This is a genomic window from Pantoea sp. ICBG 985, from assembly GCF_002928365.1.
Taxonomy (GTDB): Bacteria; Pseudomonadota; Gammaproteobacteria; order Enterobacterales; family Enterobacteriaceae; genus Pantoea; species Pantoea dispersa.
This window is the reverse complement of the sequence record NZ_POWM01000001.1, coordinates 794,624-1,239,849: the sequence shown is the minus strand read 5'-3', so window position 1 is coordinate 1,239,849 and position 445,226 is coordinate 794,624. Positions and strand designations below refer to the sequence as shown.

The following is a 445,226-nucleotide window of genomic DNA, read 5'->3' as shown; positions in this document are numbered from 1 at the left end:
CCGGGGATGAATCTACGAAGCAGGCTTTATGCCCAGGGGGCGCCCCCATCTCACCAGCAACTTCCCGATGATCAGTCGGGGATCATCATACCCGGAGGAGAATGATCGGGATATAAGGGGCGCCATTGATGGCGACCTGGCATTGCCTGAATTCAGAAGACAACTGGAGGAGAAGTGCAGCATGAGATGGTGGCGGGAGAAGGATTATTCGCCGCAAGCGGCTCACCCTGCGGGCCGCGCTGACGCGCGTTGTCTCGCTGCGTTCGACCCGAACCTTCAGTCGAAGCTTCTCATCCTTCTCCAGGTGTTATTAACTGGCTTTATTGACTGACTGGAAGAGGAGTGCAGCATGAAATGGTGGCGGGAGAAGGATTATTCGCCGCAAGCGGCTCACCCTGCGGGCCGCGCTGCGCGCGTTGTCTCACTGCGTTCGACCCGAACCTTCAGTCGAAGCTTCTCATCCTTCTCCAGGTGTTATTAACTGGCTTTGTTGACTGGCTGGAAGAAGAGTGCAGCATAGAATGGTGGCGGGAGAAGGATTATTCGCCGCAAGCGGCTCACCCTGCGGGCCGCGCTGACGCGCGTTGTCTCACTGCGTTCGACCCGAACCTTCGGTCGAAGCTTCTCATCCTTCTCCAGGTGTTATTAACTGGCTTTGTTGACTGGCTGGAAGAAGAGTGCAGCATAGAATGGTGGCGGGAGAAGGATTCGAACCTTCGAAGTCGATGACGGCAGATTTACAGTCTGCTCCCTTTGGCCGCTCGGGAATCCCGCCAGGGATATGAAGCTCAGAAGATTCAGGCGCAGAATGGATTCAGATGGTGGCGGGAGAAGGATTCGAACCTTCGAAGTCGATGACGGCAGATTTACAGTCTGCTCCCTTTGGCCGCTCGGGAATCCCGCCACTGGCCTGAATCTTTATGCCTGAAAGCGGGGCGCATCATACCAAATGCGTTCAGTCTGTAAAGCGCCCGCAGTAAAAAACTCAATCGTTTGCCCACTTTTTACGCGTGGCGCTGAAGAGTTGCGCAAATCAGCGCCGCAGTGGTTAAAGAATGATCGTGCGGTTGCCGTAAACAAACACGCGCTGGCCCAGCACTTTATACAGCGCGCGGCTCAGTACATTCTTTTCCACGTCGCGTCCGGCACGCATCATCTCTTCAGCGGTATAGCTGTGATCGACGTTAATCACGTCCTGCATGATGATCGGGCCTTCATCAAGGTTGTCGTTCACGTAGTGCGCTGTGGCACCGATGATCTTCACGCCGCGCTCATAGGCCTGATGATAAGGGCGTGCGCCAATGAAAGCTGGCAGGAACGAGTGGTGAATATTGATGATCTGGTTGGGATAACGCTGCACAAACGCCGGCGTCAGCACGCGCATATATTTCGCCAGCACCACGTAATCCGGCTGGTAGCGATCGATCTCATCCGCCATGCGGTTATCGTGCTCTTCGCGCGTCAGGCCTTCATGGCTGACCAGCACGAACGGGATGTCAAAACGCTCGACCAGCGAACGCAGCGTTTCATGGTTACCAATAACGGCGGCGATTTCCATGTCCAGACCACCAAAGGCACTCTTCATCAGCAGATCGCCCAGGCAATGCGCCTCTTTGGTGACCAGAATCACCACGCGGCGACGTCCGGCGCTGTGCAGCTCACGTACCGAACCGGTCGGCAGCGCGCTGTCGAGGTCAGCCAGCAGCGTGTTGTCGTTGAAAATGCCTTCCAGCTCTGTGCGCATGAAAAAGCGCCCGGTACGGTGATCGACGAACTCATTGTTCTGCACAATGTTCAGTTCGTGCTTGTAGCAAATGTTGGTGATCTTAGCGATCAGACCTTTGGCATCGGGGCAAATGGTCCGTAAAACTTTTCGTTGCATGGTTTGCGCTTGCATCTCGATCAGAGTCCTGTCAAAGCGATGAATGGTGAAGCTGTTGGGCATCTGTCCAGATTAGCCACAACATTTTTTGTATTTTTTATCGGAGCCACAAGGACAGCGATCGTTACGCCCTAACTCCGGCGTTGTTCCGTCGACATAGTACCAGCGTTGATCCTCGCGAAGAAAGCGTGAACATTCATACAGGCTGCAGGTACGGCCTTTTTCGAGATAACGCGCAAAAAAAGTCACGAAGGCTTCATTCTCATGGCTTCCGTGATTACAACGGGTTACATTCAGGCCAAGCCATTCTGTGGTGGCGAAACTTTCGGATAATAGCGTCTCCAGTCCGGCCACGCGCTGGCTGGGATGCCAGGTTTCTACCAGCCAGGCGGCGTTTTGCTTAACGTAAGCGCTGTAACGCGAGCGCATTAACTGTTCAGCGCGCTGTGGCGTTTGTTGCCCGTTCAGAAAGGGCTGACAACATAGGCTATACTGCTCTCCGCTGCAGCAGGGGCACTTTTCGGACACATCATCTCCTGAGAGTGATTAAAGTTAATGGAAGTGTGCGCTATGTTAGCCGACTGGCCAGCGTGAAGCTACGCATCAGGTTGATCACGAGGTGAGATGAGAAAAGTCAGGATTGGGCTGGCCCTGGGATCGGGCGCTGCCAAAGGCTGGGCGCATATTGGTGTCATCAACGCGCTGGAGCGCGCCGGTATTGAGGTGGATGTCGTCGCCGGCTGTTCCGTCGGCGCACTGGTGGGTTCTGCCTACGTCAACGGCCGTCTGGCGTTGATGGAGAAGTGGGTCAGCGCATTTCGCTACTGGGATGTTATCCGTCTGATGGACCTCTCATGGCAGCGTGGCGGCCTGCTGCGCGGCGACCGGGTGTTTAGCCATATCCGTCAGCTGATCCCTAACGAGCTCATCGAAGACGCGGATAAGCGCTTTGGCGTGGTAGCAACCAACCTCAGCACCGGACGCGAGCTGTGGCTGACCGAAGGGGATTTGCACCAGGCGGTGCGTGCATCGTGTAGTATGCCAGGCTTATTGCCTCCGGTTGGCTACAATGGTTATTGGCTGGTGGATGGTGCGGTGGTCAATCCGGTGCCGATATCGCTAACCCGCGCGCTGGGCGCTGACATTGTGATTGCCGTTGACCTGCAACATGATGCGCACCTGATGCAGCAGGATCTGCTGTCGGTCACGCCGCAGAGCGGTGAAGAGGCGGCAGCGGCAGAAGCACTGAGCTGGGGCAAAAAACTGCGCCAGCGTCTGATGGGGTTGACCCATCGGCGCGCCAGCCAGTCTCCAGGCGCGATGGAAATTATGTCAACGTCAATCCAGGTATTGGAAAATCGCCTGAAACGTAACCGTATGGCAGGCGATCCGCCGGATGTGCTGATTCAGCCTTTTTGTCCGCAGATTTCAACGCTGGACTTTCATCGGGCTGAAGAGGCCATTGCGGCAGGCAAGGCCGCCGTGGAGAAAAAAATGGATGAACTATTACCGCTGGTCCGTAGCAGATAATCAGTTGTTCATTCACGGGGGTTGTGACTTCAGCCAATTCTGAAAGGCGCAACGGCGTTTTATGAACCACTATTGAAATATCTGGTACGCAGGGGGAGAGAATGGAAAAACCGCTAATCGGCAAAAAGATACTCATTGTCGAAGATGAGGTCGTTTTCCGTTCATTGCTGGACACATTGTTAACTGGCCTCGGAGCCAGCACGTTCGAAGCGGGCGACGGACTCGACGGCCTGAGTTTACTCGCCGCGCAGTCAGTGGACCTGGTCATTTGCGATCTGGAAATGCCGCGCATGGGCGGTATTGAGTTTGTCGAGCGAATTCGTACACGCGGTAATAGCGTGCCCATCCTGATCATCTCCGCCACGCAGAACATGGCTGACATTGCCCACGTGCTGCGCCTTGGCGTGCAGGACGTGCTGCTCAAGCCGCTAAAAAACCTGGAACGTTTCCGTGAAGCGGTGTTTGAGTGCCTCCATCCTTCGATGTTCACCTCGAAAGTGGAAGAAGATGAACAGCTGTTTCAGGACTGGGATGCCCTGGTGCGCGATCCGCTCGCTGCCGCCAAGCTGCTCAAACAACTGCAACCGCCAGTCCAGCAAACCATCGCCAGCTGCCGCATAAACTACCGTCAACTCACCATGGCGGAACAGCCGGGGCTGGTGCTGGATATTGCCGCGCTGTCGGACAAAGATCTGGCGTTTTATTGCCTTGACGTAACGCGTGCCGGCGACAACGGCGTGCTGGCTGCATTATTGCTCAGAGCACTGTTCAACGGTTTATTGCAGGAGCAACTGTCCGGGCAAAAGCAACGTCTGCCGGAACTCAATGGTCTGCTGCGCCAGGTGAATATGCTGTTGCGTCAGGCCAACCTGAACGGTCAGTTCCCGCTGCTGGTGGGCTACTACCATCGTCAGTTGAAAAATCTGATTCTGGTCTCAGCCGGTCTGAATGCCACGCTGCACATCAATACTCAGCAAATCCAGCTCAGTAACGGTGTGCCGCTTGGCACTATGGGCAGCACCCATCTTAATCAAATCAGCCAGCGCGCCGATGCCTGGCAATGTCACGTCTGGGGAGCCGGCGGCCGGCTTCGCCTGATGTTATCGTCCGAAGAATAGCCACTCAGATTTATATTTTCCGCGGGTTAAAGACAGGGCCAAAGCTTAGCTTTACACTTGGGTAATAGTCTTAAATTCCGCGGATTAACTCCATCCAGGATAAATCCGTCTGACACTAACTGATATACTCATTTCGTTTTTAAACCGACATATCAAGTATTAACTTGAACGGCCTATTAAGAGAGGTATTTGATGTCTGCCTATAAGTCTAAAGTAAAAAAAGCGGTAATCCCGGTTGCAGGTCTGGGTACGCGTATGCTGCCTGCCACCAAAGCTATTCCAAAAGAGATGTTACCGCTGGTCGATAAGCCGTTGATCCAGTATGTCGTGAACGAGTGTATTGCTGCGGGTATTAATGAGATCGTGCTGGTTACGCACTCCTCTAAAAACTCCATCGAAAACCATTTTGATACCAGTTTCGAACTGGAAGCGATGCTGGAAAAACGCGTGAAGCGTCAGCTGCTGGATGAAATCCAGTCAATCTGCCCGCCACACGTCACCATCATGCAGGTACGTCAGGGTATCGCCAAGGGCCTCGGTCACGCCGTGATGTGTGCTCATCCGCTGGTCGGTGATGAGCCAGTCGCGGTGATTCTGCCAGACGTGATCATTGATGAGTACGAATCTAACCCAACCAAAGATAACCTGGCAGAAATGCTGACGCGCTTTGAAGAGAGCGGTCGCAGCCAGATCATGGTTGAGCCAGTTGCCGATGTCACCGCTTACGGCGTGGTTGACTGCCAGGGCGCAGAGCTGGCACCGGGCCAGAGTGCACCGATGGTGGGCGTGGTTGAGAAGCCAAAAGCCTCGGAAGCGCCATCTAACCTGGCGGTAGTCGGTCGTTACGTGCTGTCTGCGGACATCTGGCCTCTGCTGGCGAAGACCCCTCCTGGTGCAGGCGGCGAAGTGCAGCTGACCGACTCCATCGCCATGCTGATGGAAAAAGAGACCGTAGAAGCTTACCACCTGACCGGCGTGAGCCACGACTGCGGTAACAAACTGGGTTATATGCAAGCTTTTGTTGAGTATGGCGTGCGTCATCCGGTGCTGGGCAAAGATTTCGCTCAGTGGCTCGACGGCGTTGCAGGCAACAAAAAGTAATTCATTAAGCACAGGATAATTCAATGAAAGTCACTGTATTTGGTATCGGCTATGTCGGTCTGGTTCAGGCTGCGGTGTTGGCCGAAGTCGGACATGACGTTCTCTGTATTGATGTCGACGAAAAGAAAGTCGAAAACCTGAAAAAGGGCATCATCCCAATTTTTGAACCGGGCCTGACGCCGCTGGTTATGTCGAACTATGAAGCGGGGCGCCTGAAATTCAGCACCAACGCAGAAGAGGGCGTAAACCATGGCGTAATGCAGTTTATTGCTGTGGGCACGCCGCCGGATGAGGATGGCTCTGCCGACCTGAAATATGTGACTGCGGTTGCGCGTACTATTGCGCAGCACATGAACGATCACAAAGTCGTCATCGACAAATCTACCGTACCGGTAGGCACCGCTGACCGCGTGCGCGCGGTGATGAGCGAAACGCTGAAGCAGCGTGATGCCAATATCGCGTTCGATGTGGTCTCCAACCCGGAGTTCCTGAAAGAGGGCGCCGCAGTTAACGATTGCATGCGTCCGGAACGTATCGTGGTGGGCACCGATAATGATGAAGTGGTCGAACTGCTGCGTGAACTGTACGAACCGTTTAACCGTAATCACGATCGCATGATTCTGATGGATATCCGCAGTGCAGAGCTGACCAAATATGCAGCTAACTGCATGCTGGCGACCAAAATCAGCTTCATGAACGAGATTTCCAACCTTGCGGAACGCCTGGGTGCTGACGTGGAAAAAGTACGTCAGGGCATCGGTTCTGATTCACGCATCGGTTATCACTTTATTTATCCGGGCTGTGGTTACGGCGGTTCCTGCTTCCCGAAAGACGTGCAGGCGCTGATTCGCACTGCAGAGTCAATCGGCTACACCCCGCGCCTGTTGCAGGCGGTAGAAGACGTCAACGATTCGCAGAAGAACAAGCTGCCGACGTTTATTAAACGTCACTTTGGCGACGATCTGCGTGGCAAGACGTTTGCGCTGTGGGGGCTGGCGTTCAAACCGAACACCGACGACATGCGTGAAGCCTCAAGCCGCGTGCTGATGGAAGCACTGTGGCAGGCGGGCGCAACGGTGCAGGCGTTTGATCCGGAAGCGATGGAAGAAGCTCAGCGCATCTACGGCCATCGTGACGATCTGAAGCTGTGCGGCACTAAAGAAGCTGCGCTGCAGGGCGCCGATGGTTTGGTGATCTGCACCGAGTGGCAGAACTTCCGTGCTCCGGATTTCGACGTGATTAAATCCTCGTTAAAACAACCCGTGATTTTTGATGGTCGTAACCTGTATGATCCGGAGCGTATCAGCAAACGCGGTTTCGTTTATTATGCAATCGGCCGCGGAGCGTCTATTCAAATTGTGTAATAAATGAGGGATGTATGAATTTTCTGGTCACCGGCGCGGCAGGATTTATTGGTTTTCACGTTAGTCAGCGTTTGCTGGCTGCCGGTCACCAGGTTGTTGGTATCGATAACCTGAATGATTACTACGATGTCAGCCTGAAACAGGCGCGCCTCGACCAGATTACCGCACATCCCGCGTTTACTTTTCTTAAAATGGACCTGGCAGATCGCCAGGCCATTTCTTCCCTGTTTGAACAGCATGCTTTTGCGCGTGTGATCCATTTAGGTGCACAGGCGGGTGTTCGCTATTCCATTGAGAATCCGCACGCCTACGCTGATGCCAACCTGATTGGTCACTTAAATATTCTGGAAGGTTGCCGTCATCATAAGATTGGCCACCTGCTGTATGCTTCATCGAGTTCGGTTTATGGCCTGAACCGTAAAATGCCGTTCTCTACGGATGATTCCGTTGATCATCCGGTATCACTTTATGCTGCGACGAAAAAAGCCAACGAATTAATGTCGCATACCTATTCACACCTTTACCAATTACCTACCACCGGATTGCGCTTCTTTACCGTTTATGGTCCGTGGGGCCGTCCGGATATGGCGCTGTTTAAGTTCACCCGCGCGATGCTGGCCGGTGACGCGATCGATGTGTATAACCGCGGCCAGATGACACGTGACTTTACCTATATTGATGATATTGCCGAAGCGATTGTGCGTTTGCAGGACGTGATTCCGCAGGCAGATGAAAACTGGACGGTGGAAAACGGCTCGCCTGCTACCAGTTCGGCGCCGTATCGTGTGTACAATATTGGCAATAGTCAGCCTACCAGCCTGATGACTTACATAGAGTCGCTGGAAAAAGCGCTGGGGATTGAGGCGAAGAAAAATATGCTGCCGATGCAGCCCGGCGATGTATTAGGCACCAGTGCAGACACCCAGCCGCTGTATGACGCGATAAATTTCCGCCCGCAGACCAGCGTAGAGCAGGGCGTGCAGCGTTTTGTTGACTGGTACCGCGACTTCTATCAGCAGTAAATCGCGATAAAAAAAGGAAGCCAGCGGCTTCCTTTTTTCTTACCCGGTGTAAAACAGAGCACAGCGCCAGGGCTGGCATGCTGCGAAGCACTGGTTCCTTACAGCAGGAAATCGTCCAGTTGTTTACCTTGTTCTTCAATCGCTTTTTTAATCACGGCTGGCGTACGTCCCTGGCCGGTCCAGGTACGGTTCTCACCGTTCTCGTCGACGTAACCATACTTCGCCGGACGTGCCGCACGTTTGGCTTTACCTGGCGCTTTGGTTTCCGCTAATGCCTGCAGCAGTTCGTTTGGATCAATACCGTCTGCCATCAGCATTTCACGATATTGTTCCAGCTTACGGCTGCGCTCGGCATTTTCCGCCTGGGCGAGAGATTCTTCTTCACGACGTTCATTCACCACAACCTCAAGTTTTTCCAGCATCTCTTCCAGTGTTTCCAGAGAGCATTCCCGAGCCTGCGCGCGCAATGTACGGATATTATTAAGAATTTTAAGTGCTTCGCTCATTGTCCTAATCTCAAAATATAATAAATGGAGTTGTTCTGCCGCCTCATAATAGTGGCGGCGAAAAATAACTGCAATAGCCAGATTAAAAAGCAAAACGTAAAGTTAATGTTGTTAAGCTTTTTAAGGCGCTATTTATTATTCTTTTTATAGATTTGATAGCACAGGTTTTGCAGGGATAAATACCGCTGTGCGCCTTTCGCCCGGGCATCAGCGCTATTAATGCTGAATAAAATTGCTGCATGATGACGGCTTTGACATAACGTGCGAAATGTTGATAACGATGCCGCTGATCTATGATCATGGCGTTAATTTGAGCAGTTGATAAAAATAATGCATCGCAACAGTGCAGCAGCTTTATGATAGACTCACGCGCAACAGTTTCGGGCAGTGACAAGAGACATTTTATGGCGCAACTCTATTTTTATTACTCAGCGATGAACGCGGGAAAATCCACCGCACTGCTGCAGTCTTCCTACAATTACCATGAGCGCGGCATGCGTACGCTGGTGTATACCGCGGAAATTGACGACCGCTTCGGCGCCGGAAAAGTCAGCTCGCGTATTGGTCTTTCGTCTCCGGCTTTTTTATATAACGCGCAGACCAACCTGGAAAGTGAAATAGCGGAACAGCACGCGAAGCAGACGGTTCACTGTGTACTGGTGGATGAGAGCCAGTTTCTGACGCGGGAGCAGGTGAAAGCCCTGTCGGACGTGGTAGATAATCTGGATATTCCGGTGCTGTGTTATGGTCTGCGTACCGACTTTCGCGGTGAGTTATTTACCGGCAGTCAGTATTTACTGGCCTGGGCCGATAAGCTGGTGGAATTGAAAACCGTGTGTCACTGTGGACGCAAAGCCAGCATGGTGTTACGACTGGATGCTAAGGGTAAACCGTTCAGCGAAGGGGAGCAGGTGGTGATCGGTGGTAATGAGCGTTATATCTCTGTGTGCCGCAAGCACTATAAACAGGCGATAAATGACGGCTCGCTAAACGCCATTTACGGTTCACAACTGCCTCACGCCTGAATAGCCGCAGCATAAAAAAACCCGCCGCAGCGGGTTTTTTTGTATCAGGCCAATCAGGACTTCTTGGTTTTCTTCTCACTCTTAACGGCTTTAGCTTCACCCTCAGCAGCAACACTGTTATCTGCTTCTGAGAACTCACGTCCATAGAAGGTATCCAGCATGATTTGTTTCAGTTCAGCAATCAGCGGATAGCGTGGGTTAGCACCGGTACACTGGTCATCGAACGCATCATCCGCCAGCTTGTCGACTTTCGCCAGGAAGTCAGCTTCCTGCACGCCCGCTTCGCGGATAGAGGTTGGGATACCCAGCTGAGTTTTCATCTCTTCCAGCCATGCCAGCAGTTTTTCAATTTTCTGCGCGGTACGGTCACCGGCAGCGCTCAGACCGAGATGGTCAGCAATCTCAGCATAGCGGCGGCGTGCCTGCGGACGGTCGTACTGGCTGAAGGCAGTCTGCTTGGTTGGATTATCATTCGCGTTGTAGCGAATCACGTTACAAATCAGCAGGGCGTTGGCCAGACCGTGTGGAATGTGGAACTCAGAGCCCAGTTTATGCGCCATGGAGTGACACACGCCGAGGAAGGCGTTGGCGAAAGCGATACCGGCAATGGTCGCCGCATTATGAACACGCTCACGCGCCACAGGATTTTTCGCGCCGTCGCGGTAGCTGGCAGGCAGATTCTCTTTCAGCAGCTTCAGTGCCTGCAGCGCCTGACCATCGGAGTATTCGTTAGCCAGTACCGATACGTAGGCTTCCAGCGCATGGGTGACGGCATCCAGACCACCAAAGGCGCACAGTGAACGCGGCATCTCCATCACCAGGTTGGCATCGACAATCGCCATATCCGGCGTCAGCGCATAGTCTGCCAGCGGATATTTCTGGCCGGTGGCATCGTCGGTGACTACCGCAAACGGGGTAACTTCTGAACCGGTACCGGAAGTGGTAGTGATGGCCACCATGCGCGCTTTGACACCCATTTTCGGGAACTTGTAGATACGTTTACGGATGTCCATAAAGCGCAGCGCCAGTTCTTCAAAATGGGTTTCCGGATGCTCGTACATCACCCACATAATCTTAGCCGCATCCATCGGTGAACCCCCGCCCAGGGCAATGATCACGTCAGGTTTGAAGCTGTTCATCTGCTCGGCACCTTTACGCACGATGCTCAGCGTTGGGTCTGCTTCTACTTCAAAGAACACTTCGGTTTCGATTCCGTGTGATTTCAGCACGCGGGTGACCTGGTCAGCATAACCGTTGTTGAACAGGAAGCGGTCGGTGACGATAAAGGCGCGTTTTGCACCGTCAGTCGCCACTTCTTCCAGCGCAATTGGCAGAGAACCGCGGCGGAAGTAGATAGACTTCGGAAGTTTATGCCACAACATATTTTCAGCTCGCTTGGCCACGGTTTTCTTGTTGATCAGGTGTTTTGGACCCACGTTTTCAGAGATAGAGTTACCACCCCATGAACCGCAGCCCAGCGTGAGTGAAGGGGCCAGCTTGAAGTTATACAGGTCACCGATCCCGCCCTGTGAAGCCGGGGTGTTGATCAGGATGCGCGCGGTTTTCATTTTGTCGCCGAAGAAGTTAACGCGCTCGCGCTGGTTATCCTGGTCGGTATAAAGACAGGAGGTGTGGCCGATACCGCCCATTGCCACCAGTTTTTCCGCTTTATCCACCGCATCGTAATAGTCTTTCGCGCGGTACATGGCCAGCGTAGGCGAGAGCTTCTCATGGGCGAACGGCTCAGACTCATCCACCAGTTTCACTTCACCAATCAGAATTTTGGTGCTCACCGGCACGCTAATCCCTGCCAGTTCAGCAATTTTGTAAGCCGGCTGACCGACAATCGCCGCGTTCAGCGCGCCATTTTTCAGGATGATATCCTGCACCGCTTTCAGCTCTTTGCCCTGGAGCAGGTAGCCACCGTGGCTGGCGAAGCGCTCACGCACGGCGTCATAGACAGAATCCACGACAATCACTGACTGTTCAGACGCGCAAATCACGCCGTTGTCGAAGGTTTTTGACATCAGGATCGAGGCAACCGCGCGTTTGATATCGGCCGTTTCGTCAATCACCACCGGAGTGTTACCCGCGCCCACACCAATCGCTGGTTTGCCGGAGCTGTAAGCCGCCTTCACCATGCCCGGACCACCGGTGGCGAGAATCAGGTTGATATCCGGGTGATGCATCAGCTGGTTAGAGAGCTCAACCGATGGTGCATCAATCCAGCCAATAATGTCTTTTGGCGCGCCGGCCGCGATAGCAGCCTGCAGTACGATATCTGCCGCTTTGTTGGTGGCATCTTTGGCACGTGGATGAGGAGAGAAGATGATACCGTTACGGGTTTTCAGGCTAATCAGGGCCTTGAAGATGGCGGTAGAGGTCGGGTTGGTGGTGGGCACGATGCCACAAATCAGGCCAATCGGCTCAGCGATGGTGATGGTGCCAAAGGTATCATCGGTGTCCAGCACGCCACAGGTTTTTTCGTCTTTGTAAGCGTTATAAATATATTCGGAAGCGAAGTGGTTTTTGATGACTTTATCTTCAACGATACCCATGCCGGATTCGGCAACGGCCATTTTGGCGAGAGGGATACGGGCATCGGCAGCGGCGAGGGCGGCTGCACGGAAAATGGTATCAACTTGTTCCTGACTAAAATTGGCGTATTCGCGCTGTGCCTTTTTAACACGTTCTACCAGTGCGTTAAGCTCGGCAACATTAGTAACGGCCATAATACTCTCCTAAGGAAGTTAAACTTTTTTAGTAAACAAGCCTGAATCCAGAAGTATAGTCTCGTTACGCTTATGGATGGGTTAGGATGGCGATGTCCGTGCCGTTGCTTACTAAAAAGGTTTTTCCGCCAGGATGACCTGTGTCACAGGGTTGAGTTCCGATGGGCTAAGATTACCCCTGATGGGGTAGGCGATTTATGATGCAGATCAATTTAACTATCAGCTGACACCTTTCAGCGCTCACTTTTGCAAGTAAAGTTAGCGTCGACGGCTACAGAAGCCGATCTGACCGGCTGCAGGCCGATAACATCGCGCTAACAGTAGCGGAATAAACTGGGATAGTGCTTTAAGTGCAGCATTTATTTCTGCGTTAGCCTCTGGTGTTTCGCCAGGCTTTTGCACTACATTAAGCGCGATTTTTTTCGCCATCACCTGGAGCCCACCGTGACCCCTGCGCTACTCGATCTTTCTGGCTACATTAAATTTTTTGTGGGTTTGTTCGCGCTGGTTAACCCGGTCGGCATTATTCCGGTATTTATCAGCATGACCAGCTACCAGGCGGTGGCGGAGCGCAATAAAACTAACCTGACCGCGAACCTGGCGGTGGCGATTATCCTCTGGACCTCGCTATTCCTTGGCGACGGTATCCTGCATCTGTTTGGTATCTCGATTGACTCTTTCCGCATCGCCGGTGGCATTCTGGTGGTCACCATCGCCATGTCGATGATCAGCGGCAAGCTGGGTGAAGACAAACAGAACAAGCAGGAGAAGTCAGAAACGGCGATTCGCGAAAGCATCGGCGTGGTGCCGCTGGCGCTGCCGCTGATGGCGGGGCCGGGCGCGATCAGCTCGACCATTGTCTGGAGCTCGCGTTATCACAGCTGGCCAAATCTGCTGGGCTTTACCCTGGCGATTGCGATATTTGCCTTCTGCTGCTGGTTATTATTCCGGGCCGCACCGCTGATGGTGCGCGTATTGGGACAAACCGGTATCAACGTCATTACGCGTATCATGGGGCTGCTGCTCATGGCGCTGGGCATTGAATTTGTCGTGACCGGAATGAAAGCCCTGTTTCCAGGATTACTGAATTAACGGCGGTTATTTTTTATCGCTAAGCGCTTTGTGAACCAGAATGGTGCAATTAAACGAAATATTGCACCATTATAGTGATTTTATTTGTCGCGCTTAATATTGGCTTAACCTCATCAGTTTTACTACTTATGCCATCCTGCACATAGCCTGACCCGCAAAATACTGTGATAATTGTCACAGTATATCCCTCTGCTCTGCAAATAATCCGCAGTATCATTCTATGGCTTGCGCTGTAAATCTGAATAAATATCCGGGCTTCAGCATTGAAAGCAGCAATATTCGTAAATATTATAAAGTTAGTTGATTAACGAATAATTAACGTGCAAATCAGGCTGAAATTCATTGTTTATCAGTGGATTAATCGATAATTTTGCTCAAGAATTAACACTTTTCCTGTGCGCGGCAACGTGATAAAAGAGAATCAGCTAACATTTTTGTGGTTTAGCTTTGGCGTGCGGGCAACGCTTCTGATAATTTTCGGCTCACCGCAAAATTTTTTATCTGCTAGCAACAAATGTGTACGCTTCTTGCTTACTGCTATCAGGTTTATGTTGAAGGTTGATATTGGTTGATGAAAAGCATGGTAGCGAAAACGGCAGCGCGCACGTTTCTGGCGCTTTGCCTCTCCAGTGCGCTGGCGCAAAGTCAGGCCGCTGAGATCCCAGCCGGGACGTCATTAGCGGATACGCAACGCATCGTTATTAACAATGGCAGCGAAGTGTCCTCGCTTGATCCACAAAAAGTCGAGGGCGTGCCGGAATCCAATGTGATTCGCAATCTGCTGGAAGGACTGGTTGAGACCGACAACAACGGTCAACTGGTGCCCGGCGTGGCGCAGCAGTGGCAAAATCAGCAGGGCCGCATCTGGACGTTCACGCTGCGTAAAGACGCCCGCTGGAGCAATGGTGAGCCGGTCACCGCGCAGGATTTTGTCTACAGCTGGCAGCGTCTGGCCGATCCGCGCACCGCCTCGCCGTACGCCAGCTATTTGCAGGCTGCGCACATCAGCAACATTGATGCCATCCTCGCCGGTAAAGCGGCGCCTTCCCAGCTGGGCGTGAAAGCGCTGGACGACCATCATTTGCAGGTTACGCTCTCTGAACCGGTCCCGTATTTTGTTGATATGCTGGCTCATACTTCGATGAAACCGGTGTATCGTCCGGCGGTAGAGCAGTGGGGCGATGCCTGGACACAGCCGCAGCACTACGTGGGGAATGGCGCTTACACGCTGGCGGACTGGGTGGTGAATGAGCAGATCGTGGTGAAGCGTAATCCGCACTACTGGGACAATGCCCATACCACGCTGGACGAAGGCGTGTTTCTGGCGCTCACCTCTGAGAATAGCGATATAAACCGCTATCGCAGTGGCGGCACCGACATGACCAACAGCGTGGTGCCGCCCGATATGTTCAAAAAACTGCAGCAGGCGCTGGGAGATGAAGTAAGAGTCAGCCCGCTACTGTGCACCTTCTATTACGAAATCAATAACAAGAAAGCGCCGTTTGACGACGTCCGCGTACGCAGCGCGCTGAAGTTAACGCTCGACCGCGACATCATCGCGCAGAAAATTATGGGGCAGGGACAGATCCCGGCCTACGGCCTGACGCCGCCCTTTATTCACGGTATTGCTCTCAATAAGCCAGCGTGGGCGCAGCAGACGCAGGCGCAACGTAACGCGGCAGCGAAGCAGCTGCTGGCGGAAGCTGGCTTCAATGCCCAGCATCCGCTGCGTTTTACTCTGCTGTATAACACCTCAGAACAGAACAAGCGTCAGGCGATTGCGGCTGCCTCGATGTGGCAAAAGAATCTCGGTGCGCAGGTCACGCTGCAAAATCAGGAGTGGAAAACGCTACTGGAGACCCGTCATCAGGCACAGTTTGATGTGGTGCGCGCCACCTGGTGTGCGGATTATAACGAGCCATCCAGCTTCCTCAATCTGCTGCTGAGTGGCTCCTCCATCAACACCGCGTTTTATCACAGCGCCGCATTTGATGCGCTGATGGCGCAAACGCTCAACACCGCAGATGACGCGCAGCGCGCGCAGCTCTATCAGCAGGCGGAACAACAGCTGGATCAGGATTCACCGATCATTCCGGTTTACTACCGCGTTAGCGTGCGGCTGGTGAAGCCGTGGGTGGGCGGTTTCAGCGGCAAAGATCCGCAGGATATGCTGGCGCTGAAATACTATTACATAAAGAAACATTGAGTAATGTGACGATCCGGCGCTACAGTCGGGCGTCACGTTGCCGTGGTAACCCTGCAGGGTGGTAGTGATCTTCGCGCAGACAGGCGGAGATCTCCCGGAAACGGGGTACGCCGGGCGGTCAGCCGACCCGGTGACGATAATAAAACTGGAGCGTAATAATGAACAACATCACGAAAAAAAGCCTGATCGCCGCAGGCGTACTGGCGGCCATCGGCGCGCTGGCAGGGAATGCTGCACTGGCGGCCAACGTACCGGCGGGTACCGAATTGGCAGCGAAACAGGAACTGGTGCGCGGCAATGGCGATGAAGTGCAGTCGCTGGATCCGCACAAAATTGAAGGCGTGCCGGAAGATAATATCGCCCGTGACCTGTATGAAGGTCTGATCGTGAGCGACAGCAACGGCAAGCCGGTGCCGGGCGTCGCGGAAAGCTGGGAAAACAAAGACTACAAAGTCTGGACCTTCCATCTGCGTAAAAATGCCAAATGGTCAAACGGCGAGCCGGTCACCGCGCAGGACTTCGTCTACAGCTGGCAGCGTCTGGTCGATCCGAAAACTGCATCGCCGTATGCCAGCTACCCGCAGTATGGCCACATCCTCAACGTGGATGACATCATCGCCGGCAAAAAACCGACCTCCGATCTTGGCGTGAAAGCACTGGATGACCACACGCTGGAAGTGACGCTGAGCGAGCCGGTACCGTACTTCGATAAGCTGCTGATCAACGCGGTGATGTCACCGGTGTATAAGCCCGCCATTGAGAAGTTTGGCGACCAGTGGACGCAGCCGCAGAACTGGGTCGGCAACGGTGCCTTTAAACTGGAATCTCACGTGATCAACGAACGCGTGACGCTGGTGCGTAACCCGGAATACTGGGACAACGAACATACCGTACTGAATAAAGTCACCTTCCTGCCAATCAATTCCGAAGTCAGCGATGTGAACCGTTATTTCTCTGAGAACGGCAGCGACATCACTTACAACAACATGCCGATCGAGCTGTTTAAAAAACTGCAGCGTGATAACGGTAAAGAGCTGATGGTGAAACCGTATCTGTGCACCTACTACTATGAAATCAACAACCAGAAAGCACCGTTTACCGATGTTCGCGTGCGTACCGCGCTGAAGCTGGGTCTGGATCGCGACATCATGGTGAACAAAGTGCTGGCGCAGGGTCAACAGCCAGCCTACAGCTTCACCCCGCCAGCCACTGACGGCATGGAACTGCTGCCGCCGGACTGGTACAAGTGGGATCAGAACAAGCGTAACGAAGAAGCGAAGAAACTGCTGGCGGAAGCCGGTTATACCGCTGACAAACCGCTGACCTTCAACCTGCTGTACAACACCTCCGATCTGCACAAAAAACTGGCGATTGCCGCCTCGTCCATCTGGAAAAAGAACATCGGCGTCAACATCAAGCTGGAAAACCAGGAGTGGAAAACCTTCCTGGATACCCGTCATCAGGGCAACTTCGATGTCTCCCGCGCGGCATGGTGTGCCGACTATAACGAACCGACCTCCTTCCTGAACATCATGCTGTCGGACAGCAGCAGTAACACCTCGCACTATAAGAGCGCGGACTTCGACAAAGTGATTCACGATGCGGTGAAAGCGGCGGATGACAAAGCGCGCGTGGCCGATTATCAGAAAGCAGAGCAGATCCTGGATAAAGACAGCACCATCGTGCCGGTTTACTACTACGTGAACGCGCGTCTGGTGAAACCGTACGTTGGCGGCTACACCGGCAACGATCCGCTGGATAAAACCCTGGATAAGAATCTGTACATCATTAAGCATTAATAGCACTCAGGCTATCGACAGTGGCGGTGCTGCGGTGCCGCCTTTTTGACTTTGTGAAGCAACAGCCTGGTAGGTACGGCAATGTTAAAATTCATCCTGCGTCGGCTCCTTGAAGCCATCCCGACGCTATTCATTCTGATCACCATCTCCTTCTTTATGATGCGACTGGCACCCGGCAGTCCGTTCACCGGCGAGCGTGCGCTGGCGCCGGAAGTCATGGCCAACATTGAGGCCAAATATCATCTCAACGACCCGATCGGCAAACAGTATCTCAGCTACCTGGTGCAGCTGGCACACGGCGATTTCGGGCCGTCGTTTAAATATAAAGACTACTCGGTTAACTACCTGGTTGGTCATGCGTTTCCGGTATCGGCCAAACTGGGGCTGGCAGCCTTCTTCCTTGCGGTGGTGCTGGGCGTCACGGCGGGGGTTATCGCCGCGCTGAAGCAAAACAGTTTGTGGGATTACGCGGTCATGGGGGTGGCGATGACCGGGGTGGTCATTCCCAGCTTCGTGGTGGCACCGCTGCTGGTACTGATCTTTGCCATCACCCTGCGCTGGCTGCCGGGCGGCGGCTGGAATGGCGGGCAGTGGAACTACATGCTGCTGCCGATGGTGGCGCTGTCACTGGCTTACATCGCCAGTATCGCCCGTATCACCCGCGGCTCGATGATTGAAGTCATGCACTCCAACTTCATCCGCACCGCGCGTGCGAAAGGTCTGCCGCTGCGCCGTATTGTGCTGCGCCACGCGCTGAAGCCGGCGCTGCTGCCGGTGCTCTCCTATATGGGGCCGGCGTTTGTTGGCATCATCACCGGTTCGATGGTAATCGAATCAATCTACGGTCTGCCGGGCATCGGTCAGCTGTTCGTCAACGGCGCACTAAACCGTGACTACTCACTGGTGATGAGCCTGACCATTCTGGTCGGCGTGCTGACCATCCTGTTCAACGCGATCGTTGACGTGCTGTACGCCGTTATCGATCCGAAAATTCGTTACTGATGGTGGAGCTCGCTCATGATGTTAAGTAAGAAAAATAGCGAAGCTCTGGACGCGTTCAGCGAAAAGCTGGAAGTGGAAGGGCGCAGCCTGTGGCAGGACGCACGTCGCCGCTTTATTCATAACCGTGCGGCCCTTATCAGCCTGCTGGTGCTGCTGGTAATTGCGCTGTTCGTGGTGTTCGCCCCGATGCTGGCGCAGTTCAAATATGATGATACCGACTGGGCGATGATGTCTGCACCGCCGGACACCACCTCAGGGCACTGGTTTGGCACCGACTCCTCGGGACGTGACCTGCTGGTGCGCGTGGCGATTGGCGGCCGTATCTCACTAATGGTTGGCATCGCTTCAGCGCTGATCGCGGTGCTGGTGGGCACGCTGTACGGTTCGCTGGCCGGCTACCTCGGCGGCAAGATTGACTCGGTGATGATGCGTATCCTGGAAATCCTCAACTCGTTCCCGTTTATGTTCTTCGTCATCCTGCTGGTGACCTTCTTTGGCCGTAATATCCTGCTGATCTTCGTTGCCATTGGCATGGTTTCATGGCTGGATATGGCGCGTATCGTGCGCGGCCAGACGCTGGGACTGAAGCGCAAAGAGTTCATCGAAGCGGCGCAGGTCGGCGGCGTTTCTACCGGCAATATCGTGCTGCGCCACATCGTGCCGAACGTGCTGGGTGTGGTGGTGGTGTATGCCTCGCTGCTGGTGCCAAGCATGATCCTGTTTGAATCCTTCCTGAGTTTCCTTGGCCTCGGCACCCAGGAGCCACTGAGCAGCTGGGGCGCGCTGTTGAGCGACGGCGCCAACTCAATGGAAGTATCACCGTGGCTGCTGATGTTCCCGGCGGGCTTCCTGGTGGTGACGTTGTTCTGTTTCAACTTTATCGGCGATGGCCTGCGTGACGCCCTCGACCCGAAAGATCGTTAAGGAGTTTCCCGATGACCCATCATGATACTCAGCAGCCGCTGGCGGCTGCACCTGCGGGAAACGCTAACCTGCTGCTGGACGTTAAAGATCTGCGCGTCACCTTCAGTACTCACGACGGCGACGTGACCGCTGTGAACGACCTCAACTTTTCCCTGCGTGCCGGTGAAACGCTGGGCATTGTCGGTGAATCCGGCTCCGGAAAATCGCAAACTGCGTTTGCGCTGATGGGGCTGCTGGCGAAAAATGGTCGCATTGGCGGCTCGGCACAGTTCAACGGCAGCGAAATTCTCAATCTGCCGGAAAGCAAGCTGAACAAGCTGCGCGCGGAGCAGATTGCGATGATTTTCCAGGACCCGATGACATCGCTCAATCCGTACATGCGCGTCGGCGAACAGCTGATGGAGGTGCTGAAACTGCACAAAGGCATGAGCAGCGCCCAGGCGTTTGAAGAGTCGGTGCGCATGCTGGATGCGGTGAAAATGCCGGAAGCGCGCAAGCGCATGAAGATGTTCCCGCACGAGTTTTCCGGTGGCATGCGTCAGCGCGTAATGATCGCCATGGCGCTGCTGTGCCGACCAAAGCTGCTGATCGCCGACGAGCCAACCACCGCGCTGGATGTCACCGTGCAGGCGCAAATCATGACGCTGCTGAATGAGCTGAAGCGTGAATTTAACACCGCCATCATCATGATCACTCACGATCTCGGCGTTGTTGCCGGGATCTGTGACAAGGTACTGGTGATGTATGCCGGGCGCACCATGGAATATGGCCGTGCGCGCGATGTGTTCTACCAGCCGGCGCATCCGTACTCGATCGGTTTGCTGAGCGCGGTGCCGCGTCTTGACGCGGAGGGAGAGTCGCTGACCACCATTCCCGGCAACCCGCCCAACCTGTTGCGTCTGCCGCAGGGCTGTCCGTTCCAGCCGCGCTGCGCATATGCCATGGATATTTGTGCCAAATCACCGCCGCTTGAACCGTTTGCCGAAGGGCGCCTGCGCGCCTGCTTCAAACCGGTGGAGGAGTTAGTATGAGCACCGTAATCGAAGAAAAAAAAGTGTTGCTGGAAATCGCCGATCTCAGGGTGCATTTCGATATCAAAGACGGCAAGCAGTGGTTCTGGCAGCCGCCGAAAACCCTGAAAGCGGTGGATGGTGTCAGTCTGCGTTTGTATGAAGGTGAAACCCTCGGCGTGGTGGGTGAATCCGGCTGCGGCAAATCCACGCTGGCGCGCGCCATTATCGGTCTGGTGAAAGCTACCGACGGGCGCGTGGCGTGGCTGGGGCGCGATCTGCTGGGCCAGAGCCAGGAAGAGTGGCGTCAGGCGCGCAGTGACATTCAGATGATCTTCCAGGACCCGCTGGCCTCGCTCAACCCGCGTATGACCATTGGTGACATCATCGCCGAACCGCTGCGCACCTACTATCCAAAGATGCCGCGTCAGGAAGTGAAGGATAAGGTTAAAACCATGATGATGAAGGTCGGTCTGCTGCCGAACCTCATCAACCGCTATCCGCACGAGTTCTCCGGTGGCCAGTGCCAGCGTATCGGTATCGCCCGTGCACTGATTCTTGAGCCGAAGCTGATTATCTGTGATGAGCCGGTGTCGGCGCTCGACGTGTCGATTCAGGCGCAGGTGGTCAACCTGCTGCAGAAACTGCAGCGTGAAATGGGCCTGTCGCTGATCTTCATCGCGCATGACCTGGCGGTGGTGAAGCACATCTCTGATCGCGTACTGGTGATGTATCTCGGCCACGCGGTTGAGCTGGGTACCTATGATGCGGTGTATAACGATCCACAGCATCCGTACACCAAAGCGCTGATGTCGGCGGTGCCGATTCCTGATCCGGACCTGGAGAAGAATAAGCAGATTCAGCTGCTGGAAGGGGAACTGCCGTCGCCAATCAATCCGCCATCAGGCTGCGTGTTCCGCACCCGCTGCCCGATTGCCGGCCCGGAGTGCGCCAAAACCCGACCGTTACTCGAAGGCAGTTTCCGCCATGCGGTGTCCTGTCTGAAGGTTGATCCGCTTTAATAGCGGTGCCATAAACAACAACGCCGGGCAGTGCCCGGCGTTTTTTATGCGCTGCGGCTTATTCACGCCACAGAATATGACACAGCTTATGATCTTTCTCGCGGCACAGCAGGATGCGCGCGAACACATCGGTAATCGGTTCGCCGTCCGCTTCACCGAGGCCGATCACCACTTCTGAGAAGAAGTCAGGGTTGAGATCGAAATCCACATGTTCCTGCCAGTCTTCTGATGGATCAAACAGCTCGGCGCCGCCGCGCTCTTCAAATTGCAGATTGAACAGAATGATGTCTGCCGGATCGAGGTTATCGCCTGCCAGCTCAAGAAAAATATCGTAAGCCTGTTCCAGCGTTTCATCTTCGGTAAGGCGATTATTTAAATCCATGGTCATTCCTGCTTGCCCTGAGGCGGTAATATTTTCGCTCGTTTTACAGTAAAGGGCTAAAGAAGTAAAACAGTCGTTCGACGATGCGCTGCCACCAGGCACGTTTTGCCCAGCGCGCGCCGTCCAGCAGACGCGAACGGGCGATATAATCATCCTGGACCGTGGCGAGATCGCTACCAAAGCCATCATCATCCACCACCAGCGTGATCTCGAAGTTAAGCCACAGGCTGCGCATATCCAGGTTCACCGTGCCCACCAGGCTGAGCTGACCGTCCACCAGCACACTCTTGGTGTGCAACAGGCCATCTTCAAACTGATAGATTTTCACCCCGGCTTCCAGCAGTTCAGTGAAGAAGGCGCGGCTGGCCCAGCCGACCAGCAGCGAGTCATTATTGCGCGGTACAACAATGCTCACCTCAACGCCACGCAGCGCGGCGGTACAGATGGCGTGCAGTAAGTCGTCGCTCGGCACGAAGTAGGGCGTGGTCATGATCAGCTGCTCGCGCGCCGAATACACCGCTGTCAGCAGCGCCTGATGAATCATGTCCTCCGGGAAGCCCGGACCTGAGGCGATCACCTGAATGGTGTGACCGCTCTCCTGCTCAAACGGCATCACATTGCCGTCCGGCGCTGGCGGCAGAATGCGTTTGCCGGTTTCGATTTCCCAGTCGCAGGCGTAGACGATGCCCATGGTAGTGGCCACCGGGCCCTCCATGCGCGCCATCAGATCAATCCATTGACCCACGCCAGCATCCTGTTTAAAGAAGCGCGGATCCACCAGATTCATGCTGCCGGTATAGGCAATGTAGTTATCGATCAGCACCACTTTGCGGTGCTGACGCAAATCCATGCGGCGCAGGAACACACGCCACAGGCTGACCTGCAATGCCTCGACCACATCAATACCGGCGTTGCGCATCATGCCTACCCACGGACTGCGGAAGAACGCCACGCTGCCGGCGGAGTCCAGCATCAGGCGGCAGTGCACGCCGCGCCGTGAGGCAGCCATCAGCGATTCCGCCACATCATCAGCCAGACCACCCGGCTGCCAGATGTAGAACACCATCTCAATATTATGGCGCGCCAGCTGAATATCGCGGATCAGCGCCTGCATCACGTCATCGGCGCTGGTCAGCAGCTGCAGCTGATTGCCTTTAACGCCGGCAATACCCTGACGATGACGGCACAGCTCGAACAGGGAACGCGCCACGTCGCTGTGTTCAGTCGCGAAAATGTGACGACACTGTTTCAGGTCGTTGAGCCATTTGGCGGTCGAGGGCCACATGGTGCGGGCGCGTTCTGCGCGACGTTTACCTAAATGCAGTTCGCCAAACGACAGATAGGCAATAATACCCACCAGCGGCAGAATGTAGATGATCAGCAGCCAGGCCATCGCTGAGGTCACCGCACGCCGCTTCATCAGGATGCGCAGCGTAACCCCGGCAATCAGCAGCCAGTAGCCAAACAGCAGCAACCAGCTGATAAGGGTATAAAATGTGGTCATAAAGTGGACGTCCCGTTCGCGCTTTGATGGGCAAAGTTTACGTGTTGATCTGCGCCAGCGAAACCTTTAATCGTTGATGACGTTTCGATGAAGGTTTCGATTTGGCATTTTTAGCCAGATCACTATAATGCGTCGCGGGTTTAGCCAGTCAGAGAGGATGTGATGAGACACAGCAGAAATGAAGTGGCCCGCTGGAGAATGTTACGCCAGGCGCATCGCCGTCGTGCCCGCTGGCTGGAAGGGCAGTCACGTCGTTATAAGCGCATCCATGCGATTCGTCATCAGGTAGCGCAGCAGCAGCGCCGCTCCATCCTGTTTATCACGCAGAATACCTGAGCAATGAACGCGGTCGTCAGTGGCCGCGTAATACCAGTGAAACATTCACTATCTGCAGGGCCGCCGCCAGTACCACCAGCATGACGATGTGCTGGCGCGCCTGACGCCAGCCCTGACGGCGCCACAGCCACAGCGCACGACCAATCAGCAGCAGCACCAGCACTAACAGCAGAAGGGGCTGCCACTGCATCAGAACACCCGTTTAAACGATTTAACCGTGACTTTGTCGTACACGCCAGCGGCGATATACGGATCGTCATTGGCCCACGACTGGGCCGTTTCCAGCGATGAGAACTCGGCAACAATCACAGAACCGGTGAAACCAGCCGGGCCCGGCTCATTACTGTCGACGGCAGGCAGAGGACCGGCGACAATCAGACGCCCCTCATCCTGCAGCAGCTGCAGACGCGCCAGGTGTGCCGGGCGCACAGAGTTACGTTTTTCCAGTGAATCTGCGGTATCTTCCGCATAAATGACGTAAAGCACGATGGGATACTCCCGTTAGACTTGCCGAATTTGCGAGACACGTTAAGTGATCGCTAAACAGAGTGCAAACGAAAGATAATGGGCGCGCGCTGCAACGCAGGCAGGGTTAAAAAGCGCCTTTCTTTTGGCCTTCAGTAGCGTGCTTATTGAAACTGATTGCTATTTGCATTTAAAATCAGCGCTTCACTCAATGAACATGACTGATATGACGACGTTGACTACGCCTTTTCCAACCCGAACGCCTGTGTCCGTGATTTTGTCCGTGCTCCTTCACGGTTCGGTAATCGCCGGCATTCTTTATGCTTCATTTCATCAGACCATTGAGGTACCTAAAGCGTCTCAGCCTATCAGCATTAGCATGGTGGCACCGGAAGTGCAGCCTGAACCGGCGCCGGCAGCCGTAACCCCGCCGCCGCCGCCCAAGCCGGAACCCGAGCCGGAGGTCGCACCAGAGCCACCAAAAGCCGAGCCGGTGCCGATCCCTAAGCCGGAACCTAAACCGAAGCCAAAACCGAAACCGAAGCCAAAGGTGGAGAAAAAGGCAGAGCCGAAGCCGCGCCAGCAGGTGAAGCCGCAGGAGAATCCGTTTAAACCGGACGCGCCAGCCGCGCAAACGCGCCCCTCGACGGCACCGAAGAGTAACCCGTCCCCAACGCAGACGGTGTCGGATGGACCGAAAGCGATGAGCGTCAGCAAGCCGGCGTATCCGGCGCGTGCGTTCGCGCTGCGCGTTGAAGGGCGGGTGCGGGTGAAGTTTGACGTGGACAGCGATGGGCGCGTCGATAACGTCGAGATTTTGTCCGCCGAGCCGCGCAACATGTTTGAGCGCGAAGTGAAGCAGGCGATGAAGAAGTGGCGCTATCAGCCAGGGCGGCCGGGCAAGGGGCTGACGATGAACATCGTGTTCCGCATTAACGGCGGCGCGAACATCGAGTAAAGCCAGACAGGCAAAGAAAAAGCGGCCATTCCGGGCCGCTTTTTTATACGCTTAATCGCTCAGATTGGACTGGCCTTCCGGCAGTGGACGGGATTTCCCGCTGTTATCGACCGCCACATAAACAAACACCGCTTCGGTGGCGCAGTAAGTCTGGCCGATCGGTTCGGACGACACTTTTTTAATCCACACTTCCACGTTAATGGTCATCGAGCTATTGCCGGTGCGGATGCAGCGCGCGTAGCAGCTCACCACATCGCCGACGGCGACGGGCTTGAGGAAGGTCATACCGTCCACGCGCACCGTTACCACGCGACCTTTGGCAATCTCTTTAGCCAGTATCGCGCCGCCCATATCCATCTGCGACATCAGCCAGCCGCCGAAGATATCACCGTTGGCATTGGTATCTGCCGGCATCGCCAGGGTACGCGAGACCATCTCGCCTTGCGGCAACTTATGTTTTTCGTCCATTGCTCAGTTCTTCTGCAGGTGAAGACAAGCCCGGCGGAGACCGGGCTGCATCGATTATTTTTGTTCTTGTTGCGGCATCTGTCGCCAGATGTACAGGCCGCTTAATAGCGTAAACAGCAGGGTCAGGCCGGTAAGACCGAACACTTTAAAGTTAACCCAAAACGCCTGGGATAACCAAAACGCGACATAAATATTCGCCAGGCCGCAGGCCAGGAAGAACAGGGCCCAGGCGATATTCAGCCGACGCCATACCGCACCCGGCAGCTGCAGCTCTTTGCCAAGCATGGTCTGGATCAGCGGTTGCTGCATAAACCACTGGCTGTACAGCAGCGCCAGCGCGAACAGCGAGTAAATCACCGTGACTTTCCATTTGATGAATTCATCGTTGTGGAACACATAGGTCAGGGTGCCGAACACCGCAACCAGCACAAAGGTGAAAATGGTCATCTTTTCCAGCTTGCGGTACAGCACCCAGCTGACCACCAGCGCAATACCGGTCGCCACCACCAGCGCGCCGGAGGCGACGAAAATGTCGTACAGCTTGTAGAAAATAAAGAAAACTACCAGGGGAAGAAAATCGAGTAACTGCTTCATAGCGTTTCCAGTCAGGGGCAGGAGCGTTGAGTTACGGCGCCGCAGCGGGCGCCGTAACGCTTAACGTAACAGCATATACAGCCGGTACAAATAGATAATCAGAATGGCTGATACCAGGTTGCCCAGCGCGTTGAGCACCACCGAAGCGATATTGGCAGGCAGCACGGTCAGCGAGGAGAAGAAGAACATCAGCGCAATTTTCGCCAGCAGCCACAAAATAATCGCCGGGGCGATCACCTTAATGTTCTTCCAGGCCAGACGCATACTGGCGCGCATCGCACTGAAAATGCCCATTTTTTCACTTGCCAGCATCACCGGCGCCAGCGACAGCAGAATCGCCAGAATCACACCCGGCACCATCAGTACCATAAAGCCCAGCTGAACCAGCAGGGTGATCAGGAAGGTCTGCACCAGCAGTTTCGGCAGCAGCGGCGCAGAGGCGCCAATCGCGCGCAGCGCGCTGACGCGCTGTCCACTGGATACCATCGGCAGCAGGCACAGCATGCCGCCCAGCAGCAGCGTGTTGCCAATCAGGGCAGCGAAAGTGCCGGCGGCAGAGGCGCGCAGCAGAATGCGTTGCTGATCCGGTGACATGTTCTGGACGATTTCAAACAGCGAAGAGGCGCTGCTGTCGGTCTGGCTGAGCAGGGATAACTGATCCTCGCCCGGCGTCAGGGCGTGGCCAACAATCACGGTAATAAACGAGGTCAGCAACGCCATCAGCACGATGGTGACCAGCTGATGGCGCAGAAAATTTCCTGTGTCACGGTATAACGAGCTTGCCGTGATAGACATGTACACTCCTTGAAGGAACCGGGTTAATTAACCCGGCGATTGTACATGTTCTGCAGGCAGGCTGGCACCCGGAATCCCATAACTTTCTGTCATCTCAGGTAAAGAAGGGTGAAAAAGCGCGGGTAAACCATAGCGCGCCCGGGCGCGATCGCAGGCGTCATTCGGCACGCCATTTTCGCCGGACATGGCGAACTCCCGGCACGGTGACGGCCGCTGCGCATAAATCCCACAGGAAACACAGCCGCCAATTTCACCCTGCAGCGCCACGCAGCGCGGAGCACGATCGTTGGTGCCGCGCATGTTGCGCATCATCAGGCTCAGGGGTTCTGTCAGTTCAACCGGCACCGCGCCACCGCCGTCGTCGGCTTCGGCCCAGTAAAAAGAAACGCGAAAATGGGCGCAGCAGGCGCCACAGGTCATACAGGGGTTAAGTAAATCGCTCATCTGATCGCCCGCCACTCCTGAGGCTTCGAACCAAAATCACAAAAGGGGAATAGCAACATAATCACGCCGTGTCATGGCGGCAACAGGATTTTTATGTCCGCTTGTAAAGGCAAAATTGATCTGAATCAATTCATTGTTTTATAAGTGATTAATTTGAATTGATGCTGATGATCTTTTCGCAAAAAAGGGGTAAATCTTGTGCCGCGATTAACCTCAATACCCTGTTTTCCGGCAAAGGAGTGATTATGAAACTGGCTAAATGCGCGCTGCTGCTGGCGCTGGCGATCCCGCAACTGGCACTGGCTCACCAGGCCGGTGATTTTTTTGTGCGCGCCGGTAGCGCGACCGTTCGTCCGACCGAAGGCTCTGATAATGTGCTGGGTATGGGCGGCTTCAGCGTCAGTAATGATACCCAGCTGGGTCTGACGTTTACCTGGATGGCGACCGACAATATCGGCGTTGAGCTGCTGGCGGCCACGCCGTTCCGCCACAAAGTGGGACTTGGCCCGACCGGCAACCTCGCTACCGTGCGTCAGCTGCCGCCCACCCTGATGGCGCAGTACTACTTTTTCGACAGCCAAAGCGCGCTGCGCCCTTACGTTGGCGTCGGGATCAACTACACCACCTTCTACGATGCGAAGTTCAACCAGACCGGGCAGGATGCGCAGCTGAGCGATTTGAGCGTGAAAGATTCATGGGGCGTGGCGGGTCAGGTCGGGCTGGATTATCAGATCAACCGCGACTGGATGCTCAACGCGTCATTGTGGTACATGGACATCGATACCGAGGTGAAATTCAAAGCGGCGGGCGAACAGCAGAATATCAATACCCGCATCGATCCGTGGGTGTTCTTCTTTGGCGCGGGCTACCGTTTCTGATTTTTACACCAGAAAGAAAAAGGGCGACCCGCAGGTCGCCCGTTTAGTTACTTAATCTGCATATTGTTGACGACGGATTTTACCCCCGCCACGTTACGCGTTACCGCAACCGCACGGTTGGCCATCTGCGGCGAGCTGACAAAGCCGCTCAGCTGTACTTTCCCTTTGAAGGTCTCAACGTTAATTTCTGTCGATTTCAGCGCCTCGTCATTCAGCAGCTGTGCCTTCACTTTGGTGGTAATGACCGTGTCATCGATGTAACCGCCGGTCCCTTCCTTTGTTGCTGTTGGTGCACAGGCACTTAAGGTGAGCGCCATCACTGCAGCCACTAAAAAACCCGCAACGACTTTGAACAATTTCATTGGTTATCTCCCTGTCATAGATGGTGGTGCACCGTAACGTGACGGCACGCTTAAGTGTGGGCCGTGCCTCGCATTTCGGCAACTCAGGCGCGATGAAAAAGTTTGTCGCAGGGGAGAAAAAAGGGGGCAGGAAGTAAGAAGGGCCCTGCAGCTTGTGCAGGGCCGTGCCAACTCAGCGGGTAGCCGCTTTGAGATCGCTGACGAACGTTTGCAGTTCGCTAAGCAGCGCCGTTGGGTCGTTCTGATTACGCTCGATGATTTTTACGATGGCCGAGCCGGAGATGGCTCCGGCGGCTCCGGCGGCAACGGCCTCTTTCACCTGACCCGGCTCAGAGATGCCGAAGCCCTGCAGCGGCGGCGCAGCATGATATTCGCGCAGCTTCTCGATCAGATGGTGCAGCGGCAGGCTGGCGCGATTTTCCGCACCGGTAACGCCAGCGCGTGACAGCAGATAGGTGTAGCCCCGGCCGTGCGAGGCGATTTCGCGCAGCAGATCGTCATCCGCGTTGGGCGGACAGATAAAGATCGGCGCAATGTTGTGACGCATCGCCGCCTGGCGGAATGGGGCCGACTCTTCCACCGGCACGTCAGCCACCAGCACCGAGTCAACGCCCACCGCAGCGCACTGCGCGTAGAAGTTGTCGATACCTCTGCTGAACACCAGGTTGGCGTACATCAGCAGCCCAATCGGCAGATCGGGGTATTTCTGGCGCACGGTGGCCAGCATTTCAAAACACTGCGCCACGGTGGTGCCGGCGGCAAAGGCGCGCAGCGTAGCGCCCTGAATGGTCGGTCCATCGGCCAGCGGATCGGAGAACGGAATGCCCAGCTCCAGCGCATCCGCACCGCCCGCGACCAGCGCATCAATAATTTTCAGCGACAGCGCCGGCGACGGATCGCCAAGGGTGACGAAGGGCACAAACGCGCCTTCCTGTTTCGCGGACAGACGTTGAAACAGCTGATTATAACGCTCCATCAGATCTCTCCCTTAGCTTTCAGAATATCGTGAACGGTAAAGATGTCTTTGTCACCGCGGCCGGAAAGGTTCACCACCAGCAGCTGTTCTTTGTCCGGATTTTCGCGGATCATCTTCAGCGCATACGCCAGCGCGTGTGATGACTCCAGTGCCGGAATGATGCCTTCGGCACGACACAGCGTCTTAAAGGCATCCAGCGCTTCATCATCCGTGATTGACACGTAGTCAGCGCGGCCGGTGCTGTTCAGGTGCGCATGCTGCGGACCGACCGACGGGAAATCGAGACCGGCAGAGATGGAGTAGGACTCTTCGATCTGTCCCTCTTCGGTCTGCATCATCGGCGCCTTCATGCCGAAATAGATGCCGACGCGACCGTGCTTGAGCGGCGCACCGTGCTCACCGGTGTCAATACCGTGACCCGCAGGCTCCACGCCGATCAGGCGCACGCTGCTCTCTTCGATGAAGTCCGCAAACATGCCGATGGCGTTAGAACCGCCGCCGACGCACGCCAGTACTGCATCCGGCAGGCGACCCTCTTTTTCCAGAATCTGCGCTTTGGTCTCTTCGCCAATCATGCGCTGGAATTCACGCACAATGGTCGGGAACGGGTGCGGACCTGCGGCAGTGCCGAGCATGTAGTGCGCGGTTTCGTAGCTGCCGGACCAGTCGCGCAGCGCCTCGTTACAGGCATCTTTCAGCGTGGCCGAGCCGCTGTGTACCGGAATCACCTCTGCGCCCATCAGCCGCATACGGAACACGTTGGGTGACTGACGCTCAACGTCTTTCGCGCCCATGTAAATACGGCATTTCATGCCGAGCAGGGCACACGCCAGTGCCGATGCCACGCCGTGCTGACCGGCGCCGGTTTCCGCGATGATCTCGTTTTTGCCCATGCGTTTTGCCAGCAGCGCCTGGCCCAGCACCTGGTTAGTTTTGTGAGCGCCGCCGTGCAGCAGATCTTCGCGCTTCAGGTACAGGCGGGTTTTGCTGCCTTTGGTCAGGTTGCTGCACAGCGTCAGGGCCGTCGGGCGACCGGCGTAGTTTTTCAGCAGGTCAGTAAATTCTGCCTGAAACGCCGGATCGCGCTGTGCTTCAACAAAGGCCGTTTCCAGCTGACGCAGTGCTGGCATCAAAATCTGCGGCACATACTGGCCGCCGAACTCGCCAAAGTAGGGATTGAGTAATGTCGTCATCGTGTCCTCTTCCTTATCCGGCCCGCCCGCAGGCGGGCAGACGCAATTAATAGGCGCGCAGCGTGCGGAATACCGCCGCGACTTTGCTGGCATCTTTGATGCCCGGCGCGGACTCCACGCCGGAGTTGAAGTCGAGGCCGGCACAGCCGAGCTGAGCGGCTTCGACGCAGTTATCGGCGCTCAGGCCACCGGCCAGCAGCACATCAGCCAGGTCTTCACCCTGCAGCAGCGACCAGTCAAAGCGCTGACCGCTGCCACCCTGGCCATTATCCAGCACGTAGCGATCAACGTGCGGCCAGTCGCGTGGCGGCAACCGATCTTTAATGCTCAGTGCCTTCCAGATGCGCACGCTGGCTGGCAGCGCCTGGCGCAGTTCCGCGACGTAGGCTTTGTCTTCGTCGCCGTGCAGCTGAACGGCCGCAAGCGATAAACGCGAGGCTGACGTGACAACGTCACTGGTAGTCTGATTGCGGAACACGCCGACATACTTCAGTGGCGCAGCGGCGATCACCGCCTGCGCCTGCGCCTCGTTAACCTGGCGCGGCGAACCGGCGGCAAAGATCACGCCGCCATACAGCGCGCCAGCCTGATGCGCGGCCTGCGCATCTTCCGGGCGGGTCAGGCCGCACACCTTGTTATCGCCCAGTAGCACGCGGCGCACACCGGCGTCGAGGTCGTGCTCTTCCATCAGCGCCGAGCCAATTAAAAAGCCGTTGGCAAAATGGCTCAGCTCGCGCACCTGGGCGTAATTATGGATGCCGGACTCGCTGATTACGGTGACGCCATGGCTGAGACGCGGGGCTAGCTGACGCGTGCGATTCAGGTCAATCGACAAATCACGCAGATCGCGGTTGTTGATGCCAACCACTTTAGCTTCCAGCGCGATAGCGCGCTCCAGCTCTTCTTCATTACTGACTTCGGTCAGCACGCCCATTTTCAGGCTATGCGCCACCGCAGCAAGCTGACGGTACTGCTCATCATCCAGTACGGACAGCATCAGCAGAATGGCATCGGCCTGATAATGGCGCGCCAGGTAAATCTGGTAGGGATCAATAATAAAGTCTTTGCACAGCACCGGCTGCGTGATGGCGGCGCTGACCACCGGCAGGAAATCAAAGCTGCCCTGGAAATATTTCTCATCGGTCAGCACTGACACCGCAGAGGCGTAATGGCGGTAGATCCCGGCGATAGTCGCGGGATCAAAATCGGCGCGAATCAGCCCTTTCGACGGGGAGGCTTTTTTACACTCCAGAATGAAGACGGTGCGCGTGCCACGCAGCGCCTCGTAAAAATGACGCTCCGCCGGCTGCAGATCGTTCTGGAAGGAGGCCAGCGGCTGCTGCGATTTACGTGCTTCAACCCACAGGGCTTTATCCTGCACAATTTTCTCTAATACGGTGCCCTTGATACTCATTTCATCCTCTCGCTGCCAGTGCCACAACGCGCTCGTACGCCTGACCGCTGCGAATGGCAGCCATGGCGCGCTCAGCGTTATCGCGCAAATCTTCATTTCCGAATACTTTCAGCAACATTGCGACATTTACCGCAACGGCCTGCTCGTGGGCGGGCTGGCCTTTACCCTGGAGCAAACGCGTCAGAATGTCACGGTTTTCTTCCGGTGTGCCGCCGGCCAGTGCCTCTTTCGGCTGGAAGCTGAAGCCAAAGTCTTCCGGCGTCAGCTGATAGCTGGTGATCTCGCCGTCACGCAGCTCAGCGACCTGGGTCGCACTGTGCAGCGCCACTTCATCCATGCCGCCACCGTGCACCACGGCAGCACGCTGGTAGCCCAGCACTTTCAGCGTCTGGGCGATGGGCAGCACCAGTTCCGGACTATAAACGCCAATCACCGCCAGCGGTGGGCGCGCCGGGTTGATCAGCGGACCCAGCACGTTAAACAGCGTGCGGGTTTTCAGCTGCTGGCGCACCGGCATCGCGTGGCGGAAACCGCTGTGATACTGCGGCGCAAACAGGAAGCAGACGTTGAGATCGTCCAGCGCCTGCCGTGCCTGCTGCGCCGGCATGTCGAGATTGATACCGAAAGCGGCCAGCAGATCGGAAGATCCGGATTTGCTGGAGACGCTGCGGTTACCGTGCTTAGCGACTTTCAGCCCGCAGGTGGCGGCGACAAAGGCGCTGGCCGTTGAAATATTAATGCTGTTGCTGCCATCACCGCCGGTGCCAACGATGTCGGCAAAGGTATAGTCCGGACGCGGGAACGGTCTGGCATCGGCCAGCAGCGCGGAGGCGGCACCGGCGATCTCTTCCGGGCGCTCGCCACGCACTTTCATGGCGATCAGCGCCGCTGCCAGCTGCGTCGGCTCCAGCTGTCCGGTAATAATCGCGCTGAACAGCTGGTGGCTCTCGGCCTGGCTCAGCGTTTGCGCCTGATACAGTTTTTCCAGAATAGTTTGCATCATCATCTCCCTGTTATTTCGCCAGCGCCCAGGCCAGTGTTTGCTCCAGCAGACGTGCGCCCTGCGTGGTGAGAATCGACTCGGGATGGAACTGGAAGCCGCACACGCGGTCCGTTTCGTGACGCACCGCCATCACCATGCCGTTGTAGCTGGCGTTAACCGTCAGTTCCGCCGGCGTATTGCTGCCCACCAGCGAGTGGTAACGCGCCACCGGCAGCGGGTTGCTGAGGCCGGTAAACATCGCCTCGCCATCATGGGTAATGGCGGAAGCTTTGCCGTGCAGAATTTCGCCCGCCTGGCCGACGTGCCCGCCGTAAGCTTCGACAATGGCCTGATGGCCGAGACAGATACCAATGATCGGCAGCTGACCGCGCAGCGCCTGTAACAGCTGCGGCATGCAGCCCGCATCTTTCGGTGCGCCAGGGCCGGGTGAGAGCATCAGCACCGGGTTTTCCATCTGCTGCAGGCGGTCGATCAGCACTTCTGCCGGGACGTTGTTGCGGTAGATCACCACGTTGTGGCCAAAGGTACGCAGCTGATCAACGAGGTTGTAGGTAAAGGAGTCGATATTATCGAGCAGCAGGATATCGGCCATCAGAAAATCTCCTTGCAGTGATGGGCAGTAGCGATGGCGCGCAATACCGCGCGGGCTTTGTTGCGGCTCTCATCCGCTTCAGCCTGAGGCTGAGAATCCAGCACAACGCCGGCACCGGCCTGCACGGTGGCGACGCCACCTTCCACCCAGGCGGAGCGGATGACGATGCAGGTATCAAGGTCGCCGCTGGCGGTGAAGTAGCCGACCGCGCCGCCGTAGCTGCCGCGCCGCGTGCCTTCTTTTTCCGCAATCAGCTGCATCGCACGCACTTTCGGTGCGCCACTCAGCGTGCCCATGTTCATGCAGGCGCGATAGGCGTGCAGCACATCAAGATCATTACGCAACGTGCCTACCACGCGGGACACCAGATGCATCACAAACGAGTAGCGGTCCACTTTGGTTAAATCCGCCACGTAACGGCTGCCGGGCACACAGATACGCGCCAGGTCGTTGCGCGCCAGATCCACCAGCATCAGGTGCTCAGCCAGCTCTTTATGATCGGTGCGCATTTCCAGTTCAATACGGCTGTCCAGGTCGCGATCTAGCGAGCCATCCGCATGGCGACCGCGCGGACGCGTACCGGCAATCGGGTAGATTTCGATCTGGCGTGAGCTGGCGTCATACTTCAGCGAGCTCTCCGGCGAAGCGCCGAACAGCGCAAAATCCTGATCCTGCATAAAGAACATGTACGGGCTGGGGTTGCTGTTTTTCAGCGTATCGTAAGCCGCCAGCGGTGACGGGCACGGCAGCGAGAAGCGGCGCGATGGTACCACCTGGAAGATTTCGCCGATGCGAATGGCCTGCTGCAGTTCGCTTACCACGTTGCAGTAAGCTTCATCGCTCTGGCTGGTGCTCAGCGTCATCTGCTCGACGCGCTGCACCGGCAGCGCAGGCGCTGGCTGCGTCATCTGACCGTGCAGCTGTTCAATACGGCTCTGCAGACGCTGAAACTCGCTGGTGGACGGTGCAAACAGGCTGGCCTGCAGACGGGCGCTGCGCTGCTGGTGATCGATCACCAGTAACGTTTCGGCGAGGTAGAAGCAGTAGTCCGGGCAGCTTTGGTCATTGCGCAGCGGCGGCAGATCTTCAAATCCCGCCACCAGATCGTAGGCAAACAGGCCGCCCAGCAGCATGGCTTCACGTTCTTCGGCCGGGCTGTTTACCAGATGCGGAATCAGACGCAGCGCATCAAACACCGACAGCGCCTTCAGGCGGGAGTCTTCATCGTGCAGACCCTCAACCGGCGTGAAATGCAGCTCTCGTCCGTCCGGGCGCACGGCGATGCGCACCTCGGGCGGCAGCGCTTCGTCCAGCAGCGGCAGCAGCGCGCGGCCGTTTTCCGACAGCGCCTGCAGGGTAACAACATTGCCCAGGGCGCTGATGCGCAGCGCGCTGTCGACAATCAGCAGGCTTTTCAGGTTCTGCTTGCTGTCGATATCGGCAGATTCAAGCAGCAGAGTTGCCGGTCGTGCGCCGCATAATTGATGAAACACTGCGGCCGGATCTTCGCGGTAGGGCGCGGTACCGGTAATCAACTTCAATGTAGGTTTCGCATTAGCCATAATGGATTCTCTGAATTTCGCTCAAAAAAAAGCCCGCTCGGTGGCGGGCTCAGGTATCTGCACTGCGGTTACGCAAAATGTGCATGACGACGTCGCCCGTGAAAGGGATCATCGCGCCACCAACCATTAACATGCGTACCGATAAGAGCCATGATTAAATACCCGTTACGTGTGAACTTGTGTACTAGTTAACTGGTTCGGGTGAAAAAAGTCAATACCCTTTTTCAGTTACGGGCAAAATCGTTATTATGCCAGCCGGTTTAATGCAGTCGCTGGAGTGACCTTGTCAGATATCGCCCGTTTTCCACTTTATGATTTACACAGCCATACCCAGGCTTCTGACGGTTTGCTGACGCCGACCGCGCTGGTGCAGCGCGCCGTTGAGATGCACGTCGGCGTGCTGGCGATTACCGATCACGACAGCGTGGCGGGCGTTGCTGAAGCGCAGGCGGCGGTGCAGCAGCTTCAGCTACCGCTGCGGGTACTGGCCGGTGTGGAAGCGTCGACGCTGTGGGAAAACCACGAAATTCACATTGTCGGGCTCAACGTTGATACGCAGCATCCGGCGTTAACCACTTTTCTGGCGCAGCAGCACCAGTGCCGTATGGCACGTGCAGAACTGATTGCCGAACGTCTGGAGCGCGCGCGCATTCCTGACGCGCTGGCCGGCGCTCAGCGACTGGCGCAGGGCGGGGTGATCACCCGCGGGCATTTTGCCCGCTATCTGGTAGAGCTGGGCAAAGCCGATAACATGGCGCAGGTATTTAAAAACTATCTGGCGCGCGGCAAAACCGGCTACGTGCCGCCACAATGGTGTACAATTAAACAAGCCATTGATGCTATTCATCATTCTGGTGGCGTGGCGGTACTGGCCCATCCTGCGCGCTACGGGCTGTCGGCCAAATGGCTGAAGCGACTGATTGCGCATTTTGCCGCAGAAGGCGGCGATGCGATGGAAGTGGCACAGTGTCAGCAGGCACCGAATGAACGTACCCAGCTGGCGAGCTATGCGCGCGATAATCAGCTGGCGGCCTCGCAGGGGTCCGATTTTCACCAACCCTGTCCGTGGATTGAACTGGGGCGCAAGCTATGGCTGCCGGGCGGCGTGGAGCCGGTCTGGGAGCGTTTTCCCGCTTTAGCGCCGGTCAGATCGCACGTTGATGGGTGATATGAGGTTTTTATGAGTCAACTTTTTCACATTCATCCGGAAAATCCGCAGCCGCGTCTGGTTAATCAGGCGGTGGATTATCTCAATAAAGGCAGCGTTATTGTCTATCCGACCGATTCCGGCTACGCGCTGGGATGCCGTCTGGAAGAGAAGAATGCCATGGAACGCATCTGCCGCATTCGTCAGCTTGATGGTAACCATAACTTTACCCTGATGTGCCGCGATCTCTCTGAGCTGTCGACCTATTCGCAGGTGGATAACAGTGCGTTTCGCATTCTGAAAAATAACACGCCAGGCAATTACACCTTCATTTTGAAGGCCACCAAAGAAGTGCCGCGTCGTCTGATGAACGATAAACGTAAAACCATCGGCCTGCGCGTACCGTCTAACCCGGTGGCGCTGGCGCTGCTGGAACGCCTCAATGAGCCGATGATGTCGACCTCCCTGATGCTGCCAGGCAATGATTTCACTGAATCCGATCCGGAAGAGATCCAGCACAGCATCGGCAAGCTGGTGGATTTAATTATCGATGGCGGCACGCTGGGCCAGCAGCCAACCACCGTGATCGATCTCACCAGCGATGCGCCCGTCATCGTGCGTGAAGGGGCAGGCGATACCCGCCCATTCCTGTGATTACGCCGGGCCAGGCGCTGTTTGTGGCGTCTGGCCGATATTGGCTTCCAGCCAGCGTTTGAAATCGCCGTACGGAATGTACAGCGAGACATCTTTTAAGATGACTTTTTTGCTGCGTACGTTAGCAATTTCATGGCTGTAACCCACAATCACTCCGCTAATTGTCTGGTCGGAATTATAGACAGCGCCGCCTGACATCCCCTGAACGACACCGGCATCGGATGCCATTGCCATACAGGGTTTTTTATTCCAGCGATTATTAATGGCGGTGCGTGCCAGATTTACGCCGCTCGACTCGACTGGCATCGCGGATATAAAACTGTAGCCATACATTTTAATTGGCTCGCCCACCGCGCTGCTGCGGAATTTCGCCAGCGTATCCGGGCTGTTTTTATGATAAATAATCGCGACGTCGCAATAGGGGTGATAAGCCTTCACGCGCTGCACGGCGGTTTTGGCCACGTGCGCGGCAGTCAGACTGTATTCCGGCGTTAACGGAATGGTTGTACCGAGGATGCCCAAACCCAGTACCGTCGGGATGCCGGTCACGCTCATATCCACGTGCTGCAGCGCCGTACGACTGTACTCAGTATGGCCCACGGAACAGCCGCTCAGTGCCAGCGCTGCAAGCGCCGGCCAAAGCAGGGAGGTTCTCATGATGGCGGTCTTCATTTAATGTCCGTCAGCAAAATCCCTGGTGAAGACTTTCGACAGACAAATTAAATTCAATCCGTGAAACGATTAGCGCGCCATTTCCCGAGCGCGCCGGATTATATTATCAGGCCAGCTGTACCATTATTTGTTAATGGCTTGTTGTTTGAAAGCTTATAAAAAGTAATTAAAATAATTTCTGATACTGCTTAGCCGAATTCAGGATTAAATTTTACACAGTTTTCGCGGCAGAACAATTCATCATATTTAATCTTTATCAAATAAAAGCGAAAATACAGACTTAATCCAACCTGCAGCGCCAATCCGCTGTATGGCTGGTTATGCCGGTTGCAATAAGCTTTACTAACACCATTGCTCAGTTCTTTGTGCTGATTTTGGTGTTTTGAACCGATTTTCTGTTTGCACAACTGCGGCATGGCCGGGAACGCTGCGGGTAACAGACTGGTGAGCCTCTTTAATCTATCGCGGCACTAATCGGCGCGTCATTAAATAAATAAACGGTCTCAGGCAAAACGACGTAATTTCAGCGGGTTGCGCAGGCCATCCTGACGCTCGTTACGCAAATCAATCAGAAATCTGAATCAATGACCTTACTGCCCGCTTCAGCCTCCGGATCACAGGCGCTTTATTATCGGCAGAAAAGGAAAAGGTGTTAACGGAACTGTAGCTGGTGTAAAATCTCCGGCCGTCCGCGCTGGCACCTGGCGCGAAGCGGTCACAGATTCTGATACGGGACCTGGTAACGCCGGTATCTTACCTCTTCATTACCACGACGCCTGGGAAGGCGACAACGAGGCAGCTCCATGAGCGAGAAATTACAAAAAGTATTAGCGCGCGCCGGACACGGTTCGCGCCGTGAAATCGAAGCAATGATTTCAGCCGGACGCATCAGCGTCGATGGCAAACTGGCGACGCTGGGCGATCGCATCGAAAATGACAAAACCCTGAAAATCCGTATTGATGGCCATCTGGTATCGATTGCTGAATCGGCCACCGAGGTGTGTCGCGTACTGGCGTATTACAAACCGGAAGGTGAGCTGTGCACGCGCAACGATCCTGAAGGGCGCCCAACGGTATTTGATCGCCTGCCGCGCCTGCGCGGTTCACGCTGGATTGCCGTAGGCCGTCTGGACGTAAACACCTGCGGTCTGATGTTGTTCACCACCGACGGTGAGCTGGCCAACCGTCTGATGCACCCAAGCCGCGAAGTTGAGCGTGAATACGCAGTGCGCGTATTCGGTGAAGTGGATGACGAAAAAGTGCGTCAGCTGAGCAAGGGCGTGCAGCTGGAAGACGGTCCGGCAGCGTTCAAAACCATCAAATTCGCTGGCGGCGAAGGCATTAACCAATGGTACAACGTCACCCTGACGGAAGGGCGTAACCGTGAGGTGCGTCGTCTGTGGGAAGCGGTTGGCGTGCAGGTAAGCCGTCTGATGCGCGTGCGCTACGGCGATATTCAGCTGCCAAAAGGTCTGCCGCGCGGCGGCTGGATGGAGATGGAACTGCCAGCGGTCAACTACCTGCGTAAGCTGGTGGGACTGCCGGAAGAGACGGTGACCAAAGTAGCGGTCGAGAAAGATCGTCGCCGCACCAAAGCAAACCAAATCCGCCGGGCGGTGAAACGCCATAGCGCGGTAAGCAATAACAGCCCGCGTCGCAACAACACCAAACGCGGTGCCTGATGCTCCCCGACGCCGCGCCTGCGGCGTCCGTTTTTACCAGTCGATTCCCTGCTGTGCCTGAATGCCGGCATCGAACGCGTGTTTGACCGGACGCATCTCGCTGACGGTATCCGCCAGTTCCAGTAGCGTCCGGTGACAGCCGCGCCCGGTAATGATCACACTTTGCTGCGGCGGACGCTGCTGCAGTGCAGTGACCAGCTCATCCAGATCGAGATAATCCATACTCACCATGTAGGTGATTTCATCCAGGATCACCAGATCCAGCGACGCGTCTTGCAGCATGCGTCTGGCGTGTTGCCACACCTGCTGGCAGGCGGCCGTATCGCTGGCACGGTTTTGCGTCTCCCAGGTAAAGCCGGTGGCCATCACCTGAAACTCCACGCCGTGCTGCGCCAGCAGATTACGTTCACCATTGGGCCATTCGCCCTTAATAAACTGCACGGCAGCCACGTTTTTACCGTGGCCGCAGGCGCGCAGCGCGGTGCCAAAAGCGGCGGTGGTTTTACCTTTGCCTTTGCCGGTAAACACCATCAGGATGCCGCGCGTTTCGGTGGCAGCGGCGATGCGAGCGTCAACCTGTTCTTTCAGCCGCTGCTGGCGTTGCTGGTGACGATCGCTCATGCGCTGGCCGGTCCCGGCTTGCGCCCCGGTTGTGCATCGTAGCTGATGCCGGTTTTACGGCGGCTGTCATCGCCCATCAGATAGAGGTAGAGCGGCATCAGGTCGGCCGGAGTTTTCAGCAGGCTGGCATTCTCCTCCGGGAAGGCGCTGGCGCGCATTTTGGTGCGCGTGCCGCCGGGATTGATGCAGTTCACCCGCAGATGGCGGTTTTTATACTCATCGGCCAGCACCTGCATCATGCCTTCGGTGGCGAATTTCGACACGGCATACGCGCCCCAGCCCGCGCGGCCGGTGCGGCCCACGCTGGAGGTGGTGAACACCAGCGAACCGGCGTCGGATTTCAGCAGCAGCGGCAGCAGCGCCTGCGTTAAATAGAAGGTGGCGTCGAGGTTGATTTGCATCACCTGCTGCCAGACCGCCGGATCGAGTTCCGCCAGCGGCACGATCTCACCAAGAATGCCGGCGTTATGCAGCACGCCATCCAGCCGCGGCACCAGCGCGGCAACCTGTTGTGCCAGTTGCTGGCAGCTTTCCGGTGTGGCGTGCGCCAGATCCAACAGCAGCGTAGCCGCGGGCTGTTTATTGAGCTGATTAATCGCCTCAGCGGTTTGCTGCAGCGTGGTGGCATTGCGGCCGAGCAGAATCACGCGCGCACCGTAGCGCGCATAGGTCAGGGCGGCTTCGCGGCCGATGCCGTCGGAAGCACCGGTCACAAGAATGATGCGATTGTCCAGCAGGTCGCTTTTCGGTTGATAATGCACAGCGATGTCCTTTGCAGGTCAGAGGGTTTTTTGGCTTTATGCCTCAATTTGGCGCAAGGTGCAATCGCCGCAACGCGCATTCTGTGCCGCCTGCCGGCATTTCAGGCGACGAACGGCATCAAAGCGGGTAAACTCAGGGTTTGACTGTAATTCACTGTTTAATAAGGCGGCAGAATGGATTTACTCTCCAGCTATGGATTATTTCTGGCCAAGGCCGTCACCGTCGTGGTGGCGATCGCAGCTATTGTACTGATTGTGCTCAATGCCGCGCTGCGTAAACGTCACAGCGGCGGTCAGCTGCGCTTAACCCATCTCGACGAAGCCTATCGTGAGATGAAAGAGGACCTGCAGCTGGCGAAGATGAAGCCGCAGGCGCAAAAAGTGTGGCTGAAGCAGCATAAGAAAGAAGAGAAACAGAAAGCCAAAGCCGAAAAGCGCAATGCCAAAGCCGGTGTAACTGAAGCGGCGAAGCCGACTCTCTATGTGCTGGAGTTCAAAGGCAGTATGGACGCCGGCGAAGTCAGCTCGCTGCGCGAAGAGATCTCCGCAGTGCTGGCGGTGGCGCAGCCGGGTGATGAAGTGCTGCTGCGGCTGGAAAGTCCCGGTGGCGTGGTGCACGGTTATGGCCTGGCCGCGTCGCAGCTACAACGTCTGCGTGATGCGGGGCTGCAGCTGACCGCGGTAGTGGATAAAGTTGCCGCCAGCGGTGGCTACATGATGGCCTGCGTTGCGGATCGCATCGTGGCGGCGCCGTTCTCCATCATTGGTTCCATCGGCGTGGTGGCGCAAATCCCTAACTTTAACCGGCTACTGAAGCGTAACGACATTGATGTGGAGCTGCACACTGCCGGCCAGTACAAGCGTACGCTGACGCTGTTTGGTGAGAATACCGAGGAAGGGCGGGAGAAATTTCAGGAAGACCTGAATGAAACCCATCAGCTGTTTAAAGATTTTGTGCATCAGATGCGTCCGGCGCTGGATCTGGACAAAGTGGCGACGGGCGAACACTGGTATGGCCGTCAGGCGCTGGATCTGGGGCTGATTGATGAGATTGGTACCAGCGATGCGCTGATCATTGCGCGCATGGACCGTTTTAGCGTGCTGGGGGTGCACTTCGCGCGCAAGAAAAAGATGATTGATCGCGTGACCCACAGTGCCAGTGTGGCAGCCGAGCGGCTGATTCTGAAAATCTGGCAGCGCGGTGATAAACCGCTGTTGTGAATAAACCCGGCGCAGGCCGGGTTTTTTTATGCCAGGTGATACTGCGCGGAGAGCACCACGGCAAGGTGCTTAAACACGTTAAACACCGCCGTGGTTTTGGCGGTCGGCAACCCTTCATCGTCGAGGAACCACGGGCCGCGAAACACCAGAACCTCGCCCTGCTGAATCACCTCAGTGGCTTCCATCCCGGCAAAATATTCATCGTGCTGCTGAATGAGCTGATTAGCGATTTCCAGTAGCGTCTGGTGTGAAATGGATTCCGTTTCTGCTGACATTTTTCACCTCTTTTTTGACAGCGAATTTTCTCCTTCTATATTACTTGCCTGTCGGTGCGTTCAGCAAATCAGCGTTCGGTCAGAAAACTGGCGAGAAATTAAACAGAATGCTAATTAAGTTGCGTAACAGATTTTATCAGGTAGAGTGTGGGCGATTCAGCTTTCAGGGAGATCACACCAGGATGTGTGATACCGTCAGACGGAAAACTCGCTCTTAATCATCAAGTTGCAAATGCCGATGCAATCTGACCAGAGATTGTCCCCGCTGGCTTGAAAAGCAAAAAGTCAGCAGCAATATTGAACCCATTGGGTTTTGGGGCTGCCAATCCTCTCCCGTTTATCAGGACGTTTCAATTAGGTAAAGGTACATATGGGTAAAGCACTCGTCATCGTTGAGTCCCCGGCAAAGGCCAAAACAATCAATAAATACCTCGGTAATGACTACGTGGTGAAATCCAGCGTCGGTCATATCCGTGATTTGCCGACCAGTGGTTCAACGGCCCGTAAAAGTGCCGACGGGGAAAAGGCGAAAACCGGCAAGAAGGTAAAGAAAGATGAAAAGGCCGCGCTGGTTAATCGTATGGGCGTTGACCCGTGGCACGGCTGGGAAGCGGACTATCAGATTCTGCCCGGCAAGGAAAAAGTCGTCTCCGAACTGAAGAACCTGGCTGCCGATGCCGACCACATCTATCTCGCAACCGACCTTGACCGCGAAGGGGAAGCCATTGCCTGGCACCTGCGGGAAGTGATCGGCGGCGATGACAAACGCTTCAGCCGCGTGGTGTTTAACGAAATCACCAAAAATGCGATTCGTCAGGCGTTCGAGAAGCCGGGCGAACTGAATATTGAGCGCGTCAATGCGCAGCAGGCGCGTCGTTTTATGGACCGCGTGGTGGGCTATATGGTCTCGCCACTGCTGTGGAAAAAAATTGCCCGTGGCCTGTCGGCCGGACGCGTGCAGTCGGTTGCCGTGCGTCTGGTGGTGGAGCGCGAGCGCGAAATCAAAGCCTTCGTACCGGAAGAGTACTGGGAAATTGACGCCGATCTGTCAACGCCGAAAGGCGATGCGCTGGCGGTCAGGGTAACGCATCAGGGCGATAAAGCGTTCCGCCCGGTTAACCGCGAGCAAACCGAAGCGGCCGTGGCCATCCTGGAAAAGGCGCGTTACGCGGTTCTGGATCGTGAAGACAAGCCGACCAGCAGCAAACCGTCGGCGCCGTTTATCACCTCGACGCTGCAGCAGGCGGCGAGCACCCGCCTTGGTTTTGGCGTGAAAAAAACCATGATGATGGCGCAGCGTCTGTATGAAGCCGGTCACATCACCTATATGCGTACCGATTCCACCAACCTGAGTCAGGATGCGGTGGCGATGGCGCGTGGCTATGTGGAGAAAAAATTCGGCAAGAACTACCTGCCGGATGCGCCCAACACCTATGCCAGCAAAGAGAATTCACAGGAAGCGCACGAAGCGATTCGTCCTTCTGATGTCAACGTTGCCGCCGAGCAGTTGAAGGATATGGAAGCGGATGCGCAGAAGCTGTATCAGCTGATCTGGCGCCAGTTCGTGGCCTGCCAGATGGTGCCTGCGCAATATGATTCCACCACGCTGACCGTCGGCGCGGCAGATTTCAAACTGAAAGCGAAAGGGCGTACGCTACGTTTCGACGGCTGGACCAAAGTGATGCCCGCGCTGCGTAAAAATGATGAAGATTTGACGCTGCCGCCGGTGAACGTGGGCGACACGCTGGATCTGAAATCCCTGCTGCCGGGCCAGCACTTTACCAAGCCGCCGGCGCGCTTCAGCGAAGCTTCGCTGGTACGCGAGCTGGAGAAGCGTGGCATTGGCCGCCCGTCTACCTATGCTTCGATCATTTCCACCATTCAGGATCGCGGTTACGTGCGGGTGGAAAACCGCCGTTTCTACGCCGAGAAGATGGGTGAGATTGTTACCGATCGTTTGGAAGAGAACTTCCGTGAGCTAATGAATTATGATTTCACCGCGCACATGGAAGACAGTCTCGACCAGGTTGCGAATAACGAAGCGCAATGGAAAGCCGTGCTGGATTCATTCTTCAGTGATTTCAGCCAGCAGCTGGAGCAGGCGGAGAAAGATCCGGAAGAGGGCGGCATGCAGCCGAACCAGATGGTGCTGACCTCCATCGACTGCCCAACCTGTGGACGCAAAATGGGGATTCGCACCGCCAGCACCGGCGTGTTCCTCGGCTGTTCCGGTTATGCACTGCCGCCGAAAGAGCGCTGCAAGCAGACCATTAACCTGATCCCGGAAAACGAAGTGCTTAACGTGCTGGAAGGCGATGATGCCGAAACCAACGCGCTGCGCGCCCGTCGTCGCTGCCAGAAGTGCGGCACCGCGATGGACAGCTACCTGATCGACAACGGCCGTAAACTGCACGTCTGTGGTAATAACCCGGAGTGTGACGGTTATGAAATCGAGCAGGGTGAATTCCGTATTAAAGGTTATGACGGTCCGATTGTTGAGTGCGAAAAATGTGGCTCTGAGATGCACCTGAAGATGGGGCGTTTTGGTAAGTACATGGCCTGTACCAACGACGAGTGTAAAAATACCCGTAAGATTCTGCGTAACGGCGAAGTCGCGCCGCCGAAAGAAGATCCGGTACCGCTGCCGGAGCTGCCGTGCGAAAAATCGGATGCGTATTTTGTGCTGCGTGACGGAGCTGCGGGCGTGTTCCTGGCCGCTAACACCTTCCCGAAATCGCGTGAAACCCGTGCGCCGCTGGTGGAAGAGCTGCAGCGCTTTGCTGACCGTCTTCCGGAGAAACTGAAATATCTGGCCGAAGCGCCGGCAGTGGATCCGGAAGGCAATAAAACGCTGGTGCGTTTTAGCCGTAAGACCAAACAGCAGTATGTTGCCTCAGAAAAAGAGGGCAAAGCGACTGGCTGGTCGGTTTTCTATATCGACGGTAAGTGGCAGGAAGCGAAGAAGTAATCCCCTGGAGGCCAGCGTTCGCTGGCCTTTTTCCCATCCTTATAGCTAATCGTTCTACATTCTTACGTTAACTGATATAGTAGTTATAGCTTATTGCATTTTGCTGACTCGCTTTCCCTCATTATTACACCATCAGGGCGGATACACGCCTGCAGGGAATGCACCTCTGTCGCTATCGGGAAGATATAACTATGAAATTGCAGCAGTTGCGTTACATCGTTGAAGTCGTTAACCACAACCTCAATGTCTCCTCCACGGCAGAGGGGCTGTATACCTCGCAACCGGGCATCAGTAAGCAGGTGCGCATGCTGGAAGATGAGCTGGGCGTGCAGATTTTTGCCCGCAGCGGCAAACATCTGACGCAGGTGACGCCAGCGGGTGAAGAGATTATCCGTATTGCGCGCGAAGTTTTGTCCAAAGTGGATGCGATCAAATCGGTTGCCGGTGAACACACCTGGCCAGATAAAGGATCGCTGTACGTGGCCACGACCCACACTCAGGCGCGTTATGCACTGCCTGGCGTAATCAAAGGCTTTATCGAACGCTATCCGCGCGTTTCCCTGCATATGCATCAGGGCTCGCCCACACAAATTGCTGAGGCGGTCTCCAAAGGCAATGCCGATTTCGCCATTGCCACCGAAGCGCTGCATCTGTACGACGACTTAATTATGCTGCCGTGCTATCACTGGAACCGTGCCATTGTGGTCACGCCGGATCATCCGCTGGCGGGGAAATCCAATGTGTCGATTGAGGAGCTGGCTGATTTCCCGCTGGTGACTTACACCTTCGGTTTTACCGGCCGCTCAGAACTGGATACTGCGTTTAACCGTGCCGGTTTAACGCCGCGTATTGTTTTTACCGCAACCGATGCCGACGTGATCAAAACCTATGTGCGTTTAGGCCTGGGGGTTGGGGTGATTGCCAGCATGGCGGTGGACCCGGTTTCCGATCCGGATCTGGTGCGCATTGAAGCTTCAGAAATCTTCACCAATAGCACCACCAAGATTGGTTTCCGGCGCAGCACATTCCTGCGCAGCTATATGTATGATTTCATTCAGCGCTTCGCACCGCATCTGACGCGAGACGTGGTGGACGCCGCCGTGGCGCTGCGCTCAAACGAAGATATCGAAGCGATGTTCCGCGATATCAAGCTTCCTTTCAGGTAATCACCTAACTCATTATTTTTGCGGGATGTCCAGCGACTTCCCGCACACCTCCCGCCGCTTAGCACCAGCAGAACCTCAAAAAATTCCATTATTTTTTTGTAAATGAAACATGCGTCACATGTTTTTTCATTGTTATTTATTAAATGCGAATCAGTACACAATTTTTACTTTGCCGCTTTGCGGACTGCCAGGAATATTCCCATACTCCAGTTAAGAGCTGATGAGAAAGGGCTTTTTAACTGGCTCGTTAAATTAAACTCAAATTTAGAGTGGATCTAATTTTGGTTTAAGCCAAATTTACAATGTAACTATTAAATTAATAGTTTGCAGCGTGCTTAAATTTATCTCATCAGTTTTGGCGGTTTTGATAAATAGCGTTAATCGTTGTGCTCAATAAAAATAACTGGATTTTTGGACTTAACAAGTTTAGGATTCGTCCTAAATCTTCATCGTTGTTATCAATCGTTTTATTGAGAGTGATTATCAAAAACTATGACTACGAGATTAACTGTACAACCGGACTTCCGGGCTAAAAGCACCAAGGTAGAGCGTTCAGGTAACATCCGTCGCAAAGCCTGGTTGACTGTCTTCGCTGCTTCAGCACTGTTTTGGGTAGTGGTGGCGTTAATGATTTGGCGTATGTGGGGTTAAGCCATGTGGGCAAATACACTCAGTCGTAAATATCCGGTCGCTGCGCGTCAGCCTAAAGCACCGGTGTGCAAAGCCAAAGACGCGCCTGCTGAACCGCAAGTGGCAATCCCGGCTTCCTGGGAACTGAGTGAACAGCAGCGCAGCTTTATTGAATCATTCATGGATCCGAAGTCTAAATAACGCAGTCTGCGTCCAATTCTTATTAAGACATACTGTCGCGCATTTTACCGGACTCTCCGGTGGGCACGTTAAAAGCCCGTCCTTTAACACTCAGCATCTAAAAAAACGGTGTCATCAGTACAACGCTGAAGACGATGGCTTTTTGTTGCCCGCGATCCGGGAGGAGTGACAGATGAATACCACAACTTTTTCATGGCTCAGCGTTTATGCCTTCTCAATGGCCTTTTGGGCTGCGGCCGTCTGGGCCGTGCTGTAATTCGCTAATCCTGCCAGTTAACGCTTTCTGAATGCCCTGACTTTTGTCAGGGCATTTTTCGTTGCGGTTTTGTGTGTCAATTCGTGTTGTTATCAAAACGTTAACGAAAATGTGGTCTATCTTTAAGCTAAACCTTGCACTCTCTGAGGTTTAGCAGAAGAGCCCATAAAAGGAGGAGTTATGTCGTTAACGTTACGTGAGCAGAGTCAGGATGCGCTGGAAGTAGGGGCAAAAAAATATCATTACTACAGTTTGCCGAAAGCCGCTCAGCAGGTCGGTGATATCGATCGCTTACCAAAATCCCTTAAGGTTCTGCTGGAAAACCTGCTGCGCTGGCAGGATGAAGATTCCGTAACGGCAGCAGATATTCAGGCGCTGGTGGCGTGGCAGCAAACTGCACATGCCGATCGCGAAATTGCTTATCGTCCGGCGCGCGTATTAATGCAGGATTTCACCGGCGTACCGGCCGTGGTTGACCTGGCGGCGATGCGTGAAGCCGTGAAGCGGCTGGGCGGTGATGTGGCGAAAGTTAACCCGCTGTCACCGGTCGATCTGGTGATTGACCACTCGGTCACGGTTGACCATTTTGGCGATGACGATGCGTTTGAAGAAAACGTGCGCCTGGAGATGGAACGCAACCACGAACGCTACGTTTTCCTGCGCTGGGGGCAAAAAGCCTTTAACCGTTTCCGCGTCGTGCCGCCGGGCACCGGTATCTGTCATCAGGTCAATCTGGAGTACCTCGGTAAAGCCATCTGGCATGAAACGCTGGACGGCAAAGAAGTGGCTTATCCGGATACGCTGGTCGGCACCGATTCCCATACCACCATGATTAACGCCCTGGGCGTGCTTGGCTGGGGCGTGGGCGGCATTGAAGCTGAGGCAGCCATGCTAGGCCAGCCGGTTTCGATGCTGATTCCTGATGTGGTGGGTTTCAAGCTGACCGGCAAACTGCGCCCCGGTATCACCGCCACCGACCTGGTATTAACCGTGACGCAGATGCTGCGCAAGCACGGGGTGGTCGGTAAGTTTGTCGAATTCTACGGTGACGGACTGGCCGATCTGCCGCTGGCGGATCGCGCAACCATCGCCAACATGGCACCAGAATATGGCGCAACCTGCGGTTTCTTCCCGATTGATGAAGTCACGCTCAGCTACATGACGCTCACCGGGCGCGATGCGCAGCAGGTTGAGCTTGTGGAAGCCTATGCAAAACAGCAGGGGCTGTGGCGTAAACCGGGCGATGAGCCCATCTTCACCAGCACGCTGGCGCTGGATATGGCTGAGGTTGAGTCGAGCCTCGCCGGTCCGAAACGTCCGCAGGATCGCGTCTCCCTCGGCGACGTACCGGCGGCCTTTGACGCCAGTAACGAGCTGGAAGTGAATCACGCGCAGAAGCCGCACAAAACGGTCAGCTATCTGGACAGTGAAACCGGCGACCGCATCCAGCTGGATGATGGTGCCGTGGTGATCTCCGCGATTACGTCCTGTACCAACACCTCGAACCCCAGCGTCTTAATGGCGGCTGGCCTGCTGGCGAAAAAAGCCGTCGAGCGCGGGCTGATGCGCAAACCCTGGGTAAAAGCCTCGCTGGCTCCGGGATCAAAAGTGGTGTCTGATTATCTCGCCGTGGCGCAGCTGACCCCGTATCTTGATGAGCTGGGCTTTAACCTGGTGGGTTACGGCTGCACCACCTGCATCGGTAACTCCGGCCCGCTGCCGGATGAGATCGAAAGCGCGATCAAAGAGGGCGATTTGACGGTGGGTGCCGTGTTGTCCGGTAACCGCAACTTCGAAGGGCGTATCCATCCGCTGGTAAAAACCAACTGGCTGGCGTCTCCGCCGCTGGTGGTGGCGTATGCGCTGGCGGGCAACATGAAGATCAACCTGCAGACTGATCCGATCGGTCAGGATCAGCAGGGCAAAGACGTCTATCTGAAGGACATCTGGCCATCGCCGGAAGAGATTGCCGCATCGGTGCAGAAAGTTACCAGCGACATGTTCCATAAAGAGTACGCCGAGGTGTTCGACGGCACGCCCGAGTGGCAGCAGATCAAAGTCAGCGAAGCAGCTACCTATGACTGGGACGAAGGCTCCACCTATATTCGTCTGTCTCCGTTCTTTGACGATATGGAAAAAACGCCGCAGCCGGTGCAGGACATCAGTGGCGCGCGCATCCTGGCGATGCTCGGTGATTCGGTGACGACCGACCATATTTCCCCTGCTGGCAGCATTAAAGCGGAGAGTCCGGCGGGGCGTTATCTGCTTGCGCACGGCGTTGAGCGTAACGACTTCAACTCGTATGGCTCACGACGCGGCAACCACGAAGTCATGATGCGCGGTACTTTCGCTAACATCCGTATTCGCAACGAAATGGTGCCTGGTGTTGAGGGCGGTTATACCCGGCACTATCCGAGCCAGGAACAGCTGGCTATCTACGATGCGGCGATGAAGTATCAGGAGGAGGGCGTGCCGCTGGCAGTGATCGCCGGGAAAGAGTACGGCTCCGGATCCAGCCGCGACTGGGCGGCGAAAGGTCCGCGTCTGCAGGGCGTGCGCGTGGTGATTGCCGAATCGTTCGAGCGTATTCACCGCTCTAACCTTATCGGCATGGGTATTTTACCGCTGGAATTCCCGGCGGGCGTAACGCGTAAGACGCTGCAGCTGACCGGGGAAGAGCGTATCGACGTGGCAAATCTGGCGCAGCTGCAGCCCGGTTGCAGCGTCCCGGTAACGCTGACGCGGGCTGACGGCAGTCAGCAGACGCTGGATACTCGTTGTCGTATCGATACCGGTAATGAGCTGACCTATTACCAGAATGACGGCATCCTGCATTACGTGATACGCAATATGCTCAACTAAAAAACAAAGCCGGGCATGCCCGGCTTTATTATTGACGCAGAAAGTGCATGATGCGAGAGCGCACCGCCGCATTACGATTTCGGCAGCAGATGCCCCATCTTCTCAGCTTTCGTATCGAGATAGTGCGCATTTTTCGGGTTACGGCCGACGATCAGCGGCACGCGCTCGACAATATTGATGCCCGCTTCTGACAAAATCTCCACTTTGCGCGGATTGTTGGTCAGCAAACGCACTTCATTAATGCCCAGCAGTTTAAACATGTCGGCGCACAGGGTGAAGTCACGCTCATCGGCGGCAAAGCCCAGCTGATGGTTCGCTTCCACCGTATCGTAGCCTTTGTCCTGCAACGCATAGGCGCGAATTTTGTTCAGCAGCCCGATGTTGCGCCCTTCCTGACGATGGTACAGCAGCACGCCGCGTCCTTCTTCCGCAATGGCGGTCAGCGCGGCTTCCAGCTGGAAGCCGCAGTCGCAGCGCAGGCTGAACAGCGCATCGCCGGTAAGACATTCGGAGTGGACGCGCGCCAGCACCGGATTGTGATCGCTAATATCACCATAAACCAGCGCGACGTGGTCGTGGCCGGTTGCCAGTTCTTCAAAACCAACCATCAGGAAATCTCCCCATGGCGTGGGCAGTTTGGCTTCTGCTACCCGTTTCAGCTGCATGTGACTCTCCAGAACCTTCAGAGGATGCGCTATCATCATGATAACGCACGGGCCCGACTGGCCCGACGAAACTGCCGATATTGTGCCACAACCTGAACCAGGGCCGCTAATCAGTCAGAGTGATTGTAGTGATAAAGCACAATTATCTAAGCCGCAACGGGTATGTTATTCTTTTTTCAACTAAAGTTATGCAATACGCCTGTCAGGTCGGGAAACAATAAAGGGACGAGATGTTAAAAATTGTGCAACGCACCACGCTGGGTGCGTTTTTATTACTGCTGATGCCGCTGGGCGTATGGCTTTCCGGCTGGCAGTGGCAACCGGGGGAGAGCGGGCATCTGTTGCGCGTGCTGTTCTGGATCACCGAAACCGTCACCAGTCCGTGGGGCACGCTGACCAGCCTGATTCTGAGCGGCTGGGTATTGTGGTGCCTGCGCTTTCGCCTCCGGCCGGCCATTCTGTTGTTGATTATCATGAACGGCGCGATTCTTGCTGGTCAGTCGACCAAAACCTTTATTAAAGAGCAGGTGCAGGAGCCGCGGCCGTATGTGGTCTGGCTTGAGCACAGCCACGGCGTCAACGAACAGCAGTTTTATCAGCTGAAACGGCAGCAGCGCGGCGAAATGGTATCCGCCTTGCTCGCCAATGACACAAAGCTGCCCGCCTGGTTAAAAAATCACTGGGCGTTTGAGACGGGCTTTGCTTTTCCGTCTGGCCACACCATGTTTGCCGCCAGCTGGGCGCTGCTGGTGATTGGCCTGTTATGGCCGCGCCGGCATGTTGTTACGGTGGTGGTGCTGTTTGTCTGGGCGACGCTGGTCATGGGCAGCCGGCTGGTACTGGGCATGCACTGGCCGCGCGATCTGGTGGTCGCGACGCTGATCTCGTGGCTGCTGGTGACGCTGGCAACCTGGCTGGCGCAGCGCTTTTGTGGCCCGCTCAGCGTGCCGCCGGAAGAGCAGCGTGAGATTGCCGGGCGCGATGACGGATTGTAATTTCTCCCTTTGCCCCCATATGATTGATTGTACTTGCAGAAAGGGCACTAACTGCTGCGCGGATAAGCAGCAACGGCGGCACTTTTTTGGCATACTCTACCGGATAACCTCACGACAGGACGCATTGTGAAATATTTGCTGATTTTTCTCGTGGTTTTGGTCATTTTCATCATCTCCGTCACGCTCGGAGCGCATAATGACCAGATTGTCACCTTCAACTATCTGCTGGCGCAGGGCGAATTCCGCATTTCAACCTTGCTGGCCTGCCTGTTTGGTGCCGGATTTTTGCTGGGCTGGGCGATCTGTGGCCTGTTCTGGCTGCGCATTCGTGTTTCGCTGGCGCATGCACAGCGTAAACTGAAGCGCATGCAGGCGCAAAATGAACAATCTGCTGCGGTAAATAGCACCTCCACTGCAGTGCGTCGGGATTAATGTTCGATGCTTGAATTGCTGTTTCTGCTTCTTCCTGTCGCGGCGGCGTACGGCTGGTATATGGGCCGCCGCAGTGCGCAACAGGATAAGCAACAGGAAGCTAACCGTCTGTCACGCGAATACGTGGCAGGGGTGAACTTTCTCCTTTCTAATCAGCAGGATAAAGCGGTCGATCTGTTCCTCGATATGCTTAAAGAGGACAGCGGCACCGTTGAAGCCCACCTGACGCTCGGTAACCTGTTCCGTTCGCGCGGCGAAGTCGACCGCGCCATCCGCATTCACCAGTCGTTAATGGAAAGCGCGTCGCTTACCTACGATCAGCGTTTGCTGGCCATCCAGCAGCTGGGACGCGACTACATGGCTGCCGGCTTGTACGATCGCGCCGAAGACATGTTCAGTCAGCTGATCGATGAAACCGATTTTCGCATCAGCGCGCTGCAGCAACTGCTGCTGATTCATCAGGCGACCAGTGACTGGCAGAAAGCGATCGAGGTGGCGGAGCGGCTGGTAAAACTCGGCAAAGATAAGCAAAAGGGCGAAATCGCCCACTTCTACTGCGAGCTGGCGCTGCAGGCGCTGAGCAGTGACGACCTCGATCGTGCCATGAGCCTGTTGAAAAAGGGTGAAGCGGCCGACCACCAAAGCGCGCGCGTTTCCATCATGATGGGACGTATTCTGATGGAGCAGGGCGAATACGCGAAAGCGGCGCAGCGGCTGCAGCGCGTGCTGGAGCAGGACAAAGAACTGGTGAGCGAAACGCTGCCGATGCTCGAAACCTGCTATCAGCGACTGGAGCAGCCTGACAGCTGGGCGCAGTTCCTGCAACGCTGCGTTGAAGAGAACACCGGTGCCGCGGCGGAACTCTATCTGGCGGACATTCTGGAGCAGCAGCAGGGGCCGGAAGCGGCTCAGCTTTACATTAACCGTCAGCTGCAACGCCATCCCACCATGCGCGTGTTCCATCGTCTGATGGATTTCCACCTGCACGAGGCAGAAGATGGCCGCGCCAAAGAGAGTCTGATGGTGCTGCGCGACATGGTTGGCGAACAGATTCGCACTAAACCACGCTACCGCTGCCAGAAGTGCGGCTTCACCGCGCACGCCCTCTACTGGCACTGCCCATCGTGCCGTGCCTGGTCTTCCGTTAAACCGATTCGCGGACTCGACGGCCAGTAAGCTGGCCGCGTTCGGTGATTATTCATAACGCATAGTAGTTACAACATACTAATAGGAGCTTTATCATCGCACCATCAGCACTGTGCACCGGCTCGTCAATCAGCAAGGCAATCGCCGTCGCAACGTTGTCGTGGCCGGGTTGCACGGGTAGAATGCTTGCCGTTTGTCCATCGCGCCTGCGGGTGCCAGCCTCTGAGGAAACGTTATGCCTGTTACTCACTCACCGATTCTGGTGGCACTCGACTATCATGATCTCAATAGCGCACTGCAGTTCGTTGACCGTATCGATCCGTGCCAGTGCCGTCTGAAAGTGGGTAAAGAGATGTTTACCCTGTTTGGACCGTCGCTGGTGAAGACGTTGCAGGCGCGCGGTTTCGAGGTATTTCTCGATCTCAAATTTCATGACATCCCGAACACGACGGCACATGCGGTCGCGGCGGCAGCGGATCTCGGCGTATGGATGGTCAACGTGCATGCCAGCGGCGGGGCGCGGATGATGAATGCGGCGCGCGAAGCGCTGCTGCCGTTTGCCAGTGATGCGCCCTTGCTGATTGCGGTAACGGTGCTGACCAGCATGGACGAAGACGATCTCAAAGGTCTTGGCATCACCTTATCGCCGGCGCAGCAGGCTGAGCGTCTGGCACGACTGACGCGCGAGTGTGGCCTTGATGGTGTGGTGTGCTCGGCGCAGGAAGCCGCGCACTTTAAACAGGTTATCGGGCAGGATTTCGCGCTGGTCACGCCGGGTATTCGCCCGGCGGGTAGCGAGGCCGGCGATCAGCGCCGCATCATGACGCCGCAGCAGGCACAACAGGCCGGTGTGGATTACATGGTGATTGGGCGACCTATCACTCAATCTGCCGACCCGGCGCAGACGCTGCAGCAAATCCTGCACAGTTTACAGGAGGGCTAATGGCTCAGGACAATCCGCTGGTTTACTCCACCGAAACCGGCCGTATTACACATACTGAAGAGAAACCGCAGCGACCGAAAGGCGATGGCATCGTGCGCATTCAGCGCCAGACCAGCGGGCGTAAAGGTAAAGGCGTGTGCCTGATTACCGGCATCGATCTCGATGATGACGCGCTGGCAAAGCTGGCGGCCGAGCTTAAGAAGAAGTGCGGCTGCGGCGGGGCGCTGAAAGAGGGCGTGATTGAGATTCAGGGCGATAAGCGCGATTTGCTTAAAACGCTGCTGGAAGCCAAAGGCATGAAGGTTAAACTGGCGGGCGGTTAATGAAAGCGGGCCACGCAAGGTGGCCCGATGTGACGTAGATGCGCTGCGTAGCCTGCTACAATATTATTATTAATCAACCTGATGGCCAATAATGCCGCCCACCGCAGCGCCACCGACGGTACCCAGCGCGCTGCCGTTGGTGAGCACCGATCCACCAATAGCACCGGCACCGGCGCCAATCGCCGTGTTGCGGTCACGTTTTGACCAGTTGGAACAGCCGCTCAGGGCCACCACTAACGTCGTTGCCAGCACGGCAACCGTCACGCGTTTCATTGTTGTAGTCATGGACATCTCCTTGATGGTTTGCTCAGAGGCAACTCGTTAAGTATAGATGTTACGCCCTGAAGTTGTTCGCCCGATGCACTCAGGCGGTGCTTTTCCTTCAGCCTGCACGCTGGCGCGCAACCACTTGCGCGCGTTGTTCACGCTGCTGGCAAAAACCATTTTGGTACCGCCGCAGGCTTGAGATAATTCTAGGCGTAAGCGGATGTGTATGCAGAAAGAAAACTCTGAAATCCCGACGTGGTGTCCGCATCCGGATCCCGTATCAAACCCCACACTTTGCCCGCTTTAGCCACTTTCCGCTGCTAATCCAGCCATTCCCTCCATAACGTTTTTACCGGCGGCTCCGCACAATTCACTAATGACTGTATGGCGGAGAAAACACAATGCTGGAAGCGCTGAAACAGCAGGTTCTGGAGGCCAATCTTGACCTGCCGCGTTACAACCTGGTGACCTTTACGTGGGGCAATGTCAGCGCGGTAGACCGCGAGCGCGGGCTGCTGGTGATCAAACCCTCGGGCGTTAAATATGAGCAGATGCAGCGCGACGACATGGTGGTGGTCGAACTGGAAAGCGGCAATGTCGTGGAGGGCCAGTTGCGGCCATCCTCGGATACCGCGACACACCTCGCACTGTATCTGGCGTGGCCGGAGATTGGCGGCATCGTGCACACCCATTCGCGCCACGCCACCATCTGGGCGCAGGCGGGCAGGGACATCCCGGCGTGGGGCACCACGCACGCTGACGATTTCTATGGCACCATTCCCTGCACCCGCGCGATGCAACGGGCAGAGATTGAGCAGGAATATGAATGGCACACCGGCCAGGTCATCATTGAAACCTTTGCGCAGCGCGGCATCGAGCCCGGCGCGATTCCTGCTGCGCTGGTGAACTCCCACGGGCCGTTTGCCTGGGGTAAAGATGCACATAGCGCGGTGCACAGTGCGGTGGTGCTGGAAGAGGTGGCCTATATGGCGCTGCACACTGAGCAGCTGCGCGCGGAGCTGCCGCCTATCGCCCAGACCCTGCTTGACCTGCACTATCTGCGCAAGCATGGGAAGAACGCCTGGTACGGGCAAGGCTGAGCGCGTGATGTTGTCTCAAGGCACCGGCGGGTGCCTTTTTTATTTAAGGGGATTGCGTGCCCGGACGAGCCGAGGACTATGGATGCTGTCGTTTATTCACTATGCGTTAAGCGTATTTATGCGCTTGCCGGCTGTTGCGCCGTCATTAAGTAAGCCCGCTAATCTTTCCTCAGGCAGGGGCTCGGGGATCTCTCTGGATTTTACGTTATAAATCAAACTCTCATTTGGTCTGGCCTCACTCTGCATTACGCTGATGTGGCGTTTAACGCATCACATAAATAGAGGATGAGACGATGACAGTAATTAACCAACCAACCTGCCGCCTGTTTACCGAAGTCGGTCAAACCACACAGCTTGCCGCCTATTATGAAGAAGGTCGACACACCATGTGGATGATGCTGCGCGCGCAGCCGCGCCCCAGTTTCAACCACGAATTAATCGAGGAGATTATGAACCTGAGCTACGCCGCCCAGCGTTCCGGTCTGCCGATTGATTTCTGGGTGACCGGATCGCTGGTGCCGCAGATGTTTAACGCCGGGGGTGATTTGCGTTTCTTTGTCGAATGCATTCGCAACAACCGCCGTGAAGCACTGCGCGCCTACGCCCGCGCCTGTGTTGACTGCATCCATTCGGCGGCCCGCGGGTTTGACACCGGCGCAGTGACGCTGGCGATGATTGAGGGCAGTGCCTTGGGCGGCGGTTTTGAAGCAGCGCTGGCGCACCACTTCATTCTGGCGCAGAACAGTGCGCGTATGGGCTTCCCGGAAATTGCCTTCAACCTGTTCCCCGGCATGGGCGGCTACTCGCTGGTCGCGCGCCGCTCCGGGATGAAGCTGGCCGAAGAGCTGATCTGTGAAGGGGAGTCGCACAGCGCAGAGTGGTATGAAACCCGTGGTCTGGTCGACAAAGTGTTCCAGCCCGGTGACAGCTACCGCACCACGCGTACCTTCATCGATACGCTGCGGCCAAAACTGAATGGAGTCCGTGCCATGCTGAAAGCGCGACAGCGCGTGCTGCAGCTGTCACGGGCAGAACTGATGGATATTACTGAGGATTGGGTCGACTATGCTTTCACGCTGGAACCGAAAGATATTGCCTACATGGAACGTCTGGTACAGCTGCAAAATCGTCACAGCGCATCACTGCGTAAAGCCGGTTAGCAGTACGCTAAGACGTTAAACGCGGGCAGGATGCTTAGCCAGCCAATGCCCGAGCTGCTCTGCGGGCATTGGTTTCGCATAATAATAACCCTGACGCCCATCGACACCGTTGGTCAGCACAAACTTCTCTTCGGCTTTGGTTTCGATGCCTTCGGCAATGACCTGTAAATCCAGGGCTTTCGCCACGGCAACGATCGCGCGCACCAGCGACTGCGATACCGGTTGCTTGTTGATATTGCGCACAAAACTTTGATCCAGCTTAATCGCATCGATCGGCACGCGCGCCAGCTGGGAGAGCGAGGAGTAGCCCGTGCCGAAATCATCCAGATGCACCTGTGCGCCTAACTCCTGAAACTGTTTCATCAGCTTCAGCGCACCGGCCTCGTTCTCGATCAGGCAGCTTTCCGTCAGCTCGATGTCTATCGGGCACTCACTGATGCCCGCTTCGCTCATCGCCTGTTTCAGGTCGCTGTAGATGCTCTGGTCGATCAGCTGTTTGGCGGAAACGTTCACTGCGACGCGCAGGTAAATGCCTTCGCTGCGCCATTTAACGATTTGCTGCAGCACGTTCAGCATCACCCAGCGCCCGAGCGGCACAATCAGTCCGGACTCTTCCGCGTAAGAGATGAAATCGCCAGGCGGCACCAGGCCGCGTTCAGGTGAATTCCAGCGCACCAGCGCCTCGGCACTGCGCACTTCACCGTCGCGATCGATCTTCGGCTGATAGTGCACCACCAGATGATCCTGCTCCAGCGCTTTGCGCAGATTGGTATCCAGCCACAGATATTCAAATACGCGCTGGTTCATCTCGCTGGCGAACACGCAGAATTTGCCGCGCCCGTTCTCTTTAGCGTGGTACATCGCGGTATCGGCGTTACGAATCAGACTTTCGCGATCTTCACCATGCAGCGGGGCGAGGGCGATACCAATCGAGCAGCCGCTGTAGACTTCGATCAGCCCGATACGGAACGGCTGACGCAGCCGCTCCAGAATGCGTGAGGCCATCGCCTCCAGCGCCGCCTGACTGGTGTGCTCAGCCAGTACCACAAATTCATCACCGCCGAGGCGCGCCAGCGTCTGGTCCTTGCCGAGACAGCTGAGGATCGCCAGCGACACCGCCTGCAGTAGCTGGTCGCCAAACATATGGCCATAGGCATCGTTTACCTTTTTAAAATTGTCGAGATCGAGGTAAACCACGCCGGTCTGGCTGCCGTTAGCCAGCTCCAGTGCCAGGCTAATTTGCTGATGGATAGCGTTGCGATTCGGCAGGCCCGTCACCGTGTCGGTATTGGCCATAACGCGTAAGCGCTCCTGCGCCCGACGCTCTTCCGTGATGTCGGTTCCGGAACAGATGAGGAAAATTTCATTTTTTCCGCTACCGCTATGGACGAACTTATTACGAAACAGAAACAGTCGCTGACCTTTTCGGGTTTTAACCCAGCGCTCCACTTCGTAGGAGTTGCCGTCGCGAAAGAAGCCGGCGATATTGCGGCGCGACGCCTGCGCTTCCTGTTTGGTCATAAACAGCTGAAACACATTGCGGCCAATTACTTCCTGCTCTTTCAGGCCGGTGTACTCTTCGCTCAGGCGGTTAAAACGCTGAATGTTGCCGCGCTGATCGAGGATGACGATCACTGAATTCGCTTCAGACACCACCTGTTCGGCGAAGGAGAGGCCAAGGGTTAAATCGCGCGCCACCGACGAGGTATCGCCCCAGGCGGATGCGGTACCGGCCCAGGTGGACTGATTCACTTTACGGCCGACAAAGTGCATCGGCACCGGCGAGCCGTGCAGTGAAAGAGTCAGGTTGATGCTGGAGGTAATTACCGTCATGGCACGCAGCAGACTGGCCTGAGCCGGCGTCAGGGGCACCGCCATATTGGTATTGGCATTTTCATCTTCGGCAAAATGCAGCGCATCGCTATCTGAAGTTAAACGCCAATGAGGGCTGGTTGTGCCAAACAAGGTATATAGCAACGTTTGCCCTTGTTCATCGGTCATGGAAACTTCCTCCGGAGGAATGCGCAGCAGGGGTATCTCATTATTTTAGCAACAGTATTCAACCTCCTGCGCCAGCACAAGATGCAAACTGAATATATTTTTGTTTTTATTAAAGAATGGCACGAAAAAGCCCCGGATTCCGGGGCTGAAAGGTTAGCACGGGCACTTGCCGAGTTTGCCCGCCTGGCTGGGAAAACGCGCCTCCAGGCAGTAACGATGGAAGGCGCGCTCATCCATGGGGGTCTGTTCCGGATGTTTTTCGCGCATATGCTTCAGATAAGTTTGATAGTCGTGCACGCCCACCATTAACCGGAAGCTCTGCTGTAATCCCTGCCACAGACGCTGCCAGCGTGAGCGCGGCGCGGCAGGGGCGCGGGCAGCGAGCGGTAAGCACTGCTGAATTTGCCAGCCCGCATGCGGCTTTTTCCAGCGTAAAATGGCCTCAGACATTGCGCACCTCCTGACGCAGTGACACGTCCGACTCATGGGTGGTCGGCACTGAACTGCGCAGCGCGCGCCGGATCACGAAGAACGCCGCAATCAGCATTGTAACCGCGACCAGCATGAAAAAGCCGCACAGCGCCGCGTTGATCTGGTTGCTGAACACGATGGTTTGCATGTCGGCCACGGTTTTCGCCGGTGCGATAATCACGCCCTCATCGAGACCTTTACGGAACTTACTGGCCTGCGCGAGGAAACCAATTGACGGTTTCTCATGGAAAATTTTCTGCCAGCCGGCGGTCATGGAGGTGATAAACAGCCAGGCGGTAGGCACAATCGTCACCCAGGCGTAACGCTGCTTTTTCATTTTGAACAGCACCACGGTACCGAGGATCAGCGCCATCGACGCCAGCATCTGGTTACCGATGCCAAACAGCGGCCACAGGGTATTGATGCCGCCGAGCGGATCGACCACGCCCTGATACACGAAGAACCCCCAGCCCGCCACCGCCACGGTGGTACCGGCCATGTTCCCGAGCCACGAGCGGTTGTTAGCCAACGAAGGCACCACGGTCCCGACCAGATCCTGCACCATAAAACGGCAGGCGCGGGTACCGGCATCCACGGCGGTGAGGATAAACAGCGCCTCAAACAGAATGGCGAAGTGATACCAGAACGCCATCATTGCGCGGCTGTTAAACACCTCGGTGATGATATGCGCCATCCCGACGGCAAACGTCGGTGCGCCACCGGCGCGGGAGAGAATGGTGCTTTCGCCCACTTCGCCGGCAATACCGCTCAGCATCTCCGGCGTCACCACAAAGCCCCAGCCATTAATTACCTGAGACGCGTTCTCCACCGTGGTACCAATCAGCGCCGCCGGTGAGTTCATGGCAAAGTAGACGCCCGGATCGAGCACCGAGGCACAAATCAGCGCCATGATCGCCACAAAGGACTCCATCAGCATGGCGCCATAGCCGATGAAGCGAATATGGCTTTCGCGCTCCACCAGTTTTGGCGTCGTACCGCTCGACACCAGCGCGTGGAAGCCGGAGATCGCGCCGCAGGCAATGGTGATAAACAGGAACGGGAACAGCGCGCCGGAGAACACCGGCCCCGTGCCGTCGATAAAGCGCGTCACCGCCGGCATCTTCAGTTCTGGCATGGCGAACAGAATGCCCACCGCCAGCCCGATGATCACGCCGATTTTCAGGAAGGTGGAGAGGTAATCACGCGGCGCCAGCAGCAGCCACACCGGCAGCGACGAGGCAACAAAACCGTAGATCACCAGCACCCACGTCAGCTCGGTGCCTTTCAGGGTAAAAATCGGTCCCCAGTATGGATCGGCCGCCACGTCACCGCCGTAAATGATCGCCGCCATCATCAGCACAAAGCCGATGATCGACACTTCGGCGATTTTACCCGGACGCAGAAAGCGCATATACACGCCCATGAACAGGGCAATCGGAATGGTGGCGGCGATGGTAAACAGCCCCCACGGACTGTTAGCCAGCGCTTTCACCACCACCAGCGCCAGTGCGGAGAGAATAATGATCATCACACCGAGCGCACCGAGCATGGTGACCACGCCAGCGAACGAGCCCAGTTCCTGGCGCGCCATCTCACCCAGCGAACGACCGTCGCGGCGCGTGGAGATAAACAGCACCAGAAAATCCTGCACCGCGCCGGCCAGCATCACGCCGACCAGAATCCAGATGGTGCCGGGCAGAAAACCCATCTGCGCCGCCAGGATCGGCCCGACCAGCGGACCGGCACCGGCGATCGCGGCAAAGTGATGACCAAACAGCACCCATTTGTTGGTGGGAACATAGTCCAGCCCGTCATTGAATCGCTCTGCCGGCGTGCGGCGCCGGTCGTCCAGCTCAAAAATGCGCCTGGCGATAAACAGGCTGTAGAAGCGATACGCGATGCTATAGCAGGCGACGGAGGCGATCACCAGCCAGACGGCATTAACGTGTTCGCCGCGACTGAGCGCCAGCATGGCGAACGCCGCCGCACCAATTAACGCCACCGCTAACCAGATCAATCCGGTTCTGACGTTGTTCATGAGTTAACTCCTTGTAGGGACCGGGAAAAAGGCGATCGGAATACAACAAGTTAAAAGTAATGTAATGAATTGTTAACGACAGGGAATCGGATCAGAAGTGTGAAGCGGGAAACAAATTTAACAACTGTTCAGGCGGGCGGGGAAAAATGCGGGATAACGGCTGTTATCCCGCACGATTTCATGCTCAGGCGGCCGGACGGGCCACCACGCTGCGTGTTTCCATGCGCACTTCGGCGATGGTCACATCAATCACATCGGTCACGCGGTAGGCCACTTCACCTTTGATCTGCACGGTGCCGCTCTCCTGCGAGCACACCAGTTCGTCACGCACGGCGTGAATGAACGGGGCAGGGATAAAGGCGACCGCACCGTTCTCCAGCAGGCGCACGCGCATGCCGCCGCGCGAAACGTCGATGATCTCGGCGCTGAATTTACGGTCAGTACCGGCAAACGGCGCGAGGAAGCGCGCGTACAGCCAGTCACCGACATCGCGCTCGGCCATGCGGTTGAGACGGCGACGCTCACTCATGATCAGGGTCACGTCATCCTGTGGCCGTGCAATGCTTTCGCCGCGCACGATGGCCTTCAGCAGACGATGGTTGATCATGTCGCCGAATTTACGAATCGGTGACGTCCAGGTCGCGTAGGCGTCGAGGCCGAGGCCAAAATGCGGGCCCGGTTCGGTGCTAATTTCGGCGAAACTCTGGAAACGACGAATGCGGCTGTCGAGATACTGGGTTGGCTGCGCATCAAGCTGACGACGCAACTGACGGAAGCCTTCCAGCGTGGTAATGGCCTGCGGATCAACCGTGATACCGTGACCAGCCAGTACGCCAGCCGCCTGTTCCGCGTTCGCCTGGTCGAAACCGGTGTGCAGGTTGTAGATACCGAAGCCAAGCTTCTCCTGCAGCACTTTAGCGGCGCAGACGTTGGCGAGGATCATCGCTTCTTCCACGATGCGGTTAGCGATGCGGCGCGGTTCCGCAATAATATCCAGCACTTCGCCTTTCTCACCCAGCACGAAGCGGTAGTCAGGGCGATCTTTGAACACCAGCGCGTGCGTCTGACGCCACTCGCCGCGCGCCAGGCACAGGCGATGCAGCAGGCGAATCTGCTGCGCGATGGTGTCATTTTCCGGCTGCCAGCTGCCGCTGTTCTCCAGCCAGTCCGACACTTCGTCGTACACCAGCTTGGCTTTGGATTCGATCCACGCGGCAAAGAAGTGGGCATCGTCAGCCAGGCTGCCATCCGGCAGTACAGTGACGCGACACACCAGCGCCGGACGCCTGACGTTAGGGCGCAGCGAGCAGACATCATCCGACAGTTCGCGCGGCAGCATCGGGATGTTAAAGCCCGGCAGATAGTTGGTGAAGGCGCGTCTGGAGGCCAGCTGGTCGAGTTCGCTGCCGGCGGCAACGTAAGCGGTCGGGTCGGCAATGGCGATGGTCAGCGCCAGCTTGCCTTCTGCCAGCTCTTCAACATACAGCGCATCGTCCATATCTTCGGTGCTGGCGCTGTCGATGGTGACAAAGTTCAGCGCGGTGAGATCTTCACGCTGCAGCTGTTCGTCCAGCATCTCGCCAAAGCCCACTTCCGGCGCTTCGCGCTCCAGATTGTGGCGCGACAGCGTGACCCACCATGGTGCGAGGTGATCGTCCGCGGTGACAACAAACTCGGTCAGTTCGGCATAGAACCCGCGATCGCCTTTCAGCGGATGGCGGCGCATCTCTGCCACGGCCCAGTCACCGTTCTGGAAATCGTGGGTCAGGCCACGCACCGCACGGCACTGAATCGCGTCTTTCAGCAGCGGATGATCCGGCACGATAGACAGGCGGTCATCTTTTTTCTGCACGCGGCCGACAAAGCGCGTCAGGAACGGCTCGATCAGGGTTTCCGGCTCCGCGCTCTCGCGGTCTTTATCAGTGTGGATCACGGCGGAAATGCGGTCGCCGTGCATCACTTTCTTCATTTGCGGAGGGGGAATGAAGTAGCTTTTCTGAGCGTCAACTTCGAGGAAGCCAAAGCCTTTTTCCGTGCCTTTCACAACACCTTCGGCGCGCGGGGTCTGCGCGTGAAGCTTCTCTTTCAGCTGCGCGAGCAGCGGGTTATCCTGGAACATAATATATTTAGTTTCGTGGCCTAAGAGCGGTGGACAGTTTTACGCGAATCAGGTCCGCGCGGCAAGGCTAAAACAGGCGAAAAAGCCGCTTTACGCGGCTTTTTACTTTCTGGTAACGCACAGAACTCAGGCGATACGCTGGGTGGGCGCGGCGGCGGTCAGCGCCAGCTTCACCGGTACCGATTTGGAGGTGGGCGTACCGCTGCCGTCACCGTAGCTGGAGAGCGGTACCAGCGGATTGGTCTCCGGATAGTAGGCGGCGAGGTTACCGCGCGGAATATTATACGGCACCAGCTTAAAGCCGCTGACGCGACGCGTCAGACCGTCATTCCACAGGGTTTCAATGTCAACCAGCTGCCCTTCGCTGAAACCGAGGGACACCATGTCGTCCGGGTGGATAAACACCACTTCACGCTGACCGTACACGCCGCGATAGCGGTCATCCAGGCCATAAATGGTGGTGTTGTACTGGTCATGCGAGCGCAGCGTCTGCAACGTGAACGGCACTTCAACGTCATTGCCCAGCTGTGGGAACAGCGAGGTCGGCAGTGCCGTCGCGCTGAATTCTGCCTGACGCGATGGCGTATTGAAGCGCAGTTCTGCGGCAGCGTTACCGAGGTAAAAGCCGCCGGGAATATCACACTGACGGTTAAAATCAGCGAAGCCGGGGATGGTCGCCGCAATGTGATCGCGAATGACGTTGTAATCAGCGGCCATGCCGAGCCAGTCGATGTGGTCGCTGCCCAGCGTCGCATGCGCGATACCGGCCACAATGGCTGTTTCTGAGCGCTGCGTTTCCGCCAGCGGAATGCCGACACCTTCAGAGGCATGCACCATGCTGAACGAATCTTCCACGGTGATGAACTGGTTGCCGCTGGCCTGGCGATCGCGCTCGGTACGGCCCAGCGTCGGCAGAATCAGGCCTTCGTGGCCCGGTACCAGATGGCTGCGGTTCAGCTTGGTGCTGATGTGTACCGTCAGACCACAATGCTGCAGCGCTTCTTCTGTAACCGGTGAGTCCGGCGCCGCCGCGGCGAGGTTACCGCCCAGCGCAATCAGCACTTTGACTTCATCACGCAGCATGGCGTTGAGCGCTTCAACCGTGTTATGACCGTGCTCGCGCGGCGGTTCAAAAGCAAAATGTGCGCCCAGTGCATCGAGGAACGCTTTCGACGGTTTCTCGTCGATGCCCATGGTGCGGTTGCCCTGCACGTTACTGTGGCCGCGTACCGGACACAGGCCCGCGCCCTGTTTGCCGAGCTGGCCAAACAGCAGCTGCAGGTTAACGATTTCCCGTACCGTATCGACCGAGTGTTTGTGCTGAGTGATGCCCATCGCCCAGGTGATGATCACCCGTTCGGCGCTCTGGTAAATGGCGGCGGCTTCGCGAATCTGGGCTTCGCTCAGGCCCGACTGCTGCACGATCTGCTCCCAGCGGGTCTCGTCGACAGCCGCCAGATACTGCTCAACGCCCTGGGTGTTGGCGTCAATAAAGGCCTGATCGAAAATGCCTTTTTCACCGGCGGCCAGCCGTTTACGCTGCTCTTCCAGTAGCGCTTTAACCATGCCGCGCACCGCCGCCATATCGCCGCCGAGGTTGGGCTGATAATAGGCGGAGCTGATGTTGCCGGCCATCGACGTCACCACTTCCAGCGGCTTCTGCGGATCGGCAAAACGTTCCAGGCCGCGCTCACGCAGGGTATTAAAGGTGACGATTCTGGCGCCGTGATCGGCGGCGTGACGCAGGCTGTGCAGCATGCGCGGATGGTTGGTGCCGGGGTTCTGGCCAAAGACAAAAATCGCATCAGCGTGGTCGAAATCGTCCAGGCGAATGGTGCCTTTACCGACGCCAATGCTACGTTTCAGTCCGGTGCCGCTGGCTTCGTGGCACATGTTGGAGCAGTCAGGGAAATTGTTGGTGCCCAGCACGCGGCCAAACAGCTGGTACAGCCACGAGGCTTCATTGCTGGCGCGACCGGAGGTGTAAAGCTCCAGCTGATCCGGATGATCCATCGCCTGCAAATGCTGCGCGATCAGCGCAAAGGCGTCATCCCAGCTAATCGGTTCATAGTGATCGGTCGCGCTGTTGTAGCGCATCGGGTGGGTCAGACGGCCCTGATACTCAAGGAAATAGTCGCTTTGCTGATACAGAGTGCTGACGCTGTGCTGGGCAAAAAATTCTGGCTCGACGACGCGGCGTGTCGCTTCCCAGGTCACGGCTTTCGCGCCGTTTTCGCAGAAGCTGAAGGTGCTCTTGTTATCATCGCCCCAGGCACAGCCCGGGCAGTCAAAGCCGCGCGCTTTGTTCATGCGCATCAGGTTACGCATGTTTTTCAGGGCGGCTTTACTGTCAAGGACAAAACGGGTGGTGGCTTCCAGCGAGCCCCAGCCGCCCGCAGCGGCGCGATAGGGCTGAATCTTACGTTTAAATTTCATGATAGTCGCAGGCTTATTGTTTATGAATTGTTATCAGAATATGACTTCTGTTGGTGAGAAGTGTGCGACTGACGGCAAAAGTTGTCTAATTGATTGACTTAATGGTGCGATAGTTAACGTTTATCGCGCGGCAGGGGTAAAAGCGTGATCGCCATCATAAATTATCCGCTGCCGTGTGCCGGCGGGTAAGTGTGTGGCCAAATGCTGGCTAATAATTGCTCTTTCCGTTAGCAAAAGGGCGCGCTCCATGAAGCAACTTGCCAGTCAGGTTCACGCATTCGGCAAAGCCTTAATGATGCCGATCTCCGTCATTGCTGCCGCCGGTATTTTTCTCGGTCTGGCCGCCGCGTTGCAGAATCCGGCGATCACCGGTGAAGCATTTGCCAGTTTGCAGGTGCCGCAGCTGATCATCGGTTTTATTCGTAAAGTGGCGGGCGCGCTGTTTGCCAACCTGCCGGTATTTTTTGCCGTCGCCAGCGCAATTGGGCTGGCCAAAGCGGAGAAACCCACCGCCGCGTTTGCGGCAGTGATTGGCTATATCGCCATGAATGTGGGGATCAGCGCCACGCTGGCGGCGAAAGGGCTGACGGCAGCCACCACTACGCCCGAAGCGCTGCAGCAGGCGGGCATGGACCAGACCAGCGCCATGATGACGTCAGCCGAGTACATCGACATGCTCGGCATTTTTACCTACAACATGAGCGTGCTGGGCGGGGTGATTGCCGGCCTGCTCACTGTGATGCTGCACAACCGCTTCTATACCCAGCAGTTGCCCACGGCGATCAGCTTTTTTGGCGGGCGTCGCTTTGTGCCCATCGTGACGGTGGTGGTGCTGCCGCTGACGGGCGTGCTGCTGGCGCTTATCTGGCCAACCATCGGTCAGGGCATCGCGTGGGTCGGTCAGATGATCGGTAAAAGCGGTCAGTACGGTGCCTTTTTGCTCGGCGCCTGCGAGCGCCTGCTGATCCCGACCGGCCTGCATCACATCCTCAATGAAACCGTGCGCTTTACGCCGATTGGCGGCATGGCGACGGTGGACGGCCAGACCATCGTCGGCGCGCTGAATATTTTCAACACCTCGCTGACCCATCCCGGCGCGATTCCGGACGACACCGTGCGTACCGCCACGCAGTTTCTCGCCCAGGGCAAAATCCCGGTAATGATGTTCGGTCTGCCCGCCGCCGCGCTGGCCATCTATCACACTGCCAAACCTGAACATAAGCAGCGGGTCAAAGCGCTGGTGCTGGCCGGCGCGCTGACCTCGTTTACCACCGGCATCACCGAACCGCTGGAGTTCTGCTTCATCTTCGTCTCACCGGTGTTGTACGTGATGCACGCGCTGCTGACCGGCCTGTCATTTATGCTGATGTCGATGCTGCACCTGATGATCGGTAACGTGCAGGGCGGCGCGATTGATCTGCTGGTGTTTGGCATTCTCGGCGGCAGCAAAACCCACTGGTGGTGGACGCTGGTGCTGGGCGCCATCTATGCGCCGGTTTATTACTGGGGCTTTCGCCTGGTGATTACCCGGATGCAGGTGGAAACGCCGGGGCGCGAATCCGAAGAGGAAGCCAAACCGCTGCAGGTGGCGGCGGATGAACGCACCCGCGTGATCATCAGCGGGCTGGGCGGAGAGGCCAATATAGAGGACGTCGATTGCTGCTTCACTCGCCTGCGCGTGCGGGTCAAAGAGATGAAAGAAGTGGTGGATCAAACGCTGCTGTCGACCGGTGCCAACGGCGTCAACCGCGTCAGTGAGCACGATGTGCAGGTGATTTACGGGCCGCAGGTCGAGAAAATCGCTAACGAGGTGAAAAGTGCGCTCGGCGTCGCCTGATGCCGGGCGGTACCGTTAATCATGTGGGGCGCGGTCGGTGGCGACCCGCCGCGTCTCCGCGTATACATCACCCGCTATCCGCCTGAGCAATCCGCCTGACAACGCAGAAATTTCTTCGCTGAGTGCGCGTTGGGGCGCGACGAGTTTTGCTACCATAACGCGATAAAAATTCGACGGTGGATAAGAAAATCGACATCAAGCAATTGATTTATTTGTGCAATTTGGAGCGCGAGCGCCATTTTGGCCGCGCGGCGGAGGCCAGCTTCGTCAGCCAGCCCACGCTCTCGATGCGGCTTAAAAACCTTGAGCGTGAGCTTGGGCTGTCGCTGATCAATCGCAGCAACAACTTTGACGGCTTCACGCCGGAAGGGGAACGCGTGCTGACGTGGGCGCGCGAAATTGTTTCGGTGTATCAGGGACTGAAGCTGGAAGTGGAGTCGCTCAAATACGGCGTCAACGGCACGCTGCGGCTGGGCGTGATGCCGCAGTGCAGCGTGGCGCTGCCGGCGTTATTGAAAGCGGTGGAAGCGCGCTATCCGCAACTCGACTATCGCGTTTCCGCCATGAGCGCCGATCAACTGCTGGAAGCGCTTAACAGCCACACCGTGGACGGCGGTATCGGCTTTTTTGAGCTGACGTCACTGCGGGAACTGCATTTCCAGACCGCGCTGCTCAACGATCGCGGCGTCGAAGCCATTTTCCATCCCGATCATTTCCCGGCGCTGCTGCAGCATGAGCGGCTGTCGCTGCACACGCTGGCGAGCCAGCCGCTGTGCCTGGCCGAGCCCACGCGCTATTTCCGGCGTTACCTCGACGGACAGCTGCGTGAAACCGGCGTGCTGCCGCGAGTGATTGTGGAAAGCGCCTCGGTGATGCAGCTGATTCAGAGTGCGCAGGTTGGCCTGGGCGTCATGGTGTCGCCCTGCGGCCATCTGCTACCGGAAATGCTGCACCATCTGGCGCGCCGGCCGATTGATATCGCGCCGATGGGACGTCAGGCGGCGCTGGTGATTGCCGAGCCGGGCAGGGCGTCGCCGCTGTCGCAGCACTTCTTTGACGAAGCACGACGCCACCTGGCGGATTAGCGCGCTTCGCCCAGCGCCATCAGCAGTCGATCCTGCCAGCTGGCAAATGCCACCGCCTGCATCAGCGTGAACAGGCGCTCGCTGCCCCAGCCCGCGTTTAACAGCGGCTGCAGATGGGCAGCACTGAAGCGCTCCGGCAGCCGGGTAAGCTGGGCGCTCAGCGCGATTACCTGCTGCGTCAGGCTGTCATCGCTGGCCTGATCCACACCGTGCAGCAAATGCGTGCGCCAGCCGTTCGCCAGCTGCGCGAACTGGCGTCGGCAGCCCAGCACGCGCGCGCTGACTGCCTGCGCCAGCTGTTCCTCTTCCCCACCATAAGCCTCAAGCCGCTGACGCAGCGTCGCCCAGCCATACAGCGCCTGGGCATCGTGCACCAGCAGCCAGACGGCGTCGTCGAGTCCGGCCATACCCTGACAAAAGGTCACCGCCGCCAGCTGGTCAGCGCTGGCATAGCGCAGCTCAACCGGCTTGATGGCGTGCTGCCAGGCAGCAGCCTGACTGAACAGCGCCGCATCGGCGTCTGCGGGCGGCGTGACGCCAGGGATCCAGCGCACCGGCAGGCCCATCATCGCCTGAAGCGCGGCGACCACGCGCGCCTGATAGCTGACGTAGCCTACTAGCTGGTTGAGCGTAACGATATCGGGTTCAGTCAGGCCTACCGCATCCAGCGCGCTGATGCTGCTGGCGGTAATCAGCTCCGGCTGCATCGCCAGCTGGCGCGCATACTGCGTGATTTGCGTCAGGCGATTATTGCTTTCGCGCGAAGAATCCGGTCCCGGCAGCGGATTAAGCCGCGCCGAGTAGTGATTGCACAGCCGCTGCACGCCAGCCACCTGCGCCACCGTGAGTGCGGTGCTGAGACGATCGTAAAGCGTTAGTGTATGGGTCAGCGAAGTGCTGACCGCATCGGGCAGCAGGGTATGGCTCAGGTCACGTGCCGCCTGTAGCACTGGCTGAAAGTGCTGCAGCAGCGGCTGCAGGGCGCTGGCTTCCTGCTGCAGGCCGAGCAGAAAACGGTCATCAATATGAGCGGCTTCGGGAACCAGGGGAGCAGTAGCGGACGTATGCGGGCGAGTCTGGCTTTCATAAAACCAGTGGTCATGGCCGGGAGAACGGCGGTGTTCCATGGTCATTCCTTTCGCAAAAAACGGACTGAGTGCACAACGGGCAAATCTGAAAAGCGCATCGCCACTCAAGGGCTAGCTTATCGTCGCTGAACGGCTGTCCACGGCAAAAGAATGATGGGGAATAATTAATAGCGTGTGGCTATAAGGCGGGGAGAGAAAAGAAAAAGGGCGAGCACCTGGCTCGCCCGCAGAACTTATTTCAGTTCCAGCTCGTTCATCGCGGCAATGCTGAAGCCGCCATCCACGTGCACCACTTCACCGGTGATACCACCCGCCAGGTCTGAACACAGGAAGGCCGCAGAGTTACCCACGTCTTCGATGGTGACGGTGCGGCGAATCGGGGTAACCGCTTCGCAGTGTGCCAGCATCTTACGGAAATCTTTGATGCCTGATGCGGCCAGGGTACGGATTGGACCAGCAGACACGGCGTTAACACGCACGCCTTCCGGACCCATCGCATTCGCCATGTAACGCACGTTGGCTTCCAGCGACGCTTTCGCCAGACCCATCACGTTGTAGTTCGGGATAGCGCGCTCTGCACCCAGGTAAGAGAGGGTCAGCAGTGCTGCGTTCGGGTTCAGCATCGCGCGGCACTCTTTGGCCATCGCCACAAAGCTGTAGGCGCTGATGTCGTGCGCGATTTTGAAGCCTTCACGGGTAACGGCGTTCACATAGTCGCCATCCAGCTGGTCGCCCGGGGCGAAGCCGATGGAGTGAACAAAGCCGTCAAATTTCGGCCAGGTTTTTGCCAGTTCAGTGAACAGGGCAGTGATGCTCTCGTCTTCTGCCACATCGCACGGCAGAACAATGTCTGAACCCAGTTCTTTAGCGAACTCTTCCACGCGACCTTTCAGTTTGTCGTTCTGGTAGGTGAAAGCCAGTTCTGCGCCCTGTTTGTGCATCGCCTGCGCAATACCGTAGGCGATGGAAAGTTTACTGGCAACGCCAGTAATCAGAATGCGCTTACCGGAAAGAAAACCCATAGCTGTAATCCTTATGGTCATTGTTGTTGGCGGTCGCGATGATTAAAAATTGTGCGACCGACGTTAATCGACGTGCGGATTCTAGCACGTCTGTATCAAATGGGGTAAATCGCGCCGCGTTTTCCGCTACGGCCGTAGCACTCAACGCTCGCGCCGCCACGCCTCGGCGGTTAACGCTTCGCCAAAATGGCTGGCAATCAGCCGTTTGGTTAAGTCGTGCAGCGGCGAGGCCAGCACGTCAGCGGTGCCGCCTCGCTCCACCACTTCGCCCTGATGCATCACCAGCACCTGGTCGCTGATGTGCTTCATCATGCCAAGATGCTGAGTAACATAAATATAGGCGATGCCGTGTTTCTCCTGCAGCTCCAGCATCAGGTTCACCAGCTGCGAACGCATGGTCATGTCCAGCGAGGCGAGGGCTTCATCAGCGACAATCACCTTTGGCTGCAGAATCAACGCGCGCGCCAGCGCCAGACGCTGCTTCTGGCCGGGGGCCAGCATGTGCGGATAGTAGCCGGCGTGGTCGCGCAGCAGCCCGACCTGACGCAGCGTGGCAATAATGCGCTTTTCGCGTGCTTCATCATCAAGCCCGGTATTCAGCCGCAGCGGAAAATCAAGGATCTGGCTGACGCGCTGGCGCGGATTGAGCGACGTCGACGGATCCTGAAAAATCATGCGAATCCGCTGGCTGCGGTAGCCGTAATCGCCATAAGAGAGCGGGTGATCGTCGATCAGCATCTCACCTTCGCTTGGCGCCACCATGCCGCTCAGCATCTTCGCCAGCGTGGATTTGCCCGAACCGTTCTCGCCGATAATGGCCAGCGTCTGCTTTTCGCGCAGGGTAAAACTGACGTTTTTCACCGCTTCAACATGCTGGCGTCGGAACAGCCCGGTGCGGTAGCGGTAGGTTTTGCTCAGGTTGCGCACTTCCAGCAGGGTTTCCATTATTGGCTCTCCATATTCAGCGGGAAGTGGCAGGCATAAAGATGCGCTTTAGTGCCGCTCAGGCGCGGCGTTTCGATGCATTTACGCTGCGCGTAAGGGCAGCGCGGACCGAGACGGCAGCCAATCGGCAGATGTTCCAGCGACGGTATCGCGCCGGACAGCGTATTCAGGCGGCTTTTATGCGGCAGCGCGCGGCCAAAGTCGGGCATAGCGCGGATCAGCGCCTGCGTATACGGATGGTGCGGCGTTTCCATCAGATCGTCACTCTGCGCCGTTTCCACCGTTTGTCCGCAATACATCACGTTGATGCGGTCCGCCCACTGACTCATGGTGCGCAGGTCATGGCTGATCAGCAAAATCGTGGTGTTGTTATTCTGATTGAGGCGGCTCAGCAGACGGAAAATCTGCGCCTGCGTGGTGGGTTCCATGGCATTGGTCGGCTCATCGGCAATCAGCAGGCGCGGCTGATTGGCCAGCGCGATGGCGATCATCACCTTCTGACATTCGCCTTCGGTCAGCTCATACGGGAAGCTGCGCATAATGTCTTTGTGATCTTTAATGCCGACGCGGTGCAGCAGCTCAATGGCGCGCTCTTTGCGCCAGAACCACAGGCGCTGATACCAGCGGCCTTTAAAGGTCCAGCGTGGAATGGCCTGCATCAGCTGGCGGCCGACACTTTCAGAAGGATCGAGACAGGATTGCGGCTCCTGAAAAATCATCGACACGTTATGGCCAACGATACGCCGCCGTTCGCGCGGCGACAGGCGCAGCAGATCGATATCATCGAACACCATGCGGTCGGCGGTGACGCGCCAGTTATCTTTGGTCACGCCGCAGATGGCTTTCGCCACCAGACTTTTCCCCGAGCCGGATTCGCCCACCAGGCCACGCACTTCGCCCTCGTTTAGCGTCAGATTGATGCGATCGACCGCTTTCACCGGACCTTCAGCGGTCATGAATTCAATGGTCAGATTTCGGATGTCCAGTAACGGCATTATTCCACTCCCGCAGCGACGGCGCGACGGATGCCATCGCCCAGCAGGTTAACAATCAATACGCTTATCATCAGCGCGGCACCCGGCAGCATCACCGTCCACGGCGCCACGTAAATCAGCTCCAGCGCGTCACCCAGCATCGCACCCCATTCGGGCGAGGGCAGCTGCGCGCCGAGGTCAAGAAAGCCGAGCGCGGCGATGTCGAGGATCGCCATCGACAGCGAGCGGGTAAATTCACTGACCAGAAGCGGCAGGACGTTTGGCAGCACCGCATTCCACAAAATATTCAGGTTGCGCGCGCCATCCAGCCGCAGCGCCACCACATACTCTTTTTCCATCTCATCATGCACTGCCGTGTAGATTTCGCGCACCAGACGCGGGATCAGCGCCAGCAGTACCGCCAGCATTGCATGCTCCAGCCGCGGGCCAAGAAAGGCCACCACGATAATCGCCAGCAGCAGAGAGGGAATCGACAGCAGCGTATCCAGCACGTGATTCATCACCGCCGAGCGCAAACCGTGGGTTATCCCCGCCAGCACGCCCAGCAGCAGCGCGCAGATTGCTGCCAGCACCGTAACCAGCAGCGCAGAGCCAACCGTCGGCGCCACGCCGCTCAGTAAACGGCTTAGCACATCGCGCCCGAGATCGTCAGTGCCGAGAAAGAAGGAGACATCGCCGTAGCGCGACCACGACGGCGGCAACAGCTGATAGCCGAGAAACTGCTGGTCGATACCGTAAGGGGACAGCAGCCCGCCGAACAGGCAGAGAAACAGCAGGATGCCGAAGCCGTACAGGCCAATCATGGCGCTGGTATCGCGATAAAAGCGCTGCCAGCTGAGGCGAAACGCACTCGGCAGCCGCTTCTCGGCGTAGATGTTATCTGAGGGCATACCACTCCTTGTGTTTCAGCGGATTGAGCGCCGCACCGATAATATCCGACAGTACGCTGACCAGAATCACCAGCCCGCCAACCACCATCACGCCCGCGGAGATCGCCGCGTAATCCTGCTGACGGATGGCGTTAATCAGCCAGCGCCCCAGTCCGGGCCAGTTGAACACCACTTCGGTGATCATCGCCAGCGTCAGCATGGTCGAGAATTGCAGGCCAAGACGCGGGATCACCGGCGGCAGTGCGTTGTGCAACACGTGACGGCGAATCACGGTGAAGCGCGACAAGCCGCGCGTTGCCGCTGCCTTGACGTAATTTTTATCCATCACGTCGCTGGTGCTGTTGCGCAGCAGGCGAATCACTTCGGTAGTCGGTGCCACAGCCAGCACGATCACCGGCAGAATCAGGTGCGTCAGCGCGCTGACCAGCATCTCATGCCGCCACGGTGAAGGGCTAAGCCAGGCGTCAATCAGGGCAAACCCAGTAATGTTCTGCACCGGATAGAGCAGGTCGAAACGGCCGGAAACCGGCAGCCAGCCCAGCGTCAGCGAGAACAGCAGGGTAAACAGCAGCGCCAGCCAGAACACCGGCATTGAGAAGCCGAGCAGCGCCAGCGCGCTGATGGCTTTATCCTGCCATTTATTGCGCATTACGCCGGCGCAGATGCCGAGCGGAATACCAACCAGCAGCGCCAGCATAAACGCCAGCACGCACAGTTCCAGCGTGGCGGGAAACACCTCGCGCAGCTGTATATCAATTGCCTGACCGTTGGTGCTGGAGACACCGAAATCAAACTGCAGCAGCCCCTTAAACCAGAACCACCAGGCATCGAACAGCGAGGCGCCTTCCAGCGGCGCGTTAGGGGTGAAATAGCTCAGGCTGAAACTCACCAGCGAGAGTAAGAACAGGGTGATGATCAGCAACAGCATGCGACGCAACAGATAGATGATCATGCTTACTCCTCGCCGTGCTCATCGCGGTAAACCCCGGCGAACGAGGCGTTACCGAAGGGACTCAGCACCAGGCCTTTAATATCGTGCCGGTAAGCCTGCAGGCGCAGCGACGACGCCAGCGGCAGCACCGGCAGCGCCTGCGCCAGCATCTGCTGGGCGCGATCGTAGCTGTCGATACGCGCCGACAGCTGCTGCGACAGCAGCGCGCGCTGTAGCGCCTCATCAAACGCCGGCGAACACCAGTGCGCGTAGTTGGTCTGCGAACGAATCGCCGCGCAGCTCAGTAACGGGCGGAAGAAACTGTCCGGATCGTTACTGTCGGTGGCCCAGCCGGTCAGGGTTAAATCGTGGTTCATGGCCATCAGCTGTGCTTCCTGAAAACGTCCCTCAACCGGGGCGATGGTGACGCGCACGCCCACCTGCGCCAGATCCGCCTGCAACAGCTCGGCGGTTTTGAGCGGGCTGGGGTTCCACGACATCGAGGTGGTCGGCACCACCAGGCGCAGATGCAAATCTTCAATGCCCAGCGCTTTTAGTGCCTCACGCGCTTTTGCCGGATTGTATTCCGTCACGCGCGCATCATTATCGTAAGCCCACGAGGCGCGCGGCAGAATCGAGGCTGCGGTTTCCGCCGTGCCGTAATAAATCGACTCCATCAGCCGCTCGTTGTTGATTGCCAGCGCCAGCGCGTGGCGCACTTCCGGACGGTCGAGCGGCGGTTTGCGGGTGTTAAACGCCAGATAGGCGATGTTCATGCCGGGACGCAGCGTCATGCGCAGGCGCGGATCGTCGCGCAGAATCGACAGCTGGCTGGCGGCCGGGTAGGCCAGTACGTCACACTCGCCGGTCAGCAATTTCGACAGGCGGCCAGTGCCGCCCACGCCGAGGTCGATCACCACCTGTTGCAGACGCGGCACGCCTTTCCAGTAGTGCGGATTGCGCGCCAGACGCAGATATTGCCCGGTGCGGTACTCACTCAGCTGGAACGGGCCGGTGCCCACCGGCTGGCGATCCAGCTGTTCCTGCTGGCCTGCCGCGCTCAGCTGGCTGGCGTACTCCTGCGACAACACCGGCGCGTAATGGGTGGCGATATGCCACAGGAACGAGGCGTCCGGGCTGTTGAGGCGGATCTCTACCGTGTCGTTATCCAGCTTCTTCACGCTCTGCACCGAGTCGGCAAACTGCAGGCTGTCGAAGTAGGGATAGCTGCCGCCGTTGACGTTATGCCACGGATGCTGGCGATCGAACATGCGGGCAAAGCTAAAGACCACGTCGTCGGCGTTCATTTTGCGCGTCGGCGTAAACCAGTTGGTATGCTGGAACGAAACATCTTTGCGCAAGTGGAAGCGGTAAGTCGCGCCGTTATCGCGCACTTCCCAGCTCTGCGCCAGATCGGGGATCAGGCGATAGGTATAAGGGTCGACGTCGAGCAGGCGGTCATACAACTGTGCCGCCAGCGTATCGACCACCAGCCCGCTGCTGACCATCTGCGGGTTGAAGGTGTTAACCGTGCCGTTGACGCAATAAACAAAGCCGCTGTGGCGGATAGAGTCCGCGGGCGCGGCGAGCGCAGAGGCACTCAGGACGCTGAGACCAAGCAGCAGCGCGGGGAATAATTTTGGCATAGAACTCAACGATTCTCGGGCAATAGCGAGAGTGTATCGCAAAGCAAGCGTACTCCCCAAATCCGCCGCGTATCTGCGCTTTTTTTACCCAGCGGGCAACGGTGGTAAGCACAACATTAGTGTGGAAATGAGAAAAATTCTCAATTAGAGCTTTACAGATGATAATAGGAATGATTATTATTCTTCTGCGCTTCGACGGTGGCTCTACCGAAGAAGAGCACGACATTGCTCACATTGCTTCCAGTATTACGTTGCCCGCACCTCGTGTTGCGGGCTTTTTTTTGCGCCCTCATCAGCCGCGCATCGTTATGTTCCTTCCGGCAATCCTCATGCGAAATCGGCATCGGTCATTTGTTACGCGCAGGGTAGTCTGGGCTTTTCATCTGCAGAGAAATGATAATGAAAAGAGTGACTTTAACGATGCTGTTACTGGCCAGCGGCAGCGTCGCGGCGCACGGCGTTACCCTGCGCATTGCCGATCAAAAGGGCAACATGCGCGCCGAGCTGGAGGCAGCGCAGCAGCTCAACGATCTCTCCTACCGTATCGAATGGGCGGAATTTCCGGCCGCCGCTCCGCTGGCCGAAGCCCTGAATGCCGGGGCGGTTGATGCCGGAATTATTGGTGATGCGCCGCTGCTGTTCTCACTGGCCGCGGGTTCGCAGGTCAAAGCGGTGGCCGTCAGCAAATCCACCCCGGCCGGGCTGGCGGTACTGGTTGCGCCGGACTCACCCATCAAAACGCCGCGGGATCTGCGCGGTAAACGCATCGCCACCGGGCGCGGGTCGATCGGTCATTTTATCGCGCTGAAAGCGCTGGAAAGTGCCGGGCTGAGCGATAAAGCCGTCAGCTGGCGCTTTCTCACGCCTGCCGATGCGCGCATTGCGCTGGCGAGTGGTTCCGTCGATGCGTGGGCAACCTGGGATCCTTACACCGCGCTGGCAGAAGTGACGCATACCGGGCGCGTGCTAATCAACGGCGTGGGGCTCTCCAGCGGCAACAGCTTTCTCGCCGCCACCGATGCGGCACTGAGTGACGCCAGTAAACGTGCGGCGCTGCAGGATTATATTAACCGGCTGGCGGCCGCTGACCGCTGGGCCAATCGCCACGTTGAGGCGTATTCCGCCAGGCTGGCGAAAATCATCGGTTTTCCTCAGGAGGCTGCCGCCAAATCTTTTGCCCGACGTCAGTCACACTGGCAGAGCATTGACGACCACACCGTACAACAGCAGCAGGAAACCGCCGACTTTTATCAAAAGTACGGCCTGATTACTCAGCCACTCGATGTCAAGCCGACCTTTTATCGCGGTCTGCAGGTGGCACAACAGTAACCCTTTGTGCGCCGGTATTTGGCGAACAGGCGGGATGCGCGTAGCATGGCGGCATCAAATCCGTGGCGGATAACCCAATGTTAATCAAAACCTTTGATGGTCATAATGACCTGTTGCTCAACCTGTGGTTGCATCATCGCGACGATCCGGCCACTGCCTTCTTTACCGGTATCGAAAAAGGACACCTCGATTTTCCGCGCATGCAGCAGGGCGGCTTTTCCGGCGGATTGTTTGCGCTGTTTGTGCCGCCGCAGCGCTACGTCAGCGAAGTAGCACCTCAGCTGGCCGGTGAAGCGTGGCAGCCGCTGGAGATCCTGTGGCAGCAGCTGGAGATTCTGAAAACGCTGGTTGCCCGTTCTGACGGCCGGGCGCGCCTGTGCCTCAGCACCGCCGATATCGCCGCCTGCCGGCGCGACGGCGTGCTGGCGATGGTGGCGCACATTGAGGGCGCGGACGGTTTTGACGGCGACGGCGCCGACCTTGCCGCCTTCTGGCAGGCGGGCGTGCGCAGCATCGGTCCGTTCTGGAATCTGGAAAATCGCTTTGGCGCTGGCGTCACTGGCGCGTTTCCCGGTTCGCCGGATAGCGGTCCGGGACTGACCGCCGACGGCGAGCGGCTGATCACGCTGGCAAATCAGCAGCGCATGATGATCGACGTGTCGCACATGAATGAAAAAGCGTTCTGGGACACGGCCCGGCTCTCATCCGCGCCGCTGGTCGCCAGCCACTCGAATGCGCACGCGCTGTGCGCGCAGCCGCGCAACCTCACCGACGACCAACTGCGGGCGATTCGCGATAGCGGTGGCGTGGTCGGCATTAATTTCGGCAACGCCTTTCTGCGCGCCGACGGTAAGCGCGACGATGATGGCGGCTTGATCGAAATTGTTAAACACTGTGAGCATCTGATGACTATTATGGGAAGCGATCACGTCGCGCTGGGCTCGGATTTTGACGGCATCAGCGTGCCCGCAGAGCTTAAAGATGTCACCGGTTTGCCGCGGCTGTATGCGCTGATGCGCAGTCTCAACTATGATCAGGCATTGCTGGAACAACTTGCCTGGGGCAACTGGCAGCGGGTATTGCACCAAATCTGGCAGGCTTAAGTGTATTTCCTTACGCAATCAGGGTTGATCTGCTCGCTACATTGGCGCAACATCGCCCCGCGTTATCCATTGCTGGCGGAAGCTTTGTTTCTGTCGCAATGTTTTTAGCAGAGCCTGCTCTGCGTTTTAAGACTATGAGGAAGAATATTATGTGGAAAAAACCTGAGTTTGTTGACCTGCGTCTGGGCCTGGAAGTAACGCTGTACATCTCCAACCGCTAAGACGTCCTGCCCGCCGTTCGTGCGGGCATTTTCTTTTCCTGCTTCGGTCCTTCACATGTTTATTAAAGTCCTCGGTTCGGCGGCTGGCGGTGGCTTTCCGCAGTGGAACTGTAACTGCGCCAACTGCAGCGGGCTGCGTAACGGCACGCTCCAGGCGCAGGCGCGCACCCAATCCTCAATCATTGTCAGCGATAACGGTACCGACTGGGTGTTGTGCAACGCTTCGCCGGACATCAGCCAGCAAATCGCCCGCACGCCGGAACTGGTGAAACACGGCGTGCTGCGCGGAACGGCGATTGGCAGCATTATTTTGACCGACAGCCAGATTGATCACACCACCGGTCTGCTGAGCCTGCGTGAGGGCTGCCCGCATCAGGTATGGTGCACGCCGGAAGTGCATGCCGACCTCACCAGCGGTTTCCCGATTTTTACCATGCTGCAGCACTGGAACGGCGGCCTGCAGCATCGGGCGCTCACGCCGCTTGAGCCGTTTCGCGTTGACGTCTGCGCCAGTCTGCAATTCACCGCCATTCCAATTCTCAGCAATGCGCCACCGTATTCGCCGTATCGCGATCGTCCGCTGCCGGGACATAACGTGGCGCTGTTTATCGAAAACACCGCCAGCGGGCAGACGCTGCTGTATGCGCCGGGCCTCGGCGAACCGGATGCGGTGATTATGCCGTGGCTGCAAAAAGCCGACTGCCTGCTGATCGACGGCACGGTGTGGCAGGATGATGAGCTGCTGACCACCGGCGTCGGCAAAAATACCGGCAAAGCCATGGGCCATCTGGCGCTGGCGGAAGAGCAGGGGCTGATGGCGCTGCTGGCCGCGCTGCCGGCCAGACGCAAAATTCTGATTCACATTAACAACACCAATCCGATCCTCAACGAGCATTCGCCGCAGCGCCAGTTCCTGACGCAGCAGGGCATTGAAGTGAGCTGGGACGGCATGGCGATTCATTTGCAGGAGTCCGCATCGTGATCATTACCGAGGCGTTGTCACCCGAAGCCTTTGAACAGGCGCTGCGTGCCAAAGGCGCGTATTACCATATTCACCATCCTTACCATATCGCGATGCACAACGGTGCCGCGACGCGCGAGCAGATTCAGGGCTGGGTGGCGAACCGTTTTTACTATCAGACCAATATTCCGCTGAAAGATGCGGCGATCATGGCCAACTGTCCGGATCCGGCAACGCGCCGTAAATGGGTACAGCGTATCCTCGATCACGACGGCCGTAACGGCGAGGAAGGCGGCATTGAAGCCTGGCTGCAGCTGGGAGAAGCGGTGGGTCTCGATCGCAAAGTCTTGCTGTCAGAGAAGCTGGTGTTGCCGGGCGTACGGTTTGCCGTTGATGCCTATGTCAACTTTGCGCGTCGCGCCAACTGGCAGGAAGCGGCGTGCAGCTCACTCACTGAGCTGTTTGCCCCACAGATTCATCAGTCACGCCTCGACAGCTGGCCACAGCACTATCCGTGGATCAAAGAGGAAGGCTATTTCTACTTCCGCAGCCGCCTGAGCCAGGCGAACCGCGATGTCGAACATGGCCTGGCGCTGGCGCTGGAAGTCTTTACCAGCGCTGAGCAGCAGAACCGTATGCTGGAGATCCTGCAGTTTAAACTCGACATTCTCTGGACCATGCTGGATGCCATGACCATGGCATACGCGCTGCAGCGTCCGCCGTACCACACGGTGACCGATCAGGTCGCCTGGCACAGTACAAGACTGGTGTAATCACATGAAAGAGACTCTGATTCCGGCGTTTCGCCGCGGCTATCGTCTGCAGTGGGAAGCCGCGCAGGACAGCCACGTGGTGCTTTACCCGGAGGGGATGGCGAAGCTGAATGAAACCGCTGCCGCCATTCTGGAACTGGTGACCGGCAAGCAGGATGTGGCGGCCATTATCGCCACGCTCAATGCGCGTTTTCCGGAGGCGGGCGGCGTCGATGATGACGTCAAAGACTTCCTGCAATCGGCCATTGAACAGAAGTGGATCCAGTGTCGTGAACCCGAATAAACCTGGCGTGAATGCGCCGCTGTGGCTGCTGGCGGAGCTGACTTATCGCTGCCCGCTGCAGTGTCCTTACTGCTCGAACCCGCTGGATTTTTCGCAGCAGGAACAAGAGCTGAGCACCGAACAGTGGATCGAGGTCTTCCGTCAGGCTCGCGCCATGGGCAGCGTGCAGCTGGGCTTTTCCGGTGGTGAACCGCTGACGCGCAAAGATCTGCCGGAGCTGATTCGCGCCGCGCGCGATCTGGGTTTTTACACCAACCTGATCACCTCCGGCATTGGCCTGACGGAGAAAAAGCTCGATGCCTTCGCCGACGCCGGGCTGGATCACATCCAGATCAGTTTCCAGGCGAGTGATGAAACGCTGAACGCCGCACTGGCCGGTTCGCAGAAGGCGTTTCAGCAGAAGCTGGCGATGGCAAAAGCGGTGAAAAAGCACGGCTACCCGATGGTGCTGAACTTCGTGCTGCATCGTCATAACATCGACCAGATCGATAAAATCATCGATCTGTGTATTGAACTGGAGGCGGATGATGTCGAACTGGCCACCTGTCAGTTCTACGGCTGGGCGCATCTTAACCGTCAGGGATTACTGCCAACGCGCGAGCAGATTGCCCGCGCCGAAGCGGTGGTTGCGCGCTACCGTGAGCGCATGGGCAGCAGCGGCAATCTCACCAATCTGCTGTTCGTCACGCCGGATTACTACGAAGAGCGGCCCAAACCCTGTATGGGCGGCTGGGGATCGATATTTCTCAGCGTGACGCCGGAAGGTACGGCGTTACCCTGTCACAGCGCGCGCCAGTTGCCGGTGCAGTTCCCCTCAGTGCTGGAGCAGAGCCTGGAGGATATCTGGTACAACTCGTTTGGCTTCAATCGCTATCGCGGCTTCGACTGGATGCCGGAACCGTGCCGCTCATGCGATGAGAAAGAGAAAGATTTCGGCGGTTGCCGCTGCCAGGCATACATGCTGACCGGCGATGCCGACAACACCGACCCGGTGTGCAGCAAGTCGCCGCATCACGGAAAAATTCTTGAGGCTCGCCGCGAAGCCAGCTGCAGCGATATCAAAATCGCCCAGCTGCAGTTCCGCAACCGCAGCAACTCTGAGCTGATTTTCAAACAGCGGGTCACCTGATGTGCGAACGCAGCCTGACGCTGGCTAACGGTCTGCGCTGTCATCTGTCGCACCAGCCCGACGCGCGGGAAAGCGCGGCGCTGGTGCGCGTCGGCGCGGGCAGCCTGCACGAACCCGATCGCTGGCCCGGCCTGGCGCATCTGCTGGAACATCTGCTGTTTTGCGGCAGCGCGGGCTTTACCGGCGATGAGCGCCTGATGCCGTGGCTGCAGCAACAGGGTGGTCAGGTGAATGCCACCACGCAACTCAGCCGCAGTGCCTGGTTCTTCCAGCTGCCGGCGCAGGCGCTGGCGGCGGGCGTGGCAAGGCTGGCAGATATGCTGGCTGCGCCACTGCTGACCGGTACGGCGATTACACGGGAAGCGGCGGTCATTGAGGCAGAATATCAGCTGCTGCGGCATCATGCCGAAACGCTGAGTGAAGCAGCGCTGCTCGACGCGGCCGGTGGCGCACTGCGCCGCTTTCGCGTCGGGAGTGCGGCGACTTTTGGTGACAACGTAACGGAGCTGCAGCAGGCGCTACGGTTGTTTCATCAGCAGCATTTTGTCGCCGCCAACCAGCAGCTGTGGCTGAGCGGACCGCAATCGCTGGGTGAATTACAGCAGCTGGCTGAGGCGTTTGCTGTTCGCCAGTCAGGCGGTGCGGCGCACTCCTTATTGCCAGCCATTTCCGCGCCGGAGCCAGTTGAAACGCTCATCCAGCTTGCCGGTGAAGAGTCATTCTGGCTTAGCCTGTTTATCACCGGCGAAGAAAACGCTTTGCGTGACAACGTCACATTGCTGGAGGCTTTCTGGCAGGATGAAGCCCCTGGCAGCCTGATGGCGCAGCTGCGCAGCGAGCAACTGTGCGCTTCGCTGCAGTGTGAATGGCTGTGGCAGAGTGCCGATCATAGCTGGCTGGCGTTGCGCTTCAGTGCGCCAGCGCTGTCAGCGTCGGCGGCAAGACGCATTGAACAGCTCTTCTGGCAGCATCTGCGTGCGGTGCGCGCCGCCACGCCAGCGCAGCATCGCCACTATTTGCAACTGGCACAGCAGGATTTCGCTGCGCTGTCGCCGCTGACGCAGCTGCGCGGACGGGCGCTGGGATCGGCGCCGTCAGCTGACATTCCCGCAGATTTCACCGGTTTCATCGCCGCGCTGCCACAGGCCTCTTGCACGCGGCTGCTGACGCAGCGACAGCTGTCCGCCGTGCCTTATACCACGCAGGGATTCTGTCTGCAGCGCGCGCCATGGCCACCGACCGCGGCTGGCCCGGTCGCGCCGGTTAACTGGTCATTTTATCCTTGCGCTGACGTCCGGCATTCGCCGGAACTCCCGGCAAATTGCCCGCCGTTGCTGCGCGCAAGCCCGGTGCAGCCGAGGGAAACGCTGCTGGTGCGCCCGGCGTTTTATCACACCCTGAGTGACGAGGCGGCGCTAAGCTGGCAGCAGCAGCTGCGCCCACGGCTGGCCGCACTGCGCCATGCCGGTGGCAGCGGACGCTGGCAACAGCACCAGGGCGTCTGGCAACTGGTGATTAATCTGCCTGACGATGCAATGCCCGCGCTGCAGCAGCTGCCTGGCGTGCTGGCGGCGCTGAATGCGCCGGTGCTGCCGCAACCGCACCGTGCTGCACAAAGTATTGTGATTCGTCAGTTGCTGGAAGCGCTACCGCAGCAGTTGCTGGCCCCGGCTGCGCATCCTGCATGGCAGGCCGCCTGGTGCGGCCACAGCGAAAGCGTCAGTCAGCATGCCGCGCACGGGTTGAGCGAGGTGGTGCAGCCTCAGCCTGCGCCGGCGCGCGCGGCTGCGCTACAGCACGGCGTCAGCGCGCTGCGTTGTGCGGCGAACGATCAGGCCTTGTTGCTGTTTATTCCGCTGCCCGCTGCTGATGATGCCAGCCTCGCGGCGCTGCGTGCGCTGGCGCTGATGTTTGAACCACGCTTCTTTCAGCGCCTGCGGGTCGGGCAACAGATTGGCTACGTGGTGTCAGCGCGCTACCAGCGCGTGGCGGATGTGGATGGACTCCAGCTGGCGCTGCAATCCCCGTCCATTGGCTGGCGCACGCTGCTGCAACACTGCAAAGCATTTTTGCGCGACATGGTGAGTGAACTCGCCGCCATCAACGATGAAACGCTGCAGGGCTGGCAGGCGACGTTACTGGCGCAGTGCCAGCCACACCAGAACGCCGACGCCGCCAGTGAGGCACTGCGGAAACAGCAGGGACTGCCGGTGCTTACGCCAGAAGCGATCGCCGCGCTCACGTTACCCCAGCTGCAGCGGCTGCATCAGCGCCTGCTGCGCGAACGCCGCCGCTGGCGCTTACTGATTAATCACCGTGAATAATTTCTCCCTCTCTACAGTAGTCAGCACGATCCCGCTGGCATAAAGACAAAAGTTTACACAGCAGGGGTTGGTGTTTCTGCTGCTTTTGCATAAACTGGCCGCACTTTTCTCTGAGGCTGTGGCATGACGATATCGCCCCAACGCGCAAAATGGATTCTGGCACTGGTTTGTCTGGTGCTGGCATTTTGTCTCGTCCAGCGCAGCTTCAATCTCCCGACCCAGCCTGTCGTTAGCATTACTGTTCACAGCGCCGCCGTTGATGACGGTGCCAGCAGTGATAAACCCTGTGCGCTGGGCGCTAAGTCACTCAGCGGCAGCGCGCCGCTGCTCGATACCGCGCTGCCGTTCCTCGTACTGCTGCTGGCGTTGATCGCCACGCTCTTCCAGACCTCGTCTGCCACTGTCTGGCGGCGTGAACCGCTGTTTGTGCCGCTGCGACGGCGCCATCTCACGCTCTGCGTCTTCCGGGAATAACACTACGCGATCCACCGCGTAAACCCTGTTATTCACCGGAGAAACGATTATGACATTCCTGATCAGGAGCCTGCTGCTCCTCGTGGCGAGCTGCGCGCTGACCGTGCAAGCCGCCGATACGGGCTGGCTGCGCAATGCGCAAAACAGTCACGCCGAAGTGCGCCTGCGCGCCGCGCCGCAGGGCGATCACCTGCAACTGCTGCTGGATATTCGCCTGCAGCCGGGCTGGAAAACCTACTGGCGCTCGCCGGGCGAAGGCGGCGTCGCGCCGGAAATCTGCTGGCAAACGCCGGATGTCAACGCCCGCTGGTCGTGGCCAGTGCCAGCGCGCTTTGACGTCAGCGGCCTCACTACGCAGGGCTACAAAGGCAACGTTACGCTGCCCATCGTGCTCGAATCTGCCCCGCAGGGCACGCTGGCCGGCACGCTGACGCTGTCCACCTGTAGCGACGTCTGCATCCTGACGGATTTTCCGTTCCAGCTCGATCTCTCGCAGCCCGCCAGTCCGGATTTTGCACGTGATTTCGCCCAGGCGATGGGGCAGATCCCGGCTGACAGCGGGCTGACCGATCAGCTTGATGCCAGCTTCGTTGATGGCACGCTGCAAATCCGGGCGCAGCGTCAGCAGGGCTGGCAGCAGCCGGAACTATTCTTTGATTATCCGCAGGGCAGCATGCTGGCGGCGCCGCAAATCAGCGTGCAGGGCGAGATGCTGACCGCCCGCGTGGCAGTAACCGATGAATGGGGCGAGGCCGCGCCGGACCTGCGCGGTAAAGCGCTGTCGCTGGTTATCGCTGACGCCGGTATCGCTCAGCAAAGCCAGCTGACCCTTGGCCATCAGCCGCTGTTTTCTCCCTCTGCCGGAAACGCCACGCTGTGGTCGGTAGTGCTGCTGGCGCTGCTCGGCGGGCTGATTCTCAACCTGATGCCATGTGTGCTGCCGGTGCTGGCGATCAAACTGAGCAGTCTGGTGCAGCAGCAGGGACAGACGCAACGCCAGACGCGTCAGCAGTTTCTCGCGTCCAGCGCCGGCATTCTGTTCTCTTTCCTGCTGCTGGCGCTGCTGATGACCGTGCTACGGCTCAGCGGTCAGGCGCTGGGCTGGGGCATTCAGTTCCAGAGCAGCGGCTTTCTGCTGGTGATGGTGCTGGTGATGTTCCTGTTCAGCGCCAGTCTGTTCGATCTGCTGCATTTCCGCCTGCCTTCCGGCCTGACTACCCGGCTGGCGACGCACGGCGGTGCCGGTCTGGCAGGGCATTTTGGCCAGGGGGCCTTTGCTACGCTGCTGGCGACGCCGTGCAGCGCACCGTTTCTTGGCACCGCCGTCGCCTATGCGCTGACCGCGCCGCTGCCGCAGCTGTGGCTGCTGTTTGTCGCGCTCGGTGTCGGCATGAGTCTGCCGTGGCTGCTGGTTGCGGCGCTGCCGGGTATGGCGCGCTGCCTGCCACGTCCGGGGCGCTGGATGCTGCATCTGCGCACGCTGCTGGGGCTGCTGATGCTGCTGGCAACGCTGTGGCTGGTGACGCTGCTGATTCCCCACTGGGGCAGCACCGTCGCCATTCTGCTGGCGGCCATCCTTATGCTGGCGCTGACGGGCTGGCTAATCGCACGCCGCGCGCTGCCGCAGGCAGGTCTGGTGTTCATTACCGTGACGCTGGCGGGCGCGCTGTTACTGCTGACGCGTCTCTCACCGGAAGAGGAATCGCTGGTGTGGCAACCGCTGACCGAAGCCGCCATCAATCAGGCGCTGGAGCAGGATAAGCGCGTATTCGTCGATGTCACCGCTGACTGGTGCATCACCTGCAAAGTGAATAAATCGCGGGTGCTGAATCAGCCTGACGTGCGTGCCGCCCTCGGCGCAGAGGATGTGGTGCTGCTGCGCGGTGACTGGACTCAACCGGATCCGGCCATCGGCGAGTTCCTGCGCCGCCGCGATCGCGTAGCGATCCCCTTTAACCAGATTTATGGCCCGGCACTGCCGCACGGCCAGATTTTATCGCCGTTATTAAGTCGTGATGCGGTGATTTCAACACTCTCTGAGGCAAAAAAATGATGAAAAAATCCCTGTTACTTTCGCTGATGTTACTGGCGGCACCCGCCCTGGCCGCCGCGCCATTTACCCCCGAGCAGGAGGCGCGCATCAAACAACTGATTCGCGAAACCCTGGTGCAAAATCCGGCGATTCTGGCGGAAGCCGCCGACGCATTTGATAAAGAAGCCGCGCGCCAGCAGCAAAACGTGGTCGCGCAGATGGTAGAGAAAAACCGCGCGGCGCTGTTTGACGATGCCGGCTCACCGCGCATCGGTGCCAAAAAACCGGCACTGACGCTGGTCTATTTCACCGATTACAACTGCGTCTTTTGCAAAAAGTTTGAGGCGGATATCGAAAAACTGCTGCACAACTATCCGCAGGTGGGGGTGGTACTGAAGCCGCTGCCGTACCGCGCTGAAAGCTCGCTCAGTTCGGCGCGTCTGGCGCTGACGGTGTGGGAGCAGCAGCCGAATAACTTTCTTAAGCTGCATGAACGGCTGATGGCAAAGAAAGGCAACCATGATGAAGCCAGCATCGCCGCCGCGCTGGACAAAAGTGGCATCAGCTTATCGGCGCCGAGCACCGCCAGCCTCGACACCATCAACCTCAACCTGACGCTGGCGCAGCAGCTCGGTGTGCAGGGTACGCCCGCCACGCTGGTGGGCAATCAGCTGATCAGCGGGGCAGTGCCTTATGCACAGCTGGAAGCCGCGGTAAAAGGTGCGCTACAGGCTCAGCCATGAGCCGGGTAACGCGCTGGCTGCGCGAAGGCGTGCTGTTGGTGCTGATGGCAGCGGCGCTGCTGCTGGCCATGGACTGGCTGCGTGCACCGCAGCTGCCCGCGGATGTGGCCCGGCAGCCGCTCAGCGCGCTGCAGGGCGAGGTGAACCTGGCGACGCTGAGCCAGCAGCGGCCGGTGCTGGTTTACGTCTGGGCCAGCTGGTGTGGCGTGTGCAAACTCACCACACCGACGGTGGCCGCGCTCAGTCAGCACGGCACGCAGGTGGTCAGTGTGGCTCTGCGATCCGGCAGCGATTCGCGCGTTGCCACCTGGCTGGATAAAAAAGGAGTACGGGGATTCGCCGTCAATGATGAAAGCGGGGCGCTGGGACAGCGCTGGCAAATCAGCGCCACGCCGACGTTCATCGTGCTGCATCAGGGCAAGGTGGTCAGCACCAGCAGCGGCTGGACCAGCAGCTGGGGGCTGAAGCTGCGCCTGTGGTGGGCGGCACGCGTTGCCTGATTAATCAATAACGGTAACCGACCGCGTTAAATAACCGTAGCGTGAATAACCTTGCGCTGCGGTTATTTTTTTGCTGATTAAAAATCCGCACACAATATTTCAATGCATTGAAATTAAATGAGTAATAAATAAATCGATAAATGAATAATTCTGGATTATTTGCAATTACCATCATCATGGCACATATATGTTTAATCACTTTTTATTTATTCATTTAATAACGGCGCGCTCGCGCCATTTTATTTTGGGGGAGAACAATGCGAATTCATCACCTCAACTGTGGCTGCATGTGCCCGCTCGGTGGCGCACTATTCGACGGTTTCAGCAAAGGTCCGTTCGCTAAACTGGTGTGCCACTGCTTATTGCTGGAAACTGACCGTCACGGTTTAATCCTCGTGGATACCGGTCTGGGCACGCAGGACATGCGCCATCCTGACCGCCGCCTGTCGGGCTTTTTCCGCACGCTGAATAATATTCGCTATAACGAGCAGCTCAGCGCGCTGGCACAGATTCAGCTGCTGGGTTTTCGTCCGGAAGATGTGCGCCACATTATTCTGACCCACCTCGATTTTGACCACGCCGGCGGCATCAGTGATTTTCCGGCCGCCCGCATTCATCTGCTGCAGCGTGAACTGGATACCGTAACCCAAGCGGGTGACAGCAGCTGGCTGGCGCGTCAGCGGTTTCGCCCGCAGCAGTGGACTGCGCACGATGGCTGGCGCGGTTATGCCAGCGGCGGCGAGCGCTGGTATGGCTTTGATGCGGTGAAGGCGGTCGACGATCTCAGCGATGAAATTCTGCTGGTGCCGCTGCCGGGACATACGCTGGGCCATGCGGGCGTGGCGATTCGTCACCAGGGCGGCTGGCTGCTGCATGGCGGCGACGCCTGGTTTTATCGCGGTGAAATGTACCACAGCCAGCGCCACTGTACGCCGGGCCTGCGCGCCTATCAGCGCCTGATGTGCAGTGACCGCGCCGCATGGCACAGCAATCAGCAGCGGCTGCGTGAACTGTCACTGCAGCACGCGCAAGAGGTGCAACTGTTCTGCAGCCACGACGCACAGGAACTGAACCAGTTCCGTCGGCACGGTTAACTTTTTGTGCGGGCTGTGCGCATGACTCTTTATCTTTACTAATATTTCTCAGGCGTGCGAAGCGATGCCTGGCCGGATCGCTCTCGCCTGGAAAAACTGTGATAGGGAGAGTGCGATGTACCATACCTCGGGACGCTCGGTTGTTGGCGTGACGCTGTTTACCCTGCTTGAGCCGTTGCCGCTGGGCTTTTTCTTTGCTGCCTGGCTGTTTGATATTATCTATCTGCAAACCTTCATCGTCATGTGGACCAAAGCCGCCAGCTGGCTGATAGCCATCGGGCTGGTGCTGGCGATTGTGCCGCGACTAATCAGCCTGATTCATTTATTCCGTGGCGCACCTGCCGCAGAGAAAACTCATTTCTGGCTGTCGCTGCTGGCGATCGTGCTGGCCATCGTCAACGCATTCATTCACAGCCGCGATGCCTATGCGGTGGTGCCGATGGGCGTAACGCTCTCCACCCTGGTGGTGGTGGTGTTGCTGATAGCGAATCTGCAGCTGGCGCTGCGCGAGCGTCGTTTACAGGGAGGTCGCTCATGAAATTTCGTGTAATGAGTGCGCTGGGGATTGCGGTACTGCTGAGCGCCTGCGACAGCGGATCGGACCTCGATCCGCAACGGCAAATCGGCCCTGATCCGCAGCTGCCGCAGGCTAAAAACTTCTTTATGCCGCCGATGCAGGTGCCGGAAGGCACCGCGTGGAAAGAGGGCGAGACACCAAAAGTGGCCGACGGCCTGAAGATCGAGAAAATCCCGGCCAGCCTGATGCACCCGCGCCAGCTGTATGTGCTGCCGAATGGCGACGTGCTGGTGGCAGAAGCCAACGGGGTTAAAAACCCGGTCACGGCACCGAAAGAATTGATCATGAGCCTGGTGCAGAAATCTTCCGGCAAAGGTGGCCCGGGCGGCAACCGCATCACGCTGCTACGCAACGTTAACGGCAAGTGGGAACAGCACCGGTTTATCGAAAACCTCAATGCGCCGTTTGGCATGCAGCTGATTGGCAATACGCTGTATGTGGCTAACGCCGACAGCCTGGTGAAATTCCCTTACCAGACCGGCGAAACCGAAATCCGTACGCCGCCGGAAGAGGTGACGTCGCTGCCGGGCGGTGAGCTGAATCACCACTGGACCAAAGCGCTGCTCGCCAGTCCGGACGGCAGCAAACTGTACGTCGGTGTCGGCTCCAACAGTAACATCACCGAGAACGGCATCGGCGCAGAGTATGGCCGCGCGGCGGTGTGGGAAGTGGACGCCGCAACCGGTGCCAGCCGCATCTATGCCAGCGGCATCCGCAATCCTACCGGTCTGCAGTGGGAGCCGCAAAGTGGCAAGCTGTGGGCCATCGCCAACGAGCGTGACGAAATCGGTTCGGATCTGGTGCCGGATTACCTGACCTCCGTGCAGGACAAAGGTTTCTACGGCTGGCCGTACAGCTACTTTGGTCAGCACGTCGACGAGCGCGCACAGCCGCAGCGGCCGGATCTGGTCGCGAAAGCCATCAAGCCGGACTATGCGCTGAGCTCACACGTGGCACCGCTCGGCCTGCTGTTCTATGGCGCGGATAATATGCCGCAGTACCGCGGCGGCGCGTTCATCAGTGAACACGGCAGCTGGAACCGCACGCCGCTCAACGGCTATAAAGTGATTTGGGTGAAATTTGAAAACGGCAAACCGGTCGGGCAACCGCAGACGGTGGTGTCAGGATTCCTCACCGACGATCAGAAGCAGGTACGCGGTTTGCCGGTAGGACTGGCGACGGATAATCAGGGCGGGGTGTTGATTGCCGACGATGCCGGCAACGCGATCTGGCGTATCAGCGCCGCGCAGTAGGATAATCGCAGGCAATAAAAAAGGATTTGGCCAGGTCGCCAAATCCTTTTTTTATGTTCGTCACCCGGCTGGTAACCGCGCTCGGAACGGGGTGCTCAGCACTCCTCACAAAAGGAATGATAAAATGTGCAGCGAAAGATTTCAAGTTTCGCTAAAATACTGTATGGTTATACAGGTGCTGGGCGCGGCGGATGCTTATTGTTTTCTGATGACTCCAGGGGCGCGGATAGTCAAACCCCGGCAGGTTTCAGGTGGTGCTGGCCTGTGGCTTTCACAATGAGTGCCGCTCAGCGCTCCTCACAGATGTGCTTAGGCGGTCGGCGGGTAGAGTCAGGGCCCCGAAAGCTGAACAGCGCGCTCCTGTCAGAGGAGAAGGAAAGTGATGGAACTTGTTCGATTACTCCTGGACCTGGTCCGGGTGATCCTGCAAATCATCGTTGCCCTTTTGCAACTGACCGGTCAGGCGCACTGACCGGAACTTGAAACAAGGCGGAGCTCACCCCTCCGCCTTTTTTCGTACGCCCGCGTTACTCGCCGGGCCGGCTTTGCTGTTGCATCGTCTGTCTGAGCGCCGCAACAAACACGCTGACGCGCGCCGGCAGGTGGCGGGTGGTGGGAAACAGCGCCCACACGCCCAGCATCTGCGGCTGCGCGTCCTCCAGCTCCAGCGCCACCAGTTCGCCGGATGCCAGCTCTTCCCGCACGTCCCACTCAGAAAGCTGCGCGATGCCGCTGCCGGCCACGCACAGCGCACGCACCCCTTCGACATTGCTGCCGCTGAAGCGTCCGTCAACGCTCAGGCTGGAGAGATGGCCGTCCACCATAAAACTCCACTGCACCACATTCGACAGGCGCAGACAGTGGTGTTGATGCAGCTCCGCCAGATGACGCGGCGTGCCGAAGCGTTGCAGATAGCCCGGAGCCGCACACAGCCGGCGCGGGTTGTCGGCCAGACGGTGTGCCACCAGGCGGGAATCGCGCAGCGGGGCGATGCGAATCGCGACATCAAAGCCCAGCCCGACAATGTCCGTAACATCGTCGCTGAGCTGAAACTCAACGCGCAGCCCGGGGTTTTGCTCCATAAGTGACGGCAGCAGCGGAATGATGGTGCGCCGGCCAAACCCGGTAGGCGCGGTGATGCGCAGCTGGCCGGTGGCCCCCTGTTTATCGGGCGCGAACAGGTTGCGTGCGCTCTGTTCGGTCTCGGCCAGCGTTCTGGCATAGGGAAGAAACTCTTCGCCTTCATCGGTAAGGGCAATGGCGCGCGTGGTGCGATGCAGCAGCCGTACGCCGAGATCTTCCTCCAGTGAGGCCAGCCGGCGCGACACGGTCATAGTGGTGGTGCCGAGCCGCCGCGCCGCCTGCGTCAGGCTGCGGGTTTGTGACACCATCAGAAAAACATCAATATCCCGGGAGTTCATTGTAACGGTTTCCGTTAAGCAGACGTATCATAATCGGTCATTTTTGCCACAATGGCGACTCACTATAATGGCTCCTGATGATAATTTATTTCAGAGCGCCGAATGACCGACAAACACCTGTTTCAGAGCAGTACGCTTAACCACCTCGATTTAACCAATCGCCTGATGGTGGCACCGATGACGCGCATCTCCGCCAGTGTGGACGGTGTCCCGGGCGAGCGTATGCAGCAGTACTACACGCGTTTCGCCCGCGGTGGCTTTGGCGCAGTAATCACCGAAGGTCTCTACATCGATGAAGCCTGGTCACAGACTTACGCTTTTCAGGCCGGGCTGGTCAATCGCCAGCAGATCGCCGGCTGGCGGGCCATCACCAACAGTGTGCACCAGCACGGCAGCAAAATCATTGCACAGCTGATGCACGCCGGTGCGATATCGCAGGGCAATATTTACCGGCGCGATACGCTGGCGCCTTCGGCGATCCCGCCACGTGGCGAACAGCTGCGGTTTTACCATGGCCACGGCGCTTATCCGTTGCCGCGCGCCATGAGTAATGAACAGATTGAGCAGGTGATTGACGCCTTTGCTGACAGCGCGGCGCGCGCCATTGAGGCAGCCGGTTTTGACGGCATTGAAATTCACGCGGCCAACGGTTATCTGCTCGATCAGTTCTTTACCGATTACACCAACCAGCGCAGCGACCGCTGGGGCGGCGATATTATCGCAAGACTGACGCTGACGCGGGAGGTGATTGCCGCGGTGCGACAGCGCATCGGTGCCAACGTCACGCTGGGCGTGCGGATTTCCCAGGGGAAAGTGAATGATTTTACGCATAAATGGCAGGAGGGCACTGCCGGAGCGCGCCAGGTATTTGCGCTGCTGGCCGACTCAGGTATCGATTATCTGCACCTGACCGAGCACGATGCGCTGCAGCCGGCGTTCGCGGACGCGACGGAGTCGCTGCTACAGCTGGCGCGCCAGGCTGCGCCACAGTTGCCGGTGGTGATCAACGGATCGCTGTCAGATGCCGAACGCGCCGGCATGGCGTTGTATCAGGGCGCAGATTATGTGGCGCTGGGCAAAAGCGCGCTGGCCAATCCGGACTGGCCACAGCGCGTTCGCCACGGCCAGCCGCTGCGCGCCTTCGATCAAAACCTGCTGGCACCGTCCGCGGATGTTAAAAACAGCGAGCTGGCATAACCGCCGTTTTCGGTCGCCATCCATGGCGACCCTGCCACAACGGTGTAAAACGCATGCCCGCGCACCAGCAACAATGGTGTGGGGTTTTGTCGGGTGCGCATTGCTGCGCACCTGGATAAACCCAACACTCTACCCAGCCCGCTTAACGTTTAAACGCCCAGCTCAGCTTACCGTTATCAGCGCTTAACTTGTTCAGCGCCTTCTGGTTCACCGCGTCTCTGGCACCGAGCGCCTGCGCCGTCAGCGGACCGCTATCACTCTGCGCAATCACCGTGTCCTTCGGCACGCTCACCATCTTCTCCGCCACCTTTTTCACCGCTGCGGCGTAGCCGTCGCGGTCGCGCAGGTTGAACGCTTTCAGCGGCAGTTCCCGGCTCAGCCACTGTCCCCAGAAGAATTCCAGGAACGGCGGCGGGTTGTCTGGCTTATCGAAGCCGATATCGCGCACAAAGTAGATCAGCGAACGATACTCATCATCCTGCATATGCTGGCGACCCAGCTCCTGCGGCAGCGCTTCAGGGGCGATTTTACCGTTTGGCGTCTCCAGCCACACCAGATGTGCCGCCGCCATTTTCTGCCAGAAAGCAGCCTGGCTTTTCAGCGGGCGGAAATCATCGGTAATGCGCACCTGCACCGGCGTTGACAGGCCGGCTATGTCAGCAAAGTTGCTGAACGTATGGTGGCCATCAGTCAGGTACAGTTGATTATCCGGGCCGATCACCGCGGTTTTCATCGGGCCGGGCTCGCTGCCGACCGGCGCCTTACAGCTGAAACTGGCCGGATCGCGCAGGGTGGAGCGCGGCGTGAAACTTTTCACCCCTTTTTGTCCCATGCTTTCGCAATAGTCATCGAACAGCTTTTCCGGATCGGCCTGATAACGATGCTGCTTGTAATCCAGCTGGCGATAACCAATGGCGGCCTGAGTGGGATGCAGCTGCGCCAGTTCGACCTGCACAATTTCTCCGGCTTTGATGTCGGGCGGCAGGGCGGCAAAGGCGGGGACGGTACTGAATAGCAAGGCTAATAACGGCAGGGACGCATTCATTCCATTTTCTCCTGAAGATCTCCCGGTGGAGCAACACGATAGCATTCCTGTCATCTTCCCGCTCTAGTGTTGTGGCTCGCGGTTGCGTTGAGGCAACCACTTATCCAGACATCTGACCACAACGGAGCACCTGCTTTATGATTTCTGCCACACAGCCTCCCGCTAAACTGCAACACACCGCGATCGATCCCAGCGTCCGTCTGCGCGACACGCAGATTGGTCAGCAGTGTGAAATTCTGGCGCACAGTTATCTGGAATACAGCGAACTGGGTGATTTTTCCTACCTTGGGGAACACTGCTGCGTGGCGGATGCGCAGATTGGCCGCTTCACGGCCATCGCCAATCAGGTGCGTATCGGGGCACCGAATCATCCGATGGATCGCGCCTCACAGCATCGCTTCACCTACTGCCCGGAGTATTACGACAGCCGCGCGCAGCGCGATGCCGGTTTCTTCACCGGACGCCGCGCCGATCGGGTGATCATTGGTCACGATGTGTGGATCGGTCACGGCGTGATTGTCCTGCCTGGCGTGACGGTCGGTAACGGCGCCGTGCTGGCGGCCGGGGCGGTGGTGAGTAAAGATGTGCCGCCTTATACCATCGTCGGAGGTGTGCCGGCGAAACCGATTCGCGCCCGTTTCAGTGCCGACATCGCGGCGCAGCTGCAGGCGATTGCCTGGTGGAACTGGCCGCTGGAGAAGCTGATGGCACACCTGGCGGATTTTCAGTCGCCGGATATCGCCGCCTTCTGCCAGCGGCACGGGCGATAACCCTTACACAGCCTGCTGCGCGGCGGCTGGCGGCGCATCGGCTTGCAGGCGTTTCTCCGGCTGCAGCAGCGTCATGGCCAGCATGCTGCCAAAGGCGATACAGGCGGTGACGGTAAACATGGCGTTATAACCGTAGTACTGCGCCAGCCAGCCGCACAGCATCGGTGAAATGATCGACGCGAGGTTGGCGATGGCCAGCGTCATGCCGCTGAAGGTGCCGACCGATGCCTTCGGCGTCACGTCAATCACGACCGACCAGTAGACGTTATTCACCAGCGCATTGAGCGCGTTGCCGAGCGTCATCAGTGCGATAATGCCGGCAGCAGATCCGACCCAGGGAATGGCCATAAAGCAGCAGGCGGTGGCGCACAGCGTCACCGCGGCAAACAGGTTGCGTGCCAGCCGCAGATTGTTAAAGCGCGCCAGCAGGCGATCGGCGATGCGCCCGCCCAGCAGCACCGTCAGGCAGGCACCGCTCCAGGGGATCATCGCCACATACCACAGCGAGTGCAGGTCATAGTGGAAATTATCCTGCAGATATTTCGGCAGCCAGGTCACCAGGGTAAAGGTGATGTAGAGGAAACTGAAATAGCCCAGCGCGTTGCACACCAGCGTGCGGCTGGTGAAGAAGCGCCACCAGGGCAGCGCGCCTTCGTCCTGCGGCTGCTGGCGTTGCCCGGCAATGATCAGCTGACGCTCGACGGCATTGGCACGCGGATGCTGCTGTGGCGTATCAGTAAAGTGGCGGGCAAACAGCAGCATCGCCAGCAGTGAAAACGCGCCGAGCAGCATAAACATCATGCGCCAGTCGTTGGTGAGCAGCAGCAGTCCGACGGCAATCGGTGCGGTCAGCAGCGAGCCCACCTGGGTGCTCAGCAGGCCAATTCCCAGCGCGAAACCGCGTTCGTTATCCGGTGCCCAGTGGGCGATGGTTTTGTTCATCAACGCATAGGCCGGCCCTTCGCTGAAGCCAAACAGCACGCGCAGTGCAGCAAACCCCATGATCGCCGAGCCGCCAAACAGCGCCATGCCCAGCTCTCCGGCCCAGGCGGTGGCGATCTCCAGCAGCGACCACAGAATGCCGGCCATCAGCCAGACCTTTTTGGTGCCCAGCCGATCGGCAAGGAAACCGCCGCACAGCGACCCGAACAGATAGCCAAAGCCAAAGTAGCCCAGCACAGCACCGAGTTGCACTTTACTGAAGTGAAATTCCTGCGAGATGGCGTTGGCGGCGAACGACAGCGCACCGCGGTCGATGTAGTTAATCAGTGCGATGAGAAACAGCAGCGAGAAAATGGTGTAGCGGGTTGAGGACGCTTTCATCATGCGACTCCTGAAAATGAACACAGGAATCATTAAGCAAAGGTAATGCCAGATTGCTAAGGCTGCTAACTAATTAGTGTCCGCCATGGCATAGTGCCCGCGCCGCCGCAGTCGGAACCATCGCGCTGGCTAATAAATAGCCGCTATCTGAGCGTGCTGCACCAAACCGATCGCGGGCACGATCGGTTACGGTGCGCTGCATCACACTATCGGCTGCGTGACCACCGCGGCACTGCGCAGTGGCTCCTGACCTAAACCGACGTGCAGCAGAATCTGGCTGCGGTAATGCGCATCCGCTTCCTGCTGTTCGTCACTCTGTAATAAACCGACCTCATTCACATTTTTCCCCGCGACCTGCACCTTAGTGCGTGCCGCGCTGCGCATCCACTCATACTCAATATCGATATGGCCGGTATCAATGCAGCGAATGCCGTGCTGACTGAGGTCGTAAGCCAGCACGGTTGCCGTCGGTCCAAGGGAGATCAATACCATGTCGAAATCGCGCGCGTGCGCCAGCACATTACTGTATAGCTCGTTATAAACCGAAAACGCGTTACGGTTGAGGGTGGTAATGCGCCGGATCTGCCGTGCGCCATCCAGCAGATCGTTACCGAGACCAAGGCGCGTGCCGCTACCCTCAACAATCAGAATTTTTTTATCATGAAACAGCTGTTTAAATTTGGCAAAAATACGTGCCGCCGGCTGTTTATCTTTATAATCATGATAAGGTCGCGTTACCGACGTATTACCATAGCGATAGCCTTTCTTTAATAAATGCTCATAGTGGCGAAAGAAAAACGCTTTATGAAAAAACCAGAATAGCGCTGAGCCAAAACGCATATTCCCGGTGCCGCGAAAGGCATCAGGCATACACAACAGACAGCGATTATCGCTCTGCGTGCCACGGCGCATGATCTCTTTCAGGCGAATGGAAAGGCGCTCATCAAAAGACTGAAAGCCAATATTCTTAAATAGCGTCATTTCCAGTTCCCCATCCCCATAGCGGCACACTGAGAGCCGGTCATCGCTGAGCAGCAGATCGATGGTCTGTTCTGCTGACAGGACCTGATATTGCCGGGCGTGCGCATTGGCCACGGGAAATTTAATGGCAGCATGTGTGAGTTTAAATGGAAAACGTAATTTGCGATAAAAAGCGTCTGCGCTGATCATAATAACCTTCTTTTTATAAGCGGCTTTGCCGCAGAGCAGTCAGATAATATATATCACCGATTAATTTGGCAGACAGGCTAAGGAAACTCTCAAAATAATAAATACGCTATTTCATTTATCAATGTCACCGCGCCGGACAGGCGTTATTTTTGGAGCAAAGCGCAGCGTTGCCTGCTTTTTTTGCATCCGGTTCTGACATGACCAGGACAAATCGCATTTGTACGCCACTAATCAATTAAATAATTTCACCAGAAATACGTACGCCGACAAATTGCAGGCTGCCGGGCAGCACGCCTGTCGCGCCTTGAGTCATATCGCACGCTGCGTTATCAAAAAATGCGGATTTTCCTGATGATTGATTAATTTCCTCCAACAAAATTGAAACGTGATTTCACTCACACTACGAGCGAAGCGGGGCGCAGCATGAAGGAGCAGAGCTACATTGATAAGCGGCACTAACGACACGCCGCCAGGCAGATTTTTAACTAACGGTTACGTAAGTTAAGATTTTGTTGAGTTTATGTGTCTTTAGTTTGGGGTGGTTAATAATGATGAGCGTTGAGGGATTCGCATGATAAACAAACTGACCAGTCTCGTGCTGGCGATTCTGGGTGTTGCGCTGCTCTATATGGGCGGCAAGCTGCTGATGATGGGCGGCAGCGCATTTTACGCATTGATGGCGGTGGGATTACTGATCACCGCCATTTTACTGTTCCGCAATCAGCGCAGCGCGTTAAGCCTGTATGCGGTGCTGATGTGGATTACGCTGGCATGGATGATCTGGGAAGTCGGCTTCGACAAGTGGCAGTGGATCCCGCGCGGCGATCTGTTTGGCGTGATCGGCCTGTGGCTGGCGATGCCGTGGGTGGTCAAACCGCTGTATCAGGGACAGCGTCGCTTCCACGGCCTGCTCGGCAGCACGGTGGCCATCATGATTGTGCTGGTAATTGGATTGTGCTTTTACGATCCGCTGCCGCAGGCCGGCACCATCACCAATGCGCGTGAACAAAACAGCGAGCAGGGCGCGAGCGCTGACTGGACCGCCTACGGCGGCACCGCCGACGGCCTGCGTTTCTCCGCCCTGAATCAGATCACCAAAGAGAACGTGCGCAATCTCGAAGTGGCCTGGACCTATCACACCGGCGATCTGCGTCAGGATAACGATGCCACCGAATACACCTTCGAAGCCACGCCGCTGAAAGCCAACGGCATGCTCTATTTCTGTACGCCGCACAATGAGGTCCACGCGCTCGATCCGCAGAGTGGTGCGGTGAAGTGGAAATACACGCCGGCGAAAGATCGTTCTTATCTGCAGCAGCATCAGACCTGCCGTGGCGTCAGCTATTACGCGGGCGCACCGGTTGCCGCACAGGACACGGCGGCGACGCCGGCGATGTGCCGCAAGCGCATCTTTAACGCCACCACCGATGCCCGGCTGATTGCGCTGGATGCCGACAGCGGCAAACCGTGCGCCGATTTTGGCAACAACGGTGTGGTGGATCTGCATGCCAATATGGGTGAGGTTCGTCCACACGCGTTGATGCAGACCGCCGCGCCGCTGGTCGCGGGCAATCTGGTGATTGTCGGCGGCTCGGTTATGGATAACGGCTTCAACAGCGGTAACCCCTCTGGCGTAATTCGCGCCTATGATGTGCAGAGTGGTCGTCTGGTGTGGAACTTTGATCCGGCTAATCCGCAAAATACCGCGCCGATAGCTGCTGGCCAGACCTATACGCAGGATACGCCGGTGGCCTGGGGTACGTTGAGCGCTGACCTGAAAAACGGCCTGGTGTATGTGCCGTTTGGCAACGCCTCGCCGGATGAACTGGGCATCGAGCGCGATGCCAATAGCAATACAGAGAAATTCCGTGATGCTTTAGTGGCGCTCGATCTGCAGACCGGTGCGTTCAAATGGCGCTATCAGAGCTCCCATCACGATCTGTGGGACCGCGATAACCCGTCACAGCCGTCGCTGGTCGATATCGATTATCAGGGCCAGAAACAGCCGGTGGTGATCCTGCCGACCAAAACCGGCAACCTGTTTGTGCTCAATCGCCTGACCGGCCAGCCGGTTTATCCGGTTAACGACGTGAAGGTTTCGACGGAAGGCGGCGTGCCGGGCGAGAAATTCGCCGCCACCCAGCCGGTATCCAGCCTGAACTTTATTCCGCAGCCGCTGACTGAGAAGTCAATGTGGGGCATCACACCGTTTGATCAAATGGCCTGCCGTATGGATTTCCGCAGCCTGCGCTATGACGGCAATCCGTGGACGCCAGCCACAGAAGGCGGCTCGCTGGTGTTCCCGGGCAATATCGGGGTGTTTAACTGGGGATCGGTGGCGGTTGATCCGCAGCGTCAGATGCTGATTGCCGCACCGGTGCGCCTCGCCTACAAATACAACCTGATCAAGCGTACGCCCGCCACGGCGACGGAGCGCCTGTTCACCAAAGATGGCCAGCCTTACTGGAACGAAAACTTCCACGGTGATTACGCCATCCACATCCAGCAGCTGGCCTCCGGTCTCGGCATTCCGTGCATTGCACCGCCGTGGGGCCGCATGGTCGGCGTAGATTTGAAAACCGGCAAAACCGAATGGCTGCGTCGCGTTGGCACCACGAAAAACCTGAAAACCAGCTTCCTGCCGGGCCGCTTCCCGATTGGCTTCCCGATGGGCATGGTGGCGCACGGCGGGCCACTGCTGACGGCCGGCGATCTGGTGTTCCACGGTGCGACCGCAGATAACTTCATTCGCGCCTATGACAGCAGCACCGGCGAACTGCTGTGGCAGCAGGAGCTTAGCGCCGGCGCGCAGGCGACGCCATCCACTTACATGGGCAGCGACGGTAAGCAGTACGTGGTGATTGCCGCAGGCGGTCACGGTTCGCTCGGCACCAAAGCCGGCGACAGCGTGGTGGCGTTCCGTCTGAAATAATCCTGTCGATGCAATAAAGGCGCCCGCGGGCGCCTTTTTATATTTATAAATCAGCTGATTAACGCTTGGCGCGCTCGGTTTGTACCCGCTGGGCAATGCGATCGCCAATCGTCTGGTCGATGTTGCGCCAGTACTCAAACGCGCGCGACAGCACCGGCTCCTCCACGCCGTTGAGCAGATGACCGCTGACGTTATTTACCAGGCGATCACGTGCCGCCTCATCCAGTACTTTATTGACCAGCGTATTGGCCTGGCCAAAGTCATCATCATCCTGACGCAGCGTGTAGGGCGCGCGCACCATGTTGCCGTGCGCTTCCCAGGTGGAATCCGTCGGGTAGCGCTCGCCGTCCGCCGCCGGACCGCCTTTCGAGTTCGGCGCGTAGACCGGATCGCTGACCGGATTGATGCGCATCGCGCCATCCTTGCTGTAGCTGTGCACCGGTGCCTGCGGGGCGTTGACCGGAATCTGCTTGTAGTTAACGCCCAGACGAGCGCGGTGGGCGTCAGCATAGGCAAACACCCGGCCAATCAGCATCTTATCCGGGCTCAGCCCGATGCCGGGTACCAGGTTGTTTGGTTCAAACGCCGCCTGTTCAATCTGCGCGTGGTTGTCGGTCGGGTTGCGGTTCAGCATCAGTTTGCCGACTTTAATCAGTGGATAATCGCTGTGTGGCCAAACTTTAGTCAGATCAAACGGGTTGAAGCGGTAGGTTTCCGCCTCGGCAAACGGCATGATCTGCATGTACAGCGTCCAGCTGGGGAAATCACCATTTTTGATGGCGGTAAACAGATCGCGCGTGTGGTAATCACCGTCCTGGCCGGCCAGCAGATCGGCGTTATCCTGCGTCAGGAACTCCACACCCTGATCGGTTTTGAAGTGGTATTTAACCCAGAACTTTTCCCCGGAGGCGTTAACCCACATATAGGTATGGCTCGAGTAACCGTTCATGTGGCGCCAGCTTTTCGGAATGCCGCGGTCGCCCATCAGCCAGGTGACCTGGTGCGCCGACTCTGGCGACAGCGTCCAGAAATCCCACTGCATATCGTTATCGCGCAGATTGTTGTCGGCACGGCGCTTCTGCGAACGGATAAAGTGCTGGAACTTCATCGGGTCACGAATAAAGAACACCGGCGTGTTATTGCCCACCATGTCGTAGTTGCCTTCGCTGGTGTAAAACTTGATCGCGAAGCCGCGCGGATCGCGCCAGGTGTCCGGGCTGCCACGCTCGCCGGCCACGGTGGAGAAGCGCATTACCACATCGGTTTTGGTGCCGGGCTGAAAAACCGCCGCTTTGGTGTAACGGCTGACATCTTCTGTCACCTGAAAATAGCCAAACGCACCGCTGCCTTTGGCGTGCGGTTGACGCTCTGGAATACGTTCGCGGTTGAAGTTAGCCATCTGCTCAATCAGGTAGTGATCGTGCAGCATCAGCGGGCCGTCAGGACCGACGGACAAAGAATGTTCGTCGCTGGCTACCGGAATGCCAGCATCCGTGGTGGTCGGCTTGCGATCGTCATTGCTCATAATATCTCCAGCTTTTGTAAGGATAATCCAACCACTAAGCGTAGCAGCGAGGCGCAGGCTTGCCCGAATAATTGCGCTGTCTCATCTGGTTGCCGCATTAAGCGATGCGGCACAGCTCGCAAATTTGTTTTTTATTTCTGCTGCAGGCTAAGCAGATTTTCCGTGCCGGAAAAAGCGCCATTCTGCGAATGGGATCGGAAAAGAAAAATTAATTCACCCGTCTTTTAAGACAGGTCGCAAAGGATTTTCCCGTTTAAGTAAAAACAGACCTCGAATTAATCAATCATTTTATAACTTCATGTAAAGTATCACTTTTTAATTTAATGATATTGATCAAAAAGAACCACAATCCGCTTATTTATGCTCTCGCTGCGTCAAAGGCAATCCCGTTGTAATTAATGAATGGACATAATAAGAGAGATAAATATGGTGATGCATAAGGCTAAAACCGCGCGCCTGGCGCTGGCTATCGCGGGGATGATGGTGGGTGGCAGTGCAGCGGCACAGTCATTAACGCTGGAGCAGCGTCTGGCCCAGCTGGAAGAGAAAATCGCGCGCGATGAGCAGCAGCAAAAGGAGGCGAGCGCCGGAACAACCAACATGTTCCGCTTTTCCGGCTACGCCCGTTCCGGCCTGCTGGTTAATGATAAAGGGCGCGGCGGACGTGCCGGGCCTGCTATTTCGCCTGCCAGTTCGATCGGCGGCGATGCGCATATTGGCCGGTTAGGTAATGAAAAAGATCACTACATCGAGCTGGGCTTTCATAATCAAACCCGGTTCAGTAATGGTTCGTGGGCCAATTTCAAAGCGCTGCTGGCAGATGGCTCATCCAGTCCGGACCCGTGGGTGCAGAATAATGACAACAACCTGAATATCCGCCAGGTATATGTCGAAATGGGGGATCTGCCCAGCTTTGGGGGCGCCGCGCAACATGCCTCGCTGTGGGCGGGCAAACGCTTTGACGGCGACAATTTTGATCTGCACTTCACCGATACCGATATCGTCTTTCTTGGCGGCACCGGCGGCGGCATCAGCAACCTGCAATGGAACGAGCAATGGCGCAGCGATTTCTCCATTTATGGCCGCAGTTTTGGCGACCTGGGCAGCAGCCGCTACGACGATAACAACGTGCAAAACCTGCTGCTGACCTCTAACCAGTTTTACGGTAACTGGCAGTGGATGCTGACCGGCATGAGCGCAAACGGCAACGACGAGCTGAAAGGGCGCGCATCGACCACCGGCAGCTATGCGCTGCGCAGTGACGATACGGCAAAGCACGGCGTGTTTACCATGCTGGCCTGGCACGATAAAAACCGCTTCTACGGGCTGGCACCGGGCAGCAGCACTCACGCCATTCAGTGGGGGAAAGGGCTGGGCGCAGAAACCCGGCAGATCGGTGGCGACGGCGACTTAACGCGCAACGCCAGCGCGCTGCGACTGGCCACCTTTGGCGTGATGCCACTGAGCGATCGCTGGTCAGTCGCTCCGTCGCTGCTGGCGCAGCACAGCGAGGATCGCTACCGCAAAGGCGATCGCTATGACTGGGCAACCATCAACCTGCGCGCCTCCCAGGCGATTACGGAAAACTTTGCGCTGCAGTATGAAGCGTCGTGGCTGTATATGGACCTCAAACCCAATGGCCGCAGCTATCAGGATGGCGGCAGCATCGCGACGTACAACGCGGTGAAGGGCGATGTGTATAAGCTGACCTTTGCGCCAACGTTTAAAGTCGGCAACATCAACGATATGCTGGTGCGGCCGGAGATTCGCCTGTTCGCGACCTGGATGAACTGGTCTAAAGCGCTGGACAACTATGCGCTGAACGATGATTTCGGCAGCGCGGGCTTTACCGCTGGCGGTAGCTGGAACTTTGGCGTACAGGCAGAAGTGTGGTTCTGAGATCGCACTTCACGCTGACCGGCTGAAGGAAGGTTGCACGGTGTGAGGCGTTGAAACGGCCTCGCACCGCATCCGGCGAAACCTGCCAGGCAGCGGTAAAGCTGCATTCCGTCACCGATTGCGGCTATAGTGCAACCTACTGAACCTGAAGCGATAAGGAATCGTTGTGACCATTGCCTGCCTGCATACCGCCGCCAGTAATATTGCTATTTTTGATGACGCCGCGCAGTCGCTCGGCATTCCGCCTCAGCAAATCAGCCATCTGGTGATGCCACATCTGCTGGCAGAAGCAGAGCTCAGCGGTGGCATGACGCCGGCCCAGCAGCAGCGTCTGCAGCAGCTGTTACTCAGCCTGACGCCGTGGTTCGACGCGATACTGATTACCTGCTCTACCTTAGGTGCCGCCGCAGACAGCCTGCGCGATCCACAACAGCGCTGTGCGGTTTATCGCACTGACCGTATGCTGGCGGACGAAGTGCATCGCCGTGGCGCACCCGCGCTGGTGCTGTGTGCCGCGGAGTCTACGATGCACAGTACGCGCCAGCTGTTTTGCCCGGAGCGTCTGGCACCTGACCAGCGTCCGCAAGTCAGGCTTATCCCTGATGCCTGGGCCGCATTCAAAGCTGGCCGGCTGGACGACTATTACACGCTGATCGCCGATGCCGTCGCTCAGGGACAGCAGCAGGGCGCGGTTCAGGTGGCGTTAGCGCAGGTGTCAATGGCCGGCGCCGCGTCGCGTTTTCCTGTGCCACAGCGGCCACTTACCAGCCCGCACCTGGCGCTCAGCTTCGTACTGCAGCAGGCTAAAGGCGCGAACGTAGGTCATTCAAAACCACTGATTTAAGCCAACAAAAAGCCCTACTGTTACGCAATTTTGCAGCCTTTATGATGGTCATCAGAACCTGATTTTTGAGGAAGCCACTGATGAACGTGATTAAAGCGCAGCGTGACCAGCTGTTTGAATACGGTCCCTTTACCATTCGCCGGCAGCGGCCGGGAGAACCACTGGGCACGCTGGCGATTGTCGACCAGATGACGCTGAAGCCCGGCGCGGTAGTACCGATGCGCCGCCATCAGGATGATGAGATTTTCAGCTATGTCTGGCGCGGCTCGGTGCAGTACCGGCGTGAGGAGGGAGAGACTCTCGCCCTCAACGGCAAACGTGCACTGCTGGTGAACGCGGGCAGTGGGGTACGTCATGAAGAGTCAGCACCGCTGATTGAAAGCGAAATGCTGCAGGCGTACATCCGCCCGGCATCCGGCGGCGGTGAAGGGCAGGTGCAGAGTGTGTACCGGGCAGAAGGGGCGGCACTTAACCAGTGGACGCTGCTGGCCGGTCCGCAGCACAGCGCGGCACCTTTGACGCTGCGTCAGGCCGTTTACATCTATGACGTCAGGCTGGATCGTGGCGCACAGATCGAGGTGCCGCATTTGCCGGGTTATGCCAGCTGGGTCACGGTGCTGGAGGGCATTGCACGCACCGGGGATGTGCGGCTGCAAAAAGGCGATGCGGTGAGCGATAGCGCTGCCTTGCCGGCTATCCACGGTGAACGCGACGCCCTGCTGGTCGCCTTTCTGGTGCAGCAGGATGCGCCTGCGGTGCTGAGCGGTACGCTAAGCGGCAGTTAAAACACCGGCTATGACACGGCTGGCACGCACCAAAGTGGCCAGTCGTGTCAGCGTGCCGCTGGCGATGTCACGCACTCAGGCGCTGCCGGCTCTGCAACTCAGCGCCCGATGACCCATTATTTCGCGTGTGACACCTGTTCGTAGTAACCGATCTTCTCCACTTTGGCGGTCGAACCGCCACCTTCAAACTCGGATGCCAGCCAGGCGTTAACGATGTTTTTCGCCAGCTCCGGCCCAATTACGCGTGAGCCCATGGTCATGATCTGCGCATTGTTACTTTTGCGCGCGCGCTCGGCGGAGAAGGTGTCATGGCACTGCGCGGCGCGCACGCCTTCCACTTTATTGGCAACAATCGCGACGCCAATGCCGGTGCCACACAGCAAAATGCCGCGCTCAAACTGCTTTTGCTGCACCGCCGTAGCGAGCGCAAACGCCACGTCCGGATACATCGGGCGGTCATTTTGCGCGTCGTTACTGTAATCAGTTACCTGATAATCCTGCTCTTCCAGCAGCTTTTTAATGATGTTTTTCAAATCGATAGCCGCATCATCGGCACCAATAGCGATAGTTTTCATCACGTCTCTCCAGTGATACAGGGTCTGACACCTGCACATATGTTCGTCAGGTGATTAGATGTTCACTGACAGCCTGCCACAAAAACAAACACATGTTCAATACATGTTCATATGATTTAGCGATCGATTGCGCAAAATCTCGTGCCAACCCCTGCCAGTATGATCGCGCAGCGCCGCTCTGCTGCGAAAAATCCTGAAAATGTCGCTGAAATCAAATCTCATGCGCACTGTCACACTTTCGCCAACTGCGCTTGAGGAGTGAGCAAATATCCGTGTAGTGTTCATTTGTTCGCATGACCCTATCCATGTACAAGAAGACCCATTGAGGACTCGAACATGTGTCATTTGCTTCTTACCTCGCATTTTGTCTGTCGCCAGCGCCGGTTTTGCGCCTGGCCAACACCGTCTCACTGCGCACGTTTCGGAGGTGCGTTATGAATCAGTCTGCTGTCAGCGCGGTTGAGCAGACCGCAATCCGCAAAATCTCCTGGCGCCTGGTACCGTTTGTGGCGCTGATGTTCTTTATCAACTTCCTCGATCGCACCGCCATTTCCTTTGCCGGCCCAAACGGCATGACGCAGGACCTCGGCCTCAGTGCGCTGCAGTTTGGTCTCGCCTCCGGCATCTTCTTTATTGGTTACATCCTGCTGGAAGTGCCCAGCAACCTGGCGCTGCATAAGTTCGGCGCGCGGCGCTGGCTGGCGCGCATCATGATCAGCTGGGGCATCGTCTCGCTGCTGTTTACCTGGGTCAGCAGTGTCGAAGGGCTGTACACGCTGCGCCTGCTGCTGGGGATTGCCGAGGCCGGTTTCTTCCCGGGCGCCATCCTTTATCTCAGCCTGTGGGTGCCGGCGCGCCACCGCAGCAAAATTCTCTCGCTGTTCTACCTGGCACAACCGCTGACGGTGGTATTTGGCGCACCGCTGGCTGCCTCGCTGATTGAGCAGCACGGCCTGTTTGGCCTGGAGGGCTGGCGCGTAATGTTTATGGGCGTATCGCTGCCGGCGATCCTCATCGGGATTGTGGCGCTGTTCTGGCTGGTGGACTCGCCGCGTCAGGCGAAGTGGCTGAATGACGACGAGAAAAACTGGTTGATAGCCGAACTGGAAGCGGAACATCAGCACAAGCAGGGACAGCACCCGCACAGCGTGCGTTCGGTGATGGGCAACAGCCGCGTGTGGATGCTGTGCCTGATCTACTTCGGCTTTATTTACGGCCTGTACGCGCTGGCGTTCTTCCTGCCAACCATTATCGCCGGCTTCCAGCAGCAGTTTGGCACCACCTTCAACGTGATGCAGAAAGGGCTGATCACCGGCGTGCCGTACCTGATCGCCGCCGTCGTGATGTTTTTCTGGTCGCGGGATGCCGCGCGGCGTGGCTGTAAAACCTGGCACATCGCGATTCCTGCGGTCGCGGGTGGCGTCAGCGTACCGCTGGCGCTCTACATGGATTCACCGTTTACCACCATCCTGGTGATCGCCGTAACGGCCAGCGCCATCTTCGCCGCATTGCCCAATTTCTGGACGCTGCCAACGCAGTTCCTGACCGGCGCATCGGCAGCGGCGGCGATTGCGCTGATTAACACCCTGGGCAACGTGGCGGGTTTTTCCGCCGGTTATATCACCGGCGCACTGCATGATGCCACTCACAGTTATGTGTTACCGATGTTCGTGGTCGGCGGTTTTATGCTGCTCTCCGCTGTATTGATGCTGTTTCTCAATCGCCGTCGCGCGCAGCCTCTGCCAGCCTCATTTGTACAGGAGCAATAACATGACGTACCTGTTTAACCAGCCATCCGCGTTTGCCGCGGAACTGATCGAAGGCTTTGTGGCCGCCAACGCCGATAAAGTACGCCAGGTGAGCGGTGGTGTGGTGCGCAGCACGCGCAGCCAGCCGGATACCGTGGCGGTGATTGTCGGTGGCGGTTCCGGTCACTATCCCGCCTTTGCCGGATTGGTCGGCCAGGGCCTGGCGCACGGGGCGGCAATGGGCAATCTGTTCGCTTCGCCGTCGGCGCAGCAAATCTATAACGTCGCGCGCGCGGCGCATAACGGCGCGGGTGTGCTGTTGCTGTTTGGAAACTATGCCGGTGACGTGCTGCATTTTGGTCAGGCGTGCGAGCGGCTGCGCGCTGAAGGTATTGCCTGTGAGGTGCTGGCGGTAACGGATGATGTGTCCAGCGCCAGCCACGATGAGCGTATGAAGCGACGCGGCGTCGCCGGCGATCTGTGTGTGTTTAAAGTGGCTGCGGCCGCGGCAGAAGCGGGAGACGATCTGGCTACGGTGCTGAAAAAAGCGCAGCACGCCAACGATCGCACCCGCACCTTCGGCGTGGCATTTTCCGGCTGTACGCTGCCGGGCGCTGCGCATCCGCTGTTTGAGGTAGAGAAAGGGCGCATGGCGCTCGGGCTGGGCATCCACGGTGAGCCGGGCATCAGCGAAACGGCGGTGCCGCGCGCCGACGAGCTGGCAGAAATCTTTGTCGACCGGCTGCTGAGTGAGCGGCCAGCGGATGTGGCGCAGGTGGCGGGACAGCGCGTGGCGGTAATCCTCAACGGTCTCGGTTCAGTCAAGTATGAAGAGCTGTTTGTGGTGTATCGCCGCATCGCCCAGCTGCTGTCGGCGGCGCAGTTGCAGGTGGTGGAGCCGGATGTCGGCGAATTCGTCACCAGTTTTAACATGGCAGGCGTCTCGCTGACGCTGATGTGGCTCGATGATGAACTGGAAACGCTGTGGCGCGCGCCGGCCAATACGCCGGCCTACCGCAAAGGCAGCGTCCTGATTGCCGAACCGCTCAGCGCCGCCGAGTGCGAAGAGATCCGTGAAGAGGCGTTACCGCAGGCCAGCACCACATCACAACACAGCGCCCGGCGCGTTCTTGAACTGCTGGAAGCGGTGGCGGTGATGATTCAGCGTCATGCCGGCCAGCTGGGCGACATTGATGCGGTAGCGGGCGACGGCGATCACGGCATTGGTATGGAGCGCGGCGTACTCGGCGCGGTAGAAAAGGCGCGTAAGGTGGCCGCGCGTGGCGCCGGCGCTGGCAGTCTGCTGTGTCGCGCCGCCGATGCCTGGGCGGATAAAGCGGGCGGCACGTCCGGGGCACTGTGGGGCGTGGCACTGACCGCGCTCGGCACCGCGCTGGGCGACAGCGCGGCAGCGGATGCACCACGCGTCGCTGCCGGCGTCCGGGATGCCAAAGAGGGCATTATGCACTTCGGCAAAGCGCGCGTCGGTGATAAAACCATGGTTGACGTGCTGGTTCCGTTTAGCGACACGCTGAGCGCTGCGGTCGCGCAGGGCGCATCACTCACCGAAGCCTGGTTACGTGCGGCAGCGGTGGCGGAGCAGGCCGCGCAGGCCACCGCACAGCTGGTACCGAAAGTGGGGCGTGCGCGGCCGCTGGCTGAAAAAAGCGTTGGCACGCCGGACGCCGGTGCGGTTTCACTGGCGATGATCGTCAACACCGTTGGCAATCTGTTAAAAGAACACAGTGCATCTGAACAGGGAGCGTAATTATGGCTCAGCCTAAAATCTGGCTTGGCGTCAGCCTGAAAATGTATTTCGGCTATCAGCAAACGCTGGCGTGGTGTCGCGAGGTTGCGACGCTGGCGCAGCATCCGGCAGTGCAGCGCGGTGATGTCGGGCTGTTTGTGCTGCCCGCTTATCCGGCCATCCCGGCGGTGACGGAAATCTTTGCCGGCACGCCGGTGCGCGTCGGCGCGCAGGACGTGTGTCAGGCGGAAAACGGCGCCTGGACCGGTGAGGTCAGCGCCAGCATGCTGCAGGAGCTGGGGTGCTCACTGGCGGAGATCGGTCACGCCGAACGCCGTCGCCATTTTCATGAAGATAAAACGCAGATTGCCGCCAAAGTGGCGATGGCGCTGCGTTATCGCCTGACCCCGGTGCTGTGCATCGGTGAACCGCAGCAGGGCACGCCTGAGCAGGCGATTGCGCTGTGCCAGCAGCAGCTGCAGGAGGCGCTGTCGGAGGCCGCGCAACACGCGCTCAGCGGTGAGGTATTGTTTGCTTACGAACCGCAGTGGGCCATTGGCGCACCGCAGCCGGCGCCGGACAGCTACATCCGCGCGGTGTGCAACGGGCTACAGCAGCTGACGACGCCCGACGGCATCACGCTGCGGGTGATTTACGGCGGCAGCGCCGGGCCAGGACTGATTCAGCGCCTCGGCGGCGACGTCAACGGCTTGTTCTTGGGGCGCTTTGCTCACGATCCGCAGGCGCTGGCGCAGATTATCCAAGAAGCCAGTGAGCTGGCCGGGGAGCTGCCGTCATGAGCCGCATCGGACTCAGCACCTACGCCTTTTTCTGGCGTATGTCGCCCCAGGTGCCACAGCCGCTCACGCTGGCGCAGATGTTGCAGCACACCGCCGATCTCGACGTGTCGGTATTTCAGATTTGCGACTACCCGGCGATTGAGCAGTGGTCAGATGAACAGCTGCTGGCGCTGCGTCAGCAGGCGGATGCGCTTGGCATCACGCTGGAGCTGGGTACGCGCGGTCTGGGCAGCGCGCACCTGCGCCGCTATCTGCACATCGCCGCCATTCTCGACGCGCGCGTGGTGCGCTCAATGTTCAACACCGCCGATCACCGGCCATCGCTGGATGAAGCGGCCAATCTGATTGCTGCCGTGCTGCCGGATTTTGCCCGCCAGCAGGTGCGGCTGTGCCTGGAAACCTACGAGCAGGTCAGCAGCGCGGCGATGATGTCAGTGATCAACCGCTTTCTCTCGCCGTGGCTGTGCGTCTGTCTCGATCCGGCCAACTGCGTCGCCGGACTGGAACTGCAGGAGCAGGTGATCGCCAATACCGCTGCGCGCGTCGGCAATCTGCACATCAAAGATTTCGCCTTTACCCGCCGTGCCGGCTGGGTCGGTTTTACCCTGGCCGGCTGTCCGATGGGCGAAGGGAAGCTGGATTATGACCGGCTGATCGCCAGCGTGCGGCCGGCCGATCGCGACATCAACCAAATCATCGAACACTGGTTGCCGTGGCAGGACGATGCCGCGCAGACCTGCGCGCGGGAAGCCGAATGGACCCGCCGCGCCGTTGAATTCCTACGCAGTAAACAAGATCAGGAGTCGTTAACATGAGCAAGGCATTGAAAACCATCACCGTGATCGGCGCAGGCGGCAAAATGGGCATGCGTATTTCCGCTAATTTGCAGCACAGCGCTTATCAGGTGTTTTACTGCGAGAATTCACCGCAGGCGCAGCAGCAGGTGATTGCACAGGGACGCGAGCTGTCGGATGCCGCGTCGGTGGTGCCGCTGAGTGACGTGGTGATCCTCGCCGTGCCGGATATCGTACTGGGCAAAGTCTCGCAAAGCGTGGTGCCACAGATGCAAAGCGGTGCGGTGCTGCTGACGCTCGATCCGGCCGCGGCCTACGCCAACCTGATCGCCCAACGTGACGGCATCGAATACGCAGTCGCGCACCCGTGCCATCCGTCGGTATTTCTGGCCCGCTACACCAAAGAGGAGCACGCCGATGCGTTTGGTGGCGTCGCTGCCGTTCAGCACGTCGCGGCAGCCTGGGAAAGCGGCAGCGCTGAACAGAAGGCAGAGCTGAGTAAGGTGATTAGCGTGATGTACGGCCCGGTTGATCAGGTGCACTGGGTCACGGTGACGCAACTGGCGTATCTGGAGCCGACGCTGGTGGAAACCGTCGCCTGCATGGTCGGTGCCTTCATGAAAGAGGCGCTGGATGAAACGGTGAAACACAGCGGCGTCCCGGAAGAGGCAGCGAAGGCCATGCTGTACGGCCATATTCAGATTGCGCTGGCGGTGGCTTTCCGCGCCACCAACCCGTTCTCGGATGCCTGCATGATCGCCATGGAGTATGGCCGCGAGAAGATCATCAAACCGGACTGGAAACAGATCTTCGATCAGCAAGAGCTGGATAAGGTTATTGCCCGCATGCTGAAAATTGACGCCATTCAGCGTTAAGCGTGACAGCAGCGGCGACTCGCGGCGTTGCTGGCTGGCGAAGCGAGTCGCATCAATGATATAACTCCCTGCTGAGCACTCCGCACGACGATACAAGACAGGTAACGGATGGAAAAAAACACGCTTTCTCAGGACTCCGAGCTGCTGACGGAAATTGCCGTCGCCTACTATCAGGACGAAATCACCCAGGAGGAGATTGCGCGTAAGTTTGGGATTTCCCGTATTAAGGTGGGGCGACTGCTGAAACGCGCGCGTGAAGAGGGCATCGTCGAGATCAATGTGCGCTACCATCCGGTGTTCAGTACGCGGCTGGAACAGCAGTTGCAGACGCGTTTTCCCCATCTGCAGCGCGCGCTGATTGCCCTCGATTCGCCAGACAGCGACGAGCAGCGGCGTCAGGTGGCGGCGCTGGTGTCGGCGCATCTCGCGCAGTCGCTGAAAGACAACGCCATTGTCGCCGTGGGCCAGGGGCGCAACGTGGCGGCCGTCGCCGATTATCCCGGTCAGGTGCCGACGCGCAACTGCCTGTTTATCAGCGGCATCGGCGGCACCCATCGTCCGGGGGATGCCATCAACGCGGACCACATCAGCCGCCGGCTGGCCAAAAAGTTTGGCGGCATCAGCGAAACCCTGTACGCCCCGGCTTACGTCGAAAACCGGGCGCTGCGCGACGCCTTCATGCAAAACGGCACCATCAAAGAGACGCTCGACCGCGCGCGGAAAGCGGATGTGGCACTGGTGGGCATCGGCGACATGAACGAAAACAGCTATATGGTGAAGCTCGGCTGGTTCACACCACATGAGATCATTGATGCCAGCGTCAATCAGGGCGTGACCGGTGACGTGGCCGGCTATGATTTTTTTAATGCCCAGGGCCAGCACGTGGATACGGTGATGAACGACCGGGTAATTGGCCTGAGTATCGACGAGCTGCGTAAAATTCCCTGCGTGATTGCCATTGCCGCAGAAAACACTAAAGCCATGGCGATCCTCGGCGCGCTGCGCACCGGCGCTATCGACATCATTGCCACCACGGCGCAGAACATCCGCACCATTCTGAGCATGTCGCAGTAACGCATCAACGCCTGCCCGGCGCGGCCTGCGGGCGTGCCGGGTGAGGGGGATTCTGCGGCAGGTCGCCATCCATCACCCAACCGTCACGTCAGCGCCATAAATCTTTCATCCGCCTCAGCTAGCTTACCGCCATTCTGATTTCAGGACTGCGGATGCATGAGCCATCTCTCGCTGCAACACATCACCAAAACCTGGGGCGATAAAATCGCGCTGCAGGATATCAGCTTCGACGTGGCGCAAGGCAGTTTCGTCGCACTGCTGGGGCCTTCCGGCTGCGGTAAATCGACGCTGTTGCGCACCCTCGCCGGGCTGGAAACGGCCGACAGCGGCCGCATTTATTTCAATCACACCGACGTCACGCCTCTGCCACCGGCGCAGCGCAATCTGTCGATGGTGTTTCAGTCTTACGCGCTGTTTCCTCACCTGAGCGTGCGGGAGAATCTGCTGTTTGGCCTGAAGGCGCGCGGTGAAGATAAGCAACAGTTTGCCGCCCGGCTGGCGCAGGTCAGCGCACTGCTTGAACTGGAACCGCTGCTGGCGCGCCTGCCTTCACAGCTCTCCGGCGGGCAGCAGCAGCGCGTGGCGCTGGGCAGGGCGGTGATCGCCAACAATACTCTGTGTCTGATGGATGAGCCGTTATCCAACCTGGATGCCAAACTGCGTCAGAGCATGCGGCGCGAAATCCGCGCGCTGCAAAAGCAGCTCGGGCTGACCATGTTGTACGTCACCCACGATCAGACCGAAGCGATGAGCATGGCCGATCACATCATTCTGCTTAACGATGGCCGCATTGAGCAGCACGGCACGCCAGACCAGCTCTACAACCAGCCGGCGAGCTGTTTTGCCGCGCAGTTTATTGGCGCACCGCCAATGAATATCCTGCCACTGCACAGCAAAGGCGCGCATCACTACCTCAGCCATCTCAGCACACCGCTGCTGAGCTATGCCGGCGAAACGGCGCTGAGTCTGGGCCTGCGCGCGGAGGATATCCAGCTGGTCGCCCCGCAGCAGGCCGCGCTGAGTGCGCGGGTAGTGAGCTACGAATACATGGGCGCGGATACGCTGCTGGTATGTCGGTTGCCCGGCATCACGGAATCACTGACCGTCAAAGTGCCCGGCCTGCAGCGCTTCACGGATGACAGCCTGGTCGGCCTGCAGTGGTCCACCAGCCGGCAATACCTGTTTTCCACCACCAGCGGCCAGCGCTGTGTCGCTGCTGAACACCCGATGTTGCTCGCTGAGAAAAAATACGCTGTTTAACCGTTGTCGTTTATTCAAGGGAAAATCATGTCTGCGATCCGTTTCTCGCCTCTGGCTTGTGTCGTTATGCTGTGTGCCTCCGCGTCGGTGTTTGCTGCTGAGCCGGTGAAGTTACAGATGTACTATCCGATTGCGGTCGGCGGTAAAGTCAGCCACACCGTGGAAGCCCTGGTGGCGGATTTTGAAAAACAGCACCCTGAGATCAGCATTCAGCCGGTCTACACCGGCGATTACGCCACCACCGTGACCAAAGCGCTGACGGCGTTTCGCGGCGGTAACGCACCGCAACTGGCGGTGATGGGCGATATTGAAGCCTGGTCGCTGATGGATGCCGGTGCCATCGTCGCCGCCAGCGATTTAGCCACGGGTGAAGAGGGCAAACAGTGGATCGACAGCTTCTATCCGGCCTTTTTGCGTCGCATTGAGGGCAAAGTGTGGGGCGTGCCTTTTCAGCGCTCAACCGTGGTGATGTACTGGAACAAACAGGCATTTGAGAAAGCCGGTCTCGATCCGAATACACCACCCGCCACCTGGCAGCAGGTGGTGGCATTCAGCAAAAAACTGACGCTGAAACAGGCCAGCGGCGTCAGCCAGTGGGGCATTGAAATCCCTTCCACGCCGAACGGCTACTGGAATTTCCAGGGGCTGGCAGCCACCAATGGCGGACGGCTGGATAACGGCAAGGGCAACGCCGTGTATTTCAACACGCCGGGCAACGTGGAAACCCTGCAATGGCTGACCGATCTCGGCCAGAAAGAGGAAGTCTCGCCGAAGGGTGCGATTGCCTGGGGCACCACGCCGCAGGATTTCATCAGCGGCAAAACGGCCATGATGGTCACCACCACCGGCAACCTGACCAACGTGCACGACAACGCGACCTTCCCGTTTGGCGTCGCCATGCTGCCGGAGAAAACCCAGCGCGGCAGCCCGACCGGTGGCGGTAACCTGTACGTGTTCAAAAGCGCCTCACCGGCGCAGCAGCAGGCGGCGATGCGCTTCATCCGCTGGGTCACCGCACCGGAACAGGCCGCGCGCTGGAGTATCGCTACCGGCTATGTCGCCACCTCGCCGGCAGCGTGGGACACGGCGGCAATGAAAGCCTATGTGCAGCAGGTGCCTCAGGCACTGGTGGCGCGTGAGCAGCTAAAATATGCTCAGCCGGAGCTCTCGACCTACAACAGCGTGCAGATTCAGGACGCGCTCAATCACGCCATTGAAGCAGCGGTGACGCAGAGCAAAACCCCGGCCCAGGCGCTGGCCGATGCGCAGAAACAGGCTGACCGCCTGCTGAAAAACTATCAGTGACGGCCGCGTGATGAGCTCATTCTCTGGCAGCGCCGCCACGCTGCGCCCGCGAGGGTGGTCACTGCAGCTCAGCGGCTATTTGCTGCTGCTGCCCGCGCTCAGCTTCCTGCTGCTGTTTACCCATTATCCGGCGCTGGCCACGCTGTGGCAGAGCCTGTTCAGCGCCGCGCGCGCTTCGCATCCGGCCCATTTTGTCGGGCTGGATAACTATCGCGCGCTGCTGGATGACGACATTTTTATGCAGTCGCTGTGGAATAACCTGCTGTATGCGCTGATCACCATTCCGCTGGCGGTGACGCTGGCGCTGCTGATGGCGCTGGCGGTCAATCGTCGGCTGCGCGGCAACGCACTGGTGCGTGCGGCCTTCTTCATTCCGTCGCTGCTGCCGATGATCGCCATCGCCAATCTGTGGCTGTTTTTCTACACGCCGCAGCTTGGCATCCTGAATAGCCTGCTGGCATGGTTTTCGCTACCGGCGGTCAACTGGCTCGGCGAGCCGGATACCACGCTGTACTGCCTGATGGCGGTTTCGGTATGGCGCGAGGCGGGCTTTTTCATGATCTTTTATCTCGCCGCCCTGCAGCAGATCGATCCGCGCCTCAGCGAAGCCGCCGCCATTGAAGGCGCATCGCGCCGTTACTTTTTCCGCCGCGTGCAGTGGCCGCTACTGCTGCCAACCACGCTGTTTGTGCTGATCAACGCCTCGATGAACGCCTTCCGCATTGTCGATCAGGTGATTGCCATGACCAACGGCGGCCCGAACAACAGCAGTAGCCTGCTGCTGTTTTATATCTATCGTACCGCATTCAGTTTCTGGGACATGCCAGCCGCGTCGGCCATGACGGTGGTGCTGCTGGTGATCCTCGGATCGATTGCGTTGATCAAATTTCATCTGCTGGACAAGCGAGCCCATTATCAATGAAAGCTGCATCCTCTCCGGGCGGTTTTGCGCTCAACCTGCTGATTTGGCTGGCCGCGCTGCTGTGGAGCTTGCCGATGCTGGTGGCGCTGTGGATTGCCATTCATCCGGCCGCCGGACAGGGGCACTTTTCGCTGCTGGCACCGCTGACGCTGGAGAACTTCATCAATGCCTGGCACGCGGCACCGTTTGCCCGCTACTTCCTCAATACCACGCTGCTGGTGCTGATGATTGTGGTGGTCCAGCTGGTGCTGGCCACGCTGGCCGCTTATGCCCTGGTGCGGTTCCGCCTGAAATTTTCCGGTTTCCTCTTCGCGCTGATTCTGCTGCAGCTGATGATCAGCCCGGATGTGCTGATTCTGAATAATTACCGCACCATCAGCGCGCTCGGGCTACGCGATACCCTGACCGGCATTGCGCTGCCGTACTTTGCCTCGGCGTTCGCCATCTTTCTGCTGCGGCAGACGTTCAAAAGCATTCCGCTGGTGCTGGAAGAGGCGGCAACCGTTGAAGGGGCCAGCCGGTTTTACATTCTGCGCCACATCTACATTCCGCTGGCGAAGCCAATCTATGTGGCGTTCGCGCTGGTCTCGATCAGCTTCCACTGGAACGATTTTCTCTGGCCGCTGGTGATCACCGACTCGGTTCAGGTGCGTCCGTTAACCGTCGGGCTGCAGCTGTTTTCCGCACCGGAGCAGGGCGTGCAGTGGGCGCTGATTGGGGCGGCAACGCTGATGACCACCTTGCCGTTGCTGCTGCTGTTTTTGCTGTTCCAGCGGCAGTTTATTCAGTCATTCATGCGTGCCGGTATTCGCTAAGGAGAGCCAGAGATGGGATATGCCCATGCGCTAACCGCAGCGCAACGCCAGCGGCTGGGTGATGTCGCTGAGCTGTATCAGTTACCGGATTTACGCGCGGCACCGCTCGACGGCGCGCTGCGCTTCGGGCTGCTGGCCGATCCGCAATATGCTGACGTTGAGGCGGATGTCCCGGCGAATCTCTACTATCGTCATGCGCTGCATAAGCTGCCGCAGGCGATAACCGCGCTCAATCAGCAGCCGCTGGATTTTGTCGTTACGCTCGGCGATCTGGTGGATCGCCACTGGGCCAGCTATGCCACGCTGCTGCCGCTCTACGATCGGCTACTCCATCCGCATGCCGTGGTGCTGGGGAATCACGACGCCCAGACCATCGCGCAGCACCTCGATGACGCGCTGCCGCTGCCAAAAAGTTACTATGCCTTTCAGCTGCCGGGCTGGCGCTTTATTGTCTACGACGGCAACGATATCAGCCTGTACTGCAATCAACACAACGGCGACGATCGCCAGCGCGCGGCCGCACTGCTGGCTGATTTACAGGCGCGCCAGCAACCGCAGGCGCAGCCGTGGAATGGCGCGGTCGGCGCGACGCAGCTGGCGTGGCTGGAAACGCAGCTTGTTGAGGCCCGCGCCTGCGGCCAGCAGGTGGTGGTGTTCGGCCATTATCCGCTGGCACCGGGCTACAGCCACAGTCTGCTCAACGGTGCGCAGCTGGCAGCGCTGTTCTGCCGCTATGGCGTGCGCGCCTGTTTTGCCGGCCACGATCACCGTGGCGGCTATCATCGCCGCGCGGATACCGTGTTTATAACCCTGCAGGGGATGCTGGATGGCCCGTCGCGCGTGCCCTTTGCGGTGGTGGAACTGACGGGCGAGACGTTGCGGCTGCGGGGATGGGGCGGCGAAATCAGCCGCGAAGAGGTATACGGTGCCGCGCCGATTGCTAGCCGGCCAGGTTAAAACTGTTGTCAATGCGCAACAAAACCTCGGCCGTCGGGACTGATCCATCCAGACACAGGGTGACCCAATGCTTTTTGTTCATATGGTAGCCCGGGAAATAAACCTCGCCATCGACCAGCGAAGCGATCGCCTGCGGCGAGACTTTAATGTTGACGATTTCAATCAGACTATCATCCGGTCGGCCCAGCTTGCTGCTGTGAATCGTCAACAGCGCGCCGAACCACTTTTGATTATCTTTGCGGCGAAAGATGGCGTTTTCAGGAAAGCGCGGCCATAAGAATTCCAGCTCAGTCTGATACTGCTGTTTTAAGTGCTGCACGATCGCATCGGCCTGCGCTGTTTTGAAATGCTTCTGCGGGAAACATTTTTCTGCGATATCCAGCAAGATAGCGTCATGTTCTTCACGAACCTGCCCTACAAAGGCACCGGTGGCAGAAGTAATACGGTGAAGAATGTAATCTTCTCCTGTGACTTTATCGATAATGGTGGCGGCAATGTCACCCTGAGTAGTGATGTTTACCTGCAGGGTGAACTGCTTATTCATCACATCACAGCGGTAGCCGTAATCCTGCCCATCCTTGCGAAAACCGTAAGCCAGCAGCTTTTTCACATTCATTTCCCGGCTGACGAAAAGATGATTTACGTTGTACATTTTCATGCCTGGTTAACGGTGAGATGTTCACAATACCCGGAGTTTAATCGGGGCGTGCGGGCTATTTTAACCGACAGGAGGGATTTTTATGTGCCATAAATCGCTATGACACCCGGCACCGCTTTTTCGCCATATCACACCGCAAAGAACAACCGCCACCGGACGCTTAACCCAGCCTTACGCAACGCGCGCACATGCTGTATAGTCCGTTTTTTTTCGGAGGAACCATGCTGCCCAACTCATCCACGCGCCTGAATAAATACATCAGCGAGAGCGGAATCTGCTCGCGCCGTGACGCCGATCGTTACATCGAACAAGGCAACGTTTTCATTAACGGCAAACGCGCCAGCGTCGGTGCGCAGGTGTTCGCCGGGGATGAGGTCAAAGTCAACGGGCGGCTGATTGAACCGCGCAACGAAGACGATCTGGTATTAATCGCCCTCAACAAGCCGGTGGGCATTGTCACCACCATGGAAGAGGGCGAGCGTGACAACATTGGTGACTTCGTTAACCACAGCAAGCGCGTGTTCCCGATTGGCCGGCTGGATAAAGACTCGCAGGGGCTGATTTTCCTCACCAATCACGGCGATCTGGTGAATAAAATCCTGCGCGCCGGTAACAATCACGAAAAAGAGTACGTGGTCACGGTGGATAAGCCGATCACCGATGAGTTTATTGCCGGCATGGCGGCGGGCGTACCGATGCTCGGCACAGTGACGAAAAAATGCAAAGTGAAGCGGGAGTCGACCTTTGTATTTCGTATTATCCTGGTGCAGGGACTGAACCGGCAGATTCGCCGCATGGCCAAACACTTTGGCTATGAAGTGACGAAGCTGGAGCGCACGCGGATCATGAACGTGAGCCTGAAAGGTATCCCGCTCGGTGAGTGGCGCGATCTGACGGACGATGAACTGATCGACCTGTTTAAGCTGATTGAGGATTCGTCGTCAGAAGATCAAAAAACGCAGCGGGCACAGGCGAAGAAGAAAGCGGCGATGCCCGCCGCGAAAAAACCGGCCGTCAGCGCACCGAAACAGAGTGACAAAGCGGGTCAGGGCGCGAACCGCAAGCGCTTTACCCAGCCGGGACGCAAGAAAAAAGGGCGTTAAAATCACACCCGCGGCGCCCGCGACCATCACGTATCTTTAGCGCCGCACGCCTTCATTCCAGCCACATTTTTATTATTTATAACCGGGCGTCAGAATATCTGCGCCCGGTCATGCTTTTTCACGCAATCAATATGCAAATCCGCTGCATATCCAAAGGAGAAAATGGCATTAGGGATAAATAGTGACTGTGATAATTTTCAGCTATACGCCGAATAGCAGGCGTCACTCACCTTATTTAGCTGAACCTTTTCCAGGGATATAAACAATGCATAAACACCGTCTGGCCGGACTATTACTGGCCTCTGCATCGCTGCTCGCCGGCTTGTCGCTGCACGCTCGCGCCGCTGATGCATCCATTCCCTCACTGGCCGGTAAACGTATCGGTATTACCGTGGCCGGTACCGATCACTACTGGGATCTGAAAGCCTATCAGGGACAAATTGATGAAGTAAAGCGGCTGGGTGGCACGCCTATCGCGCTGGATGGCGGACGCAAAGAGTCACAGCAGATCGCGCAAATTCAAACGCTGATTGCACAAAAACCGGATGCCATTATTGAAACGCTGGGCACCGCCTCAGTGCTGGAACCCTGGCTGAAAAAAATTCGCGACGCCGGCATTCCCTTATTTACCGTGGATACCGCCAGCCCATCCAGTATTAACGTCACGACCTCCGATAACTTTTATATTGGCGAGCAGCTGGCATTAAAACTGGTCAATGATCTGCGCGGCGAAGGCAATATTCTGGTGTTTAATGGTTTTTATGGCGTGCCGGTGGTGGCGATGCGCTATGACCAGTTAAAAGCCGTGCTGAAATGGTATCCGAAAATTAAAATCATTCAGCCCGAACTGCGCGACGTAATTCCCAATACCGTGCAGGATGCCTATGCGCAGATTAGTCAGCTGCTTAACAAGTATCCGCAAGGGTCAGTACAGGCTATTTGGGCGGCATGGGACGTACCGCAGATTGGTGCCACTCAGGCGGTTGATGCTGCCGGTCGCAGTGAAATCAAAACTTACGCCGTGGACGGCAGCCCGGACGTGGTCTCGCTGGTGAAAGATCCGAAATCCAGCGCGGCGGCGGTGGTGGCGCAGCAACCCTATCTGATCGGACAGACTGCGGTACAAAATGTGGCGAAATACCTTGCCGGCGATCGCTCACTTCCGCCTGCCACCTATGTTCCGGCCATTCTGGTCACCAAAGAGAATGCGGCGCAGGCGCAGCAAACGCTGGGCCAGAGCGATGGTAAATAAAACAGTGAGACTGCAACTGCGCCAGATCAGTAAAGCCTTTGACGGCATTCCCGCGCTGCAGGCGGTATCGCTTGATGTCCACGCCGGCGAAGTGCATGGGCTGATTGGGCATAACGGAGCCGGAAAATCGACGCTGATCAAAGTGCTGGGCGGCATCCACGCCGCCGATGAGGGCAGCGTGACGCTGGAAGGCCGGCTACTGGTGTTGACCAGTCCGGCTCAGGCACAACAGCAGGGCATCGCCATTGTTCATCAGGAGCGGCTATTGCCCGGCACGCTGACGGTGGCGGAAGCGCTGCTGCTCGGTAATGAGCCACGGATTGGCAGCACACCGTTTATCGATCGCCGGCGTATGCGGCAGCAGGCGCGGCAGCTACTGCAACAGCACTTCGATCTGCAGATCGATCCCGATGCGCTGATCGCCGGGTTAAGCGTGGCGGAACAGCAACTGGTGCAGATCTGTCGCGTATTACAGCGCGCGCCGCGCGTGGTGGTGCTGGATGAACCGACCGCCGCGCTGGCGCGCCACGAGGTGCAGGCGCTGTTTCGCGTTATCGAACGTATGCGTCAGCAGGGGATCGCACTGATCTACGTTTCTCACTATCTCGATGAAATACAGGCGCTGTGCCAGCGGGTTACGGTGCTGCGCGATGGTAAAGACGTCGCGCATTTTACCGGCGACGCCCTTTCTCCGCAGGCGCTGATTAATGCCATGATCGGTGAGACGCAGCAGGCGATTGCACCGCGCGGTCTGCCACCTGACGGCGAGCCGGTGCTGACCGTAGACGCCCTGAGCGCGCCGGGTCGCTTTCACAATGTTTGTTTCAGCGCACGACGTGGCGAGATCGTTGGCATTACCGGCCTGCTGGGCTCCGGAGGGAAGGCGTTAATCAGCGCACTGTTTGGTCTGGAACGTGGCGTGAGCGGGACGCTGCGCGTAGGTGAGACGCACGGCGTACCGGCTTCGCCACATGCCGCGGTGAAACGTGGCATCGCGCTGGTGCCGGAAGATCGCCGCGCCAACGGCATCGCGCTCGATGTGAGCCTGCGCGACAATATCACCCTGACGACCGTGCAGCGCCTGCTGCGCTGGGGCGGCGTCTCTGCAACCGCCGAGACCGCGCTGGTGGCGGACAACATCTGCCAGCTGGCGATCCGCACACCGGGCCAGCTGGCACCGCTGCGTCAGCTATCCGGCGGAAATCAGCAAAAAGCGGTGCTGGCGAAATGGCTCAACACCCACGCCACGCTCTATCTGCTGGATGAGCCCACGGTTGGCGTCGACATTGCCGCCAAGGCCGCCATTTATCAAACCCTGCAGCAGCTGGCGGCTGCCGGGGCGGTGATTATCCTTTTTTCCACCGATCTGCTGGAACTGAAAACGCTCGCCGACCGCATTATTGTGCTGGCGCGCGGCGAGCAGGTCGCCACGCTGTCCGCCCGGCACACCAGTCATCAGGAGATTCTGTCCCTGGCTTCCGGCACGGGCGCATTGACGGAGCAAATCCTATGAGTGAACTGAGCCAACCGGCGGTGGTGACGGCGGCAGGCAAACCGCAGGGGCAGCCGTGGCTGCAGCACGTCGCGCTGCTGATTATTGTACTGGTGCTGGCGGTATTTGCCTGGCTGTCGCCTATTTTCCTCAGCGTGATCAACCTCGGTAACGTATTGCAGCAAACGGCGGTGGTGGGAACGCTGGCGCTGGGTCTGACGCTGGTGCTAAGCGGTGGCGGTGTTCAGGGGATTAGCGGCGGCATTGATTTATCCATTGCCGCTAATATGGGGTTGTGTGCCGCGGTATTCGCGGCGCAGATTGCTGAGCAACACTCTGTCACTTATGCGCTGCTGCTCACGCTGCTCACCGGCATCGCCGTGGGGATATTCAATGCCCTGGCGATTGTCTGGCTTGGTATTTTGCCCCTGCTGGCGACGCTGACCAGCATGAACATCGCCATGGGACTGGAGATGGTACTGAGCGGAAACGCGTCGATTTCCGCCAGCAGCGCGCTGCAAAACCTGCTGATAGCCAGCGGACCGCTGGGCGTTTCCTGGCTCGGCTGGGGATTTCTGCTGCTGGCGTTGAGTGCACTCGGGCTCAGTCGTTTCACCGCGTTTGGCCTGCGCCTGCAGGCGGTGGGTAGCCATCCGCAGGCCGCCAACGCGGCGGGCATTAGCGTGGCGCGCTATCAAAGTCTGAGTTATGTGCTGTGCGGCTTCAGCGCTGCACTGGCAGCCATTGCCTCGGTGGCGCTGCTCAGCGGCAGTTCGCCGGGCGCTAACGACAATCTGCTGATGGTGATTGCCGCCGCGCTGCTCGGCGTGGTGTTTTCGCGTCGCCTGGTGCCGACCCTGGGCGGTGCACTGATCAGCGCGCTGTTTCTGAGTCTGATAGCCAACGGCTTTCAGTTGGTTAACGTCTCAAGTTACTGGATTAACGGCGTCGAGGGTGTGCTCATCCTGCTGGTTGTGGCGCTGACCGCGCTACTGCGGCGCCGTCAGGCGGGGAGGGCATCTCATGTCTGAACTGAGCCTGAGCGGTAAAAAAGTGCCGGGGCTGTTGCGCAGCCTGATGGTGCTGACCTTTGTTGCGCTGCTGCTGTTTTTCATCATCGCCGCGCCCGCGTTTGCCACTGTCGCCAACATTCGTAGCGTGCTGCTGAATAATGTCGCACCGCTGGCGATTGTGGCGCTGGCCATGACGCTGGTCACGCGTATCGGCGCGATCGATCTGTCCGTCGGTACGGCGATTGATGTCGCCTGCCTGGTGCTGGTGACGCTGGTACTGCATCAGGTCGCGCTGCCGCTGGCGCTGTTGGGTGCGCTGACGGCGGCACTGCTGGTAGGCGTGTTCAACGCTTTTCTGGTGACACAACTCGGCGTTGAACCGTTTCTCGCCACGCTTGGCACGCTGTTTATTGGTCAGAGCGTACAGCAACTGTCGTCCAACGGTGGGCAGCCGGTCTATCTGCTAAGCCAGACGCTGCCGGCGGGTTTTACCGCTATTGGTCACGGCACGCTACTTGGCGTTCCACTACCGCTCTGGCTGTTGCTGGGCGTGGTGCTGGTGCTGTATCAACTGTTGCACCGCAGCGCCAGCGGTCGCGCACTGCGCATGATGGGTGAACAGCTCAGCGTAGCGCATCATTCTGGCGTGGCGGTCAAACGTCTCACCGCGCTGGCATTCATATTCAGTGCACTGGTCGCCGGTATCGTCGGGTTAATTCTCGCCGCCAATGTCAAAGCCTGGGTACCGTTATCGGGCAATGCCTATCTGCTGAATGCCATCGGTGCCAGCTTTATTGGCGCGACCTTCGCGCCTTCGCGCCGCCCGAATGTGCCGGGTACGCTGCTGGGGGTCGTGCTGCTGAGTTTCATCGCCAACGGACTGTTGCTGGTCGGCTGGAACTTTTACTGGCAGCAGGTGGCAACCGGCGCACTGATCTTTGTGGTACTGGCCGTGGGTGCGCTGCGTGCGCGTCGCCCTGTCTGAGGAGGGTAACGGATGCCTTCACCGTTTTTGCTGTTTGCGTTCATGATGAATGTCCCTGGTCATCTCTCTGCCGGATTGTGGCGACATCCCCAGGATCAGGCGCATCGCTATACCGAGCTGGATTACTGGACGACCCTCGCGCGGCAGCTTGATACCGCAGGTTTTGATGCGCTGTTTATTGCTGATGCGCTGGGACAACTGGATGTATGGCAGGGCAAGCCGGACGCGGCGTTGCGCCTGGCCGCTCAGATGCCGGTGAACGATCCGCTGCTGCTGGTCTCAGCCATGGCAGCCGTCACGCAGCACCTCGGTTTCGGTATTACGGTCTCTGCCACCTACGAACATCCTTATTTGCTGGCGCGCAAGTTCACGACGCTTGATCATCTCACCCGCGGGCGTATCGCCTGGAACGTGGTGACTTCCATGCTTGATTCCGCGGCGCGCAATCTGGGTTTGACCCGGCAGCTGCCGCATGATGAGCGTTACGATCGCGCACAGGAGTTTCTGGATGTGACCGCGAAGCTGTGGGAAGGCTCATGGGAGGAAGATGCGGTTAGCCGCGATAAAGCCAACAGCCTGTATAGCGATCCGCAAAAAGTGCACGCTATTCAGCATTATGGTCGCTGGTATCAGGTGCCGGATGCACATCTCAGTGAGCCCAGCCCACAGCGCACCCCGGTGCTGTTTCAGGCTGGCACTTCGGCACGCGGTGCGCAGTTTGCTGCCCGTAACGCAGAAGTCATTTTCCTCGGTGGCGTCACCGCGCAGGCGATTGCCAGCGATATTCAGCGCATTCGTCAGCTGGCCGTGGCAGAAGGGCGCGATCCGGCGTCGCTGCGTTTTGTCACAGCCATCACGGTGATCACGGCCGAGGATGATGCCGCCGCCCGGGCCAAACTTGAGGATTATCAGCAATACATCAGTGAAGAGGCTGCGCTGGCGCTCTTCTCGGCGTGGACCGGTATCGACTGGTCGCAGGAGGATCCGGACATGCCGCTGGCCTTTCGCGAAACCGACGCCTGCCGTTCGGCGCTGGCCAGCCTGACGCGAATTGACGATCAAAAACGCTGGACGCTGCGTGAGGCAGCACGCTACATCGGTATCGGTGGTCTGCATCCGTTGCTGGTGGGCGGCGGCGAAACCATTGCCGATCGGCTGGATCAGTTTGCGGCAGAATCGGGCGTGGACGGCTTTAATCTGGGCTGGGCTATCAGCCCGGGCAGCTTCAACGATTTCATTGCCTGGGTCATGCCGGTACTGCGCCAGCGCGGGCGGGTGCGTCCTCAGCCAGCACAGCCGTTAACCTTGCGTGAACGTCTGACGGGTCAGCCGCGCCTGGCAGCTGACCATCCGGCAACGCGCTTCCGCCGCCCTTAGCTCCACGCATGGCGCGGCGGCGGCGTGCCGTTGAGATAATAATTACCCACGTGGTAATACTTCCAGCGCACCGGATCGTGCAGCGTATGGGTGCGCGCGTTGCGCCAGTGGCGGTCCAGATTAAACTCCTGCAGCGTGGCGCGGGTGCCAGCCAGCTCAAATAGTTTGTTACCGGCAAGCAGAGCGATCTCCGTCGTCAGCACTTTGGCCTCGGCGGTGGCCACGGTCGCGCGTGCCACGCTGGTTTCATCGGGCTGCGCCAGCGCGGCGTCAATCACTGCTCCGGCCTGCCACAGCAGCGCTTCGGCAGCGTGCAGGCGGATTTTCAAATCACCGACTGCCGCCAGCGTGAAGTGGTCATCGGCAGCGCGCGCCTGGCCACTGTCAATCCACGGCCGCGAGCGTTCGCGAACAAATTGCAGGGTGTCTTCAATGGTGCCGCGCGCAATACCGACATCCACCGCCGCCTGAATAATCTGTGAAATCGGCCCGGCAGCGGTTGGCCGCTCAAACGCCTGCCAGGTTGGAATAACGCGCGACAGCGGGGCGCGGACATTCTCCAGCAGTACGGTACCGGAAGCCGTCGTGCGCTGACCAAAGGCCGACCAGTTATTAATGACGCTGATGCCCGGCGTGTCGCGATCGAGCACAATCAGATGCGCCCGGTCCTGCTCGTCCAGCGCCACGGCATGGATTCGATGCGCCAGCAGCGCGCCAGTGGCATAAAATTTTTCCCCGTTAATCACCACCTCATCACCGTCACGCCGAAAGCGCGTCTGAAAATCGGCGACCGTGCGGCCATGCTTCTCCGAAAAGGCGTTACCCCAGCGCAGCCCGGCCAGTACCTCGCTCAGCAGTACCTGTTTTTGTGCTTCGCTACCGTCTTCCAGCAGATGGGCCACACCGGCCAGATGGTTTTGCGGCAGCTGACCGAGCGCCGGATCGGCAGCTGAAATGATGGCGATCACCCTGGCCACGGTGGTCCACGACACGCCCGCTCCGCCCCAGGCTTTGGGGATGGCCATTGCCCACAGGCCGCTTTGCGAGAACGCATCCAGCTCTTTGAGGGGCAGAATGCCCTCACGATCGCGCAGTGCCGCCTCGCGCGCGAAGCTGGCCGCCAGCTGATGGGCTACGGCGATAGCTTCCGCATCGTCGCGAATGATATGCGCGGCGCCAGCCGGTAATGGCACCGGTGCTTCCGCCTGTTGCGTATTGACTTTACGCGGCAGCGCCGCGGAGTCGGCTAAGGTCAGCGACATAAAGACTTCTCCGGTAGAAGAGGATAGAGGAGGGCATCATCGCATGCGCACGCGGAGGGCTTATATCTCAATAGCGGTTAAGCAAAGCGCAAAAAAGCCTTAGTGCTCGCACACTAAGGCCGGATTTACAGTCGGGGAGAGAACCGCTGGCTACGCCACTTTCACCACGGTTTTGCCGAAGTTTTTGCCTTTCAGCATGTCAATAAACGCCTGAGGCGCATGCTCCAGCCCTTCTACCATGTGTTCGCGGTACAACACTTTTTGTTGCTCGACCAGCGGCGTCATCGCCTGCAGGAATTCCGGATAGCGATCGCCATAATCCTGGAAGATGATGAAGCCCTGCATACGGATGCGGCGTTTCAGAATCCCGCCCATGATCAGCGGCGTGCGATCGGGGCCGGGTGGCAGTTCGCGACTGCTGTAGCCCGACACCAGGCCACACACCGGCACGCGCGCGGCGGTGTTGAGTAGCGGGAAGACGGCATCGAATACTTTGCCGCCGACGTTTTCAAAATAGATGTCGATACCGTCCGGGCAGGCGGCCGCCAGCTGTTCTGCGAAATCGTCACGATGATGATCGATACAGGCGGAAAAACCGAGGGTGTCAATCGCGTAGCGGCACTTCTCCTCGCCGCCGGCCACGCCGACGACGCGGCAGCCATTCAGCTTACCGAGCTGACCGACCGTGGCACCCACCGGTCCGGTGGCAGCGGCGACAACCAGCGTTTCACCGGCTTTGGGCTGACCGATATCCATCAAGCCCATGTAGGCGGTAAAGCCCGGCATACCCAGAATACCCAGCGCCCAGGACGGATGGGGCAGATGACCGATTTTAGTCACGCCAGTGCCATCGGACAGGGCATAGCTCTGCCAGCCGCTGGCCGCCAGCACCCAGTCGCCGGCGCTGAAGTCCGGATGCTGCGATTCCGCCACCTGGCATACGGTGCCGCCGACCATCGGCTGGTCGAGTTGCGCCGGCGGCGCGTAGGATTTGCTGTCATCCATGCGGCCACGCATATATGGGTCGAGCGACAGATAGTGGGTGCGCAGCAGCATCTGTCCCGCCTGCACCTGCGGCAGCGGTTGTTCGACAAAGCGGAAGTTCTCTTTCACCGGCTCGCCGTCCGGGCGTGACGCCAGCAGCCAGGCGTGATTGAGTGAAGCGTGTTGAGTCATAGCATTTCCTTGTTTCTGCGCGGGTAAAACAGCAAGTGTAGCCAATGATCGGGCATGGAATGGATGATTGATGCGGCTTGCGTTTACATCAGAATGATACCAAACCGCTTCAGCAACAGCGCCCAAAGGGCGAACAGCACCACGGTAATCACGCAGGAGAGTAACAGCGTGAGCCAGAAGCCGACGCGCTGGTAAAAAAACGGAAACAGGATAAACATCGGCAGTGTCGGCACCACATACCAGAACGTATACCATGCGTGAGCGGCAATTTTTTCCTGCGTTTGTCCTTCTATTTTCATCCAGATAAGCACCAGCAGGGTGACCAGCGGTAAAGCGGCGAGCAGGCCGCCCAGACGATAGCTGCGTTTCGCGGCTTCTGAGATCAGTACCACCATGAAGGCGGTTAACGCGTATTTTGAGATTAGCCAGAGCATCGTTATTCCCGATAATTATCATTAAGCCGGCTGCGTGCCTGATTTTCTACTTTAGGTAAGAACGAATGACCGCCACGATCTCTTCCAGATCCTCACTTCGCGCCTGCGGCGTAGCCTCTGCGTTCATCAAATGTTCGCGTATATGGCCTTCGAGCAATTCGCTCATCAGGCCATTAATAGCGCCGCGCACTGCCGCGACCTGCTGCAGTACCTTGAGGCACTCTTCACCCGATTCGACGGCGGTTTCCAGCGACGCCGCCTGACCTTTTATGCGTCGAATGCGGGTGAGCAAGCTTTTCTGATTTCTCAGGGTATGGGCCATAACTGCCTCCGTTTGATCATGTCCTATACTGGGGTATAGTATATAACTCACTTTACGGCGCTTTCGGGCCGCCTGCAACTGATTACCCCGACATTGACATCCAAATCCCAGGAGGCTGGATATGGTCGCAAAATCGCCGTGCATCGATCTCTGTGTGTTTGATACGAAAACCGGCTGGTGCGAAGGATGCGGACGCACCCGTGGTGAAACCCAAAGCTGGCGCAAGCTTTCGCCTTACCATCGCAAAGCGACAGAGCGGGCGCTTCCGGCGCGCCTGAAAGCGCTTAAAACCCGAGAGGCGTAGTCTTGTTCGTCAGGTCGAGGCGACACACATTGAGGTTGACGCTGCTGCCAAAGATTGAAACCTGACGGTGTAGCAGGACATTTGTGATTAACATCTTACTTACATCATTAACATCCCTTTTTTGCTGGCTATCAGTTATGCGGTGAATCTATAGTCAATTTACTATGTAAAACTGTGTTTTATCTGGTGCAACTCATGACTTTGGCGATGAGGCACGCCAGCAGCGTTTCAGACCTGATTTAAATCAGGCAGTTAAGAGGGGATACTATGGAGATCGTTAACGCACCGCATCTGCCAGTCAGAGAGCACTGGCTGGCACTGCATCGTGAACCCGCTTTGATGCCCGACCTGCCGATGGTCGATGCGCATCATCACTTATGGGATCGCCAGTCAGGGCGTTATCTGGCGCCTGAATTCAGCCACGATATCGAAGCATCCGGCCACCGGATACTCTCCACCGTCTACATTCAATGCCGTTCAATGCTGCGCCGCAACGGACCGGTGGCCTTCAAACCCGTCGGTGAGGTGGAGTTTGCCAGCGGCGTCGCGGCAATGTTTGACAGCGGCCATTACGGCGCGGCGGCAGGCTGTGAAGCGATTGTCGGCGGTGCCAGCCTGTTGGCTGGCGATGACCTGCTGCCGGTGATTGAAAGCATGACGGAACGTTCAGGCGGACGGTTACGCGGGATGCGTAATCCGCTGGCCTGGCACGATGACCCGCGCGTGGTATCCAGTCCCGCGACGCCGCCCGCCGGTCTGGCGGCCAGTGCCGCATTCCGGCGCGGTGCCGCATGTCTGGCCCGCAAAGGACTGTCGCTGGATGTCTGGGTTTATCACACCCAACTCGATGAAATCGCTGAGCTGGCACGAGCGCTACCCGAACTGCACATTATTGTGGACCATTGCGGCGGGCCGATCGGTAGCGGGCCGTATGCCGACAAACGGGATGCCACCTTCCAGGAATGGAAAAAGGCCATCATTGCGCTGGCGGCGTTGCCAAACGTGAGCATCAAAATCAGCGGTTTCGGCATGACCGTCATGGGCTACTCCTTCGCCCAGCACGCCACGCCACCGGACTCCCTGACGCTCTCGCAGGCCTGGCGGCCGCAGTTTGAAACCCTGGTTGACGCGTTTGGCGTCGGGCGCTGTATGTTCGCCAGCAACTTCCCTGTCGACAAAGGGATGTTCAGCTACGGCGTATTCTGGAATGCCTGTAAAAGGCTGGCTGAGCACGCTTCGCCGACCGAAAGAGAACAGCTGTTCTGGCGCACCGCGGCTGCACGCTATCGCTTATCCTCCCTGGAGAATATGGATGAATATCAAATCAAGACTGCATGAAGCGCCTCCCCTGGCGCAGGATGAGTCCGCTGCAGCGATCTCGTATACATCGGCAGAAAAAAGGACGCTGGCGCTGGGCGGGTTAGGGTGGACGTTTGAAAGCTATGACTCGTTTTTGCTCTCGCTGTTACTACCGGTACTGGGCGTGGTATTTGATGTCAGCAAAACGGAACTTGGCGTGTTTATCAGCACCACGGCAGGCGGGCAGATTATTGGTGGCATTCTGTTTGGGCTGGTTGCCGATAAGATCGGACGCGTCAGAACGGCCTTTATCTGTATCGCCATCTATTCACTTTTCTCCGGACTGCTGGCGTTCTCCCACCATCCTCAGGCGTTTGCTGCGCTGCGATTCTGCGGTGCGCTGGGTATGGGCGGCATGTGGACGTCAGGAGCGGCACTGATCGCCGAAACATGGCGTCCGGAACGTCGTGCACGCGGTGGCGCGCTGATGCAGATGGGGTTACCGGTGGGGGCGATCCTGGCGATTGGCCTGACGGCGCTGGTGACGGCCCTGACCGGCGGGCTGGAAAACGGCGGCTGGCGCTACCTTTTCATGATTGGCGCACTGCCGGTGTTTATCATGATGGTTATTGCTTATATCACGCCTGAATCACCTGTCTGGCTGGCACGCCAGCAGGAACGCGCTCACCGCCAGAGCAAAACAGCAGGTACCCGCAAAATCAACCTCAAAGGATTGCTGCTGGCATTTACCTTTATCTTTTTCATTCAGTACCTGTTCTGGGGCGTATTCACCTGGACGCCAACCTATCTTCGTGAAGTTAAGCATCTTGATTTTCTTCACAGCCTGAAATTTGTGCTGGCCCTGCAAACCGGTGCCATTGCAGGCTTCCTGGTGTTCTCACTGCTGGCCGATAAGTGGGGGCGCAGGCCGATGTTTCTGCTCTACCTGTTTATCGGTGCGGTGGCGGTCGGCATGTATCTGGCGACCACTCAGCCGCTGATTCTGATGGTCGCCATCTTCATGGCAGGGTTTGGCGTAAACGGAATTTTTGCCGGCTCCGGTCCTTTCCTCGCTGAGATCATTGGCGACACGCAGTCACGCGGCTTTTTAATGGGGCTGGCGTATAACGGCGGGCGCCTGGGCGGCTTTATCGCTCCGCTGCTGATTGGCTTTGTGGCCAGCGTTGGAGGATTCACCGCCGGGCTGGCCACCACAGTGATCGCCTTTCTTGCCGCGATGGTGGTGGTCTGGTTAGCGCCAGAAACCAAAGGCGTGAAGTTGCAGTAAGCTGTGCGCCTGTCGCGCAATCGGTACGCTAAAACCGGTGACACGGCTGAATACCTGACGCGCTGTCAGGTGTTCAGCCAGTTGTGTGGTATACCCACCGTAGCCAGAATCATCACCGCAAAATCCTGCACCACATCGCGGCCACGCCAGGTGAGCCCGCGCACAAACCCGGACAAAACATCAGGTTCGCCGGCGCGCTAATTGCCTGATTAGCATGGCTTGCTGGAGAAGTGCCCAGGTGACGTCGGGCAATCTCACATAACAGGCGCATGCTTTACTGCGTATAACCGGGTCTGATTACCCCTCATCAAGGAGAACACCATGATAAACAGCCTGCGCACCGTTACGCTGCTGGCGGCAATGACGGTGAGCGCGCCACTGCTTGCGCAGACCTTTGTTTACGTATCCGCCGCCGACGACGGCACCATCGCGCGCTATACGCTGGACGCACGCAGCGGCGCTTTGCAGCTGCTTGGCCACACTGAGGCCGGGGGCAAAGTGATGCCGATGGCGCTCAGTGCGGATCACAAAACGCTGTACGCGGCGATTCGCAGTAAACCGCTGCAGCTGGCGAGCTGGCAGATTGACTCGCAAAGCGGCGAGCTGAACAACCGGCACACCGTGCCGGCTGCGGCCAGTTACCCCTACATCAGCACTGACCGTCAGGGACGCTTTCTGCTGGGGGCCTCATATGACGGCGACGTGGTGCAGGTTTACCGCCTGACAGCCAGCGGCACCATCGCTACGCCGCCGGTCGGCAGCTATAAAACCGGTCATGCGGCACATTCGGTGATTGTCGATGCCAGCGGTCGTCACGCTTATGTGGGTAATCTTGGCACCGATCGCGTGCTGCAGCTCAGCCTGGGCGCAGACGGCACGTTGAGCGCCCTCGGCAAGGGGGAGGTAGCAACCGCCGCCGATAACGGTCCGCGCCACTCAGTGTTATCGCCGGATAATCGCTATCTGTACAACATTGGTGAAATGGGCGGCATCATTACCCAGTTCCGGCGCGAAGCCAGCGGCGAGCTGGTGAAAGTGGCGGAAACGCCCAACGCGGTGGCGACGCAGTATCATCTGCAACATGGCCGTGAACGGCCGCCGGGTTACAGCGACAGCACGCCGCGCATCTGGTCAGCGGATATCCAGCTGACGCCGGACGGGCGTTTTCTGTATGTCAGCGAACGCACCAGCAGTACCGTGAGCGGTTATCGTGTTAACCAGCAGGATGGCAAACTGACGCTGATCGGCAGCTGGCCGGTGGAGAAACAGCCACGCGGCATGGCGATTAGCGCCGATGGCCGCTGGCTGGTGGTGAGCGGTGAGAAGAGTGCGGTTATTGGCAGCTACGCGATTGAGGCGCGCAGCGGGGCGTTGCAGCGGGTGGGCGAGGCGCCAGCCGGCCGGGACGCGAACTGGGTGACCATCGTCAGCTATTAAAATGATCGGGCGCAGGAAACTGCGCCTTATTGCGCGAAATTATTTTATGGATAGCATCGCCCGGCAGCAAAGTGTGATCTGCGACACATTTCTGCCGCTGAAGGCAGATTGCTGCTTTCTGCGGCAGTGACAGCGCAGATATCCCGCCGGCGACCCGCTGATCGCTGCGTTCGATTAGTTTCCTTAAAGCATTCTGTGCCTGATGTCAGGCGCGTATGAACACCGTTTTCGATTACGAAACAATTTGTCGTAGTTATCGGGATGAGCGCCCGCCAGATTCTGGCAGGATACGCCGCACTTAGCGCCTTCTGGTCTCCGTGACATGCAGTGGTTTTCGAAAAACGCCGTTTTTTTTGCTGTAAAAACCTGTCTGGCCGCCTTTCTGGCATTGTATCTGGCTCTTGAACTGAATGTTGATCGTCCCGCCTGGGCGCTGACCACGGTGTTTGTGGCATCGCAGCTTTATTCGGCCTCCACCATTTCCAAATCGCTGTTCCGCCTGCTCGGCACGCTGCTCGGTGGCGTCTTCATCTTTTTTATCTTTCCGCTCACCGTGGCGCATCCGCTGCTGTTCAGCCTGTGTATCTCACTGTGGGTGAGCCTGTGTCTCTATCTGTCGCTGCACGACCGCACACCGAAAAGCTATGTTTTTATGCTGGCGGGCTACAGCGCCGCGATTATGGGTTTCCCGGAAGTGACGACGCCGCTCGGTATCACCAGCACCGTGCTGTCGCGCATTGAGGAAATCACCCTGGGCATTGTGTGTAGCAGCCTGGTGCACGCGTTGTTGTTTCCGGTCTCAATGCGCAGTCTGCTGGAGCAGAGCGTCAGCCAGTGGTATCTCAACGGGCGCAAGCTGTGCCGCGATTTACTCTCTGGCATTTCCGCTGACCGATCGCCAGAACGCGACGAAATCCTTACCCGCATGGCCACTAATCCGCAGCAGGTCGAGATCCTGATTACCCATTGCGTGTACGAGGGCGACGCGGCCCGGCGTCTGATTCGCCTGGTCAGCACGCAGTACCAACATCTTTCATATTTAATCCCCACGCTGACGGCGATTGAGATGCGGTTGCAGCGGCTGGCGGCGCGCCAGATTGCCTTTCCTGCCTGGGTTGAGCAGACCCTGCAGCAGTTCCTGCTGTGGCTGAATGATGGCGAAGCGGTGGGCGATGTCATTGGCATTCAGCTGGAACTGAGCCTTTGTCAGGATCGGCTGAATGCGGCGTGGCGCAACGGCGAATTGTCTACCGAACACTGTCTGCTGTTTACCGGCCTGCTGGAGCGGCTGGTGGATTTTGTGCGTATCGCCGGGGCTTACCAGAGCGTGGGCGGGCTGGTAAGCGATCTGTCAGGCGACACCACGCTGGCGCGCGGCAAACGCACGCATCGCTTTTTCGACAAAGGGCTGATTCGGCTGTCGGCGCTGACGGCATTTTGCGCCACCTTTGGCTCCTGTCTGTTGTGGATGGCGACCGGCTGGCGCGACGGGGCATCAGCGCCAGTGATGGCCGCGATTCTCAGCTCCTTCTTCGCCAGCCTCGATACGCCGCTGACCTCAATGAAGCTGTTTATCCGTGGGGTGATCGTGGCGATTTTTATCAGCGTGATTTATGTCGCGCTGCTGCTGCCGCAGGCAACCTCGTTCGAGGCGCTGATCCTCTGCCTGGCTCCAGGTTTGCTGCTGCTCGGGCTAATGATTGCGCGACCGGCCAGCAACATGATCGGTCTGAGCGTGGCGATTCAGATCCCCGGCTTTATCGGGCTCGGACATCATCTGAAACCCGATCTGGTGCTGCTGGTGAATAACGCGATTGCTTCGATGGCCGGCGTGCTGTTTGCGGTGATCCTGACCGCGCTGATGCGCAATAAGCGGCCATCGTGGACTGCGCGCCGCGCCGTGCGTCACGGCCTGCGTGAACTGCTGCGCTTTATTAAGGAGATTGAGCGCAACGGCTCATCGCTGCTGGTACGCCAGCGTTTTATTGGCCTGATGCTGGATAAGGTCAACGTGGTGCTGCCACGCCTGCACCTTGATCCGCAGTCCGATATGGCGCCGGCGGGAATGCTGCTGACCGAAGTGTGGCTGGGGGTCAATAGCTTTGACTACTACGCGCGCCATCAGGCGCTGCTGAGCCGTTATCAGCTGGACAGCGGGCAGATGTTTCACGAGCTGGGACTGTTTCTTAAGCGCAGGCTGAAGTCGCTGCAGACGCCGCCGCATGAGGATTTGCAGGAGGAGCTCGATGTGCTGCTGATGCAGCTGGAACAGCTGGCGCAACGTGACGAGGCGCTGTTGCTGCCGCTGTTTCATCTGTTCAGCATCCGGCTATACCTGTTTCCGCAACTTAGCTGGCCGGTGGCCACGCCGCGTCAGGCCGAACGCCTGCAGCAGCATCGTTACCGCCTGCAGGCTTAGCCATACCAGCTGTAACCTTTCGGCACGCGGGAAAAGCCGATGGCTTTCAGGGCCGGTAGCAGCGATGACTGGCTGGCCGGCTGATCGTCCACCCGTTCGAGGATGAAGCTGTGGGTTTTCTCCCGGCGTAAGGCCTGGCCCAGCGCCACGATCGCGGCCTGGCGTTGCTCCTCACTAATGTCGCCAAAAGTTAACAGCTCTTTACCACCCGGCGGCAGCCACAACATAACGCGCCCATTGCCAATCACCACCAGTGCGCCGCTGCGGCGGGTAGGCCGCACGCCACCGACGCTGAGCGGCCACGCCAGCTGCACGCCAAAGGGATTGGCGGGATCCAGCACCGCCAGCGCCACCGGCGGGTGCGTGGCCTGCGCGCTGCCGAGCTGGCGCAGCCGGTCGATGGCCGGATTTTCAGCAAACTGCGCGCCGCCCATACCAGCAACAAAGCGGCCGCGCAGCAGCCGTCCGGCATCCTCCATACCGCGCAATAGCGGCTGCAGCGCCGGAAAGCCGCCGGGAATCTGCTCTGCCACGGCGGCACCGCGCGTGATCACGCCAAAGCGGTCGAGCATATTTTCTGTCAGCGCCAGGGCGCGTTCGGTATCGGCCAGCGGCTGCCGCACAATCAGCGACCAGCGTCCGGCCATGCTGTTGATCGAGGGCTGCGTCGCAGCACTGCGGCTGGCTGCGAAACTGGCCCGACTGTGGCGACTGCGCGCAGGACGGGCCGGGCGTGGACGCGGCGTGTGGCTGGTGGTGCTGAGCTGGCGCAGCGCGGCCCAGGTATCCATAGTCAGATAGCCGCGCCATACCAGCTCCCACATCGCGGCAAAGACTTCGCTGGGGTCGACAGCATGTTCAGGCTGCGCCATCACGCGCGGCAGCAGCTCGCGGGCGAACCAGCCGCCGCCATCCTGTAACTGCGCCACAATCGCCTGCTGTAAAGGTGACAATGTCACATTATTACCTTCATCAGGCACCGTTAACGTTTCACTGGCAAACTCGCTCAGGTGCAGTGAGACCAGTCCGTCCTGCGCGCCAGGTGCCCGCTGGCCACTCCAGATGACTTCACCGGAAGAGAGCAGCTCATCCAGCATCGCAGGCTGATAGTCACGCACACGCACCGGCAAAATCTGGCTTTCCCACAGCGAAACCGGCAGCGCCACGCCAGCCAGCTGTTCGATCACCCGCACCACGCCGTTGATACCGGCAAAGGCGCCCTGTGCCGCGGATGCTGCGACGTCGCTCAGTAATCCCTGACGCTCAAGCAGAAAAGCCACGTACGCCGGCGCTTCGACCGGTCGGGTGGCCTCTCGCGCCGCCTGCAGCGAGCGCACGCGCAGACGACGAAATACGCTTTCCGCTACCCACTGCGTTGACGCATCGACCGCAGGCGAGAGGAAATCGCCTTTCAGTACGCGTTGCTGCTGACGCAGCTCTTCCAGCGTGTCGTCGACCACGGCGCGGCCCAGACCAAAGCGGGCGGCGATTTGCAGACTGGTGGCGACAGCGTGGGTGCGCAGATAGCGATTAAGTAAGTCATGCAGCGGACGGGCCACCGGCGCGAGCAGCCCGGCGGGCAGATCAGCTGGCAGCGCCGTGCCCAGCGCGTCGCGCAGCCGCACGCCATCTTCGGCGACAGCCCAGCGCGCTTCTGCCGCAATCGTAACCTGAATGATGCGCTGCGCCTGTTTCAGCGCGGTTAGCAGCGGCATCAGCGCCGCCTCGCCGTTGTAGCGCGCCGTGATTTCCGGCACAGTGAGCGGCCCCAGCTCGCGCAGCAGATCAACCACAGCTTCCTGAGTGCTGGCCTGATAATCGGGGACGGTGCGCTGAAGCTCCAGCTCAACGCGTGCCACCACCTCGGGTGCCAGCAGTTCGTGCATCTCAACCTGGCCCAGCAGATCGCTCAGCAGCGTGCTGTCGAGCGCCAGCATTGACGCGCGCCGCTCCGCCTGCGGTGCATCGCTGGCATACATGAATTCGGCGACATAGCCAAACAGCAGCGGCGCAGCAAACGGCGAGGGCGTATCGGTAGTAACTTCAGTCAGCTTAACCTCGCCCTGTTGTATCCGCGCCATCAGCTGATGCAGCGCCGGCAGGTCATACACGTCCTGCAGACATTCACGCGCGGTTTCGATCAAAATCGGGAAATCGTCGAACTGCCGCGCCACCTCCAGCAGTTGCCCGGCGCGCAGCCGCTGCTGCCACAGCGGAGAACGTTTACCGGGATTGCGGCGCGGCAGCAGCAGGGCGCGCGCGGCGCATTCGCGGAAGCGGGCGGCAAAAAGCGCAGAATGTCCCACCGCAGCCGTCACCTGTCGCTGGAGTTCGTCCGGCGCAAACAAAAACAGTTCAGCGCCTGGCACCCGGCCTTCGCTGTCAGGGAAGCGCGCGACAATCCCATCATCGCTGGCGACCACGGCCGGATCGAGCCCCATCTGGCGGCCAATCCGCTCAGCGATGGCCAGCGCCCATGGCGCATGCACGCGCTGACCATAAGGGGAATGCAAAATCACGCGCCAGTCGCCGGTTTCATCGCGACAGCGCTCAATCAGCAAATTGCGATCGTCAGGCACCAGGCCTGTGGCGGCAATCTGTTCGTCGATGAGCGCACGAATGTTGTGTCGGGCACTGGCGTCAAGGTTGTCGCTGCCGGGCAACACCCCGCTGGCGGCATGTCGCAAATAGCGGCCAATGGCTTCGCCGAGTGTCGCCGAACGCCCGAGACTGTCGCCGTGCCAGAAGGGCAGGCGCGCCGAGCGACCGGGGGCCGGCACCACCACCACCTGATCGTGCGTAATTTGCTGGATGCGCCACGAGGTGGCGCCAAGCGTGATGATGTCGTTAATTCGCGACTCATACACCATCTCCTCATCCAGTTCGCCGACCCGGCGCGCACCGGACTGTTCTTCGCCCTCCGGCAGCATCACGCTGAACATCCCGCGGTCTGGAATGGTGCCACCGCTGGTGACGGCCAGATGCTGCGCGCCCGGGCGACCGCTTAAGGTTTGCTGTTGTCGATCCCAGATGATGCGCGGGCGCAGGTTAGCAAACTCGTCCGAGGGGTAGCGGCCAGACAGCATATCCAGCACCGCATCGAAGGCGTTACGTGGTAACGTTTTAAACGGATCGGCACGGCGTACCTGTTGATACCACGCCTCGACTGACAGGGTGTCCATGGCCGCCGCCGCCACCGTATGCTGGGCGAGAATATCGAGCGGATTGTGTGGCAAAGCGATAGCATCCAGTTCACCTGCCAGCATTGCGTCCACCGTCACGGCCGCATCAACCAGATCGCGGCGCGTGCGCGGCCAGATAATGCCTTTCGGCGTACCGCCGACCTGGTGACCGGCCCGGCCAATACGCTGCAGCGCGCTGGCCACCGAAGGCGGTGCCCCGACCTGAATCACCAGATCGATATCGCCCATGTCGATTCCCAGTTCAAGACTGGATGTCGCCACCACGCAGCGCAGTTCGCCGGCTTTCAGGGCGTTCTCAATCTCCAGCCGCTGCTCTTTCGACACCGAGCCATGATGCGAACGGGCAATATATGCTTCAGCAAGCGTGGCGCGTTTTTCGGTTCCGCCGCTAAAAGAGCCATAGGCGAGGGCGGGCTCCGTTACGCCCTGTTCCGGCGCGGAGCGTCGCGCATACAGTTCGTTGAGCCGTGCGGTGAGTTTCTCCGCCAGCCCACGCGAATTTGTAAACACCAGAGTCGCGCGATGGCGTAATACCTCATCCAGAATGCCGGCTTCAATATGCGGCCAGATGGAACCGGCGGCGAGGCTGCTCTCCTGCGCGGCGCGCGCATCGGGACGTTGCTGGATGTCCGTCATGTCCTCTACCGGCACGGTAATTGTCAGCTGCAGCGGCCGCTGCGCCGGCGGGTTGACGATGCGCGTAGTGCCCGCGCCACCGAGGAAAGCCGCCACCGCTTCTGGCGGTCGCACGGTGGCCGACAGTCCAATGCGCTGAGCAGGCTGCGCCAGCAATACATCGAGCCGTTCCAGGCTGAGCGCCAGATGGGCACCGCGTTTACTTCCGGCCACCGCGTGTACTTCGTCAATAATCACGGTTGAGATGCCGCGCAGCGTTTCGCGGGCTTTTGACGTCAGCAGCAGGAAAAGCGATTCCGGGGTAGTAATCAGGATGTCCGGCGGCCGGCGCTGCAGCTTTGCCCGTTCGGCGCTGAGCGTGTCGCCGGAGCGCATGCCGACCTCCAGCGTGATTTCCGCCTCACCCAATTCCGCGCGCTGAGCAGCAACGCCCGCCAGCGGTAGCGCCAGGTTACGCTGCACGTCAGCCGCAAGCGCTTTAACCGGTGAAATATACAGAATGCGCGTCTTGTGACTGCGCGCTACGGGTTCGTCACGGCTGCGCTCGCGATACAGCGCGTCGATCGCATGCAGAAATGCCGCCAGCGTTTTGCCGGAGCCGGTTGGGGCAATCACCAGGCAGTGTTGTCCGCTGGCGATGGCGCGCCAGGCTTCCTGTTGTACGGGAGTCGCCGCCGGGAAAGTGCGGCGAAACCACTGTTGCGTGGCCGGGGTGAACAGTGAAAGCGCTGAGGCTGGCATCCATGACTCCTGCATTCTCGAAAGGGCGATCAGCAGTGTAGCGTGCCGCAGCGTTTACGGCATTATCAGGATATTGCCGATGAGGGCGGCGCGAAAACACGCGCCGCAGCACCAATATGTGACAACGTCACTGAGGATAAACAGAGTCGGCCAGTTTCCCGCGTCGATCAAAGCGACGTGCGGCCAGCCACAGCAATGCGGTAACAAACCAGCCGATGATCCATGACACATCGTTGCCGGCAAAAATCCACGTCAGGGAACCATGATGCAGCGGGTTATCAATGAACGGCAGCTGTACCAGCACCCCGAGGAAGTAAATGATAATGCCGGCCCAGTTCCAGCGACCGTAGCGGCCATCCGGTTGCGACAGCGCGGGCACATCGACTTTCCCTTTGGTAATCAGATAAAAATCCGTCAGGCTGATGGCGCTCCACGGCACAAAAAAGGCCAGCAGGAACAGCAGGAAGGGGGTAAATGATTTGAGAAACGCCGGTTCGCTGAGCAGCGCAATGATGCAGGAGAGCGTCACCATCAGCACCACAAACAGGATACGTCCGCCACGGCTGATCGCGGTTTGCTGGCGAAAACCGGAGACAATGGTGGTCAGCGACATAAAGCTGCCGTAGGCATTGAGCGTAGTGAAGGTGATTTTGCCAAAGCAGATGGCGAAGTAGATAACCATCGCCATGGTGGCGCTGCTGCCCAGCCCGACGATGTAGCCCACTTCATTACCGGAGAACGCTTTACCCGCAATTGCAGCCACAATGACGCCCAGCGTCATGGATGCCTGCGTGCCCAGCACGGTGCCAAAAAACACCGAACTGAACAGCTTTTTCGCGGAGACATCCACCGGCAGATAGCGCGAGTAGTCCGACACATAAGGGCAAAACGCAATCTGCCATGACGAGGAGAGCGATACCGCCAGCAGAAAACTGGCAACGCTGAAGTGCTGATTTTGCCAGACGGCCGCTAAATCGTGGCTGGAGAGTAGGGTGATGAACAGGTAAACAAACGCCAGCACGCCGATGACGCTGGCCACTTTGCCGAGTTTATGAATCACCCGATAGCCGAGCACCGCAATCACGATGATGATGGCGCTGAAGATGATCATGCCGGCTGCATTGCTGACGTTGACCAGCTTCGCCAGCGCCTGGCCGGCCAGTACCGTGCCGCTGGCCGAGAAGCCCACATACATAATGCACACCAGCACCAGCGGGATCACCGCGCCAAACACGCCAAACTGCATACGGCTGGTGATCATCTGCGGCAGGCCAAGGCGCGGGCCCTGAATCGCGTGCAGCGACATGATGGCCGCGCCGACGATCTGTCCCACCAGTAAACCGACAATCGACCACACCACATCGCCGCCCAGCACCACCGCCAGCGCACCGGTAACAATGGCGGTGATCTGCAAATTGCCGCCAAACCACAACGTGAACTGGCTAAACGGATGCCCGTGACGCTCGCTGAGCGGGATGTAATCAATGGAACGTGTTTCTGACAGGCGCTGTTTCTCTGCACCTGAATAATCTGCGGCAGGTATCTGAGCGGACATAGTTTCCTCGCTGGAACGGCTAAAGGTGGTTAGTCATTGATTTTTCTTGTTAGTCAGTAGTAAATGTCACGAAACATACATGTATATACATGTAGCGATATTGTCACGAGGTTGATGAGGTTACAAGCTGACCGGTCATTGGAAATTGTGATGACGCTGGCAATGTTGTCCGTTAATGTCAGGAGATTGTCCGGTAACGGACGCGCACAAAGGCGATGATGCGCTAACTACAGACCCACTAACTGTGGCGATCAGGACAACCCGGGGAGGGAATCATGCAGGCAGTGATTGAAACAGAACGCTTACGACTGGAACCCTTTGCGCTAAGCCACCTCGCCGGCTTGCGCGCGATGGATGATGACCCGGAAATCATGCGTTATATCAATGAGGGACAGGTGAAGAGCGAGGACGAGACGCTGGCGACCATTGAGCGCGTGCAGCAACGCTGGCAGCGCTATGGTTTTTCCTGGTGGGCACTGCGCGAGAAGAGCAGCGATGACATCGTCGGAGCGGCTTGTCTGCAGCATCTGGCTCATCAGGAACAGGCGCCGCTGGAAATTGGCTGGCGACTGTTGCGCAGCAGTCAGGGGAAAGGGTATGCCACCGAAGCCGCCACGGCGATTGTGCAGTTTGCTACCGGGCAGATTGGCGTGGATTATCTGGTGGCGGTGGCACATCCGGAAAACCTTGCATCCCATCGGGTGATGCAGCGGCTGGGTATGCGCTATCGCGGTATCGAGCAGCATTACGACCAGCCCTGTGTGGTTTATGAACTGGATATGAAGAGTGCCCCAGCGCATTCGTGAGGCAGGGCGCGCACCTCTGGTAGCGGCGCGACTTATCACGCAATAAATTGCGCCGCTATCAAACATGCACCCGGTAAGGGTGCGCTCAATACCCTGGTACGTGCGCGGCTTTCATGATCAGATTTGCCACCGCCTGCGGCTGGGAAATCAGCGACACATGGCTGGCCTTGAGTTCGATGGTCTGCGCATGCATGCGTTTCGCCATAAAGCGCTGCAGATCCGGATTGATAGTGCGATCCTCCGTCGACACCGCATACCAGCTTGGTTTGCTATGCCAGGCCGCCACGCTGGTTTTCGCCTGGGTAATGGCTTTACCCATCGGCTGCTGAACGGCGTAATAAGCCCGCGCTTCGCTTTCCGGCAGATCGCCGGCAAAGTCGTGGATAAACGCCTGTTCACTGAGCGCGCCAAAACCGTCGTCACGCCACTTCAGGCCAGCGGCAACCGGTGCTGCAGGGAACTTTTTGGTGAGCGCCGGATAATCTTCACCGGCCTCAGGCGCGCGCGCCGCGATGTACACCAGCCCCTTCACTTCAGGTTCATCGCCCGCCTGGCTGATAACCATGCCGCCGTAGGAGTGCGCAACCAGAATCACCGGTCCGTTCTGCTGTGCCAGCGCGCGTTTCACCGCCGCCACGTCATCATTCAGCGACGTTGTTGGGTTTTGTACCGCGGTGACGTGCAGACCTTTCGCCTGCAACAGTGGGATGACTTTGCCCCAGCTGGATCCATCAGCGTACAGGCCATGGACCAGCACAATATTTTTTACTTCCTGCGGCGCGGCAGCGCTGTCGGCATGCGCCAGTCCGGCACTCAGGGCAGAGATTACCAGCGCCGTCAGCGCCGTGATTTTGCGTAATGTCATGATCGGTCCTCATAATTAATCGGGGTTCATGCACCACTGTAAGCGCCGGGGACCAACATTCCGCTGACGTGGAAATGACAAAAAAATGACAGCGACACGATGTGGCAGCGGAGGATTTAAAAGTAATAAAAGCAGAGGATTAGCCGTGAGTCGGAGCATAGCCGCTATGCTTGATAAGGATGAGACCCGACCAACCCGAGAATCTCTCAAAGGAGTGCTGAATAGATTATGCTGTTGCGCAAGAAGAAAATCCGCTCTCACAGCGAAGACCGCCTGCTGGCGTTAACGCTGGCCACCACGGCCGGTATCCTCAACGCCATGGCGTTTGGCGCATTTGGTTTTTTCCCTTCCCATATGACCGGCAACACCTCGCAAATTTCGGCAGAGGTAAATGGTTCTGACCTGCACGATCTGCTGTTTCTGGCCGTGCTGATTTTTGCTTTTGTCTGCGGTGCCATGCTGGCGCGTTTGACGGTAGCTTACGGCCTGAAGCGGAATCTGCGCACCATTTACTGTCTGGTGCTGCTGGCCGAGGGTATTTTCCTGCTGCTGACCTCCCTGGTAGAAATCCTGTGGTATTCCGAACGAAACAACGGCGAAATTCTGGTTACGCTGAGTTTGCTGATGGGCATCCATAACTCAACCTCGACTCAGCTTTCCTCCGGTCGCGTTCGCTCCACGCACGTGACCGGCACACTGACCGACGCCGGCATCGCGCTGGGATCCTGGCTGCGCGCATCCTTCAGTCAAAGCGAGGCCGCCGATCGCGATGGCCACCGAACCGTGCTTTTTACTCATTTGGTCACTATCTTCTCGTTTCTTTCCGGCTGCGTTGTCGGTTATCTGCTGTTCAGGCACCTTGGATTTGAAGCGATGGCGGGGTTAGGCATTGTGCTGGCGCTGATCGCCGTCGGTGGCATCGCCAGAACCCTGCATTTAACCGGCATGCGATTTTGGTAACACCGACCGAAAGTTATCCGATTTGAAGCCGATGGAGTAAGTGCACATGAACACTACTTATTGCTGGTATTCATGTGCACTTGAAAGTGCAGGGCAAATCATGTACACATGAATACTCTATAAATGTGATTTTCCCGTAGACTTATATGAACAAAATGACGGCAATCGAGCGGCTTAATGCGTTTGACAGGCAGGGGCGCTATGTCTTTGCTGTGCGTGATTTAGCCAAAGTCTTTTATGACGACAGTGACAAAGCTTTCAATGCTGGCCTGAACCGTCTGGTGAAGGACGGCATCCTGCAGCGCGCCAGCCGTGGCGTCTATGTTTACGCCTATGCGAGAAGTAAAGACGCTTACACGCTGGAAAGAATCGTACAGACGTTGCGCAGAGGAGAATACAGCTACCTGAGCCTGGAATCGGCGTTATCGGCTTACGGGGTAATTTCACAAATCCCGATGGGGCGTCTTACCGTTATGACCACGGGCCGTTCTGAAGAACACATTACGCCTTATGGCGTGATCGAATTCACGCATACCAAACGATCGCCTGAACAAATTTTGCAGGACACCATTTTGGGCGAGTCACCTTTGCGCCTGGCAACTAAAAAAGCCGCACTGCGCGATTTACGTCGGGTGGGGCGTAATACGCATCTGATTGATGAGGCGGAAACGAACGATGAATCAGAAAGTCAGTTTCACTGAACTGGTCGCTAAGGCCATGGCTTCAGCGCAACTCGAGGGTATGCGTAACGTAGTGGAAAAAGAGCTTTTACACTACGATATCCTTTACTGTCTGGATAAAGCGGGTCTGCTGCAAAATCTGACGTTTCAGGGCGGTACCTCTTTGCGGCTATGTTATGACGGCAATCGATTTAGCGAGGAACTGGATTTCGCCGGCGGCATCAACTTTTCCGGTGCAGATTTAAAAAACATGAAGGTCTGTATCGAAGACTATCTCGGCACGCGTTACGGTTTAGAAGTTACGGTCAAAGAGCCGGCAGAACTTCGCCGCCAGCCGGGCTATGAAGAGATCAGAGTCGATAAATGGCAGGTCTCCGTGACGACGGCACCCGAAAAACGCGATATGCCTAAACAACCCATCAAAGTCGAAGTTGCTAATATTCCCGCTTACAGTCGCAAACCGTTGCCGCTGAGCCGCAATTATCCGGTGTTGCCGGATGGCTACAGCGATACGCTGGTGATGTGTGAAAGTCTCGACGAAATCATGAGTGATAAGCTTATTTCCCTGGTTGCGACCACCAAATATCTTCGTTACCGCGATGTCTGGGATTTACCCTGGCTGATGCAGCAAGGCGCTGCGTATGATGTGGGCTGGATTCGGCAAAAAATCGAGGATTACCGGATTCCTGACTATGAAAAGTTATTAAAACAGCGGCTGGCTGGTATCGAAAACATCGTCAAAGACGGACGTTTTTACAACGAAATGCGCCGTTTTATACCCCAGCAGGTATTTGCCAGAACGCTGGGGCGTGCAGAATTTACCGATTACATCGCCGAACGTTTGACCTCGCTGTTGCAAAGATTGCAGCGAGATTTAGCAGGAAAACGGCCAGACGACGCCTTCAGAATGTAACAGCGACGCTGGCCCGGCGTACAGAGGAGATAAAAGAGCAGGGGACGGGCGCTGTCAAGCCGGCAGCACGCTCAGGAAGCGGATTTTTTTTGTTAATTTGCCGTCTGGTTTTCTCACAGGCGCTATAACTTACTATTCCTGCTTCAACAAACTGCTGATGAGGTAAAACAATGGATAACACCATGATAACGGATGAATTTTTCAAAGATTTGTCTGCGTTTGTCGGGACGCATTTCGTTTATACCTATGATAATGGCTGGAAATATGAGTGGTACGCGCGCAACGCGACGACCTGTGATTATCGTATCCATCAGGGATTGGTTGGTGGCCGTTGGGTGACCAATCAAAGCATGAATGCGGTGCAGTTCGCACCGGGCATTTATAAAGTCGACTGGCACGAGCCGACAGGCACCTGCGTTAGTCTGCTGTTTGATATCAACCGCAAGGTGATTCACGGCACCATCTTTTTCCCGCAGTGGATTGCCGGCGAAGGACAGCATCCGGAAAAAACCATCTGCTATCAGAATGAATTTATTGAAGATATGCATCGTTTCCGTGATGAAGGGCCAGCGTATCCGTACGTGGTGATTCCTGAGTTTGCCAAAGTGACCTACATGAAGAATGAAGGTCCGGATAATGATGCCGTAATCAACATGCCGCCGGGACAAATGCCGGAAGATTATTTTAAAGATAAATGAGGCTGGCAATCCGCTGACGGCGCTGGGTTCGGTCGCCATGAATGGCGACCCTGCGATTGTGCAGTGCGGCGAGGCATTGCAGGGTGCGCATTGATGCGCACCAGAGTTACTCGTGAGTGGTATCCAGCAAACAGACCGATCGCGCTACGTGAAATCTGACAAAAGCGCTGAGGGATAACCGGGAAGTTTTCGCGTAGCGTTGTCATGCTGGATGAGCTAAAGACATGGAAAGCCACCGGGCGAAGCTAACCGGGTATTCAGTTGTAGGGTGCGCATTGATGCGCACCAGGATATCGCCGTGGTGTCCATCAAACAGACCGGTGGGATAGGTGGAATGCGTTGTAGGCCTGGTAAGAGGCGTGAAGGGCGAAACTGAAGGATTGCGCTATCTGACGGGATATCTTATTTAACATAATATACATTATGCGCCATTTGATCACAGGGGCAAAGCTGATCTGATCGCTGTGAGCTAAGCTGACCAGGCCGCTTTAGGCTACCTGCTGAAAATCCTCAGATACCTGTATAAATTCTGCAAGCATTTCCGTGAGTTCATGCTTCAAACTTTGCTTTCCTGAGCGTGTGTCGGCTCCACTGAACATACTCTGATCACCTGCAATAAGATTCCATTTGAAAGCGGCAATGATAGATTCATACGCTCAACGCTATGACACGTCGCGTGATTAATCCGGCAATACGCAGAGATCAGCAATATTTGTTGGATAAACGACGTCGCGAGTGTTTCGCAGCTCAGTAAGATCCCACCAGTGATAACTATCAATGACTAACTTTTCATTTTCAGTCCAACCACTGGTACGGATATCTTCATCTCCAACTTTAATTAAATAAAATCGTTCATTTGCCAAAACCACCTCACCGCTGGGAAGCGTCATTTCAAAAATGCGCTTAGTTAACGGCTGACCCACATCATCGACATAAAAGCCTGTTTCTTCTCTGAGTTCTCTGATGGCTGCCTGTTCAAAAGTCTCTCCCGGTTCAACGCCTCCACCGGGGGTGGCCCAGTATTCTCTGCCTGACAGGGCATTATTTTTATGCTTAAACCAGAATAATAAAACCTGATTAAGAGGATTTATAATAAGCAAACGAGCCGAATCCCGGGTGCGCACTTTATAATTCCTTTATGATTTTTAATGTAAATCAGCATAACTGATCATGGTCAGAAAACGAAACGCCACAGTCTGCAGGAACAGGACGACAGGATAGACATCCCTCCCCGGCTCGCTATATAGTAAGCGCGCATCTCACTTCTGACTTGCCGTAGGCGTTACCGTCATCCAACGCGCCCTGAACCGGAATGGGCCTCTGCGCAGAGGAAAACCGGAACAGCGCCACGGCATCGTTCACGCTTTCTACGCATCCTGTCTCTCGGGATCGCTAGCAGTGCATCACCGCACGTGGCCTTTCATTCTCTGACTGACAAGGCACATTATGAAGCTGACCAACAACACCCTGCTCATCACCGGCGCAACCAGCGGCATTGGCCGCCGCCTGGCCGAGGTTTTCCACGATCGCGGTAACCGCGTCATTATCACCGGCAGACGTCAGGCGCTGCTCGATGAGATCACCGCCCAGCGCCCGGCCATTACCGGTTTTGCTCTGGACGTTAATGACACCACCGCCCTCGCCCGCTGTTCTGCGGCGATTCACGCGCAGTTCCCGCATATCAACGTGCTGATCGCCAACGCCGGTATCTCGCAGCCGGAAACGGTGACGGCAGACGAATGGACCAGTGATATTGCTGAGCAAATCGTGATGACCAACATCCTCGGTGTGATTCGCGTCACCGCCGCGTTTTTGCCGCTGCTGCGCCGTCAGCCGCAGGCCACGCTGATGGCAACCAGTTCCGCGCTGGCCTTCCTGCCGCTGGCCAGTTTTCCCACCTACTGCGCCAGCAAAGCCTTTCTGCATTCCTGGCTGGTTTCGCTGCGTCATCAGCTGCGTAATACCCCGGTCGAGGTGCTGGAAATGCTGCCGCCATATCTACAGACGGCGCTGACCGGTGATCACCAGCTCAGCGATCCCCGTGCCATGCCGCTGGAAGACTATATCGCGCAGATTCTGCAGATGCTGGAAAATGGTCCGGTCGCGCGCGGCGAACTGCTGCTGGAGCGCGACTATACGCGGCGCTGGGCCGAACGCGACGGCAATTTTGACGCCATATTTGACATGATGAACCCGCGCTAATCTGCTTTGAACCGGTGCGCCCGGCAGCGTACCGGATCTATCACGAAGTACGCAAAGGCGCGCCGTGGCTGAAGTGCGCCAGCAGCCGTTCTACCGCCGGATTGGCCTGCGCCTGAACCGCATAGCAAATGCCGACACGCCGCATCAGCGGCTGACCGGGTAAAGCGCGCCAGGCCAGGCGATGCCGCGCGGCAACCAGCGGCGCCGGCGCAATGGTGACGCCAAAGCCGGCTTCCGCCAGATCCAGCGCCAGCGCGTAGCTGCCGGCGTTGGCCGCGGCCGCACCCGCACCGTAAAACGGCAGCAGCCGCTGATGCGACTCATCAGTCGGCACCATCACCCACGGCAGCGGATGCAACTGGGCATGGGTCAGCGTCTCCAGCTGACTTAGCGCATGACTGGCGGGATACGCCAGCACGTAGTGCTCTTCAAACAGCGGCATAAACAGCTCGTCTTCGCAGCGCAGGCTTTCACACGCCAGCCGGATATCGCCCACGCAACCGGGCTCGACGTTAAGCAGCACCGTGGGAAAATGTTGCCGGATGGCCGTCAGCAGTTGCGCCAGCTGGGCGGGCGCGACATCCCCTTCGACGCCAATCTTCAACGGCAGGCAATCCGACGGCTGCCGAAAGCGTGTGACCAGCGCCTGCATATCGCTGAGCATCTTGCGCGCCTGGGGATAAAGGACGCGTGCTTCCTCCGTGACCTCCACGCCGCGCGGCCTGCGGATAAAAAGCGTGGTGGCCAGCTCCTCTTCCAGTAGTTTGATCGTGGCTGAGAGCGCAGGCTGCGTCAGATTGAGTAACTGTGCGGCGCGCGTGATGTTGCGCTCTTCAAACACGCAGATAAAGGCTTTTAGCTGTCGCTTATCCATAGAAAATCATTATATCGGCGAAAGAAATAAACCATTTTTCACCAATCGCTGCGCGATTTAAAGTGCACGCCTCAGCTTCGCCATTAATTTTATCTATGAGGAAGTCATTATGACGCAGAATGTTAAACCTTTAATCGTCATCACCGGTGCCAGCTCCGGTATCGGTCTTGCCACGGCAAAGCTGCTTTCGGCGCGTGGACATGCCCTGCTGCTGCTGGCTCGCCGTATCGATCGTATGACGGCACTGAACCTGCCCAATACCCTGTGCCGCGCGGTTGATGTGACCGATCGCCACGCATTTGCCGCCGCAGTGCAGGATGCTGAGCAGCAGTTTGGCCCGGTCGATGCGCTGATTAACAATGCGGGCGTGATGCTGCTCGGCGCGATTGAACAACAGGATGCCGGCGAATGGGATAAGATGTTCGACGTCAACGTGAAAGGCCTGCTCAATGGCGTGCAGGCGGTCACCGCAGGCATGATTGACCGTAAAAGCGGCACGATCATTAATATCAGCTCAGTGGCCGGACGGAAGACGTTTCCTAATCACGCAGTGTATGTTGGCACTAAATTCGCTGTGCATGGCATGTCAGAGAATCTGCGCGAAGAGCTGTCGCCGCACAATGTACGCGTGATCGTTATCGCGCCGGGCGCAGTTGAAACCGAGCTGTTGAGTCACACCACCAGCGAAGCAATTAAGGAAGGTTATCACGCGTGGAAAGCCGAAATGGGCGGCAAGGTGCTCAGCGCATACGACGTGGCCAGCGCCATCGATTACGCCTATTCGCAGCCGCAGTCGGTCTGCGTGCGGGAAATCGTGCTGGCGGCCACCCGCCAGGGCGCATAAACCTCAGTGACCCGGCAGCGCTGCGCCGGGCTCCATCTCTTCGGCTAAGGCCATCAGCGCCGCGCGGTTACCGATAGCATAACCCCCCTGCTGCTTACGCAGCACCCCTTCTGCGCTGAACTGCGCAAACACATACAGCAGGTGGCGATAGGTCACGCCAAGGTACTCCGCCACCTGCGTATGCTTCTCTTTATACACACCATCATGCTGGGTCAGCAGGATAAAGGCCGCCAGCCGGTTAACCAGCGGAAACGCCTGATTGCGCGTTGAGGTGACAATATTGCGGAAATTCTTTTTCACTAAACCGAGACAGGCGTGGCGCAGGAACTGCGCATCATTTAACAATAGCGTGCGGCAGGTTTTCACCGGCAGCGCCAGGCACCAGCAGGCTTCAATCGCCTGCACCGCGCGTGAAGTATGCGTTTCATCCAGCACTTCAATCTCGCCAATAAAACAGGGCGCATTAAAGAAATCCACCAGCGAAATACGGCCATTGGCCAGCGTGACATACAGTTTGGTGCGACCGCGCGCCAGATAAAACATATACGACGGCAGAGCCCCCTCACGCACAATATAGTCCCCGGCAAGAATATGAAATAAATGTGTGTGCGGGATCACATCGGCTGAAAATTTATCGCAATAGCCGGACGCCATTATTAACTGTTGCTTCAGCGCGTCATTATTTATTTCTTTCATCATTCGATGTCCACTATGAGATTTCTCATACGCTGGCGTGTCACGCCGCTGCTAAGGTGAAGGCCTCTACCCTACCGCACCGGAAAATTTCTGCAATGAAATTAAGGTGATAAATAAAGAAGCTGAGGAGTAAACCATGACAGCACGTAAAATTATTCTGGACTGTGATCCCGGTCATGATGATGCCATCGCCATCATGCTGGCCGCAAAACATCCGGCGATTGAATTACTCGGCATCAGTATCGTGGCGGGCAATCAAATTCTGGACAAAACGCTGGTTAATGGCCTGAACGTTTGCCAGACGCTGAATATCGACACGCCAGTTTATGCCGGCATGCCGCAGCCGATTATGCGCCAGCAGATCGTCGCCGATAATATTCACGGCGAAACCGGTCTTGACGGCCCGGTGTTCGGCCCGCTGACGCGTAAGGCGGAAACAAAGCACGCGGTGAACTTTATTATCGATACGCTGATGAACAGCGACGGGGATATCACGCTGGTGCCGGTCGGCCCGCTCACTAATATTGCAGTAGCGATGCGCATGCAGCCGAAAATCATTCCTAAAATCCGTGAAATTGTGCTGATGGGCGGCGCTTACGGCACCGGTAATTTTACCCCGTCGGCGGAGTTTAATATTTTTGCCGACCCGGAAGCCGCGCGCGTGGTATTTACCGCCGGCGCCCCGCTGGTGATGATGGGCCTCGACTTAACGCACCAGACGGTGTGCACGCCGGACATCATTACCCGCATGGAAAAGGCCGGCGGCCCGGCCGGAAAGCTGTTCAGCGACATGATGAATTTTACGCTGAAAACCCAGCACGACAATTACGGTCTGGCGGGCGGCCCGGTGCATGACGCCACCTGTGTCGCCTATCTGATCAATCCGGATGCCTTCAACGTTCAGCCGATGTTTGTCGAAATCGATGTCAACAGCGGTCCCTGCTATGGCCGCACGGTGTGTGATGCGCTGGGCGTGCTGGGGAAACCGGCAAACACCAAAGTAGGCATCACGCTGGATACCGCCTGGTTCTGGGATTTAGTCGAAGACTGCGTGCGCAGGTACCGCTAATCATTTAACCCCACAATATGGGCAGAAAGTGGTCGCCCATACCGCTATGCAACCTCACCAGGCTGACATCAGGAAATATCATGATGGATATAATGAGAAGTGTTCTGGGTATGGTGGTATTACTGGCGATCGCGTTTCTGCTGTCAGTAAATAAAAAGCACATCAGTCTGCGCACCACCGGTGCCGCGTTACTGATTCAGATTGCCCTCGGCGGCGCGATCCTCTATTTGCCGCCGGGCAAATGGCTGGCGGAAAAAGTCGCCAGCGGCGTGCATCAGGCGCTGGCTTACAGTGATGCGGGCAGCGCGTTTCTGTTTGGCGCGCTGGCCGGACCGCAAATGGACAAGGTGTTTAACGGCGCCGGCTTTGTATTCGCTTTTCACGTTCTGCCGGCCATCATCTTTATCACCGCGCTGGTTAGCGTGCTCTACTACATTGGCGTGATGGGCGCCATCATTCGCCTGCTGGGCGGCATCTTTCAGCGCGCGCTCAACATCAGTAAGATCGAATCCTTCGTGGCGGTCACCACCATTTTCCTCGGCCAGAATGAGATCCCGGCCATCGTCAAACCCTTCGTCAACCGTCTCAATCGCAACGAACTGTTCACCGCCATCTGCAGCGGCATGGCTTCAATAGCCGGTTCCACTATGCTCGGCTATGCCGGGCTGGGGGTACCGATTGAATATCTGCTGGCCGCCTCGCTGATGGCCATTCCTGGCGGCATTCTGTTCGCCCGGCTGCTCAGTCCGGCAACGGAAGCGTCGCAGGTGACTTTTACCCACCTGTCGTTTAGCGACACGCCGGCACGCAGCCTGATTGAAGCCGCCGCCAGCGGAGCGATTACCGGGATGAAAATAGCCGCCGGTCTGGCGACGGTGGTGATGGCGTTTGTCGGTATCATCGCGATGCTCAACGGCATACTTGGCGGCATCGGCGGCTGGTTGGGTCACGGCGACATCAGTCTGCAGGGAATACTCGGCTTCGCGCTGGCCCCGCTGGCGTGGCTGATGGGCGTGGCGTGGCACGATGCGGCGCTGGCGGGCAGCCTGATAGGGCAGAAACTGGTGGTGAACGAGTTTGTCGCCTACATCAGCTTTTCACCTTATCTGCATCAGGCAGGCGCGCTCGACGGCAAAACCATCGCCATCGTCTCGTTCGCCCTGTGCGGCTTTGCTAACTTTGGTTCGATTGGCGTGGTGGTCGGGGCCTTTTCTGCCGTCGCACCAGAGCGCACCCCGGAAATCGCGCGGCTGGGCCTGCGCGCGCTGATCGCCGCAACGCTCTCCAATCTGATGAGCGCCACCATTGCCGGCTTCTTCATCGGCCTTGGCTAACGCGCAAACCGGGCATTACGCCTCAGTGCGTCCCTGCCCGGTTTTCATCGGTGCCACCACCACATTCACCCCGAGCTCCTGCAGGCGACGCAGCACCGGCACCGGCGTGCCCTGATTAACGATCACCACATCAAACTCACTCAGGTGGGCAAAGCGATGCAGCGCGCGCCGCTCAAACTTGGTGTTATCCATCATCAGGATGCGCTTCTGCGCCGCCTCGAACATCGCGCGCTTGGTCTCCACCGTCTCGGCCGACTGGTGAAACACCGCATCATCAATAATCGCCGACATGCTGACAAAAAACACATCGGCGCGCAGGCTGGCGATTTCGTCTCGCGTCATGCGCCCCATAAAGGCGTTACACCAGTGATGAAACTGGCCGCCGAGACCCATCAGAGTAATATCGCGTCCGTTACGTAATTCATTCATTAACGTCAGCGAGTTGGTGATCACCGTGAGCGGCGCTTTGGCCGGCAGCAGCCGCGCCATCTGCAGCACGGTAGTAGAATCATCAAGAAACAGCGCCTGGCCGGGTTCAAGGTAGCCAGCGGCCACTTCGGCAATTGCCTGCTTCTCTTCCAGCTGGCGCGTGGCACGGTAGAGATCGCTGGATTCCACCAGGCTGGTTGGTGTGGCGGAGACCACGCCGCGTGATTTATGCAGCAGCCCGCGCTCGACCATCTCATCAATATCGCGATGGGCGGTCATCAGGCTGATCCCGAAGCGCTCAGTAATATCTTCGATACGCACCGCGCCTTCGGCCATCACGGCTTCGGCTATGAGCTGGCGTCGTGCCAGCTGACGCGCCTGACGGCTGTCGCCCGGTAAGGTTTCATTCAGGAAGTGACCAGCGGAGGTCTCTTGCGGGTTATGCGCCATGTTTCGTCCGGAAAGTGAAGCGGAAATGCAGTTTCGGCTTTGATTACAGCGCGTAAACGTTTCTTTTGCAAATCAGGCGCGCAGCAGGCAACCGATGACGGCTAAAATGCCGCCATCGGTAATCTGACTTACTGCTTCAGGACAAACGGCGAAACGAAATCACCGGCGTTGTCTTTGGTGATCAGGATACAGTCAAACAGCTGCTTCTCCTGTGCAACACCGGTTTTGCCGGTTTTGAGGAAGGTGTCCGCCTGCTCTACCGCCTTCTGCGCAAACTGCGCTACCGGCTGCATCACGGTATAGGCCAGCGTACCGGCTTTAACCGCGTCGACCGCATCCGGTGAACCGTCGAACCCACCCACTTTGACCTGACTGAGTTTGCCGGCTTCCTTCAGGGCGGCGATAGCACCCAGCGCCATCTCATCGTTACCGCTGATCACCCCTTTGATGTTCGGATTAGCCTGCAGCAGCGACTGCATTTTATTGAAGCCCTGGGTGCGATCCCAGTTCGCCACTTCCTGGCCGACTTTCTTCAGCGTCGGGTACTGAGACAGCACGGTATCGAAACCGTTGGCGCGCGTGGCGGCGTTGTTATCTGACGGCGGTCCCACCAGCTCGACATAGCTGGCGCTGTCACCCACCTGCTTCACCCACTCCATCGCGCCTACTGCCGCGCCCTGTGCGTTATTCGACACCAGCTGCGCTTTAGCCAGCCCGCTCTGGTTCAGTTCGGCATTGATCACGAACACCGGAATATTGGCGGCAATCGCTTTCTTTACCGAGCCAATCGAGCCGTCGGCATTCGCCGGATCGAGAATGATCGCCTTCGATTTATTGGTGATCGCCGTATCAATCAGCTGGCTTTCGGTGTTGGTATCCCCTTTGTGCGCGCTGACTTTGGCACTGTAGCCCAGCTTCTCCGCCGCCTTCTGCGCGACCTGGCCCTCAGTCAGCCAGTAAGGGTTGGAGGGATCGTTGACGATGATGGTCATCAGGCCGTTGTTGGCCCAGCTGGGTAAGGCAAAGGTGGAGATGGCCATCGCGGCGGCGGCGATAAACAGACGTTTAGTGAACATAGGTGCTCCGTTATTATTAGGGTACAGGTTTGTTTTACGGTTACTCGCGCGCCAGCCGGCCAGCGCGCACAGGGTTAGCGACCGCGCCGGCCGTATTGCAGGGTGTTGAGCAATACCGCCAGCACAATCACGGCGCCAGTGAACACCGTCTGCCAGTAGGCAGAAACGCCGATAATCACTAAGCCATCAGAGAGAAAGCCAATCACGAACGCGCCCAGCAGCGTGCCGCGCACGTTACCGCGTCCTCCGGTCAGCGCCGCACCGCCAATCACCACCGCAGCAATGGCGGTCAGCTCGTAGGTGGTTCCCGCGGTCGGACCGGCGGAGGTCAGCTGCGAAGAGAGCACCAGCCCGGCCATCGCCGCACAGATACCCGACAGCACGTAGACGCTGATTTTGATGCGTTTCACCGGCACGCCGGAGAGATCGGCGGCGCGCTCGTTACCGCCCGAGGCATACAACCAGCGGCCAAACGCCGAGCGACTCAACAGGAAACCGCAGGCCAGCGCCACTGCGCCGAGCACCAGCACGCCGACCGGGATGTTGAACAGGCGGTTAAAACCGAGCCAGTCGAAACCGGTATTGCCCAGCGCTTCGCTGCCGGAGAGTTTGTTGTAGGTCAGACCGTTGGTGATCAGCAGCGCGATACCGCGCGCCACATACATGGTGCCGAGCGTGGCGACAAACGCCGGGACGCGAAAAATCGCTATCAGCACGCCGTTGACCAGCCCCACCAGCGCGCCCAGCACCAGCGTCAGAATTGCCACCGCCCACACCGGCAGATAGAGCACCACGCCGAGCGCTTCAAGGTTGATGCCCTGCATCATAAAGCCGGCCATCACCCCAGCCAGTCCCAGCGTCGAGCCGACTGACAAATCAATCCCGCCGTTGAGGATCACCAGCAGCATACCGATCGCCGGCAAACCGAAGATGGCCACATGCGACGCCATGGTGAGGAAGTTCGCGCCGGTAAAGTAATTGGGCGATAGCAGGGAGAAAGTGGCGATAATCACCAGCAGCGCGATAAAGGCACGCCCTTCCAGCAGCAGCCGCGCCAGATTGAGGCGCTTGCCGCTGGCCGGTTTCGCCACCCGCGGTGCGCTATCCAGCGTTTGGGTTCTGTCAGTCATACCGTTTGCTCCGTTTTTCATGTCATGCCACCAGAGACTCGCCCGAAGCGGCCATAATGCGTTCTTTACTCACGCTGGCGTCGAAGATGGCCGAGATGCGCCCTTTGCTCATCACCACGATGCGGTGCGCGATACTCAGGCACTCGCCCACTTCTGAGGTGGTATAAACCACCGCCAGCCCTTTGCTGGCATTCTCCGCCAGCAGACGAAACACTTCGGCTTTGGCACCGATATCGATGCCGCGGCTCGGTTCATCCAGCAGAATCACTTTGGGTCGGGTGGCGAGCATTTTGCCGATCACCACCTTTTGCTGATTGCCGCCGGACAGGGAACCGATGGCCGCCTCACCGCCGGCAGTCTTGACCGTCACGTTACGAATGCTGTCACTGATCAGCTGTTTCTCCCGTCGCGTTGACAGCACCAGCCCGCGCACAAACTCGCTGATACTGGCCAGCGACAGGTTTTCGCCCACCGTCATGGTCTGCACCAGACCGTCGCGCTGACGATCCTCCGGGACCAGCGCCAGCCCCATTTTGATGCGCTGCGACAGCGACAACGCGGAGATCTCGGTATCCTGCAGCAGGATGTGCCCGCTGCTCTGCTTCAGCCGTCCGGCGAGACACTCCAGCAGCTCGGTGCGCCCCGCGCCCATCAGGCCATAAATGCAGACAATCTCGCCGGCCTGCACCGTCAGCGACAGCTGATCCACCAGCCGGATACCGGTTTTGCTTTTCACGGTTAACGCCTGCACCGTCAGCGCGTCGCCACCGAAGGCATAGCCGCCGGGCGGTGAACCGAGGTCGAAGTGCTCTCCCACCATGTTGCGCACGATCCATTCAAGGTCGATCTCGTCGCGCCGGGCATAAGCGGTCATCACGCCGTCACGCAGCACCACAGCGCGATCGGTGATCTCCAGTGCTTCCTCCAGATGGTGTGAGATATACACAATCGCCACGCCCTGACTGGTCAGATCGCGGATGACCTGAAACAGCACCGCCACTTCCGCCGCGCTGAGCGCCGAGGTCGGTTCATCCATGATCAGGATTTGTGAATTCACCGACAGCGCGCGGGCGATTTCCACAATCTGCTGCTGCCCGAGACGCAGGTTCTCCACCGGCGTCAGCGGATCAATCTCCTCCTCCAGCGCCGCCATCAGATGGCGGGTCAGCCGCGCCTCTTCGGCGTAATCCACCCCGCCGGACCGCATGATTTCGCGCCCCATAAAAATGTTGTCGCGCACGTTCATGTTGGGCGCGAGATTCAGCTCCTGATGAATAATCGAGATACCACAGTCGCGCGCCTCGGTGGCCGAACGGAACACCTTTGCTTCGCCGTTTAACAGAATTTCCCCGGATGTTGGCGTAATTACGCCAGAAAGAATTTTCATCAGCGTCGATTTACCGGCGCCGTTTTCACCAAACAGCGTGGTGACTTCGCCGCGGCGGATTTCAAAATTGACGCCTTTCAGTGCATGGGTGGAGCCATAAACTTTGCTGACGTTGCGCGCCTGCAGAATCACTTCTCCTTTCAGCAGCGCCGGGTTGACGTTGAACGGTTTCATTGCACCTCCACGCGCACCGGCGTAATCAGCCAGTTGGTCGGACTGAGCAGACGGAACACGCCGACCACCTGCACGGTTTTGCCCGGCAGCGCGTCGCGGTCCAGTTTCTCCAGCACCGCCACTTTCATGGCGCGGTTAATCGCCGCCCCGGCGTTCTGGTATTCGATCTGATTAGTAAAATCACCAAACTGAATTTTGCCGCTGGCATCACGCAGATCGGTGCCGGTGATCGCCGGGCCGGTTTGCAACCGCAGCTGCGTGCCCGCTGGCAGACCGGCGACCTGTAACGGGAAGACACCCATTTGCCCCGGCTGCACCACGCCCTGCAGTTTGACCGGCAGCACCGGCAGCGGCGAGCCGACACCGTATCTGGCCACCGCCTGCTGCCGATCGCTGTTCAGTGCGGCCGCCAGCGTGGCGGCATCCACCGCGCGCGCTTCGACATCCTGCTGGATGCCGGGAAAGGTTTTCTGCCCGTAGCTGTCTGCGGAGAAGCCCTGCTGACGCGCGTCGTCCGCCGAACCGATGCGCACTACTTTGGTATCCAGCGCCATGGCAGCCACCAGCGCCACGATCACCACACCGCTGAGCGTGTAGCGCCGCCGACGTTTGCGTGCCAGCTGCTGCGTTAAGATTGAGACCTCGGACATAACGTGACCTCTCAGGGTGAACAGCGACGATATTCATCGCCGTGCAATGTTATAAATGTGATAACTTGTGTGATGAGAATTGTGCTGTTGTGACTAAATTGTCAACAGGTGGCGCGCAATTTTTCGCACAGCGCGATCTGGATCGCTTATTTGCCTGCAATCACCCCCAATGCGTTTAAAAACCCCTTTAATACAATCATTAAAAACCTTTCACAGTGTTCAGTCCCATCCGCAACCCCCGGTGATTTTGTGATCGAACTCGCCATCCGGAGTGAAATTTATTCTTTTTTGAGAAAAATAATACATCAGATATGTTATCTCCATGAGAAGTGGTGTAAGACAGTATTTAGCAAAATCATCACAGCTCATTAACAAGGCTGCGGATAAACCAAACAGGGGTTCCCGCACCGGGAGCAGCGAACGGAGGTGTATGTGGAGAGTGGCGATATCATTCTGGGTCTGGATTCCGGCACCTCGGTGGTGAAAGCGGTGGCGTTTGATCTGGAAGGTAACCAGCTGGCGTGCGCGTCGGCGCGCAATCGCTATTACCGCAGCGCAGGCGGTGCCGCCCAGCAGTCAATGACGCAAACCTGGCAGGATGCGGTCAGTGCGATTCACAAGCTCGGCGATCGGGTGGAGAATCTGGCGGCGCGCGTGGTGGCCGTAGCGGTGACCGCCCAGGGCGATGGCAGCTGGCTGGTCGGTGCTGATAATCAGCCGGTGGATGATGCGTGGATCTGGCTGGATGCCCGCGCCGCCGCCACGGTGGAAAAACTCAATCAGCAGCCGCTGGCCGCCGCACGCTTTCAGGCCACCGGCACCGGTCTTAACACCTGCCAGCAGGGTGCGCAGCTGGCGCACATGGACCAGCACTATCCCGAACTGCTGGCGCGCGCCGAAGTGGCACTGCACTGTAAGGACTGGCTCTATCTCAATCTGACCGGTGTGCGCGCCACCGACCCGTCTGAAGCCAGCTTTACCTTTGGCAACTATCGCCACCAGCGCTACGACGATACGGTGATTGACGCGCTGGGGCTTAACCACCGGCGCCACCTGCTGCCGGAGATCATCGACGGCACGCAAATCACCCATGGCCTCACCGCTGACGCCGCCCGGCAAACCGGCCTGCTGGCTGGCACGCCGGTGTGTCTCGGCTATGTCGATATGGCGATGACCGCACTCGGTGCCGGGGTGCACACCGGTGAAGCCAATACCGCCTGTTCGATTGTCGGCTCAACCGGCGTGCATCTGCGCAGCGTCACTATTGACGAGGTATGGCTCAACCCGGCGCAAACCGGCTACGTGATCCCGCTGCCGTGGCCAGGCTATGTCACTCAGGTGCAAACCAACATGGCCTCCACGCTCAATCTCGACTGGTTGCTGAACGTGGCCAGCGATCTGCTGAGCAGCTTTGGCTGTGAAACCGATCATGCGCGGCTGGTGCAGCAGATCGATCGCTGGCTCAACGACGCACAGCCGGGCACCCTGCTGTTCCATCCTTACATTTCGCTGGCCGGTGAACGCGGACCGTTTGTTAACGCCGACGCGCGCGCCAGTTTCACCGGCCTCAACTACCAGCACAACTTTGGCGACCTGGTGCGCGGCGTGATTGAAGGCATCGGCATGGCGGCACGCGACTGTTATCAGGCGATGGGCGCCACGCTGCCGGGAGAAATTCGCCTCACCGGCGGTGCGGTGCGATCGCAGCCGCTCAGGCAAATCCTTGCCGCCTGCATCGGCGCGCCGGTGCGCATCAGCCAGCGCGAGGAGGCCGGCGCAGCGGGTGCGGCCATGATGGCGGCGGTGGCGATTGGCGCGTATCCGGACATGGCGCACTGCGTTGAACGCTGGGTGCGCCCGCTGCTGGACGACGCCGAAGCGCCGTCGCCTGCGCTGATGCAGCGCTACCAGCAGCTGTTCCCCCAGTATCAGCAGATCCGCCGCGATCTTCCTGCCGCCTGGCAGGCATTAAACAGTTTTAAGGAGTAACGCATGAGTGACAACACGTTGGATCTGTTTGTGATCGGCGGTGGCATTAACGGTGCCGGTATCGCGCGCGATGCCGCCGGGCGCGGGCTGTCGGTGATGATGTGTGAAAAAGACGATCTTGCCGCAGGCACCTCCTCGCGCTCCGGTAAACTGGTGCACGGCGGCCTGCGCTATCTGGAGTACTACGAATTCCGCCTGGTGCGCGAGGCGCTGATTGAACGCGAGGTGCTGCTGAACGCGGCGCCGCACATTATCTGGCCGATGCGCTTTGTGCTGCCGCACAGCCCGTCCGATCGCCCGGCGTGGCTGGTGCGGCTGGGGCTGTTTCTGTATGACCACCTTGGCGGACGCAAAAAACTGCCGGGCACGCGCGTGCTCGATCTGACGCGCGATCCTGAAGGCGCGCCGCTGCTGGACAGCTACCAGAAAGGCTTTGAGTACTCCGATTGCTGGGTGGACGATGCCCGGCTGGTGACGCTCAATGCGCTGGATGCCGCCGAGCGCGGCGCCACCATTCTGCCGCGCACCCGCTGCGTGGCAGCGCAGCGTCTGCCGGGCAAATGGCAGATTACCCTGCAGGATCAGGCCAGCGGCGCGCAGCGCACGGTGTTCGCCCGTGCGCTGGTGAATGCCGCCGGGCCGTGGGTGCTGGATATCGTCAATCAGGTTAGCCACACGCAAAGCCAGCGCAGCGTGCGGCTGGTGAAAGGCTCGCACCTCATCGTGCCGAAATTCTGGGAGGGCCAGCAGGCCTATCTGGTGCAAAACACCGACAAGCGGGTGATTTTTATCAATCCCTATGAGGGTGATAAAGCGTTAATCGGCACCACCGACATTCCCTGGCAGGGCAAAGCGGAAGATGTCAGTGCGGATGATAGCGAGCAGCAGTACCTGATCGACGTGGTGAATCGCTACTTCAAGGTTAAGCTGCGCGCCAGCGATGTGATTACCCGCTTCTCCGGCGTACGGCCGCTGTTTGACGACGGCAAAGGTAATCCCTCGGCGGTGACGCGGGATTATGTGTTCGACCTCGATAATCAACAGGATGCACCGCTGCTGCACGTGTTCGGCGGCAAAATTACCACGTTCCGCAAGCTGGCCGAGCATGCGCTGCAACAGCTGACGCCGTTTTTCCCCAACATGGGCGCGGACTGGACGCGCAGCGCCACGCTGCCGGGCGGCGAGATCGCCCATGCCGATTTTGACAGCTTCCTGGAGGAGATCAAAACGCGCTGGCCGTGGCTGCCGCAGCCGCTGCGCAAGCACTATGCGCGACTGTACGGTGCGCGTATGAGCACGCTGCTGGGCACCGCCGGTTCGCTGAGCGATCTCGGTGAGCATTTTGGCGGCCAGCTGTACGAGGCCGAGGTACGTTATCTGGTGCAGTACGAATGGGCGCAGCAGCCGGAAGACATTCTCTGGCGTCGCACCAAACATCAGCTGCACCTGAGCGCTGCACAGCGCACCGCGTTCAGCCAGTGGTTCGAACAGACTTTCCACCCTGCCGCGCCGCTGCGCGCCCACGCTGGCTGAAGAGGTGCCGCATGCCATTAACGCTTTCGCTGAATACCAATCCGCTGGTGAACCGCTTCGCCGATCCCGGCGATTTAATTCACACCGTGGCGCAGCAGATCCGCATCCGCGATCTGCAGCTAACACATGAATTTATCAATCCCGGCTGGCCTGCTGCCACGCTCAGCCACATGACGCGCCGCATGCAGCAGGCGCTGCGTGCCACCGGCGTGCGCGTCACCTCCGGCATGACCGGCCCGTATGGCCGCCTCAACCATTTTGGTCATCCGGATGCGGCGGTACGTCGCTACTACATTGACTGGTTCAAGACCTTTGCCGACATCACCGCGGAACTGGGCGGCGTCGCGGTGGGCTCGCAGTTTGCCATCTTCACCCAGCGGGATTTTAACGATGCGGCGCGGCGTGAAGCGCTGATTGCCATCGCCATTGACTGCTGGGCGGAAGTGGCGGAACACGCCAAAGCGGCCGGTCTGCGTTACCTGTTCTGGGAACCGATGAGCGTCGGGCGCGAATTTGGCGAAACCATTCCCGCCTGTATGGCACTGCAGCAGCGGCTGAGCGCGGCACAGTTTGCCCTGCCGATGTGGATGATGGCGGATATCGATCATGGCGATGTCACCTCTGCCGATCCGCGTGACTACGACCCTTACGCGTGGGCTGAAGCGGTGCCGCGCTTTTCGCCCATCATCCATATAAAGCAGAGCATGATGGATAAAGGCGGGCACAGGCCCTTTACATTGCAGTACAATGCCGGCGGTCGCATTCAGCCGCAACCGCTGCTCGAGGCGCTGGCGCGCGGCGGCGCGCAGGATAACGAGATTTGCCTCGAGCTGAGCTTTAAAGAGCGCGAACCCACCGACAGCAATGTGGTGGCGGAGATTGCCGAAAGCGTGGCGTTCTGGGCCGACCATATTGATACCGGGGTGCAGGATTTGCATCTCGCGTGAGCATGCCGTGCTGAGGGCTTTCGTCAGCCCGCAGCACTCCTCAACCAGACAGGGACAACCCGATGAAATCCGCACCGACTTCCGCTGAACGCGATGACTCTCTGGCCCTGCGGGCGGCCTGGCTGCACTATGTCGGCGGCCTGACGCAGGCTGAAGTGGCCAAACGGCTCGGCCTGCCGTCGGTGAAAACCCATCGGCTGATTGCGCGCATGGTGGCCGAAGGCGCGGTGAAAGTCACCATCGACGGCGCGATTGTCGCCTGCGTGACGCTGGAAGAGCAGTTGCGCAGCCGCTACGGCCTGAACTTTTGTCAGGTGGCACCCGATCTCGGTGAAGAAGGCCTGCCGGTGCGCGCGCTGGGCATGGCCGGTGCCGACTATTTACGTAATCTGCTGGCCTCCACGCCGGCGATCACGCTGGGTCTCGGCCACGGCCGGACGCTGTCGGCAGCAATTCACCAGCTGGCACGCATCGACGCGCCGCACCTGCGCTTTGTCTCCCTGCTCGGCTGCCTGACGCGCAACTACGCGCTCAATCCGCATGACGTGATGCATCGCATCGCCGAAAAAACCGGTGCGCAGGCCTACATGATGCCGGTACCGTTTTTTGCCAACACCGAAGAGGATCGCGATGTGCTGCTGGCGCAGCGTGGTGTCAGCGAAGTGTTCAGCATGGCCGCGCACAGTGAAGTGAAGCTGGTGGGCATTGGCACCGTGGAACCTGCCGCCCAGCTGGTGGAAGCCGGGATGATCGATGCAGCCGAGATCCGCGCCCTGTCGGAAGCCGGCGCGGTGGGCGAACTGCTGGGGCACTTTTTTGCCGCCGACGGGCAGATGATTCACAATTCGCTGACGGCACGCACGCTGTCGATACCGCTGGATCTGGCGCAGCGCGCAGAGATCGTGGCGCTGACCGGCGGACCGAGCAAAGTGGCGGCGATCCGCGCGGTGCTGGCCAGCGGACTCGTCACCGGTTTGATCACCGACGAGCTGACGGCGCAGGCGCTGCTAACTTCATGAATCGTCAGCTCACTCAACCTTGTTCAGCGGTTTAGCGCTTGCGCGCCGTCCAGCCATGTATCAGCAGCGACTGAAAGAAGCGCTGCGGCGGCGTGAAACCGGCCTGCGCCATCAGCGCTTCGGTCTGGGCAGCAGGCAGCAACAGCAGCCGCTGCGTCAGCATCTGCTTCATCTCATCCAGATTTTGCGCCCTGCCGCTGGCGCTCTCATGCATGGTTTTCCAGAACAGCAGTTGTTCATCAAAGCCGGTATCCTGCACATCGCCGGCAATTTCTGCCGTCACTAAGCGTCCGCCCGGTTTGAGCTGCTGCTGCATCTGCTGATAAATACCCGCCCGCTGCGGATGCTGGATAAAATGCGTCACCAGCAGGCAAAGCACCACATCGTAATCGGCGGTAACCGGCACGTCGTTAAGGTAGCCCTGATGCAGCTGGCAGCGCGCCCGTATCCCGGCGGCGGTGAGTTTTTCTGTGCAGACCGCCAGCATGTCCGGTGAAGGATCGACACCGGTAAACTGCCATTCCGGGTGCTGCTGCGCCAGCCGGATAATTTCGCTGCCGGTCCCGACGCCCACACATAGCACCCGCGCCTGCGGCGGCGTGTTGTCCAGCACCAGTGAAATCAGCAGATGCAGGTTATCGGCGATTGGCTGATGTTTGCCGTTATACGCGTCGTACTGCCGCGCAAACTCCTCGTTGAAGATATCGTTGGTATTTTGCGTCATCATTGTCCCGATCGGTTGCCATCATGTAACTTTATTTATTACATGAATAGTGCGCCGATGCAATCTATGGCTGATCACGCTAAGCCTGAGGGATAGATTGAACGCAATAAAGGTTAAACCAGACTGAGCTGCAGCGACTGCGCACGCAGCTGCTGCTGCCAGCCTGCGGCGAGTTCCGTGTCGGTGATCACCTGCTTAAACGGCTGTAGCGGCGCCAGCGCATAGGGATGAATCTGACCAAATTTGGAGGAGTCGGTGAGCGCGACGGTGTGGGTGGGCTTTTCCATGATGGCGTTCACCACATCGCAGCGCAGCATGTCGCGACTGGTGAAACCGGTCGCCTCATCCCAGCCGTCAATGCCAATAAACGCCTTATGAAAGTTGAGGTGCTGAATGCACAGCCGCGTTAACGGCCCGACCACCGACTCACTGCTTTTCTGAAACAGTCCGCCGAGAATAATCACATCGCCGCCCTGCTCACGCAGCAGTCCGGCGATGTAATGGCTGACGGTGATGATGGTGATGTCCTGCCGATGGCTGAGCTCTCGCGCCAGCAGCGCATTGGTGCTGCCGCCTTCAATAAACACCGTTTCGCCGGGGTTAACCAGCCCGGCGGCGTACTCCGCCAGGCGTTTTTTCACCGCAAAACGGGTTTGCATGCGCGCGCCTACGTCATCACTTTCCGGTGCCACGGCGGAACCGTGCACGCGGCGCAGAAAGCCACCCTTCTCCAGCAGGTTCAGATCCTGACGCACCGTCACCTCCGAAACGCCGGTGGTTTGCGCCAGTTCATTGACGCTGACGCTGCCGCGCTCGCTGACCAGTTGAATAATGTGCTGATGACGTGCGTTCATAGAGCCTGCTGTAAAAAAGTTTTTGCCCAGCTTAGCAGAAATCACGCTAATCCCAGACTGCGCCGGCCGCTTTCATTCAGATCCTGCGGCGTAAAACGGCCGCGCCAGCTGGCTTCGTAATCCTCTTTGGGGAAATCGCCCGGCGAGACACCGGTCGCCAGCGCCTGCGCCACCTGCTGCGCATAGTCGGCGTTTTTATCGCACATCGGCGCGGCGGGAATGTACATCACGTTGCCCCAGCCCTGCTGATTTTCTACCGGCGCCACCGCATGAATCACGTCGCAGTGCCACCACACTGAATCGCCCGCCTGCAGCGCCGGGATCGAACACAGGCCGGCAATTAATTCCGGATGCCAGCGCTCCGATACCGGCAGCACTTTGCCCGGCGCCACGCCGCACAACTCCTCTTCCGGCACATCCTTCAGTAACGGACGCAGCAGCAGATAGGCCATGGCTTCCGGCACCGGCACCACGTGCAGCAGTCCCTGCCCAGGCTGCATGTCGGAGAGTGCGGTCCAGCCCTGGAAAGTGCGGAACACCGAACATTTGGTGGTGGTGCCAGACTGATACTCCTGCACGGCCGTGCGGTGCGCCGCGTCCCATGGATCGTACTGATCGAACTGGTTAGAAAAGATCTTGCTGAACACCTGCTGATAGGCCGGCAACAGCCAGCGCTCCAGCGCGCCGGAATCGGTGTGCGCGCCCAGCCCTCTGGAGGTGGTGCCCGGCAGCCGGCGACGGATGCGATCCGGATAGATGATGCTCACGTCCGGATCAAACCAGCGCGTACCGGCGGATTCAAATTTCCACAGGCGATTGAGGAACGCCTGGGTTTGCGCCATGGCCTCGCTCTGGCGGGCCGACATCTGCGCATCGCTCCAGTAAATGGGATAGATCTCCGGCCGCGAGGCGTCGAGGTTGCCAAAGAAGTTGTCACCCGGCCCCTGATAGACACGGTCGAAGTCATTGTCGTCGAGGTAGTTAAGCATGTCAGCATCCCATGCCAGCGCCTGCTCACGGCTGAAGGTTTGCTTCACCACCACGCAGCCACGGCGGCGGATGTGATTTTTGGTCTGTTCGCTGATGCGGCCAGCGGCCAGATCCGCGAAGCTGACCTGCGGCCACGCCGTACCGTGCTGCTTCTCTTCGGCACGCGCGGCCGCGATTTCACTGACAATCTTACTTCTGACCTGATCAAACAGGCCTTCGACATCGCCAATCTGTGCTCTGAGCGCCTGCTTCATCAGGCGCACATGCTGTTTAAAATCGTCGGGTTGTTGTTCTGAGGTAAAAGTCGTGATCATCTCGCACTCCTTCTGTTTACGCTTTAGTTTCACTCGAAACAAATTACATATTCATTCATAACATCCAGCGAACAAAAAGACAGCACTCAGGCAGAAAATAGCGAGCATGGTCACAGTTATTTATCTGAGGGATTTTCGTTTGAAAGGGTTCAGGGAGCGAAATGATGAGATGAATAACGCAAGCGCGCCTTGATCAGGCACGCGGGGGCCGCCCTCCATGGCAGCCCGGGAAAATTACGGCTGATCGAATAAATGACGGTACTGCACAAAGTCGGTTTGTTGCGCCAGCCGATCATACAGCGCCCGCGCGTGGCTATTAGACGCCTGCGTCAGCCAGTAAACGCGCGAACAGCCGAGCTTCTCCGCCTGTTCATAGACCGCCAGAATCAGCGCCTTGCCGGCACCCAGACCGCGCGCGGCTTCGCTGACGTAGAGGTCCTGTAAATAGCAGTAGTCGCCCTGAGTCCAGGTTGAGCGATGGGTAAGAAAATGCACCAGCCCGACCATCGCGCCGTCCTGCTCGGCCACCAGACAGTGCATGGGTTCCGCGCGGGACAGCAAGCGGCGAAAGCTCTCGCCGGTGGTGTTATCGTCAATGGTGGTCTGATAAAAGCGCTGATAGCCCTGCCACAGCGCCAGCCACGGCATGAAATCTTCGGCGCGCAGCGCTCTGATGGTGATCATTCGTCCTTCCCGATGTTGCTGATGATTTTTTCCGCAGCCACCACCCGATCGTCATTCGGGAACCACTTATTTGCCAGCATAATCAGCGCAACCCGCTGCGACGGAATAAAGACCGCATAGGTGGCGAATCCGTTGGTGGAGCCGGTTTTGTTGTACCACGCCTGCTGCGGCGCAGCCTGCGGCGGCGTAATCCGCGTGGCTTTCATGCCCTTCATGATGCGCGCGCCGCTGTTGCCGTCCACCAGCTGCTGCGTAGTGACCGGCAGCGGGTAATATTCCCACATCATCGCCTGAGTAAAAGCGGCCTCGGTGTGATAATAGCCCTGATGCGTCGCGGCCACCGCCTGTTGCCATGCGGACGCGACCGGCTGTTGCTGCAGCTGAATGGCCAGCCAGCGAATCAGATCGGCAGAGGTGGATTTCAGGCCATAGGATTCCGCATCCAGCGGGCCTGGCGTGACCCGCACCGGGCGATCCTGCTTGTTATAACCCTGGGCGTAGCGCCCCATCTGCGATGCAGGCACCTGCACATAGCTGTGCGTCATGCCCATCGCCGGCAGCAGCTGCTTTTCCATCGCGCTGATGAACGGCTGATGCAGACTTTTAGCCGCAATCATGCCGAGCATACCGATACCGAGGTTGGAATAAACGCGCACCGTGCCCGGCTGGGCCTCTGGCTGCCACTGTTTGTACCAGCGCATCAGCTCGCGGGTATTGGTCACGTCATCCGGTACGAACAGCGGCGTGCCGCTGGTGTGCGTCGCCAGATTCAGCAGCGAGACGCGATCAAAAGCGCTGCCTTTCAGTTCCGGCAGCCACTGGCTGGCCGCGTCGCTGAAATTCAGTTTGTTATGCTGCGCCGCATAGCTGGCTAAGGTGGCGGTAAACGTTTTACTCAGCGAACCGATTTCAAACAGCGTCTGCTCGTTGATCGGCTGTCCGCTCTCTTTCGATGCCACGCCGTAGTTATAAAATTCGGTTTTGCCGTCGTGCAGAATCGCCACCGCCATACCGGGGATCTGATACTGCTGCATCAGCGGTTTGATGATGCTGTCTGGTGATGTCGTTGCCAGCGCACTGCCGCTGACCAGCAGCGCAAGTGCGCTTAATCGGGCCCATGAAAACATGAAAATTCCTTTTCCTGCAGGTTAACCATGATGTCTGACCGGCAGTATATCGTTACCCCTGCCAGGCTTCCCGACAAATCTCATTGGTAGTGAACAAAATCACATCCTGTATGACCTGATTTGCCGTTTGCTGCGCCCGCTCCTATACCTTTGACAAGTAAGCGTTCATCGCAAGGAGCTGACAATGGAACAGGTTTTGACCCGCGAACAACGGCTTAGCCGCCTGCGCGCGCGCAGTTCGCTGCCGGTGCTGATTGTCGGCGGCGGCATCAACGGCATCAGTACTTTTCGTGAGCTGGCATTACAGGGCATTCCTGCGGTGCTGGTGGAGAAAGGTGACTGGTGCCAGGCGGCCAGCGGCGCGCTGTCGCGCATGATCCACGGCGGCCTGCGCTATCTGGAGACCGGCGAGTTTGGCCTGGTGAAGGAGTCGGTGATGGAGCGCGATCGCCTGCTGAAAAACGCCGCGCACTATGTGTTTCCGCTGCGCACCACCGTACCGATCGATAATCTCGGCGGTGGACTGGTTAACGCCACGCGACGTTTCCTGCGCCTGAGTGATAAGCCCACCCGGCGCGGCGCGCTGCTGATCAAAACCGGTCTGAGCCTGTACGACCTCTACACGCGACAGTACGGCGCTATGCCGCGCCACCAGCTGCGTAACGAAGCCGCCACGCGCGATCGCTGGCCTGGCTTCGCGCCCTGGGTGAAATACAGCGCCAGCTACTACGATGCGTGGATCAGCGCGCCGGAGCGACTCGGGTTTGAGCTGATTGAAGATGCGGAACGCGCCTGCCCGGAGGCGCTGGCGCTCAATTATCTGCGGGTGGTCAGCGCCAGCGACGAGACGGTGCTGCTGGAAGATACGCTGAGCGGTGAGCGCTTTAGCCTGCAGCCGCACGTGCTGGTCAATGCTGGCGGCGCGTGGATCGACCAGCTGAATCAGCAGCTGGCCGTGCATTCACCACCCACCAGACTGATAGGCGGCACCAAAGGATCGCATCTGATCCTCGATCACCCACAGCTGTTACAGATGCTGGACGGTGAAATGGTCTATTTCGAAAACCAGGAAGGCCGGGTGTGCATCATGTTTCCCTGGTTCGGCAAAGTGCTGGTGGGCTCAACCGATATCCGCGTTGATGACCCCGATAGCGTGGTGTGCGAAGCCGAAGAGCAGGCTTACATTCTTGAGTCGCTGCGCTTTGTGTTTCCTGACATCGTGGTGCCAGCGTCTGCGGTGGTGTACACCTTCTGCGGCGTGCGCCCGCTGCCGGCCAGCGAGGCCAAAGTGAATGGCCAGATTTCGCGTAACCATTCGCTGGTGCTGCTGCCGCCTGACCACGCGCGTGCCTGGAGCACGCTATGTCTGGTCGGCGGTAAATGGACTACCTTCCGCCGCTTCGGGGAGGAGGCCGCCGACCGCGTGTTGCGCCTGCTGGGAGAAAAGCGTCGCGTCTCCAGCAGCGACCTGCCGATTGGCGGCGGCCGGGATTTTCCGGCGCCGTCCGCCCAGCCCGCCTGGCTCAGTGCGCTGGCGCAGCACTATGACCTTCCGCTGGCACGCGTGACGCAACTGGCGAAACGCTACGGCAGCCGGGCCCTGCCGCTGCTGCAGCAGATTCAGCAGCACGGCGAACAGCCGCTGCAGCATCATGCCGGTTACAGCGCCACCGAACTGCGCTATCTGATCGAGCATGAACAGGTGTGCCAGCTGGAAGATGTGCTGGTGCGCCGCACGTCGCTGGCTATCTGCGGTGAATTAACGCCGCCGCTCATGCAGGAAATTTCGCAGCTGCTGGCCGACTCGCTCGGCTGGCAGGACAGTCAGCGCGCTGAACATTTGCAGCACACCGCAATCAGCCTGGCGCAGCGCCATGGGCTGCACGCGCTCGCATCCGCGTTTTCACAGGAGGAAGTTCAGGATGTCACTCACCCCTAAAGTTCGCCTCAACCGGTTATTTCACCACGGCAAGTGCCTGGATGTGGCGATCGATCACGGCATCGCCAACGAGCCCGATTTTCTGCTGGGGCTGGAAGATATTGAAAGCGTGATGCGTAACCTGATTGCCGCACAGCCGGATGCGATCCAGGTCAATTATGGTCAGGCCGATCTGCTGCAGCGCGTTGCCGGACGCAAACCGGCGCTGGTGATGCGCACCGACGTCGGAAATGCCTATAACGCGGCGCGCCACCGCGAGATGTGGGCGGTGCTGCATAATCCGGAGGCACCGATTCTTGCCGCGCTGCAGATGGATGCCGCCGCGGTGGTGGTCAATCTCTACCAGATCCCGGATGAACCGGGCATTTTTCGCATGTGCGTGGAGAACATTGGCCGCCTGCGCCAGGCCTGCGATCGCTATGCCATGCCGCTGATGGTGGAGCCGCTGGTGATGGCCCCCGCCGGCCAGGGCGCGGCGTACGGCTCGCTCGGTGACGTCAGACAAATCGTGCCGCTGGTGCGGCTGGCGCGGGAGCTGGGCGCCGACATCATTAAAGCCGACCCCACGGATAACGTAGAGGATTTCCATCGTGTGGTGGAGGCGGCGCGCTGTCCGACGCTGGTGCGCGGCGGCGGCAAAGGGGAACTGGGCGCGGTGCTGGCGAAAAGCGCCGCGCTGATGGCGCAGGGTGCCAGCGGCATGGTGTATGGCCGCAACGTTTATCAACATGATAATCCGTCACGCGTGGTCAGCGCGCTGATGGCGATTATTCATCAGGGTGTCAGCGGCGCGGATGCGCTGGACATCTACCAGCAGGGTTAAGCGTGACCTGCACCGGCGCTTAAGCGGTGCGCCGTCTTCGCCTGAAACGGAGTCGGATATGAGCCAGATTCTCGGCATCGATGCCGGAAATACCATGATCAAAGCGGTACTGTTTGACCTGAGCGGCCGCGTGCTGTCGGTAGCGGAGTGCGCCGGCGAAACGCATCAGCCGCAGGAAGGCTATGCTGAACGGCCAGTTGAAGATATCTGGCGCGGCGTCAGCAACGCGGTAAGTCGCTGCCTGCAGCAAGCCGGCACGCGCGGCAGCGAAGTGATTGCCGTCGGAGCCGCCGGACACGGCAACGGGTTGTATGCGCTGGATCGTCAGCAGCGCCCGCTGTTTGGCATCCAGTCGATTGATCATCGCGCCAGCGCCACGGTACAGGCGCTGGAATCCAACGGTGCGGCGCAGCAGATTTACGCGCTGTCGTTGCAAAAACCGTGGCCCGCCGCCACGCCGGTGCTGATCAGCTGGATACGTCAGCATCAGCCGGAACGCTGGGCGCAGATCGGCCATCTGCTGTGTGCCAAAGATGTCATCGCCCATTTTCTGTGCGGCAACGTCAGCGCGGACTATTCGGATGCCGCCGGTGCCGGGCTGATTGATTATCGCCAGCGCAGCTACAGTGGTGAATTGCTGGCGTTATATGGCATTGAAGAGGCGCTCGCCCTGCTACCACCGCTGCGTGAATCCTGCGAGGTTACCGGCGTGGTCTCGGCCCGCGCAGCGCAGCTCACCGGTTTACCCGCTGGCATCCCGGTGGTGGCCGGCATGTTTGACGTGGTTGCCAGCGCGGTCGGCTCGGGCGTAGTGAACTGCGGTGAGGCCTCCATTGTCGCCGGTACCTGGAGCATCAATCAGGTGGTGGTCGACAAACCTGATTATCTGCGCCCGGTGTTTATGAATTCGATCATCGAACGCGATCGCTACATGGCGATCGAGGCCAGCGCCACTTCTGCCGCCAATCTTGACTGGTTCCTGCGTGAATTTGATGATGGCCGCGCCGGCCAGGGCGCGGCGCGCAGCAGCGACAGCGTGGCACAGGTCAGGCCTGACGCGCAGCTGCCGCTGTATCACCCTTACCTCTATTCAGGGCGGAAAGCCGAACCCGCCAAAGCCGGCTTTTACGGCCTCGGCGGCTGGCATACGCGCGCTGACATGCTGTTTGCCCTGTTTGAAGGCGTGACCTTTGCCCACCGGGCGCACATTGACCGGCTGCGCGCGGCCGGCATTACGGTCAACCAGGCCACGCTCTCCGGCGGCGCGACGCGCAGCAGTGTCTGGCCGCAAATGTTTGCCGATGTGCTGGGGATGCCGATTCGCGTCGCAACCTGCCACGAAACCGGGGCGCTGGGCGCGGCCCTGTGTGCGGGCGTGGGCGTGGGTCAGTGGCCGAATCTGGCTGCCGCCGTGCAGCAGGCGGTCACCCTTGCGCCGGAGGCGCTGCAGCCCCGCGCGGCGCGCTTCGCGTTCCATGACACACGCTACCGGCTGTTTAAAAAACTTGAGCTGGCGATGAGCGACATCTGGCGCACCGCCAGTTAATGGCGGTGCGGCGTGAACAAACCATGACACCGGCGGGCAAATGCTGTACACTTGATGCATAAAAATGTTCACATGAACATTATCAGGAGGTTGTGATGTCCACCGCATCGGCTTTTAATCCCACCAGCGGATCGCGCATCTTTGATCCGTCGCTGATTCAGCACGCCCGCCCCTCTTTTATGGATCAGATGGGGCTGCCGCGTAACCGGCTTAAGGCGCATAAGTTGATCACCGACGGCATGGATGTCGGCATTGTCGAACGCGCCGCCACGATTCTGAAAGCGACGCCGATCGACATCGCGCAAATGGTCTCGATTGACCGCAACACCTACCGGCGCCGCGAGAAGTCCGGATCGCAGCTCTCGGTCGAACAGGGTGCGCGCATCTATCAGGTGTTTGAAGTGCTGGATGCGGTGATCCAGCTGTTCGCTGGCGATCCGGAAGTGGCGATGCACTGGATGTATCAGCCTGCACTGGCGCTCGACAACGCGCAGCCGATTAACATGCTCAGTACGCCCGCCGGCTGCGATGCGGTGCTGACGCTGATTGGCCGCCTGGAGCACGGAGTGATTGTCTGATGACACGACGGAAGGATCCGGCCGCACCCGTCAGGGTGTTCTATCGAATTGTCAAAGCGGAGTACGCCAGCCAGGCGTTTAACGGTGCTGGCGCAGAAAAATGGGGTGGCCGCTGGAATCCGCCCGGGATGAAAGCGGTTTACCTCAGCAGCTCAAAAGCGCTGGCGACGCTGGAACTGGTGGTGCACGCCGGAAAAACGCTGCTGGAGCAAAGCCGCTTTGTGGTGTTTACCGTGGCGGTACCGGAGTCCGACATCATCGCCCTCGACAGCAGTAAGCTGCCAGCCGGCTGGGAAAAATATCAGCAGCAGGAGGAGACGCAGGCCATCGGCGCGGCGTTTCTCGATCCGCACAACGGCTTTCCCCTGCTGATGACGGTACCCAGCATCCTCACCGGCGAAGATAATGCGCTGTTTAACCCCGATCACCCGGCCGCGGCCGCGCTGATTGCCACAGCGACCTCCGCTCCCTTCGCCATCGATCGCCGTATCAAAGACGATCCGTAAACGGTCTAGCGGCACTGGCTGGCACAGTTTTGTACGCAAATCTGCGCCAGCGAGCCACAGCCGCCGCCGTTGTCATTCTTGCACTGCGATTGCTGCACGTAACAGTTCTGCTGACAGGAAGAGACATCACACTTCGCTGCTACCGGCGTGAGCTGCGGCACATCCCCTTTTCTCTCCGGCTGCCACAGTGTTTGCGCCGCTGCGCTCAGGCTGCTCAGCAGCAATAACATCATTATCCACTTCATCATTCAGTCCTCGCAGGATGGATGTAGAGAGTATGAACGCTGGCCGGATGATTGCCAGCGTGAAACCTTTGGTTCACCTTCCGCCTGATGATGCCCTGTTAAGGTGCAGCATCTGCGCCCATTGCTGAAGCAGCGTCTAACCCAGCCAGAATAGAAATCATTATTTTCAATGCTTTAACTCATCATCATCCTGGCCCTGCAAGATGGTACAAAAGTTGCAGGGCTTAGGGTGCACAGTAAAGGAGACGGTAATGAAAGCGATTGTGATTGGAGCGGGCATCGGCGGCATGAGCGCGGCGCTGGCGCTGGAAAAAGCGGGTTTCAGCACCGCAGTGTATGAAGCGGTGAAAGAGATGAAACCGGTCGGCGCGGCCATCTCTATCTGGCCTAACGGCGTGAAGTGCCTCAATGCGCTGGGTCTCAAGGCACAGCTGCGCGCGCTCGGCGGCAATATGGCGTTTATGGCTTACAACGATGGCCACAGCGGCAGCACCCTGACCCGCTTCAGTTTGTCACCGCTGGTGCAGCAGGTCGGCGAGTATCCTTATCCGGTCGCACGCGCAGAGTTACAGGCGCTGCTGATCGACAGCTACGGCCGCGAACGCATCCGCTTTGGCAAACGCATTGTGCGGGTGGAGCAGCATGCCAGCGGCGTGACCGCCTGGTTTGATGACGGCAGCCAGGCTGAAGGGGATTTTATGGTGGCCGCCGACGGCACCCACTCGGTGATTCGCCATCATGTGCTGGGCGAACACGTCGAGCGTCGCTACGCAGGCTACGTTAACTGGAATGGCCTGGTCACCATCGATGAGAGCATCGCGCCCGCCGATCAGTGGACCACGTTTGTCGGCGAGGGCAAGCGCGTCTCGCTGATGCCGGTGAGCGGTAACCGCTTCTACTTTTTCTTTGATGTCCCGCTGCCGAAAGGGCTGGCGCAGGATCGCGCAACGGTGAAAGACGATCTGCGCGGCTATTTTGCCGGCTGGGCCGAACCGGTCCAGCGGCTGATCGCCAGCATTGACGCACAAAACACCAATCGCGTGGAGATTCATGATATCGAACCCTTCAGCCGCTTTGTCAGAGGGCGTGTGGCGCTGCTGGGGGATGCGGCACACAGCACCACGCCGGATATCGGTCAGGGCGGCTGTGCGGCCATGGAAGATGCGGTGGTACTGGCGCAAACCCTGACTGCACATTCGCTGGGCATTGAGGACGGCCTGCTGCGCTATGAGGCGCGGCGCGTCGAGCGCACCCGTGATTTGGTGCTGAAAGCGCGCAAGCGTTGTGATGTCACCCACGCCAAAGATGCGGCGGTCACCGCGGAATGGTATGCCGGACTGAAAGAGGAAACCGGCGAGCGCGTGCTGGCCGGCATGTGTGACACCATTGAAGGCGGTCCGCTGGGATAAGCGTGCAGGCCAGCCAGCTGCACCGCTGGCTGGCCCTTCGGTTACGGCGCGTTACGCCTCGTCGAGGCCGCGGTGTTTCAGCATCGGCCCGATGTCCGGCGCTTTACCGCGCCAGGCCAGCCACAGATGCTGCAGATCGCTGCTGTTACCGCGCGACAGAATCTGCTCACGGAAGCGCTGACCATTTTCGCGCGTCATACCGCCCCGCTCGACAAACGCCTGATAACCATCGTCGGCCAGCATCTGCGTCCAGATATAGGCGTAATACCCGGCCGCATAGCCGCCACCCCAGATATGACGGAAGTAGCTGGAACGATAGCGCGGCGGCACGGCACTCAGGGCAATATTCTCCGCCGCCAGCGCCTGCTGCTCAAAATGGCTGACATCCTGCGGATTATCGTGCGGTGACAGCGAGTACCACTGCAAATCAAGCAGTGCCGCCGCCAGCAGTTCGGTCATGTCATAGCCTTTGTTGAATTTCGCGGCGCGCACCATTTTGTCGCGCAGCACTGCGGGCATCGCTTCACCGGTCTGATAATGGCGTGCATAGTGGGCAAAAACCTGATCCTGACTGGCCCAGTGTTCGTTGATTTGCGACGGAAACTCGACAAAATCACGCGGCGTGGCGGTGCCGGACAGGCTGGCATAGCGCTGGGTGGCGAACAGGCCGTGCAGCGTGTGGCCAAACTCATGGAACAGCGTGATCACCTCATCCCAGCTGAGCAGTGCCGGCTGACCGGGCTGCGGCTTGCTGTAATTGCAGACGTTGTAAATCACCGGCCGGCTTTCCAGCAGCGTCGACTGGTCGACGAAATTGCCCATCCATGCGCCACCGCTCTTGTTATCCCGCGTGAAGAAATCGGTGTAGAACAGCGCTAACGGTGCACCGTCGGCATCGAAAATCTCATAAACGTTGACGTCCGGATGGTAGACCGGCAGATCGTGGCGCTGTTCAAATCGAATGCCATACAGCTGGCTGGCACACCAGAACACGCCCTTTTCCAGTACAGTGTTGAGCTCAAAATAGGGGCGGATTTGCCCTTCGTCCAGCGCGTATTGCGCGGTGCGTACCTGCTCCGCGTAGTAATTCCAGTCCCAGGCGCGCAGCGTGAAGCTGTGGTTTTGATCGGCGATCAGCTGCTGAATATCCGCCGCTTCACGCCCGGCGCGCGCCGTCGCGGCGGGCACGATGTTGCGCATGAAGGACTGGGCGGCTTCCGGCGTTTTCGCCATCTGATCCTGCAGGCTCCATGCTGCGAAGCTGTCGAAGCCCAGCAGACTGGCCTGCTGCGCACGCAGTTGCGCCATGCGCGATACGATGGCGCGCGTGTCGTTGTCGTCACCCTGCTCGCTGCGCGTCAGCGCCTGCTGAAACAGCGCTTCGCGCGTGGCGCGCACCGTCAGCGACTGCAGCACCGGCTGCTGGGTGGTATTTTGCAGAGGGATTAGCCATGCGTCGTGCAGCCCGCGCGCCTCGGCGGCATCCTTCGCCTGTGCCAGCGCCGCCGGCGACAGGCCGTCCAGCGCCGCCGCGCTGCTGACGGTATAAGCCGCGGCGTTAGTTGCCGCCAGCAGCCGGTTACCGAAACGCGTGCCCAGACTGGCCAGCTCCTGGTTACAGGCGCGCAGTTGCGCTTTATCGCTCTCACTCAGGCTGGCGCCGGCCAGCTGAAAGCGCTGCCAGGTGACTTCCACCAGCCGCATCGCTTCGGCATCCGGGCACTGCGAGCCGCGCTGCCGATACACGCTGTCGAGCCGCGCAAACAGCGCCGGGTTAAGGTAGATTTCGTCATTGAGCGCCGTCAGCTGCGGCGTGATCAGCTCATCAACCTGCTGGAGCCGCTCGCTGGTATTGGCTGAGGTCATCGCGGCAAAAACGGGGTACACCCGGTTTAGCAGGCTACCGCTGCGCTCCAGCGCTTCATAGGTATTGGCAAAGGTTGCCGGCTTGGGGTTGCTGGCAATGGCCGCCACTTCCTGGCGCTTTTCGGCGATTCCGGCTTCCAGCGCCGGCAGGAAATGCGCTTCGTCGATCAGATCAAACGGCGGTGTCTGGTACGGCAACGGGCTGACGTTAAAAAACGGATTGGCACGTGAAGTCATTATCGCTCCTGATAATCAGCAACGCCGCAGCCACCTGCGGCGGGATGCTTTTATCCTGGCAGTTTCGTCGCCTGGCAACAACCTTGCGCGTGCGCATGGCTTTCCCGCTGCCACACGCACTTACCGTTGATCCAGGTTTGCGCGATGTTACGGTCATCACCCAGCGTCATCAGGACAAACAAACGCTGATGGATATCGTCGCTGTTGGCCATGCGCAGCTGCTGCAGCGGTGATACGGCAGGATCGATCACCACAAAATCCGCCTCTTTACCGGGGTTGAAGTTGCCGATTTTGTCATCAAGATCCAGCGCATGGGCGCCGCCCAGCGTGGCGTGGTAAATCGCTTCTGCGGCACTGAGTTTGTACTGCTGCAGCTGCCCCACCTTATAGGCTTCACCCAGCGTCTGCAGCATATTGAAGGTGGTGCCGGCGCCGACATCGGTGCCCATGCCCATGCGCACGCGCTGCTGCCAGCGGCGTTTAAGATTGAACAGTCCGCTGCCGAGGAACAGGTTGGAGGTCGGACAGAAGGCCATCGCCGAGTCGGTGTCGTGCAGGCACTGCCATTCGCGATCCTCCAGATGCAGGCAGTGGGCAAATACGCTGCGTTTGCCGGTGAGCTGATGCTGGTGATACACATCAAGATAACCGTCATGGGCGGGAAACAGCGTTTTTACCCAGGCGATCTCCTGCTGATTTTCGCTGAGATGGGTATGCAGCCAGGTGTCGGGAAACTCGTTTTTCAGCTGCTGCACTTTTTCCAGCAGCTGCGGCGATGAGGTCGGCGCAAAGCGCGGCGTCAGCGCATAACCGAGACGCCCGCGCTGGTGCCAGCGCTGAATCAGCTCACGCGTCTGCTGATAACTTTGCGCCGGCGTTTCGGTCAGTTCCGGCGGTGCGTGGCGATCCATCATTACCTTGCCGGCGATCAGCCGCATCTCCAGCTGTTCGGCGGCGCTGAACAGCGCGTCTACCGATTGCGGATGCACCGTACCAAACACCAGCGCAGTCGTGGTGCCATTGGCCAGCAGCTGTTGCAGGAAAAACGCTGACATGCGCGCCGCGTGCGCCGCACAGTGGTACTGGCTCTCGACAGGAAAAGTGTACTGATTGAGCCACTCCAGCAGCTGTTCACCGAACGCGCCGATCATTTCGGTCTGCGGATAGTGAATATGGGTATCCACAAACCCCGGCAGGATCAGCTTGCCGCGCAGATCGATCACCTGCGTTGATTCCAGGTGTTGATGTGCCGGCTGCCAGCGCTCCAGACTCACCACTTTACCGTCGCGCAGCGTCAGCAGACCATCTTCAATATAGCGCGCCTGGTCGGCGAGGCCATCGGGCTGGTCAGCCAGCGCGGGGAAATCAAAAAAACTGGCGCGCAGACGGGTTACAACGGAGTCAGACATGACGCTTCCTTCAGGGTGTAATGCAGGTTTCAGATAGATATAGCAAAGATATTGCAAACCGCATGCCAGGCAAACCCACCCAACAATCACTTTAAATTCAGATAAATACACAATTTCAGCGCGATTATCGTCGCAAAAATTGCAGGCAATCGTATGCGTAACCGATTGCCTGTTCGTGGTATTGCCCTTGCGCATTGCGCTGGCGTTTTACGCCGGGAAAATGAGCCTGATCGGGCACGCTCATGGTGCAGGGCTGCACCGCAAACGTGCAGGAAAGATTCTGCAACACGCCGCTCACGCTTTTCATGAGCGCCGCTGCGGGGTTAATGCTAAGGTGTGGCAGAGAACCTGAAATCGTATAAGGAACAGTGAGATGATTATTTTTGTTACCGGTGCGACCGCCGGTTTTGGTCAAAGTATCACCCGCCGCTTCATTGCTACAGGTCACAAAGTGATCGCCAGCGGACGCCGTGCTGAGCGTTTACAGGAATTAAAACAGGAACTGGGCGACAACTTGTACACCGTGCAGCTGGATGTGCGTAATCGCGCGGCTATCGAAGAAGCCATCGCTGCCCTGCCCGCCGAATGGCGTGATATCGATGTGCTGGTTAACAATGCCGGGCTGGCGCTGGGCGTCGAACCGGCGCATAAAGCCAGTGTTGAAGACTGGGAAAATATGATCGACACCAACAACAAAGGGCTGGTGTATATGACGCGCGCCGTGCTGCCTGCCATGGTAGAGCGCAACGTCGGTCACATCGTCAACATTGGCTCGATAGCCGGCAGCTGGCCGTACGCCGGCGGCAACGTGTACGGGGCAACCAAGGCGTTTGTGCGCCAGTTCAGCCTCAACCTGCGCACCGACCTGCACGGCACCGCGCTGCGCGTCACCGATATCGAGCCTGGCCTGGTGGGCGGTACCGAGTTTTCGAACGTGCGCTTCAAAGGTGACGATGGCCGCGCGGATGCGGTGTATGAAGGCACCACCGCGCTGACGGCGGAAGACGTGACGGAAGCGGTCTATTGGGTGACCACGCTGCCGAAGCACGTCAACATCAACACGCTGGAAATCATGCCGGTGACGCAAACCACCGCCGGACTGAAAGTGTTTAAAGGATAAGCAAGCTGCGCGTGGCGGCCCGTCGGGTCGCCCTGCGCGCCCGGTTCAGGCCTTGCCCCAGCCGATAACGATAATCAGCATGCCGCTGAACGCCACCAGCGCACCGACCCAATCCCACGCACTCAGTTTGACGCCATCGACCAGTCGCAGCCAGATCAGCGCCGTTAACACATACACGCCGCCATAAGCCGCATACACCCGGCCGCTGGCTGCCGGATGCAGGGTCAGCAGCCAGACAAACAGCGCCAGGCTGGCTGCGGCCGGTAACAATAGCCAGGCGCTCATGCCGCGCTTCAGCCACAGCCACGGCAGAAAACAGCCGGTGATCTCGGCAATCGCAGTGATAAAAAACAGCAGCGCGGTTTTCACCAGCATACAAAGTCTCTCTGATCGTTAAACAAACCGCTCACCGCTGGTGAGCAAAGAAGCAGCGATGATATACTGACAGACAGTGTTGTGACAGCCGCCCTGCGCGCTGTGCTGGAGTTAACGAAAGGAAATGACGATGAAAAAACTGTTTTCCGCCCTGCTGGCTACCACGCTGACCGCCAGCGTAATGCTGACTGCGCCGCTGGCTGTCGCTAAGACGGATCGGCTGATTATTGAAGATGGCAACAACGCGGCCAGCAACGAGGCGGCGCGTCAGAGCAAAGAGCAGTGGAACGATACGCGCAACCTGCGTAACAAGGTGAATACCCGCGTGGAGAAAGAGTTCGACAAGGCAGACCGGGCCTTTGATACCCGCGACGCCTGCGAAAAAAGCTACAACGTTAATGCGTACTGGGAACCGAACACCCTGCGCTGCCTCGATCGCCGCACCGGCCGTCCGCTGGCGCCGTAATGCGCGCCAGCTGCTATAGTTTTCACGGGAATGACGCAACAAGGAGTGAGTGATGAAAAAACGTAATGCAGTTGTGTTGCTAATGGCGCTGGCGTTACCGCTGGCGGTGCAGGCGTCCTGCGAAAGCGTGCGCGCCGACATCAGCAAAAAGATCATCAACAATGGCGTGGCGGAATCGGATTTTACGCTGGATATCGTGCCGAACGATCAGGTTGATCAGGCAGGCGGTCAGGTCGTTGGCCACTGTGAAAACGACACGCAGAAAATCGTTTACAAGAAAAACGGTCGCGATGCGGATAGCAGCGTGCCGGACAGCGCGGGCAGCTCGCAGGATGCTCCCGCACAGTAATCCCTTCGGGCGGCTGGTCGGCCGCCCTGCTTTATTCCGCTTCCGGCCGCTGACGCGGCATCAGCCACGCAATCCACAACGTCAGCAGCGCAATCAGCAATGCCACCACAAATACCCAGTGCAGCGAACTGGCAATCTGTCCGGTCCAGAAGTGTAACTGTTCCTGCGGCAGCGCCTGACGGCTCTCCGGTGCCATAATTTTCTGCATCGGATCGCTGGCCTGCGGCAGCCGCAGCGACAGGTTAAGGTTGAGCACCGCGCCCATTATCGCGGTGCCGATGGCTGAACCCAGCATGCGGCTGAACATGATCGAGGCGGTGCAGATGCCGCGAATTTCATAGTGCGCATGATTTTGTACCGACACCAGAAAGGTGGTGCTGGTCATGCCCATCCCGGTGCCAATAACAAACGCCGTCAGCCCGGCCTGCATGATGCTGCTGTCGGCGCGCAGTAGCAGTAACAGCGCGCTGCCGGCAATCAATAAAAACGCGCCGAGCTGCGCGGTAAAGCGATACGAGGTGATCAGCATCAGGCGACCGCTGAGCGTACTGGCCAGCGGCCAGCCAATCGACATCATCGCCAGCGCGCTGCCCGCCTGCAGCGGCGTGCCGCCAGTAATGCCCTGAATCCACGTCGGCAGAAACGCGCTGATGCCCATCATGGTGGCCCCGATAATCAGGTTCCCGGCATTACCGGCCACAATCAGGCGGCTGCGCCACAGCGCCAGCGGGAACAGCGGCGCATCGGCGCGCTGCTCGTGGTGTTTCAGCCGCCAGCCGGCCAGCAGCGCCAGCGCCAGGAACGGCACCAGCCAGAAACCCAGCGCTTCCGCCTGTAGCAGCGCCACCAGCAGTGCGGTGACGCTGATCATCAACCAGCAGCTGCCGGTCAGATTCAGCGTTGCGCCCTGATGCTGTTCGCGCGCCGGCAGAAAACGCGCCAGCAGCAGCATTGAGAGCAGACCAATCGGCACGTTTACCCAGAAAATCACCGACCAGTTAAAGTGCTGAACCAGCCAGGCACCGCTCAGCGGACCGATGACGGCCGCGACACCCCAGACGCTGGAGAGCCAGCCCTGCACGCTGGCGCGCTCGCGCGGCGAGTAAATGTCCGCCACGATGGTGGTGGTCAGCGGCATGATCGCCCCGGCACCCAGGCCCTGAAAGGCACGAAATACAATCAGCCACGTCATAGTATGGGCAAAACCGCACAGCACCGAGCCCAGCAAAAACAGCGTTACGCCGATGAAAAATAATCGTTTGCGGCCCCAGATATCCGCCAGTCTGCCGTACAACGGGACGCTTACCGCCTGCGTCAGCAGATAAATAGAAAACACCCAGCCAAACTGCGCGAAACCGCCAAGATCGGCAATGATGGTTGGCATGGCCGTGGCCACAATGGTGACCTCAATGGCAGCCATAAACATCGCCAGCATGCAGGCAATCAGAATCCAGTGGCGATGTTCCGTTTGTATTTGTGCGCTTTCAGTCATACATCTCCCTTTTTCTTACAAGGCTAGTCGAAATTTCACCGACTCAGTTTCCTCTGTGTGCGCCTGCTTGTGACAATGTCACCTATCTTGATGAAAATTTTTTATTGTCGAACGACACCTTATTTCATGCGGGTTTCGCTTAGTTTTACCGCTTTTGTATCTACCTGATTTTGCCGTGAAAACTGGCAATGATCATCAAGCGTTGCTATAGCTCTAAAGGCAGTTTCTGGTTTTTCACTGTGAAAAAGCCGGGAAACAGTCATTTTAACTGCAATTTGACAGCGTGCTGGATTTTCGTCTGTGTATTGCACCGCATAACGCCGGTACGCTGAAAATAACGTCATAAAATCAATCGATTTTTTCAATCAGGGAGACGCACGCTATGCACAATGCATCGCTCGCCCGACGTGCCGGGCTGGCACTGCTCGCCATCGTGGTGGTGATAGCCCTGCTGGTGTGGGGATTAGGGCTGGATACGCTGCGCGACCGCAAGGTGGATTTACTTTACCTTGGGCAGCAACACCTGTACTTAGTGTTCTGGTCGATGTTATGCGCTTTACTGGTTGGCATCCCGAGCGGGATTTTGCTCAGCCGTCCCTTCGCCCGTCGCTGGGCTGAATATGTGATGCAAATCTTCAACGTCGGTAACACGCTGCCACCGCTGGCTGTGCTGGCGCTGGCGATGGTGATTGTCGGCATTGGCGACCGTCCGGCGCTGATCGCGCTGTTCCTCGCCTCCCTGCTGCCGATTGTGCGCAATACCTACGCCGGTTTGAGCGCGGTACCGCCGTCGCTGATTGAAGCGGCCAACGGTATCGGTATGACCAAACTGCAGCGGCTGCGTCGCGTCGAGCTGCCGAATGCGCTGCCGGTGATCCTGGCCGGGGTACGCATCGCGACCGCGATTAACGTCGGCACCGCGCCGCTGGCCTTTTTAATTGGTGCCAGCAGCTACGGCGAGCTGATTTTCCCTGGTATTTATCTCAACGACTTCCCGACGTTGATCCTCGGCGCAGTGGCCACCGCCCTGTTTGCCCTGATCCTCGACATGCTGCTGGCAGCATTGGGACGCGTCCTCAGCCCGCACTCTGCGGCTTAACCCGGAGCATGTAATCATGGCCACTGCTAATCTGCTGGCGCGCTGGGTCAAACGCACCGCGCTGGCCCTGACCGCCACCTTAACTCTCAGTCACGGCGCGCTCGCCGCCGCGCCCATCGTGATGGCGACCAAAAGCTTTACCGAGCAGCATATTTTGTCTGCCATGACGGTAATGTGGCTGCAAAAGAAAGGTTTTCAGGTCATCCCGAAAACCAACATCGCCACCACCATCGGGCGCAACGCGATGATCAACAAGCAGATTGATATGACGTGGGAATATACCGGCACCTCGCTGATTATTTTCAACCATATCAACAAGCCGATGTCGTCTGAAGAGGCGTACAAAACCGTTAAACAGCTGGACGCGAAGCTGGGACTGGTTTGGCTCAATCCTGCCCCGATGAATAATACCTACGCGTTTGCCATGCAGCGCCAGCGCGCTGACGCCGAAGGCATCAGCACCATGTCGCAGCTGGTGGCGAAGCTGGAACAGGTACGCAACACCGATCCGGATCACAACTGGAAACTCGGTCTCGATCTGGAATTTGCCGGCCGCTCGGATGGTCTGAAACCGCTGCAAAAAGCCTACAACATGCCGCTGGATCGCCCGCAGATTCGTCAGATGGACCCCGGTCTGGTGTACAACGCGGTACGCGACGGCTTTGTCGATGCCGGACTGATCTACACCACCGATGGCCGGGTAAAAGGCTTTGATTTGAAAGTACTGGAGGATGATAAGCACTTCTTCCCAAGTTACAACGTCACGCCGGTAGTGCGTCAGGATGTGCTGGAAAGCCATCCTGGCCTTGAGGCCGCGCTGAATGCGCTGTCGCCGCTGATCACCGATGAAGCCATCACCGAGATGAACAAGCGTGTCGATATCGATCACCAGTCGCCGCAGCAGGTGGCGCGTGATTTCCTCAAATCCAAAAACATGCTGTAAGGAGGCGCAATGGATACCCTGCATTACATCATGGATAACTGGAACACGCTGCTGGCGCTGACCTGGCAGCACACCTGGCTGGTGCTGGTGGCGGTGGGTTTTGCCATCCTCGTCGGCGTGCCGCTGGGCATTCTGATTGTCCGCTTCAAATGGCTGGCAACACCGGTGCTGGGCATCGCCACCATCGTGCTGACCATCCCGACCATTGCGCTGTTTGGCCTGATGATTCCGCTGTTTTCACTGATCGGTCAGGGGATTGGTGCCCTGCCGGCGATTACCGCGGTGTTTCTCTATTCACTGCTGCCGATTGTGCGTAATACCCATACCGCGCTGGAAAATCTGCCGCCCGGGCTGCGCGAAGCCGGTCGCGGTATCGGCATGACCTTCTGGCAGCGCCTGCGCTGGGTGGAAATTCCGATGGCGCTGCCGGTGATTTTTGGCGGTATCCGTACCGCCGTGGTGATGAACGTCGGCGTGATGGCGATTGCGGCGGTGATCGGTGCCGGCGGCCTGGGCCTGCAACTGCTGGACGGCATCAGCGGCAGCGATGTGCGTATGCTGATAGCCGGCGCACTGATGATCTGTTTACTGGCGATTATTCTTGACTGGCTGCTGCACCGTCTGCAGTCGGCGCTGACTCCTAAGGGGATTCGATAATGATAAAACTGGAAAACCTGACGAAAACCTTTACGCAAAAAAACGGCACCACGTTCAATGCCGTTGACAACGTCAGCCTGGAAGTGCCTGCCGGGGAGATGTGTGTGCTGCTGGGCCCGTCCGGCTGCGGCAAAACCACCACGCTGAAGATGATTAACCGTCTGATCCCTGCCAGCAGCGGGCGGATTTTAATTAATGGCGAAGACACCAGCGGCCAGGATACCGTCACGCTGCGCCGTAACATCGGCTATGTGATTCAGCAGATTGGTCTGTTCCCGAACATGACCATTGAAGAGAACATTACCGTGGTGCCGCGCATGCTGGGCTGGGACAAAAAACGCTGTCGGGAACGGGCGACAGAGCTGATGAGCATGGTGGCGCTTGACCCGACGAAGTTTCTGCATCGCTACCCGCGTGAGATGTCGGGCGGCCAGCAGCAGCGCATCGGCGTGATCCGCGCGCTGGCGGCGGATCCACCGGTACTGCTGATGGATGAACCGTTCGGTGCCGTCGACCCGATCAACCGCGAGGTGATTCAGAACGAGTTCCTCGATATGCAGCGCCAGCTGAAGAAAACCGTGATGCTGGTGAGCCATGATATTGATGAGGCGCTGAAGCTCGGTGACCGCATCGCGGTGTTTGGCCAGGGCAAAATCGTGCAGTGTGCCAGCCCGGACGAACTGCTGGCGCAGCCGGCCAACGAATTTGTCGGCTCGTTCGTCGGTCAGGACCGAACGCTGAAACGCCTGCTGCTGGTGCAGGCGGGCGACGTCACCGATCAGCAGCCGACCATCACCGTGCAGCGCAGTACCCCGCTGCAGGAGGCGTTCGCGACCATGGACGACAACGACATGCGTTCGGTCACGGTGGTCGACGAAGATGGCAAACCGCTGGGCTTTGTCAAACGTCGTGAAGCGCGCGGCGCCACCGGCCGCTGCGAGGAGATGCTGCACACCTTTAAGGTCACCGGCAAAGCGGAGGAGAACCTGCGCGTGGTGCTGTCGAAGCTGTATGAACACAACACGGTATGGATGCCGATTGTTGACGAGGAAGGTCGCTACAGCGGCGAAATTTCGCAGGATTACATCGCGGATTACCTCAGCTCCGGCCGCACGCGCCGTCGTCTTAACCCGTAACCCCGACCGAACCGCGCCACGGAGGGCGCGATTCTGAAGGTAAACTGTGCGTCAGTTGCTCTCTTCGACCGCGCCGACCGCCGCAACCGTTTTAGCTTCATTCGGCAGCACCACGTTCAGCAGCATAGCGAGAATTCCACCGGTGGTGACTGCATGACCAAACAGGTTGCTGACCAGCGGCGGGAACTGTTTCAGCACGTCCGGAACCGCTTCCACCCCGAGGCCGATGCCAAACGACACCGCCACAATCAGCATCTCACGCCGCCCCAGTGGGGCCTGCGTCATCACGCGAATACCGGCGGCGACCACGCTGCCAAACATCACCAGCGTTGCCCCGCCCAGCACCGGCGGCGGAATCTGCTGTAGCAGGTTGCCGACCAGCGGGAAGATGCCCAGCAGCACCAGCATCAGGCCAATCACCATCCCCACGTAGCGACTGGCGACGCCGGTCATCTGAATCACCCCGTTGTTCTGCGCAAAGGTGGTATTGGGAAATGCCGAGAACAATGCCGCCAGCAGACAGCTGAGGCCATCGGCCAGAATCCCGCCCTGCAGCCGGCGCTGAAACCCGTCGCCTTCCAGCGGCTGGCGTGAAATCAGACAGTTGGCGGTCAGGTCGCCCACCGCCTCAATCACGCAGATCACCGAGACCAGCGCGATTGGCACAAACAGCGTCCAGCTAAAATCAAAGCCAAAATGCAGCAGCGAAGGCAGCACCAGCCAGTGCGTCTCCGCCATCGGCTTCAGCGGCAGATGACCGCTCAGCGCCGCCGCGATGCAGCCCGCACCAATGCCGGCGACCACCGCCACCAGCCGCGCCCAGCGCGAGTGGGAACGGTTAAGCACGATAATCACCAGCAGGGTCAGCGCCCCCAGCGCCAGATTACCCGGCGCACCAAAATCGCGGGCGTTATGCCCGCCCGCCCAGTCGGTGATACTGACTTTTATCAGGCTGATACCAATCAGGGTGATCACCGTACCGGTCACCACCGGGGTCAGTACTTTACGCAGTGGTGTGATGCAGCGGCTAATCAGCATCGGGATCAGCGCCGCCATCAGGTTGCAGCCAAAAATCATGGCGAGGATCGCCTGCGGTGAACCGCCCTGCGCTTTCACCGTCATCCCCGCAGAGAGAATGACGCCGAGAAAGGCGAAGCTGGTGCCCTGCAGACAGATCATGCCTGCGCCAATGCCGCAGAAACGGCGCGCCTGCAGAAAGGTACCGAGTCCGGAAACCAGCAGCGACATGCTGATGAGATACGGAATCCAGGCCTGTAACCCCAGCACGGAACCGATAATCAGCGGCGGCGTGATGATACCGACCACGCTGGCCAGCACGTGCTGCAGGGCGGCAAAGAACGCCGGTGCAGGACCGATGCGGGCATCCAGCCCGTACAACAAACCTTTATCTTCTTCTGGGTGCGACATAGCAGGGCTCCGGCAAACGATTTATCAGTTTGCCTGATGCATGAAACGCGCCAGGGCGACAACGGACAGGAAAAATTCAGGACAGATGATTGAATATAAACAGGTTTATTGCATAAAAAAAAAGCAGCCGCTCCTGAAACTCCGGATTCAGCTGCGTGCGATATGCCGCATTTTGTTTCATCAGGCGGCGGGCTTTGCACTCTAGCTGTGCAGCGCATCACCCCCGAGTAACGTAATATCCAGATAACCACTCAAATCACGCTGTTCGGCGCGCGGCAGATAAGGCAATTCACCCAACAGCGGCGCGTTCAGCTTATCGCGCAGAACATCAATGATTTCAGCATAGTGCGCCAGACCGGGATTGATACGATTGGCGACCCAGCCCGCCAGCGTCAGGCCATCGGCGGCAATCGCTTCGGCGGTCAGTAAAGCGTGGCTAATGCAACCCTCTTTAATGCCCACCACCAGCACCACCGGCAGTTGCGCCTGCTGCACCCACTGCGACAGCGGCCGTAAGTCGTTCATCAGGCTGCGCCAGCCGCCCGTGCCTTCCACCACCACGCGTGCAGCGCGATCCTGTAAGCCAGCCAGCCCGCGATTGAGTAACGGATAATCGATGCGCTGCGCCGGGCTGGTGCTGATTTCATCCTCTTCCAGCGTCACGGGATTGACGTCGCTGTAGTTCAGCGTGAGGCCGGATGCCTGCTGCAGCAGTACGGCATCTTTATTACGGAGCCCTTCCGGCGTGTGCTGCGCGCTTTTGGCAACCGGCTTGTAGCCAGCGGCACACAGATTCGCTTTGGCAAAGCACTGTAACAGTGCGCGGGAAACCACGGTCTTACCCACCGCGGTGTCGGTACCGGTGACAAAAATCGTTTTCACCTTTCTCCTCCTTCATTAAAGCGATGTGTAACCTGCAAAGGAGGCAGTTTAAGGATTTGTCCCAGGCGAGAGCTTGCGTTAGCGCAAACTTAAGGCGGGCTGGCGTTAGCCCTGCAACAGTTTTATCAGTAAATGGCCGCTATAGAGCGCGTCTTTGATCAGCGCCGCGCCGCCCAGCGTGCCGGGATCGTTAAAAGCCGCAGGCGTGAGCTGAATAGCGTGACTGTACGCCGGCAGGGCCTGCTGGCGAATGGTGCTGCTGACTGCCGGGAACAGCACGTCCGCCGCCTGGTTAAGCGGTGAACCGATAAGAATTTGTTGAGGATTAAAGATGTTGACCATCATCGCCAGCATGCGCCCGATATGATGACCGACGCCGGCAATAACGTCCCGCGCCAGCCGGTCGCCCTGCTGCGCAGCGGCACACAGCGAGGCCAGCGTCAGCGGCTGCTGGTGCAGCTGGCTGTCCGGCTGCGACGATAAACGCTGTGCCGCCAGCTGCAGCAGGCTGCCGGTGCTGGCCACCGTTTCCAGACAGCCATGGTTGCCGCAGTAACACTGCTGGCCGTAAGGATCGATCTGCGTATGACCGATCTCCACCAGCGCGCGTCCGCTTTTGTGCAGCAGCTGACCACCGCTGATCACCCCGGCGCCCACCGTTTCGTCAATGACAATCTGAATCACGTCCTGCGCACCCCGTGAAGCACCAAACAGCGCCTCTGCCAGCGTCCATGCGGAGATATCGTGCTGGACAAATACCGGCAGCCCGGTGCGCTGCGCCAGGGTTTCGCCCAGCGGCATATCCTGTACGTCATAGCCCGGCATACGGTGCACCACGCCGGAGGCGGCGTTGATCAGTCCCGGCAGGGTAATGGCGATAGCGGTGAGACGTTCAAGTTTTTGCTGATGGCGAATGAAAAAGGCGTTGACCAGCTCCTGCAGCGTCTGCAGCAGCGGCGTGTCGGCGCTGGCGGGCAGCGGCAGGCGATCTTCCTGTAGCGCGCGGCTGCTGAGATCGCGCAGCGTCAGGGTGATGAACCCCGGCTGAAGGCGAACAGCCAGATAGTGCCAGGCCAGGGTATCGAGGATCAACCCTATCGCCGGCCGTCCGCGACTGCCCGGCTCCTGAAACTCGGTCTCCTGCACCAGATGCGCATCCAGCATTTCGCGCACAATTTTGGTGATGCTGGCCGGGGCCAGCTGGGCACGTTTCGACAGCTCAATCCGCGAAATCGGACCGTAATGGTCAATCAGACGATACACTGCACCGGCATTGGTCTGTTTTATTTGGTCAATATGGCCAGGCTGACTGTCCAGATTCACGCCCTGCTCCCGGATATTTTCGCGCTTCTAAATAAACAGCAGCTATGGTGATGCAGATTGGCGCGCAGCGTCAAATATTTGATTAGAAATGTGATTTATCGCACACAAAGAACGCGGTTTTCTGTACCCGCGGGTTCATTCCTCGGCATTGTGCAGCAGCAGCGCCATCATATTGCTCATCTGCGCACTCGGCTGGCGCAGCGCTGACCACACCAGCCACACCTCAGAAATGGCATCGCTTTCCTGTAGCGGAATCCAGGCGACTTCCGCCAGTCGCGCGCGGGCAAACGAGGCGGGTAAAATCGACACGCCCAGCCCGGTTGCCACCAGGCCGAGAATCGTCATGGCTTCACCCACTTCCTGGGTAATGTAAGGTTTGATTTGGTAGCGATGCAGCAGCGCCAGAATTTCACCGTACAGGGCCGTGCCGCCCTGCGCATCAAAGAAAACAAAAGGTTCGCTGGCTAACGCCCGGATGCTAATTGACGTGGCCTGTGCCAGCGGATGCGCGTGGTGCACCACCGCGCACAGCGGTTCACGCAGCAACAGGCGGTGCTGAAGATCCTCCGGCAGCGGCGTATTGCGCATGACGCCCAGATCGAGTCGCCCCTCGTGCAGCGGCGCCAGCTGCTGCCGCGTGTTGTACTCCTGCATCTGAATATGCACGTCCGGCCAGCGCTGCCGATAGTGATACAGCGCATCCGACACCAGTCCGGTAAACGGCGCCGAGGAGGTAAAGCCAATACGCAACTCTCCCTGCTGACCGTGATGAATGCGCGCCGCGCGCCCGGCCGCCTGTTCCACCTGCAATAAAACCGCGCGCGCATCCTGTAAAAACGACTGGCCAGCCGGCGTGAGCTGTACGCTGCGATTAGTGCGGGTGAACAGCTGCGCATCCAGCGCCTGTTCCAGTTGCAGAATCTGCTGACTGAGCGGCGGCTGAGAAATGTGCAGCCGCTGCGCGGCGCGGCCAAAGTGCAGCTCTTCCGCAACGGCAATAAAGTAGCGCAGATGGCGCAGCTCAATCATCATATCTTAAACGTCTCATTTGAGATTATTAATATATTGTACAACCTATTTAGCCTTTCCTACAGTATTCAGACATTTGCTGAATTGAGGATGTACTGTGAGTCGCTCTTCCCAGGCTGTGACGCTTGATGAGGACAGCTTGTCCACGAAGCCTGTTACCGCCGATACCGCTACTGAATGGATTGAACGTGGATCGCCGCAGTTTATGCGCGTGACGCTGGCGCTGTTCTCTGCCGGTCTTGCCACTTTCGCCCTGCTCTATTGCGTACAACCGATTCTGCCGGTGCTGTCACAGCAGTTTTGCGTGACGCCTGCCGAAAGCAGTATTTCGCTGTCGCTCTCCACCGGGCTGATGGCGCTGGGCCTGCTGTTCACCGGCCCGCTGTCAGATGCGATTGGGCGTAAATCGGTGATGGTGACCGCGCTGATGCTGGCGGCGATTTGTACGCTGATCTCCGCCACCATGAGCAGCTGGCAGGGGATTCTGCTGATGCGCGCGCTGACCGGTCTGTCGCTCAGTGGCGTCGCGGCGGTGGGCATGACTTACCTGAGCGAAGAGATGCATCCGCGGGTCATCGCCTTCTCCATGGGGCTGTACATCAGCGGTAACTCGATTGGCGGCATGAGTGGTCGTTTACTCTCCGGTGTGCTGACCGACTTTTTCTCGTGGCGTATTGCCATTGGCGTCATTGGCTGCTGCGCGCTGGCCGGCGCGCTGATGTTCTGGAAAATTCTGCCTGCGTCGCGCCATTTTCGCCCTGCCTCGCTGCGGCCACGCAGTCTGCTGATCAACTTCCGCCTTCACTGGCGCGACAAAGGATTGCCGCTGCTGTTTGCCGAAGGCTTTCTGCTGATGGGCGCGTTTGTCACGCTGTTTAACTACATCGGCTACCGTTTACTGAGCGCGCCGTGGTCACTGAGCCAGGCGGTGGTCGGGCTGCTGTCCGTGGTGTATCTCACCGGTTCGTGGAGCTCGCCGAAAGCCGGCGCGATGACCAGCCGCTTTGGTCGCGGTCCGGTGATGACGGGCGCCACGGCGATCATGCTGGCCGGTCTGCTGCTGACCGCCTTTAGTTCGCTGTGGCTGATTTTGCCGGGCATGATGCTGTTTACTGCCGGCTTCTTTGCCGCCCATTCGGTGGCCAGCGGCTGGATTGGACCGCGCGCGCGCCGGGCGAAAGGCCAGGCATCATCACTTTACCTGTTCAGCTACTACGTGGGCTCCAGCGTGGCCGGCACCCTGGGCGGCGTGTTCTGGCACCGCTACGGCTGGCCGGGCGTAACCCTGTTTATCAGCGCCCTGCTGGTGCTGGCACTGCTGGTTGGCCTGCGTTTACAGGGCCGCAAACTGTAATACCCTTCATCGTTAGCGCGGGACCTCAGCGTCCCGCCTGCTCCGCTGGATTCGAATAATCAGGCATTCGCGCCGTACCACTTAAAACAAAATAGCAATTCATCGCTATAATTCGTTCTATTCCAATAATACATAGACTTATTTTTTACACAGCAATGAGGTAGTCAGATGGAGCTTTACTATTATGTCGATAAGCATGCCGGTTATAACGACAATCATGTGGTGCATGCGAAGGGCTGTCCGTTCCTGCCATCCGACGGCGGTCGCCGTTTTCTCGGGACTTTTTACACGCCCGGGGCTGCAATCCAGCAGGCGCGTAAATTTTACGCCACTGCGTTGGGCTGCGAACACTGCTGCCCGGTGGGCGTAAAAAAAAATCCGACCCACAACTTTAGCGTGGCACTAAAGCATATGGCGTGACTCTGATAATCCTGGTCTGAACCGCACCCGCCCGCACGGTACTCGCCCTCAGCACGGCTAAGCGATTTTTCTGTTACAGAAACCCCTGACTTAGCCTGTGCTGGTACGGCAGACTCGCGGGCCGGCAGCACGCAGCCGCAACAACTCTCCATAACCGCAGGCTATTTACCACGCTCAGCGCGATAAGAAATATTCAGTGATAAAACCCGGGTTAACGGTTTTCATCGGCTGACTAATGCTCCACAATAGCGGAAATTTGTGATCGAGGTCACTTTACCGGGCGCGTTCCTGCCCCCTCACTCGTCGTTTAGCCGATTTGAATTCAATGCAATCAACAACCGTTTCCCGTAAAACAGCCTGGCTGCGCGTGGTGCTGCTGGCTATCGCTGCTTTTGTCTTCAATACCACCGAATTTGTGCCGGTTGGCTTGCTTTCGGACATCGCCAGCAGCTTTGCAATGAAAACCGCTGATGTCGGTATCATGCTGACCATCTACGCCTGGGTCGTGGCGCTGTTATCGCTGCCGTTAATGCTGCTGACGCGCAACGTCGAGCGCCGCCTGCTGCTGGCCATCCTGTTTATTCTGTTTGTTGCCAGCCACCTGTTATCGGCCGTAGCGTGGGATTTCACGTCGCTGGTGCTGTCGCGCATTGGCATTGCACTGGCGCACGCGGTGTTCTGGTCGATCACCGCCTCGCTGGCGATTCGCGTTGCGCCGGCCGGCAAGAAAACCCAGGCGTTAAGTATGCTGGCCACGGGCACGGCGCTGGCGATGGTGCTGGGCGTGCCGATTGGTCGTATTGTGGGTCAGTATCTGGGCTGGCGTACCACCTTTGGTATGATCGGCCTGTCAGCACTGGTACTGCTGATTATGCTGGTGCGGATACTGCCGCGCCTGCCGAGTGAGCACACCGGTTCACTCAGCAGCGTGCCGATGCTGTTTCGCCGTCCCGCGCTGGTGGCGATGTACATTCTGGTCACCGTCGTGGTGACCGCGCACTACACCGCTTACAGCTATATCGAGCCGTTTATGCAGGTAGTGGCCAGCGCCGATGAGAACTTCACCACCCTGTTACTGCTGCTGTTCGGCTCAGCCGGCATTCTGGGCAGCATTCTGTTCAGCACGCTGGGCAATAAATTCCCGTCCGCGCTGCTGATCGCCGCCATTGCGCTGATTACCCTGTGTATGGGTCTGCTGGTGTTTGCTGCGGTACGCCCGGCAGCGATTACCGTGCTGTGTATTATCTGGGGAATGGCAATGATGATGATCGGCCTGGCGATGCAGGTGCGCGTGCTATCGCTGGCACCGGACGCCACCGACGTCGCCATGTCGCTGTTTTCCGGTATTTATAACATCGGTATTGGCGCAGGCGCGCTACTCGGTAACCAGGTCAGTCTGCATCTGCAGATGGCAGACGTGGGCAACGTGGGCGCAATCATTGGCCTGGCGGGACTGTTCTGGTGCATCGCCATTTTCCGCCGTTATCCGCAACTGCGCTCCAACGGCTAGTGCGTTTCACAGGCAGCGGCGCCCCTGGCGGCACCGCTGCTGACATGGCCGGCTAAGGCAGGAAAAACATCGGCTGCAGTGTTTTGCTCACCGGGCTGTTGTCGGGATTTGATGGCATCAGATCACGCATCGACGCCCACCAGCGCTGACACACCTCAGTTTGCGCCACGGCCTGCCAGCGCGCTTCGGATTCAACCTCGACGCTGGCAAACAGCAGGTTGCGTTCAGCATCCAGCCAGATCGCGTAGTTGTGCGCGCCATGCGCTTTCAGCGTCCGTTCCAGCTCCGGCCAGATTGGCGTGTGACGGCGCTGATACTCTGCATGGCAGTGCGCATAGACATGCATGACGAACGCTTTACGCAACATCACTGCGCTCCGCCTGCAGCGCCGCCGGCCACGGCTTCACGTTAAAGCGCTCGCCCAGCGCAATCAGCTGTTCAGTGGTGATGCTCTGACGAATGCCGCCCATCGACAGCGCCATGACCACCACCTGCGATGACTTCTCAGCGGTATCAATCAGACCAAAGGTTTCGTCGAGCGTCGGTCCGGCGCCAAAGATTCCGTGGAAAGGCCACATCACCAGGCTATGGCTGGCCATCGCTTCTGCCGTCGCCTGACCAATGCCATCGGTACCCGGTACCATCCAGGGCAAAATGCCGACGCCATCGGGGAACACCACCAGGCACTCGGTGCTGCCCTCCCACAGCAGGCGGGTAAAGCGCGCCGCATCCAGATCCACCACATAGCTGAGCGCCATGAAGTGGGTGGCGTGACAGTGCATAATCACCCGGTCCGCGCCGTGGCTCAGTGCCTTGCGTACGCTGTGTGACTGAAAGTGCGCCGCCAGCTCGGACGTTGGCAGCCCTCCGTTGCTGAGCCCCCAGTGAATTTTGTACGACAGCCCTTTGTCATCCACCTGCAGCAGCACCAGACTGTCTGACGGATCGAGCTGCACGTTGCGAAAGAACTTACCGGAGCCGGTCACCAGGAACCAGTCGTTGGCCAGCGCGGGCGCCGGCTTGCTCAGTTCAATACAGCGCGGTGCCGGATAAAAATCGCTGGCATACGCGCTGACCTCTTCCGGCAACAGACGCAGACTGACGTTGCCGCCGTTACGTTCATCCCAGCCTTTCAGCCACATGTCACTGGTGGCTTTAACCATGTCGCGCACAAACCACGCGGAGAGAATTGTTTGCATGAATCGATTCCTTAACGTTGACGCAGCACGTGTTGTTCGTAGTGACGGACTTCGCTTAGCCAGCTGGCATCGGCTGGCACATCGTGGCGCAGGCACCACGCTTCCCATACCGCCTGCCACGGCAGCGACTTCTGCTCTTCAAGCAGCGCCAGACGGGCGGTGAAATCCCCATCACGCTCCCGCTGACGCAGCTGTTCGCCCGGCTCCAGCAGCGCCCGCAACAGGGCTTTTTGGGTATTGCGCGTGCCGATCACCCAGGCGGCAATGCGGTTGATCGAGGCATCGAAGAAGTCGAGACCGATGTGCACCCTGTCGAACAATTTTTGTCGGGCGATCTCACTGGCAATCGCCTGGGTTTCATCATCCAGCAGCACCACGTGATCGCTGTCCCAGCGGACCGGACGGCTGACGTGCAACAGCAGGCGCGGCACAAACAGCATGGCGCTGGAGATTTTGTCGGAGATCACTTCGGTAGGATGGAAGTGGCCGGCATCCAGCGTCAGCGCGGTCTGGCGGCTGGTGGCGTAACCGAGGCAGAACTCACTGGAACCCACGGTGTAACTCTCCGCGCCAATGCCAAACAGTTTGCTTTCCACCGCATCAATGTGGTGCTGCGGATTCAGCGGTTCACGGATGATCTCATCCAGCGCACTGGCGAGACGCTGGCGCGGCGCGAGGCGATCGACGGTGAGATCTTTCATGCCGTCCGGCACCCAGATATTCATGACTGACGGCGTGCCCAGCTGCTCGCCAAACCAGGCGGAGATACGGCGGCTGGCGGTGCAGTGGTCGATCCAGAACTGGCGAATGCCCGGATCGGCATGCGACAGCGTAAACCCGTCTGCGCTGAGCGCATGAGAAAAGCAGGTTGGGTTAAAATCCAGCCCCAGCTTTTTGCTTTTCGCCCACTCCAGCCAGTTGCTGAAGTGCTGCGGCTCAATCGCATCTCGTTCTACCGGGCGGTCGCTCTCAAGGTAGATGGCATGCAGGTTGAGGCGTTTCGCACCGGGGATCAGCGACATCGCTTTGTCGAGATCGGCACGCAGTTCAACCGCGTTGCGCGCCCGCCCCGGATAGTTGCCGGTCGCCTGAATGCCGCCGGTGAGCGCCCCCTGCGGATTCTCAAACCCACGTACATCGTCGCCCTGCCAGCAGTGCATCGACACCGGAATGGTATCCAGTTGTGCCATCACCTGTTCCACATCCACCCCGATGGCGGCGTAGCGTTGTCTGGCCAGTTCAAAGGCCTGTTCAATCAGCTTTGTCATATGCAAGTTCCTTAGCAGGTAGGCTCAGCGCCGCAAAGCGAGCCTGATGGGCCGCAAAGACGCTGTGATTCAGCGGGATAAATTTTTCTAACGGGAAATTGTGGCGAATGCAGCGGCGTAAATCGGCCACGTCGCGCAACTCACCCAGCGCGATCAGCTGGCAGCCGATGTTGCCCAGCGTCGAGGCTTCCACCGGGCCGGCAAACACCGGCAGCTGGCAGGCATCGGCGCACAGCTGGTTAAGCAGCGGATTCTGGCAGCCACCACCGACGATATGTAACTGACGCAGCGCAGTGCCGCGCAGGTGGCTAAGCTCCTGCAGCGTCTGCGAATAGAGCAGCGCCAGGCTGTCAAAGATGGTGCGCGCCAGTGCCGCCGGGCTGTGCGGCACGGGCATCGCCTGTTCGGCGCAGGCGTTCTGAATCTCCTCCACCATACTGGCCGGATTGATGAAACGGTGATGATTAGGGTGAATCAGGGCGCGGCAGGCCGGTTCCCGCGCGGCGTCGGCAATTAGCGCAGAGAGATCGCTGATGTGCAGTTCGCTGCACACCCGCTGCAACAGCCACAGGCCCATGATGTTTTTCAGCACCCGATAGCCTTCCGCACCGCCTTCATTGGTCAGATTAGCCTGCAGCGCCGCCTCGCTGACACAGGGTTGCAGGCTTTCGATGCCGATCAGCGACCAGGTGCCGGAGCTGAGGTAGGCAGTATCGTCCTGCTCCAGCGGCGTGGCCAGCACCGCGCTGGCGGTATCATGGGTGGCGACGGCGATCACCGGAATGCGCTGGCCGCTGGCGTTGCGCCAGTAACCGACGGTGTTGCCCGGCGCACGCGGCGTGCCGAACCAGCTGGCGTCTGCGCCCGCCCAGGCCAGCAGCTCGCGATCCCATTCGCCGCTGTGGATGTTGAGCAGCTGGGTGGTGGTGGCGTTGGTGTATTCCCAGTTGAGTTCACCGCTCAGGCGATAGTGAAGATAATCCGGAATCATCAGCGCGTGCTTCACCTGCGCCTGCCAGTCCGGTTGCTGCAGATGCAGCGCGCGCAGCTGATACAGCGTGTTGAACGGCAGAAACTGAATGCCGGTGCGCTGATAAAGCGCCGGTTTCCCGAGTTCACGCATCGCCTGGGCCATCAGGCCGTCGGTGCGTTTATCACGATAGCTGACCGCTTCGCCCACCCGCTCGCCGTGCGCGTCCAGCAACACCAGATCCACGCCCCAGGTATCAATACCAAGGCTGTCCGGCACAATGCCCTCCTCATCCAGCTGCTGCAGCCCGGCGCGAATCTCCTGTTCCAGCCGGTCCAAATCCCAGCAGTCATAATCGCCGCGCTGCACGCGCGGGTTGGCGAAACGACGCACTTCGCGCAGGCTGAGCTGCTGACGGTCAGCCTGCCAGCTGGCCAGCATGACGCGGCCACTGGATGCGCCTAAATCGATGGCAACAATATTACGCAGACTCATGGCGAGTACTCCCTGTGAAGACATGGCGACAGAGTAGAAATCCTGCGCCGCAGACACCTTCCCGCGAGTGCCAGCGGGTCATCACCGCTGGCAGGTTTGCAAAGGTGTTCGTGAGTGAGCTCACAGAACTGCATAACGGCAGAGTTGTGAGCCTTGCCGCAATTCCATCAATCACTTAGGCGATCTTGAATAATTGGCGATTTTCCTGCGCTGCCCGGTGCAAAATTCAAGGTAAGGTGGCAGGCGGCTGCGTAGACTCGGTTACGGTTTTGTTAACTGAGGACGCATGATGACGGTATTACACAGTGCTGATTTCTTTCCGGCCGGCGATTACACGATAGCCATTGAGCCACGTGTGCCGCAGTCGGCGTTTCCGGAGCATCACCATGATTTTCATGAAATTGTGCTGGTGGAACAGGGCTCGGGCATCCACGTATTTAATGGTCAGCCGCAGGCGCTCAGCGCCGGCTGCGTCTGTTTTGTGCGCGATCACGATCGCCATCTGTACGAGCAAACCGACAATCTGTGCCTGACGAATGTGCTGTATCGCAGTCCGGCGGCGTTCCGCTTTCTGTCCGGCCTGCAGGCGCTGCTGCCGCGCGAACAGGACGGCCAGTACGTTTCACACTGGCGGATCAACCATAAAGTGATGGCGCAGGCGCTGCACCTGGTGACGCAGATGAAGCAGCCGGCCAGCTGGTCGCTGGAACGTCAGGCGCAGCAGGAACAGCACTTTTTGCAGCTGCTGGTGCTGCTGCGCGAGGCGGCGCAAAACGATCAGGCGCAGGACCAGGATGCCCGCCTGCACCGCTTGCTGGACTGGCTGAATGCGCACTACAGTGAGGAAATTGCGTGGGAAGCGCTGGCCGATCGCTTCTGTTTGTCGCTGCGTACCCTGCATCGCCAGATGAAGCAGCAGACCGGCAGCACGCCGCAGCGCTATCTCAATCGGTTACGTTTATTGCAGGCGCGGCACCTGTTGCGCCACAGCGAGATGCGCATCACGGACATCGCCTATCAGTGTGGGTTTGGTGACAGTAATCACTTCTCCACCCTGTTCCGGCGGGAATTTGGCTGCGCGCCGCGCATGGCGCGCCAGCAGATGGGGTAACCGGAGGGCTGACATGCCGCTGTTACTGACGCGCGAGGATTACTTCCCGGCCAGCAATTTGCCTATTGCCGTGGCAGAACGCATGCCGCAGCCCTCTTTCCCACCGCACCGGCATGAGTTCAGCGAGATCGTGATTGTCTGGCGCGGTAATGGCCTGCATATCCTCAACGATCGGCCGTGGCTGATCACCTGTGGCGATGTGTTTTACATTCGCGACAGTGATTGCCACAGCTTTGATAGCGTCAACGATCTGGCGCTCGACAATATTCTCTACTGCCGCGATCGCTTCAGCCTGGCGCTCGACTGGCAGCAGCTGCTGCCGCCACAGGATGAAGAGACACCCGCCAGCTGGCGTCTGACCACGCGCGGCATGGCGCTGGCGCGCGGCGTCATCAGCCAGCTGGAGCGCGAAAGTCGCAAAAGCGATTCGCTATCGATTCAGCTGTCGGAAGCGCTGTTTTTGCAGCTGGCACTGATATTGCGCCGTCACGGCTACGCCGCCGATCGGCCGTGGGTGCTGCCGGAGGGCGAACAGCTCGATCTGCTGATGTCGGCGCTGCTCGGCGATATCAGCCGCCCCTTCGATCTGCCCCATTTCTGCCAGCAAAACCAGCTCAGCGAACGGTCGCTGAAACAGTTGTTCCGTCAGCAAACCGGCATGACCATTGGCCACTATCTGCGTCAGCTGCAGCTGTGTCAGGCAAAATATCTGTTGCGCACGCAGGCATGTCTGATTAGCGAAGTGGCGGCGCGCTGCGGGTTTGATGACAGCAACTACTTTTCCGTGGTGTTTACGCGCGAAACCGGATTAACACCCAGCGCGTGGCGTCAGCGTTTTTTGTCGCCGCGCGAACCGATGGCAGACAAAGAAAAAGCCTGACGCGTGCAGAGACGCGTCAGGCGGTGCGATGTTAAGCGTTATCAGGCGGCCATACCGAGACCGACAATGTTTGCCGCGATAATGATCACCACGCAGCCAATCGATAACACACTCACCGGTCGACGCCCCACCGATTTCCACTCCTTCAGCACCAGTCCCACCAGGCCGCCGCACAGCACGTACAGGCTCATGTGCAGCATCCAGCTAACGAAGTCGTACTGCGGGGGAATTTTTGCGTGGCCCCAGGCATAAAAGAAGAACTGCAGATACCACATGGTTCCCCCCAGCACGGCGAAGGCGATGTTGGCGATCAGCAGCGGTTTTGCCACGGAAAAGTCGCGGTGCAGCGAAAGCTCCGGCTTCACCGCCAGGCGGATAAAGCAGTACGCGAGGTTGATCAGCGCGCCACCGCCCATGATCACCACGTAACTCGGCAACGCCACATACAGCGGATTGATGCCCAGACTGGCAGCGGCTTCATGCATCGGCTTCGCCGCATCCATGGCAAATGACATGCCAGCCGAGAAGATGCCGCACAGCACCGCCAGCACCAGGCCTTTCTTCAGGTTGAAATCTTCGGCGTTAATCCCCAGCGCCCGTTCCTTTAGCAGCCCGGCGCGCGACACAATCGCCACACCCAGCAGCGCAACCAGTACGCCCAGCAGCGTCATCCGGCCGCCGGCGGAGCTGAACAGTTCAACGAATCGGCCCTGCAACAGCGGCGTCATCAGCGTCCCCACCACCAGCGTAATGCCAATGGCGATGCCAATCCCCATCGACATCCCCAGATAGCGCATGGTGAGGCCATAGTTGATGTTGCCGATGCCCCACATGGCACCGAACAGAAACACCGGCAGCAGCTGCGATAAACTGAAACTGCTGTAGTACGCCCAGAAGTTCGGTAACAGCGCAGCACTGACTGCCCAGGGCAGAATCAGCCACGACATCACGCCGCCGACCGACCACATGGTTTCCCATGACCACTTTTTAACCTGTTTAAACGGAGCATAAAAACAGGCGGCGCTGGCGGCACCCACCAGATGCCAGAAGATACCTGCAAGAATGGCACTGTTCATTGTTATTCCTTCGTAAGGTTGAGGCCAGACGGAAACACCTGCGGTTTCCGATTAGTGGCAGTCTATGGCGCACTGCGTGGACTCAGCCTTTGGATGGTTGCCGTAAAGCCAGGCTGACTGGCAAAATCGGGTGGGTATGCAACATAAGGATCACAAATTCGCATTTGCCGCTGTTATGCCGGGGAAACTCTTTAAGTTGCTTATTATTCGGCATATTTTTGATTTATGTTGTGTTGATCAGCACAGTTTTTCATCTGTTGCCAGCGCGCCGCTTAACATGGCACTCACACAAAGCTGCGCGAATCACTTCCCCCGACGGGGTTAAATCCGTATAACGTGGGAAAAATCATCGGAACCAGGGATTGAGATGAAGAGCAAACGGTTAACGCTGGTGCTGTCGCAGGCGGTGAGCCGCGTGATGCTGGATGACATCCGCGCCATCGTGCCGCCCGAGGCGCTGAATGTGTTCATTAATGGCTTAGATAGTTGCCACTACGCCACGCTGGACTGCGTGCAGAGCGAAGAGAACTGCGCGCTGCTGGCGTCAGCCATTGTGGTGTGGCGTCAGCTCGGCCATGTGCATCAGATTCAGTATCAGAAAGGCGAACATCTGCGTCAGGTCGATGACGCGACACAATTTCAGCTATTCAGTATGATGAAAACCCACCGCGCGCTAATCCAGCTCGCTTAACGCTCAGGATGCATATGAAAATCGGTCTGCTGTTCCCCATCGCCATTATTGTTGCCGGTGTCAGTTTTCTGGTCTGGTTTATTGCCAGCGGCGCCATGATGCCCGGTTCCTGAAACGGTCCACTGACGCAGAATGCTGCGTCGGTCGCGTGATTCTTGCCGCTATTGCCAGCGCCCTGCCGGTGCTGGCAGTGATAAAAAGGTCGCCAGCGTTCATCTGCTTCACTCTTCCTTCACATCAGTTTAACAAAACCGAGCGTGGAGCCCCTGCACATGACCCTTCATCATCAACACTACATTAATGGCGCGTTTGTCGAGGCGCATAACGATAGCTGGATTGAAGTGATTAACCCGGCGACGGAGACCCTGCTATCACGTGTGCCCCAGGGCAGCAAACAGCAGGCAGCGGCAGCCATTGCCGCCGCAGAAGCCGCTCAGCCCGGCTGGGAAGCGTTACCGGCGGTGGCGCGCGGCGACTGGCTGCACCGCATCGCCACGGCAATTCGCCAGCGCGAGCCTGAGCTGAGCGCCACCCTCGTCGCGGAGGGCGGCAAAACCCAGGCGCTGGCGCAAACTGAAGTGCTGTTTACCGCTGACTACCTAGACTACATGGCGGAATGGGCGCGACGCTACGAAGGGGAAATCGTCAACAGCGATCGCCCAAACGAAAATATCTTTGTGTTTAAGAAAGCGATTGGTGTGACCACCGGTATTCTGCCGTGGAATTTTCCCTTCTTCCTGATTGCGCGCAAAGCGGCACCGGCGCTGATCACCGGCAACACTATCGTGCTGAAGCCGAGTGAGATCACCCCGAACAACGCCGCCCTGTTCGCCGCCATTATCGACGACATCGGCCTGCCGCCCGGGGTAATTAACATCGTTTACGGCTATGGCCCGGAGGTGGGACAGGAACTGGCCGCCAATCCTAAAGTCGGGTTAGTGAGCCTGACCGGCAGCGTCAACGCCGGCATCGCCACCATGGCCGCCGCGGCGCCGAATGTGACAAAAGTGTCGCTGGAGTTGGGCGGTAAAGCGCCGGCAATTGTCATGGACGACGCCGACCTCGATCTGGCCGTCAGGGCTATCGTCAGTTCGCGCATTATTAACAGCGGTCAGGTGTGTAACTGCGCCGAGCGCGTGTATGTGCAAGACGGCATTTACGATCGCTTTATCAGCGCCCTGACCGGGGCGATGCAGCAGGTGAAATTTGGCGATCCGGCGCAGCAGGCCGATGTGGATATGGGGCCGCTGATTAGCGCAGCCGCGTGCGACCGCGTCGGGCAAAAGGTCGCCAGCGCCGTTGCGCAGGGCGGCAAGGTGGTGCTGGGCGGCAAACGCGCCGGTGAACGCGGCTTTTATTTTGAACCGACCATCATCACCGGGGTACGTCAGGAGATGGCGATCATGCGTGAGGAAATCTTTGGCCCGGTGCTGCCGGTGATGCGCTTTAACACGCTGGATGAAGCCATCGCGCTGGCTAACGACTGCGACTATGGCCTGACCTCATCGCTGTATACCCGCGATCTGAACACCGCGATGATCGCGCTGCGCCGGCTGAAATTCGGGGAAACCTACATTAATCGCGAAAATTTTGAAGCGATGCAGGGATTCCATGCCGGCTGGCGCAAATCCGGCATCGGCGGTGCCGATGGCCGCCACGGGCTGGAGGAGTATCTGCAAACGCACGTCGCCTATCTGCAGTTTGCCTGATGCGTAAACACCGGTGCGCAGCGCGCACCGGTTGCCACTTAGCGTATCCGTTTCTGACTGCGCAGCAGCGCTACCCCGCTAAAGAGCGACATCGCCATCAGGTAGTAGCCCGGCGCCAGACTGGTGCCGGTGGCACTGATCAGCAGCGTGCAAATCAGCGGTGCAAAACCGCCAAACACCGTAACCGCAATGTTATAGCTGATGGCCATGCCGCTGGCGCGCGTACCAATCGGGAACAGATCCGCCATCACCGAGGGTACGGTAGAAAAATAGATCGATTTCAGCAGCGCCATCCAGCATACCAGCACAATCAGCGTGGTCGGCGTAGTGTGATTGACCACCAGCCGAAAGGCCGGATAGATGGTGACCATCAGCAGTATGAGCGATCCCCACATCAGCGGCAGGCGGCCAATGCGCTCCGCCCACAATCCCATCAGCGGCGTCACTACCGTCAGAATCACCCCGGCCAGCAGCGTGGCAGTAAAGGCCACCGAGCCCGGCAGATGCAGGTTTTTGGTTGCGTAGGTCGGCACGTAGTTGAGCATGTAGTTGACCGCCGTGGAGATCACCATCAGGCCAATCGCCAGCAGCATCAGCGCTTTTTGCCGGCCAAACAGCCGTTTCAGCGGGGCCGCTTCCGGCGTCTGTGCGGCAAAGCTGGCGGGCTCATGCACGTGGCGGCGGATATACAGCCCGAGCGGGCCAATCAGCAGGCCGAAGGCAAACGGAATACGCCAGCCCCACGCCTGAATCTGGCTTTCGCTCAGGATCTGCGTCAGACCGAGACCAAACGCCGAAGCCATTAGCGTGCTGGCGCCCTGGGTGGCGAACTGCCAGCTGGCGATAAAGGCTTTGCGCTCGGGAAAATGCTCGACCAGAAACGCCGTGGAGCTGCCAAACTCGCCACCGGCAGAAAAGCCCTGCACCAGGCGCGCCAGCAGGATCAGCAGCGGTGCGAGCAGGCCGATGCTGTCGTAGCCCGGCATAAACGTGATGATGGCTCCGCCAAGCATCATCAGGTTGATGGAGAGCAGCAGCGCTTTTTTACGCCCGTGGCGATCGGCATAGTTGCCCAGCACCACCGCACCCAGCGGGCGAATCAGAAAGGAGACGCCGAAGCTGCCAAAGGTCAGCAGCAGCGAGACCGACGCATCGCTGGTGGGAAAGAAGGCGTGGGCGATATAGCTGGCGAAGAAGCCATATACCGCAATGTCGAACCACTCCAGCGCATTACCAATGCAGGTCGCAAACAGCGTTTTGTGCAGGTTTGGCTTCACGCCGCTCAGCGGCGCGCTATGGCTGAGGCTGCTCATGCGCCACCTCCGGCATAGGCGCGGTGTTGCGCCAGCCATTCCGTGCCCTGCTCGCCCAGCTCCCACAGCAGCTGCGTCATGATCTGCAGCCCTTCGCGGGCAATCGATTTCAGCATGTGCTCATTCACGCCATGTTGACCGCAGGCGGGATACGAATGTGGCACCCACAGCGTTGGCAGGCCCAGAATCTCCGCGAACACCTCATTTGGCAGCGATCCACCAAGGTTGGGCAGCAGCGCCGGTTTTTTGCCGCTGGTTGCCGCCATGCTGTTCAGCACCCAGTGCACCAGCGGATCGTCAGGATCAAGACGCGTGGCGGGTGAACCACGCAAAAACTCAACCTCAACATCATGGAAGCCGTGCTGCGCCAGATGCGCGCTGACGTGCTGCGCCAGCCGCTGCCAGTCGGTACCGACCACAAAACGCAGCTGGCACACCGCCGTCGCGCTGCCGGGAATGGCATTCATCGGGCGCGCCGGATTACCGGTGAGAAACGACAGCACTTCCAGCGTGTTCCAGCCGTACAGGCGTTCGGCAGGCGTCAGGCCTGGCTCGCCCCAGTTGGTGTCAATCGCGGGATCGCCTGGCATGCCACCCACCTCGATATCGCTGAGAATGGCGCGCACCTGCGGCGTCAGCGAGTCGGGCCGCAGCGCCTCCACCTGCAGCACGCCCTGCGCGTCCACCAGCGTGGCGATGGCGCTGGCCAGCCGGGTGCCGGGATTGCTCAGCAGTCCGCCCCAGTTGCCGGAGTGATAAGCATTGTCACGCGCGTTGATGGTCAGGCGGAAATTTACCGCACCGCGCGAACCGAGGAACAGCGTCGGCCGCACGGCGTTGAGCCGCGGACCGTCTGAGGCAATGAACAGGTCAGCCTGCAACAGTTCCGCCTGCTGCTGACACAGCTGCGCCAGCCCCGGCGAGCTGATCTCTTCGCCCATCTCAAACAGCCATTTGCAGTTAAAGCCGAGACGGCCGCCGCGCGCCTGGTACACCTGCTCCAGCGCCGCAAGATTGACGCAGTGCTGACCTTTGTTGTCGGCGCTGCCGCGTCCGTACCAGCGATCGCCCTCTTCGGTCAGCTGCCACGGCGACAGCCCGCTGCGCCAGTTTTCGTCATCGCCGAATACCACATCACCGTGCCCGTAGCTCAGCAAGGTCGGTAAGGCGGGATCTTCCATGCGCACCGCCACGAGGAATGGCCGGCCGGCAGCGTGCGGGTTATCGATGAGCTGTAGCGTGAAGCCCAGCGCCTGCAGTTGCGGTGCAATCTCCTGTTGCAAATAGTCCTGTAACGCCACATCGCGATCGTCGCGCTGGCTCTCGGTCTGCCACGCCACGCGGCGCGCCAGGATACGTTGAAATTCCCCGCTGTCGAAATATGCGGTGGCCTGCTGAACCGCCTGTTGTGCTGACATGTTTGCCCTGCCTGTTATAGGTCTGCTGTTTTTTCATCTTTGCGGAAAGGCAGCTTTGCCACAATTATCAATTTATCGAGTAAGATTTGCCTTTAAAGCAAAGCTGCATTGCCCGATTTCGAGGCAGGCACAGACGGAGGCCATGGCATGTTAAGCACGGAAATGCGTTATTTTCTCGCGGTAGCCGATTGCGGTTCGCTCAGCGCGGCCAGCGCCCAGCTGTTTGTGGCGGTCTCTGCCATTAGCCGCCAGATTCAGCGGCTGGAGCAGCAGCTGGGCGTGACGCTGTTTGCCCGTCATGCGCGCGGCATGGTGCTGACCGAGGCCGGCGAGATTTTTGCCCATCACGTGCGCAAAAATCTGCTGGATATGGAGTATGCGCTGGCGGAGATCAAAGGCCTGAAGGCGGTGCGGCGCACGCTGATTCGTGTCGCCTGTACCGACGGGCTGGCGTTTACCCTGCTGCCCCGGCTGATTGCCGCCTTTCGCCGCGATCATCCCGGCGTGCTGTTTGACGTCCGGGTGGCTAGCGCGCAGGGCGTGGCTGAACTGCTGCGCAGCGGCGAGTGCGACGTGGCATTGCAGTTTAGCCTGCACGCGGAACGTGCGGTTGAGGTGGTGGGCTCATGGCCGGCGCCGGTGTTGCTGGTGATGCATGACAGCCATCCGCTGGCGGGCGTGCCGCAGGTGGCGCTGGCCGATCTCAGCCACTATCCGCTGGCGCTGCCGCAGCAAAACACCACGGTACGCCAGCTGTTTGAGCTGGCCAGCCACATGAGTGGCCACCTGATTGAACCGGTGCTGACCTGCGACAACTTCTCCACCCTGTTCCATTTTTTACTGCGCACGCCGCTGGCGGTGACCATTTGCAGCAGTTTTACCCTGGCGGAGGAAGCGCAGCAGCAGGGTCTGGTGATGCGCGCGGTCAATATCGATCAGCTGAGCCAGCGTACGCTGCAGCTGCAGACGCAGTCAGGGCGACCCCGTAGCGCCGCCCTGACTCTGTTTCTGACCTTTCTGCAACAGCAGCTCAGCGCGCTGTCCGCTGCGATTAAGGCGTGATATCCACCGGATAGAAGATATGCTTGCCGAACGGATCCACCTGGTAGCCGCTGACCGATTTACGCACCGGCTCAAAAATCGTTGAGTGCGCAATCATGACCGCCGGCATCTGGTCATGCATCATCTGCTGCGCCTCGCGGTATAACGCCACGCGCTTGTCGTGATTTTGTTCGGCGCGCGCCTTGGTGATGATTTTCTCAAACGGCGCATAGCACCATTTGGACGAGTTGGAGCCGCCGTTCGCCGAGGTGCAGCTGTACAATGGCCCGAAGAAGTTATCCGGATCGCCGGTGGCGGTGGTCCAGCCCATCAGCGCTGCCTGATGCTCACCGCCCTTAACGCGCTTGAGGTATTCGCCCCACTCATAGCTGACGATGTTGGCTTTGATGCCCACTTTTGCCCAGTCGGCCTGAATCATCTCAGCCATGCGGCGGGCGTTGGGATTATACGGCCGCTGGACCGGCATCGCCCACAGCGAAATTTCGGTGCCCGGCTGAATGCCGGCCTGCTGCAGCAGCGCTTTGGCCTGTTGCGGATCGTAGGCGTAATCCTGCAGATCTTTATCAGCACTCCACACATCCGGCGGCAGAATATTCTTCGCCACCGTGCCGGTACCTTTGAAGATGGCATCAATGATCGCCTGCTTATTGATGGCCATCGCCAGCGCCTGGCGCACTTTCACGTTATCCAGCGGGGCTTTGGTGGTGTTGAACGACAGGAAACCGGTGTTGAGGCCAGATTTCTGTTCCAGCGTGATGTTCGGGTTGTGGCGCATGTTGTCGAGATCGGCCGGATTAGGGAACGGCATCACCTGGCACTCGTTTTTCTCCAGTTTGGCATAGCGCACCGAGGCGTCCGGGGTGATGGAAAACACCAGACGATCGATTTTAGCCTTGCCCTGCCAGTACTGCGGGAAGGCTTTGTAGAGAATGCGGGAATCTTTTTGATACTGCACCAGCTCAAACGGTCCGGTGCCAATCGGCTGCATGTCGACCTTTTCCGGCGTACCGGCTTTCAGCATCTGGTCGGCATATTCCGCCGAGTGAATCGAGGCGAAATACCACGCCAGATCGGCGAGAAACGGCGCTTCGGCATGGGCCAGCGTAATCCGCACCGTCAGATCATCCACCTTATCGATACGGGTGATCAGTTTTGCCAGCTCGAGGCTTTCAAAGTTGGCATAGTTACCGCCCGAAACGGTGTGATACGGGTTTTTCGTATCGAGCTGGCGCATAAACGAGAAGATCACGTCATCGGCGTTGAGATCGCGCGACGGCGTAAACAGTTTATTGCTCTGGAACTTAACCCCTTTGCGCAGATGGAAGGTATACACCTTGCCGTCCGGGCTGATCTCCCAGCGCTCCGCCAGGCTGGGCACCAGCTCGGTGGTGCCCGGTTTGAAATCCACAAGGCGGTTAAAAATCGGCACGGCGCTGGCGTCCACGCTGGTACCGGAGGTGTAGAGCTGCGGGTTGAAGTTCTCCGGCGAGCCTTCAGAACAGTAAACCAGCGTCTTCGCCGAGACGCCGCCTGCAACCGCTAACCCCAGTGCGCTAAGCGCCAGTTTTCCTATCATCTTTTTCATCGTCTTCTCGCTTTTTATTGACTTCCATGAGCCAGCATCGGTATTTATTTCATAAATAACATGATTTAGCCGTCTGGCGTATCTCCAGTGGCGCAAAGCTAATAAGGAATTGTGATGACAGACCAACTTGCCCGTCAGCTGACCCAGCGTTTTTACCGTTATCTGGCGGTCTCCAGCCAGAGCGATGCCAAATCCAGCACGCTGCCCAGTACGCCGTCGCAACACGCCATGGCGGAACTGCTGGCGCAGGAGCTGCGCGATCTCGGTCTGCAGGATGTGGTGATTGATCAGCATGCCACGGTGACCGCCGTGAAACCGGGCAACCGGCCTGGCGCGCCGCGCGTGGGCTTTATCACCCATATTGATACCGTCGATGTCGGGCTATCACCGGATATCCATCCGCAAACCCTGCGCTTTGAGGGCGCGGATCTGTGTCTGAATGCGCAGCAGGACATCTGGCTGCGGGTGGCGGAGCATCCGGAAATCCTGCCGTATGTCGGTCAGGAGATTGTGTTCAGCGACGGCACCAGCGTGCTGGGGGCCGACAACAAAGCGGCAGTCAGCGTGGTGATGACGCTGGTGGAGAACCTGCGTGGCGAGCACGGTGATGTGGTGGTGGCGTTTGTGCCGGATGAAGAGATCGGCCTGCGCGGCGCCAAGGCGCTGGACCTGGAGACGCGCTTTAACGTCGATTTCGCCTGGACCATTGACTGCTGCGAGCTGGGCGAAGTGGTGTATGAGTGCTTCAACGGCGCCTCCGCTGAAATTACCTTCACCGGCGTGCCGGCGCATCCCATGTCGGGCAAAGGCGTGCTGGTGAATCCCCTGCTGATGGCGCACGACTTCATCGCCCGCTTCGACCGGCTTGCCACGCCCGAGCATACCGCCGGGCGCGAAGGCTATATCTGGTTCAATGATATGCAGGCCAATGCCAGCCAGGCGGTATTGAAAGCGTCGATTCGCGATTTCGATTTAAAGGGTTTTGATGCGAAGAAGCAGCAGCTGGTGGAAGTCGCCGATCAGATCGCCGCGCACTATCCGACTGGTCACGTCGCGCTGAAGATCAATGATATCTATAGCAACATCAGTAACGCGATAGGTGAGGACCGGCGGGCAATCGATCTGATTTTTGCTGCGCTGCAGCAGGTGGGGGTGGAACCTAAAGTGATTCCGATGCGCGGCGGCACCGATGGGTCTGCGCTGTCGGCCAAAGGGTTACTGACGCCGAATTTCTTCACCGGCGCGCACAATTTCCATTCGCGTTTTGAATTCCTGCCGATCCCGTCATTTGTGAAGTCGTATCAGGTGGCGGAAGCGCTGTGTTATCTGGCAGCCCGATAAGCGCGGTTGCAGAGAAATGTTGAGACAGCCTGACCGGCGATTGCCGATCAGGCTGACACCCGCTTACTTGCTGACGCTGACGTCAATGCCCGGGAAGAATTTCGCCGCCAGTTTAGTCACGGTGCCGTCGGCCTGGACTTTGGCGATGGCCGCATCCAGTTCCCCTTTCAGCTTGCTATCGCCTTTGCGCAGACCGAAACCAATGCCGGAACCGAGAATGGTGTCGTCTTCCACCGGCTTACCGGCGAAGGCGAAACCTTTGCCCTGCGGCTTATCGAGGAAACCAGACTGACCGGCGGCGGACATCACCAGCGTACCGTCAAGACGGCCAGCGACCATGTCGTTGTACACCTGGTTCTGATCCTGATACGACGTCACCGTCACGCCCTGGGATTCCCAGTGCTTTTTAGCGTAGGTTTCCTGAATCGAGCCCTGCAGCACGCCGATATTTTTTCCTTTCAGCGACGCCGCCGTCGGCTCGAGTTTCTCGCCCTGCTTCACAATCAGCATGGTGGGAATGCGGTAGATCGGGTTGGTGAAGTCGATACTTTTCGCCCGCGCCTCGGTGATGTTCATCGCCGAGTTAATCGCATCGAATTTTTTCGCCTGCAGCGCCGGGATCAGCGCATCAAAGCTGCTCTCAACCCATTTGCAGTCAAAATGGCCGACCTGGCAGATGGCTTTGCCCAGTTCGATGTCAAAACCCTCCAGCTCGCCCTGCGCGTTGCGGCTTTCAAACGGCGGATATTGTGACTCCAGACCGTAGCGCAGGCTCTCCTGCGCCAGCGCCTGCACGGAGGTGATCATGCCCAGTGCGATAAACAGTGCGTTCAGTTTTTTCATTATTTTCCCCTAATTACCCTTTAACCCGGCACAGCGCCTGCGCGCCGGCTTCGAGCGTTGCGTCGTCTTTAGCAAAAGAAAGGCGGATTAATTTATTGTCAGTGCCATCCATATAAAACGCCGACAGCGGAATGGTAGCCACACCGTGATCGACGATGAGACGTTTTACCATTTCACTGTCGCTTTCGTCACTGAAATGTCCGTAGCTGGCCAACATAAAGAACGAACCGGCGCTCGGTAACAGCCTGAACGGTGAATCCTGCAGCAGCGTCTGCAGCCGATCGCGCTTCGCCTGATAAAACGACGACAGCTGCAGATAGTTTTGCGGGTTCTGCAGATACTGCGCGAAGCCAACCTGCATTGGCGTATCGGCGGCGTACATCATGAACTGATGCACCTTGACGATCTCCGCCATCAGCGCAGCAGGCGCCAGCGCATAGCCGACGCGCCAGCCGGTGACGTGGAAGGTTTTACCGAAGGAGGACACCACCACGCTGCGCTGTGCCAGTTCCGCGTGCGTGGCCATGCCGCAGTGCGTCTGGCCGTCAAACACGATGTGTTCGTAGACTTCATCAGACAACACCACGATGTCGGTGTTACGCGTCAGGGCCGCCAGCTGTTCGAGATCGGCGGCATTCAGCACCTGTCCGCTCGGGTTATGTGGCGTATTGATGATAATCATGCGCGTACGCGGCGTGATCGCGGCACGCAGTTCGTCCCAGTCAATCGCAAAATCCGGCACCTGCAGCTTGAGGCCGATCGGCGTCGCGCCCTGTAACCGCACCACCGGCGCGTAGCTGTCAAAGGCTGGCTCAAAGAAGATCACTTCATCACCCGGATGCACCAGCGCCGAAATCGCCATGTAGATGCCCTGACTGGCACTGCCGGTGATCAGGACTTCGCTGGCGGCATCGTACTGCTGGCCATACAGGCGGTGCACCTTCTCCGCCAGCGCTTCACGCAGCGCCGGTAAACCGGTCATGGCGGCGTACTGATTATGGCCGTCGCGCATCGCCTGGCTGACCAGCTCAACCAGCTGCGGGTCACACGGGAAATTGGGTGCGCCCTGAGAGAGATTAACGGCCTGGTGCTGTGCGGACAGCTGGCCGATCACGCTAAAAATGGTGGTGCCGACGTCCGGCTGTTTGGAGGAGAGCTTCACGCTGCTGTTCAGGGTCATCATTGCTCCACAGGTTGCATAACCACGTATCGGAAGTAGATTTCTATTCAACGGCGCGACGCTTGAGTCGACAAGCGAATTGTTGTCATAATAGCCATGATAAAAAATCATAGCTCGAGGCCGTTATGTCCCGCTCTGCTCTGCCACTCAACGCCATTCATGCCTTTCTGGTCACCGCCCGTCATCTCAACCTGACGCGCGCCGCCAGCGAACTGTGCATCACTCAGGGCGCGGTGAGCCGCAAAATTGCGGCGCTGGAGAGCTGGCTGGGGTTTGCCCTGTTTGAACGCCACGCGCGCGGTCTGCATCTCACCGATCAGGGCGCGGCGCTACTGCCGGAGCTGCAACAGGGATTCAATCTGCTGGTCAATGCCACTGAGAAAGCCAGCCGCAGCAACGCCTCGATTCGGCTGAAAGCCCCGACCTGCGCTATGCGCTGGCTGGTGCCGCGCCTGGTGGCGCTGGAGCAGCAGCGGCCAGACATTCACGTGGCGCTCACTACCACGCTCGATCATGCGTCGCAGCTGGAAAACTTTGATGCGGCGATTGTATTCGGCACGCCGCCTGCCGGTGCCATTCCGCTGTTTGCCGAGCGCCTGACGCCGGTGCTGGCCAGCAGCGTGCCGGCACCGCGCCATGTCAGCGAACTGGCCAAATTCACCTTCCTGCACCCGACCGGCGATACGCGCGACTGGCAGCTATGGCTGTCCGGCCAGGCGGAGCAGCTGCCGATGGCGCGCAATCAGCACTTCGCCACCATGGATTTGGCGATCAGCGCGGCGATTCAGGGATTTGGCGTGACGGTGGCGGATATTACGCTGGTGGAGAATGATTTGGAGAATGGGCGGTTAATTGCCCCGTTTGCCGCGAGTGTGGCAACCGGGGCGAGCTACAGCCTGTTACAGCGGGCGGAAAAAGATGCGCCACCGTTTTTGCCGCAGCTGGTGGCGTGGTTGTGTCAGCCTCAGAATGAAACCCACTCTTCACTGCTGGCGGGTTTACCCTGAGCGCCTGCGGCGGCAGATAACACCGGCCGGCGCAGCGCAGGCGCAGCAGTGGATACCACGGTCTGCGCGCGCGGCGCGCTGTCAGACAGACGGAACTTCGCCACCGACGCCTGCAGCTCTTCGGTCTGACGCTCCAGCGCGCTGGCCGCCGCCGACACCTGCTCCACCAGCGATGCGTTCTGCTGGGTGACGCTGTCCATTTCGGTGACGGCAGTGCCGACCTGCGAAATCCCTTTGCTCTGCTCTTCCGACGCGGCAGCGATGTGCTTCATGATCTCATTCACATCCTGCACCGACTTCAGAATGTCATGCATGGTGCTGCCAGCGCTGCTGACCAGCTCCGAGCCTTTCTCAACGCGTGACACCGAATCTTCAATCAGCGTGGCGATCTCTTTTGCGGCGCCGGCGCTGCGTTGCGCCAGGTTGCGCACTTCGCTGGCCACCACGGCAAAGCCGCGCCCCTGCTCACCGGCACGCGCCGCTTCGACTGCCGCGTTGAGCGCCAGGATGTTGGTCTGGAAGGCGATGCCGTTGATCACGCTGGTGATTTCGGCAATCTTTTTCGAACTGCCGGAAATGCCCTGCATGGTGGTCACCACTTCGCCAACCAGACGGCCGCCCTGCTGTGCGGTGCCGGTGGCGGTCTCCGCCAGCGCGCTGGCCTGACGTGCGTTGTCGGCGTTGAACTTCACCGTGGCAGTCAGTTGCTCCATGCTGGCCGCGGTCTGTTCCAGCGCCGCCGCCTGCTCTTCGGTGCGCGATGAAAGATCGTTATTGCCGGCTGAAATTTCTGCCGCGCCGCGGTAGATGTTCTCCGTGCCGCTGCGAATAGCGCTGACCGCTTCACGCAGGCTGTCCTGCATCGCCCGCAGCAGTGGCACCAGTTTGCCGACGCAGTTGCGGCCAAATTCTTCCACCGGCTGGCTGAGATCGCCCTGCGCAATCACGGTAAAATGGTTACGAATGCGATCCAGTGGTTTCACCAGCATCGTCACCAGGTAACGGTCAGTGAACAGCAGAATCAATAAGCCGAACACCACCGCCGACACAATAATCACTTTGGTCATGCTGGTAAGCGTATCCACGGTCACGCGGGTCTCATCCAGCTTGCTGCTGGCGGCCTGATTAAACGCTTCTGCGCTGGCACCAAACGCCCGGCTCAGCGGCGGCGTGACATTGTTGGCCTGCGCGCGCCATGCATCCAGTGAAGCCTGCTGCGCCAGCGCCACCTGTGGTGCGATCCCCTCATCCAGCAGTTTCTGCCAGCTGCTGATCACATTGTTCACCGTCTCGCTGTCCATCGGACCCGGCGCCATGGCTTTGAACTGGGTTAACTGCTGTTTCATGTTATCCAGTGCCTGCTGCACCGGCGCGAACGCTTCCGCGGTCGGCGCGTTACCGGCGGTGCGGCCTTCCATTACCCGCGACAGACGCGTGACCACGCGGAAATATTGATCGTTGCCTTTGCTGAGCGCCGTCATCTGGTTTACCAGCTGACGATCAATCTCGTTACCCTCGCCAAGCGCATTCAGCGAGTGGACGCTGAACAGCCCTACGCCACACCATAACAGGCAGAAGAGCCCGAGAATGGTCAGCATAACGGCGCGAATCGTGAAGTTTTTTAACATACCCATACATAATCCCCTGGTGTGAACGCTGGCAGCCCGGATAAAACAGGGCTTAGGGTATTTATCGGCAGCGAACCGGGAAAAGATAAATGTTTTGTAAGCTAATTAATTGCAGGATGGGGTGCCGCGCGGGGCGGCTGAGCGGTCGTAAAATCAGGCAGATAGCGGCCAATTTGCCTTAAAAAAACATTGATGTTTTTACATGATTAGCAGGCTTATTAAAGTTTAACGTGGCTGCGCATCATCAGGCGAAACAGACGCAGACGGCCGCGCATAAATCGCGCCTTCAGCACCGATTCCGCTTTACCGTCGTGGCCAAAAGCGAGAGTCAAATCTTCACCTGGCCGCCATACCGGCCAGTCAGGCTCCCCGTCGAGCCGCAGCCGATGGCTGAACTCACTGGCATCCCGCGCAAAGGCCACCCACCAGGCGCTGACGCGGCCGGCAAAGGCGATATCGCTGGCGCTGTAATGCCAGTCACCCGGCGGCGGCAGCGTCGCGAGCGTATTAAAGACATAAGGAATTTCGTTGCCGTGCCAGGTGCCGTGCGGGTAGAGATGACGCGCGTTTTCTGACACATAATCAAACCAGTAACGCCACGCAGGCATGCCGATGCTGTGCTGCGACTGCGCCACCAGCAGCGGCATGACGGTAAACGCCATGTCGCGCGCCACCGCGCGTCCCAGCAGGCTGTCATCATGGATATCGTACAGCCACTTCAGCAGGCGATAACTCAGGCGACTTTTGCTGCGCAGCTGCTGTAACACGCTGCGGGCATCCACGCCGAAGTAGTCCAGCACGCTGGCTTCATCGCTGTTGCTGCCAATCATCAACGGCACGCGATGCTGTTTACCCGCCATAAAGGTGTCGAGCATCGGTCTGGGTAGCACCGCATCGCCGCTGATGGCCACCGGCCCCAGCGCCAGCGGTCGCTCCAGCGGCCAGAAACTATCGGCCGGCAGTGCGCGCAACTGTTCCGCACTGGCATCCGCGGCCAGATTGAAATGCGCTGCCACCTGCAGGCCTGTTTGCTGCGCCTGCTTATGCGGCACGTCCGGCAGGCTGTAGGCACTTTGCACGATGCCCTTATGAAACAGCCCTTCGGCCAGCGGCGAGCAGCACAGCGACAATACGCTGCGCGCGCCGGACGATTCGCCAAACAGCGTGACGTTATGGCGATCGCCGCCAAACGCCGGGATGTTGCGCTGAATCCACTGCAGCGCGGCAATTTGATCCAGCAGCGCAAAATTATTGACCACCTTGCCCGGTGGATACTGGGCGTCGAGCGCCGGATGCGCGAAAAAGCCGAAATGGCCAAGGCGGTAATTGAGTGTCACCACCACCACGCCCTGCGCTGCCAGCGCTTTGCCGCGATAGGGATCAAGGCTGCCGGCGCCGATGCTGAAGCCGCCGCCGTGCAGCCATACCATCACCGGTAACGGCGTAACGGGTTCGACATCGGGCGTCCAGACATTCAGATAGAGGCAATCTTCGCTGAAGCGGCCCGGATCGCCGCCGCCGGCCGCCACGCAGTAGTCACGATTTTGCCAGCTGGCATCGCCCCACGCGGTGGCATCGCGCAGCGTTTGCCACGGTGCCACCGGCTGCGGCGGACGCCAGCGCAATGCGCCAACCGGCGGCGCTGCATAAGGTATTCCTTTAAAGGTAAACAGTTCATCATCCATCAGGCCTCTGAGTTCACCTTCTGCCGTCATGATCCTCAGACGTCGTTCATTTTTCATTGCGGGTTCCTGGTAAAGCCTGATTCCATTATTTGCAGGCCTCAGTGGAATGTCTATGTTCTGCAGGCATTTGCAGATTAAGCCGAATAAGCGACCGATTCATTGAACAACTTCATCAAATTTTTTGGTTAACTGCAGCGGTGCATTCTGTTTTATGGTTGCAAGTTAACCTGGCGTGACGGAGAGACGTGATGTTTGCTGGCATCAATCAGCTGTTCACCCGGATGAGCGATCACCCGGATTTCGGTAAATTGCTGTTACGCTTAACCTTCGGCGGGCTGTTGCTGTTTCATGGCGAGTTTAAGGCGATTCATGGCGTCGGCTGGATCGCCCATCTGCTCAGCGTCAAAGGCATGCCAGGTTTCATCGCTTACGGTGCTTACATCGGGGAAATTGTGGCACCCATCATGGTCATCGTTGGCCTGCTGACGCGCCCGGCGGCCTTTATCATTGCCGTTAACATGGTAGTCGCAACGCTGCTGGTGAAAATGGGCGCACTCTGGCATCGCACCGATGTCGGCGCCTGGTCGCTGGAAACGGAAGCGCTTTACCTGCTGGGCGCGCTGGCCATCCTGTTCCTGGGTGCCGGAAAATACACGCTGGTGCGCGACGCACGCCTGCAATAATCATTAGAAAGAAAACCAGCCGGCCTGTAAAAGTGAACCTGTCACTTTTCAGGCCGCTTTTTTACGCCCTACTCCTGCACGCCGCAGCGTGCCAGACTGCGCTGTTGCGTCTGCTGATACAGCACCATCTCATCCTGCACGGCGGCACCGAGCGCGGCTTCAAAATCAGCACGACTGGCATTGCCGGCGCTGCGGGCCTGAGTCTGGTTGCCCAGATTAGACTGGAAGATGCCGGCCGCGCTCACCGGCAGAAAATCTTCGTAGACAATCGGTTCCGCCTGTAAACGGCCGGCGGCCAGCAGCTGCGCCACGTTTTCCCCGGCGCGCGGCGGCTGATGCTCACCCTGCGGCGTCAGACGGTAACGGAACCACGCCAGCTCCTGCTCGCGCAGCGTCTGTTCATCATCAGGAAAATCACGAAACACCGCGCTGAGGTGCTGCTGATGCTGCTGGTTATCGCTGCCGGTACCGGCCTGCGCCAGCAGCCGGTCGTACAGCGCGCGGCCTTTAGGCGTGAGCGCCGCGCCGCGCTGCTCGATTTCACCGAAGCGCGCGGTATGGGTGCCCGGCGTGCCATCATTAAAATGCACCGCCTCTTCCAGCGCTTTGAAGCTGGTCTGGCGCAGCAGAATCGGCACCGCGCGCGGCGGCGGCCCTTCAATCAGGATTTTCGGTTCGATGCCGCGCGAAGGCATCAGCGCCTGCACGCGATCGATGTCCAGCGTGCGTGGCGTCAGGTGATTGATGTGGCAGCCGCGGAAGCACACGACGTCGGCAATCAGGCGATGCTGCTGGCTCAGCGCGCGGTAGGTGGCGCTGTCCACCGTGGTGTGCGCATGCCAGCGAAAAGTTTCCAGCGCCTCCTGAACAAAGCGGGCGGCATCGGCAGCATTGAGACCGCCCTGCTGCTGATGCTGCGCGATCAGTGCCCGGCAGTCAGGCGTGAAGATGTCGCGCGCCGCCAGGATAGCCGCGGCTTTGTCGCGCAGTGCGGCATCGTCGATCAGCTCCAGCCGCAGCAGCGAGGTGAAAACGCGGAAGGGATTGCGCCGCAGCGCGCTGTCGCTGACCGGGCGAAAGGCAGTAGAGTGCACCGGCACGCCCGCCTGTGACAGATCGTAATAGCCCACCGGCTCCATCCCCATCACGGCAAACATCTGCCGCAGCGTGCTGAGCTCTGCGGCAGTGCCAACGCGAATGGCACCGTGACGCTCCACGCCGAGGCGGCTCAGCTCATCGGCGGCGGCCAGACGGTTTTTCAGCGCCGGCTGCGCTTCTAAGGTGCGTTCGTTAACGGCGGTAACCAGCTGCGTCAGGGTGCCATATTGCGGCACCTCCTGCTGGTACATGGCCGACATGGCCTGAGAAAACAGCGTGCGGATGGCATCGCGGGTGAGAAAGTTATCCATGGTCATCACCTTGGGCTAAAGGGTTGCTGCTACTGTAGATCAACCCTTTAGCGGCGGGTAACATTTTCGCGGAACTGTGATCGCCCTGTCACTCGGTGGCGCGCGGCCGGTCACCAAAGCGGCATTTCAGTACCAGCATCAGCGTGGTCAGCGCCGCCGGCAGCGCCAGCAGCAGAAAGATCTGGCTAAACGACCAGCCGAGGGACAGCAGCTCAGCGCCGACGAAGGCGCTGATGATCGCGCCGATGCGGCCGACGCCGTGCATCCAGCTGGAGCCGGTCGCGCGGGCATGGGTGGGATAGTAACTGGCCGAGAGTGCATTCATGCCGGTGTTGGCACCGTTAAAACAGAAGCCGCTGCAGAAGGCGATGGCGCTCATCAACCCGACCTGCGCCGGGGAAAACCCGAGCGCCACAATGGCGATGCCGCCGCAAAAGTAAATAATGGCCAGCGCCAGATTGGCGTTGATGCGGTCCATCAGCCAGCCGGCAAACAGTGAGCCAACGGTGCCGCCCGCCTGATACATGGCGGTGACGATAGCCGCTTCGGTGACAGACATGCCCAGCGTGTTGATCAGCGATGGCAGCCAGCTGCCAATCAGGTAGACCAGAAACAGCCCCATAAAGTAGCCGCCCCACAGCATCAGGCTGCCAAACAGATAGCGGGGTGAGACGACGGTGGCCACTGCACCGTGGCGCGCGGCCAGCGGTTCACTGCTTTGAAAATGGCTGTCAGGCCGGACGCTGCCCGGCAGCATGCGCGCCAGAATAGCGTGAATGCGTGCAGCGGGCGCGCGCTGGCTGATGAGAAAGCGCACCGACTCCGGCAGGCCGCGCAGCAGAAACGGCAGCACCAGCAGCGGCAGCACGCCGCCCATCAGCATCACGGAATGCCAGTCATAGCGCGGCAGCAGCCACGAGGCGGCAAAACCGCCGGAGGCCGCGCCAAAGGTGAAGCCGCAGAACACCACGGTGATAATAAACGAGCGGCGCCGCTCGGGCGCGTATTCGGCCACCAGCGTGCCGACGTTGGGCATCGCCGCTCCCAGCCCCAGACCGGTGAGGAAGCGGAACAGCATCATCTGTTCGATGTTTTGCGCCATGGCGGTCGCCAGCGTCCAGAGGCCAAAAAACAGCACGCTGAGCAGAATCATCACGCGGCGGCCGTAGCGATCGGCCAGCGGTCCAGCCACCATGGCACCCAGCGCCAGGCCAATCAGCGCCGCGCTGATCACCATCCCCAACTGATGATTGGTCACGCCCCAGCTGGCTTTCAGCGTCGGCGCGATAAAGCCCATCAGCGCGATATCCATGCCATCCAGCGCTACCACGACAAAGCACAGCGCAATTAAACGCTTCTGCCAGCTGCTTAACGCGCTCTGGTTGATGAGCTGGCGGACGTCAATGGCTTCAGCGCTGGTCACGGTACCACTCCTGCAGGATTATCACGAATAGGTCATCAGTTTTGGTAAAAAAAACGGCGCTTATGATAGCGCATCGTTAACAATAACGGGCAGGATTTTTAAGTGAAATTGAGAATTATTCAACATTTTACCCGCTAAGCTACTGATAACGCTGAGTACAGAAACGCGCCTGGATACCCGGTTATTTATAAAGCCAACCAATACAGCCACTTACTAAAACTTCTCACGCTGACTGTTTTTGTTAATATAATTTTGCAGGTAAGTTAACAGAATCTCGGTCAGCCACTTGCCGCTGACCACTCTGACTCATTACGCTGGCGTTTATGGACAAAAATCATCTCTTTAATCAGCGCATTCGTCTGCGCCATTTACACACCTTTGTGGCAGTCGCGCAACAGGGCACGCTGGGCCGCGCGGCGGAAACCCTGAATCTGAGTCAGCCGGCGCTGTCTAAGACGCTCAATGAGCTGGAGGAACTGGCGGGCGCCCGTCTGTTTGAGCGCGGTCGCCTCGGTGCTCAGCTGACGACACTGGGAGAACAGTTCCTGACCCACGCGGTGAAAGTACTGGATGCGCTTAACCACGCCGGACAAAGTTTCAACTCGCCGGTTTCCGGACGCCCGATCGTGATCCGCCTTGGCGCCCTCACCACCGCCGCCATGGGGATGCTGCCGCAGATCCTGGATCGCTTCCACGAACAGCAGCCGAACACCACGGTACAGGTGGCCACGCTGCACAATAATGTGCTGCTGGCTGGCCTGCGCGCCGGGGAGTTTGATATTGGCATTGGCCGTATGGCGGACAGCGAAATGATGACCGGCCTGACCTACGAATTGCTGTTTCTCGAATCGCTCAAGCTGGTGGTGCGACCGGAGCATCCGCTCTTAAGTGACAACGTCACACTTTCCCGCGCCATGCAGTGGCCAGTGGTGATTTCGCCTGAAGGCACCGCGCCGCGGCGTATTGCCCAGCACATGCTGGATGAACAAGGCTGCTCGCTGCCGGGCAACTGTGTCGAAACCTCGTCCACCTCGCTGGCCCGCCAGCTGGCGCTGCGTTATGACTATGTGTGGTTTGTGCCATCCGGCGCGGTGAAGGAAGATTTAAGTCACAATGCGCTCAGCGCGCTACCCATCGCATCGCCCGGCCCCGGCGAGCCGGTGGGCATTATTACCCGCAGCGGCCACTCGCTCTCGCTAAGCGCGGAAGTGCTGATGGCCACCATCCGCAAATTTCACAGTTAACGGCTGCGTTTGGCGTGGCGTTCGCGATTATCGAGGCGCGCGCGATCGGTTTTGCGCAGCCCGACATAGACTGCGCCGCTGCCGCCGTGTTGCGGTTGCGCACTGCAGAAAGTTTGAACGTCGTCAAATTGTCGCAGCCAGCGTGCCACGTAGCTGCGGACAATATTGGCGTGCGCTTCATCATCCCGCCCTTTGCCATGAATAATCAGCAGATTGCGCAGGCCCTGTTTACGCGCTTCCAGCATAAAGCTGAACAGCGATTGCCGGCAGGTCTCCACCGGCTGGCGTAACAGATTAAGACTGGCGTCCAGCGTATATTTGCCCAGCCGCAGCTTGTCGAGCACGCCCTGCTGAATGCCATCGGCTTTATATTCCAGCGGCGTGTCGCGCGGGATAATCTCAAGGAAGCCGCGCGTCAGGAAGTTTTCCGGTGCGTCGTCATGCGGCTGCTGGCGCGGCGCTTTGGTAGACGGCGCGCGCAGCCACTGGGTGTTGGCGCAATCTTTTAACGGGGTTACATCACCCATGGCATCGCGGAAAAGGTCTTCATCATCAAGGTTCATGGTGTTTTCCTCACGCCTGGTGGTGAATCGGGCGCAACATGCCACCCGAAAGCAAAATAGTAGCAAAGGTTATCGGCTATCACATCCGTCACTTTCTGCGCGGATCAGGTTGTGTCCGGATGTAAATATGGAAAGAAAACGTTCCAGATCAAAAAACGGCTGGTCATTTGCAGACATCAAAGCCGCGAATACCCAGCATTTGTGCGGTTTTGATCATTATTACTGCTCGGATGAGTTCACATGACAAAGAAAAATGTTAAAATTGACGACAGTCAATAATCATCGAGCGTACCTATATGATCCCGGAAAAACGCAGCATTCGACGTATTCAGTCTGGCGGTTGTGCCATCCACTGTCAGGATTGCAGTATCAGCCAGTTGTGTATTCCCTTCACGCTGAACGAACATGAACTGGATCAGCTGGACAATATTATTGAACGCAAAAAGCCGATTCAGAAAGGCCAGACGCTGTTCAAAGCCGGTGATGAACTGAAATCCCTTTATGCTATCCGCTCCGGCACCATTAAAAGTTACACCATTACCGAACAGGGTGATGAACAGATCACCGGTTTCCATCTGGCGGGCGATCTGGTGGGCTTTGATGCCATCGTCAGTGCGCATCATCCGAGCTTCGCTCAGGCGCTGGAAACGGCCATGGTGTGTGAAATCCCTTTTGAAACCCTCGACGATCTGTCCGGTAAAATGCCGGCGCTGCGTCAGCAGATGATGCGTCTGATGAGCGGCGAGATCAAAGGCGATCAGGATATGATCCTGCTGTTATCGAAAAAGAACGCGGAAGAGCGTCTGGCGGCGTTTATCTGGAACCTGTCGCGCCGCTTCGGCCAGCGCGGTTTCTCACAGCGTGAATTCCGCCTGACCATGACGCGCGGCGACATCGGTAACTATCTGGGACTCACCGTCGAAACCATCAGCCGTCTGCTGGGACGTTTCCAGAAAAGCGGCATGCTGGCGGTGAAAGGCAAATATATCACCATCGAAAACCATGCGCTGCTGGCTGAACTGGCCGGCCAGACCGATCAGGCAGCGTAACCGCCTGCCGGGTCGATAAATGTTATTTTATTGATCCGGCAACAACTTTTCCGCTTCTGCCCTGCGCCATCTTAGGCTATCTTTAATCCAACTTCGCTTTGGTTTGAGGAGAGTGCCTTATGTCCCGGTATCAGCATATTCTGGTGGCGATTGATGCTCAGCAGGACGACCAGCCGGCGCTGCGGCGTGCGGTGTATCTCAATCAACGTATCGGCGGAAAAATCAAAGCCTTCCTGCCTATCTACGACTTCTCCTACGAAATGACCACCCTGCTGTCGCCCGACGAGCGCGTCAACATGCGCAAAGGGGTGATTAGCCAGCGTACCGAATGGATCCGCGAACAGGCCCAGGCCTATCTGGAAGCCGGCGTGGATATCGAGATCAAAGTGGTGTGGCATAACCGGCCGTACGAAGCCATCATTCAGGAAGTGCTGGCGCATCAGCATGATTTGGTCCTGAAGATGGCGCACCAGCACGATCGTCTGGAAGCAGTGATTTTTACCCCCACCGACTGGCACCTGCTGCGTAAGTGCCCGTGCCCGGTATGGATGGTCAAAGACCAGCCGTGGCCGGAAGGCGGCAAAGCGGTGGTGGCAGTAAACCTCGCCAGCGAGGAACCGCATCATGATGAGCTCAATCAAAAACTGATCCGCGAGACCACACGGCTGGCCGAAATGGTGAATCACACCGAGGTGCATCTGGTGGGCGCCTATCCCGTCACGCCGATCAACATTGCTATCGAACTGCCGGATTTTGATCCCAGCGTCTATAACGATGCCATTCGCGGCCAGCATCTGGTGGCGATGAAAGCGCTGCGCCAGAAATTCTCCATCGGCGAGGAGTTTACCCACGTGGCGAAGGGCCTGCCGGAAGAAGTCATCCCGGATATCGCGTCGCATCTTGACGCCGGGATTGTGGTGCTGGGCACCATTGGTCGTACCGGTCTGTCAGCTGCGTTTCTCGGCAATACCGCTGAACAGGTGATCGATCACCTGCGCTGTGATTTGCTGGCGATTAAGCCGGATGATTTCAAATCGCCGATTGACCTCGACGATGAGGAAGATGAAGAGGATTAAATAACACAGGGCGGCCATCCTGTGCCGCCCCGGTTTGAGCTTGTCAGGGCGGTGACATCACCGCCCTTTTCGTTTCCTACAGCGCGCGCAGAATGCCTTCGACGCTGGCTTTGGCATCGCCAAACAGCATTTGGGTGTTCTCTTTAAAGAACAGCGGGTTCTGCACCCCGGCATAGCCGGTGTTCATCGAGCGTTTGAACACGATGACGTTTTGCGCTTTCCACACTTCCAGCACCGGCATACCGGCAATCGGGCTGCGCGGATCGTCCTGGGCCGCCGGGTTGACGGTGTCGTTGGCGCCGATAACCAGCACGGTGTCGGTATCGCTGAAATCATCGTTGATCTCATCCATCTCCAGCACCACATCGTACGGCACTTTGGCTTCCGCCAGCAGCACGTTCATGTGCCCCGGCAAACGACCGGCTACCGGGTGAATACCGAAACGCACCTTAATACCGCGCGCGCGCAGCTTCTCGGTGATCTCTGCCACCGGATACTGCGCCTGGGCGACCGCCATACCGTAGCCCGGCGTGATGATCACTGAGGTCGAGTTTTTCAGCAGTTCTGCCGTCTCTTCCGCGCTGATTTCACGGTGTTCACCCGCTTCTTCGCCCGCGTCTGCACCGCTCACGTCAGTGCCGAACCCGCCGGCAATCACGCTGATAAAGGAACGGTTCATCGCTTTACACATAATGTACGACAGGATGGCACCGGAAGAGCCCACCAGCGCACCGGTGACGATCAGCAGGTCGTTGCTCAGCATAAAGCCTGCCGCCGCCGCCGCCCAGCCCGAGTAAGAGTTGAGCATCGAGACCACCACCGGCATATCCGCACCGCCAATCGACGCCACCAGATGCCAGCCGAACACCAGCGCAATCACCGTCATAAGGAGCAGCGCAACGCCCTGTGCGGCGGTGCTGTCGGTACGCACAAACCACAGCATCAGCAGGAATGAGACCACCAGCGCCGCCAGATTCATTTTATGGCGATGCGGCAGCATCAGCGCTTTTGAGGAGATCTTGCCGCGCAGTTTGCCAAACGCCACCACCGAACCGGTGAAGGTCACCGCGCCGATAAAGATGCCGAGGAACACTTCGGTCAGATGGATATTTTCCATCACCGCTGACAGTCCTGGCGCGTGGTCAAGGTAGCTGTTGAACCCGACCAGCACCGCCGCCAGACCGACAAAGCTGTGCAAAATCGCCACCAGCTCCGGCATTTCGGTCATTTCGACTTTCTTCGCCAGACGCACGCCAATCGCACCGCCGATCACCATCGCCAGCAGAATCCACGCCACGTTGCTGCTGTGCGGACCAAAAATGGTGGCGAGCAGCGCCAGCGCCATGCCGCTGATACCAAAGATATTGCCCTGCTTTGAGGTCTCATGCTTCGAGAGCCCGGCCAGGCTGAAAATAAACAGAATTGCGGCAACAATGTATGCTGCAGTCACTAATCCGCCAGACATGTTGTTACCCCTTAATTCTTACGAAACATTTTCAGCATGCGCTGGGTGACGGTGAAACCACCGAAGATATTGATGCTGGCAATCAGGACGGCGATAAACGCCAGGAAGGTGACCCAGCCGCCATGGCCCATCTGCAGCACCGCGCCCACCACAATAATGCCGGAGATGGCGTTGGTGACGGACATTAACGGCGTATGCAGCGCGTGACTGACGTTCCACACCACGTAATACCCGACGACGCAGGCAAGCGCGAACACGGTAAAGTGCGACAGGAATTCCGCCGGCGCGACGTTGGCCAGGCAGCCGAACAGCACTACCGCGAGCGCCAGCAGCAGATACTTGCGCCACGGCGCAGCGGGCTTCTCTGCCGCTTTCACCTGCGGCTGTGCGGCAGGTTTTGCGGCCTGTGGCGCAGCAGAAACCTGAATTGGTGGCGCAGGCCAGGTCACTTCTCCGTCACGAATCACTGTGACGCCGCGCACCACGACATCGTCAAAATCAACCACGATCTCGCCGTTTTTCTCTTTACACAGCAGCTTCAGCAGGTTCACCAGGTTGGTGCCGTACAGCTGCGAGGACTGCGTTGGCAGCCGGCTCGGCAGATCGGTGTAGCCGATGATTTTGACGCCGTTGTCGCTCAGCGTGACGCGGTCGGCGACGGTCAGATCGCAGTTACCGCCGGTGGCTGCCGCCAGATCAACAATCACGCTGCCCGGCTTCATGCTGGCCACCATCTCTGCGGTGATCAGCTTCGGTGCCGGCTTGCCCGGGATCAGCGCGGTGGTGACGATAATGTCCACTTCCTGCGCCTGCGCTGCGAACAGCGCCATCTCCGCCTTGATAAAGGCTTCGGACATCACTTTGGCGTAACCGTCGCCGCTGCCCGCGTCCTCTTCAAAGTCGAGTTCAAGGAATTCGGCACCCATACTCTGCACCTGTTCCTTCACTTCCGGACGGGTATCGAAGGCGCGCACGATGGCACCGAGGCTGCCCGCCGCGCCAATCGCCGCCAGACCGGCCACGCCAGCCCCGATGACCATCACTTTGGCCGGTGGCACTTTACCGGCGGCGGTGATTTGCCCGGTGAAGAAGCGGCCAAACTCATGGGCTGCTTCGACAATGGCACGGTAACCGGCGATGTTCGCCATCGAGCTGAGCGCATCCAGCGACTGCGCGCGCGAAATACGCGGTACGGAATCCATCGCCATTACGGTGATGTTGCGTGCGGCTAATTTCTCCAGCAGTGCCGGGTTCTGCGCTGGCCAGATAAAGCTCACCAGCGTGCTGCCCGCGCGCGTCAGTGCAATCTCGCTGTCGTCTGGCGCGTTCACCTTCAGCACGATGTCGGACTGCCAGACATCCTGCGGATGACTGATGCTGGCACCGGCGGCGATAAAACTGTCATCATCAAAGCTGGCGCGTAAACCGGCGCCCTGCTCAACGGTGACGCTGAATCCCAGCTTGATGAGCTGCTCAACGGTCTTTGGCGTCGCTGCGACGCGGAACTCATTGGCTAACCGCTCTTTGGGTATCCCAATTAACATACTGTTTCCTTTCCATGATTAAAGGATGAGGTTCTGTAAGGGGCACATGCTTAAAAGCCGAAACGCTGTTTCAGCTTTTTATGAGCGAAATGCACTATGTAACAAAGTCTTTATAACCTACTGAAAATGCGCAGGACGATCTAGCGCCATAACGCACACTTATGACATTCACACAGATATTCAGATGCCAGCGATGAATACCGTGGGATGCGACCAGGTTTGCGGCATTATGGAAAATAATCTGCTGTGCCTAATCGTGTCATGACGAATTAACTGTTTTTAAAAACCTATATTTAACAATGCTTTAACTATTATGGTACTAAGCGATACCGGTTAAAGCGGTAAGCTGACCAAAAAAAAGCCATAACAGCGAAAGATGACAGGCCGATGAATAAAATGCTGGGATTGTCAATGTTATGCGCATAAATTGGCTGAGACAGGCCGATTATTACATGCAATAATCAGCGGCTAATCTGTTATACATCAAGAGTCCAGCACGTTTTCGTACTCAATTTGCGTAAGGCGAAGGATCATTTTTATGAAGCTGAAGAACACCATTCTGGCGTCGACCCTGTTATCACTGCTGGCAGCCAATGCGTTTGCTGCCAAAGAGTTAACGCCAGAACAAGCGGCCGCGTTAAAACCATTCGAACGCATCAATATTAGCGGCCGTTTTAATGCAATTGGCGATGCAACAGACGCCGTGTCTAAAGCCGCCGACGCCAAAGGCGCGGACTCTTTCTACGTGCAGGGCATCAACGACAGCAACGGTAACGGTGGCAACTGGCGCGTTACCGCCGATCTGTACAAAGCCAATGCAGCGAAAGTTGAACAAAGCACGCAATACCGGATGTTCAACGGCGTGAAAGAGCTGCCGAAGGCGGAAGCATATCGCCTTGAGCCGTTTGACACCGTCTCCGTCAGCGGCTTCTTCTCCAGCCAGCCGGACGTGAACGAAGCCATCGCCAAAGCGGCGAAAAACAAAGGCGCGGCCTCCTTCTTTATTGTGCGTCAGGTGGATGCTAACAACGGTGGCAACCAGTACGTGACCGCCTACGTGTATAAAGCCGATGCCAAAGCGCGCGTGGTGCAGGATACGTCTGACTCCATTCCGGCTGATTCAGAAGCCGGTAAAGCAGCCCTGGCTGCGGGCGGCGCAGCGGCGAAGAAAGTGGCGATCCCTGGCGTTGCTTCCTCAGATACGCCAAGCACCAGCGTGGGTCGTTTCTTTGAAACCCAAAGCTCTACCGGTCAGCGTTATACGGTGACGCAGCCGGATGGCCGCAGCGTGCAGGAAGTCAATGCGATCACGGCCGCACAGATGCAGCCGTTTGACACCATCTCCTTCTCCGATCACTTCGGCACGCCAACCGAGATCTCAGAAGCCGTGGGCAAACGCGCCATCGCCAAAGGCGCGAAGTATTATCACATTACGCGCCAGTGGCAGAACCAGAGCGGCGGCAACCTGACCGTCACCGCTGACCTGTTTAAATAATCCCCGCGCAGGGCGGCGCCCGTCGCCCTGCCGTTTGCATAATCCGTGTGCAAATCTGCATAGTCTTGCATTGCCTTCACCGTTCGCTCTCCGTAAAATCTGCCGCCTGTTTTCAGGGTATTCCGTTTTAAACGGGACTGATTGCCACGTTACACTCTGGCTGAACAACTACTACCCAGCACACTCTGCTGCTCAGGAATGGCGTTTTGGATAAAAAATTAGGTCTTAGCGCGCTCACTGCGCTGGTGCTCAGCTCGATGCTCGGCGCGGGCGTCTTTAGCCTGCCACAAAATATGGCGGCGGTTGCCGGTCCGGCCGCGCTGCTGATCGGCTGGCTGATCACCGGTGTCGGTATCCTCTTTCTGTCGCTGGCGATGTTGCTGCTGACGCGTTTGCGCCCGGAACTGGATGGCGGCATCTTCACCTACGCGCGCGCCGGCTTCGGCGAGCTGACCGGCTTCTGCTCGGCATGGGGTTACTGGCTGTGCGCGGTGATTGCCAACGTCTCGTATCTGGTAATTGTGTTTTCAGCGCTGAGCTTCTTTACCGATACGCCGGATCGCATCGTGTTTGGCGATGGCAACACCTGGCAGGCGATGCTTGGCGCTTCCGTGCTGCTGTGGCTGGTGCACTGGCTGGTACTGCGCGGCGTACAGACGGCGGCCAGCATCAACCTGCTGGCGACGCTGGGCAAACTGGTGCCGCTGCTGCTGTTCGTGGTGCTGGCGCTGCTGGCGTTTAATTACGATCGCTTCCGTTTTGACTTTGACGGCGCAGCGCTCGGCCAGCCGCTGTGGCAGCAGGTCAAACAGACCATGCTGATTACCCTGTGGGTATTTATTGGCGTGGAAGGCGCGGTGGTAGTCTCTGCCCGCGCGCGCCACAAGAAAGATGTCGGGCGCGCCACGCTGCTGGCGGTGCTGGCCGCGCTGCTGGTCTATCTGCTGGTGACGTTGCTGTCGCTTGGCGTGGTGCCGCGTGCGGAACTGGCGCAGATGCGCAATCCGTCGATGGCCGGTCTGATGGAACGCCTGCTGGGTCATTGGGGCGATGCGGTGATTGCGGTTGGCCTGATTATCTCGGTGTGCGGCGCCTATCTCAGCTGGACCATTATGGCGGCAGAAGTCCCGTTCCTCGCCGCGCAGCAGGGCGCGTTTCCGCGCAGCATTGCCCGGCAGAACCGCCATAACGCGCCGGCGGCGTCGCTGTGGCTGACTAACGGCAGCGTGCAGGTGTGCCTGATTCTGATTGCGGTTACCGGCGCGGATTACAACACGCTGCTGACTATAGCCTCAGAAATGATCCTCGTGCCCTATCTGCTGGTGGGTCTGTATCTGGTCAAAGTGGTACGCGGTCAGCACAAACCGCTGGCCCTGTTGACCGGTCTCGGTGCCAGCGCCTATGGACTCTGGCTGCTGTACGCCTCGGGGCCGCTGCATCTGCTGTTGTCGGTGGTGCTTTACGCGCCGGGTCTGCTGCTGTTCCTGTATGCACGACGCGGTGGCCGCGGCGATCAACCGCTGTTTGCGCTGGAGCGCATCGCCATCGTGCTGTTAATTGCCGCCTCACTGCCCGCGCTGTGGCAGCTGACGCGCTAATCAATGCGGTTGTAAAGGAATGGAAACGCACAGCAGATCATTCTGCTGTGTCAGATTGAGCGGCTTGCGGTATTCCAGATGGATGGCGTCAAGCTGCTCAGCGGACAGCGGATAAGGCAGCTGAATATCGAAGCGGCTGATGTGCTGCTGTTCGGCCAGGGTGATCAGTCGGGCGATGTTAATTTCGTCACTGACCTGGGTTGAAATGATTTGTAATGCTAATTCTTTCAGATGGTCGTCGCTGGCCTGTAAACTGTGCCCGGACTTGCGCGTCACCATGCCAAAAATTGGCATCACGCCGTAAATGGCATCGACAAAGCTCCAGCGTTTTTTGCAGGAAGCGGAAAGGAAGTCACTGTAGTTGAAGCAGATGCGGTCACTGTATCCGGCTGAAGCCAGCTCTTTATCAGACACCCTCGCACTCCTCCTGTTTTCAGTACGATTCCGAACCTTGCGCCAGAACGCGCCGGTAATAATGGCACATTTCACGGTGTACATACCAGTAAGACAAGGATAATTCGTGCGGTAGCGTAGAGCTCAGGACCAGGAAAAGCTATGCTGCTGACATTCTCAGCCATGACAGAGCATTATGAACAAAATTGTCTATGTGGAAGATGAGCCGGAAGTCGGCGAACTGATTGCGGCTTATCTTGGCCGCCACGATATTGAGGTGCTGGTTGAGACGCGCGGCGATCGCGCGGAAGCGACCATTCTCGCCGCCGATCCGGATCTGGTATTACTGGATATCATGCTGCCGGGCAAAGATGGCATGACGCTGTGCCGCGATTTGCGTGCGCACTGGCAGGGACCGATTGTGCTGCTGACCTCGCTCGACAGCGACATGAACCACATTCTGGCGCTGGAGATGGGCGCCAATGACTATATTCTGAAAACCACGCCGCCGGCGGTGCTGCTGGCGCGTCTGCGCCTGCATCTGCGCCAGGCGCACGTGGCCAAACCGGAAGCCGCACCCGCCGTGCAGAGCTCGCAAAAGGTGCTGCGGTTTGGTTCACTCACCATTGATGCGCTCAACCGCCAGGTGATCCTGTTCGACGAACCGATCACCCTTTCGACCGCCGATTTTGACCTGCTGTGGGAGCTGGCGAGCCACGCCGGAGAAATTCTCGACCGTGACGCGTTGCTGAAAACCCTGCGCGGCGTGAGCTATGACGGCATGGATCGCAGCATCGACGTCGCCATTTCACGCCTGCGCAAGAAACTGTACGACAGCGCCACCGAGCCGTTCCGCATCAAAACCATCCGTAACAAAGGCTATCTGTTCGCGCCGCAGGCCTGGGATACCCGCTCCTGATGAGAAAGCTCTTCATTCAGTTCTATCTGCTGCTGTTCGTCTGCTTCCTGGTGATGACGCTGCTGGTGGGTCTGGTGTACAAATTCACCGCCGAGCGCGCCGGACGCCAGTCGATGAACGACCTGATGGCCAGCTCGCTGTTTCTGATGCGCAGCGAACTGCGTGAGATCCCGCCGCGCGACTGGAATAAAACCATCCGCAACCTCGATCTCGATTTATCCTTTGAGCTGCACATCGAACCGATGAGCAAATATCAGCTGGACGAAGCCGACATGAAGCGGCTGCGCGCCGGTGAGATCGTCGCCCTTGACGATCAGTACACCTTCCTGCAGCACATCCCGCGCAGCCACTATGTGCTGTCGGTCGGACCGATTCCTTACCTGTTTTATCTGCACCAGATGCGCATCCTTGATATCGCCCTGCTGGCGTTTATTGGCATGTCGCTGGCGCTGCCGGTGTTCATCTGGCTGCGCCCGCACTGGCAGGAGATGCAGCGGCTGGAGAAAGCGGCTCAGCGCTTTGGTCGCGGCGAGCTTGACGTGCGCACCCATTTTGAAAACACCTCCAGCCTGCACAGCCTTGGCGTGGCGTTCAACCAGATGGCGGACAACATCAATACGCTGGTGGCGAGTAAAAAACAGCTGATTGACGGTATCGCGCACGAGCTGCGCACGCCGCTGGTCCGGCTGCGTTACCGGCTGGAGATGAGTGAAAACCTCAGTGCGGCAGAGTCGGCGGCGCTGAACCGTGACGTCGGCCAGCTGGAGAGCCTGATTGAGGAGCTGCTGACCTATGCGCGCCTCGACCGGCCGCGCGTTGACCTCAATCTGCAATCTTTCGATCTGGCCCAATGGCTGCGCGTGCACATCGCTGACGTGCAGACCATGAATCCGCAGACGCACATTACGCTGGATATTCCGCAGCTGGAAAACATTGGCGCGGCAGATACGCGCCTGATGGAGCGCGTGCTGGATAACCTCGTGAATAACGCCCTGCGCTATGCGCAGCAGCGGCTGCGTGTCAGCCTGTGGTTTGACGGCGCCATCGGCAATCTGCAGGTTGAAGATGATGGTCCGGGCATTCCGCCGGATGAACGCCAGCGGGTATTCGAACCTTTCGTACGGCTCGATCCCAGCCGCGATCGCGCCACCGGCGGCTGCGGCCTCGGTCTGGCGATTGTGCACTCTATTGCGCAGGCGCTGCAGGGCCAGGTCTCGATTGAGAGCAGTCCGCTGGGCGGCGCCTGCGTGCGCTTCTGCTGGCCAGTTGATCTCCCCCTGCGCGACGTGACGCCGCGCTTACCTTCATAAGGAGCTTGTTACATGACTGCAGCTTATCAGGAACTTAGCCGCACTTTTCAGCGCCTGGCGCGTTTTGGCCATCTGGGCGCGATTGCCGGCGTGGATATGCAAACCACCATGCCGCCGGGCGGCAGCCAGGCGCGTGGAGAAGCGATGGCAGAGCTGAGCGTATTTATGCACGAGCTGCTGACCGACAAGCGCCTCGGCGGGCTGTTTGACGCCGCCGCGCAGGAGTCGCTGAACGATGTGGAACAGGCCAATCTGGGCGAAATGCAGCGCGCGTGGCGCCAGGCAACGCTGCTGCCGGCCTCGCTGGTGGAAGCCAAATCGCTGGCCGGCTCGCGCTGTGAACACGCGTGGCGCAGTCAGCGTCCGGCCAATGACTGGCAGGGCTTCAGCGCTAACCTGAAAGAAGTGGTGAAGCTGAGCCGCGAAGAGGCACAGCTGCGCGCCGATGCGCTCGGCGTATCACGCTACGATGCGCTGCTGGATGTGTTTGAGCCCGGCATGACCAGCGCGCAGCTCGACAGCACCTTTGGCGATCTGAAAAGCTGGCTGCCGGATCTGCTGCAAAAAGCGGTAGCCCGCCAGCAGGCAACGCCGATTGCCCAGCCGGTCGGCCCCTTCGCCATTGAATCGCAGAAACAGCTCGGCCTGAGCGTGATGGCTACGTTAGGGTTTGATTTTAATCACGGCCGGCTGGACGTGAGCGCCCACCCGTTCTGCGGCGGCGTACCGGAAGATGTGCGTATCACCACACGCTACAACGAAAACGATTTTCTCAGCGCGCTGATGGGCGTGATCCACGAAACCGGCCATGCGCGCTATGAGCAGAATCTGCCACAGCAGTGGCGCGGACAGCCGGTGGCGCTGGCGCGCTCGACCGCGATGCATGAATCGCAAAGCCTGTTTATGGAGATGCAGCTGGGGCGCAGTCACGCCTTCCTGCAGCATATTCATCCCCAGGTGGTGGCGCTGATGGGCGACCAGCCGGCGCTGGAGCGCAACAACTTTATTCGGCTGACCCAACGCGTGAAGCCGGGCTTCATTCGCGTTGATGCCGACGAGCTGAGCTATCCGGCCCACGTGATTTTACGTTACGAAATCGAGCGGGCGCTGATTGAAGGCGAGATTGAAGTCGAGGATATTCCGGCGCTGTGGGATGAAAAAATGCAGCAGTCGCTGGGTATTGATACGCGCGGCAACTATCGCGACGGCTGTATGCAGGATATTCACTGGACCGACGGTGCCTTCGGCTACTTCCCGACCTACACGCTGGGCGCGATGTACGCCGCTCAGCTGTTCCAGGCGGTAAAGCGCGCCATTCCGCAGGTGGACGAATTGATTCAGCAGGGTGAACTGCAACCGGTGTTTGACTGGCTGCAGCAGAACATCTGGCAGCACGGCAGCCGCTTCCCGACGCAGCAGCTGCTGATCAATGCCACTGGCGAAGCGCTTAATCCACACTATTTCCGTCAGCATCTGGAACAGCGTTATCTCTCTGCCTGATTCGTGCGGCGGCCTGCCCGGCCGCCGTTTTTTCCTCGGAGAGTGGTCCGCAACTATCCCCGCCCTGACCGGTTTTCCTGCTTTGTACAATCCGTTACACGCCGATACCATTCCCTCACTGAAGGCACGAATTGTTTTACATATAGTGCATTCACCGGCCCCGCAGTGGGCTACACATGAAAAAATAGTTCGAGGGTTTTGCAATGAAAAAATTATTTGCGCTGGTGATCGCCGCTGCTATGGGTCTGTCTTCTGTAGCCTTCGCTGCTGAGACAACAACTGCTGCTCCTGCTGCTGCTGCAACTACCGCTGCACCGGCTAAGCACAAAGCTGTTCACCACAAAAAAGCCGCTGCTCAGAAAGCGCAGGCTGCCAAAAAGCACAAGAAAGTAGAGAAGAAAGCACCAGCGGCTCAGAAAGCGCAGGCGGCTAAAAAGCACCACAAGAAAGCCACCAAACCAGCTGCTCAGAAAGCCCAGGCCGCTAAAAAGCACCACAAGAAAGCCACCAAGCCAGCGGCTCAGAAAGCCCAGGCTGCTAAAAAACACCACAAAGCCACCAAGCCAGCTGCACAGAAAGCTCAGGCGGCTAAAAAGCACCACAAAAAAGTAACCAAACCTGCTGCTCAGAAAGCTCAGGCTGCTAAAAAGCACCACAAAGCGAAAAAAGCTGCTAAATAAGGTTGCCTTGCGCGCCAACACCGCATTAATGATTGAAAACACCCGGTTCTGCCGGGTGTTTATTTACTGGAGTAGCGAAAAATGGTGCGTCGCTATCGCTTCGAAATTATCCTGATTGTCATGATTCTGTGCGGCATTATTGCGGCCAGCTTTTTTATCTAGTCGTTGTAGCGTGCTGATTACTCCAATATTTCTCCCTTTTTTACCGCTCACCGACTATAGTTATCGCTCAAGCGTGATGACCATAACCTCTATTTATTCTCGCCATTGAGAGAACTATGCGCCTGGCTATCCTGTTATTTGTAGGTCTTTTTAGCTTTAACCTCACAGCCCATGCCGATGATGAAGACGGCCCCAGCCCGGAAGAGATTAAGACCCTGTTCTTCGGCAAAGATCATCGTAAAGCCATTACCGACGTCAGTGCGGCGCCGTGGGATGCCATTGGTCAGTTAGAGACGGAAAGCGGCAATCTGTGCAGTGCCACGTTGATTTCGGCCCATCTGGCGCTGACGGCCGGACACTGCTTACTGACGCCCCCGGGCAAATTCGACAAGCCGGTCGCGCTGCGCTTTATGGCGGGAGCCAAAGGCTGGCGTTACGAAATTCATGATATTGACGCGCGCGTGGAGCCTTCGCTGGCGCGGCGTCTGCAGGCGGATGGTGAAGGCTGGATCGTGCCGCCAGACGCGGCACCTTACGATTACGGCCTGGTGATTCTGCACAATCCGCCGTCCGGTATCGTGCCGATTCCGTTGTTTGACGGTTCGCGCAGCGATTTAACCGCTGCGCTGAAAACCACCGACCGCAAAGTGACACAGGCCGGTTATCCCGCTGACCATCTGGATACACTCTACTCGCACAGCGATTGCCTGATCACCGGCTGGGCGCAGCGTGCCGTGCTGTCGCACCAGTGCGACACCCTGCCCGGCGACAGCGGTTCACCGCTGCTGCTGAAGCGCGACGGCGAGTGGCAGCTGATTGCGGTACAGAGCTCGGCACCGGCACCGGCCGATCGCTATCGCGCCGATAACCGCGCCATTGCCGTTACATCCTTTAAAGACAAGCTGGAAGCGCTGGCGCAATAGGTCAGCCCAGCTGCTCCATCGCCTGCAGAATACGTTTGTCGGAGATGGGATACGGCGTGCCCAGCTGCTGCGCAAAATAACTGATGCGCAGCTCCTCCAGCATCCAGCGGATCGCCTGTACCTCTTCATCGTCCTGACGCTGCGGCGGCAGCTTGTTGCGCCAGCTTTGCCACGCCTGCTCTACCGCCTGCACTTTCAGCATCCGCGCCCGATCGCTGTGTGGATCGACCGGCAGCTTCTCCAGCCGGCGCTCAATACCGTGCAGATAGCGCAGTGTGTCACCCAGCCGCTGATAGCCGTTGCCGGTGACAAAACCGCGATACACCAGGCCGCTCAGCTGCGTTTTGATATCCGCCAGCGCCAGTGCCAGCGTCATGTCCACCCGTCCCTTGAGGAACTTGTTGATGTTGAACACGCTGGTAAGAATCTGCTCGACCCGGCTGGCGATGGTCACCACCGTGTCGTTCAGTTCGGCGCGTACTTTATCGCGCAGCTGCTCGAAGTTTTCCTGCTGCCACGCCGGGCCACCGGCGTCCGCCATCAGCTTGTCCACGCCGCAGGCGATACAGTCATCAATCAGCTCCAGCACTTTGCCGTACGGATTGAAATAGAGTCCGAGCTTGGCTTTGTTTGGCAGCTTCTCGTGCAGATACTTGATCGGCGAAGGGATGTTCAGCAGCAATAACCGCCGCTGGCCGCGCCACATCATCTTCTGCTGCTCGCGTTCACTGTCAAACAGGCGAATCGCGACGCTGTCTTTTTCATCCACCAGCGCCGGCCAGGCTTTGACCTGATAATTGCCGCGCTTCTGCTCGTAGCTTTGCGGCAAATCACCGAAGCTCCACAGATGCAGCCCGCGCTGTTCCAGCCCGTCATCCGCCACGTTGGACAGCGTCTCCTGCACCTTGCCTTTCAGCACCTGCTTCAGCTGATGCAGGTCTTTGCCTTCCTGCAGCTTACGGTTGTGCTCATCCACCACGCGGAAGGTCATTTTCAGGTGATCGGGCACCTGATCCCACTGCCAGGCGTCGCGCTCAATGGTGACGCCAGACATGCGGCGGAACTCACGCTCCAGCGCATCCAGCAGCGGCTGCTCCAGCGCCGTCACGCGGCCAAGAAAGGCTTCAGCGTAGTTGGGTGCCGGCACAAAGTTGCGTCGCACCGGCTTGGGCAGCGACTTAATTAGTGCGATGATCAGCTCGCGGCGCACGCCGGGGATCTGCCACTCGAAGCCGGCTTCGTCGACCTGGTTGAGCAGCGGCAGCGGGATGTGCACCGTCACACCATCCGCATCGGCCCCCGGTTCGAACTGGTAGCTGAGCTTCAGTTTCAGGTTGCCCTGATACCAGAAGTTCGGGTAATCCAGCTGGCTGACCTTCTCCGCGCCGTCTTTGATCAGCATTTGCTTATCAAAGCTCAGCAGATCCGGATTGTCCTTACTGGCCTGTTTCCACCAGCTGTCAAAATGCCGCGCTGAGACCACCTCGCTGCCAATGCGGCGATCGTAAAACGCAAACAGCGTCTCGTCATCGACTAAAATGTCGCGCCGCCGCGATTTGTGCTCAAGATCCTCGATTTCACTGCGCAGTTTCAGGTTGTTGCGGAAGAAAGCGTGACGCGTCTGCCAGTCGCCCTCCACCAGCGCATGGCGAATAAACAACTCCCGGCTGAGCTGCGGATCGATGCGGCTGTAATTGACCTTACGCGCCTGCACAATCGGCAGCCCGTACAGCGTAACTTTCTCGGTGGCCATGACTGCGCCCTGCGCTTTCTCCCAGTGCGGTTCACTGTAGCTGCGCTTCAGCAGATGCTGGGCCAGCGGTTCGATCCACTCCGGATCGATGCGCGCCGCAACGCGGCCCCACAGGCGGCTGGTTTCCACCAGTTCCGCCACCACGGTCCATTTAGGCGGCTTCCTAAACAGCCCGGAACCGGGGAAAATAGCGAAACGCGCGTTGCGTGCGCCGGTAAACTCCTGCTTTTCCGCATCTTTCTGACCGATGTGTGACAGTAAACAGGTGAGCAGCGCGCAGTGTACTTCACGGTACGGTGCCGGCTCGCTGTTGAGCGGCATGCCCAGTTCCCGCACCACCTGACGCAGCTGGGTGTAGATGTCCTGCCATTCGCGCACGCGCAGGTAATTGAGATAATCGCTTTTACACTGGCGGCGGAACTGGTTACCGGACAGCGCTTTCTGCTGTTCCTGCAGGTAGTTCCACAGATTAACGAAAGCGAGAAAGTCTGACTCTTTGTCGGCAAAACGCCGGTGTTTCTCGTCAGATGCCTGCTGTTTCTCCACCGGACGCTCGCGCGGATCCTGAATCGACAGCGCAGCGGCAATAATCATCACTTCGCGCACGCAGCCAAATTTCTGCGCTTCCAGCACCATGCGCGCCAGCCGCGGATCGACCGGCAGCTGCGCCAGACTGCGCCCGGACGGCGTAAGTTTGTACGCTCCTTCCTCGCTCAGGGTAATCGCGCCGAGCTCCTCCAGCAGGCGCACGCCGTCCTGAATGTTGCGCTTATCCGGCGCTTCGACAAACGGGAATGCGGCGATGTCGCCCAGTCCAAGCGCCGTCATCTGCAAAATCACCGACGCCAGGTTGGTACGCAGAATTTCCGGGTCAGTAAACGCCGGGCGGCTGAGGAAATCATCCTCCGAATAGAGGCGAATACAGATCCCTTCCGACACGCGGCCGCAGCGCCCTTTGCGCTGGTTAGCCGACGCCTGCGAGATCGGCTCGATCGGCAGACGCTGCACTTTGGTGCGGTAGCTGTAACGGCTGATGCGCGCAGTGCCGGGATCGATGACATATTTAATGCCCGGCACGGTGAGCGAGGTCTCAGCGACGTTGGTCGCCAGCACAATGCGGCGGCCGCTGTGCGCCTGGAACACCCGGTTCTGTTCGGCGTTGGACAGGCGCGCATAGAGCGGCAGAATCTCGGTGTGCGGTAAATCGCGCTTCATCAGTGCATCTGCGGTATCGCGAATTTCGCGCTCACCGCTCATGAAGATCAGGATATCGCCGCGCCCTTCGCTACTCAGTTCGTCAACCGCATCGAAAATTGCCTGCAGCTGATCGCGCTCAGTGTCTTCGGCATCTTCTACCACTGGACGATAGCGTACATCGACCGGATACGTGCGGCCCGAAACCTCGATTACCGGGGCATTATTGAAGTGGCGCGAAAAGCGCTGCGGATCGATGGTCGCGGAGGTGATGATCACTTTCAGATCGGGACGACGCGGCAGCAGTTCGCGCAGGTAACCCAGCAGGAAATCGATGTTCAGACTGCGTTCGTGCGCTTCATCGATGATGATGGTGTCATACTGCAGCAGCAGACGATCCTGCTGAATTTCCGCCAGCAGAATACCGTCGGTCATCAGTTTGACCTGAGTGGTTTCGCTGACCTGATCGTTAAACCGCACCTTATAACCGACGGTGCCGCCGGGCGTGGTTTCCAGCTCTTCGGCAATGCGGTTCGCCACGGTGCGTGCCGCCAGACGACGCGGCTGCGTATGCCCAATCAGCCCTTTCACACCGCGCCCGAGCGACAGACAGATCTTTGGCAGCTGGGTGGTTTTACCTGAGCCGGTCTCACCGGCGACAATCACTACCTGATGATCGCGAATCGCGTCGGCGATGTCCTGCTGCTTCTGGCTGACCGGCAGATTTTCCGGAAACGTAATGCGCGGCGTCGCGGCGGCGCGCTGCGCCACGCGCTGTTCTGCCGCGGCGAACACCGGCTCCAGCTCAGCCATAATTTCCTGCTGCGCAGCGGGATTTTTCACCTTTGCCGCACCGTGCAGACGACGCTGCAGCGCTTTGCGGTCGCGCAGCATCAGGTTATCGAGCCGCGACCAGAGTGGGGCCAGAGGTGACGTAACGGATGATGACATAGTGATGAATTACCTGTTGTTGCAGTGAGCCGGCACTTGCGGCTCGGCGCCGGGCAGAATTTTCCGGCGGATTCAATCGATTAATGCCCGCCATCTTAGCACAGATTGGAACATCTCACCTGACCGGACGTGCCACCTTATTCAATAATTTCGAACATAGGCCTCGAAATATTGCGCTTTTACCTGCCGGACGAACTCCGTAGAGTGTAACGCATTGAGCGGTAAGCCAACCGCGTAACGTACAGGAAAATACCATGAGCAAAGTTTTAGTTCTGAAATCAAGCATCCTTGCCGGTTACTCACAGTCTAACCAGCTGGCAGACTTCTACGCTGATGAAGCCCGCGCCAAAGGCGACGAAGTCACGGTACGCGATCTGGCTGCCCAGCCGATTCCGGTACTGGACGGTGAACTGGTTGGCGCCCTGCGTCCTTCAGACGCGCCGCTGTCGCCACGTCAGCAGGACGCGCTGGCCCTGTCCGATGAACTGATTGCTGAACTGCAGGCGCACGATACCGTGGTTATCGCTGCACCGATGTACAACTTCAACATTCCTACTCAGCTGAAAAACTACTTTGACCTGATTGCCCGTGCCGGCGTCACCTTCCGCTACACCGAAGCAGGCCCGGAAGGTCTGGTGAAAGGCAAACGTGCGGTGATCCTTTCAAGCCGTGGCGGCATTCACAAAGACACCCCGACTGATCTGCTGACCCCGTACGTGAAACTGTTCCTCGGCTTCATCGGCATCACCGACGTTGACTTCGTGTTCGCCGAAGGCATTGCTTACGGTCCGGAAGTGGCAACCAAAGCCGCCAGCGATGCCAAAGACGCCATCAAACAGATTGTTGCTGCGTAATCATCATTAAAACAATGCTATCTGTCTTGCCGGGCCTGAGTGCCCGGCTTTTTTATGCCTGCGCTATCGTGGAAGCAGTTATTTCTGCACCCACTGACCATTTATCCCGCGCACATATTCGCCGCTTCCGGCACGGTTAACCAGCTTCTCGCCGGCGATGCGCGCCACCTCGGCGGTGGTGAGATTGTTCTGCTGCGCCACGCGCTGATACTGCTGGCTGCGGCCGTCATTGATGCGCTTAACCAGCGCCAGCGTCTCGTCATCCTGCTGACGAGCGGCGATGTAACCGCTTAGCGTTTCGCCCACGCGCCCCTGCTGGCGCGCCTGATCCAGCGTCAGCGCCCAGGCCGACGGCACCAGCAAAAACGCCAGCAACAGCGCTATCCCCTTGCGTTTCATCGAGCATCTCCTCAAAACAGTCCGCTCTGATTCTTCAGCAGCGCTTCGACATCTTTATCCACCTTGATGTGGATTTCATGTTCGATTTTTACGTTCATGTTGATGGTGATTGGCTCTTTGGGTGCGGCGACTTCGATGCGCGGCACACAGCCCAGCAGCGGCAGTCCCGCTGTCAGCACCAGTAATGCCCTCAGGCTCATGGTTTCGGGTCCTTGTTGGATGGCAGGGTGGCGTTTTGCTCCACCCAGGATTGCAAATTATCGCCAAAGCGCAGGCTGCGCCACAGCTGGAACAGGTTTTCCTGATGACGGTAATTAAGATTGACGGACTGGCGGCGGTTACTGAACTGGCTGGTGCCTTTCACCTCGCTTTGCAGAATCAGGTTACCGAAGTTATCCAGATCCAGCGTCGCCCACGAACGGGCAATCTCCATGTAGCGCAGCCAGTCCATCACCGCCCCGGCGGCCACGTTATTGCTGACAATCGCATCCGCCATGTCTTTGTCCATGCGGAACGTCAGCGGGCCACTGTTAGCGATCCAGCCCTTTTCAATCAGCCAGTGTGGATTGTTCACCCACAGCGGCAATTCGCCATTCACTTTACCGGACATGGCAAATTGCTTCGGCTTGAGCGCCGTCACCAGCCGGCTGAGATCAATGTCACGCAGCGAAATCCGCGCCGGCTGATGCTGCGGTAAACGCAATGCTGGCATGCTGACGTGCCCGCCGAGCAGATCGAGATTGACGTTGCTGAGCGTCAGCGGCTGGCGCTCCTGCCACGGATAGTGGCCCTGCAGATCCGCGGTAATGTTCTGCAGCGCAAACTGGTTTTTCACTTCGGCGATGCGCAGCGACACCGGCCCGCGGCGCCCCAGCTGCCACTGATGATCTTTCAGGCGGAACGGCAGGATAAAATCGATGCCGTTGATTTCACTGTCCGGCATCCATACGCTGCCCTGTTTCACCGCCCAGAAACCGCCCGCCTCAAACCCCTGGCCGCTGGCGGCGGAAAAGGCCATCTGCGCGCGCAGCTCGCCAGACTGGATACGCATCTTCAGATCGCTGCTCAGCAGCGGCTGAAAGACGCTGAGCGACTGCGCCGGCCACCAGGCTTCGCCGCGCAGCCGCTCGCCGTCCCAGCGGCCATGCACGCGCAGCGGTCCGATGTCTTCCGCGGTGAGCTGACCGCGCCACAGAAAATGTCCTGGATCGCGCCCTTTGGCATCGAAACGCAGTTCGGACGGCGGCAGCCAGCCACCGTAGCTGAAGCGCGTCTGGCCGGAACGCAGCGCAAACCCGCCGTTAAACGCCGGCTGTGCCACATCGCGCTGCCAGCGCACCGGCGCGGTCAGCGTCAGGCGCGGCTTATCCACCTGCACCATGCCGTACGCCAGCTGATCAAACCCGGTGTTCAGCGTATCGAGGCTGATCAGGGTGTCGTGCCAGCTGCCGGTGCCCTTCACATCCCATTTGGCGCTAAGCGGCGCCATCACGCCTTCGCCCCAGTAACGCCAGTTCCAGCGTCCGCTGTCTGGCCAGAAGTCGCTGGCGCGCCCGTCGAGATGCAGCCTGAAGCGGCCGAAACTGGGGTCGTGCGCGTTGAGAATCGCCTGTAACCGGCCGTTGATGCCGCGCGAAGCCACGCTGACGCCGGCCAGCGGCCAGCGCGCTTCATCCACTTCCAGCGTCGAGAGTAAGCGTCCGCGCAGGCGCAGCAGTGCGCCCGGCTGCAGGCTGAGCTGCGGATCGCTGAGCATGCCATGTACTTGTCCGGGGATGGTGCCGTACAGCTGCAGGTCGGCAAATTTGCTTTCGCCGGTTAACTGGAACGGCAGTGCGCTGTCAGTCAGGCTCAGCTTGCCCGGCCCAACGCTCAGTACCAGGTTGCCTTTCCCGCCGCGTCCGGCGGTCAGTAAATTGAAGCGGCCGCGGATCTGCGTCTGTTCCAGCCCCTGCTGCCAGTCATCCAACGTCAGCGCCACGCCGCCCGACAGCGGTTGCGACCCGAACGGCCAGCGCCAGTGACCGGCAGTGATGCGGATTTGCTGCGCATCGACCTGCCACGGCAGCTGTAACAACGGCTGTGGTTCCTGTTGCTGGCGCACCACCAGTTCGCCCTGCTGCTGCTGCCAGTTAAGCGTCAGCGCCAGCGGCTGCGGCCACTGCGTCAGGTTAAGCGCACCGCTGAGCTCACCCGCCACCGGCAGGCCATCGGCAAAAGTCGGCAGCGTCAGATTGCCATGCAGTTCGACCGGTTGCGGCAGTAAAGGATGGCTGAGCTGGAGCTGATCAATGTGCAACTGCTGCCCCTGCAGGCGCGCGGCGACGCGCAGGTTGTCGCCCTGATAACGCAGCTGCTGAAGGTCTTTGTCTAAGGTCAGATCGAAGCGGCCCGCATATTGCTGCCATGGCAAAATACTGAGCTGTTGCAGATGGATATCCGCGCCGGGCAGCATCTGCTGCCACTCTGCGAGGCTGCGCGGCGCATCGCGCGTGGCACTGTGCGGCAGCGCCTGCAGGCAATCGCTGTTTAGCGCCACCTCGCGCGCATCAAGCTGCCAGCGCTGTTGCGTCCGGCCAAGCCCCACGTCCGCGACCTGCGCCAGCAGGCAGTCACCGGCCAGATAGCGCACATCAGGAAATACCAGCCGGCCCTGCTGCCAGTGCGGCGCGCCGTGTAGCTCGACGCGGGTATTTTCCGGCAGCCAGATACCTGCCAGCCGCGGCAGCCAGTGCGTCAGCGTCAGCAGCAATCCCAGCAGCAGCAGTATTAGCGCCAGTAGCGCAGCAAGTAGTCGACGGAGGCCCCGCGTCATGGCTGTTAACGTTCCTGTTCTTTACCCAATCCTGACAGAGATGATGGCATGTTACGCCCGGCAAATGAAGGCGTTACCGCTTTAGTCTGGCTGAAGAACAGCAAAATGACGCGGAAAACGTTATCCTGATGTGATACCGACGTAACATTTTTCAGGAGCGAAACAATGAAAGTTGCGGTTTACAGCACCAAGCATTACGACCAGAAATACCTCGAGCACGTTAACGAAGGCTACGGATTTGAGCTGCGGTTTTTTGACTTCCTGCTGAGCGAAACCACGGCGAAAAACGCCGCTGGCTGTGACGCGGTCTGTATCTTCGTTAACGATGACGGGAGCAAAGCGGTGCTGGCGGAGCTGGCGGCGCTGGGCGTGAAATATATCGCGCTGCGCTGTGCTGGTTTCAATAACGTCGACCTCGACGCCGCAGCCGCGCTGGGACTGCAGGTGGTGCGCGTGCCCGCTTACTCGCCGGAAGCGGTAGCGGAACACGCGGTAGGTCTGATGATGACGCTCAACCGCCGTATTCACCGCGCTTACCAGCGCACGCGCGATGCCAACTTCTCGCTGGACGGCCTGACCGGTTTCAACATGCATAACAAAACCGCTGGCGTGGTCGGCACCGGCAAGATTGGTGTGGCGACGATGCGCATCCTGAAAGGTTTTGGCATGCGTCTGCTGGCGTACGATCCGTACCCCAGTGACGCCGCGCTGGCGCTCGGGGCGGAATATGTTGATTTGAAAACGCTGCTGGCGGAGTCCGATGTCATCACCCTGCACTGTCCGCTGACGCCGGAAAACCACCATCTGCTCAACGCGCAGGCGTTTAGCCAGATGAAGGATGGGGTGATGATTATCAATACCAGCCGCGGTGGGCTGATTGATTCACAGGCGGCGATTGAAGCGCTGAAACAGCAGAAAATCGGCTCGCTCGGCATGGACGTGTATGAGAACGAACGCGACCTGTTTTTTGAAGACAAGTCGAATGACGTGATTCAGGACGACGTGTTCCGCCGCCTGTCGGCCTGTCACAACGTGTTGTTTACCGGCCATCAGGCCTTTCTCACCGCCGAAGCGCTGACGGCGATTTCAGAAACCACGCTCAGCAATTTACAGCAGCTGGCGCGCGGGGAAACCTGTTCAAACCAGGTTAAGGCGTAACGTTCTGCGCCTGCGTTAGCGGGCGCAGGCACCGCCGATCAGCGCCTGTTCGTCGCAGCGACGACCGTTAGCCAGCTGACACATCCCGATGCGTGAACCGTCTAACTGACGCGAGAACGCCAGCGTGCCGCCTGCGCTGTTGCAGTTGGCTTCTGCCATGGACGACATCACGACGTGCGGCTGCACGTGCGCGGCGGTGGCCTGTTGCGGCGGTTCATTGTCGCTGTTGCTGCTGCAGGCAGAGAGTAACAGCGCTGCGCCGGCCAGCAGTAAAGTTGCGGCTTTCATCGGTCGGGCTCCGGGAGTGTGAGCGGAAAAGTCGCACCAGCATATGTCAGCAACGGTGCGCGATCGATAGGCGACACAGCTTTTTACAAAATTTAATATCGTCGTTGGCAAGCAGAATTATCCTGATTGCAGCGTTTTCCCTCTTTCTCTGCCAGTTCATACGAAACATCAATCAATAAGGAGGAAGGATGTTAGCCGACATGCTCATCCGCATCGCATTAGCCGGAATACTGGGCGGACTGATTGGCCTGGAGCGCCAGATGCGCGCTAAAGAAGCGGGCCTGCGTACCCACATTCTGGTCGGTATTGGCAGCGCCATGTTCATGCTGGTGTCAAAATATGGCTTTGCCGATATGCTGACTAACGACCATGTGGCGCTGGATCCCAGCCGTATTGCGGCGCAGGTGGTCAGCGGCATGGGCTTCCTTGGCGCTGGCACCATCATCATACAAAAGCAGATTGTGAAAGGCCTGACGACCGCCGCCGGCCTGTGGGTGACCGCCGCGATTGGCCTGGTGATCGGTAGCGGCATGTATGAAATCGGTATTTACGGCACGGTGCTGGCGCTGGTGGTGCTGGAAACGTTCCGCCGTATCAGCCACTGGCTGATTGGCCGCCATCACACCCTTATCGTCCATCTCAAAGCCAAAAGCGTACCGCTGGTGTTGCTGGTACTGCAGCGCGAAAATTTGCGCTATGGCCACATCGCTGTAGTCAATCGTAACGAAGAGAGCGGGCTGTGCGAGCTGAGCGTTGAGGTGACATTGTCACGCAGATTTCCTATGCACAGCATTTATGACAAAGTGATGGAAATCAAAGGAGTGCAGTCGCTGGAAATGGTTTGACTGCGCTGGCGCTGGCGGGTTAATCGCTGCGGTCGATGGAAGATAAAAAGCCCGGCGCTGAAGGCCGGGCGGCTGGGTTAGCAGGGTTTGAGTTGTCCAATCGCCATTTCAACGGCGCGGTTAGGCGCGCCGGTTAATTCCCGATAACGCAGTTGCAGGTTACGCAACTCGCTGGCCAGCACCTCTTTTTCGGTAGCGGCACCGCGCTGCGCCAGTTCCAGATAGCATTGCCCCACCAGCCGGCACGCCTCCTCAAATACCATGTCGTACGTTTGCATTGTTCCTCTCCTCACCTTTAAAAACTAAAAAAAGCGCTGAATCCATCCTGTCAGCGCAGTGAGAAGAAATCTTTACCCAGATCAATAAATATGCAGTTACCGCTGGCAAAATGTGCGCAATGGTAGCCGACTGCGGCGCTGCGCGATTAGGACGGATCCTTTTTGTCGTCATCGCTGGCGCTGCTCACACCAGTAATACCTTCCAGCGCCTGCTGGTTGATGACATCATCGGCGCTGTCAACCGCACGCGAAATCGTCAACAGATCCTGAAACTCGCTCAGCAAAATAGCGGCGTCCGACTTAAGCATATCGTCAGCCTCGGCTGACTCAATCACCATGTTGATGGCTTTGTTGGCGCTTTCAATAACTTCAGTGACGCCGCCTTTCTTACTGACGGCCAGTACCAGCGCACCGATCAGCAGCGACTGAGCCTCAACGCGCGCGGTCAACTGCTTGGTGGTGGCATCAATTTGTGAAATCTTCGCCAGCATGCTTAACACAACATTTTTCATCGCTTATTCCTCCCTGGGGAAGCAGGCAGTGTACCGCTTGCCAAATCCGCGACAAACTAAAAATTGTGAATAGCGCAACAGGTCTCTGACCGCGATCGCGCGGCGCACAGAGCGCATCACTGGCAAACCCATAAATCGTGCTGGAATTTGGCGCTGTAATCCGTACCATACGCCACAGACTTTTCCTGCTGACTGCGGTCAGCCGGCACCCATAAAGGCCAGCGCAGCGACCCGCAGCGTGCGCGGACACGGTTAATGCAGGCCTGACCAGGGCCGCATCAACGCGACATCCGCAGCTGACCAGCGATCACCGAGACCGAAATTCATGTCTGAACATCAAGAAGTTAATAAAAAAGAGCAGTACAACCTGAACAAACTGCAGAAGCGCCTGCGTCGTAACGTCGGTGAAGCGATTGCGGATTTCAACATGATTGAGGAAGGCGATCGCATCATGGTGTGCCTGTCCGGCGGTAAAGACAGCTACACCATGCTGGAAATTCTGCGTAACCTGCAGCAGAGCGCGCCGGTCAACTTTTCGCTGGTAGCGGTGAATCTTGACCAGAAACAGCCGGGATTCCCGGCACACGTGCTGCCGGCTTACCTCGACACGCTGGGCGTGGAGTATCAGATCGTCAACGAAGACACTTACTCCATCGTTAAAGAGAAGATCCCGGAAGGCAAAACCACCTGCTCGCTCTGTTCGCGCCTGCGTCGCGGTATTCTTTATCGCACCGCCACTGAACTGGGCTGCACTAAGATTGCCTTAGGTCACCATCGCGATGACATCCTGCAAACGCTGTTCCTCAATATGTTTTACGGCGGCAAGATGAAAGGCATGCCGCCAAAACTGATGAGCGACGACGGTAAACATATCGTGATTCGCCCGCTGGCCTACTGCCGCGAAAAAGATATCGTACGGTTTGCCGAAGCGCGCCAGTACCCTATCATTCCGTGCAACCTGTGTGGTTCACAGCCGAACCTGCAGCGCCAGGTGGTTGCCGATATGCTGCGTGACTGGGACAAGCGCTATCCGGGCCGCATTGAAACCATGTTCAGCGCCATGCAGAACATCGTGCCATCACATATGGCTGATATTAATCTGTTTGATTTTAAAGGCATTAAGCATGGTGATGCGGTGGTTGACGGCGGGGACATTGGTTTTGATCGCGAATCGCTGCCAGCGCAGCCCGTCGGCTGGCAGGCTGACGAGGACGATCAGCCGGACCTGAGCGCTCGCCTCGACGTGCTGGAAATTAAATAACGCGGTGACTTTGCAGCATAAAGGCGCGTCGCTCCGGCAACGCGCCTTTTTTATTAGCGGTGCGGCGGAGGATCGCTAATCGGCGGAAATTCAGGATCGTGCGGCGGCTCAGGCTCGGGAATCGGCTGCGGTTGCGGCACGGGTTCGGGAATCGGTGGCGGATCGGTCGGGATAGGTTCGCTGGCGTGAATCATGCGCATGCCGTTCTCCTGTTCGCTGAATGTCTGTTAAGCATAGGAAAGGATGCGGCAGCAAGCCAAACGGCAAAAAAAAAGCCGGCGGATAAGCCGGCGTCGTACGAATCAAATGTGCTATGCAGTAATTCAAAAAAAGGAAGTAAGACAATATGGAGCGCAACGCCCATCGCTTGACGTTGCATTCACCTGCGGGAGAGAGTTTGCCCCGGTTGGGCTATGCGCTTATTGATGTCGATCAGGTTTTTTCCGCTTTTCTCCCCTGCACCGCCACAATTACCCGTTCATGACCTGCTGATAACCCCGTAGTAACATCACAGCCAGTTGCGGCGTTTCAGCCACAGCGCGACCCCCAGCACCATCACCAGTAACAACCCGCAGAACATGGTAAAGCCGTGCGGCCAGCTGCCACCGGGAATGCCACCGAGATTGACGCCAAACAGCCCGGTGAGAAACGTGGCAGGCAGGAAAATCATCGCCATCAGCGACATGGTGTAAGTGCGGCGGTTCATGGATTCCGCCAGCAGCGACGCCACTTCATCCGCCAGAATACCGGTACGCGCCACACCCGCATTGAGATCATCCAGCCCGCGCCCCAGCCGGTCCGCGACATCCTGCATGCGGCGGCGATCGTCATCGCTCATCCACGGCAGTTTCTCGCTTGCCAGCCGCGCATAGACATCACGCTGCGGCGCCATATAGCGGCGCATCACGATCAGCTGTTTGCGCAGCAGCGCCAGTTCACCGCGCGCCGGGACCTGCTGGTCCATCAGCGCATCTTCCAGCGCGATAATTTTATCGTGCATCTCTTCAATGAATTCGCTGGCGTGATCGGTGAGCGCATCGCAGACGTCCACCAGCCAGCTGCCGCCGTCCACCGGCCCGTTGCCGTTTTGCAGATCGGTCAGCACTTCATCGATGGCATACACTTTGCGACGGCGGGTAGAGACAATCAGCTTGTCATTGATAAATACCCGCATCGCCACCAGCTGGTCCGGGCGCGAATCGGCGTTATGATTCACGCTGCGCAGTACGATCATAAAGCCGTCACCGAGGCGCGTCACGCGCGGTCGCATGCTGTCACCGGCCAGCGCATCCCGCACCGCATCGGGGATCAGCGGCGTGTGCTGCAACCAGTCGGCGCTTTGCCGCTGGGTATAGTTCAGGTGCAGCCAGCAGTGACGCTCGCAGTTGATGACATCTTTATCTTCAATGGCGATAACGCCACCCTTGCCGTCGAACTGGCAGGCGACAATCGCATCCGACACCTGCAGCGCTTTTCCTTCAATGACGTTCACGTACTCGCCTCACTAGCAAAAACAATACGATACAGTCTAGCGCGGCGCGGGACAGTTGCAATTACCAGGGTGTGAGTAAAAATGACAGCGCAACCGGGCCGTTTACCGCCCTCCCTGGCGGTTCAGCGTCAGTGCTTCTCAATCCACAATTCCCGGCTGTAGGCAACGTCTTCCGGATTAGTGATGGGATAGCCCTTAACCCACGGCTTGATCAGCCGCCCGTTGGTGTACTGGTAGATCGGCGCAATCGGCGCCTGGTCAGCGATGATCTGCTCGGCTTTGTTGTAATCGGCATTACGCGCCGCCACGCTGGTTTCATTGCTGGCCTTACTCAACACCGCATCATATTCCGCGTTACTGAAGCGGGAAATATTGCCGCTGTGGCTGGCGGTCAGCAGGCTGAGGAAGGTCGACGGCTCATTGTAATCGCCCACCCACGAAGCGCGAATCACATCGAAATTACCGCTGTTGCGGCTGTCGATATAGGTTTTCCACTCCTGGTTCTGCAATGTCACGTCAACGCCGAGATTCTTTTTCCACATCGAGGCCACCGCAATCGCAATCTTCTGGTGACTTTCAGAGGTGTTATACAGCAGCGTCAGGTGCAGCGGTTTAGCCGGGCCGTAACCGGCGGCGGTCAGCAGGGCTTTGGCCTGCGCATTCAGTTCCTGCTGGCTGTGCTGCTGCAGATAGCTCTGCTGCGGCGTGAAGCCGGCGGTGACGTCCGGTGTGAAGTGCCATGCCGGTTTCTCGCCGGTGCCCAGCACTTTTTCCGCGATAATGCGGCGGTCAATGCTCCATGACAGCGCCTTACGCACCCGCACATCCGCCGTCGGCCCTTTCTGGGTATTAAACGCGTAATAGTAGGTGCCAAGCTGATCCGGCGTATACACCTGCCCCGGCAGCTCTTTTTTCAGCAGGCCGTACATATTTTTCGGGAAGGATTCCGTGATATCGATGTCCCCGGCGCGGTAACGCTTGGTGGCGCTGGATTCTTCATTGATGGGAATAAAGGTCACTTTCGTCAGCACCGAATGGACGTTATCCCAGTAGTGCGGGTTGCGCACCAGCACAATCTTTTCGTTAACTACGCGCTCCTGCAATTGATAAGCGCCGTTGCCCACCAGTTTACCCGGCGCAGTCCAGCCATCGCCGTTTTGCGCGATGACCTTTTGCGGCACCGGGAACATCGCCACGTTAGCCACCATGCTGGGGAACCACGGTAGCGGACGTGACAACGTCACTTTGAGGTGCGTCTCATCGGTCGCTACTACGCCCAGCTTGTCCGGGCTCATCTGCCCTTTGGTGATGGCTTCAGCATTCTCAATGCCGCTCAGCGCGGCAAACCAGGCGAAAGGCGAGCTATTTTTCGGATCCACCAGACGTTGCCAGCTATAGACAAAATCCTGTGCGGTCACCGGTTCACCGCTGGACCAGCGCGCATCTTTGCGCAGCGTAAACAGCCAGGTTTTGTTGTCATTGCTGCTCCAGCTCTGCGCAACGCCCGGCACGATTTTGCCCTGTGCATCCTGGTTGGTCAGTCCTTCAAACAGATCGCGCAGCACCTGAATCTCCGGCAGACCGACTGCTTTGAGCGGATCAAGCGAGGCCGGTTCATCTTTGATATGGCGGACGATTTCCTGACTGCTGGCCAGTTGCGCCCCGGCTGGCACACTGGCGGCATAGGCGGATGAGAGAGCGCTGCTGATGATGAGCGCGGCCAGCGTGGTGCGGAAAGTTAGTTTCATCACGACTCCTTGACCCGAAAAAAGGGCGACGGCCAAACCAATGCGTCGCCAGCAACTTTTCGCACTTTATCGCAAATCGCTGATTGATAAATAGCTATTTCCCCGTCTGCTGTTTACCGTTATGTTGAGGCTGGATTGCAGCTCACAATTTTTGCGGCTGAACGCGATGCATGACAGAGAGGAAGGTTATGTCGACACACCACCCGCGCCCGCTGCGCGGTAAGCTGGACGCCGTCTGGCAACAATATGGACATTCGGTGCTGGGTGCGCCGCTGCTGTGGTTTCCGGCACCAGCGGCCGACGAGGACAGCGGACTGATTATTGCCGGCACCCACGGCGATGAAAACGCGGCGGTGGCCACGCTCTCTGCCGCCATGCGCACGCTGCCGGACACGCTGCGGCGTCATCATGTGATTCTGGCGGTCAATCCGGATGGCTGCCAGCTCGGGCTGCGCGCCAATGTCAACGGTGTCGATCTCAACCGCAACTTCCCTGCCGCCAACTGGCAAGCGGGCGATACTGTCTATCGCTGGAACAGCGTGGCCGACGCGCGCGATGTGCTGCTCTCAACCGGAAACGCACCAGCGTCAGAGCCGGAAACCGCCGCACTGTGCCAGCTGATTCATCGCATCGGGCCGCGCTGGGTCGTCTCCTGGCACGAACCGCTGGCCTGTATTGACGATCCGCACCATAGCCCGCTGGCCAGCTGGCTGGCGGAACAAACCGGTCTGCCGGTGGTGAGCAGCGTCGGCTACGCCACGCCGGGCTCGTTTGGCAGCTGGTGCGCCGATCTCAGTCTGCCCTGCATCACCGCCGAAATGCCCGCCATCTCGGTGGACGAAGCCACCGAGGTGTATCTTGATGCGATGATCAACCTGCTGCGCTGGCAGCCGTCGTCTTAAGCACGCCGTGCGAGAAGTGCAGCGACGGTTCCACATCGGCCGCCAGCCACGTCGGACCGTCGAGGTCAGCAAACGTGGCCTGCGGCGTTAACGGTAGCGCGGCGCGAATGGCGCGCGAGGTACACAACATACAGCCCAGCATGATGGCAAATCCCTGCGCGCGCGCGGCCGTGGCCAGCGCCAGCGCTTCGGTCAGCCCACCGGTTTTATCCAGTTTGATATTCACCATGTCGTAGCGCCCGTGCAGGGCTGCCAGACTGTCGCGCGTGTGGCAGCTCTCATCCGCACAGATCGGTAGCGGATGGATAAAATGGGCCAGCGCCGCATCCTGCGCGGCAGGCAGCGGCTGCTCCAGCATCGCCACCTGCAAATCCGCCAGCAACTGGCAACGCGCCGCCAGCCCTTCTGCCTGCCAGGATTCATTGGCATCGACGATCAGCGTGGCGTCTGGCACCGCACTGCGGATCGCCACCAGCCGTTCGCTGATCAGATGGTTATCCAGCTTAATTTTCAGCAGGCGCGCGCCGTGCTGCCATAGCGCCAGCGCGCTGCTGGCCATCGCTTCTGGCGTATCGATGCTGACGGTATGCGCCGTAACGATCTCCTGTGCCGGCACCGCCTCACACAGCGCCGCCAGGCTGGTGCGCTGCTGCTGGCGCTCCAGATCCCACAGCGCGCAATCAATCGCGTTGCGCGCGGCACCGGCCGGCAACGCCTGTTGCAGCGCCGCCCGCGTCATGCCGTTTTGTAACGCACCGAGCTGTGAAGCAATCTGCTGCAGCACCGAAGCCTCACTTTCGCCATAGCGCGCATAGGGCGTGGCCTCGCCAATCCCTTTGAGGCCATCCTGCTCAATCTCCACCACCACCACGTGCGCCTCGGTGCGGCTGCCGCGCGAAATCACAAACGGCGAGTGCAGCGGCCAGGCTTCCGGATAACTTTTCACTGTTCTCATACTGACTCCTCAAATCCATGACGTCATAACGTGCTGGTGCAGTTCCACGTTGAATTAGGCTCGTAAACCCTTAAAATTTATGTCATAAACAAACGCTATACCTGTTCTGGTGGGGTTTACGCCAGATATTTCATCGTTAAAAGGAAATTGTATGTCGCAGAATGTTCACTTTCAGGGCAATCCGGTGCCGGTTGCCGGCCACTTCCCGCAGGCTGGCGAGCAGGCAAAACCGTTCAACCTGGTAGCGAAAGATCTCAGTGATGTGTCCCTTTCTCAGTATGCAGGCAAACGCAAAGTTCTGAACATTTTCCCAAGCATTGATACCGGCGTGTGTGCCGCGTCGGTGCGCAAATTCAACGAGCGTTCTGGCGAAGCTGACAACACCGTGGTGCTGTGCATCTCTGCCGATCTGCCGTTTGCGCAGTCGCGCTTCTGCGGAGCCGAAAACGTCAACAACATAGTGACGCTGTCTACGCTGCGCGGTGCAGAATTTATTGAAAGTTACGGCGTCGCGATCGCCGATGGCCCGCTGAAAGGCCTGACCGCCCGCGCCGTGGTGGTGCTGGATGAGAACGACAAGGTGCTGTACAGCGAGCTGGTGAATGAAATCACCGAAGAGCCGAACTATGAAGCGGCACTGGCAGCGCTGAAGTAAGGCTATTGCTGATAAAAAAGCCGTCTGTCACAGACGGCTTGTTGATGCAGAACGCGGATTATTCGCCTTCGCTGCGTTTCTGACCGAGGCCATATTCGCGCAGCTTGTTGGCAATCGCGGTGTGTGACACCCCAAGGCGTTTCGCCAGTTTACGCGTGCTGGGATACGACAGATAGAGACGAGTCAGTACTGAACGCTCGAAACGGCTGGTGATTTCATCCAGCGACCCTTCCATTGCCTCTTCGCCCAGCGACACATCCAGCGCCTGCTCCGGCAGCACGATATCCTGCGGACGCAGTTCATAACCTTCCAGCTGCGTAAGCGCGCGATACAGCGCATTTTTCAACTGGCGCACGTTGCCCGGCCAGTTATAGCGCGTCAGGAACGGCGTCAGCTGCGGTGACAAACGTGGGCGCGGCAGCCCCTGCTCATCCGCAAAGCGCGCCACAAACATTTCGGTGAGCGGCAGAATATCCAGCGGACGTTCGCGCAGCGGCGGCAGATTCAGCGTCAGCACGTTCAGACGATAGAACAGGTCTTCGCGGAACTCACCACGCTGCACCAGCTCAATCAGGTTCTTTTGCGTGGCGCAGATCACGCGCACATCCACATGCACTTCATGATCCTCGCCGACGCGGCGGAAGGTGCCATCGTTCAGGAAGCGCAGCAGTTTGGTCTGCATGCGCGGCGACATCTCGCCAATTTCATCCAGCAGCACCGAGCCGCCGTTCGCCTGCTCAAAGAAGCCCTTCTTCCCTTCCAGCGCGTTGGGATACGCGCCCGCCGCGTGACCAAACAGCTCGCTCTCAGCGACGTCATCCGGGATCGAGCCGCAGTTGAGCGCCAGGAACGGTTTTTTGCCGCGAGCGCTGCGCAGGTGGCAGGCGCGCGCCAGCATATCTTTACCGGTGCCGGTGTCGCCGACAATCAGCAGCGGCGCATCGTGCATCGCCAGTTTGCGCGCCTGGTCGATCACCTGACGCATTTTCGGCGTTACCGCCACGATGTGATCGAATTCGGAGTCATCGGTGACGCTGAGATTCTGCAACTGCCGCCCCATGCGCGCAGTGGATTTCAGGGTGATCATCGCGCCTACCGGCTGGTCGTTCTGCTCATCTTCCTGCGCCAGATAGATCGGGCGCGCTTCCATGAGGAAATCACGCCCCTGGATCACCACATGCTGCGCCTGCGCGTCAACACGTTCACTCTCCAGCCAGCGCTGGAAATTGAAACCGGCAATCAGCGTGCCGGCGTTCTGATTACGGATCTTCTGTTCATCGAGGTTAAACAGGTTCTGCGCCGCCGGATTCGCCAGTTCGACTTTACCTTTCAGGTCGAGGGAGAACACCGGCTCGGGCATCGCCACCAGCAGCGCGCTCAGCGCGCGATGTTCACGCTCAGACGGCATGAATGACACGGTGCGGACATCTGTCACGCCCGGTGTACGGCGAATCTCCGCCATCAGGTTACTGAATGCGTCAAATTCCAGCGCAGAAAAGTTGAGATAGATGCGGCCCAGCGAGGCAATTTCAATGCCGCGCAGGTCAATATTACGGGCAACCAGCAGGTCGAGTAGCTCGCGCGCCAGACCGATACGGTCCTGGCAGAAAACTTCCAAACGCATTGCGATGAGCCTTAGTCAGGTTTTGATTTTAGAGATAATACGCTAACTTGCAGCGCCTCAGAAGGGTTCTGTCATGAAAAGTTGACACTCTGAGGCAGGTGACGAAGAGAAGTGTAGCGGAACAGCCAACAATAATCCCGCCAGAAATCACTCTGAGCACAGATAATTTCACCTTTCACGCCATCGGCAGCGTGAAAGGCAGACAAGGTGAGATTATTTAGCAGCCTGACCTGCTTTATCACCACTTTTGGCCAGCGATTCTTTAAGCTGACCCACCAGTTCACGGCGGAAATCGCCGAGCCGCGGTTTGTCCTCCGCCAGCCACGGCAGCGGACGGCATAATTCCATCGCTTTGATACCCAGCCGGGCGGTGAGCAGCCCGGCACCGATGCCCTGCGCCGCACGCGCCGAGAGACGGGCGGCGATATCCTGCGACATCCAGTCCATACCGACTTCGCGCACCAGCTCTGACGCCCCGGCAAACGCCATATTCAGTAATACCAGCCGGAACAGCCGGATGCGACTGAAGTAGCCGAGTTCAATACCGTAGATGGCCGCGATGCGGTTCACCAGCCGCAGGTTGCGCCAGGCGATAAACGCCATGTCCACCAGCGCCAGCGGGCTGACGGCAATCATCAGCGTCGATTCCGCCGCGTGGCGGCTGATTTCGCGCCGCGCCTGCCGGTCCAGCACCGGCTGCACCAGCTGCGCATACAGCGTGACAATTTCGCGATCGTTATGAGTTTCGTGCAGTGCCGCATGCCAGCGCTGCAGTGCCGGATGCGCCTGATCCAGCTGCGCCTGGCGCGCCAGCTTTTCGCAGAACGCCCGGCCTTTGCCGATGCCGTGGCTGGCCAACAGCTCACGGCCAACGTCCCGCTCTTCCGCCCGCTGACGCAGACGATACAGCCGACGCCATTCGCCAATCAGCGCGCCCGCGCCAGCGGCGACAATCAGCCCACCAGCCACGCCGCTGCCCAGTGCAAACCAGTCGCGCGTCAGCCAGGCATCGTGCAGCCACTGGGCGCCCTGCGCCACCACGCTGATGCCAAAGATGCCCAGCCCGACGCCCACCATTTTGCGCCACAGGCTGCGCTTTGGCCGCAGCGCGGCTTCCACCACTTTCTCGCCGGCGCCCTCTTCCAGCGGCTCCGCGTCAGGCGTCACCAGAAACCCCTGTTGCGCGTCGCTGCTAAAGGTGTGCGCCGCGCGCAGGGCCGGCTCTACAGGCTCCTGCAACGGGCGGGCAAAATCTATCCGTGGTTTGAGTGGCGTTTCATTGCTCATCGCAATTTATCTCCCAGTAAAAATTCCAGCGCAGCATCCATGCGGATATGCGGCAATGGCCGATCGACATCCAGCTGCTGCGGCCGGAACTGTTCAAACTGAAACCCCTGCTGCTGCCAGAAGCTGTTGCCCGGCAGGCGCGGCGGTACTTCGCCCGGGTAAAAAGTCAGCGGTTCACCGTCGGCGAGGCGATGACCGCGCAGCGCCGGTAATTTTTCTCCGCGATGATCCACCAGCCCGCTCTCGGTCGCCTGCACCGACGCCAGCCCCAGGCAATCCATGCTGATGCCTTCAAACGCGGCGTTCTGCCACGCGTCCTGCACCAGCTGCTGCAGCAGCGACACCATATTGGCGTGCTGATCGGCGGTGATGTGATCGGCCTTGGTGGCGGCAAACAGCAACTTATCGATGACCGGCGAGAATAGACGGCGGAACAGCGTGCGCTGGCCATAGTGAAAACTTTGCATCAGCTGGGTCAGCGCCAGCCGCATATCATTGAACGCCTGCGGTCCACTGTTGAGCGGCTGCAGGCAATCGACCAGCACGATCTGACGATCGAAGCGCAGGAAGTGATTTTTATAAAACCCTTTCACCACATGCTGACAGTAGTAGTGAAAACGCTGCTGCAGCATGGCGAAATTGCTGCCGGCCGGTGCCTGCAGCAGCTTACCGGCCTGCTGATCATCGACGTTGGGCCACGGGAAAAACTGCAGTGCCGGCGCGCCAGCCATGTCACCCGGCAACACAAAACGTCCCGGCTGGATGAAGTGCAATCCTTCGGTTTTGCACTGATGCAGGTAGTCGGTCCAGGCCGCGGCGATCTCAGCCAAACGGTTTTCATCGGCGGGCGCGAACGGGTCGAGATCGGCGCTCAGGCTGTGCCAGCGCGCGGCCCACTGCTGACGATCGCCCTGCAGCAGGCCGACCATCTGGCGTGACCAGCTGAGATAATCCTGCGCCAGCATCGGCAGATCGAGCAGCCACTCGCCGGGATAATCGACAATTTCGAGGTAAAGGGTGGCGGTATCTTTGAAATGACGCAGCAGAGACTGATCCGGCCGGTAGCGCAGCGCAAGGCGCATCTCGCTGACGCCGCGCGTCGGGGTCGGCCACATCGGCGGCGTGCCGTACAGCTGGGCCAGCCCTTCGTCATAGGTAAAGCGCGGCGTACCCAGCTCACGCTGGGGCACGCGCTTCACGCCCAGCAGCCGCTCTTCGCGTACCACGGAAAACAGCGGCAGACGCGCGCCGCTGTGGACATTGAGCAGCTGGTTAACCAGCGAGGTGATAAAGGCGGTTTTGCCGCTGCGGCTCAGGCCGGTGACGGCGAGGCGCAGATGACGATCCACGCCGCGGTTCATCAGCCCCATCAACTCATTTTGCAGTCTTTTCATCGCTCTCCCTGATGAAACGTGCTGACAGGCGGTTAAACGCCTTGCTCAGCAACGGTTCCAGGGCGGCCGCCAGCAACAGGCGCAGCGGACGGCGCGCCACCGATTTCACTGCCCAGCCGGCCAGGCCGCCGGGCGCATAGGTTACTGCACTGATGATGATGAATTTTCCCGCCGACTTCAACGCAGGCGTTGCGCGGCGGCGCAGAGCAGTTAAACGTTGCGTATGCATAGCGCCTCTCTTAGAGCAGCGGACCCGCTGACGGGCCCGCAACAGGGATTAAATCTGGCGGAAACGGCTGCGTACGCTGAAGGTTTCTGAGGTCACGTAACGCTCGATATCGCGTACGTTACGCTCATCGGCGGTGAGCGTGTTCTCCAGCTCATCCAGCAGTTCGCGCGCCGTTGGTGTGCGCTCAGAGGGTGCGTCCAGCGGTTTTTCATCCAGCACGTAGCCAAGGATAAAATAGGCGGTCACGGTGATCATAAACAGACCGAAAAACAGTGACAGCACTACAATCACACGCAGCAGCCGCACCGGAATATCCAGGTACTCGGCCAGCCCGGCACACACGCCGCGCACTTTGCCCTGCTGCGGAATACGCCACAGTTTGCGTCCGTTCATCATGGCTGCCTCCAGTTCGGGTGTTCGGCATCGAGGATCGCTTCCAGCGCCTCGACCCGATCACGCATGCGGCGCGCTTCCTGCGTCAGCTGCTGCAGGCGCTGCAGGTCACCGGACGAAAGCGTCCCGCCGTTGCGTTTGTTGCTGTAGTGCAGCCATAACCAGATCGGTGCCACAAACAGCACGAAGATCGTTAACGGTATGGCCAGAAATAGTGCGCTCATTGACTCTCCTTTTTCAGTACACCCGGCAATCCGGGCCCGTTAGCAGGCCCGGGGCGATCACTCGCTGCGGTTCATTTTGGCTTTCAGCGCAGCCAGCTGCTGGCTGATTTCGTCATCAGCTTTCAGATCGGCAAACTGCTGGTCCAGCGTTTTGCTTTTACCGAAGCGCTGGCTTTCCGCTTCTGCTTCCATGTGATCGATGCGGCGCTCAAACGATTCGAAGCGTGCCATCGCCTCATCCAGCTTGCCGCTGTCGAGCTGACGACGCACATCGCGTGATGATGAAGCCGCCTGGTGACGCAGCGTCAGGGCCTGCTGGCGGGCGCGGGTTTCGCTCAGTTTTTTCTCCAGCTCGCCAATCTCGCCTTTCATGCGATCCAGCGTCTCTTCAACGTGGCTGGCTTCCTGCTGCAGCGCAGCGATCAGGTCGGTCAGCTTCTGTTTCTCAATCAGCGCCGAACGGGCTAAGTCTTCTTTCTCTTTACTCAGCGCCAGCTCAGCTTTTTCCTGCCATTCCGCCTGCTGAATTTCGGCCTGCTCAATACGGCGCAGCAGCTGTTTCTTTTCTGCCAGCGCGCGGGCCGAGGTGGAACGCACTTCCACCAGCGTGTCTTCCATTTCCTGAATCATCAGGCGTACCAGTTTCTGCGGATCTTCGGCACGCTCCAGCAGCGAGTTGATGTTAGCGTTCACGATATCGGCGAAACGAGAAAAAATACCCATAATGATGTTCCTCTGGTTGTCATGTCTTTACGCCCATAACTAATACAAGATGCGTGCCAGTTTTTAACGTATTGATTTTAATGAATTTGAGTATTTTACACGCGCCGCGCAATCCGTTAAGGTAGTGAAATTAATTAATCAGTGGTGAATTTCATCATGGCAAACGGTAAAGACAATCTGCTGGGCGAGTCGAATAACTTTTTAGAGGTGCTGGAACAGGTATCGAAACTGGCACCGCTGGAGAAACCGGTGCTGGTGACTGGCGAACGCGGTACCGGTAAAGAGCTGATTGCCAGCCGCCTGCACTACCTCTCCGACCGCTGGCAGGGGCCGTTTATTTCGCTCAACTGCGCCGCGCTGAATGAAAATCTGCTGGATTCCGAGCTGTTCGGCCATGAAGCCGGTGCCTTTACCGGCGCCCAGAAGCGCCACCTTGGCCGCTTTGAGCGCGCCGATGGCGGCACGCTGTTTCTGGATGAGCTTGCCACTGCGCCGATGCTGGTGCAGGAGAAACTGCTGCGCGTGATTGAGTATGGCCAGCTGGAACGCGTTGGCGGCAATCAGTCGCTGCAGGTTAACGTGCGGCTGGTGTGCGCCACCAACGAGGATCTGCCAGCATTGGCCGCCGCCGGCCGTTTTCGCGCCGACCTGCTCGATCGCCTGGCGTTCGATGTTGTCCAGCTGCCGCCGCTGCGCGAGCGCCGCAGCGATATCCTGGTGATGGCCGAGCATTTTGCCATTCAGATGTGCCGCGAGCTGGGCCTGCCGCTGTTTCCCGGCTTTAGCGAGCGCGCTCAGCTCACCCTGTTGCAGCACAGCTGGCCGGGCAACGTGCGTGAACTGAAAAACGTGGTGGAGCGCTCGGTGTACCGTCATCACAGCACCGAACAGACGCTCGACACCATCATCATCAATCCGTTTGCGCCACGCAGTGCTCCTGCGGTAACCGAAGCGGAAGCAGAACAGCGTGAAAATGCCCTGCCGGCGCTGCCGCTGGATTTACGCCAATGGCAAAACCAGCAGGAGTGCGCCCTGGTCGAAGCCAGTCTGCAACAGGCGCGATACAACCAGCGCCGCGCCGCTGAACTGTTGCGCGTCACTTATCATCAGCTGCGCGCGATGATGAAAAAACACGGGATCGAAGCACAGTAGGGTTTAACTGACGGGTATTGCTGAAGGCGTCGCGCTGCGGCAGCTGTCAGTTTTGCACGCCGGGTTGTCAGCTATGCGTGAGCCGCGTCCGGCAGGTTACTGCAGACTACAGGCAGACCTCAAGGAGACCCGCATGCTGACTCAACCTGCTGAAAAATATCGCCCGTGGCCCGTCATCAATCTGGCGGATCGCCAGTGGCCGTCACGCCAGATCACCCGCACGCCGCGCTGGCTCTCAACCGATTTGCGTGATGGCAATCAGGCGCTGGCTACGCCGATGGACAGCGCGCGCAAATTAGCATTCTGGCAACTGCTGCTGCGCTGCGGCTTTAAAGAGATTGAAGTGGCGTTTCCCGCCGCCTCGCAAACCGACTTTGACTTTGTGCGCCTGCTGATTGAACAGCAGCACATCCCTCACGACGTCACTATTCAGGTATTAACCCAGGCGCGCGGCGATTTAATCGATCGCACCTTTGCAGCGCTGCGTGATGCGCCGCAGGCGATTATCCATCTGTATAACGCCACCGCCCCGCTGTTCCGTGAGCGCGTATTTCGTCAGAGCAAAGCTGAGATCGTCGAGCTGGCCTGCGCCGCCGCGCGGCAAATCCGCGCACGCTGTGCGGCGCAGCCCGCCACGCGCTGGACCTTTCAGTACTCGCCGGAAACCTTCTGCTTTACCGAGCCGGTGTTTGCGCTGGAAATCTGTGAAGCGGTCGCCGCCATCTGGCAGCCGGGACCGCAGCGGCCGATGATCATCAACCTGCCCGCCACGGTGGAAGTCAATACGCCTAACGTGTATGCCGACCAGATCGAGTATTTCTGTCGCCACTTCAGCCAGCGCTCGCAGGTGGCCATCAGCGTCCATCCGCATAACGATCGCGGCACCGGCATCGCCTGCGCCGAGCTGGCGCTGCTGGCCGGCGCCGATCGCGTTGAAGGCTGTCTGTTTGGTAACGGCGAGCGCACCGGCAACGTCGATCTGGTGACGCTGGCGCTGAATCTCTATACCCAGGGCGTGACGCCTGAGCTGGACTTTAGCGATATGCGCGAGGTGCTGGAAGTGGTGACGCGCTGTAACCAGCTGCCGGTCCATCCGCGCCATCCTTACGCCGGCGAACTGGTGTTTACCGCCTTCTCCGGCTCGCATCAGGATGCCATTCGCAAAGGCTTTGCCGAACGCAGCGCGCGTCATGAAGTGGTATGGCAAATGCCCTACCTGCCGCTCGATCCGCTGGACATCGGCTGCAGCTATGAAGCGGTGATCCGCGTGAATAGCCAGTCCGGTAAAGGCGGTGCCGCCTGGCTGCTGGAACAAAATCACGGCCTGCAACTGCCGCGCGGCCTGCAGCAGGATTTCAGCCGCTGCGTGCAACAGCAGACCGATGCTCACGGCCAGGAGATGACGCACCACGCGCTGTGGCAGCTGTTCTGTCAGCAGTACGGCCTGCAACAGCCGCGGTGTCGCCTGCTGCAGGCGGAGAGCCATAGCGATGATCAGGGCGAGACGCGGATTAAAGCGCGCCTGCAGCAGGGTCCGCAGCAGCTGACCCTGGAAGGGCGCGGCAACGGTCTGCTGTCAGCGGCGGTGGCCGCGCTGCGTCAGCGCTTCGATCTGGCCGTAACCATTGAGGATTACCATGAACACACGCTGGGCAAACGCAGCGACAGTCGTTCGGTGTGCTATATCAGCTGCATCACGCCGCGTGGCGAGCGTGCGTGGGGCGTGGGTATTGATAATGACGTGACGCGCGCCTCGCTGCAGGCGTTGCTCAACGCGGCGGGCGCTTTTCTGCCGCCGGAAAGTAGTTCGCTGGCGTAACGCCCAGCACGCGACGAAACATGGCGCTGAAGGCGCTCGGGCTGTCATAACCGAGATCGAGCGCCACGGCCAGCACCGTATCGCCCTGTGCCAGCCGGGTCAGCGCCACGCTCAGCCGGGCACGCCGCAGCCAGTCGCTAAACTGCAAACCGGTTTCGCGACTGAAATGGCGCGCCAGTGTCCGCTCCGCCACACACAGCTGCGCCGCCGCGCGCGCCAGCGTCCAGCTCTCGCCCGGCGCCTGCTGAATCTGCTGGCACAGCGCCAGCAGCCGGTCGCTGTGCGGCAGTGGCAGGCCAAACGGCAGCACGTCCATCACGCGAATTTCATCGAGAATCAGCTCGTAAATGCGCTCGGCGCGACTGCCAGACGCGTAATGCTCCGGCAGCGTGAGCGCGCTGACAATCAGCTCCCGCAGCAGCGGCGATATCTGCACCACCTGACAGCTGGCGGGCAGATCGGCGCGCGCCAGCGGATCGACAAACAGCGTGCGCGCCGCCACGCTGCCAACGATGTGCAGCGCATGACGCGTGCCGGCCGGCAGCCACACGCCACGGCTGGGCGGCACAATCCAGCTGCCGTGTTGCGTTTCCACTTTCACCACGCCGCTCAAAGTATGTATCAGCTGCGCGCAGTGGTGATAGTGCCACGGCTCCGCATCGCCGTGCGCGTAATCGTGCGCATACGGCACCAGCGGACGCTGCGAGAAGTCAAAGTCGAGCCGCTGACTCATTTAGCGTTTCAGGTACTGATAAACCGCCGCCAGATCCTGCTCGCCATAACCGGCATCGACCGCCTGCTGCCAGACATCAACGATGTTTTCCAGCGCCGGCAGAGAAGCGTCGCCGGCGGCGTCCAGCGCCAGCCGCGCATCCTTCAGCGCCCAGATCAGATGCATCTGCGGGGTAAAGTCGCCGCTGGCAATCATGCCGAGTTTCATTTTGGCGTACGGCGCTGCCAGCGGACCGCCTTCCAGCACCTGCCAGAGATCGTCGGTAGTGAAACCGAACTGCTCTGCCAGCCGGGTGCTTTCGGCAAGACTCTGCATCAGGCCAATCAACCAGCTGTTCACCACCAGCTTCATGCGCGAGCTGGCGCCGGCGGCACCCAGCCACTGCGTCCCTTTACCAATCGCGGCGAACACCTGCTCCGCCGCCTGGGCGCGCTGCCGGTCGCCGCTGGCCATCACCAGAATCTGCGCGTTTTCAGCCGGCGCTTTGGTACCGGAGACCGGCGCATCAATAAACACCACGTCTGGCCGTGCGGCCGCCAGCCCGGCGATCAGCGCGTCGGTCGCTTCAACACCGATGGTGCCCATCTGCGCCACGGTAGCCCCCTGCTGCAGTGCGTTCTGCACCTGGTTAAGCGTGGCGCGCGTGGTAGCGCCGTCCGCCAGCATGGCAATCACCACGTCTGCGCCTTCCACAGCCTGCGCGGCGCTGTCGCTCAGCGTCAGGCCTGCGGCCACCAGATCTTCACCTTTGGCACGCGTGCGGTTCCAGCCGCGCACGGTAAAGCCCTTCTTCAACAGATTGGCGGCAAATGCGTGTCCCATCGCGCCTAATCCCAGTACCGCCACTACAGGTTGCTGACTCATGTTTTCTCCTTCTTCTTACCGCAGGCAAAACGATCACACTGACAGAAATTGGGGCTGACAGCCAGGCCAGAGGTGCGGTGAAAGGACATTTTTCACGCCACCCTTAACAGGGTTCTGCCCTACTATTAACGCTTTTCAAACCCGCGCTAAAACGATTAACATACGCGCGATAAATGTGCCGATTGGTTCATTTCACGTCTTTTACGGTTATTAAAATGAAAATTGCTCTTTTGCGACAGGCGCCGTTGCTGATGCTGCCTGCACTCCTGCCGCTGCCGCTATTGGCTGCGGACAACGCCAGCAATACCCTGGTGGTGAGCGCCGCGCCCGCGGCCAGTGGACTCTCTGAGCTGGATACCCCGGCGGCGGTCAGCGTTGTCAGCGGCGACGATATGCGCCACGCCGCACCGCGCGTTAACCTGTCTGAAAACCTCACCAGCGTGCCCGGTCTGCAAATTCAAAACAGACAAAATTATGCGCAGGATCTGCAGATTTCGGTGCGCGGCTTTGGTTCACGTTCCACCTTCGGCCTGCGCGGCATTCGCCTGTACGTTGACGGCATTCCGGCCAGCATGCCGGATGGCCAGGGGCAAACCTCGAATATCGATATCGGTTCCATCGAACGCGTGGAAGTGCTGCGCGGCCCGTTCTCCGCGCTGTACGGCAACGCATCGGGCGGCGTGATCAATGTGGAAACCCAACGCGGCCAGCAGCCGACTACGCTGGAAGCCAGCAGCTGGTACGGCAGCTACGGCAGCTGGCGCAACAGCGTGAAAGCGAGCGGTGCCACCGGTGATGGCAGCCACGCCGGTGATGTTAACTATACGGTGTCGGCTTCGCGCTTCACTACGCACGGCTATCGTGACCACAGCGCCGCGCAGAAAAACCTCGGCAATGCCAGGCTTGGCGTGCGCATTGACGATGTCAGCACCCTGACGCTGCTGTTCAACAGCGTTCACGTTGAGGCGCAGGATCCGGGCGGCCTGACGCCGGATCAGTGGCGTGATAATTCGCGCCAGGTGGCCAGCAACGTCGCGCTGTACAACGCGCGTAAAACCGTCGACCAGACCCAGGCGGGCCTGCACTACCAGCGCCAGATGAGCGACAACGACGATCTCAGCGTGATGCTCTATGCCGGTGAGCGCGAAACCACCCAGTATCAGTCCATCCCGCTGGCGACCCAGCTGAAAGCCGGCTATCCCGGTGGTGTCATTTCACTGGCGCGCCACTACCAGGGCATTGATACCCGCTGGACGCACCGCGCGACGCTGTTGACGCTGCCGGTGACCCTGACCGGCGGCCTCGACTATGAAACCATGAGCGAGAAGCGCAAAGGCTATCAGAACTTCACCCGCAGTGACGGCGCCACCGACTACGGCGTGCAGGGTGATCTGCGCCGCAACGAGCGCAACCTGATGTGGAACCTCGATCCCTATCTGCAGACCGCGTGGCAGCTGAGCGATCGCTGGTCGCTGGACGCCGGCGTGCGCTTCAGCACGGTCAATTTCGATGCTAACGACTATTACGTGACCGCCAGCGACCCGGATGACAGCGGCAATCGCCGCTACCACCGCTGGCTGCCTGCGGCCTCGCTCAAATACGCGATTGATGATGGCTGGAACGCCTATGTTTCCGCCGGTCGCGGCTTTGAAACGCCGACGCTCAATGAACTCTCCTACCGCGCGGCGGATCAGGCCGGGCTCAATCTCAACCTGCAGCCGGCCACCAGCAATACCGTGGAGCTCGGCAGCAAAAAACGCCTCGGCAACGGCCTGCTGACCGCTGCGCTGTTTCAGACCGATACCAAAAACGAGATCGTGTCAGACAGCAGTTACGAAGGCCGCACCAGCTACAAAAATGCTGGTGAGACGCGCCGCCGTGGCCTGGAACTCGGGCTCGATCAGCAGTTTGGCTATGACTGGCACCTGAAAGCCGCGTGGACGCTGCTCCACGCGCGCTACCGCAGTAACGCCTGCGGCAGCGACAGCTGTGACGGCAAGCGCATCCCTGGTATTGCACGCAATATGGCCTACGCCGGACTGGCCTACGCGCCGGAGCAAGGCTGGTATGCCGGCGGCGACCTGCGCTACCTGAGCGACATTGCGGCCAACGACCAGAATGATGTCAAAGCGCCGGCGTATACGGTGGTGGGACTGAACAGCGGCTATAAATGGCTGGTGCAGAACTGGACGCTGGATCTGTTTGGCCGCGTGGATAATCTGCTCGATCGCCACTATATCGGCTCGGTCATCGTTAATGAGAGCAATGGCCGGTATTACGAACCTGCACCGGGGCGTAATTACAGCGTCGGCCTGACGCTAAGCTACGCTTTCCAGTAATCTAATGCGGGCACCGGCACACGTCGGTGCCTTATTCAGGTGCGATAACGCGCTGAGCCGACAAATTTCGAAAATTGCTCACTCCAGATTTGCACGGCGCAATATTCCTGCGGATCGATGCCTTCCGGCAGCGATTTAATAAAATCACCAAAGTTATTTAAATCACCAATTAACGCCGACTGATGCTTTATTTGCAGAAATGAGTGCTGATCAAACGCCTGAGTTTTGGTGAGGTAAATTTTATAGTGTGGCCCGGGAGCAATCTCCCCCTCAAAGGCGATGACGTTTTCATTGAGATAAACCTTACCGCTGGCCCAGTATAGCGCATCACTGCCCGGCTGATGGCGATCAAACTCACCGCTATATAGCGCCTGCTGTTTCGCCAGATCAACCTCCTTTTGCGTGGCATTCACTTCCGCGGTAATTAACGGTGACAGCACCAGACCTAAGGTAATACCGGTGCCCAGAAAAAACAGGCTGGCGATGAGATAAAGCACGTTTAATTTTTTTAGCATCCCTACCTCCCTGCAGCAGAATATCGCTGTATTTCTCTACCCGATCCTGCTGCTCTCTGGTGTTAATAAAAACGTAAAGTCCGGCTAAATATTGGTTATCGTGTTGCTGTGCATACTGTGACAGTAACCAGCGCTGTTACAACCAACTCTCAACGGCGGCAGGGAAAGCGAGGCGAAGCAGAATAACCCGCGGCAGCGAGCAGCAAAGATAAGGGCCGGCAGCGCCAGCCCTGGAGGGAAAAGATCAGTTCAGCAGCGCGAGGATTTCGTCAGTGGTGCCGGTTTCGCCGAGGCGCGGGAAGATGCGCTCAATGCTGTTGTGGTGGGTTTCGGCGTTCAGGCAGCTCATCGCATCAGTCGCCAGCGTAACGTTGTAGCCCAGCTCGTATGCCTGACGCGCCGTGGATTCCACGCCAATACTGGTGGCAATCCCGCACACCACCACCTGCGTTACGCCACGCTGCTGCAACTGCTGGTGCAGATCGGTATTGTGGAACGCGCCCCAGGTTTTTTTCGTTACGCTGATATCGCCCGGCTGCGGTGTCATTTCCGGCACCAGCACCGCCCAGTCTGCCGGCAGAGCAGCATCGTGGCGCGGCTGCTGATTGCGGCCCGGCGAGCCGCCTGCCACGTTCACCAGCACCACCGGTAGCTGTTTCGCGCGAAACGCCTGCGTCAGTTGCGTGGCACGTGCAATCACTTCATCCGGATGGCGCGGCGTAACCGGCAGGCGGACGATGCCGTGCTGCAGGTCGATGACAATCAGGGCGGTTTGGGCATCTAACGTGGTGACAGCCATGGTGAGTCCTCTCAAATTAGTGGTCAGCGAGTCGTTGCAGTAAGGGAATGGCGGCCAGCAGCGTTTGCTGCTCCTGCGGACTGAGCAGGCTGCTGATACTGTGCAGCAGCCAGTCGTCACGCTGGGCGCGATTGCTGGCGATAAGCTGCAGGCAGGCAGCGGTAGGCTGATAACGGGTTTTGCGGCCATCCTGCGCATCGGCCACGCCCTGTACCAGGCCCAGCGTCTGCAGGCTGGCGACCGTGGCACTCATCGACTGGCTGCGCACCCCTTCGCGTGCGGCCAGCTCGGTTACCGTCATTGCGCCGTCGCGCACCAGATACCCCAGCACGGAAACCTGCGGCCAGGTGAGATCGCCCGGCGGGGCCGATTCACGCAGGCGGCGCATCAGTTTGCCATTGATGCTGCGTAACGCGGCAGCGGCGCTAATCAGCTCGCTCATCGCCCTTCTCCTTTACTGATGAGACCGCAGTATATAAATACGCAGGTAAACTGTGTAGTTTGCCTTCGTATCAATTTGTAATTGTGCATCCCGCCGCTCAGCTGCGCTGCACATAGTGAATCAGGCTATGAAAGCGCAACGGGCTGGCCAGCGGATTGCGGTAGCTGTGCGGCTGATCGGCGGCGAACTGGCTGGCTTCTCCGGCCTGCAGGCGACGCCAGCTGCCCGCCATGCCCAGTAACAGCTCACCTTCCAGCACCACCACCTGCTCAATCACTCCGCTTTCGTGCGCTGACGAATCGCTTTGCGCGCCCGCCGCCAGCGTCACTTCCAGCAGATCGAAGCGCAAACGCGCGTCATACGGCAGCAGCGGCTTCACCTGCATTTGTGCATTGGGCTGGCTGAAGGTCGCCACATCGCCCGACGGCTGCGCCCCGCTCTGCACAAAAAAAGAGAACGGCACATTAAAGCCGGTGGCGATTTTCCATAGCGTGGCGATCGTTGGACTCGACTCGCCGCGCTCAATCTGACCGAGCATGGCTTTACTCACGCCGGTGCGCGCCGCCGCCAGCGTCAGGCTCCAGCCATTGGCCTGACGCAGCTGCTTCAGCGCCTGGCTGAGATGTTGATGCAGATTTTCCATGAATTCTCCTGAAAAGCGGGCGCGCAGTGTACCACTTGTGCGCGCCATATCGTGCGTGCCACAATGTGCGTTATAACGCACAACAGGATGTGATTCCATGACCACTGCGACTGTTCGTCCGGCTTTTTCCTTTCCAATGTTGATTTCCGGCCTGATCGCCGTGCTGGTCGGCTACAGCAGCACCGCGGCGCTGATCTTTCAGGCGGCGCAGGCTGCAGGCGCCTCACCGGCGCAGATTGGCGGCTGGCTGTCGATGCTGGGCGTGGGCATGGGACTGGCGTCACTCGGCCTGTCGCTGTGGACGCGGATGCCGGTGCTCGCCGCCTGGTCGACGCCGGGTGCCGCGCTGCTGGCCACCAGCGTGCACGGCCTGACGCTGAATGAAGTGGTCGGGGTGTTTGTCGCGACCAATCTGCTGATTGTGCTGAGCGGCGTGACCGGCCTGTTTGCCCGGCTGATGAACCATATTCCCCAGTCGCTGGCGGCCGCGATGCTGGCGGGGATTCTGCTGCGTTTTGGCATCGGCACCTTCAGCGGCTTACAGGATCATTTTGCCCTGTGCGGCAGCATGTGTCTGGTATGGCTGCTGGGCCGCCGCTGGCTGCCGCGTTATGCCATTCTGCTGGCGCTGGTGACAGGCGTACTGGTGGCGCTGGGTCAGCGCGCCATCCACTTTCCGCCTCATGCGCTAACGCTGAGCGTGCCGGAATTTATCATGCCGCACTTTAATCCTGCCGCGCTGATTGGCGTCGGCTTGCCCTACTTCCTGGTGACCATGGCGTCGCAGAATGCGCCCGGTATTGCCACGCTGCAGGCGCATGGCTACCGGCCGCCGGTCTCCGCGCTCACCGGCTGGACCGGCCTGATCGCGCTGCTGCTGTCGCCGTTCGGCGGCTTTTCGGTGTGTATTGCCGCCATCACCGCCGCGATCTGCATGGGCGATGATGTCGATCCGGACCCGGCGCGCCGCTGGGTGGCTTCCGCGCTGGCGGGCGTGTTCTATCTGCTGACCGGCTTTACCGGCGCGCTGATCGCCGTGATGCTCAGCGCATTGCCGCCGGTGCTGATCGCCACGCTGGCCGGTCTGGCACTGCTGGCCACGCTGGCGGGCAGCCTGCAGCGCGCGCTGGCGGAACCCGCGCAGCGCGACAGCGCCATCGTGGCATTTCTGATCACCGCCAGCGGCATCTCCCTGCTCGGCGTCGGCTCGGCGTTCTGGGGCCTGATCGGGGGCGTCCTCACCCATTTGCTGCTCAGCCCACGCCGGAACGGTTAACATTTCACCACCCCGCGTACCGTGGGGGGAATAACGCCCTGTTTTCCCCCCTTTTTCCCCCGTTTGATTGCGGCGCATTTGGCTTAAGATCACTACCATCGCCCATCACACCCGATGTTTGGCTTCAGATAACCACCGATAAGGGCCCAACGAGTGGCAAAAACTTTTCTGCGCAGCGGTAATCTCGACGCGTTACTGGCACTGGGGGAGAACGGCCAGCCGGTCTGGGCTTCTGCCCTGCAAATTCGCGAAACGTTACGTTTGCGCCGCCAGACGACTCTGGCCAACTGCCTCGCGATCCCGCAGGCCAACGAGCGCGGTGACCGCCTTGACTGGTACGCGCCATTCAGCGGCAAAGTGAAATCCTGGCTGGCGGCCAGCGATCGCGAAAAGCGTCAGGCGCTGGATCAGCTCACCCTTAATCAGCAGGATTTGCAGGCGCTCAGCCTGCGCGCCCGGGATGCCGACAATCCGGCGATGCGCCTGTTTGGGGCGCTGCTGGCAAAGACGCTGCAGTTTCCCGATCAGCAATACGTCTATCTGGTGGATGGCAAGCCGGTGATCACCTTCTGGGGCTTTGTCGACCCGCAGGCGCGCACGCGTGATGATGCGCTGGCCTGCCTGCGCGACAGCCTTGATGAAGAACTGCCGCCGCTGGTGGTGCCCGCGCCGGAGCCAGAAAGGGCTGCTGCGCCTGAACCGGTTGCGGCCCCCGTTGTGGCGGAGCCCGAGCCGGAACGGCTGGCGGAACCCGAACCACAGCCCGAACCCGCACCGCTGAGCGTTGTCGCCGACGCGCCCGCGCGGAAGAAATCCGCACTGCGCCCGCTGCTGCTGGTGCTGCCTCTGGCCGCTGCCGCCGCAGCGGGTGTGGCCTTCTGGTTACACAACGCGCCGGTCCAGCCGGCAGAAACCGAAACCGCGCCTGTGGTCAGCGCCGCGCCCGCGCTGGCCCCGGCGATGCTGGCGAAAGCACAGACGCTGGCCGCCACGCTGCCGCACGGCAGTGCGACGGTAACGCCTGCGCCGGCACCGGCTGCCCCACCGGCACCGCCGGAGGTCGTAGCGGAACATACCGAACCGGCCAAGGCGGACGATCTGGTGATGACGGCCGATGACGCGCGCCTCGGCTCGGTGAAATTTATCAATGGTACCTGGCGCGTGACGCTGCGTCAGACCAATCTGCCGACCGGCAAGCCGCCGAGCCTGCGCTACCAGATCCGCAACGGTAAAGGCAGCGCAGTGATTACCCAGGGCGACAATATTCGCTGTAAAGCCGATGTCACCGCCGCCATGACCAGCGCCGGCACCATGGTAGTGCGCAGCCGCTATACTGCCAGCTGCAGCGATAAATCACGCTATCGCATGCCGGAGCTGGTGTGCAAAGCCGGTGATGGCATTGCCAGCTGTACGGCGCAGTATGGCGCCGATCAGGTGTTCCCGTTGACGATTAAGCGTGAGAGTAAGTAACCATGTTGGCTCCCCTGATTGATGACAAACAGAAAATCACGCTGATCGAAGACAGCGGTGTGCAGTTTCTTGATTTTGGTTTGCGCCTGCCCGCGCTTCAGGCGCGGCGGCAGTTTGTGCGCCAGACCGCCAATGGTCCGCTGCTGCGCCTCAACGTTGATGGCAACAGCGGCAAGTTTCTGCTCTATCCGCAGGATGGCGGTGCCGCTGAGGTAGTGCGCCCGGAGACCGATATCGCGCTGGCCGATTCCCTGACGCTGCTGGCCGGGCAGTGGCTGCCGCTGCCGGTGCTGCGCTGTTCCAGCGGCCGTCGTTTTATCGGTGGCCCGGATAACTGGGCGCGTCTGCGCCTTGCGCCGCTCAGCCAGCCCGACGCGGCGGGAAATACCCATCGCATCACCCTCGCCTTCGATACGCGCCTGGTGGCCGACGCGGACGGCGGTGAGCAGCTGGGGTTGAGCAAAGCCGATGCGCAGAACGGCGTCAGCTTTGCGCTGGCGTGGCACAACTATGAGCTGGGCGAGTTCCTCGATCTCACCTGGGTTGACGGCTGGCTGCGCGAGACGTTCAGCCAGCAGGTGTATGCGCTGGAATCACGCCGCGAGCAGGAAGTGAACCAGGCGCTGCGCGAATTTGAATATCAGGCGCACTATCTCAACGTGCTGGAACTGCTGGGCGAACAGCTCGATCTGGCAGAAATCACCATTCAGGCGGCCTCACCGCAAACGCCGGCGGTCAACGTGGATATCATTCTCGACGTCGGCAACTCGCACACCTGCGGCATTCTGGTGGAAGATCACCCCGAAGAGAGCAACGGCCTGCGCCAGACTTATGAGCTGCAGCTGCGCGATCTGTCGCAGCCGCACCAGGTCTACAACGAGCTGTTCGATAGCCGACTGGAGTTTGCCGAAACGCACTTTGGCAAAGCCAACTTCTCGCTGGAGAGCGGCCGCGAAAACGCGTTTATGTGGCCCTCGCTGACCCGCGTCGGTCGCGAAGCCAGTCGTCTGGCGCTGCAGCGCGCCGGCACCGAGGGCAGCACCGGCCTCTCCAGCCCGCGCCGCTACTTATGGGACGAAGCGCGTTATCAGCCAGGCTGGCGCTTCAACGCCAGCGGCGGCAGCGACGAGCCGCTGGCCACCGCGCTGCCGTTTACCCTGTTGCTCAACGATGAGGGGCAGCCGCTGCATGCCCTGCCGGAAGATGACCGCCTGCCGGTGTTTTCTGCCAGCTACAGCCGCAGCTCGCTGATGACCTTTATGCTGTGTGAGCTGCTGGCGCAGGCCATGATGCAGATGAACAGCGTGGCCCAGCGCCAGCGTATGCCGCAAAGCCAGGCGCCGCGCCAGCTGCGTCATGTGATCCTGACGCTGCCATCAGCCATGCCGAAGCCGGAGCGGGAAATTTTCCGTCGCCGCATGCAGGAAGCCATCGCGCTGGTGTGGAAAGCCGAAGGCTGGCATCCGGCCGACGCCGCGTTTGACGCCGCCAGCCAGGCACACAGCCTGCGGCCGGTGCCGGATGTGCAGATGGAGTGGGATGAAGCCACCTGCGGTCAGATGGTGTGGCTGTTCAACGAAACCCAGGTGAACTTTGCCGGTCGCGCGGAAGATTTCTTCAGCAGCATGGCGCGCCCGGATCGCCCGCGCGAAGCGGATGAGCTGCCGGGCAAAAGCCTGCGCATCGCCTCGATTGATATCGGCGGCGGCACCACCGACCTCGCCATCACCCAGTATCGTCTGGATGATGGTCAGGGCAACAACGTGAAAATCACCCCGCGCCTGCTGTTCAGGGAAGGGTTTAAAGTGGCCGGCGATGACATTCTGCTGGACGTGATTCAGCTGTGGGTCCTGCCCGCGCTACAGCAGAGTCTGCAAAAAGCCGGCCTGGCGCTGGCGGAACCGCTGATGAACAAGCTGTTTGGACATGACAGCCGCATGGACGGCCAGGCCACGCTGCGCCAGCAGGTCACCCTGCAGCTGTTTATTCCGCTGGCGCAGGCGGTGCTGGAGCGTTATGAAAACTGGAATCCGCTCGACAGCCACAGCGAAATTAACGCGCTGTTTGGCGAGCTGGTGCCGCAGAAGCCAGCCAGCAGCGTGCTGGCGTTTGTCAACGGTGAGATTCAGCGCACGCTCGGCGGCGATAGCCGTTTCGATCTGCTTGACGTGCCGCTGGTGGTGAGCATGGCGCAGTTGCATGCTGAGTTCCTGCAGCACCGGATGGCGATTATCCCGGCGCTGCGCGCCATGTGCGAAGTGGTTTCCCTCTATCAGTGCGATGTGCTGCTGCTGACCGGTCGCCCGTCGCGCTTCCCGGGCATTCAGGCGCTGGTGCGTCATTTGCAGCCGCTGCCGGGCAGCCGCATTTTGTCGCTGGAGGGGTATCACACCAGCGACTGGTATCCGTTCAACAAACAGGGACGCATTGATAACCCGAAATCGACCGCGGCGGTCGGTGCCATGCTGTGTCTGCTGGCACTCGATCTGCGTCTCAGCAGCTTCTGGTTCCGCGCCGGCGATTTTGAACCCTACTCGACCATTCGCTACCTTGGCGTGCTGGATGAAAACGCCACGCTGAGCGATGACAATCTGTGCTACAGCGAGATTGATCTCGACAGCCACAGCTTCGCGCTGGACCGTAAAAGCAGCTTCCGCATTCGCGGTAATGTCTGCCTAGGTTTCCGCCAGCTGGAGAACGACCGCTGGCCGGCGACACCGCTCTACAGCCTGAGCATTACCGATCCGCAGCTGGCGCGCCAGGTAGCGGGCGAAAGCGTGCTGCGCATCAGGCTGGCGGTACAACCGGGCCCGGATAACCTCGGCCCGGAGCGGCTGGTACTGAGCGAGGCGCGCATGGACGATGGCACGCGCGTGCCGCTGGAGCAACTGAGTCTGAAACTGAATACGCTGTCGGCCACCGGCAACGCCAATGCGCAATACTGGATCGACAGCGGGAGCGTGTGTAAACGATGAGAACTGCCAAAAAAGCCACGCCGGCGACACCTGCTAAACGCCTGGGTCTGCTGCAGGAGACGGTTGACGGCGCGCTGAACTGGGTGGAGAGCCACCAGGCGCACTCGCCGCGTCTGGCGCTGGAAGCCGATACGCTGCGGCTCCAGCTGCGGCGCGCCCGCGTTGAAAGCCACGCGCTGGCGCGACAGCTGGCGCGGCCGGTCACCCTGGCGCTGTTTGGTCAGTCGCAGGCGGGTAAAGCCTGGCTGCTGAGTGAAATGGTCGGCGACGCGCAGGGCCAGCTGATCGCCCGTCTCGGCGACAAAACCCTGAACTATTTTCAGCACATCAATCCCGGCAATCTCGATTTTGCCATCGCCACCCGTTTCAGCCATCAGCGTGAAGCGCAGTCTGGTGCGTGGCCGCTGGAGATGACGCTGCTGAGCGAAGCCGAGCTGATTCGTCTGATGCTGGCCGGCGCCAGCGCGGGCACCCAGCCGGACAGCGCGGCGATTGATGCCGCGCTGCAGCGCCTGCAGCGCCATCGCCAGAGCGAGATGCAGCCCGGCCTCAACAGCGACGCGCTGGTGACGCTGTGGGCGTGGCATCGCCGCCAGCCCGACCACGCCGAGGTGCTGGACCGCCATTTCTGGCCGCAGGCGATTGAGCTGGCACCGTGGCTCAACGTGGACGACCGCGTGCAGCTGTTTGCGCTGCTGTGGCCGCAGCGTCCGGCGCTGAATGAAACCCTGCGCAGCCTGCTGCATCTGCGCCATCAGCTGCGGCACGCGCCGCGCGTGCTGGCGCCGCTCAGCCTGCTGGTGGATGACGCCTCGCTGCCCGCTGAAAAGCTCATCGGCCATGACGCCGACCTGAACGAATTGATTGAAGTGTGTCCGGTTGTCGCCAACCGCGTGGGCAAACCGCAGTCGGTACCGCTCGGCTGGCTGGCGCTGCTGACGCTGGAAATCACCCTGCCGCTCAGTTCGACGCCGCGTCAGGCGCTGTATGACGAAGCCGATATGCTGGAACTGCCCGCGCCGGGCACGCCCGCCGACCGCGATCAGCAGGATGAGCGCGCAAGGCTGCAGGCGCGTGATGCGCTGCGCGCCAGTCTGCTGGAACACAAACGTGCCCTGCTGCCGGGCTTCTATGCCGCCCGTCAGGGCATCGATTTAATGCTGATTTGTACCGCCGCCAGCCAGCGTCAGGATGCGGATCTCGCCGCCAGCGCGCTGCGCGAGTGGCAACTGCAACAGAGCGCGACGGCCAGCGCAGACAAGCCGCGCCTGATTTGGGCGATTACGCCGCACGATGCGCGCTATCAGCAGTCGCAAATCAACGTCGATGAAGCGGTACAGCGGCAGATTGGTCAGCCTGGCCAGAGCTGGGGCTCCATGCTGGCGCGCGATCGCGCTGGCGTCGACCGTATGAGCAGCTGGCTGCAGGATGAGATGCAGCCGGAGGCACGGCGCGACCGGCTGGCGCTGCAGCTCAGCACGCTGCAGCAGAAACTGGTGGAGCGTCTGCAGCCGTGGACCGAAGCCAGCGCCACGCCGGAACAGGCCGCGCGGAAACAGGCCATCGCCGATACGCTGCTGAAGTGTTTACAGCATCGCACCGGCCTGCACGGCGAGCTGCTTGAGCGTCTGCAGCCGTCGCGCGAAGCGGTGCGCCAGCTGTGGCTGAGTCAGAGCCACGGCAGCACGCCGTCCACCGGCGGTCAGCCGGCCGCGGTGGAGCAGAGCTATTTTGGTATTGGTTTTGAGTTTGACCTGTTTAACGATGAGCCGGTAACCACCGCCGAACCGCGCAGCAGCAGCGGCCAGCGCGATCAGCAGTTTCCTCAGCAGGTGTTCGCGCTGTGGCTGGCGCACCTGCGTCAGCTGCCGGAGAGCCAGAGCCTGCTGGCGCTGCTCAACGTTGATAAGCCGACGCTGGAACTGCTGGTGGAGGAGCTCATCACCGCCAGCTTCCGTCTGCAGGTGCTGAGCAAACTGCAAAGCGCGCTGAACGAAACAGAGACGCAGGCCAGTGCCCATGAAGCGCGCACCGATCGCCAGGTGTCGCGTGCCATGACAGTGCTGGGTGACTTTGTCGCCTGGCTCGGGTTCCTGCAGCGGGATGAACGTGAACGGCCGCAAAGTCGCGTCAATCGCGGCAGCCCGATTTTCGCCCGCCCACCGGCGCCCAGCGTCAGCTTTTCGTCAGGCCAGCGTCTGACGCGGCTGTCTGCCGCGCCGGCTAACCACACCGCCTATTACATTTATGACTGGCTGGTGGGATTAAATTCGCTGATCGTCGAAAATAACGGCTACACCGGCGGCGGCGATTTGCCGGCCAGCGCACGCCAGACGCTGGCGATTATGCTGCTGCCGCTGCACGCGTAGTCAGTGTGTAATCAGGCGCAGCTCGCCTGCCAGCTGCTGCGCCGCCTCTTCCAGCAGCGCCAGCACCGGGGCAAACTCCGCGCTGGTGCTGACCTCGGCGACATGCTCCAGATGCAGCGTTGCCGGCAGCGCCATACCGCCGGTCAGCCAGTCCCACAGCGCATCCAGATTGTAGCCAAAGCATTCACCGCAGCCGCTCTGATCGACCAGCGCCTGATAAAAGGCCTGGCGCGTGCCCAGCGTGCGAAAATCAAAATGGAGTGTCAGCATAGTCAGGGTACCGGCGTGAAGCTGCGATAGTGATCGGTGGTGAGAAAGATCAGCCCATCAGAAGAGTAAAGCAGACGATCGGCATCGCGGTGGCCGCAGTTATAATTGACGTCCGCCTCATACCACTGGCGCCCCGCCTGCATCGGCAGCCGCCGTTCGCGGTTACTGAAGCGATCGCCGCCAATCGCGCGCCCCGGCAACACCTCACACAGGTTGCCCTGCGCCGGGTTCCAGCCCTGACGACGTGCCGCGCTTTTGGTGAGATAAAAATCAGGCAAACGGTGATGCTGCTGCAGCCAGCGCGCCACGCGATGTGCATCGGTCAGTTGCGCAATATCCGTCTGTTTTTCTGGCGCAGTACCGCTCAGATGGGGCTTCAGCCCGATCCAGCAAACCACCAGCGCAAACAGTAATCCAATCCAGAGTTTTTTCGACATAGTGACATCCTGAAAAGCAGGACGCCGATAATAGCAGGTTTCAGGCGGGGAAAAACGCGGGCCAGCATGGCTGGCCCTGGCGGAGGTTTACTGCTGCATCGCGCTCGGGGTGTGCGCGGCGTGACGACGCCATGCGCCCGGTGCCACGCCATACTGGCGCTTGAAGCTGCGGTTAAACGACTGCTGTGAATCGAAGCCCAGCGAAATGGCCACGTTGAGGATCGGTTCGTTGGTGGTGGTCAGGCGGTCGGCCGATTTTTTCAGCTTCTTAGCCCGGATGTACTCACCCAGCGGATAGCCGGTGTGCTCTTTGAACATACGCTGCAGGTGCCACTTCGAATAGCCGGCGCGCCCCGCTACGGTGTCCAGATCCAGACGTGCTTCAATGTTGTTATCAATCCAGTCGATCAGATCGTGAATAAAAGCGTCGCTCATCATCCCATTCTCTCCCGTCGCCATGGCGAACAGTATCAGTATCAGTTGCAATTACACTTTAAGGGTGACTGACTATCGCACTTAATGCAAGTTTTATTATTGCATTAAATGCCGCACTCGCCGTAGGGGCTTTCGCTACCTGTTACGAATTGATCAAAACCGCACATAAAGTGTATCAGATATTCTTGCAGATGCAGTTCGCCCAAGCCTACACTCCTGTGGTTTTAATGCAATCTTAAAAGTTGCAGATTTTTCGTACGTCTCCTTTCTTTTTCACCAACGCGGAATAACAACAATGCATCTGCAAACATATGGGGTTCGTCGGGCCGTAAGCCTGTCAGGAGTGATGTTGCTGGGAAGCCTGCTGGCCGGTTGTGATCGCGGTGTGGCGCAAAACGCGCCGCCGCCTCCGCCCGAAGTGAGTGTCGCGCAGGTGGTGCAACAAAAAGTCAGCCAGTGGGATAGCTTCAATGGCCGCATTGAAGCGGTGCAGAGCGTGCAGCTGCGTCCGCGCGTCTCGGGCTACATCGATCAGGTTAACTATCGCGAAGGCGATGAGGTGAAGAAAGGTCAGGTGCTGTTTACCATTGATGACCGCACCTACCGCGCCACGCTGGAGCAGGCGCAGGCCGAACTGGCCAGCGCGCGTAGCCAGGCGGCGCTGGCCCGCAGCGAGTCGGCCCGTACCGACAAGCTGATCGGCACCCAGGTGGTGTCGCGCGAAGAGTGGGAACAGCGGCGTTCGACCGCCAGTCAGGCGCAGGCCAGCGTGCTGGCCGCCCAGGCGGCAGTCGATATGGCGCAGCTGAACCTCGACTTTACCCGCGTCACCGCGCCGATTGATGGTCGCGCCAGCCGGGCGATGATCACCACCGGTAACCTGGTGACCGCCGGCGACAGCGCCAGCGTTCTCACCACGCTGGTTTCGCAGGACCGCATGTACGTCTACTTTGACGTCGACGAAGCGATTTATCTGCAGTACCAGGCGATGGCGCGTCAGGGCCAGAACCGCGGTTCGCTGCCGGTAGAGATTGCGCTGACCGGCGAACAGGGCTATCCGCACCGCGGCACCGTTGATTTTCTCGATAACCAGCTGACCGCCAGTACCGGCACCATTCGCATGCGCGCCACGCTCGACAATCAGCAGCGTCAGTTTACCCCAGGCCTGTTTGCCCGCGTGCGGCTGCCGGGCAGCGCAGAATTTAACGCGCTGCTGGTCGACGACCGCGCGGTGCTGACCGACCAGGATCGTAAATACGTTTACGTGGTTGATGCGCAGGGCAAAGCCGAACGCCGCGATGTTCAGCTGGGCGATCTGGCTAACGGACTGCGTATTGTGCAGCAGGGTCTGAAGCCAGGTGACAAGGTAATTGTCAACGGTCTGCAGAAAGTGTTCATGCCCGGTATGCCGGTAAAAGCGCAGCCGGTGGCCATGCGCTCCGCTCAATAATAATCGAGACTGCCCGTTATGGATTTCTCCCGCTTTTTTATCGACCGACCGATTTTCGCCGCGGTGCTGTCGATTTTGATATTTACCACCGGACTGATCGCCATTCCGCTGTTGCCGATCAGTGAATACCCCAACGTGGTGCCACCCAGCGTGCAGGTGCGCGCAGAATATCCCGGTGCCAACCCCAAAGTGATTGCTGATTCGGTGGCAACGCCGCTGGAAGAAGCGATCAACGGGGTGGAAAACATGATGTACATGAAGTCGGTGGCCGGCTCAGATGGCGTGCTGGTTACCACCGTGACCTTCCGTCCGGGGACCGATCCCGATCAGGCGCAGGTCCAGGTGCAAAACCGCGTGGCACAGGCTGAAGCGCGTCTGCCGGAAGAGGTGCGTCAGCTCGGCCTGACCACCCAGAAGCAGTCACCTACTCTGACGCTGGTGGTGCATCTGTTCTCGCCCCACGGCAAGTACGATTCGCTCTATCTGCGTAACTACGCCACGCTGAAGGTGAAAGATGAACTGGCGCGCCTGCCGGGCGTCGGCCAGATTCAGATCTTCGGTGCCGGTGACTACGCGATGCGCGTCTGGCTCGACCCGAACAAAGTGGCGGCGCGCGGCATGACCGCCGGCGACGTGGTCAGCGCCATGCAGGAGCAGAACGTGCAGGTTTCTGCCGGCCAGCTGGGCGCTGAGCCGACGAAGAAAGAGAGCGATTTCCTGCTGTCGATCAACACCCAGGGGCGGCTGGAAGATGAGGCGCAGTTTGGCAACATCATCCTGAAAACCGCCGACGACGGCACGCTGGTGCGCCTGCGTGACGTAGCGCGCATCGAGATGGGCTCCGGCAGCTATGCCCTGCGTTCGCAGTTGAACAACAAGGATGCGGTCGGTATCGGTATCTTCCAGTCGCCGGGCGCAAACGCCATCGACCTGTCGAATGCGGTACGCGCCAAGATGGCCGAGCTGGCAACGCGCTTCCCGGATGACGTGCAGTGGGCCGCGCCGTACGACCCAACGGTGTTTGTGCGTGACTCAATCCGCGCCGTGGTTCAGACGCTGTTCGAAGCCATCGTGCTGGTGGTACTGGTGGTGATTCTGTTCCTGCAGACGTGGCGCGCCTCGATCATCCCGCTGCTGGCCGTGCCGGTGTCGGTGGTCGGTACCTTCAGCGTGCTCTATCTGCTGGGCTTTTCGCTCAATACCCTGAGTCTGTTCGGGCTGGTGCTGGCGATTGGTATCGTGGTCGATGACGCCATCGTGGTGGTGGAGAACGTCGAGCGTAACATTGAGCAGGGCTTAACACCGGTGGCGGCAGCTCACCAGGCGATGCGCGAGGTCTCCGGGCCGATTATCGCCATCGCGCTGGTGCTGTGTGCAGTATTTGTGCCGATGGCCTTCCTCTCGGGCGTAACCGGCCAGTTCTATAAGCAGTTTGCCGTGACCATTGCCATTTCGACGGTGATTTCGGCGATTAACTCGCTGACGCTCTCTCCGGCGCTGGCGGCGAAACTGCTGAAGGCGCACGGTGCGCCGAAGGACCTGCCGACGCGCCTGATCGATCGCCTGCTGGGCTGGGTGTTCCGGCCGTTTAACCGCTTCTTCCAGCGCAGCTCGGACGGCTATGAATCGATGGTCGGCAAAACCCTGCGCCGGCGCGGTGCAGTGTTTGGCGTGTACGTGCTGCTGCTGGCCGGTGCCGGCTTCATGTTCCACACCGTGCCAGGCGGCTTTATTCCGACGCAGGATAAGCTGTACCTGATTGGTGGCGTGAAGATGCCGGAAGGCTCATCGCTGGCGCGTACCGATGAAGTGATTCGCAAGATGAGCGAAATCGGCATGAACACCGAAGGCGTGGCCTACTCCGTCGCCTTCCCCGGCCTGAATGCGCTGCAGTTCACCAATACGCCGAATACCGGCACGGTGTTCTTCGGTCTGAAGCCGTTCAGCGAGCGCAGCCGCACTGCGGCGGAAATCAATGCTGAGATCAACGCGAAAATTTCCAAAATCCAGCAGGGCTTCGGTTTCTCCATCATGCCACCGCCGATCCTCGGTCTGGGCCAGGGATCGGGCTATTCGCTGTATGTGCAGGACCGTGCGGGCCTGGGCTATGGTGCGCTGCAAACCGCGATTAATACGCTGTCCGGTGCGGTGATGCAGACGTCTGGCATGATGTTCCCGATCTCCTCCTATCAGGCCAACGTGCCGCAGCTGGATGTGCAGGTTGATCGCGACAAAGCCAAAGCGCAGGGCGTATCGCTGACCGATCTGTTCACGACGCTGCAGGTGTATCTGGGTTCCTCTTACGTCAACGACTTCAATAAGTTTGGTCGTACCTGGCGCGTGATGGCGCAGGCCGACGGGGATTTCCGCGACAGCGTGCAGGATATCGCGAACCTGCGCACCCGTAACGATCGCGGTGAAATGGTGCCGATTGGCAGCATGGTGAACATCACCACCACCTACGGTCCGGACCCGGTGATTCGCTATAACGGCTATCCGGCGGCCGACCTGATTGGCGATGCCGATCCGCGCGTGCTCTCTTCTGCGCAGGCGATGGAGAAACTTGAGGCGATGTCCAGCCAGGTGCTGCCGAACGGCATGAATATCGAATGGACCGACCTGAGCTATCAGCAGGCAACCCAGGGCAACACCGCGTTTATCGTGTTCCCGGTGGCGGTGCTGCTGGCGTTCCTGGTACTGGCGGCGCTGTATGAGAGCTGGACGCTGCCGCTGGCGGTGATCCTGATCGTACCGGTGACGATGCTGTCCGCACTGGTCGGCGTGTGGCTGACCGGCGGCGATAACAACGTGTTTGTCCAGGTCGGTCTGGTGGTGCTGATGGGGCTGGCATGTAAGAACGCCATCCTGATCGTCGAGTTCGCCCGTGAACTGGAGATGCAGGGCAAAGGGATTGTGGAGTCAGCGCTGGAAGCCTGTCGCCTGCGTCTGCGCCCCATCGTCATGACCTCCATCGCCTTTATCGCCGGCACCGTGCCGCTGATTCTGGGCGAAGGTGCGGGCGCCGAAGTGCGTGGCGTCACCGGCATCACCGTGTTCTCGGGCATGCTGGGGGTTACGCTGTTTGGCCTGTTCCTGACGCCAGTGTTCTACGTGACGCTGCGTAAGCTGGTGACGCGCAAACAGCAGCCAGCGGTGGAAACGCAGACGGTGTAAACGCTAAGGAGTAAAACCCATCCGGGCCACCGTGCCCGGATTTTTTTTGCCCGGCGCAGCATGACGATGTTACACAGCAACAGCGCGCCTCTGCGCCAGAGCACAGCAGCGTGATTTCACAGGATTTACAGGGGTAGATTGCGCATGCAGAAGCGGAATGGAAAGGTGCGCATCAGCGATGCGCACGGGAGGTTAGCGGTCTTTTTTGCAGAGTTCGGCGATTTCGAGGTCAGGCAGCGGTTCACAGTTGCTGGTATCGTGCTTTTTCAGCTCGTTAAGGGCATCGGCGACGGTGCGGGTTTCCAGCACTTTAAGCGACGCCTCTTCCGCTTGCTCCGCGATCGATTTGAAGTACCAGCACAGGTTGGCGCTGACCAGGCAGCGCGGTGCGACATCGGGGCGCGACGCCCACAGTTTTTTGTCTTCAATCACTGAGGTGTAGATATCGCGCAGCGTGATCTCAGCGGCCGGACGACCCAGATGGATCGAGCCGGTACGGCCAAGCGTCGAGACAATGATGCCATCGCGCGTTAACGGAACCATGAGTTTCCGAATGAAACTGGGGTTCGCTTCAAGACCGTACGCCAGAATGGCACTGGTCGAGCGTTTACCCAATTGCTCCGCCATCGCTACGCTCAAAACCATCTGCAAAGCTGTCGGGAAGCGGTAATCTAGCATTTCTGTTTCCTGAGTTGCGGCCTATCTTCTTGTTTTCATACCGCGGCAGTGAATAATCAATGAGCAATAAATATAACAAACACTGTTGCTTTTTAGAATACCGAAAATGCTTTCCGCCTGTGACTAACCTGCGCTATTACCCGCTTTGATATCGATTTAAACTATTGAATTTAGATAAAAATATTTCAACATGACATGCCGCTGACCGCTTTAGCACTCTGAGCCTTGCGCAACAATATGCGCGACGTGTCACTTTTTGCCCCCACCGCTGTAGCTGCGGGCTGGCAAAGGACGTTGTGACAAAGGGATGATTATTTCTGCACGGGTGTCGCGCCGTGTGCGCAACCGACCTTCAGACAAGCCATTGTTTCTGTGTAAGAAACAAAAACACCCCGGCGAAGGGGGCGGCGTCAGGGTCGATTAACCGGCTTCTGAAAGGAATAATATTGATCCGTGTCAGGATTCCCTTGCTATTTTTTGCACAAAATGCGCGCCGTTACTATTTTCGAGGCGCGAAATAATGTCTGTATTATCCCCGGTCGTCGGCGCGTTATTGCTGACCGTTCTCCCGCTGATGGTAGGCATCATCACGGCGGCAACCAGCTGCCTGAACGCGCCAACCTTATGGCAATGCGTACGGATGGCACCGCTGCCTTTCATTGTCTCGGCTGGCTGCACTCTGCTGTTAAGCGCGTTGTGTTGCCTGCTGCAATATCTGACGGATCGCCACTAAAGCGCAGCAGCGGCCATCTCTGCCCGTTAGCCGTCAGTGGCGGTTTCAACCTGCGGATTCCGGAGCGCCTGCCGGCAATTTCCGCTTCAGCACCACCACCAAAAGCACGTTGATGAGCGCCAGCCCGCATAACAGCCACAGCGTAGCCTGCGCGCCGGAATGCTGGAAAATATAGCCGCCAATCAGCGGCGTGAGCGCCTGACCAATCAGCGCCGGTCGCGCCATGCGGCCAACCACAATGGCGTACTCTTCCGGTTTTACCATCGCCAGCGGCAACGTACCGCGCACGATAGCCCGCAAGCCATTTCCTGCACCGTACAGCACCATACTTACCAGCGCCCACGCGGGATAACAGGCCAGCAGCAGTAATCCCAGCGCCACCAGCCCGACTGAGAAGAAAGTGGTCCAGATGGGATGGCCGCGCTTAAACGCCATATCGACAATGCGCGACGCCACCTGGCACGGCCCCAGCAGCGTGCTGATCGCCAGCGCGGCGCTCAGCGAATGCCCGCTCGCCTGCAGCAGAGTAATCAGCTGCACCGATATCGCCGTCATGATCACCGACGCAAGGGTAAAAATGCTGCACAGCAGCCAGAACAGCGTGGGAGCCAGTGAATTCTGTGCGGTATGCTGTTGCCTGGTTTTTGGCATCGATGGTGTGCGCGGCGCCGGCAGCGCATACAGGTAAGCCGGCAGCACCGCCAGACACAGCAGCGCGGCAATGGCCAGACAGGCACCGCGCCACTCCAGCCAGTGGATCAGCAGCGCGATGCCGGGCCACACCAGCGAGGTGCAGAATCCTGAAATCAGCGTAATACCGGTAATCGCGCCACGCGCCTGGCCGCCATATAAGGTGCCCAGCGTGGCGAACAGCGCGTCATACAGGCCCATCGCCATGCCCGCGCCGATAATCAGCCAGGCGAACAGAAACAGCGGCAAATTGTGGCTCAGCGCCATGATCACCAGCCCGAGCGCCATCACCGCCCCGCTCGCCGCCAGCAGTCGGCGACCCTGTGCGCGGGCAATCAGCCGGCCGCACAGCGGTGCCAGCAGGCCGGAGACCAGAATGCCGAGCGAAAGTGCGCCATACACCCACTGCTGCGACCAGCCGGTTTCCGCGATGATCGGGTTAGCCATCACGGCCATCAGATAAAACGATCCGCCCCACGACAGGATCTGCACGGCGCCGAGCGTAACGATAGCGGGCGCGCCCGGTTTTGGCTGATACTCCACAGCTAATATCCGTTAACAGGTAAATCACGGTTATAACATGTTCATCCGGCAGGAAAAATGCCCGCGCGCCCTGTTGAGCCGAATTCCACGCCGGGGTTTCAGCGACTGGATGGATAAATCTTATTTTAGTATGTTGTAACTAGTATGCCTGCTTGCTCGCCGCGTCATTCAGTGCCACCCTTTGGTATGTTGTAACTATGGAGAATTGTAATGGCTCGCTACGATTTGGTGGCTGATTTACACGAATGCGTGAATACGCTGGAGCGCGAACTCACTGCACTGCGGGCGTCGGTTGAACAGCAGCCGCTGTTGCTGGCGCGCGTGTTTAGCCTGCCGGAGATCGAGAAAGGCAAAGAGCATGATGAAATCAACCGCATCGCGGTGACCCAGCATCTCGGTAAACGCGCGCGCGAACTGGCCCTCGCCCACTACTGTCGCCTGTTTATGCAGCATCAGTCAGAAAAACTCAGCACCAAAGCGGCGGTGCGTCTGCCTGGCGCCCTCTGCATTGAGGCGGATGAGGCAGCCAGCCAGCGACTGGAGCAGCAGGTCACGACCATCAACACCCTCAAACAGCGGCTGGAGCAATTGATCACCGTCGACTCCGGCCTGCCGAGCGAGGCGCGTTTTGAGTTTGTGCACCAGCATCTGCGTGGCCTGATCACGCTCAATGCCTACCGCAGCGTCACGCTACTGCAGGCGCCGGATACGCTGCGTTTTGGCTGGGCGAATAAAAACATCATCAAGAAGGTGACGCGCGAGGCCATCGTCGGGCAGCTGGAGCGCAGCCTGAAGGCGAACCGCGCGCAGGCACCGTGGACGCGCGAACAGTGGGCAGAGAAAGTGCAGCAGGAGCTGGAGCGGGTGCGGTCATTGCCGGACGGCGCGCAGCTGAAGATCAAGCGACCGGTCAAAGTGCAACCTATCGCGCGGCTGTGGCGCGCCAGCGAGAAAAAACAGCTGCAGCTGGCCTGCCCTTCGCCGCTGCTGGTGTTGTGCCGCGATCGTACGCAGGTGCCGACGCTGGGTGAACTGCTGGATTACGATGCTGAAAACATCGCGCACCGCTACAAGCCGCTGGCGCAGCCGCTGCACCTGATCATCCCGCGGCTGCATTTATGGAGTGACCGTCTGTAAGGCAAAAAAACAGCGCGACAGGTCGCGCTGTAGTGTCCGGCAGTAAAGCAAAGCTATTGCTTCATGCTGCCAACCATCTCTTCCGGCCGCACCCATTCGTCAAACTGCGCTTCGGTCAGGTAGCCGAGCTGCAGCGCCGAGGCTTTCAGCGTCAGCCCCTGTTTGTGCGCCTGCTTGGCAATTTCCGCCGCTTTGTCATAGCCGATATGAGTATTCAGCGCGGTAACCAGCATCAGCGACTCGTTGAGCAGTTGATCGATGCGCTCGCGGTTGGGCTCAATGCCCACCGCGCAATGGTGATTGAAGCTGTCCATGCCGTCGGCCAGCAGCCGTACCGACTGCAGGAAGTTGTGGATCACCATTGGCCGGTAGACGTTGAGTTCGAAGTTACCGGACGCACCGCCCATGTTCACCGCCACGTCATTGCCCATCACCTGGCAGCACAGCATGGTCAGCGCTTCACACTGGGTAGGATTGACTTTGCCTGGCATGATCGAGCTGCCGGGCTCATTTTCCGGGATGCTGATTTCACCGATGCCGCAACGCGGACCGGACGACAGCCAGCGCACGTCGTTAGCGATTTTCATCAGCGAGGCGGCCAGGCCTTTCAGCGCGCCGTGCGCATGCACCAGCGCGTCGCAGGTCGCCAGCGCTTCAAACTTGTTGGGCGCGGTGACAAAAGGTTGCTGCGTCAGGTCGGCCAGCGCTTTCGCCACGCGCACCGCATATTCCGGATGGGTATTCAGGCCGGTACCGACCGCCGTGCCGCCCAGCGCCAGCTCGGCGACGTGCGGAATACTGTGTTCGATGTGCTTCAGATTGTGCTCCAGCATGGCAACCCAGCCGGAAATCTCCTGGCCGAGCGTCAGCGGTGTGGCGTCCTGCAGGTGGGTACGACCAATTTTAACGATGTCTTTAAACGCGGCGGACTTCTCGCTCAGGGTGTTTTTCAGCACCTCAATTTGCGGGATCAGCTGTTCGCGCAGCGCAATCACCGCAGCAACGTGCATCGCCGTCGGGAACACATCGTTGGAGCTCTGGCTCTTGTTAACATCATCATTCGGATGCACTTTGCGTGACATGCCGCGCTCGCCGCCCAGCAGTTCGCTGGCGCGGTTCGCCAGCACTTCATTCATGTTCATGTTGGTCTGGGTGCCGGAGCCGGTCTGCCAGATGGCCAGCGGGAACTCGTCGCTGTGCTGGTCGGCCAGCACCTCATCAGCGGCGTCGATAATCGCCCCGGCCCGTTCAGCCGGCAGCAGCCCCAGATCGCGGTTCACCTGGGCGGCGGCGCGCTTGGTCAGCGCCAGCGCGTGCACCAGCGCCACGGGCATCTTCTCGGTGGAGATACGGAAGTGCTCCAGCGAACGCTGCGTTTGTGCGCCCCACAACTTATCTGCCGGAACTTCGATCGGACCCATTGAATCTTTTTCAATGCGGTTGGCTGCCATGACTACGTCTCCTTAGCTCAGATTTTGAGGTTTCCGCCTAAGTCGTCTTCCCGCGACGCCTTAGAGCGAGCAAGATTGTCACATACAAGAAATTAACATTATGCGAGCCCATCGCGTTTATTGCACTTGTTCGTGTATTTTCTATGGCACTTTCTGCTTTAATACGCTTATTTACTTACCGTTATTAAGGGTAAACGATGCAAAAATTGAACAATTCGCTGCAAAATTATGCATGGGGCAGCAAAACCGCGCTGACCGAACTCTACGGCATCGAAAACCCGCAGGGATTGCCGATGGCGGAATTATGGATGGGCGCGCACCCCAAAAGCCCCTCTACCGTTGAAGTGAATGGCGTCACCCGTTCGCTGCGTGACGTGATCAACGACGATCCGCTCGCGACGCTGGGCGCAGCGGTAGCGCAGCGTTTTGGTGAGCTACCGTTTCTGTTTAAAGTGCTGTGCGCCGATCAGCCGTTATCGATTCAGGTGCATCCCAGTAAAACCGCCGCAGAAGCCGGTTTCGCGCGTGAAAACGCGGCGGGCATTCCGCTCAGCGCCGCCGAGCGCAACTATAAAGATGCTAATCACAAGCCCGAGCTGGTGTATGCCCTGACGCCGTTCCAGGCGATGAACGGCTTTCGCGAACTGCCTGAGATTGTCTCGCTGCTGGAGCCGGTCGCGGGCGCGCATCCGCAGATCGCCCATTTCCTCGAAAACGCCAGCGAAGCCGCGCTGGCTAAACTGTTCGCTACCCTGCTGTCGCTGAAAGACGAGAGCAAAACCCGTGCGCTCGGCGTACTGAAATCCGCGCTGAACGCGCGCGAAGGCGAACCGTGGCAGACCATCAAAACCATCGCCAGCGACTATCCGGACGATAATGGCCTGTTCTCACCGCTGCTGCTGAATGTCATCACCCTGCAACCGGGTGAGGCGATGTTCCTGTTCGCCGAAACGCCGCATGCCTATCTGAAAGGCGTGGCGCTGGAAGTGATGGCCAATTCGGATAACGTGCTGCGCGCCGGCCTGACGCCAAAATTCATTGATATTCCGGAACTGCTGGCCAACCTGAAGTTCGAGGCCAAACCGGCGGCAACGCTGCTCACGCAGCCGCAGACGCAGGGCGACAGCCTCAACTTCCCAATTCCGGTAGAGGATTTTGCCTTCGCCATCCATACGCTTTCGGCCACGCCGCAAACGCTGGCACAGCACAGTGCCGCCCTGCTGTTCTGCATCGAAGGCCAGGCGGTGATTGAAAAGGCCGGGCAGCAGCTGGTCCTGCAACCGGGCGAATCCTGCTTTGTCGCAGCCAGCGAGTCGCCGGTGAGCGCGGCGGGGACCGGGCGTCTGGCGCGGGTGTACAACGCGCTGACGTGAGGCGGCTGACGCCTGCAGCATTAACTGCTATTATTTCAAACTATTAATTAAAAAACGCCTGCGGGCGTTTTTCTTCACCCGTCGCGCGGCCCAACGGTATGCGCACGCAAGGATAAGGACGACTCAGCGATGAAAAAGACCAAGGTTGCCGTAGGTGTGATTGTGGCGCTCGGCGTAATCTGGACTGGCGCAGCGTGGTTTACCGGTAAACAGCTGGAAAGCCACATGGATGAGATGCTGCAAAATGCCAACAGCCAGATCAACGCGTACGCGCCGAATAGCCGTCTGACGCTCAGCTATCAGGATTACCAGCGTGGCGTATTCAGCAGCAAAACCAAACTGGTGATTCAGGCCAGTTCGCAGACCGAAGACAATCCGCTGCTGAAGCCGGGTCAAAGCATCGTGCTCAACGAAACCATCGACCACGGTCCTTTCCCGTTTGCTCAGCTGAAGCGCGGCAACCTGATCCCCAGCATGGCCTCGGTGCACACCGAACTGGAAAACACCGATGCGGTGAAGAAACTGTTTGAACTGACTCAGGGCAAATCGCTGGTTAATGCCGATACCCGCGTTGGTTACAGCGGCGCGACCGATACCGCGCTGCACCTGCTGCCGGTGGATTACAGCAATGCGCAGACCGGTGATCGCCTCGCCACTAACGGCGGCACGCTCAACGTCAGCGCGGACAGCAAAGGCGACAAAGTGAGTCTGCAGGGCGACTTCTCGAGTATCGCCGTCACCAGCAAAAACCAGCTGCAGCAGCCGGTGCTGTTTACCCTTAATGGTCTGAAGCTGGGCGGTGACACCCACCTGAGTCCGGAAGGCGTGCGCGTCGGCGACCAGACCATCACGCTGGATAAGCTCGACGCCAGCATCAACGGTCAGGAAGGCCTGACGCTGGAGAAGCTGGACGGGAAGTCCTCGTTCGACAACAAAGACGGTAAGATTGGCGGCCAGATTGATTATCAGGTCGATAGCATCAGCCTGCAGAAACAGCCGTTCGGCGAAGCCAAACTGGCGATGAAATTTGCGCAGTTTGATGCTCAGGCGGTGAAAACCTTCTCTGACCAGTACAATGCGCAGATGCAGGATCTGCTGAACCAGCCTGGCGTGGTGGACGATCCTATCCGCTACCAGGCCAGCGTGCAGACCATTCTGAGAAATAACCTGCCGACCCTGCTGAAAGGTTCGCCGACCGTAAGCGTGGCGCCGCTGAGCTGGAAAAATGACAAGGGCGAGAGCACGTTCAACCTTAACGTCGGTTTTAACGATCCGGCGACCGTCACCGGTGAACCGCAGAGTCTGGGTGCCGCCGTGGATCGCGTGCTGAAAACGCTCGATGGCAAGCTGAGCATCAATATGCCGATGGCGACCGAAGTGATGCGTCACGTCGGGCTGGCGGAAGGTTATCAGGGTGATGATGCGCAGAAGCTGGCCGATCAGCAGGTGAAAGGTCTGGCGGCAATGGGCCAGATGTTCCGTCTGACGCAGCAGCAGGACGATAACATCACCACCAGCCTGCAATACGCTAACGGTCAGGTCACCATGAATGGCGACAAAATGACGCTGGAGCAGTTCCTGTCGCGCTACATGTTAGGCGCGCCAACCAGCGAAGGCATGCCAGAGTAATCCCCGCGGCAGCCCGCTCCGGGCTGCCGTTTTCCCCCGGCAAAAAAATTTCACCCTTTTCTGCATCCGTTCAGCCGCACCGTACGTATATCCCTTTGTGAGCACCCTTCTGCTCTTTCAATGAGGATATATGATGAAAAAGTTAATCAGTTATGCCGTCCTGTCTGCCGCCCTGCTTGGCGCGAACGCTGCGATGGCGGCCATGCACGCCGATTCGGTGATGGTAGGCGGCGCGGCAATGTATCCACAAAAAAACATTATTGAAAACGCCCTGAACTCGAAGGATCACACTACGCTGGTCGCTGCCGTTAAAGCCGCGGGTCTGGTCGATACCTTACAGGGCAAAGGCCCGTTTACGGTGTTTGCGCCGACTAACGCCGCCTTTGCCAAACTGCCTGCCGGCACCGTTGATGCACTACTCAAACCAGAAAACAAAGCCAAACTCACCAGCGTGCTGACCTACCATGTGGTCGCCGGTAAATATGATATGAAAGCGCTGGAGCAAAAAATTAAACAGGGTGGCGGTAAAGCCGAATTGAAAACGGTGAATGGTCAGCCGCTGTGGATTATGAGCAACGGGCCACACAATATTCAGCTGAAAGATGGTCAGGGTAATGTGGCAAATATCAGCACTTATGATGTAAACCAGAAAAATGGCGTCATTGACGTTATTGATACCGTCTTAATGCCTGAATAACTGTCTATACTCGGTAAGGTTAAACAAACCGGCCAGGAGTATTATGGACGCCTCTCAGGCTGAGCAACAAATAGCCTTAATACAGGCGGTCGCGAAGCGCGATCGCCTGGCTTTTGAACAGCTGTACCGGCTGACTTCCCCGCATCTGTTTGCGGTAGCGCTGCGCATGTTACGCCAGCGGGCGTGGGCGGAAGAGATTCTGCATGAATGCTACATCACGGTCTGGCACAACGCCGCGTCATTTAATAGCGCGCTCAGTTCTCCCCTGACCTGGATGATGCACATTGTACGCAACCGCTGTATTGACTGGCTGCGCAGCGGCTATGCCAGACAATTCCATGCCGATGAAGCCTGGCTCGACGATTTAAGCAGCACGCCGGGTGACGTCAGTCTGGATGAGCAGCACGATCGCGAGGTTGCCCGCCTGCACCACTGTCTGCAGCATTTGAGCAGTGAACAGCGCCAGTCGATTGCGCTGGCCTATTATCAGGGCTTATCACATAGCGACATTGCCGGGTGGCTGCAGCAGCCGGTCGGCTCGGTTAAAAGCTGGATTCGACGTGGCCTGGACCATCTGCGGGAGTGTGTTGGACGATGAGTGACAAGGTGCAGCGGGATGACGCCCTGGCGGCGGAGTACGCCCTCGGCACGCTGCGCGGCAGCGCGCGATTGCGCTTTCAGCGCAGACTGCAGGCCGAGCCGGTGCTGGCGGCGCAGGTCGCCCGCTGGCAGACGCTGCTGGCGGGTCTCGATCAGGCTCAGCCGCCCGTCACGCCGCCGGAAACGCTATGGAAAAAAATTGCCCTTTCTCTGCCGCCCGACAAGCGCGTCGCCCCCGCACGCCGGACGCTGCCGTGGCTGGCTGCCGCCTGCGTCGCGCTGGGCTTCGCGCTGTCGGCTTACTGGCTACGCGAGCCGGTTATGACACCGCTGGCGGTGCTGACCGATGCGCAACACAGTCAGCAATGGGTTGTGAGCGCCAGCCGCCGGCAGGACGTGATCAGTCTGGCGCCGCTGCAGGTCAGCGCGGTCAGGGCGGATCAGAGTCTGGAACTGTGGCTGATTCCGCCGGGCCGGGCACCCGTTTCACTTGGTCTGGTCACCGGAAGTGCGCCGCAGCAGTATCCGATTGAGAAACAGCAGTCGCTGGTTAAGGCGACGCTGGCGATCAGTCTCGAGCCGCACGGCGGTTCGCCAACCGGACGTCCAACGGGCCCGGTGCTTTACAGTGTGAATTTATAATCGGTGATGGTCACGGGTGAAATTAGCGTTAACACGGCAGCGTTTATTATTTGTTGACGCCCAGCGTGTTGCAGGCGGAGTGCTGTTAATCATTGCGGCGTGACTTAAGCTAAATTAACGGGCACTGAACGCTCAATTTCAGCAAACGGCAAAAACAATGAAAGTTTATTTATCCGCCGGCGAGCCTGACTGCCGCGGCCAGGCGAAATAACCCTCTTGTAAATTAATCTGGCATATCTTTGGGAAAGAAATATTTTATCGACGATTCATTTTCTTTTTCAGAATTCCCTGCCATGCTTAAAACGCTAAACCATAGTACGCGATATTATCGCGAACAATAAATAATAACGCTCGACACCATTGTGTCTTAAACGACACCGGGGAAACTCACCATGCAATTTCTTAAAAACTTCACCATTCGCCGGGTTGTGCAGTGCATCCTGGTCGCGGCGCTACTGATTGTGGCGCTGGCCGGGATCTATGGCAGCACGGTGCTGCGCGACATGCATCAGCGCGAACTGCATAACGCCACCCTGACCAGCCAGCTGCTGTTTCTCAATCGCGCAAGTTTAGTGATGGCATCGGGAACCACGGCGGCGAAAGCGGCTGTAGCGACCGATGCCCCGGCCGATAGCGACTGGGCGCCGCTGCGTACCGCCCTCACCGCATCGCCGGCTGACTTTGCGGTGCCTGCGGCTGAGCGCCTGCATTTCCTGCAGCGCGACATCGCAGCGAATAACCATGCCGACCAGTCCGATCGCCAGCGTCTGCAAATGGCCTTTGGCATTGCTGCACTGCTGATGCTCGCGCTGCTGCTGTTCTGTGACCGTTTTCTGGTCACGCATCTGGTACGGCCGCTGGGGGCGCTGCGGGAACATTTCCGCGGCATCGCCGCTGGCGATCTTACGCGGGAACCGCAGGATTTTGGCCGCAACTGTGTGGGTCAGCTGATTCCGCTGGTCAGGCTGATGCAGCAGAGCCTGCTGACCACGGTGCGTGCCGTGCATGACAACACCGACGTGCTACGCAAGGAGTCTGCGGATATCGCCAGCGGCAATGCCGATCTGTCCGACCGCACCACCCGCCAGGCGGCTGCGCTCGAGCAGACCTCGGCCAGCATGGAGCAGCTTAGCGCCACCGTAGAGAAAAATGCCCACAGCGCGGGCGAAGCGCGCGAGCTGGCTGAGGATGCGGCGCGCACCACGCGCGACGGCGAAGCGCTGGTGAAAAGCGTGTCAGCGATGATGGCCGATATCGCCGCCGAGGCCGATAAAATCCGTCAGTTCACCGCCACGGTTAACAGCATCGCATTTCAGACCAATATTCTGGCACTGAACGCGGCTGTTGAAGCCGCTCGCGCCGGTGAGCAGGGACGCGGCTTTGCCGTGGTGGCAGCTGAAGTGCGCACGCTGGCACAACGCAGCGCCAGCGCCGCGAAGGAGATCGAAGGGCTGATTAATGGCACCGTGACGCGCGTTGGCGAGGGAGCGCAGACCGCGCAGCGCGCCGGCGCCATCATGGACAGCGCCACGCAAAGCGTTTCCGCCGTCACGTCGCTGATTGGCCAGATTGCGCTGGCGTCAGACGAACAGAGCAAAGGCATTGCCCAGGTTACGCTGGCCGTGACCGATCTGGATCGCGTTACCCAGCAGAATGCCGCTCTGGTGAAAGAGATCGCCACCTCGGCCGGCAGCCTGAATGGCCGTACCGGAACGCTGGCTGCGGTCATCAGCCATTTTCGTTTTTCTGACAGCCCACCGCCCGGGGCTCAATCCGGGTTAACAACATCCGGCACCGGCACCGCTGCTGTTGCGGCCAGCCTTGCCAGCCTCTGACCGACGCTGCGTGCAGCACATAACAACACCGCCAGGGAAAGGCCACAATAAGAGAAAAATTTATGAGTCATCAATTATTGCAGCACCTTGTACCGGTTCAAACCGATGTCCGCGACTTGCGTATTGCCGCAGGCATGACACAATTGCTTGCCGCGGAGCGCTTCGACCTCAGCCTGCGCGTCTGGCAGATGAAGGAGTCCACCGCAAAACCCTCCCCGCTCAGTCAGGGAGAATATGAGTTTTTGCTGCTGCTGGCGGGCAAACATCCCTTTCTTGATCTGACGACGAAAGCACGTTAACTCACCTGGCGCTGGCCGTCAGGCCAGCGCCGCTCTGCCCCCAGGGTTGATGAGAAGCGGCTAAACCGGCCGGTCATATATCCACTCGCTTTGGTGCGTTCACGCCTGAGGCCCGATCGGCCTCGCCAGCTAACTGATAAAAAGCGTCCAGGCTGGCGCGAAAGCGCGCCGGATCGTGCTGGTCTTTAATTCTTTGCAGCGCCCGCGCCGAGCGGGTGCTGATCGCCTCGCGCTGCGCCATTATCTGCGTGATGATCTGTTTGAGCTGCGCAATAATCCTGTCCCTGATCGCCAGTTTCTCCTGCGCTGAAGCGATGGTGATTTCAAACATATCATTCAGCGGACAATCAATAAGCCAGCCGGCCGAAGCCGGGTTTATTTCCGGCAGTGCGCGCACATTAGTGGTAATGACCGGACAGCCGCACGCCTGCATTTCCAGCACTGAAAAGCCGTAGGTATCCTGCCAGGTCGGTAATAATCCCACATCGGTCTGTTCGAGCATTTTCATCAGCCGATCATTTTGCAAAAATGTTTCATGCCTGAAGATTGCCTGCTGATTAATCAGGTCTTCAATCCGCTGATGAAATTGCGCGTCATCCTGCTGTGCGCCGTGCGCGATATTATAGCGATGCTTCAGGTTGCCCGTTAAATTCACCTGCACGCTGTCGGGGTGAATGATGCCTTCTGCCAGCAGCTCGCTAAACGCCAGCACCACTTCCGCCCCACCTTTACGATAAAACTCATTGCCGACAAAGCTGAACGTCAGCTTCGCCTGATTCACCGGCCTGACCCGATCACAGATAATTGCCTGTGGCGGATGCAGGGTGTGCAGTTTGGGCAAAATGGCTGCAGCCTGCTGCGGAAACGCCTGTAACAGCTTGATTTGAATTTTTTTCGTCGCGTCGGAGATAGCCAGCAGCGCCGTACACTGCGGTGCCGCGATCAGTTTGAGTTGTTTCTGCAATTGTGGATTATGCAGTTTGGCCATGCCCGGCACCGGCAGCACGCGCGGAATTTCGGTTTCAAATGTCGCCATCCAGCGTTTTTTTGTGCAGGCCACTTCATTAAAAAGATGAATGATTTGCGCATCGTCCGGCACCGAGAACGGTAGCGGCGCGAAAATAAACAACTTATTGGCTTTGCTAATTTTCTGCCTGACGGCGTTACGATAAAACCAGATATTTTTATATTTCAGATTGAGATAATGGTGTGAATCATTGACGATGATATTTCTCTTTTCCGGATAACCTTTCCCATTTACGATTATTTTCATACGTGCCCCGGCACAGGAAAAATAAGCATAGCTGGCAGTATATTCCTCGCCAGTCACAAATCCAGCGAGCAAGTAAACCCGCGCTAAACAATAAGAAAATACACATTTTGTGACAGGTAATAACATCAGCCAGCCTGAATAAAATTCAGGCGCGGCCGGTAAAGAATATTAATCAATACAAAATTCGCGTAATTTATAAAAATGGCTAACGCGTTGATTTTTATTTAACGCTGGCCATATTATGACAATTTCGTGTCAGGATTTGATGCCGAAGTTTAATCTTTATTTTCTGCTGGCCCGCAATGCATAAGCAGAACGATGATCACTGGCCGGCTGACAATCGGTAAGCAGCGGTAACAGAAACGTGGCAAGGGATGACCTGACGCCGGGCGGGCGACAGGCCTAGCGGCCCTGCACCAGCTGCGGCGGCACGATTAACGTCTGCACATCGGCCTGTGGCTGCGCCAGGCGCTGTAATATGCGTTCTGCCGCGCGCCGCCCGACGATGCGCGCTTCACTGCTGACAAACGTCAATGCCGGATCGTTCAGCTCAGGCTGCGGATCGTCGTTGAAGCCGACCAGCGCCAGCTGCTGGGTGTAGTAACTGTCCACGGCATCTTCCCCGAGGGTGCGGCCGCTGCGCAGCGCGCCGAAATAGCAGCCGAGCGTGGTGCTGGCATTGTGGGCCAGGATAGCGGTAATACGCGGATGCTGATGCAGCAGCGCCTGCGTCAGCGCAGAGACGCTCTGCTGGCGATCGTCACATTCAATAATCCAGTCCGGGCGAAACGGCAAACCGTACTGCAGCAGCGTGGCGCAATAGCCGCCGATACGTTCGGCGCGCGTCAGTGACGAACCCAGACCGCCGACCCAGGCAATGCGCTGATGTCCCTGTTTGATCAGATACTCGGTGGCCATCCGCGCCGCCTGGCTGTTATCCGGACGCAGCGAATCGACTTTCTCCAGACTGCTGGCGCGCGCGGCGCAGATCAGCGCAATATTTTGCTCCTGCGCCTGCAGCCGCAGCGATTCCGCCTGCGCCACCGCGCCGCCCAGCACAATGCCATCGGCACCCTGCGCCGCCAGTGAATCAAAACAGCGCTGCAGATGCTGGCCGTGCTGACCACTCTGCGTCAGCACCAGCACTTTGCCCTGCTGCTCCAGCACCTCACTCAGTCCCGCCGTCATTGCTGCATAAAAGGGCTGGCTGAGATCGCGCACGATCAGGCCAATCACCCCGCTCTCACCACCGCGCAGCATGGAGGCCGAGCGATTACGCACATAGCCGAGTTGCTCAATCGCCTGATTCACCCGCGCGGCGGTGGCGGGTGAAATGCGCCCTTTGCCGGACAGCACCAGCGATACCGTGCTGACCGATACGCCAGCGGCCTGCGCGACATCATGGATGGTGATTTTCTGCTGGGACATAGTGTGACGCTTTTCGTTGCCGGAAAATTCAAAGAGGTAAAACGTTACACTGATTCGCATAAAAATAAAGCCTGATGCTCGTCACGCTTTGTGATTATCACCACAAAAAGCTCTGATAAAACGTTTTATCATCCTCCACCACTTTACCCGCTTGTTACTTTTTAGCCAGGAGAGACTATGCCTCACAGCCAACCCAAAATGTCGCTCTGGGAATTTTTCCAGAGCCTGGGGAAAACCTTCATGCTACCCGTGGCGCTGCTGTCGTTTTGCGGCATCATGCTAGGGATCGGCAGTTCACTCAGCAGCCATGATGTGCTGACGCTGATTCCGCTGCTCGACCAGCCGTTCCTGCAATACCTGTTTATCTGGATGGCAAAAATCGGCTCTTTTGCCTTTAGCTATTTGCCGGTGATGTTTGCCATCGCCATCCCGCTGGGCATGGCGCGGGAAAACAAAGGCGTGGCGGCGTTTGCCGGCTTCGTCGGCTTTGCGGTGCTCAATCTCAGCGTTAACTTCTGGCTGAACATCAACGGGATTCTGCCGACTACCGATGCGGCGGTGCTGAAAGCCAATAACGTGCAGAACATTCTCGGCATTCAGTCCATCGACACCGGTATTCTCGGCGCGGTGATTGTCGGCATTGTGGTGTTCTGGCTGCACGAGCGTTTTCACAATATTCGCCTGCCGGATGCGCTGGCATTCTTCGGCGGCACGCGCTTTGTGCCGATTATCACTACCGTGGTGATGGGCTTGCTGGGGCTGGTAGTACCGCTGATCTGGCCTTTCTTTGCGCGCGCGATCACCGGCCTTGGCTGGATGATCAACAGCGCGGGCGAATTCGGCCCGATGATCTTCGGCACCGGTGAACGTCTGCTGCTGCCGTTTGGCCTGCAGCATATTCTGGTGGCGATTATTCGCTTTACCGATGCCGGTGGCACCATGGAGGTGTGTGGTCACAGCGTCAGCGGCGCGCTGACCATCTTCCAGGCGCAGCTGGCGTGTCCGGAAACTCACGGCTTCGCGGAAAGCGCTACCCGCTTCCTGTCGCAGGGTAAAATGCCGGCATTCCTTGGCGGCCTGCCGGGGGCAGCGCTGGCGATTTACCACTGCGCGCGCCCGGAAAACCGTCACAAAATTAAAGGCCTGCTGATTTCGGGCGTGGTTGCCTGCGTGGTCGGCGGCACCACCGAACCGATCGAATTCCTGTTCCTGTTTGTCGCACCGGTACTGTATCTGATCCACGCGCTGCTGACCGGTCTCGGCTTCACCGTGATGGCAATGCTTGGCGTGACCATCGGTAATACCGACGGTAACGTGATCGACTTCTTCGTGTTTGGCGTGCTGCACGGCCTTTCTACCAAATGGTACTGGGTGCCGGTGATTGCTGCCGTGTGGTTTGTGGGTTACTACGCCATCTTCCGTTTCGCCATCACCCGCTTCAACATCAAAACACCAGGCCGCGAAGCAGAAACCAGCCGCGTTGAGCAGCAGGTCAGCCGCGCCGGCGTGGGCAAATCCGGCTACAACACGCCAGCGATTCTCGCGGCGCTGGGTGGCGTTGACAACATCACCTCGCTGGATAACTGTCTGACGCGCCTGCGCCTGTCGGTGGCCGACATGAGCAAGGTCGACGATGCCGCGCTGAAAGCCAACGGCGCCATCGGCGTGGTGCACCTCAATCAGACCAATCTGCAGGTAGTCATTGGCCCGCAGGTGCAGTCAGTCAAAGATGAAATGGCCCATCTGATGAGCGCGACGGTGTAAACATGCAGGCGTTTAATTTTGATCGGGTAGTGGATCGCCACGGCAGCTGGTGCACGCAGTGGGACTTTGTCGCCGACCGCTTCGGCGTACCAGATCTGCTGCCTTTCACCATCTCTGATATGGATTTCGCCACGGCTCCCTGCATCATTGACGCGTTGCAGCAGCGGCTGAATCACGGCGTGCTGGGCTACAGCCGCTGGCAGCACGAGGATTTCCTCTCCGCCCTGCAGCACTGGATGCGCAGCCGCTTTGCCAGCGAGGTCGCGGCAGAGTCGCTGGTGTACGGCCCATCGGTGATTTATATGGTGGCGCAGCTGCTGCGCCACTGGACGCAGGCGGAGGATGAAGTGCTGATTCACACGCCCGCCTATGATGCGTTTTACCAGACAATCATCGGTAATCAGCGCAGGGTGCTGGAGTTACCGTTGCAGCGTGCTGGCGACACATGGCGCTGTGATATGGCTCAGCTGGAAATCCTGCTGGCGCGGCCGCGCTGTAAGGTGATGTTACTGTGCAGCCCGCACAATCCCACCGGCAAAGTGTGGCAGCGCGCAGAGCTGCAGCAGATGGCGGCACTGTGCGAACGGCATGGCGTGAGCGTGATCAGCGACGAAATCCATATGGATATGGTGCTGAGCGAGGCGCGCCACACGCCGTGGTGCGAGGTGGCACAAGGCCGCTGGGCGCTGTTTACCTCGGCCTCGAAGAGCTTCAATATTCCGGCGCTGACCGGTGCCTGGGGCATTATTCCGCACGCGGACGACCGCCGGGCGTGGTTTCACGCGCTGAAGCAGCAGGACGGGCTGTCGTCACCGGCGGTGATGGCGCTGGCTGCCACCATTGCCGCCTACCGTCACGGCGCACCCTGGCTCGACGCGCTGCGCGATTATCTGCGTGCCAATATGCAGCACATTGCGCAACGGCTCAACGCGGCGTTTGCCGGGCTCAACTGGCAACCGCCGCAGGCTACTTATCTGGCATGGATTGACACCGCGCCGCTGGCCATTGATGACGTCGCGCTGCAGCAGCGACTGATCCAGCAGCATAAGGTGGCGATTATGCCAGGCAGCACCTACGGCAGCGCCAGCCGCAGCTATCTGCGTCTCAACGCCGGCTGCCCGCGCAGCAAGCTGGATGACGGGCTGGACCGGCTGATTGCCGCACTGCAATCGTTCTGACCTGCAGCGGATGCTGATTAATTCAGCATCCGCTGCCCGCTTTGCGCAAATCACTGGCGCGGTTGCGCAAGATGTTTTTATAATGGTCTGCACTTTACGTTAATTCAGCGAGTGCGACATGATTGATGCGAAACTTCCCCTCACCGACCTTCACCGCCACCTCGATGGCAATATCCGCGCCCAGACCATCCTTGATTTAGGTCGCCAGTTCAATCTTGCGCTGCCCGCCGATACGCTGGATACGCTGCGTCCACACGTGCAGGTGACCGCCAACCAGCCGGACCTGGTGAGCTTCCTGCAGAAGCTTGACTGGGGCGTCAAAGTGCTGGGCGATCTCGACGCCTGCCGCCGCATAGCGCTGGAAAACGTCGCTGACGCAGCGCAGGCCGGTATCCATTACGCTGAGCTGCGCTTCTCACCGGGCTACATGGCGATGAACCATCAGCTGCCGATTGCTGGCGTGGTGGAAGCGGTGATTGATGGTGTGCGCGCGGGCGTGCAGCAGTACGGCGTTGATGTGAAGCTGATTGGCATCATGAGCCGCACCTTCGGCGAAGAAGCCTGCCTGCGCGAGCTGGAAGGTCTGCTGGCGCACCGCGACGGCATCACTGCCGTCGATCTGGCCGGTGACGAACTGGGCTTCCCGGGCAGCGAGTTTCTCAGCCACTTTAACCGCGCCCGCGACGCCGGATTCCGCATTACCGTGCATGCCGGTGAAGCCGCCGGACCGGAGAGCATCTGGCAGGCGATCCGCGAGCTGGGCGCTGAGCGCATCGGTCATGGTGTCAAAGCGATTGAAGACCGCGCGCTGATGGATTTCCTCGCCGAACAGCGCATTGGCGTTGAATCCTGCCTGACGTCGAACATTCAGACCAGCACCGTGGCCTCGCTGGCCAGCCATCCGCTGAAGGCGTTCCTGCAGCACGGCATTCTGGCAACCATCAACACTGACGATCCGGCAGTACAAGGCATTGAGCTGGCGCATGAATATGAGGTGGCTGCGCCACAGGCGGGCCTGAGCGCCGCCGAGATTCGCCAGGCACAAGAGAACGGCATCGCTATCGCCTTTTTAACCGAGGCGGAGAAAGCCGCGCTGCGCCAGCGCGTTGCAGCCTGAGCCATAAAAAAGGAGCGCAGATTGCGCTCCTTGTTGATCGGCTGGCGATAACGCCGTCCGGTTTACTTCAGGGACAGTGTCTGGCGTTTCTCCGCCGACTGCAGGCCAAGCTCAATCAGCTCCATCACCTGAATCGCCTCTTCCGCCGTAACCGGGTTGGCACCGTTACCGGCAATGGCGTCGCGGATCGCCGCATAATAGGCCGGATAGTTCCCCGGCAGCGTCAGCAGCTCTTTCTCCACCATCACGTCGCCCTCGGCCAGCGTCAGCGTGCCGTTGCGCATGTCGTAGCCCCACTCTTCACGCGGCGGACGTTCACCGGCTTTCAGACGGTCCTCCTGCGGATCGAGCCCGTACTTAACGTAGCTGCCGCGCGTGCCGTGCACCACAAAACGCGCCGATTCCGCGGCCACCAGCATGCTGGCGTGCAGCACTACGCGCCGGGTGGGATAAGTCAGCACCGCGTGGAAGTAATCGGTGGTTTGCGCGCCCGGACGCAGTTCAGCCATGTCGACGTTGATCGCCACCGGCGGTCCAAACAGCTGCAACGCCTGGTCCAGCACGTGCGGTCCGAGATCGAACCAGATCCCGCTGCCCGGGCCTTTCATTTCGCGCCAGCGCTGACGCACTTCCGGACGGAAGCGATCGAAGTGCGATTCCAGATAGCGTACCTCGCCCAGCGTACCGTCGTTGAGCAGCGTTTTCAGCGTCAGGAAATCGCTGTCCCAGCGGCGGTTATGGAACACCGACAGCAGCAGCCCTTTGGCTTTCGCCAGTTGGTCGAGTTCGCGCGCCTGTGACAGTGTCACGGTAAACGGTTTATCGACCACCACATGCTTGCCGGCATTGAGTGCCGCTTTGGCGAGCGGGAAATGGGTGTCGTTCGGGGTAGGAATTACAATCAGGTGCAGCGTCGGGTCATCCAGCAGCGCCTGCGGATCGGCCACCACCTTTACCGACGGCCAGTCAGCGTGCACTTTACTGGCATCGCTGCTGGAGATCGCCGCCAGCTCAACGTCTGGCGTTCCGGCGATCAGCGGCGCATGGAAGGTTTTGCTGGCAAATCCGTAGCCGATCAGGCCGACACGTAGTTTATCGCTCATTCTCATTCCTCTTGTTCGTGACCTGACTGATTTAAGACGAATCAGTCAGTAAGAACAAGGTGGAATCACCTGAAAGCTCAGGAGATCGCACTCCGTGCCGGTTGCCAGCTCTCCTGCGCCACCAGCGCGTCATGCGCATCCTGACTGCGGCGGCGAAAATCGCTCGGGCTGACGCCCACCCGCTTGCGGAACACGCGCGAGAAGTAGAGCTGATCGTCATAACCGACTTCGCGCCCCACCGAGGCAATCGGTTCCTGGGTAGTTTGCAGCAGCAGCTTGGCGCGAATCACCCGCTGGTCTTCACGCCAGCGCAGCAGATTAATGCCCATCTGTTCACGAAACAGGTGCGCCAGGCGCGACGGCGACAGGCAGACATGGCGCGCCACTTCCTCGATTTTCACCTCGCTGGCGAGATGATTGGTGACGTACTGGCAGGCTTCGATGACGCGCGGGTCACGAATTTGCTGATGGCTGCGCGGATCCTCTTCCACCGCGCGCAGCAGCAGGCGCTCCAGCAGGTTCATCGCCAGCTCTTCGGCAAAGCGACGCCCGGAGTTGTGCGTCTGTTCGATGCTGGCAAACAGGCGGTCAAATTCGGCGCGCAGCGCTTCCGGCAACCGCAGCCGGCCAACGCCCTGGTTCTGATCCTGCCACTGCAGCCAGTCGGTCCAGTAGGCGCGTGGACGGAAATAGACCCAGCGATGATGCCAGCACAGACTGTCCGGCGCGCGGCCATAATAGTGCGGCGTTTTCGGCTGGAACAGCAGCAGGTCGCCCGGCTGGCAGTCAAACGCTGACTCACCGTCAAAGACGCGTCCCTGTCCCTTAATGGTCAGATTGAGGATGTAACCTTTCATGCCGTGCGGGCGATCGATAAAAAAATCGAGCTGATCGCCGGCGTTGATCGGCGTCAGTCCGGCCACCAGCCAGGCGTTAAACGGATAGCCCGGCAGTAAAGGATTTTGCTGTTCACTCGGCGCTTCGCGGTGGTACATAAGGATCTCCCGGTTCGCGTGACGTTGGGGCGCAGCGTTGCGACTGCGCCCGCGGGATCAGGCGGTTCTGCTTTTTTGTTTGTAGCGGTCAAAGATCACCGCCGCTAACAGTATCAAACCGCGCACCACATACTGTGAGAATGGCGAGATATTCAATAAATTCATGGCATTCTCGACGGTACCCAGAATCAATACCCCGGCGACCACGTAGGAGATCTTGCCAATACCGCCCTTCAGCGACACGCCGCCCAGCACGCAGGCGGAGATAACGATCAGCTCATAGCCGAGCGAGGTCATCGGCTGACCGCTGGTCATGCGCGAAGCCAGGATAATGCCGGCCGCCGCTGATACCAGCCCGGAAAGGATAAAGATGATGATGCGCGTGCGCACCACCGGCACCCCGGCCAGCCGCGCCGCTTCCTCGTTGCCACCAATCGCCAGCGTGTTGCGGCCAAAGGTGGTTTTGTTCAGCAGGAAACCGAACACGATCATGGTGGCGATGGTCAGCCAGATCGGTGCCGGCACGCCCAGCCAGTTGGCGTAGCCGAGGGTGAAAAAGCGCTCATCCTCAATCCCCACCGCTTTACCGTCGGAGAAGATATAGGCCAGGCCGCGCACAATCTGCATGGTCGCCAGCGTGGTGATCAGCGCGTTAATCTTCAGACGCGCAATCACGAAGCCGTTAACGAAGCCAGTGGCCATACCGAGCAGCAGGCCGGCGGCGACGCCGATCCACAGGCTTTCGGTCATGTTAATCACCACGGCGGTGACGACGCCAGCGCAGGCAATCACCGACGCCACCGACAGGTCGAAATCGCCGGAGGCGAGGCAAAACAGCATGCCGCACGCCACCATGCCGGACATCGACATCGCCAGGCCCAGCCCTTTCATGTTGATAAAGGTGCCAAAATTAGGCACGAAGATGGCGCAGACGATAAACAGCAGCGCAAACACCACCAGCATGCCGAAGTTGTCCCAGATGCGCCCGAGCTGCAGGCCACTGCGCTGCACCGGTGGCGTATTGGACGTGGTAGATGAAGCCATTTTTACTCTCCTTTACCTCAGGCCACGGCGGCCGCTTGAGTGGTTTTCGGCATGGCCAGGCTCAGCGTCAGCTGCTCCGTGGCGGCGTCGTGGGGCAGTTCACCGGCAATCTCACCTTCGCGCATCACTACGATGCGGTCGGCCAGTCCCATCACTTCGGGCAGATCGCTGGAGGCAAACAGCACCGCGATCCCTTTGTTCGCCAGCTGATAAATCAGGTTATAGATTTCATGTTTGGCGCCGACATCAATGCCGCGCGTCGGTTCGTCGAGCAGGATCACGTTCATCTCCTCCGACAGCCAGCGGCCCAGAATTGCCTTCTGCTGGTTGCCACCGGACAGATTCATGATCAGCTGATGCGCGCCCGGCGTTTTAATGTTCAGCGAGCGAATGTGGTGGTCCGCGTTTTTCGCTTCCCAGCCCGGCTTGATCAGACAGCCGGCACTCAGGTTGTGGCGGCGCGCGCTGATATTGATGTTCTCGCGCACCGAGTGCACCGGGATGATGCCTTCGGCTTTGCGATCTTCCGGGCACAGCATGATGCCGGCGCGGATGGCATCAATCGGTTCGCGGATGTTGAGCTGCTTACCGTCCAGCGTGACCGTGCCCGCGCGCAGCCGGGTGGCACCAAACAGTCCTTTCATCAGTTCGCTGCGGCCGGCACCGACCAGTCCAAACAGACCGACAATTTCTCCGGCGCGCACTGTCAGCGATATCGGCATCCGCACGCCTTTCGCTTCCACCTTGTCCAGCTGCAGACGCACGGGGCCCAGCTCACGTGGCGCGTAGCCATAGATATCTCCGAGGTTGCGTCCGACCATCGCCTCCACCAGATCGTCATGGTGGGTATTGGCCATATCCGTGAAGGTGCGCACGTAGCGCCCATCCTTAAACACGGTGATGGCATCGCTCAGCGCGAAAATTTCTTCCATGCGATGCGACACGTACAGCACCACCCGGCCCTGTTCGCGCAGCTGGCGAATCACGCGGAACAGATGCTCAATTTCGCGCGCCGACAGCGAACTGGTCGGCTCATCAAAGGCGATGATGCGCGCGTTGCGCGCCAGCGCTTTGGCGATTTCGACCATCTGCCACTGACCGAGCGACAGGTATTTCAGCGGCATGTCGGGATCGATATCCATGCCAAGATTTTTCAGCTGCAGACCGGCTTCGTAGCGCAGCAGCTTGCGGTTAACCAGCCCGCGCTTGTGCGGCAGCTGGCCAAGATAGATGTTCTCCGCCACGCTCATTTCCGGTACCAGATGCAGCTCCTGGTAAATGATCGCTACGCCGGCATCCAGCGCCTCAACGGTATTGCTGAAGCTTTTCGCTGTGCCTTTGATGCGGATTTCGCCGCCGCTGGGCTGATAGCTGCCGCTGAGGATTTTCAGCAGCGTGGATTTGCCCGCGCCGTTTTCTCCCATCAGCGCGTGCACTTCACCGGCGCGGCACTGAAAAGAGATATCCTGCAGCGCTTTCACGCCAGGGAAGGTTTTGCTGATGCCATGAAATGACAGAAATGCTGGATCCGTGTTCATGGGAACTCCTGAGCCTCCATATTTCGCACCGTAGCCGCGTTGGCTGCGCACATTTACCCCGGTCACTGACCTCAGTAAGCTCCCGGGGATAAACGTGCCTGCCGCCTTGCTACAGCACGAACTATGCCGGCTGCCTGTTAATTAACATCACATTGAGGACGGCTTAAAACCGACTTACATCAGCCCTTTCTTCGCCAGCTCGGTTTTGAAGTTGTCGCGGGTGATCAGCACCACGTCGGTCACTTCGGTGAATTTCGCTGGCTCCTGGCCTTTGGTCACCCAGTTGTAGAGCATTTCGCTGCTCTTATAGCCGTGCACGTCCGGGCTCGGCAGCAGGGAACCGTAGAAGCCGGTTGGCGCGCCCTTCGACAGCTCGCTTACCGCGTCCACGCCGTTGATACCGATGCCGATCACGTCCGGCGCCTTGAAGCCCTGGCCTTCGGTGGCGCGCACGCCGCCCAGCACGGTGTTATCGTTCATGCCGACAATCAGCCAGTGCTTCACTTCCGGATGCTGCACCAGCAGCGAGTTACCGGCGTCAAACGCGCCCGGGATATCGTTGGATTTGGTCGGCACCTGATAAATCTGTTTCTCCGGGAAGCCGGCCGCTTTCAGCGCGGCCATTGAGCCACCGGTGCGGCGGCGCGCGGTGTCCAGTTCGTTCGCGGTAATCGCCATCACGGCGGTTTGCTTCACATCCCAGCCGCGCTTCTGCATCTCTTTGTACAGCTCCTGGCCCTGACGCTCGCCGATTTTGGTCGCCGCCATCATCACCAGCGGTACGGTATCCATTGGCTTGCCTTTGGCGGTGACAAACTGGTCGTCCACGGCAATCACTTTCAGGTCATAGCTGCGTGCTTTGGCGACGATGGCCGAGCCCAGCTTGGGATCCGGGGTACAGATGACAAAGCCTTTGGCGCCGCTCGCCGCCAGGCTATCGATAGCGTTCAGGGTTTTTTCACCGTCCGGCACGGCAATTTTGATCACTTCAAAGCCGAGATCTTTGCCGGCCTTATCGGCGAATTTCCACTCGGTCTGGAACCAGGGTTCCTCCGGCTGTTTGACGAGAAAACCGAGCTTCATGGTCTCGGCGATAGCGGATTGTGACATAAGCGCGGCGAGGCCTGCGGCCGCCAGTGCTTTAGTGAATTTATGCATGATGCTCTCCGGCACAATGGTGTTTTATCGCTGTTATCAACGAATCGGTGTAAACGCTACCAATCAGATTTCACGTTCGGGTACAGCGCAAAATCAGCGCGTTAGCTCAAAGGTTGTACAAAGGCTGTGCAAACGCTGGGCTAGTTGTAGCGGGAAAAGCGCGGAAAAATGTAGAGCGGTATCACATCCCAAAACGATGACTAAATTCTCCATATATTCAGCAAAATTAACCGGACATTAACTTTTGCTGTCGATCACACAACCCCGCCGATGACAGAAAAGTGCATATTCTCAGCCGCTGGTGACTAACCGCCGCCCGCGCCCCATTCCAGGATAGAGCGAGACAACTCACACAGGAGAATCCCGATGAGCGCGGGTGCCATAACAATTGGGCTGGATTTCGGCAGTGACTCGGTACGGGCGCTGGCCGTGGAGTGCCACAGCGGTAAAGAGCTGGAAAAGGCGGTGGTCAACTATCCGCGCTGGGCAAAGGGTGAATTCTGCGATGCACACGCAAACCGCTTTCGTCATCATCCTCAGGATTATATTGATGCGCTGGAACAAGCCATCGTCAGCGTGGTGCAGGCGTTAAGTCCGGCGCAGCGCGCCGCGGTGGTGGGTATTGGCGTCGATTCTACCGGCTCGACGCCGGCCCCCATCGATCGCGACGGCAACGTCCTCGCGCTGCGTCCGGAATTCGCCAGCAATCCCAACGCCATGTTTGTGCTGTGGAAAGATCATACCGCCATAGAAGAAGCCGAAGAGATCAACCGCCTGTGCCGCAGCGGCCAGTTCACCGACTATACCCGCTACATCGGCGGCGTTTACTCCTCCGAATGGTTCTGGGCCAAAATTTTGCACGTGTCGCGTGCCGATGCCGCGGTGCGAGAGGCGGCGGTTTCGTGGGTAGAGCTGTGCGACTGGGTGCCCGCGCTGCTGAGCGGCACCACCGCACCGGCCGAACTGCGGCGCGGACGCTGCGCCGCCGGGCACAAATCATTGTGGCATCCGGAGTGGCAGGGTTTACCGCCGGCGGCGTTCTTTCGCGCGCTCGATCCCATGCTGGTGGAACAGCTCGATTCGCCGCTGTTCAGCGATACCTTTACCGCCGATGTGCCGGTCGGCACGCTGTCGGGCGAATGGGCGCAGCGCCTCGGTCTGTCAGAACAGGTGGTGCTGTCCGGTGGCGCCTTTGACTGCCACATGGGCGCGGTTGGCGCGGGCGCACAGCCGTACACGCTGGTGAAAGTCATCGGCACCTCGACCTGCGACATCCTGATCGCCGACAGCGAACAGGTGGGCGATCGCGCGATCAAAGGCATCTGCGGTCAGGTCGACGGCAGCGTAATGCCGGGCGCCATCGGCTGTGAAGCCGGACAATCGGCGTTCGGCGACATCTATGCCTGGTTCAGTCGCCTGCTCGGCTGGCCTTTGCAGCAGGCGGCGCAGCGCCATCCTGAATTACAGCCGCAGCTGGCCGCGCTGCAGCAGGATCTGATCCGCCAGCTGACCGACGCCTGGGCGGCAAATCCGCAACTCGATCACCTGCCGGTGGTGCTGGACTGGTTTAACGGTCGCCGCACGCCGGACGCCAACCAGCGCCTGAAAGGCGTGATTGCCGACCTCAACCTCGGCACCGATGCGCCGGCGCTGTTCGGCGGCCTGATTGCCGCCACCGCCTTTGGCGCACGCGCCATCATGGAGTGCTTCGAGCAGCAGCAGATTCCGGTGCAGAACATCCTGACGCTCGGCGGCATTGCGCGCAAATCCCCTGCCATCATGCAGGCCTGCTGCGATGTGATGAACCGGCCGCTGGACATTGTCGCTTCCGATGAGTGCTGTGCGCTGGGCGCGGCGATTTTTGCCGCCGTTGCCGCCGGCGTTTACCCCGATGTGCCGGCGGCGCAGCAGGTGATGGCCAGTCCGATTGCCGTCACCCTGCAGCCGGACAGCCAGCGCGTGGCGACTTATCAGCAGCTTTATCAACGTTATCAACACTGGTGCCAGGCGGCTGAACCGCAGTACGCCGCGCGCGCCGCATCCGCTAAGTAAAGGAGCGATGAATGGAACAGAAAGTCTGGTTTGTGATTGGTACACAGCATCTCTACGGAGCGGAAACCCTGCGCCAGGTTGAGCAGCATGCGCGCCAGGTGATGGACGGCCTGAACCAGGCCGGTACGCTGCCGGTGCCGCTTGAGCTGAAGCCGCTGGTGAAATCACCGGATGAAGCGCTGGCACTGTGCCGCGAGGCCAATCACGACAGCCAGTGCGTCGGTATCATTACCTGGCTGCATACCTTTTCGCCGGCAAAAATGTGGATTGGCGGACTGAGTATTTTGCATAAGCCGCTGCTGCAGTTTCACACCCAGTTCAATGCGGAAATTCCGTGGGACAGCATGGACATGGACTTCATGAACCTGAACCAGACCGCGCACGGCGGCCGTGAGTTCGGCTTCATTGGCGCGCGCATGGGTCTGCAGCACAGCGTAGTGACCGGTCACTGGCAGGATAAAACCAGCCAGCAGCGTATCGCGCGCTGGATCAATGCCGCGCTGGCGAAGCAGGCCAGCCAGCAGCTGAAAGTGGCGCGCTTCGGTGACAATATGCGCGAAGTGGCGGTCACCGAAGGCGATAAAGTGGCAGCGCAGATTCAGTTTGGCTATGCGGTTAACGGCTGGGGCGTCGGCGATCTGGTTGAGGTGGTGAACAGCGTCAGCGACGGCGATGTCAACGCGCTGGTCGACGAGTACGAGAGCCAGTATCTGTTCAGCGCAGTGGCGTCTGTAAACGGCGACAAGCGGCAGAATGTGCTGGATGCCGCACGCATCGAACTGGGCCTGAAGCGCTTCCTCGATAGCGAAGGCTGTAAAGCCTTTACCACCAATTTCCAGACGCTGCACGGTATGACCCAACTGCCCGGTCTGGCGGTTCAGCGCCTGATGGCTCAGGGCTACGGTTTCGCTGGTGAAGGCGACTGGAAAACCGCCGCGCTGCTGCACATCCTGAAAGTGCAGGCCGGCACGCGCGCCGGCGGCACCTCGTTTATGGAGGATTACACCTACCACTTCGCGCCGGGCAACGAGCTGGTACTGGGCTCGCACATGCTGGAAGTGTGCCCGTCGATCGCCAAAGAGGAGAAACCGCTGATTGATGTGCAGTTCCTCGGCATTGGCGGCAAAGCCGATCCGGCGCGTCTGATTTTCTCGACGCCGGCGGGTCGCGCGGTGAACGCCAGCGTCATCGACATGGGCGACCGCTTCCGTCTGCTGGTCAACGTGGTCGATACCATTGAACAGCCGCAGGCGCTGCCGAAGCTGCCGGTGGCACGTGCGCTGTGGCGCGCACAGCCGTCGCTGGCCACCGCTTCTGAAGCGTGGATCCTGGCGGGTGGCGCACACCATACGGTGTTCAGCCAGGCGCTGGATGTTGAGGATATGTACCTGTACGGTGAACTGCACGGCATCGAAGTGCTGGTGATTGATGACGAGACGCGCCTGCCGGCCTTTAAAGATGCGCTGCGCTGGAACGACGCGTACTACCGCCTGCAACGGTAATAGCCTGAGATGTTGAAGTAAGCCGCGAGTGTATCGCGGCTTTTTTTATGGCGAAACTGCGGTCCAGTCAACAACGGCAGGCGTTACGTAAAGCCGGCGTGAATACCTCCCTGTCGCCCCGGCCGCCCTGGTTTCCTTGATGCAGCTTCGTTGCGCTTTTACTGAAGCCGAATTTGCATCAACCATCAAGCGTCGTACTGACGACAGCAATGACAGTCTCACTTGCCCCATCAAGGCCTGCCCGAAGCGCAAAGCGTCCGCGCCAGGGATGGCGCGGCCGATCGGCATGGATGCGGGGTTTCTTTGCGATCGGGCTGGCCTTTGTGGGGCCAGGCACCCAATTAACAGCAACTCCACCAAACTTTCACGACTCTGAGCGCTAAAACTGTAAACCCCACCCAACATCCACGAATCTGTGCATAAAAAAAGGTGCGCCAGTTTGCGCACCTCTTAACACACACATGCGATCACGACTAAGACGTTAAACGCTTAACCGGCGCGTTCTGCTGGCGGTCCCACATCACCGTCAGCAGACGCTGAAGCGCAATAAAGGCAAACAGCAGGATACCGATGGCGATTTTGGTCCACCACGAACTCAGCGTGCCGTCGAAGTTAATCCATGTCTGAATCAACCCCTGAATCAGCACCCCGAACAGCGTGCCCAGCACTGTACCGACGCCCCCCGACAGCAGCGTTCCGCCAATCACCACCGAAGCGATGGCATCCAGCTCGACGCCCAGCCCGGCCAGCGCGTAGCCGGCCGAGGTGTAAATGGAAAATACGATGCCTGCCAGCGTCGCCAGCGTGGTCGACAGCATATAAATCTTAATCGTGGTGGCGCGCGTCGACACGCCCATCAGCTGAGCCGATGTCAGATTGCCGCCAATGGCGTACACCTGATTACCGAAGCGCGTACGGTGCGCCAGCAGAATGCCCCCCGCCACCACCACCAACATGATCACCGCCAGCAGGCTAAGACGCCCGCCGCCGGGAATTTTCCACGCCAGGCTCGACAGCGTGGTATACAGCGGATGATCGATAGGAATCGAGTTTTCCGACACCAGATAGCTGCAGCCGCGCAGGAAGAACATCCCGGCGAGGGTGATAATAAAGGCCGGGATTTTTAACGCATCAATCAGCCAGCCCATCATGGCACCAAACAGTGCGCCTGCCGCCAGAATCAGCGCAAAGGCCAGCAGCGGGTCAACATGGTAGTCGCCGATGATGCGCGCCAGGAACACGCCGGTGAAGGCGATCACCGCGCCAACGGACAGATCGATGCCGCCGGACAAAATCACAAACGTCATGCCGACGGCGATGATGCCGAGAAACGCATTATCAGTGAGGATGTTGCAAATCACCCGCGTTGAGGCAAAGCCGGGAAACTGGCTGAGGCAGAACAGGTAGCCCGCGACAAACACCAGCAGGGTAATCATTAACGGTAAATGACGCTTGATCATGGTTTACGTCTCCCCTTCAGCATGGCGATAAAGCGCGGCGACTGCAGCAGCAGTACGCACATCACCACTACCGCTTTCACCACCTGGTTCAGCTCCGGCGGAAAACCTGACAGCAGGATGCCGGTATTCATTGACTGGATAATCAGCGCACCAACCAGCGACAGCACCAGGTTAAAACGCCCGCCCATCAGTGAGGCGCCACCAATCACCACCGCCAGAATGGCGTCCAGCTCCAGCCACAACCCGGCATTATTGGCATCGGCACCGCGAATATCGGCGGCGACAATCAGCCCGGCTACCGCCGCACACACGCCGCTGATGGCGTAGGTGGACATCACCACCAGCCAGCCGGTCACCCCGGCATTACGCGCCGCACGCAGGTTGATGCCTACCGCTTCGATGAACAGGCCAAGCGCGGTTTTGCGCGTCAGCAGCCATACCGCTACCGCTACCAGCAGGGTAATCCACACCGGTACCGGCAGCAGCCACAGCGAACCGCTGCCAAACCACGCGAGGCTGTCACTGTTAAAGGTGACGATCTGTCCCTGGGTAATCAGCTGCGCGATGCCGCGCCCGGCCACCATCAGAATCAGCGTGGCGACAAACGGCTGAATCTTCAGCAGCGCTACCAGCACGCCGTTCCATAGGCCGCACAGCAGCCCGGTGCCGAGCGTGGCCAGAATAATAAAACTCAGGCTATGCCCCGCCACCGTCAGCGTCGCCGCCGTCGCGCCGGCAATCGCCATTACCGCGCCCACCGACAAATCGATCCCGCCGGTGGCGATCACCAGCGTCATACCAATCGCCAGCAGCGCCACCGGTGCGGCGCGGTTGAGAATATCAATCGGGCTGCCGAACAGCCGGCCATCCTGAATGTGAATAGCAAAAAAGTTATTCGCCACCAGGCTGTCGATCAGCAGCACCAGAATCAGCGCGACGATCTGCGGCATGCCCGGCGGCAGCTTCGGCTTCCGCCGTTCCGGTTTTTCGTGTGTCATAGGCGATTCAAGCATGTTGTGCTCCTCCGTCCGCGATGGCGTTGACGATCGACGCCACCGACAGCTGCTCCAGCGGAATTTCGGCGACCTGCTTCAGATCGCGCATGATCAGCACGCGATCGGCATAGCCCACCAGCTCTTCCAGTTCAGAGGAGATGACCAGCAGCGCCAGTCCGTCGGCGCACAGGGATTCAATCAGCCGAATGATCTCGGCGTGGGCGCCCACGTCGATACCGCGCGTCGGCTCATCCAGAATCAGAAACTGTGGTTTAGTCACCAGCCAGCGTGACAGCAGCACCTTCTGCTGGTTGCCACCCGACAGCAGCTCCACCGGCTGGTCGGCATGCGGCGTGCGAATACCCAGGCTCTTGATAAAACGCTCGGCTATCGCCTGCTGCTCACGACGTTTGATCGGCCGCAGCCAGCCACGCTGCGCCTGCAGCGCCAGAATGATGTTTTCCCGCACCGAGGCCGCGCCGATGATGCCGTCAGTTTTACGATCTTCCGGGCAGAAGCCCATGCCGAGACGCGAGGCTTTGGCCGGCGTGCGGATGTGCTGCACTTTGCCTTTGATGGTGGCGGTACCGCGATCGGCGCGGCGGATGCCAAACAGCACCTCGGCGGTCTCGGTGCGCCCGGAGCCGAGCAGCCCGGCCAGCCCCACCACTTCGCCCGGCCGTACCTGCAGGCTAAACGGTTCAATGGTGCCTTTCTTGCCGTAATCCTCAAACGACACCACCGGCTGATTGCTGCGTAACGTGCTGCCCTGGCGCTGCAGTGCGGTTTCCAGCAGCTCTCGCCCCAGCATCAGCTTGATCAGCTCAATCTGCGGCAGCGAGGCGGTGTCCCGCGTGGCGATAAACTGGCCGTTGCGCAGTACGGTAATCCGGTCGGTAATACGGTACACCTGGTCGAGAAAGTGGGTGACGAAAATCAGGCTCATGCCTTTGGCTTTCAGCTGCGCCATCAGGGTAAACAGCATCTCCACTTCGCTGGCATCGAGGCTGGCAGTTGGTTCATCCAGAATCAGCACCTGCGCGGAGAGATCGACCGCGCGGCAGATCGCGATGATCTGCTGCATCGCCACCGAGTAGTGGCCGAGCGGACGCGTCACATCCAGCGCAAAACCGTAGTTGCGCATCAGCGCATCGGCGTCGCGCACCATGCGCTTGCGATCGATCATGCCGAAGCGGCGCGGCTCGCGGCCAATGTAGAGGTTATCCGCCACCGACATATTCGGCAGCAGATTCACTTCCTGATAAACGGTACCAATGCCCATCTGCTGCGCATCGGCGGTGCTGTGCGGGGCAATCACCGCGCCGTTGAGGGTAATGGTGCCGGCATCCCGCGTGTAGACGCCGGTCAGCACTTTAATCAGGGTCGATTTCCCCGCGCCGTTCTCACCCAGCAGCGCCATAATTTCGCCCTTGCGGATACTGAACGACACGTTATCCAGCGCTTTGACGCCGGGAAAGCCTTTGCTGATGCCGTTGAGGCTCAGCAGGGGTGTTTCATCGTAGCTGCTCATCAGATTCTGCCTCGCTTACGTCATAAAAACCGCCCCGAAGGGCGGTTGCGGGGATCAGTAACCCATGCCTTTTTTCTTATCCAGCTCCGCCTGAGCGTCAGCCGGTAAGAACAGTTTTGATTCGGTTTTGATGATTTTCGGCGGCAGCGTGCCGTCTTTTTTGAATTTCTCCAGCGCATCAAACGCCGGGCCGGCCATGTCCGGCGTCAGCTCAACGTTGGCGTTGGCCTCGCCGGCCAGCATCGCTTTATAGATATCCGGCACGCCATCAATCGAACCGGTAAGAATATCTTTGCCCGGTTTCAGGCCAGCTTCTTTAATCGCCTGGATGGCGCCGATCGCCATGTCGTCGTTATGCGCATACACCATGCAGATGTTTTTGCCGTTGTTCTCGGCTTTGATGAAGCTCTCCATCACCTCTTTACCCTTACTGCGGGTAAAGTCACCGGACTGCGAGCGAATCACTTTGATGTTGTTGTGGCCGGCGATGGCTTCGGCAAAGCCTTTCTTACGGTCGATCGCCACGCTGGCACCGACGGTACCCTGCAGTTCCACCACGTTACACTGCTTGTCACCGACGGTTTTCACCAGCCAGTCACCAATCAGTTTGCCTTCCAGCACGTTGTCGGCCGTCACCACCGCCATGTACAGCGATTTATCTTTCACCACGATGGCGCGGTCCAGCAGGAACACCGGGATTTTGGCGTCTTTGGCCTCTTCCAGCACCGGTTCCCAGCCGGTTTGCACCACTGGCGCGATAAAAATGGCGTCAACGCCCTGAGCGATAAACGAGCGCACCGCTTTGATCTGGTTCTCCTGCTTCTGCTGACCATCGGCAATTTTCAGGGTGATACCGCGCTTTTGCGCTTCACTTTTTGCCACGTTGGTTTCGGCTGAACGCCAGCCGGATTCAGAGCCGACCTGCGAGAAGCCCACCGTCATGTCGGCAGCCAGAACCGATGTGCTGAGTGCGGCGCTGACCATGGTGGTCAAGAGTAAACGTTTCCACATAATTTTCATTCCTCTGAAGGGAGTGTGCTGTAGGGGTACAAACGCGCTTCAAGCCTGGCGCAATTGCGCTAAAACAAGCGCGACACACCTCACAAAACAGAATGAATTAAAGGGGTTACGCGTATCAGTGTGTCAGACAGCTGACTCAGCTTATGGACAAAACGCCTGAATTTTATGTCAGCGGAGGTTAAATAACTGTAATAAACAGAAGCGGTTATGACCGCAGGCACTGGAAACGATTACAACGGACACGTAAAGAATGGTTATTCATGCGCGCAGCAGGCAATGTTCTGTTTTGTGATAATTCGCACACTTGCGATTTGACGTTTCATCACAGCTGCACCCTTGTGCGTCACCCGTTACAGATAAATCGCTTTTTCGCGCCTGCTGCGTTACAAAATAAGCGCAACAAAAGTGCGAAAAATAGCGTCTGGAATACCGTTTAAGGCAGCTGTTAAATTTTCTCACCAGCCCCCGGTTAACGGGGCCAAAAACGCGCCTGACGCGCAGGAAAATGCGCGTTAAAAAAGATAAAAGCGTAAAAAAGTCCCTTTTGATGAGCGAATTAGCGCACGTTGTCTGAATTTTGAATTTTTTTAACCGCGGTGTCTGGACTCTGGCCGCGTGCTCCCTATACTTGAGCACTTCCCCGTTCTCTATCTTTTATGGCAATCATGACTGCGCTCGATTACCTGCTGAAATTTCGTAAAGTGAATAATCTTGAGAGTCTGGAAAAACTCTACGATCACCTCAATTATTCGCTCACTGATGATAACGAGATCATCAATATGTACCGCGCCGCCGATCACCGCCGTGCTGAACTTGCCTCAGGTGGCCGTCTGTATGACCTCGGCTGTGTGCCGAAATCCGTCTGGCGCTACGTGGTGTAAAGCGCGCTTATCTCTGTTTCTGCCCCTGGTGCGCTGTCCGAATCGGGCGTGACCCGTTTGGACATGGTACGCTCTGCCTCGTCTTTTTTCTTACATCAGGATGAACAACATGTCCGAATCGGTAAACCCGCCGCGTATTGCCGGCTGGCTGCTGCTGCCGCTGGCCTGGCTGATTATGACGATGCTGACCAGCGCGCTGGTGGTGGCGCTCTATCTGCGGCCGCTGTTTGACACGGAACTGCGCACCACGCTGTTTTCTCACGCCAGTATTTTAATGACGCAGTGGCTGGTGTCTTTACTCACCGCCGCCGCGGTGTGGCTGTACAGCATCTGGGTGTGCTGGATCTTTTGTCAGCGCTCGCGCCGTCTGCCGCGTCACTACATTCTCTGGCTGCTGATGACCGTATTGCTGGCGCTGAAAACCTTCGCTTTTACGCCGGTGGCCGATGGGAAAGCGATCCAGACACTGCTGCTGGCCCTGCTCTCGACGGCAGTCTTTGTGCCCTACTTCAAACGCTCACAGCGGGTAAAACAGACCTTTATTCAGCCCTGATGACGCTCTTTTCGTCAGGAATTTAATTCTGAGTGCTCTCAGCCAGCGCACGAATCGCGCAAAGGTTGAGATGCACCTCTCAATTCCGGATAATAAACGCCTTTCGGCTTCCAGGTTAAAAAATGACCGATTACTTACTGCTCTTTATTGGCACCGTGCTGGTGAACAACTTCGTGTTGGTCAAATTCCTCGGCCTTTGCCCTTTTATGGGCGTGTCAAAAAAACTGGAAACGGCCATTGGCATGGGACTTGCCACCACGTTCGTCATTACGCTGGCGTCGATTTGCGCCTGGCTGGTGAATCACCTGATTCTGCTGCCGCTCGATCTGGTGTACCTGCGTACCATGGCCTATATCCTGGTGATTGCGGTAGTGGTGCAGTTCACCGAAATGGTGGTGCGTAAAACCAGCCCGTCGCTGTATCGCCTGCTCGGCATCTTTTTGCCGCTGATCACCACCAACTGTGCGGTGCTGGGCGTGCCGCTGCTGAGCGTCAACCTCAACCACACCTTCCTGCAGGCGGCGCTGTACGGTTTCAGTGCATCACTCGGCTTTTCGCTGGTGATGGTGCTGTTCGCCGGCATGCGCGAACGTCTGGTGCTGGCCAACGTGCCGGCTCCGTTCAAAGGAAGTTCCATTGCCCTGATCACCGCTGGCCTGATGGCACTGGCGTTCATGGGCTTTACCGGTCTGGTGAAATTCTGATATGACCGCGATTTGGATTGCTATAGCTGTACTGGCGGCGCTGGCGCTGGTGTTTGGTGCCCTGCTGGGCTACGCCTCGCGCCGTTTTGAAGTAGAAGAAGACCCGATTGTCGAGCAGATCGATGCGATTCTGCCGCAGAGCCAGTGCGGCCAGTGTGGCTATCCCGGCTGCCGTCCGTACGCCGATGCGGTGGGCAATAACGGTGAGGCCATTAACAAATGTGCGCCGGGCGGCGAACAGACCATGCTTAAGCTGGCCGAGCTGCTTAACGTTGAACCGCAGCCGCTGGATGGCGGCGCGGAAGTGCTGACGCCGGTGCGCACCGTGGCGTGGATTGACGAAGCCAACTGCATTGGCTGCACCAAATGTATTCAGGCCTGCCCGGTTGACGCCATCGTCGGTGCCACGCGCGCCATGCACACCGTGCTGAGCGATGTCTGCACCGGCTGCGACCTGTGCGTCGCGCCCTGCCCGACCGACTGCATTGAGATGCGTCCGGTTGCCACCACCACGGCCAACTGGAAGTGGGATCTTGACACCATACCTGTACGGGTGATCCCGGTAGAACATCATGCTTAATCTGTTATCACTGCTGCGCAAAGACAAGCTGTGGGATTTCGCAGGCGGCATTCACCCGCCGGAAATGAAAACTCAGTCCAGCGGCACGCCGCTCAGCCAGCTCCCGCTGCCTGAGCAGTTCATCATTCCGTTAAAACAGCATATTGGCCACGAAGGCGAAATCTGTGTCGCGCCGGGCGATAAGGTGCTGCGCGGCCAGCCGCTGACCTTTGGCAGCGGCCGGATGCTACCGGTGCACGCGCCCACTTCCGGCACCATTGAAGCCATCGCGCCACACATGACCGCGCACCCTTCCGGCCTGTCCGAGCTATGCGTTTTCCTGCGCGCCGATGGCGAAGACCGCTGGATGCCGCTTGATCCGCAGCCGGACTATCGCGCGCTGGGTCGGGACGCGGTAGTGAAACGCATCCACGATGCCGGTATTGCGGGCCTCGGCGGCGCAGGCTTCCCGACCGCCACCAAACTGCGCGGCGGACTGCGCGGCGTCAACACGCTGATCATCAACGCCGCCGAGTGCGAACCTTACATCACGGCGGACGACCGCCTGATGCAGGATTGTGCGGCGGAAGTGCTGGAAGGCTGCCGCATCCTCGCCTGGGTGCTGCAGGCGGAGCGCGTGCTGATTGGCATTGAAGACAATAAGCCGGAGGCAATTGCCGCGCTGAAACAGGCGCTGGCCGGTGACCGTGAGCTGCAGCTGCTGGTGATCCCAACCAAGTACCCTTCCGGCGGTGCCAAACAGCTGACCAAAATTCTCACCGGGCGGGAAGTGCCGCACGGCGGACGCTCCACCGACATTGGCGTGCTGATGCAGAACGTCGGCACCGCCTGGGCGGTGAAGCGCGCCATTGTCGATGGCGAACCGATTACGGAACGCGTGGTGACGCTGACTGGCGAGGCCATTGCCCGGCCGCGTAACGTCTGGGGCCGTCTCGGTACCCCGGTAAGCCATCTGCTGCAACAGGTCGGTTTCACGCCAGGCGCACGCCAGATGGTGATCATGGGCGGGCCGCTGATGGGCTTTACCCTGCCGTCCCTCAACGTGCCGGTGGTGAAGATCACCAACTGTATTCTGGCACCGTCGGCCAGCGAGATGGGGCAACCGCAGGAAGAACAGTCCTGCATCCGCTGCAGCGCCTGCGCTGACGCCTGCCCGGCAAAACTGCTGCCGCAGCAGCTGTACTGGTACAGCCAGGGTGGCGATCATGATAAAGCGCGCGCCCATCACATTGATGACTGCATTGAGTGCGGTGCCTGTGCGTATGTCTGTCCCAGCAATATTCCGCTGGTGCAGTATTACCGCCAGGAAAAAGCCGAACTGCGCGCCATCGATCTGGAGGCCAAACGCACCGCCGAAGCCAAAGCACGCTTTGAAGCGCGTCAGGCACGCCTTGAGCGGGAAAAACTGGCGCGGGAGGCGCGCCACGAGCAGGCCAAACAGCGAGTTGCGCGCAGCGACAAAGCAGAGCTCGAAGCAGCAACCGGGCGCGTGAAAGCGCGTCCGGCGAAGACGCCGGAGCAGGAAGCGGCAGAACGCGAAGCGCGCCATGCCCGGGCGCTGGCGCAGCAGGCTGAGAAGCAGGCTGAAACCGAACCGCTAAGCCGCCAGGCCATTGACCCGCGCAAGGCCGCCGTGGAAGCCGCCATTGCGCGTGCCAAAGCGAAAAAAGTAGCCGCGCCGGCACAGCCAGCCGCTGACACCACGACCGCAGAAAGCGATCCGCGCAAAGCGGCGGTTGAAGCCGCTATTGCGCGCGCCAAAGCGAAGAAAGCTGCCGCAGCGCAGACGCCGGCCGATGCTGAGCCGGCAGCCGAAGCGCCAGCAGCTGAAGTCGATCCGCGCAAAGCCGCAGTCGAAGCCGCTATTGCGCGCGCCAAAGCGAAGAAAGCGGCGGCGGCGCAGACGCCGGCCGACGCTGAGCCGGCAGCGGAAACGCCAGCGGCTGAGGTCGATCCGCGCAAAGCCGCAGTCGAAGCGGCTATTGCGCGTGCCAAAGCGAAGAAAGCTGCGGCCGCGCAGACGCCGGCCGACGCTGAGCCGGCAGCGGAAACGCCCGCAGCTGAGGTCGATCCGCGCAAAGCCGCAGTCGAAGCTGCTATCGCCCGTGCCAAAGCGAAGAAAGCCGCGGCCGCGCAGACGTCGGCCGACGCTGAGCCAGCAGCGGAAACACCCGCAGCTGAGGTCGATCCGCGCAAAGCCGCAGTCGAAGCCGCTATCGCCCGTGCCAAAGCGAAGAAAGCCGCGGCCGCAGCGCAGCAGACAGCCGACGCGCCCGCCGCATCCCCTGAAGTGGAGGCTGCTGCCTCTCCTGACTCCGCCGACCCACGCAAAGCGGCGATTGCCGCAGCGGTCGCCCGTGCCAAAGCGCGTAAAGCGCAGCAGCAGCCTTCGACGACTGAGGACTAAATGGCTTTTCGTATTGCAAGTTCGCCTTATACCCATAACCGCCGCAGCACCGGCAACATCATGCTGCTGGTGGTGCTGGCCGCGCTGCCCGGCATGGCGGCACAGTGGTATTTCTTCGGCATCGGCTTCCTGATTCAGGTGCTGCTGGCGGTCGCTACCGCATGGATCACCGAAGGCGCGATTCTGCGCCTGCGTCACGCGCCGGTAGTGCCGACGCTGGCGGATAACTCTGCCCTGCTGACGGCGCTGCTGCTGGGCATCAGCCTGCCGCCGCTGGCGCCGTGGTGGCTGGTAGTGCTCGGTACCGTATTTGCCGTGGTTATCGCCAAGCAACTGTACGGCGGCCTCGGCCAGAATCCGTTCAATCCGGCCATGGTCGGTTATGTGGTACTGCTGATCTCCTTCCCGGTGCAGATGACCAGCTGGCTGCCGCCGGATGTCCTGCAGGCCATTAAACCTGGCCTGATGGACTCACTCAGTATGATTTTTACCGGCCACACGCTGGCCGGTGACACCATGCAGCAGTTGCAGTTGGGTGTGGATGGCGTGAGCCAGGCCACGCCGCTGGATACCTTTAAAACCGGCCTGCGCGCCGGGCACAGCGCCGAACAGCTGCTGGCCCAGCCGATTTACGGCGGCGTACTGGCCGGCCTCGGCTGGCAGTGGGTCAATCTCGGCTATCTGCTCGGCGGCATGCTGCTGCTGGCGAAGAACGCCATCCGCTGGCATATCCCGTTCAGCTTCCTGCTGTCGCTGGCGCTGTGCGCCACGCTCGGCTGGCTGTTCGCGCCGCAGTCGCTGAACTCGCCGCTGGTGCATCTGTTCTCCGGGGCGACCATGCTCGGTGCGTTCTTTATTGCCACCGATCCGGTCACCGCGTCCACCACCAACCGTGGCCGGCTGATTTACGGTGCGCTGATTGGCCTGCTGGTGTGGCTGATTCGCAGCTTCGGTGGCTATCCGGATGGCGTCGCCTTCGCGGTGCTGCTCGCCAACATCTGCGTGCCGCTGATTGACTACTACACGCAGCCGCGCGTGTATGGACATCGCAGGGATTGATGATGATCGAAACCATTCGTAAGAACGCGTTCACGCTGGGCATGTTTGCCGTGATCACCACCGGCGTGACGGCGGTGGTCAACTATGTCACCAAACCGACGGTCGATCACCAGACCGCGCTGCAGCAGAAAAACCTGCTCGACCAGGTGGTGCCCACCGATTTGTACGACAACAATATTCAGCAGGAGTGTCTGCTGGTGACCGATGCCCGCGCGCTCGGCAACGACAAACCGCATCATCTGTATGTGGCGCGCAAAGGAGATCAACCGGTGGCCGCCGCACTTGAGACCACTGCCCCCGACGGCTATTCTGGCGCGATACAGATGCTGGTCGGCGCCGATTTTCACGGCAAAGTGCTGGGCGTACGCGTAATTGAACATCATGAGACGCCGGGTCTGGGTGATAAAATCGAGCTGCGAATTTCCGACTGGATCAACAGTTTTAACGGCAAAGTGGTGCACGGTGCCGACGATAAAGCCTTTGCCGTGAAAAAAGACGGTGGCGAATTTGACCAGTTTACCGGCGCCACCATCACGCCGCGCGCGGTGGTCAACGCCACCAAACGCACGGCGCTGCTGATTGAAACGCTGCCAGCGAAGCTCGCTTCGCTGCCTGAATGTGGAGATGCACCATGAGTGAAGCGAAAAATTTACTGATTGGCGGACTGTGGAAGAACAACTCGGCGCTGGTGCAGCTGCTGGGGCTCTGTCCGCTGCTGGCGGTGACTTCAACCGCCACTAACGCACTGGGCCTTGGACTGGCGACCACGCTGGTACTGACCATCACCAACAGTGCGATTTCCGCTTCGCGCCGCTGGGTGCCGGGTGAAATTCGTATTCCTATCTACGTGATGATCATCGCCTCGGTGGTGAGCTGCGTGCAGATGCTGATCAACGCCTATGCCTATGGCCTGTATCAATCGCTGGGCATCTTTATCCCGCTGATCGTCACCAACTGCATTGTGGTGGGACGCGCGGAAGCGGTGGCATCGAAAAGCAGTATTCCCCTCTCCGCGCTGGATGGCTTTGCCATCGGTATGGGCGCTACCTGCGCAATGGTGACGCTGGGTTCGATTCGTGAACTGATTGGTAACGGCACGCTGTTCAATGGCGCTGACCAGCTGCTGGGGCCGTGGGCTAAAGCGCTGCGCATTGAAGTGGTGCATTTTGATTCACCGATGCTGCTGGCGATGCTGCCGCCGGGTGCGTTTATCGGCCTCGGTATGCTGCTGGCCGGCAAATACCTGATCGATCAGAAAATGAAGCAGCGCGCCGCACGTCAGCTGGACGCTGCTGCTGCCGCGCCGCAGGGCGAAACCGGGAAGGCTGTGTGAATAAGGATAAACGCCTGCAGATCCTCACGCGACTGCGTGACGCCAATCCCCATCCGACCACCGAACTGAATTTCAGCTCACCGTTTGAGCTGCTGATCGCTGTGCTGCTGTCGGCACAGGCAACCGATGTCAGCGTCAATAAAGCCACCGCCCGACTCTATCCGGTGGCCAATACGCCAGCGGCAATGCTGGCGCTCGGCGTGGAAGGCGTTAAAGAGTACATCAAGACCATTGGCCTGTTTAACAGCAAAGCGGAAAACGTCATCAAAACCTGCCGCATTCTGCTGGAGCAGCACGGTGGTGTGGTGCCGGAAGACCGCGCGGCACTGGAAGCCCTGCCCGGCGTCGGGCGAAAAACCGCCAACGTGGTGCTCAATACCGCCTTTGGCTGGCCCACCATTGCCGTGGATACCCACATTTTCCGCGTCAGCAATCGCACCCGCTTTGCGCCGGGTAAAAACGTTGAGGAAGTGGAGCAGAAGCTGCTCAAAGTGGTGCCGGCCGACTTTAAGGTTGACTGCCATCACTGGCTGATTCTGCACGGTCGCTACACCTGCGTGGCGCGTAAACCGCGCTGCGGCTCCTGCCTGATTGAAGATTTGTGTGAATTTGCGGAAAAGACCGACTGACTGCGGGCTAACAACGGCGCGACATCGCGCGCCGTACTCTCAGTAATAATCGTTATCGCGCCGCCTGCAGCCACGCCACCACCAACGGCGACAGCCGGTTCTGAAGCGCAGCGCGTTCTGACTGAAACAGCGTGGCGACAAAGAACGGATGATCGGTCAGCTCTACCCCGCGCACATCCCCCTGCAAATCCCATGAGGTAATGCGCAGATTGCGCGTGGCCAGCGCCTCGCTGAACTCAGCATTAACGCCAAAGTTGCAGTGATAGCCTTCATTACTCTGCAGCGCGCCATAGGCCTGAGCGATACGTGAACCCGGCTCAAACGTCACCTCACCGCGCTGTTCCACCAGCGAGCAGGCCAGCGGCGCAATCACCCAGCGCGCGTCAGGGTCGGTCTCGGCATGGCCAGCATCCTCCCAGCCCAGCACGTTGCGCGCGTACTCCACCACCGCATACTGAAAGCCGGCGCACGAGCCTAAAAAGGGTTTACCGCTTTCGCGCGCCCAGCGAATGACGTCGAACACGCCGGCATCATTCAGGAAGGGACTGCCAGGCACCACCCAGACGGCATCATAGTCGTGCAGACGCGGCAGATCGATTTCCGGCGTGGCGATCCAGTCTGAGGTTACGTCAAGGGAGAGTGTGGCGGCGGCAAGCTGAATGGCAGGAGGAATGGCCTGATGCGCGACGGCACTGGCACGGTAATCGCCCACGAGAGCGACACGAACGGACTGCTTCATGATGAGTTCCTTGCAGGGAAAAAACGAGGTTACAGCAATTTCTTCAGGCTGTCTAAGGGCTGGCGATCAGCTATCCATCTTTCCCCTGCCTGGCGCAACAGGTCACTGCCGCCGGGGGCGTTGCAGAGCTTATACAATGAAAGCCGCGATTAAGTGGTGAAATTGTCGGCAAACGGGAGAGCAGCAATCGTTTTCTTTTTTTACATTTCTAATTAATTGATAATTTTGTGCGCAGGATCAACAAATTAGCCTGCGGCGAACTGTCAGCCGCGTATTGTGCTCAACAATCAGACAATTGCGCTTACTTCTTCGGCAAAAATCAGGGGATTCATCCAGCTTAATGGGCTGGATAATATTATGTCCTGCCCGGAGCAGGAAAAGCAGTTTATCTCAGGAAAATCCATCAACCGATCTGCAACAAGAACAATTATCCTGCTATAATGTCACGCAGTGATATTTAACACTGATTTACAAGTTATTATCCTGGTTATAACCCTGCCTGTAACAAGTATTTCAGCGTGCAGAAAATGCTTGCCCTGTTGGCCTGATTCAGCCAAATTAGGCGCCGTTTTTCCTTTCTAATAACAATGTTGCGCGGGATTACCCAGCCCGACGCAGACTTAATTCCTGTTGTAAAACAGGCGATGTATAAACTGAGGTATACGTGTCAACTGCAAACAAACACACTGATGAGGCGGTAAGCCTTAACGCCTTCCGTCAGCCGAAAGCGTTCTATTTGATCTTCTCCATCGAACTGTGGGAGCGTTTTGGCTACTACGGTCTGCAAGCCATCATGGCGGTCTATCTGGTGAAACAGCTGGGGATGTCCGAAGCGGACTCCATCACCCTGTTCACCTCGTTCAGCGCACTGGTTTACGGCCTGGTTGCCATTGGCGGCTGGCTGGGCGACAAAGTGCTCGGCACCAAACGCGTGATTATTCTCGGCGTCATTGTGCTGGCGCTGGGCTATGCGATGATTGCCTTCTCCGGTCATGACACCACCATGGTGTATGTCGGCATGGCGACCATTGCCGTGGGTAGCGGGCTGTTTAAGGCTAACCCTTCTTCACTGCTGTCGACCTGCTACGAGAAAGACGATCCGCGCATCGACGGTGCCTTCACCATGTTCTACATGTCGATCAACATCGGTTCGCTGTTCTCGATGATGCTGACTCCGTGGCTGGCGGCCAAATATGGCTGGGGCGCGGCGTTTTCGCTGTCGGTGGTGGGCCTGGTGATCACCCTGCTGAACTTCCTGTTCTGCCAGCGCCTGGTGAAGAATTACGGCTCCAAACCAGACTTTGCGCCGCTGCAGGTCGGTAAGCTGCTGATGACCCTTGTCGGCGTGGTTGCGCTGATCGCACTGGCCACCTGGCTGCTGCATCATCAGAGCATTGCCCGCATGACGCTGGGCGTGATCGCGATCGGTATCGTGCTGGTGTTTGCCAAAGAAGCCTTTGCGCTGCACGGTGCGGCACGCCGCAAAATGATCGTTGCATTCCTGCTGATGGTCGAAGCTATTGTGTTCTTCGTGCTGTACATGCAGATGCCAACCTCGCTGAACTTCTTCGCCATCCGTAACGTCGAGCACGCGATTCTCGGTATTACCTTTGAGCCGGAACAGTTCCAGGCGCTCAATCCGTTCTGGATCATGGTGGCCAGCCCGATTCTGGCGGCAGTCTATAACAAGCTTGGCGATAAATTGCCGATGCCGCACAAGTTTGCCATTGGCATGGTGCTGTGCTCTGCAGCGTTCCTGGTGCTGCCGTTTGGCGCGAAATTCGCGAACCAGGCGGGTATCGTTTCGGTAAACTGGCTGATTCTGAGCTATGCGCTGCAGAGTATCGGTGAGCTGATGATCTCCGGTCTCGGCCTGGCGATGGTGGCGCAGCTGGTGCCGCAACGTCTGATGGGCTTCATTATGGGCTCCTGGTTCCTCACCACCGCTGGCGCCGCGATGATTGCCGGTAAGGTAGCGAACCTGATGGCGGTGCCGGAAAACGTCACCGATCCTCACGCCTCACTGGCCGTGTATAGCCAGGTGTTCCAGCAGATTGGTATCGCCACTGGCGTAATCGCCCTGCTGATGCTGATTACCGCCCCGCTGCTAAACCGCATGACGCAGGATGATGCGCAGGCAGAACTGAAGCGCGCCAGCGCTAACCAGTAATCGTTTCTGAGCCGGGCTAAGCCCGGCTTTTTTTATCCCCCTTCACAACCCCCGCTTTCCGCTGTAGTTTAAGCAACACGCTTTTTATGCTCGCCTTGCACGGCTGAGATCGGGAATGGCTCATGGACAGATTTGACGAGCTGCAGGTGTTTGTTGCGGTGATTCAGCAGGGCAGCCTGGCTGGCGCGGCGCGCGTATTGCAGCGTTCGCCGCCGGTCATTACCCGCACGCTGAATGCGCTGGAAGCACGTTTTGGCACCACCCTGATTGAACGCACCACGCGCCAGCTGGCTCCCACCGAGAGCGGCTGGCAGCTGTTTGAGCAGGCGCAGCGCTTGCTTAACGATTACCAGAGCGCGCTCGACAGCGCCCACCACAGCGGACTGCACGGCCTGCTGCGCATTACCGCCCCGGTGATGTGTGGCCGTCGCCACGTGATGCCGCTGGTCAATGCCTTTCTGCAACAGCATCCGGAAATGCAAATCGAACTGATTCTCAGCGACAGCTATCAGGACCTGATTGAAAACGGGCTGGATATTGCGGTGCGCATTGGCGAGCTGCAGGATTCGTCGATGGTGGCGCGCAACGTCGGCAGCGTACGCTCGATGCTGGTCGCCAGCCCGGACTACCTTCGCCAGGCCGGAATCCCAGCCCATCCGGCTGAGCTCAGCATGCATGCGCTGGTGGCAGGCGTGCGCCACACCCGTGAGTGGCGCTTCGCGCACGACCTGCGTGTGCGCATCACCCCACGCCTGCGCGTCAATGATATCGCCAGCCAGCTGGATGCATTGCGCAGTGGCCAGGGCATTGGCCGTCTGTTGTCTTATCAGGTGATAGATGAACTGCAGGCTGGCACGCTGATCCGCCTGCTGAGCGAGTGGGAGCCGGCACCACTGCCGGTGCATCTGGTGGCGCAGCGGGTGAAAAACATGGCGCCCAAGGTACGCTGTTTCTGGGATTTCGCGCTCACGGCACTGCCGCCGCGACTGCAGGCGGCCGCTGAATTTCCCGCGCCCGCCCGCAATTCCTGATCGCTGTCACTGGTAAAAATTTCTGGCAGTTTTATGCTGCTGTCATCACAACAACTCATCAGGAGAGGCCATGATGAAACTCTATTGTAAGCCCGGTGCCTGTTCGCTCTCGCCGCATATCGTTGCGCGCGAATGCGGGCTGGATTTTACGCAGGTCAATGTCGATCTGCAGAAGAAAATCACCGAGCGCGGAGAAGATTACTGGCAGATAAACCCCAAAGGACAGGTTCCCGCGCTGCAGTTTGATGACGGCAGCATACTGACGGAAGGCGTGGCGATTGTGCAGTATCTGGCGGATCTCAAGCCGGATCGCAACCTGCTGGCACCGACCGGCAGCCTGACGCGCTATCACACGCTGGAGTGGCTGAGCTACATCAGCAGCGAATTGCACAAAACCTTTTCCCCGCTGTTCCGTCCGGATACGCCGGAAGAGTACAAAGCCATAGTGCGTGCACAGCTGGAGCAAAAATTTCAGCGCGTTAACGACGCGCTGCAGGATAAACAGTGGCTGATGGGGTTACGCTTTACCGTCGCCGATGTCTATCTGTTTGTGGTTACGCGCTGGGCAAAAGCCATCAAACTGAATCTCGAAGGTTTGAGCGCGCTGGAGGCATGGTTTGCGCGGGTGGCCGCGCGGCCGGCGGTTCAGGCCGCACTGAAGGCTGAAGGTCTGGTCTGACGCCACAGGCCGGCGTGCTGGCCGGCCTGTTGATTAGCAGCGATTACAGCTGTTCTGCCGCAAAGTGCTGCGTGGGTTGCGCAATCGCATCCTGCGCCGCCACTAGTTGCAGTTCATACTCGCCCATTTCGTGGGTTTTCAGCATCACTTCATACACCGCCGCCGTCACATGTTCCAGCGCATCCTGCAGCGATTTGCCGTGCAGCAGGTCAACCAGCAACAGGCCACTGGTCAGATCGCCAACCCCCACCGGCTGACGCACACCAAAATCCACCAGCGGACGGCTGATGTGCCAGCACTGATCGGCGGTGACCAGCAGCATTTCAAAGCGATCGCTACGGCGTCCGGCGCGCGCCAGATGTTTCACCAGCACCACGCGCGGCCCCTGCGCAATCAATGCGCGGGCGGCAACCACCGCCTGTTCCACGTTAGCGACCGTCTGGCCACTGAGCATCTCCAGCTCCAGCAGGTTCGGCGCGATAAGATCGCTGGCCGGCATCGCCTGCTTGCAGTGAAACTCCGCCACGCCGGGCGCGACGATGCAGCCTTTTTCCGGATGGCCCATCACCGGATCACAGAAATACCAGGCGTCAGGATTCGCCGCCTTCACCATACGCACGATTTCCAGGATCTGTTCGCCCTGCTCCGCCGAGCCGAGATAGCCGCTCAGCACCGCATCGCAGGTTTTCAGACGATCGATGGCGGCGATCCCGCTGACGATATCGGTCAAATGGGTGGCGGGCATCACGGTGCCGGTCCAGTGACCATACTGGGTGTGATTGGAAAACTGCACGGTGTTTAACGGCCAGACGTTGGCGCCCATGCGTCGCATCGGGAATTCGGCCGCGCTGTTACCGGCGTGGCCATAAACCACGTGAGACTGGATTGCGAGGATATTTTTCATTATTGCCCTGTACTGCTTGCCATAAAAAAGGGCCGGAGACCGGCCCTTGCACCTTACTGCCAGCTAATCAGGCAGTAGTGTTTTTTGCCGCGACGCAGCAGCGTGTAACGACCAAACAGTTTGTCGCTGTCGCTGAAACGATACTCGGCATCAGACTGTTTCTCACCGTTGACAGATACCGCGTTGGAGCCAATCATGGTGCGCGCCTGGCCGCGTGACGGCACCAGTTCCGCCGCCACCAGCGCCTGTTGCAGATCGTCGTCCGCATTCAGGCTAATGGTCGGCATGCCATCCTGAGCCAGCTGCTCAAAGTCCGCTTCGGTCATGTCGCTCAGGCTGCCGGAGAACAGGCTGTCGGTGATGCGCTTCGCCGCGCTCAGACCGCTTTCGCCGTGCACCAGACGCGTCACCTGCTCTGCCAGCACATACTGCGCGCGAGGCGCTTTGCCACTGGTTTTGTCTTCTTCTTCCAGCGCATTGATCTCCTCAATGCTCATGAAGGTGAAGAACTTCAGGAAGCGATAGACGTCCGCGTCGGCGGTGTTAATCCAGAACTGGTAGAACTTGTACGGACTGGTTTTCTTCGCATCCAGCCATACCGCACCGCCTTCGGTTTTACCAAATTTGGTGCCGTCCGATTTGGTGATCAGCGGCACAGTCAGTCCCCACGCCTGCTGCTGATGCAGACGACGCGTCAGATCGATGCCGGAGGTGATGTTACCCCACTGATCGGAGCCGCCAATCTGCAGCACCACGTCGTAGCGCTTGTTCAGTTCGGCAAAGTCGTAACCCTGCAGCAGGTTGTAGGAAAACTCGGTGTAGGAGATGCCCTGATCTTCACGGTTCAGGCGCATTTTCACCGCTTCACGGTTGATCATCTGGTTGACCGAGAAGTGCTTACCGATATCGCGCAGGAAGGTCAGCACGTTCATGCCGCCAAACCAGTCATAGTTGTTGGCCGCGATGGCGCTGTTGTCGCCGCAGTCAAAATCGAGGAAAGGCGCAACCTGTTTGCGGATCTTCTCTACCCACTCGTTGACGGTTTCCGTGGTATTGAGTTTACGTTCGGCCGCTTTAAAGCTGGGATCGCCGATCAGGCCGGTGGCACCGCCGACCAGGGCCACCGGCTTGTGGCCGGCATCCTGGAAACGTTTCAGGCACAGCAGCGGCACCAGATGGCCCAAGTGCAAGCTATCAGCGGTGGGATCAAAGCCGCAATAGAGTGCAATTGGCCCTTGCGCCAGCCGCTCTGCTAACGCTTCCTCGTCCGTTACCTGGGCTACTAAGCCTCTCTCTTGCAATTGTTGTATCAGGTTACTGCTGGTCATCACTGACTCCAAATTGATCAGACTGCACCTATGCTGGTACACAGCTGTCCGCTGACGTGCGGATACGAAAAAATGAGGGCTATAGCATAAAGCGCTGACGAGCCGTGCGCCAGCGCTGAAAGGGGATAAAACGCAGTTTTACGGTGCTAAACGGTCGATTGTCCAGCCGCTGCCATCACGCTGATAAAGGAAGCGGTCATGCAGGCGATGTTCGCCGCCCTGCCAAAACTCCATGGTGTGGAATCTGACGCGGAATCCGCCCCAGAAACTCGGCAGCGGCACTTCCCCCTGCTGAAACTTCTGCTTCAGCTCAAGGAATTTGCCCTCGAGCACGCCGCGCGCGGAAATCCGGCTCGACTGTTTCGATACCCAGGCGCCAATCTGGCTGTCACGCGGACGGCTGTGGAAGTACTTCAGCACTTCCAGCGGCGACAGCTTTTCCACTTCGCCCAGCACCATCACCTGACGCTCAAGGAAGTGCCAGGGGAAATGCAGTGAAATGCGCGGATTGTCCGCCAGCTGCAGCGCTTTACGGCTGCCGAGGTTGGTGTAAAACACCATGCCCTGCTCATCGTAGTGTTTAAGCAGGACGATGCGCTGATAGGGCTGGCCGCTGCTGTCCACCGTCGCCACCGTCATGGCGGTGGGATCGGGTAGCTGCGCGGCGCACGCCTGCTGCAGCCACTGCTCAAACAGCGCCAGAGGAGTATCTGGCAAATCTTTGCGCCGCAGCCCGCCGCGCGTGTACTCCCGACGCAGGTGGGCAATTTGTTGCAAGCTGTCACTGTCGCTCATGCTGGTATCCCGGTTCTCTCTTACTGTGCGGAGGCATCCGCGTTCTGCAGTTCACAATCATTAATCACGATTTTATCGTTGCGTTCAACAAAGGCGCCATTGCCTTTTGACCAGAAAACGTAGGTCCCATCGCTGTAACGCGCGCCGGAGGCAGACACCGTCTGGGTCAGCGTGAGTGGTTTGCCGTCCAGAATAAAGCTTACCTGCTGCTTCGCGTTGTCCAGAGTGACCGTCAGCGGCAGCGTGCCACACTGGTAATGTAACGTCTCTGGCGCGGGTGCGGGTTTATGCCAGATACCACAGCCGCTGAGTAAGGTCAGGGTGCCGGCCAGCACAATCATCTTTTTCATGTTTGCTCCTTAACGTATTGCGTGGGGATTGGCGGGATAGATGGCGCCCAGCACGCTCATTTCGCGCGCGCCGGTTACCGCCGGCAGGTTGCCCGGCAGCCCGGACAGGGTGCGGAACGCCAGCCAGGCAAAGGCCAGCGCCTCCATATCATCACCGCTGATACCGGCCTGATCGGTGGTGCCCACTTCAGTGCCAGACAGATGCGCGGCCAGCCGCGCCATCAGCAGCGGATTGCGACTGCCGCCGCCGCACACCAGCAGACGATCGCAGCCATCGTTGAGCTGTACCTGATGGGCGATAGTCAACGCGGTCAGCTCGCACAGCGTTGCCTGCACATCCTGCGGGGCCAGCGCCGGGAAGCGCTGCAGCTGCTGTTCCACCCAGCCCAGGTTAAAGTATTCCCGACCGGTGCTTTTGGGTGGCGGCAGCGCAAACCACGGATCGCCGAGCATCTGCTCCAGCAGTGCGGGCACGACCTGGCCACTGCGCGCCCAGCCGGCATCTTTATCAAACGGCAGGCCTTTGTGGCGCCAGATCCACGCATCCATCAGCATATTACCTGGTCCGGTATCAAAGCCGCGCACCGGCTGACCGGGGATCAGCAGCGACAGATTGGCGATGCCGCCAATATTCAGCACCATGCGCCGTTCGACGCTGTCCATCAGCAACGCCTGGTGAAAAGCCGGTACCAGCGGCGCGCCCTGGCCGCCCAGCGCCATGTCGCGGCGGCGAAAATCGCCCACCACCGTGACGCCGGTCGCGGCAGCGATCTGGTTATTGTCGCCAATTTGCAGCGTATTCGGTGCCGCCGACTGCGGCTCGTGCCACACCGTCTGGCCGTGGCAGCCAATCGCCATGATATCGCTGGCCTCCAGCGCCTGCTGCTGCATCAGCGTCAGTACGGCTTCCGCAAACAGCTGGCCGAGCCGGGTATCAAGCTGACCGAGCTGCGACAGCGTCAGCGTCTGTCCCTGACAAATCGCCAGCACCTGCTGACGCAGCGCCAGCGGGATGGGATGGCAGTAGCTGGCCTGTTGCGCCACCATATGCTGGTCGATCGCGGCCAGCACGACGTCTACGCCGTCCAGGCTGGTGCCGGACATCACGCCGATATAGCGTCCTGATTTCATAGCGCTTCCTTACCCGTTTGCGGGCCTGCAATGCATCTGTGTTTAGCCTGGCAAATTACCGGGGCTAATTCTATGATAAATTTCCGCTTTTCAACTGCGCTGCGACACGCATTCCGGCAGCAAACTATTTTCATCCGGCAATTGAATTTTTGTTGATGGGCGGTGGTCTATGCTTCGGCCCAGCCGCATATTGTTCGGACATCGCGTCAATTGGCCATTTTCTGACTTATACTGTTGCAGTACAGGACGAGAATATGGCGTTTTTTTGCATTAAGGAGCTTTCTCATGATTAAGCGTTTCGTAGCCGTAGCCCTGGCGGGTATCACGCTGGCTGGCTGTGTTAATAACGATACCCTTTCCGGCGATGTTTACAGCGCCAGCGAAGCCAAGCAGGTTCAAAGCGTCTCATACGGTACGCTGGTATCCGTGCGTCCGGTAAAAATTCAGGGCGGCGACGACAGTAATGTGATCGGTGCCATTGGCGGTGCGGTGCTGGGTGGTTTCCTCGGTAACACCATCGGCGGCGGCGCGGGGCGCAGTCTGGCAACAGCCGGCGGTGCGGTACTGGGCGGCGTAGCCGGTCAGGGCGTGCAGGGTGCGCTCAACAAATCTGACGGCGTAGAGCTGGAGATCCGTAAGGATGACGGCAATACCATTATGGTGGTGCAGAAGCAGTCCGCCAGCCGTTACTCGGTCGGCCAGCGCGTGGTGATGGCCTCCAACGGCAGCCAGGTCACAGTCTCTCCGCGCTAAGCGCACAGATAAAAAAAACCGACGCCAGTGCGTCGGTTTTTTTATTTCTCGCGGTTCTGCAACTCGAGAATGTTTTTTTCCAGCCGGGCAATCAGCGTCACCATCTGATTGATCTCTTCGAGGCTGATGCCGGAGAGGATGTCGTCACGCGTCGCGTCGATCACGTTTTCGACCTGCTCAATGATCGGCTCAGCCTGACGGGTCAGCTTGATGCGCTTGGCGCGGCGATCGTTAGCGCAGGTGGCGCGGGTGATGAGCCCCTTCTCTTCCAGCTGATCCAGCGTACGCACCAGCGACGGCTGCTCAATACCGATGGCTTTCGCCAGCTGAATCTGCGACTGCTCTGGCGGGAGTTGATGAATATTGTGCAACGTCACCCAGTGGGTTTGTGTCAACTCAAGCGGCTTCAGACGCTGGTCGATCAACGCGCGCCAGATGCGCACCAGGCGAGACAGATCTGTTCCAAGCGGCGTATCCATTTCATCTCCTTATAATTAGCTTGCTAGCTATCAAGCCAGATTTTACACTATTCTGCGAGTTTACAGGACAAATTACAAATCCCGGGCCAGACGGCACGCCCGCTGTCTACACTTGATTTAACCGTGCCCGGGTAAAAAGGATGATGCCACGTGTCAATCTTCGCGCTCACCGCGACGGCGCCGCTGACCGATCTGGTGTTTGGTGCCTCACTGTTCTTCCCGCCGCTGTTCAAAGCGGTGCTGCTGGGCTTCTTTTTCTGGCTGCTGATTCATCCGCTGCTGCGCGGCTGGATCTACTCCGGCGATGTCTGGCACCCCACCTTAATGGATCTCTCACTGTTTGTTCTGTGCGTGAGCGGCGCACTGTGGATACTGAGCCTCGGATAAATCACCATGAAATTCAACCCCTTTAAGTACTTTTCTACCCTTGTGGTGTTTACCCTGGCGCTGCTCGCAGGCTGGTGGATGTGGAACTACTACATGCAGGCCCCGTGGACGCGCGATGGCAAAGTGCGCGCTGAACTGGTGGACGTGACGCCCGAGGTTTCCGGCCGCATCAGCACGCTGGCCGTGCGCGACAATCAGTTCGTGCATAAAGGCGAGGTGCTGCTGACGCTGGATCCGGTGCCGTGGCAGATTGCGCTGGACAATGCGCAGGCCCAGCTGGCGAAGGCGCAGGCCGACCTCGCCAAAGCGCAGCATGAGGCGGATCGCCGTGCCAGCCTGCCGCGTAACGTGATCTCCGCTGAGGATATGGACGCGGCGCGCCTCAACGCGAATGCAGCGGCCGCCACGGCGAAAGCCGCACAGGCGATGCTCGATCAGGCGCGCTGGAACCTGCAGCAAACCACGGTAACGGCCCCGACTGACGGCTGGGTCAGTAACCTGACGCTGCGTGCCGGCAATTACGCGACCGCCGGTACGCCACTGTTCGCGCTGGTCGACAGCCACTCTTACTATGTGATGGGCTATTTCGAAGAGACCAAACTGCGCCATATCCAGCCCGGCGCGGCGGCGCAAATCGTGCTGTATAGCAACGGCGCACGACTGCAGGGCCAGGTGGAGAGCATCGGGCGCGCCATTTACGATCAAAGCATCGCCAGCGACGGCGGTCTGGTGCCCGATATCAAACCCAACGTGCCGTGGGTCAGGCTGGCGCAGCGCGTCCCGGTGCGTATCCGGCTAAACGCGGTACCGGATAATGTGCCGCTGGTGGCCGGTACCACCTGCACCATCTCTGTCGCGCACTGAGGCCGGCATGAATCTGCAGTGGCTGGCCTGGCACAATCTGCCGTGGATAAAGGCAACCGGCGGCGAGTGGCGCTATGCGTTACGTAATGCAATCGCGATGTGTCTGGCGCTCACCCTGGCGTATGCGCTGCAGCTGGATCAGCCTTACTGGGCCATGACGTCCGCCGCGGTGGTGAGTTTCCCCACCGTCGGCGGCGCCATCAGCAAAAGCCTGGGCCGCATCGTCGGCAGCCTGCTCGGAGCCAGCGCCGCGCTGCTGATTGCCGGTCATACGCTCAACGAACCGTGGCTGTTTGCCTTTTTCATGGCCGGCTGGCTGGCGCTCTGCACCTGGGTCGCCAGCCATTTTCAGAACAATGTGGCCTACGCCTTTTCACTGGCCGGTTACACCGCCGCGATTATCGCCTTCAGCAGCGTTAACGTTAGCGACGTCAGCCAGCTGTGGGACATCACCCAGGCGCGCGTGTGCGAAGTGATCGTCGGGATTCTCTGCGCCGGGCTGATGATGATGATCCTGCCCAGCACCTCGGACGGCAGCGCACTGATGCTATCGCTGCGCCAGATGCACACCCGCCTGCTTGACCACGCGGTGCTGCTGTTGCAGCAGAGCAGCACAGAAAATGTGCGCACCGCCCACGAAACGGTGATCAGCCAGATCCTTACCATGAATTTGCTGCGCATTCAGGCCTTCTGGAGCCACTATCGCTTCCGCCGGCAAAATAACGTGCTTAATTACGTGCTGCATCAGCAGTTGCGCCTGACCAGCGTGCTCTCCAGCCTGCGGCGCATGCTGCTTAACTGGCCCGACGCGCCGCCGGTGCTGTACAGCGCAATGCAACAGCTGCTGCACGAACTGGCGCAGCCGCAGTGTGATAAATACCGGCTGGCGCAGATTCTGCGCAGCATCACGACGGACGTGCACGGTGATTTCCGCCAACGTGCTTTTGTCCAGCGGCTGCGCTACTTCTGCTGGGTGTGGCTGAATGTGGAGCGCTGGATTCGCCTGATTGAGCGCGCCGACGCTGACACCCGTTTCCAGCCACCGTACGCGCCGGCACTGGCACGTGCCAGCGACAGTGCCGAAGCTGGCTGGAGTGCGCTGCGCACGTTTAGCGTGATCATGCTGGGCTGCGCGTTCTGGATCGGGACCCAGTGGGACGCTGGCGCCGCCGCGCTGACGCTTACCGCTATTGCCTGCGTGCTCTACTCGTCATCGCCTTCGCCCGGCGGCAGCGTGTCGCTGCTGCTGAAAACGCTGTTGTGGCTGTCGCTGTTCAGCTTTGTGCTGCAGTTTGGTCTGATGGTGCAAATCAGCGCGCTGTGGCAGTTTTTGCTGCTGCTGTTCCCGCTGCTGCTGACGCTGCAACTGTTTAAGCTGCAACAGAAGCAACGCGCCGCGCTGTGGGGCCAGTTTATCGTGTTTATGGGATCGTTTATCGCGGTAAGTAATCCGCCAGACTGGGATTTCCAGAGCTTCCTTAACGATAACCTGGCAAAAGTGTGTGGCGTCCTGCTGGCGTGGCTGGCGTTTCAGGTGTTACAGCCGGGTTCTGATGCGCGCCGCAGCCGGCGCCATATCCGGGCGCTGCGCCACGCTTTTCTCGATCAGCTACGTCGCCAGCCGCGTCTGAGTGAAAGCCGGTTTGAATCGCAGATTTATCATCACATCAGCCAGCTGAGCCACAGCCGTGATGAGCAGGCGCGCCTGTGGCTGCTGCGCTGGGGCGTGGTGCTGCTGAACTGTTCGCACATTGTCTGGCAGCTGCGCGCCTGGCAACCCCGCTCACCGGCGCTGGCGCAGCTGCGCGACAGCAGTCTGCAGGATTTGCAGCGTATTATGAGTTTGCGCGGTGTGCGTCACGACTCGCTGCAGACCGCGCTGGATACGCTGCAGCAGGCCATTGATCAGCTTCAGGGGCAGCCGGAGAGCGACGCGAACACCCTGGCGGGTATTTTGTGGCGCCTGCGCTGTTCGCTGGCGCAGCTGCGTCAGGCGGTGCCGGATTGATCATTCACAGTACTGGGTAAACTGCCGATCAAAGTCATCGTGCAGCTGTTGCAGGGTCTTCTGCCCTTCAAAGCGGGTTTTATCCTGCTCGGACATCGGTTCTATCACCAGCGCTTTCTCGTCCGACGAGTAGATAAAGCGCCGCGCCAGCGTGCTGCCGGTAAAACTGGTGCCCTGAATGCCGCCGCACACCACGGTGATGCTGTGACGGCGGATTTCGGTATGGGTGAAATTGGTTTCGGTGGCGCTGCGCAGGACATTCTGACAGCCTTTGGCCTGCAGCCGCTGCAGGGTATGCTGCGTCAGCCATTCGCGGCCGCGGGCAATATTTTCACAACTGGCGCGCAGCGGATTGGTATCTATATCTCGCTGCAGCTGACGGCTGGCATCCAGTCGCAGCTGGGTATCATTCGGGCGATCGCAGCCCACCAGCGCTAAACACAACAGCAAAATCCCACGCGTTTTCATGCCTGCCCCTGAGCGGTTCCGTTCCTGAATCAACATCATAGGATGGAATGTTGCCGCTGAGTAGCAGGAAAATGGGTCAGAATTTTTCTGCGCGGCGGCGGCGGGTCAGGCCCGTCGCCGCCCGGTGGTCAGATCACGCCGCAGGCCAGACGCGCCCCGCCACCGCCAAGCGGTTGCGGATGGTCAGCATGGTTATCGCCGCCGACGTGCACCATCAACGCTTTGCCTTTGATCTCGCTCAGCGATTTCAGACGGGGCGCCACCACGGGATAGCTGGCTTTGCCGTCGTCGGTGACATACAGCGCGGGCAAATCGCCGAGGTGACCGTCAGCGTACGGACCGAGGTGCTTGCCGCTGTTGTGCGGATCGAGGTGACCGCCCGCCGCGCCGGCCGCCACGGTTTTGCCGGCGGATTCGCCGGGCTCACAGCTGCCTTTGGCGTGAACGTGAAAGCCGTGAATGCCGGGTTTCAGCCCGCTCAGCGCCGGCGCGAACTGCAGGCCATACGGGGTTTCGCTGATGGTCACCTTACCGATCGACTCACCGATACCCTGCGCCGTCACCTGATGCAGCGTCACGTCTTCTGACGCCGCGTGTGCACCGGCAGCACACACCAGCGTCAGCACGGCCATAATGGTTTTTTTCATAACGTCTCCTTACGGTTCAGATTCCCTCTAAGCCTGGACCGCTTTTGCCCAGGCTGCCGTAGTTTGACGCAGATTTACGCTTCAGGGCACATCGTAGCCGAGCGCCGCCTTGCGAATACGGAACCACTGCTGGCGATCCAGCGTCAGTTCACAGGCTTTCACTGCATCGCTGACGCGCGCGGTTTTACCGGAACCGATAATCGGCAGCGGACGACTGGGCAGCTTCATTACCCAGGCATACACCACCTGCTCGATATTGCTGGCACCGATCTCCTGACGCACCTGTTCCAGCTCATCGCGCAGCGGCTGGTAGTGCGGATCGTTAAACAGGCGGCCGCCACCGAGGCACGACCACGCCATCGGGCGCATACGCGTCTGCTGGCACTGGTCGAGCGTGCCGTCGAGCAGCGCTGACTGCTCCAGCGGTGAGATTTCCAGCTGGTTGGTAACCAGGCTAAACGGCAGGCGGGATTGCAGCAGCGTGAACTGCGCAGCGGTAAAGTTGGAGACGCCAAAATAACGCACCTTGCCGCTCTGATGCAGCTGCAGGAAGGCTTCAGCGATTTCATCCGCATCCATTAACGGATCCGGACGGTGAATCAACAGCAGATCGAGATAATCGGTGGCAAAGTGGCGCAGCGAATTTTCCGCACTGTGCAGGATGTGGCTGGCTTCGGTGATGTAGTGACCGATTTTATGTTCCGGTTTCGCGCGGGTGGCAATGCCGCACTTGGTGACGATTTGCAGTTGCTGACGCAGCTGCGGTGCCAGGCGCAGCGCTTCGCCGAACGCGGCTTCACAGCGATAGTCGCCGTAGATGTCGGCGTGGTCAACGGTGGTGATGCCCAATGCCAGATGATGCTCAATAAACTGCACCAGCTGCTGCGGCGTCATGCCCCACTCCATCAGCCGCCAGTAACCGGCGATCAGCGGCGAAAAAGCGGGTCCCTGCGGGGCAATAGCGTGCGGTTGTAACATGGTTAAACTCCCTTCTGCGCAATAGCGAAAGCGCGAGTATAACCAAATGCGCAGGTCGCGTTTTCTTAAAACAGCTCCGGTTGCTGTGGATCAGGATTTTCATCCACTTTTTGCTGACGCTGCAGGCGCAACAGGCGCTGACGACACAGGCGCAGCACCTCGCGTTTTTGCGCATCGCTGAATTTCATCCAGTTGAAGCGCTCCTCCCGGCTGCGCAGACAGCCACGGCAATAGCCGCGCGCATCGCTCTGGCAGATACCGCGACAGGGGCTCGGAACCGGAAAAAACTCTAATTGCTCAGCCACATCACCTCCGCAATGAACCTATCCACTCTTATTGATAACAGCTTAGTGACATAGTGCAAGGCATAAACCGTTATTACTGGTACTGTACACGGCGACAACCACGCCAGCTTCCGACACCGTGGCAATAGTCAGGGAATCAATCAGGTAAGGAGACGCGGTTAAGGTTTTCCTCATCTTCAATTCATACGATTGTCATATTCCGTTATTCCGATGAGTCTCCATGAAACCGATCTCTAAGTTACAGTGTCACGACAACAGTTTTAATTTACTGGCCGCGTTGTTCTTTGCCTTTGTTCTCAATGCCCTGTTTTTATTGCGCGCGTGGGAAATTATCCCCTACACACGCGTGCATGATTACCTGTTCGCCGCCAGCATGCCGGTGGTGCTGGTCGCGGCGTTTTATCTGCTTTTCTCGCTACTGGCCTGGCCGTGGTTACGCAAACCACTGCTGATTGTGCTGATTCTCGCCAGCGCCGCCGCCAACTACTTTATGCACAGCTTTGGTACGGTCATCGACACCAACATGATCGAAAACGTGTTTGAGTCGAATGCGCAGGAAACCGGCGCGCTGATGAGCCGCAACTATGTCATCTGGATGCTGCTGATGGGCATTCTTCCGGTCGCGCTGGTGTGCAGCGTCCGTATCAGCAATCGCCAGCGCTGGTGGTGGAACCTGCTGCAGCGCCTCGCCAGTGCGCTCGGTGCCGTACTGGTGATTCTGCTGATGGCTGTGCTGTTCTACAAAGACTACGCTTCGCTGATCCGCAATAACAAAGGCCTGGTGAAGATGATCACCCCTGCCAATATTGTCAGTGGCACCGGCCATTATGTCGATCAGCGTTATCTGCAGGGCAGCCAGGCGCTGGTGAAGATTGGCGAAGATGCGAAGAAAGGACCGCTAATCACCGCCGGGCCGAAGAAGACGCTGGTGGTGCTGGTGGTGGGCGAAACTGCGCGCGCGGAGAACTTCTCCCTCGGCGGCTATGCGCGCGACACCAACCCACAGCTGAAAAAGCAGCAGGTGATTTATTATCCCAACGCCAGCTCTTGCGGCACGGAAACCGCCATTTCGGTGCCGTGCATGTTCTCGAATATGCCACGCGAGCATTATGACGCGAACCTCGCCCATCATCAGGAAGGCGTACTGGATGTGCTGGCCCATGCCGGAGTCAGCGTGCTGTGGCGCGAAAACGACGGCGGCTGCAAGGGTGCCTGTGACCGCGTGCCGCATACCGATATGACGCAGTGGCAGCTGCCACAATACTGCCACGATGGCTTCTGCCTCGATGACGTCTTGCTGCATCGCTTTGATAATTATGTCGACAGCCTGCACAATGACGGCATCATCGTACTGCACCAGATGGGCAGCCACGGTCCGGCTTACTTTAAGCGCTATCCGGCCGCGTTCCAGCGCTTTACGCCCACCTGCGACAGTAATCAGATACAGGATTGCGATCACCAGGCGTTGGTCAACACCTACGATAACTCGCTGCTGTATACCGACGATATGCTGAGTCGTACCATCGATAAGCTGAAAGGCCTGAGCGATCGCTTTAACGTGGCGTTGGTGTACCTGTCCGACCATGGCGAATCGCTGGGCGAACACGGCATGTATCTGCACGGTGCGCCGTACCTGTTTGCGCCGTCGCAGCAGACGCACATCCCGCTGCTGCTGTGGATGTCGCCGGGCTACGCCGCGGCGTATCACATTGATCAGGCCTGTCTGCGCCAGCAGGCGACAGAGACAGCGGTGTCGCAGGATAATCTGTTCCACACGGTGCTCGGCCTGTTCAACATCCAGACGCAGCAGTATCAGCCACAGCTGGATATGATCAAATCGTGCCAGAATCGCGCCTGAGGATTGCATTAGACCGACTGGTCTAATACTCTGCCTGCCATGAACAAGACAGTGCAACGCAACGAAACCCGTGAACATCTGCTCGCCACCGGCGAGCAGGTCTGCCTGCAGCGCGGTTTCACCGGCATGGGGTTGAGCGAAATGCTGGCGCTGGCGGAAGTGCCGAAAGGCTCGTTTTATCACTACTTCCGCTCAAAAGAAGCGTTCGGTGTGGCGCTGCTGGAGCGCTATTTCGTCAACTATCAGCAGCAGGTTGAACAGCAGCTGACCCAGCCCGGCGTTACTGCACGCAAACGCTTACTGCAGCATTTTCGCTACGCGGAACGGCTGTTTATTGAGCAGGGTCACATCGTCGGCTGTCTGGGCGTTAAGCTTTCCGGCGAAGTGTGCGATCTGTCAGAGCCGATGCGCGATGCGCTGCAGCGCGGGGCTACGGCCATCACGGCCGCTTACGCACGTTGTCTGACGGAGGTCGCAGCCGAACAGCCGCTGCCCTATGGGCAAAGCCCGCAGCAGCTGGCGCAACGCTGTTATCTGCTGTGGCTGGGAGCCAGCCTGCAGAGCAAGATTTCACGTGAGCCCGGGCCGATTAGCCTGGCGCTCGACACCATCGAACAGTGGCTTAATCACCGCTGATTTTTAAAAACGGCAATTTCTAGACGACCGGTCTATTACAGGAGTCATCATGGCGAGTAAACAGCTGTTCACCCCGCTGAAAGTGGGCGCGATTACCGTACCTAACCGTGTATTTATGGCGCCGCTGACGCGTCTGCGCAGCATTGAACCGGGCGATATTCCTACCCCGCTGATGGCGGAGTATTATCAGCAGCGCGCCAGCGCGGGTCTGATCATTACCGAAGCCACCCAGGTTTCGTTCCAGGCGAAAGGCTACGCCGGTGCGCCGGGTTTGCACACCGCGGAGCAGATTGCTGCGTGGAAAATGATTAACGAAGGCATTCACGCCGCGCACGGTCACAGCGCCGTTCAGCTGTGGCACACCGGCCGCATCTCGCATAATAGCGTGCAGCCGGATGGCAAAGCGCCGGTTGCACCGTCCGCGATCGCCGCAGGCACTCGTACCTCGCTTCGCGCCGCCGACGGCAGCGTATACCGCGAAGATACCTCCATGCCGCGTGAACTGAGCGTGGCAGAAATTCAGCAGATCGTTAAAGACTTCGGTCAGGCGGCAGCGAATGCGCGCGACGCCGATTTTGACCTGCTGGAACTGCACTCTGCGCACGGCTATCTGATGCATCAGTTCCTCGCACCCGGTTCTAACCAGCGTACCGATGAATACGGCGGTTCGATTGAGAAGCGCGGCCGTTTCGCGCTGGAAGTGGTCGATGCGGCGATTGCTAACTGGTCAGCCGATCGCATTGGTATTCGTATCTCACCAATCGGCGCCTTCCAGAATCTGGAAAACGGTCCGGATGAAGAAGAAGCGGCACTGTGGTATATCAGCGAACTGGGCAAGCGCGGCCTCGCCTACCTGCACCTGTCTGAGCCAGACTGGGCGGGCGGTAAGCCTTACACCGATGAGTTCCGTCAGAAAGTGCGTGCCGCCTTCCCGGGCGTGATTATCGGTGCCGGTGCCTACACCGTGGAAAAAGCGGACGATCTGATTGCGCGTGGCCTGATTGACGCGGTGGCCTTTGGCCGTGACTTCATCGCCAACCCGGATCTGGTAGCACGCCTGCAGCAGGATGCACCGCTTAACCCGCAGCGCCCGGAGAGCTTCTACGGCGGCGGCGCGGAAGGTTACACCGACTACCCGACACTGTAAGTCAAACGCGGCCGCAGCGGATGTGCGGCCGCGTGCTTTCTTCAGGGCATTCCCTCGCTATACTAAGCGGGTTCCCTGATGACTTTTAAAAAGAGGATGTTATGCGTTTACTTCACACTATGTTACGCGTTGGCGATTTGCAGCGCTCCATCGATTTTTACACCCGCGTGCTGGGCATGCGCGTGCTGCGTCAGAGCGAAAACACCGAATACAAATACACCCTGGCTTTCGTGGGTTACACCGAAGAGAGCGAAGGTGCGGTCATTGAGCTGACCTACAACTGGGGCGTGGATAAATACGACCTCGGCAATGCCTACGGCCACATCGCGCTGGGCGTGGATGATGTCGCGGCGACCTGCGACCGCATCCGTCAGGCGGGCGGTAACGTCACGCGTGAAGCCGGCCCGGTCAAAGGCGGCAGCACCATCATCGCTTTCGTGGAAGATCCGGACGGCTACAAAATCGAGCTGATCGAAAACAAACACGCCGGTCACGGCCTCGGCAACTAATGCCGTTAGTCAGCCTGCTAATTTGCGGGCTGACTTCCCTCTCCTGCTGCACCCTGCGCCGATTTTTGCCATAATGCGCGCTGCCCCATTTCCTGCAATGAGATCCTGATGTCTGAATCGAACGCCTTAAACGCTCTCCATCAACGCTTCCGTGGTTTTTATCCTGTGGTGATTGACGTTGAAACCGCCGGTTTTAATGCGCAAACCGATGCGCTGCTGGAAATCGCGGCCACTACGTTAAAAATGGATGAGGATGGCTGGCTGCACCGCGATGAAACCCTGCATTTCCACGTGGAGCCGTTCGAAGGGGCGATTCTCAATCCCGAAGCGCTGGCGTTTACCGGCATCGACCCCAGTAATCCGCTGCGCGGCGCGGTGAGTGAATATGAGGCGCTGCACGCCATTTTCAAAATGGTGCGTAAAGGCACCAAAGACAGCGGCTGTAACCGGGCGATTATCGTGGCGCACAATGCCACCTTTGATCATAATTTTCTGATGGCGGCAGCAGAGCGCACCGGCATGAAGCGTAACCCATTCCACCCGTTCGCCACCTTTGACACCGCCGCGCTGAGCGGGCTGGTGCTGGGACAAACGGTACTGGCGAAGGCCTGTAAAGCGGCGGGAATAGATTTTGACAGCACTCAGGCGCACTCGGCACTGTACGATACCGAACAGACCGCCACGCTATTTTGCGAACTGGTGAATCGCTGGAAACGCCTCGGCGGCTGGCCGCTGGCGGTGAGTGAAGAGCCGGCCGAAGACGATGCCTCCGCCTGAGGCCCGTCAGACCGCAGCCAAAAAAAGGCCGACACTGCTGTCGGCCTTTTGCTTATTCTGCTTCTTTGTGCTTCTCAGCGGTCTCTTTGATCAGCGGTTGCAGTTCGCCGCGCTGGAACATCTCAACGATGATGTCACAGCCGCCGACCAGCTCGCCATCCACCCACAGCTGCGGGAAAGTTGGCCAGTTGGCGTATTTCGGTAACTCAGCGCGGATATCCGGATTTTGCAGAATGTCTACGTACGCAAAGCGCTCACCACAGGCAGACAGCGCCTGTACCGCCTGCGCAGAGAAACCGCAGCTTGGCAGTTTCGGCGAACCTTTCATGTACAGCAGGATCGGGTTTTCTGCGATCTGGCGCTGAATTTTTTCAACAGTACTCATTTTTGCCTTCCTTAATCCTTCACTTCGTGTTTGTTTATTGTAGCGACTTCGCCCCGCGACTGAAAACGGGATTTTGCCTTAGCCGGCGCATATCGCCATGTTTGTTAAGTTCGCGCGCCACGAATAACATTTTCATATCATTAATAAGCATTAATCAATTAATAATTAGCAATAATTCCGCTGGGTTAAACAGCTGAAATCGCTCATTTTTGCCCCACTTTCAGTACCGTGACAGATTAATGGAAAAAGACCTTACCTTTTGCAAAAAAAGTGGATTAGAATTGCCCCGGTGCTGATCGTCGATCAGATTTTTCTAACTTTACCGCGGTCTGGCTTCCTGCCGACGGCTTAACCTGTAACCGGACTATGCGTTTACTGATTACGCTTTTCATACTGGCTTTTGCCCAACTGTTCTTTAATGTGGCGGCGGCTTCTCCGCATGCGCCGGTTAATGCCAGTTTGCAGAAAGCGGAGAAAAAGAACGCGCGTGAAGATGAGCGTCGCAAACGACGCCCGGTGAAAACCACCAGCAAAAAGTCACGCCTGACGTCGGTGCAGAAGTTCAGGCTGAAAAAACAGCAGAAAAGCGAAACGGCTCTTCAGCACACCACGCAGCGCAAATCCTCACTCAAGCTCAGTGCGAAAAAATATGGTCATCAGCGGCTGGCGAAGAAATCGCGTGACGTTGCCGTTGATGATGAAGTGCAGCAGCTGAGCGGCATTAAAATGAGCAAGGCCCACCGCCTGCGCTATCAAAAAGCACGTGAAACCGCGATGACGAAACTGATGGGCCAGCTGGGTAAACCGTATCAGTGGGGAGGCACCTCACCGCACACCGGTTTCGACTGCAGTGGTTTAGTGTGGTACGCCTACAAAGACCTGGTGAAGTTTAAATTTCCCCGCACCGCCAATGAGATGTATCACCTGCGCGACGCCGCGCCGATCAAGCGCGAGATGCTGGAGAAAGGCGATCTGGTGTTCTTCCGCATCAACAACCGCGGCACCGCCGACCATGTCGGGGTTTATCTGGGCAATGGCAAATTCATTCAGTCTCCGCGCACCGGTAAGGACATTCAGATTAGCGCGCTGGGCGAGGATTACTGGCAGAAGCATTACGTTGGCGCACGCCGTATGATGACGCCGAAAACCGTGCGCTAACCTCAGCGTTGCGCAACAAAAAAGCCGGTGGCTGTTCAGCAGCACCGGCTTTTTTATTAATGCAGAATGGCGGTAAAGCTAAAGGCAATAATCATCAGCAGAGCAGCGGCGGTGGTGGTCAATGCCAGTTTTAAATCGGTACTCATCACAACTCCTTAGTCACACAGTTTGCATGGTTAAATAATTTTCGCACAGTGATGGGCAAAAATCTCGTGTTATCCGCCCCGGCTTGCTAGAATCGCCGCCTTTCGTTGCGCAACAGATTTAGCGCATGCTGCATTGACAGCCTGCTGAAGGATGTTTTCCTGCCCGATTAAGCAGATCAGCCCTGATATTCAGGGCGCAAAACCATTAGCAGACGCAAACGTTTAACAATATACTTATCAGTAAGTTGCGATAAGCCCAGGAGTACCATTTTCATGGCAACCATTAAAGATGTGGCGAAACGCGCCGGGGTCTCAACCACCACGGTTTCGCATGTCATCAACAAAACGCGTTTTGTCGCGGAAGAGACGCGTAACGCCGTATGGGAAGCGATTAAAGCGCTGCACTACTCACCGAGCGCGGTGGCCCGCAGCCTGAAGGTGAATCACACCAAGACGCTGGGCCTGCTGGCGACCTCCAGCGAAGCGCCCTACTTCGCCGAAATTATTGAAGCCGTGGAGAATCACTGCTTTGAGCGTGGTTACACGCTGATTCTCGGCAACGCGCATAACGATCTGCAAAAACAGCGCGCTTATCTTTCGATGATGGCGCAAAAGCGCGTCGATGGCCTGCTGGTCATGTGCTCCGAATATCCCGACGATCTGCTGCAGATGCTGGAAGAGAACCGCAATATCCCGATGGTGGTCATGGACTGGGGCGAATCGCGCGGGGACTTTACCGATACCGTGCAGGACAATGCGTTCCACGGCGGTTACCTCGCCGGACGATACCTGATTGAGCGCGGCCATCGCGATATCGGTGCCATCCCCGGCCAGATGGAACGCAACACCGGTGGCGGTCGTCATGCGGGTTTTCTGCAGGCGATGCAGGAAGCGGGCATCAGCGTCCGTCCCGAGTGGATTGTGCAGGGTGACTTCGAACCGGAGTCAGGTTATCAGGCGATGCAGCAGATTCTGAACCAGAAACAGCGCCCGACGGCGGTGTTCTGCGGCGGCGATATCATGGCGATGGGCGCGATTTGCGCGGCCGATGAGATGGGACTGCGCGTGCCGCAGGATATTTCGGTGATTGGCTATGACAATGTGCGCAACGCGCGCTACTTCACCCCGGCGCTGACAACCGTGCACCAGCCGAAAGCGCAGCTGGGGGAAAAGGCACTGGAGATGCTGCTGGACCGCATCACCAGCAAACGCGAAGAACCGCAGACCATTGAAGTGCAGCCCACGCTGATTGAGCGTCGCTCCGTGGCCGATGGCCCGTTCCGCGATTACCGCCGTTAAGCCGCCTTCTCGCTGAGCCACTCGTGGTTCAGCGTCTCCGCATCGCCCAGATATTCCAGCAACCACGCCAGCGCCGGTGACGCGCGCTGCTCAGACCAGCTGACGCAACACGGGCTGTCCGGAAACGGCTGCGGCAACGCCAGCTCCACCAGCGCGCCGCTGTCCAGCAGCGGGCGCGCCAGGTGGCCCGGCACCATGCCCACGCACAATCCGGCCTGCAGGCAATCCAGCCCGGTTTCCCACTCCGGCACCACCAGCCGCCGCTGGTTATCCAGCGTCCACGTCATGCGGCGCGGCAGCGCGCGCGACGTATCTTCCAGCACCAGCGACGGCCAGGCGCGCAGGGTTTCGTCATCCAGCTGCGGACTGTGGGCCAGCGCATGCTGCGGACTCACCACGCAGCGCCAGTTGAGCGCGCCCATATCCTGAAAGGCGAAGCGGCCGCCGACCGGAATGGCCTGGGTGGCGCCAATCGCCACATCGACACGACCATCAGCCAGCGCGTCCCATACGCCGTTAAATACTTCGTAGCTGATGATCAGCTCCATATCGGGGAAATGGCGGTAAAAATCCTTTACCAGCTGGCGGGTGCGCTGCGGTTTGACGATGCAATCTACCGCGATGCTGAGCTGACCGCGCCAGCCGTTAGCCAGCTGCTGACATTGACGGCGCGTGGCCAGCATTTTTTTGATAACAGAACGCCCTTCACGCACAAAATGTTCGCCTGCTGCCGTCAGCACCACTTCGCGATGCTGCCGCTCAAACAGCGGTACCGCCAGCCAGCCTTCCAGCTGGCGCACGGTATAGCTGATGGCAGAGGGCACGCGGTGCAGCTCCTGCGCCGCCGCGCTAAAACTGCCGGTGCGCGCTACCGCGTCCACCACTTCAAGCGCATATTCTGACCACATAATTTTCCCTTCAAAAATTTTAACAGCACCCTGCAAATATTAGCGTTTCACAAAGCCCGCTGCACCCTTTTACACTCCCCGCCGTTCAACCTGCCGAATGAGAAAAACCATGCTGTCATCCAAAGGATTTCTGCCTTACCTTGCCGTGCTGAGCATGCTCGGCTTTCTGGCCACCGATATGTATTTACCCGCCTTCGGCGCCATGCAGCGCGACTTTGCTTCCGCACCGGGCACCATCAGCGCCAGCCTGAGCCTGTTTCTGGGCGGCTTTGCCTGTGCGCAGGTGCTGTGGGGTGTGCTGTCGGACCGCTTCGGCCGTAAACCCATTCTGCTGGCGGGCCTGAGCCTGTTTGCGCTGAGCTGTCTTGCCATGCTGTGGGTAACTAACGTCTGGCTGATGCTGGCGCTGCGCTTTGTGCAGGCGGTAGGCGTATGCGCCGCGGCGGTGAGCTGGCAGGCGCTGGTGGTTGATCGCTATCCGCAGGCCAAAGCCAACAAAGTGTTTGCCACGATTATGCCGCTGGTGGCGCTGTCACCGGCGCTGGCGCCGCTGCTGGGTGCCTGGCTGATGGCCCATTTCCACTGGCGCGCCATCTTCCTCGCGCTCACGCTGGTGACGCTGGTGCTGCTGTTCGGCACGGTGAAACTGGCCAGCGCGCCGCGTGCGCGCCACGACAGCACGCCGCAGCCGGGCTGGCTGACGCTGCTGGCGACGCGTATTTACAGCGGTAACGTACTGATTTATGCCGCCTGCTCCGCCAGTTTCTTCGCCTGGCTGACCGGCTCGCCGTTTATCCTCGCCGCCGCGGGTCTGAGCCCGGCGGACATTGGCCTGAGCTATATTCCACAGACCATCGCCTTCCTGCTGGGCGGATTTGGCTGTCGCGCACTGCTGAACCGCTTTCAGGGTGCGCAGCTGCTGCCGTGGTTGCTGATGATTTACAGTCTGAGCATTCTGGGTCTGTTTGCGGTGGCGCTGATCACCACGCCGCCGCTGGTGGCTCTGCTGCTGCCGTTCTGCGGCATGGCGCTGGCCAATGGCGCGATTTACCCGATTGTGGTGTCCAGCGCCCTCGCCCCGTTCCCGCAGGCCACCGGCAAAGCGGCCGGCCTGCAGAATCTGCTGCAGCTGGGCTTATGCTTCCTCGCCAGCCTGATTGTTTCCGCCGGTCTGCAGCAGGCGCTGTTACATACCACGCTGGTCATGGTGGCGACAGTGATCCTCGCGTGGGCCGGTTTCCTGTGGCAGCGCAGCGCCAGCGCACAAAGTGATATTGCTCACGCTTCCCGTCCCTGCGAAGATAATTGCTAAGGCAACGATTATCGTTAGCAAACTAACGATAAGCCATTGAATACTGACCTGCGTGAGCATATACTCAGTGGGTCAGCATTTCTGCAACAAATCAATAACATAATGATCGTATTTTTTAGCGACACTGTCGCTGGGATGGCGTCTGCACGATATTCACCTCCGGAGTTGTGGCAGACATTTCTATTCAGATTCATACCTCTGTAATACGTCGGCTATCTGGCGCACGGATTTTCCGTGAGTTCTCTCACAGGCCTGAGGAATTTGACTATTCTTTTTCTCAGGTTCAAATCGGAAAGGTGATGGAGAAGCTATGAGTTCATCGTGTATAGAAGAAGTGAGCCTTGAAGAAAACCAATGGTTTCGTATCGCCCATGAATTACTGGAGCGGGCGGACATTCACATCAACGGCACACGTCCCTGGGATATTCAGGTCAGACATGCGGATTTTTTCAAACGGGTCCTGCAGGAAGGATCGCTGGGCCTCGGTGAAAGCTACATGGACGGCTGGTGGGAGTGTGAACGTCTGGATATGTTCTTCCACCGCGTGCTGAAACATCATCTGGATAAGCAGTTACCGCACCATTTTAAAGATACGCTGCGCATTGCTGCGGCGCGCCTCACCAATCTGCAGTCAAAGAAACGCGCCTGGATTGTTGGTAAAGAGCACTACGATCTTGGCAACGACCTGTTTTCATTGATGCTCGATCCGTTTATGCAGTACTCCTGCGGCTACTGGAAAAGCGCGGAAACGCTGGAGCAGGCACAGCAGGACAAGCTGGATATGATCTGCCGCAAGCTGCAGCTTGAGCCGGGCATGACGCTACTGGATATCGGCTGCGGCTGGGGCGGACTGGCGGAATTCGCCGCGCGTCATTACGGGGTAAAAGTGCATGGCGTGACTATCTCTGCCGAGCAGCAGAAAATGGCGCAGCAGCGCTGTGCCGGTCTTGATGTGACCATTCTGCTGCAGGATTACCGTGATTTGGACCAGCAGTTTGACCGCATCGTGTCGGTGGGCATGTTCGAACACGTCGGGCCGAAAAACTATGCCACCTACTTCAATGTGGTTGATCGTAACCTGAAACCGGAAGGCCTGTTTTTGCTGCACACCATTGGGGCGATCAGAACCGACATGAACGTCGACCCGTGGATCGATAAATACATTTTCCCCAACGGCTGTTTACCGTCGGTACGGCAGATTGCCGATGCCAGCGAATCTCACTTCATCATGGAAGACTGGCATAACTTCGGCGCGGATTATGACACCACGCTGATGGCCTGGCATGAGCGGTTCCAGGCGGCATGGCCGCAGCTGGCGGAGAAGTATGGCGAGCGTTTCAAACGGATGTTCAGCTATTACCTCAACGCCTGCGCCGGTGCGTTTCGCGCGCGGGATATTCAGCTGTGGCAGGTAGTTTTCAGCCGCGGCGCCGAAGGCGGTTTGCGCGTGGCGCGTTGATTTCCGTGCAATGCTAAAAGGCGCTTACCGCGCCTTTTTTATTCGCGATTACTCCGCGTCCGGCAGCGTTTGTGCCAACAGCGCAGCCGCGGCATCACGCTGCGCCAGCACACGTTCGACGGTGTCGACAATCGCCTGGGTATGCGGATCGATTTCGATATTGACCCGATGCCCCAGCTTCTTCGCGCCCAGCGTGGTGCGCTCCAGCGTTTCCGGGATCAGATGCACGCAGAACTTACTTTTGGTGACATCACCGACTGTCAGGCTGATACCATCGATGCCGACGAATCCTTTATGCAGAATATATTTGATCTGCTCAGCGTCCTGTAATTTAAACCACACTTCGCGGTTATTCTCTGACTGGATAATTTTACAGATTTCGGCGGTGGTCATAATATGGCCGGACATCAGGTGTCCGCCAATTTCATCGCTGAATTTCGCGGCGCGCTCAATATTCACGATGTCACCAACCTGTAATTCACCGAGGTTGGTGATGCGCAGCGTCTCTTTGATGAGATCGAAGCTGACGCGATCGCCGTCAATGGCGGTCACCGTCAGGCAGCACCCGTTGTGCGCTACCGAGGCGCCCAGCGCCAGGCCGGGCAGCAGCTCAGCAGGCAAGCGCACGGTGTGGGTGCGGAACAACTCTTTTTCTTCAATGGCGACAATTTCTGCCGTGCCCTGCACAATTCCGGTAAACATAATTTCAGCCTCTGCGAAGTTTGTGGCAGTTTATCACAGCTTGCGCCGCAAGGTTTAATTTGCCGGCGCGCAAACTTTACACAAATGGCGCAGCCAAATGCGATCAATGTTTGGCGGAAGTGCGGGCTACCGCTACACTAGGTCGCGCATTCTTTGGGGATTCCACCCCGCTCTCTTCTTAAATTACGCAGGTGATACGTGCAGAAGTATTTAACAGAAGCGCGTCAATTGCTGGCCCTCGCGATCCCGGTCATCCTTGCTCAGGTGGCACAGACCGCGATGGGATTTGTGGATACCATAATGGCCGGTGCGGTGAGCGCCACGGATATGGCCGCCGTTGCTGTCGGCACCTCTATCTGGCTTCCCGCCATTTTGTTTGGTCATGGTCTGCTGCTGGCATTGACGCCAACCGTTGCGCAACTCAACGGATCCGGGCGACGCGAACGCATCGCAGAACAGGTGCGCCAGGGTTACTGGCTGGCGGCGGGCGTGGCGCTGCTGATTATGGTGGTGCTGTGGAACGCCGGCTACCTGATTCACACCATGCATGACATTGATCCTCAGCTGGCGGCCAAAGCAGAAGGTTATCTGCACGCGCTGCTGTGGGGCGCACCGGGCTACCTGTTTTTCCAGGTGGCACGTAATCAGTGTGAAGGGCTGTCGAAGACCAAGCCGGCGATGCTGCTGGGTTTCCTCGGCCTGCTGACCAACATTCCACTGAACTATGTGTTTATTTACGGCCATTTCGGTATGCCTGCGCTGGGCGGCGTGGGCTGTGGCGTCGCCACCGCGTCGGTTTACTGGGTGATGTATCTGGTGATGCGCTTCTGGCTGAAGCGCATGCCGGCCATGCGCGATATCCGCATGCATAGCCGCTGGTCGCCACCGTCGCGCGCCATCCTGACGCGCCTGTTCACGCTGGGATTACCGGTCGCGCTGGCGCTGTTTTTTGAGGTCACGCTGTTTGCCGTGGTGGCGCTGCTGGTGTCGCCGCTCGGCATTGTGAAAGTCGCTGGTCATCAGATCGCGCTCAACTTTAGCTCGCTGATGTTTGTGCTGCCGCTGTCGCTCGGCGTCGCCACCACCATTCGTGTCGGCTACCGTCTGGGCCAGGGCTCAGCCGAACAGGCCCGCATCGCCGCGTGGACCGGCCAGGGCGTGGGTATCACCATGGCGGCGATCACCGCGCTGTTTACCGTGACCTTCCGCCACGATATTGCCGCGCTCTATACCGCTAATCCGGAAGTGATTACCCTGGCGGCACAGCTGATGCTGCTGGCGGCCATCTACCAGTTCTCTGATTCGATTCAGGTGATTGGCAGCGGTATCCTGCGCGGCTATAAGGACACGCGCTCGATCTTCTTTATTACCCTGATCGCCTACTGGGTGCTGGGGCTGCCGGTGGGTTACGTGCTGGCGCTGACCGACTGGGTGGTGGCACCACTGGGGCCAGCCGGTTTCTGGTGCGGATTTATCGTCGGCCTGACGTCGGCGGCGGTAATGATGATCTGGCGCATCCGCCGTTTGCAGCGTTTACCGGCGCAGGTGATTCTGGCGCGCGCCGCGCGCTAAGTGGCTGAGCGGGCGTTTATTTGGCCCGCAATGGCGAAAAAAACGACGCATAGCACAGTTGCTGGTCAGTCGTCAGGAAAAATCACTTTTCCGCTTGCCAGCATCACGGCCTGCCGTTAATATTCGTCCCCGCTGTCGCCCTGACAGCGTGTTGCGCTCTTAGCTCAGTTGGTTAGAGCACCACCTTGACATGGTGGGGGTCGATGGTTCGAGTCCATTAGAGCGCACCAAGTGCGTCCGTAGCTCAGTTGGTTAGAGCACCACCTTGACATGGTGGGGGTCGGTGGTTCGAGTCCACTCGGACGCACCAGATTTCTGAAATGCGCTCTTAGCTCAGTTGGTTAGAGCACCACCTTGACATGGTGGGGGTCGATGGTTCGAGTCCATTAGAGCGCACCACTTTTGCTGTTATCTCCCTTGCGCAACTCGCCTTTCCTTGATCTGAGTCGGTTTTCTCCCTCTGCTTTTATATTGGTTTTCGCATACTTAGCGACTATACTATGCCGCGTTGTTCCACCTGAAAGGTTTCAGCGCTAACGTGCCTATGCCAGCCACTTACATCATTTGCGCAACGCCGTCGCTACGGTCTCTCCGCCCGGCGCATAACTTCTCTGCACGCTTAGCCGTCGTCACCTATTCTTACTTCTGTGGCAAACGTACCAACACCAAACAGATTTTTACTTCGGTGCCAGGCGCATCGAACCCCGACCTTTATCATCCATCACAACTTACAGAAATCTGACATGAAAAAGACCAAGATCGTTTGTACTATCGGTCCGAAAACCGAATCCGAAGAGATGCTGACTCAACTGCTGGAAGCGGGCATGAACGTCATGCGCCTGAACTTCTCTCACGGGGATTATGCCGAACATGGTCAGCGCATCACCAACATGCGTGCCGTCATGGAAAAAACCGGTCGCCAGGCCGCGATTCTGCTGGACACCAAAGGCCCGGAAATCCGTACCATGAAACTGGACGGTGGCAATGATGTGTCCCTGAAAGCTGGCCAGACCTTTACCTTCACCACCGATCAGTCAGTGATTGGTAACAGCGAGCGCGTTGCCGTTACTTACGCCGGTTTCACCGAAGACCTGAAAATTGGTAACACCGTGCTGGTCGACGATGGTCTGATCGGGATGGAAGTCACCGAAGTCACGGAAAACACCGTGGTATGTAAAGTGCTGAACAATGGCGACCTTGGCGAAAACAAAGGCGTCAACCTGCCAGGCGTGTCCATTCAGCTGCCGGCACTGGCGGAAAAAGACAAGCGCGATCTGATCTTCGGCTGCGAACAGGGCGTGGATTTCGTTGCGGCTTCCTTCATACGTAAACGTTCTGACGTGCTGGAAATCCGTGAGCACCTGAAAGCCCACGGCGGTGAGCACATTCAGATCATCTCCAAGATCGAAAACCAGGAAGGCCTGAACAACTTCGACGAGATCCTGGAAGCCTCTGACGGCATCATGGTCGCGCGTGGTGACCTCGGTGTGGAAATCCCGGTTGAAGAAGTGATCTTCGCGCAGAAGATGATGATCAAGAAGTGTAATAAAGCGCGCAAAGTGGTGATCACCGCGACGCAGATGCTGGATTCGATGATCAAGAACCCGCGCCCTACCCGTGCTGAAGCCGGCGACGTGGCCAACGCCATCCTCGACGGTACCGACGCGGTGATGCTGTCCGGTGAGAGCGCCAAGGGTAAATACCCGCTGGAGTCGGTCACCATCATGGCGACCATCTGCGAGCGTACCGATCGCGTGATGAAATCGCGCATCGATTCCCTGCAGGATTCGCGCAAGCTGCGTATCACTGAAGCAGTGTGCCGTGGCGCCGTTGAGACCGCTGAGAAACTGGAAGCGCCGGTGATTGTGGTGGCGACCGAAGGCGGTAAGTCGGCTAAATCCGTGCGTAAATACTTCCCGGATGCCACCATTCTGGCCCTGACCACTAACCAAACCACCGCGCGTCAGCTGATTCTCAGCAAAGGGATTGAAACGCGTCTGGTGAGCGAAATCGCCTCGACCGATGATTTCTACCGCATCGGCAAAGAGATGGCGCTGCAGAGTGGCTACGCGCAGAAAGGCGATGTCGTGGTGATGGTTTCGGGTGCGCTGGTACCGAGCGGAACCACCAACACCGCGTCGGTGCACGTACTCTGATCGAGCCGGTGATGTTTATTTAAAAGAGCGCCTTTCGGGGCGCTTTTTTTTATTCCGCGCCTGAGACAGAAAGCGGAAAATTCCAATCGATAATAACTATTCAATATCCCGCAGAATTAAGGTTAATCCGATTAAATCTCTCTGTTTTCGCTAAATATTTTCATCATGTTCTGCGAAACGCTGCTTCTTTGAGCGAACGATCAAATTTAAGCATGTTCTCATCAAAAATTTATTCTCAACTTAAAAAGCTTTGTGTAATACTTGTAACGCTACATGGAGATTAACTCAATCTAGAGGGTATAAATAATGAATCGTACTAAACTGGTACTGGGCGCGGTAATCCTGGGTTCAACTCTGCTGGCTGGTTGCTCAAGCAACGCTAAAATCGACCAGCTGTCTTCAGACGTTCAGACTCTGAACGCTAAAGTTGACCAGCTGAGCAACGACGTGAACGCAATCCGTTCTGACGTTCAGGCTGCTAAAGACGACGCAGCTCGCGCTAACCAGCGTCTGGACAACCAGGCTCACTCTTACCGTAAGTAAGAGTTCTGGTTTGAAAAATGGTGCCCTTGTGGCACCATTTTTTTTGTCCGGATTCTGCCGTCCGCTGGCCCTGAATCACGGTGTCGCAGCGGCTTCGCCCTGCGCCTGACTGATGGTGGCTTGCGCACCGCCTGTTGCCCCCTGCTGCGTCTGCAGCACTGCCGGCAGCGGCGTCGCCTCACTCACCGGTTCCCCACTGCTCACCAGTACCGGCATGCCTGAACGACGTTCAATCGCCGCCTTTATCAGCGCACTGTCGCTCTTCGCACTCTTTATAAAGGCTTTCAGCGGCGCGCTCAGCGCAATTGGCATGGTCTGCGGATCGTCCTGTTCATTACGCGACAGCGGCTGGTGTACCTCGATGTAGCGTTTGCCGTCGGGTTCGATGGCATATTTGATCGGCTGGTTAATCACCTGTACGCGTGTACCCTGTGGCACGCTGTTAAACAGCGCTTCGATATCGTCCGGGCGCAAACGAATACAGCCGGAGCTGACGCGCATCCCGATGCCGAAGTCGGCGTTGGTACCGTGAATCAGATACTGGCCGCTACCGCGCGCCAGACGCAACGCAAACAGCCCCATCGGGTTATCCGGCCCGGCAGGCACCATCGCGGGCAACGTGATGCCCTCTTTGGCGTAGCGTTTGCGGATATTGACGGTGGGCGTCCAGGTGGGGTTAGGGATTTTCTGGCTGATACTCGTCACCATACTGGGCGTGGCGGCACCCAACTGGCCGATGCCGATCGGATAAACCACGACGCGATTTTCCCCTTTGGGATAGTAGTAGAGACGCAGTTCGGCCAGGTTGATCACGATACCTTCACGCGGCGCATCCGGCAGCAGCATCTGCAGCGGCACGGTAAGCTGCGTGCCGGCTTTCGGCAGCCAGGGGTCGACGCCCGGGTTGGCTTCCAGCATGCCAAGCATGCCTATCTTATAACGCGCGGCAATGCTCTCCAGCGGCCGTTTGTCATCCGGGACGGTGGTCAGGGTGTTTTCGCCAATCAAACGGCTATCAGCGGCTGGCAGGGGGTATTCCGTAGCAAACGCAGGTGCAGACAGTCCGAAACAGGACAACAGCAATGCACCGGCTAAACGAAGCGCAGGTTTCATGCAATTTTCTCTTTGTCGGATGGAACAGACCCCGGTCATGGCCGGGGTCTGGAGAGTGTAACTTAGCTGAGAGACTGTGCGTTATGCCGGATCGCGCGAATCATCGCTTCCAGCCCCTGCGAACGCGAAGGGGTGAGGTGTTGCGTCAGGGCCAGTTCGCCAAACCAGTGGGCGACATCCAGTGCCAGAATCTCTGGCGCTTTCAGCCCCTGATACAGGCTAAATACCACGGCAATCAAGCCCTTAACGATGGCGGCATCGCTGTCACCTTCAAAAGCAATGGTGCCGTCAGCCTGTGGGGTCATGCGAATCCATACCTGACTCTGACAGCCGGAAATGACGTACTGCGGCTGATGCAAGCTTTCAGAGGATTCTGGTAATTTTGCCCCGAGTTCAATGATGTAGAGGTACTTCTCTTCCCAGTTGGCGCAACGATTGAAGTTGCGCACCAGTTTCTCTTTTTCTGGCAGGTTTGCCATGCATAACTCCTGAAATCTGCTCAACCGCCCAGCAGACGATGAATGCGCGTCAGGCCAGCCGCCAGGCGATCGGCTTCCTCTTCGCTGTTGTAGAGCGCGAAAGAGGCGCGACACATCGCGGGCACCGCATAATGACGCATCAGCGGCATGGCACAGTGGTGGCCGGTGCGGATGGCAATGCCGTACTGGTCGAGGAAGCTGCCAACGTCAAACGCGTGGTGCTTACCAAGGTTAAACGCCACCACGCCGCTGCGCTCGGCCGGGCCGTAGATAACCAGGTCCGGCACCGACGCCAGCTTGTCCAGCGCGTAACGCATCAGCTGGCTCTCGCGCTGATGGATCGTCTCCAGACCGAGTTCGCTGATCCACGTCAGCGCCGCGCCGAGACCAATAATGCCGCCGGTGTTCGGCGTGCCGGCTTCAAAGCGCCACGGTGCGCCATTCCAGGTGGTACCGGTGGGCAGCATGACCTGATCGATCATCGAACCGCCGCCTTCCCACGGCGGCATGATCTCCTGCAGCGCCTTACGCGCGTACAACACGCCAATCCCGGTCGGCCCATAGATTTTATGGCCGGAGAACACGTAGAAATCGCAGCCGATATCCTGCACGTCAACGGGGTGGTGCATCACAGCCTGGGCACCGTCCACCAGCGTCACCACGCCCGCGGCTTTCGCCTGCGCCACGATGGCTTTCACCGGGTTAACCGTGCCGAGCACGTTGGAAACGTGCGTCACGGCCAGCAGGCGCGTACGGCTGTCGATCAGCCCCGCCAGCTGTTCCAGCGCCAGCTCGCCGTTGTCGTTAAGTGGCAGCACACGGATTTCCGCGCCGGTACGCTGCGCCACCATCTGCCACGGCACGATATTGGCGTGGTGCTCCATCTCAGTGACGATCAGGTTATCGCCCGGCTGCAGCTGACTGCCGCCCCAGCTGTTAGCCACCAGATTGATGCCTTCGGTGGTACCTTTAACGAAGATGATCTCTTCGGCTGCCGCGGCATGCAGAAAACGCGCCGCCTGGGCGCGCACGTTTTCCATATCGCTGGTCGCCTGCGCGCTCAGCGAGTGAATGCCACGGTGCACGGCCGCATAGCCGTGCTGATAGAAGTGACTCTCCGCATTGATCACCGCGAGCGGGCGCTGTGCGCTGGCCGCGCTGTCAAGGTAGGCCAGCGGATGTCCGTTGACCTCACGACTCAGAATCGGAAACTCCGCTCTGACTCGTTCGAGATCGAAACTCATGACTCAACTCCCGGGAAACGGTCGGTAATACGTTGCAGTACCACCTGGCGCAGCGCGTCATCTTCCAGCGCTTCCGTCAGTTCAGCGGCGAAAGCATGGATGATCATCTGCTGCGCCGCGTCTTCGGCGATGCCGCGCGAGCGCAGGTAGAACATCTGCTCGTCGTCGATGCGACCGATAGTCGCGCCGTGGCTGCACTTGACGTCATCGGCGTAGATTTCCAGCTGCGGCTTGGTGTCCACTTCCGCCAGGCGACCGAGCAATAGGTTGTTGTTGGTCATCTGGCCGTCAGTTTTCAGCGCGTGCTGCGCCACTTTAATGTGGCCGTTAAACACCGAGCGCCCTTTGTCACGCGAAATGGTTTTGTGCAGCTGGCGACTCAGGCAGTGGCCTTTGTTGTGCTCCAGATAGCTGCGCGTATCCGCCACTTCGCTGCCTACCGGCAGCACCAGGCTGTTCAGCGACAGCTGGGTGTTCTCACCGTTCAGCTGCACGCTGGTATTGTGACGCGACAAACCGGCACCCAGCAGGAAGCTGGTGCTGCTCACCTGCGCGTCACGGCCAATCACGATGTCGTTGTGCGCAAAGTGGTAGCTGCTGCTCTCTTCAAACGCCAGCTTGGTGTGCTTCAGCTGCGCATTGTCGCCCACCGCAAAGGTAAAGCGCGCGCCGGTGAAGTGGGCGCTGCCATTCAGCGTCACGTAATGCTCGATCACCTGCGCTTCCGCGCCGGACTCCAGCTCCAGATGGTGACGATGATGTACAGTGTTGAGCGCATCCGCCTGGCCGCTGGTAATGTGCAGCAGATAGAGCGGCTGCGCCGCAGCTTTGCCGCGCGGCAGACGAATCGAGGTCACCTCTTCCGCCAGACTTTCCGTCAGGTGCAGGAACACCTCCGGCTGTACTGCGGCCGGTAACGGACGTCGCTCAGCGGCACGGCTGTGCTGCACGTCAAACAGACCGGTATCACGCGCGCTCAGCTCAGGCTGGAAGCGACCATCGACGAACACCAGGCAAATCGCGTCCAGCGGCAGCGCCAGCGCAGCCACCTGCTCAGCGCTCACGCCTGGCGCGTCCGCCTGCACGAACTGCTGTGCCAGCAGGCTGTCCAGCGCGGTGTATTTCCAGTTTTCATGCTTGCGCGTCGGCAGGCCGACACGCATCAATTGCTGCCAGTGCTGCTGTGCCTGCAGCGAACGCTGTTCGCCGCGTGACTCAAACAGGTGATGCCACTGCTGCAGCGCGTTATCACTCCTGGTCGGTAAGCCAGCCATAGCCTTGCTCCTCCAGCTGTTTCACCAGCGTAAAGTCACCAGACTTCACGATTTTGCCCTGATACAGCACGTGCACGTGATCTGGCTTGATGTAATCCAGGATGCGCTGGTAGTGCGTTACGATGATGAATGAGCGCTTGCCGTCGCGCAGGCTGTTTACGCCTTCTGCAACAATTTTCAGCGCATCGATATCCAGACCGGAGTCGGTTTCATCGAGGATGCACAGCTCAGGCTCCAGCGCCGCCATCTGCAGGATGTCATTACGCTTCTTCTCACCGCCGGAGAAGCCGACGTTGACGGAACGGGTCAGCAGATCTTCCGGCATCTTCAGCAGCTTGATCTTGTCTTCGATGAAGTCCTGGAAGTCGAAACGGTCCAGCTCTTCCTGCTCACGGTATTTACGTACCGCATTGACCGAAGTCTGCAGGAAGAACTGGTTGCTGACGCCCGGGATCTCGACCGGGTACTGAAACGCCATGAAGATGCCTTCACCGGCACGCTCTTCCGGCTCCAGCTCCAGCAGGTCTTTGCCTTTAAAGGTCACGGAACCGCCGGTGATTTCATAATCTTCACGACCGGCCAGCGTGGCAGACAGGGTGCTCTTGCCGGAGCCGTTCGGGCCCATGATGGCATGCACTTCGCCCGGCTTAACCTCGAGGTTCAGACCGCGCAAAATCTCTTTGTCTTCAACGCTAACCTGTAAATCTTTAATGCTTAACATACTCTTTCCTTCACATTGCTTCCGGCAACGCGTGTGGCATCAGCCGACACTGTGCTCAAGGCTGATCGCTAACAATTTTTGCGCTTCCACGGCGAATTCCAGTGGCAGCTCGGAGAAAACGTCTTTACAGAAGCCGTTGACGATCATCGAGATCGCATCTTCTTCGCTAATGCCGCGCTGCAGGCAGTAGAACATCTGATCTTCACCGATGCGCGACGTCGTGGCTTCGTGCTCAAGCTGCGCGCTGTTGTTGCGCGTTTCCACGTACGGGAAGGTGTGCGCACCGCAGTCCGGCCCAATCAGCATCGAGTCACACTGGGTGAAGTTACGCGCGTTAGTCGCGGTCGGCATGATTTTCACCAGGCCGCGGTAGGTGTTCTGGCTCTTACCGGCGGAGATACCTTTCGAGATGATGGTCGATTTGGTGTTTTTACCAATGTGAATCATCTTGGTACCGGTATCGGCCTGCTGGCGACCGCTGGTCAGCGCGACGGAGTAGAATTCGCCCACTGAGTAATCACCGCGCAGGATGCAGCTCGGGTATTTCCAGGTGATGGCTGAGCCGGTCTCGGACTGCGTCCACGACATTTTGCTGTGCTCGCCTTCACACAGCGCACGCTTGGTCACGAAGTTGAGGATACCGCCCTCGCCTTCTCCGCCCGGGAACCAGTTCTGCACCGTGGAGTATTTCACTTCGGCGTTTTTGTGGATGATCACTTCAACCACCGCTGCGTGCAGCTGGTAGGTGTCGCGCACCGGCGCTGAACAGCCTTCGATGTAGCTGACGTAGCTGTCTTCATCAGCAATCAGAATGGTACGTTCGAACTGGCCGGTTTTCGCCGCGTTGATGCGGAAATAGGTCGACAGCTCCATCGGGCAACGCACGCCTTTCGGGATGTAGACGAAGGTACCGTCGGACGCCACCGCCGAGTTGAGCGCAGCAAAGAAGTTATCGTTGTGCGGCACCACGGTGCCAAGATACTTCTGTACCAGCTCCGGATGATCGTGGATCGCTTCACCGAAGGAGCAGAAAATAATGCCCTGCTCAGCCAGCTTGTCACGATAAGTGGTCGACACGGACACCGAGTCGAAAATGGCGTCCACCGCCACTTCTCTGCCTTCACGCACCGGCACGCCCAGCTGGTTAAACGCGTCTTCCACTTCTTTGGTCAGGTAATCGCTGGAGGCGACGCTGCCGGACGTCTGGGTGGCACCCGGTTCAGAGGCACAGCTGTCATCGCAATTGCCGCAGGACGGCGCGGAATAGTAGCTGTAATCCTGATAATCGAGTTTGTCGTAGTGCGCTTTCAGCCAGTGTGGCTCTTCCATCTCCAGCCAGGCGCGAAACGCCTTGAGACGGAACTCCAGCATCCACTCGGGTTCGTTACGTTTGGCCGAAATGGCACGCACCACATCTTCATTGATGCCGTGTGCCAGTTCGTCGGTTTGCAGCTGGGTGAAGAAGCCTTCTTTATAGTTCAGGCTGCCTTCCCAGGTTTGTACATCGTCAGATGCTTCGCTGTGTCGTGACATATTTCACTTACTCGACGCCAAAGCTTTCACCGCACCCGCAGGCGTGCTGAGCTTTAGGGTTGTTGAATTTAAAAATCTGGTTCAGGCCTTCGCGGACATAATCCAGCTCGGTACCGTCAACAAACGGCATCGCCTGAAGCGGCACAAACAGTTTTGCGCCATATTGCTCGAACTGCAGGTCGTCATCGGCAGGCGCTTTCACCAGGTCCATAACGTACCCAAAACCGGCACAGCCGGACTGTTTCACACCCAGTTTCAGGCCCTTAACTTCCGGGTCCTGTTCCACCAGGCTGAGAATCTGTTTCGCTGCCGACTCGGTCAGCGTGAGCCCTTTCCAGACGAATTCGTCAGGTGAAAAAGACGCTGCATTTACTGATGACATAGTGCTACCTCGTAAGTCTGGGCCTTTTCAGGCTATCCCCCTATGGTAGTGATATCAGATATCACTTCAACCTCTTGTTTTGCAGGGATAATCATCTCGTGCTGTTTTTTACTGCTGCTTTATTAAGCATAGTCCCTTCCCACCAGCTTGTGCGCGCCATTCCCGCGCGCGCCGTCAAAACGTAACCTGTTCATAAGCCGTAAATTTTCCAGTTCCCTTTTTACGTTTATGCTCTGATTGATAGGTTACGCCTTTGCTGAATGTAAAGAGATTGTTATTGCCGATTTTTGTAACAGGCAAAGGAAATCAATAAAATTTCACGGCGGGAATTGCATTCCTGGCGCGGTTTAATATGATAATGATTATCATTAACCTACTTTGGGTGGCGACATGACGCTTTCCGTCTCAGCCTGGTTACAACACAAAATCGACGAATATAAGTTTTCGGTCCGCGATATCACCGTCGACTTCTATCTGGCTCAGGCAAAGCTCAACCGCACCGATTGTTCCATTGAACAACTGCGTCGTTTTAACGATACCTGTCTCGACATGGCCGAAATCTGCCAGCTGAACGGCGACGATCACAGCTACCTGCACGCGATGGGCAAGCTGCACCACCGCTTAGTACAGGAGATGGGCAATGCCGATCGCGATCGCCTGTTCCGTATTCAGGCTTACCAGCTGGCGCGCCTGTCGCTGACCCGTTTGTGTCATCAACTGGCGCTCAGCGGCGACTGGGACCAGGCGACCCGCCTGCAAAGTGATTTCGTCCGCCACGCAGGCTGGATATTCTAATCCAGCTTTGTGACGGCTCCTACAATTTGTTTACATCAATTCCAGCAAAGCCTGTAGCGGATGGCGCATACCGTTGCCCTCGGCGCGTTTCACCTGGCTGCGGCAGGAGAAGCCGGTCGCCAGACAGCGCTGACGCGGCAGCTTCTGCAGTTGCGGATGCCACGACAGTTCATAAATGCCCAGCGAGTTGGCCAGGTTTTTACTCTCGTGACCATAAGTGCCGGCCATGCCACAGCAGCCCACGTTGATGTTCTCCAGCTTCGCGCCAAAACGGGCAAAAATAGCCTGCCACTGATTGGGCGTTGACGGCAGCGCCGTGACCTCGGTGCAGTGGGCAAACAGATACCAGGCTTCGCCGCTGGCGATCTGCTCCTCGCGCCCGGCCAGCACGCCGTGGAGCCATTCATGCACCAGCTGCACACTGAACGTGCCGCGCTGCTCGCCCAGCACCTGCTGATACTCGTCGCGATAGCACAGCACCGTGGCCGGATCGACACCGACCATTGGCACGCCGAGCTGCGCCACCCGGTTGAGGAATTCAGCGGTTTTGCCGGCGGTGCGGGCAAAGCGCTGCAGAAAACCTTTCACGTGCTGCGCTTTCCCGTTAGGAGAGAACGGCAGCAGCACCGGCCGGTAGCCGAGTTTTTCAATCAGCCGGATGAAATCGGTCACCAGCTGCGCTTCGTAATAGCTGGTAAACGGATCCTGCACCACCAGCACGTGCTGTTCGCGCTGGGCCGCATCCATCGCCTCGAGTTGCTCCAGCGTGACCCGCATCGCCGGGTGGCCGCTCAGCTGCTGCTTCAGGCTCGGCGAGGAGAGCAGCGGCAGATCGACCATGCCGATGTGGCGCTGGCTGAGGTCGCGCATCCACGGCTGTTTCAGGAAGAAGTTGAACACCCGCGGAGCTTTCGCCATCAGCGGCGCATAGCTTTCAACCGACGCCACCAGATGGTCGCTGACCGGGCGCAGATAGCGGGTGTGATAAAGCTGCAGGAAGCGTGAGCGGAAGTTCGGCACGTCGATTTTAATCGGGCACTGGGTCGAACAGGCTTTACACGCCAGGCAGCCGGACATCGCCTCTTTCACTTCATGCGAGAAGTCATATTCGCCCTGCTTCGCATGCCACGAATTGCGCGTGCGCTGAATCAGACTGCGCAGGCTGGCGCCCTGTGCTGGCAAGGCCTGCTCCAGCTTAAGCGGGTCAACGCCCTGCTCCGCCAGCAGGCGCAGCCACTCACGCGTCAGCGTGGCGCGTCCTTTTGGCGAATGGATACGATTGCGGGTGATTTTCATCGACGGGCACATCGGGCTGCGCACGTCAAAGTTAAAGCACAGTCCGTTGCCGTTACACTCCATCGCGCCGCGCCAGTCATTGCGTACCGTCAGCGGAATCTGGCGATCCCAGCTGCCGCGCGTGGCCGCATCGACTTGCATCATGGGTTCGTCGTTACCCAGCGGCGTACAGATTTTGCCGGGGTTGAGACGGTTATCCGGATCGAACGCCGCTTTGATGCGGCGCAGCTCATTAAACAGCGTTTCGCCAAAGAACGCCGGACTGTACTGGGCACGGAAGCCTTTGCCGTGCTCGCCCCACAGCAGACCGCCGTAGCGCGCGGTAAGCGCCACCACTTCGTCCGAGATCTGCTTCATCAGCATCTCCTGCTGCGGATCGCACATGTCCAGCGCCGGACGCACGTGCAGCACGCCGGCATCCACGTGACCAAACATGCCATAGCTCAGGCCGTGGCTGTCGAGCAGCGCACGAAAATCCACAATGTAATCCGCCAGATGCTCCGGCGGCACGGCGGTGTCTTCCACGAACGGAATCGGTTTGGCGCGCCCTTTGGCGTTGCCAAGCAGACCTACCGCTTTTTTACGCATGTTATAGATGCGCTCAATGCCCGCCAGATCATCACACAGCTGATAGCCCATCACGCCGCCCTGCTGCTGCGCCATCAGCTCATCCAGCCGCGCGCACAGCGTCGTCACCTGCTGCGCAATCAGCGCCGCATCGTCGCCGGCAAACTCGACAATATTCAGGCCAAGCATCTCTTTGCCTGGCACATCGGTGATCAGCTCGCTGACCGAATGCCAGACGATATCCTCGCGCGCCAGGTTAAGCACTTTCGAATCCACTGTCTCCACCGACAGGGCCTGCGCCTCGACCATAAAAGGCGCATTGCGCAGTGCGGAATCGAACGAATCGTACTTAATGTTCACCAGCCGGCGCACTTTGGGAATGGGTGTGATATCCAGCCGGGCTTCGGTGATAAAGGCCAGCGTGCCTTCGGCGCCGCACAACAGGCGCGTCAGATCGAAAGTTTGCAAATCATCACTGAACACATGGCGCAGGTCATAACCGGTGAGGAAGCGGTTCAGTTTGGGGAATTTTGCCAGAATCAGCTCACGCTGCTCGCGGCAGCGGTTAAGCACTGCTTTATAGATGCGCCCTTCAGCGGTCGGCGTCGTGGCCAGCTGTTCCGCCAGCGCGGTGGGCATGGCGCGCGTATCGAGAATTTCGCCGCCCAGCAGCACGGCACGCAGGCCTTCGACGTGATCGGAGGTTTTACCATACACCAGCGATCCCTGACCGGAGGCATCGGTATTGATCATGCCGCCCAGCGTGGCGCGGTTACTGGTCGACAGCTCCGGAGAGAAGAAAAAGCCGTACGGCCTAAGCCAGGCGTTAAGCTGGTCCTTCACCACGCCGGCTTCTACCCGCACCCAGCCCTGCTCGGTGTTGATCTCGAGGATGCGGTTCATGTAGCGCGACATGTCGACCACAATGCCCTGATTGAGTGACTGCCCGTTAGTGCCGGTACCGCCGCCGCGCGGGGTAAACACCAGGCTGTTGAAACGCGGCTCACCGGCCAGTCGGGCGATCAGCGCCACGTCCGCCGTTGAACGCGGAAACAGCGCCGCATCGGGCAGGAGCTGATAGATACTGTTATCGGTGGAGAGCGTGAGGCGGTCGGCATAGCTGGTCGCGGTGTCGCCGGTAAAACCTTGTTCTTTCAGCGACTGCAGGAATGTCAGCACCAGTTGAACGAGGCCTGGCGCCTGAGAAATCTGTGGGATCATTATTTCGTGACCGGGATGTTGTAAACGTTTGCGTGGTTAATTTTTTTCAGCTCTTGGTTGTATCACATTTTTTTGCCGCCCGCTGTTTTTTCAGGAAAACGGCCGCGTCGCGCTGCTTTTTCTGTTTAATTTTCAGGAAATAGATCATCATTGTGAAGGCGCCGCGGAGCGCCCTCCTGAAGGATTACTGAGGTCTGTGTTGTGATGAAAAGCCTGCAACGCGGTGTGGATCTACCGCAAATGTTGTTCTCGCTGATGTTTATTTTGCTGATGATCATTGCCTGTCTGTGGGTGGTGCAGCCGTTCATTCTCGGCTTCGCCTGGGCCAGCATGGTGGTGATTGCCACCTGGCCGCTGATGATTCGTCTGCAGCAACTGCTGTGGGGTCGCCGTTCGCTGGCGGTGATTGCCATGACGATTCTGCTGTTGCTGCTGTTTATTATTCCTATCGCGCTGCTGGTCAGCAGCCTGATTGATAACAGCGCGCCGGTCATCGCCTGGGCGACCCAGCGCCATCTGGTGCTGCCGGATCTTGCCTGGCTGCGCGATATTCCCTATGCCGGACGCAAACTCTATTCCAGCTACCATAAACTGATCGACGGCGGCGGCGCGGCGATCATGAGCCAGGTCCAGCCTTATATTGGCCGCACCACCGGCTTCTTTGTCGCCCAGGCCGGACATTTTGGCCGTTTCATGCTGCACCTTGCCCTGATGCTGTTGTTCAGCGTGCTGCTGTACTGGCGCGGTGAGCAGGTTGGTCTCGGCATCCGTCACTTTGCCTACCGCATGGGCGGACGGCGCGGTGACGCCGCCGTGCTGCTGGCCGGTCAGGCGATCCGCGCCGTGGCGCTCGGCGTGGTGGTGACCGCGCTGGTGCAGGGCGTGCTGGGCGGCATCGGCCTGGCGATTTCCGGCATTCCGTATGCCACGCTGCTGACCGTATTAATGATTCTTACCTGCCTGGTGCAGCTTGGACCGTTGATTGTGCTGGTGCCGGCAATTATCTGGCTCTACTGGAGCGGCGACACCACCTGGGGCACGGTGCTGCTGGTGTGGAGCTGCGTGGTAGGCACGCTGGATAACGTGCTGCGTCCAATGCTGATTCGCATGGGCGCCGATTTACCGATGATTCTGATACTTTCCGGCGTCATCGGCGGGCTGATCGCCTTCGGTATGATTGGACTGTTTATCGGTCCGGTCGTGCTGGCGGTCTCTTACCGGCTGGTTTCGGTGTGGATGCATGAAGCGCCGGCACCAGATGACGATCCGGAAACGGCCATCGAAGCACTGGCCGAACACGAAGAGCCGCAGCCGTAACGCGCTTCCGGCGCATAACCGGGCCCCAGGCCCGGTTTGCTTATCCGCTTTTCCCTCTCCGCACCCATCGCGATTTGCATTAGTCAGCCGTGGTTAACACTCATTAATCCGTACCACTTAATTTCGCGACACAATAATTTTTTCCATTAGTTATTTTTAAGAAAAAACGCACTTTTCAGCGTTTAAGCCCGATCGCACCGATAAAATGATTATTTTTCGCACTGATTCCTGTGCCGGATGGGTCATAAAACGTAATGAAAGATTATCAGCTTTAAACTAATAAGAGGATTCTTAAAGACGCCAGCGGCGGCGGTGAATAACATGTTCACTATGTTTTAAATCAAGCCACTGATTTTTAAACAACCTTTTCCCCTGAGTAAAGTGAAGAATTGCTGTGTGTAGTCTTTGCCCATCCCCTGTGATGGGCTTTTTTTTGCCTGCAATTCAGCGATAAACAGAGCGGCCCGGCGGCGAACGCCGTCAGCGCTGGGTTTATGGCAATCTTAAGTGATGAAAAGTGGAATGGGATATGGGACAGGTGCCCGACGGTTGCCGGGCACCAGGCAGGTATAACAGATTACGCTTTGGCCGCGTCCAGCTCAGCCAGGCTCAACCAGGTTTCCACCACGGTATCCGGATTGAGCGACAGGCTGTCGATGCCCTGCTCCATCAGCCAGGCAGCAAAGTCCTGATGATCTGAAGGCCCCTGGCCGCAGATGCCGACGTATTTGCCCTGCTTCTTCGCTGCCTGAATCGACATCGACAGCAGTGCCTTCACCGCATCGTTACGCTCATCAAACAGCGCCGACACCACGCCGGAGTCGCGATCCAGCCCCAGCGCCAGCTGCGTCATGTCGTTGGAGCCGATAGAGAAGCCGTCAAAGTGCTGCAGGAACTGTTCTGCCAGCAGCGCGTTGGACGGGATCTCGCACATCATGATCACCTTTAGTCCGTTCTCGCCGCGTTTCAGGCCCTGCTTCGCCAGCTCGGCCACCACGGCCTCGGCCTGATCGACGGTGCGTACAAACGGCACCATGATCTCAACGTTGGTCAGCCCCATGTCGTTGCGCACGCGCTTCACAGCTTCGCACTCCAGCGCAAAGCAGTCGCGGAAGCTGTCGGCCACGTAGCGTCCGGCGCCGCGGAAGCCCAGCATCGGGTTTTCCTCTTCCGGCTCGTAACGCTCGCCGCCGACCAGGTTGGCATACTCGTTGGTTTTGAAATCCGACAACCGCACAATGACGCGCTTCGGCGCGAAGGCCGCGCCCAGCGTGGCGATCCCTTCGGTCAGCCGCGCGATGTAGAATTCCACCGGATCGTCAAAGCCTTTCATCATCTGACCAATCTGCGCCTGCAGTTCCGGCGTCTGCTGATCAAACTCCAGCAAGGCTTTCGGGTGCACGCCAATCATGCGGTTGATGATGAACTCCAGACGCGCCAGCCCAACGCCTTCATTTGGCAGGCAGGCAAAGTCAAACGCGCGATCCGGGTTACCGACGTTCATCATAATTTTCAGCGGCAGATCCGGCATGGTATCAACCTGCGAGCTGGTGACTTCAAAGTCCAGCAGATCGTTATACACATAGCCGGTATCGCCTTCGGCGCAGGACACCGTGACCTTATGACCGTCCTTCAGGTGCTCGGTGGCGTCACCACAGCCCACCACCGCCGGAATGCCCAGCTCGCGCGCAATGATTGCCGCGTGACAGGTCCGGCCGCCACGGTTGGTGACGATCGCCGACGCCTTCTTCATGATCGGCTCCCAGTCCGGGTCGGTCATGTCGGTGACCAGCACATCGCCTTTCTCGATGCGGTGCATCTCGCTAATGTCGTGAATCACCTTCACTTCACCCGCACCGATGCGATGGCCGATGGCCCGGCCTTCCACCAGCACGCTGCCTTTGCCCTGCAGGCTGTAGCGTTCCATCACCTGTCCGTTGGAACGCACCGTTTCCGGCCGCGCCTGCACGATGAACAGTTTGCCGGTGTGGCCATCTTTGGCCCATTCAATATCCATCGGACGCTTATAGTGCTGCTCAATCAGCACCGCCTGGCGCGCCAGCGCCTGCACTTCGTCATCGGTCAGGCTAAAGCGGTCTCGCTGTTCCTGTTCCACGTCCTCAATGCGCACCTGTTCGCCGTGCTCCTGCGAATCGGCATACACCATGCGGATCTTCTTCGAGCCCAGGGTACGGCGCACAATCGCCGGGCGATTAGCAGCCAGCGTCGGTTTGTGCACGTAAAACTCATCCGGGTTAACCGCGCCCTGCACCACCATTTCGCCAAGACCGAACGCCGAGGTGATGAACACCACCTGGTCGAAGCCGGATTCGGTATCAATGGTGAACATCACGCCGGAGGAGGCGAGATCGGAACGTACCATGCGCTGCACACCGGCTGAGAGCGCCACGCCACGGTGGTCGTAGCCCTGATGCACGCGGTATGAAATGGCGCGATCGTTAAACAGCGAGGCGAATACGTGCTTCACGGCCACCAGCACCGCGTCGAAGCCCTGCACGTTAAGGAAAGTTTCCTGCTGGCCGGCAAACGAGGCATCGGGCATATCCTCGGCGGTGGCCGAAGAGCGCACCGCAAAGGAGGCTTCGGCGTCATCAGCAGAAAGTTGTTCATAGGCGCTGCGGATCGCCGCTTCCAGCTCTGGCTGGAAAGGCGTATCCACCACCCATTGACGAATCTGTTTGCCGGCCTGCGCCAGCGCTGCAACATCATCAATATCCGTCTTGTCCAGCAATGCATAAATACGCTGGTTCAGTCCGCTTTGGTCGAGAAACTGATTAAAAGCGTAAGATGTCGTCGCGTAGCCGTTTGGCACGGATACCCCGAGCGACGACAAATTGGTAATCATTTCTCCCAGGGAAGCATTCTTGCCCCCTACCCGATCAACATCATGCATGCCAAGCTGGTTGTACCAGAGCACTAGCGACTGTTGGTCTTGATTGGACATTGAGATTATCCTTTTAAATGATTGGAGCACATGGAACATTTTGCTATTCGCCAAATCAGCCTGGCACAATCAATTAATAAAGACTAAGTGTTGAATCGTTAAAGCAGAAAATCAGCGTTAAAATCGGATTACTCCCCGAAAAGCGCCTTGTTGCGCAACGCAGCTATTTTTTACCAACCTATTGGCAATGCGATATTTTTCACTTTTTCATGAGGTTAGCCACGATTTTTGTTGCGCAACGCTTGCCGTTTTTATTTTGCGCCCGCGCGGGCAAAAGCGAGAAATTAGCGCTGAACAACCCGGCTTTTCATCTATGATGGGTAATCAGCGCAGCGTAAAAATAGATTATTCGCCGGCCAGATATGGATATTTCATTTTACCCTTAGTGAAAATGAAATATTTTAGGTGATAATGTTACGCAAAAGTAAACAAAAGTATGAGGTCAACCATGAGCACTGAACGCAGCGTATTCTATATCTCTGACGGCACCGCCATCACCGCGGAAGTGCTGGGCCACGCGGTGCTGTCACAGTTTCCGGTGAATACCAACAGCGTGACGCTGCCGTTCGTGGAGAATGTGCAGCGCGCCCAGGCGGTGAAAGCCCAGATCAATGCGCTCTACCAGCAGAGCGGCGTGCGCCCGCTGGTGTTTTTCTCGATTGTCACACCAGAGGTGCGCGACATCATTCTGGAGAGCGAAGGTTTCTGCCAGGACATCGTGCAGGCGCTGGTGGCACCGCTGCAGAGCGAACTGGGCGTAGCCTCCATGCCGGTGGCGCACCGTACCCACGGCCTGACCGCCAGTAACTTAGGCAAATACGATGCCCGTATCGCCGCGATTGATTACACCCTGGCGCACGATGACGGTATTTCGCTGCGCGGGCTGGAAGATGCGCAGGTGATTCTGCTGGGGGTATCGCGCTGCGGCAAAACCCCGACCAGTCTGTATCTGGCGATGCAGTTTGGCGTCCGCGCGGCTAACTATCCGTTCATCGCCGATGACATGGATAATCTGAAACTGCCGCCTGCGCTGCGCGCTCATCAGCACAAGCTGTTTGGCCTGACCATCGATCCGGAACGGCTGGCGGCGATTCGTCAGGAGCGCGCTGAAAATACCCGCTATGCGTCAATGCGCCAGTGCCGGCTGGAGGTCGGTGAAGTGGAAGCGCTGTTCCGCACCCATCAGATTCGCTATCTCAACAGCACCAATTACTCTGTCGAAGAGATCGCCACCAAAATCCTCGACATCATGGGCCTGCGCCGCAGCATGTACTGACCTCACCTGCCAGGTTGTAAAGCCTGGCTGCCGTCAGTAATGAATAGCCTTTTGATTTAGCTGGTTGAATTCACGGGCTAATGGTTTATTGTGATCATCATCACTTCCCGGTATTTCACCGCTGCGAAGAACAGATTTTTGAGAATCCCAATGAACAAAACTGATGAACTGCGCACCGCGCGCATCGGCACGCTGCTGACGCCGGCCGCGCTGGCGCAACAACACCCCATTTCGGCGGCGATTGCCGCTAACGTTACCGCCGCGCGTCAGCGTATCGCGCGCATCCTGACCGGTGAAGATCCACGCCTGCTGGTGATTATCGGCCCCTGCTCGCTGCACGACCCAAAGGCCGCGCTGGAGTACGCAGAGCGTCTCAATCTGCTGCGTGAACAGCACAAGGACCGGCTGGAAATTGTGATGCGTGCCTACTTTGAGAAGCCGCGCACCGTAGTCGGCTGGAAAGGTCTGATTTCCGATCCGGATCTCGATGGCAGCTTCGACGTCAACCGCGGCATCGCTATCGCGCGCCAGCTGCTGCTGGATATCAACGCCATCGGCATGCCAACCGCCACGGAATTCCTCGATATGGTGATCGGCCAGTTTATTGCCGACCTGATCAGCTGGGGCGCGATTGGCGCGCGCACCACCGAGAGCCAGATTCACCGTGAAATGGCCTCGGCGCTCTCCTGCCCGGTGGGCTTCAAGAATGGCACCGACGGCAACGTGCAGATCGCGGTTGATGCGATTCGCGCCGCGCGTGTCAGCCATATGTTCCTGTCACCCGACAAAACCGGGCAGATGACGATTTATCAGACCAGCGGCAATCCGCACGGTCACGTGATCCTGCGCGGCGGGCGTCAGCCGAACTACCACGCTGAAGATGTCGCCGCTGCGGCCGCCAACCTGCGCGACTTCAACCTGCCGGAACAGCTGGTGATCGACTTCAGCCATGGCAACTGCCTGAAGCAGCATCGCCGCCAGCGCGATGTGGCGCAGGACGTGGCGGCGCAGATCCGTGCCGGTTCGCGGGCAGTGGCGGGAGTGATGATTGAGAGTTTCCTGCAGGAGGGTAATCAGAAAGTGGTGAGCGGCCAGCCGCTGACCTACGGCCAGTCGATTACCGATCCGTGCCTCGGCTGGGATGACAGCGCGGAGGTGCTGGCACTGCTGGCGGCTGCCGTGGACAGCCGCTTCTGATGCCTGCTAGCTGGAGCAGCTTACCTCCAGCGTTTTTCCCCACTCCGGCGGCCGCTGGCGCAGTTCCGGACTGATGGCCGCCTCGTTAAACGGCTGCTGCAGCGCCAGATGTAATCTGGCCAGCGCCGCCGTTTCCCCCTGCTCAACCTCATCGATCACCTGCTGGGCCAGATAGTTGCGCAACACCAGCGCCGGGTTAGCCGCTTTCATGACTGCCTGACGCTGCGCATCGCTGACGCCATCCTGCAGCAGGCGCTGGCGATAGCCGTGATACCAGCGGTCGAAGGCGTCACGGTCGATAAACTCATCGCGGAGCGGTGAACGCGTCTCTGCCTGCTGCGTCTCGCTCAGCAGACGGAACGTCAGGGTGTAATCGCTGTGCTCTGCCGTCATCAGCGCCAGCAGGTCAGTGAGAATAGCGTTATCCCCCGCATCGGCGGTCAGCAGCCCGAGCTTCGCGCGCATTTTCTCGCCCCACACCCGCATCAGCTCGCTCTCGTAATGGCTGAGCGCTTGTTTCAACTGTTCAGTGCTCAGCAAACCGGACAGCGCATGCGCCAGGCGGTTAAGATTCCACAAGCCGATCATCGGCTGGTTGCTGAAGGCGTAGCGCCCCTGATAATCGCTGTGATTACAGATGAAATCCGCATCGTAGTCATCAAGGAAACCGTAAGGCCCGTAATCGAGCGTCAGGCCGAGGATCGACATATTATCGGTATTCATCACGCCATGCGCGAAGCCGACGCTCTGCCACTGGGCAATCAGGCTGGCGGTGCGTTTGACGATATCGGTAAACCACAACAGGTAGCGATCGGCCTCCTGCTCCAGCTGCGGCCAGTGATGATGAATCGCGTAGTCCGCCAGCTGGCGCACTTTCTCCGGCTCGCCGCCGTAATAGAAATGCTCGAAGTGACCAAAACGCAGATGGCTGTCGGCGATGCGCATCAGCATCGCGCCGCGCTCGCGGGTTTCACGCTGGACCGGTTCGTTGCCAATGGCCAGCGCCAGCGCGCGCGTGGTCGGGATGCCAAGATGGTGCAGCGCTTCCGAGGCGAGAAACTCGCGCACGCTGGAACGGATCACCGCGCGGCCATCGCCCATGCGTGAATAGGGGGTCAGGCCCGCGCCTTTCAGATGCCAGTCAAATTTGCGGCCGTCGGCCAGTTGCTGTTCGCCAAGCAGCAGACCGCGTCCGTCGCCCAACTGACCGGCCCACACGCCAAACTGGTGCCCGCTGTAGACCTGCGCCAGCGGCGACATGCCGGGAAGCAACGCTGCGCCATACCACACGCCGTGGCCTTTGCCAGCAAACAGCGCGGCATCCAGGCCCATCTCCTGCGCCAGCGCGGCATTATGATAACACAGCCGCCCGCCGGCAAGCGGCGTTGGGTCCAGCGCGGTGTAGAATCCCGGCAACGTCTGCTGCCAGCTATTAATAAATTGCATCGACACTCCGGAAGGTGCGCAACGGTGCGCCACCCGCATTGCGTTTAAAGATAAAGCGTAGTCTACCGTCGGGGGGACGGAGAAGACAGATGAAAGGTTACTGCTGTGAAGGCGTGGTGAGCGTGACGTGCGGATAGATGAGATCGCTTAACCGTTCCGCTTTAACCACCGGGAACAGACTGCCCTGCAGCTGTGCGCCACTCAGGGAACTGACTTTCTCCAGCAGGGCATTATCGTCAACGCCACAAATAATTATTTGCGGGGCGTAAGCGGAAAAATTATCGATAACAGTCTGAATAAATGGCGTAAATGAGGCACGTTTCGCCAGCGCATGAATAAACGCTTTGTCCATTTTTAACACGCTAAACAGATTTTCGTATACTGCCGTAGCCGGGGCTTTTCCTGCCCCAAATTGAGAAAGCGATAAGCGAAATTCCTGTTGCAGGCGTGCTAACAGCGGCTGCTTTTTACCAGCCGATAATTGCGGAAACGTTTCACTGATATCCAAAACAATAAAGGGAAGTTGTTTAAATTTCCTTAAGAGAAACTCACTGGCCAATAGCGTCGTGGCCATAGATTCATCAATACGAACCAGCGCGATAATTTGATGTAACTCAAAAAAGTCACGGTACTTTTCCAGCAGCACTAACTGGCTCTGCAGCAAACGTAATTGCTGGGCATCGTCAAGCTGCGGCAACAGCAAGTCCTGCGGCAGCGTAATCGGCGCACTGTCATGAACAAACTGGGTGACCAGCTCAACCGCAGTCAGCTGGCCCGCCAGAGAATAGGCAGGATAAAACCAGGTTTCCGACTGATAGTCGGCAGATAAATGGACTTTCATTTTTTACAGCCAGATGCAGTGGCAATTGGCGCATCGTATATCAATGAAAACGGTCAGGCAATAGGACCAAACGTTAGAAGAGACGCCGTTTTCTGTCTAATTACCGACTTTTCTGCATCAAATAATACTTAAGCCAAATGATCCAGGTTAATGTCCATACTGATTAAATTCACTGACGTCTATTTTTAGTCGCAAACCCGATTGCGGTAAAGTGCCATTTTAAATGAGAGTTATATCTGGCGGAAAAAAACAAATAAATCGGATCAAAACCCATCTGTTTATTACGCCTTTTTTTAACACTAAGGGGTTAAGCGGATTAGATGCGACGCGCCTGCCAGAATACTTTGCGCCAGTAAACATTATCCAGCGAGGAGCGGATCACGCCCTGGCTGGTGGAGGCGTGAATGAAGGTATTGTCGGTGTCATAGATGCCTACGTGCAGGCCATTTTCGCCGCTGCCGGTTTTGAAAAATACCAGGTCGCCGGGCAGCAGATCGCTTTTATCGATGCGCGTGCCGATATCAGTCTGATCAATCGTTGAGCGCGGCAGCTGCAGGTCAAAGCGGTCACGAAAGGTCAGGTAGACAAAGCCAGAGCAATCCACGCCACCACGGCTTAATCCGCCATAGCGATAAGGTGTACCGCGCCAGCGGCTGAGCTGATCGTTAAGTTGCGCAATTACGGTGATGGAGTCAGACAGACGGCCATTGGGCGGCGGCGCATGATGGCTACAGCCCGCCAGCAGCAGCACGAGGAGAAACAGGGTCAGCCGCATCAGAATAGTCCTTAAAAACGTCGTCCGGCTGACACTGTAGCGACAAAGCGGCGCGGCGCGCAAGTCAGGGAAGATAAAGCAGCGGCCCCTGTGGCGTCTCCAGCTGCACGAATTCGGCCTGATAAAGCGGTTCCAGTCGCTCGGCGGTCAGCACCTCGCGCGCCCTGCCCTGACTGACTACGCGGCCCTGATGCATCAGCCAGACGCGATCGGCATGGCGCAGACTGTGGTTGAGATCGTGTCCGCTGGCCACAATGCCGATGCCGGCCTCGCTGAGCTGCAACAGCAGCTTATCCACCGCGCGCTGCTGTGCGATGTCGAGCGCGGTGAGCGGCTCATCCAGAATCAGTAACGCACCGCGCGGATTAATTGCCGGATGGATCTGCAGCACCACCGCCGCCAGGCGCACCCGCTGCCACTCACCGCCGGAGAGCTGCGCCAGCGGACGCGTCAGCTTATCCTGCAAGCCAAGCTGCTGCAGCAGGTCAGTGAGCGTCGCCTGCGCGTAGTCGCCACCCGGCGGGCTGTGCAGCCGCAGATAGTGCCACACCGGCAGCGCCGCAGGTGCCGGCTGCTGCTGCGGGAGCCAGGCGCGCTGCTGCGCCAGTGCGGCACCCGACCAGCTTCGCAGCGGCTGGCCGGCCAGCGTCAGCTGCCCTTCAGCGTCGAGCAGGCCAGCGAGCGCGGTCAGCAGCGTGCTCTTGCCGGCGCCGTTAGGGCCGACCACGTGCACACGCTCACCGCGGCAGAGCGTCAGCTCCCCCGCGCTCAGCCGTCCGGGCACGCGCAGGTCGTGGCACTGCAGCAGCATTACGCCGCCAGCGCCTGCTCAATGCGTTTCAGAATGATCGGATCGTCCGGCGTCATGTCCGGCGAGAAGCGCGCGATCACCTCACCCTGTTTGTTGATGAGGAACTTTTCGAAATTCCACAGGATATCGCCCGGCGCTTTCGGCGCGCGGCCTTTGCTCTCCATGCGCTCAAGGAAACCGCTGCCTGCCGGGCGTTCGGCTTCCGGCTGCGCGGCGACCAGCTGACGGTACAGCGGATGACGCTGCTCGCCGTTAACCTCCGTTTTGTCGAACAGCGGGAAGGTTACGCCGTACGTGGTGCTGCAGAAGGTTTTGATCTCTTCGTTGCTGCCCGGTTCCTGCTCAAGAAACTGATTGCAGGGGAAGCCCAGCACGCTGAAATCTTTGTCCTGCCAGGCCTTCTGCAGCGACTCCAGCTGTTCATACTGCGGCGTCAGGCCGCATTTTGATGCTACGTTAACCACCAGCAGCACCTTGCCCTGATACTGTGCCAGCGTGGTTTTTTCACCGTCCAGCGTAACCAGTTCTGTCTGATAAAGGCTCATCGTCGATTCCCGTTGTTGATTGCACTGTGCCAGCCGCAGCTAGCGCGAAGACTTCACTAATAACATGATAAACAGCGGCGCGCCGAGCGTGGCAGTGACCACCCCAATTGGCAGCTCGGCCGAGGTAAGCACCAGCCGTGCCAGAATGTCCGCCGCCAGCAGTACCGCCGCGCCCGCCAGCGCCGCGGCCGGCAGCAGGTAGCGATGATCGCTCAGGCCGCTGAGGCGCAGCAGATGGGGGATAACCAGTCCGACAAATCCAATCGAACCGGCCATCGCCACGCTGACGCCCACCAGCCAGCCCATCGCCAGCACCAGCAGATTGCGCCACAGCAGCAGTGGCAGGCCGAGCTGCCGCGCCGAAACCTCCCCCAGCGCCAGCAGATTAAGCGTTCGAGCGCTGGCCAGCAGCGCCAGCGTCACCGGCAGCAGCGCCAGCATCATCCAGCCGTAGCGCCAGTCGATACCGCTAAAGCCGCCCATCATCCAGTACATCAGCTGGCGCAGATCGAGGCTGGTGCTAAAGTACACCGCCCACGTCATGATGGCGCTACAGATAATGCCGAGCGCCACGCCGGTCAGCAGCAGACGGCTGGCCGACAGCTGACGATGGGCAAAATGCAGCAGGATCAGCGTGATCAGCAGCGCGCCCGCCATCGCTGCCAGCGCCAGGCTCCACAGTGCGCCGTTACCCAGCAGCACCGCCAGCACCAGGCCAATGCCGGCACCGTTCGATACGCCCAGCAGCCCGGGCTCCGCCAGCGGATTGTTGAACAGCGCCTGCATCACCACGCCGCAGACTGCCAGCGCCGCGCCCACCAGCAGCACCGCCAGGGTGCGCGGCAGGCGCAATTGCCAGACGAACAGATCGCCGCTGGCAGAAAACCATTGCAGCGGAGATATCCAGCTGTCGCCCGTGCACAGACTGAGCACCAGCAGCAGCAGCACTGCGGCAGTAAGCGCGCCGAGCCAGCGCCGGCTGCGACGGTCGGCCTGTTGGGCCAACTGATCCAGCAGAGTCATAAGTAAGATTGGCTGAGAAAACAGAGATTTGATTGTAGAGAGATTACGCTAAAAAGAAAGCCGCGCCTGCAGCGTGGTGCCGGGATTGCGCGCATAAAAAAGGCCGCTGAGCGGCCTTTTTGTCATACTGAAATCAGTCAGCATCCTTGGGTGACGCGTTCTCCACGCGACTTTTCAACTTCTGCCCCGGACGGAATGTCACCACGCGGCGGGCGGTGATTGGAATATCTTCCCCCGTCTTCGGGTTACGGCCCGGACGCTGGTTTTTGTCACGCAGATCAAAATTACCAAATCCGGACAGTTTTACCTGTTCTCCGTTTTCCAACGCGCGGCGAACTTCTTCGAAAAAAAGCTCTACCAACTCTTTGGCATCGCGTTTGCTCAACCCGAGTTTTTCAAACAGGTACTCTGACATTTCAGCTTTTGTAAGCGCCATAGGTTCAATCCCTCAAGGTTGCCTGGAATCGCTCTTTTAATGCTGCAACGCATTTGGCAACGGTCGCAGCAATCTCCTCTTCTTCGAGTGTCCGGCTGGTATCCTGCAAAATCAGGCTAATCGCGAGGCTCTTTTCACCCTCGTTTACGCCCTTACCACGGTACACGTCAAACAAGTTTACGCCAACTACCTGATTTACGCCAACTTTCTTACACTCCGCGATGATATCTGCTGCGGGCACATTTTCAGCCACTACCACAGCGATGTCACGGCGGTTTGCCGGGAAGCGTGAGATCTCGCGCGCGTCAGGCAGGACGCGGTCTGCGACCTTATTCCAAAGCAGTTCAAACACTAAGGTGCGGCCGTTAAGATCCAGCTTACGTTCCAGCTCCGGATGAACCACCCCGATAAATCCGATTCGTTCGCCGGCTAAATAAATGCCTGCACTCTGTCCCGGATGCAGCGCCGGATTGGCTTCTGCACGGAACGAAATCGCGTCGAGTTTACCGGTCAAATCCAGCAGCGACTCTAAATCGCCTTTCAAATCATAGAAGTCAACCGTCTGGCGCGCCAGATCCCAGTGCTCTTCGTAGCGGTTACCGCTCAGCACGCCCGCCAGCATAAGATCCTGACGGATGCCGAGATCGGCCTGCGTATCAGGCACAAAGCGTAAACCGCTCTCAAACAGGCGCACGCGGCTCTGCTGACGGTTCTGGTTATACACCACGGCGCCGAGCAGACCGGTCCACAGCGACAGGCGCATCGCCGACATATCGCTGGAAATCGGGCTGGGCAGAATCAGCGCTTCTTCGCCCGGATGCAGCAGCTGCTGCACTTTCGGATCGACAAAGCTGTAGGTAATCGCTTCCTGATAGCCTTTATCCACCAGCAGGTTTTTGGCACGCTTCAGCGACAGATCGGCTTCACGGTGCTGGGTCATCAGCAGGCTGGCTTTCACCGGCACATCCGGAATGTTGTTGTAGCCGTAAACGCGCGCCACTTCTTCGACCAGGTCTTCTTCGATGGCCATATCGAAGCGCCAGCTCGGGGCGACGGCCTGCCATTCGCCGTTGCCGACGGTGACGTCACAGCCGAGACGGGTCAGGATATCGGTCACCTGCTCATCCGCAATGACGTGGCCAATCAGGCGGTCCAGCTTCTCACGGCGCAGCGTAATGGTGGCGCGCGCCGGCAGTTTGCTGGCATCGGTCTGATCGATAACCGGGCCGGCTTCGCCGCCGCAAATCGCCAGCAGCAGCTGAGTGGCGCGCTCCAGCGCCTTATGCTGCAGCGCCGGATCGACACCGCGCTCGTAGCGGTGGGAAGCATCGGTATGCAGACCATGACGACGCGCACGGCCGGTGATCGCCAGCGGATCGAAGAACGCGCACTCAAACAATACATTCTGCGTCGCTTCGTTGACGCCGGAGTGCTCACCGCCGAAGATGCCACCCATCGCCAGCGCTTTGTGGTGATCCGCAATCACCAGCGTATCGCTGTGGAGGGTCGCTTCGCTGCCGTCGAGCAGCGTCAGGGTTTCCCCCTCTTTCGCCATGCGCACCACGATACCGCCGTCAATGCGGTCGAGATCGAAGGCGTGCATCGGCTGACCGAGCTCCAGCAGCACGTAGTTAGTGATATCCACTACTGGATCGATCGAGCGGATACCGCAGCGGCGCAGTTTTTCGCGCATCCACAGCGGCGTTTCAGCTTTCACGTTTACGCCTTTTACCACGCGGCCCAGGTAACGTGGGCAGGCATCGGTGGCGTCAACGCGAATCGGGAAGGTGTCGCTAATGGTGGCTTTAACCGGCTCGATGACCGGCGCCTGCAGCGGCAGGCCATTAATCACCGCCACGTCACGCGCGATACCGATGATGCCCAGACAGTCGGCACGGTTCGGCGTCACGCTGATTTCGATGGTGTTGTCATCCAGCTGCAGGTACTGGCGAATATCGGTGCCCACCGGCGCATCGGCTGGCAGCTCGATAATACCGTTGTGATCGTCAGAAATCCCCAGCTCGGAGAACGAGCACAGCATGCCTTCTGACGGCTCACCGCGCAGTTTTGCCGCTTTTATTTTGAAATCGCCTGGCAGCACGGCACCAACAGTCGCCACCGCCACTTTCAGGCCCTGACGGCAGTTTGGCGCGCCGCAGACGATATCCAGCAGGCGGTCGCCACCCACGTTGATTTTGGTGACGCGCAGTTTGTCGGCGTTCGGGTGCTGGCCGCACTCCACCACTTCACCCACCACGACGCCATGAAACGCCCCTGCCACCGGGTCGACGCCGTCGACTTCCAGACCGGCCATGGTGATTTGCTCAGACAGCGCGGCGCTGTCCAGGGCTGGATTTACCCATTCGCGTAACCAGAGTTCACTGAATTTCATTGGATAACCTGCCCTTATTTAAATTGTTTGAGGAAACGTAAATCGTTTTCGAAGAAGGCGCGCAGATCGGTCACACCGTAGCGCAGCATGGTCAGACGCTCCATGCCCATCCCGAAGGCGAAGCCGGAGTAGATTTCCGGATCGATGCCCACGTTGCGCAGTACGTTCGGATGCACCATGCCGCAGCCCAGCACTTCCAGCCATTTGCCGTTTTTACCCATCACGTCCACTTCCGCTGACGGTTCGGTGAACGGGAAATAGGACGGGCGGAAGCGAATCTGCAGGTTCTCTTCGAAGAAGTTGTTCAGGAAGTCATGCAGCGTGCCTTTCAGATTGGTGAAGCTGATGTCTTTATCGACAATCAGACCTTCCATCTGATGGAACATCGGGGTGTGCGTCTGATCGTAATCGTTACGGTAAACGCGACCCGGCGCGATGATACGAATCGGCGGCTGCTGATTTTTCATGGTGCGGATCTGCACGCCGGAAGTCTGGGTGCGCAGCAGGCGCGTGGCATCGAACCAGAAGGTGTCGTGATCGGCGCGCGCCGGGTGATGCCCCGGAATATTCAGCGCATCAAAGTTGTGATAATCGTCTTCAATTTCCGGACCGGTCGCCACCGCGAAACCCAACTCGCCGAAAAAGGTTTCGATACGATCGATGGTGCGGGTCACCGGATGCAGACCGCAGTTCTCGATACGGCGTCCCGGCAGCGACACGTCGATAGTCTCAGCCGCCAGGCGGGCATTCAGCGCCGCGCTTTCCAGCGTATCTTTACGCGCGTTGAGACGGTCCTGTACCTGCTGTTTGGCATCGTTGATGACCGCACCGGCCGCCGGGCGCTCTTCCGCCGGCAGTTCACGCAGGGTGGTCATTTGCAGCGTCAGGTGCCCTTTTTTACCCAGAAATTCGACGCGCACGGCGTCCAGGGCGGCGATATCCGACGCCTCGTCGATGGCGGCCGTGGCACGGGCCACCAGGTCTGCGAGTTGGGACATGATTTCCTCTTCTTCCAGCCGGGCTGGTCAGTTCTCGTTGGGATCGTGCGATCCGATTAAGTGTCGCCGGAAACAAAAAAGCCTCCACGAGGGAGGCTTTCAGCGCGATTTTTCGTTTCTTTTCTTATGCGCAAAAGCCCCTGACGATCAGGCGCTAAAGTAAAAAAAGAAACGGAAAATAGCAGCGTGCATGCTTGCGTTACCTTGTCTTGATAGAAACCGCACTATTGAAATGCCCTGCGGCTAAAATGTCAATCATTTGCGTGGGTTGCAGGCAATAAAAAAGGGAGCAAGCTCCCTTTTTTACCTGACTTACGCCAGAGCTGATTTTGCTTTTTCAACCAGTGCAGTGAATGCCACTTTGTCGAATACAGCGATGTCAGCGAGGATTTTACGGTCGATTTCAATGGACGCTTTTTTCAGGCCATTGATGAAACGGCTGTAAGAGATACCGTTCTGACGCGCCGCAGCGTTAATACGTGCGATCCACAGCTGACGGAACTGACGCTTACGCTGACGACGGTCGCGGTAAGCATACTGACCAGCTTTGATAACAGCCTGGAAGGCAACGCGGTAAACACGTGAACGTGCACCATAGTAGCCTTTAGCTTGTTTTAAGATTTTCTTGTGACGTGCGCGAGCAATTACACCACGTTTTACGCGAGCCATGTGAGCTCTCCTATATCATATTCTGTGATTTCCCCATCATCTTTCGTGCCGCAGTGGCGTTGGCTGCCTTCATTCATCCCGGTCACTTACTGATGTAAGCGCAGGGATTCATTCCGTTGCCGCCTGACTGCAACCCGAAATCTATCGGGGAATTAAAAAAGGGTTAACTTATGCGTACGGCAGGCAGGCAACAACCAGACCCAGATCGCCTTTAGACACCATGCCTTTTGGACGCAGGTGACGTTTACGCTTAGTAGACTTTTTAGTCAGAATATGACGCAGGTTTGCGTGCTTACGCTTGAAGCCGCCAGAAGCGGTCTTCTTGAAGCGCTTTGCGGCGCCACGTACAGTTTTAATCTTTGGCATTTTTACAAATATCCACTTCGCATTGTTAATAAAATGAACCAGACAGGCGAATAAAAATCCGCGCAGCGCGAACGCTACGCGGCATTATTACTTGAAAGCCTACTGTTTCTTCTTAGGTGCGAGCACCATAATCATCTGGCGGCCTTCGATCTTCGTCGGGAAGGATTCGACCACTGCCAGTTCATTCAGATCTTCTTTCACGCGGTTAAGCACTTCCATACCGATCTGTTGGTGCGCCATCTCACGACCACGGAAACGCAGCGTGATTTTGGCTTTATCGCCCTCTTCCAGAAAACGAATCAGGCTGCGGAGTTTTACCTGATAGTCGCCTTCATCGGTACCAGGACGGAATTTGATTTCCTTAACCTGGATAACTTTTTGCTTCTTCTTCTGTTCCTTAGAAGATTTGCTCTTTTCATAAAGGAACTTGCCGTAATCCATAATGCGGCAAACCGGCGGTTCGGCGTTCGGGCTAATTTCAACTAAATCTACGCCAGCTTCTTCTGCTTTCTCAATCGCTTCGCGCAGTGAGACAATGCCAAGTTGCTCGCCGTCTACGCCAGTTAAGCGCACTTCGGTGGCACGGATTTCGCCGTTGATACGGTTCGGACGCGTCGGTTGTACTCGTTTTCCGCCTTTAATAACCTTATTCCTCTAATTGGTGAAGATGTCGGCTGCGAATCTCTTGTTGCAGCTTCTCAACAAACACATCTACGTCCATGCTCCCGAGGTCTTTACCACGGCGGGTGCGCACGGCAACCTTGCCTGCTTCCACCTCTTTCTCACCGCAGACCAGCATGTAAGGGACGCGACGTAATGTGTGCTCGCGGATTTTAAAGCCTATCTTCTCGTTTCTCAAGTCTGCTTTGACACGAATGCCAGCATTCTGCAATTTCTTCGTCAATTCACTGACATATTCTGCCTGGCCGTCGGTGATATTCATCACCACTGCCTGTACCGGCGCCAGCCAGCTCGGGAAGAAACCGGCGAACTCTTCGGTCAGAATTCCGATGAAGCGCTCCATCGAACCCAGAATCGCACGGTGAATCATCACTGGCGTCTGACGATCGTTGGTTTCGCCCACGTAGGTGGCGTCCAGACGTTTCGGCAGGGAGAAGTCTAGCTGAACGGTGCCGCACTGCCAGGCGCGGTCGAGACAATCGTGCAGCGTAAACTCAATTTTCGGGCCGTAGAAGGCGCCTTCACCCGGCTGATATTCGAACGGAATGTTGTTCTCTTTCAGCGCTTCGGCGAGGTCCACTTCGGCACGATCCCACATCTCATCGCTGCCAATGCGCTTCTCAGGGCGCGTCGACAGTTTCACCACGATTTTTTCAAAACCGAAGGTGCTGTACATGTCATAGACCATGCGGATGCAGCTGTTCACTTCATCACGCACCTGATCTTCAGTACAGAAGATGTGGGCGTCATCCTGGGTAAAGCCGCGCACGCGCATCAGACCGTGCAGCGCACCTGACGGTTCGTTACGGTGACAGCTACCGAACTCCGCCATACGCAGCGGCAGGTCGCGGTACGATTTCAGACCCTGGTTAAAGATCTGCACGTGACCCGGACAGTTCATCGGTTTGATGCAGTATTCACGGTTCTCGGAAGAGGTGGTGAACATCGCTTCTTTGTAGTTGTCCCAGTGCCCGGTTTTTTCCCACAGCACGCGGTCCATCATGAACGGACCTTTCACTTCCTGGTAGTCGTACTCTTTCAGCTTGGTGCGCACAAACACTTCCAGCTCGCGGAAGATGGTCCAGCCGTCATTGTGCCAGAATACCATACCCGGTGCTTCTTCCTGCATGTGGTAGAGATCGAGCTGCTTACCGATTTTACGGTGATCGCGCTTCGCGGCCTCTTCCAGACGCTGCAGATACGCCGCCAGCTGTTTCTTATCTGCCCAGGCCGTACCGTAAATACGCTGCAGCATTTTGTTGTCGCTGTTGCCGCGCCAGTAGGCTCCGGAGATTTTCTGCAGTTTAAAATGATGGCAGAAACGCATATTCGGCACGTGCGGACCGCGGCACATGTCGATGTATTCTTCATGGTGATACAGGCCAGGACGATCGTCATGGCTGATGTTTTCGTCGAGAATAGTGGTTTTGTAGCTCTCGCCCCGCGCGGCAAACACGTCACGCGCTTCCTGCCAGCTCACCTTCTTCTTCACGACGTCGTAATTGGTCTCAGCCAGCTGGTGCATGCGCTTTTCCAGCAGCTCAAGATCTTCCTGGGTCAGCGTATGGTCGAGATCGACATCATAATAGAAGCCGTTATCGATAACCGGGCCGATGGCCATTTTGGTATTCGGCCACAGCTGTTTGATCGCATGCCCTAATAGGTGCGCACAGGAGTGACGAATAATTTCCAGACCGGCTTCATCTTTCGCGGTGATGATGGCGACCTGCGCATCGCTGGTGATCGGATCAACCGCATCCACCAGTTCGCCATTGACGCGACCGGCAATGCAGGCTTTCGCCAGACCCGGACCGATATCCAGCGCAATGTCCATCACGCTGACCGGACGGTCAAATACGCGCTGGCTGCCATCAGGAAGAGTAATTACTGGCATTTCATATCCTTAATTGCAGTGGTAAGCCACACGAAAGCCTACATGCAACACTGAGTTTTGTTTGGTTAACCTGGCGCGATGTCAGACCCACACTGTCGGAATGACGCCAGGCGCGTAAAGCGGCAACGATGATAACAGCTTTCCGCAGTGAGCAAAACCCGCGAAGAAATGCGCTAAGCCAAAGAGAGATCAAAAAAAACCGCCGCGCGGCACAGGCCGGGCGACGGTATAACAATGCGCTCTGGTTTACATCGCGTAAGAGAGCTGGACCGTGGTTTTGGTGTCGGTACGGTCTGGCGCAGATTCTGGCGGATTGTTATTCCAGGTGACGTTGTAGCCCAGTTTCAGCGCGAAGTGGTCGTTGATCGCCACCTGCAGTGCGGTTTCGGAGTTCAGCGTGGTGTCTTCACCAAAGCTGCTCAGCACCGACACACCCTGGATGAATTTAGTGGTGTCAGTCAGCTGCCACTGATAGCTCAGCGCGCCGTAGCCCAGTGCTTTGGTTTCGTGGCCGCCATCGTGGAAGTCATCGTAACGTACACCCGGACCGAATTCAGCACGCAGCGAGTGCACCGGACCGTTGAGGATCTGACGACCGTAACCGGCGGTCAGAACATCGCGTGAATCATAACCGTTCAGGCGGTCGCTCAGCCAGCTCGCCTGACCGAACAGGTAGTCAGCGCTGTTGAGGTTGTAACGGCTACGGCCACCGATGTTATAGGTTTCCGACGAGCGCTCATCGTTGGATGAGGTATTCGCGGCGTTACCCCACAGGCTGTACGCCGTTGAGGTCTGATACCAGGTCATGCTGGTTGACGCGGTCAGCGATGAGCTGGTGGTGTTACCGGTCTGTGCCAGGTAACCGGCTGACGCGGTGCCTTCAAACGGTTTTTTTGCCGTAGAAGGGTCATCCATTGAGGTGAAGACAGCGTTATCTGCAAAGGCCTGGTGACAAAATGCTCCGGCGGAGAGCAACAAAACAGCGGACAGCTTATTGAAGGCTTTCATTAAATGGTAACCCGTACGACAGTTGAAAAAGAGATGAGTCTGGAGAATTTTCCCGGGCAATCAATGCAATTTACGGTAAGTTTTGTAAAAAAGTATGAAAGCACCAGAATCGCCAGGTTTTGCGCTGGCACCGCGTGTGGATTGGGAATCTTCCCATTTCCGGCGCGCATTATAGGCGGCAAATAACCAAATAACAGCTTAAATGCTACAAGAATTTTCTGCCGACCCTGACAGGACTTTACGCTGTGCGCCGCCGGGCGATTGTGCAGAATTCGCTCTATCGCAGGCGCTGGTCTACGCTGAAATCTGTTCGATAACAATGAGGTGAAAAGATGGGCGATCATGATCTCAAGCGTTACGTTGTCACCTTCCGTTATCAGGAAAGGGGTCTTGGCGATCTGCAGGCGCTGAATAGCGCGATGGTTAACGGTGGTTACAGCACCACGTTACACGATGCGGACGGCCATCCGCACGAGCTGGGCACCAACAGCTTTGGCATTGTGAGTGCGCTGGAGGAGCAGGCGCTGGCGGAACACGCCGCCGGGCTGGCGGCAGTGGCACTCGATCAGCAGCCGGACGCTGATGTCACCACGCTGGAAGCGTTTCTTAAAGCGCAAGCCTGACGCAATCCGCAATTTGCGCATTGCCGCTGGAGTTGTGCAAGTTTTGCGCGTTACAATCGACCTTACGCAGCGAATAAAGAGGATTACCCGATGTGGTCAGCCATTAGTCGTCTGTTAAGCGAGTACGCCGGCGATGCCGAAATCACCGAACGTCATGAGTTGCCCGGTGGCGATATTCATCCGGCGTGGCGCCTGCGCTACGGTGAGCTGGAGGTGTTCGTCAAATGCAACACGCGCGACATGCTGACGCTGTTCAGCTGGGAAGCCGACCAGCTTGATCTGCTGGCGCGTACCCACACGGTGCGCGTGCCGAAGGTCTACGGCGTCGGTAACGATCGTGACACCAGCTTTCTGCTACTGGAATACATTCCCCCGCAGCCACTCAACGCCCAAAGCGCATTCCAGCTCGGCCAGCAGCTGGCCCATCTGCACCAGTGGAGCGAGCAACCGCAGTTTGGTCTCGACTTCGACAACAACATTACCACCACGCCGCAACCCAACAGTTGGTTACGCAAATGGTCGGTGTTTTTCGCCGAACAGCGCATTGGCTGGCAGCTGCAGCTGGCGGCGGAGAAAGGCGTGCACTACGGTGACATGGAGTTGATCGTGGATTGCGTGCAGCGCAGCCTCGCTAATCACCATCCGCAACCGTCGTTACTGCATGGTGATTTGTGGCCGGCCAACTGCGCCGGCAGCGCCAGTGGCCCGTGGCTGTTCGATCCCGCCTGCTACTGGGGCGATCGCGAATGCGACCTGGCGATGCTCAGCTATTACGCCGATCTGCCGCGCCAAATTTATGAAGGGTATCATGCGGTGTGGCCGCTGCCGGAAGGCTTCTCGCAGCGTCAGCCGGTATATCAACTCTACTATCTGCTCAACCGCGCCAACGTCTTTGGCGGCAACTGGGCCGGCGAAGCGCAGTTCGCTATCGGCCAGTTGCTGGAGGAGGATGCGCTGGGCCAGCGCCAGGTCAGACCGGCCTGACGCCTTACAGCATGCCGAGCAGTTTCAACACGAAGTAACCGGCCACGGCGATGATCACCGGCAGAATGTACAGCGGAAAAATCTGCAGCAAAATGGTGTGTCGCGGCACATGGATTTTCTCTTCCAGCTGCGCCCGCGTGCGCCCTTCGCTGCCCTTCGCCTGTTCCAGAATCATCTGGTCTTCAATGCCTTCTTTGATATGGCGCGCCTGACGCCACATGCGTGCGCCCGAGGCCTGCAAAGCGATGCCCACGAATATCAGGATATAGATCAGCCAGAAGCCAATATTGGCCCCGCCGTTGAATTCCGGCACCGGCGAATTGTTCCAGAACACATTGAGAAACGGCGTGTTGAACTTAATCATATCCACCATCACATGCACGAAGTCGAGCATCACGGCGTCAATGCCGGGCTGCTTTTCGCTGTGTTTAAACATGAAGCCTAAGATGGAGATAAGGGTGGATAACAGCGCCGGAATAAAAATCACCCAGCCAGCCACTCGCTTGAGGATGGCGATGCGGCCAGCCTGTTGATACGTCATGGTGTCTTCCCTTCACAAACAGTAGTTTTGCCCTAAGTCTACCTGCACTACAGCAAATTTTCCTGAAAAATGCGTAACCTGCCGTAAGTCGGTTTTCGCCGCCGCCCATGTTAAGGTAGGGCAAACTGTCAATGGAGCTGTTGTATGACCTATCGTCGCCCTGTGCTGGCCGCTATTTTTGATATGGATGGCTTACTGATTGATTCTGAACCGCTATGGGATCGCGCCGAGCTGGAGGTGTTTGCCAGCCTGAATGTGGATATTAGCCGCCGCCACGAGCTGCCGGATACGCTCGGCCTGCGCATCGATCAAACCGTGCGCATGTGGTACGAGGCGCTGCCGTGGAACGGACCGGATCAGGCCGAAGTCACTCAGCGCATTATTGCCCGCGCGCTGGCGCTGGTCGAAGAGACGCGGCCGCTGTTGCCTGGCGTAGAGCAGGCGCTGCAGCTGTGTCAGCAACAGGGACTGGCGATTGCGCTGGCCTCGGCGTCTCCGCTGGCGATGCTGGAACGCGTGCTGGAGATGTTCAATCTGCGTCACTACTTTAGCGCCCTCGCCTCGGCTGAAGCGCTGCCTTACAGCAAACCTCATCCGCAGGTGTATCTGGATGCTGCGGCAAAGCTGGGGGTTGATCCGCTCAACTGCGTGGCGCTGGAAGACTCGTTCAACGGCATGATCGCCAGTAAAGCCGTGCGCATGCGTTCCATTGTGGTGCCTGCCGCCGAACATCGCCACGATGCGCGCTGGGCACTGGCCAATGTGCAACTGGAAAACCTGACGCAGTTGCAGGCGGAACATCTGTTTAACTGATCGGTGTGCATCGCGCGTTACGCCTGGCTGAGGTTTCGCCCGATTGCCAGGCGCAAAAGTAAGCCAGACCGTTAATTTCCCGCGCTTTTTTCAGGCGCGGGTCAGCAAAAAATTCACTCTTCGTTACAGCGTCACCGTTCTCATTTACTGGATAAATCCCTATACTGGATGCATCGACAGTTTCTGCAGCCAGGTTCCATCATGACGGCCGAAGGCCATATCATTTTTGCCATCGCCAGTGCGATATTTGCCAAACGCGCCGAACTGACGCCGGTGATGGCCAGTGCCGACTGGTGGCATCTGGTGCCGGCTGCGCTGCTGACCTGCCTGCTGCCGGATATCGATCACCCTAAATCGGTGCTGGGCCAGCGGCTAAAGTGGCTGTCGCAGCCGATAGCCCGCGCTTTTGGCCATCGCGGCTTTACCCATAGCCTGCTGGCGGTGGCGGTCAGCCTGTGGCTGTTTCAGATTAACGTGCCGGCCGACTGGTTCCTGCCAGCGGATGTCCTGCAGGGCATGACGCTCGGCTATCTGAGCCACATTGTCGCCGATATGCTGACGCCCGCCGGCGTGCCGCTGCTGTGGCCGTGCCGCTGGCGCTTTCGCCTGCCTATCCTCAACAGCCAGCAAGGTAATCAACTGGAGCGCGCGCTGTGCCTCGCTCTGGTGGGCTATGCGCTGTGGTTTCCGCCCGGTATGCCGTCGTTTGGCGCTAACGGCTGGCCGGAGCAGCTGTTCAACAATCTGCAGAACGGCATTGGCCGACTGGTGAACGGCAGTATGCGCTGATGTGTTTTTCCTTCTGCCAGCGATTGCTGAAAAAATCGCCTTAAATACCATTTAGTTATAACCCAGACGATTTAGATATATTGTTCCCGCAGGGCCAACTGGTACCATGCCGCGACAGTTACAGAGGATCCCTCTGCTATTTTCGGTTACGCGGCGCGATCGCGTGGCGACCTTCAGGAGTTAACAATGAATATTCCTCTGATCATCAATATCGTGGCATTTGTCGCGCTGCTGATTGCGTTAAACCGCGTCGGCAACCAGAGCTGGAGCCTGTCGAAGCGCGTGCTGACCGGCCTGGTGCTGGGGGTGATCTTTGGCCTGGCACTGCAGGCCATTTATGGCGAAAACAGCCCGGTGGTGAAAGAGTCGATTGGCTGGTTCAACATCGTCGGTAACGGCTATGTTCAGCTGCTGCAGATGATTGTCATGCCACTGGTGTTTGCCTCGATCCTCAGTGCGGTGGCGCGGCTGCATAACGCCTCGTCGCTGGGCAAAATCAGCGTGCTGGCCATCGGCGTGCTGCTGTTTACCACCGCCATTTCCGCACTGGTGGGCGTGCTGGTGACCGGCCTGTTCCACCTCAGCGCCGAGGGACTGGTACAGGGCGCGCAGGAAACCGCGCGTCTGAGCGCCATTCAGAGCAACTACGTTGGTAAAGTCGCGGATCTGAGTACGCCGCAGCTGCTGCTCTCCTTTATCCCGAAAAACCCGTTTGCCGATCTGGCCGGTGCCAATCCAACGTCGATCATCAGCGTAGTGATTTTCGCTGCGTTCCTCGGCGTGGCGGCGCTGCAGCTGCTGAAAGATGACAAAGCCAAAGGCGAGCGCGTGCTGGTGGCGATTGATACCCTGCAATCCTGGGTGATGAAGCTGGTCCGTCTGATCATGAAGCTGACGCCGTACGGCGTGCTGGCGCTGATGACCAAAGTGGTTGCCGGTTCCAACCTGCAGGACATCATCAAGCTGGGCGGCTTTGTGGTGGCCTCGTATCTCGGCCTCGCGATCATGTTTGGCGTTCACGCGCTGCTGCTGTCAATCAACGGTATCAACCCGCTGCGCTTCTTCCGTAAAGTCTGGCCGGTGATTACCTTTGCCTTCACCAGCCGTTCCAGCGCCGCCAGTATTCCGCTGAACGTGGAGACACAGACGCGTCGTCTGGGCGTACCGGAATCCATCGCCAGCTTCTCGGCCTCGTTTGGCGCGACCATCGGCCAGAACGGCTGTGCCGGCCTCTATCCCACCATGCTGGCGGTGATGGTAGCGCCGACCGTGGGCATCAACCCGTTTGACCCGGTATGGATCGCCACGCTGGTCGGTATTGTCACGCTGAGCTCAGCCGGTGTGGCGGGCGTCGGTGGCGGCGCGACTTTTGCCGCGCTGATCGTCCTGCCGGCGATGGGACTGCCGGTCACGCTGGTGGCATTGCTGATCTCCATCGAACCGCTGATTGATATGGGCCGTACCGCGCTCAACGTTAACGGCTCGATGACCGCCGGTTCACTGACCAGCCGCTGGCTGGGTATGACCGACAAAAAAGTGCTGGAGAGCGACGAACACGCGGAACTGGCGCACCGCTAATTAACCCGTTTTCCCGTAACGGCAGGCCGCAAAGCCTGCCGTTTTTTTGCCGTTTTCTGCACTTTTTTCCGCAATCATGGCGCTAACGTCAGGAAAACGTTAAGCATGGTAAACGGAGGCAAAATCGACGGTTTTTTGCTTGAGTTTGCGCGCTGAAAGGCGAATGCTGCGGGGAGTTACCGCAGGAGAACCCTCATGAGAAACGTTATCGCCTCAATGCTGGCGTTAACCCTGATAGCGCCAACCGTAAGTTTTGCTCATCCGTATGGCTGGGGTCCGGGCCCTGGCCCGCACTGGGGTGGTCCGGGACCCCGCTGGGGACATCCCGGACCGCTGCGTTTTCTGCCGGAGGCCGCGACCGCCGTGCTGATTGGCGGACTGACCTACTACCTGCTGAACGGTAGCTACTACCAGCGGCAGGGCGACACCTACGTGGTGGTCCAGCCGCCGGATGGCCCACCGGCCAGCGCCATGCGCGTTCTGGATTACAACGGCAAACGCTATTACGTGCAGGATGGTCACTACTATCAGCGCGAGATCAGCGGCAGCTACATTGAGGTGCCGCGGCCGTATGGGCTGTAAGCGCACAAAGAAAAACGGCCCGTCTGAGACGGGCCGTTTGTTATTCTGCTGCCGTTACTGCGCGGCTTGCGGATCGGTATCGTAATCCTTACAGCTCTGGAAGCCGTAGTTCATGACGCGACCGGTGTCGTTATAGCTCACAAAGTAAGTCTGCTGTTTGCCATCACGCTCACCAATCACGTAGGTCTGGCAGGTACCCCGGGCATGAACCATAGTGATCTCGGTTGACGCCGGTCCGGCAATCTGGCGCACCTGTTCACGCGTCATGCCTTTTTTCACATCCTTCACCACAGGCTTAGTCACGTAGCTTTCCGCACGATCGTAAGTTGTACAACCAGACAGGGCTGCCAGCGTCATAGCGGCAGCGATACATCCCAGCACTTTATTCATCTTGTTGTTCCTCATACTTTGTCCATGTCCCACTAAGCCTGGAACATAATTCCAGATTTATCAACTCAATGGCGGTGCTTTCGGTCAGTTCTGAAGCGTCAGGATTACGTAAAGATGCTGTGTTGCCGTCACCGGCTCCGTATAATCGCGGCGCAAGATACATCTTAAAGCCAAAAATAACACAGAGGATCAATGACACCTGCACACCCTAACCGGCTGGTTTATGCCATCACGCTCGGCCTGCTCGCCGCGCTCGGGCCGCTTTGTATCGATCTCTATCTGCCTGCCCTGCCTGAACTGGCGCGCGACCTCGGTAGCGAAACCGCCACCGCCCAGCTAAGTCTGACCGCCGGTCTGCTGGGGCTGGGCGCCGGACAGCTGCTGTTTGGTCCGATGAGCGATAAGTTTGGCCGCATTCGTCCGCTGCTGCTGTCGCTGGCGCTGCTGTTCATCGCCTCGATTGGCTGTGCGCTTGCAAAGGATATTCACGCTCTGCTGGTGGCGCGCTTGTTTGAAGGGCTGGCCGGTGCCGGCGGCGCGGTGCTGTCGCGTGCCATTGCCCGCGATATGTATAGCGGCCATGAGCTGACGCGCTTTTTTGCCCTGCTGATGCTGGTGAATGGCCTGGCGCCGATTGGTGCGCCGGTGCTGGGCGGTGCGCTGATGACAGTGCTGAACTGGCGCGGCATCTTTGTAGTGCTGGCCGCGATTGCCGTGCTGCTGATTCTGCTGGCGCGCTGGAAGCTGCGCGAAACCCTGCCAGCCGAACGCCGTAGCCAGGGATCGATCTTCTCCGCCTGGGCGGCGCTCGGCCAGGTCATCACCCACCGGCCGTTTATGGGCTTCTGCCTGACGCAGGGCTTCATGATGTCCGGCATGTTTGCTTATATCGGCGCCTCGCCGTTTGTACTGCAGCAGATTTACGGCCTGTCACCGCAGGCGTTCAGCTTGTGCTTTGCGGCGAACGGTATTGGCCTGGTGATTGCTTCCCAGACCAGCGCCCGGCTCTGTCCGCTGTGGGGCGAATATCGCGTGCTGAAGGGCGGCCTGACGCTGGCGTTTGTCGCCTCCAGCTGCCTGCTGCTGGCCGGCGTGAGCGGCGCGCCGCTGCCGCTGGTGCTGGTGGCGCTGTTCTTCACCATCGCCAGTAACGGCGTGATCGCCACCACCGCGTCATCGCTGGCGATGCAGAGCCAGGGCCACCGCGCCGGCAGCGCCTCGGCGGTGATCGGCGTTGCGATGTTCTCGCTCGGCGCGCTCAGCGTACCAATCACCGGCCTTGGCGGCACCTCGGTAATCAGCATGACGGCCACCATCTTTGGCTGCTTTATGCTGGCCATCGTGATGTTCATGCTGCTGGCGCAGAAACCAAAAAGCGCCTGAATTGCCAACAGAAACACCGGACAACAAGCCGTTCGGCTTGTTGTTTTTCTGCGGAGGCGTTAGCTTTAGCACATGATTCGCATTGTGCCGTCAGGCTACCGACTTGAGGAGAGGTTCATGTCACTGCAGCAGGAAATCATTCAGGCCCTGGGTGTTAAACCGGTTATCGACCCGCAGCAGGAGATCCGCGTCAGCGTCGATTTTCTGAAGTCCTATCTGAAAGCCCATCCGTTTATCAAAACCCTGGTGCTCGGCATCAGCGGCGGTCAGGACTCAACGCTGACCGGCAAGCTGGCGCAGACTGCCATTACTGAACTGCGTGAAGAGACCGGCGATCACGACTACAGCTTTATCGCCGTGCGCCTGCCGTATGGCGTGCAGGCTGACGAGCAGGATTGTCAGGATGCGCTGGCATTCATCCAGCCGGATCGCACGCTGGTGGTCAATATCAAAGAAGCGGTACTGGCCAGCGAGCGCGCACTGCAGGAGGCGGGCATTGCCCTGTCGGATTTTGTGCGCGGCAACGAGAAAGCGCGCGAACGCATGAAAGCCCAGTACAGCATTGCCGGTATGACCAAAGGCGTCGTGGTCGGCACCGATCACGCCGCAGAAGCAGTGACCGGCTTCTTTACCAAGTACGGCGACGGCGGCAGCGATATCAACCCGATTTTCCGCCTCAACAAAGGCCAGGGCAAAAAACTGCTGAAAGCGCTCGGCTGCCCGGAACACCTCTATCTCAAGCACCCCACCGCCGATCTGGAGGACGATCGTCCCGGTCTGCAGGATGAAGTCGCGCTGGGCGTGACCTATCAGCAGATTGATGATTTCCTCGAAGGCAAAACCATCGACGCCGACGCGGCGAAAATCATTGAAGGCTGGTACACCAAAACCGAGCATAAACGTCGTCCGCCAATCACCGTGTTCGACGATTTCTGGAAGAAGTAATCCCCTGCGGCTTCCCGCTCCCCCGGCGGGAGGCCTGCCTCTTCACACCCCCGCTGGCGGGAAAAAGCGCACGCTGATATACTGTATGCACAACCAGTAAGCGGAGCGTTCTTTGGTCAGACGAGCAAACCGCCATCGCCTCGAATTTGATGCGGCGGCTATCTATCAATATCCCGAACATCTGCGTCAGTGGCTGGAAGGCTTGCCTAATCAGCCGGGCGTTTACACTTTCCACGGTGATAACGACAACCTGCCGCTGTACATCGGCAAGAGTATCAACCTGCGCAGCCGGGTGATGGCCCATTTTCGCACGGCGGATGAAGCCAGCATGCTGCGCCAGGCGCGACGCGTCAGCTGGATCCCCACCGCCGGGGACGTGGGCGCGCAGCTGCTCGAAGCGCAGATGATCAAAACGCAGCAGCCGCTGTTCAATAAGCGCCTGCGCAAAAACCGCCAGCTGTGCTCGCTGCAGCTGGGCGATGGCGCACCGCAGGTGGTGTACGCGCGCGATCTCGATTTCTCCTCCTCGCCTGACCTGTACGGGTTATTCCGCAGCCGCTTTGCCGCCTTAGAGAAGCTGAAAAGCCTCGCCGATGAGCTGCGCCTGTGTCACGGCCTGCTGGGATTAGAGCGCCTGCAGCCGGGGCGCGGCTGTTTCCGCGCGGCGCTTAAACGCTGTGCCGGTGCCTGCTGCGGGGCGGAACCGCTGGCGGCGCATCAGCAGCGCATGCTGGCAGGGCTGGAGCAGCTGCGCGTGGTGTGCTGGCCGTGGCAGGGCCCGGTGGGTATGGTGGAGCGCGGGACGGAGATGACGCAGATTCACGTCATCGATCACTGGTTCTGGCTGGGATCGGTCAGCAGTGAGCAGGAAGCGCGTCAGCTACAGCGTGCGCGTCACGGCTTCGACCATGACGGTTACAAAATTCTCTGCCGACCGCTGCTGTCCGGCGTTTATCCGCTGATTGAGCTATAACGCAAAACCGCCGACGCTGCCCAAAGCACAGTGTGCCATGGACAACGTCGGCGGTCTCAAACCGGTGAGCTAAACGGCTTATTCGCCATCAGCCGGCGGTGGCGGCATTTTACCGTCGTGCGGGCCTTTTTCTGTCAGACGTTTCTCAAAGTTGGCGTTGTACTGCTTCTTCTGGTCTGGCGTCAGCACGTTATAGATCTTGCTCTGGGTTTCCAGCATCTTCAGCGCATGCTCTTTCGCATTGGCGCTCATTTTGTCTGCCTGCGCTTCTGCTTTGGCACGGTCAAAGGTGTCGGATGCGATGATGCTGTGGTTAGCACGACGCTCTTCCAGCGATGGACGCTTCATGTCTTTATGGCTGTCACGCAGGATGTCGCGAATCTGGGTTTTCTGCGCGTCGGTCAGGTTGAGGTCTTTGAACATCATGTCCATGCCGTGGTGGCGCATCGGCTTGTGCATCGGTTTTTCACTGCCCGCTGGCGGCGGCGTCAGGTTGTCAGCCGCAGCATGGACGATATTGGCGGCACCGAAAGCCATTGCGGTAGCCAGAAACAGGGAGGTCAGTTTACGCATAATATTGTCCTTACTTTTCAGTTTAATGACGACAGCCTGTGTCGCGTCTTCGGAAACAAGCATACGACGCTGAACGTCAACTACTCAGAGGCTGAGTAAAGCCCTGCAAGCATAAAAGACAGTTATCGGGCAATCATGGAGAGATTGCGAAGAAATGCGTGAGGAATTGCAAAAGAGTATGACGATCAAGGGGAAAGCGCAGGAATTAAGGAGGAGTGTAATGGCTTTGTCGGTTTTGCGGAAGGGAAAATGTCGTTAATTTGCGCACGTTCTCTGCTCATCCGTGACCTCTCCCGTTACAGGGAGAGGAGGGATTGCCGGGTAAAGCTTTCGGATTACAACTCCAGCGCCTGGGTCTGCTCACTCTCCTCCACCAGCATCAGCCCGGCGCGCAGGCCCGGTGCCACGTTGGGATTGGGGAACAGCACATATTCACGCGCCTGCTGCACGTAATAGCGCCGCTCACCCTCTTCCGCCAGCAGCGTGCCCTGCGGGAAAGCCGTGAAGTTGAGAGTTTCCGGGCCCATGTGCAGAACAAACTGCTCGCCGTGCCGGGTGATTTGCTGTGCCACGCGATAATGGCGCGGCGTCTCGCGCACCGGCGGCAGCGCCTCACCGTACAGCAGCGCCGCCAGCGCACGCTGCACGCCGCTGAACTGAGTGAGATCGTTCTCGCCAAACGGCAGCGCCTTTCCCAGCTCCAGCGTACAGCTGGCTGCCGCGTAGTGTTCACAGCTGAAGTGGGTGAAGGTGCCACCCGGCGCACGGTGAAACACCAGCGCTTCCAGCTCGGCCGCTGCCAGCCAGTGTAAAAAATCTGCTGGCCACGGCTGGCTGTTGAGCGGCATCACGCCAAAGCGCGTATGCCACGAACCGCGAATCGCGGTGTGCAAATCGAGATGCCAGCGAATTTCGTGATCGAGGCACTCGCACCAGAAGTTCTCCAGCGCCTGCTCCAGCTGGAGCGCGCGCTGCGCCTCCGGCACGTCGGCCACCTGTTGCCAGCGGCCACCGAACAGCCGGTTGATATCATAATGCTGGTAGCGTTTGCCGCTGCGCAGCGCCGCCGGGTTGCCGAGGATCACCAGCAGGCGCACGGCCAGCGGTTTTTCCCCCTGCAGCAGCGGCGTCAGCAACAGATTGAGGATCTCCACCGGGGCGGTCTCGTTGCCGTGAATCCCGGCGGAGAGAACCAGCGCCTGCTGCGTGGGCGTATGCGGTGTCAGGGATAGTATGCCCTCATCATGCCACTGCCAGTGCAGGTGGGCGTTACTGCCCTGCCGCTGCGCGGGCGGCCTGCCTGACAGGGTTTGCTGTAAAAAGTCCTGCATGTTCACTCCTTTCTGACACAGGGGGCAACACATTTGCCCCCGGCGTTAACGCTGAAACGCGTAGACACTGCCTAAGTCTAGCAGCTGTGTCAGCTCGTCCAGCGCGCTTCGCCCTTCGCTCAGCAGCTGCGGATCGGCCAGGTCGGCCTGCGTCAGGCGGTCGCGATAGTGACGATCCACCCAGTCATTCAGACGCGTAAACAGGCGATCGTTCATCAGCACGGCCGGATTGACGGCCTGACGCTCCGCCTCGGTTAACACCACGCGCAGACGCAGGCAGGCCGGTCCGCCGCCGTTGCACATGCTCTCACGCAGATCGAACACCTGCAGCGCGCGAATCGGGCCGCCGCTCTCCACCAGTTCGCTCAAATAGCGCCACACGCCGGGATGCTGGCGCGACTCTTCCGGCAGCACCAGCCGCATGCCGCCGTCCGGATGCTGCAGCAGCTGGCTGTTAAACAGATAGGTGTTCACCGCATCGGCCACTGACACCCGATCGCGCGGCACCACAATCGGCTGGAAGCCCGGCACCTGAGCCGCCAGCTGTTGCAGCAGCTGGGGCTGGTCGACAAACGCCTCTTCGTGGCAGAAAAACACCTGCTGATTGCTGACGGCGATTACATCATTGTGGAACACCCCCTGATCGATCACCGCCGGATTTTGCTGAGCAAACAGCGTGCGCGCGTCATCCAGCTGATGCAATCTTGCCACCGCCGCGCTGGCTTCACGCGTCTGGCGCGCCGGATAGCGCGCCGGTGCGCTGCCTTGCTGCTGGCCGTCGCGGCCGTAGACAAACAGCTGCACGCAGGGCGCGCCATAGTCAGCGCCGAAGCGGTTATGGTTGGCTGCGCCTTCGTCACCAAACAGTGCCACCTGCGGCAGCGCGTCGTGCACGCTGAAGTGGCGGCCATCGCGGAAGATGGCGCGCAGCAGGTCGGCGGTTTCCGGCGCTTCGATCGCCCGGTGGAACTTATTGTTGAGGTTGGCTACGGTAAAATGCACTTTGCCGTCGGCGCTGTCGGCCGATGGCGAAACCGTGGCCGCATTGGCCACCCACATCGCCGACGCCGAACTGGCCGCTGACAGCAGCTGCGGTGCCTGCCGGGCTGCTTTGGCCAGCACCTGCGCATCGCTGCCGCTGAATCCCAGCTGGCGCAGCAGCGGCAGATTAGGCCGCTCGTGCGGAGGGATAACGCCCTGCACATAGCCCATGTCGGCCAGCGCCTTCATTTTCAGCAGCCCCTGTTTAGCCGCCAGCCGCGGATTGGAGGGCTGCAGCTGATTGCGCGTGGAGGCTTCGTTGCCAAACGACAGGCCAGCGTAGTGGTGCGTCAGGCCGACCAGACCATCAAAGTTTGCTTCAAACGCCTTCATGATGTCGCTCCTGAAGCAGCAAAATCGAGCCCTGGCGACAGGCTGCCCGGCAGCGCTAAGCTGCTGCTCTCCAGCGAGGCCATCGGCCAGGCGCAGTAATCCGCCGCGTACCAGGCGCTGGCACGGTGATTACCGGAGGCGCCCACGCCGCCAAACGGTGCCGAACTGGCGGCGCCGGTCAGCGGTTTATTCCAGTTCACGATGCCGGCGCGCGCTTCCAGCAGCAGCTGATCAAACTGGTCACGCTGCGGTGACACCAGCCCGCACGACAATCCGTAGCGCGTGTCGTTGGCGAGGCCAATCGCCTGCGCGTAATGGTCGTAGCGGATGACCTGCAGCAGTGGTCCGAACACCTCTTCGTCAGGCAGTCCGGCGACGCCGGTCATGTCGATGATGCCGGGCGTGATAATGGCGCTGTCGCGATCCGGCCAGCGCATCGCCAGCAACTCCTTGCCACCCAGCGCAATCCGCTGCTGCCAGGCAGCGAAGATCTGCCCGGCGGCGGCGGGCGAAATCACGCTGCCCATAAATGGCTGCGGTTCGGCATCCCACGCTGCCGGTTTGAGGCGCGCACTCACTTCGACCAGGCGCTGCAGGAAGGCATCGCCCGCCGCACCGCGTTTCACCAGCAAACGACGCGCGCAGGTGCAGCGCTGGCCGGCGGTAATGAACGCCGACTGAATAGCGATATGCACCGCGCCATCAATGTCGGCCGGATCTTCCACAATCAGCGCATTGTTGCCGCCCATCTCCAGCGCCAGCATTTTCTCCGGCTGTCCGGCGAACTGGCGATGCAGGTGATAGCCGGTGGCCGCGCTACCGGTAAACAGCAGGCCGTCAATCTGCTCCGCCTGCGCCAGCGCCTGGCCGGTATCACGTCCGCCCTGTAACAGCGCCAGCGTACCCGCCGGCAGGCCCGCTTCCTGCCACAGCTGCACGGTTTTCTCTGCGGTGGCGGGGGTCAGTTCGCTCGGTTTAAACAACACGCAGTTGCCCGCCAGCAGCGCCGGCACGATATGTCCGTTCGGCAGATGGCCGGGGAAGTTATACGGACCGAACACCGCCAGCACGCCGTGCGGCCGGTGGCGCAGTGAACTCTCACCTTCGGCCTGTTCGCCGGTGCGGGTGTGATAAGCCTTAATCGAAATGGCCACTTTATTGATCATCGCCTGCACTTCGGTCAGCGTTTCCCAGCGCGGTTTGCCGGTCTCACGTGCGATGATTGCCGCCAGCTCGGTTTTATCCCGCTCCAGCAGACGGGCAAAATCCTCTACCCGCGCCTGGCGGGCAGCAAACGGCAGGCGTGCCCATGCCGGGAACGCCGCGCGTGCCGCCTCACAGGCCGCCGCCACCTGCGCCGCAGAGGCAGCGTTGCCCTGCCATAAGATCTCGCCGCTCACCGGATTGTGTTTACTCAGCGTCTCCGCGCTGCCCGGCTGCCATTCACCGTTGATAAAATGCGTCATGCGTTATTCTCCTCGCGACCCAGGGTAACCACCCGCAGCGAATCGCCATAGTCGCAGCGCAGCGCGGTGCGCTGCTGCTGATTAATCAGAACCTGACCGGATGCGACATCGACCGGCAGCAGCGCCACGCGGAACTGCTGATAGTCGCAGTTCGCCACCAGACACAGCGGCCAGTGCGCCTCAGCTTCGCCTTCGCTGGCGGTCAGCACTTTGCTCTTGCGGATGGCGCGGATGCGGTCGATCTCACACTCCAGCGTCGGGCCGCCGTCAAAGATGTCGATATAGTTGAGATAGCGGAAACCCTCGGCTTCCAGCACCGCGCGCGCCGGCGCGGTTTTCGGGTGGACTTCACCAATCACCTGCTGTGCCGCTTCCGACAGATAGTGGATATACAGCGGATGCTTGGGCATCAGTTCTGCGATAAAAGCTTTTTGCCCGGTGCCGCTGAGAAAATCGGCCTGGCGAAACTCCATGGAGAAGAAACGGCTGCCCACGCTATCCCAGAATGGAGAATGTCCCTGCTCGTCGCTGACGCCGCGCATCTCCGCTACCACGTGCTTCATGAAGCGCTCGCGGAAATTCGCCATAAACAGAAAGCGCGACTTGGACAGCAGATGGCCATTTTTTCCGTCGCGGTAGTCAGGATCGAGGAACAGCGTGCACAGTTCGCTGCTGCCGGTGTGATCGTTACTCAGCGACAGCGTCGGCAAACTGGCGTAGACGTTCAGCTCTTTCGAGGCGTGCACCTGGGTACCGACGCGGAAGTTGTACCAGGGATCCTGCAAACCTACCGCCACTTCAATGGCGCAGATGCCGACGGCGCGATTGTCACTGCTATCCGCCAGCACAAACACGTAGCCCTGTTCAGCGCGCGGCAGCGCGTCCTGCCAGGTTTGCAGCGAGCGCTCAATGCGCGCCTTCAGCGTCTCGCTGTCAGCGGGCAGCGAGGTCAGACCGCCGCCGGTTTTCCCCGCCAGCGCCAGCAGCTGCGGCAGATCGTCACGTTCGACGGGGCGAATCACCATCATGATGTGGCTCCTTTGAGCACGCGTGCGCAGGCGCGTTCGAAGCGCGCCAGCCCTTCTTTTACTTCACGCTCGCTGATGTTCAGCGCCGGGGCAAAGCGCACCACGCTGGCACCGGCGATCAGTACCATCACGCCCTCTTCCGCCGCCGTCAGGTTGAACTGTTTGGCTTTACCGGCAAAATCGTCATTCAGTACCGCGCCAATCAGCAGCCCCAGGCCACGAATCTCTTTAAACACCGGCAGCCGCTGGTTGATCTCCTGCAGCGCCGTGACAAACCACTGGTGCCGCTCGGCAACGCCAGCCATAAACTCAGGCTGATTGATCAGCTCCAGCACTTTACCGGCCACCGCACCGGCCAGCGGGTTGCCGCCGTAGGTGGTGCCGTGCGTGCCGACGCCCATCACCTGCGCCAGATCTTCACGCGTCAGCATCGCACCGATGGGGAAGCCGCCGCCCAGCGCCTTGGCGGTGCTCAGCACATCAGGCGTGACGCCGTAATGCATATAGGCATACAGCGAGCCGGTACGGCCGACGCCGCTCTGCACTTCATCAAAAATCAGCAGCGCCTGATGGCGGTCGCACAGTTCGCGCAGTCCGCGCAGGAACGCCGGATCGGCCGGTAATACACCGCCCTCGCCCTGAATCGGCTCGACGATGACCGCGCAGGTTTGGTCATTAATTAAGGCTGCCGCCGAGGCCAGATCGTTAAAGGTGGCATGCTGAATGGCTGGCGGTAACGGGGCGAAGTCGCGCGAATAGGCGGGCTGGCCGCCGGCTGAAACGGTGAACAGGGTGCGGCCGTGGAAGGCATTGGTGAAGGCGACGATACCGTTTTTTTCGGCACCGAAACGGTCGTGCGCCACTTTACGCGCCAGCTTCAGCGCGGCCTCGTTGGCTTCCGCCCCGGAGTTACAGAAGAACACGCGGTCAGCAAAGGTGGCATCAATCAGCTGCTTCGCCAGGCGCAGAATCGGTTCGTTGGTGTAGCCGTTGCCGGTGTGCCACAGTTTACCGGCCTGCTCGGTCAGCGCCTGCTGCAGCGCGGGATGCGCATGGCCAAGCGCGTTCACCGCGATGCCACCGGCAAAATCGATGTACTCTTTGCCCTGCTGATCCCACAGCGTAGAACCCTCGGCACGCACCGGCACAAAAGCCGCAGGGGCATAAACCGGCATCATCCATTGATCGAAATCGTGACGTGAAACCTGCAGTGACATAGCCATTTCTCCTGCCTCACTTCGGGTGAAGCTTTTGTTTTAAAATTGTTAAAATTTGCTGAGTTGCAGCTCGACTATAGAGTGCAGTTAACGTGCCAGCCAGAGGAAAAAATGCATAAATCAGGTTCAGCAACGAAATATCAATAAGTTACACCCTTTCGCTATGCACATTTAATGCATAAAAAGTGAATAACCATCCGATGACAGCGGCACCGTAGTAATTTGTTTAGCGGATTTATGCATTCGCAAAATGAAATATTGCTTTTGTGATCGCACAGCAGATATTTCGCCAAAATGAGGCGTCTGTTGCGCCATTTTGGGGCGCACTGCGCTTAGCGGGTGCAAGTGACAGCCCGGTTCAGGCATCGGCGTGGTGCATGTCGGCCGCTTATTAGTAACAACTGATTAACTTATTTTGGCTACCCTGTGCCAGGCTGGCCGGTAATTAAACGTATTAAAGATCGGGATATTATTTAGCCTGAAATAAACCGACACAGCGCGTCAATGCGGATAATTTACGGGGTGACTATCAGCCTGCTTTGATTCATAAGCATTGAACTTTAAGGCATAGGCTTGTGCTATTTAAGGCAATAAAACGCTATTTTTATTAAGTCATACCATTCTTAATTTAATCATTACTTATCAATAAGATAAATATTAATCGTCGATTAAATGCTCACTTAATCATGATAAGTAAAAGCGATTTCCATTTCCGAATAATGGAATTGCCGTATGAAAATCGCACAAATAGCCAATAAGAAATTATTTGTTACAACTATTGCACTACTGATCTTTATCCTTTTGTGTCATTTTCTTGTCACCCCACCAGGGGCTTAAAAAATTAAAAAATAACACAGGGTAAAAATATAAATGATGAAGCGCACTTTACTGGCAGCGGTCATGCCATTGCTGCTGGGATTTTCTGTGGCTCAGGCCGCTGAAATCTATAATAAGGATGGTAACAAGCTGGATCTGGTCGGCAAAATCAACGTGTCGCACCTGTTCTCCGATGACACCACCAATGATGGTGATACCTCATCGTATGTCCGTATCGGTTTTAAGGGCGAAACCAAAATTACCGATCAGCTGACCGGCTACGGTTTCTGGCAATCGCAGTTCAGCCTGCGTAACACGGAAGGTGCCGATGCGCAGGCCGGTAACAAAACCCGCCTCGGCTATGCGGGTCTGAAGTTCGCGCAGTTTGGTTCGATCGACTATGGCCGTAACTATGGTCTGATTTATGACGTGCTGGGCTATACCGATATGCTGCCTTTCTTCGGCGGTGATTCCGGTTATGTCGATGCTTTCCTGTCCGGTCGCTCCACCGGCGTGCTGACCTGGCGTAACAAAGATTTCTTCGGTCTGGTTAAAGGCTGGAACGTCGCAGCGCAGTACGAAGGGAAAAACGAGCGCAGCGACAGCGCGGCAACGCCAAACCTGGCGGTACGCCGCTCCAACGGTGATGGTTTCGCCCTTTCCACCTCGTATGACACCGACTTTGGCCTGAGCGCGGTTGCCGCCTATGCCAGCCTCAATCGCGTCAGCGCGCAAAACCTTGCCACCTACGGCAGAGGTGAGAAAGCCGAACACTGGGAAACCGGGGTGAAATATGATGCTAACCAGCTCTATCTGGCGACCATCTACGGCGAATCCCACAACGCCACGCCAATCGGTAACAGCGGGTTCGCCAACAAAGCGGTGAACTTTGAAGCTGTGGCGCAGTATCAGTTCCTGAACGGTTTCCGTCCGTCGCTGGGCTACGTGAGCTCAAAGGGCAAAAATATTGAAAACGTCGGCGACGCCTGGCTGTTCAAATACGCGTCCGTCGGTGCCACCTACTACTTCAACAAGAACATGTCGGTCTACAGCGAATACCGCATCAACCTGCTGAAAGATGACAACGCGCTGCGCCTGAAAACCGACGATATTACCGCGGTAGGTCTGGTGTACCAGTTCTGATGGTGATTTACCCTCATGGCATCCCGGCAAGTGTCGGCTGAGGATGCAGCAAAGGGCAGCTCCGGCTGCCCTTTTTCTTTGGTGCCGCGCTGATTATGGCGCCAGCAGGTCGAAGCGGTTTTCGCCCCCCTGCTCCAGCATCACCGGCGGCTGCACCTGCAGCGTAATCCAGTTGGAAGTCACGCGATTTTGCTTGCTGTCCTCCAGCGTCACCGACAGGCGATAACTGTTGTTCGCCTCAGGCGACGCATCCCACGCGGGCATAATAATACTCCAGCCCTGCGGGTCGTTGGGATCGGCACCCGGCGTCAGGCTCAGCGCCTGCGTATCGCCCTGCCAGCTGACTTTACTGATTGGATGAGCACTGCGGATCTGCAGTTTCAGTGGCAAACTCTCGCCCGCATTGAGCTGCCACGGCGGCGTGGCGAGGAATACCGACAGGGTTTTACGCTGGCGGAACTCCAGCACCGGCGTATTGCTGCGCGTGACCAAATCATAGCGGCTACCGCGCAGCGAACGCGCGGCGGCGACGTTATCCGGATTGAGCTGCTGACTGAGCGCCACGCCAAAGCGGTAGTTGAGACGTAAGCCGAGCTGATCCTGGCTCTCGCCTTCATTACTGGTTTTGTGGCTGGCCGATACGGTAACCAGCGGCACTGGCGTGTAGGAGACGCCCAGCGTCAGCGCTGAAGGATTGTGGTAGCTGTTGCCGGAATTAAACAGATCGACATTGTTGCCGAGATACTGCTGCCAGCTGACCGACACGCCCAGCTGGCGGTAAAACGGCAGATAGCCCTGAGTGGTGACATCATACCCGCGCGCCAGCCGCTGCTGCTGGAACGGGTTGCGATTGCGCCAGCCGGACAGCGGCGTGTAGTAGTTGGCGGATAAGCGCAGGTAGTCGCTCCAGGCCTCGGTGCCCAGCGAAGCGCGCTGCAAGCCGCTGTCGAACAGCCGATCAACGAAGCCGTTATAGCCCAGCAGCCAGCTGCCGGCCACCCAGCGCTGTCCCAGCCCGGCATTGCCCACCAGCCCGTAATCGGTCTGGTGCACGCCCAGCTGGCTGAACGTGAGGTAATTGTAGCGATCGGCCCATGGCGTCAGCAGCGAAGCCCCGCTGCCGCTGAAGTTACCTTCCATATCGACGTTGAGATCGATCTGTGCCTGGCCATAAGGCGACAGCAGCGACTGCCCTTCATCCGCCACCCGGGTGGCAACCTCATCACGAAAATGGTTAAACGCCCAGATACCGGCCTGCTGACCCAGCGTGGTATCGCTGTCGCTGTTCTGGCTGGCCTCGCCGATGCTTTTGGCAATGCCCGCCAGCTTTTTACTGAACGCCGACGTATCGTCCTGATAGCCCAGCGCCGGTAATTCATCAGCAATTTTCTGGAAACGTGCCGGATCGGCAAACGGTGTGGCGGAGACGTCGCTGTTACCGGTGAAGGCCTGCGCAGGCGCAACGGCCGCCAGTACAGGGGCCCCTAAAGTTACAGCAGCGAAAATTTTGCGGGTCAGAACCAATGGCAGCATAGCAAAAGAGTAGTCGTTTCAGTTTAGAATTTGAAGTGGCTCACAAAACTGTACGAGGTTACCTTAACATATCCTTGCGCCAACGTAGGACTTGTCTTGCTATGTTTCAGATTTTACGCCACCTAAGGGCATACAGGGCGATCAGACGGGAAAACACGTCGTGCGGTCCCCTCTCCCGGGCGGGAGAGGGTTCGGATGCGGGTTGAACACCCGATCAGCATTAAAAACCTAAACTGTCCAGCAGGTCGTCAACCTGGTCCTGGCTGGAAACCACACCTGGCGCGTTAGCATGGATCTGCGGACCGTTCAGCAGGCTGTTGCCCTCTTTACGTGCCGCCGCATTGGCTTCCGGCATGTTCTCCAGCAGTACCATCAGCAGCTGGCGTTCGATCTCCTGGATCACATCCATCATGCGCTTGATTACCTGACCGGTCAGGTCCTGGAAATCCTGCGCCATCATGATTTCCAGCAGCTGCTTGTTGGTGTACGCCGTGTGAGACGGAACGTCGTCAAGGAACTGGCGCGTATCCGAAACCAACTCGCGTGCATCCGCCAGCTCGATCGGGTTTTCAAACCAGGCATCCCAGCGGCCTTTCAGCTGGGTGGCGCCGGCTTCCATCTGGTCCTGGTGTGGCTGCGCCGCTTCCACACAGTTCAGCGCACGTTCCGCTGCCTGTGCGGTCATCTGCACCACATAATCCAGACGGTCACGCGCGTCCGGAATCGCTTCTGCCGCTTCGGCAATGGCCTGATCCAGCCCCAGTTCGCGCAGGCTGTCACGCAGCATACGTGTCAGAGAGCCAATCCGGGCAATAATCTCGTGTGCCGAAGCTTCTTCAGTTGGTTTCGGAAGGTCGCTCATCACATCTCCTTACATACCCAGTTTTTCGAAGATTTTGCCCAACTTCTCTTCCAGCGTGGCGGCAGTGAAAGGCTTCACCACGTAACCGCTGGCACCGGCCTGCGCGGCGGCGATGATGTTCTCTTTCTTGGCTTCGGCTGTGACCATCAGCACCGGCAGTTTGCCCAGCGTGGCGTCGGCACGAATGGTCTGCAGCAGTTCCAGACCGTCCATGTTCGGCATGTTCCAGTCAGAGATAACGAAATCGAAGCCGCCTGCACGCAGTTTGGTCAGGGCGTCGACGCCATCCTCGGCCTCTTCCACGTTATTGAATCCCAGCTCTTTCAGCAGGTTACGGACGATACGACGCATCGTGTTGAAGTCGTCCACTACCAAAAAGCGCATGTTTTTATCAGCCATATCTACTCCTGTGTTGTCTTGTCCGGCAGGACCGGCTCGTTAAATTCGCAATGCCTGTCCGGCGCTAATTTTGGCCAGCATATGCTGGCTGATGTGACCCAGATCGACCACTTCACTGGTGCCGCCCATCGCTATCGCTTCGCGCGGCATACCAAATACCACACAGCTGGCTTCATCCTGGGCGATGGTCCACGCGCCGGCGCGGTGCATTTCCAGCATCCCGGCCGCGCCGTCGTTGCCCATGCCGGTCAGAATGACCCCCACTGCATTTCGCCCGGCGTTGACCGCAACCGAGCGGAACAGGACGTCCACCGACGGTTTATGGCGGTTCACCGGCGGTCCGTCGTTCAGTTTCACCACGTAGTTGGCACCGCTGCGCGCCAGCTCCATGTGCATCGCGCCCGGCGCGATATAGGCGTGACCGGGCAAAATACGCTCGCCGTCTTCCGCCTCTTTCACGGTGATCTGGCACAGCTTGTTCAGCCGCTCGGCAAACGAGCGGGTAAAACCGGGCGGCATATGCTGCGTAATCAGCAGCGCCGGGCTGGTGGCCGGCAGCGGCTGCAGCACATGGCGAATCGCCTCGGTGCCGCCGGTTGAAGAGCCGATAGCAATCAGCTTTTCACTGCTCAGCAGCGGTCCCGCTTTCAGCATCACCGGCTGCGGCGTGGCGGCACGCGCATGCAGTTTGGCGCGCGCGGCGGCGCGAATCTTGTCGGCGATCATCTGGCTGTAGGCCAGCATGCCTTCACGGATGCCGAGCTGCGGCTTGGTGACGAAATCCACCGCGCCTAACTCCAGCGCACGCAGCGTCACTTCCGATCCTTTACCGGTCAGCGACGAAACCATCACCACCGGCATCGGCCGCAGGCGCATCAGTTTTTCGAGGAAGTCGAGGCCATCCATACGCGGCATTTCGACATCCAGCGTCAGCACCTGCGGGTTGTACTGTTTGATCAAATCCCGCGCTACCAGCGGGTCCGGCGCCGTCGCGACCATCTCCATATCGGGATGGCTGTTGATGATCTCCGTCATCAACTGGCGCATCAGCGCGGAATCATCCACGCACATCACGGTGATTTTGCTCATCGTCTTTCCTTGGTCAGTCCATAGACAGTCTGTCCACGCAGCCAGAACTCTTTACTGATCTGACTGAAGTTTTCCGAATGCCCGGCAAACAGCAGACCGCCCGGCTTCAGCAGGGGGACAAAACGGCGCAGAATTTGTTCCTGCGTCTCTTTATCGAAATAGATCATCACGTTACGACAGAAAATCGCGTCGAACGGCCCCGGCAACGCCCAGTCGTGCGCCAGTAAATTGAGCTGCGCGTAGTTCACCATGTTGGCCAGCTCGCTGCGCACGCGCACCATGCCGGCGTGCGGGCCGGTGCCGCGCAGGAAGAAGCGCTGCAGCTGCGACTGCGATAAGGTGCGCAGCTCCTCCTGGCGATAAACGCCCGCTACCGCTTTCTCCAGCACCTGCGTATCAATATCACTGGCGTGGACAGAAAATTTCCCCGGTCCGGTGCCCAGCGTTTCCGCCAGCGTCATGGCAATCGAGTACGGCTCTTCACCGGTTGAAGCGGCGGTGCTCCACACGCTGTAGTTGCCGCTGCGTTTGCGCGCATGCTCTGCCAGAATCGGGAAGTGGTGCGCCTCACGGAAAAATGAGGTCAGGTTGGTGGTCAGTGCGTTAATAAACGCCTGCCACTCGGCACTGTTCGGGTCCTGCTCCAGCAGCGCCAGATAGCGACCAAAATCATCAATATTCAGCATGCGCAGCCGACGTACCAGACGGTTGTAAACCATCTCGCGTTTGTGGTCGGCCAGCACGATGCCCGCGCGCTGATAGATCAGCTGGCTGATACGACGAAAATGTGTATCGGAAAGCGGCAGGCGCTGCACCATTTGTGAGAGCAGCGTCGTGGCTTCATTTTGATCCAATAACGTCGATTTCTTCATTTCGGGTCACCCGGCAACAAACTGATTAAATTGTGATACTGCGGTTGCTACTGTGCTGCCAGTGCACACCATTCACACGGGCCGCCCTGCGGCGGCCACAAGGGTTAAAAGGTTTCCCAGTTATCGTCAGCGCCACGAGCTCCTGCCGCTGGCGCCAGCGCCTGCGGTGCAGACTGACGCGCAATTTTTGGCGCTGTAGTTACGTTAACGGCCTGGGCGACAAATTCTTTACCAATATTGAACACCGCCACCGACTGTTTCAGTCGGCTGGCCTGATCTTCCAGCGCCGCCGCCGCCGTCGCGGACTCTTCCACCAGCGCGGCGTTCTGCTGGGTGACGCGGTCCATCTCGTTCACCGCCAGGCCAACCTGGTCGATACCGCGGCTCTGCTCATCGGAAGCCGAGGCGATTTCGCCCATGATGTCGGTCACGCGGGTCACCGCGTTGACGATCTCGCTCATGGTTTCGCCCGCGCTCTCTACCAGCACCGAACCGGTATTGACGCGGCTGACCGAATCTTCAATCAGGCCTTTGATCTCCTTCGCCGCCTGCGCGCTGCGCTGAGCCAGACTGCGCACCTCGCCCGCGACCACGGCGAAACCACGCCCCTGCTCACCGGCGCGTGCCGCTTCCACTGCGGCGTTCAGCGCGAGGATATTGGTCTGGAAGGCGATACCGTCAATCACGCTGGTGATATCGGCAATCTTCTTCGAACTGCCGGCGATGTCCTTCATGGTGCTGACCACGCCATCGACCACTTTGCCGCCCTGCTGCGCCGTTTCGGACGCGTTCAGCGCCAGCTGCGACGCCTGACGGGCGTTTTCCGCGTTCTGCTTCACGGTGGCGGTCAACTGCTCCATGCTGGCCGCGGTCTGCTCCAGCGATGCGGCCTGCTGTTCGGTACGCGAAGAGAGATCGTTGTTGCCCATGGCGATTTCGCTGGCGCCGGTGTAGATGGCGTCCGAACCGTCTCGCACGATGCGTACGGTGCGCGCCAGCTCCTGCTGCATGTGCTGCAGCGAACTGAGCAGGTCGCCCATTTCGTTACGTACGCTGAGATCGACCGGCTGCGTCAGATCGCCGCACGCAATATGGCGGATGTGCTCAATGCTCTGCTGCAGCGGACGGATCAGCGCCGTACGCATACCGCTCCACACCAGCGCAATCACCAGCAGCGTCACCAGCAGCGTGCCGACCACCAGCATAATCGCGTGTTGGTAAGCGCTCTCATTGGCGTCAATGCCCTGTTTTGCCAGCACAATGTTGTAGGCGAGCCAGGCGTTGTAATCCTTTTCAAATTTGTCCTGAAAACCCTGCGTTGGCTGATCGACAAAGCCTTTAAAGTTACCGGCACTGAGAAAATCAATCAGCTCGGCCAGCGCCCCGCGAAACGCGTTGTAGTTAGCCTGCAGCGTCAGCACGTTCTCCGCGCTTTTGCCCTTTTCCGACAGGTTAGCGTTGAACTCGGCAAAGCTCTGATCGGCGGTTTTCAGCTCCGTATTGGCCAGCGCCACCAGATCTTTTACCGTGGCACCGGAGCCGGCCTGCTGACTGTCCAGCAGATAGCGGATACCGGCACGGTTCAGTGTGTTACGCGCCTGTACCAGCGAAACCCATGAGGTGCCCATCGCCCTTTGCAGGGTGCTAAGACGTTGGTTGTACGCAAAATTATCTTTATCGGCTTTTACCGTTGAAAAAAACATTCCTCCGGAAAACAGCTGCAGTAAGGCAAATAACGCCAGCACACACAGCAGGCCGGATACCACTCGAACACGACTAAACATAAACACCTCATTAATTGGCGGATCGCTGGTGTTATCGGCGCGCAGGCGCGGATCTTTATGTGAGGTGAAAGGGGTAAGACCAGCAGCAAACCGGGGAAGGGTCAGCCACGCGACCCTCTCCCGCTGCGGGAGAGGGGGCGATTCAGACAATGATTAAAACGTTTCCCAGTTTCCGTCACTCACCGGGACTGCAGCGGCTTTGCGCACCGCCGGCGGTGTCGTGGCCAGCGGGGGACGCACAGGGACCGCAGCCGACGCGCGCGGAATGCGGAACACCGCCACCGACTGGCTCAGGCGGCTGGCCTGCTCCTCCAGCGAGGCCGCGGCGGCGGCCGACTCTTCTACCAGCGAGGCGTTCTGCTGCGTGACGCGGTCCATCTCGGTCACCGCCTGGCCCACCTGGTCGATGCCACGGCTCTGCTCATCCGAGGCCGAAGCGATTTCGCCCATGATGTCAGTCACGCGCGTCACCGCACCGACGATATCCTGCATGGTGTCACCTGCGGTGCCGACCAGCTGCGAACCGGCGTTAACCCGGCTGACCGAATCGTCAATCAGTCCTTTGATCTCCTTCGCTGCCTGCGCGCTGCGCTGCGCCAGGTTACGCACCTCGCCCGCTACCACGGCAAAACCACGGCCCTGCTCACCGGCGCGCGCGGCTTCGACCGCCGCGTTAAGCGCGAGGATATTGGTCTGGAAGGCAATGCCGTCGATCACGCTGGTGATATCCGCGATCTTCTTCGAACTGCCGGCGATGTCATGCATGGTGCGCACCACGCCTTCGACCACGTCGCCACCTTTGCGTGCGGTCTCCGACGCGCTGAGCGCCAGCTGCGAGGCCTGCCGGGCATTCTCGGCGTTCTGCTTCACCGTGGCGGTGAGCTGCTCCATGCTGGCCGCGGTCTGCTCCAGCGACGCCGCCTGCTGCTCGGTACGCGCCGAGAGATCGTTGTTGCCGGCGGAGATTTCGCTGGCGCCGGTAAAGATGGCGTCCGAACCGTCGCGTACGTTGCCGACGGTGTGCACCAGCGACTGCTGCATTTCATGCAGACTGCTGGCCAGCTGGCTCATTTCGTTACGCCCTTCAACGGTGATGGTCTGCGTCAGATCGCCTGCGGCGATATGGCGAATGTGGCCGAGCAACTGATGCAGCGGCTGAATCAGCACCGTGCGCAGGCCAAACCAGCAGGCGACGATTACCACGATCACCATCACTGCGACAATCGCCAGCAGCCACATCATGGTGTGGAAGGCACGCTGGTTCTGCGCCACGCCCTCAGCGGCTAAAGCACTCTGCGCGCTGCGCCACTCTTCATAGGTGGCTTTCATTTTGACCTGTTTGGCTTCGATGTTCTGATCAAACATGCCCTGCAGATCGTTGGCTTTCAGCCGGGCCAGCATCGCCTTCAGGCCGTTATTGAACGCGGCATAATCCGTTTCCAGCCGGTCGCGCAGCGCATCAGACAGCCCCGGCGTCGCTGGCAAATCGTAATAGCGCTGATAGTGGCCGGCCGCTGTGTCGAGCTGTTTCTCCGTCTGCGCGATCAGCGCATTAAGCTGACCGCCGTTGGTCTGTGACGCCATGCTGCCCTGCATGCGCAGCATGGCGCGGTTGAGCACGGTACGGGTTTGATTGAGTTCAATCCAGGCATCGGACATGGCAGCGACGTTATTACTTGACGTTTGTGCCACAGCAAACGCCTCTTTATCTTTTTGTAATGCCGACCAGAACAGCCCGCCGGACAGTAATTGCATAGCACCGAACACCAGCAGGACTGCGATCAGGCTGGTGACGACGTTGATTCGTTTTAACATGGTGTCTCCAAAAAGGGGGTTACGCCCTGTTTATCGACCGCTGCGCTGAATATTTGAGAGGGTTTACCGGACTTTACGAGGGATAATGCTGAATTAAAGCTTTTTTACAGCGTTTTATAAGTAAAGAAAGCAGGAGATGAGGGAGCGGCGCGTTGTCCGCTCCCGTTTCAGCTTAGAATGTTTCCCAGTTGGCGTCGCTGACCGGCGCGGTCAGCGCTTTGCGTGGCGCACTGGCCTGCGGGGGGGCGATCTGCGGATGGCGCACACCCGTGCTGCTGACAGGCTGAGCGCCACGTGGAATGCGGAACACCGCCACCGACTGGCTGAGACGGCTGGCCTGCTCCTCCAGCGAGGCCGCCGCCGCCGCCGACTCTTCCACCAGCGAGGCGTTCTGCTGCGTGACACGGTCCATCTCGGTCACCGCCTGGCCGACCTGATCGATACCGCGACTCTGCTCGTCCGATGCCGAGGCGATCTCGCCCATGATGTCGGTGACGCGCGTCACCGCATTGACGATTTCGCCCATGGTATCGCCCGCCGTGCCGACCAGCTGTGAGCCGCTGTCAACGCGACGCACCGAGTCTTCAATCAGCCCTTTGATCTCCTTCGCCGCCTGCGCGCTGCGCTGGGCAAGGTTGCGCACTTCACCGGCCACCACCGCGAAGCCGCGGCCCTGCTCTCCGGCGCGCGCCGCTTCGACTGCGGCGTTGAGCGCGAGGATATTGGTCTGGAAAGCGATACCGTCAATCACGCTGGTAATGTCGGCAATCTTCTTCGAACTGCCGGCAATATCGTGCATGGTGCGCACCACCCCTTCCACCACTTCTCCGCCTTTCTGCGCGGTTTCCGATGCGCTGAGCGCCAGCTGCGAGGCCTGCCGCGCGTTCTCGGCGTTCTGCTTCACCGTGGCGGTGAGCTGCTCCATGCTGGCCGCAGTCTGTTCCAGCGACGCCGCCTGCTGTTCGGTACGCGCCGAGAGATCGTTATTGCCGGCGGAGATTTCGCTGGCGCCGGTAAAAATAGCGTCCGAGCCGTCGCGCACGTTGCTGACGGTGCGCACCAGCGCCTGCTGCATCTCCTGCAGCTTGCTCGCCAGCTGGCTCATTTCATTACGTCCTTCGACGGTGATGGTCTGGGTTAAATCGCCCTGCGCAATGTGTTCAATGTGCTGGATGCTGTCGTTGAGCGGCTTAATCAGCACCTTACGCAGGCCGAACCAGCACAGCACGATCACGCCCACTACCAGCGCCAGTACCAGCCCCAGCAGCCACATCATGTGCTCGTAAGCGGCGCTGTTCGCCGCCACGCCGGCCGCCGTCAGACGATCCTGATCGGCGCGCCACTGGGTGTAGTTTTCCAGAAAGGCACTTTGCGTCGGGGCCACCGGTACTTTGCCGGCTGCGGCGGTATCGTTGTGCTGCAGTACCTGCTGCATCTCAGCCAGTGCGCTGGCGTAAGCTTTATAGGTCTGTTCCAGCTGCTGATTGAGCTGCAGATTCTGGCCCGGCGTGTCCGGCGTGTTTTTAAACAGCGTGAAGTTATCCTGCGCCGTCTGCTGGAACGTCCTGCTCTGCCCGAACAGCGTACCGATGTCAGCTTCGGTGCCGGTCAGTTTACTGGTGGCAATACGCAGCTGGATGCGCGTCAGGATCACACGGCTTTGGTTAAGGCTCATGTAAGCATCATTGATGGCGGCAATGTTTTTGCTCGCCAGCTGAGAGGTATTGAAACTTTTTTTGTCGTCACTCAGCGCTTTAAAAAACAGCGAGCCGGAAGCCAGCTGCAGTACGCCAAACACCAACAACACCAGCAACAGGCTGGTCACAACGCGGATTTTCGTAAACATAGTTTGCCCTGGGAAATGAAGAAAAATCGTGCAATACAGTTATCGACCTGGCGGCGGGAATATTGAGCGAGGGCAGGAAATATTTGTGGGCTTTGCTATTGATTTATAAAGGTTTAATAAAGAATGTAATAGTCACGGGCCGCATCAGCGACCCGTGACTCTCTGCGAACGATTATGCGCTACGCAGCGTATCCACCAGCGCCATCTCTTCACTGCTCAGCAGTTTTTCGATGTCGACCAGAATCAGCATACGCTCGCCCAGCGCACCGAGGCCGGTGAGGTACTCGGTCGACATGGTGACGGCAAATTCCGGTGCCGGACGGATCTGATCCTGCGTCAGCGACAGCACGTCAGACACGCCATCCACCACGATGCCGACCACGCGATGCTCAAGATTCAGCACGATCACCACGGTGTTTTCGTTGTACTCCACGTCCGGCTGCGAGAACTTCACGCGCAGATCGATAATCGGCACAATCACGCCACGCAGGTTAGTTACGCCCTTGATGAACTCCGGCGTGTTAGCGATACGCGTTACCTGATCGTAACCACGAATCTCCTGCACTTTAAGGATATCGATGCCGTACTCTTCGTCACCGAGGGTGAAAACCAGGAACTCCTGGCCGACGGTTTCGCCGGCGATTTTCGTCACGGTTGCCATGTCAGTCATTTTTTTACCCTTTCGTTATCTGTTACGCTGCGGCACCGGCCACACGCTTCTCACGGTTCAATGATTGCAGTGCCGATACGTCGACAATCAGCGCAACGCTGCCATCGCCGAGGATGGTGGCGGCGGAAATGCCCGGCACTTTGCGGTAGTTGCTTTCCAGGTTCTTCACCACCACCTGATGCTGACCAATCAGCTGATCAACCAGCAGCGCATAGCGACGTCCTGCGCTCTGCAGGATCACCACGATGCCCTGCGTGGCGTCGGTTTTGGCGTTCTGCACGTCAAACACGTTCCACAGCTCAACCAGCGGCAGGTACTCGCCGCGCACTTCCAGTACGCGCTCGCCACCGGCCAGCGGTTTCAGCTCTTCAGCCGTGGGCTGCAGTGACTCCATCACCGCGTTCAGCGGCAGAATGAACACTTCGTCTGCCACGCGCACCGACATCCCGTCGAGGATCGCCAGCGTCAGCGGCAGCAGAATGCGAATGGTGGTGCCTTTGCCCTGCTTCGAGGAGATTTCGACGTGACCGCCCATCTCCTGGATATTACGTTTCACCACGTCCATGCCGACGCCGCGGCCTGATACGTCGGTCACCTGTTCGGCGGTCGAGAAGCCTGGCGCGAAGATCAGCATGCCGACTTCTTCATCGCTCATGCTGTCGCTGACCGGCAGGCCGGATGAGAGCGCTTTCGCCAGGATACGTTCACGGTTGAGGCCGGCACCGTCATCGATCACTTCGATACAGATGTTGCCGCCCTGGTGTTCCGCGGACAGCGTCAGATTGCCGACCGCCGTTTTGCTGGCGGCCAGCCGTTTTTCCGGGGTTTCGATGCCGTGGTCGAGGCTGTTACGCACCAGGTGCGTTAACGGATCGATAATGCGTTCAATCAGGCTCTTATCCAGTTCAGTTGAGCTGCCGAGCAGCGTCAGTTCAACCTCTTTGCCCAGCTTGCTGGCCAGATCGCGCACCAGACGCGGGAAGCGGCTGAACACGTACTCCATCGGCATCATACGAATCGACATCACCGATTCCTGCAGGTCGCGGGCGTTACGCTCCAGCTGACCCATGCTGTTGAGCAGGTCACCATGTGCCACCGGATCCAGCGCACCAGAGCGCTGCGCCAGCATCGACTGGGTAATCACCAGCTCGCCGACCAGGTTGATCAGCTGGTCAACTTTTTCTACCGCCACGCGAATACTGCTGGATTCGCTGCTTTTGGCGGGCGCGGCAGCACGCTTGCTCTCACGCTTCACCGCCGGGGTAATGTCGGTGACGGTCGCCGTTTGCTGCACCGGCGCTTCGGCTTCGGCCTCAGCGACTGGCGCGGCGGCAACGGCGGCGGGTGCGGCGTCCTGCGGGAACTGAATCTGCGCTTCATCAATCACGAAGCACAGCACCGCCACGATATCGTCTTTGCCGACACCGTCGATGGTGGCTTCCAGCGAGCTGGCGCCTTTCACCACATCGGTCAGGGTGCCGAGGTTGCCCAGCTCTTCCAGCAGCAGATCCGGCTCTTTCTCTTTCAGATTGATCAGCTGCAGGCGCAGGCCGCTGCTGGCGGGCGCGGCAGGTGCTGCCACGTCGGCGAGCGCCACCACCGGTGCGGCGGCTTGCGGGGCTATTCCTTTGGCTTCCAGCGCCAGCTGGCGCAGGGCTTCACAGATGTAGTTAAAGCTTTCTGCGTTTGGCTCCTGCGCGGTTTTATAGGCATCGAGCTGTTCCTGCATAATATCTTTGGTTTCCAAAAACAGGTTGATGATGTCGGTGCTGAGCTGCATTTCGCCACGGCGCGCACCATCCAGAATGTTTTCCAGGATGTGGGTGGTTTCCTGTAAAACCGTAAAGCCAAACGTACCGGCTCCGCCCTTAATGGAGTGGGCGGCGCGGAAGATGGCATTCAACTGCTCGGAATCGGGCTCCTGGGGATCCAGTCCCAACAGGTGTTGCTCCATATCCGCTAACAGCTCATCGGCTTCATCAAAAAACGTCTGGTAAAAATCGCTGATGTCCATGCTCACGGGATCACCTCGGCTGTGAGGGTTGGTCTGGTGTCACCGCGCTGGCGGCGGGCGGTGCCGCTGCCGGCGGATTCGCCGCGGCTGCCGGTGTGGCCGGTGCTGCGGTAGAACCCGTGGGGGCAGTTGGCGCCGCCGGACCAGCCGGTGCGGTAATGCTAGGTAAAATCTGCGCCGGGTCACTCACCTGAACGGCATCGCTCTCGGCATTCTCTTTTTCAATCGCCGCTTCGGTGTCATGGTTCAACACCAGCAGGCTGATACGACGGTTCACCGCGTCGTTGGCGCCGCGGTTTTTCAGTTTCATGGTGTCGGCCATGCCGACCACGCGCAGCATTTTGCCGCCGTCCAGCCCGCCCGCCACCAGCTCACGGCGTGAGGCATTGGCACGATCCGCCGACAGTTCCCAGTTGCTGTAGCCGCGATCGCCGCTGGCGTACTGGAAGTCATCGGTATGGCCGGACAAACTGATTTTGTTAGGAATATCATTCAGCAGCGGCGCAATGGCGCGCAGGATATCGCGCATGTACGGCTCCACTTCCGCGCTGCCGGTTTTAAACATCGGGCGGTTCTGGCTATCGATAATCTGAATGCGCAGCCCCTCTTCCACCATGTTGATGATCAGATGCGGACGCAGCGCTTTCAGGCGCGGATCGGCCTCAATCAGCTGGTCAAGTTTTTCACGCAGCCGGTTCAGGCGAATGTCATCCAGCTGGCGCTTTTGCGCATCCATATCGACCTGTTTTTGTACTTCGCCTTTCTTCTGCGTCGGATCATCGCCGCCGCCGGGAATCGGACTTTCGCTGTCGCTGCTACGCTGACCGCCGGTCAGGGCGACCTTGAGCGGCGTTTTAAAATATTCGGCAATCTGCACCAGCTCCTGCGGATTGGCGATCGAGATCAGCCACATCACCATGAAGAACGCCATCATCGCCGTCATAAAGTCGGCATAGGCAATCTTCCATGAGCCATGGCTGCCTTCATGCTTTTTATGTTTGCGCCGTTTGACCAGCACAATCGGGCGATTACCGTGCTTCATGAAGGCGTATCCGAAGTCTGCTTAGCCGGGTTTTTCGCGTTACGCACGTGCTCTTCCAGCTCGGTAAAGGACGGACGCTCGGTGGAATACAGGGTTTTACGACCAAACTCGACGGCGATCTGCGGCGCATAACCGTTCAGGCTGGAGAGCAGCGTGACTTTGACGCACTGCATCATCTTGGTGGTTTCCGCGCACTTCTGGCGCAGCACGGATGCCAGCGGCGAAATGAAGCCGTAAGCCAGCAGAATACCGAGGAAGGTTCCCACCATGGCGTGCGCAATCAGCGCGCCCAGTTCTGCCGCCGGGCGGTCCGCGGAGGCCAGCGCGTGCACCACGCCCATTACCGCAGCGACGATACCAAACGCCGGCAGGCCATCACCGACTGCCGCTAAGCTTTGTGCTGGTACTTCGCACTCGTGTTCATAGGTTTCGATCTCTTCATCCATCAGGGCTTCGATCTCGAAAGCATTCATATTTCCGCTCACCATCAGACGTAAATAGTCGGTAATAAAATCCACTAAAGGTTTATCGGACAAAATACGCGGATAGTTAGCGAAAATTTCGCTCTGGCTGGGATCTTCAATATCGCGCTCCAGCGACAGCATGCCCTGCTGACGTGATTTCGCCATCAGGCGATACAGCAGCGCCATTAAATCCATGTATACGGCTTTGTTATATTTTGAGCCGCGCATTAACAAAGGCAGCGCTTTTAGCGTCTTTTTAATCGATTTGCCGTTGTTGCCCACCAGAAACGCACCAATGCCGGCGCCGCCAATAATCAGCAACTCCGACGGCTGGTAAAGCGCGCCCAGATGGCCGCCTACCATCATGTAACCGCCCAGCACGGAACCGAGGACTACGATATAACCCACAATAATCAGCACAAAAACATCCTTACGTCCGTAACGTGTTGGTGGAAGTTAAGCCAGAGAGCCGCAGGTGTTATTCGCAGGGTGTGGGCAAAAAAAAAGCAGCGGTATTAACCGCTGCTGGATGCTTTCCACGATGCGAACAAACTTAAACGGCGCGTTTAACCTGTTCATCCAGCAGTTGTGGAAAGGTATCGGCAGAATCTGCAGAAAGTTTACGTCTTTTTACGGCACGTGATGGCGGCTGGCACAGGCTGCAAACAAAGCTGCCCGGCGGCTGATGCGCGTGGTTGATGAAGCTTCCGCCACAGCATTTACAGTCAGACAATTCCAGCATGCCACTTTCAACAAATCGCACCAGGGTCCAGGCGCGGGTCAGCGCCAACAGCGGGCCCTCGTCCGATTGCGGACACTGCTCAAGATACAGGCGATACGCTTTGATAACCGCCTCTACGCCACTGCTCAGCCGGGTTTTCAGCAGAAACTGCCAGGCGTTGCAGAACATCGACGCATGAATATTTTGTTCCCAGGTCATGAACCAGTCGGTAGAGAATGGCAGCATGCCTTTCGGTGGTGGGGCACCACGCAGCTCTTTGTACAGTTTAATCAGGCGACCGCGGCTCAGCTGGGTTTCACTTTCCAGCATCTGCAGTCGTGCGCCCAATGTAATCAGCTCCATTGCCAGCTGAATATCACGCGCTTCCTGAACGATACTTTTTTCGGTCATTACACCGCCCTCTTTTTAGCAGAGACATCATCTTTCGATGCGCTGCGCAATAAACGGCTGGATAATAAAATACCGGTGTGGATTTGCTGCAAATCATCCACACGTGATTCCTGCGTTAAACGGTTAATAAGATTGTGATCGGTAAAGCGGAACTGGCAAACCAGTTGATTGGTTTCCGCTAATTTTACCATCTCAGGTAAAGTCAATTGCTGCAATGCATCCGCCATTGGCTCATCGATACCTAAACGAAACATTGCTGAAGCTTTTTCCTGGTTTATCAAACGCTGTGCAAGCAATAAATATGACAGATTGATGTCATATATGTGTTTTAGTAATTCTGATGTACCCATTTTTTTCCATCCTGATAGACGCGACATATATACGGCCACAGAATTAAGTGTTCTATGGTTCGGGTTGCTGGTTGGTAAATCTAAAGATGGCAAAAAATAATCAGGCATAAGCCAACGCGTACTGAACTGTTTCACTTCCCACCGGGATATTGATCAGTAGTAGTCAAAACTCCAGGCCAATCTTTTCTTGAGTTGTAACCATCTTCCGTGACGTCTGCTTACAGTTTTTTAAGACTAATCCGAAAACAAGGCAAATCTATATCGTCTGATTTCGACATACAACGTGATTGGTATGAAATTTTAGATAAAGTGTGATCTGCGTCACACTTTTAAGGCAAATTTTTCAAGTGAAGCTTCAGTAATGCTTTTCTGTTGTTCTTTTTTTGAGCGATTTTGAAACGTTTCGCTAATATTTCACAGGAAAAGTCTGAATTTTGAAGTGTGTCGCAGATCGCCGCCATGGGACGATCTTTTATCTGCTACGTTGGCTTTAGGCAAAGACAAGACCCCGAAATAAACCAAAAAGGCAGCATAAAACACCAAAAATCGCCGTAATTATTCGCTTTTAAATTAATCACTTACAGGGAATATTGCCAAGCAGGACTAATGGCGCTGTGCTAGCGAAGCGTGAAGAGTGGATGCAGCGCGCTTGTGGTGTGTAAAGAGTTTGTAGGGAGGGTTTAGCGAGTCACAAGGGATGTAACAGCACGTTACATTAGCGATATGAATGAATTGACTAACTAACACACTGATGGATTAGAACTATCGGCCTGGCCAGCCAAATCTTTAGGGTCGGAAGAAAAAATTCAGCGTTTCAGTGCTTAACTGGCTTAATTTTAACCAATTCGTGCGTTTTTTGGTGCCGGGTCAGCGGGTTAGCGCTTAACAAAATGAAATCGATTTCATCCGGTGAGGGTATCGCGTGAAAACGCTACGCAGCATGGTCCTGCCTGCGTCGTCTGACGGATACCTCTCCCGCGTACGGGAGAGGCATTGCCTGAGGGGAAAATCGCGCCTTGCGGGGCTAATTACGCCAGCTTCTGAAACGTCGCGACCTTGTTATCGCTACCGTGGCTGGCGCTGCGTGCCGGCAGCGTGTTCAGATCGTTCAGGAAGCTTTCCCGCCAGTGCGAAATGTCCTGCTTACGCAGTACGGCCATCATGTCGTTATAGCGCGAGATACGCTCGGTGCGCGGCATGGTCAGTGCGCGGTCCAGCGCCGCCGCCACATCATCACGATCGTACGGGTTGACGATTAGCGCAGAAGTCAGCTCGTTGGCCGCTCCGGCAAAGCGCGACAGCACCAGCACGCCCGGATCGTCCGGATCCTGCGCCGCGACATACTCTTTCGCCACCAGGTTCATGCCGTCACGGAGCGGCGTAACCAGCCCCACGTCGGTCAGGCGGAAAATCTTCATCAGCAGGCGGCGATCAAAATGCTGGTTGAGATAATAGAGCGGCGTCCAGCCCAGCGTGCCGTATTTACCGTTAATGCGCCCTGCTTCTGTCTCCAGCTGGTGACGAATATCCTGATAGGCCTGCACGTCGCCGCGCGAGGTCGGCGCAATCTGTGAGTAGCGGATTTTGCCGCGGTGCTGCGGGAAGTTTTCCAGCAGCGCCTCATAGGCAAGGAAACGCTCCGGCAAGCCTTTGGAATAGTCGAGACGCTCACAGGCGATAATATTCTGCAAATCGCCCAGCTCACGCTTCATTGCGGCCATCTTCGGTGGCAGCGGCCCTTCTGCCATCTCTTTAATGCTGTCCGGCTCGATACCGATGGGGTAAACCTCGGTCATAAAGGTGTTGCCAAAGGCGCGATGCTTCTTCTCGCCTTTATTCTGCAGCTGCGTCAGCTGGCTCAGGCTGTCGAGAAACGCCACGCGATCGGATTCTGTCTGGAAACCCAGCAGATCGTATTCACACAGCATTTCCAGCAGTTCCTGATGCGGCGGCAGCGCATTGAAAATTTCCGGCGTCGGGAACGGGATATGCAGAAAGAATCCGATTCGGTTATTAATGCCCTGTTTACGCAGTTCAGCGGCAAACGGCAGCAGGTGGTAATCGTGGATCCACAGGATATCGTCCGGCTTGATCAGCGGTTTCAGCCGCTGCGCCAGCAGGGTATTCACGCGGCAGTAGCCTTCCCAGGCTTCACGCTGGTACTGCACCAGATCGAGGCGATAATGGAACGCGGGCCAGATCACCGTGTTAGAAAACTGGCAGTAGTACTGATCGTAATCGTTTTGATTGAGAGGGAATGAGGCATAGGTAATGCCGTCTTGTTCGATCTGGGTAAGTTCCTCATCTTCTTCACCGGAAAACTCACTGATCTCTCCGTTCCAGCCAAACCACAATCCTCCGGTGGTCTGCAGCGCATCCAGAATGCCGACGGCGAGACCGCCTGCGTTGGTTTTGCTTCCATCAGGAATAGCGATACGGTTAGATACGACGACTAAACGACTCATAACCTAAACTCCTTACCGACGTTGTCATGTTCTAGTTGTAATAATAGTTGTTCCAGCCAGTGCCAGACCGCTGCCACATCGGGCAGACGATAGCGCGCCTGGCTTGGACCTTCACCGACCTTGACCGAGATGCCGTGCATGGCATTGACAGCAAGAAAGCCTTTCTCATCGGTCAGATCGTCGCCCACAAATACCGGAATGCGACCGGTAAATGGCGCTTCCTGCATAAATTCGCGTACCGCAGCACCTTTATCGATGCCCTGCGGTTTCAGTTCCACCACACATTTACCTGGCTGCAGCGCCAGCGCCGGAAAGCGGGTTACCGCCTCTTCGGCCAGCTGCATGATGGCGTTTTCATACTCTGGCGCGTTGCGGTAGTGCAGCGCAAAGGCCATGCCTTTCACTTCCAGCAGCGTACCGGGCCACTGGTCAAGGGTCTGCTGCAGTTCAACCTGCAGCGTTTGCGCCACCTCATCGGGCAGCGACTGACGATGCAGATGTCCGCTGGCATCGCGGCGCTCAGCGCCGTGCACGCCCGCCGCCGGGGCTTCCAGCGGCGCGACCAGCTCATCCAGCTGGCTGATCGGACGGCCGGAAACCAGCGCCAGCGCGCCGTGACTTAAATTAGAAATTTGTTGCAGATGCTGGCGCACCGATGCGGGGATGGAAACCGACTCGGGCTGCGACTGAAGCGCGGCCAGCGTGCCGTCAACATCAAAAAAGAAGGCGTAAAGTCCGCCACTTAGCGACGGCAGGGTGCTGTTCTCATTAACCGCAGGGGTCACGTCTCCTCCTGTATCTGAACGTAAACGGGCAGTCTGTTCGCAGGCAGGCAGGAAGTGAGGAGGTTTTTCCGTAAACACGGGAATCGAAAGGGTAACGCTCCAGAACTAAACGAAATTTTCATCAACACTGCAACCGCACTACGAACATCGGCAACATTAAGTGTAGACAACAATTGAAGTTTCGCCAGACGGGCGCACAGAGTGCTTAGCGAAGAGTGCACTTTTCAGCGGTTTGCGCGGCAAAAAACTGAATTCTGCTGTTTTTCATACGCTTCGCTTTTTTTACCGCGGGCAGACTTGATCATAGCAAAAATCGCCTGATACTGTATATAAAAACAGTATCTATGGAATGTTCGCTATGACGCGTTTCTTTTTGCCACAGCTTTCACCGCCTTCGCGCTCCCGCCCGCTATTCCTTGACGCGGTGCACGGCGGTTTCCCCTCGCCCGCTCAGGACTACATTGAGCGCCAGATTGATCTCAATGAGCTGCTGGTGACCCGCCCGAGCGCCACCTATTTTGTGCGCGTCGAGGGCGACTCGATGCGCGATGCCAATATCCGCGAAGGCGACCTGCTGGTGATCGACAGCTCACTCAATGCCCGGCACGACGACATCGTGATCGCCGCCATCAACGGCGAGTTCACCGTCAAGCGGCTGCAGACGCATCCCTGCGTACAGCTGATGCCGATGAATCCGCGCTATCAGCCCATCCGGCTGCGTGAAGAGGAGGAGTTAGAAATTTTTGGCGTGGTGACGTTTATTATTTACGCCGCACGCGTCCAGCGTTAGCGCATCGTTTCGGCGCGGATCATCTCAATCAGCCGGCGTAAACCCGGGTGCAGCTGGCGACGGTCGGGGTAATACATCACCAGCGGTTCGTCTTCGCTGCACCAGTCCGTGAGCACGCGCACCAGCTGCCCGCTCGCCAGCTGTGCCTGTACGTAGCGCTCCGGGCAGTAGCCGAGACCGTAACCGCCGGCGACCGCATCAATAATCATGTCGCTCTCATTGAGCGTCAGCGTGCCCGGCACATCGACCTCATACGCCACCTTGCCCTGCGCCAGCGGCCACTTATACAGCGTGCCATTGCCAAGGCGCATGCGAATACAGCGATGGTTGCGCAGATCGTCCGGATGCTGCAGCGGCGGCGCGTCGCGCAGGTAATCGGGTGACGCCACCACGATCCAGCGCAGTTTGGGCGTCAGCGGCATGGCGATCATATCTTTCGGTACGCTGGCGCCGTAGCGAATCCCGGCGTCATAGCCGCTGCCGATGATATCCACCAGATTGTTATCCACCGTAATTTCCAGACTGAGCTCCGGATAGGTCGCCATAAAGCGCGCCAGGATCGGCCGAAACAGCAGCTGCCCGGCATCACGCGGGATGTTCAGCCGCAGGCGGCCGCTGGGTGATTCGCGATACAGGTGCAGATCGTTCAGCGCCAGCTCAATCTGCGCAAAGCCGGTTTCCAGATGGCGCAAAAAAGCGGCACCGGCGTCCGTCGGCACCACCGCCCGGCTGGTGCGATTGAGCAGGCGCACGCCAAGACGCGCTTCAAGACTGCGCAACGTGTGGCTGATGGCCGACGTGGTGACCCCCAGTTCCAGCGCGGCGAGGCGGAAGCTCTTGCGCCGGCAAATCAGCAGAAAAACATTCAGATCGGCCAGTTCATTACGTTGCAGGGCGGGCATTTTCGTGTCTCCTGACTCATTGCCTCGTTGAATCTGATTCAACTTCAGATGAGATATCATAGCGAAGCTGCCGTACCGGACGCTATGCGCGCGTGGCATGGCAGGCAAAACGTCACTTTTAACCCCGAGCTCATGATGCTGCCCGAAGACCGAAAAGACGCTATTTATCGCTACCTGTTTGCGAAACGATCGGCCACCATTCACGAACTGGCCACGCTGATGGCGGTGTCGGCGATGACCATCCGCCGCGATATTAAATTCCTGCAGAACGCCGGCCTGGTGGTTGGCATACACGGCGGCGCCAGGCTGCCTGCCGTGGTTCATCAGGCATTGCCGTATGTGGAGAAGGCACAGCTGAACGTGCACGCCAAACAAAGCCTTGGCCGTTATGCTGCGTCACTGGTACAGGATGGCCAGGTGGTCTACCTCGATGCCGGTACCACCAGCTATGAAATTGCGCGTGCGTTAGGCGATCAGGCAAGTCTCACCGTGCTGACTAACGACTTTACGATTGCCGCCTGGCTGATGCGTCACAGCCACATCACGCTATTTCATACGGGTGGCAAAGTCGATAAACGGCATATTGCCAGCGTGGGTGCCATGGCGGCGACCGCCCTTGCCGCGTTCAATATTGATCTGGCTTTCCTCAGCGCCAGCGCGTGGGATGTCACGCACGGCCTCTCGACACCCGACGAAGACACCTTGCTGGTGAATCAGGCGGTGCTGGCCGCCTCAGCGCAGCGTTATCTGGTGGCTGACAGCAGCAAATATGGTCGTTACAGCGTGTATTCCGTGTGTAAGCTGCAGCAGCTGGACGGTGTGATCACCGATGACGATTGCCCCTGTGCTGCCGTTGAGGAGATGAAACAGCGTGATATTCGTCTGCACCGGGTAAATCGCCGCGGCTGAGCGGCTCTCTGCGCATCCCGGTATAGGTCATTAATTAAAAAGGAGGCGCGAACGCCTCCGGTGGCTACAGGGAAATCACATCGACTATCTCTCGCAGGGCACGGTTTACGGCGTAGGGGCGACTTTAGGATTGGAGCTGAACCAGCCACGGCGATCCTGCCAGTTGCCATATTCATCCACAATCGCCCCTTTACTGTTGGCCATCAGGAAATGATAGCTTTCCAGTTTTTTCAGCGACAGCGTTTCGCCCTGATGCTGAATGACGACATTGTGGCTTTGCACCGGACCAAAACTTTTCGGCGTCGGCGGAATATCCGCTGATGCGGCGCCAATCTCAGAGAAGTTATATACCCAGCCATCGAGGACGCGCCATGATTCATGTTTTGCCGGACGTGCCGGCGGCGCGCTAATTGGCATGTGTCGATGCTCCGGAATCATCTGATTCGGCAGCAGATACATGGTCATAGCGTAATAACCGTAATCCAGATTATTGACCCAGGTGATGCTGGCCAGGCCAACATGCTGATAATCGCCCAGCCCGAAATCATTGACCCACAGCTGCTGGCGCATGGCCGGCGTCAGCGTATGACCATAAGAGGCGAGCAGTTGCGCTATTGCATCTTTCGCCACCTCTTTCTGGAAGACGCCATTTTTATAGAAATCTTTATTGGTATAAACGTGATGCGGCTGAGCCGCAACGGATGCGGTGGCATTGAGCGCCAGTAAGGCCGCAGCGAACGCCAGAGCAGGTTTTGTCATAATTCACCTCCTGTTTATGACAGCCATGTTGATGCAAATAAAAATTTCACCGGCCGGTAAAACGCAAGGGTGGCCAGCGCGGAGAACAGAGTTGCAGATGGCGATGCGGAGGGGAAATTCATTTAGAGAATCGGATCTATCTAATTATCAGATACGGCTGTGCTTTTTTGTGATTATTAACAAATAATCACAGGCTATTCTGCCCGGCAAAGCATCCAGCTGCTGGCGGGCGCAATTTATCAGCTGATAAAGAAATTCTTAAAATGTTGGTTGCGCTCGCAATTGTGACAGGCGTGCGGCCAATTGTGTTTGACCTGCTTTTCACATCAATGCACACTGGCGGGCGTGAAAAACGGCAGATGAAGAGCCAAGAGATGTTGCAGAATTATAGTCAGCGCGTCCATTTCTATTACTGCATTCTGGTTGCGTTAAAACTCTATGTGAACAGCAAGAAGTCCGGCGGCGTACGCGGGAAAAATAACTTTTTGCTGAAGTGGTTACGCAACGCGCAAAACAACACCATCTTTCATCCTGATATCACCAGTGAAATTGAATGGCTGCGCGGCAAAATTATCAGCGCCGGACCGGATGCCGATTTAGAACCGATGCTGCAATACGTTTACGAGACAGCAAAACGCGCCGAAACGCTGCGTCTCGGGCCGTAATCGCACGGGCTGCGCATTGCATTACCCCTGTCTGCAGGCAAAAAAAAGGGGGCAACGCGCCCCCAACCACTACAAAAATTTCATCCCTGACGCCCTGGTGCGGATTCCCTTCCGGCTGGCGCTAATTCTCTTCGCACTGGCTACGCGTTACAGGGTTAGCACCAGCACGCTGATCAATAACCAGCAGCCCGCGCAAAATGCGCCCGCCGCCACCCAGGTTAACGCCCGGGTATTTAAATGACAGACATCGCGTTGCCAACGTTTAATCGGCTGCATAACCACTCCTGAAAATACATTCTCATTATGCCTGGCAGAGGATTGCCGTGAACTGCGGATAAGCTTGTCACGTATTAATATCTCTGACCATCGGATGTGCTTACCGGTTATGTAGGTGCAGGACTACAACCCATTAATTACCGCTTACATCGCCGTCGAGGCGAAAAATGCCGCAGGTGTGCAGATCGCAATAGCGTCGCTTTCGCACCGTTTGTCATCCGGAAATACGGTTTCATATCGTTTAGTTTCCCTAAAAAACAGGCGCAGATTAAATCGTTTTTATTTACCCCCGCTCAGGGTTATTAATAAGCACACCGGACGCGATAATTTGCAGATGATAAAGGGATGTGGCATGACCAGTCTCTTTATGCACAGCCTGACCGCGTTCAGTACCCTTTCTCAGGGTGTAAATTACGTTAGCATTTAACTTTGGATTCAATCATCAATGAAAACCCGTCTGGTCGTAATGGCCTCTGTTGCTGCGATATTATTTTCACAGCAGGCATTCGCCAAAAACCTGTGCACCCTGATTGTTGACGCTGAATCAGGCAAAGCCCTGCTGGAGAGTGGCAACGACTGCAGTGGAGAAGTCACACCCGCATCCACCTTTAAAATAGCCATCAGCCTGATGGGATTTGATGCCGGCGTGCTGAAAAATGAAAAGGAACCCGCCTGGGATTACCAACAAGGATACCCGGACTGGGGCGGTAAAAACTGGATGAATAAAATCGATCCTACGGCGTGGCTAAAATATTCGGTCTTCTGGTATTCGCAGCAGGTTGTTAAAAAAATCGGGCAACATCGCTTTGAAGACTATGTAAAGGCGTTTGCTTACGGAAACGAAGATGTTTCCGCCGTTGACGTCAGCGCCCCCGGTCAGAATGGGGTGTGGGTTATGTCATCCCTGCAGATTTCACCGGTTCAGCAGATTGGCTTTTTAAGGAAAGTCGTTAACCGTGAGCTGCACGTAAACAAGCATGCCTATGACATGACAGATAATATTACCCGCTACGACGTCAGCGTTAAGGGCTGGACGGTGCACGGCAAAACAGGAACCGGCTCAGCGGGGAAAAATAATCAATACGATCCGCACCATGCCTATGGCTGGTATGTCGACTGGGCGACCAAAGGCAGGAAAAAAATTGTTTTTGCCAAACTGATTCAGGATGAACAGGTGTTAACGCCGAATGCTGGCCTGAGAGCACGTGACGAAGTGTTGAAGCAGATGTCGGCGGTCATTGCGCCGTGATGGCATAACACACGGATGCCACGGATTTTCATTAACCTCCCGGTTTTCATGCGGCTGACAGATTGCGGCGAGGTCCTTCATTATGAAACTGACGGTTAGCCAGCCGATGAAGTGACCTCCGGACCGTGGCTTATCTTTCTTTACGCAGCGTCGTCAGCAGTGACTGCGCAGCAACAGAAGACTGACCGGATGGCGAACACACCAGTCCAAACTGACGGTGAATCGCTGGCCTGCGCTACTGGCGTATATGGCACGGATCAATGCGCGCCCAGCTGTGCAGGCGGCGTTGCTGGCAGAGGCGTCTGAGTGAGACTGGCAGACAGAGTTTTGTGCCGGCGATCAGGCTCTGTCTGTAAGGTTAGATGTCAGTGTTATTGTGACAACGGCGCGCAGAAAGTTATGCTGTGCGCGCCAGGCTACGAAGCCCGCTATTGGGCCCGCGTGGCAACATCAACATCGAACCTGTGCTGTTTTGAGGACACTGACATGACCCCTTTTTATCAGTTTTCGGCCACCAGCCTGACCGGTCAACCTATCTCTATGGCCGATTACGAAGGCAAGGTGGTTCTGGTGGTGAATACCGCCAGTCATTGCGGCTTCACGCCCCAGTACGCCGGCCTTGAAGCGCTCTATCAGAAATATGCCGCACAGGGTCTGGTGGTGCTTGGCTATCCCTGCAATCAATTCGGTAAGCAGGAACCGGGAAACGCTGATGACATCTCACAAACCTGTCATGTTAATTACGGGGTAAGCTTCCCGATGTTCGGCAAAGTCGAGGTTAACGGCAGCGCAGCGCACCCGATATTTCGCTATCTGAAGGCGGAGCTACCCGGCGTGCTGGGCGGACGGATTAAGTGGAATTTCACCAAGTTTCTCATCGGACGCGACGGCCAGCCGCTGAAACGCTTTGCACCGATCACGCCCCCGGAAAAAATGGAAGCCGCGATAATCGCTGCACTTTAAGGTGGAGCGTTGCCGGATTCGCAGCATTAATTTTAGAGCACAGCGGAAATTGATGTTATCCGGCGGGAGACAGTGTGCCCCGCATATTTATTTTTTATTCCACTTGTCCTGAGTCAAGGTGAAAAGCAAGCTTGGGGGCGCACTTTTCACATCATGAATTTCTCGTAAGTACTGCAATCCTGCCCTGGTCAGAACTTTTTGCGAGGCCAGATGATTTGCCCGTACTACAGCAGATATTTCAGCCAACTTTATTTCACCAAAACCATAGTCGACCGTATACTTAGCAAACTCTGTCGCCAGCCCTTTTCCCCATGCCTCTGTAGAGAAGCGATATCCAAGGTTATTGATTGATAAATCGGCATAGCTCCTGATGCTGAGTCCGCCAAAACCAATGACTCTCCCCGGATTGTCCGTCAACGCGATCGCCCAATTACCGAAACCGTACGTTTCCCAGTGCTGAAGCCAGCGAGCCAACACCTGACGGGCATAATCAATATCGGGATACGGACCTGCGGGGTTGAAGGTATTTGTAGCAGGGTCGCCATAAATTCTGAAAAGATCATCAGCGTCAGATTCAATTACCGTTCGTAGATAAAGTCGTGTCGTATCTGCCTGCAAAGAAACCTCCTGAACTTACCGTTTATAAACCACGTTTTCTTACTATTTTATCGCGGGGCAATCCCGGGTTCATAACAGGGACGTTAAATTTAATTTTATGAAATTCTCAGTCACTACGAATAAAAGCACGCTTTATACCCTAAACACCAGCCTGAACAGGTTAAATTTGAGCAGGATCAGTGTTCTGGCCGGTTAAGTCGGGCGTTTTTCCGCCCATTTCAGCATGGCATCAAGAGCAGGACAAAGTGCCTGTCCCCATTCAGTGAGTCGATATTCCACTTTGGGTGGCACCTGAGGATACACCATCCGCGACACAATATCGTCGGCTTCCAGCTGTCTCAATTGTTGCGCCAGCATCTTCTGCGAAATACCGGGAATTAATTTTTCAAAATCTGAATAGCGCTGTACTTTGCCGTCGAACAGATGAAAAAGGATGATTAATTTCCAGCGCCCTTCCAGCAGTTGAATAACCTGCTCCACTCCGCTTGCGGCTGATTCCGGACTGTATAACTTACTCATCATTCAGTAACTCACTTTTTTGTGCGTACTTGTCAATTTAACAGTCTATGTGGAATATGACCGTACTGTAAACAAAGGGAGTACAGGTCTATGCCATTCACATTACGGCTTGCTATTTATGACGACTTCGCGCTCAGCAAGGGTGGCGATATTGCCAGCATTACTGATTATGGTACTGCCACATCAACAGACCGGAGATTCTCCAATGCCATGTGATCTCGATTTCCACGGTAAACGCATATTGGTCACTGCGGGTACCAAAGGTGTGGGTAAAGCGGTAGTTGGGCTGTTCAAACAGCTGGGTGCAACAGTATTAACAACCGCACGCCACGCATCCGCAGAATGTAGGGCAGACGCTTTCGTAACGGCAGACCTGACCACGGTTACAGGGTGTAACTCAGTCGCGGAAGCCGTTCAGACACATCTGGGAGGCGTCGACATCATTGTTCATGTGGCCGGCGGTTCTACCGCACCCGGTGGTGGCTTTGCAGCATTGGGTGAAGAGGAGTGGCAACAGGAGCTCAATCTTAATCTGTTGCCCGCGGTACGTTTAGATCGTGCGCTGTTGCCTGCCATGCTGCAGCAGGGGGGCGGAGTGATCATCCATGTCACTTCTATCCAGCGAGAACTGCCCTTACCAGAATCAACCACGGGTTATGCAGCAGCAAAAGCGGCGCTGTCAGCCTACAGTAAAAGCCTGTCGAAAGAGGTTGCGTCGCAGGGGGTTCGGGTGGTTCGGGTAGCACCCGGCTGGATCGAAACCGAAGCTTCCGTGGCCATGGCGGAACGGCTGGCGCAGCAGGCAGGAACAGATTACGAAGGCGGTAAGCAGATCATCATGAAAGCACTTGGCGGTATTCCGCTGGGACGCCCTTCCCAACCCATTGAGGTAGCTAATCTCATTGTCTTCCTCGCATCATCTTATGCTGCCGCGATCACCGGTACTGAATTTGTCATCGATGGCGGTACTATTCCAACGGTGTAGTCAGATATCCTCATCGACCCATTCGGGTAGCGATCCGGATATTTTTATACCTTAATAAGGCGCCAGCGGCTATTAGATCAAGCCATGTGCGATATCGACCTGGCCGCTGTGTGATATTCCCCGACTCTTTGTCGCTAATATCCGCTCCTCGCTCATGGCGAATACACAGTCCGCGTGGTGGCAGAAACGGACATGAATAGCGAAAACAAAGGATGATTATTAGCGCACAAATCAGGGCTTCTTTGGCCGTCCATTGAAAAACGCTTATGACGCTTTTTCATTCACCGTCATGATAAAGTTCAGCGTGTTTTCTCCCTGGTTTGCGTAGAAATGTGGAACATCGGTTTTTGCTGTAACGGAAAATCCCGCCGTTACCTGAAATACGCTCTCTTTCACGCCAAGCGTGAGGGTTCCGGATTTTACGTGCAGTAGCTCCAGCGTGCCTGAGCTATGCCCGGGTGATTCAAACTTTTCGCCTGGCCGCATTTCCCACAGCCACAGCTCAAGCATATCGGGTCCACCCGAGCCGGCCAGCAGCCTGGCGCTTCCCCCTTTGTCTCCTGTCCAGAGTTCAGGGATGTCCGTATCAGCGATGATGTGCACATCAGGCCTGGCGCTGACATCAACAAAATCCGCCACGGACACGCCCATGGCAGCAGCAAGCCGGCATAGCAGCGCAATGCTGGGATTAGCCTTGCACCCTTCTATCTCAACCAGCATCCCCTTACTGACACTGGCTTTGCGGGATAACTCATCGAGAGAAATTTTTCTTTGTTTACGAAACTGCTTAATCCGCAGGGATACGGCTTCATTAACCGTGTTGACATCTGCGCCGGCAAAGGTCACTAAATTGACTTTTTTGGTCATTGGTCGATATCATGAAATAAAATGGTCATTACAGGATTATCGCGTGTTAATCGTATCTGCGTCAATTTCCCCTGAAGTCTATCAAATCGCCCCCGGTTTTCGGGCGCTCAGCATCAGTGTACAGGCAGCGCCTGTGGTGAATCCGCACGTCGGGGTAACGGCACTCAAGGCGGCCTGTGAGGCGGTGCTGTCAGATTCCCCCGCCTGGGCTGAATCCCATCTGGCCGCATGGGCAGATGTGTTTCAGAAGTTTGGTGCCAAACCCAAACGCACGCCCTGTTCTGCTGATGCGCTACGCAAACGCGTGCTTCGCGATGGCACCCTGCCCGCGCTCGATCCGGTCGTTGATCTTTATAATGCTGTCAGTCTGCGTTATGCCGTGCCCGTAGGGGGAGAAAATATTGCCGCGTACCAGGGTGCACCTCGCCTGACGGTGGCAACAGGCACGGAACCCTTTGATACCATGAAAGAAGGAGTTCTGGCGGTGGAGTATCCTGCGCCTGGCGAAGTCGTCTGGTGTGATGATGCCGGCGTAACCTGCCGTCGCTGGAACTGGCGGCAGGGAATCAGGACTCGCTTAAGCGTTGAAGCGCAACACATGTGGTTTATTCTGGAAAGTCTGCCGCAGATGCCGCCCGATCAGCTGCATGAAGCTGGAAAGATGCTGACCGACGGCCTTGAAGAAATGATGCCCGGACGGCAGTGTAACGTCACCCTCATCGGCGAGTAACGCCTTTAAATCAGTTCTGGAGACTCTGCATGTTCACCGGCTTGTCTGCTTTCCCGTTAACGCCTGTCACCGCGCGTGGTGTCGATGATCAGGGATTCACGAAGATCCTGGCTCGCCTGACGGCAGCCCGTGTCGATTCTTTGGGTGTTCTGGGTTCAACCGGCAGCTATGCTTACCTGAGCAGGGAACAGCGCAAACGCAGCGCAACGCTGGCGTGTCAGGTTGCCGGGGAGATTCCCGTGATGGTTTGCGTGGGTGCTATCAGTACCGATGCCGTACTGCATCTGGCTGAAGATGCGCAGTCCGCAGGCGTTGATGCGCTGCTGCTGCCGGCGATGAGTTACCAGCCGCTGCGTGATGAAGAGGTGTATGCCCTCTTTGAGACGGTTACCCGCCATGCTTCAGTACCGGTTTGTGTTTATGACAACCCCCGCACCACGCATTTCCGCTTTACCGACGAACTGCTCGGGCAGCTGTCGTCACTGAAAGGGATTCGCTCAATTAAAATTCCGGGAGTACCGGATACCCCCATCGCTGCAGCTGAACGCGTTGCTGCATTACGACAACATCTTCGTCCTGGCGTGGCCCTGGGTATTAGTGGTGACGCCAGTGCCGGGCTGGGGCTGAATGCCGGTTGCGAAGTCTGGTATTCCGTTTGCGGCGGTATCTTCCCGGAAACCGCTAAACAAATTACGCAGGCCGCAGCCATTAACGACGCTGAACGCGTTACGGCCTTAACAAACCGCCTGCAACCTTTATGGGATTTGTTCCGTAAGCATGGCGGAAGTATCCGCGTGATCGCAGCGGCAGCAGGCATACTGCGGCTGACCGAAGCAGACTGTCTGCCTCGCCCCCTGTTACCCTTATCGGCCGCAGAGGTGGCAGAAGTAGCAGCAGTGATGGCCGCTCTGGACCTTAAGTAACGCGCCGGCGGAATCGGTCCTGCGCCAAACCTTGAGATATCTGGCAGGGTCATACCTTGATGATGGTCTTTGATCATTACCGCCGCTGGCCGGGTGGGTTTACTCACCCGTGCAACGCGTGAGGTTGTTATGACTGCTTCCCGCTCAAAGCGGAACCTTATCCTGCCAGCATATCTGCTTTGTGCCAGGCGCAGACGTTATTCGTATCCCATCATTTCAGACAGAGAAGTTTTTAGATAACGCTCCAGCAGATCTGCACAAATTCGCGTTTCATATGACATCATGCCAGCCGGTGGATGGAGCAACCAGGCATTAAAAGGCGGGATCGGATAATGACTTAAAATAAGGATAAACGAACCATGTGCAATTTCATTTCTGCAAACCGGAAATTGCAAAACACCAATGGCATATCCTGCTAATAAACAGGAGAATTCGTATGCGGTAATTTAGCCCAGTGCAGAATGGGGACACTCTGATTATAGTGTATGCGCCAGGCCTCGATTTTTCACCGGGAATCCTCCATGGACATAAACCCATTTTCGTTCAGACACTACTGACGCAGCCTGCCGTTGAATGATTCCACCGTGGCATTATCTGTGGGCGTACCCGGTCATGGGAAGTCAATCCGGATATCACGTTCGCACACCTATTTATCCAGCATTTCCCCTGCAAATTCAGAGCCATTTATGATGACTCAAGGAAAGGTGCCCATGAGCGGTAAGCTGTAGCAAAAGGCGTACGGACGCAGAAAAGGGGAAAACACAGCGAGCAAACGTGCAAAAGGCAGTAGCAGATTCAGGGCAATCTATCCGATTGTTGCTGCGATAATGATCTACCAACCTGCAATAAAAAATAGCTCACCCCGCCTTCATCTTAATATTAAAACTGAGAAGTTAGTAGCTAAAGACGAATTAAGGGTGAGTGTATTAACTGAATGTGAATTTATAAAAACAGCTTTATATTAAATTTTTAGCGTTTCAACCATTGCAACCTACGATTGGCACAATTTAACAATCCCTTCCTCTGTGATCCGTACTCTATAGAAACGCGACACATCTGATGCAACATCAGCAAATTCTATAAAACCCCTTCGCATCAGTGGAGCAAGACTTCGGCAGTTTTTCCCTGGTTTATTCCTGGTTGCTAAATCAAGATTAAGCTCCAGGCCGATTGATTTATCCCCGCGCAATTTATACAGTTTGCCTTTATTAATTTTCAATAATGTAGCCATCATATCTTTTGATATAGCCTTTTTCATGTTAACGACCTATTTAACAAAATTGTGAAAGCAACAACCAAACCATTCAAAGTTGAAGAGTGGTCTGATTACCCTTACGCTAACTCATTAACAATAAGAATTTTAACATTATCTTATAATATTGTTAACCCCGAATAATCAGAGTTGACAAATTAACTGGAATTATAATAACAACAAAGAGATTCATTGATTGAATAAACCTTCAAACAATTGGCTTGTGCCTCTAAACAACCTCAAAGAGACAAGATGTGCCATGAAAGATTGCTGAAAACAGGAAAACTCATAGCATCGATACTGATATTGCTTTTCATTAAGTTGGACTAATCACCGAGAACATCATTGAAAAAGGTTTGATCAATGTCTGGAGCATGCTTTCGTGAAAAAATGCAATCAGAGCCTCTGATTTTCTCCAAATCGCCCTCATCAAGAACCCTGGGATAATCAGGGCCACTTGTCCAGTCAATATAGCGTAAAGCATCGTTCAGCATAACACTATCATGATAAAGGTCATTTATATTCAGGTGTTTAATAACGGTATGGAAGAAGACCTCATCACCACAAAAGGAATAGCGATACAAATCACAATACCAGGGGTTAGCCTCAATAAAGTCCATGACGGCCTTAACTGTTAAGTAATTTAATGAGAACCAATTTGTGCCTTTATAGAAACCATTGATTTTATTCGAATGTCGTTTAAAACTATCTGAGATGTATAAAAATCTGAAAAATTTAAACGCCAGGATTTTCAATTTATCGAAAGGCGTTTTGTTTCTGATGTAGAAAAATTGAGGGTAGCGATACCTGACCCGTGCCGTTGGGTTAACATAGCCATTGCGCTCGTCTTGAAAATGAACCAAATTTTTATTATCAATACTAAATAATAGCTCATTCATCGACTGATTATTTTTACATGGAAGATCATCACCTGAAATCAGAAAAAGATACTCAAAATTGAATTGTAGAGCTTCCGATAAAGTATTCAGGGTTGATGCTATCTGACTGTAATCTCCCCAGGTTACCTGTACGCGATTCTGAACAAAATGAACATTACTGGCAGAAAATAGCTGGAAATTCTCAACAGGCGACTTTGCATCAACATGAATGAGAATGGTATTTTCTGCAAAAGAAGATAAATAGTTCACGGTGTAAATAAGAGGATTCGTCACTTTATGGCAAAGAATACAAAACATTTTTTTCATTCTACGACTACCCTGCCTTTCCAGGTTGATGAAAACTGAAAACCATCATGCCGCTATTGCGTCACACTGTATGAAATCGTTCAATGTCAGATAAAAGAGATTCCGCCTTTTCTCGAAGAATAAGCATGTCAGTTGAGATTTATACTCCTTTAGTTTTTTCATTGTAAGAAAAAGAGCATGACAGATCCGGTCATCATCCCAGCCGCGTAAAATCAACAAGAAAACCCGCATTCTGACGCTATCTTCTCTTTCTTTTAAGGGCTTTATTTTTTTGAACAGCTTCGCACCTTTAAAGAAATCAAAAATATCGTTGGTTCGCAGATCGAGGGCGTAAAATGAAACATTACAAACAAACTGCAGAATAAAAACCTCTAATTCATTGCTGTAAATAACGATCAGGTTACGGTGTTTTGGCAATGATTTATTACTGCTGAGTGCCAGCAGGAAATGGTGAACATCAAACACGAGCAGGTTGGCTCTAATAAACGGTATCTCTGACGAAAGATTTTCAATTGCACTTTCAATAAATTTATTTTGAACATGAGTGATAACTTTTCTCATATCATCACCTTTGAATTATTAATATAATTCTGACTTATCATCATTTTGAGCATCTAACCTTCAAAGATTAGCTAATAACTTGTGCCGTATTCTTTTTAATTAACCTCTTCGCTCCCCATTTTTTGGTCAACCGGCCAAGAGGCATTTCAATAAAACGATAGGTAAGCAAACCGGACATGACTGAACCTGTCAGTAACGCCACAGTGAATAATCCCGGGCTTAATAACCCCACTTTCTTTAAAACTAACGCAACAGGACTCAATATAAAGGGATGGATTAAATACAACGAGTAGGAGGAATTGCCTATATGTTCAAAAGCGCGCACAAGTTGCCCTTTACCCGCTGCAAACCACGGTTCCAGACTAAGTGAACCAAGAAAGATTAAAAACATGGGCAGGCCGGAATTGATCACCTTACCAAGCGGAAGATCTGGCGTACCGTAAAGATTATTATAAGTAACACACGCCAGACCCAGCAATATCATCAGGCATGCAGAAACCTGAGGCAGTTTGACTTTTCTGATAATCACAAATCCAAGCACACCTAGCATAAACTCAAGCAACATATCACTAAATAAAAAAACAGTCAGCGGCGTTGCTGGCTGAAGTATCAGCCCTGAAAGTGACAACACCAGAATGGTTAATGAAACACCTAAATATCTGATAGGCTTTGTATCAGTCAAAAAAATGAACGCGGCAAAGATCAGGTAATAATAGAATTCGTAGCTTAAGGTCCAGCCGTTTTGAATCAAAAACTTAACGCCATCCGGAATAAGAAAAAAAGATTGGAAAATGCCTGTCTTACCACCAGATGAATTGACCAGCTGGGGATGAACCAGGTAAATCAACAACGCAGCAAGACTCAGAACCCAATATAAAGGGATAACTCTGAGAATGCGATTAATAAGAAAATTGAGCAAGGTTATATTGTTTTTGTGTGTGGTTACGCACATAATAAAACCGGAAATAATGAAAAACAGATCTACCCCATTCCCGCCTACATGAAACCAATGCAACGAACCAGTTCCGTACTGTTGCCCTTTATGTGCAATGTGTGTTAGCACCACCATCAACGCTGCAATTCCCCTTAAAAACTGAATCGAATAAAACATGAGAACACCTATAGATAGCAAATCCGGAGACATCATCAGACGGATAGAAGCCACGCCTGATGAGGATGATATTTTTAAATGCGATTAAATGAGGATAAAAGCACAGGGATTGCGTTGTATCAATAAGCTGATTTGTTAACAAAACCTTTGAATACGGTTAAGGATATTATCTTTAAATCACCCAAAATACTCCAGCTGCGAATATATTCCAGATCCAAATCAATACGCTTTTGCATTTTGTCTAACGTATCTGTTTCACCACGCCAGCCATTAATCTGAGCCAGACCAGTAATACCAGGCTTAACCTTATGACGCAGCATATAGCCATGAATCAGCATGCGATATTGTTCATTGTGGGCGACGGCATGAGGACGTGGTCCAACGATTGACATCTCGCCACGCAATACGTTGAAGAATTGCGGTAGCTCATCCAGCGAAGTTTTACGTAAAAATTGTCCAACCCGCGTCACTCGTCTATCACCTCGCGTTGCCTGCTTCACTTCGGCATCGTTTTCCATCACGCGCATAGAGCGGAACTTCCAGACAACGATAGGTTTTCCATCGACGCCATAGCGCGTCTGTCGGAAAAGCGCCGGTCCTGGTGAGGAGAGCTTTACTGCGATCGCTACAGCAAGTAAAACCGGAGAGATTAACAATAAAATCAGTGAGGATAATACGATATCTTCAAGTCGCTTCAGGACCCGGTTGATGCCATCAAATGGTGTATCTACTAATGGCACGACGGGAACGCCATTGATGTTCTCAGGATAAGATTGCAGAATGTTGAACGCTGAAACATCGGGTACTAGCAAT

Annotated in this window: 412 protein-coding genes, 5 tRNA genes, 4 other RNA genes, 3 pseudogenes and 2 other annotated features (1 of these 426 cut by a window edge); of the genes and pseudogenes, 209 read left to right on the top strand and 215 right to left on the bottom strand. The window is 58.1% G+C overall.

The annotated features are described in order from the left end of the window. Window positions 1-187 precede the first annotated feature (187 nt). From C1Y42_RS06005 to C1Y42_RS05975, 7 genes are all read right to left on the bottom strand, one after another. Window positions 188-315: non-coding RNA, RtT sRNA (locus C1Y42_RS06005), on the bottom strand. Between the two features lie 40 nt (window positions 316-355). Next, window positions 356-482: non-coding RNA, RtT sRNA (locus C1Y42_RS06000), on the bottom strand. Between the two features lie 40 nt (window positions 483-522). Next, a non-coding RNA gene (locus tag C1Y42_RS05995) (RtT sRNA) lies at window positions 523-650 on the bottom strand. A 40-nt stretch (window positions 651-690) separates the two neighbouring features. Next, a tRNA-Tyr gene (locus tag C1Y42_RS05990) sits at window positions 691-775 on the bottom strand. Between the two features lie 44 nt (window positions 776-819). Continuing rightward, a tRNA-Tyr gene (locus tag C1Y42_RS05985) sits at window positions 820-904 on the bottom strand. A 144-nt stretch (window positions 905-1,048) separates the two neighbouring features. Beyond that, window positions 1,049-1,897: a formyltetrahydrofolate deformylase gene (gene purU, locus C1Y42_RS05980; protein WP_031280214.1), complete on the bottom strand. Its 849-nt coding sequence runs from the start codon at window positions 1,895-1,897 to the stop codon at window positions 1,049-1,051. Between the two features lie 57 nt (window positions 1,898-1,954). Next, complete coding sequence (locus C1Y42_RS05975; RefSeq protein WP_040679954.1) at window positions 1,955-2,410, bottom strand: YchJ family protein; 456 nt, start codon at window positions 2,408-2,410, stop codon at window positions 1,955-1,957. Window positions 2,411-2,506: 96 nt separating this feature from the next. Here C1Y42_RS05975 and rssA point away from each other — a divergent pair, with 96 nt between their 5' ends. From rssA to C1Y42_RS05950, 5 genes are all read left to right on the top strand, one after another. Further along, a complete protein-coding gene (gene rssA / locus C1Y42_RS05970) occupies window positions 2,507-3,412 on the top strand; it encodes a patatin-like phospholipase RssA (RefSeq protein ID WP_021510074.1) in 906 nt (301 codons plus the stop codon). Window positions 3,413-3,513: 101 nt separating this feature from the next. After that, window positions 3,514-4,530: a two-component system response regulator RssB gene (gene rssB, locus C1Y42_RS05965; protein WP_104093001.1), complete on the top strand. Its 1,017-nt coding sequence runs from the start codon at window positions 3,514-3,516 to the stop codon at window positions 4,528-4,530. 192 nt (window positions 4,531-4,722) lie between these two features. Next, the gene (gene galU / locus C1Y42_RS05960; protein ID WP_021510076.1) at window positions 4,723-5,631 is read left to right on the top strand and encodes a UTP--glucose-1-phosphate uridylyltransferase GalU; all 909 of its coding nucleotides are present in this window, start codon (window positions 4,723-4,725) and stop codon (window positions 5,629-5,631) included. A 23-nt stretch (window positions 5,632-5,654) separates the two neighbouring features. Beyond that, window positions 5,655-6,995 carry a UDP-glucose/GDP-mannose dehydrogenase family protein gene (locus C1Y42_RS05955; protein ID WP_021510077.1) on the top strand — a complete coding sequence of 447 codons (1,341 nt, stop codon included), beginning with the start codon at window positions 5,655-5,657 and terminating at the stop codon, window positions 6,993-6,995. Between the two features lie 14 nt (window positions 6,996-7,009). Continuing rightward, on the top strand, window positions 7,010-8,017 hold the full coding sequence (locus C1Y42_RS05950) for an NAD-dependent epimerase (RefSeq protein WP_058757710.1): 1,008 nt from the start codon (window positions 7,010-7,012) through the stop codon (window positions 8,015-8,017). A 98-nt stretch (window positions 8,018-8,115) separates the two neighbouring features. Here C1Y42_RS05950 and hns read toward each other — a convergent pair whose 3' ends face one another. Beyond that, window positions 8,116-8,523: a histone-like nucleoid-structuring protein H-NS gene (gene hns / locus C1Y42_RS05945; RefSeq protein WP_031280215.1), complete on the bottom strand. Its 408-nt coding sequence runs from the start codon at window positions 8,521-8,523 to the stop codon at window positions 8,116-8,118. A gap of 82 nt (window positions 8,524-8,605) precedes the next feature. Continuing rightward, a complete protein-coding gene (locus C1Y42_RS23390; RefSeq protein ID WP_146068783.1) occupies window positions 8,606-8,917 on the bottom strand; it encodes a hypothetical protein in 312 nt (103 codons plus the stop codon). A 10-nt stretch (window positions 8,918-8,927) separates the two neighbouring features. Between C1Y42_RS23390 and tdk the strand changes: the two genes are divergently transcribed. Further along, window positions 8,928-9,548 (top strand): thymidine kinase, encoded by a 621-nt coding sequence (gene tdk, locus C1Y42_RS05940; protein WP_058774613.1) that lies wholly within the window; start codon window positions 8,928-8,930, stop codon window positions 9,546-9,548. A 53-nt stretch (window positions 9,549-9,601) separates the two neighbouring features. On the opposite strand, the gene adhE is transcribed toward tdk, so the two are convergent. Beyond that, window positions 9,602-12,280: a bifunctional acetaldehyde-CoA/alcohol dehydrogenase gene (gene adhE / locus C1Y42_RS05935; RefSeq protein ID WP_104093000.1), complete on the bottom strand. Its 2,679-nt coding sequence runs from the start codon at window positions 12,278-12,280 to the stop codon at window positions 9,602-9,604. Between the two features lie 444 nt (window positions 12,281-12,724). Here adhE and C1Y42_RS05930 point away from each other — a divergent pair, with 444 nt between their 5' ends. The 7 genes from C1Y42_RS05930 to oppF all read left to right on the top strand — a co-directional run bounded on the left by C1Y42_RS05930 (window position 12,725) and on the right by oppF (window position 21,335). After that, window positions 12,725-13,372, top strand: a complete 648-nt coding sequence (locus tag C1Y42_RS05930) for a YchE family NAAT transporter (RefSeq protein WP_031280216.1) — start codon at window positions 12,725-12,727, stop codon at window positions 13,370-13,372. A gap of 571 nt (window positions 13,373-13,943) precedes the next feature. Beyond that, a complete protein-coding gene (locus C1Y42_RS05925) occupies window positions 13,944-15,578 on the top strand; it encodes an ABC transporter substrate-binding protein (protein ID WP_104092999.1) in 1,635 nt (544 codons plus the stop codon). 158 nt (window positions 15,579-15,736) lie between these two features. Then, on the top strand, window positions 15,737-17,377 hold the full coding sequence (oppA, locus tag C1Y42_RS05920) for an oligopeptide ABC transporter substrate-binding protein OppA (RefSeq protein WP_021510084.1): 1,641 nt from the start codon (window positions 15,737-15,739) through the stop codon (window positions 17,375-17,377). Window positions 17,378-17,458: 81 nt separating this feature from the next. Continuing rightward, complete coding sequence (oppB, locus tag C1Y42_RS05915) at window positions 17,459-18,379, top strand: oligopeptide ABC transporter permease OppB (protein ID WP_021510085.1); 921 nt, start codon at window positions 17,459-17,461, stop codon at window positions 18,377-18,379. Window positions 18,380-18,394: 15 nt separating this feature from the next. Beyond that, window positions 18,395-19,303, top strand: a complete 909-nt coding sequence (oppC, locus tag C1Y42_RS05910) for an oligopeptide ABC transporter permease OppC (protein WP_021510086.1) — start codon at window positions 18,395-18,397, stop codon at window positions 19,301-19,303. 11 nt (window positions 19,304-19,314) lie between these two features. After that, window positions 19,315-20,334, top strand: a complete 1,020-nt coding sequence (locus tag C1Y42_RS05905) for an ABC transporter ATP-binding protein (RefSeq protein WP_021510087.1) — start codon at window positions 19,315-19,317, stop codon at window positions 20,332-20,334. Further along, window positions 20,331-21,335 (top strand): murein tripeptide/oligopeptide ABC transporter ATP binding protein OppF, encoded by a 1,005-nt coding sequence (gene oppF / locus C1Y42_RS05900; protein ID WP_104092998.1) that lies wholly within the window; start codon window positions 20,331-20,333, stop codon window positions 21,333-21,335. The genes C1Y42_RS05905 and oppF overlap by 4 nt, the downstream gene beginning before the upstream one ends. 58 nt (window positions 21,336-21,393) lie before the next feature. Here oppF and C1Y42_RS05895 read toward each other — a convergent pair whose 3' ends face one another. Together C1Y42_RS05895 and cls are read right to left on the bottom strand one after the other, a co-directional pair. Then, window positions 21,394-21,723: an HI1450 family dsDNA-mimic protein gene (locus C1Y42_RS05895; RefSeq protein ID WP_013509338.1), complete on the bottom strand. Its 330-nt coding sequence runs from the start codon at window positions 21,721-21,723 to the stop codon at window positions 21,394-21,396. Window positions 21,724-21,760: 37 nt separating this feature from the next. Beyond that, window positions 21,761-23,221 (bottom strand): cardiolipin synthase, encoded by a 1,461-nt coding sequence (gene cls / locus C1Y42_RS05890; protein ID WP_104092997.1) that lies wholly within the window; start codon window positions 23,219-23,221, stop codon window positions 21,761-21,763. A gap of 162 nt (window positions 23,222-23,383) precedes the next feature. On the opposite strand from cls, the gene C1Y42_RS23385 reads away from it, so the two are divergent. Further along, window positions 23,384-23,557 (top strand): YciY family protein, encoded by a 174-nt coding sequence (locus C1Y42_RS23385; protein ID WP_146068782.1) that lies wholly within the window; start codon window positions 23,384-23,386, stop codon window positions 23,555-23,557. Between the two features lie 16 nt (window positions 23,558-23,573). Here C1Y42_RS23385 and C1Y42_RS23660 read toward each other — a convergent pair whose 3' ends face one another. Both C1Y42_RS23660 and C1Y42_RS05885 read right to left on the bottom strand, forming a co-directional pair. Continuing rightward, complete coding sequence (locus C1Y42_RS23660; RefSeq protein ID WP_021510092.1) at window positions 23,574-23,747, bottom strand: hypothetical protein; 174 nt, start codon at window positions 23,745-23,747, stop codon at window positions 23,574-23,576. Then, window positions 23,747-24,043: a YciI family protein gene (locus tag C1Y42_RS05885; protein ID WP_104092996.1), complete on the bottom strand. Its 297-nt coding sequence runs from the start codon at window positions 24,041-24,043 to the stop codon at window positions 23,747-23,749. The genes C1Y42_RS23660 and C1Y42_RS05885 overlap by 1 nt, the downstream gene beginning before the upstream one ends. A 205-nt stretch (window positions 24,044-24,248) precedes the next feature. Between C1Y42_RS05885 and tonB the strand changes: the two genes are divergently transcribed. Next, window positions 24,249-24,980, top strand: a complete 732-nt coding sequence (gene tonB / locus C1Y42_RS05880; RefSeq protein WP_199188955.1) for a TonB system transport protein TonB — start codon at window positions 24,249-24,251, stop codon at window positions 24,978-24,980. A 51-nt stretch (window positions 24,981-25,031) separates the two neighbouring features. Here the strand turns inward: tonB and yciA are convergent, their stop codons facing one another. Genes yciA through C1Y42_RS05860 form a run of 4 tightly spaced genes read right to left on the bottom strand, consistent with a single transcriptional unit; the run spans window position 25,032 to window position 27,281 of the window. Further along, on the bottom strand, window positions 25,032-25,448 hold the full coding sequence (gene yciA, locus C1Y42_RS05875; protein ID WP_104092994.1) for an acyl-CoA thioester hydrolase YciA: 417 nt from the start codon (window positions 25,446-25,448) through the stop codon (window positions 25,032-25,034). A gap of 54 nt (window positions 25,449-25,502) precedes the next feature. Next, window positions 25,503-26,042, bottom strand: a complete 540-nt coding sequence (locus C1Y42_RS05870) for a septation protein A (protein ID WP_058758637.1) — start codon at window positions 26,040-26,042, stop codon at window positions 25,503-25,505. Between the two features lie 60 nt (window positions 26,043-26,102). Then, entirely contained in the window at window positions 26,103-26,837 is a 735-nt protein-coding gene (locus C1Y42_RS05865) for a YciC family protein (RefSeq protein WP_104092993.1), read from the bottom strand. Window positions 26,838-26,864: 27 nt separating this feature from the next. Beyond that, window positions 26,865-27,281, bottom strand: a complete 417-nt coding sequence (locus C1Y42_RS05860; RefSeq protein ID WP_021510097.1) for a YkgJ family cysteine cluster protein — start codon at window positions 27,279-27,281, stop codon at window positions 26,865-26,867. A 245-nt stretch (window positions 27,282-27,526) separates the two neighbouring features. On the opposite strand from C1Y42_RS05860, the gene ompW reads away from it, so the two are divergent. Next, the gene (gene ompW / locus C1Y42_RS05855) at window positions 27,527-28,159 is read left to right on the top strand and encodes an outer membrane protein OmpW (RefSeq protein WP_058771265.1); all 633 of its coding nucleotides are present in this window, start codon (window positions 27,527-27,529) and stop codon (window positions 28,157-28,159) included. 47 nt (window positions 28,160-28,206) lie between these two features. On the opposite strand, the gene C1Y42_RS05850 is transcribed toward ompW, so the two are convergent. The 6 genes and pseudogenes from C1Y42_RS05850 to C1Y42_RS05820 form a co-directional block, all read right to left on the bottom strand. Then, window positions 28,207-28,521, bottom strand: a complete 315-nt coding sequence (locus tag C1Y42_RS05850) for a BON domain-containing protein (protein WP_021510099.1) — start codon at window positions 28,519-28,521, stop codon at window positions 28,207-28,209. A 172-nt stretch (window positions 28,522-28,693) separates the two neighbouring features. Continuing rightward, window positions 28,694-29,497: a tryptophan synthase subunit alpha gene (gene trpA / locus C1Y42_RS05845; protein WP_058771266.1), complete on the bottom strand. Its 804-nt coding sequence runs from the start codon at window positions 29,495-29,497 to the stop codon at window positions 28,694-28,696. Further along, window positions 29,497-30,690: a tryptophan synthase subunit beta gene (gene trpB / locus C1Y42_RS05840; protein ID WP_021510101.1), complete on the bottom strand. Its 1,194-nt coding sequence runs from the start codon at window positions 30,688-30,690 to the stop codon at window positions 29,497-29,499. Before trpB ends, trpA begins: the two co-directional genes overlap by 1 nt. 46 nt (window positions 30,691-30,736) lie before the next feature. Further along, on the bottom strand, window positions 30,737-32,104 hold the full coding sequence (gene trpCF / locus C1Y42_RS05835; RefSeq protein WP_104092992.1) for a bifunctional indole-3-glycerol-phosphate synthase TrpC/phosphoribosylanthranilate isomerase TrpF: 1,368 nt from the start codon (window positions 32,102-32,104) through the stop codon (window positions 30,737-30,739). A 1-nt stretch (window position 32,105) separates the two neighbouring features. Further along, window positions 32,106-33,699, bottom strand: a pseudogene (gene trpD, locus C1Y42_RS23815) (bifunctional anthranilate synthase glutamate amidotransferase component TrpG/anthranilate phosphoribosyltransferase TrpD). Continuing rightward, complete coding sequence (locus tag C1Y42_RS05820; protein ID WP_031280219.1) at window positions 33,699-35,261, bottom strand: anthranilate synthase component 1; 1,563 nt, start codon at window positions 35,259-35,261, stop codon at window positions 33,699-33,701. The pseudogene trpD and the gene C1Y42_RS05820 overlap by 1 nt, the downstream one beginning before the upstream one ends. Before the next feature lie 23 nt (window positions 35,262-35,284). Then, window positions 35,285-35,389: a sequence feature (Trp leader region), on the bottom strand. Window positions 35,390-35,544: 155 nt separating this feature from the next. On the opposite strand from C1Y42_RS05820, the gene C1Y42_RS05815 reads away from it, so the two are divergent. Together C1Y42_RS05815 and C1Y42_RS05810 are read left to right on the top strand one after the other, a co-directional pair. Further along, on the top strand, window positions 35,545-36,429 hold the full coding sequence (locus tag C1Y42_RS05815; protein WP_021510106.1) for a PHP domain-containing protein: 885 nt from the start codon (window positions 35,545-35,547) through the stop codon (window positions 36,427-36,429). 12 nt (window positions 36,430-36,441) lie between these two features. Beyond that, the gene (locus C1Y42_RS05810) at window positions 36,442-37,062 is read left to right on the top strand and encodes an L-threonylcarbamoyladenylate synthase (RefSeq protein ID WP_021510107.1); all 621 of its coding nucleotides are present in this window, start codon (window positions 36,442-36,444) and stop codon (window positions 37,060-37,062) included. On the opposite strand, the gene C1Y42_RS05805 is transcribed toward C1Y42_RS05810, so the two are convergent. Continuing rightward, window positions 37,063-37,719 carry a serine protease gene (locus C1Y42_RS05805; RefSeq protein WP_199188954.1) on the bottom strand — a complete coding sequence of 219 codons (657 nt, stop codon included), beginning with the start codon at window positions 37,717-37,719 and terminating at the stop codon, window positions 37,063-37,065. It abuts the gene before it with no gap. Window positions 37,720-38,537: 818 nt separating this feature from the next. On the opposite strand from C1Y42_RS05805, the gene rluB reads away from it, so the two are divergent. Then, window positions 38,538-39,416 (top strand): 23S rRNA pseudouridine(2605) synthase RluB, encoded by an 879-nt coding sequence (gene rluB / locus C1Y42_RS05795; protein ID WP_021510110.1) that lies wholly within the window; start codon window positions 38,538-38,540, stop codon window positions 39,414-39,416. 33 nt (window positions 39,417-39,449) lie between these two features. Here rluB and cobO read toward each other — a convergent pair whose 3' ends face one another. Together cobO and C1Y42_RS05785 are read right to left on the bottom strand one after the other, a co-directional pair. Then, entirely contained in the window at window positions 39,450-40,037 is a 588-nt protein-coding gene (gene cobO / locus C1Y42_RS05790; RefSeq protein WP_104092989.1) for a cob(I)yrinic acid a,c-diamide adenosyltransferase, read from the bottom strand. Then, entirely contained in the window at window positions 40,034-40,798 is a 765-nt protein-coding gene (locus tag C1Y42_RS05785; RefSeq protein WP_021510112.1) for a YciK family oxidoreductase, read from the bottom strand. The genes cobO and C1Y42_RS05785 overlap by 4 nt, the downstream gene beginning before the upstream one ends. A gap of 174 nt (window positions 40,799-40,972) precedes the next feature. Between C1Y42_RS05785 and sohB the strand changes: the two genes are divergently transcribed. Further along, window positions 40,973-42,019 carry a protease SohB gene (gene sohB / locus C1Y42_RS05780; protein WP_058758624.1) on the top strand — a complete coding sequence of 349 codons (1,047 nt, stop codon included), beginning with the start codon at window positions 40,973-40,975 and terminating at the stop codon, window positions 42,017-42,019. Between the two features lie 26 nt (window positions 42,020-42,045). On the opposite strand, the gene C1Y42_RS05775 is transcribed toward sohB, so the two are convergent. Further along, window positions 42,046-42,294, bottom strand: a complete 249-nt coding sequence (locus C1Y42_RS05775) for a DUF2498 family protein (protein ID WP_059012436.1) — start codon at window positions 42,292-42,294, stop codon at window positions 42,046-42,048. A gap of 370 nt (window positions 42,295-42,664) precedes the next feature. On the opposite strand from C1Y42_RS05775, the gene topA reads away from it, so the two are divergent. From topA to acnA, 5 genes are all read left to right on the top strand, one after another. After that, window positions 42,665-45,262 carry a type I DNA topoisomerase gene (topA, locus tag C1Y42_RS05770; protein ID WP_058774627.1) on the top strand — a complete coding sequence of 866 codons (2,598 nt, stop codon included), beginning with the start codon at window positions 42,665-42,667 and terminating at the stop codon, window positions 45,260-45,262. Between the two features lie 191 nt (window positions 45,263-45,453). Next, window positions 45,454-46,428: an HTH-type transcriptional regulator CysB gene (cysB, locus tag C1Y42_RS05765; RefSeq protein WP_021510116.1), complete on the top strand. Its 975-nt coding sequence runs from the start codon at window positions 45,454-45,456 to the stop codon at window positions 46,426-46,428. Window positions 46,429-46,920: 492 nt separating this feature from the next. After that, a complete protein-coding gene (locus C1Y42_RS05760) occupies window positions 46,921-47,079 on the top strand; it encodes a YmiA family putative membrane protein (RefSeq protein WP_071813666.1) in 159 nt (52 codons plus the stop codon). Window positions 47,080-47,082: 3 nt separating this feature from the next. After that, window positions 47,083-47,259 (top strand): hypothetical protein, encoded by a 177-nt coding sequence (locus C1Y42_RS23655; protein ID WP_176428134.1) that lies wholly within the window; start codon window positions 47,083-47,085, stop codon window positions 47,257-47,259. A gap of 436 nt (window positions 47,260-47,695) precedes the next feature. Further along, window positions 47,696-50,377: an aconitate hydratase AcnA gene (gene acnA, locus C1Y42_RS05755; protein WP_104092988.1), complete on the top strand. Its 2,682-nt coding sequence runs from the start codon at window positions 47,696-47,698 to the stop codon at window positions 50,375-50,377. 71 nt (window positions 50,378-50,448) lie between these two features. Here acnA and ribA read toward each other — a convergent pair whose 3' ends face one another. Then, window positions 50,449-51,042, bottom strand: coding sequence for a GTP cyclohydrolase II (gene ribA, locus C1Y42_RS05750; RefSeq protein ID WP_058758620.1), 594 nt, complete (start codon window positions 51,040-51,042; stop codon window positions 50,449-50,451). A gap of 230 nt (window positions 51,043-51,272) precedes the next feature. Between ribA and pgpB the strand changes: the two genes are divergently transcribed. The 5 genes from pgpB to yciH all read left to right on the top strand — a co-directional run bounded on the left by pgpB (window position 51,273) and on the right by yciH (window position 54,881). Then, window positions 51,273-52,037 (top strand): phosphatidylglycerophosphatase B, encoded by a 765-nt coding sequence (gene pgpB, locus C1Y42_RS05745; protein WP_021505947.1) that lies wholly within the window; start codon window positions 51,273-51,275, stop codon window positions 52,035-52,037. 126 nt (window positions 52,038-52,163) lie between these two features. After that, window positions 52,164-52,469 carry a LapA family protein gene (locus C1Y42_RS05740; protein WP_058771279.1) on the top strand — a complete coding sequence of 102 codons (306 nt, stop codon included), beginning with the start codon at window positions 52,164-52,166 and terminating at the stop codon, window positions 52,467-52,469. 6 nt (window positions 52,470-52,475) lie between these two features. Then, window positions 52,476-53,645, top strand: a complete 1,170-nt coding sequence (lapB, locus tag C1Y42_RS05735; RefSeq protein ID WP_058758617.1) for a lipopolysaccharide assembly protein LapB — start codon at window positions 52,476-52,478, stop codon at window positions 53,643-53,645. Between the two features lie 205 nt (window positions 53,646-53,850). Further along, window positions 53,851-54,558, top strand: a complete 708-nt coding sequence (pyrF, locus tag C1Y42_RS05730; protein WP_104092987.1) for an orotidine-5'-phosphate decarboxylase — start codon at window positions 53,851-53,853, stop codon at window positions 54,556-54,558. Further along, window positions 54,558-54,881 (top strand): stress response translation initiation inhibitor YciH, encoded by a 324-nt coding sequence (gene yciH / locus C1Y42_RS05725; protein WP_104092986.1) that lies wholly within the window; start codon window positions 54,558-54,560, stop codon window positions 54,879-54,881. Before pyrF ends, yciH begins: the two co-directional genes overlap by 1 nt. Window positions 54,882-54,950: 69 nt before the next feature. Here the strand turns inward: yciH and osmB are convergent, their stop codons facing one another. Further along, window positions 54,951-55,166 carry an osmotically-inducible lipoprotein OsmB gene (osmB, locus tag C1Y42_RS05720; RefSeq protein ID WP_031279061.1) on the bottom strand — a complete coding sequence of 72 codons (216 nt, stop codon included), beginning with the start codon at window positions 55,164-55,166 and terminating at the stop codon, window positions 54,951-54,953. A 383-nt stretch (window positions 55,167-55,549) separates the two neighbouring features. Between osmB and araD the strand changes: the two genes are divergently transcribed. Together araD and C1Y42_RS05710 are read left to right on the top strand one after the other, a co-directional pair. After that, window positions 55,550-56,248, top strand: a complete 699-nt coding sequence (araD, locus tag C1Y42_RS05715; protein WP_104092985.1) for an L-ribulose-5-phosphate 4-epimerase — start codon at window positions 55,550-55,552, stop codon at window positions 56,246-56,248. 293 nt (window positions 56,249-56,541) lie between these two features. Beyond that, window positions 56,542-57,408 (top strand): crotonase/enoyl-CoA hydratase family protein, encoded by an 867-nt coding sequence (locus C1Y42_RS05710; protein ID WP_021505954.1) that lies wholly within the window; start codon window positions 56,542-56,544, stop codon window positions 57,406-57,408. Between the two features lie 15 nt (window positions 57,409-57,423). Here C1Y42_RS05710 and pdeR read toward each other — a convergent pair whose 3' ends face one another. From pdeR to C1Y42_RS05685, 5 genes are all read right to left on the bottom strand, one after another. Beyond that, window positions 57,424-59,409 (bottom strand): cyclic di-GMP phosphodiesterase, encoded by a 1,986-nt coding sequence (gene pdeR, locus C1Y42_RS05705; RefSeq protein ID WP_104092984.1) that lies wholly within the window; start codon window positions 59,407-59,409, stop codon window positions 57,424-57,426. 153 nt (window positions 59,410-59,562) lie between these two features. Beyond that, window positions 59,563-59,859 carry a YbdD/YjiX family protein gene (locus C1Y42_RS05700; protein ID WP_058774631.1) on the bottom strand — a complete coding sequence of 99 codons (297 nt, stop codon included), beginning with the start codon at window positions 59,857-59,859 and terminating at the stop codon, window positions 59,563-59,565. After that, window positions 59,852-61,918: a carbon starvation CstA family protein gene (locus tag C1Y42_RS05695; RefSeq protein WP_059012964.1), complete on the bottom strand. Its 2,067-nt coding sequence runs from the start codon at window positions 61,916-61,918 to the stop codon at window positions 59,852-59,854. The genes C1Y42_RS05700 and C1Y42_RS05695 overlap by 8 nt, the downstream gene beginning before the upstream one ends. A gap of 184 nt (window positions 61,919-62,102) precedes the next feature. Next, on the bottom strand, window positions 62,103-64,037 hold the full coding sequence (locus tag C1Y42_RS05690; RefSeq protein WP_088517170.1) for an exoribonuclease II: 1,935 nt from the start codon (window positions 64,035-64,037) through the stop codon (window positions 62,103-62,105). 126 nt (window positions 64,038-64,163) lie between these two features. Then, entirely contained in the window at window positions 64,164-66,473 is a 2,310-nt protein-coding gene (locus C1Y42_RS05685; protein WP_104092983.1) for an FdhF/YdeP family oxidoreductase, read from the bottom strand. Between the two features lie 247 nt (window positions 66,474-66,720). Here C1Y42_RS05685 and C1Y42_RS05680 point away from each other — a divergent pair, with 247 nt between their 5' ends. Together C1Y42_RS05680 and C1Y42_RS05675 are read left to right on the top strand one after the other, a co-directional pair. Continuing rightward, window positions 66,721-68,310, top strand: a complete 1,590-nt coding sequence (locus C1Y42_RS05680) for a PTS transporter subunit EIIC (RefSeq protein WP_104092982.1) — start codon at window positions 66,721-66,723, stop codon at window positions 68,308-68,310. A 188-nt stretch (window positions 68,311-68,498) separates the two neighbouring features. After that, complete coding sequence (locus C1Y42_RS05675) at window positions 68,499-69,395, top strand: LysR family transcriptional regulator (protein ID WP_058774755.1); 897 nt, start codon at window positions 68,499-68,501, stop codon at window positions 69,393-69,395. Here the strand turns inward: C1Y42_RS05675 and C1Y42_RS05670 are convergent. The 7 genes from C1Y42_RS05670 to sapA form a co-directional block, all read right to left on the bottom strand. After that, a complete protein-coding gene (locus tag C1Y42_RS05670; RefSeq protein WP_104092981.1) occupies window positions 69,392-70,522 on the bottom strand; it encodes an oxidoreductase in 1,131 nt (376 codons plus the stop codon). The two genes, C1Y42_RS05675 and C1Y42_RS05670, sit on opposite strands and share 4 nt — an antisense overlap. A gap of 194 nt (window positions 70,523-70,716) precedes the next feature. After that, window positions 70,717-71,505 (bottom strand): enoyl-ACP reductase FabI, encoded by a 789-nt coding sequence (gene fabI, locus C1Y42_RS05665; protein WP_021505963.1) that lies wholly within the window; start codon window positions 71,503-71,505, stop codon window positions 70,717-70,719. A gap of 141 nt (window positions 71,506-71,646) precedes the next feature. Then, window positions 71,647-72,450 (bottom strand): putrescine export ABC transporter ATP-binding protein SapF, encoded by an 804-nt coding sequence (gene sapF / locus C1Y42_RS05660; protein ID WP_059012295.1) that lies wholly within the window; start codon window positions 72,448-72,450, stop codon window positions 71,647-71,649. Next, a complete protein-coding gene (gene sapD, locus C1Y42_RS05655) occupies window positions 72,450-73,445 on the bottom strand; it encodes a putrescine export ABC transporter ATP-binding protein SapD (protein ID WP_021505966.1) in 996 nt (331 codons plus the stop codon). The genes sapF and sapD overlap by 1 nt, the downstream gene beginning before the upstream one ends. Then, window positions 73,445-74,335, bottom strand: a complete 891-nt coding sequence (gene sapC / locus C1Y42_RS05650; protein ID WP_104092980.1) for a putrescine export ABC transporter permease SapC — start codon at window positions 74,333-74,335, stop codon at window positions 73,445-73,447. Before sapC ends, sapD begins: the two co-directional genes overlap by 1 nt. After that, window positions 74,322-75,287, bottom strand: a complete 966-nt coding sequence (sapB, locus tag C1Y42_RS05645; RefSeq protein ID WP_058771287.1) for a putrescine export ABC transporter permease SapB — start codon at window positions 75,285-75,287, stop codon at window positions 74,322-74,324. The genes sapC and sapB overlap by 14 nt, the downstream gene beginning before the upstream one ends. 2 nt (window positions 75,288-75,289) lie before the next feature. Next, window positions 75,290-76,912 carry an ABC transporter substrate-binding protein SapA gene (sapA, locus tag C1Y42_RS05640; protein ID WP_058758605.1) on the bottom strand — a complete coding sequence of 541 codons (1,623 nt, stop codon included), beginning with the start codon at window positions 76,910-76,912 and terminating at the stop codon, window positions 75,290-75,292. A 399-nt stretch (window positions 76,913-77,311) separates the two neighbouring features. On the opposite strand from sapA, the gene C1Y42_RS05635 reads away from it, so the two are divergent. The 15 genes from C1Y42_RS05635 to C1Y42_RS05565 all read left to right on the top strand — a co-directional run bounded on the left by C1Y42_RS05635 (window position 77,312) and on the right by C1Y42_RS05565 (window position 91,708). Beyond that, the gene (locus C1Y42_RS05635) at window positions 77,312-78,241 is read left to right on the top strand and encodes an ABC transporter substrate-binding protein (protein WP_104092979.1); all 930 of its coding nucleotides are present in this window, start codon (window positions 77,312-77,314) and stop codon (window positions 78,239-78,241) included. A gap of 83 nt (window positions 78,242-78,324) precedes the next feature. Beyond that, a complete protein-coding gene (locus tag C1Y42_RS05630) occupies window positions 78,325-79,344 on the top strand; it encodes a dipeptidase (RefSeq protein ID WP_233210686.1) in 1,020 nt (339 codons plus the stop codon). Window positions 79,345-79,493: 149 nt separating this feature from the next. Continuing rightward, on the top strand, window positions 79,494-79,565 hold the full coding sequence (gene pqqA / locus C1Y42_RS05625; RefSeq protein WP_010617686.1) for a pyrroloquinoline quinone precursor peptide PqqA: 72 nt from the start codon (window positions 79,494-79,496) through the stop codon (window positions 79,563-79,565). Window positions 79,566-79,620: 55 nt separating this feature from the next. Beyond that, window positions 79,621-80,547 carry a pyrroloquinoline quinone biosynthesis protein PqqB gene (gene pqqB / locus C1Y42_RS05620; RefSeq protein ID WP_021505973.1) on the top strand — a complete coding sequence of 309 codons (927 nt, stop codon included), beginning with the start codon at window positions 79,621-79,623 and terminating at the stop codon, window positions 80,545-80,547. After that, window positions 80,544-81,299 carry a pyrroloquinoline-quinone synthase PqqC gene (pqqC, locus tag C1Y42_RS05615; RefSeq protein WP_021505974.1) on the top strand — a complete coding sequence of 252 codons (756 nt, stop codon included), beginning with the start codon at window positions 80,544-80,546 and terminating at the stop codon, window positions 81,297-81,299. The genes pqqB and pqqC overlap by 4 nt, the downstream gene beginning before the upstream one ends. A gap of 4 nt (window positions 81,300-81,303) precedes the next feature. After that, entirely contained in the window at window positions 81,304-81,582 is a 279-nt protein-coding gene (gene pqqD, locus C1Y42_RS05610; protein ID WP_021505975.1) for a pyrroloquinoline quinone biosynthesis peptide chaperone PqqD, read from the top strand. Next, window positions 81,569-82,711, top strand: a complete 1,143-nt coding sequence (gene pqqE, locus C1Y42_RS05605) for a pyrroloquinoline quinone biosynthesis protein PqqE (RefSeq protein WP_058758602.1) — start codon at window positions 81,569-81,571, stop codon at window positions 82,709-82,711. The genes pqqD and pqqE overlap by 14 nt, the downstream gene beginning before the upstream one ends. Continuing rightward, a complete protein-coding gene (pqqF, locus tag C1Y42_RS05600; protein ID WP_104092977.1) occupies window positions 82,711-85,035 on the top strand; it encodes a pyrroloquinoline quinone biosynthesis protein PqqF in 2,325 nt (774 codons plus the stop codon). Before pqqE ends, pqqF begins: the two co-directional genes overlap by 1 nt. Window positions 85,036-85,158: 123 nt before the next feature. Further along, on the top strand, window positions 85,159-85,509 hold the full coding sequence (locus C1Y42_RS05595) for a hypothetical protein (RefSeq protein WP_104092976.1): 351 nt from the start codon (window positions 85,159-85,161) through the stop codon (window positions 85,507-85,509). A 49-nt stretch (window positions 85,510-85,558) separates the two neighbouring features. After that, window positions 85,559-87,562 carry a protein-disulfide reductase DsbD gene (locus C1Y42_RS05590; protein ID WP_104092975.1) on the top strand — a complete coding sequence of 668 codons (2,004 nt, stop codon included), beginning with the start codon at window positions 85,559-85,561 and terminating at the stop codon, window positions 87,560-87,562. Further along, entirely contained in the window at window positions 87,562-88,284 is a 723-nt protein-coding gene (locus tag C1Y42_RS05585; RefSeq protein ID WP_104093025.1) for a DsbA family protein, read from the top strand. Before C1Y42_RS05590 ends, C1Y42_RS05585 begins: the two co-directional genes overlap by 1 nt. Continuing rightward, complete coding sequence (locus C1Y42_RS05580; protein ID WP_104092974.1) at window positions 88,281-88,784, top strand: thioredoxin domain-containing protein; 504 nt, start codon at window positions 88,281-88,283, stop codon at window positions 88,782-88,784. The genes C1Y42_RS05585 and C1Y42_RS05580 overlap by 4 nt, the downstream gene beginning before the upstream one ends. A gap of 257 nt (window positions 88,785-89,041) precedes the next feature. Beyond that, complete coding sequence (locus C1Y42_RS05575; RefSeq protein ID WP_104092973.1) at window positions 89,042-89,878, top strand: MBL fold metallo-hydrolase; 837 nt, start codon at window positions 89,042-89,044, stop codon at window positions 89,876-89,878. A 115-nt stretch (window positions 89,879-89,993) separates the two neighbouring features. After that, the gene (locus C1Y42_RS05570; protein ID WP_104092972.1) at window positions 89,994-90,416 is read left to right on the top strand and encodes a DUF2231 domain-containing protein; all 423 of its coding nucleotides are present in this window, start codon (window positions 89,994-89,996) and stop codon (window positions 90,414-90,416) included. After that, a complete protein-coding gene (locus C1Y42_RS05565; RefSeq protein ID WP_021505987.1) occupies window positions 90,413-91,708 on the top strand; it encodes a sorbosone dehydrogenase family protein in 1,296 nt (431 codons plus the stop codon). The genes C1Y42_RS05570 and C1Y42_RS05565 overlap by 4 nt, the downstream gene beginning before the upstream one ends. Window positions 91,709-92,235: 527 nt before the next feature. Here the strand turns inward: C1Y42_RS05565 and C1Y42_RS05555 are convergent. Next, on the bottom strand, window positions 92,236-93,129 hold the full coding sequence (locus tag C1Y42_RS05555) for a LysR family transcriptional regulator (RefSeq protein ID WP_104092971.1): 894 nt from the start codon (window positions 93,127-93,129) through the stop codon (window positions 92,236-92,238). Window positions 93,130-93,231: 102 nt separating this feature from the next. Here C1Y42_RS05555 and C1Y42_RS05550 point away from each other — a divergent pair, with 102 nt between their 5' ends. After that, window positions 93,232-94,326, top strand: coding sequence for an NADH:flavin oxidoreductase (locus C1Y42_RS05550; RefSeq protein WP_104092970.1), 1,095 nt, complete (start codon window positions 93,232-93,234; stop codon window positions 94,324-94,326). A gap of 142 nt (window positions 94,327-94,468) precedes the next feature. On the opposite strand, the gene C1Y42_RS05545 is transcribed toward C1Y42_RS05550, so the two are convergent. Further along, window positions 94,469-95,371 carry a ParB/Srx family N-terminal domain-containing protein gene (locus C1Y42_RS05545; RefSeq protein WP_104092969.1) on the bottom strand — a complete coding sequence of 301 codons (903 nt, stop codon included), beginning with the start codon at window positions 95,369-95,371 and terminating at the stop codon, window positions 94,469-94,471. 137 nt (window positions 95,372-95,508) lie between these two features. Here C1Y42_RS05545 and C1Y42_RS05540 point away from each other — a divergent pair, with 137 nt between their 5' ends. Further along, complete coding sequence (locus C1Y42_RS05540; RefSeq protein ID WP_104092968.1) at window positions 95,509-96,141, top strand: DapH/DapD/GlmU-related protein; 633 nt, start codon at window positions 95,509-95,511, stop codon at window positions 96,139-96,141. A gap of 3 nt (window positions 96,142-96,144) precedes the next feature. On the opposite strand, the gene C1Y42_RS05535 is transcribed toward C1Y42_RS05540, so the two are convergent. The 3 genes from C1Y42_RS05535 to C1Y42_RS23545 form a co-directional block, all read right to left on the bottom strand. After that, complete coding sequence (locus C1Y42_RS05535) at window positions 96,145-97,464, bottom strand: MFS transporter (RefSeq protein ID WP_058769834.1); 1,320 nt, start codon at window positions 97,462-97,464, stop codon at window positions 96,145-96,147. Between the two features lie 201 nt (window positions 97,465-97,665). Continuing rightward, window positions 97,666-98,634: a GT-D fold domain-containing glycosyltransferase gene (locus C1Y42_RS05530; protein WP_104092967.1), complete on the bottom strand. Its 969-nt coding sequence runs from the start codon at window positions 98,632-98,634 to the stop codon at window positions 97,666-97,668. A gap of 235 nt (window positions 98,635-98,869) precedes the next feature. Then, complete coding sequence (locus C1Y42_RS23545) at window positions 98,870-99,010, bottom strand: hypothetical protein (RefSeq protein ID WP_158251392.1); 141 nt, start codon at window positions 99,008-99,010, stop codon at window positions 98,870-98,872. 195 nt (window positions 99,011-99,205) lie between these two features. Here C1Y42_RS23545 and C1Y42_RS05525 point away from each other — a divergent pair, with 195 nt between their 5' ends. Next, the gene (locus tag C1Y42_RS05525) at window positions 99,206-101,566 is read left to right on the top strand and encodes a membrane-bound PQQ-dependent dehydrogenase, glucose/quinate/shikimate family (RefSeq protein WP_104092966.1); all 2,361 of its coding nucleotides are present in this window, start codon (window positions 99,206-99,208) and stop codon (window positions 101,564-101,566) included. Between the two features lie 58 nt (window positions 101,567-101,624). On the opposite strand, the gene C1Y42_RS05520 is transcribed toward C1Y42_RS05525, so the two are convergent. Further along, window positions 101,625-103,091 carry a catalase gene (locus tag C1Y42_RS05520; protein ID WP_104092965.1) on the bottom strand — a complete coding sequence of 489 codons (1,467 nt, stop codon included), beginning with the start codon at window positions 103,089-103,091 and terminating at the stop codon, window positions 101,625-101,627. A gap of 477 nt (window positions 103,092-103,568) precedes the next feature. Between C1Y42_RS05520 and C1Y42_RS05515 the strand changes: the two genes are divergently transcribed. The 3 genes from C1Y42_RS05515 to C1Y42_RS05505 all read left to right on the top strand — a co-directional run bounded on the left by C1Y42_RS05515 (window position 103,569) and on the right by C1Y42_RS05505 (window position 106,619). Next, the gene (locus C1Y42_RS05515) at window positions 103,569-104,990 is read left to right on the top strand and encodes a carbohydrate porin (RefSeq protein ID WP_370445682.1); all 1,422 of its coding nucleotides are present in this window, start codon (window positions 103,569-103,571) and stop codon (window positions 104,988-104,990) included. Window positions 104,991-105,156: 166 nt separating this feature from the next. Continuing rightward, the gene (locus C1Y42_RS05510) at window positions 105,157-105,834 is read left to right on the top strand and encodes a glutamate racemase (RefSeq protein WP_104092964.1); all 678 of its coding nucleotides are present in this window, start codon (window positions 105,157-105,159) and stop codon (window positions 105,832-105,834) included. 80 nt (window positions 105,835-105,914) lie between these two features. Continuing rightward, entirely contained in the window at window positions 105,915-106,619 is a 705-nt protein-coding gene (locus tag C1Y42_RS05505; protein ID WP_058769830.1) for a pirin family protein, read from the top strand. Between the two features lie 116 nt (window positions 106,620-106,735). Here C1Y42_RS05505 and C1Y42_RS05500 read toward each other — a convergent pair whose 3' ends face one another. Next, window positions 106,736-107,194 (bottom strand): RpiB/LacA/LacB family sugar-phosphate isomerase, encoded by a 459-nt coding sequence (locus tag C1Y42_RS05500; RefSeq protein WP_021506001.1) that lies wholly within the window; start codon window positions 107,192-107,194, stop codon window positions 106,736-106,738. Between the two features lie 434 nt (window positions 107,195-107,628). On the opposite strand from C1Y42_RS05500, the gene C1Y42_RS05495 reads away from it, so the two are divergent. From C1Y42_RS05495 to C1Y42_RS05445, 11 genes are all read left to right on the top strand, one after another. Then, a complete protein-coding gene (locus tag C1Y42_RS05495) occupies window positions 107,629-108,963 on the top strand; it encodes an MFS transporter (protein ID WP_058769829.1) in 1,335 nt (444 codons plus the stop codon). Between the two features lies 1 nt (window position 108,964). After that, window positions 108,965-110,710: a dihydroxyacetone kinase family protein gene (locus tag C1Y42_RS05490; protein WP_104092963.1), complete on the top strand. Its 1,746-nt coding sequence runs from the start codon at window positions 108,965-108,967 to the stop codon at window positions 110,708-110,710. Window positions 110,711-110,712: 2 nt separating this feature from the next. After that, complete coding sequence (locus C1Y42_RS05485) at window positions 110,713-111,489, top strand: triose-phosphate isomerase family protein (RefSeq protein ID WP_059008868.1); 777 nt, start codon at window positions 110,713-110,715, stop codon at window positions 111,487-111,489. After that, window positions 111,486-112,304, top strand: a complete 819-nt coding sequence (locus C1Y42_RS05480) for a sugar phosphate isomerase/epimerase (RefSeq protein WP_021506005.1) — start codon at window positions 111,486-111,488, stop codon at window positions 112,302-112,304. The genes C1Y42_RS05485 and C1Y42_RS05480 overlap by 4 nt, the downstream gene beginning before the upstream one ends. Continuing rightward, a complete protein-coding gene (locus C1Y42_RS05475; protein WP_021506006.1) occupies window positions 112,301-113,158 on the top strand; it encodes a phosphogluconate dehydrogenase C-terminal domain-containing protein in 858 nt (285 codons plus the stop codon). The genes C1Y42_RS05480 and C1Y42_RS05475 overlap by 4 nt, the downstream gene beginning before the upstream one ends. A gap of 108 nt (window positions 113,159-113,266) precedes the next feature. Beyond that, window positions 113,267-114,232, top strand: a complete 966-nt coding sequence (locus C1Y42_RS05470; protein ID WP_021506007.1) for a sugar-binding transcriptional regulator — start codon at window positions 113,267-113,269, stop codon at window positions 114,230-114,232. 156 nt (window positions 114,233-114,388) lie between these two features. Next, window positions 114,389-115,492, top strand: a complete 1,104-nt coding sequence (locus C1Y42_RS05465) for an ABC transporter ATP-binding protein (RefSeq protein ID WP_104092962.1) — start codon at window positions 114,389-114,391, stop codon at window positions 115,490-115,492. A gap of 27 nt (window positions 115,493-115,519) precedes the next feature. Then, window positions 115,520-116,797, top strand: a complete 1,278-nt coding sequence (locus C1Y42_RS05460; protein ID WP_104092961.1) for an ABC transporter substrate-binding protein — start codon at window positions 115,520-115,522, stop codon at window positions 116,795-116,797. 10 nt (window positions 116,798-116,807) lie between these two features. Continuing rightward, complete coding sequence (locus tag C1Y42_RS05455) at window positions 116,808-117,719, top strand: carbohydrate ABC transporter permease (RefSeq protein ID WP_058774661.1); 912 nt, start codon at window positions 116,808-116,810, stop codon at window positions 117,717-117,719. After that, window positions 117,716-118,534 carry a carbohydrate ABC transporter permease gene (locus tag C1Y42_RS05450; RefSeq protein WP_021506011.1) on the top strand — a complete coding sequence of 273 codons (819 nt, stop codon included), beginning with the start codon at window positions 117,716-117,718 and terminating at the stop codon, window positions 118,532-118,534. The genes C1Y42_RS05455 and C1Y42_RS05450 overlap by 4 nt, the downstream gene beginning before the upstream one ends. A 12-nt stretch (window positions 118,535-118,546) precedes the next feature. Continuing rightward, entirely contained in the window at window positions 118,547-119,491 is a 945-nt protein-coding gene (locus C1Y42_RS05445; protein WP_104092960.1) for a metallophosphoesterase, read from the top strand. Here C1Y42_RS05445 and C1Y42_RS05440 read toward each other — a convergent pair. Next, window positions 119,475-120,143: an MmcQ/YjbR family DNA-binding protein gene (locus C1Y42_RS05440; RefSeq protein WP_104092959.1), complete on the bottom strand. Its 669-nt coding sequence runs from the start codon at window positions 120,141-120,143 to the stop codon at window positions 119,475-119,477. The genes C1Y42_RS05445 and C1Y42_RS05440 overlap by 17 nt on opposite strands. Before the next feature lie 227 nt (window positions 120,144-120,370). On the opposite strand from C1Y42_RS05440, the gene rluF reads away from it, so the two are divergent. The 6 genes from rluF to C1Y42_RS05410 all read left to right on the top strand — a co-directional run bounded on the left by rluF (window position 120,371) and on the right by C1Y42_RS05410 (window position 127,371). Further along, window positions 120,371-121,252 carry a 23S rRNA pseudouridine(2604) synthase RluF gene (rluF, locus tag C1Y42_RS05435; RefSeq protein ID WP_104092958.1) on the top strand — a complete coding sequence of 294 codons (882 nt, stop codon included), beginning with the start codon at window positions 120,371-120,373 and terminating at the stop codon, window positions 121,250-121,252. A gap of 265 nt (window positions 121,253-121,517) precedes the next feature. Next, window positions 121,518-122,504, top strand: coding sequence for a sugar ABC transporter substrate-binding protein (locus tag C1Y42_RS05430; protein WP_021506015.1), 987 nt, complete (start codon window positions 121,518-121,520; stop codon window positions 122,502-122,504). Between the two features lie 4 nt (window positions 122,505-122,508). Then, window positions 122,509-124,017, top strand: coding sequence for a sugar ABC transporter ATP-binding protein (locus tag C1Y42_RS05425; protein WP_233210685.1), 1,509 nt, complete (start codon window positions 122,509-122,511; stop codon window positions 124,015-124,017). Beyond that, on the top strand, window positions 124,014-125,027 hold the full coding sequence (locus C1Y42_RS05420) for an ABC transporter permease (protein WP_058758574.1): 1,014 nt from the start codon (window positions 124,014-124,016) through the stop codon (window positions 125,025-125,027). Before C1Y42_RS05425 ends, C1Y42_RS05420 begins: the two co-directional genes overlap by 4 nt. Further along, window positions 125,020-125,994, top strand: a complete 975-nt coding sequence (locus tag C1Y42_RS05415; protein WP_021506018.1) for an ABC transporter permease — start codon at window positions 125,020-125,022, stop codon at window positions 125,992-125,994. The genes C1Y42_RS05420 and C1Y42_RS05415 overlap by 8 nt, the downstream gene beginning before the upstream one ends. Before the next feature lie 12 nt (window positions 125,995-126,006). Next, window positions 126,007-127,371, top strand: a complete 1,365-nt coding sequence (locus C1Y42_RS05410) for an LLM class flavin-dependent oxidoreductase (protein WP_104092956.1) — start codon at window positions 126,007-126,009, stop codon at window positions 127,369-127,371. Here the strand turns inward: C1Y42_RS05410 and C1Y42_RS05405 are convergent. The 4 genes from C1Y42_RS05405 to C1Y42_RS05390 form a co-directional block, all read right to left on the bottom strand. Continuing rightward, complete coding sequence (locus C1Y42_RS05405) at window positions 127,368-128,633, bottom strand: SfnB family sulfur acquisition oxidoreductase (protein ID WP_104092955.1); 1,266 nt, start codon at window positions 128,631-128,633, stop codon at window positions 127,368-127,370. The genes C1Y42_RS05410 and C1Y42_RS05405 overlap by 4 nt on opposite strands. Before the next feature lie 150 nt (window positions 128,634-128,783). Next, on the bottom strand, window positions 128,784-129,809 hold the full coding sequence (locus C1Y42_RS05400; RefSeq protein ID WP_058758571.1) for an NADP-dependent oxidoreductase: 1,026 nt from the start codon (window positions 129,807-129,809) through the stop codon (window positions 128,784-128,786). Between the two features lie 83 nt (window positions 129,810-129,892). After that, window positions 129,893-130,243 (bottom strand): DUF3147 family protein, encoded by a 351-nt coding sequence (locus C1Y42_RS05395; RefSeq protein ID WP_104092954.1) that lies wholly within the window; start codon window positions 130,241-130,243, stop codon window positions 129,893-129,895. A 46-nt stretch (window positions 130,244-130,289) separates the two neighbouring features. Further along, window positions 130,290-130,565 (bottom strand): metal/formaldehyde-sensitive transcriptional repressor, encoded by a 276-nt coding sequence (locus tag C1Y42_RS05390; RefSeq protein WP_058769814.1) that lies wholly within the window; start codon window positions 130,563-130,565, stop codon window positions 130,290-130,292. 121 nt (window positions 130,566-130,686) lie between these two features. On the opposite strand from C1Y42_RS05390, the gene C1Y42_RS05385 reads away from it, so the two are divergent. The 5 genes from C1Y42_RS05385 (at window position 130,687) to C1Y42_RS05365 (ending at window position 137,312) form a co-directional block, all read left to right on the top strand. Further along, entirely contained in the window at window positions 130,687-130,869 is a 183-nt protein-coding gene (locus C1Y42_RS05385) for a DUF1289 domain-containing protein (RefSeq protein WP_104092953.1), read from the top strand. 267 nt (window positions 130,870-131,136) lie between these two features. Continuing rightward, window positions 131,137-132,207, top strand: a complete 1,071-nt coding sequence (locus C1Y42_RS05380; RefSeq protein WP_104092952.1) for an amidohydrolase — start codon at window positions 131,137-131,139, stop codon at window positions 132,205-132,207. Continuing rightward, window positions 132,182-133,456, top strand: coding sequence for an MFS transporter (locus C1Y42_RS05375; RefSeq protein ID WP_104092951.1), 1,275 nt, complete (start codon window positions 132,182-132,184; stop codon window positions 133,454-133,456). Before C1Y42_RS05380 ends, C1Y42_RS05375 begins: the two co-directional genes overlap by 26 nt. Window positions 133,457-133,777: 321 nt before the next feature. Continuing rightward, entirely contained in the window at window positions 133,778-134,893 is a 1,116-nt protein-coding gene (locus C1Y42_RS05370; protein WP_104092950.1) for a beta-propeller fold lactonase family protein, read from the top strand. Between the two features lie 322 nt (window positions 134,894-135,215). After that, entirely contained in the window at window positions 135,216-137,312 is a 2,097-nt protein-coding gene (locus C1Y42_RS05365) for an FUSC family protein (RefSeq protein ID WP_104092949.1), read from the top strand. Here C1Y42_RS05365 and C1Y42_RS05360 read toward each other — a convergent pair. After that, on the bottom strand, window positions 137,309-141,907 hold the full coding sequence (locus C1Y42_RS05360; RefSeq protein WP_199188953.1) for an ATP-dependent helicase: 4,599 nt from the start codon (window positions 141,905-141,907) through the stop codon (window positions 137,309-137,311). The two genes, C1Y42_RS05365 and C1Y42_RS05360, sit on opposite strands and share 4 nt — an antisense overlap. Before the next feature lie 112 nt (window positions 141,908-142,019). Further along, window positions 142,020-143,447 carry a cytosine permease gene (locus tag C1Y42_RS05355; RefSeq protein ID WP_104092947.1) on the bottom strand — a complete coding sequence of 476 codons (1,428 nt, stop codon included), beginning with the start codon at window positions 143,445-143,447 and terminating at the stop codon, window positions 142,020-142,022. 275 nt (window positions 143,448-143,722) lie between these two features. Between C1Y42_RS05355 and C1Y42_RS05350 the strand changes: the two genes are divergently transcribed. Then, window positions 143,723-144,253, top strand: coding sequence for a GNAT family N-acetyltransferase (locus tag C1Y42_RS05350; protein ID WP_058769804.1), 531 nt, complete (start codon window positions 143,723-143,725; stop codon window positions 144,251-144,253). A gap of 85 nt (window positions 144,254-144,338) precedes the next feature. On the opposite strand, the gene C1Y42_RS05345 is transcribed toward C1Y42_RS05350, so the two are convergent. After that, window positions 144,339-145,118 carry an alpha/beta hydrolase gene (locus tag C1Y42_RS05345; protein ID WP_058758558.1) on the bottom strand — a complete coding sequence of 260 codons (780 nt, stop codon included), beginning with the start codon at window positions 145,116-145,118 and terminating at the stop codon, window positions 144,339-144,341. Between the two features lie 228 nt (window positions 145,119-145,346). Here C1Y42_RS05345 and C1Y42_RS05340 point away from each other — a divergent pair, with 228 nt between their 5' ends. From C1Y42_RS05340 to C1Y42_RS05325, 4 genes are all read left to right on the top strand, one after another. After that, entirely contained in the window at window positions 145,347-146,078 is a 732-nt protein-coding gene (locus tag C1Y42_RS05340) for a YoaK family protein (RefSeq protein ID WP_021506033.1), read from the top strand. Window positions 146,079-146,224: 146 nt separating this feature from the next. Next, window positions 146,225-146,779 (top strand): type IV toxin-antitoxin system AbiEi family antitoxin, encoded by a 555-nt coding sequence (abiEi, locus tag C1Y42_RS05335; RefSeq protein ID WP_021506034.1) that lies wholly within the window; start codon window positions 146,225-146,227, stop codon window positions 146,777-146,779. Further along, a complete protein-coding gene (locus C1Y42_RS05330; protein WP_104092946.1) occupies window positions 146,754-147,671 on the top strand; it encodes a nucleotidyl transferase AbiEii/AbiGii toxin family protein in 918 nt (305 codons plus the stop codon). Before abiEi ends, C1Y42_RS05330 begins: the two co-directional genes overlap by 26 nt. Window positions 147,672-147,853: 182 nt before the next feature. After that, complete coding sequence (locus C1Y42_RS05325; RefSeq protein WP_104093023.1) at window positions 147,854-148,369, top strand: phenolic acid decarboxylase; 516 nt, start codon at window positions 147,854-147,856, stop codon at window positions 148,367-148,369. Window positions 148,370-149,049: 680 nt separating this feature from the next. Here C1Y42_RS05325 and C1Y42_RS05320 read toward each other — a convergent pair. Then, on the bottom strand, window positions 149,050-149,493 hold the full coding sequence (locus tag C1Y42_RS05320) for an NUDIX hydrolase (RefSeq protein WP_058769801.1): 444 nt from the start codon (window positions 149,491-149,493) through the stop codon (window positions 149,050-149,052). A 322-nt stretch (window positions 149,494-149,815) separates the two neighbouring features. On the opposite strand from C1Y42_RS05320, the gene C1Y42_RS05315 reads away from it, so the two are divergent. Further along, a complete protein-coding gene (locus tag C1Y42_RS05315; protein WP_104092945.1) occupies window positions 149,816-150,571 on the top strand; it encodes an SDR family oxidoreductase in 756 nt (251 codons plus the stop codon). A 40-nt stretch (window positions 150,572-150,611) separates the two neighbouring features. Here C1Y42_RS05315 and C1Y42_RS05310 read toward each other — a convergent pair whose 3' ends face one another. Next, on the bottom strand, window positions 150,612-151,445 hold the full coding sequence (locus C1Y42_RS05310) for a LysR family transcriptional regulator (protein ID WP_104092944.1): 834 nt from the start codon (window positions 151,443-151,445) through the stop codon (window positions 150,612-150,614). A 109-nt stretch (window positions 151,446-151,554) separates the two neighbouring features. Here C1Y42_RS05310 and C1Y42_RS05305 point away from each other — a divergent pair, with 109 nt between their 5' ends. Next, a complete protein-coding gene (locus C1Y42_RS05305; RefSeq protein ID WP_104092943.1) occupies window positions 151,555-152,289 on the top strand; it encodes an SDR family oxidoreductase in 735 nt (244 codons plus the stop codon). Between the two features lie 3 nt (window positions 152,290-152,292). On the opposite strand, the gene yeiL is transcribed toward C1Y42_RS05305, so the two are convergent. Next, window positions 152,293-152,985: a transcriptional regulator YeiL gene (yeiL, locus tag C1Y42_RS05300; protein ID WP_104093022.1), complete on the bottom strand. Its 693-nt coding sequence runs from the start codon at window positions 152,983-152,985 to the stop codon at window positions 152,293-152,295. Window positions 152,986-153,121: 136 nt separating this feature from the next. On the opposite strand from yeiL, the gene rihB reads away from it, so the two are divergent. Together rihB and C1Y42_RS05290 are read left to right on the top strand one after the other, a co-directional pair. Beyond that, complete coding sequence (gene rihB / locus C1Y42_RS05295) at window positions 153,122-154,054, top strand: ribosylpyrimidine nucleosidase (protein WP_104092942.1); 933 nt, start codon at window positions 153,122-153,124, stop codon at window positions 154,052-154,054. A gap of 83 nt (window positions 154,055-154,137) precedes the next feature. After that, window positions 154,138-155,388 carry a NupC/NupG family nucleoside CNT transporter gene (locus C1Y42_RS05290; protein ID WP_104093021.1) on the top strand — a complete coding sequence of 417 codons (1,251 nt, stop codon included), beginning with the start codon at window positions 154,138-154,140 and terminating at the stop codon, window positions 155,386-155,388. A 15-nt stretch (window positions 155,389-155,403) separates the two neighbouring features. On the opposite strand, the gene C1Y42_RS05285 is transcribed toward C1Y42_RS05290, so the two are convergent. The 5 genes from C1Y42_RS05285 to C1Y42_RS05265 form a co-directional block, all read right to left on the bottom strand. Further along, the gene (locus C1Y42_RS05285; RefSeq protein ID WP_021506045.1) at window positions 155,404-156,267 is read right to left on the bottom strand and encodes a DeoR/GlpR family DNA-binding transcription regulator; all 864 of its coding nucleotides are present in this window, start codon (window positions 156,265-156,267) and stop codon (window positions 155,404-155,406) included. Window positions 156,268-156,395: 128 nt separating this feature from the next. Beyond that, entirely contained in the window at window positions 156,396-157,343 is a 948-nt protein-coding gene (locus tag C1Y42_RS05280) for a D-ribose ABC transporter substrate-binding protein (RefSeq protein WP_058758551.1), read from the bottom strand. Window positions 157,344-157,417: 74 nt separating this feature from the next. Next, on the bottom strand, window positions 157,418-158,473 hold the full coding sequence (locus C1Y42_RS05275) for an ABC transporter permease (RefSeq protein ID WP_058758647.1): 1,056 nt from the start codon (window positions 158,471-158,473) through the stop codon (window positions 157,418-157,420). Between the two features lie 22 nt (window positions 158,474-158,495). After that, entirely contained in the window at window positions 158,496-160,034 is a 1,539-nt protein-coding gene (locus tag C1Y42_RS05270; RefSeq protein ID WP_104092941.1) for a sugar ABC transporter ATP-binding protein, read from the bottom strand. Beyond that, the gene (locus C1Y42_RS05265; RefSeq protein ID WP_058758549.1) at window positions 160,031-160,684 is read right to left on the bottom strand and encodes a DUF2291 domain-containing protein; all 654 of its coding nucleotides are present in this window, start codon (window positions 160,682-160,684) and stop codon (window positions 160,031-160,033) included. The genes C1Y42_RS05270 and C1Y42_RS05265 overlap by 4 nt, the downstream gene beginning before the upstream one ends. Window positions 160,685-161,116: 432 nt before the next feature. Here C1Y42_RS05265 and C1Y42_RS05260 point away from each other — a divergent pair, with 432 nt between their 5' ends. The 4 genes from C1Y42_RS05260 to C1Y42_RS05245 all read left to right on the top strand — a co-directional run bounded on the left by C1Y42_RS05260 (window position 161,117) and on the right by C1Y42_RS05245 (window position 166,172). Further along, window positions 161,117-162,673: an FGGY-family carbohydrate kinase gene (locus tag C1Y42_RS05260; RefSeq protein WP_104092940.1), complete on the top strand. Its 1,557-nt coding sequence runs from the start codon at window positions 161,117-161,119 to the stop codon at window positions 162,671-162,673. A gap of 3 nt (window positions 162,674-162,676) precedes the next feature. Continuing rightward, a complete protein-coding gene (locus C1Y42_RS05255) occupies window positions 162,677-164,206 on the top strand; it encodes a glycerol-3-phosphate dehydrogenase (protein ID WP_104092939.1) in 1,530 nt (509 codons plus the stop codon). A gap of 11 nt (window positions 164,207-164,217) precedes the next feature. Next, window positions 164,218-165,153 carry a sugar phosphate isomerase/epimerase gene (locus C1Y42_RS05250; protein ID WP_104092938.1) on the top strand — a complete coding sequence of 312 codons (936 nt, stop codon included), beginning with the start codon at window positions 164,218-164,220 and terminating at the stop codon, window positions 165,151-165,153. Between the two features lie 62 nt (window positions 165,154-165,215). Further along, a complete protein-coding gene (locus tag C1Y42_RS05245) occupies window positions 165,216-166,172 on the top strand; it encodes a sugar-binding transcriptional regulator (protein ID WP_104092937.1) in 957 nt (318 codons plus the stop codon). 31 nt (window positions 166,173-166,203) lie between these two features. Here C1Y42_RS05245 and C1Y42_RS05240 read toward each other — a convergent pair whose 3' ends face one another. The 5 genes from C1Y42_RS05240 to ampC all read right to left on the bottom strand — a co-directional run bounded on the left by C1Y42_RS05240 (window position 166,204) and on the right by ampC (window position 170,865). Beyond that, window positions 166,204-166,899, bottom strand: coding sequence for a class I SAM-dependent methyltransferase (locus tag C1Y42_RS05240; RefSeq protein WP_233210684.1), 696 nt, complete (start codon window positions 166,897-166,899; stop codon window positions 166,204-166,206). Window positions 166,900-167,009: 110 nt separating this feature from the next. Beyond that, window positions 167,010-167,750 carry a DNA-binding transcriptional regulator YciT gene (locus C1Y42_RS05235; RefSeq protein WP_058780572.1) on the bottom strand — a complete coding sequence of 247 codons (741 nt, stop codon included), beginning with the start codon at window positions 167,748-167,750 and terminating at the stop codon, window positions 167,010-167,012. Window positions 167,751-167,791: 41 nt separating this feature from the next. After that, a complete protein-coding gene (locus C1Y42_RS05230; protein WP_104092936.1) occupies window positions 167,792-169,054 on the bottom strand; it encodes a DUF1479 domain-containing protein in 1,263 nt (420 codons plus the stop codon). Window positions 169,055-169,288: 234 nt separating this feature from the next. Further along, window positions 169,289-169,738: a GNAT family N-acetyltransferase gene (locus tag C1Y42_RS05225; RefSeq protein WP_021506057.1), complete on the bottom strand. Its 450-nt coding sequence runs from the start codon at window positions 169,736-169,738 to the stop codon at window positions 169,289-169,291. Then, a complete protein-coding gene (ampC, locus tag C1Y42_RS05220; RefSeq protein ID WP_104092935.1) occupies window positions 169,735-170,865 on the bottom strand; it encodes a class C beta-lactamase in 1,131 nt (376 codons plus the stop codon). Before ampC ends, C1Y42_RS05225 begins: the two co-directional genes overlap by 4 nt. Window positions 170,866-171,049: 184 nt before the next feature. On the opposite strand from ampC, the gene C1Y42_RS05215 reads away from it, so the two are divergent. From C1Y42_RS05215 to C1Y42_RS05195, 5 genes are all read left to right on the top strand, one after another. Continuing rightward, window positions 171,050-172,804: a glycerol-3-phosphate dehydrogenase/oxidase gene (locus C1Y42_RS05215; RefSeq protein ID WP_104092934.1), complete on the top strand. Its 1,755-nt coding sequence runs from the start codon at window positions 171,050-171,052 to the stop codon at window positions 172,802-172,804. Further along, window positions 172,788-173,627, top strand: coding sequence for a class I fructose-bisphosphate aldolase (locus tag C1Y42_RS05210; protein ID WP_058769789.1), 840 nt, complete (start codon window positions 172,788-172,790; stop codon window positions 173,625-173,627). Before C1Y42_RS05215 ends, C1Y42_RS05210 begins: the two co-directional genes overlap by 17 nt. A gap of 58 nt (window positions 173,628-173,685) precedes the next feature. After that, on the top strand, window positions 173,686-175,173 hold the full coding sequence (locus C1Y42_RS05205) for an FGGY-family carbohydrate kinase (RefSeq protein ID WP_058769788.1): 1,488 nt from the start codon (window positions 173,686-173,688) through the stop codon (window positions 175,171-175,173). Between the two features lie 95 nt (window positions 175,174-175,268). Further along, window positions 175,269-175,751 (top strand): antitoxin Xre/MbcA/ParS toxin-binding domain-containing protein, encoded by a 483-nt coding sequence (locus C1Y42_RS05200; RefSeq protein ID WP_021506062.1) that lies wholly within the window; start codon window positions 175,269-175,271, stop codon window positions 175,749-175,751. After that, window positions 175,751-176,257 (top strand): RES family NAD+ phosphorylase, encoded by a 507-nt coding sequence (locus C1Y42_RS05195; RefSeq protein WP_058769787.1) that lies wholly within the window; start codon window positions 175,751-175,753, stop codon window positions 176,255-176,257. The genes C1Y42_RS05200 and C1Y42_RS05195 overlap by 1 nt, the downstream gene beginning before the upstream one ends. Window positions 176,258-176,262: 5 nt before the next feature. On the opposite strand, the gene C1Y42_RS05190 is transcribed toward C1Y42_RS05195, so the two are convergent. Further along, on the bottom strand, window positions 176,263-176,505 hold the full coding sequence (locus tag C1Y42_RS05190) for a hypothetical protein (RefSeq protein WP_233210683.1): 243 nt from the start codon (window positions 176,503-176,505) through the stop codon (window positions 176,263-176,265). A 248-nt stretch (window positions 176,506-176,753) separates the two neighbouring features. Here C1Y42_RS05190 and hpxO point away from each other — a divergent pair, with 248 nt between their 5' ends. After that, complete coding sequence (gene hpxO, locus C1Y42_RS05185; RefSeq protein WP_104092933.1) at window positions 176,754-177,911, top strand: FAD-dependent urate hydroxylase HpxO; 1,158 nt, start codon at window positions 176,754-176,756, stop codon at window positions 177,909-177,911. A 51-nt stretch (window positions 177,912-177,962) separates the two neighbouring features. On the opposite strand, the gene dcp is transcribed toward hpxO, so the two are convergent. The 3 genes from dcp to C1Y42_RS23380 all read right to left on the bottom strand — a co-directional run bounded on the left by dcp (window position 177,963) and on the right by C1Y42_RS23380 (window position 181,730). Beyond that, complete coding sequence (gene dcp, locus C1Y42_RS05180) at window positions 177,963-180,014, bottom strand: peptidyl-dipeptidase Dcp (protein ID WP_104092932.1); 2,052 nt, start codon at window positions 180,012-180,014, stop codon at window positions 177,963-177,965. Window positions 180,015-180,064: 50 nt separating this feature from the next. Next, window positions 180,065-181,423: a guanine deaminase gene (guaD, locus tag C1Y42_RS05175; RefSeq protein ID WP_104092931.1), complete on the bottom strand. Its 1,359-nt coding sequence runs from the start codon at window positions 181,421-181,423 to the stop codon at window positions 180,065-180,067. Between the two features lie 124 nt (window positions 181,424-181,547). Continuing rightward, entirely contained in the window at window positions 181,548-181,730 is a 183-nt protein-coding gene (locus tag C1Y42_RS23380; RefSeq protein ID WP_146068781.1) for a hypothetical protein, read from the bottom strand. Window positions 181,731-181,796: 66 nt separating this feature from the next. On the opposite strand from C1Y42_RS23380, the gene ydfG reads away from it, so the two are divergent. Beyond that, window positions 181,797-182,543, top strand: a complete 747-nt coding sequence (gene ydfG, locus C1Y42_RS05170) for a bifunctional NADP-dependent 3-hydroxy acid dehydrogenase/3-hydroxypropionate dehydrogenase YdfG (protein ID WP_010618462.1) — start codon at window positions 181,797-181,799, stop codon at window positions 182,541-182,543. A 45-nt stretch (window positions 182,544-182,588) separates the two neighbouring features. Here ydfG and C1Y42_RS05165 read toward each other — a convergent pair whose 3' ends face one another. Then, window positions 182,589-182,915: a YnfA family protein gene (locus tag C1Y42_RS05165; RefSeq protein WP_031279118.1), complete on the bottom strand. Its 327-nt coding sequence runs from the start codon at window positions 182,913-182,915 to the stop codon at window positions 182,589-182,591. A gap of 133 nt (window positions 182,916-183,048) precedes the next feature. Between C1Y42_RS05165 and C1Y42_RS05160 the strand changes: the two genes are divergently transcribed. Both C1Y42_RS05160 and C1Y42_RS05155 read left to right on the top strand, forming a co-directional pair. Continuing rightward, window positions 183,049-183,384: a DUF1283 family protein gene (locus C1Y42_RS05160; protein WP_058758533.1), complete on the top strand. Its 336-nt coding sequence runs from the start codon at window positions 183,049-183,051 to the stop codon at window positions 183,382-183,384. Between the two features lie 52 nt (window positions 183,385-183,436). Beyond that, entirely contained in the window at window positions 183,437-183,733 is a 297-nt protein-coding gene (locus C1Y42_RS05155) for a DUF1161 domain-containing protein (RefSeq protein ID WP_058769782.1), read from the top strand. A 31-nt stretch (window positions 183,734-183,764) separates the two neighbouring features. On the opposite strand, the gene C1Y42_RS05150 is transcribed toward C1Y42_RS05155, so the two are convergent. After that, window positions 183,765-185,225 carry an MDR family MFS transporter gene (locus C1Y42_RS05150; RefSeq protein ID WP_104092930.1) on the bottom strand — a complete coding sequence of 487 codons (1,461 nt, stop codon included), beginning with the start codon at window positions 185,223-185,225 and terminating at the stop codon, window positions 183,765-183,767. Window positions 185,226-185,344: 119 nt separating this feature from the next. Beyond that, window positions 185,345-185,590, bottom strand: coding sequence for a hypothetical protein (locus C1Y42_RS23375; RefSeq protein WP_125308735.1), 246 nt, complete (start codon window positions 185,588-185,590; stop codon window positions 185,345-185,347). Between the two features lie 17 nt (window positions 185,591-185,607). Here C1Y42_RS23375 and C1Y42_RS05145 point away from each other — a divergent pair, with 17 nt between their 5' ends. The 4 genes from C1Y42_RS05145 to osmV are packed head-to-tail and all read left to right on the top strand — an operon-like array spanning window position 185,608 to window position 189,060. After that, window positions 185,608-186,324 (top strand): ABC transporter permease, encoded by a 717-nt coding sequence (locus C1Y42_RS05145; protein ID WP_021506071.1) that lies wholly within the window; start codon window positions 185,608-185,610, stop codon window positions 186,322-186,324. 16 nt (window positions 186,325-186,340) lie between these two features. Next, window positions 186,341-187,267: a glycine betaine ABC transporter substrate-binding protein gene (locus C1Y42_RS05140; RefSeq protein WP_059008790.1), complete on the top strand. Its 927-nt coding sequence runs from the start codon at window positions 186,341-186,343 to the stop codon at window positions 187,265-187,267. A gap of 9 nt (window positions 187,268-187,276) precedes the next feature. Then, the gene (gene osmW / locus C1Y42_RS05135) at window positions 187,277-187,924 is read left to right on the top strand and encodes an osmoprotectant ABC transporter permease OsmW (RefSeq protein ID WP_021506073.1); all 648 of its coding nucleotides are present in this window, start codon (window positions 187,277-187,279) and stop codon (window positions 187,922-187,924) included. Continuing rightward, window positions 187,924-189,060, top strand: a complete 1,137-nt coding sequence (osmV, locus tag C1Y42_RS05130) for an osmoprotectant ABC transporter ATP-binding protein OsmV (RefSeq protein WP_021506074.1) — start codon at window positions 187,924-187,926, stop codon at window positions 189,058-189,060. The genes osmW and osmV overlap by 1 nt, the downstream gene beginning before the upstream one ends. 51 nt (window positions 189,061-189,111) lie before the next feature. Here the strand turns inward: osmV and C1Y42_RS05125 are convergent, their stop codons facing one another. The 4 genes from C1Y42_RS05125 to C1Y42_RS05110 form a co-directional block, all read right to left on the bottom strand. Then, window positions 189,112-190,488, bottom strand: a complete 1,377-nt coding sequence (locus C1Y42_RS05125) for a nucleobase:cation symporter-2 family protein (RefSeq protein ID WP_104092929.1) — start codon at window positions 190,486-190,488, stop codon at window positions 189,112-189,114. A gap of 201 nt (window positions 190,489-190,689) precedes the next feature. Continuing rightward, a complete protein-coding gene (bioD, locus tag C1Y42_RS05120; protein ID WP_104092928.1) occupies window positions 190,690-191,370 on the bottom strand; it encodes a dethiobiotin synthase in 681 nt (226 codons plus the stop codon). 105 nt (window positions 191,371-191,475) lie between these two features. Beyond that, a complete protein-coding gene (locus C1Y42_RS05115; protein WP_021506077.1) occupies window positions 191,476-192,693 on the bottom strand; it encodes an ROK family transcriptional regulator in 1,218 nt (405 codons plus the stop codon). 135 nt (window positions 192,694-192,828) lie between these two features. After that, window positions 192,829-193,725, bottom strand: a complete 897-nt coding sequence (locus C1Y42_RS05110; protein ID WP_021506078.1) for a LysR family transcriptional regulator — start codon at window positions 193,723-193,725, stop codon at window positions 192,829-192,831. 94 nt (window positions 193,726-193,819) lie between these two features. Between C1Y42_RS05110 and C1Y42_RS05105 the strand changes: the two genes are divergently transcribed. The 3 genes from C1Y42_RS05105 to C1Y42_RS05095 all read left to right on the top strand — a co-directional run bounded on the left by C1Y42_RS05105 (window position 193,820) and on the right by C1Y42_RS05095 (window position 197,006). Continuing rightward, window positions 193,820-195,076, top strand: a complete 1,257-nt coding sequence (locus C1Y42_RS05105; protein ID WP_104092927.1) for an MFS transporter — start codon at window positions 193,820-193,822, stop codon at window positions 195,074-195,076. Between the two features lie 168 nt (window positions 195,077-195,244). Next, window positions 195,245-195,496, top strand: a complete 252-nt coding sequence (locus tag C1Y42_RS05100; protein WP_021506080.1) for a hypothetical protein — start codon at window positions 195,245-195,247, stop codon at window positions 195,494-195,496. A gap of 325 nt (window positions 195,497-195,821) precedes the next feature. Beyond that, window positions 195,822-197,006 carry a sugar transporter gene (locus C1Y42_RS05095; RefSeq protein WP_031279126.1) on the top strand — a complete coding sequence of 395 codons (1,185 nt, stop codon included), beginning with the start codon at window positions 195,822-195,824 and terminating at the stop codon, window positions 197,004-197,006. Between the two features lie 52 nt (window positions 197,007-197,058). On the opposite strand, the gene rhaM is transcribed toward C1Y42_RS05095, so the two are convergent. From rhaM to rhaB, 4 genes are read right to left on the bottom strand one after another with little or no spacing between them, the layout of a single operon-like run. Then, on the bottom strand, window positions 197,059-197,373 hold the full coding sequence (gene rhaM, locus C1Y42_RS05090) for an L-rhamnose mutarotase (RefSeq protein ID WP_104092926.1): 315 nt from the start codon (window positions 197,371-197,373) through the stop codon (window positions 197,059-197,061). Next, complete coding sequence (rhaD, locus tag C1Y42_RS05085; RefSeq protein ID WP_104092925.1) at window positions 197,363-198,205, bottom strand: rhamnulose-1-phosphate aldolase; 843 nt, start codon at window positions 198,203-198,205, stop codon at window positions 197,363-197,365. The genes rhaM and rhaD overlap by 11 nt, the downstream gene beginning before the upstream one ends. 11 nt (window positions 198,206-198,216) lie before the next feature. Further along, window positions 198,217-199,473 carry an L-rhamnose isomerase gene (locus C1Y42_RS05080; RefSeq protein ID WP_058758522.1) on the bottom strand — a complete coding sequence of 419 codons (1,257 nt, stop codon included), beginning with the start codon at window positions 199,471-199,473 and terminating at the stop codon, window positions 198,217-198,219. Beyond that, a complete protein-coding gene (rhaB, locus tag C1Y42_RS05075) occupies window positions 199,457-200,938 on the bottom strand; it encodes a rhamnulokinase (protein ID WP_104092924.1) in 1,482 nt (493 codons plus the stop codon). Before rhaB ends, C1Y42_RS05080 begins: the two co-directional genes overlap by 17 nt. Before the next feature lie 289 nt (window positions 200,939-201,227). Here rhaB and rhaS point away from each other — a divergent pair, with 289 nt between their 5' ends. Next, window positions 201,228-202,049, top strand: coding sequence for an HTH-type transcriptional activator RhaS (rhaS, locus tag C1Y42_RS05070; RefSeq protein ID WP_058758645.1), 822 nt, complete (start codon window positions 201,228-201,230; stop codon window positions 202,047-202,049). Window positions 202,050-202,062: 13 nt separating this feature from the next. Next, window positions 202,063-202,929 carry an HTH-type transcriptional activator RhaR gene (gene rhaR, locus C1Y42_RS05065; RefSeq protein WP_058758520.1) on the top strand — a complete coding sequence of 289 codons (867 nt, stop codon included), beginning with the start codon at window positions 202,063-202,065 and terminating at the stop codon, window positions 202,927-202,929. 41 nt (window positions 202,930-202,970) lie between these two features. Here the strand turns inward: rhaR and rhaT are convergent, their stop codons facing one another. Beyond that, window positions 202,971-204,005, bottom strand: a complete 1,035-nt coding sequence (rhaT, locus tag C1Y42_RS05060; protein ID WP_104092923.1) for an L-rhamnose/proton symporter RhaT — start codon at window positions 204,003-204,005, stop codon at window positions 202,971-202,973. A gap of 367 nt (window positions 204,006-204,372) precedes the next feature. Between rhaT and C1Y42_RS05055 the strand changes: the two genes are divergently transcribed. The 3 genes from C1Y42_RS05055 to aldA all read left to right on the top strand — a co-directional run bounded on the left by C1Y42_RS05055 (window position 204,373) and on the right by aldA (window position 206,405). Next, window positions 204,373-204,696, top strand: a complete 324-nt coding sequence (locus C1Y42_RS05055) for a hypothetical protein (RefSeq protein ID WP_058769772.1) — start codon at window positions 204,373-204,375, stop codon at window positions 204,694-204,696. A gap of 14 nt (window positions 204,697-204,710) precedes the next feature. Further along, window positions 204,711-204,809: a YoaK family small membrane protein gene (locus C1Y42_RS23370; RefSeq protein ID WP_021313714.1), complete on the top strand. Its 99-nt coding sequence runs from the start codon at window positions 204,711-204,713 to the stop codon at window positions 204,807-204,809. A gap of 159 nt (window positions 204,810-204,968) precedes the next feature. Beyond that, window positions 204,969-206,405, top strand: coding sequence for an aldehyde dehydrogenase (gene aldA / locus C1Y42_RS05050; protein WP_104092922.1), 1,437 nt, complete (start codon window positions 204,969-204,971; stop codon window positions 206,403-206,405). 38 nt (window positions 206,406-206,443) lie between these two features. On the opposite strand, the gene C1Y42_RS05045 is transcribed toward aldA, so the two are convergent. Both C1Y42_RS05045 and C1Y42_RS05040 read right to left on the bottom strand, forming a co-directional pair. Then, window positions 206,444-207,718, bottom strand: coding sequence for an MFS transporter (locus tag C1Y42_RS05045; protein WP_104092921.1), 1,275 nt, complete (start codon window positions 207,716-207,718; stop codon window positions 206,444-206,446). Then, entirely contained in the window at window positions 207,715-209,136 is a 1,422-nt protein-coding gene (locus C1Y42_RS05040; protein ID WP_104092920.1) for a M20 family metallopeptidase, read from the bottom strand. Before C1Y42_RS05040 ends, C1Y42_RS05045 begins: the two co-directional genes overlap by 4 nt. A gap of 147 nt (window positions 209,137-209,283) precedes the next feature. On the opposite strand from C1Y42_RS05040, the gene C1Y42_RS05035 reads away from it, so the two are divergent. Then, window positions 209,284-210,198, top strand: coding sequence for a LysR family transcriptional regulator (locus C1Y42_RS05035; protein ID WP_021506093.1), 915 nt, complete (start codon window positions 209,284-209,286; stop codon window positions 210,196-210,198). Here the strand turns inward: C1Y42_RS05035 and C1Y42_RS05030 are convergent. Further along, entirely contained in the window at window positions 210,188-211,783 is a 1,596-nt protein-coding gene (locus C1Y42_RS05030; protein WP_104092919.1) for an ABC transporter substrate-binding protein, read from the bottom strand. The genes C1Y42_RS05035 and C1Y42_RS05030 overlap by 11 nt on opposite strands. A gap of 114 nt (window positions 211,784-211,897) precedes the next feature. On the opposite strand from C1Y42_RS05030, the gene pepT reads away from it, so the two are divergent. Then, window positions 211,898-213,124, top strand: coding sequence for a peptidase T (pepT, locus tag C1Y42_RS05025; RefSeq protein ID WP_058780594.1), 1,227 nt, complete (start codon window positions 211,898-211,900; stop codon window positions 213,122-213,124). A 63-nt stretch (window positions 213,125-213,187) separates the two neighbouring features. Here pepT and C1Y42_RS05020 read toward each other — a convergent pair whose 3' ends face one another. Continuing rightward, window positions 213,188-213,967, bottom strand: a complete 780-nt coding sequence (locus C1Y42_RS05020; protein WP_021506096.1) for a transporter substrate-binding domain-containing protein — start codon at window positions 213,965-213,967, stop codon at window positions 213,188-213,190. A 13-nt stretch (window positions 213,968-213,980) separates the two neighbouring features. After that, window positions 213,981-215,147 (bottom strand): methionine aminotransferase, encoded by a 1,167-nt coding sequence (locus tag C1Y42_RS05015; protein ID WP_104092918.1) that lies wholly within the window; start codon window positions 215,145-215,147, stop codon window positions 213,981-213,983. A gap of 125 nt (window positions 215,148-215,272) precedes the next feature. Here C1Y42_RS05015 and C1Y42_RS05010 point away from each other — a divergent pair, with 125 nt between their 5' ends. Beyond that, on the top strand, window positions 215,273-216,154 hold the full coding sequence (locus tag C1Y42_RS05010) for a LysR substrate-binding domain-containing protein (RefSeq protein ID WP_104092917.1): 882 nt from the start codon (window positions 215,273-215,275) through the stop codon (window positions 216,152-216,154). Here C1Y42_RS05010 and C1Y42_RS05005 read toward each other — a convergent pair. Continuing rightward, entirely contained in the window at window positions 216,112-217,788 is a 1,677-nt protein-coding gene (locus tag C1Y42_RS05005) for a methyl-accepting chemotaxis protein (protein ID WP_104092916.1), read from the bottom strand. The two genes, C1Y42_RS05010 and C1Y42_RS05005, sit on opposite strands and share 43 nt — an antisense overlap. A 212-nt stretch (window positions 217,789-218,000) precedes the next feature. Continuing rightward, window positions 218,001-219,524 (bottom strand): carboxylesterase/lipase family protein, encoded by a 1,524-nt coding sequence (locus C1Y42_RS05000; RefSeq protein WP_104092915.1) that lies wholly within the window; start codon window positions 219,522-219,524, stop codon window positions 218,001-218,003. Window positions 219,525-219,715: 191 nt separating this feature from the next. Between C1Y42_RS05000 and C1Y42_RS04995 the strand changes: the two genes are divergently transcribed. Further along, complete coding sequence (locus C1Y42_RS04995; RefSeq protein ID WP_058769762.1) at window positions 219,716-220,150, top strand: DoxX family protein; 435 nt, start codon at window positions 219,716-219,718, stop codon at window positions 220,148-220,150. Between the two features lie 68 nt (window positions 220,151-220,218). Here the strand turns inward: C1Y42_RS04995 and C1Y42_RS04990 are convergent, their stop codons facing one another. Both C1Y42_RS04990 and C1Y42_RS04985 read right to left on the bottom strand, forming a co-directional pair. Then, window positions 220,219-221,559: a VOC family protein gene (locus C1Y42_RS04990; RefSeq protein ID WP_104092914.1), complete on the bottom strand. Its 1,341-nt coding sequence runs from the start codon at window positions 221,557-221,559 to the stop codon at window positions 220,219-220,221. An 88-nt stretch (window positions 221,560-221,647) separates the two neighbouring features. Further along, window positions 221,648-222,982, bottom strand: coding sequence for an aromatic acid/H+ symport family MFS transporter (locus C1Y42_RS04985; RefSeq protein WP_104092913.1), 1,335 nt, complete (start codon window positions 222,980-222,982; stop codon window positions 221,648-221,650). A gap of 323 nt (window positions 222,983-223,305) precedes the next feature. Here C1Y42_RS04985 and C1Y42_RS04980 point away from each other — a divergent pair, with 323 nt between their 5' ends. Continuing rightward, window positions 223,306-224,226 carry a LysR substrate-binding domain-containing protein gene (locus C1Y42_RS04980; protein WP_021506104.1) on the top strand — a complete coding sequence of 307 codons (921 nt, stop codon included), beginning with the start codon at window positions 223,306-223,308 and terminating at the stop codon, window positions 224,224-224,226. Here C1Y42_RS04980 and smrA read toward each other — a convergent pair. Beyond that, window positions 224,223-224,789, bottom strand: coding sequence for a DNA endonuclease SmrA (gene smrA / locus C1Y42_RS04975; RefSeq protein ID WP_021506105.1), 567 nt, complete (start codon window positions 224,787-224,789; stop codon window positions 224,223-224,225). The genes C1Y42_RS04980 and smrA overlap by 4 nt on opposite strands. 296 nt (window positions 224,790-225,085) lie before the next feature. On the opposite strand from smrA, the gene C1Y42_RS04970 reads away from it, so the two are divergent. Next, the gene (locus C1Y42_RS04970) at window positions 225,086-225,838 is read left to right on the top strand and encodes an FNR family transcription factor (protein WP_031279133.1); all 753 of its coding nucleotides are present in this window, start codon (window positions 225,086-225,088) and stop codon (window positions 225,836-225,838) included. A gap of 119 nt (window positions 225,839-225,957) precedes the next feature. Continuing rightward, complete coding sequence (gene uspE, locus C1Y42_RS04965; protein ID WP_058758505.1) at window positions 225,958-226,914, top strand: universal stress protein UspE; 957 nt, start codon at window positions 225,958-225,960, stop codon at window positions 226,912-226,914. Window positions 226,915-226,990: 76 nt separating this feature from the next. Here uspE and pntB read toward each other — a convergent pair whose 3' ends face one another. Then, window positions 226,991-228,379 carry a Re/Si-specific NAD(P)(+) transhydrogenase subunit beta gene (gene pntB / locus C1Y42_RS04960; RefSeq protein WP_058774715.1) on the bottom strand — a complete coding sequence of 463 codons (1,389 nt, stop codon included), beginning with the start codon at window positions 228,377-228,379 and terminating at the stop codon, window positions 226,991-226,993. Window positions 228,380-228,390: 11 nt separating this feature from the next. Beyond that, entirely contained in the window at window positions 228,391-229,923 is a 1,533-nt protein-coding gene (pntA, locus tag C1Y42_RS04955; RefSeq protein ID WP_104092912.1) for a Re/Si-specific NAD(P)(+) transhydrogenase subunit alpha, read from the bottom strand. A 538-nt stretch (window positions 229,924-230,461) separates the two neighbouring features. On the opposite strand from pntA, the gene ydgH reads away from it, so the two are divergent. Both ydgH and C1Y42_RS04945 read left to right on the top strand, forming a co-directional pair. Beyond that, a complete protein-coding gene (gene ydgH / locus C1Y42_RS04950) occupies window positions 230,462-231,418 on the top strand; it encodes a DUF1471 family protein YdgH (RefSeq protein ID WP_021506110.1) in 957 nt (318 codons plus the stop codon). Window positions 231,419-231,624: 206 nt separating this feature from the next. Further along, window positions 231,625-233,016 (top strand): basic amino acid/polyamine antiporter, encoded by a 1,392-nt coding sequence (locus tag C1Y42_RS04945; protein WP_021506111.1) that lies wholly within the window; start codon window positions 231,625-231,627, stop codon window positions 233,014-233,016. Here C1Y42_RS04945 and C1Y42_RS04940 read toward each other — a convergent pair whose 3' ends face one another. Further along, a complete protein-coding gene (locus tag C1Y42_RS04940; RefSeq protein WP_021506112.1) occupies window positions 233,017-233,430 on the bottom strand; it encodes a hypothetical protein in 414 nt (137 codons plus the stop codon). 175 nt (window positions 233,431-233,605) lie between these two features. Between C1Y42_RS04940 and rstA the strand changes: the two genes are divergently transcribed. The 5 genes from rstA to C1Y42_RS04915 all read left to right on the top strand — a co-directional run bounded on the left by rstA (window position 233,606) and on the right by C1Y42_RS04915 (window position 238,903). Further along, complete coding sequence (rstA, locus tag C1Y42_RS04935) at window positions 233,606-234,328, top strand: two-component system response regulator RstA (protein ID WP_021506113.1); 723 nt, start codon at window positions 233,606-233,608, stop codon at window positions 234,326-234,328. Next, complete coding sequence (gene rstB, locus C1Y42_RS04930) at window positions 234,328-235,638, top strand: two-component system sensor histidine kinase RstB (protein ID WP_021506114.1); 1,311 nt, start codon at window positions 234,328-234,330, stop codon at window positions 235,636-235,638. Before rstA ends, rstB begins: the two co-directional genes overlap by 1 nt. Before the next feature lie 12 nt (window positions 235,639-235,650). Continuing rightward, window positions 235,651-237,138, top strand: a complete 1,488-nt coding sequence (locus tag C1Y42_RS04925) for a carboxypeptidase M32 (protein ID WP_058774718.1) — start codon at window positions 235,651-235,653, stop codon at window positions 237,136-237,138. Window positions 237,139-237,341: 203 nt separating this feature from the next. Continuing rightward, entirely contained in the window at window positions 237,342-237,818 is a 477-nt protein-coding gene (asr, locus tag C1Y42_RS04920; protein ID WP_071813568.1) for an acid resistance repetitive basic protein Asr, read from the top strand. A 278-nt stretch (window positions 237,819-238,096) separates the two neighbouring features. Then, a complete protein-coding gene (locus tag C1Y42_RS04915) occupies window positions 238,097-238,903 on the top strand; it encodes a serine protease (RefSeq protein ID WP_021506118.1) in 807 nt (268 codons plus the stop codon). A 1-nt stretch (window position 238,904) separates the two neighbouring features. On the opposite strand, the gene hrpA is transcribed toward C1Y42_RS04915, so the two are convergent. Further along, window positions 238,905-242,801 (bottom strand): ATP-dependent RNA helicase HrpA, encoded by a 3,897-nt coding sequence (gene hrpA, locus C1Y42_RS04910; protein ID WP_104092911.1) that lies wholly within the window; start codon window positions 242,799-242,801, stop codon window positions 238,905-238,907. Window positions 242,802-243,055: 254 nt separating this feature from the next. On the opposite strand from hrpA, the gene azoR reads away from it, so the two are divergent. Beyond that, window positions 243,056-243,655 (top strand): FMN-dependent NADH-azoreductase, encoded by a 600-nt coding sequence (gene azoR / locus C1Y42_RS04905; RefSeq protein WP_021506120.1) that lies wholly within the window; start codon window positions 243,056-243,058, stop codon window positions 243,653-243,655. A 78-nt stretch (window positions 243,656-243,733) separates the two neighbouring features. On the opposite strand, the gene C1Y42_RS04900 is transcribed toward azoR, so the two are convergent. Genes C1Y42_RS04900 through C1Y42_RS04890 form a run of 3 tightly spaced genes read right to left on the bottom strand, consistent with a single transcriptional unit; the run spans window position 243,734 to window position 246,869 of the window. Then, on the bottom strand, window positions 243,734-244,054 hold the full coding sequence (locus C1Y42_RS04900; protein WP_021506121.1) for a YdbL family protein: 321 nt from the start codon (window positions 244,052-244,054) through the stop codon (window positions 243,734-243,736). Between the two features lie 11 nt (window positions 244,055-244,065). Beyond that, window positions 244,066-244,254 (bottom strand): YnbE family lipoprotein, encoded by a 189-nt coding sequence (locus C1Y42_RS04895; RefSeq protein WP_010618431.1) that lies wholly within the window; start codon window positions 244,252-244,254, stop codon window positions 244,066-244,068. After that, entirely contained in the window at window positions 244,251-246,869 is a 2,619-nt protein-coding gene (locus tag C1Y42_RS04890; protein WP_058774720.1) for a YdbH family protein, read from the bottom strand. Before C1Y42_RS04890 ends, C1Y42_RS04895 begins: the two co-directional genes overlap by 4 nt. Before the next feature lie 165 nt (window positions 246,870-247,034). Here C1Y42_RS04890 and C1Y42_RS04885 point away from each other — a divergent pair, with 165 nt between their 5' ends. Then, entirely contained in the window at window positions 247,035-248,027 is a 993-nt protein-coding gene (locus C1Y42_RS04885) for a 2-hydroxyacid dehydrogenase (RefSeq protein WP_104092910.1), read from the top strand. 15 nt (window positions 248,028-248,042) lie between these two features. Here C1Y42_RS04885 and C1Y42_RS04880 read toward each other — a convergent pair whose 3' ends face one another. Then, window positions 248,043-248,315 (bottom strand): DUF333 domain-containing protein, encoded by a 273-nt coding sequence (locus tag C1Y42_RS04880; protein ID WP_021506124.1) that lies wholly within the window; start codon window positions 248,313-248,315, stop codon window positions 248,043-248,045. Window positions 248,316-248,503: 188 nt separating this feature from the next. Between C1Y42_RS04880 and C1Y42_RS04875 the strand changes: the two genes are divergently transcribed. Further along, entirely contained in the window at window positions 248,504-249,160 is a 657-nt protein-coding gene (locus C1Y42_RS04875; protein WP_021506125.1) for an MgtC/SapB family protein, read from the top strand. Window positions 249,161-249,237: 77 nt separating this feature from the next. Here the strand turns inward: C1Y42_RS04875 and C1Y42_RS04870 are convergent, their stop codons facing one another. Continuing rightward, on the bottom strand, window positions 249,238-249,438 hold the full coding sequence (locus tag C1Y42_RS04870; RefSeq protein WP_010618426.1) for a DUF2767 family protein: 201 nt from the start codon (window positions 249,436-249,438) through the stop codon (window positions 249,238-249,240). Window positions 249,439-249,584: 146 nt separating this feature from the next. Continuing rightward, the gene (gene iraP, locus C1Y42_RS04865; RefSeq protein ID WP_010618425.1) at window positions 249,585-249,950 is read right to left on the bottom strand and encodes an anti-adapter protein IraP; all 366 of its coding nucleotides are present in this window, start codon (window positions 249,948-249,950) and stop codon (window positions 249,585-249,587) included. A 325-nt stretch (window positions 249,951-250,275) separates the two neighbouring features. On the opposite strand from iraP, the gene ttcA reads away from it, so the two are divergent. Next, entirely contained in the window at window positions 250,276-251,211 is a 936-nt protein-coding gene (ttcA, locus tag C1Y42_RS04860; protein WP_021506126.1) for a tRNA 2-thiocytidine(32) synthetase TtcA, read from the top strand. 53 nt (window positions 251,212-251,264) lie between these two features. Here ttcA and C1Y42_RS23650 read toward each other — a convergent pair whose 3' ends face one another. The 3 genes from C1Y42_RS23650 to C1Y42_RS04845 form a co-directional block, all read right to left on the bottom strand. Then, window positions 251,265-251,411 carry a hypothetical protein gene (locus C1Y42_RS23650; protein WP_021506127.1) on the bottom strand — a complete coding sequence of 49 codons (147 nt, stop codon included), beginning with the start codon at window positions 251,409-251,411 and terminating at the stop codon, window positions 251,265-251,267. Window positions 251,412-251,719: 308 nt separating this feature from the next. Beyond that, complete coding sequence (gene zntB / locus C1Y42_RS04850) at window positions 251,720-252,703, bottom strand: zinc transporter ZntB (protein WP_021506128.1); 984 nt, start codon at window positions 252,701-252,703, stop codon at window positions 251,720-251,722. Between the two features lie 128 nt (window positions 252,704-252,831). Beyond that, window positions 252,832-254,451 (bottom strand): ABC transporter substrate-binding protein, encoded by a 1,620-nt coding sequence (locus tag C1Y42_RS04845; protein ID WP_104092909.1) that lies wholly within the window; start codon window positions 254,449-254,451, stop codon window positions 252,832-252,834. A 188-nt stretch (window positions 254,452-254,639) separates the two neighbouring features. Between C1Y42_RS04845 and mpaA the strand changes: the two genes are divergently transcribed. Further along, a complete protein-coding gene (gene mpaA, locus C1Y42_RS04840; RefSeq protein ID WP_104092908.1) occupies window positions 254,640-255,353 on the top strand; it encodes a murein tripeptide amidase MpaA in 714 nt (237 codons plus the stop codon). On the opposite strand, the gene ycjG is transcribed toward mpaA, so the two are convergent. After that, window positions 255,322-256,308: an L-Ala-D/L-Glu epimerase gene (gene ycjG / locus C1Y42_RS04835; RefSeq protein WP_021506131.1), complete on the bottom strand. Its 987-nt coding sequence runs from the start codon at window positions 256,306-256,308 to the stop codon at window positions 255,322-255,324. The two genes, mpaA and ycjG, sit on opposite strands and share 32 nt — an antisense overlap. Window positions 256,309-256,459: 151 nt before the next feature. On the opposite strand from ycjG, the gene tpx reads away from it, so the two are divergent. After that, window positions 256,460-256,963 carry a thiol peroxidase gene (gene tpx / locus C1Y42_RS04830; RefSeq protein ID WP_104092907.1) on the top strand — a complete coding sequence of 168 codons (504 nt, stop codon included), beginning with the start codon at window positions 256,460-256,462 and terminating at the stop codon, window positions 256,961-256,963. A gap of 58 nt (window positions 256,964-257,021) precedes the next feature. Here the strand turns inward: tpx and tyrR are convergent, their stop codons facing one another. The 7 genes from tyrR to pspA form a co-directional block, all read right to left on the bottom strand. Next, window positions 257,022-258,587, bottom strand: coding sequence for a transcriptional regulator TyrR (gene tyrR / locus C1Y42_RS04825; RefSeq protein WP_021506133.1), 1,566 nt, complete (start codon window positions 258,585-258,587; stop codon window positions 257,022-257,024). Window positions 258,588-258,800: 213 nt separating this feature from the next. Beyond that, window positions 258,801-259,874: a YcjF family protein gene (locus C1Y42_RS04820; RefSeq protein WP_058758494.1), complete on the bottom strand. Its 1,074-nt coding sequence runs from the start codon at window positions 259,872-259,874 to the stop codon at window positions 258,801-258,803. Further along, window positions 259,871-261,268, bottom strand: coding sequence for a YcjX family protein (locus C1Y42_RS04815; RefSeq protein WP_058774727.1), 1,398 nt, complete (start codon window positions 261,266-261,268; stop codon window positions 259,871-259,873). The genes C1Y42_RS04820 and C1Y42_RS04815 overlap by 4 nt, the downstream gene beginning before the upstream one ends. After that, window positions 261,249-261,497, bottom strand: coding sequence for a phage shock protein PspD (gene pspD, locus C1Y42_RS04810; RefSeq protein WP_021506136.1), 249 nt, complete (start codon window positions 261,495-261,497; stop codon window positions 261,249-261,251). The genes C1Y42_RS04815 and pspD overlap by 20 nt, the downstream gene beginning before the upstream one ends. Window positions 261,498-261,545: 48 nt before the next feature. Beyond that, complete coding sequence (pspC, locus tag C1Y42_RS04805; RefSeq protein WP_058758492.1) at window positions 261,546-261,893, bottom strand: envelope stress response membrane protein PspC; 348 nt, start codon at window positions 261,891-261,893, stop codon at window positions 261,546-261,548. Next, window positions 261,890-262,114 carry an envelope stress response membrane protein PspB gene (gene pspB / locus C1Y42_RS04800; RefSeq protein WP_021506138.1) on the bottom strand — a complete coding sequence of 75 codons (225 nt, stop codon included), beginning with the start codon at window positions 262,112-262,114 and terminating at the stop codon, window positions 261,890-261,892. The genes pspC and pspB overlap by 4 nt, the downstream gene beginning before the upstream one ends. Window positions 262,115-262,171: 57 nt before the next feature. After that, window positions 262,172-262,837, bottom strand: coding sequence for a phage shock protein PspA (pspA, locus tag C1Y42_RS04795; RefSeq protein WP_058758491.1), 666 nt, complete (start codon window positions 262,835-262,837; stop codon window positions 262,172-262,174). A 156-nt stretch (window positions 262,838-262,993) separates the two neighbouring features. Here pspA and pspF point away from each other — a divergent pair, with 156 nt between their 5' ends. Both pspF and leuA read left to right on the top strand, forming a co-directional pair. After that, window positions 262,994-263,989: a phage shock protein operon transcriptional activator gene (pspF, locus tag C1Y42_RS04790; RefSeq protein ID WP_104092906.1), complete on the top strand. Its 996-nt coding sequence runs from the start codon at window positions 262,994-262,996 to the stop codon at window positions 263,987-263,989. Between the two features lie 133 nt (window positions 263,990-264,122). Continuing rightward, window positions 264,123-265,808 carry a 2-isopropylmalate synthase gene (gene leuA / locus C1Y42_RS04785; RefSeq protein ID WP_104092905.1) on the top strand — a complete coding sequence of 562 codons (1,686 nt, stop codon included), beginning with the start codon at window positions 264,123-264,125 and terminating at the stop codon, window positions 265,806-265,808. Here leuA and C1Y42_RS04780 read toward each other — a convergent pair. Both C1Y42_RS04780 and C1Y42_RS04775 read right to left on the bottom strand, forming a co-directional pair. Continuing rightward, window positions 265,759-266,541: a helix-turn-helix transcriptional regulator gene (locus C1Y42_RS04780; protein ID WP_021506142.1), complete on the bottom strand. Its 783-nt coding sequence runs from the start codon at window positions 266,539-266,541 to the stop codon at window positions 265,759-265,761. The genes leuA and C1Y42_RS04780 overlap by 50 nt on opposite strands. Next, a complete protein-coding gene (locus C1Y42_RS04775; protein WP_058774730.1) occupies window positions 266,542-267,405 on the bottom strand; it encodes an NAD(P)-dependent oxidoreductase in 864 nt (287 codons plus the stop codon). 215 nt (window positions 267,406-267,620) lie between these two features. Between C1Y42_RS04775 and pqqU the strand changes: the two genes are divergently transcribed. Further along, window positions 267,621-269,744, top strand: a complete 2,124-nt coding sequence (gene pqqU / locus C1Y42_RS04770) for a TonB-dependent receptor PqqU (RefSeq protein ID WP_199188952.1) — start codon at window positions 267,621-267,623, stop codon at window positions 269,742-269,744. 35 nt (window positions 269,745-269,779) lie between these two features. On the opposite strand, the gene C1Y42_RS04765 is transcribed toward pqqU, so the two are convergent. The 4 genes from C1Y42_RS04765 to C1Y42_RS04750 all read right to left on the bottom strand — a co-directional run bounded on the left by C1Y42_RS04765 (window position 269,780) and on the right by C1Y42_RS04750 (window position 272,143). Beyond that, a complete protein-coding gene (locus C1Y42_RS04765; RefSeq protein WP_021506145.1) occupies window positions 269,780-270,259 on the bottom strand; it encodes a DM13 domain-containing protein in 480 nt (159 codons plus the stop codon). Window positions 270,260-270,503: 244 nt separating this feature from the next. Further along, complete coding sequence (locus tag C1Y42_RS04760; protein ID WP_104092903.1) at window positions 270,504-271,058, bottom strand: isochorismatase family protein; 555 nt, start codon at window positions 271,056-271,058, stop codon at window positions 270,504-270,506. A gap of 16 nt (window positions 271,059-271,074) precedes the next feature. Further along, complete coding sequence (locus tag C1Y42_RS04755) at window positions 271,075-271,500, bottom strand: MarR family winged helix-turn-helix transcriptional regulator (protein WP_021506146.1); 426 nt, start codon at window positions 271,498-271,500, stop codon at window positions 271,075-271,077. Window positions 271,501-271,597: 97 nt separating this feature from the next. Next, a complete protein-coding gene (locus C1Y42_RS04750; RefSeq protein ID WP_058774732.1) occupies window positions 271,598-272,143 on the bottom strand; it encodes a helix-turn-helix domain-containing protein in 546 nt (181 codons plus the stop codon). 97 nt (window positions 272,144-272,240) lie between these two features. Here C1Y42_RS04750 and C1Y42_RS04745 point away from each other — a divergent pair, with 97 nt between their 5' ends. The 4 genes from C1Y42_RS04745 to C1Y42_RS04730 all read left to right on the top strand — a co-directional run bounded on the left by C1Y42_RS04745 (window position 272,241) and on the right by C1Y42_RS04730 (window position 280,233). Then, window positions 272,241-273,419, top strand: coding sequence for a benzoate/H(+) symporter BenE family transporter (locus C1Y42_RS04745; RefSeq protein ID WP_021506148.1), 1,179 nt, complete (start codon window positions 272,241-272,243; stop codon window positions 273,417-273,419). A gap of 153 nt (window positions 273,420-273,572) precedes the next feature. After that, the gene (locus C1Y42_RS04740) at window positions 273,573-274,889 is read left to right on the top strand and encodes an SrfA family protein (protein WP_104092902.1); all 1,317 of its coding nucleotides are present in this window, start codon (window positions 273,573-273,575) and stop codon (window positions 274,887-274,889) included. A gap of 2 nt (window positions 274,890-274,891) precedes the next feature. Then, window positions 274,892-277,864, top strand: a complete 2,973-nt coding sequence (locus C1Y42_RS04735) for a virulence factor SrfB (RefSeq protein WP_104092901.1) — start codon at window positions 274,892-274,894, stop codon at window positions 277,862-277,864. Next, on the top strand, window positions 277,861-280,233 hold the full coding sequence (locus C1Y42_RS04730) for a virulence factor SrfC family protein (protein WP_104092900.1): 2,373 nt from the start codon (window positions 277,861-277,863) through the stop codon (window positions 280,231-280,233). The genes C1Y42_RS04735 and C1Y42_RS04730 overlap by 4 nt, the downstream gene beginning before the upstream one ends. Here C1Y42_RS04730 and C1Y42_RS04725 read toward each other — a convergent pair whose 3' ends face one another. The 3 genes from C1Y42_RS04725 to C1Y42_RS04715 form a co-directional block, all read right to left on the bottom strand. Then, the gene (locus C1Y42_RS04725) at window positions 280,234-280,503 is read right to left on the bottom strand and encodes a barstar family protein (protein ID WP_104092899.1); all 270 of its coding nucleotides are present in this window, start codon (window positions 280,501-280,503) and stop codon (window positions 280,234-280,236) included. It abuts the gene before it with no gap. A 2-nt stretch (window positions 280,504-280,505) separates the two neighbouring features. Then, window positions 280,506-280,940, bottom strand: a complete 435-nt coding sequence (locus tag C1Y42_RS04720) for a ribonuclease domain-containing protein (protein ID WP_104092898.1) — start codon at window positions 280,938-280,940, stop codon at window positions 280,506-280,508. A gap of 87 nt (window positions 280,941-281,027) precedes the next feature. Continuing rightward, entirely contained in the window at window positions 281,028-281,378 is a 351-nt protein-coding gene (locus tag C1Y42_RS04715) for a helix-turn-helix domain-containing protein (RefSeq protein WP_021506154.1), read from the bottom strand. Between the two features lie 292 nt (window positions 281,379-281,670). Between C1Y42_RS04715 and C1Y42_RS04710 the strand changes: the two genes are divergently transcribed. Both C1Y42_RS04710 and oqxB read left to right on the top strand, forming a co-directional pair. After that, entirely contained in the window at window positions 281,671-282,825 is a 1,155-nt protein-coding gene (locus tag C1Y42_RS04710) for an efflux RND transporter periplasmic adaptor subunit (protein ID WP_031279145.1), read from the top strand. Between the two features lie 18 nt (window positions 282,826-282,843). Then, on the top strand, window positions 282,844-285,999 hold the full coding sequence (gene oqxB, locus C1Y42_RS04705) for a multidrug efflux RND transporter permease subunit OqxB (protein ID WP_104092897.1): 3,156 nt from the start codon (window positions 282,844-282,846) through the stop codon (window positions 285,997-285,999). A 192-nt stretch (window positions 286,000-286,191) separates the two neighbouring features. Here oqxB and C1Y42_RS04700 read toward each other — a convergent pair whose 3' ends face one another. After that, window positions 286,192-286,677, bottom strand: coding sequence for an Rrf2 family transcriptional regulator (locus C1Y42_RS04700; RefSeq protein WP_031279147.1), 486 nt, complete (start codon window positions 286,675-286,677; stop codon window positions 286,192-286,194). Between the two features lie 520 nt (window positions 286,678-287,197). Between C1Y42_RS04700 and C1Y42_RS04695 the strand changes: the two genes are divergently transcribed. Next, entirely contained in the window at window positions 287,198-287,410 is a 213-nt protein-coding gene (locus C1Y42_RS04695; RefSeq protein WP_104092896.1) for a hypothetical protein, read from the top strand. 45 nt (window positions 287,411-287,455) lie between these two features. Here C1Y42_RS04695 and C1Y42_RS04690 read toward each other — a convergent pair whose 3' ends face one another. Next, a complete protein-coding gene (locus tag C1Y42_RS04690; protein ID WP_104092895.1) occupies window positions 287,456-288,643 on the bottom strand; it encodes an MFS transporter in 1,188 nt (395 codons plus the stop codon). A gap of 210 nt (window positions 288,644-288,853) precedes the next feature. On the opposite strand from C1Y42_RS04690, the gene tus reads away from it, so the two are divergent. Further along, on the top strand, window positions 288,854-289,780 hold the full coding sequence (tus, locus tag C1Y42_RS04685) for a DNA replication terminus site-binding protein (RefSeq protein WP_104092894.1): 927 nt from the start codon (window positions 288,854-288,856) through the stop codon (window positions 289,778-289,780). A 53-nt stretch (window positions 289,781-289,833) separates the two neighbouring features. Here tus and fumC read toward each other — a convergent pair whose 3' ends face one another. Next, window positions 289,834-291,231 (bottom strand): class II fumarate hydratase, encoded by a 1,398-nt coding sequence (gene fumC / locus C1Y42_RS04680; protein WP_021506162.1) that lies wholly within the window; start codon window positions 291,229-291,231, stop codon window positions 289,834-289,836. A gap of 197 nt (window positions 291,232-291,428) precedes the next feature. Here fumC and manA point away from each other — a divergent pair, with 197 nt between their 5' ends. The 7 genes from manA to C1Y42_RS04645 all read left to right on the top strand — a co-directional run bounded on the left by manA (window position 291,429) and on the right by C1Y42_RS04645 (window position 298,306). Then, window positions 291,429-292,604, top strand: a complete 1,176-nt coding sequence (gene manA, locus C1Y42_RS04675; protein WP_104092893.1) for a mannose-6-phosphate isomerase — start codon at window positions 291,429-291,431, stop codon at window positions 292,602-292,604. A 129-nt stretch (window positions 292,605-292,733) separates the two neighbouring features. Continuing rightward, entirely contained in the window at window positions 292,734-294,233 is a 1,500-nt protein-coding gene (locus tag C1Y42_RS04670; protein ID WP_058769727.1) for a YdgA family protein, read from the top strand. 133 nt (window positions 294,234-294,366) lie between these two features. Next, window positions 294,367-294,930 carry a fasciclin domain-containing protein gene (locus C1Y42_RS04665; protein ID WP_031279149.1) on the top strand — a complete coding sequence of 188 codons (564 nt, stop codon included), beginning with the start codon at window positions 294,367-294,369 and terminating at the stop codon, window positions 294,928-294,930. Between the two features lie 43 nt (window positions 294,931-294,973). Further along, window positions 294,974-295,528 carry a sigma-70 family RNA polymerase sigma factor gene (locus C1Y42_RS04660; RefSeq protein WP_104092892.1) on the top strand — a complete coding sequence of 185 codons (555 nt, stop codon included), beginning with the start codon at window positions 294,974-294,976 and terminating at the stop codon, window positions 295,526-295,528. Further along, window positions 295,525-296,172 (top strand): anti-sigma factor domain-containing protein, encoded by a 648-nt coding sequence (locus C1Y42_RS04655; RefSeq protein WP_104092891.1) that lies wholly within the window; start codon window positions 295,525-295,527, stop codon window positions 296,170-296,172. Before C1Y42_RS04660 ends, C1Y42_RS04655 begins: the two co-directional genes overlap by 4 nt. A gap of 392 nt (window positions 296,173-296,564) precedes the next feature. Continuing rightward, a complete protein-coding gene (locus C1Y42_RS04650) occupies window positions 296,565-298,007 on the top strand; it encodes a methyl-accepting chemotaxis protein (RefSeq protein ID WP_233210682.1) in 1,443 nt (480 codons plus the stop codon). Between the two features lie 62 nt (window positions 298,008-298,069). Further along, window positions 298,070-298,306, top strand: coding sequence for a hypothetical protein (locus tag C1Y42_RS04645; protein ID WP_058769724.1), 237 nt, complete (start codon window positions 298,070-298,072; stop codon window positions 298,304-298,306). Window positions 298,307-298,379: 73 nt separating this feature from the next. On the opposite strand, the gene C1Y42_RS04640 is transcribed toward C1Y42_RS04645, so the two are convergent. Beyond that, window positions 298,380-299,579 (bottom strand): glycosyltransferase, encoded by a 1,200-nt coding sequence (locus tag C1Y42_RS04640; RefSeq protein WP_104092890.1) that lies wholly within the window; start codon window positions 299,577-299,579, stop codon window positions 298,380-298,382. A 402-nt stretch (window positions 299,580-299,981) separates the two neighbouring features. Then, window positions 299,982-301,007 carry a Mal regulon transcriptional regulator MalI gene (gene malI / locus C1Y42_RS04635; RefSeq protein ID WP_031279152.1) on the bottom strand — a complete coding sequence of 342 codons (1,026 nt, stop codon included), beginning with the start codon at window positions 301,005-301,007 and terminating at the stop codon, window positions 299,982-299,984. Window positions 301,008-301,184: 177 nt separating this feature from the next. Here malI and malX point away from each other — a divergent pair, with 177 nt between their 5' ends. From malX to add, 3 genes are all read left to right on the top strand, one after another. Next, window positions 301,185-302,771: a maltose/glucose-specific PTS transporter subunit IIBC gene (malX, locus tag C1Y42_RS04630; protein WP_031279154.1), complete on the top strand. Its 1,587-nt coding sequence runs from the start codon at window positions 301,185-301,187 to the stop codon at window positions 302,769-302,771. Between the two features lie 2 nt (window positions 302,772-302,773). After that, complete coding sequence (locus C1Y42_RS04625; protein WP_104092889.1) at window positions 302,774-303,949, top strand: MalY/PatB family protein; 1,176 nt, start codon at window positions 302,774-302,776, stop codon at window positions 303,947-303,949. 118 nt (window positions 303,950-304,067) lie between these two features. Next, window positions 304,068-305,066: an adenosine deaminase gene (gene add, locus C1Y42_RS04620; RefSeq protein ID WP_058758464.1), complete on the top strand. Its 999-nt coding sequence runs from the start codon at window positions 304,068-304,070 to the stop codon at window positions 305,064-305,066. 62 nt (window positions 305,067-305,128) lie between these two features. On the opposite strand, the gene C1Y42_RS04615 is transcribed toward add, so the two are convergent. From C1Y42_RS04615 to C1Y42_RS04590, 5 genes are all read right to left on the bottom strand, one after another. Next, window positions 305,129-306,169, bottom strand: coding sequence for an oxidoreductase (locus C1Y42_RS04615; protein WP_104092888.1), 1,041 nt, complete (start codon window positions 306,167-306,169; stop codon window positions 305,129-305,131). 77 nt (window positions 306,170-306,246) lie between these two features. After that, a complete protein-coding gene (gene araC / locus C1Y42_RS04610) occupies window positions 306,247-307,164 on the bottom strand; it encodes an arabinose operon transcriptional regulator AraC (RefSeq protein ID WP_104092887.1) in 918 nt (305 codons plus the stop codon). A gap of 57 nt (window positions 307,165-307,221) precedes the next feature. Next, the gene (gene araH / locus C1Y42_RS04605; protein WP_021506177.1) at window positions 307,222-308,208 is read right to left on the bottom strand and encodes an L-arabinose ABC transporter permease AraH; all 987 of its coding nucleotides are present in this window, start codon (window positions 308,206-308,208) and stop codon (window positions 307,222-307,224) included. 17 nt (window positions 308,209-308,225) lie between these two features. After that, entirely contained in the window at window positions 308,226-309,746 is a 1,521-nt protein-coding gene (araG, locus tag C1Y42_RS04600; RefSeq protein ID WP_104092886.1) for an L-arabinose ABC transporter ATP-binding protein AraG, read from the bottom strand. Between the two features lie 174 nt (window positions 309,747-309,920). Next, window positions 309,921-310,904, bottom strand: a complete 984-nt coding sequence (locus C1Y42_RS04590; RefSeq protein WP_021506179.1) for an arabinose ABC transporter substrate-binding protein — start codon at window positions 310,902-310,904, stop codon at window positions 309,921-309,923. Window positions 310,905-311,270: 366 nt separating this feature from the next. Here C1Y42_RS04590 and C1Y42_RS04585 point away from each other — a divergent pair, with 366 nt between their 5' ends. Further along, the gene (locus C1Y42_RS04585; RefSeq protein ID WP_104092885.1) at window positions 311,271-312,956 is read left to right on the top strand and encodes a ribulokinase; all 1,686 of its coding nucleotides are present in this window, start codon (window positions 311,271-311,273) and stop codon (window positions 312,954-312,956) included. 11 nt (window positions 312,957-312,967) lie between these two features. Then, the gene (gene araA / locus C1Y42_RS04580; protein ID WP_104092884.1) at window positions 312,968-314,458 is read left to right on the top strand and encodes an L-arabinose isomerase; all 1,491 of its coding nucleotides are present in this window, start codon (window positions 312,968-312,970) and stop codon (window positions 314,456-314,458) included. A gap of 473 nt (window positions 314,459-314,931) precedes the next feature. On the opposite strand, the gene yjfF is transcribed toward araA, so the two are convergent. The 4 genes from yjfF to ytfQ are packed head-to-tail and all read right to left on the bottom strand — an operon-like array spanning window position 314,932 to window position 319,455. Then, window positions 314,932-315,918, bottom strand: coding sequence for a galactofuranose ABC transporter, permease protein YjfF (yjfF, locus tag C1Y42_RS04575; protein WP_021506182.1), 987 nt, complete (start codon window positions 315,916-315,918; stop codon window positions 314,932-314,934). Next, complete coding sequence (ytfT, locus tag C1Y42_RS04570) at window positions 315,915-316,931, bottom strand: galactofuranose ABC transporter, ATP-binding protein YtfT (RefSeq protein ID WP_058758461.1); 1,017 nt, start codon at window positions 316,929-316,931, stop codon at window positions 315,915-315,917. Before ytfT ends, yjfF begins: the two co-directional genes overlap by 4 nt. Continuing rightward, window positions 316,924-318,444, bottom strand: a complete 1,521-nt coding sequence (locus C1Y42_RS04565; RefSeq protein ID WP_021506184.1) for a sugar ABC transporter ATP-binding protein — start codon at window positions 318,442-318,444, stop codon at window positions 316,924-316,926. The genes ytfT and C1Y42_RS04565 overlap by 8 nt, the downstream gene beginning before the upstream one ends. Before the next feature lie 54 nt (window positions 318,445-318,498). Then, window positions 318,499-319,455: a galactofuranose ABC transporter, galactofuranose-binding protein YtfQ gene (gene ytfQ, locus C1Y42_RS04560; protein ID WP_021506185.1), complete on the bottom strand. Its 957-nt coding sequence runs from the start codon at window positions 319,453-319,455 to the stop codon at window positions 318,499-318,501. Between the two features lie 674 nt (window positions 319,456-320,129). Here ytfQ and ydgT point away from each other — a divergent pair. The 9 genes from ydgT (at window position 320,130) to nth (ending at window position 327,610) form a co-directional block, all read left to right on the top strand. Then, a complete protein-coding gene (gene ydgT / locus C1Y42_RS04555) occupies window positions 320,130-320,345 on the top strand; it encodes a transcription modulator YdgT (RefSeq protein ID WP_010618950.1) in 216 nt (71 codons plus the stop codon). A gap of 109 nt (window positions 320,346-320,454) precedes the next feature. Continuing rightward, window positions 320,455-320,898 (top strand): DUF2569 domain-containing protein, encoded by a 444-nt coding sequence (locus C1Y42_RS04550; RefSeq protein ID WP_104092883.1) that lies wholly within the window; start codon window positions 320,455-320,457, stop codon window positions 320,896-320,898. Window positions 320,899-321,020: 122 nt separating this feature from the next. Continuing rightward, window positions 321,021-321,602, top strand: a complete 582-nt coding sequence (gene rsxA, locus C1Y42_RS04545; protein WP_021506188.1) for an electron transport complex subunit RsxA — start codon at window positions 321,021-321,023, stop codon at window positions 321,600-321,602. A gap of 1 nt (window position 321,603) precedes the next feature. Further along, window positions 321,604-322,182, top strand: a complete 579-nt coding sequence (gene rsxB, locus C1Y42_RS04540; RefSeq protein WP_021506189.1) for an electron transport complex subunit RsxB — start codon at window positions 321,604-321,606, stop codon at window positions 322,180-322,182. Further along, on the top strand, window positions 322,175-324,589 hold the full coding sequence (gene rsxC, locus C1Y42_RS04535; protein WP_104092882.1) for an electron transport complex subunit RsxC: 2,415 nt from the start codon (window positions 322,175-322,177) through the stop codon (window positions 324,587-324,589). The genes rsxB and rsxC overlap by 8 nt, the downstream gene beginning before the upstream one ends. Then, a complete protein-coding gene (gene rsxD, locus C1Y42_RS04530) occupies window positions 324,590-325,648 on the top strand; it encodes an electron transport complex subunit RsxD (protein WP_058769716.1) in 1,059 nt (352 codons plus the stop codon). A gap of 2 nt (window positions 325,649-325,650) precedes the next feature. Then, window positions 325,651-326,283, top strand: a complete 633-nt coding sequence (rsxG, locus tag C1Y42_RS04525; protein WP_031279157.1) for an electron transport complex subunit RsxG — start codon at window positions 325,651-325,653, stop codon at window positions 326,281-326,283. Beyond that, window positions 326,280-326,981: an electron transport complex subunit E gene (locus tag C1Y42_RS04520; protein ID WP_058757701.1), complete on the top strand. Its 702-nt coding sequence runs from the start codon at window positions 326,280-326,282 to the stop codon at window positions 326,979-326,981. The genes rsxG and C1Y42_RS04520 overlap by 4 nt, the downstream gene beginning before the upstream one ends. Next, window positions 326,978-327,610 (top strand): endonuclease III, encoded by a 633-nt coding sequence (gene nth / locus C1Y42_RS04515; protein ID WP_058769714.1) that lies wholly within the window; start codon window positions 326,978-326,980, stop codon window positions 327,608-327,610. The genes C1Y42_RS04520 and nth overlap by 4 nt, the downstream gene beginning before the upstream one ends. Before the next feature lie 52 nt (window positions 327,611-327,662). Here nth and C1Y42_RS04510 read toward each other — a convergent pair whose 3' ends face one another. Further along, the gene (locus tag C1Y42_RS04510) at window positions 327,663-328,349 is read right to left on the bottom strand and encodes a CTP synthase (RefSeq protein ID WP_104092881.1); all 687 of its coding nucleotides are present in this window, start codon (window positions 328,347-328,349) and stop codon (window positions 327,663-327,665) included. Between the two features lie 664 nt (window positions 328,350-329,013). On the opposite strand from C1Y42_RS04510, the gene dtpA reads away from it, so the two are divergent. The 3 genes from dtpA (at window position 329,014) to gstA (ending at window position 332,229) form a co-directional block, all read left to right on the top strand. Continuing rightward, complete coding sequence (dtpA, locus tag C1Y42_RS04505) at window positions 329,014-330,519, top strand: dipeptide/tripeptide permease DtpA (protein WP_058757699.1); 1,506 nt, start codon at window positions 329,014-329,016, stop codon at window positions 330,517-330,519. A 122-nt stretch (window positions 330,520-330,641) separates the two neighbouring features. Next, window positions 330,642-331,550, top strand: coding sequence for a LysR family transcriptional regulator (locus C1Y42_RS04500; RefSeq protein ID WP_058776276.1), 909 nt, complete (start codon window positions 330,642-330,644; stop codon window positions 331,548-331,550). A gap of 73 nt (window positions 331,551-331,623) precedes the next feature. After that, the gene (gstA, locus tag C1Y42_RS04495) at window positions 331,624-332,229 is read left to right on the top strand and encodes a glutathione transferase GstA (protein ID WP_199188960.1); all 606 of its coding nucleotides are present in this window, start codon (window positions 331,624-331,626) and stop codon (window positions 332,227-332,229) included. A 43-nt stretch (window positions 332,230-332,272) separates the two neighbouring features. Here the strand turns inward: gstA and pdxY are convergent, their stop codons facing one another. From pdxY to anmK, 5 genes are all read right to left on the bottom strand, one after another. Further along, a complete protein-coding gene (gene pdxY, locus C1Y42_RS04490; protein ID WP_058776274.1) occupies window positions 332,273-333,133 on the bottom strand; it encodes a pyridoxal kinase PdxY in 861 nt (286 codons plus the stop codon). Between the two features lie 53 nt (window positions 333,134-333,186). Beyond that, complete coding sequence (gene tyrS / locus C1Y42_RS04485; RefSeq protein ID WP_058769710.1) at window positions 333,187-334,461, bottom strand: tyrosine--tRNA ligase; 1,275 nt, start codon at window positions 334,459-334,461, stop codon at window positions 333,187-333,189. A 138-nt stretch (window positions 334,462-334,599) separates the two neighbouring features. Further along, window positions 334,600-335,256 carry a pyridoxamine 5'-phosphate oxidase gene (gene pdxH / locus C1Y42_RS04480; protein WP_058769709.1) on the bottom strand — a complete coding sequence of 219 codons (657 nt, stop codon included), beginning with the start codon at window positions 335,254-335,256 and terminating at the stop codon, window positions 334,600-334,602. Window positions 335,257-335,276: 20 nt separating this feature from the next. Further along, a complete protein-coding gene (locus C1Y42_RS04475; RefSeq protein WP_021506202.1) occupies window positions 335,277-335,606 on the bottom strand; it encodes an MliC family protein in 330 nt (109 codons plus the stop codon). 9 nt (window positions 335,607-335,615) lie between these two features. Next, window positions 335,616-336,737 (bottom strand): anhydro-N-acetylmuramic acid kinase, encoded by a 1,122-nt coding sequence (anmK, locus tag C1Y42_RS04470; protein WP_104092879.1) that lies wholly within the window; start codon window positions 336,735-336,737, stop codon window positions 335,616-335,618. Between the two features lie 285 nt (window positions 336,738-337,022). On the opposite strand from anmK, the gene slyB reads away from it, so the two are divergent. Then, window positions 337,023-337,490, top strand: coding sequence for an outer membrane lipoprotein SlyB (gene slyB / locus C1Y42_RS04465; protein ID WP_021506204.1), 468 nt, complete (start codon window positions 337,023-337,025; stop codon window positions 337,488-337,490). 41 nt (window positions 337,491-337,531) lie between these two features. Here slyB and slyA read toward each other — a convergent pair whose 3' ends face one another. Beyond that, window positions 337,532-337,969, bottom strand: a complete 438-nt coding sequence (slyA, locus tag C1Y42_RS04460; RefSeq protein ID WP_010618966.1) for a transcriptional regulator SlyA — start codon at window positions 337,967-337,969, stop codon at window positions 337,532-337,534. 150 nt (window positions 337,970-338,119) lie between these two features. Here slyA and C1Y42_RS04455 point away from each other — a divergent pair, with 150 nt between their 5' ends. Genes C1Y42_RS04455 through C1Y42_RS04445 form a run of 3 tightly spaced genes read left to right on the top strand, consistent with a single transcriptional unit; the run spans window position 338,120 to window position 341,228 of the window. Continuing rightward, window positions 338,120-338,356: a DUF1656 domain-containing protein gene (locus C1Y42_RS04455; protein ID WP_021506205.1), complete on the top strand. Its 237-nt coding sequence runs from the start codon at window positions 338,120-338,122 to the stop codon at window positions 338,354-338,356. 6 nt (window positions 338,357-338,362) lie between these two features. Then, window positions 338,363-339,220 carry an HlyD family secretion protein gene (locus C1Y42_RS04450; protein ID WP_104092878.1) on the top strand — a complete coding sequence of 286 codons (858 nt, stop codon included), beginning with the start codon at window positions 338,363-338,365 and terminating at the stop codon, window positions 339,218-339,220. Window positions 339,221-339,227: 7 nt separating this feature from the next. Next, on the top strand, window positions 339,228-341,228 hold the full coding sequence (locus tag C1Y42_RS04445; RefSeq protein ID WP_104092877.1) for an FUSC family protein: 2,001 nt from the start codon (window positions 339,228-339,230) through the stop codon (window positions 341,226-341,228). Here C1Y42_RS04445 and C1Y42_RS04440 read toward each other — a convergent pair whose 3' ends face one another. The 4 genes from C1Y42_RS04440 to C1Y42_RS04425 form a co-directional block, all read right to left on the bottom strand. Further along, window positions 341,229-341,696 carry a hypothetical protein gene (locus C1Y42_RS04440; protein WP_104092876.1) on the bottom strand — a complete coding sequence of 156 codons (468 nt, stop codon included), beginning with the start codon at window positions 341,694-341,696 and terminating at the stop codon, window positions 341,229-341,231. A gap of 128 nt (window positions 341,697-341,824) precedes the next feature. After that, window positions 341,825-342,343, bottom strand: coding sequence for a superoxide dismutase family protein (gene sodC, locus C1Y42_RS04435; protein ID WP_021506209.1), 519 nt, complete (start codon window positions 342,341-342,343; stop codon window positions 341,825-341,827). An 81-nt stretch (window positions 342,344-342,424) separates the two neighbouring features. Next, window positions 342,425-343,321, bottom strand: a complete 897-nt coding sequence (locus C1Y42_RS04430; protein ID WP_104092875.1) for an aldo/keto reductase family oxidoreductase — start codon at window positions 343,319-343,321, stop codon at window positions 342,425-342,427. Window positions 343,322-343,386: 65 nt separating this feature from the next. Continuing rightward, window positions 343,387-343,626, bottom strand: a complete 240-nt coding sequence (locus C1Y42_RS04425; protein ID WP_021506211.1) for a DUF1289 domain-containing protein — start codon at window positions 343,624-343,626, stop codon at window positions 343,387-343,389. Window positions 343,627-343,846: 220 nt separating this feature from the next. On the opposite strand from C1Y42_RS04425, the gene eptA reads away from it, so the two are divergent. The 5 genes from eptA to rnt all read left to right on the top strand — a co-directional run bounded on the left by eptA (window position 343,847) and on the right by rnt (window position 348,553). Beyond that, the gene (gene eptA / locus C1Y42_RS04420) at window positions 343,847-345,484 is read left to right on the top strand and encodes a phosphoethanolamine transferase EptA (protein WP_104092874.1); all 1,638 of its coding nucleotides are present in this window, start codon (window positions 343,847-343,849) and stop codon (window positions 345,482-345,484) included. 39 nt (window positions 345,485-345,523) lie between these two features. Continuing rightward, window positions 345,524-346,120, top strand: coding sequence for a TetR/AcrR family transcriptional regulator (locus C1Y42_RS04415; protein ID WP_104092873.1), 597 nt, complete (start codon window positions 345,524-345,526; stop codon window positions 346,118-346,120). Window positions 346,121-346,169: 49 nt separating this feature from the next. Beyond that, complete coding sequence (locus C1Y42_RS04410) at window positions 346,170-347,267, top strand: alkene reductase (protein WP_058776267.1); 1,098 nt, start codon at window positions 346,170-346,172, stop codon at window positions 347,265-347,267. A gap of 101 nt (window positions 347,268-347,368) precedes the next feature. Further along, on the top strand, window positions 347,369-347,776 hold the full coding sequence (gene gloA, locus C1Y42_RS04405; RefSeq protein ID WP_021314698.1) for a lactoylglutathione lyase: 408 nt from the start codon (window positions 347,369-347,371) through the stop codon (window positions 347,774-347,776). A gap of 108 nt (window positions 347,777-347,884) precedes the next feature. Beyond that, window positions 347,885-348,553, top strand: coding sequence for a ribonuclease T (gene rnt / locus C1Y42_RS04400; protein WP_021506216.1), 669 nt, complete (start codon window positions 347,885-347,887; stop codon window positions 348,551-348,553). 52 nt (window positions 348,554-348,605) lie between these two features. Here the strand turns inward: rnt and C1Y42_RS04395 are convergent, their stop codons facing one another. Continuing rightward, window positions 348,606-348,938, bottom strand: a complete 333-nt coding sequence (locus tag C1Y42_RS04395) for a Grx4 family monothiol glutaredoxin (RefSeq protein WP_021506217.1) — start codon at window positions 348,936-348,938, stop codon at window positions 348,606-348,608. 366 nt (window positions 348,939-349,304) lie between these two features. Between C1Y42_RS04395 and C1Y42_RS04390 the strand changes: the two genes are divergently transcribed. Next, complete coding sequence (locus C1Y42_RS04390; protein WP_021506218.1) at window positions 349,305-350,096, top strand: C40 family peptidase; 792 nt, start codon at window positions 349,305-349,307, stop codon at window positions 350,094-350,096. Between the two features lie 56 nt (window positions 350,097-350,152). Here C1Y42_RS04390 and C1Y42_RS04385 read toward each other — a convergent pair whose 3' ends face one another. After that, a complete protein-coding gene (locus C1Y42_RS04385; RefSeq protein WP_021506219.1) occupies window positions 350,153-350,242 on the bottom strand; it encodes a YnhF family membrane protein in 90 nt (29 codons plus the stop codon). A 273-nt stretch (window positions 350,243-350,515) separates the two neighbouring features. Between C1Y42_RS04385 and purR the strand changes: the two genes are divergently transcribed. Further along, the gene (purR, locus tag C1Y42_RS04380) at window positions 350,516-351,541 is read left to right on the top strand and encodes an HTH-type transcriptional repressor PurR (protein ID WP_021506220.1); all 1,026 of its coding nucleotides are present in this window, start codon (window positions 350,516-350,518) and stop codon (window positions 351,539-351,541) included. Here the strand turns inward: purR and punR are convergent. Next, the gene (gene punR, locus C1Y42_RS04375; protein WP_059011034.1) at window positions 351,538-352,449 is read right to left on the bottom strand and encodes a DNA-binding transcriptional activator PunR; all 912 of its coding nucleotides are present in this window, start codon (window positions 352,447-352,449) and stop codon (window positions 351,538-351,540) included. The two genes, purR and punR, sit on opposite strands and share 4 nt — an antisense overlap. 109 nt (window positions 352,450-352,558) lie before the next feature. Here punR and punC point away from each other — a divergent pair, with 109 nt between their 5' ends. Further along, entirely contained in the window at window positions 352,559-353,761 is a 1,203-nt protein-coding gene (gene punC / locus C1Y42_RS04370) for a purine nucleoside transporter PunC (protein WP_104092872.1), read from the top strand. A gap of 310 nt (window positions 353,762-354,071) precedes the next feature. Continuing rightward, window positions 354,072-355,220, top strand: coding sequence for a cyclopropane fatty acyl phospholipid synthase (cfa, locus tag C1Y42_RS04365; protein ID WP_059011030.1), 1,149 nt, complete (start codon window positions 354,072-354,074; stop codon window positions 355,218-355,220). A gap of 48 nt (window positions 355,221-355,268) precedes the next feature. Here cfa and C1Y42_RS04360 read toward each other — a convergent pair whose 3' ends face one another. Beyond that, complete coding sequence (locus C1Y42_RS04360; protein ID WP_104092871.1) at window positions 355,269-355,922, bottom strand: riboflavin synthase subunit alpha; 654 nt, start codon at window positions 355,920-355,922, stop codon at window positions 355,269-355,271. Between the two features lie 198 nt (window positions 355,923-356,120). Between C1Y42_RS04360 and C1Y42_RS04355 the strand changes: the two genes are divergently transcribed. The 6 genes from C1Y42_RS04355 (at window position 356,121) to C1Y42_RS04330 (ending at window position 360,193) form a co-directional block, all read left to right on the top strand. Beyond that, entirely contained in the window at window positions 356,121-357,494 is a 1,374-nt protein-coding gene (locus C1Y42_RS04355) for an MATE family efflux transporter (protein WP_058769700.1), read from the top strand. A gap of 153 nt (window positions 357,495-357,647) precedes the next feature. Beyond that, a tRNA-Val gene (locus C1Y42_RS04350) sits at window positions 357,648-357,724 on the top strand. Window positions 357,725-357,727: 3 nt separating this feature from the next. Beyond that, window positions 357,728-357,804 (top strand) — tRNA-Val (locus C1Y42_RS04345). A gap of 12 nt (window positions 357,805-357,816) precedes the next feature. After that, a tRNA-Val gene (locus tag C1Y42_RS04340) sits at window positions 357,817-357,893 on the top strand. 344 nt (window positions 357,894-358,237) lie between these two features. Further along, window positions 358,238-359,650: a pyruvate kinase PykF gene (pykF, locus tag C1Y42_RS04335; protein ID WP_021506226.1), complete on the top strand. Its 1,413-nt coding sequence runs from the start codon at window positions 358,238-358,240 to the stop codon at window positions 359,648-359,650. A 306-nt stretch (window positions 359,651-359,956) separates the two neighbouring features. Next, window positions 359,957-360,193 carry a major outer membrane lipoprotein gene (locus C1Y42_RS04330; RefSeq protein WP_007374746.1) on the top strand — a complete coding sequence of 79 codons (237 nt, stop codon included), beginning with the start codon at window positions 359,957-359,959 and terminating at the stop codon, window positions 360,191-360,193. A gap of 75 nt (window positions 360,194-360,268) precedes the next feature. Here C1Y42_RS04330 and C1Y42_RS04325 read toward each other — a convergent pair whose 3' ends face one another. The 7 genes from C1Y42_RS04325 to sufA all read right to left on the bottom strand — a co-directional run bounded on the left by C1Y42_RS04325 (window position 360,269) and on the right by sufA (window position 366,939). Next, the gene (locus tag C1Y42_RS04325; protein WP_058757683.1) at window positions 360,269-361,306 is read right to left on the bottom strand and encodes a L,D-transpeptidase family protein; all 1,038 of its coding nucleotides are present in this window, start codon (window positions 361,304-361,306) and stop codon (window positions 360,269-360,271) included. A gap of 62 nt (window positions 361,307-361,368) precedes the next feature. Continuing rightward, window positions 361,369-361,785, bottom strand: coding sequence for a cysteine desulfuration protein SufE (gene sufE, locus C1Y42_RS04320; protein ID WP_021506228.1), 417 nt, complete (start codon window positions 361,783-361,785; stop codon window positions 361,369-361,371). A 20-nt stretch (window positions 361,786-361,805) separates the two neighbouring features. Next, on the bottom strand, window positions 361,806-363,029 hold the full coding sequence (gene sufS / locus C1Y42_RS04315; protein WP_058769697.1) for a cysteine desulfurase SufS: 1,224 nt from the start codon (window positions 363,027-363,029) through the stop codon (window positions 361,806-361,808). Next, window positions 363,026-364,303 carry a Fe-S cluster assembly protein SufD gene (gene sufD, locus C1Y42_RS04310; RefSeq protein ID WP_021506230.1) on the bottom strand — a complete coding sequence of 426 codons (1,278 nt, stop codon included), beginning with the start codon at window positions 364,301-364,303 and terminating at the stop codon, window positions 363,026-363,028. Before sufD ends, sufS begins: the two co-directional genes overlap by 4 nt. After that, window positions 364,278-365,024: a Fe-S cluster assembly ATPase SufC gene (sufC, locus tag C1Y42_RS04305; RefSeq protein WP_021506231.1), complete on the bottom strand. Its 747-nt coding sequence runs from the start codon at window positions 365,022-365,024 to the stop codon at window positions 364,278-364,280. The genes sufD and sufC overlap by 26 nt, the downstream gene beginning before the upstream one ends. Before the next feature lie 39 nt (window positions 365,025-365,063). Continuing rightward, a complete protein-coding gene (gene sufB, locus C1Y42_RS04300; RefSeq protein ID WP_021506232.1) occupies window positions 365,064-366,557 on the bottom strand; it encodes a Fe-S cluster assembly protein SufB in 1,494 nt (497 codons plus the stop codon). A gap of 7 nt (window positions 366,558-366,564) precedes the next feature. Beyond that, window positions 366,565-366,939, bottom strand: coding sequence for a Fe-S cluster assembly scaffold SufA (sufA, locus tag C1Y42_RS04295; RefSeq protein WP_010616252.1), 375 nt, complete (start codon window positions 366,937-366,939; stop codon window positions 366,565-366,567). A gap of 390 nt (window positions 366,940-367,329) precedes the next feature. On the opposite strand from sufA, the gene C1Y42_RS04290 reads away from it, so the two are divergent. After that, window positions 367,330-367,734 (top strand): hypothetical protein, encoded by a 405-nt coding sequence (locus C1Y42_RS04290; RefSeq protein WP_021506233.1) that lies wholly within the window; start codon window positions 367,330-367,332, stop codon window positions 367,732-367,734. A gap of 30 nt (window positions 367,735-367,764) precedes the next feature. On the opposite strand, the gene C1Y42_RS04285 is transcribed toward C1Y42_RS04290, so the two are convergent. Continuing rightward, a complete protein-coding gene (locus C1Y42_RS04285) occupies window positions 367,765-370,818 on the bottom strand; it encodes an FAD-binding and (Fe-S)-binding domain-containing protein (protein WP_104092870.1) in 3,054 nt (1,017 codons plus the stop codon). A gap of 204 nt (window positions 370,819-371,022) precedes the next feature. Between C1Y42_RS04285 and ydiK the strand changes: the two genes are divergently transcribed. Together ydiK and rprA are read left to right on the top strand one after the other, a co-directional pair. After that, on the top strand, window positions 371,023-372,135 hold the full coding sequence (gene ydiK / locus C1Y42_RS04280) for an AI-2E family transporter YdiK (protein ID WP_021506235.1): 1,113 nt from the start codon (window positions 371,023-371,025) through the stop codon (window positions 372,133-372,135). Window positions 372,136-372,465: 330 nt separating this feature from the next. Next, window positions 372,466-372,572: antisense sRNA RprA (gene rprA, locus C1Y42_RS04275), an RNA gene on the top strand. Between the two features lie 140 nt (window positions 372,573-372,712). Here the strand turns inward: rprA and ppsA are convergent. Then, window positions 372,713-375,100 (bottom strand): phosphoenolpyruvate synthase, encoded by a 2,388-nt coding sequence (gene ppsA, locus C1Y42_RS04270; RefSeq protein WP_058776258.1) that lies wholly within the window; start codon window positions 375,098-375,100, stop codon window positions 372,713-372,715. Window positions 375,101-375,548: 448 nt separating this feature from the next. Here ppsA and C1Y42_RS04265 point away from each other — a divergent pair, with 448 nt between their 5' ends. Together C1Y42_RS04265 and C1Y42_RS04260 are read left to right on the top strand one after the other, a co-directional pair. Next, window positions 375,549-376,376, top strand: a complete 828-nt coding sequence (locus C1Y42_RS04265) for a pyruvate, water dikinase regulatory protein (protein WP_021506237.1) — start codon at window positions 375,549-375,551, stop codon at window positions 376,374-376,376. A 150-nt stretch (window positions 376,377-376,526) separates the two neighbouring features. Continuing rightward, a complete protein-coding gene (locus C1Y42_RS04260; RefSeq protein WP_021506238.1) occupies window positions 376,527-377,573 on the top strand; it encodes a 3-deoxy-7-phosphoheptulonate synthase in 1,047 nt (348 codons plus the stop codon). Between the two features lie 6 nt (window positions 377,574-377,579). Here the strand turns inward: C1Y42_RS04260 and C1Y42_RS04255 are convergent, their stop codons facing one another. From C1Y42_RS04255 to C1Y42_RS04190, 15 genes are all read right to left on the bottom strand, one after another. Beyond that, window positions 377,580-379,019, bottom strand: coding sequence for a YdiU family protein (locus C1Y42_RS04255; protein ID WP_104092869.1), 1,440 nt, complete (start codon window positions 379,017-379,019; stop codon window positions 377,580-377,582). A 97-nt stretch (window positions 379,020-379,116) separates the two neighbouring features. Next, window positions 379,117-379,860: an EAL domain-containing protein gene (locus tag C1Y42_RS04250; RefSeq protein ID WP_021506240.1), complete on the bottom strand. Its 744-nt coding sequence runs from the start codon at window positions 379,858-379,860 to the stop codon at window positions 379,117-379,119. A 316-nt stretch (window positions 379,861-380,176) separates the two neighbouring features. Beyond that, window positions 380,177-380,635, bottom strand: a complete 459-nt coding sequence (locus C1Y42_RS04245; RefSeq protein WP_021506241.1) for an NlpC/P60 family protein — start codon at window positions 380,633-380,635, stop codon at window positions 380,177-380,179. 64 nt (window positions 380,636-380,699) lie between these two features. After that, a complete protein-coding gene (btuD, locus tag C1Y42_RS04240; protein WP_104092868.1) occupies window positions 380,700-381,446 on the bottom strand; it encodes a vitamin B12 ABC transporter ATP-binding protein BtuD in 747 nt (248 codons plus the stop codon). Beyond that, complete coding sequence (locus tag C1Y42_RS04235) at window positions 381,446-381,991, bottom strand: glutathione peroxidase (protein ID WP_058769691.1); 546 nt, start codon at window positions 381,989-381,991, stop codon at window positions 381,446-381,448. Before C1Y42_RS04235 ends, btuD begins: the two co-directional genes overlap by 1 nt. A 39-nt stretch (window positions 381,992-382,030) precedes the next feature. Further along, window positions 382,031-383,014, bottom strand: a complete 984-nt coding sequence (gene btuC, locus C1Y42_RS04230; protein WP_104092867.1) for a vitamin B12 ABC transporter permease BtuC — start codon at window positions 383,012-383,014, stop codon at window positions 382,031-382,033. Window positions 383,015-383,147: 133 nt separating this feature from the next. After that, window positions 383,148-383,450, bottom strand: coding sequence for an integration host factor subunit alpha (gene ihfA / locus C1Y42_RS04225; RefSeq protein WP_021506246.1), 303 nt, complete (start codon window positions 383,448-383,450; stop codon window positions 383,148-383,150). A 4-nt stretch (window positions 383,451-383,454) separates the two neighbouring features. Then, a complete protein-coding gene (pheT, locus tag C1Y42_RS04220) occupies window positions 383,455-385,842 on the bottom strand; it encodes a phenylalanine--tRNA ligase subunit beta (protein ID WP_021506247.1) in 2,388 nt (795 codons plus the stop codon). Window positions 385,843-385,856: 14 nt separating this feature from the next. Further along, on the bottom strand, window positions 385,857-386,840 hold the full coding sequence (pheS, locus tag C1Y42_RS04215) for a phenylalanine--tRNA ligase subunit alpha (protein WP_104092866.1): 984 nt from the start codon (window positions 386,838-386,840) through the stop codon (window positions 385,857-385,859). A gap of 71 nt (window positions 386,841-386,911) precedes the next feature. Then, window positions 386,912-387,037: a sequence feature (Phe leader region), on the bottom strand. Further along, complete coding sequence (gene pheM, locus C1Y42_RS23365) at window positions 386,988-387,032, bottom strand: pheST operon leader peptide PheM (RefSeq protein WP_121626058.1); 45 nt, start codon at window positions 387,030-387,032, stop codon at window positions 386,988-386,990. It overlaps the preceding feature by 45 nt. A 115-nt stretch (window positions 387,038-387,152) precedes the next feature. Further along, on the bottom strand, window positions 387,153-387,509 hold the full coding sequence (rplT, locus tag C1Y42_RS04210) for a 50S ribosomal protein L20 (protein WP_010616241.1): 357 nt from the start codon (window positions 387,507-387,509) through the stop codon (window positions 387,153-387,155). A 168-nt stretch (window positions 387,510-387,677) separates the two neighbouring features. After that, on the bottom strand, window positions 387,678-387,875 hold the full coding sequence (gene rpmI / locus C1Y42_RS04205; RefSeq protein ID WP_006118955.1) for a 50S ribosomal protein L35: 198 nt from the start codon (window positions 387,873-387,875) through the stop codon (window positions 387,678-387,680). Between the two features lie 99 nt (window positions 387,876-387,974). Beyond that, the gene (gene infC / locus C1Y42_RS04200) at window positions 387,975-388,517 is read right to left on the bottom strand and encodes a translation initiation factor IF-3 (RefSeq protein WP_058757673.1); all 543 of its coding nucleotides are present in this window, start codon (window positions 388,515-388,517) and stop codon (window positions 387,975-387,977) included. 4 nt (window positions 388,518-388,521) lie between these two features. Next, the gene (gene thrS, locus C1Y42_RS04195; RefSeq protein ID WP_021506250.1) at window positions 388,522-390,450 is read right to left on the bottom strand and encodes a threonine--tRNA ligase; all 1,929 of its coding nucleotides are present in this window, start codon (window positions 390,448-390,450) and stop codon (window positions 388,522-388,524) included. Window positions 390,451-390,696: 246 nt separating this feature from the next. Beyond that, entirely contained in the window at window positions 390,697-391,458 is a 762-nt protein-coding gene (locus C1Y42_RS04190) for a YdiY family protein (protein WP_031279185.1), read from the bottom strand. A gap of 332 nt (window positions 391,459-391,790) precedes the next feature. On the opposite strand from C1Y42_RS04190, the gene ghoS reads away from it, so the two are divergent. Both ghoS and C1Y42_RS04180 read left to right on the top strand, forming a co-directional pair. Further along, on the top strand, window positions 391,791-392,081 hold the full coding sequence (ghoS, locus tag C1Y42_RS04185) for a type V toxin-antitoxin system endoribonuclease antitoxin GhoS (RefSeq protein ID WP_058776251.1): 291 nt from the start codon (window positions 391,791-391,793) through the stop codon (window positions 392,079-392,081). Between the two features lie 90 nt (window positions 392,082-392,171). Next, on the top strand, window positions 392,172-393,065 hold the full coding sequence (locus C1Y42_RS04180; RefSeq protein WP_058769688.1) for a fructosamine kinase family protein: 894 nt from the start codon (window positions 392,172-392,174) through the stop codon (window positions 393,063-393,065). Between the two features lie 4 nt (window positions 393,066-393,069). On the opposite strand, the gene C1Y42_RS04175 is transcribed toward C1Y42_RS04180, so the two are convergent. Beyond that, window positions 393,070-393,606: a YniB family protein gene (locus C1Y42_RS04175; protein ID WP_021506254.1), complete on the bottom strand. Its 537-nt coding sequence runs from the start codon at window positions 393,604-393,606 to the stop codon at window positions 393,070-393,072. Window positions 393,607-393,750: 144 nt separating this feature from the next. On the opposite strand from C1Y42_RS04175, the gene hxpB reads away from it, so the two are divergent. The 4 genes from hxpB (at window position 393,751) to C1Y42_RS04155 (ending at window position 397,368) form a co-directional block, all read left to right on the top strand. Then, window positions 393,751-394,419 (top strand): hexitol phosphatase HxpB, encoded by a 669-nt coding sequence (gene hxpB, locus C1Y42_RS04170; RefSeq protein WP_104092865.1) that lies wholly within the window; start codon window positions 393,751-393,753, stop codon window positions 394,417-394,419. A gap of 201 nt (window positions 394,420-394,620) precedes the next feature. Next, window positions 394,621-395,208 carry a metal-dependent hydrolase gene (locus C1Y42_RS04165; RefSeq protein WP_104093019.1) on the top strand — a complete coding sequence of 196 codons (588 nt, stop codon included), beginning with the start codon at window positions 394,621-394,623 and terminating at the stop codon, window positions 395,206-395,208. A 186-nt stretch (window positions 395,209-395,394) separates the two neighbouring features. After that, window positions 395,395-396,786 (top strand): L-cystine transporter, encoded by a 1,392-nt coding sequence (locus tag C1Y42_RS04160; RefSeq protein ID WP_104092864.1) that lies wholly within the window; start codon window positions 395,395-395,397, stop codon window positions 396,784-396,786. Window positions 396,787-396,981: 195 nt separating this feature from the next. Further along, the gene (locus C1Y42_RS04155; RefSeq protein WP_031279187.1) at window positions 396,982-397,368 is read left to right on the top strand and encodes a DUF6515 family protein; all 387 of its coding nucleotides are present in this window, start codon (window positions 396,982-396,984) and stop codon (window positions 397,366-397,368) included. A 54-nt stretch (window positions 397,369-397,422) separates the two neighbouring features. Here the strand turns inward: C1Y42_RS04155 and osmE are convergent, their stop codons facing one another. Continuing rightward, window positions 397,423-397,758 carry an osmotically-inducible lipoprotein OsmE gene (gene osmE / locus C1Y42_RS04150; RefSeq protein WP_021506259.1) on the bottom strand — a complete coding sequence of 112 codons (336 nt, stop codon included), beginning with the start codon at window positions 397,756-397,758 and terminating at the stop codon, window positions 397,423-397,425. A 192-nt stretch (window positions 397,759-397,950) separates the two neighbouring features. Here osmE and C1Y42_RS04145 point away from each other — a divergent pair, with 192 nt between their 5' ends. From C1Y42_RS04145 to cho, 3 genes are all read left to right on the top strand, one after another. After that, window positions 397,951-399,141 (top strand): multidrug effflux MFS transporter, encoded by a 1,191-nt coding sequence (locus C1Y42_RS04145; protein ID WP_104092863.1) that lies wholly within the window; start codon window positions 397,951-397,953, stop codon window positions 399,139-399,141. A gap of 117 nt (window positions 399,142-399,258) precedes the next feature. After that, window positions 399,259-400,086: an ammonia-dependent NAD(+) synthetase gene (gene nadE / locus C1Y42_RS04140; RefSeq protein WP_104092862.1), complete on the top strand. Its 828-nt coding sequence runs from the start codon at window positions 399,259-399,261 to the stop codon at window positions 400,084-400,086. Window positions 400,087-400,198: 112 nt separating this feature from the next. After that, window positions 400,199-401,059 (top strand): excinuclease Cho, encoded by an 861-nt coding sequence (gene cho, locus C1Y42_RS04135; RefSeq protein WP_104092861.1) that lies wholly within the window; start codon window positions 400,199-400,201, stop codon window positions 401,057-401,059. Between the two features lie 78 nt (window positions 401,060-401,137). Here cho and spy read toward each other — a convergent pair whose 3' ends face one another. From spy to C1Y42_RS04105, 6 genes are all read right to left on the bottom strand, one after another. Further along, a complete protein-coding gene (gene spy, locus C1Y42_RS04130) occupies window positions 401,138-401,632 on the bottom strand; it encodes an ATP-independent periplasmic protein-refolding chaperone Spy (RefSeq protein WP_104092860.1) in 495 nt (164 codons plus the stop codon). Between the two features lie 335 nt (window positions 401,633-401,967). Further along, the gene (astE, locus tag C1Y42_RS04125; RefSeq protein WP_058757667.1) at window positions 401,968-402,963 is read right to left on the bottom strand and encodes a succinylglutamate desuccinylase; all 996 of its coding nucleotides are present in this window, start codon (window positions 402,961-402,963) and stop codon (window positions 401,968-401,970) included. Window positions 402,964-403,008: 45 nt separating this feature from the next. Then, window positions 403,009-404,337 carry an N-succinylarginine dihydrolase gene (gene astB, locus C1Y42_RS04120; protein ID WP_104092859.1) on the bottom strand — a complete coding sequence of 443 codons (1,329 nt, stop codon included), beginning with the start codon at window positions 404,335-404,337 and terminating at the stop codon, window positions 403,009-403,011. After that, complete coding sequence (gene astD, locus C1Y42_RS04115; protein WP_104092858.1) at window positions 404,334-405,803, bottom strand: succinylglutamate-semialdehyde dehydrogenase; 1,470 nt, start codon at window positions 405,801-405,803, stop codon at window positions 404,334-404,336. Before astD ends, astB begins: the two co-directional genes overlap by 4 nt. After that, window positions 405,800-406,831, bottom strand: a complete 1,032-nt coding sequence (astA, locus tag C1Y42_RS04110; protein ID WP_021506267.1) for an arginine N-succinyltransferase — start codon at window positions 406,829-406,831, stop codon at window positions 405,800-405,802. The genes astD and astA overlap by 4 nt, the downstream gene beginning before the upstream one ends. Next, a complete protein-coding gene (locus C1Y42_RS04105; protein ID WP_058757664.1) occupies window positions 406,828-408,048 on the bottom strand; it encodes an aspartate aminotransferase family protein in 1,221 nt (406 codons plus the stop codon). The genes astA and C1Y42_RS04105 overlap by 4 nt, the downstream gene beginning before the upstream one ends. A gap of 870 nt (window positions 408,049-408,918) precedes the next feature. On the opposite strand from C1Y42_RS04105, the gene C1Y42_RS04100 reads away from it, so the two are divergent. After that, window positions 408,919-410,007: a porin gene (locus C1Y42_RS04100; RefSeq protein WP_031279188.1), complete on the top strand. Its 1,089-nt coding sequence runs from the start codon at window positions 408,919-408,921 to the stop codon at window positions 410,005-410,007. Window positions 410,008-410,100: 93 nt separating this feature from the next. Here the strand turns inward: C1Y42_RS04100 and C1Y42_RS04095 are convergent, their stop codons facing one another. From C1Y42_RS04095 to otsB, 16 genes are all read right to left on the bottom strand, one after another. Further along, complete coding sequence (locus C1Y42_RS04095) at window positions 410,101-411,540, bottom strand: YchO/YchP family invasin (protein ID WP_104092857.1); 1,440 nt, start codon at window positions 411,538-411,540, stop codon at window positions 410,101-410,103. 220 nt (window positions 411,541-411,760) lie between these two features. Next, window positions 411,761-412,402 (bottom strand): protein phosphatase CheZ, encoded by a 642-nt coding sequence (gene cheZ / locus C1Y42_RS04090; RefSeq protein WP_058757663.1) that lies wholly within the window; start codon window positions 412,400-412,402, stop codon window positions 411,761-411,763. 9 nt (window positions 412,403-412,411) lie between these two features. Continuing rightward, window positions 412,412-412,801 (bottom strand): chemotaxis response regulator CheY, encoded by a 390-nt coding sequence (cheY, locus tag C1Y42_RS04085; RefSeq protein WP_021506272.1) that lies wholly within the window; start codon window positions 412,799-412,801, stop codon window positions 412,412-412,414. Window positions 412,802-412,840: 39 nt separating this feature from the next. Beyond that, window positions 412,841-413,890 carry a chemotaxis response regulator protein-glutamate methylesterase gene (locus C1Y42_RS04080; RefSeq protein WP_021506273.1) on the bottom strand — a complete coding sequence of 350 codons (1,050 nt, stop codon included), beginning with the start codon at window positions 413,888-413,890 and terminating at the stop codon, window positions 412,841-412,843. Beyond that, window positions 413,887-414,762 (bottom strand): protein-glutamate O-methyltransferase CheR, encoded by an 876-nt coding sequence (cheR, locus tag C1Y42_RS04075; RefSeq protein WP_031279190.1) that lies wholly within the window; start codon window positions 414,760-414,762, stop codon window positions 413,887-413,889. Before cheR ends, C1Y42_RS04080 begins: the two co-directional genes overlap by 4 nt. Window positions 414,763-414,866: 104 nt before the next feature. Continuing rightward, on the bottom strand, window positions 414,867-416,546 hold the full coding sequence (locus C1Y42_RS04070) for a methyl-accepting chemotaxis protein (protein WP_104092856.1): 1,680 nt from the start codon (window positions 416,544-416,546) through the stop codon (window positions 414,867-414,869). A 153-nt stretch (window positions 416,547-416,699) separates the two neighbouring features. Then, window positions 416,700-418,361: a methyl-accepting chemotaxis protein gene (locus C1Y42_RS04065; protein ID WP_104092855.1), complete on the bottom strand. Its 1,662-nt coding sequence runs from the start codon at window positions 418,359-418,361 to the stop codon at window positions 416,700-416,702. Between the two features lie 172 nt (window positions 418,362-418,533). After that, on the bottom strand, window positions 418,534-420,207 hold the full coding sequence (locus C1Y42_RS04060) for a methyl-accepting chemotaxis protein (RefSeq protein WP_104092854.1): 1,674 nt from the start codon (window positions 420,205-420,207) through the stop codon (window positions 418,534-418,536). 172 nt (window positions 420,208-420,379) lie between these two features. Next, complete coding sequence (cheW, locus tag C1Y42_RS04055; RefSeq protein WP_021506278.1) at window positions 420,380-420,877, bottom strand: chemotaxis protein CheW; 498 nt, start codon at window positions 420,875-420,877, stop codon at window positions 420,380-420,382. Between the two features lie 22 nt (window positions 420,878-420,899). Next, window positions 420,900-422,891: a chemotaxis protein CheA gene (cheA, locus tag C1Y42_RS04050; protein WP_181444757.1), complete on the bottom strand. Its 1,992-nt coding sequence runs from the start codon at window positions 422,889-422,891 to the stop codon at window positions 420,900-420,902. A 10-nt stretch (window positions 422,892-422,901) separates the two neighbouring features. After that, window positions 422,902-423,933 carry a flagellar motor protein MotB gene (gene motB / locus C1Y42_RS04045; protein WP_021506280.1) on the bottom strand — a complete coding sequence of 344 codons (1,032 nt, stop codon included), beginning with the start codon at window positions 423,931-423,933 and terminating at the stop codon, window positions 422,902-422,904. Continuing rightward, a complete protein-coding gene (gene motA, locus C1Y42_RS04040; RefSeq protein ID WP_021506281.1) occupies window positions 423,930-424,817 on the bottom strand; it encodes a flagellar motor stator protein MotA in 888 nt (295 codons plus the stop codon). The genes motB and motA overlap by 4 nt, the downstream gene beginning before the upstream one ends. A gap of 133 nt (window positions 424,818-424,950) precedes the next feature. Then, window positions 424,951-425,529 (bottom strand): flagellar transcriptional regulator FlhC, encoded by a 579-nt coding sequence (flhC, locus tag C1Y42_RS04035; RefSeq protein ID WP_021506282.1) that lies wholly within the window; start codon window positions 425,527-425,529, stop codon window positions 424,951-424,953. Beyond that, on the bottom strand, window positions 425,529-425,879 hold the full coding sequence (gene flhD / locus C1Y42_RS04030; RefSeq protein ID WP_021506283.1) for a flagellar transcriptional regulator FlhD: 351 nt from the start codon (window positions 425,877-425,879) through the stop codon (window positions 425,529-425,531). The genes flhC and flhD overlap by 1 nt, the downstream gene beginning before the upstream one ends. A gap of 1,028 nt (window positions 425,880-426,907) precedes the next feature. Then, window positions 426,908-428,344 (bottom strand): alpha,alpha-trehalose-phosphate synthase, encoded by a 1,437-nt coding sequence (gene otsA, locus C1Y42_RS04025; RefSeq protein ID WP_021506284.1) that lies wholly within the window; start codon window positions 428,342-428,344, stop codon window positions 426,908-426,910. After that, the gene (otsB, locus tag C1Y42_RS04020; protein WP_021506285.1) at window positions 428,341-429,129 is read right to left on the bottom strand and encodes a trehalose-phosphatase; all 789 of its coding nucleotides are present in this window, start codon (window positions 429,127-429,129) and stop codon (window positions 428,341-428,343) included. Before otsB ends, otsA begins: the two co-directional genes overlap by 4 nt. A 358-nt stretch (window positions 429,130-429,487) precedes the next feature. Between otsB and umuD the strand changes: the two genes are divergently transcribed. Continuing rightward, window positions 429,488-429,919 (top strand): translesion error-prone DNA polymerase V autoproteolytic subunit, encoded by a 432-nt coding sequence (gene umuD, locus C1Y42_RS04015; RefSeq protein ID WP_104092853.1) that lies wholly within the window; start codon window positions 429,488-429,490, stop codon window positions 429,917-429,919. Here the strand turns inward: umuD and C1Y42_RS04010 are convergent. Beyond that, window positions 429,916-430,821, bottom strand: coding sequence for a LysR family transcriptional regulator (locus C1Y42_RS04010; RefSeq protein ID WP_058769675.1), 906 nt, complete (start codon window positions 430,819-430,821; stop codon window positions 429,916-429,918). The genes umuD and C1Y42_RS04010 overlap by 4 nt on opposite strands. Window positions 430,822-430,953: 132 nt before the next feature. Between C1Y42_RS04010 and C1Y42_RS04005 the strand changes: the two genes are divergently transcribed. Next, window positions 430,954-431,730 carry a DeoR/GlpR family DNA-binding transcription regulator gene (locus C1Y42_RS04005; protein WP_233210681.1) on the top strand — a complete coding sequence of 259 codons (777 nt, stop codon included), beginning with the start codon at window positions 430,954-430,956 and terminating at the stop codon, window positions 431,728-431,730. A 105-nt stretch (window positions 431,731-431,835) separates the two neighbouring features. On the opposite strand, the gene C1Y42_RS04000 is transcribed toward C1Y42_RS04005, so the two are convergent. Next, window positions 431,836-432,489 (bottom strand): hypothetical protein, encoded by a 654-nt coding sequence (locus tag C1Y42_RS04000; RefSeq protein WP_058769674.1) that lies wholly within the window; start codon window positions 432,487-432,489, stop codon window positions 431,836-431,838. Between the two features lie 374 nt (window positions 432,490-432,863). Here C1Y42_RS04000 and C1Y42_RS03995 point away from each other — a divergent pair, with 374 nt between their 5' ends. Continuing rightward, a complete protein-coding gene (locus tag C1Y42_RS03995; protein WP_031279201.1) occupies window positions 432,864-433,154 on the top strand; it encodes a hypothetical protein in 291 nt (96 codons plus the stop codon). Between the two features lie 147 nt (window positions 433,155-433,301). On the opposite strand, the gene C1Y42_RS23960 is transcribed toward C1Y42_RS03995, so the two are convergent. Beyond that, entirely contained in the window at window positions 433,302-433,430 is a 129-nt protein-coding gene (locus C1Y42_RS23960) for a hypothetical protein (RefSeq protein ID WP_255418417.1), read from the bottom strand. 445 nt (window positions 433,431-433,875) lie between these two features. Between C1Y42_RS23960 and blaOXA the strand changes: the two genes are divergently transcribed. The 3 genes and pseudogenes from blaOXA to C1Y42_RS03975 all read left to right on the top strand — a co-directional run bounded on the left by blaOXA (window position 433,876) and on the right by C1Y42_RS03975 (window position 435,642). Next, window positions 433,876-434,679 carry a class D beta-lactamase gene (gene blaOXA, locus C1Y42_RS03990; RefSeq protein ID WP_104092852.1) on the top strand — a complete coding sequence of 268 codons (804 nt, stop codon included), beginning with the start codon at window positions 433,876-433,878 and terminating at the stop codon, window positions 434,677-434,679. Between the two features lie 214 nt (window positions 434,680-434,893). After that, window positions 434,894-434,989: pseudogene (locus tag C1Y42_RS23810) on the top strand (glutathione transferase GstA); the annotation flags it as partial. A 176-nt stretch (window positions 434,990-435,165) separates the two neighbouring features. Further along, the gene (locus C1Y42_RS03975; protein ID WP_104092851.1) at window positions 435,166-435,642 is read left to right on the top strand and encodes a glutathione peroxidase; all 477 of its coding nucleotides are present in this window, start codon (window positions 435,166-435,168) and stop codon (window positions 435,640-435,642) included. Between the two features lie 87 nt (window positions 435,643-435,729). Here the strand turns inward: C1Y42_RS03975 and C1Y42_RS03970 are convergent, their stop codons facing one another. Then, window positions 435,730-436,260 carry a GNAT family N-acetyltransferase gene (locus C1Y42_RS03970; RefSeq protein WP_058757651.1) on the bottom strand — a complete coding sequence of 177 codons (531 nt, stop codon included), beginning with the start codon at window positions 436,258-436,260 and terminating at the stop codon, window positions 435,730-435,732. Between the two features lie 192 nt (window positions 436,261-436,452). Further along, complete coding sequence (locus C1Y42_RS03965; RefSeq protein WP_058757707.1) at window positions 436,453-436,779, bottom strand: helix-turn-helix domain-containing protein; 327 nt, start codon at window positions 436,777-436,779, stop codon at window positions 436,453-436,455. 205 nt (window positions 436,780-436,984) lie between these two features. Between C1Y42_RS03965 and C1Y42_RS03960 the strand changes: the two genes are divergently transcribed. Continuing rightward, on the top strand, window positions 436,985-437,764 hold the full coding sequence (locus C1Y42_RS03960; RefSeq protein WP_104092850.1) for an SDR family oxidoreductase: 780 nt from the start codon (window positions 436,985-436,987) through the stop codon (window positions 437,762-437,764). Window positions 437,765-438,028: 264 nt separating this feature from the next. Here C1Y42_RS03960 and C1Y42_RS03955 read toward each other — a convergent pair whose 3' ends face one another. After that, entirely contained in the window at window positions 438,029-438,631 is a 603-nt protein-coding gene (locus C1Y42_RS03955) for a helix-turn-helix transcriptional regulator (protein ID WP_104092849.1), read from the bottom strand. A gap of 43 nt (window positions 438,632-438,674) precedes the next feature. Here C1Y42_RS03955 and C1Y42_RS03950 point away from each other — a divergent pair, with 43 nt between their 5' ends. Next, complete coding sequence (locus C1Y42_RS03950; protein WP_031279204.1) at window positions 438,675-439,361, top strand: B3/4 domain-containing protein; 687 nt, start codon at window positions 438,675-438,677, stop codon at window positions 439,359-439,361. A 29-nt stretch (window positions 439,362-439,390) separates the two neighbouring features. Then, window positions 439,391-440,284 carry a dihydrodipicolinate synthase family protein gene (locus tag C1Y42_RS03945; RefSeq protein WP_104092848.1) on the top strand — a complete coding sequence of 298 codons (894 nt, stop codon included), beginning with the start codon at window positions 439,391-439,393 and terminating at the stop codon, window positions 440,282-440,284. A gap of 197 nt (window positions 440,285-440,481) precedes the next feature. Here the strand turns inward: C1Y42_RS03945 and C1Y42_RS23645 are convergent. The 6 genes and pseudogenes from C1Y42_RS23645 to wcaJ all read right to left on the bottom strand — a co-directional run. Further along, a pseudogene (locus C1Y42_RS23645) lies at window positions 440,482-440,712 on the bottom strand (LysR family transcriptional regulator); the annotation flags it as partial. Between the two features lie 563 nt (window positions 440,713-441,275). After that, the gene (locus C1Y42_RS23360) at window positions 441,276-441,542 is read right to left on the bottom strand and encodes a hypothetical protein (RefSeq protein WP_072208589.1); all 267 of its coding nucleotides are present in this window, start codon (window positions 441,540-441,542) and stop codon (window positions 441,276-441,278) included. A 320-nt stretch (window positions 441,543-441,862) separates the two neighbouring features. Next, on the bottom strand, window positions 441,863-442,741 hold the full coding sequence (locus tag C1Y42_RS03935; protein WP_021506299.1) for a beta-1,6-N-acetylglucosaminyltransferase: 879 nt from the start codon (window positions 442,739-442,741) through the stop codon (window positions 441,863-441,865). Between the two features lie 45 nt (window positions 442,742-442,786). Continuing rightward, window positions 442,787-443,302, bottom strand: coding sequence for a hypothetical protein (locus C1Y42_RS03930; RefSeq protein WP_104092847.1), 516 nt, complete (start codon window positions 443,300-443,302; stop codon window positions 442,787-442,789). A 67-nt stretch (window positions 443,303-443,369) separates the two neighbouring features. Next, complete coding sequence (locus tag C1Y42_RS03925; RefSeq protein WP_158251391.1) at window positions 443,370-444,413, bottom strand: acyltransferase; 1,044 nt, start codon at window positions 444,411-444,413, stop codon at window positions 443,370-443,372. 119 nt (window positions 444,414-444,532) lie between these two features. Beyond that, window positions 444,533-445,226: the 3' portion of an undecaprenyl-phosphate glucose phosphotransferase gene (wcaJ, locus tag C1Y42_RS03920; RefSeq protein ID WP_021506302.1), read on the bottom strand. 704 nt of this gene lie beyond the right edge of the window; 694 of the gene's 1,398 nt are visible here — the last part of the coding sequence; its start codon lies off the right edge, out of view; the stop codon is at window positions 444,533-444,535.

What these genes read in the sequence shown, in the direction of transcription:
- purU (WP_031280214.1), bottom strand. Translation starts at nt 1,897, where the DNA reads ATGCAAGCGCAAACCATGCAACGAAAAGTTTTACGGACCATTTGCCCC.
- rssA (WP_021510074.1), top strand. Translation starts at nt 2,507, where the DNA reads ATGAGAAAAGTCAGGATTGGGCTGGCCCTGGGATCGGGCGCTGCCAAA.
- rssB (WP_104093001.1), top strand. Translation starts at nt 3,514, where the DNA reads ATGGAAAAACCGCTAATCGGCAAAAAGATACTCATTGTCGAAGATGAG.
- galU (WP_021510076.1), top strand. Translation starts at nt 4,723, where the DNA reads ATGTCTGCCTATAAGTCTAAAGTAAAAAAAGCGGTAATCCCGGTTGCA.
- C1Y42_RS05955 (WP_021510077.1), top strand. Translation starts at nt 5,655, where the DNA reads ATGAAAGTCACTGTATTTGGTATCGGCTATGTCGGTCTGGTTCAGGCT.
- C1Y42_RS05950 (WP_058757710.1), top strand. Translation starts at nt 7,010, where the DNA reads ATGAATTTTCTGGTCACCGGCGCGGCAGGATTTATTGGTTTTCACGTT.
- hns (WP_031280215.1), bottom strand. Translation starts at nt 8,523, where the DNA reads ATGAGCGAAGCACTTAAAATTCTTAATAATATCCGTACATTGCGCGCG.
- tdk (WP_058774613.1), top strand. Translation starts at nt 8,928, where the DNA reads ATGGCGCAACTCTATTTTTATTACTCAGCGATGAACGCGGGAAAATCC.
- adhE (WP_104093000.1), bottom strand. Translation starts at nt 12,280, where the DNA reads ATGGCCGTTACTAATGTTGCCGAGCTTAACGCACTGGTAGAACGTGTT.
- C1Y42_RS05925 (WP_104092999.1), top strand. Translation starts at nt 13,944, where the DNA reads ATGAAAAGCATGGTAGCGAAAACGGCAGCGCGCACGTTTCTGGCGCTT.
- oppA (WP_021510084.1), top strand. Translation starts at nt 15,737, where the DNA reads ATGAACAACATCACGAAAAAAAGCCTGATCGCCGCAGGCGTACTGGCG.
- oppB (WP_021510085.1), top strand. Translation starts at nt 17,459, where the DNA reads ATGTTAAAATTCATCCTGCGTCGGCTCCTTGAAGCCATCCCGACGCTA.
- oppC (WP_021510086.1), top strand. Translation starts at nt 18,395, where the DNA reads ATGATGTTAAGTAAGAAAAATAGCGAAGCTCTGGACGCGTTCAGCGAA.
- C1Y42_RS05905 (WP_021510087.1), top strand. Translation starts at nt 19,315, where the DNA reads ATGACCCATCATGATACTCAGCAGCCGCTGGCGGCTGCACCTGCGGGA.
- oppF (WP_104092998.1), top strand. Translation starts at nt 20,331, where the DNA reads ATGAGCACCGTAATCGAAGAAAAAAAAGTGTTGCTGGAAATCGCCGAT.
- C1Y42_RS05895 (WP_013509338.1), bottom strand. Translation starts at nt 21,723, where the DNA reads ATGACCATGGATTTAAATAATCGCCTTACCGAAGATGAAACGCTGGAA.
- cls (WP_104092997.1), bottom strand. Translation starts at nt 23,221, where the DNA reads ATGACCACATTTTATACCCTTATCAGCTGGTTGCTGCTGTTTGGCTAC.
- C1Y42_RS23385 (WP_146068782.1), top strand. Translation starts at nt 23,384, where the DNA reads ATGAGACACAGCAGAAATGAAGTGGCCCGCTGGAGAATGTTACGCCAG.
- C1Y42_RS23660 (WP_021510092.1), bottom strand. Translation starts at nt 23,747, where the DNA reads ATGCAGTGGCAGCCCCTTCTGCTGTTAGTGCTGGTGCTGCTGCTGATT.
- tonB (WP_199188955.1), top strand. Translation starts at nt 24,249, where the DNA reads ATGACGACGTTGACTACGCCTTTTCCAACCCGAACGCCTGTGTCCGTG.
- yciA (WP_104092994.1), bottom strand. Translation starts at nt 25,448, where the DNA reads ATGGACGAAAAACATAAGTTGCCGCAAGGCGAGATGGTCTCGCGTACC.
- C1Y42_RS05870 (WP_058758637.1), bottom strand. Translation starts at nt 26,042, where the DNA reads ATGAAGCAGTTACTCGATTTTCTTCCCCTGGTAGTTTTCTTTATTTTC.
- C1Y42_RS05865 (WP_104092993.1), bottom strand. Translation starts at nt 26,837, where the DNA reads ATGTCTATCACGGCAAGCTCGTTATACCGTGACACAGGAAATTTTCTG.
- C1Y42_RS05860 (WP_021510097.1), bottom strand. Translation starts at nt 27,281, where the DNA reads ATGAGCGATTTACTTAACCCCTGTATGACCTGTGGCGCCTGCTGCGCC.
- ompW (WP_058771265.1), top strand. Translation starts at nt 27,527, where the DNA reads ATGAAACTGGCTAAATGCGCGCTGCTGCTGGCGCTGGCGATCCCGCAA.
- C1Y42_RS05850 (WP_021510099.1), bottom strand. Translation starts at nt 28,521, where the DNA reads ATGAAATTGTTCAAAGTCGTTGCGGGTTTTTTAGTGGCTGCAGTGATG.
- trpA (WP_058771266.1), bottom strand. Translation starts at nt 29,497, where the DNA reads ATGGAGCGTTATAATCAGCTGTTTCAACGTCTGTCCGCGAAACAGGAA.
- trpB (WP_021510101.1), bottom strand. Translation starts at nt 30,690, where the DNA reads ATGACGACATTACTCAATCCCTACTTTGGCGAGTTCGGCGGCCAGTAT.
- trpCF (WP_104092992.1), bottom strand. Translation starts at nt 32,104, where the DNA reads ATGAGTATCAAGGGCACCGTATTAGAGAAAATTGTGCAGGATAAAGCC.
- C1Y42_RS05820 (WP_031280219.1), bottom strand. Translation starts at nt 35,261, where the DNA reads ATGGCTAATGCGAAACCTACATTGAAGTTGATTACCGGTACCGCGCCC.
- C1Y42_RS05810 (WP_021510107.1), top strand. Translation starts at nt 36,442, where the DNA reads ATGAGTCAACTTTTTCACATTCATCCGGAAAATCCGCAGCCGCGTCTG.
- C1Y42_RS05805 (WP_199188954.1), bottom strand. Translation starts at nt 37,719, where the DNA reads ATGAGAACCTCCCTGCTTTGGCCGGCGCTTGCAGCGCTGGCACTGAGC.
- rluB (WP_021510110.1), top strand. Translation starts at nt 38,538, where the DNA reads ATGAGCGAGAAATTACAAAAAGTATTAGCGCGCGCCGGACACGGTTCG.
- cobO (WP_104092989.1), bottom strand. Translation starts at nt 40,037, where the DNA reads ATGAGCGATCGTCACCAGCAACGCCAGCAGCGGCTGAAAGAACAGGTT.
- sohB (WP_058758624.1), top strand. Translation starts at nt 40,973, where the DNA reads ATGGATTTACTCTCCAGCTATGGATTATTTCTGGCCAAGGCCGTCACC.
- C1Y42_RS05775 (WP_059012436.1), bottom strand. Translation starts at nt 42,294, where the DNA reads ATGTCAGCAGAAACGGAATCCATTTCACACCAGACGCTACTGGAAATC.
- topA (WP_058774627.1), top strand. Translation starts at nt 42,665, where the DNA reads ATGGGTAAAGCACTCGTCATCGTTGAGTCCCCGGCAAAGGCCAAAACA.
- cysB (WP_021510116.1), top strand. Translation starts at nt 45,454, where the DNA reads ATGAAATTGCAGCAGTTGCGTTACATCGTTGAAGTCGTTAACCACAAC.
- C1Y42_RS05760 (WP_071813666.1), top strand. Translation starts at nt 46,921, where the DNA reads ATGACTACGAGATTAACTGTACAACCGGACTTCCGGGCTAAAAGCACC.
- C1Y42_RS23655 (WP_176428134.1), top strand. Translation starts at nt 47,083, where the DNA reads ATGTGGGCAAATACACTCAGTCGTAAATATCCGGTCGCTGCGCGTCAG.
- acnA (WP_104092988.1), top strand. Translation starts at nt 47,696, where the DNA reads ATGTCGTTAACGTTACGTGAGCAGAGTCAGGATGCGCTGGAAGTAGGG.
- ribA (WP_058758620.1), bottom strand. Translation starts at nt 51,042, where the DNA reads ATGCAGCTGAAACGGGTAGCAGAAGCCAAACTGCCCACGCCATGGGGA.
- pgpB (WP_021505947.1), top strand. Translation starts at nt 51,273, where the DNA reads ATGTTAAAAATTGTGCAACGCACCACGCTGGGTGCGTTTTTATTACTG.
- lapB (WP_058758617.1), top strand. Translation starts at nt 52,476, where the DNA reads ATGCTTGAATTGCTGTTTCTGCTTCTTCCTGTCGCGGCGGCGTACGGC.
- pyrF (WP_104092987.1), top strand. Translation starts at nt 53,851, where the DNA reads ATGCCTGTTACTCACTCACCGATTCTGGTGGCACTCGACTATCATGAT.
- yciH (WP_104092986.1), top strand. Translation starts at nt 54,558, where the DNA reads ATGGCTCAGGACAATCCGCTGGTTTACTCCACCGAAACCGGCCGTATT.
- osmB (WP_031279061.1), bottom strand. Translation starts at nt 55,166, where the DNA reads ATGACTACAACAATGAAACGCGTGACGGTTGCCGTGCTGGCAACGACG.
- araD (WP_104092985.1), top strand. Translation starts at nt 55,550, where the DNA reads ATGCTGGAAGCGCTGAAACAGCAGGTTCTGGAGGCCAATCTTGACCTG.
- C1Y42_RS05710 (WP_021505954.1), top strand. Translation starts at nt 56,542, where the DNA reads ATGACAGTAATTAACCAACCAACCTGCCGCCTGTTTACCGAAGTCGGT.
- pdeR (WP_104092984.1), bottom strand. Translation starts at nt 59,409, where the DNA reads ATGACCGATGAACAAGGGCAAACGTTGCTATATACCTTGTTTGGCACA.
- C1Y42_RS05700 (WP_058774631.1), bottom strand. Translation starts at nt 59,859, where the DNA reads ATGTCTGAGGCCATTTTACGCTGGAAAAAGCCGCATGCGGGCTGGCAA.
- C1Y42_RS05695 (WP_059012964.1), bottom strand. Translation starts at nt 61,918, where the DNA reads ATGAACAACGTCAGAACCGGATTGATCTGGTTAGCGGTGGCGTTAATT.
- C1Y42_RS05690 (WP_088517170.1), bottom strand. Translation starts at nt 64,037, where the DNA reads ATGTTCCAGGATAACCCGCTGCTCGCGCAGCTGAAAGAGAAGCTTCAC.
- C1Y42_RS05685 (WP_104092983.1), bottom strand. Translation starts at nt 66,473, where the DNA reads ATGAAATTTAAACGTAAGATTCAGCCCTATCGCGCCGCTGCGGGCGGC.
- C1Y42_RS05680 (WP_104092982.1), top strand. Translation starts at nt 66,721, where the DNA reads ATGAAGCAACTTGCCAGTCAGGTTCACGCATTCGGCAAAGCCTTAATG.
- C1Y42_RS05670 (WP_104092981.1), bottom strand. Translation starts at nt 70,522, where the DNA reads ATGGAACACCGCCGTTCTCCCGGCCATGACCACTGGTTTTATGAAAGC.
- fabI (WP_021505963.1), bottom strand. Translation starts at nt 71,505, where the DNA reads ATGGGTTTTCTTTCCGGTAAGCGCATTCTGATTACTGGCGTTGCCAGT.
- sapF (WP_059012295.1), bottom strand. Translation starts at nt 72,450, where the DNA reads ATGGAAACCCTGCTGGAAGTGCGCAACCTGAGCAAAACCTACCGCTAC.
- sapD (WP_021505966.1), bottom strand. Translation starts at nt 73,445, where the DNA reads ATGCCGTTACTGGACATCCGAAATCTGACCATTGAATTCATGACCGCT.
- sapC (WP_104092980.1), bottom strand. Translation starts at nt 74,335, where the DNA reads ATGCCCTCAGATAACATCTACGCCGAGAAGCGGCTGCCGAGTGCGTTT.
- sapB (WP_058771287.1), bottom strand. Translation starts at nt 75,287, where the DNA reads ATGATCATCTATCTGTTGCGTCGCATGCTGTTGCTGATCATCACCCTG.
- sapA (WP_058758605.1), bottom strand. Translation starts at nt 76,912, where the DNA reads ATGCCAAAATTATTCCCCGCGCTGCTGCTTGGTCTCAGCGTCCTGAGT.
- C1Y42_RS05635 (WP_104092979.1), top strand. Translation starts at nt 77,312, where the DNA reads ATGAAAAGAGTGACTTTAACGATGCTGTTACTGGCCAGCGGCAGCGTC.
- pqqB (WP_021505973.1), top strand. Translation starts at nt 79,621, where the DNA reads ATGTTTATTAAAGTCCTCGGTTCGGCGGCTGGCGGTGGCTTTCCGCAG.
- pqqD (WP_021505975.1), top strand. Translation starts at nt 81,304, where the DNA reads ATGAAAGAGACTCTGATTCCGGCGTTTCGCCGCGGCTATCGTCTGCAG.
- pqqF (WP_104092977.1), top strand. Translation starts at nt 82,711, where the DNA reads ATGTGCGAACGCAGCCTGACGCTGGCTAACGGTCTGCGCTGTCATCTG.
- C1Y42_RS05595 (WP_104092976.1), top strand. Translation starts at nt 85,159, where the DNA reads ATGACGATATCGCCCCAACGCGCAAAATGGATTCTGGCACTGGTTTGT.
- C1Y42_RS05590 (WP_104092975.1), top strand. Translation starts at nt 85,559, where the DNA reads ATGACATTCCTGATCAGGAGCCTGCTGCTCCTCGTGGCGAGCTGCGCG.
- C1Y42_RS05585 (WP_104093025.1), top strand. Translation starts at nt 87,562, where the DNA reads ATGAAAAAATCCCTGTTACTTTCGCTGATGTTACTGGCGGCACCCGCC.
- C1Y42_RS05580 (WP_104092974.1), top strand. Translation starts at nt 88,281, where the DNA reads ATGAGCCGGGTAACGCGCTGGCTGCGCGAAGGCGTGCTGTTGGTGCTG.
- C1Y42_RS05575 (WP_104092973.1), top strand. Translation starts at nt 89,042, where the DNA reads ATGCGAATTCATCACCTCAACTGTGGCTGCATGTGCCCGCTCGGTGGC.
- C1Y42_RS05570 (WP_104092972.1), top strand. Translation starts at nt 89,994, where the DNA reads ATGTACCATACCTCGGGACGCTCGGTTGTTGGCGTGACGCTGTTTACC.
- C1Y42_RS05565 (WP_021505987.1), top strand. Translation starts at nt 90,413, where the DNA reads ATGAAATTTCGTGTAATGAGTGCGCTGGGGATTGCGGTACTGCTGAGC.
- C1Y42_RS05555 (WP_104092971.1), bottom strand. Translation starts at nt 93,129, where the DNA reads ATGAACTCCCGGGATATTGATGTTTTTCTGATGGTGTCACAAACCCGC.
- C1Y42_RS05550 (WP_104092970.1), top strand. Translation starts at nt 93,232, where the DNA reads ATGACCGACAAACACCTGTTTCAGAGCAGTACGCTTAACCACCTCGAT.
- C1Y42_RS05545 (WP_104092969.1), bottom strand. Translation starts at nt 95,371, where the DNA reads ATGAATGCGTCCCTGCCGTTATTAGCCTTGCTATTCAGTACCGTCCCC.
- C1Y42_RS05540 (WP_104092968.1), top strand. Translation starts at nt 95,509, where the DNA reads ATGATTTCTGCCACACAGCCTCCCGCTAAACTGCAACACACCGCGATC.
- C1Y42_RS05535 (WP_058769834.1), bottom strand. Translation starts at nt 97,464, where the DNA reads ATGAAAGCGTCCTCAACCCGCTACACCATTTTCTCGCTGCTGTTTCTC.
- C1Y42_RS05530 (WP_104092967.1), bottom strand. Translation starts at nt 98,634, where the DNA reads ATGATCAGCGCAGACGCTTTTTATCGCAAATTACGTTTTCCATTTAAA.
- C1Y42_RS05525 (WP_104092966.1), top strand. Translation starts at nt 99,206, where the DNA reads ATGATAAACAAACTGACCAGTCTCGTGCTGGCGATTCTGGGTGTTGCG.
- C1Y42_RS05520 (WP_104092965.1), bottom strand. Translation starts at nt 103,091, where the DNA reads ATGAGCAATGACGATCGCAAGCCGACCACCACGGATGCTGGCATTCCG.
- C1Y42_RS05515 (WP_370445682.1), top strand. Translation starts at nt 103,569, where the DNA reads ATGATGGTGGGTGGCAGTGCAGCGGCACAGTCATTAACGCTGGAGCAG.
- C1Y42_RS05505 (WP_058769830.1), top strand. Translation starts at nt 105,915, where the DNA reads ATGAACGTGATTAAAGCGCAGCGTGACCAGCTGTTTGAATACGGTCCC.
- C1Y42_RS05500 (WP_021506001.1), bottom strand. Translation starts at nt 107,194, where the DNA reads ATGAAAACTATCGCTATTGGTGCCGATGATGCGGCTATCGATTTGAAA.
- C1Y42_RS05495 (WP_058769829.1), top strand. Translation starts at nt 107,629, where the DNA reads ATGAATCAGTCTGCTGTCAGCGCGGTTGAGCAGACCGCAATCCGCAAA.
- C1Y42_RS05490 (WP_104092963.1), top strand. Translation starts at nt 108,965, where the DNA reads ATGACGTACCTGTTTAACCAGCCATCCGCGTTTGCCGCGGAACTGATC.
- C1Y42_RS05485 (WP_059008868.1), top strand. Translation starts at nt 110,713, where the DNA reads ATGGCTCAGCCTAAAATCTGGCTTGGCGTCAGCCTGAAAATGTATTTC.
- C1Y42_RS05480 (WP_021506005.1), top strand. Translation starts at nt 111,486, where the DNA reads ATGAGCCGCATCGGACTCAGCACCTACGCCTTTTTCTGGCGTATGTCG.
- C1Y42_RS05475 (WP_021506006.1), top strand. Translation starts at nt 112,301, where the DNA reads ATGAGCAAGGCATTGAAAACCATCACCGTGATCGGCGCAGGCGGCAAA.
- C1Y42_RS05470 (WP_021506007.1), top strand. Translation starts at nt 113,267, where the DNA reads ATGGAAAAAAACACGCTTTCTCAGGACTCCGAGCTGCTGACGGAAATT.
- C1Y42_RS05465 (WP_104092962.1), top strand. Translation starts at nt 114,389, where the DNA reads ATGAGCCATCTCTCGCTGCAACACATCACCAAAACCTGGGGCGATAAA.
- C1Y42_RS05460 (WP_104092961.1), top strand. Translation starts at nt 115,520, where the DNA reads ATGTCTGCGATCCGTTTCTCGCCTCTGGCTTGTGTCGTTATGCTGTGT.
- C1Y42_RS05455 (WP_058774661.1), top strand. Translation starts at nt 116,808, where the DNA reads ATGAGCTCATTCTCTGGCAGCGCCGCCACGCTGCGCCCGCGAGGGTGG.
- C1Y42_RS05450 (WP_021506011.1), top strand. Translation starts at nt 117,716, where the DNA reads ATGAAAGCTGCATCCTCTCCGGGCGGTTTTGCGCTCAACCTGCTGATT.
- C1Y42_RS05445 (WP_104092960.1), top strand. Translation starts at nt 118,547, where the DNA reads ATGGGATATGCCCATGCGCTAACCGCAGCGCAACGCCAGCGGCTGGGT.
- C1Y42_RS05440 (WP_104092959.1), bottom strand. Translation starts at nt 120,143, where the DNA reads ATGTACAACGTAAATCATCTTTTCGTCAGCCGGGAAATGAATGTGAAA.
- rluF (WP_104092958.1), top strand. Translation starts at nt 120,371, where the DNA reads ATGCTGCCCAACTCATCCACGCGCCTGAATAAATACATCAGCGAGAGC.
- C1Y42_RS05430 (WP_021506015.1), top strand. Translation starts at nt 121,518, where the DNA reads ATGCATAAACACCGTCTGGCCGGACTATTACTGGCCTCTGCATCGCTG.
- C1Y42_RS05420 (WP_058758574.1), top strand. Translation starts at nt 124,014, where the DNA reads ATGAGTGAACTGAGCCAACCGGCGGTGGTGACGGCGGCAGGCAAACCG.
- C1Y42_RS05415 (WP_021506018.1), top strand. Translation starts at nt 125,020, where the DNA reads ATGTCTGAACTGAGCCTGAGCGGTAAAAAAGTGCCGGGGCTGTTGCGC.
- C1Y42_RS05410 (WP_104092956.1), top strand. Translation starts at nt 126,007, where the DNA reads ATGCCTTCACCGTTTTTGCTGTTTGCGTTCATGATGAATGTCCCTGGT.
- C1Y42_RS05405 (WP_104092955.1), bottom strand. Translation starts at nt 128,633, where the DNA reads ATGTCGCTGACCTTAGCCGACTCCGCGGCGCTGCCGCGTAAAGTCAAT.
- C1Y42_RS05400 (WP_058758571.1), bottom strand. Translation starts at nt 129,809, where the DNA reads ATGACTCAACACGCTTCACTCAATCACGCCTGGCTGCTGGCGTCACGC.
- C1Y42_RS05395 (WP_104092954.1), bottom strand. Translation starts at nt 130,243, where the DNA reads ATGCTCTGGCTAATCTCAAAATACGCGTTAACCGCCTTCATGGTGGTA.
- C1Y42_RS05390 (WP_058769814.1), bottom strand. Translation starts at nt 130,565, where the DNA reads ATGGCCCATACCCTGAGAAATCAGAAAAGCTTGCTCACCCGCATTCGA.
- C1Y42_RS05385 (WP_104092953.1), top strand. Translation starts at nt 130,687, where the DNA reads ATGGTCGCAAAATCGCCGTGCATCGATCTCTGTGTGTTTGATACGAAA.
- C1Y42_RS05380 (WP_104092952.1), top strand. Translation starts at nt 131,137, where the DNA reads ATGGAGATCGTTAACGCACCGCATCTGCCAGTCAGAGAGCACTGGCTG.
- C1Y42_RS05375 (WP_104092951.1), top strand. Translation starts at nt 132,182, where the DNA reads ATGAATATCAAATCAAGACTGCATGAAGCGCCTCCCCTGGCGCAGGAT.
- C1Y42_RS05370 (WP_104092950.1), top strand. Translation starts at nt 133,778, where the DNA reads ATGATAAACAGCCTGCGCACCGTTACGCTGCTGGCGGCAATGACGGTG.
- C1Y42_RS05365 (WP_104092949.1), top strand. Translation starts at nt 135,216, where the DNA reads ATGCAGTGGTTTTCGAAAAACGCCGTTTTTTTTGCTGTAAAAACCTGT.
- C1Y42_RS05360 (WP_199188953.1), bottom strand. Translation starts at nt 141,907, where the DNA reads ATGCAGGAGTCATGGATGCCAGCCTCAGCGCTTTCACTGTTCACCCCG.
- C1Y42_RS05355 (WP_104092947.1), bottom strand. Translation starts at nt 143,447, where the DNA reads ATGTCCGCTCAGATACCTGCCGCAGATTATTCAGGTGCAGAGAAACAG.
- C1Y42_RS05350 (WP_058769804.1), top strand. Translation starts at nt 143,723, where the DNA reads ATGCAGGCAGTGATTGAAACAGAACGCTTACGACTGGAACCCTTTGCG.
- C1Y42_RS05345 (WP_058758558.1), bottom strand. Translation starts at nt 145,118, where the DNA reads ATGACATTACGCAAAATCACGGCGCTGACGGCGCTGGTAATCTCTGCC.
- C1Y42_RS05340 (WP_021506033.1), top strand. Translation starts at nt 145,347, where the DNA reads ATGCTGTTGCGCAAGAAGAAAATCCGCTCTCACAGCGAAGACCGCCTG.
- abiEi (WP_021506034.1), top strand. Translation starts at nt 146,225, where the DNA reads ATGAACAAAATGACGGCAATCGAGCGGCTTAATGCGTTTGACAGGCAG.
- C1Y42_RS05330 (WP_104092946.1), top strand. Translation starts at nt 146,754, where the DNA reads ATGAATCAGAAAGTCAGTTTCACTGAACTGGTCGCTAAGGCCATGGCT.
- C1Y42_RS05325 (WP_104093023.1), top strand. Translation starts at nt 147,854, where the DNA reads ATGATAACGGATGAATTTTTCAAAGATTTGTCTGCGTTTGTCGGGACG.
- C1Y42_RS05315 (WP_104092945.1), top strand. Translation starts at nt 149,816, where the DNA reads ATGAAGCTGACCAACAACACCCTGCTCATCACCGGCGCAACCAGCGGC.
- C1Y42_RS05310 (WP_104092944.1), bottom strand. Translation starts at nt 151,445, where the DNA reads ATGGATAAGCGACAGCTAAAAGCCTTTATCTGCGTGTTTGAAGAGCGC.
- C1Y42_RS05305 (WP_104092943.1), top strand. Translation starts at nt 151,555, where the DNA reads ATGACGCAGAATGTTAAACCTTTAATCGTCATCACCGGTGCCAGCTCC.
- yeiL (WP_104093022.1), bottom strand. Translation starts at nt 152,985, where the DNA reads ATGAAAGAAATAAATAATGACGCGCTGAAGCAACAGTTAATAATGGCG.
- rihB (WP_104092942.1), top strand. Translation starts at nt 153,122, where the DNA reads ATGACAGCACGTAAAATTATTCTGGACTGTGATCCCGGTCATGATGAT.
- C1Y42_RS05290 (WP_104093021.1), top strand. Translation starts at nt 154,138, where the DNA reads ATGGATATAATGAGAAGTGTTCTGGGTATGGTGGTATTACTGGCGATC.
- C1Y42_RS05285 (WP_021506045.1), bottom strand. Translation starts at nt 156,267, where the DNA reads ATGGCGCATAACCCGCAAGAGACCTCCGCTGGTCACTTCCTGAATGAA.
- C1Y42_RS05280 (WP_058758551.1), bottom strand. Translation starts at nt 157,343, where the DNA reads ATGTTCACTAAACGTCTGTTTATCGCCGCCGCCGCGATGGCCATCTCC.
- C1Y42_RS05275 (WP_058758647.1), bottom strand. Translation starts at nt 158,473, where the DNA reads ATGACTGACAGAACCCAAACGCTGGATAGCGCACCGCGGGTGGCGAAA.
- C1Y42_RS05270 (WP_104092941.1), bottom strand. Translation starts at nt 160,034, where the DNA reads ATGAAACCGTTCAACGTCAACCCGGCGCTGCTGAAAGGAGAAGTGATT.
- C1Y42_RS05265 (WP_058758549.1), bottom strand. Translation starts at nt 160,684, where the DNA reads ATGTCCGAGGTCTCAATCTTAACGCAGCAGCTGGCACGCAAACGTCGG.
- C1Y42_RS05255 (WP_104092939.1), top strand. Translation starts at nt 162,677, where the DNA reads ATGAGTGACAACACGTTGGATCTGTTTGTGATCGGCGGTGGCATTAAC.
- C1Y42_RS05250 (WP_104092938.1), top strand. Translation starts at nt 164,218, where the DNA reads ATGCCATTAACGCTTTCGCTGAATACCAATCCGCTGGTGAACCGCTTC.
- C1Y42_RS05245 (WP_104092937.1), top strand. Translation starts at nt 165,216, where the DNA reads ATGAAATCCGCACCGACTTCCGCTGAACGCGATGACTCTCTGGCCCTG.
- C1Y42_RS05240 (WP_233210684.1), bottom strand. Translation starts at nt 166,899, where the DNA reads ATGATGACGCAAAATACCAACGATATCTTCAACGAGGAGTTTGCGCGG.
- C1Y42_RS05235 (WP_058780572.1), bottom strand. Translation starts at nt 167,750, where the DNA reads ATGAACGCACGTCATCAGCACATTATTCAACTGGTCAGCGAGCGCGGC.
- C1Y42_RS05230 (WP_104092936.1), bottom strand. Translation starts at nt 169,054, where the DNA reads ATGATCACGACTTTTACCTCAGAACAACAACCCGACGATTTTAAACAG.
- C1Y42_RS05225 (WP_021506057.1), bottom strand. Translation starts at nt 169,738, where the DNA reads ATGATCACCATCAGAGCGCTGCGCGCCGAAGATTTCATGCCGTGGCTG.
- ampC (WP_104092935.1), bottom strand. Translation starts at nt 170,865, where the DNA reads ATGTTTTCATGGGCCCGATTAAGCGCACTTGCGCTGCTGGTCAGCGGC.
- C1Y42_RS05215 (WP_104092934.1), top strand. Translation starts at nt 171,050, where the DNA reads ATGGAACAGGTTTTGACCCGCGAACAACGGCTTAGCCGCCTGCGCGCG.
- C1Y42_RS05210 (WP_058769789.1), top strand. Translation starts at nt 172,788, where the DNA reads ATGTCACTCACCCCTAAAGTTCGCCTCAACCGGTTATTTCACCACGGC.
- C1Y42_RS05205 (WP_058769788.1), top strand. Translation starts at nt 173,686, where the DNA reads ATGAGCCAGATTCTCGGCATCGATGCCGGAAATACCATGATCAAAGCG.
- C1Y42_RS05200 (WP_021506062.1), top strand. Translation starts at nt 175,269, where the DNA reads ATGTCCACCGCATCGGCTTTTAATCCCACCAGCGGATCGCGCATCTTT.
- C1Y42_RS05195 (WP_058769787.1), top strand. Translation starts at nt 175,751, where the DNA reads ATGACACGACGGAAGGATCCGGCCGCACCCGTCAGGGTGTTCTATCGA.
- C1Y42_RS05190 (WP_233210683.1), bottom strand. Translation starts at nt 176,505, where the DNA reads ATGATGAAGTGGATAATGATGTTATTGCTGCTGAGCAGCCTGAGCGCA.
- hpxO (WP_104092933.1), top strand. Translation starts at nt 176,754, where the DNA reads ATGAAAGCGATTGTGATTGGAGCGGGCATCGGCGGCATGAGCGCGGCG.
- dcp (WP_104092932.1), bottom strand. Translation starts at nt 180,014, where the DNA reads ATGACTTCACGTGCCAATCCGTTTTTTAACGTCAGCCCGTTGCCGTAC.
- guaD (WP_104092931.1), bottom strand. Translation starts at nt 181,423, where the DNA reads ATGTCTGACTCCGTTGTAACCCGTCTGCGCGCCAGTTTTTTTGATTTC.
- C1Y42_RS23380 (WP_146068781.1), bottom strand. Translation starts at nt 181,730, where the DNA reads ATGAAAAGCGTGAGCGGCGTGTTGCAGAATCTTTCCTGCACGTTTGCG.
- ydfG (WP_010618462.1), top strand. Translation starts at nt 181,797, where the DNA reads ATGATTATTTTTGTTACCGGTGCGACCGCCGGTTTTGGTCAAAGTATC.
- C1Y42_RS05160 (WP_058758533.1), top strand. Translation starts at nt 183,049, where the DNA reads ATGAAAAAACTGTTTTCCGCCCTGCTGGCTACCACGCTGACCGCCAGC.
- C1Y42_RS05155 (WP_058769782.1), top strand. Translation starts at nt 183,437, where the DNA reads ATGAAAAAACGTAATGCAGTTGTGTTGCTAATGGCGCTGGCGTTACCG.
- C1Y42_RS05150 (WP_104092930.1), bottom strand. Translation starts at nt 185,225, where the DNA reads ATGACTGAAAGCGCACAAATACAAACGGAACATCGCCACTGGATTCTG.
- C1Y42_RS05145 (WP_021506071.1), top strand. Translation starts at nt 185,608, where the DNA reads ATGCACAATGCATCGCTCGCCCGACGTGCCGGGCTGGCACTGCTCGCC.
- C1Y42_RS05140 (WP_059008790.1), top strand. Translation starts at nt 186,341, where the DNA reads ATGGCCACTGCTAATCTGCTGGCGCGCTGGGTCAAACGCACCGCGCTG.
- osmW (WP_021506073.1), top strand. Translation starts at nt 187,277, where the DNA reads ATGGATACCCTGCATTACATCATGGATAACTGGAACACGCTGCTGGCG.
- osmV (WP_021506074.1), top strand. Translation starts at nt 187,924, where the DNA reads ATGATAAAACTGGAAAACCTGACGAAAACCTTTACGCAAAAAAACGGC.
- C1Y42_RS05125 (WP_104092929.1), bottom strand. Translation starts at nt 190,488, where the DNA reads ATGTCGCACCCAGAAGAAGATAAAGGTTTGTTGTACGGGCTGGATGCC.
- C1Y42_RS05110 (WP_021506078.1), bottom strand. Translation starts at nt 193,725, where the DNA reads ATGATGATTGAGCTGCGCCATCTGCGCTACTTTATTGCCGTTGCGGAA.
- C1Y42_RS05100 (WP_021506080.1), top strand. Translation starts at nt 195,245, where the DNA reads ATGGAGCTTTACTATTATGTCGATAAGCATGCCGGTTATAACGACAAT.
- C1Y42_RS05095 (WP_031279126.1), top strand. Translation starts at nt 195,822, where the DNA reads ATGCAATCAACAACCGTTTCCCGTAAAACAGCCTGGCTGCGCGTGGTG.
- rhaM (WP_104092926.1), bottom strand. Translation starts at nt 197,373, where the DNA reads ATGTTGCGTAAAGCGTTCGTCATGCATGTCTATGCGCACTGCCATGCA.
- rhaD (WP_104092925.1), bottom strand. Translation starts at nt 198,205, where the DNA reads ATGCAAACAATTCTCTCCGCGTGGTTTGTGCGCGACATGGTTAAAGCC.
- C1Y42_RS05080 (WP_058758522.1), bottom strand. Translation starts at nt 199,473, where the DNA reads ATGACAAAGCTGATTGAACAGGCCTTTGAACTGGCCAGACAACGCTAC.
- rhaB (WP_104092924.1), bottom strand. Translation starts at nt 200,938, where the DNA reads ATGAGTCTGCGTAATATTGTTGCCATCGATTTAGGCGCATCCAGTGGC.
- rhaS (WP_058758645.1), top strand. Translation starts at nt 201,228, where the DNA reads ATGACGGTATTACACAGTGCTGATTTCTTTCCGGCCGGCGATTACACG.
- rhaR (WP_058758520.1), top strand. Translation starts at nt 202,063, where the DNA reads ATGCCGCTGTTACTGACGCGCGAGGATTACTTCCCGGCCAGCAATTTG.
- rhaT (WP_104092923.1), bottom strand. Translation starts at nt 204,005, where the DNA reads ATGAACAGTGCCATTCTTGCAGGTATCTTCTGGCATCTGGTGGGTGCC.
- C1Y42_RS05055 (WP_058769772.1), top strand. Translation starts at nt 204,373, where the DNA reads ATGAAGAGCAAACGGTTAACGCTGGTGCTGTCGCAGGCGGTGAGCCGC.
- C1Y42_RS23370 (WP_021313714.1), top strand. Translation starts at nt 204,711, where the DNA reads ATGAAAATCGGTCTGCTGTTCCCCATCGCCATTATTGTTGCCGGTGTC.
- aldA (WP_104092922.1), top strand. Translation starts at nt 204,969, where the DNA reads ATGACCCTTCATCATCAACACTACATTAATGGCGCGTTTGTCGAGGCG.
- C1Y42_RS05045 (WP_104092921.1), bottom strand. Translation starts at nt 207,718, where the DNA reads ATGAGCAGCCTCAGCCATAGCGCGCCGCTGAGCGGCGTGAAGCCAAAC.
- C1Y42_RS05040 (WP_104092920.1), bottom strand. Translation starts at nt 209,136, where the DNA reads ATGTCAGCACAACAGGCGGTTCAGCAGGCCACCGCATATTTCGACAGC.
- C1Y42_RS05035 (WP_021506093.1), top strand. Translation starts at nt 209,284, where the DNA reads ATGTTAAGCACGGAAATGCGTTATTTTCTCGCGGTAGCCGATTGCGGT.
- C1Y42_RS05030 (WP_104092919.1), bottom strand. Translation starts at nt 211,783, where the DNA reads ATGAAAAAGATGATAGGAAAACTGGCGCTTAGCGCACTGGGGTTAGCG.
- pepT (WP_058780594.1), top strand. Translation starts at nt 211,898, where the DNA reads ATGACAGACCAACTTGCCCGTCAGCTGACCCAGCGTTTTTACCGTTAT.
- C1Y42_RS05020 (WP_021506096.1), bottom strand. Translation starts at nt 213,967, where the DNA reads ATGAAAAAACTGAACGCACTGTTTATCGCACTGGGCATGATCACCTCC.
- C1Y42_RS05015 (WP_104092918.1), bottom strand. Translation starts at nt 215,147, where the DNA reads ATGACCCTGAACAGCAGCGTGAAGCTCTCCTCCAAACAGCCGGACGTC.
- C1Y42_RS05010 (WP_104092917.1), top strand. Translation starts at nt 215,273, where the DNA reads ATGTCCCGCTCTGCTCTGCCACTCAACGCCATTCATGCCTTTCTGGTC.
- C1Y42_RS05005 (WP_104092916.1), bottom strand. Translation starts at nt 217,788, where the DNA reads ATGGGTATGTTAAAAAACTTCACGATTCGCGCCGTTATGCTGACCATT.
- C1Y42_RS05000 (WP_104092915.1), bottom strand. Translation starts at nt 219,524, where the DNA reads ATGAAAAATGAACGACGTCTGAGGATCATGACGGCAGAAGGTGAACTC.
- C1Y42_RS04995 (WP_058769762.1), top strand. Translation starts at nt 219,716, where the DNA reads ATGTTTGCTGGCATCAATCAGCTGTTCACCCGGATGAGCGATCACCCG.
- C1Y42_RS04990 (WP_104092914.1), bottom strand. Translation starts at nt 221,559, where the DNA reads ATGGATAACTTTCTCACCCGCGATGCCATCCGCACGCTGTTTTCTCAG.
- C1Y42_RS04980 (WP_021506104.1), top strand. Translation starts at nt 223,306, where the DNA reads ATGGACAAAAATCATCTCTTTAATCAGCGCATTCGTCTGCGCCATTTA.
- smrA (WP_021506105.1), bottom strand. Translation starts at nt 224,789, where the DNA reads ATGAACCTTGATGATGAAGACCTTTTCCGCGATGCCATGGGTGATGTA.
- C1Y42_RS04970 (WP_031279133.1), top strand. Translation starts at nt 225,086, where the DNA reads ATGATCCCGGAAAAACGCAGCATTCGACGTATTCAGTCTGGCGGTTGT.
- uspE (WP_058758505.1), top strand. Translation starts at nt 225,958, where the DNA reads ATGTCCCGGTATCAGCATATTCTGGTGGCGATTGATGCTCAGCAGGAC.
- pntB (WP_058774715.1), bottom strand. Translation starts at nt 228,379, where the DNA reads ATGTCTGGCGGATTAGTGACTGCAGCATACATTGTTGCCGCAATTCTG.
- pntA (WP_104092912.1), bottom strand. Translation starts at nt 229,923, where the DNA reads ATGTTAATTGGGATACCCAAAGAGCGGTTAGCCAATGAGTTCCGCGTC.
- ydgH (WP_021506110.1), top strand. Translation starts at nt 230,462, where the DNA reads ATGAAGCTGAAGAACACCATTCTGGCGTCGACCCTGTTATCACTGCTG.
- rstA (WP_021506113.1), top strand. Translation starts at nt 233,606, where the DNA reads ATGAACAAAATTGTCTATGTGGAAGATGAGCCGGAAGTCGGCGAACTG.
- rstB (WP_021506114.1), top strand. Translation starts at nt 234,328, where the DNA reads ATGAGAAAGCTCTTCATTCAGTTCTATCTGCTGCTGTTCGTCTGCTTC.
- C1Y42_RS04925 (WP_058774718.1), top strand. Translation starts at nt 235,651, where the DNA reads ATGACTGCAGCTTATCAGGAACTTAGCCGCACTTTTCAGCGCCTGGCG.
- asr (WP_071813568.1), top strand. Translation starts at nt 237,342, where the DNA reads ATGAAAAAATTATTTGCGCTGGTGATCGCCGCTGCTATGGGTCTGTCT.
- C1Y42_RS04915 (WP_021506118.1), top strand. Translation starts at nt 238,097, where the DNA reads ATGCGCCTGGCTATCCTGTTATTTGTAGGTCTTTTTAGCTTTAACCTC.
- hrpA (WP_104092911.1), bottom strand. Translation starts at nt 242,801, where the DNA reads ATGTCATCATCCGTTACGTCACCTCTGGCCCCACTCTGGTCGCGGCTC.
- azoR (WP_021506120.1), top strand. Translation starts at nt 243,056, where the DNA reads ATGAGCAAAGTTTTAGTTCTGAAATCAAGCATCCTTGCCGGTTACTCA.
- C1Y42_RS04900 (WP_021506121.1), bottom strand. Translation starts at nt 244,054, where the DNA reads ATGAAACGCAAGGGGATAGCGCTGTTGCTGGCGTTTTTGCTGGTGCCG.
- C1Y42_RS04895 (WP_010618431.1), bottom strand. Translation starts at nt 244,254, where the DNA reads ATGAGCCTGAGGGCATTACTGGTGCTGACAGCGGGACTGCCGCTGCTG.
- C1Y42_RS04890 (WP_058774720.1), bottom strand. Translation starts at nt 246,869, where the DNA reads ATGACGCGGGGCCTCCGTCGACTACTTGCTGCGCTACTGGCGCTAATA.
- C1Y42_RS04885 (WP_104092910.1), top strand. Translation starts at nt 247,035, where the DNA reads ATGAAAGTTGCGGTTTACAGCACCAAGCATTACGACCAGAAATACCTC.
- C1Y42_RS04880 (WP_021506124.1), bottom strand. Translation starts at nt 248,315, where the DNA reads ATGAAAGCCGCAACTTTACTGCTGGCCGGCGCAGCGCTGTTACTCTCT.
- C1Y42_RS04875 (WP_021506125.1), top strand. Translation starts at nt 248,504, where the DNA reads ATGTTAGCCGACATGCTCATCCGCATCGCATTAGCCGGAATACTGGGC.
- C1Y42_RS04870 (WP_010618426.1), bottom strand. Translation starts at nt 249,438, where the DNA reads ATGCAAACGTACGACATGGTATTTGAGGAGGCGTGCCGGCTGGTGGGG.
- iraP (WP_010618425.1), bottom strand. Translation starts at nt 249,950, where the DNA reads ATGAAAAATGTTGTGTTAAGCATGCTGGCGAAGATTTCACAAATTGAT.
- ttcA (WP_021506126.1), top strand. Translation starts at nt 250,276, where the DNA reads ATGTCTGAACATCAAGAAGTTAATAAAAAAGAGCAGTACAACCTGAAC.
- C1Y42_RS23650 (WP_021506127.1), bottom strand. Translation starts at nt 251,411, where the DNA reads ATGCGCATGATTCACGCCAGCGAACCTATCCCGACCGATCCGCCACCG.
- C1Y42_RS04845 (WP_104092909.1), bottom strand. Translation starts at nt 254,451, where the DNA reads ATGAAACTAACTTTCCGCACCACGCTGGCCGCGCTCATCATCAGCAGC.
- mpaA (WP_104092908.1), top strand. Translation starts at nt 254,640, where the DNA reads ATGTCGACACACCACCCGCGCCCGCTGCGCGGTAAGCTGGACGCCGTC.
- ycjG (WP_021506131.1), bottom strand. Translation starts at nt 256,308, where the DNA reads ATGAGAACAGTGAAAAGTTATCCGGAAGCCTGGCCGCTGCACTCGCCG.
- tpx (WP_104092907.1), top strand. Translation starts at nt 256,460, where the DNA reads ATGTCGCAGAATGTTCACTTTCAGGGCAATCCGGTGCCGGTTGCCGGC.
- tyrR (WP_021506133.1), bottom strand. Translation starts at nt 258,587, where the DNA reads ATGCGTTTGGAAGTTTTCTGCCAGGACCGTATCGGTCTGGCGCGCGAG.
- C1Y42_RS04820 (WP_058758494.1), bottom strand. Translation starts at nt 259,874, where the DNA reads ATGAGCAATGAAACGCCACTCAAACCACGGATAGATTTTGCCCGCCCG.
- C1Y42_RS04815 (WP_058774727.1), bottom strand. Translation starts at nt 261,268, where the DNA reads ATGAAAAGACTGCAAAATGAGTTGATGGGGCTGATGAACCGCGGCGTG.
- pspD (WP_021506136.1), bottom strand. Translation starts at nt 261,497, where the DNA reads ATGCATACGCAACGTTTAACTGCTCTGCGCCGCCGCGCAACGCCTGCG.
- pspC (WP_058758492.1), bottom strand. Translation starts at nt 261,893, where the DNA reads ATGATGAACGGACGCAAACTGTGGCGTATTCCGCAGCAGGGCAAAGTG.
- pspB (WP_021506138.1), bottom strand. Translation starts at nt 262,114, where the DNA reads ATGAGCGCACTATTTCTGGCCATACCGTTAACGATCTTCGTGCTGTTT.
- pspA (WP_058758491.1), bottom strand. Translation starts at nt 262,837, where the DNA reads ATGGGTATTTTTTCTCGTTTCGCCGATATCGTGAACGCTAACATCAAC.
- pspF (WP_104092906.1), top strand. Translation starts at nt 262,994, where the DNA reads ATGGCAAACGGTAAAGACAATCTGCTGGGCGAGTCGAATAACTTTTTA.
- leuA (WP_104092905.1), top strand. Translation starts at nt 264,123, where the DNA reads ATGCTGACTCAACCTGCTGAAAAATATCGCCCGTGGCCCGTCATCAAT.
- C1Y42_RS04780 (WP_021506142.1), bottom strand. Translation starts at nt 266,541, where the DNA reads ATGAGTCAGCGGCTCGACTTTGACTTCTCGCAGCGTCCGCTGGTGCCG.
- C1Y42_RS04775 (WP_058774730.1), bottom strand. Translation starts at nt 267,405, where the DNA reads ATGAGTCAGCAACCTGTAGTGGCGGTACTGGGATTAGGCGCGATGGGA.
- pqqU (WP_199188952.1), top strand. Translation starts at nt 267,621, where the DNA reads ATGAAAATTGCTCTTTTGCGACAGGCGCCGTTGCTGATGCTGCCTGCA.
- C1Y42_RS04765 (WP_021506145.1), bottom strand. Translation starts at nt 270,259, where the DNA reads ATGCTAAAAAAATTAAACGTGCTTTATCTCATCGCCAGCCTGTTTTTT.
- C1Y42_RS04760 (WP_104092903.1), bottom strand. Translation starts at nt 271,058, where the DNA reads ATGGCTGTCACCACGTTAGATGCCCAAACCGCCCTGATTGTCATCGAC.
- C1Y42_RS04755 (WP_021506146.1), bottom strand. Translation starts at nt 271,500, where the DNA reads ATGAGCGAGCTGATTAGCGCCGCTGCCGCGTTACGCAGCATCAATGGC.
- C1Y42_RS04750 (WP_058774732.1), bottom strand. Translation starts at nt 272,143, where the DNA reads ATGGAAAATCTGCATCAACATCTCAGCCAGGCGCTGAAGCAGCTGCGT.
- C1Y42_RS04745 (WP_021506148.1), top strand. Translation starts at nt 272,241, where the DNA reads ATGACCACTGCGACTGTTCGTCCGGCTTTTTCCTTTCCAATGTTGATT.
- C1Y42_RS04735 (WP_104092901.1), top strand. Translation starts at nt 274,892, where the DNA reads ATGTTGGCTCCCCTGATTGATGACAAACAGAAAATCACGCTGATCGAA.
- C1Y42_RS04730 (WP_104092900.1), top strand. Translation starts at nt 277,861, where the DNA reads ATGAGAACTGCCAAAAAAGCCACGCCGGCGACACCTGCTAAACGCCTG.
- C1Y42_RS04725 (WP_104092899.1), bottom strand. Translation starts at nt 280,503, where the DNA reads ATGCTGACACTCCATTTTGATTTTCGCACGCTGGGCACGCGCCAGGCC.
- C1Y42_RS04720 (WP_104092898.1), bottom strand. Translation starts at nt 280,940, where the DNA reads ATGTCGAAAAAACTCTGGATTGGATTACTGTTTGCGCTGGTGGTTTGC.
- C1Y42_RS04715 (WP_021506154.1), bottom strand. Translation starts at nt 281,378, where the DNA reads ATGATGAGCGACGCTTTTATTCACGATCTGATCGACTGGATTGATAAC.
- C1Y42_RS04710 (WP_031279145.1), top strand. Translation starts at nt 281,671, where the DNA reads ATGCATCTGCAAACATATGGGGTTCGTCGGGCCGTAAGCCTGTCAGGA.
- oqxB (WP_104092897.1), top strand. Translation starts at nt 282,844, where the DNA reads ATGGATTTCTCCCGCTTTTTTATCGACCGACCGATTTTCGCCGCGGTG.
- C1Y42_RS04700 (WP_031279147.1), bottom strand. Translation starts at nt 286,677, where the DNA reads ATGCTAGATTACCGCTTCCCGACAGCTTTGCAGATGGTTTTGAGCGTA.
- C1Y42_RS04695 (WP_104092896.1), top strand. Translation starts at nt 287,198, where the DNA reads ATGTCTGTATTATCCCCGGTCGTCGGCGCGTTATTGCTGACCGTTCTC.
- tus (WP_104092894.1), top strand. Translation starts at nt 288,854, where the DNA reads ATGGCTCGCTACGATTTGGTGGCTGATTTACACGAATGCGTGAATACG.
- fumC (WP_021506162.1), bottom strand. Translation starts at nt 291,231, where the DNA reads ATGGCAGCCAACCGCATTGAAAAAGATTCAATGGGTCCGATCGAAGTT.
- manA (WP_104092893.1), top strand. Translation starts at nt 291,429, where the DNA reads ATGCAAAAATTGAACAATTCGCTGCAAAATTATGCATGGGGCAGCAAA.
- C1Y42_RS04670 (WP_058769727.1), top strand. Translation starts at nt 292,734, where the DNA reads ATGAAAAAGACCAAGGTTGCCGTAGGTGTGATTGTGGCGCTCGGCGTA.
- C1Y42_RS04665 (WP_031279149.1), top strand. Translation starts at nt 294,367, where the DNA reads ATGAAAAAGTTAATCAGTTATGCCGTCCTGTCTGCCGCCCTGCTTGGC.
- C1Y42_RS04660 (WP_104092892.1), top strand. Translation starts at nt 294,974, where the DNA reads ATGGACGCCTCTCAGGCTGAGCAACAAATAGCCTTAATACAGGCGGTC.
- C1Y42_RS04655 (WP_104092891.1), top strand. Translation starts at nt 295,525, where the DNA reads ATGAGTGACAAGGTGCAGCGGGATGACGCCCTGGCGGCGGAGTACGCC.
- C1Y42_RS04650 (WP_233210682.1), top strand. Translation starts at nt 296,565, where the DNA reads ATGCAATTTCTTAAAAACTTCACCATTCGCCGGGTTGTGCAGTGCATC.
- C1Y42_RS04645 (WP_058769724.1), top strand. Translation starts at nt 298,070, where the DNA reads ATGAGTCATCAATTATTGCAGCACCTTGTACCGGTTCAAACCGATGTC.
- C1Y42_RS04640 (WP_104092890.1), bottom strand. Translation starts at nt 299,579, where the DNA reads ATGAAAATAATCGTAAATGGGAAAGGTTATCCGGAAAAGAGAAATATC.
- malI (WP_031279152.1), bottom strand. Translation starts at nt 301,007, where the DNA reads ATGTCCCAGCAGAAAATCACCATCCATGATGTCGCGCAGGCCGCTGGC.
- malX (WP_031279154.1), top strand. Translation starts at nt 301,185, where the DNA reads ATGCCTCACAGCCAACCCAAAATGTCGCTCTGGGAATTTTTCCAGAGC.
- C1Y42_RS04625 (WP_104092889.1), top strand. Translation starts at nt 302,774, where the DNA reads ATGCAGGCGTTTAATTTTGATCGGGTAGTGGATCGCCACGGCAGCTGG.
- add (WP_058758464.1), top strand. Translation starts at nt 304,068, where the DNA reads ATGATTGATGCGAAACTTCCCCTCACCGACCTTCACCGCCACCTCGAT.
- C1Y42_RS04615 (WP_104092888.1), bottom strand. Translation starts at nt 306,169, where the DNA reads ATGAGCGATAAACTACGTGTCGGCCTGATCGGCTACGGATTTGCCAGC.
- araC (WP_104092887.1), bottom strand. Translation starts at nt 307,164, where the DNA reads ATGTACCACCGCGAAGCGCCGAGTGAACAGCAAAATCCTTTACTGCCG.
- araH (WP_021506177.1), bottom strand. Translation starts at nt 308,208, where the DNA reads ATGGCTTCATCTACCACGTCCAATACGCCACCGGTGCAGCGCAGTGGC.
- araG (WP_104092886.1), bottom strand. Translation starts at nt 309,746, where the DNA reads ATGAACACGGATCCAGCATTTCTGTCATTTCATGGCATCAGCAAAACC.
- C1Y42_RS04590 (WP_021506179.1), bottom strand. Translation starts at nt 310,904, where the DNA reads ATGCATAAATTCACTAAAGCACTGGCGGCCGCAGGCCTCGCCGCGCTT.
- C1Y42_RS04585 (WP_104092885.1), top strand. Translation starts at nt 311,271, where the DNA reads ATGAGCGCGGGTGCCATAACAATTGGGCTGGATTTCGGCAGTGACTCG.
- araA (WP_104092884.1), top strand. Translation starts at nt 312,968, where the DNA reads ATGGAACAGAAAGTCTGGTTTGTGATTGGTACACAGCATCTCTACGGA.
- yjfF (WP_021506182.1), bottom strand. Translation starts at nt 315,918, where the DNA reads ATGATCAAGCGTCATTTACCGTTAATGATTACCCTGCTGGTGTTTGTC.
- ytfT (WP_058758461.1), bottom strand. Translation starts at nt 316,931, where the DNA reads ATGCTTGAATCGCCTATGACACACGAAAAACCGGAACGGCGGAAGCCG.
- C1Y42_RS04565 (WP_021506184.1), bottom strand. Translation starts at nt 318,444, where the DNA reads ATGAGCAGCTACGATGAAACACCCCTGCTGAGCCTCAACGGCATCAGC.
- ytfQ (WP_021506185.1), bottom strand. Translation starts at nt 319,455, where the DNA reads ATGTGGAAACGTTTACTCTTGACCACCATGGTCAGCGCCGCACTCAGC.
- ydgT (WP_010618950.1), top strand. Translation starts at nt 320,130, where the DNA reads ATGACTGCGCTCGATTACCTGCTGAAATTTCGTAAAGTGAATAATCTT.
- C1Y42_RS04550 (WP_104092883.1), top strand. Translation starts at nt 320,455, where the DNA reads ATGTCCGAATCGGTAAACCCGCCGCGTATTGCCGGCTGGCTGCTGCTG.
- rsxA (WP_021506188.1), top strand. Translation starts at nt 321,021, where the DNA reads ATGACCGATTACTTACTGCTCTTTATTGGCACCGTGCTGGTGAACAAC.
- rsxB (WP_021506189.1), top strand. Translation starts at nt 321,604, where the DNA reads ATGACCGCGATTTGGATTGCTATAGCTGTACTGGCGGCGCTGGCGCTG.
- rsxC (WP_104092882.1), top strand. Translation starts at nt 322,175, where the DNA reads ATGCTTAATCTGTTATCACTGCTGCGCAAAGACAAGCTGTGGGATTTC.
- rsxD (WP_058769716.1), top strand. Translation starts at nt 324,590, where the DNA reads ATGGCTTTTCGTATTGCAAGTTCGCCTTATACCCATAACCGCCGCAGC.
- rsxG (WP_031279157.1), top strand. Translation starts at nt 325,651, where the DNA reads ATGATCGAAACCATTCGTAAGAACGCGTTCACGCTGGGCATGTTTGCC.
- C1Y42_RS04520 (WP_058757701.1), top strand. Translation starts at nt 326,280, where the DNA reads ATGAGTGAAGCGAAAAATTTACTGATTGGCGGACTGTGGAAGAACAAC.
- C1Y42_RS04510 (WP_104092881.1), bottom strand. Translation starts at nt 328,349, where the DNA reads ATGAAGCAGTCCGTTCGTGTCGCTCTCGTGGGCGATTACCGTGCCAGT.
- C1Y42_RS04500 (WP_058776276.1), top strand. Translation starts at nt 330,642, where the DNA reads ATGGACAGATTTGACGAGCTGCAGGTGTTTGTTGCGGTGATTCAGCAG.
- gstA (WP_199188960.1), top strand. Translation starts at nt 331,624, where the DNA reads ATGAAACTCTATTGTAAGCCCGGTGCCTGTTCGCTCTCGCCGCATATC.
- pdxY (WP_058776274.1), bottom strand. Translation starts at nt 333,133, where the DNA reads ATGAAAAATATCCTCGCAATCCAGTCTCACGTGGTTTATGGCCACGCC.
- tyrS (WP_058769710.1), bottom strand. Translation starts at nt 334,461, where the DNA reads ATGACCAGCAGTAACCTGATACAACAATTGCAAGAGAGAGGCTTAGTA.
- pdxH (WP_058769709.1), bottom strand. Translation starts at nt 335,256, where the DNA reads ATGAGCGACAGTGACAGCTTGCAACAAATTGCCCACCTGCGTCGGGAG.
- C1Y42_RS04475 (WP_021506202.1), bottom strand. Translation starts at nt 335,606, where the DNA reads ATGAAAAAGATGATTGTGCTGGCCGGCACCCTGACCTTACTCAGCGGC.
- anmK (WP_104092879.1), bottom strand. Translation starts at nt 336,737, where the DNA reads ATGAAATCAGGACGCTATATCGGCGTGATGTCCGGCACCAGCCTGGAC.
- slyB (WP_021506204.1), top strand. Translation starts at nt 337,023, where the DNA reads ATGATTAAGCGTTTCGTAGCCGTAGCCCTGGCGGGTATCACGCTGGCT.
- slyA (WP_010618966.1), bottom strand. Translation starts at nt 337,969, where the DNA reads ATGGATACGCCGCTTGGAACAGATCTGTCTCGCCTGGTGCGCATCTGG.
- C1Y42_RS04450 (WP_104092878.1), top strand. Translation starts at nt 338,363, where the DNA reads ATGAAATTCAACCCCTTTAAGTACTTTTCTACCCTTGTGGTGTTTACC.
- C1Y42_RS04445 (WP_104092877.1), top strand. Translation starts at nt 339,228, where the DNA reads ATGAATCTGCAGTGGCTGGCCTGGCACAATCTGCCGTGGATAAAGGCA.
- C1Y42_RS04440 (WP_104092876.1), bottom strand. Translation starts at nt 341,696, where the DNA reads ATGAAAACGCGTGGGATTTTGCTGTTGTGTTTAGCGCTGGTGGGCTGC.
- sodC (WP_021506209.1), bottom strand. Translation starts at nt 342,343, where the DNA reads ATGAAAAAAACCATTATGGCCGTGCTGACGCTGGTGTGTGCTGCCGGT.
- C1Y42_RS04430 (WP_104092875.1), bottom strand. Translation starts at nt 343,321, where the DNA reads ATGTTACAACCGCACGCTATTGCCCCGCAGGGACCCGCTTTTTCGCCG.
- eptA (WP_104092874.1), top strand. Translation starts at nt 343,847, where the DNA reads ATGAAACCGATCTCTAAGTTACAGTGTCACGACAACAGTTTTAATTTA.
- C1Y42_RS04415 (WP_104092873.1), top strand. Translation starts at nt 345,524, where the DNA reads ATGAACAAGACAGTGCAACGCAACGAAACCCGTGAACATCTGCTCGCC.
- C1Y42_RS04410 (WP_058776267.1), top strand. Translation starts at nt 346,170, where the DNA reads ATGGCGAGTAAACAGCTGTTCACCCCGCTGAAAGTGGGCGCGATTACC.
- gloA (WP_021314698.1), top strand. Translation starts at nt 347,369, where the DNA reads ATGCGTTTACTTCACACTATGTTACGCGTTGGCGATTTGCAGCGCTCC.
- rnt (WP_021506216.1), top strand. Translation starts at nt 347,885, where the DNA reads ATGTCTGAATCGAACGCCTTAAACGCTCTCCATCAACGCTTCCGTGGT.
- C1Y42_RS04395 (WP_021506217.1), bottom strand. Translation starts at nt 348,938, where the DNA reads ATGAGTACTGTTGAAAAAATTCAGCGCCAGATCGCAGAAAACCCGATC.
- C1Y42_RS04390 (WP_021506218.1), top strand. Translation starts at nt 349,305, where the DNA reads ATGCGTTTACTGATTACGCTTTTCATACTGGCTTTTGCCCAACTGTTC.
- C1Y42_RS04385 (WP_021506219.1), bottom strand. Translation starts at nt 350,242, where the DNA reads ATGAGTACCGATTTAAAACTGGCATTGACCACCACCGCCGCTGCTCTG.
- purR (WP_021506220.1), top strand. Translation starts at nt 350,516, where the DNA reads ATGGCAACCATTAAAGATGTGGCGAAACGCGCCGGGGTCTCAACCACC.
- punR (WP_059011034.1), bottom strand. Translation starts at nt 352,449, where the DNA reads ATGTGGTCAGAATATGCGCTTGAAGTGGTGGACGCGGTAGCGCGCACC.
- punC (WP_104092872.1), top strand. Translation starts at nt 352,559, where the DNA reads ATGCTGTCATCCAAAGGATTTCTGCCTTACCTTGCCGTGCTGAGCATG.
- cfa (WP_059011030.1), top strand. Translation starts at nt 354,072, where the DNA reads ATGAGTTCATCGTGTATAGAAGAAGTGAGCCTTGAAGAAAACCAATGG.
- C1Y42_RS04360 (WP_104092871.1), bottom strand. Translation starts at nt 355,922, where the DNA reads ATGTTTACCGGAATTGTGCAGGGCACGGCAGAAATTGTCGCCATTGAA.
- pykF (WP_021506226.1), top strand. Translation starts at nt 358,238, where the DNA reads ATGAAAAAGACCAAGATCGTTTGTACTATCGGTCCGAAAACCGAATCC.
- C1Y42_RS04330 (WP_007374746.1), top strand. Translation starts at nt 359,957, where the DNA reads ATGAATCGTACTAAACTGGTACTGGGCGCGGTAATCCTGGGTTCAACT.
- C1Y42_RS04325 (WP_058757683.1), bottom strand. Translation starts at nt 361,306, where the DNA reads ATGAAACCTGCGCTTCGTTTAGCCGGTGCATTGCTGTTGTCCTGTTTC.
- sufE (WP_021506228.1), bottom strand. Translation starts at nt 361,785, where the DNA reads ATGGCAAACCTGCCAGAAAAAGAGAAACTGGTGCGCAACTTCAATCGT.
- sufS (WP_058769697.1), bottom strand. Translation starts at nt 363,029, where the DNA reads ATGAGTTTCGATCTCGAACGAGTCAGAGCGGAGTTTCCGATTCTGAGT.
- sufD (WP_021506230.1), bottom strand. Translation starts at nt 364,303, where the DNA reads ATGGCTGGCTTACCGACCAGGAGTGATAACGCGCTGCAGCAGTGGCAT.
- sufC (WP_021506231.1), bottom strand. Translation starts at nt 365,024, where the DNA reads ATGTTAAGCATTAAAGATTTACAGGTTAGCGTTGAAGACAAAGAGATT.
- sufB (WP_021506232.1), bottom strand. Translation starts at nt 366,557, where the DNA reads ATGTCACGACACAGCGAAGCATCTGACGATGTACAAACCTGGGAAGGC.
- sufA (WP_010616252.1), bottom strand. Translation starts at nt 366,939, where the DNA reads ATGTCATCAGTAAATGCAGCGTCTTTTTCACCTGACGAATTCGTCTGG.
- C1Y42_RS04290 (WP_021506233.1), top strand. Translation starts at nt 367,330, where the DNA reads ATGACGCTTTCCGTCTCAGCCTGGTTACAACACAAAATCGACGAATAT.
- C1Y42_RS04285 (WP_104092870.1), bottom strand. Translation starts at nt 370,818, where the DNA reads ATGATCCCACAGATTTCTCAGGCGCCAGGCCTCGTTCAACTGGTGCTG.
- ydiK (WP_021506235.1), top strand. Translation starts at nt 371,023, where the DNA reads ATGAAAAGCCTGCAACGCGGTGTGGATCTACCGCAAATGTTGTTCTCG.
- ppsA (WP_058776258.1), bottom strand. Translation starts at nt 375,100, where the DNA reads ATGTCCAATCAAGACCAACAGTCGCTAGTGCTCTGGTACAACCAGCTT.
- C1Y42_RS04265 (WP_021506237.1), top strand. Translation starts at nt 375,549, where the DNA reads ATGAGCACTGAACGCAGCGTATTCTATATCTCTGACGGCACCGCCATC.
- C1Y42_RS04260 (WP_021506238.1), top strand. Translation starts at nt 376,527, where the DNA reads ATGAACAAAACTGATGAACTGCGCACCGCGCGCATCGGCACGCTGCTG.
- C1Y42_RS04255 (WP_104092869.1), bottom strand. Translation starts at nt 379,019, where the DNA reads ATGCAATTTATTAATAGCTGGCAGCAGACGTTGCCGGGATTCTACACC.
- C1Y42_RS04250 (WP_021506240.1), bottom strand. Translation starts at nt 379,860, where the DNA reads ATGAAAGTCCATTTATCTGCCGACTATCAGTCGGAAACCTGGTTTTAT.
- C1Y42_RS04245 (WP_021506241.1), bottom strand. Translation starts at nt 380,635, where the DNA reads ATGCGGCTGACCCTGTTTCTCCTCGTGCTGCTGCTGGCGGGCTGTAGC.
- btuD (WP_104092868.1), bottom strand. Translation starts at nt 381,446, where the DNA reads ATGCTGCTGCAGTGCCACGACCTGCGCGTGCCCGGACGGCTGAGCGCG.
- C1Y42_RS04235 (WP_058769691.1), bottom strand. Translation starts at nt 381,991, where the DNA reads ATGAGCCTTTATCAGACAGAACTGGTTACGCTGGACGGTGAAAAAACC.
- btuC (WP_104092867.1), bottom strand. Translation starts at nt 383,014, where the DNA reads ATGACTCTGCTGGATCAGTTGGCCCAACAGGCCGACCGTCGCAGCCGG.
- ihfA (WP_021506246.1), bottom strand. Translation starts at nt 383,450, where the DNA reads ATGGCGCTTACAAAAGCTGAAATGTCAGAGTACCTGTTTGAAAAACTC.
- pheT (WP_021506247.1), bottom strand. Translation starts at nt 385,842, where the DNA reads ATGAAATTCAGTGAACTCTGGTTACGCGAATGGGTAAATCCAGCCCTG.
- pheS (WP_104092866.1), bottom strand. Translation starts at nt 386,840, where the DNA reads ATGTCCCAACTCGCAGACCTGGTGGCCCGTGCCACGGCCGCCATCGAC.
- rplT (WP_010616241.1), bottom strand. Translation starts at nt 387,509, where the DNA reads ATGGCTCGCGTAAAACGTGGTGTAATTGCTCGCGCACGTCACAAGAAA.
- rpmI (WP_006118955.1), bottom strand. Translation starts at nt 387,875, where the DNA reads ATGCCAAAGATTAAAACTGTACGTGGCGCCGCAAAGCGCTTCAAGAAG.
- thrS (WP_021506250.1), bottom strand. Translation starts at nt 390,450, where the DNA reads ATGCCAGTAATTACTCTTCCTGATGGCAGCCAGCGCGTATTTGACCGT.
- C1Y42_RS04190 (WP_031279185.1), bottom strand. Translation starts at nt 391,458, where the DNA reads ATGAAAGCCTTCAATAAGCTGTCCGCTGTTTTGTTGCTCTCCGCCGGA.
- ghoS (WP_058776251.1), top strand. Translation starts at nt 391,791, where the DNA reads ATGGGCGATCATGATCTCAAGCGTTACGTTGTCACCTTCCGTTATCAG.
- C1Y42_RS04180 (WP_058769688.1), top strand. Translation starts at nt 392,172, where the DNA reads ATGTGGTCAGCCATTAGTCGTCTGTTAAGCGAGTACGCCGGCGATGCC.
- C1Y42_RS04175 (WP_021506254.1), bottom strand. Translation starts at nt 393,606, where the DNA reads ATGACGTATCAACAGGCTGGCCGCATCGCCATCCTCAAGCGAGTGGCT.
- hxpB (WP_104092865.1), top strand. Translation starts at nt 393,751, where the DNA reads ATGACCTATCGTCGCCCTGTGCTGGCCGCTATTTTTGATATGGATGGC.
- C1Y42_RS04165 (WP_104093019.1), top strand. Translation starts at nt 394,621, where the DNA reads ATGACGGCCGAAGGCCATATCATTTTTGCCATCGCCAGTGCGATATTT.
- C1Y42_RS04160 (WP_104092864.1), top strand. Translation starts at nt 395,395, where the DNA reads ATGAATATTCCTCTGATCATCAATATCGTGGCATTTGTCGCGCTGCTG.
- C1Y42_RS04155 (WP_031279187.1), top strand. Translation starts at nt 396,982, where the DNA reads ATGAGAAACGTTATCGCCTCAATGCTGGCGTTAACCCTGATAGCGCCA.
- osmE (WP_021506259.1), bottom strand. Translation starts at nt 397,758, where the DNA reads ATGAATAAAGTGCTGGGATGTATCGCTGCCGCTATGACGCTGGCAGCC.
- C1Y42_RS04145 (WP_104092863.1), top strand. Translation starts at nt 397,951, where the DNA reads ATGACACCTGCACACCCTAACCGGCTGGTTTATGCCATCACGCTCGGC.
- nadE (WP_104092862.1), top strand. Translation starts at nt 399,259, where the DNA reads ATGTCACTGCAGCAGGAAATCATTCAGGCCCTGGGTGTTAAACCGGTT.
- spy (WP_104092860.1), bottom strand. Translation starts at nt 401,632, where the DNA reads ATGCGTAAACTGACCTCCCTGTTTCTGGCTACCGCAATGGCTTTCGGT.
- astE (WP_058757667.1), bottom strand. Translation starts at nt 402,963, where the DNA reads ATGCAGGACTTTTTACAGCAAACCCTGTCAGGCAGGCCGCCCGCGCAG.
- astB (WP_104092859.1), bottom strand. Translation starts at nt 404,337, where the DNA reads ATGAAGGCGTTTGAAGCAAACTTTGATGGTCTGGTCGGCCTGACGCAC.
- astD (WP_104092858.1), bottom strand. Translation starts at nt 405,803, where the DNA reads ATGACGCATTTTATCAACGGTGAATGGCAGCCGGGCAGCGCGGAGACG.
- astA (WP_021506267.1), bottom strand. Translation starts at nt 406,831, where the DNA reads ATGATGGTGATTCGCCCCGTCGAACGTGACGATCTGCCGCAGCTGCTG.
- C1Y42_RS04105 (WP_058757664.1), bottom strand. Translation starts at nt 408,048, where the DNA reads ATGTCACTGCAGGTTTCACGTCACGATTTCGATCAATGGATGATGCCG.
- C1Y42_RS04100 (WP_031279188.1), top strand. Translation starts at nt 408,919, where the DNA reads ATGATGAAGCGCACTTTACTGGCAGCGGTCATGCCATTGCTGCTGGGA.
- C1Y42_RS04095 (WP_104092857.1), bottom strand. Translation starts at nt 411,540, where the DNA reads ATGCTGCCATTGGTTCTGACCCGCAAAATTTTCGCTGCTGTAACTTTA.
- cheZ (WP_058757663.1), bottom strand. Translation starts at nt 412,402, where the DNA reads ATGAGCGACCTTCCGAAACCAACTGAAGAAGCTTCGGCACACGAGATT.
- cheY (WP_021506272.1), bottom strand. Translation starts at nt 412,801, where the DNA reads ATGGCTGATAAAAACATGCGCTTTTTGGTAGTGGACGACTTCAACACG.
- C1Y42_RS04080 (WP_021506273.1), bottom strand. Translation starts at nt 413,890, where the DNA reads ATGAGCAAAATCACCGTGATGTGCGTGGATGATTCCGCGCTGATGCGC.
- cheR (WP_031279190.1), bottom strand. Translation starts at nt 414,762, where the DNA reads ATGAAGAAATCGACGTTATTGGATCAAAATGAAGCCACGACGCTGCTC.
- C1Y42_RS04070 (WP_104092856.1), bottom strand. Translation starts at nt 416,546, where the DNA reads ATGTTTAGTCGTGTTCGAGTGGTATCCGGCCTGCTGTGTGTGCTGGCG.
- C1Y42_RS04065 (WP_104092855.1), bottom strand. Translation starts at nt 418,361, where the DNA reads ATGTTAAAACGAATCAACGTCGTCACCAGCCTGATCGCAGTCCTGCTG.
- C1Y42_RS04060 (WP_104092854.1), bottom strand. Translation starts at nt 420,207, where the DNA reads ATGTTTACGAAAATCCGCGTTGTGACCAGCCTGTTGCTGGTGTTGTTG.
- cheW (WP_021506278.1), bottom strand. Translation starts at nt 420,877, where the DNA reads ATGACTGACATGGCAACCGTGACGAAAATCGCCGGCGAAACCGTCGGC.
- cheA (WP_181444757.1), bottom strand. Translation starts at nt 422,891, where the DNA reads ATGGACATCAGCGATTTTTACCAGACGTTTTTTGATGAAGCCGATGAG.
- motB (WP_021506280.1), bottom strand. Translation starts at nt 423,933, where the DNA reads ATGAAGCACGGTAATCGCCCGATTGTGCTGGTCAAACGGCGCAAACAT.
- flhC (WP_021506282.1), bottom strand. Translation starts at nt 425,529, where the DNA reads ATGACCGAAAAAAGTATCGTTCAGGAAGCGCGTGATATTCAGCTGGCA.
- flhD (WP_021506283.1), bottom strand. Translation starts at nt 425,879, where the DNA reads ATGGGTACATCAGAATTACTAAAACACATATATGACATCAATCTGTCA.
- otsA (WP_021506284.1), bottom strand. Translation starts at nt 428,344, where the DNA reads ATGAGTCGTTTAGTCGTCGTATCTAACCGTATCGCTATTCCTGATGGA.
- umuD (WP_104092853.1), top strand. Translation starts at nt 429,488, where the DNA reads ATGACGCGTTTCTTTTTGCCACAGCTTTCACCGCCTTCGCGCTCCCGC.
- C1Y42_RS04010 (WP_058769675.1), bottom strand. Translation starts at nt 430,821, where the DNA reads ATGCCCGCCCTGCAACGTAATGAACTGGCCGATCTGAATGTTTTTCTG.
- C1Y42_RS04005 (WP_233210681.1), top strand. Translation starts at nt 430,954, where the DNA reads ATGATGCTGCCCGAAGACCGAAAAGACGCTATTTATCGCTACCTGTTT.
- C1Y42_RS04000 (WP_058769674.1), bottom strand. Translation starts at nt 432,489, where the DNA reads ATGACAAAACCTGCTCTGGCGTTCGCTGCGGCCTTACTGGCGCTCAAT.
- C1Y42_RS03995 (WP_031279201.1), top strand. Translation starts at nt 432,864, where the DNA reads ATGTTGCAGAATTATAGTCAGCGCGTCCATTTCTATTACTGCATTCTG.
- C1Y42_RS23960 (WP_255418417.1), bottom strand. Translation starts at nt 433,430, where the DNA reads ATGCAGCCGATTAAACGTTGGCAACGCGATGTCTGTCATTTAAATACC.
- blaOXA (WP_104092852.1), top strand. Translation starts at nt 433,876, where the DNA reads ATGAAAACCCGTCTGGTCGTAATGGCCTCTGTTGCTGCGATATTATTT.
- C1Y42_RS03975 (WP_104092851.1), top strand. Translation starts at nt 435,166, where the DNA reads ATGACCCCTTTTTATCAGTTTTCGGCCACCAGCCTGACCGGTCAACCT.
- C1Y42_RS03965 (WP_058757707.1), bottom strand. Translation starts at nt 436,779, where the DNA reads ATGAGTAAGTTATACAGTCCGGAATCAGCCGCAAGCGGAGTGGAGCAG.
- C1Y42_RS03960 (WP_104092850.1), top strand. Translation starts at nt 436,985, where the DNA reads ATGCCATGTGATCTCGATTTCCACGGTAAACGCATATTGGTCACTGCG.
- C1Y42_RS03955 (WP_104092849.1), bottom strand. Translation starts at nt 438,631, where the DNA reads ATGACCAAAAAAGTCAATTTAGTGACCTTTGCCGGCGCAGATGTCAAC.
- C1Y42_RS03945 (WP_104092848.1), top strand. Translation starts at nt 439,391, where the DNA reads ATGTTCACCGGCTTGTCTGCTTTCCCGTTAACGCCTGTCACCGCGCGT.
- C1Y42_RS23360 (WP_072208589.1), bottom strand. Translation starts at nt 441,542, where the DNA reads ATGAAAAAGGCTATATCAAAAGATATGATGGCTACATTATTGAAAATT.
- C1Y42_RS03935 (WP_021506299.1), bottom strand. Translation starts at nt 442,741, where the DNA reads ATGAAAAAAATGTTTTGTATTCTTTGCCATAAAGTGACGAATCCTCTT.
- C1Y42_RS03930 (WP_104092847.1), bottom strand. Translation starts at nt 443,302, where the DNA reads ATGAGAAAAGTTATCACTCATGTTCAAAATAAATTTATTGAAAGTGCA.
- C1Y42_RS03925 (WP_158251391.1), bottom strand. Translation starts at nt 444,413, where the DNA reads ATGTTTTATTCGATTCAGTTTTTAAGGGGAATTGCAGCGTTGATGGTG.